The organism is Pseudomonas sp. PDM14 (assembly GCF_014851905.1).
Taxonomy (GTDB): Bacteria; Pseudomonadota; Gammaproteobacteria; order Pseudomonadales; family Pseudomonadaceae; genus Aquipseudomonas.
Window position 1 is genome coordinate 1 of record NZ_JACVAQ010000003.1, and the last position, 450,760, is coordinate 450,760.

At 64.5% G+C, this 450,760-nt stretch carries 417 protein-coding genes, 7 tRNA genes, 2 pseudogenes and 3 riboswitches; of the genes and pseudogenes, 232 read left to right on the forward strand and 194 right to left on the reverse strand.

What is annotated here, in order from left to right:
* The first annotated feature begins 201 nt into the window (after positions 1–201).
* From birA to IB229_RS19835, 49 genes are all read left to right on the forward strand, one after another.
* A complete protein-coding gene (gene birA, locus IB229_RS19595) occupies positions 202–1,167 on the forward strand; it encodes a bifunctional biotin--[acetyl-CoA-carboxylase] ligase/biotin operon repressor BirA (protein WP_192331635.1) in 966 nt (321 codons plus the stop codon).
* Complete coding sequence (locus IB229_RS19600) at positions 1,157–1,903, forward strand: pantothenate kinase (RefSeq protein ID WP_192331636.1); 747 nt, start codon at positions 1,157–1,159, stop codon at positions 1,901–1,903. Before birA ends, IB229_RS19600 begins: the two co-directional genes overlap by 11 nt.
* A gap of 9 nt (positions 1,904–1,912) precedes the next feature.
* Positions 1,913–2,593: an SPOR domain-containing protein gene (locus IB229_RS19605; protein WP_192331637.1), complete on the forward strand. Its 681-nt coding sequence runs from the start codon at positions 1,913–1,915 to the stop codon at positions 2,591–2,593.
* 131 nt (positions 2,594–2,724) lie between these two features.
* A tRNA-Tyr gene (locus IB229_RS19610) sits at positions 2,725–2,809 on the forward strand.
* Positions 2,810–2,833: 24 nt separating this feature from the next.
* Positions 2,834–2,907 (forward strand) — tRNA-Gly (locus tag IB229_RS19615).
* 26 nt (positions 2,908–2,933) lie between these two features.
* Positions 2,934–3,009, forward strand: a tRNA-Thr gene (locus IB229_RS19620).
* Between the two features lie 85 nt (positions 3,010–3,094).
* On the forward strand, positions 3,095–4,288 hold the full coding sequence (gene tuf, locus IB229_RS19625; protein WP_192331638.1) for an elongation factor Tu: 1,194 nt from the start codon (positions 3,095–3,097) through the stop codon (positions 4,286–4,288).
* A 53-nt stretch (positions 4,289–4,341) separates the two neighbouring features.
* Positions 4,342–4,417 (forward strand) — tRNA-Trp (locus IB229_RS19630).
* Between the two features lie 49 nt (positions 4,418–4,466).
* Positions 4,467–4,835, forward strand: coding sequence for a preprotein translocase subunit SecE (secE, locus tag IB229_RS19635; protein WP_192331639.1), 369 nt, complete (start codon positions 4,467–4,469; stop codon positions 4,833–4,835).
* A gap of 9 nt (positions 4,836–4,844) precedes the next feature.
* Positions 4,845–5,378, forward strand: coding sequence for a transcription termination/antitermination protein NusG (gene nusG, locus IB229_RS19640; protein ID WP_192331640.1), 534 nt, complete (start codon positions 4,845–4,847; stop codon positions 5,376–5,378).
* Positions 5,379–5,496: 118 nt separating this feature from the next.
* Positions 5,497–5,928: a 50S ribosomal protein L11 gene (gene rplK, locus IB229_RS19645; RefSeq protein WP_192331641.1), complete on the forward strand. Its 432-nt coding sequence runs from the start codon at positions 5,497–5,499 to the stop codon at positions 5,926–5,928.
* Positions 5,928–6,623, forward strand: coding sequence for a 50S ribosomal protein L1 (gene rplA / locus IB229_RS19650; RefSeq protein WP_192331642.1), 696 nt, complete (start codon positions 5,928–5,930; stop codon positions 6,621–6,623). Before rplK ends, rplA begins: the two co-directional genes overlap by 1 nt.
* A 215-nt stretch (positions 6,624–6,838) precedes the next feature.
* Positions 6,839–7,339 (forward strand): 50S ribosomal protein L10, encoded by a 501-nt coding sequence (gene rplJ / locus IB229_RS19655; protein ID WP_192331643.1) that lies wholly within the window; start codon positions 6,839–6,841, stop codon positions 7,337–7,339.
* 80 nt (positions 7,340–7,419) lie between these two features.
* A complete protein-coding gene (gene rplL, locus IB229_RS19660; RefSeq protein WP_192331644.1) occupies positions 7,420–7,785 on the forward strand; it encodes a 50S ribosomal protein L7/L12 in 366 nt (121 codons plus the stop codon).
* A gap of 221 nt (positions 7,786–8,006) precedes the next feature.
* On the forward strand, positions 8,007–12,080 hold the full coding sequence (rpoB, locus tag IB229_RS19665; RefSeq protein WP_192331645.1) for a DNA-directed RNA polymerase subunit beta: 4,074 nt from the start codon (positions 8,007–8,009) through the stop codon (positions 12,078–12,080).
* A gap of 65 nt (positions 12,081–12,145) precedes the next feature.
* On the forward strand, positions 12,146–16,342 hold the full coding sequence (gene rpoC, locus IB229_RS19670) for a DNA-directed RNA polymerase subunit beta' (protein WP_192331646.1): 4,197 nt from the start codon (positions 12,146–12,148) through the stop codon (positions 16,340–16,342).
* 159 nt (positions 16,343–16,501) lie between these two features.
* Positions 16,502–16,873, forward strand: coding sequence for a 30S ribosomal protein S12 (gene rpsL / locus IB229_RS19675; RefSeq protein ID WP_021217014.1), 372 nt, complete (start codon positions 16,502–16,504; stop codon positions 16,871–16,873).
* 104 nt (positions 16,874–16,977) lie between these two features.
* Entirely contained in the window at positions 16,978–17,448 is a 471-nt protein-coding gene (rpsG, locus tag IB229_RS19680; protein ID WP_173203028.1) for a 30S ribosomal protein S7, read from the forward strand.
* Positions 17,449–17,478: 30 nt separating this feature from the next.
* Positions 17,479–19,584 carry an elongation factor G gene (gene fusA, locus IB229_RS19685; protein WP_192331647.1) on the forward strand — a complete coding sequence of 702 codons (2,106 nt, stop codon included), beginning with the start codon at positions 17,479–17,481 and terminating at the stop codon, positions 19,582–19,584.
* A gap of 30 nt (positions 19,585–19,614) precedes the next feature.
* Complete coding sequence (tuf, locus tag IB229_RS19690) at positions 19,615–20,808, forward strand: elongation factor Tu (protein ID WP_192331638.1); 1,194 nt, start codon at positions 19,615–19,617, stop codon at positions 20,806–20,808.
* Between the two features lie 154 nt (positions 20,809–20,962).
* Positions 20,963–21,274 (forward strand): 30S ribosomal protein S10, encoded by a 312-nt coding sequence (gene rpsJ / locus IB229_RS19695; RefSeq protein WP_003186070.1) that lies wholly within the window; start codon positions 20,963–20,965, stop codon positions 21,272–21,274.
* An 82-nt stretch (positions 21,275–21,356) separates the two neighbouring features.
* Complete coding sequence (gene rplC / locus IB229_RS19700) at positions 21,357–21,992, forward strand: 50S ribosomal protein L3 (protein ID WP_192331648.1); 636 nt, start codon at positions 21,357–21,359, stop codon at positions 21,990–21,992.
* A gap of 14 nt (positions 21,993–22,006) precedes the next feature.
* The gene (rplD, locus tag IB229_RS19705; RefSeq protein WP_192331649.1) at positions 22,007–22,609 is read left to right on the forward strand and encodes a 50S ribosomal protein L4; all 603 of its coding nucleotides are present in this window, start codon (positions 22,007–22,009) and stop codon (positions 22,607–22,609) included.
* Positions 22,606–22,908, forward strand: a complete 303-nt coding sequence (gene rplW / locus IB229_RS19710; protein WP_192331650.1) for a 50S ribosomal protein L23 — start codon at positions 22,606–22,608, stop codon at positions 22,906–22,908. Before rplD ends, rplW begins: the two co-directional genes overlap by 4 nt.
* 14 nt (positions 22,909–22,922) lie before the next feature.
* Positions 22,923–23,744 carry a 50S ribosomal protein L2 gene (gene rplB, locus IB229_RS19715; protein ID WP_192331651.1) on the forward strand — a complete coding sequence of 274 codons (822 nt, stop codon included), beginning with the start codon at positions 22,923–22,925 and terminating at the stop codon, positions 23,742–23,744.
* A gap of 16 nt (positions 23,745–23,760) precedes the next feature.
* Positions 23,761–24,036, forward strand: a complete 276-nt coding sequence (rpsS, locus tag IB229_RS19720) for a 30S ribosomal protein S19 (RefSeq protein ID WP_119892015.1) — start codon at positions 23,761–23,763, stop codon at positions 24,034–24,036.
* Positions 24,037–24,047: 11 nt separating this feature from the next.
* Complete coding sequence (gene rplV / locus IB229_RS19725) at positions 24,048–24,380, forward strand: 50S ribosomal protein L22 (RefSeq protein WP_003210077.1); 333 nt, start codon at positions 24,048–24,050, stop codon at positions 24,378–24,380.
* Between the two features lie 13 nt (positions 24,381–24,393).
* Positions 24,394–25,080: a 30S ribosomal protein S3 gene (gene rpsC, locus IB229_RS19730; RefSeq protein WP_192331652.1), complete on the forward strand. Its 687-nt coding sequence runs from the start codon at positions 24,394–24,396 to the stop codon at positions 25,078–25,080.
* Positions 25,081–25,092: 12 nt separating this feature from the next.
* Entirely contained in the window at positions 25,093–25,506 is a 414-nt protein-coding gene (gene rplP / locus IB229_RS19735) for a 50S ribosomal protein L16 (RefSeq protein WP_187807877.1), read from the forward strand.
* Entirely contained in the window at positions 25,506–25,697 is a 192-nt protein-coding gene (rpmC, locus tag IB229_RS19740; protein WP_016490538.1) for a 50S ribosomal protein L29, read from the forward strand. The genes rplP and rpmC overlap by 1 nt, the downstream gene beginning before the upstream one ends.
* Before the next feature lie 2 nt (positions 25,698–25,699).
* Positions 25,700–25,966: a 30S ribosomal protein S17 gene (gene rpsQ / locus IB229_RS19745; RefSeq protein ID WP_192331653.1), complete on the forward strand. Its 267-nt coding sequence runs from the start codon at positions 25,700–25,702 to the stop codon at positions 25,964–25,966.
* 23 nt (positions 25,967–25,989) lie between these two features.
* Positions 25,990–26,358 carry a 50S ribosomal protein L14 gene (gene rplN, locus IB229_RS19750; RefSeq protein ID WP_183088807.1) on the forward strand — a complete coding sequence of 123 codons (369 nt, stop codon included), beginning with the start codon at positions 25,990–25,992 and terminating at the stop codon, positions 26,356–26,358.
* Between the two features lie 12 nt (positions 26,359–26,370).
* Positions 26,371–26,685 carry a 50S ribosomal protein L24 gene (gene rplX / locus IB229_RS19755; protein WP_068829019.1) on the forward strand — a complete coding sequence of 105 codons (315 nt, stop codon included), beginning with the start codon at positions 26,371–26,373 and terminating at the stop codon, positions 26,683–26,685.
* Positions 26,686–26,704: 19 nt separating this feature from the next.
* Complete coding sequence (rplE, locus tag IB229_RS19760; protein WP_192331654.1) at positions 26,705–27,244, forward strand: 50S ribosomal protein L5; 540 nt, start codon at positions 26,705–26,707, stop codon at positions 27,242–27,244.
* A 14-nt stretch (positions 27,245–27,258) separates the two neighbouring features.
* Entirely contained in the window at positions 27,259–27,564 is a 306-nt protein-coding gene (gene rpsN, locus IB229_RS19765) for a 30S ribosomal protein S14 (RefSeq protein ID WP_192331655.1), read from the forward strand.
* 177 nt (positions 27,565–27,741) lie between these two features.
* On the forward strand, positions 27,742–28,134 hold the full coding sequence (rpsH, locus tag IB229_RS19770; RefSeq protein ID WP_192331656.1) for a 30S ribosomal protein S8: 393 nt from the start codon (positions 27,742–27,744) through the stop codon (positions 28,132–28,134).
* A 12-nt stretch (positions 28,135–28,146) separates the two neighbouring features.
* Positions 28,147–28,680, forward strand: coding sequence for a 50S ribosomal protein L6 (gene rplF, locus IB229_RS19775; RefSeq protein WP_192331657.1), 534 nt, complete (start codon positions 28,147–28,149; stop codon positions 28,678–28,680).
* Between the two features lie 10 nt (positions 28,681–28,690).
* Complete coding sequence (gene rplR / locus IB229_RS19780) at positions 28,691–29,041, forward strand: 50S ribosomal protein L18 (RefSeq protein WP_192331658.1); 351 nt, start codon at positions 28,691–28,693, stop codon at positions 29,039–29,041.
* Between the two features lie 3 nt (positions 29,042–29,044).
* The gene (rpsE, locus tag IB229_RS19785; protein WP_192331659.1) at positions 29,045–29,572 is read left to right on the forward strand and encodes a 30S ribosomal protein S5; all 528 of its coding nucleotides are present in this window, start codon (positions 29,045–29,047) and stop codon (positions 29,570–29,572) included.
* A 2-nt stretch (positions 29,573–29,574) separates the two neighbouring features.
* Entirely contained in the window at positions 29,575–29,751 is a 177-nt protein-coding gene (rpmD, locus tag IB229_RS19790; protein WP_192331660.1) for a 50S ribosomal protein L30, read from the forward strand.
* Between the two features lie 3 nt (positions 29,752–29,754).
* Positions 29,755–30,189: a 50S ribosomal protein L15 gene (rplO, locus tag IB229_RS19795; RefSeq protein WP_192331661.1), complete on the forward strand. Its 435-nt coding sequence runs from the start codon at positions 29,755–29,757 to the stop codon at positions 30,187–30,189.
* Positions 30,190–31,518, forward strand: a complete 1,329-nt coding sequence (gene secY / locus IB229_RS19800) for a preprotein translocase subunit SecY (RefSeq protein ID WP_192331662.1) — start codon at positions 30,190–30,192, stop codon at positions 31,516–31,518. It abuts the gene before it with no gap.
* A 31-nt stretch (positions 31,519–31,549) separates the two neighbouring features.
* Positions 31,550–31,666, forward strand: a complete 117-nt coding sequence (gene rpmJ, locus IB229_RS19805) for a 50S ribosomal protein L36 (protein WP_002555468.1) — start codon at positions 31,550–31,552, stop codon at positions 31,664–31,666.
* 133 nt (positions 31,667–31,799) lie between these two features.
* Positions 31,800–32,156: a 30S ribosomal protein S13 gene (gene rpsM, locus IB229_RS19810; RefSeq protein ID WP_192331663.1), complete on the forward strand. Its 357-nt coding sequence runs from the start codon at positions 31,800–31,802 to the stop codon at positions 32,154–32,156.
* 30 nt (positions 32,157–32,186) lie between these two features.
* On the forward strand, positions 32,187–32,576 hold the full coding sequence (gene rpsK / locus IB229_RS19815) for a 30S ribosomal protein S11 (RefSeq protein WP_021702690.1): 390 nt from the start codon (positions 32,187–32,189) through the stop codon (positions 32,574–32,576).
* A gap of 16 nt (positions 32,577–32,592) precedes the next feature.
* Positions 32,593–33,213 (forward strand): 30S ribosomal protein S4, encoded by a 621-nt coding sequence (gene rpsD / locus IB229_RS19820; protein ID WP_192331664.1) that lies wholly within the window; start codon positions 32,593–32,595, stop codon positions 33,211–33,213.
* Between the two features lie 22 nt (positions 33,214–33,235).
* A complete protein-coding gene (locus tag IB229_RS19825; protein WP_192331665.1) occupies positions 33,236–34,237 on the forward strand; it encodes a DNA-directed RNA polymerase subunit alpha in 1,002 nt (333 codons plus the stop codon).
* 43 nt (positions 34,238–34,280) lie between these two features.
* On the forward strand, positions 34,281–34,670 hold the full coding sequence (gene rplQ / locus IB229_RS19830) for a 50S ribosomal protein L17 (RefSeq protein ID WP_187807862.1): 390 nt from the start codon (positions 34,281–34,283) through the stop codon (positions 34,668–34,670).
* Between the two features lie 175 nt (positions 34,671–34,845).
* The gene (locus tag IB229_RS19835; RefSeq protein ID WP_192331666.1) at positions 34,846–36,294 is read left to right on the forward strand and encodes a catalase; all 1,449 of its coding nucleotides are present in this window, start codon (positions 34,846–34,848) and stop codon (positions 36,292–36,294) included.
* Between the two features lie 57 nt (positions 36,295–36,351).
* On the opposite strand, the gene uvrA is transcribed toward IB229_RS19835, so the two are convergent.
* Complete coding sequence (gene uvrA, locus IB229_RS19840; protein ID WP_192331667.1) at positions 36,352–39,186, reverse strand: excinuclease ABC subunit UvrA; 2,835 nt, start codon at positions 39,184–39,186, stop codon at positions 36,352–36,354.
* Between the two features lie 135 nt (positions 39,187–39,321).
* Here uvrA and IB229_RS19845 point away from each other — a divergent pair, with 135 nt between their 5' ends.
* Together IB229_RS19845 and IB229_RS19850 are read left to right on the forward strand one after the other, a co-directional pair.
* On the forward strand, positions 39,322–40,716 hold the full coding sequence (locus IB229_RS19845; protein WP_192331668.1) for an MFS transporter: 1,395 nt from the start codon (positions 39,322–39,324) through the stop codon (positions 40,714–40,716).
* Positions 40,717–40,725: 9 nt separating this feature from the next.
* Positions 40,726–41,226, forward strand: a complete 501-nt coding sequence (locus IB229_RS19850; protein ID WP_192331669.1) for a single-stranded DNA-binding protein — start codon at positions 40,726–40,728, stop codon at positions 41,224–41,226.
* A 180-nt stretch (positions 41,227–41,406) separates the two neighbouring features.
* On the opposite strand, the gene IB229_RS19855 is transcribed toward IB229_RS19850, so the two are convergent.
* The 3 genes from IB229_RS19855 to IB229_RS19865 form a co-directional block, all read right to left on the reverse strand.
* Entirely contained in the window at positions 41,407–41,772 is a 366-nt protein-coding gene (locus IB229_RS19855) for a response regulator (RefSeq protein WP_192331670.1), read from the reverse strand.
* 21 nt (positions 41,773–41,793) lie between these two features.
* Positions 41,794–43,239, reverse strand: coding sequence for an ATPase domain-containing protein (locus IB229_RS19860; protein WP_192332020.1), 1,446 nt, complete (start codon positions 43,237–43,239; stop codon positions 41,794–41,796).
* A gap of 167 nt (positions 43,240–43,406) precedes the next feature.
* Entirely contained in the window at positions 43,407–44,552 is a 1,146-nt protein-coding gene (locus tag IB229_RS19865) for a two-component system sensor histidine kinase NtrB (RefSeq protein WP_192331671.1), read from the reverse strand.
* A 260-nt stretch (positions 44,553–44,812) separates the two neighbouring features.
* Between IB229_RS19865 and IB229_RS19870 the strand changes: the two genes are divergently transcribed.
* The gene (locus IB229_RS19870) at positions 44,813–45,274 is read left to right on the forward strand and encodes a phosphotransferase system, HPr-related protein (RefSeq protein WP_192331672.1); all 462 of its coding nucleotides are present in this window, start codon (positions 44,813–44,815) and stop codon (positions 45,272–45,274) included.
* Positions 45,275–45,311: 37 nt separating this feature from the next.
* On the opposite strand, the gene IB229_RS19875 is transcribed toward IB229_RS19870, so the two are convergent.
* From IB229_RS19875 to IB229_RS19905, 7 genes are all read right to left on the reverse strand, one after another.
* Positions 45,312–46,160 carry an SDR family NAD(P)-dependent oxidoreductase gene (locus IB229_RS19875; RefSeq protein WP_192331673.1) on the reverse strand — a complete coding sequence of 283 codons (849 nt, stop codon included), beginning with the start codon at positions 46,158–46,160 and terminating at the stop codon, positions 45,312–45,314.
* A 128-nt stretch (positions 46,161–46,288) separates the two neighbouring features.
* Complete coding sequence (locus IB229_RS19880; RefSeq protein WP_192331674.1) at positions 46,289–47,689, reverse strand: flavin-containing monooxygenase; 1,401 nt, start codon at positions 47,687–47,689, stop codon at positions 46,289–46,291.
* Positions 47,690–48,026: 337 nt separating this feature from the next.
* Positions 48,027–49,061 (reverse strand): AraC family transcriptional regulator, encoded by a 1,035-nt coding sequence (locus IB229_RS19885; RefSeq protein WP_192331675.1) that lies wholly within the window; start codon positions 49,059–49,061, stop codon positions 48,027–48,029.
* 224 nt (positions 49,062–49,285) lie between these two features.
* Entirely contained in the window at positions 49,286–49,894 is a 609-nt protein-coding gene (locus tag IB229_RS19890; RefSeq protein ID WP_192331676.1) for a hypothetical protein, read from the reverse strand.
* A gap of 2 nt (positions 49,895–49,896) precedes the next feature.
* Positions 49,897–51,360, reverse strand: a complete 1,464-nt coding sequence (locus IB229_RS19895; RefSeq protein ID WP_192331677.1) for an aspartate aminotransferase family protein — start codon at positions 51,358–51,360, stop codon at positions 49,897–49,899.
* A 26-nt stretch (positions 51,361–51,386) separates the two neighbouring features.
* On the reverse strand, positions 51,387–52,013 hold the full coding sequence (locus IB229_RS19900) for a class II aldolase/adducin family protein (protein ID WP_192331678.1): 627 nt from the start codon (positions 52,011–52,013) through the stop codon (positions 51,387–51,389).
* Entirely contained in the window at positions 52,010–53,599 is a 1,590-nt protein-coding gene (locus tag IB229_RS19905; RefSeq protein ID WP_318652127.1) for an FGGY-family carbohydrate kinase, read from the reverse strand. The genes IB229_RS19900 and IB229_RS19905 overlap by 4 nt, the downstream gene beginning before the upstream one ends.
* Positions 53,600–53,763: 164 nt before the next feature.
* On the opposite strand from IB229_RS19905, the gene IB229_RS19910 reads away from it, so the two are divergent.
* The 5 genes from IB229_RS19910 (at position 53,764) to IB229_RS19930 (ending at position 59,755) form a co-directional block, all read left to right on the forward strand.
* The gene (locus tag IB229_RS19910) at positions 53,764–54,444 is read left to right on the forward strand and encodes a TetR family transcriptional regulator (RefSeq protein ID WP_192331679.1); all 681 of its coding nucleotides are present in this window, start codon (positions 53,764–53,766) and stop codon (positions 54,442–54,444) included.
* A 129-nt stretch (positions 54,445–54,573) separates the two neighbouring features.
* Positions 54,574–56,379 (forward strand): DUF1302 domain-containing protein, encoded by a 1,806-nt coding sequence (locus IB229_RS19915; protein ID WP_192331680.1) that lies wholly within the window; start codon positions 54,574–54,576, stop codon positions 56,377–56,379.
* A gap of 14 nt (positions 56,380–56,393) precedes the next feature.
* The gene (locus IB229_RS19920) at positions 56,394–57,758 is read left to right on the forward strand and encodes a DUF1329 domain-containing protein (protein WP_192331681.1); all 1,365 of its coding nucleotides are present in this window, start codon (positions 56,394–56,396) and stop codon (positions 57,756–57,758) included.
* Between the two features lie 175 nt (positions 57,759–57,933).
* Entirely contained in the window at positions 57,934–58,818 is an 885-nt protein-coding gene (locus IB229_RS19925; RefSeq protein ID WP_192332022.1) for a sugar nucleotide-binding protein, read from the forward strand.
* 7 nt (positions 58,819–58,825) lie between these two features.
* Positions 58,826–59,755 (forward strand): NAD-dependent epimerase/dehydratase family protein, encoded by a 930-nt coding sequence (locus tag IB229_RS19930; RefSeq protein WP_192331682.1) that lies wholly within the window; start codon positions 58,826–58,828, stop codon positions 59,753–59,755.
* 160 nt (positions 59,756–59,915) lie between these two features.
* Here IB229_RS19930 and IB229_RS19935 read toward each other — a convergent pair whose 3' ends face one another.
* The 5 genes from IB229_RS19935 to IB229_RS19955 form a co-directional block, all read right to left on the reverse strand.
* Positions 59,916–60,602, reverse strand: a complete 687-nt coding sequence (locus IB229_RS19935) for an OmpW/AlkL family protein (protein ID WP_192331683.1) — start codon at positions 60,600–60,602, stop codon at positions 59,916–59,918.
* A 237-nt stretch (positions 60,603–60,839) separates the two neighbouring features.
* Entirely contained in the window at positions 60,840–61,367 is a 528-nt protein-coding gene (locus tag IB229_RS19940; RefSeq protein ID WP_192331684.1) for a DUF3299 domain-containing protein, read from the reverse strand.
* A gap of 7 nt (positions 61,368–61,374) precedes the next feature.
* A complete protein-coding gene (locus tag IB229_RS19945) occupies positions 61,375–62,637 on the reverse strand; it encodes an ABC transporter permease (RefSeq protein ID WP_192331685.1) in 1,263 nt (420 codons plus the stop codon).
* Between the two features lies 1 nt (position 62,638).
* Positions 62,639–63,346, reverse strand: coding sequence for an ABC transporter ATP-binding protein (locus IB229_RS19950; protein WP_192331686.1), 708 nt, complete (start codon positions 63,344–63,346; stop codon positions 62,639–62,641).
* 98 nt (positions 63,347–63,444) lie between these two features.
* Positions 63,445–64,053 carry a DUF2796 domain-containing protein gene (locus tag IB229_RS19955; RefSeq protein WP_192331687.1) on the reverse strand — a complete coding sequence of 203 codons (609 nt, stop codon included), beginning with the start codon at positions 64,051–64,053 and terminating at the stop codon, positions 63,445–63,447.
* Positions 64,054–64,178: 125 nt separating this feature from the next.
* Between IB229_RS19955 and IB229_RS19960 the strand changes: the two genes are divergently transcribed.
* A complete protein-coding gene (locus IB229_RS19960) occupies positions 64,179–64,541 on the forward strand; it encodes a hypothetical protein (RefSeq protein ID WP_192331688.1) in 363 nt (120 codons plus the stop codon).
* Here IB229_RS19960 and IB229_RS19965 read toward each other — a convergent pair.
* The 4 genes from IB229_RS19965 to IB229_RS19980 form a co-directional block, all read right to left on the reverse strand.
* Positions 64,538–64,975, reverse strand: a complete 438-nt coding sequence (locus tag IB229_RS19965; RefSeq protein ID WP_192331689.1) for an acyl-CoA thioesterase — start codon at positions 64,973–64,975, stop codon at positions 64,538–64,540. The genes IB229_RS19960 and IB229_RS19965 overlap by 4 nt on opposite strands.
* Before the next feature lie 89 nt (positions 64,976–65,064).
* Positions 65,065–65,937, reverse strand: coding sequence for a thioredoxin (trxA, locus tag IB229_RS19970; RefSeq protein WP_192331690.1), 873 nt, complete (start codon positions 65,935–65,937; stop codon positions 65,065–65,067).
* Between the two features lie 77 nt (positions 65,938–66,014).
* Positions 66,015–66,671 (reverse strand): class I SAM-dependent methyltransferase, encoded by a 657-nt coding sequence (locus tag IB229_RS19975; protein WP_192331691.1) that lies wholly within the window; start codon positions 66,669–66,671, stop codon positions 66,015–66,017.
* A complete protein-coding gene (locus tag IB229_RS19980) occupies positions 66,668–67,114 on the reverse strand; it encodes a YbaY family lipoprotein (protein ID WP_192331692.1) in 447 nt (148 codons plus the stop codon). Before IB229_RS19980 ends, IB229_RS19975 begins: the two co-directional genes overlap by 4 nt.
* 166 nt (positions 67,115–67,280) lie before the next feature.
* Here IB229_RS19980 and nrdR point away from each other — a divergent pair, with 166 nt between their 5' ends.
* From nrdR to IB229_RS20045, 13 genes are all read left to right on the forward strand, one after another.
* Positions 67,281–67,745 carry a transcriptional regulator NrdR gene (gene nrdR, locus IB229_RS19985; RefSeq protein WP_192331693.1) on the forward strand — a complete coding sequence of 155 codons (465 nt, stop codon included), beginning with the start codon at positions 67,281–67,283 and terminating at the stop codon, positions 67,743–67,745.
* A complete protein-coding gene (gene ribD, locus IB229_RS19990) occupies positions 67,742–68,875 on the forward strand; it encodes a bifunctional diaminohydroxyphosphoribosylaminopyrimidine deaminase/5-amino-6-(5-phosphoribosylamino)uracil reductase RibD (protein ID WP_192331694.1) in 1,134 nt (377 codons plus the stop codon). Before nrdR ends, ribD begins: the two co-directional genes overlap by 4 nt.
* A gap of 105 nt (positions 68,876–68,980) precedes the next feature.
* Positions 68,981–69,135, forward strand: a riboswitch (FMN riboswitch).
* A 160-nt stretch (positions 69,136–69,295) separates the two neighbouring features.
* Positions 69,296–69,964 carry a riboflavin synthase gene (locus tag IB229_RS19995; RefSeq protein ID WP_192331695.1) on the forward strand — a complete coding sequence of 223 codons (669 nt, stop codon included), beginning with the start codon at positions 69,296–69,298 and terminating at the stop codon, positions 69,962–69,964.
* 22 nt (positions 69,965–69,986) lie between these two features.
* On the forward strand, positions 69,987–71,066 hold the full coding sequence (ribBA, locus tag IB229_RS20000) for a bifunctional 3,4-dihydroxy-2-butanone-4-phosphate synthase/GTP cyclohydrolase II (protein ID WP_192331696.1): 1,080 nt from the start codon (positions 69,987–69,989) through the stop codon (positions 71,064–71,066).
* A 217-nt stretch (positions 71,067–71,283) separates the two neighbouring features.
* Positions 71,284–71,760 (forward strand): 6,7-dimethyl-8-ribityllumazine synthase, encoded by a 477-nt coding sequence (ribE, locus tag IB229_RS20005; RefSeq protein WP_192331697.1) that lies wholly within the window; start codon positions 71,284–71,286, stop codon positions 71,758–71,760.
* Positions 71,761–71,762: 2 nt separating this feature from the next.
* Entirely contained in the window at positions 71,763–72,242 is a 480-nt protein-coding gene (nusB, locus tag IB229_RS20010) for a transcription antitermination factor NusB (RefSeq protein WP_225579297.1), read from the forward strand.
* Positions 72,243–72,259: 17 nt separating this feature from the next.
* Entirely contained in the window at positions 72,260–73,225 is a 966-nt protein-coding gene (thiL, locus tag IB229_RS20015) for a thiamine-phosphate kinase (protein WP_192331699.1), read from the forward strand.
* The gene (locus tag IB229_RS20020; RefSeq protein WP_318652128.1) at positions 73,218–73,715 is read left to right on the forward strand and encodes a phosphatidylglycerophosphatase A; all 498 of its coding nucleotides are present in this window, start codon (positions 73,218–73,220) and stop codon (positions 73,713–73,715) included. The genes thiL and IB229_RS20020 overlap by 8 nt, the downstream gene beginning before the upstream one ends.
* An 11-nt stretch (positions 73,716–73,726) precedes the next feature.
* A complete protein-coding gene (locus IB229_RS20025; protein WP_192331700.1) occupies positions 73,727–74,488 on the forward strand; it encodes a substrate-binding periplasmic protein in 762 nt (253 codons plus the stop codon).
* Positions 74,475–75,125, forward strand: a complete 651-nt coding sequence (locus IB229_RS20030; protein ID WP_192331701.1) for a TIGR02281 family clan AA aspartic protease — start codon at positions 74,475–74,477, stop codon at positions 75,123–75,125. The genes IB229_RS20025 and IB229_RS20030 overlap by 14 nt, the downstream gene beginning before the upstream one ends.
* Before the next feature lie 119 nt (positions 75,126–75,244).
* Complete coding sequence (ribA, locus tag IB229_RS20035) at positions 75,245–75,856, forward strand: GTP cyclohydrolase II (RefSeq protein WP_192331702.1); 612 nt, start codon at positions 75,245–75,247, stop codon at positions 75,854–75,856.
* Positions 75,853–76,272, forward strand: a complete 420-nt coding sequence (locus IB229_RS20040) for an MFS transporter (RefSeq protein WP_192331703.1) — start codon at positions 75,853–75,855, stop codon at positions 76,270–76,272. Before ribA ends, IB229_RS20040 begins: the two co-directional genes overlap by 4 nt.
* Positions 76,272–77,069: a cobalamin-binding protein gene (locus IB229_RS20045; protein ID WP_192331704.1), complete on the forward strand. Its 798-nt coding sequence runs from the start codon at positions 76,272–76,274 to the stop codon at positions 77,067–77,069. The genes IB229_RS20040 and IB229_RS20045 overlap by 1 nt, the downstream gene beginning before the upstream one ends.
* Positions 77,070–77,180: 111 nt before the next feature.
* Here IB229_RS20045 and IB229_RS20050 read toward each other — a convergent pair whose 3' ends face one another.
* The 5 genes from IB229_RS20050 to IB229_RS20070 form a co-directional block, all read right to left on the reverse strand.
* Positions 77,181–79,118 (reverse strand): TonB-dependent receptor, encoded by a 1,938-nt coding sequence (locus IB229_RS20050; protein ID WP_192331705.1) that lies wholly within the window; start codon positions 79,116–79,118, stop codon positions 77,181–77,183.
* Between the two features lie 91 nt (positions 79,119–79,209).
* A riboswitch (cobalamin riboswitch) is annotated at positions 79,210–79,435 on the reverse strand.
* 130 nt (positions 79,436–79,565) lie between these two features.
* Positions 79,566–81,461 (reverse strand): 1-deoxy-D-xylulose-5-phosphate synthase, encoded by a 1,896-nt coding sequence (gene dxs, locus IB229_RS20055; RefSeq protein ID WP_192331706.1) that lies wholly within the window; start codon positions 81,459–81,461, stop codon positions 79,566–79,568.
* A 91-nt stretch (positions 81,462–81,552) separates the two neighbouring features.
* Complete coding sequence (locus IB229_RS20060) at positions 81,553–84,825, reverse strand: carboxyl transferase domain-containing protein (protein ID WP_225579271.1); 3,273 nt, start codon at positions 84,823–84,825, stop codon at positions 81,553–81,555.
* A 4-nt stretch (positions 84,826–84,829) separates the two neighbouring features.
* Entirely contained in the window at positions 84,830–85,273 is a 444-nt protein-coding gene (locus tag IB229_RS20065; protein WP_192331708.1) for a globin domain-containing protein, read from the reverse strand.
* Positions 85,270–86,970: an AMP-binding protein gene (locus IB229_RS20070; protein ID WP_192331709.1), complete on the reverse strand. Its 1,701-nt coding sequence runs from the start codon at positions 86,968–86,970 to the stop codon at positions 85,270–85,272. Before IB229_RS20070 ends, IB229_RS20065 begins: the two co-directional genes overlap by 4 nt.
* A 156-nt stretch (positions 86,971–87,126) precedes the next feature.
* On the opposite strand from IB229_RS20070, the gene IB229_RS20075 reads away from it, so the two are divergent.
* Positions 87,127–88,047 (forward strand): LysR family transcriptional regulator, encoded by a 921-nt coding sequence (locus IB229_RS20075; protein ID WP_192331710.1) that lies wholly within the window; start codon positions 87,127–87,129, stop codon positions 88,045–88,047.
* A gap of 13 nt (positions 88,048–88,060) precedes the next feature.
* Here IB229_RS20075 and ubiM read toward each other — a convergent pair whose 3' ends face one another.
* The 12 genes from ubiM to IB229_RS20135 form a co-directional block, all read right to left on the reverse strand.
* Positions 88,061–89,239: a 5-demethoxyubiquinol-8 5-hydroxylase UbiM gene (gene ubiM / locus IB229_RS20080; protein WP_192331711.1), complete on the reverse strand. Its 1,179-nt coding sequence runs from the start codon at positions 89,237–89,239 to the stop codon at positions 88,061–88,063.
* Between the two features lie 217 nt (positions 89,240–89,456).
* The gene (ispA, locus tag IB229_RS20085; protein ID WP_192331712.1) at positions 89,457–90,344 is read right to left on the reverse strand and encodes a (2E,6E)-farnesyl diphosphate synthase; all 888 of its coding nucleotides are present in this window, start codon (positions 90,342–90,344) and stop codon (positions 89,457–89,459) included.
* Positions 90,341–90,583 (reverse strand): exodeoxyribonuclease VII small subunit, encoded by a 243-nt coding sequence (locus IB229_RS20090; RefSeq protein WP_192331713.1) that lies wholly within the window; start codon positions 90,581–90,583, stop codon positions 90,341–90,343. The genes ispA and IB229_RS20090 overlap by 4 nt, the downstream gene beginning before the upstream one ends.
* Before the next feature lie 69 nt (positions 90,584–90,652).
* Entirely contained in the window at positions 90,653–91,363 is a 711-nt protein-coding gene (locus IB229_RS20095; RefSeq protein WP_192331714.1) for a membrane integrity-associated transporter subunit PqiC, read from the reverse strand.
* A gap of 131 nt (positions 91,364–91,494) precedes the next feature.
* The gene (gene parC, locus IB229_RS20100) at positions 91,495–93,747 is read right to left on the reverse strand and encodes a DNA topoisomerase IV subunit A (protein WP_192331715.1); all 2,253 of its coding nucleotides are present in this window, start codon (positions 93,745–93,747) and stop codon (positions 91,495–91,497) included.
* A gap of 13 nt (positions 93,748–93,760) precedes the next feature.
* On the reverse strand, positions 93,761–94,291 hold the full coding sequence (locus tag IB229_RS20105; protein ID WP_192331716.1) for a TIGR02281 family clan AA aspartic protease: 531 nt from the start codon (positions 94,289–94,291) through the stop codon (positions 93,761–93,763).
* Positions 94,288–95,286, reverse strand: coding sequence for an esterase-like activity of phytase family protein (locus IB229_RS20110; RefSeq protein ID WP_412547808.1), 999 nt, complete (start codon positions 95,284–95,286; stop codon positions 94,288–94,290). Before IB229_RS20110 ends, IB229_RS20105 begins: the two co-directional genes overlap by 4 nt.
* Positions 95,283–97,181, reverse strand: coding sequence for a DNA topoisomerase IV subunit B (gene parE, locus IB229_RS20115; RefSeq protein WP_192331717.1), 1,899 nt, complete (start codon positions 97,179–97,181; stop codon positions 95,283–95,285). The genes IB229_RS20110 and parE overlap by 4 nt, the downstream gene beginning before the upstream one ends.
* 65 nt (positions 97,182–97,246) lie before the next feature.
* Positions 97,247–97,864 (reverse strand): YqiA/YcfP family alpha/beta fold hydrolase, encoded by a 618-nt coding sequence (locus IB229_RS20120; protein ID WP_192331718.1) that lies wholly within the window; start codon positions 97,862–97,864, stop codon positions 97,247–97,249.
* 79 nt (positions 97,865–97,943) lie between these two features.
* Positions 97,944–98,759, reverse strand: a complete 816-nt coding sequence (gene cpdA / locus IB229_RS20125) for a 3',5'-cyclic-AMP phosphodiesterase (RefSeq protein ID WP_192331719.1) — start codon at positions 98,757–98,759, stop codon at positions 97,944–97,946.
* A gap of 141 nt (positions 98,760–98,900) precedes the next feature.
* On the reverse strand, positions 98,901–99,353 hold the full coding sequence (locus tag IB229_RS20130) for a DUF1249 domain-containing protein (RefSeq protein WP_192331720.1): 453 nt from the start codon (positions 99,351–99,353) through the stop codon (positions 98,901–98,903).
* Positions 99,344–99,961, reverse strand: coding sequence for an NUDIX domain-containing protein (locus tag IB229_RS20135; protein ID WP_192331721.1), 618 nt, complete (start codon positions 99,959–99,961; stop codon positions 99,344–99,346). The genes IB229_RS20130 and IB229_RS20135 overlap by 10 nt, the downstream gene beginning before the upstream one ends.
* A gap of 181 nt (positions 99,962–100,142) precedes the next feature.
* On the opposite strand from IB229_RS20135, the gene IB229_RS20140 reads away from it, so the two are divergent.
* Positions 100,143–100,889, forward strand: coding sequence for an RsiV family protein (locus tag IB229_RS20140; RefSeq protein WP_192331722.1), 747 nt, complete (start codon positions 100,143–100,145; stop codon positions 100,887–100,889).
* Positions 100,890–100,956: 67 nt separating this feature from the next.
* On the opposite strand, the gene cytX is transcribed toward IB229_RS20140, so the two are convergent.
* Together cytX and thiC are read right to left on the reverse strand one after the other, a co-directional pair.
* A complete protein-coding gene (gene cytX, locus IB229_RS20145; protein WP_192331723.1) occupies positions 100,957–102,249 on the reverse strand; it encodes a putative hydroxymethylpyrimidine transporter CytX in 1,293 nt (430 codons plus the stop codon).
* A gap of 181 nt (positions 102,250–102,430) precedes the next feature.
* Positions 102,431–104,317, reverse strand: a complete 1,887-nt coding sequence (gene thiC, locus IB229_RS20150) for a phosphomethylpyrimidine synthase ThiC (RefSeq protein ID WP_192331724.1) — start codon at positions 104,315–104,317, stop codon at positions 102,431–102,433.
* Positions 104,318–104,409: 92 nt separating this feature from the next.
* Positions 104,410–104,516: riboswitch (TPP riboswitch) on the reverse strand.
* Positions 104,517–104,736: 220 nt separating this feature from the next.
* On the opposite strand from thiC, the gene IB229_RS20155 reads away from it, so the two are divergent.
* Positions 104,737–106,176 carry a TolC family outer membrane protein gene (locus tag IB229_RS20155; protein WP_192331725.1) on the forward strand — a complete coding sequence of 480 codons (1,440 nt, stop codon included), beginning with the start codon at positions 104,737–104,739 and terminating at the stop codon, positions 106,174–106,176.
* 120 nt (positions 106,177–106,296) lie between these two features.
* On the opposite strand, the gene IB229_RS20160 is transcribed toward IB229_RS20155, so the two are convergent.
* The 3 genes from IB229_RS20160 to IB229_RS20170 form a co-directional block, all read right to left on the reverse strand.
* The gene (locus IB229_RS20160; RefSeq protein WP_192331726.1) at positions 106,297–107,541 is read right to left on the reverse strand and encodes a TIGR03862 family flavoprotein; all 1,245 of its coding nucleotides are present in this window, start codon (positions 107,539–107,541) and stop codon (positions 106,297–106,299) included.
* A 51-nt stretch (positions 107,542–107,592) separates the two neighbouring features.
* Complete coding sequence (locus IB229_RS20165) at positions 107,593–108,072, reverse strand: TM2 domain-containing protein (RefSeq protein WP_192331727.1); 480 nt, start codon at positions 108,070–108,072, stop codon at positions 107,593–107,595.
* An 84-nt stretch (positions 108,073–108,156) separates the two neighbouring features.
* Entirely contained in the window at positions 108,157–109,077 is a 921-nt protein-coding gene (locus IB229_RS20170; RefSeq protein WP_192331728.1) for a histone deacetylase, read from the reverse strand.
* A gap of 69 nt (positions 109,078–109,146) precedes the next feature.
* Between IB229_RS20170 and IB229_RS20175 the strand changes: the two genes are divergently transcribed.
* Genes IB229_RS20175 through IB229_RS20195 form a run of 5 tightly spaced genes read left to right on the forward strand, consistent with a single transcriptional unit; the run spans position 109,147 to position 113,248 of the window.
* Positions 109,147–109,716 carry a GNAT family N-acetyltransferase gene (locus IB229_RS20175; protein ID WP_192331729.1) on the forward strand — a complete coding sequence of 190 codons (570 nt, stop codon included), beginning with the start codon at positions 109,147–109,149 and terminating at the stop codon, positions 109,714–109,716.
* The gene (locus tag IB229_RS20180) at positions 109,706–111,325 is read left to right on the forward strand and encodes a SagB/ThcOx family dehydrogenase (protein ID WP_192331730.1); all 1,620 of its coding nucleotides are present in this window, start codon (positions 109,706–109,708) and stop codon (positions 111,323–111,325) included. The genes IB229_RS20175 and IB229_RS20180 overlap by 11 nt, the downstream gene beginning before the upstream one ends.
* Entirely contained in the window at positions 111,318–112,187 is an 870-nt protein-coding gene (tesB, locus tag IB229_RS20185; RefSeq protein WP_192331731.1) for an acyl-CoA thioesterase II, read from the forward strand. The genes IB229_RS20180 and tesB overlap by 8 nt, the downstream gene beginning before the upstream one ends.
* Positions 112,184–112,801, forward strand: coding sequence for an HAD family hydrolase (locus IB229_RS20190; protein WP_192331732.1), 618 nt, complete (start codon positions 112,184–112,186; stop codon positions 112,799–112,801). Before tesB ends, IB229_RS20190 begins: the two co-directional genes overlap by 4 nt.
* A 42-nt stretch (positions 112,802–112,843) precedes the next feature.
* Entirely contained in the window at positions 112,844–113,248 is a 405-nt protein-coding gene (locus IB229_RS20195) for an endonuclease domain-containing protein (protein ID WP_192331733.1), read from the forward strand.
* Between the two features lie 138 nt (positions 113,249–113,386).
* Here IB229_RS20195 and IB229_RS20200 read toward each other — a convergent pair whose 3' ends face one another.
* The gene (locus IB229_RS20200; protein WP_192331734.1) at positions 113,387–115,213 is read right to left on the reverse strand and encodes a long-chain-acyl-CoA synthetase; all 1,827 of its coding nucleotides are present in this window, start codon (positions 115,211–115,213) and stop codon (positions 113,387–113,389) included.
* A gap of 160 nt (positions 115,214–115,373) precedes the next feature.
* Here IB229_RS20200 and IB229_RS20205 point away from each other — a divergent pair, with 160 nt between their 5' ends.
* Complete coding sequence (locus tag IB229_RS20205) at positions 115,374–116,381, forward strand: AraC family transcriptional regulator (RefSeq protein ID WP_192331735.1); 1,008 nt, start codon at positions 115,374–115,376, stop codon at positions 116,379–116,381.
* Between the two features lie 53 nt (positions 116,382–116,434).
* Here IB229_RS20205 and IB229_RS20210 read toward each other — a convergent pair whose 3' ends face one another.
* Both IB229_RS20210 and IB229_RS20215 read right to left on the reverse strand, forming a co-directional pair.
* Entirely contained in the window at positions 116,435–117,301 is an 867-nt protein-coding gene (locus tag IB229_RS20210; protein WP_192331736.1) for a neutral zinc metallopeptidase, read from the reverse strand.
* Between the two features lie 238 nt (positions 117,302–117,539).
* Positions 117,540–117,965 (reverse strand): DUF411 domain-containing protein, encoded by a 426-nt coding sequence (locus IB229_RS20215; RefSeq protein ID WP_192331737.1) that lies wholly within the window; start codon positions 117,963–117,965, stop codon positions 117,540–117,542.
* A gap of 126 nt (positions 117,966–118,091) precedes the next feature.
* On the opposite strand from IB229_RS20215, the gene IB229_RS20220 reads away from it, so the two are divergent.
* Positions 118,092–118,481 carry a DUF4345 domain-containing protein gene (locus IB229_RS20220; RefSeq protein ID WP_192331738.1) on the forward strand — a complete coding sequence of 130 codons (390 nt, stop codon included), beginning with the start codon at positions 118,092–118,094 and terminating at the stop codon, positions 118,479–118,481.
* Between the two features lie 7 nt (positions 118,482–118,488).
* Here IB229_RS20220 and IB229_RS20225 read toward each other — a convergent pair whose 3' ends face one another.
* Positions 118,489–119,124: a TetR family transcriptional regulator gene (locus tag IB229_RS20225; RefSeq protein WP_192331739.1), complete on the reverse strand. Its 636-nt coding sequence runs from the start codon at positions 119,122–119,124 to the stop codon at positions 118,489–118,491.
* A gap of 191 nt (positions 119,125–119,315) precedes the next feature.
* Here IB229_RS20225 and IB229_RS20230 point away from each other — a divergent pair, with 191 nt between their 5' ends.
* From IB229_RS20230 to adeC, 3 genes are read left to right on the forward strand one after another with little or no spacing between them, the layout of a single operon-like run.
* Positions 119,316–120,461, forward strand: a complete 1,146-nt coding sequence (locus IB229_RS20230) for an efflux RND transporter periplasmic adaptor subunit (protein ID WP_192331740.1) — start codon at positions 119,316–119,318, stop codon at positions 120,459–120,461.
* 14 nt (positions 120,462–120,475) lie between these two features.
* Complete coding sequence (locus IB229_RS20235; protein ID WP_192331741.1) at positions 120,476–123,613, forward strand: efflux RND transporter permease subunit; 3,138 nt, start codon at positions 120,476–120,478, stop codon at positions 123,611–123,613.
* The gene (gene adeC, locus IB229_RS20240) at positions 123,610–125,052 is read left to right on the forward strand and encodes an AdeC/AdeK/OprM family multidrug efflux complex outer membrane factor (RefSeq protein ID WP_192331742.1); all 1,443 of its coding nucleotides are present in this window, start codon (positions 123,610–123,612) and stop codon (positions 125,050–125,052) included. The genes IB229_RS20235 and adeC overlap by 4 nt, the downstream gene beginning before the upstream one ends.
* A gap of 106 nt (positions 125,053–125,158) precedes the next feature.
* Here the strand turns inward: adeC and trmA are convergent, their stop codons facing one another.
* Both trmA and IB229_RS20250 read right to left on the reverse strand, forming a co-directional pair.
* The gene (trmA, locus tag IB229_RS20245) at positions 125,159–126,244 is read right to left on the reverse strand and encodes a tRNA (uridine(54)-C5)-methyltransferase TrmA (RefSeq protein ID WP_192331743.1); all 1,086 of its coding nucleotides are present in this window, start codon (positions 126,242–126,244) and stop codon (positions 125,159–125,161) included.
* A complete protein-coding gene (locus IB229_RS20250; protein ID WP_192331744.1) occupies positions 126,241–127,539 on the reverse strand; it encodes an NCS2 family permease in 1,299 nt (432 codons plus the stop codon). Before IB229_RS20250 ends, trmA begins: the two co-directional genes overlap by 4 nt.
* Before the next feature lie 305 nt (positions 127,540–127,844).
* Here IB229_RS20250 and IB229_RS20255 point away from each other — a divergent pair, with 305 nt between their 5' ends.
* On the forward strand, positions 127,845–128,399 hold the full coding sequence (locus IB229_RS20255; protein WP_192331745.1) for a DJ-1 family glyoxalase III: 555 nt from the start codon (positions 127,845–127,847) through the stop codon (positions 128,397–128,399).
* Positions 128,399–128,842: a SecDF P1 head subdomain-containing protein gene (locus IB229_RS20260; RefSeq protein WP_192331746.1), complete on the forward strand. Its 444-nt coding sequence runs from the start codon at positions 128,399–128,401 to the stop codon at positions 128,840–128,842. The genes IB229_RS20255 and IB229_RS20260 overlap by 1 nt, the downstream gene beginning before the upstream one ends.
* Positions 128,843–128,936: 94 nt before the next feature.
* Here IB229_RS20260 and IB229_RS20265 read toward each other — a convergent pair whose 3' ends face one another.
* The gene (locus IB229_RS20265; RefSeq protein WP_192331747.1) at positions 128,937–129,347 is read right to left on the reverse strand and encodes a MerR family DNA-binding protein; all 411 of its coding nucleotides are present in this window, start codon (positions 129,345–129,347) and stop codon (positions 128,937–128,939) included.
* 75 nt (positions 129,348–129,422) lie between these two features.
* Here IB229_RS20265 and IB229_RS20270 point away from each other — a divergent pair, with 75 nt between their 5' ends.
* The 8 genes from IB229_RS20270 (at position 129,423) to IB229_RS20305 (ending at position 137,663) form a co-directional block, all read left to right on the forward strand.
* A complete protein-coding gene (locus tag IB229_RS20270; protein WP_192331748.1) occupies positions 129,423–130,067 on the forward strand; it encodes a cation transporter in 645 nt (214 codons plus the stop codon).
* Positions 130,060–130,395, forward strand: coding sequence for a DUF3703 domain-containing protein (locus tag IB229_RS20275; RefSeq protein WP_192331749.1), 336 nt, complete (start codon positions 130,060–130,062; stop codon positions 130,393–130,395). The genes IB229_RS20270 and IB229_RS20275 overlap by 8 nt, the downstream gene beginning before the upstream one ends.
* 451 nt (positions 130,396–130,846) lie before the next feature.
* The gene (locus IB229_RS20280) at positions 130,847–132,289 is read left to right on the forward strand and encodes a cytochrome ubiquinol oxidase subunit I (RefSeq protein ID WP_192331750.1); all 1,443 of its coding nucleotides are present in this window, start codon (positions 130,847–130,849) and stop codon (positions 132,287–132,289) included.
* 3 nt (positions 132,290–132,292) lie between these two features.
* A complete protein-coding gene (gene cydB, locus IB229_RS20285) occupies positions 132,293–133,300 on the forward strand; it encodes a cytochrome d ubiquinol oxidase subunit II (protein ID WP_192331751.1) in 1,008 nt (335 codons plus the stop codon).
* Positions 133,301–133,313: 13 nt separating this feature from the next.
* On the forward strand, positions 133,314–133,454 hold the full coding sequence (locus tag IB229_RS20290; protein ID WP_192332025.1) for a DUF2474 domain-containing protein: 141 nt from the start codon (positions 133,314–133,316) through the stop codon (positions 133,452–133,454).
* Positions 133,455–133,683: 229 nt separating this feature from the next.
* A complete protein-coding gene (locus tag IB229_RS20295) occupies positions 133,684–134,187 on the forward strand; it encodes an RNA polymerase sigma factor (protein WP_192331752.1) in 504 nt (167 codons plus the stop codon).
* Complete coding sequence (locus IB229_RS20300; protein WP_192331753.1) at positions 134,184–135,137, forward strand: FecR family protein; 954 nt, start codon at positions 134,184–134,186, stop codon at positions 135,135–135,137. Before IB229_RS20295 ends, IB229_RS20300 begins: the two co-directional genes overlap by 4 nt.
* 135 nt (positions 135,138–135,272) lie before the next feature.
* Complete coding sequence (locus IB229_RS20305; RefSeq protein WP_192331754.1) at positions 135,273–137,663, forward strand: TonB-dependent receptor; 2,391 nt, start codon at positions 135,273–135,275, stop codon at positions 137,661–137,663.
* 51 nt (positions 137,664–137,714) lie between these two features.
* Here IB229_RS20305 and IB229_RS20310 read toward each other — a convergent pair whose 3' ends face one another.
* Positions 137,715–138,839, reverse strand: a complete 1,125-nt coding sequence (locus IB229_RS20310) for a methyltransferase (protein WP_192331755.1) — start codon at positions 138,837–138,839, stop codon at positions 137,715–137,717.
* Positions 138,840–139,053: 214 nt separating this feature from the next.
* Between IB229_RS20310 and IB229_RS20315 the strand changes: the two genes are divergently transcribed.
* Together IB229_RS20315 and IB229_RS20320 are read left to right on the forward strand one after the other, a co-directional pair.
* A complete protein-coding gene (locus IB229_RS20315; protein ID WP_192331756.1) occupies positions 139,054–139,830 on the forward strand; it encodes a ferredoxin--NADP reductase in 777 nt (258 codons plus the stop codon).
* Between the two features lie 268 nt (positions 139,831–140,098).
* A complete protein-coding gene (locus IB229_RS20320; RefSeq protein WP_192331757.1) occupies positions 140,099–141,655 on the forward strand; it encodes a TerC family protein in 1,557 nt (518 codons plus the stop codon).
* 51 nt (positions 141,656–141,706) lie between these two features.
* Here IB229_RS20320 and mscL read toward each other — a convergent pair whose 3' ends face one another.
* Positions 141,707–142,126 carry a large-conductance mechanosensitive channel protein MscL gene (gene mscL / locus IB229_RS20325; protein WP_192331758.1) on the reverse strand — a complete coding sequence of 140 codons (420 nt, stop codon included), beginning with the start codon at positions 142,124–142,126 and terminating at the stop codon, positions 141,707–141,709.
* A 177-nt stretch (positions 142,127–142,303) separates the two neighbouring features.
* On the opposite strand from mscL, the gene IB229_RS20330 reads away from it, so the two are divergent.
* A complete protein-coding gene (locus tag IB229_RS20330; RefSeq protein ID WP_192331759.1) occupies positions 142,304–142,546 on the forward strand; it encodes a YdcH family protein in 243 nt (80 codons plus the stop codon).
* An 82-nt stretch (positions 142,547–142,628) separates the two neighbouring features.
* Positions 142,629–142,907: a YdcH family protein gene (locus tag IB229_RS20335; protein ID WP_192331760.1), complete on the forward strand. Its 279-nt coding sequence runs from the start codon at positions 142,629–142,631 to the stop codon at positions 142,905–142,907.
* Positions 142,908–142,921: 14 nt separating this feature from the next.
* On the opposite strand, the gene IB229_RS20340 is transcribed toward IB229_RS20335, so the two are convergent.
* Entirely contained in the window at positions 142,922–143,434 is a 513-nt protein-coding gene (locus tag IB229_RS20340; RefSeq protein WP_225579273.1) for a GNAT family N-acetyltransferase, read from the reverse strand.
* A 49-nt stretch (positions 143,435–143,483) separates the two neighbouring features.
* Here IB229_RS20340 and radA point away from each other — a divergent pair, with 49 nt between their 5' ends.
* A complete protein-coding gene (radA, locus tag IB229_RS20345; RefSeq protein ID WP_192331762.1) occupies positions 143,484–144,848 on the forward strand; it encodes a DNA repair protein RadA in 1,365 nt (454 codons plus the stop codon).
* Positions 144,849–144,959: 111 nt separating this feature from the next.
* Complete coding sequence (locus IB229_RS20350) at positions 144,960–145,139, forward strand: hypothetical protein (protein WP_192331763.1); 180 nt, start codon at positions 144,960–144,962, stop codon at positions 145,137–145,139.
* Between the two features lie 88 nt (positions 145,140–145,227).
* On the opposite strand, the gene IB229_RS20355 is transcribed toward IB229_RS20350, so the two are convergent.
* The 3 genes from IB229_RS20355 to IB229_RS20365 are packed head-to-tail and all read right to left on the reverse strand — an operon-like array spanning position 145,228 to position 148,988.
* Positions 145,228–145,602, reverse strand: coding sequence for a PilZ domain-containing protein (locus IB229_RS20355; protein WP_192331764.1), 375 nt, complete (start codon positions 145,600–145,602; stop codon positions 145,228–145,230).
* Positions 145,595–147,799 (reverse strand): hypothetical protein, encoded by a 2,205-nt coding sequence (locus IB229_RS20360; protein ID WP_192331765.1) that lies wholly within the window; start codon positions 147,797–147,799, stop codon positions 145,595–145,597. The genes IB229_RS20355 and IB229_RS20360 overlap by 8 nt, the downstream gene beginning before the upstream one ends.
* Positions 147,786–148,988, reverse strand: a complete 1,203-nt coding sequence (locus IB229_RS20365; protein ID WP_192331766.1) for a DUF3142 domain-containing protein — start codon at positions 148,986–148,988, stop codon at positions 147,786–147,788. Before IB229_RS20365 ends, IB229_RS20360 begins: the two co-directional genes overlap by 14 nt.
* 253 nt (positions 148,989–149,241) lie before the next feature.
* On the opposite strand from IB229_RS20365, the gene IB229_RS20370 reads away from it, so the two are divergent.
* The 4 genes from IB229_RS20370 to yjiA all read left to right on the forward strand — a co-directional run bounded on the left by IB229_RS20370 (position 149,242) and on the right by yjiA (position 153,335).
* Positions 149,242–149,748 (forward strand): DUF3015 domain-containing protein, encoded by a 507-nt coding sequence (locus IB229_RS20370; RefSeq protein WP_192331767.1) that lies wholly within the window; start codon positions 149,242–149,244, stop codon positions 149,746–149,748.
* A gap of 152 nt (positions 149,749–149,900) precedes the next feature.
* Positions 149,901–151,988: a carbon starvation CstA family protein gene (locus IB229_RS20375; RefSeq protein ID WP_192331768.1), complete on the forward strand. Its 2,088-nt coding sequence runs from the start codon at positions 149,901–149,903 to the stop codon at positions 151,986–151,988.
* Positions 151,981–152,184 carry a YbdD/YjiX family protein gene (locus IB229_RS20380; RefSeq protein WP_192331769.1) on the forward strand — a complete coding sequence of 68 codons (204 nt, stop codon included), beginning with the start codon at positions 151,981–151,983 and terminating at the stop codon, positions 152,182–152,184. The genes IB229_RS20375 and IB229_RS20380 overlap by 8 nt, the downstream gene beginning before the upstream one ends.
* A gap of 176 nt (positions 152,185–152,360) precedes the next feature.
* A complete protein-coding gene (gene yjiA / locus IB229_RS20385; RefSeq protein WP_192331770.1) occupies positions 152,361–153,335 on the forward strand; it encodes a GTPase in 975 nt (324 codons plus the stop codon).
* On the opposite strand, the gene IB229_RS20390 is transcribed toward yjiA, so the two are convergent.
* From IB229_RS20390 to IB229_RS20400, 3 genes are all read right to left on the reverse strand, one after another.
* Positions 153,332–153,970, reverse strand: coding sequence for a 3'-5' exonuclease (locus tag IB229_RS20390; protein WP_192331771.1), 639 nt, complete (start codon positions 153,968–153,970; stop codon positions 153,332–153,334). The two genes, yjiA and IB229_RS20390, sit on opposite strands and share 4 nt — an antisense overlap.
* A gap of 184 nt (positions 153,971–154,154) precedes the next feature.
* A complete protein-coding gene (glyA, locus tag IB229_RS20395; RefSeq protein ID WP_192331772.1) occupies positions 154,155–155,408 on the reverse strand; it encodes a serine hydroxymethyltransferase in 1,254 nt (417 codons plus the stop codon).
* Positions 155,409–155,569: 161 nt separating this feature from the next.
* Positions 155,570–159,691, reverse strand: a complete 4,122-nt coding sequence (locus tag IB229_RS20400) for an EAL domain-containing protein (RefSeq protein WP_192332026.1) — start codon at positions 159,689–159,691, stop codon at positions 155,570–155,572.
* A gap of 361 nt (positions 159,692–160,052) precedes the next feature.
* Between IB229_RS20400 and ettA the strand changes: the two genes are divergently transcribed.
* Positions 160,053–161,720 carry an energy-dependent translational throttle protein EttA gene (gene ettA, locus IB229_RS20405; RefSeq protein ID WP_192331773.1) on the forward strand — a complete coding sequence of 556 codons (1,668 nt, stop codon included), beginning with the start codon at positions 160,053–160,055 and terminating at the stop codon, positions 161,718–161,720.
* Between the two features lie 46 nt (positions 161,721–161,766).
* On the opposite strand, the gene IB229_RS20410 is transcribed toward ettA, so the two are convergent.
* Together IB229_RS20410 and IB229_RS20415 are read right to left on the reverse strand one after the other, a co-directional pair.
* A complete protein-coding gene (locus tag IB229_RS20410; RefSeq protein WP_192331774.1) occupies positions 161,767–162,342 on the reverse strand; it encodes a nucleotidyltransferase family protein in 576 nt (191 codons plus the stop codon).
* Positions 162,343–162,399: 57 nt separating this feature from the next.
* Positions 162,400–164,298, reverse strand: a complete 1,899-nt coding sequence (locus IB229_RS20415; protein WP_192331775.1) for a DUF4105 domain-containing protein — start codon at positions 164,296–164,298, stop codon at positions 162,400–162,402.
* A 178-nt stretch (positions 164,299–164,476) separates the two neighbouring features.
* Here IB229_RS20415 and IB229_RS20420 point away from each other — a divergent pair, with 178 nt between their 5' ends.
* The 4 genes from IB229_RS20420 (at position 164,477) to IB229_RS20435 (ending at position 168,902) form a co-directional block, all read left to right on the forward strand.
* Positions 164,477–166,924 carry a Lon protease family protein gene (locus IB229_RS20420; RefSeq protein WP_192331776.1) on the forward strand — a complete coding sequence of 816 codons (2,448 nt, stop codon included), beginning with the start codon at positions 164,477–164,479 and terminating at the stop codon, positions 166,922–166,924.
* A gap of 187 nt (positions 166,925–167,111) precedes the next feature.
* Positions 167,112–167,453, forward strand: coding sequence for a hypothetical protein (locus IB229_RS20425; protein WP_192331777.1), 342 nt, complete (start codon positions 167,112–167,114; stop codon positions 167,451–167,453).
* A 191-nt stretch (positions 167,454–167,644) separates the two neighbouring features.
* Positions 167,645–168,136, forward strand: coding sequence for a TIGR00645 family protein (locus IB229_RS20430; protein ID WP_192331778.1), 492 nt, complete (start codon positions 167,645–167,647; stop codon positions 168,134–168,136).
* 148 nt (positions 168,137–168,284) lie between these two features.
* Positions 168,285–168,902 carry an FKBP-type peptidyl-prolyl cis-trans isomerase gene (locus IB229_RS20435; RefSeq protein WP_192331779.1) on the forward strand — a complete coding sequence of 206 codons (618 nt, stop codon included), beginning with the start codon at positions 168,285–168,287 and terminating at the stop codon, positions 168,900–168,902.
* Positions 168,903–169,231: 329 nt separating this feature from the next.
* Here the strand turns inward: IB229_RS20435 and IB229_RS20440 are convergent, their stop codons facing one another.
* A complete protein-coding gene (locus IB229_RS20440; RefSeq protein ID WP_192331780.1) occupies positions 169,232–169,474 on the reverse strand; it encodes a hypothetical protein in 243 nt (80 codons plus the stop codon).
* A 135-nt stretch (positions 169,475–169,609) separates the two neighbouring features.
* Complete coding sequence (locus tag IB229_RS20445) at positions 169,610–170,578, reverse strand: polyprenyl synthetase family protein (RefSeq protein ID WP_192331781.1); 969 nt, start codon at positions 170,576–170,578, stop codon at positions 169,610–169,612.
* Between the two features lie 303 nt (positions 170,579–170,881).
* Here IB229_RS20445 and rplU point away from each other — a divergent pair, with 303 nt between their 5' ends.
* The 5 genes from rplU to IB229_RS20470 all read left to right on the forward strand — a co-directional run bounded on the left by rplU (position 170,882) and on the right by IB229_RS20470 (position 174,466).
* Positions 170,882–171,193, forward strand: coding sequence for a 50S ribosomal protein L21 (gene rplU / locus IB229_RS20450; protein ID WP_192331782.1), 312 nt, complete (start codon positions 170,882–170,884; stop codon positions 171,191–171,193).
* A gap of 16 nt (positions 171,194–171,209) precedes the next feature.
* Entirely contained in the window at positions 171,210–171,467 is a 258-nt protein-coding gene (gene rpmA / locus IB229_RS20455; protein WP_192331783.1) for a 50S ribosomal protein L27, read from the forward strand.
* 105 nt (positions 171,468–171,572) lie between these two features.
* The gene (gene cgtA, locus IB229_RS20460) at positions 171,573–172,796 is read left to right on the forward strand and encodes an Obg family GTPase CgtA (protein ID WP_192331784.1); all 1,224 of its coding nucleotides are present in this window, start codon (positions 171,573–171,575) and stop codon (positions 172,794–172,796) included.
* 79 nt (positions 172,797–172,875) lie between these two features.
* Positions 172,876–173,994 (forward strand): glutamate 5-kinase, encoded by a 1,119-nt coding sequence (gene proB, locus IB229_RS20465; protein WP_192331785.1) that lies wholly within the window; start codon positions 172,876–172,878, stop codon positions 173,992–173,994.
* Positions 173,995–174,004: 10 nt separating this feature from the next.
* Positions 174,005–174,466 carry a CreA family protein gene (locus tag IB229_RS20470; protein ID WP_192331786.1) on the forward strand — a complete coding sequence of 154 codons (462 nt, stop codon included), beginning with the start codon at positions 174,005–174,007 and terminating at the stop codon, positions 174,464–174,466.
* A 92-nt stretch (positions 174,467–174,558) separates the two neighbouring features.
* On the opposite strand, the gene rpsT is transcribed toward IB229_RS20470, so the two are convergent.
* Entirely contained in the window at positions 174,559–174,834 is a 276-nt protein-coding gene (gene rpsT, locus IB229_RS20475) for a 30S ribosomal protein S20 (protein WP_192331787.1), read from the reverse strand.
* Between the two features lie 196 nt (positions 174,835–175,030).
* Here rpsT and murJ point away from each other — a divergent pair, with 196 nt between their 5' ends.
* From murJ to ispH, 6 genes are all read left to right on the forward strand, one after another.
* Positions 175,031–176,575: a murein biosynthesis integral membrane protein MurJ gene (gene murJ, locus IB229_RS20480; protein WP_192331788.1), complete on the forward strand. Its 1,545-nt coding sequence runs from the start codon at positions 175,031–175,033 to the stop codon at positions 176,573–176,575.
* A gap of 81 nt (positions 176,576–176,656) precedes the next feature.
* A complete protein-coding gene (gene ribF / locus IB229_RS20485) occupies positions 176,657–177,595 on the forward strand; it encodes a bifunctional riboflavin kinase/FAD synthetase (RefSeq protein WP_192331789.1) in 939 nt (312 codons plus the stop codon).
* 31 nt (positions 177,596–177,626) lie between these two features.
* On the forward strand, positions 177,627–180,458 hold the full coding sequence (gene ileS / locus IB229_RS20490) for an isoleucine--tRNA ligase (protein WP_192331790.1): 2,832 nt from the start codon (positions 177,627–177,629) through the stop codon (positions 180,456–180,458).
* Complete coding sequence (lspA, locus tag IB229_RS20495; RefSeq protein WP_192331791.1) at positions 180,451–180,960, forward strand: signal peptidase II; 510 nt, start codon at positions 180,451–180,453, stop codon at positions 180,958–180,960. The genes ileS and lspA overlap by 8 nt, the downstream gene beginning before the upstream one ends.
* Positions 180,953–181,405 (forward strand): FKBP-type peptidyl-prolyl cis-trans isomerase, encoded by a 453-nt coding sequence (locus tag IB229_RS20500; RefSeq protein ID WP_192331792.1) that lies wholly within the window; start codon positions 180,953–180,955, stop codon positions 181,403–181,405. The genes lspA and IB229_RS20500 overlap by 8 nt, the downstream gene beginning before the upstream one ends.
* A gap of 52 nt (positions 181,406–181,457) precedes the next feature.
* Positions 181,458–182,405 (forward strand): 4-hydroxy-3-methylbut-2-enyl diphosphate reductase, encoded by a 948-nt coding sequence (gene ispH, locus IB229_RS20505; protein ID WP_192331793.1) that lies wholly within the window; start codon positions 181,458–181,460, stop codon positions 182,403–182,405.
* A 35-nt stretch (positions 182,406–182,440) separates the two neighbouring features.
* Here ispH and IB229_RS20510 read toward each other — a convergent pair whose 3' ends face one another.
* The 7 genes from IB229_RS20510 to IB229_RS20540 all read right to left on the reverse strand — a co-directional run bounded on the left by IB229_RS20510 (position 182,441) and on the right by IB229_RS20540 (position 189,770).
* Positions 182,441–182,881 (reverse strand): type IV pilin protein, encoded by a 441-nt coding sequence (locus tag IB229_RS20510; protein ID WP_192331794.1) that lies wholly within the window; start codon positions 182,879–182,881, stop codon positions 182,441–182,443.
* Positions 182,878–186,849, reverse strand: coding sequence for a pilus assembly protein (locus tag IB229_RS20515; RefSeq protein ID WP_192331795.1), 3,972 nt, complete (start codon positions 186,847–186,849; stop codon positions 182,878–182,880). The genes IB229_RS20510 and IB229_RS20515 overlap by 4 nt, the downstream gene beginning before the upstream one ends.
* 30 nt (positions 186,850–186,879) lie before the next feature.
* Positions 186,880–187,434, reverse strand: coding sequence for a PilX N-terminal domain-containing pilus assembly protein (locus IB229_RS20520; RefSeq protein WP_192331796.1), 555 nt, complete (start codon positions 187,432–187,434; stop codon positions 186,880–186,882).
* Positions 187,431–188,162, reverse strand: a complete 732-nt coding sequence (locus IB229_RS20525; RefSeq protein WP_192331797.1) for a PilW family protein — start codon at positions 188,160–188,162, stop codon at positions 187,431–187,433. Before IB229_RS20525 ends, IB229_RS20520 begins: the two co-directional genes overlap by 4 nt.
* Before the next feature lie 2 nt (positions 188,163–188,164).
* Positions 188,165–188,671: a type IV pilus modification protein PilV gene (gene pilV, locus IB229_RS20530; RefSeq protein WP_192331798.1), complete on the reverse strand. Its 507-nt coding sequence runs from the start codon at positions 188,669–188,671 to the stop codon at positions 188,165–188,167.
* Entirely contained in the window at positions 188,664–189,155 is a 492-nt protein-coding gene (locus tag IB229_RS20535; protein WP_192331799.1) for a GspH/FimT family pseudopilin, read from the reverse strand. Before IB229_RS20535 ends, pilV begins: the two co-directional genes overlap by 8 nt.
* Positions 189,156–189,266: 111 nt before the next feature.
* Positions 189,267–189,770, reverse strand: a complete 504-nt coding sequence (locus tag IB229_RS20540; protein WP_192331800.1) for a GspH/FimT family pseudopilin — start codon at positions 189,768–189,770, stop codon at positions 189,267–189,269.
* Between the two features lie 85 nt (positions 189,771–189,855).
* Here IB229_RS20540 and thiO point away from each other — a divergent pair, with 85 nt between their 5' ends.
* Positions 189,856–190,950 (forward strand): glycine oxidase ThiO, encoded by a 1,095-nt coding sequence (gene thiO / locus IB229_RS20545; protein WP_192331801.1) that lies wholly within the window; start codon positions 189,856–189,858, stop codon positions 190,948–190,950.
* A gap of 4 nt (positions 190,951–190,954) precedes the next feature.
* On the opposite strand, the gene IB229_RS20550 is transcribed toward thiO, so the two are convergent.
* From IB229_RS20550 to IB229_RS20565, 4 genes are all read right to left on the reverse strand, one after another.
* On the reverse strand, positions 190,955–192,295 hold the full coding sequence (locus IB229_RS20550) for a sigma-54-dependent transcriptional regulator (protein WP_192331802.1): 1,341 nt from the start codon (positions 192,293–192,295) through the stop codon (positions 190,955–190,957).
* 2 nt (positions 192,296–192,297) lie between these two features.
* Positions 192,298–193,869: an ATP-binding protein gene (locus IB229_RS20555; protein ID WP_225579302.1), complete on the reverse strand. Its 1,572-nt coding sequence runs from the start codon at positions 193,867–193,869 to the stop codon at positions 192,298–192,300.
* 13 nt (positions 193,870–193,882) lie between these two features.
* A complete protein-coding gene (locus IB229_RS20560; RefSeq protein WP_192331804.1) occupies positions 193,883–194,110 on the reverse strand; it encodes a PP0621 family protein in 228 nt (75 codons plus the stop codon).
* 152 nt (positions 194,111–194,262) lie between these two features.
* Positions 194,263–195,282, reverse strand: a complete 1,020-nt coding sequence (locus IB229_RS20565; RefSeq protein ID WP_192331805.1) for an outer membrane protein assembly factor BamD — start codon at positions 195,280–195,282, stop codon at positions 194,263–194,265.
* Positions 195,283–195,429: 147 nt separating this feature from the next.
* Here IB229_RS20565 and rluD point away from each other — a divergent pair, with 147 nt between their 5' ends.
* The 3 genes from rluD (at position 195,430) to clpB (ending at position 199,818) form a co-directional block, all read left to right on the forward strand.
* Positions 195,430–196,401: a 23S rRNA pseudouridine(1911/1915/1917) synthase RluD gene (rluD, locus tag IB229_RS20570; RefSeq protein WP_192331806.1), complete on the forward strand. Its 972-nt coding sequence runs from the start codon at positions 195,430–195,432 to the stop codon at positions 196,399–196,401.
* Entirely contained in the window at positions 196,401–197,129 is a 729-nt protein-coding gene (gene pgeF / locus IB229_RS20575; protein WP_192331807.1) for a peptidoglycan editing factor PgeF, read from the forward strand. The genes rluD and pgeF overlap by 1 nt, the downstream gene beginning before the upstream one ends.
* A gap of 124 nt (positions 197,130–197,253) precedes the next feature.
* On the forward strand, positions 197,254–199,818 hold the full coding sequence (gene clpB / locus IB229_RS20580; protein ID WP_192331808.1) for an ATP-dependent chaperone ClpB: 2,565 nt from the start codon (positions 197,254–197,256) through the stop codon (positions 199,816–199,818).
* 65 nt (positions 199,819–199,883) lie between these two features.
* Here clpB and IB229_RS20585 read toward each other — a convergent pair whose 3' ends face one another.
* Positions 199,884–200,219, reverse strand: coding sequence for a PilZ domain-containing protein (locus tag IB229_RS20585; protein WP_192331809.1), 336 nt, complete (start codon positions 200,217–200,219; stop codon positions 199,884–199,886).
* Positions 200,209–202,596 carry a DUF1631 domain-containing protein gene (locus tag IB229_RS20590; RefSeq protein WP_192331810.1) on the reverse strand — a complete coding sequence of 796 codons (2,388 nt, stop codon included), beginning with the start codon at positions 202,594–202,596 and terminating at the stop codon, positions 200,209–200,211. Before IB229_RS20590 ends, IB229_RS20585 begins: the two co-directional genes overlap by 11 nt.
* A 212-nt stretch (positions 202,597–202,808) precedes the next feature.
* On the opposite strand from IB229_RS20590, the gene IB229_RS20595 reads away from it, so the two are divergent.
* From IB229_RS20595 to IB229_RS20605, 3 genes are all read left to right on the forward strand, one after another.
* Positions 202,809–202,884, forward strand: a tRNA-Asn gene (locus IB229_RS20595).
* A 10-nt stretch (positions 202,885–202,894) separates the two neighbouring features.
* Positions 202,895–202,971, forward strand: a tRNA-Pro gene (locus IB229_RS20600).
* Between the two features lie 5 nt (positions 202,972–202,976).
* Positions 202,977–203,052 (forward strand) — tRNA-Lys (locus tag IB229_RS20605).
* 111 nt (positions 203,053–203,163) lie between these two features.
* On the opposite strand, the gene IB229_RS20610 is transcribed toward IB229_RS20605, so the two are convergent.
* The 4 genes from IB229_RS20610 to IB229_RS20625 form a co-directional block, all read right to left on the reverse strand.
* Positions 203,164–204,462 carry an NAD(P)/FAD-dependent oxidoreductase gene (locus IB229_RS20610; RefSeq protein WP_192331811.1) on the reverse strand — a complete coding sequence of 433 codons (1,299 nt, stop codon included), beginning with the start codon at positions 204,460–204,462 and terminating at the stop codon, positions 203,164–203,166.
* A 63-nt stretch (positions 204,463–204,525) separates the two neighbouring features.
* On the reverse strand, positions 204,526–204,699 hold the full coding sequence (locus IB229_RS20615) for a DUF3094 family protein (protein WP_192331812.1): 174 nt from the start codon (positions 204,697–204,699) through the stop codon (positions 204,526–204,528).
* A 24-nt stretch (positions 204,700–204,723) separates the two neighbouring features.
* Positions 204,724–205,239 (reverse strand): MOSC domain-containing protein, encoded by a 516-nt coding sequence (locus tag IB229_RS20620; protein WP_192331813.1) that lies wholly within the window; start codon positions 205,237–205,239, stop codon positions 204,724–204,726.
* The gene (locus tag IB229_RS20625; RefSeq protein ID WP_192331814.1) at positions 205,236–205,865 is read right to left on the reverse strand and encodes a DUF1780 domain-containing protein; all 630 of its coding nucleotides are present in this window, start codon (positions 205,863–205,865) and stop codon (positions 205,236–205,238) included. The genes IB229_RS20620 and IB229_RS20625 overlap by 4 nt, the downstream gene beginning before the upstream one ends.
* A gap of 101 nt (positions 205,866–205,966) precedes the next feature.
* Between IB229_RS20625 and IB229_RS20630 the strand changes: the two genes are divergently transcribed.
* From IB229_RS20630 to IB229_RS20645, 4 genes are all read left to right on the forward strand, one after another.
* A complete protein-coding gene (locus IB229_RS20630) occupies positions 205,967–206,389 on the forward strand; it encodes a GNAT family N-acetyltransferase (RefSeq protein WP_192331815.1) in 423 nt (140 codons plus the stop codon).
* A complete protein-coding gene (locus tag IB229_RS20635; RefSeq protein WP_192331816.1) occupies positions 206,386–206,853 on the forward strand; it encodes an FAD/FMN-containing dehydrogenase in 468 nt (155 codons plus the stop codon). The genes IB229_RS20630 and IB229_RS20635 overlap by 4 nt, the downstream gene beginning before the upstream one ends.
* Positions 206,850–207,539, forward strand: coding sequence for an energy-coupling factor ABC transporter permease (locus tag IB229_RS20640; RefSeq protein ID WP_192331817.1), 690 nt, complete (start codon positions 206,850–206,852; stop codon positions 207,537–207,539). Before IB229_RS20635 ends, IB229_RS20640 begins: the two co-directional genes overlap by 4 nt.
* Positions 207,540–207,644: 105 nt before the next feature.
* Entirely contained in the window at positions 207,645–207,860 is a 216-nt protein-coding gene (locus IB229_RS20645; RefSeq protein ID WP_192331818.1) for a hypothetical protein, read from the forward strand.
* An 11-nt stretch (positions 207,861–207,871) separates the two neighbouring features.
* Here the strand turns inward: IB229_RS20645 and yacG are convergent, their stop codons facing one another.
* Genes yacG through pilB form a run of 5 tightly spaced genes read right to left on the reverse strand, consistent with a single transcriptional unit; the run spans position 207,872 to position 212,474 of the window.
* Positions 207,872–208,066 carry a DNA gyrase inhibitor YacG gene (yacG, locus tag IB229_RS20650; RefSeq protein ID WP_192331819.1) on the reverse strand — a complete coding sequence of 65 codons (195 nt, stop codon included), beginning with the start codon at positions 208,064–208,066 and terminating at the stop codon, positions 207,872–207,874.
* On the reverse strand, positions 208,063–208,677 hold the full coding sequence (gene coaE, locus IB229_RS20655; protein ID WP_192331820.1) for a dephospho-CoA kinase: 615 nt from the start codon (positions 208,675–208,677) through the stop codon (positions 208,063–208,065). The genes yacG and coaE overlap by 4 nt, the downstream gene beginning before the upstream one ends.
* Positions 208,678–209,547, reverse strand: a complete 870-nt coding sequence (locus tag IB229_RS20660; protein ID WP_192331821.1) for a prepilin peptidase — start codon at positions 209,545–209,547, stop codon at positions 208,678–208,680.
* A gap of 3 nt (positions 209,548–209,550) precedes the next feature.
* Positions 209,551–210,768, reverse strand: coding sequence for a type II secretion system F family protein (locus tag IB229_RS20665; protein WP_192331822.1), 1,218 nt, complete (start codon positions 210,766–210,768; stop codon positions 209,551–209,553).
* A gap of 2 nt (positions 210,769–210,770) precedes the next feature.
* The gene (gene pilB / locus IB229_RS20670; RefSeq protein WP_192331823.1) at positions 210,771–212,474 is read right to left on the reverse strand and encodes a type IV-A pilus assembly ATPase PilB; all 1,704 of its coding nucleotides are present in this window, start codon (positions 212,472–212,474) and stop codon (positions 210,771–210,773) included.
* A 229-nt stretch (positions 212,475–212,703) separates the two neighbouring features.
* On the opposite strand from pilB, the gene IB229_RS22120 reads away from it, so the two are divergent.
* The 5 genes and pseudogenes from IB229_RS22120 (at position 212,704) to IB229_RS20695 (ending at position 216,244) form a co-directional block, all read left to right on the forward strand.
* Positions 212,704–212,889 (forward strand): type IV pilin protein, encoded by a 186-nt coding sequence (locus IB229_RS22120; protein WP_003242736.1) that lies wholly within the window; start codon positions 212,704–212,706, stop codon positions 212,887–212,889.
* A 568-nt stretch (positions 212,890–213,457) separates the two neighbouring features.
* A pseudogene (locus IB229_RS22365) lies at positions 213,458–213,560 on the forward strand (pilin); the annotation flags it as partial.
* A 124-nt stretch (positions 213,561–213,684) separates the two neighbouring features.
* Entirely contained in the window at positions 213,685–214,494 is an 810-nt protein-coding gene (locus IB229_RS20685) for a hypothetical protein (RefSeq protein WP_192331825.1), read from the forward strand.
* Entirely contained in the window at positions 214,494–215,336 is an 843-nt protein-coding gene (locus tag IB229_RS20690; protein ID WP_192332027.1) for a hypothetical protein, read from the forward strand. Before IB229_RS20685 ends, IB229_RS20690 begins: the two co-directional genes overlap by 1 nt.
* Entirely contained in the window at positions 215,333–216,244 is a 912-nt protein-coding gene (locus IB229_RS20695) for an ABC transporter ATP-binding protein (protein WP_192331826.1), read from the forward strand. The genes IB229_RS20690 and IB229_RS20695 overlap by 4 nt, the downstream gene beginning before the upstream one ends.
* 180 nt (positions 216,245–216,424) lie before the next feature.
* On the opposite strand, the gene nadC is transcribed toward IB229_RS20695, so the two are convergent.
* A complete protein-coding gene (gene nadC, locus IB229_RS20700) occupies positions 216,425–217,273 on the reverse strand; it encodes a carboxylating nicotinate-nucleotide diphosphorylase (protein ID WP_192331827.1) in 849 nt (282 codons plus the stop codon).
* A gap of 310 nt (positions 217,274–217,583) precedes the next feature.
* Here nadC and IB229_RS20705 point away from each other — a divergent pair, with 310 nt between their 5' ends.
* From IB229_RS20705 to ampE, 3 genes are all read left to right on the forward strand, one after another.
* On the forward strand, positions 217,584–219,941 hold the full coding sequence (locus tag IB229_RS20705; RefSeq protein ID WP_192331828.1) for a DUF1631 domain-containing protein: 2,358 nt from the start codon (positions 217,584–217,586) through the stop codon (positions 219,939–219,941).
* A gap of 99 nt (positions 219,942–220,040) precedes the next feature.
* On the forward strand, positions 220,041–220,607 hold the full coding sequence (ampD, locus tag IB229_RS20710) for a 1,6-anhydro-N-acetylmuramyl-L-alanine amidase AmpD (protein WP_192331829.1): 567 nt from the start codon (positions 220,041–220,043) through the stop codon (positions 220,605–220,607).
* A complete protein-coding gene (gene ampE / locus IB229_RS20715) occupies positions 220,604–221,428 on the forward strand; it encodes a regulatory signaling modulator protein AmpE (RefSeq protein ID WP_192331830.1) in 825 nt (274 codons plus the stop codon). Before ampD ends, ampE begins: the two co-directional genes overlap by 4 nt.
* 9 nt (positions 221,429–221,437) lie before the next feature.
* Here ampE and IB229_RS20720 read toward each other — a convergent pair whose 3' ends face one another.
* Complete coding sequence (locus IB229_RS20720; RefSeq protein WP_192331831.1) at positions 221,438–222,340, reverse strand: ROK family protein; 903 nt, start codon at positions 222,338–222,340, stop codon at positions 221,438–221,440.
* 167 nt (positions 222,341–222,507) lie between these two features.
* On the opposite strand from IB229_RS20720, the gene IB229_RS20725 reads away from it, so the two are divergent.
* Positions 222,508–224,538: a methyl-accepting chemotaxis protein gene (locus IB229_RS20725; RefSeq protein ID WP_192331832.1), complete on the forward strand. Its 2,031-nt coding sequence runs from the start codon at positions 222,508–222,510 to the stop codon at positions 224,536–224,538.
* A 100-nt stretch (positions 224,539–224,638) separates the two neighbouring features.
* On the opposite strand, the gene IB229_RS20730 is transcribed toward IB229_RS20725, so the two are convergent.
* Complete coding sequence (locus IB229_RS20730) at positions 224,639–225,427, reverse strand: TatD family hydrolase (RefSeq protein ID WP_192331833.1); 789 nt, start codon at positions 225,425–225,427, stop codon at positions 224,639–224,641.
* Positions 225,428–225,575: 148 nt separating this feature from the next.
* On the opposite strand from IB229_RS20730, the gene IB229_RS20735 reads away from it, so the two are divergent.
* Entirely contained in the window at positions 225,576–227,642 is a 2,067-nt protein-coding gene (locus IB229_RS20735; RefSeq protein WP_192331834.1) for an AsmA family protein, read from the forward strand.
* Between the two features lie 268 nt (positions 227,643–227,910).
* Here the strand turns inward: IB229_RS20735 and IB229_RS20740 are convergent, their stop codons facing one another.
* Positions 227,911–228,600 carry a response regulator gene (locus IB229_RS20740; protein WP_192331835.1) on the reverse strand — a complete coding sequence of 230 codons (690 nt, stop codon included), beginning with the start codon at positions 228,598–228,600 and terminating at the stop codon, positions 227,911–227,913.
* Positions 228,575–231,973: an ATP-binding protein gene (locus IB229_RS20745; RefSeq protein ID WP_192331836.1), complete on the reverse strand. Its 3,399-nt coding sequence runs from the start codon at positions 231,971–231,973 to the stop codon at positions 228,575–228,577. Before IB229_RS20745 ends, IB229_RS20740 begins: the two co-directional genes overlap by 26 nt.
* Positions 231,974–232,585: 612 nt before the next feature.
* Here IB229_RS20745 and urtA (IB229_RS20750) point away from each other — a divergent pair.
* From urtA (IB229_RS20750) to IB229_RS20790, 9 genes are all read left to right on the forward strand, one after another.
* Positions 232,586–233,830 (forward strand): urea ABC transporter substrate-binding protein, encoded by a 1,245-nt coding sequence (gene urtA / locus IB229_RS20750; protein ID WP_192331837.1) that lies wholly within the window; start codon positions 232,586–232,588, stop codon positions 233,828–233,830.
* A 253-nt stretch (positions 233,831–234,083) separates the two neighbouring features.
* Positions 234,084–235,001 (forward strand): urea ABC transporter permease subunit UrtB, encoded by a 918-nt coding sequence (gene urtB / locus IB229_RS20755; protein WP_192331838.1) that lies wholly within the window; start codon positions 234,084–234,086, stop codon positions 234,999–235,001.
* A gap of 115 nt (positions 235,002–235,116) precedes the next feature.
* A complete protein-coding gene (urtC, locus tag IB229_RS20760) occupies positions 235,117–236,301 on the forward strand; it encodes an urea ABC transporter permease subunit UrtC (protein WP_192331839.1) in 1,185 nt (394 codons plus the stop codon).
* Positions 236,298–237,059: an urea ABC transporter ATP-binding protein UrtD gene (gene urtD / locus IB229_RS20765; RefSeq protein WP_192331840.1), complete on the forward strand. Its 762-nt coding sequence runs from the start codon at positions 236,298–236,300 to the stop codon at positions 237,057–237,059. Before urtC (IB229_RS20760) ends, urtD (IB229_RS20765) begins: the two co-directional genes overlap by 4 nt.
* A gap of 167 nt (positions 237,060–237,226) precedes the next feature.
* On the forward strand, positions 237,227–237,916 hold the full coding sequence (urtE, locus tag IB229_RS20770) for an urea ABC transporter ATP-binding subunit UrtE (RefSeq protein WP_192331841.1): 690 nt from the start codon (positions 237,227–237,229) through the stop codon (positions 237,914–237,916).
* A 341-nt stretch (positions 237,917–238,257) separates the two neighbouring features.
* Positions 238,258–239,487: a formamidase gene (gene fmdA, locus IB229_RS20775; RefSeq protein ID WP_192331842.1), complete on the forward strand. Its 1,230-nt coding sequence runs from the start codon at positions 238,258–238,260 to the stop codon at positions 239,485–239,487.
* A 134-nt stretch (positions 239,488–239,621) separates the two neighbouring features.
* The gene (locus IB229_RS20780) at positions 239,622–239,969 is read left to right on the forward strand and encodes an FmdB family zinc ribbon protein (protein ID WP_192331843.1); all 348 of its coding nucleotides are present in this window, start codon (positions 239,622–239,624) and stop codon (positions 239,967–239,969) included.
* A 122-nt stretch (positions 239,970–240,091) separates the two neighbouring features.
* Positions 240,092–241,135, forward strand: coding sequence for an aliphatic amidase (locus IB229_RS20785; protein WP_192331844.1), 1,044 nt, complete (start codon positions 240,092–240,094; stop codon positions 241,133–241,135).
* Between the two features lie 143 nt (positions 241,136–241,278).
* Positions 241,279–242,322 carry an AAA family ATPase gene (locus tag IB229_RS20790; protein ID WP_192331845.1) on the forward strand — a complete coding sequence of 348 codons (1,044 nt, stop codon included), beginning with the start codon at positions 241,279–241,281 and terminating at the stop codon, positions 242,320–242,322.
* 28 nt (positions 242,323–242,350) lie between these two features.
* Here the strand turns inward: IB229_RS20790 and IB229_RS20795 are convergent, their stop codons facing one another.
* From IB229_RS20795 to IB229_RS20815, 5 genes are all read right to left on the reverse strand, one after another.
* Complete coding sequence (locus IB229_RS20795; RefSeq protein WP_192331846.1) at positions 242,351–242,668, reverse strand: hypothetical protein; 318 nt, start codon at positions 242,666–242,668, stop codon at positions 242,351–242,353.
* A gap of 95 nt (positions 242,669–242,763) precedes the next feature.
* Positions 242,764–244,347: a peptide chain release factor 3 gene (locus IB229_RS20800; RefSeq protein WP_192331847.1), complete on the reverse strand. Its 1,584-nt coding sequence runs from the start codon at positions 244,345–244,347 to the stop codon at positions 242,764–242,766.
* A gap of 144 nt (positions 244,348–244,491) precedes the next feature.
* Positions 244,492–248,811, reverse strand: a complete 4,320-nt coding sequence (locus IB229_RS20805; protein WP_192331848.1) for an autotransporter domain-containing protein — start codon at positions 248,809–248,811, stop codon at positions 244,492–244,494.
* 334 nt (positions 248,812–249,145) lie between these two features.
* A complete protein-coding gene (locus tag IB229_RS20810) occupies positions 249,146–252,820 on the reverse strand; it encodes an autotransporter domain-containing protein (RefSeq protein WP_225579308.1) in 3,675 nt (1,224 codons plus the stop codon).
* A gap of 6 nt (positions 252,821–252,826) precedes the next feature.
* Entirely contained in the window at positions 252,827–253,411 is a 585-nt protein-coding gene (locus IB229_RS20815; RefSeq protein ID WP_192331850.1) for a hypothetical protein, read from the reverse strand.
* Between the two features lie 394 nt (positions 253,412–253,805).
* Between IB229_RS20815 and IB229_RS20820 the strand changes: the two genes are divergently transcribed.
* From IB229_RS20820 to IB229_RS20855, 9 genes are all read left to right on the forward strand, one after another.
* Positions 253,806–254,504 carry a response regulator transcription factor gene (locus IB229_RS20820; RefSeq protein ID WP_192331851.1) on the forward strand — a complete coding sequence of 233 codons (699 nt, stop codon included), beginning with the start codon at positions 253,806–253,808 and terminating at the stop codon, positions 254,502–254,504.
* The gene (locus IB229_RS21975; protein WP_225579275.1) at positions 254,501–255,250 is read left to right on the forward strand and encodes a histidine kinase sensor domain-containing protein; all 750 of its coding nucleotides are present in this window, start codon (positions 254,501–254,503) and stop codon (positions 255,248–255,250) included. The genes IB229_RS20820 and IB229_RS21975 overlap by 4 nt, the downstream gene beginning before the upstream one ends.
* Positions 255,138–255,824, forward strand: coding sequence for a sensor histidine kinase (locus IB229_RS21980; RefSeq protein WP_225579276.1), 687 nt, complete (start codon positions 255,138–255,140; stop codon positions 255,822–255,824). Before IB229_RS21975 ends, IB229_RS21980 begins: the two co-directional genes overlap by 113 nt.
* A 115-nt stretch (positions 255,825–255,939) precedes the next feature.
* On the forward strand, positions 255,940–257,886 hold the full coding sequence (locus IB229_RS20830; RefSeq protein ID WP_192331852.1) for a TonB-dependent receptor domain-containing protein: 1,947 nt from the start codon (positions 255,940–255,942) through the stop codon (positions 257,884–257,886).
* A 371-nt stretch (positions 257,887–258,257) separates the two neighbouring features.
* Positions 258,258–259,421, forward strand: a complete 1,164-nt coding sequence (locus IB229_RS20835) for a type III PLP-dependent enzyme (RefSeq protein WP_192331853.1) — start codon at positions 258,258–258,260, stop codon at positions 259,419–259,421.
* 480 nt (positions 259,422–259,901) lie between these two features.
* The gene (locus tag IB229_RS20840; RefSeq protein ID WP_192331854.1) at positions 259,902–262,433 is read left to right on the forward strand and encodes a PepSY domain-containing protein; all 2,532 of its coding nucleotides are present in this window, start codon (positions 259,902–259,904) and stop codon (positions 262,431–262,433) included.
* A gap of 175 nt (positions 262,434–262,608) precedes the next feature.
* A complete protein-coding gene (locus tag IB229_RS20845) occupies positions 262,609–263,352 on the forward strand; it encodes a 5-oxoprolinase subunit PxpA (RefSeq protein WP_192331855.1) in 744 nt (247 codons plus the stop codon).
* Complete coding sequence (locus IB229_RS20850; protein WP_192331856.1) at positions 263,349–264,026, forward strand: 5-oxoprolinase subunit B family protein; 678 nt, start codon at positions 263,349–263,351, stop codon at positions 264,024–264,026. The genes IB229_RS20845 and IB229_RS20850 overlap by 4 nt, the downstream gene beginning before the upstream one ends.
* Positions 264,023–264,943: a biotin-dependent carboxyltransferase family protein gene (locus IB229_RS20855; protein WP_192331857.1), complete on the forward strand. Its 921-nt coding sequence runs from the start codon at positions 264,023–264,025 to the stop codon at positions 264,941–264,943. The genes IB229_RS20850 and IB229_RS20855 overlap by 4 nt, the downstream gene beginning before the upstream one ends.
* A gap of 96 nt (positions 264,944–265,039) precedes the next feature.
* Here IB229_RS20855 and IB229_RS20860 read toward each other — a convergent pair whose 3' ends face one another.
* The 4 genes from IB229_RS20860 to IB229_RS20875 all read right to left on the reverse strand — a co-directional run bounded on the left by IB229_RS20860 (position 265,040) and on the right by IB229_RS20875 (position 269,388).
* Complete coding sequence (locus IB229_RS20860) at positions 265,040–266,647, reverse strand: ABC transporter ATP-binding protein (protein WP_192331858.1); 1,608 nt, start codon at positions 266,645–266,647, stop codon at positions 265,040–265,042.
* A 1-nt stretch (position 266,648) separates the two neighbouring features.
* Entirely contained in the window at positions 266,649–267,548 is a 900-nt protein-coding gene (locus tag IB229_RS20865; RefSeq protein ID WP_192331859.1) for an ABC transporter permease subunit, read from the reverse strand.
* A 3-nt stretch (positions 267,549–267,551) separates the two neighbouring features.
* Positions 267,552–268,568, reverse strand: coding sequence for an ABC transporter permease subunit (locus IB229_RS20870; protein WP_192331860.1), 1,017 nt, complete (start codon positions 268,566–268,568; stop codon positions 267,552–267,554).
* A gap of 109 nt (positions 268,569–268,677) precedes the next feature.
* Positions 268,678–269,388, reverse strand: a complete 711-nt coding sequence (locus tag IB229_RS20875; protein ID WP_192331861.1) for an SIMPL domain-containing protein — start codon at positions 269,386–269,388, stop codon at positions 268,678–268,680.
* Positions 269,389–269,611: 223 nt separating this feature from the next.
* On the opposite strand from IB229_RS20875, the gene IB229_RS20880 reads away from it, so the two are divergent.
* The 3 genes from IB229_RS20880 (at position 269,612) to IB229_RS20890 (ending at position 272,625) form a co-directional block, all read left to right on the forward strand.
* Positions 269,612–270,886, forward strand: coding sequence for an ATP-binding protein (locus tag IB229_RS20880; RefSeq protein ID WP_192331862.1), 1,275 nt, complete (start codon positions 269,612–269,614; stop codon positions 270,884–270,886).
* Positions 270,883–271,443, forward strand: a complete 561-nt coding sequence (locus tag IB229_RS20885) for a response regulator transcription factor (protein ID WP_192331863.1) — start codon at positions 270,883–270,885, stop codon at positions 271,441–271,443. Before IB229_RS20880 ends, IB229_RS20885 begins: the two co-directional genes overlap by 4 nt.
* 240 nt (positions 271,444–271,683) lie before the next feature.
* Positions 271,684–272,625: an AEC family transporter gene (locus IB229_RS20890; RefSeq protein WP_192331864.1), complete on the forward strand. Its 942-nt coding sequence runs from the start codon at positions 271,684–271,686 to the stop codon at positions 272,623–272,625.
* Positions 272,626–272,635: 10 nt separating this feature from the next.
* Here the strand turns inward: IB229_RS20890 and IB229_RS20895 are convergent, their stop codons facing one another.
* Positions 272,636–272,965, reverse strand: coding sequence for a DUF2834 domain-containing protein (locus IB229_RS20895; RefSeq protein WP_192331865.1), 330 nt, complete (start codon positions 272,963–272,965; stop codon positions 272,636–272,638).
* A complete protein-coding gene (locus IB229_RS20900; protein WP_192331866.1) occupies positions 272,962–273,369 on the reverse strand; it encodes a DUF6713 family protein in 408 nt (135 codons plus the stop codon). The genes IB229_RS20895 and IB229_RS20900 overlap by 4 nt, the downstream gene beginning before the upstream one ends.
* A gap of 113 nt (positions 273,370–273,482) precedes the next feature.
* Here IB229_RS20900 and IB229_RS20905 point away from each other — a divergent pair, with 113 nt between their 5' ends.
* From IB229_RS20905 to IB229_RS20935, 7 genes are all read left to right on the forward strand, one after another.
* Positions 273,483–274,313 (forward strand): helix-turn-helix domain-containing protein, encoded by an 831-nt coding sequence (locus IB229_RS20905; RefSeq protein ID WP_225579278.1) that lies wholly within the window; start codon positions 273,483–273,485, stop codon positions 274,311–274,313.
* A gap of 171 nt (positions 274,314–274,484) precedes the next feature.
* Positions 274,485–275,276, forward strand: a complete 792-nt coding sequence (locus IB229_RS20910; protein WP_192331868.1) for a YfaP family protein — start codon at positions 274,485–274,487, stop codon at positions 275,274–275,276.
* Positions 275,277–275,343: 67 nt separating this feature from the next.
* The gene (locus IB229_RS20915) at positions 275,344–277,077 is read left to right on the forward strand and encodes a DUF2138 domain-containing protein (RefSeq protein ID WP_225579279.1); all 1,734 of its coding nucleotides are present in this window, start codon (positions 275,344–275,346) and stop codon (positions 277,075–277,077) included.
* Positions 277,062–277,724, forward strand: coding sequence for a DUF1175 domain-containing protein (locus IB229_RS20920; protein WP_192331870.1), 663 nt, complete (start codon positions 277,062–277,064; stop codon positions 277,722–277,724). The genes IB229_RS20915 and IB229_RS20920 overlap by 16 nt, the downstream gene beginning before the upstream one ends.
* Positions 277,725–277,735: 11 nt before the next feature.
* Entirely contained in the window at positions 277,736–282,286 is a 4,551-nt protein-coding gene (locus IB229_RS20925) for an alpha-2-macroglobulin family protein (protein WP_225579280.1), read from the forward strand.
* A gap of 4 nt (positions 282,287–282,290) precedes the next feature.
* Positions 282,291–283,934, forward strand: coding sequence for a DUF2300 domain-containing protein (locus tag IB229_RS20930; protein WP_192331872.1), 1,644 nt, complete (start codon positions 282,291–282,293; stop codon positions 283,932–283,934).
* Between the two features lie 4 nt (positions 283,935–283,938).
* Positions 283,939–284,733, forward strand: coding sequence for a YfaP family protein (locus IB229_RS20935; RefSeq protein ID WP_225579281.1), 795 nt, complete (start codon positions 283,939–283,941; stop codon positions 284,731–284,733).
* Positions 284,734–284,819: 86 nt separating this feature from the next.
* Here the strand turns inward: IB229_RS20935 and IB229_RS20940 are convergent, their stop codons facing one another.
* The 5 genes from IB229_RS20940 to gatC all read right to left on the reverse strand — a co-directional run bounded on the left by IB229_RS20940 (position 284,820) and on the right by gatC (position 289,113).
* Complete coding sequence (locus tag IB229_RS20940) at positions 284,820–285,200, reverse strand: carboxymuconolactone decarboxylase family protein (RefSeq protein ID WP_192331874.1); 381 nt, start codon at positions 285,198–285,200, stop codon at positions 284,820–284,822.
* A 15-nt stretch (positions 285,201–285,215) separates the two neighbouring features.
* Positions 285,216–285,599: a septal ring lytic transglycosylase RlpA family protein gene (locus IB229_RS20945; RefSeq protein ID WP_192331875.1), complete on the reverse strand. Its 384-nt coding sequence runs from the start codon at positions 285,597–285,599 to the stop codon at positions 285,216–285,218.
* A gap of 298 nt (positions 285,600–285,897) precedes the next feature.
* Positions 285,898–287,346 (reverse strand): Asp-tRNA(Asn)/Glu-tRNA(Gln) amidotransferase subunit GatB, encoded by a 1,449-nt coding sequence (gene gatB, locus IB229_RS20950; protein ID WP_192331876.1) that lies wholly within the window; start codon positions 287,344–287,346, stop codon positions 285,898–285,900.
* 11 nt (positions 287,347–287,357) lie between these two features.
* Positions 287,358–288,809, reverse strand: a complete 1,452-nt coding sequence (gene gatA / locus IB229_RS20955) for an Asp-tRNA(Asn)/Glu-tRNA(Gln) amidotransferase subunit GatA (RefSeq protein ID WP_192331877.1) — start codon at positions 288,807–288,809, stop codon at positions 287,358–287,360.
* A 16-nt stretch (positions 288,810–288,825) separates the two neighbouring features.
* Positions 288,826–289,113 carry an Asp-tRNA(Asn)/Glu-tRNA(Gln) amidotransferase subunit GatC gene (gene gatC / locus IB229_RS20960; RefSeq protein ID WP_192331878.1) on the reverse strand — a complete coding sequence of 96 codons (288 nt, stop codon included), beginning with the start codon at positions 289,111–289,113 and terminating at the stop codon, positions 288,826–288,828.
* A gap of 218 nt (positions 289,114–289,331) precedes the next feature.
* Here gatC and mreB point away from each other — a divergent pair, with 218 nt between their 5' ends.
* From mreB to tldD, 8 genes are all read left to right on the forward strand, one after another.
* Positions 289,332–290,372, forward strand: coding sequence for a rod shape-determining protein MreB (mreB, locus tag IB229_RS20965; RefSeq protein ID WP_192331879.1), 1,041 nt, complete (start codon positions 289,332–289,334; stop codon positions 290,370–290,372).
* 121 nt (positions 290,373–290,493) lie between these two features.
* On the forward strand, positions 290,494–291,510 hold the full coding sequence (mreC, locus tag IB229_RS20970) for a rod shape-determining protein MreC (RefSeq protein WP_192332028.1): 1,017 nt from the start codon (positions 290,494–290,496) through the stop codon (positions 291,508–291,510).
* On the forward strand, positions 291,510–291,998 hold the full coding sequence (gene mreD, locus IB229_RS20975) for a rod shape-determining protein MreD (RefSeq protein ID WP_192331880.1): 489 nt from the start codon (positions 291,510–291,512) through the stop codon (positions 291,996–291,998). The genes mreC and mreD overlap by 1 nt, the downstream gene beginning before the upstream one ends.
* 51 nt (positions 291,999–292,049) lie before the next feature.
* Complete coding sequence (locus tag IB229_RS20980; protein WP_192331881.1) at positions 292,050–292,649, forward strand: Maf family protein; 600 nt, start codon at positions 292,050–292,052, stop codon at positions 292,647–292,649.
* Positions 292,650–292,699: 50 nt separating this feature from the next.
* On the forward strand, positions 292,700–294,157 hold the full coding sequence (gene rng, locus IB229_RS20985; RefSeq protein WP_192331882.1) for a ribonuclease G: 1,458 nt from the start codon (positions 292,700–292,702) through the stop codon (positions 294,155–294,157).
* Between the two features lie 33 nt (positions 294,158–294,190).
* Complete coding sequence (locus IB229_RS20990) at positions 294,191–298,024, forward strand: YhdP family protein (protein WP_192331883.1); 3,834 nt, start codon at positions 294,191–294,193, stop codon at positions 298,022–298,024.
* Positions 298,025–298,079: 55 nt separating this feature from the next.
* Positions 298,080–298,934 (forward strand): carbon-nitrogen hydrolase family protein, encoded by an 855-nt coding sequence (locus IB229_RS20995; RefSeq protein WP_192331884.1) that lies wholly within the window; start codon positions 298,080–298,082, stop codon positions 298,932–298,934.
* Positions 298,931–300,388 (forward strand): metalloprotease TldD, encoded by a 1,458-nt coding sequence (tldD, locus tag IB229_RS21000; protein ID WP_192331885.1) that lies wholly within the window; start codon positions 298,931–298,933, stop codon positions 300,386–300,388. The genes IB229_RS20995 and tldD overlap by 4 nt, the downstream gene beginning before the upstream one ends.
* A 50-nt stretch (positions 300,389–300,438) precedes the next feature.
* Here the strand turns inward: tldD and yjgA are convergent, their stop codons facing one another.
* Positions 300,439–300,960 (reverse strand): ribosome biogenesis factor YjgA, encoded by a 522-nt coding sequence (gene yjgA / locus IB229_RS21005; protein ID WP_192331886.1) that lies wholly within the window; start codon positions 300,958–300,960, stop codon positions 300,439–300,441.
* Positions 300,961–301,061: 101 nt separating this feature from the next.
* On the opposite strand from yjgA, the gene pmbA reads away from it, so the two are divergent.
* From pmbA to IB229_RS21035, 6 genes are all read left to right on the forward strand, one after another.
* Positions 301,062–302,408 carry a metalloprotease PmbA gene (gene pmbA / locus IB229_RS21010; protein WP_192331887.1) on the forward strand — a complete coding sequence of 449 codons (1,347 nt, stop codon included), beginning with the start codon at positions 301,062–301,064 and terminating at the stop codon, positions 302,406–302,408.
* A 211-nt stretch (positions 302,409–302,619) separates the two neighbouring features.
* Positions 302,620–303,015: a FagA protein gene (locus IB229_RS21985; protein ID WP_225579282.1), complete on the forward strand. Its 396-nt coding sequence runs from the start codon at positions 302,620–302,622 to the stop codon at positions 303,013–303,015.
* Entirely contained in the window at positions 303,008–304,384 is a 1,377-nt protein-coding gene (locus IB229_RS21020) for a class II fumarate hydratase (protein ID WP_192331888.1), read from the forward strand. Before IB229_RS21985 ends, IB229_RS21020 begins: the two co-directional genes overlap by 8 nt.
* 41 nt (positions 304,385–304,425) lie before the next feature.
* Positions 304,426–304,854, forward strand: coding sequence for a hypothetical protein (locus IB229_RS21025; RefSeq protein ID WP_192331889.1), 429 nt, complete (start codon positions 304,426–304,428; stop codon positions 304,852–304,854).
* 12 nt (positions 304,855–304,866) lie between these two features.
* Positions 304,867–305,478: a superoxide dismutase gene (locus tag IB229_RS21030; RefSeq protein ID WP_192331890.1), complete on the forward strand. Its 612-nt coding sequence runs from the start codon at positions 304,867–304,869 to the stop codon at positions 305,476–305,478.
* A 57-nt stretch (positions 305,479–305,535) separates the two neighbouring features.
* Positions 305,536–306,432 (forward strand): ZIP family metal transporter, encoded by an 897-nt coding sequence (locus IB229_RS21035; RefSeq protein ID WP_192331891.1) that lies wholly within the window; start codon positions 305,536–305,538, stop codon positions 306,430–306,432.
* Between the two features lie 27 nt (positions 306,433–306,459).
* Here the strand turns inward: IB229_RS21035 and IB229_RS21040 are convergent, their stop codons facing one another.
* The 10 genes from IB229_RS21040 to IB229_RS21085 form a co-directional block, all read right to left on the reverse strand.
* Entirely contained in the window at positions 306,460–306,732 is a 273-nt protein-coding gene (locus IB229_RS21040; RefSeq protein ID WP_192331892.1) for an HPr family phosphocarrier protein, read from the reverse strand.
* Positions 306,733–306,746: 14 nt separating this feature from the next.
* On the reverse strand, positions 306,747–307,604 hold the full coding sequence (rapZ, locus tag IB229_RS21045; protein WP_192331893.1) for an RNase adapter RapZ: 858 nt from the start codon (positions 307,602–307,604) through the stop codon (positions 306,747–306,749).
* 10 nt (positions 307,605–307,614) lie between these two features.
* On the reverse strand, positions 307,615–308,079 hold the full coding sequence (ptsN, locus tag IB229_RS21050) for a PTS IIA-like nitrogen regulatory protein PtsN (protein WP_192331894.1): 465 nt from the start codon (positions 308,077–308,079) through the stop codon (positions 307,615–307,617).
* A gap of 13 nt (positions 308,080–308,092) precedes the next feature.
* Entirely contained in the window at positions 308,093–308,401 is a 309-nt protein-coding gene (hpf, locus tag IB229_RS21055; protein WP_192331895.1) for a ribosome hibernation-promoting factor, HPF/YfiA family, read from the reverse strand.
* 157 nt (positions 308,402–308,558) lie between these two features.
* Positions 308,559–310,055 carry an RNA polymerase factor sigma-54 gene (locus IB229_RS21060; protein WP_192331896.1) on the reverse strand — a complete coding sequence of 499 codons (1,497 nt, stop codon included), beginning with the start codon at positions 310,053–310,055 and terminating at the stop codon, positions 308,559–308,561.
* Between the two features lie 147 nt (positions 310,056–310,202).
* Complete coding sequence (gene lptB / locus IB229_RS21065) at positions 310,203–310,928, reverse strand: LPS export ABC transporter ATP-binding protein (protein ID WP_192331897.1); 726 nt, start codon at positions 310,926–310,928, stop codon at positions 310,203–310,205.
* A complete protein-coding gene (gene lptA, locus IB229_RS21070; RefSeq protein ID WP_192331898.1) occupies positions 310,928–311,476 on the reverse strand; it encodes a lipopolysaccharide transport periplasmic protein LptA in 549 nt (182 codons plus the stop codon). The genes lptB and lptA overlap by 1 nt, the downstream gene beginning before the upstream one ends.
* Positions 311,463–312,032, reverse strand: coding sequence for an LPS export ABC transporter periplasmic protein LptC (lptC, locus tag IB229_RS21075; RefSeq protein ID WP_192331899.1), 570 nt, complete (start codon positions 312,030–312,032; stop codon positions 311,463–311,465). The genes lptA and lptC overlap by 14 nt, the downstream gene beginning before the upstream one ends.
* Positions 312,033–312,040: 8 nt before the next feature.
* On the reverse strand, positions 312,041–312,580 hold the full coding sequence (locus IB229_RS21080; RefSeq protein ID WP_192331900.1) for a KdsC family phosphatase: 540 nt from the start codon (positions 312,578–312,580) through the stop codon (positions 312,041–312,043).
* On the reverse strand, positions 312,581–313,555 hold the full coding sequence (locus IB229_RS21085) for a KpsF/GutQ family sugar-phosphate isomerase (RefSeq protein WP_192331901.1): 975 nt from the start codon (positions 313,553–313,555) through the stop codon (positions 312,581–312,583).
* Between the two features lie 246 nt (positions 313,556–313,801).
* On the opposite strand from IB229_RS21085, the gene IB229_RS21090 reads away from it, so the two are divergent.
* The 10 genes from IB229_RS21090 to hisC all read left to right on the forward strand — a co-directional run bounded on the left by IB229_RS21090 (position 313,802) and on the right by hisC (position 321,828).
* Complete coding sequence (locus IB229_RS21090) at positions 313,802–314,611, forward strand: ABC transporter ATP-binding protein (protein WP_192331902.1); 810 nt, start codon at positions 313,802–313,804, stop codon at positions 314,609–314,611.
* Positions 314,611–315,408, forward strand: coding sequence for a lipid asymmetry maintenance ABC transporter permease subunit MlaE (gene mlaE / locus IB229_RS21095; protein ID WP_192331903.1), 798 nt, complete (start codon positions 314,611–314,613; stop codon positions 315,406–315,408). Before IB229_RS21090 ends, mlaE begins: the two co-directional genes overlap by 1 nt.
* Positions 315,408–315,875: an outer membrane lipid asymmetry maintenance protein MlaD gene (gene mlaD, locus IB229_RS21100; RefSeq protein ID WP_192331904.1), complete on the forward strand. Its 468-nt coding sequence runs from the start codon at positions 315,408–315,410 to the stop codon at positions 315,873–315,875. The genes mlaE and mlaD overlap by 1 nt, the downstream gene beginning before the upstream one ends.
* An 11-nt stretch (positions 315,876–315,886) precedes the next feature.
* Complete coding sequence (locus IB229_RS21105) at positions 315,887–316,534, forward strand: phospholipid-binding protein MlaC (protein WP_192331905.1); 648 nt, start codon at positions 315,887–315,889, stop codon at positions 316,532–316,534.
* Positions 316,527–316,835 (forward strand): lipid asymmetry maintenance protein MlaB, encoded by a 309-nt coding sequence (locus tag IB229_RS21110; protein ID WP_192331906.1) that lies wholly within the window; start codon positions 316,527–316,529, stop codon positions 316,833–316,835. Before IB229_RS21105 ends, IB229_RS21110 begins: the two co-directional genes overlap by 8 nt.
* A gap of 126 nt (positions 316,836–316,961) precedes the next feature.
* On the forward strand, positions 316,962–317,201 hold the full coding sequence (locus tag IB229_RS21115; RefSeq protein ID WP_192331907.1) for a BolA family protein: 240 nt from the start codon (positions 316,962–316,964) through the stop codon (positions 317,199–317,201).
* Between the two features lie 22 nt (positions 317,202–317,223).
* Entirely contained in the window at positions 317,224–318,489 is a 1,266-nt protein-coding gene (gene murA, locus IB229_RS21120; protein WP_192331908.1) for a UDP-N-acetylglucosamine 1-carboxyvinyltransferase, read from the forward strand.
* Positions 318,490–318,572: 83 nt separating this feature from the next.
* Positions 318,573–319,208 (forward strand): ATP phosphoribosyltransferase, encoded by a 636-nt coding sequence (hisG, locus tag IB229_RS21125; protein WP_192331909.1) that lies wholly within the window; start codon positions 318,573–318,575, stop codon positions 319,206–319,208.
* A 169-nt stretch (positions 319,209–319,377) separates the two neighbouring features.
* On the forward strand, positions 319,378–320,688 hold the full coding sequence (hisD, locus tag IB229_RS21130) for a histidinol dehydrogenase (RefSeq protein WP_192331910.1): 1,311 nt from the start codon (positions 319,378–319,380) through the stop codon (positions 320,686–320,688).
* Positions 320,689–320,772: 84 nt separating this feature from the next.
* Positions 320,773–321,828, forward strand: a complete 1,056-nt coding sequence (gene hisC, locus IB229_RS21135) for a histidinol-phosphate transaminase (protein ID WP_192331911.1) — start codon at positions 320,773–320,775, stop codon at positions 321,826–321,828.
* A 231-nt stretch (positions 321,829–322,059) separates the two neighbouring features.
* Here hisC and IB229_RS21140 read toward each other — a convergent pair whose 3' ends face one another.
* The 4 genes from IB229_RS21140 to IB229_RS21155 all read right to left on the reverse strand — a co-directional run bounded on the left by IB229_RS21140 (position 322,060) and on the right by IB229_RS21155 (position 326,617).
* On the reverse strand, positions 322,060–322,269 hold the full coding sequence (locus tag IB229_RS21140) for a hypothetical protein (protein WP_192331912.1): 210 nt from the start codon (positions 322,267–322,269) through the stop codon (positions 322,060–322,062).
* 61 nt (positions 322,270–322,330) lie between these two features.
* On the reverse strand, positions 322,331–323,596 hold the full coding sequence (locus IB229_RS21145; protein WP_192331913.1) for an Hsp70 family protein: 1,266 nt from the start codon (positions 323,594–323,596) through the stop codon (positions 322,331–322,333).
* 181 nt (positions 323,597–323,777) lie between these two features.
* Entirely contained in the window at positions 323,778–324,506 is a 729-nt protein-coding gene (locus IB229_RS21150) for a DUF4198 domain-containing protein (RefSeq protein WP_192331914.1), read from the reverse strand.
* Positions 324,507–324,523: 17 nt separating this feature from the next.
* Positions 324,524–326,617: a TonB-dependent siderophore receptor gene (locus IB229_RS21155; RefSeq protein WP_192331915.1), complete on the reverse strand. Its 2,094-nt coding sequence runs from the start codon at positions 326,615–326,617 to the stop codon at positions 324,524–324,526.
* A gap of 181 nt (positions 326,618–326,798) precedes the next feature.
* Here IB229_RS21155 and IB229_RS21160 point away from each other — a divergent pair, with 181 nt between their 5' ends.
* The 3 genes from IB229_RS21160 (at position 326,799) to IB229_RS21170 (ending at position 329,187) form a co-directional block, all read left to right on the forward strand.
* Positions 326,799–327,794 (forward strand): type II secretion system F family protein, encoded by a 996-nt coding sequence (locus tag IB229_RS21160; protein WP_192331916.1) that lies wholly within the window; start codon positions 326,799–326,801, stop codon positions 327,792–327,794.
* Between the two features lie 179 nt (positions 327,795–327,973).
* Positions 327,974–328,843 (forward strand): isocitrate lyase/PEP mutase family protein, encoded by an 870-nt coding sequence (locus IB229_RS21165; RefSeq protein WP_192331917.1) that lies wholly within the window; start codon positions 327,974–327,976, stop codon positions 328,841–328,843.
* An 80-nt stretch (positions 328,844–328,923) separates the two neighbouring features.
* The gene (locus IB229_RS21170; RefSeq protein WP_192331918.1) at positions 328,924–329,187 is read left to right on the forward strand and encodes a DksA/TraR family C4-type zinc finger protein; all 264 of its coding nucleotides are present in this window, start codon (positions 328,924–328,926) and stop codon (positions 329,185–329,187) included.
* Between the two features lie 190 nt (positions 329,188–329,377).
* On the opposite strand, the gene IB229_RS21175 is transcribed toward IB229_RS21170, so the two are convergent.
* Positions 329,378–330,103: a TorF family putative porin gene (locus IB229_RS21175; RefSeq protein ID WP_192331919.1), complete on the reverse strand. Its 726-nt coding sequence runs from the start codon at positions 330,101–330,103 to the stop codon at positions 329,378–329,380.
* A 364-nt stretch (positions 330,104–330,467) separates the two neighbouring features.
* On the opposite strand from IB229_RS21175, the gene IB229_RS21180 reads away from it, so the two are divergent.
* Both IB229_RS21180 and IB229_RS21185 read left to right on the forward strand, forming a co-directional pair.
* Complete coding sequence (locus tag IB229_RS21180; RefSeq protein WP_192331920.1) at positions 330,468–331,364, forward strand: AEC family transporter; 897 nt, start codon at positions 330,468–330,470, stop codon at positions 331,362–331,364.
* A gap of 135 nt (positions 331,365–331,499) precedes the next feature.
* Positions 331,500–332,375, forward strand: coding sequence for a DMT family transporter (locus tag IB229_RS21185; RefSeq protein WP_192331921.1), 876 nt, complete (start codon positions 331,500–331,502; stop codon positions 332,373–332,375).
* Between the two features lie 6 nt (positions 332,376–332,381).
* On the opposite strand, the gene ureC is transcribed toward IB229_RS21185, so the two are convergent.
* The 26 genes and pseudogenes from ureC to IB229_RS21315 form a co-directional block, all read right to left on the reverse strand.
* Positions 332,382–334,082, reverse strand: coding sequence for an urease subunit alpha (gene ureC, locus IB229_RS21190; protein WP_192331922.1), 1,701 nt, complete (start codon positions 334,080–334,082; stop codon positions 332,382–332,384).
* 109 nt (positions 334,083–334,191) lie between these two features.
* A complete protein-coding gene (locus tag IB229_RS21195; RefSeq protein WP_192331923.1) occupies positions 334,192–334,500 on the reverse strand; it encodes an urease subunit beta in 309 nt (102 codons plus the stop codon).
* Between the two features lie 7 nt (positions 334,501–334,507).
* The gene (locus tag IB229_RS21200) at positions 334,508–335,002 is read right to left on the reverse strand and encodes a GNAT family N-acetyltransferase (RefSeq protein ID WP_192331924.1); all 495 of its coding nucleotides are present in this window, start codon (positions 335,000–335,002) and stop codon (positions 334,508–334,510) included.
* Positions 335,003–335,071: 69 nt separating this feature from the next.
* A complete protein-coding gene (locus IB229_RS21205) occupies positions 335,072–335,374 on the reverse strand; it encodes an urease subunit gamma (RefSeq protein ID WP_192331925.1) in 303 nt (100 codons plus the stop codon).
* A 117-nt stretch (positions 335,375–335,491) separates the two neighbouring features.
* Entirely contained in the window at positions 335,492–336,343 is an 852-nt protein-coding gene (locus tag IB229_RS21210) for an urease accessory protein UreD (RefSeq protein WP_192331926.1), read from the reverse strand.
* A complete protein-coding gene (locus IB229_RS21215; protein ID WP_192331927.1) occupies positions 336,340–336,756 on the reverse strand; it encodes a hypothetical protein in 417 nt (138 codons plus the stop codon). The genes IB229_RS21210 and IB229_RS21215 overlap by 4 nt, the downstream gene beginning before the upstream one ends.
* A 66-nt stretch (positions 336,757–336,822) precedes the next feature.
* Positions 336,823–337,521: an urea ABC transporter ATP-binding subunit UrtE gene (gene urtE, locus IB229_RS21220; protein WP_192331928.1), complete on the reverse strand. Its 699-nt coding sequence runs from the start codon at positions 337,519–337,521 to the stop codon at positions 336,823–336,825.
* Positions 337,522–337,625: 104 nt separating this feature from the next.
* Complete coding sequence (gene urtD, locus IB229_RS21225) at positions 337,626–338,477, reverse strand: urea ABC transporter ATP-binding protein UrtD (RefSeq protein ID WP_192331929.1); 852 nt, start codon at positions 338,475–338,477, stop codon at positions 337,626–337,628.
* The gene (gene urtC / locus IB229_RS21230) at positions 338,477–339,556 is read right to left on the reverse strand and encodes an urea ABC transporter permease subunit UrtC (RefSeq protein WP_192331930.1); all 1,080 of its coding nucleotides are present in this window, start codon (positions 339,554–339,556) and stop codon (positions 338,477–338,479) included. The genes urtD (IB229_RS21225) and urtC (IB229_RS21230) overlap by 1 nt, the downstream gene beginning before the upstream one ends.
* Positions 339,553–341,124: an urea ABC transporter permease subunit UrtB gene (urtB, locus tag IB229_RS21235; protein WP_192331931.1), complete on the reverse strand. Its 1,572-nt coding sequence runs from the start codon at positions 341,122–341,124 to the stop codon at positions 339,553–339,555. Before urtB (IB229_RS21235) ends, urtC (IB229_RS21230) begins: the two co-directional genes overlap by 4 nt.
* A gap of 227 nt (positions 341,125–341,351) precedes the next feature.
* Entirely contained in the window at positions 341,352–342,620 is a 1,269-nt protein-coding gene (gene urtA / locus IB229_RS21240; protein WP_192331932.1) for an urea ABC transporter substrate-binding protein, read from the reverse strand.
* A 308-nt stretch (positions 342,621–342,928) separates the two neighbouring features.
* Positions 342,929–343,522 (reverse strand): MarC family protein, encoded by a 594-nt coding sequence (locus tag IB229_RS21245; protein WP_192332030.1) that lies wholly within the window; start codon positions 343,520–343,522, stop codon positions 342,929–342,931.
* Positions 343,523–343,617: 95 nt separating this feature from the next.
* Positions 343,618–346,404 (reverse strand): hybrid sensor histidine kinase/response regulator, encoded by a 2,787-nt coding sequence (locus IB229_RS21250; protein ID WP_192331933.1) that lies wholly within the window; start codon positions 346,402–346,404, stop codon positions 343,618–343,620.
* 162 nt (positions 346,405–346,566) lie between these two features.
* A complete protein-coding gene (purD, locus tag IB229_RS21255) occupies positions 346,567–347,859 on the reverse strand; it encodes a phosphoribosylamine--glycine ligase (RefSeq protein WP_192331934.1) in 1,293 nt (430 codons plus the stop codon).
* A gap of 266 nt (positions 347,860–348,125) precedes the next feature.
* On the reverse strand, positions 348,126–349,733 hold the full coding sequence (gene purH, locus IB229_RS21260) for a bifunctional phosphoribosylaminoimidazolecarboxamide formyltransferase/IMP cyclohydrolase (RefSeq protein ID WP_192331935.1): 1,608 nt from the start codon (positions 349,731–349,733) through the stop codon (positions 348,126–348,128).
* 78 nt (positions 349,734–349,811) lie between these two features.
* Complete coding sequence (gene fis, locus IB229_RS21265) at positions 349,812–350,147, reverse strand: DNA-binding transcriptional regulator Fis (protein WP_192331936.1); 336 nt, start codon at positions 350,145–350,147, stop codon at positions 349,812–349,814.
* A complete protein-coding gene (dusB, locus tag IB229_RS21270; protein ID WP_192331937.1) occupies positions 350,144–351,142 on the reverse strand; it encodes a tRNA dihydrouridine synthase DusB in 999 nt (332 codons plus the stop codon). The genes fis and dusB overlap by 4 nt, the downstream gene beginning before the upstream one ends.
* A 213-nt stretch (positions 351,143–351,355) precedes the next feature.
* Positions 351,356–352,690 carry a DUF3426 domain-containing protein gene (locus IB229_RS21275; RefSeq protein ID WP_192331938.1) on the reverse strand — a complete coding sequence of 445 codons (1,335 nt, stop codon included), beginning with the start codon at positions 352,688–352,690 and terminating at the stop codon, positions 351,356–351,358.
* 66 nt (positions 352,691–352,756) lie between these two features.
* On the reverse strand, positions 352,757–353,635 hold the full coding sequence (prmA, locus tag IB229_RS21280; protein WP_192331939.1) for a 50S ribosomal protein L11 methyltransferase: 879 nt from the start codon (positions 353,633–353,635) through the stop codon (positions 352,757–352,759).
* Between the two features lie 34 nt (positions 353,636–353,669).
* Positions 353,670–354,530 (reverse strand): EI24 domain-containing protein, encoded by an 861-nt coding sequence (locus tag IB229_RS21285; protein WP_192331940.1) that lies wholly within the window; start codon positions 354,528–354,530, stop codon positions 353,670–353,672.
* A 69-nt stretch (positions 354,531–354,599) separates the two neighbouring features.
* Positions 354,600–355,955, reverse strand: coding sequence for an acetyl-CoA carboxylase biotin carboxylase subunit (gene accC, locus IB229_RS21290; protein ID WP_412547809.1), 1,356 nt, complete (start codon positions 355,953–355,955; stop codon positions 354,600–354,602).
* Between the two features lie 17 nt (positions 355,956–355,972).
* On the reverse strand, positions 355,973–356,431 hold the full coding sequence (gene accB / locus IB229_RS21295; protein WP_192331942.1) for an acetyl-CoA carboxylase biotin carboxyl carrier protein: 459 nt from the start codon (positions 356,429–356,431) through the stop codon (positions 355,973–355,975).
* Positions 356,432–356,453: 22 nt separating this feature from the next.
* Complete coding sequence (aroQ, locus tag IB229_RS21300; RefSeq protein WP_192331943.1) at positions 356,454–356,897, reverse strand: type II 3-dehydroquinate dehydratase; 444 nt, start codon at positions 356,895–356,897, stop codon at positions 356,454–356,456.
* 124 nt (positions 356,898–357,021) lie between these two features.
* A complete protein-coding gene (locus tag IB229_RS21305) occupies positions 357,022–358,815 on the reverse strand; it encodes a protein-disulfide reductase DsbD (protein ID WP_192331944.1) in 1,794 nt (597 codons plus the stop codon).
* A 230-nt stretch (positions 358,816–359,045) separates the two neighbouring features.
* Positions 359,046–359,549: pseudogene (locus tag IB229_RS22370) on the reverse strand (methyl-accepting chemotaxis protein); the annotation flags it as partial.
* 1,560 nt (positions 359,550–361,109) lie between these two features.
* Positions 361,110–362,726: a response regulator gene (locus tag IB229_RS21315; protein ID WP_192331946.1), complete on the reverse strand. Its 1,617-nt coding sequence runs from the start codon at positions 362,724–362,726 to the stop codon at positions 361,110–361,112.
* A 348-nt stretch (positions 362,727–363,074) separates the two neighbouring features.
* On the opposite strand from IB229_RS21315, the gene IB229_RS21320 reads away from it, so the two are divergent.
* The 4 genes from IB229_RS21320 to speA all read left to right on the forward strand — a co-directional run bounded on the left by IB229_RS21320 (position 363,075) and on the right by speA (position 367,577).
* Positions 363,075–364,145: a DUF2333 family protein gene (locus IB229_RS21320; RefSeq protein WP_192331947.1), complete on the forward strand. Its 1,071-nt coding sequence runs from the start codon at positions 363,075–363,077 to the stop codon at positions 364,143–364,145.
* Between the two features lie 3 nt (positions 364,146–364,148).
* A complete protein-coding gene (locus IB229_RS21325) occupies positions 364,149–364,685 on the forward strand; it encodes an NUDIX hydrolase (RefSeq protein ID WP_192331948.1) in 537 nt (178 codons plus the stop codon).
* Between the two features lie 438 nt (positions 364,686–365,123).
* Positions 365,124–365,495: a translation initiation factor Sui1 gene (locus IB229_RS21330; RefSeq protein WP_192331949.1), complete on the forward strand. Its 372-nt coding sequence runs from the start codon at positions 365,124–365,126 to the stop codon at positions 365,493–365,495.
* 168 nt (positions 365,496–365,663) lie between these two features.
* Positions 365,664–367,577: an arginine decarboxylase gene (gene speA / locus IB229_RS21335; RefSeq protein ID WP_192331950.1), complete on the forward strand. Its 1,914-nt coding sequence runs from the start codon at positions 365,664–365,666 to the stop codon at positions 367,575–367,577.
* A gap of 112 nt (positions 367,578–367,689) precedes the next feature.
* On the opposite strand, the gene IB229_RS21340 is transcribed toward speA, so the two are convergent.
* Genes IB229_RS21340 through IB229_RS21350 form a run of 3 tightly spaced genes read right to left on the reverse strand, consistent with a single transcriptional unit; the run spans position 367,690 to position 370,554 of the window.
* On the reverse strand, positions 367,690–368,148 hold the full coding sequence (locus IB229_RS21340; RefSeq protein ID WP_192331951.1) for a DUF2214 family protein: 459 nt from the start codon (positions 368,146–368,148) through the stop codon (positions 367,690–367,692).
* A 10-nt stretch (positions 368,149–368,158) separates the two neighbouring features.
* The gene (locus IB229_RS21345; protein WP_192331952.1) at positions 368,159–369,196 is read right to left on the reverse strand and encodes a sensor domain-containing diguanylate cyclase; all 1,038 of its coding nucleotides are present in this window, start codon (positions 369,194–369,196) and stop codon (positions 368,159–368,161) included.
* A gap of 11 nt (positions 369,197–369,207) precedes the next feature.
* Positions 369,208–370,554 (reverse strand): MATE family efflux transporter, encoded by a 1,347-nt coding sequence (locus IB229_RS21350; RefSeq protein ID WP_192331953.1) that lies wholly within the window; start codon positions 370,552–370,554, stop codon positions 369,208–369,210.
* A 111-nt stretch (positions 370,555–370,665) separates the two neighbouring features.
* On the opposite strand from IB229_RS21350, the gene IB229_RS21355 reads away from it, so the two are divergent.
* From IB229_RS21355 to IB229_RS21365, 3 genes are all read left to right on the forward strand, one after another.
* Positions 370,666–371,181: a sigma-70 family RNA polymerase sigma factor gene (locus IB229_RS21355; RefSeq protein WP_192331954.1), complete on the forward strand. Its 516-nt coding sequence runs from the start codon at positions 370,666–370,668 to the stop codon at positions 371,179–371,181.
* Positions 371,178–372,140 carry a FecR domain-containing protein gene (locus IB229_RS21360; protein ID WP_192331955.1) on the forward strand — a complete coding sequence of 321 codons (963 nt, stop codon included), beginning with the start codon at positions 371,178–371,180 and terminating at the stop codon, positions 372,138–372,140. Before IB229_RS21355 ends, IB229_RS21360 begins: the two co-directional genes overlap by 4 nt.
* Positions 372,141–372,259: 119 nt before the next feature.
* On the forward strand, positions 372,260–374,701 hold the full coding sequence (locus IB229_RS21365; protein ID WP_225579284.1) for a TonB-dependent siderophore receptor: 2,442 nt from the start codon (positions 372,260–372,262) through the stop codon (positions 374,699–374,701).
* Between the two features lie 142 nt (positions 374,702–374,843).
* Here the strand turns inward: IB229_RS21365 and IB229_RS21370 are convergent, their stop codons facing one another.
* Positions 374,844–375,971, reverse strand: coding sequence for a GGDEF domain-containing protein (locus IB229_RS21370; protein ID WP_192331956.1), 1,128 nt, complete (start codon positions 375,969–375,971; stop codon positions 374,844–374,846).
* A gap of 254 nt (positions 375,972–376,225) precedes the next feature.
* Between IB229_RS21370 and IB229_RS21375 the strand changes: the two genes are divergently transcribed.
* On the forward strand, positions 376,226–377,161 hold the full coding sequence (locus IB229_RS21375) for an SdiA-regulated domain-containing protein (protein WP_192331957.1): 936 nt from the start codon (positions 376,226–376,228) through the stop codon (positions 377,159–377,161).
* On the opposite strand, the gene IB229_RS21380 is transcribed toward IB229_RS21375, so the two are convergent.
* The 7 genes from IB229_RS21380 to IB229_RS21410 form a co-directional block, all read right to left on the reverse strand.
* Complete coding sequence (locus tag IB229_RS21380) at positions 377,162–377,611, reverse strand: DMT family transporter (protein ID WP_192331958.1); 450 nt, start codon at positions 377,609–377,611, stop codon at positions 377,162–377,164.
* Between the two features lie 49 nt (positions 377,612–377,660).
* The gene (locus IB229_RS21385) at positions 377,661–378,152 is read right to left on the reverse strand and encodes a GNAT family N-acetyltransferase (protein WP_192331959.1); all 492 of its coding nucleotides are present in this window, start codon (positions 378,150–378,152) and stop codon (positions 377,661–377,663) included.
* Positions 378,149–378,718 (reverse strand): DUF4136 domain-containing protein, encoded by a 570-nt coding sequence (locus IB229_RS21390; RefSeq protein WP_192331960.1) that lies wholly within the window; start codon positions 378,716–378,718, stop codon positions 378,149–378,151. Before IB229_RS21390 ends, IB229_RS21385 begins: the two co-directional genes overlap by 4 nt.
* 85 nt (positions 378,719–378,803) lie before the next feature.
* The gene (locus tag IB229_RS21395) at positions 378,804–379,403 is read right to left on the reverse strand and encodes a DUF4136 domain-containing protein (RefSeq protein WP_192331961.1); all 600 of its coding nucleotides are present in this window, start codon (positions 379,401–379,403) and stop codon (positions 378,804–378,806) included.
* 42 nt (positions 379,404–379,445) lie between these two features.
* Positions 379,446–380,195, reverse strand: coding sequence for a methyltransferase domain-containing protein (locus IB229_RS21400; protein ID WP_192331962.1), 750 nt, complete (start codon positions 380,193–380,195; stop codon positions 379,446–379,448).
* Positions 380,195–380,497: a nucleotide pyrophosphohydrolase gene (locus IB229_RS21405; protein WP_192331963.1), complete on the reverse strand. Its 303-nt coding sequence runs from the start codon at positions 380,495–380,497 to the stop codon at positions 380,195–380,197. The genes IB229_RS21400 and IB229_RS21405 overlap by 1 nt, the downstream gene beginning before the upstream one ends.
* A gap of 158 nt (positions 380,498–380,655) precedes the next feature.
* On the reverse strand, positions 380,656–381,405 hold the full coding sequence (locus IB229_RS21410; protein ID WP_192331964.1) for a hypothetical protein: 750 nt from the start codon (positions 381,403–381,405) through the stop codon (positions 380,656–380,658).
* Here IB229_RS21410 and IB229_RS21990 point away from each other — a divergent pair.
* Both IB229_RS21990 and IB229_RS21415 read left to right on the forward strand, forming a co-directional pair.
* A complete protein-coding gene (locus IB229_RS21990) occupies positions 381,404–381,562 on the forward strand; it encodes a hypothetical protein (RefSeq protein WP_225579286.1) in 159 nt (52 codons plus the stop codon). The genes IB229_RS21410 and IB229_RS21990 overlap by 2 nt on opposite strands.
* Before the next feature lie 141 nt (positions 381,563–381,703).
* Positions 381,704–382,888 carry a two-component system response regulator gene (locus tag IB229_RS21415; RefSeq protein WP_192331965.1) on the forward strand — a complete coding sequence of 395 codons (1,185 nt, stop codon included), beginning with the start codon at positions 381,704–381,706 and terminating at the stop codon, positions 382,886–382,888.
* Positions 382,889–382,927: 39 nt separating this feature from the next.
* On the opposite strand, the gene IB229_RS21420 is transcribed toward IB229_RS21415, so the two are convergent.
* Positions 382,928–383,221, reverse strand: a complete 294-nt coding sequence (locus tag IB229_RS21420; RefSeq protein WP_192331966.1) for a DUF2218 domain-containing protein — start codon at positions 383,219–383,221, stop codon at positions 382,928–382,930.
* A gap of 45 nt (positions 383,222–383,266) precedes the next feature.
* Positions 383,267–383,908: an NAD(P)-dependent oxidoreductase gene (locus tag IB229_RS21425; RefSeq protein ID WP_192331967.1), complete on the reverse strand. Its 642-nt coding sequence runs from the start codon at positions 383,906–383,908 to the stop codon at positions 383,267–383,269.
* Between the two features lie 99 nt (positions 383,909–384,007).
* Here IB229_RS21425 and IB229_RS21430 point away from each other — a divergent pair, with 99 nt between their 5' ends.
* Positions 384,008–384,895, forward strand: coding sequence for a LysR family transcriptional regulator (locus tag IB229_RS21430; protein ID WP_192331968.1), 888 nt, complete (start codon positions 384,008–384,010; stop codon positions 384,893–384,895).
* A gap of 78 nt (positions 384,896–384,973) precedes the next feature.
* Positions 384,974–385,861, forward strand: coding sequence for a PA4780 family RIO1-like protein kinase (locus IB229_RS21435; protein ID WP_192331969.1), 888 nt, complete (start codon positions 384,974–384,976; stop codon positions 385,859–385,861).
* Positions 385,862–386,053: 192 nt separating this feature from the next.
* Here IB229_RS21435 and IB229_RS21440 read toward each other — a convergent pair whose 3' ends face one another.
* From IB229_RS21440 to IB229_RS21450, 3 genes are all read right to left on the reverse strand, one after another.
* Positions 386,054–388,447, reverse strand: a complete 2,394-nt coding sequence (locus IB229_RS21440) for a TonB-dependent siderophore receptor (protein ID WP_192331970.1) — start codon at positions 388,445–388,447, stop codon at positions 386,054–386,056.
* 289 nt (positions 388,448–388,736) lie between these two features.
* Positions 388,737–389,711, reverse strand: coding sequence for a FecR family protein (locus IB229_RS21445; protein WP_192331971.1), 975 nt, complete (start codon positions 389,709–389,711; stop codon positions 388,737–388,739).
* A gap of 55 nt (positions 389,712–389,766) precedes the next feature.
* Positions 389,767–390,246: an RNA polymerase sigma factor gene (locus IB229_RS21450; RefSeq protein ID WP_192331972.1), complete on the reverse strand. Its 480-nt coding sequence runs from the start codon at positions 390,244–390,246 to the stop codon at positions 389,767–389,769.
* 167 nt (positions 390,247–390,413) lie between these two features.
* Between IB229_RS21450 and IB229_RS21455 the strand changes: the two genes are divergently transcribed.
* Positions 390,414–391,301, forward strand: coding sequence for an EamA family transporter (locus IB229_RS21455; RefSeq protein ID WP_192331973.1), 888 nt, complete (start codon positions 390,414–390,416; stop codon positions 391,299–391,301).
* On the opposite strand, the gene IB229_RS21460 is transcribed toward IB229_RS21455, so the two are convergent.
* Positions 391,246–392,169, reverse strand: a complete 924-nt coding sequence (locus tag IB229_RS21460; RefSeq protein WP_192331974.1) for a LysR family transcriptional regulator — start codon at positions 392,167–392,169, stop codon at positions 391,246–391,248. The two genes, IB229_RS21455 and IB229_RS21460, sit on opposite strands and share 56 nt — an antisense overlap.
* 116 nt (positions 392,170–392,285) lie before the next feature.
* Here IB229_RS21460 and IB229_RS21465 point away from each other — a divergent pair, with 116 nt between their 5' ends.
* Positions 392,286–393,041 (forward strand): SDR family NAD(P)-dependent oxidoreductase, encoded by a 756-nt coding sequence (locus IB229_RS21465; RefSeq protein ID WP_192331975.1) that lies wholly within the window; start codon positions 392,286–392,288, stop codon positions 393,039–393,041.
* A 251-nt stretch (positions 393,042–393,292) separates the two neighbouring features.
* A complete protein-coding gene (gene bfr, locus IB229_RS21470; protein WP_192331976.1) occupies positions 393,293–393,757 on the forward strand; it encodes a bacterioferritin in 465 nt (154 codons plus the stop codon).
* 58 nt (positions 393,758–393,815) lie between these two features.
* Here bfr and IB229_RS21475 read toward each other — a convergent pair whose 3' ends face one another.
* From IB229_RS21475 to IB229_RS21510, 8 genes are all read right to left on the reverse strand, one after another.
* Positions 393,816–396,053 (reverse strand): TonB-dependent siderophore receptor, encoded by a 2,238-nt coding sequence (locus tag IB229_RS21475; RefSeq protein WP_192331977.1) that lies wholly within the window; start codon positions 396,051–396,053, stop codon positions 393,816–393,818.
* A gap of 259 nt (positions 396,054–396,312) precedes the next feature.
* The gene (locus IB229_RS21480; RefSeq protein WP_192331978.1) at positions 396,313–397,245 is read right to left on the reverse strand and encodes a FecR family protein; all 933 of its coding nucleotides are present in this window, start codon (positions 397,243–397,245) and stop codon (positions 396,313–396,315) included.
* Positions 397,242–397,751, reverse strand: coding sequence for an RNA polymerase sigma factor (locus tag IB229_RS21485; RefSeq protein WP_192331979.1), 510 nt, complete (start codon positions 397,749–397,751; stop codon positions 397,242–397,244). The genes IB229_RS21480 and IB229_RS21485 overlap by 4 nt, the downstream gene beginning before the upstream one ends.
* A gap of 49 nt (positions 397,752–397,800) precedes the next feature.
* Complete coding sequence (locus IB229_RS21490) at positions 397,801–399,996, reverse strand: TonB-dependent siderophore receptor (protein ID WP_225579287.1); 2,196 nt, start codon at positions 399,994–399,996, stop codon at positions 397,801–397,803.
* A gap of 353 nt (positions 399,997–400,349) precedes the next feature.
* Positions 400,350–402,524 carry a TonB-dependent siderophore receptor gene (locus IB229_RS21495; protein WP_192331981.1) on the reverse strand — a complete coding sequence of 725 codons (2,175 nt, stop codon included), beginning with the start codon at positions 402,522–402,524 and terminating at the stop codon, positions 400,350–400,352.
* A 438-nt stretch (positions 402,525–402,962) separates the two neighbouring features.
* On the reverse strand, positions 402,963–403,385 hold the full coding sequence (gene cueR, locus IB229_RS21500) for a Cu(I)-responsive transcriptional regulator (protein ID WP_192331982.1): 423 nt from the start codon (positions 403,383–403,385) through the stop codon (positions 402,963–402,965).
* Positions 403,382–405,772: a heavy metal translocating P-type ATPase gene (locus IB229_RS21505; protein WP_192331983.1), complete on the reverse strand. Its 2,391-nt coding sequence runs from the start codon at positions 405,770–405,772 to the stop codon at positions 403,382–403,384. The genes cueR and IB229_RS21505 overlap by 4 nt, the downstream gene beginning before the upstream one ends.
* Positions 405,773–405,861: 89 nt before the next feature.
* On the reverse strand, positions 405,862–406,230 hold the full coding sequence (locus IB229_RS21510) for a hypothetical protein (protein ID WP_192332032.1): 369 nt from the start codon (positions 406,228–406,230) through the stop codon (positions 405,862–405,864).
* 209 nt (positions 406,231–406,439) lie between these two features.
* On the opposite strand from IB229_RS21510, the gene IB229_RS21515 reads away from it, so the two are divergent.
* Entirely contained in the window at positions 406,440–406,637 is a 198-nt protein-coding gene (locus IB229_RS21515) for a heavy-metal-associated domain-containing protein (RefSeq protein ID WP_192331984.1), read from the forward strand.
* Here IB229_RS21515 and IB229_RS21520 read toward each other — a convergent pair.
* Positions 406,625–407,266, reverse strand: coding sequence for a TetR family transcriptional regulator (locus IB229_RS21520; RefSeq protein ID WP_192331985.1), 642 nt, complete (start codon positions 407,264–407,266; stop codon positions 406,625–406,627). The genes IB229_RS21515 and IB229_RS21520 overlap by 13 nt on opposite strands.
* Before the next feature lie 153 nt (positions 407,267–407,419).
* On the opposite strand from IB229_RS21520, the gene IB229_RS21525 reads away from it, so the two are divergent.
* The 3 genes from IB229_RS21525 (at position 407,420) to IB229_RS21535 (ending at position 413,009) form a co-directional block, all read left to right on the forward strand.
* Positions 407,420–408,583 carry an efflux RND transporter periplasmic adaptor subunit gene (locus IB229_RS21525; protein WP_225579289.1) on the forward strand — a complete coding sequence of 388 codons (1,164 nt, stop codon included), beginning with the start codon at positions 407,420–407,422 and terminating at the stop codon, positions 408,581–408,583.
* 12 nt (positions 408,584–408,595) lie between these two features.
* Positions 408,596–411,733, forward strand: coding sequence for an efflux RND transporter permease subunit (locus IB229_RS21530; protein WP_318652130.1), 3,138 nt, complete (start codon positions 408,596–408,598; stop codon positions 411,731–411,733).
* An 88-nt stretch (positions 411,734–411,821) separates the two neighbouring features.
* On the forward strand, positions 411,822–413,009 hold the full coding sequence (locus tag IB229_RS21535) for a multidrug effflux MFS transporter (RefSeq protein WP_192331986.1): 1,188 nt from the start codon (positions 411,822–411,824) through the stop codon (positions 413,007–413,009).
* A gap of 1 nt (position 413,010) precedes the next feature.
* Here the strand turns inward: IB229_RS21535 and IB229_RS21540 are convergent, their stop codons facing one another.
* The 5 genes from IB229_RS21540 to IB229_RS21560 all read right to left on the reverse strand — a co-directional run bounded on the left by IB229_RS21540 (position 413,011) and on the right by IB229_RS21560 (position 421,293).
* Complete coding sequence (locus IB229_RS21540; protein WP_192331987.1) at positions 413,011–413,184, reverse strand: hypothetical protein; 174 nt, start codon at positions 413,182–413,184, stop codon at positions 413,011–413,013.
* Positions 413,185–413,250: 66 nt separating this feature from the next.
* Positions 413,251–417,144, reverse strand: coding sequence for a PAS domain S-box protein (locus IB229_RS21545; protein WP_192331988.1), 3,894 nt, complete (start codon positions 417,142–417,144; stop codon positions 413,251–413,253).
* A gap of 69 nt (positions 417,145–417,213) precedes the next feature.
* Positions 417,214–418,728, reverse strand: a complete 1,515-nt coding sequence (locus IB229_RS21550; RefSeq protein WP_192331989.1) for a TAXI family TRAP transporter solute-binding subunit — start codon at positions 418,726–418,728, stop codon at positions 417,214–417,216.
* 2 nt (positions 418,729–418,730) lie between these two features.
* Entirely contained in the window at positions 418,731–419,924 is a 1,194-nt protein-coding gene (gene gltS / locus IB229_RS21555; RefSeq protein WP_192331990.1) for a sodium/glutamate symporter, read from the reverse strand.
* 337 nt (positions 419,925–420,261) lie between these two features.
* Positions 420,262–421,293: a zinc-binding alcohol dehydrogenase family protein gene (locus IB229_RS21560; protein ID WP_192331991.1), complete on the reverse strand. Its 1,032-nt coding sequence runs from the start codon at positions 421,291–421,293 to the stop codon at positions 420,262–420,264.
* 246 nt (positions 421,294–421,539) lie between these two features.
* Between IB229_RS21560 and IB229_RS21565 the strand changes: the two genes are divergently transcribed.
* Complete coding sequence (locus IB229_RS21565) at positions 421,540–422,460, forward strand: LysR family transcriptional regulator (protein WP_192331992.1); 921 nt, start codon at positions 421,540–421,542, stop codon at positions 422,458–422,460.
* Positions 422,461–422,549: 89 nt separating this feature from the next.
* Here IB229_RS21565 and IB229_RS21570 read toward each other — a convergent pair whose 3' ends face one another.
* The 3 genes from IB229_RS21570 to IB229_RS21580 all read right to left on the reverse strand — a co-directional run bounded on the left by IB229_RS21570 (position 422,550) and on the right by IB229_RS21580 (position 424,778).
* Complete coding sequence (locus IB229_RS21570) at positions 422,550–423,212, reverse strand: TetR/AcrR family transcriptional regulator (RefSeq protein WP_192331993.1); 663 nt, start codon at positions 423,210–423,212, stop codon at positions 422,550–422,552.
* Positions 423,213–423,432: 220 nt separating this feature from the next.
* A complete protein-coding gene (locus tag IB229_RS21575) occupies positions 423,433–423,837 on the reverse strand; it encodes a hypothetical protein (protein ID WP_192331994.1) in 405 nt (134 codons plus the stop codon).
* Positions 423,838–423,857: 20 nt separating this feature from the next.
* Positions 423,858–424,778: a LysR family transcriptional regulator gene (locus tag IB229_RS21580; RefSeq protein WP_192331995.1), complete on the reverse strand. Its 921-nt coding sequence runs from the start codon at positions 424,776–424,778 to the stop codon at positions 423,858–423,860.
* 136 nt (positions 424,779–424,914) lie between these two features.
* Between IB229_RS21580 and IB229_RS21585 the strand changes: the two genes are divergently transcribed.
* The 3 genes from IB229_RS21585 (at position 424,915) to IB229_RS21595 (ending at position 429,030) form a co-directional block, all read left to right on the forward strand.
* Positions 424,915–426,261 carry an aspartate aminotransferase family protein gene (locus IB229_RS21585; RefSeq protein WP_192331996.1) on the forward strand — a complete coding sequence of 449 codons (1,347 nt, stop codon included), beginning with the start codon at positions 424,915–424,917 and terminating at the stop codon, positions 426,259–426,261.
* Between the two features lie 194 nt (positions 426,262–426,455).
* Positions 426,456–427,952 (forward strand): CoA-acylating methylmalonate-semialdehyde dehydrogenase, encoded by a 1,497-nt coding sequence (locus tag IB229_RS21590; RefSeq protein WP_192331997.1) that lies wholly within the window; start codon positions 426,456–426,458, stop codon positions 427,950–427,952.
* A gap of 295 nt (positions 427,953–428,247) precedes the next feature.
* Positions 428,248–429,030 carry a gamma-glutamyl-gamma-aminobutyrate hydrolase family protein gene (locus IB229_RS21595; protein WP_192331998.1) on the forward strand — a complete coding sequence of 261 codons (783 nt, stop codon included), beginning with the start codon at positions 428,248–428,250 and terminating at the stop codon, positions 429,028–429,030.
* 45 nt (positions 429,031–429,075) lie between these two features.
* Here the strand turns inward: IB229_RS21595 and IB229_RS21600 are convergent, their stop codons facing one another.
* The 4 genes from IB229_RS21600 to IB229_RS21615 all read right to left on the reverse strand — a co-directional run bounded on the left by IB229_RS21600 (position 429,076) and on the right by IB229_RS21615 (position 432,895).
* Positions 429,076–430,053: a 5'-nucleotidase gene (locus IB229_RS21600; RefSeq protein WP_192331999.1), complete on the reverse strand. Its 978-nt coding sequence runs from the start codon at positions 430,051–430,053 to the stop codon at positions 429,076–429,078.
* A 1,006-nt stretch (positions 430,054–431,059) separates the two neighbouring features.
* Positions 431,060–431,893, reverse strand: a complete 834-nt coding sequence (locus IB229_RS21605) for a hypothetical protein (protein WP_225579290.1) — start codon at positions 431,891–431,893, stop codon at positions 431,060–431,062.
* A 205-nt stretch (positions 431,894–432,098) separates the two neighbouring features.
* Complete coding sequence (locus IB229_RS21610; protein WP_192332000.1) at positions 432,099–432,398, reverse strand: hypothetical protein; 300 nt, start codon at positions 432,396–432,398, stop codon at positions 432,099–432,101.
* 98 nt (positions 432,399–432,496) lie between these two features.
* Positions 432,497–432,895 carry a hypothetical protein gene (locus IB229_RS21615; RefSeq protein WP_225579291.1) on the reverse strand — a complete coding sequence of 133 codons (399 nt, stop codon included), beginning with the start codon at positions 432,893–432,895 and terminating at the stop codon, positions 432,497–432,499.
* Between the two features lie 371 nt (positions 432,896–433,266).
* Between IB229_RS21615 and IB229_RS21620 the strand changes: the two genes are divergently transcribed.
* Positions 433,267–433,968 carry a hypothetical protein gene (locus tag IB229_RS21620; protein ID WP_192332001.1) on the forward strand — a complete coding sequence of 234 codons (702 nt, stop codon included), beginning with the start codon at positions 433,267–433,269 and terminating at the stop codon, positions 433,966–433,968.
* Between the two features lie 59 nt (positions 433,969–434,027).
* Here the strand turns inward: IB229_RS21620 and IB229_RS21625 are convergent, their stop codons facing one another.
* A complete protein-coding gene (locus IB229_RS21625; RefSeq protein WP_192332002.1) occupies positions 434,028–434,372 on the reverse strand; it encodes a zinc ribbon domain-containing protein YjdM in 345 nt (114 codons plus the stop codon).
* Positions 434,373–434,543: 171 nt separating this feature from the next.
* Between IB229_RS21625 and IB229_RS21630 the strand changes: the two genes are divergently transcribed.
* Positions 434,544–435,419, forward strand: coding sequence for a YihY/virulence factor BrkB family protein (locus tag IB229_RS21630; RefSeq protein WP_192332003.1), 876 nt, complete (start codon positions 434,544–434,546; stop codon positions 435,417–435,419).
* A gap of 12 nt (positions 435,420–435,431) precedes the next feature.
* On the opposite strand, the gene IB229_RS21635 is transcribed toward IB229_RS21630, so the two are convergent.
* The 6 genes from IB229_RS21635 to IB229_RS21660 all read right to left on the reverse strand — a co-directional run bounded on the left by IB229_RS21635 (position 435,432) and on the right by IB229_RS21660 (position 440,329).
* Positions 435,432–435,926 carry an LEA type 2 family protein gene (locus IB229_RS21635; RefSeq protein ID WP_192332004.1) on the reverse strand — a complete coding sequence of 165 codons (495 nt, stop codon included), beginning with the start codon at positions 435,924–435,926 and terminating at the stop codon, positions 435,432–435,434.
* A gap of 445 nt (positions 435,927–436,371) precedes the next feature.
* On the reverse strand, positions 436,372–437,172 hold the full coding sequence (locus IB229_RS21640) for a cyclic nucleotide-binding domain-containing protein (protein WP_192332005.1): 801 nt from the start codon (positions 437,170–437,172) through the stop codon (positions 436,372–436,374).
* A 108-nt stretch (positions 437,173–437,280) separates the two neighbouring features.
* Complete coding sequence (locus tag IB229_RS21645; protein WP_192332006.1) at positions 437,281–437,553, reverse strand: TfoX/Sxy family protein; 273 nt, start codon at positions 437,551–437,553, stop codon at positions 437,281–437,283.
* A gap of 40 nt (positions 437,554–437,593) precedes the next feature.
* On the reverse strand, positions 437,594–438,340 hold the full coding sequence (locus tag IB229_RS21650) for a class I SAM-dependent methyltransferase (protein ID WP_192332007.1): 747 nt from the start codon (positions 438,338–438,340) through the stop codon (positions 437,594–437,596).
* 13 nt (positions 438,341–438,353) lie between these two features.
* Positions 438,354–438,698, reverse strand: coding sequence for a pentapeptide repeat-containing protein (locus IB229_RS21655; RefSeq protein WP_192332008.1), 345 nt, complete (start codon positions 438,696–438,698; stop codon positions 438,354–438,356).
* Positions 438,699–438,766: 68 nt separating this feature from the next.
* On the reverse strand, positions 438,767–440,329 hold the full coding sequence (locus tag IB229_RS21660; RefSeq protein ID WP_192332009.1) for an AAA family ATPase: 1,563 nt from the start codon (positions 440,327–440,329) through the stop codon (positions 438,767–438,769).
* Positions 440,330–440,447: 118 nt separating this feature from the next.
* On the opposite strand from IB229_RS21660, the gene mrcB reads away from it, so the two are divergent.
* Genes mrcB through IB229_RS21675 form a run of 3 tightly spaced genes read left to right on the forward strand, consistent with a single transcriptional unit; the run spans position 440,448 to position 443,826 of the window.
* Positions 440,448–442,763 (forward strand): penicillin-binding protein 1B, encoded by a 2,316-nt coding sequence (gene mrcB / locus IB229_RS21665; protein WP_192332010.1) that lies wholly within the window; start codon positions 440,448–440,450, stop codon positions 442,761–442,763.
* 23 nt (positions 442,764–442,786) lie between these two features.
* Positions 442,787–443,500 (forward strand): tetratricopeptide repeat protein, encoded by a 714-nt coding sequence (locus IB229_RS21670; RefSeq protein WP_192332011.1) that lies wholly within the window; start codon positions 442,787–442,789, stop codon positions 443,498–443,500.
* Positions 443,500–443,826 (forward strand): YqcC family protein, encoded by a 327-nt coding sequence (locus tag IB229_RS21675; RefSeq protein WP_192332012.1) that lies wholly within the window; start codon positions 443,500–443,502, stop codon positions 443,824–443,826. The genes IB229_RS21670 and IB229_RS21675 overlap by 1 nt, the downstream gene beginning before the upstream one ends.
* Positions 443,827–443,860: 34 nt before the next feature.
* On the opposite strand, the gene IB229_RS21680 is transcribed toward IB229_RS21675, so the two are convergent.
* Positions 443,861–444,292 (reverse strand): DUF4124 domain-containing protein, encoded by a 432-nt coding sequence (locus IB229_RS21680; protein WP_192332013.1) that lies wholly within the window; start codon positions 444,290–444,292, stop codon positions 443,861–443,863.
* Positions 444,293–444,695: 403 nt separating this feature from the next.
* Between IB229_RS21680 and IB229_RS21685 the strand changes: the two genes are divergently transcribed.
* From IB229_RS21685 to msrQ, 6 genes are all read left to right on the forward strand, one after another.
* Positions 444,696–446,426, forward strand: a complete 1,731-nt coding sequence (locus IB229_RS21685) for an acetolactate synthase 3 large subunit (RefSeq protein WP_192332014.1) — start codon at positions 444,696–444,698, stop codon at positions 446,424–446,426.
* A gap of 2 nt (positions 446,427–446,428) precedes the next feature.
* On the forward strand, positions 446,429–446,920 hold the full coding sequence (ilvN, locus tag IB229_RS21690; RefSeq protein WP_192332015.1) for an acetolactate synthase small subunit: 492 nt from the start codon (positions 446,429–446,431) through the stop codon (positions 446,918–446,920).
* A gap of 47 nt (positions 446,921–446,967) precedes the next feature.
* Positions 446,968–447,984, forward strand: a complete 1,017-nt coding sequence (gene ilvC / locus IB229_RS21695) for a ketol-acid reductoisomerase (RefSeq protein ID WP_192332016.1) — start codon at positions 446,968–446,970, stop codon at positions 447,982–447,984.
* Between the two features lie 159 nt (positions 447,985–448,143).
* Entirely contained in the window at positions 448,144–448,959 is an 816-nt protein-coding gene (gene pssA, locus IB229_RS21700) for a CDP-diacylglycerol--serine O-phosphatidyltransferase (RefSeq protein WP_192332017.1), read from the forward strand.
* Between the two features lie 63 nt (positions 448,960–449,022).
* Positions 449,023–450,021, forward strand: a complete 999-nt coding sequence (msrP, locus tag IB229_RS21705) for a protein-methionine-sulfoxide reductase catalytic subunit MsrP (protein ID WP_192332018.1) — start codon at positions 449,023–449,025, stop codon at positions 450,019–450,021.
* Entirely contained in the window at positions 450,021–450,635 is a 615-nt protein-coding gene (gene msrQ, locus IB229_RS21710) for a protein-methionine-sulfoxide reductase heme-binding subunit MsrQ (RefSeq protein WP_192332019.1), read from the forward strand. Before msrP ends, msrQ begins: the two co-directional genes overlap by 1 nt.
* Positions 450,636–450,760: the final 125 nt, after the last annotated feature.

Genomic DNA, 450,760 nt, shown 5'->3' on the forward strand with positions numbered 1-450,760 from the left:
TGAAACGACGCATCGCCGATGGTAGTGTGGGGCTTCCCCATGTGAGAGTAGGTCATCGTCAAGCTCCTATCCCCAAACCCCCAATCCGAGAAATCGGGTTGGGGGTTTGGCTTTGGGCGATGGAAAAATCTCAGCAGCTTCTGCCTAGGAAACTGGGCGACGCGCCGCTATGATGCCTGCCTCTTTTCGGGGTCAGTTCTGATGCAGAAAGTTTTGCAGATGCTCCAAGATGGTGAGTTCCACTCCGGCGAAGCCCTGGGGAGTGTCCTGGGTGTCAGTCGGGCAGCCGTCTGGAAACGTTTGCAACATATAGAGCGTGAGTTCGGCGTCCCCATATTCCGGGTTCCCGGGCGAGGGTACAGGCTGGAATCACCACTCTCCCTATTGAATTCAGATGCGATCAAGGCCGGTCTGGAGTCTCAGGGCTGGACTTCTTCCGTTCTGGACTCGGTTGACTCGACCAATGCCGAGGCCATGCGGCAAATTGCCTCGCAGCCGGAAGTGCTGCCTCTTGTCGTGTTGGCGGAGGTGCAGTCTGCTGGACGCGGACGTCGTGGGCGCACGTGGGTAAGCCCGTATGGTGAGAATCTCTATTACAGCCTGGGATTGAGCATTGATGGCGGCGATTTTCCGCTTGTTGGCCTGAGTCTTAGCGTGGGTCTTGCTGTTCACGCAGTTCTGCGTGATCTGGGGTGTGCCGATGTCGGGCTCAAGTGGCCCAACGACGTTCTCGCGGGCGGTCGAAAAATCGCGGGCATTCTCATCGAGATCGCGGGGGATCCGGCGGGATCCTGCCAGGTTGTCATCGGCATTGGTATTAACGTCAATATGCGGTCTGGCGAGGCAGAGATAGATCAACCTTGGACGTCGCTGCGTAATGACCGGGGTGTATTGATCGATCGCAGTGCGCTGGTGTTGAGCTTGAGCCGTCAGCTTGCGCGTTATCTCGATTTGCATTGTTGCGAAGGTTTTGCGGCGCTCCAGGGTGAGTGGGAGTCGGTGCATTTATGGCAGGGGGCTGCAGTTACTCTTGTTTCCGGTTTGCAGCGGATAGAGGGGCGTGTTCTCGGGATCGATAAGCAGGGTGCGTTGCGTCTCGATGTGATGGGAGAGGAGCGGCAGTTCAGTGGTGGCGAGTTGAGCCTGAGGTTGCGCAATGATTCTTGAGTTGGACTGCGGCAATAGTCTGATCAAATGGCGAGTGCTCCGCGCTGGCGGCAATGTTCTGGCGGGAGGTGTTGTCGACTCCGCGGCGGAATTGCTGGAGGTTGTTATCTCCGTGGGGGATTGTCAGCTGCATGCATGCCGACTGGTGAGCGTGCGCAGCGAGGCTGAAACGAATGAGCTTATTGCAAGCATCGGGCATGCTTTTGCCATTCCGGTGTCTGCGGCCTCTCCGGCGGGCGAGCTCGGAGGTGTGCGCAATGGCTATGAAGAGCCGCAGCGCCTCGGGCTAGATCGCTGGTTGGCGCTTGTCGGTGCCTATCAGTTGTCTCCCGGTAATTGCCTGGTTCTTGATCTCGGCACGGCAGTAACGTCTGATTTTGTTACCGCTACTGGCGATCACCTCGGAGGGTATATCTGTCCAGGAGTGCCTCTGATGCGTAATCAGCTGCGCACCCATACTCGCCGGATTCGTTACGACGATGCTGCGGCAGAGCAGGCCCAGACTACCCTGGCTCCAGGCCGGTCTACAGTCGAGGCGGTCGAGCGGGGTTGTTCGCTGATGTTGCGTGGTTTCGTGCTGACCCAATTGGACGTTGCGCGAGTACATTGGGGCGAGGATTTTGCGGTCTATCTGACGGGTGGTGATGCGTCGCTTGTCAGTGAAATGTTGCCCCAGGCACATCTGGTTTCCGATCTGGTTTTTGTCGGGTTGGCGCTTGCCTGCCCTTTGTCCTGAGGCTCGCTCATGCGCTGGTTGTTTCTGCTTCTGCTGGTTCTGAACCTCTTCTATTACGTCTGGCATCAGCAGCAGGCTCCATTACGCGCCAAAGAGGTGGAGCCCATGGCGCAGTATCGTGGCGCGCAGCAGGACATTCGTCTCCTTAGTGAGTCGGGCAGGGAGGGTGTGCGGCGTGAGGTGCCGGATGCCGCTGTCTCGGCAGCGACGGAGACATGCTTGTTTCTCGGCAGCTTTCAGCAGGACTCCGCGGCGCGGGAGGTCGAGCAGCGGCTGATGTCTCTGGATATCGGCGCCGAGGTTAAGGCTGTTGATGCGGCGGCGGGCCTGGATTACTGGGTCTATCTTGCGCCGCTGGCCTCTCGCCAGGCATCGCTTCGCCAGCTCAAGGAGCTGCAGGCGCGCAAGATCGATAGCTACATCATTACTCAGGGGGATCTGGCCAACGGCATTTCGCTTGGCATCTTCCCGCGTAGTGATTCTGCGCAAAGTGTCATGCAGCGTTTGCGGGATGCCGGATACGAGCCGCTGCTGCGTGAGTTGACGCGGGCGCAGCGCAGTTTCTGGGTGCGTATTGCGCCGCAGAGTCGGCGATTGGCCGATGATGTTCTGCTTCAACAATTGGCTTCGGACTTCAAGAATCTGCAGCATCAATTAATGCCGTGCGAAGGCGTTGCAACTGACCGTTAGTTTGCATAGAATGGCGGCCGCTTTGCGGGGGAGGCTCCGCAGGGTTGCTGTCAAATAGCGCTAACCTCAAGTTTTTAATGAGGAATTGCTTGACAGTAGGGTGGCATGCAATGACAATGCCGCCTCGTTTTGGAGGGGTTCCCGAGCGGCCAAAGGGATCAGACTGTAAATCTGACGTCATCGACTTCGAAGGTTCGAATCCTTCCCCCTCCACCAGATTAAGCGTGAGCTGCAAGCTCCGCGGGCATAGTTCAGTGGTAGAACCTCAGCCTTCCAAGCTGATGATGCGGGTTCGATTCCCGCTGCCCGCTCCAGTTTGTTGTTTGTGCAAACGTGTTTCGCTCATGTAGCTCAGCTGGTAGAGCACACCCTTGGTAAGGGTGAGGTCAGCGGTTCAAATCCGCTCATGAGCTCCACTTTAACAAAGGCAGATATGCAGATATCTGCCTTTGTTTTAATGGCGGCGTGACTCGCTCAAATATTTGATGGGAGACGGTCAAGATGGCTAAAGAAAAGTTCGAACGTAACAAACCGCACGTCAACGTAGGCACCATCGGTCACGTTGACCACGGTAAAACCACTCTGACCGCTGCTCTGACCCGCGTTTGCTCCGAAGTGTTCGGTAGCGCCCGTGTCGACTTCGACAAGATCGATAGCGCCCCGGAAGAAAAAGCTCGCGGTATCACCATCAACACCGCGCACGTAGAGTACGACTCCTCTGTTCGTCACTACGCGCACGTTGACTGCCCGGGTCACGCTGACTATGTGAAGAACATGATCACTGGTGCTGCCCAGATGGACGGCGCGATCCTGGTTTGCTCCGCTGCTGACGGCCCGATGCCGCAGACTCGCGAGCACATCCTGCTGTCCCGTCAGGTAGGTGTTCCGTACATCGTTGTCTTCCTGAACAAGGCTGACATGGTTGACGACGCCGAGCTGCTGGAGCTGGTCGAGATGGAAGTTCGTGACCTGCTGTCCACCTACGACTTCCCGGGCGACGACACTCCGATCATTATCGGTTCCGCTCTGATGGCTCTGAACGGCCAAGACGACAACGAAATGGGCACCAGCGCTGTGAAGAAGCTGGTTGAAACTCTGGATAGCTACATTCCAGAGCCGGTTCGTGCCATCGATAAGCCGTTCCTGATGCCGATCGAAGACGTTTTCTCGATCTCCGGACGCGGTACTGTAGTTACCGGTCGTGTAGAGCGCGGTATCGTCAAGATCCAGGAAGAAATCGAAATCGTTGGTCTGCGTGACACCACCAAGACCACCTGCACCGGCGTTGAAATGTTCCGCAAGCTGCTCGACGAAGGTCGTGCTGGCGAGAACTGCGGTGTACTGCTGCGCGGCACCAAGCGTGACGACGTAGAGCGTGGTCAGGTTCTGGCCAAGCCGGGCACCATCAAGCCGCACACCAAGTTCGAAGCTGAAGTGTACGTTCTGTCCAAAGAAGAAGGTGGTCGTCACACTCCGTTCTTCAAAGGCTACCGTCCGCAGTTCTACTTCCGTACCACTGACGTGACCGGTTCGTGCGAACTGCCGGAAGGCGTTGAGATGGTAATGCCGGGCGACAACGTGAAAATGGTTGTCACCCTGATCAAGCCGATCGCCATGGAAGACGGCCTGCGTTTCGCGATTCGCGAAGGCGGCCGTACCGTTGGTGCCGGCGTGGTTGCCAAGATCGTCGAGTAATCGGTTGATCTGACTCAGTCAGGCCGGCATAATGGTCGGCCTGACTTCGTTTTAGGCCAGTAGCTCAATTGGCAGAGCGGCGGTCTCCAAAACCGCAGGTTGGGGGTTCGATTCCCTCCTGGCCTGCCAGATTCCTGATAATGCGGATCTGGCATTTCTTTGATTACAGGGTTTTCTCATGAATGCCAAAGCTGAAGCTAAAGACTCACGCTTTGACCTGCTGAAGTGGCTGGTTGTTGTCGCTCTAGTGGTCGCAGGTGTGGTCGGCAATCAGTATTTTTCGGCTGAACCTCTCCTGTATCGCGTGCTGGTCCTGTTGGCGCTTGCGGCTGTAGCCGGTTTTGTAGCGCTGCAGACCTCAAAGGGTCAAGCCTTCTTCGGTCTGGCCAAAGAGGCTCGCACCGAAATTCGCAAGGTTGTATGGCCAACTCGCCAGGAAACAATGCAGACCACGCTGATCGTGGTTGCCGTGGTTCTGGTGATGGCGCTGGTTCTGTGGGGGCTGGATTCCCTGCTGGGCTGGCTTGTTTCGTTGATTGTCGGTTAAGGGTGTCCCGTGGCTAAGCGTTGGTACGTTGTGCATGCTTACTCGGGTTACGAGAAGCATGTCATGCGCTCGCTGATCGAGCGCGTGAAGCTGGCTGGCATGGAAGAAGAGTTTGGCGAGATTCTGGTCCCCACCGAAGAAGTGGTGGAGATGCGTAACGGCCAGAAGCGCAAGAGTGAGCGCAAGTTTTTCCCGGGCTATGTCCTGGTTCAGATGGAAATGAGCGAGGCGACTTGGCACCTGATCAAGAACACGCCGCGCGTCATGGGCTTCATCGGCGGTACCGCTGACAAGCCTGCGCCCATCACTGAAAAAGAAGCGGATGCCATTCTGCGTCGCGTCGCCGATAGCGGTGATAAGCCGAAGCCGAAGACACTGTTCGAGCCGGGCGAGACTGTTCGAGTAATCGACGGCCCGTTTGCCGACTTCAACGGTGTGGTCGAAGAGGTCAACTACGAAAAGAGCCGGATCCACGTGGCCGTGCTTATTTTTGGTCGCTCCACGCCGGTGGAGCTGGAGTTCAGTCAGGTCGAGAAGGCGTAACTGGACAATGCATCCCATACCCCACAGCCGTTGGCTGTGGGGTTTTTTCGTCACTGGGATAAAGGCGTTATCAACCGGGGAGCCAAATTGGCGCTAGAACCCGTAACTGGAGTAGCTCATGGCTAAGAAGATTACCGCTTATATCAAGCTGCAAGTGAAGGCCGGTCAGGCCAACCCGTCGCCGCCCGTTGGTCCTGCACTGGGTCAGCATGGCGTGAACATCATGGAGTTCTGCAAAGCTTTCAACGCCCGTACTCAGGGTATGGAAGCCGGTCTGCCGACTCCAGTGATCATCACTGTATACAGCGACCGCAGCTTCACGTTCGAAACCAAAAGCACCCCGGCTTCGGTTCTGCTGAAGAAGGCTGCCGGCCTGACCAGCGGTTCCGCTCGTCCGAACACCGTCAAAGTGGGCACCGTTACCCGTGCTCAGCTGGAAGAGATCGCCAAGACCAAGGCGGCCGATCTGACTGCAGCTGACCTGGATGCGGCCGTGCGTACCATCGCCGGCTCCGCGCGTAGCATGGGCCTCAACGTGGAGGGTGTGTAATGGCTAAGCTGACCAAGCGCCAAAAGGCTATCGCCGAGAAAATCGAAGCGGGCAAGCAGTACGGCTTCGAAGATGCCGCCAAGCTGCTGGCTGAGCTGTCTGCCGTCAAGTTCACCGAATCGTTCGATATCGCCATCAACCTGGGTGTTGATCCGCGTAAATCCGACCAGGTTGTTCGTGGCGCTACCGTTCTGCCGAACGGCACTGGCAAGACCGTTCGCGTTGCCGTGTTCACCCAGGGCCCGGGCGCTGAAGCTGCTCTGGCTGCTGGTGCCGACAAGGTCGGTATGGACGAACTGGCTGCCGAAATGAAGGCCGGCGACCTGAACTACGATGTCGTCATCGCCTCCCCGGACGCCATGCGCGTCGTCGGCCAGCTGGGCCAGATCCTCGGTCCGCGCGGCCTGATGCCTAACCCGAAGGTCGGCACCGTGACTCCGGACGTGGCCACTGCCGTGAAGAACGCCAAGGCGGGTCAAGTGCGCTTCCGTACTGACAAGAACGGCATCATCCACACCTCCGTTGGCAAGGTCGGCTTCGAAGCTGTCCAGCTGAAGCAGAACGTGGAAGCCCTGCTGTCGGACCTCAAGCGTCTGAAGCCGTCGACCTCGAAAGGCATCTACGTCAAGCGCGTGACCCTGAGTACCACCATGGGTCCAGGCCTGGTCATCGACCAAGCATCGCTCGACGCGTAAGTGATTGGGTCGGCGGAGCGATCCGTCGACCTGGAAAAGATTGGGGTCCCTGCCTGGCGGGGGCTATCCAAGACCGTAGGCGGCGCAAGCCTTAAACCCGGAGAGCGATCTCTACAAGCCTACGCAGATGGTGCTCCCGGTTCCTTACCGAATCAGACACCAAAACGACATCCGGCCTCGGCTGGATGAAACGGTAACAAGCAGGAGTTTTACCCGTGGCAATTAAACTCGAAGACAAGAAGGCCATCGTCGCTGAAGTCAACGAGGCTGCCAAAGCTGCCCTGTCCGCTGTTGTGGCTGATGCCCGCGGCGTGACGGTAGGCGCTATGACCGGACTCCGTAAAGAGGCTCGTGAAGCTGGTGTGTACGTACGTGTCGTGCGTAACACCCTGCTCAAGCGCGCCGTTGCCGACACTGAATACAGTGTCCTCAACGACTCGTTCACCGGCCCGACCTTGATCGCTTTCTCCAATGAACACCCGGGCGCTGCTGCTCGTCTGTTCAAAGAGTTCGCGAAAGGTAACGACAAGTTCGAGATCAAGGCAGCTGCGTTCGAGGGCAAGTTCCTCGCAGCAAACCAGATCGACGTGTTGGCTTCGCTGCCAACTCGCGACGAAGCTATTGCACGACTGATGAGCGTTATTCAAGGCGCTACCAGCAAGCTGGCTCGTACTCTGGCGGCCGTTCGCGACCAGAAAGAAGCTGCCGCTGCCTAAGGCCGCGTAAGCACTTTCAAAATCACATGTTTAATTTGATGGCTGCGTAAGCTGTCACCCCAATACAGGAATTTATAGTCATGTCTCTGACTAACGAGCAAATCATCGAAGCCATCGGCCAGAAAACCGTTCTGGAAGTTGTTGAGCTGATCAAAGCGATGGAAGAAACCTTCGGCGTTACCGCTGCTGTTGCCGCTGCTGGCCCGGCTGCTGCCGCCGCTGTTGTCGAAGAGCAAACCGAGTTCAACGTTGTTCTGGTCGAAGCCGGCGAGAAGAAAGTCAACGTGATCAAGGCTGTTCGCGAGCTGACCGGTCTGGGTCTGAAAGAAGCCAAAGAGAAAGTCGACACCGCTCCTCAGGTCATCTCCGAAGGCCTGACCAAGGACGCTGCCGAAGACGCCAAGAAGAAGCTGGAAGAAGCTGGCGCCAAAGTCGAGCTCAAGTAAGCGACGACCTTGCGTCTACAGCCCGCGCGTTAAGCAACAGGCTGATGGCTGGTGGCAATTGCCACCGGCCTTTTTCCGTTATGGGCAGATGCCGCAAGGCTGCTGTCCATGGCGCGAAAATCCCGCCCTTGGGGCGGCGCAAACCACGGGGTTTGCACGATTTTCTGGCTGCTCCCGCCGGGTGTAGCCAAACAAGCAGGTGACCAAGCTGGGGAACGCTGATGGCTTACTCATACACTGAGAAAAAACGTATCCGCAAGGACTTTAGCAAGTTGCCGGATGTGATGGATGTGCCTTATCTCCTGGCCATCCAGCTGGATTCGTACCGCGAATTCCTGCAGCAAGGAGTGAGCAAGGAGCAGTTCCGCGACGTTGGCCTGCATGCGGCCTTCAAGTCCGTATTCCCGATCATCAGCTACTCCGGCAACGCCGCTCTGGAGTATGTCGGCTATCGCCTGGGCGAGCCGGCATTCGACGTCAAAGAGTGCGTGCTGCGTGGCGTGACCTTCGCCGTTCCGCTGCGGGTCAAAGTCCGTCTGATCATCTTCGACAAAGAGTCGTCGAACAAAGCGATCAAGGACATCAAGGAACAAGAAGTCTACATGGGCGAAATTCCGCTCATGACCGAGAACGGTACCTTCATCATCAACGGTACCGAGCGCGTCATCGTTTCCCAGCTGCACCGCTCGCCTGGCGTGTTCTTCGATCATGACCGCGGCAAGACTCACAGCTCGGGCAAACTGCTGTACTCGGCGCGCATCATTCCTTACCGCGGCTCCTGGCTGGACTTCGAGTTCGATCCGAAGGACGCCGTATTCGTACGTATCGACCGTCGCCGCAAACTGCCGGCCTCTGTCCTGCTGCGCGCGCTGGGCTACAGCACCGAAGAAGTGCTGGACGCCTTCTATGCGACCAACGTTTTCCACGTGAAGGGCGAGACCCTGAGTCTGGAGCTGGTACCGCAGCGTCTGCGTGGTGAAATCGCCGCGTTCGACATCAAGGACGAGAAAGGCAAGGTCATCGTTGAGCAAGGTCGCCGCATCACCGCGCGCCACATCAACCAGATCGACAAGGCCGGCATCAAGGAGCTGGAAGTTCCGCTCGACTACGTCCTGGGCCGTACCACCGCCAAGGCGATCGTGCACCCGGCCACCGGCGAGATCGTTGCCGAGTGCAATACCGAGCTGAACACCGACATTCTGGCGAAGATCGTCAAGGCACAGGTCGTCCGCATCGAGACCCTGTACACCAACGACATCGACTGCGGTCCGTTCATCTCCGACACCCTGAAGATCGACTCCACCAGCAACCAACTGGAAGCGCTGGTCGAGATCTATCGCATGATGCGTCCTGGCGAGCCGCCAACCAAGGATGCTGCCGAGACCCTGTTCAACAACCTGTTCTTCAGCGCCGAGCGTTACGACCTGTCCGCCGTCGGCCGCATGAAGTTCAACCGTCGTATCGGTCGTACCGAGATCGAAGGTTCGGGCGTGCTGAGCAAGGAAGACATCGTCGCGGTCCTCAAGACCCTGGTCGATATCCGTAACGGCAAAGGCATCGTCGACGACATCGACCACCTGGGTAACCGTCGCGTGCGTTGCGTCGGCGAGATGGCCGAGAACCAGTTCCGCGTTGGCCTGGTGCGTGTAGAGCGCGCGGTCAAAGAGCGTCTGTCGATGGCTGAAAGCGAAGGCCTGATGCCGCAAGACCTGATCAACGCCAAGCCGGTTGCGGCCGCGGTGAAGGAGTTCTTCGGTTCCAGCCAGCTCTCGCAGTTCATGGACCAGAACAACCCGCTCTCCGAGATCACCCACAAGCGCCGCGTCTCCGCACTCGGCCCAGGTGGTCTGACCCGTGAGCGCGCCGGCTTCGAAGTCCGCGACGTACACCCGACCCACTACGGCCGCGTGTGCCCGATCGAGACCCCTGAAGGTCCGAACATCGGCCTGATCAACTCCCTGGCGGCCTATGCCCGCACCAATCAGTACGGCTTCCTGGAAAGCCCGTACCGTGTGGTGAAGGCTGGTCTGGTGACCGACGAGATCGTGTTCCTCTCCGCCATCGAAGAGGCCGATCACGTTATTGCCCAGGCATCGGCGACCATGAGCGACAAAGGCATGCTGGTCGATGAACTGGTTGCCGTGCGTCACCTCAACGAGTTCACCGTCAAGGCGCCGGAAGACGTCACCCTGATGGACGTGTCGCCGAAGCAGGTCGTTTCCGTCGCTGCCTCGCTGATCCCGTTCCTCGAGCACGACGACGCCAACCGTGCACTCATGGGTTCCAACATGCAGCGTCAGGCTGTGCCAACCCTGCGCGCCGACAAGCCGCTGGTAGGTACCGGCATGGAGCGCAACGTTGCCCGTGACTCCGGCGTCTGCGTCGTGGCCCGTCGCGGCGGCGTGATCGACTCCGTCGATGCCAGCCGTATCGTGGTTCGCGTCAATGATGACGAAGTCGAAACCGGTGAAGCCGGTGTCGACATCTACAACCTGACCAAATACACCCGCTCGAACCAGAACACCTGCATCAACCAGCGTCCGCTGGTGAGCAAGGGTGACAAGGTTTCGCGCAGCGACATCCTGGCCGACGGCCCGTCCACCGACATGGGTGAGCTGGCACTGGGTCAGAACATGCGCGTGGCGTTCATGCCGTGGAACGGCTTCAACTTCGAAGACTCCATCTGCCTGTCCGAGCGCGTGGTCCAGGAAGATCGTTTCACCACGATCCACATCCAGGAACTGACCTGCGTTGCCCGTGACACCAAGCTTGGCCCAGAGGAAATCACCGCGGACATCCCGAACGTGGGTGAAGCTGCGCTGAACAAGCTGGACGAAGCCGGTATCGTCTACGTAGGCGCCGAAGTCGGCGCTGGCGACATCCTGGTCGGCAAGGTCACCCCGAAAGGCGAGACCCAGCTGACCCCGGAAGAGAAGCTGCTGCGCGCGATCTTCGGTGAGAAGGCCAGCGACGTGAAAGACACCTCCCTGCGCGTGCCGACCGGCACCAAGGGTACCGTCATCGACGTCCAGGTCTTCACCCGTGACGGCGTGGAGCGCGATTCGCGCGCCCTGTCGATCGAGAAGAGCCAACTCGACGAGATCCGCAAGGACCTCAACGAAGAGTTCCGCATCGTCGAAGGCGCGACCTTCGAGCGTCTGCGTTCGGCTCTGGTCGGCGCCAAGGCCGAAGGCGGCACTGGCCTGAAGAAAGGCACCGCGATCACCGACGAGTACCTCGACGGTCTGGAGCGTGGCCAGTGGTTCAAGCTGCGCATGGCCGACGACGCCCTGAACGAGCAACTGGAAAAGGCCCAGGCCTACATTTCCGACCGCCGTCAGCTGCTCGACGACAAGTTCGAAGACAAGAAGCGCAAGCTGCAGCAAGGCGACGACCTGGCGCCGGGCGTACTGAAGATCGTCAAGGTCTACCTGGCGATCAAGCGTCGCATCCAGCCGGGCGACAAGATGGCCGGTCGTCACGGTAACAAGGGTGTGGTCTCCGTGATCATGCCGGTCGAAGACATGCCGCACGATGCCAATGGCACCCCGGTCGACATCGTCCTCAACCCGCTGGGCGTACCGTCGCGTATGAACGTCGGTCAGATCCTCGAAACCCACCTGGGCCTCGCGGCCAAGGGCCTGGGCGAGAAGATCAACCGCATGCTCGAAGAGCAGCGCAAGGTCGCCGAGCTGCGCAAGTTTATGCAGCAGATCTACAACGAGATCGGTGGTCGTCAGGAAAGCCTCGACGAGTTGTCCGATATCGAGATCCTGGATCTGGCGAAGAACCTGCGTGGCGGTGTGCCGATGGCCACCCCGGTATTCGACGGTGCCAAGGAAAGCGAAATCAAGGCCATGCTGAAGCTGGCGGATCTGCCGGAAAGCGGCCAGATGCGTCTGACCGACGGCCGTACCGGTAACCAGTTCGAGCGTCCGACCACCGTCGGCTACATGTACATGCTCAAACTGAACCACCTGGTAGACGACAAGATGCACGCGCGTTCCACCGGTTCCTACAGCCTGGTTACCCAGCAGCCGCTGGGTGGTAAGGCGCAGTTCGGTGGTCAGCGTTTCGGGGAGATGGAGGTCTGGGCGCTGGAAGCCTATGGCGCCGCCTACACCCTGCAGGAAATGCTGACCGTGAAGTCGGACGACGTGAACGGCCGGACCAAGATGTACAAGAACATCGTGGACGGCGATCACCGCATGGAGGCCGGTATGCCCGAGTCCTTCAACGTGTTGATCAAAGAGATCCGCTCGCTCGGTATCGACATCGAACTGGAAACCGAATAACACGCACCGCCTATGCGGCACCCGGCCAAGGCCGGGTTGCCGCTGGTCCGTGAGGAGGAAAGGCCTTGAAAGACTTGCTGAATCTGTTGAAAAACCAGAATCAGGTTGAAGAGTTCGATGCGATCCGTATCGGTCTGGCTTCGCCTGAAATGATCCGTTCCTGGTCTTTCGGTGAAGTGAAAAAACCGGAAACCATCAACTACCGTACCTTCAAGCCTGAGCGTGATGGCCTGTTCTGCGCCAAGATCTTTGGCCCGGTCAAGGACTACGAGTGCCTGTGCGGTAAGTACAAACGCCTGAAGCACCGCGGCGTGATCTGCGAGAAGTGCGGCGTCGAAGTCGCCCTGGCTAAGGTTCGTCGTGAGCGCATGGCGCACATCGAACTGGCTTCGCCGGTCGCCCACATCTGGTTCCTGAAGTCCCTGCCGAGCCGTATCGGCCTGCTGCTGGACATGACCCTGCGTGACATCGAACGCGTGCTCTATTTCGAGAGCTACGTGGTGATCGACCCAGGCATGACCACCCTCGAGAAGGGTCAACTGCTGAACGACGAGCAGTACTTCGAAGCCCTCGAAGAGTTCGGTGATGACTTCGACGCGCGCATGGGCGCCGAAGCCGTTCGCGAGCTGCTCAACGCGATCGACCTGGATCACGAGATCGGCCGCCTGCGCGAAGAGATTCCGCAGACCAACTCCGAAACCAAGATCAAGAAGCTGTCCAAGCGCCTGAAGCTGATGGAAGCCTTCAAGGATTCCGGCAACCATCCGGAGTGGATGGTCCTGACCGTTCTGCCGGTTCTGCCGCCGGACCTGCGTCCGCTGGTTCCGCTGGATGGTGGCCGCTTCGCGACCTCGGATCTCAACGATCTGTATCGCCGCGTGATCAACCGTAACAACCGTCTGAAGCGCCTGCTCGATCTGTCGGCGCCGGACATCATCGTGCGCAACGAAAAGCGCATGCTGCAGGAAGCGGTCGACGCCCTGCTCGACAACGGCCGTCGCGGTCGCGCCATCACTGGCTCGAACAAGCGTCCGCTGAAGTCGCTGGCCGACATGATCAAAGGTAAGCAAGGTCGCTTCCGTCAGAACCTGCTCGGTAAGCGCGTGGACTACTCCGGTCGTTCGGTTATTACCGTTGGCCCGACCCTGCGCCTGCACCAGTGCGGTCTGCCGAAGAAGATGGCCCTCGAGCTGTTCAAGCCGTTCATTTTCGGCAAGCTCGAAGCGCGTGGCATGGCCACAACCATCAAGGCTGCGAAGAAGATGGTCGAGCGCGAGCTGCCCGAGGTTTGGGACGTTCTCGCCGAAGTCATCCGCGAACACCCCGTGCTGCTCAACCGCGCACCGACCCTGCACCGTCTGGGTATCCAGGCGTTCGAACCGGTTCTGATCGAAGGTAAAGCCATCCAGCTGCACCCGCTGGTCTGCGCCGCGTACAACGCCGACTTTGACGGTGACCAGATGGCCGTCCACGTTCCGCTGACCCTCGAGGCCCAGCTGGAAGCGCGCGCGCTGATGATGTCGACCAACAACATCCTCTCGCCTGCCAACGGTGAGCCGATCATCGTGCCGTCGCAGGACGTGGTACTGGGTCTGTACTACATGACCCGTGATGCCGTTAACGCCAAGGGCGAAGGTCGCGTATTCGCCGACCTGCAGGAAGTCGACCGCGTGTTCCGCGCCGGCGAAGCCTCGCTGCACGCTCGCGTGAAAGTGCGCATCAACGAAGTCATCAAGGACCGTGACGGCAGCATCACCAAGAACACCCGCATCGTCGACACCACTGTCGGCCGCGCGCTGCTGTTCCAGATCGTTCCGGCTGGCCTGTCGTATGACGTGGTCAACCAGTCGATGAAGAAGAAGGCGATCTCCAAGCTGATCAACCAGTGCTACCGCACAGTAGGTCTGAAGGACACCGTGATCTTCGCCGACCAGCTGATGTACACCGGTTTCGCCTACTCGACCATCTCCGGTGTGTCGATCGGCGTGAACGACTTCGTCATCCCGGATGAGAAGGCGCGCATCATCGACGCCGCCACCGAGGAAGTGAAGGAAATCGAATCGCAGTACGCCTCCGGCCTGGTTACCCAGGGCGAGAAGTACAACAAGGTGATCGACCTCTGGTCCAAGGCCAACGACGAAGTGTCGAAAGCGATGATGAGCAACCTCTCGAAAGAGAAGGTCATCGACCGCGAAGGCAAGGAAGTCGATCAGGAGTCCTTCAACTCCATGTACATGATGGCGGACTCCGGTGCTCGTGGTAGCGCCGCGCAGATTCGTCAGCTGGCCGGTATGCGTGGTCTGATGGCCAAGCCGGACGGCTCCATCATCGAGACGCCGATCACCGCGAACTTCCGTGAAGGCCTGAACGTACTCCAGTACTTCATCTCCACGCACGGTGCGCGTAAAGGTCTGGCGGATACCGCACTGAAGACCGCGAACTCCGGTTACCTGACTCGTCGCCTGGTCGACGTGGCGCAGGATCTGGTGGTGACCGAAGTCGACTGCGGCACCGAACACGGCCTGCTGATGACTCCGCACATCGAAGGCGGCGACGTGGTCGAGCCGCTCGGTGAGCGTGTTCTGGGTCGCGTCATTGCCAAGGACGTGCCGAAGCCGGGCAGCGATGAAATCATCGTTCCGGCCGGTACCCTGGTCGACGAGCAGTGGGTCGAGTTCATCGAGCGCAACAGCATCGACGAAGTGATCGTGCGTTCGCCGATCAGCTGCGAAACCCGCTTCGGTATCTGCGCCAAGTGCTACGGTCGCGATCTGGCCCGTGGTCACCAGGTGAACATCGGTGAGGCGGTTGGCGTTATCGCTGCCCAGTCGATCGGTGAGCCGGGTACCCAGCTGACCATGCGTACGTTCCACATCGGTGGTGCGGCAAGTCGTACTTCGGCTGCCGACAGCGTCCAGGTGAAGAACGGTGGTGCGATCCGTCTGCACAACCTGAAGCACGTCGAGCGTCTGGACGGTAACCTGGTAGCGGTTTCCCGCTCCGGCGAGCTGGCCGTGGCCGACGAGTTCGGTCGTGAGCGCGAGCGCTACAAGCTGCCGTACGGTGCCGTGATTTCCGTGAAGGAAGGTGACAAGGTCGAAGCTGGCGCCATCGTCGCCAAGTGGGATCCGCACACCCACCCGATCGTGACCGAAATGAAGGGTACCGTGACCTTCGTCGGCATGGAGGAGGGCATCACCATCAAGCGCCAGACCGACGAACTGACCGGTCTGACCAACATCGAAGTCCTCGATCCGAAAGATCGTCCGGCGGCTGGCAAGGACATTCGTCCGGCGATCAAGATGGTCGACGGCAATGGCAAGGAGCTGCTGCTGCCAGGTACCGACGTACCGGCTCAGTACTTCCTGCCAGCGAACGCCCTGGTCGGTGTGGCTGACGGTGCGCAGATCGGTGTCGGTGACGTTATCGCCCGTATCCCGCAGGAAACCTCGAAGACTCGCGACATCACCGGTGGTCTGCCGCGCGTTGCCGACCTGTTCGAAGCGCGTCGTCCGAAGGAAGCCTCGATCCTGGCTGAAATCAGCGGCACCATCGCCTTCGGCAAGGAGACCAAAGGCAAGCGCCGTCTGGTCATTACCCCGACCGATGGCAGCGATCCGTACGAAGAGCTGATTCCGAAGTGGCGTCACCTGAACGTCTTCGAAGGCGAACAAGTGAATCGCGGCGAAGTCATCTCCGACGGTCCGAGCGATCCGCACGACATCCTGCGTCTGCTGGGTGTCAGCGCGCTGGCCAAGTACATCGTCAACGAGATCCAGGACGTTTACCGTCTGCAAGGCGTGAAGATCAACGACAAGCACATCGAGACCATCCTGCGTCAGATGCTGCGTAAAGTTGAGATCACCGAGTCCGGCGATTCCAGCTTCATCAAGGGCGACCAGATGGAACTGACTCACGTACTGGGCGAGAACGAGCGCCTGGGTACCGAAGACAAGTTCGTCTCCAAGTTCGACCGCGTGCTGCTGGGTATCACCAAGGCGTCGCTGTCCACCGAATCGTTCATCTCGGCGGCCTCCTTCCAGGAGACCACCCGCGTACTGACCGAAGCGGCCGTGACCGGCAAGCGCGACTACCTGCGCGGCCTGAAAGAGAACGTGGTGGTGGGTCGTCTGATCCCTGCAGGTACCGGTCTGGCCTACCACAGCGAGCGCAAGCGTCGCCGTGATCAGGACAAGCCAGTGCGTGTAAGCGCCAGTGAAGTGGAAGCCGCGCTGACCGAGGCGTTGAATTCCAGCAATTGAGTGCGAGGCCCCGGGCGATTCGTCACCCGGGGCTTTGCCTTGACGGTGGGTGAGAGTCTCTTTAGACTCATGCACCCCTAAATTTGGCAGGGCACATGCTCTGCCAATTTTTTGCTTTTGTTGAAAAATAGCGTCGAAAGACAACAGTGGAGCTAGTAGATGGCAACTATCAACCAGCTGGTACGTCAGCCGCGTAAGCGTATCGTCGAGAAATCCGACGTGCCTGCGCTGCAGAACTGCCCGCAGCGTCGTGGCGTGTGCACTCGTGTGTACACCACCACGCCGAAGAAACCGAACTCCGCACTGCGTAAAGTGTGCCGTGTTCGTCTGACCAACGGTTTTGAAGTCACCTCCTACATCGGTGGTGAAGGTCACAACCTGCAAGAGCACAGCGTCGTGCTGATCCGTGGCGGTCGTGTAAAAGACCTTCCGGGTGTGCGCTACCACACTGTTCGCGGTTCGCTGGACACCACTGGTGTCAAAGACCGTAAGCAGGGTCGCTCGAAGTACGGTACCAAGCGTCCGAAGTAATTCGGTTCGCCATTTTTCTTTTTGTTGAGTCGATAAGAGTAAGGTCGGGCGTAACCGAATGGTTATGGTCCCGGGCTAACCTGAAGACCGTTTGAGGGCTTATCATGCCAAGACGTCGTGTAGCAGCTAAGCGTGAGATTCTGGACGATCCGAAATACGGAAGCCTGATTCTCGCCAAATTCATGAACCACGTGATGGAAAGCGGCAAGAAAGCAGTCGCCGAGCGCATCGTTTACGGTGCCCTGGAAACTGTCAAAGCGCGCAAGAACAGCGATCCCCTGGAGATCTTCGAGAAAGCTCTCGACGCCATCGCTCCGCTGGTCGAAGTGAAGTCCCGCCGTGTAGGCGGTGCGACTTACCAGGTTCCGGTCGAAGTTCGCCCATCCCGTCGTAACGCCCTGGCCATGCGCTGGCTGGTGGACTACGCCCGCAAGCGCGGTGAGAAGTCCATGGCTCTGCGCCTTGCTGGCGAGCTCCTGGATGCTGCCGAAGGCAAAGGTGCTGCAGTTAAGAAGCGTGAAGACGTACACCGTATGGCTGAGGCCAACAAGGCCTTCTCGCACTACCGCTTCTAATTTCAGTGCTTCTAAATTTGCGAGGGCTTTATGGCTCGTACTACACCGATTAATCGCTACCGTAACATCGGTATCGTGGCTCACGTGGATGCTGGTAAAACCACTACCACCGAGCGCGTCCTTTTTTACACCGGCAAAAGCCACAAAATGGGCGAGGTGCATGATGGCGCCGCGACCACAGACTGGATGGTGCAGGAGCAGGAGCGTGGTATTACCATCACTTCCGCTGCTATCACCGCCTTCTGGAAGGGCTCCGAGAAGCAGTACAAGGACGAGCACCGCTTCAACGTCATCGATACCCCCGGTCACGTGGACTTCACTATCGAAGTAGAGCGCTCCCTGCGCGTACTCGACGGCGCTGTCGTGGTGTTCTGTGGTACCTCGGGCGTTGAGCCGCAGTCGGAAACCGTATGGCGTCAGGCCAACAAATACGGCGTCCCGCGTCTTGTTTACGTAAACAAGATGGACCGTGCTGGTGCAGACTTCCTGCGCGTGATCAGTCAGATCAAGCAGCGCCTGGGTCACACCCCGGTTCCAATCCAGCTGGCTATCGGTTCCGAAGACAACTTCCAGGGTCAGATCGATCTGATCAACATGCAGGCTGTTTACTGGAACGATGGCGACAAGGGCATGGTTCCTGTTCGCAAGGAAATCCCTGCTGAGTTGCTGGCAGACGCCGAGAAGTGGCGCAGCAACATGGTAGAGGCTGCTGCCGAAGCCAACGAAGAGCTGATGAACAAGTACCTCGAGGGTGAAGAGCTCACCATCGAAGAAATCAAGCTCGCTCTGCGTCAGCGCACTATTGCTGGTGAGATCGTTCTGGCTGTCTGCGGTTCTTCCTTCAAGAACAAGGGTGTTCCCCTGGTTCTCGACGCCGTTATCGACTTCCTGCCTGCTCCGACCGACATTCCCGCTATCAAGGGTTCCAACCCGGATAACGAGGACGAGGAAATGGAGCGTCATGCAAGTGACGACGAGCCTTTCGCGGCTCTGGCGTTCAAGATCGCTACCGACCCATTCGTGGGTACCCTGACCTTCGTCCGTGTTTACTCGGGCGTTCTGGCCTCCGGCGACGGTGTGGTCAACTCGGTCAAGGGCAAAAAAGAGCGCGTGGGTCGTATGGTGCAAATGCACGCCAACGCCCGCGAAGAGATCAAGGAAGTGCGCGCTGGTGACATCGCGGCCTTGATCGGCATGAAGGACGTCACCACTGGTGAGACTTTGTGCAACGCTGACAAGCCGATCATTCTGGTTCGCATGGACTTCCCGGAGCCGGTTATTTCGGTTGCCGTAGAGCCTAAGACCAAGGACGACCAGGAAAAAATGGGTATCGCTCTGGGCAAGCTTGCTCAGGAAGACCCGTCTTTCCGCGTCAAGACCGATGAAGAGACTGGCCAGACCATCATCTCCGGTATGGGCGAGTTGCACCTGGACATCCTGGTCGACCGCATGCGCCGTGAGTTCAACGTCGAAGCCAACATCGGTAAGCCTCAGGTTTCCTATCGTGAGCGCATCACGAAGAACTGCGAAATCGAAGGCAAGTTCGTTCGTCAGTCCGGTGGTCGTGGTCAGTTCGGTCACTGCTGGGTTCGCTTCGCACCTGCTGATGAAGGTCAGGAAGGTCTGCAGTTCGTCAACGAAGTGGTAGGTGGTGTTATTCCGAAGGAATACATCCCGGCGATCCAGAAGGGTATCGAAGAGCAGATGAAGAACGGCGTCGTTGCCGGTTATCCGCTGATCGGCCTGAAGGCTACCGTTTTCGACGGCTCCTACCACGATGTCGACTCCAACGAGATGGCGTTCAAGGTGGCTGCTTCCATGGCGACCAAGCAACTGGCCCAGAAGGGCGGTGGTGAGTTGCTTGAGCCGATCATGGCGGTAGAGGTCGTTACTCCTGAGGACTATATGGGTGACGTGATGGGCGACCTTAACCGCCGTCGCGGCATGATCTTGGGTATGGAAGACACGGTCTCCGGCAAAGTAATTCGCGCCGAAGTTCCGCTGGGCGAGATGTTCGGTTACGCGACCGATGTCCGCTCCATGTCCCAGGGTCGCGCGAGCTACTCTATGGAATTCAAGAAATACAACACAGCTCCGTCGCATATCGTCGAGTCTGTAACCAAAAAACAAGGCTAATCCAGCCCTTTAGGCAAGAGGTTCACTGTCGTGGCTAAAGAAAAGTTCGAACGTAACAAACCGCACGTCAACGTAGGCACCATCGGTCACGTTGACCACGGTAAAACCACTCTGACCGCTGCTCTGACCCGCGTTTGCTCCGAAGTATTCGGTAGCGCCCGTGTCGACTTCGACAAGATCGATAGCGCCCCGGAAGAAAAAGCTCGCGGTATCACCATCAACACCGCTCACGTAGAGTACGACTCCTCTGTTCGTCACTACGCGCACGTTGACTGCCCGGGTCACGCTGACTATGTGAAGAACATGATCACTGGTGCTGCCCAGATGGACGGCGCGATCCTGGTTTGCTCCGCTGCTGACGGCCCGATGCCGCAGACTCGCGAGCACATCCTGCTGTCCCGTCAGGTAGGTGTTCCGTACATCGTTGTCTTCCTGAACAAGGCTGACATGGTTGACGACGCCGAGCTGCTGGAACTGGTCGAGATGGAAGTTCGTGACCTGCTGTCCACCTACGACTTCCCGGGCGACGACACTCCGATCATCATCGGTTCCGCTCTGATGGCTCTGAACGGCCAAGACGACAACGAAATGGGCACCAGCGCTGTGAAGAAGCTGGTTGAAACTCTGGATAGCTACATTCCAGAGCCGGTTCGTGCCATCGATAAGCCGTTCCTGATGCCGATTGAAGACGTTTTCTCGATCTCCGGCCGCGGTACTGTAGTTACCGGTCGTGTAGAGCGCGGTATCGTCAAGATCCAGGAAGAAATCGAAATCGTTGGTCTGCGTGACACCACCAAGACCACCTGCACCGGCGTTGAAATGTTCCGCAAGCTGCTCGACGAAGGTCGTGCTGGCGAGAACTGCGGTGTACTGCTGCGCGGCACCAAGCGTGACGACGTAGAGCGTGGTCAGGTTCTGGCCAAGCCGGGCACCATCAAGCCGCACACCAAGTTCGAAGCTGAAGTGTACGTTCTGTCCAAAGAAGAGGGTGGTCGTCACACTCCGTTCTTCAAAGGCTACCGTCCGCAGTTCTACTTCCGTACCACTGACGTGACCGGTTCGTGCGAACTGCCGGAAGGCGTTGAGATGGTAATGCCGGGCGACAACGTGAAAATGGTTGTCACCCTGATCAAGCCGATCGCCATGGAAGACGGCCTGCGTTTCGCGATTCGCGAAGGCGGCCGTACCGTTGGCGCCGGCGTGGTTGCCAAGATCGTCGAGTAATCGAAGATCGCGTTAAAAGAAAAGGCCCTTCGGGGCCTTTTCTGTTTTCTGGTGTGGGCGTTGACACTCCCTGGGTGCATCCGTACAATCACGCCTCCTTTTAACGGGCGTAGTCCGTCCGTTGGGGATAGCAGAGATAGAGTCTGAGGTCAAAATGCAAAACCAACAAATCCGTATTCGGTTGAAGGCTTTTGACCATCGCCTGATCGATCAATCCACCCAGGAAATCGTGGAAACCGCGAAACGTACTGGTGCTCAGGTGCGTGGTCCTATTCCTCTGCCTACTCGCAAGGAGCGTTTCACTGTACTGGTCTCTCCGCACGTCAACAAAGACGCGCGCGATCAGTATGAGATTCGCACTCATAAGCGTGTTCTGGACATCGTCCAGCCGACGGATAAAACCGTTGACGCGCTGATGAAGCTTGATCTTGCGGCTGGCGTGGAAGTGCAGATCAGCCTCGGCTAAAACCTTGGGGTTTTAGTCGTGTAACGCTCTGAAATGGGCGGCCATAGCGGGTGAAAGCCCCGTACACTCATGAGGTTACAACATGACTATTGGTGTAGTCGGTCGTAAGTGCGGCATGACCCGCATTTTCACCGAAGAAGGTGTCTCCATTCCGGTTACGGTCATTGAGATCGAGCCGAATCGCGTCACTCAATTCAAAAATGAAGAAAGCGACGGCTATCGCGCTGTGCAGGTTACCGTTGGTGAGCGTCGTGCTTCCCGCGTAACCAAGGCTCAGGCTGGCCACTTTGCCAAGGCAAATGTCGCTGCTGGTCGCGGTGTCTGGGAATTCCGTCTTGAAGAAGGCGAATACCAGGCTGGCGATCAGATCACCGCAGAGTTGTTCCAGGCTGGTCAGCTGGTGGATGTCACTGGCGAATCCAAGGGTAAAGGCTACGCCGGTACCATCAAGCGCTGGAACTTCCGTGGCCAAGACAACACTCACGGTAACTCCGTCTCTCACCGCGCCCCGGGCTCCATCGGCCAGTGCCAGACTCCTGGTCGTGTATTCAAGGGCAAAAAAATGTCCGGTCATATGGGCGCTGAGCGCGTGACCGTGCAGTCCCTGGAAGTTGTGCGCGTCGACGCTGAACGCAATCTGCTGCTCGTCAAGGGTGCCGTTCCTGGCGCTACTGGCGGCAACCTGGTTGTGCGTCCGGCTGCCAAGGCTCGCGGTTAAGGGGAGATGCTGAGATGCAATTGAATGTAAATAACGCTCAGGCGATCGAAGTCTCCGAAGCAACCTTCGGTAGCGAGTACAACGAGACTCTGGTTCACCAGGCCGTTGTCGCTTACATGGCTGGCGGCCGTCAGGGCAGCAAGCAGCAGAAGACCCGTTCCGACGTGTCCGGTGGCGGTAAGCGCCCGTGGCGTCAGAAAGGTACTGGTCGTGCTCGTGCCGGTACTACTCGTGGTCCGATCTGGCGTGGCGGTGGTGTGACCTTCGCTGCTCGCCCGCAGAACCATGATCAGAAGCTCAACAAGAAGATGTATCGCGCCGCTCTGCGCTCGATCCTCTCCGAGCTGGTGCGTCTGGATCGTCTGGTTGTCGTGGAAGATTTCGCTGTTGATGCACCGAAAACCAAGGTTCTCCTGGACAAGCTGACTGGCATGGGTCTGAACGACGTTCTGATCGTGTCCGAGGCTGTCGATCAGAATCTGTACCTGGCTGCGCGCAACCTGCCGCACGTCGACGTACGTGACGTTCAGGGTTCCGACCCGGTCAGCCTGATCGCCTACGACAAGGTGTTGATCACCGTGTCCGCCGTGAAGAAATTCGAGGAGCTGCTGGGATGAACCAGGAACGCGTATTCAAAGTGCTGGTTGGCCCGCATATCTCCGAGAAAGCCACCGTGCTGGCAGATGGCAAGAGCCAATTCGTTTTCAAGGTTGCTACTGATGCAACCAAGCTGGAAATCAAGAAGGCCGTCGAAAGCCTGTTCAGCGTGAAAGTTGCCGCCGTCAACACCCTGAATGTTCAGGGCAAGACCAAGCGCACTGCTCGCGGTCTGGGCAAGCGTAACGACTGGAAGAAGGCGTACATCGCTCTTCAGCCGGGCCAGGATCTCGATTTCACTACCAGCAGTGCTGAGTAAGGTAGGGGTGCATCATGGCAATCGTTAAATGCAAACCGACTTCCGCAGGCCGCCGTTTCGTGGTCAAGGTGGTCAATCAGGAGCTGCACAAAGGCGCTCCTTATGCTCCGCTGCTCGAGAAGAAGTCGAAGACTGGCGGCCGTAACAACAACGGTCGTATCACCACTCGTCACATCGGTGGTGGTCACAAGCAGCATTACCGTCTGGTCGACTTCCGTCGCAACAAGGATGGCATTCCAGCCATCGTTGAGCGCGTGGAATATGACCCGAACCGTACCGCGCACATCGCTCTGCTGAAATATGCCGATGGTGAGCGTCGTTACATCATCGCTCCAAAAGGCGTGAGCGCTGGCGACCAGCTGATCTCTGGTGCTGCTGCACCGATCAAAGCTGGCAACAGCCTGCCGCTGCGTAACATTCCGCTGGGTTCGACCATTCATGGTGTCGAGCTGAAGCCGGGCAAAGGTGCTCAGATCGCTCGTTCCGCTGGTGCTTCGGCTCAGCTGGTCGCTCGTGAAGGCGCTTACGTGACCCTGCGTCTGCGTTCCGGCGAAATGCGTAAAGTGCTGGCCGAATGCCGCGCGACCCTGGGCGAGGTCTCGAACTCCGAGCACAGCCTGCGTTCGCTGGGTAAAGCTGGTGCCAAACGTTGGCGTGGTGTTCGCCCGACCGTTCGCGGCGTGGCGATGAACCCGGTAGACCACCCACATGGTGGTGGTGAAGGTCGTACCTCTGGTGGCCGTCATCCGGTGTCTCCATGGGGCTTCCCGACTAAGGGCGCGAAGACTCGTGGTAACAAACGCACCGACAACATGATCGTCCGTCGTCGCAAGTAACTAGAGGGATACGACAGTGCCGCGTTCTCTGAAAAAAGGTCCTTTTATCGATCTTCACCTACTGAAGAAGGTCGAAGTGGCGGTGGAAAAGAACGATCGCAAGCCGGTTAAAACCTGGTCGCGCCGTTCCATGATCCTGCCGCAAATGGTCGGTCTGACCATTGCTGTGCATAACGGTCGTCAACATGTCCCGGTTTTGATTAACGAAGACATGGTCGGCCATAAACTCGGCGAGTTCGCTGGTACCCGCACTTATCGTGGGCACGTGGCGGACAAGAAAGCCAAGCGTTAAGGGGTAGGGAAATGGAAGTAGCCGCTAAGTTGTCGGGCGCTCGCATCTCCGCCCAGAAAGCCCGCTTGGTCGCCGACCAGATCCGCGGGAAGAAGGTGGGCGAAGCGCTCAACCTCCTGGCTTTCAGCAGTAAGAAAGCCGCCGAGATCATCAAGAAAGTGCTGGAGTCGGCCGTAGCCAACGCCGAGCACAACGAAGGCGCAGACGTTGATGACCTGAAGGTCAGCACCGTTTTCGTCAACGAAGGGCGTTCGCTGAAGCGCATCATGCCGCGTGCCAAAGGCCGCGCTGATCGCATCGTCAAGCGGTCTTGCCATATCACTGTCAAGGTTGCGGACAAGTAACGGAGTCGATCAGATGGGTCAGAAAGTACATCCCACTGGCATTCGCCTGGGAATCGTCAAGGAGCACACCTCCGTTTGGTACGCAGACAAGCGTCAATACGCTGATTATCTGTTTGCCGACCTCAAGGTTCGTGAGTATCTCCAAGACAAACTAAAAAGCGCGTCCGTAAGCCGTATCGACATCGCTCGTCCGGCTCAGACTGCACGCATCACCATCCACACCGCTCGTCCCGGCATCGTGATCGGCAAGAAAGGTGAGGATGTTGAGAAGCTGCGTCAGGACCTGACCAAGCAAATGGGTGTGCCGGTGCACATCAACATCGAAGAGATCCGCAAGCCGGAGCTCGACGGTCTGCTCGTAGCACAAAGCGTTGCTCAGCAGCTGGAGCGTCGTGTGATGTTCCGCCGCGCCATGAAACGTGCCGTACAGAACGCCATGCGTATTGGTGCCAAGGGCATCAAGATCCAGGTGAGCGGTCGTCTTGGCGGTGCAGAAATCGCTCGTACCGAGTGGTATCGCGAAGGTCGTGTGCCTCTGCACACCCTGCGTGCCGATATCGATTACGCCACTTACGAAGCGCACACCACTTACGGTGTGATTGGTGTGAAGGTTTGGATCTTCAAGGGTGAGGTCATTGGTGGCCGCACTGAAGAGCTGAAGCCGCAAGCGCCCGCTCCTCGTAAAAAAGCTGCCAAGTAAGGAGTACGCAAAATGCTGCAACCCAAGCGTACAAAATTCCGCAAGCAGATGACTGGCCACAACCGTGGTCTGGCTCAGCGCGGTAGCAAAGTCAGCTTCGGCGAATTCGCCCTGAAAGCTGTTGCACGTGGTCGCCTGACTGCCCGTCAGATCGAGGCTGCTCGTCGTGCCCTGACTCGTCACGTTAAGCGTGGCGGTAAAATCTGGATCCGTGTGTTCCCGGACAAACCTGTAACCAAAAAGCCCCTCGAAGTTCGTATGGGTAAAGGTAAGGGTGGCGTTGAGTACTGGGTGGCACAAATCCAACCGGGCAAGGTGCTGTACGAGATCGAAGGTGTTCCAGAAGAGCTGGCGCGTGAGGCATTCGCCCTGGCTGCTGCAAAGCTGCCCCTCGCCACCTCCTTTGTTAAGCGGACGGTGATGTGATGAAAGCGAATGAACTTCGTGAAAAATCGGTTCAGCAGCTGAACGAGCAACTGCTCGGTCTGCTGCGCGATCAGTTCAATCTGCGTATGCAGAAAGCGACTGGTCAGTTGGGGCAGTCTCACCTGCTCTCGCAAGTGAAGCGCGATATTGCTCGCGTGAAGACTGTGCTCAACCAGCAGGCAGGTAAGTAATCATGGCTGAAGCTGAGAAAACCGTCCGCACGCTGACTGGCCGCGTCGTCAGCGACAAGATGGACAAGACCATTACCGTTCTGATCGAGCGTCGCGTTAAGCACCCGATCTACGGCAAATACGTGAAGCGTTCGACCAAGCTGCACGCCCACGACGAAAGCAACCAGTGCAAGATCGGCGACAAGGTCACCATTCGTGAGACCCGTCCGCTGGCCAAGACCAAGTCTTGGGCTCTGGTCGAAGTCGTCGAACGTGCCGTGGAAGTCTAAGGACTAGGGGTCGGAGAAATTATATGATTCAGACTCAATCCATGCTCGACGTCGCTGACAACAGCGGTGCTCGTCGCGTTATGTGCATCAAGGTCCTTGGTGGTTCGCACCGTCGTTATGCCGGTATTGGCGATATCATCAAGGTCACCGTGAAGGAAGCAATTCCGCGCGGTAAAGTGAAGAAAGGCCAGGTGATGACCGCTGTCGTGGTCCGCACCCGTCACGGCGTTCGTCGCCCTGATGGCTCGATCATCCGCTTTGATGGCAACGCTGCTGTTCTGCTGAACACCAAGCAAGAGCCGATCGGCACCCGTATCTTCGGGCCAGTGACTCGTGAACTTCGTACTGAGAAGTTCATGAAGATCGTCTCGCTCGCCCCCGAAGTGCTGTAAGGAGAAGCCGTCATGCAAAAGATTCGTCGTGACGACGAGATCATCGTGATCGCCGGCAAAGACAAAGGTAAGCGTGGCAAGGTGCTCAAGGTTCTCGCTGACGACCGTCTGGTCGTTGGTGGGATCAACCTGGTGAAGCGCCATACCAAGCCGAACCCGATGCTGGGTGCTCAAGGCGGTATCGTCGAGAAAGAGGCGCCTCTGCACGTCTCTAACGTCGCCATTTTCAACAGCGAAACCAACAAGGCTGACCGCGTTGGTTTCAAAGTCGAAGACGGCAAGAAAATTCGTGTCTTCAAGTCCACCCAAAAGCCGGTTGGCGCTTGAGAATCATAGGTAAAACACCATGGCACGACTGAAAGAGATTTACCGGAACCAAATCGCGCCCAAGCTGAAGGAAGAGCTGCAGCTGGGCAACGTGATGGAAGTTCCGCGCGTTACCAAGATCACCCTGAACATGGGTATCGGCGAAGCGATCGGTGACAAGAAAATCATCGAGCACGCTGTTGCTGACCTGGAAAAGATCACCGGTCAAAAAGCCGTCGTGACCTACGCCCGCAAGTCGATTGCAGGCTTCAAGGTTCGTGAAGGTTGGCCGATCGGTGTCAAGGTGACCCTGCGTCGCGATCGTATGTACGAATTCCTGGATCGCCTGCTCGCGATCTCCCTGCCGCGCGTGCGTGACTTCCGCGGCCTGAATGCCAAGTCCTTCGACGGTCGTGGCAACTACAGCATGGGCGTCAAAGAGCAGATCATCTTCCCGGAAATCGATTACGACAAGATCGATGCGCTGCGTGGTCTGGACATCACCCTGACTACCACCGCCCGTACGGATGATGAAGGTCGCGCTCTGCTGCGTGCTTTCAACTTCCCGTTCCGCAACTGATTGGAGTTTGGATCATGGCCAAAACGAGCATGAAAAACCGCGAGCTGAAGCGTCAGCAAACGGTAGCCAAGTACGCCAAAAAGCGTGCTGAGCTGAAAGCTACTATTGCCAACCCTAACTCCACTGCGGAGCAGCGTTGGGAAGCCCAGGTAGCCCTGCAAAAGCAACCGCGTGACGCCAGCGCCAGCCGCCTGCGTAACCGTTGCCGCATCACCGGCCGTCCACACGGCGTATACCGCAAGTTCGGCCTCGGCCGTAACAAGCTGCGTGAAGCAGCAATGCGCGGTGATGTACCAGGCCTGGTGAAAGCCAGCTGGTAAAAACAAAGCCGGCCTAGCGCCGGCTTTGTCGTTTATCTGAATCAAGCCCCTTTTGGGGCTTGATTCATTTTTGATCGGTCTCTAGAATGTCCGGCTCTCCAGAGCCTGGCATTCGCATGCCGGTTCGGGATGGTTCCAGCCGTAAGGCTGTTCTTTTTGTTTAGGAGCATCTAGCCCATGAGTATGCAGGACCCGTTAGCGGACATGCTAACTCGTATCCGTAATGCCCAGATGGCTGAAAAGTCCGTCGTAAGCATGCCGTCTTCCAAGCTGAAGGTGGCTGTAGCCCAGGTTCTGAAGAACGAAGGTTATATTGCGGGTTATCAGATCAGCAGCGAAGTTAAGCCGCAGCTGTCCATCGAGCTGAAGTACTTCGAAGGCCGTCCGGTCATCGAGGAAGTGAAGCGCGTAAGCCGTCCTGGCCTTCGCCAGTACAAGCCTGCCGACCAGTTGCCGAAAGTTCGCGGCGGCCTCGGCGTATCCATCGTCTCCACCAATAAAGGTGTGATGACGGATCGCGCTGCGCGCGCTGCCGGTGTCGGCGGCGAAGTGCTTTGCACTGTGTTCTAAGGGGGGATAGGCATGTCTCGCGTTGCTAAGAACCCCGTCAAGTTGCCGGCAGGTGTCGAGGTCAAACTCGCTGGTCAGCAGCTTTCGGTTAAGGGTGCCAAGGGTGCTCTGGAACTGAACGTACATTCGTCCGTGGAAGTGATCCAGGAATCTGGTGAGCTGCGTTTTGCTGCGCGTAATGGCGATCAGCAGAACCGTGCCATGGCCGGTACCACCCGCGCACTGGTCAACAACATGGTCATTGGCGTCAGCCAAGGCTTCGAGCGCAAGCTCCAGTTGGTTGGTGTGGGCTACAAGGCCCAAGCTAAAGGCCAGGTGCTGAACCTTGCTCTCGGCTTCTCGCATCCGGTGGATTACGAACTGCCTCAGGGCGTTACCGCTGAAACTCCTAGCCAAACCGATATCCTGATCAAGGGCATCGATAAACAGCTGGTTGGTCAGGTAGCTGCTGAGATCCGTGACTTCCGTCCGCCGGAGCCTTACAAAGGTAAGGGTGTGCGTTACGCCGACGAAGTCGTCCGTCGTAAAGAAGCTAAGAAGAAGTAGGGCATAGCAAATGAGCGTAAAGAAAGAAACTCGTCTGCGTCGCGCTCGCAAGGCACGCCTGAAAATGCGCGAGCTGGAAACCGTACGCCTCTGCGTGTACCGCTCTTCCCAGCACATCTACGCCCAGGTCATTGCGGCCGACGGCGCCAAGGTTTTGGCCAGCGCCTCGACTTTGGACAAAGAACTGCGTGACAGTGCCACCGGCAACGTCGACGCGGCCAAAAAGGTAGGCCAACTGGTTGCTGAGCGTGCGAAAGCCGCTGGCGTGACTCAGGTTGCGTTCGACCGTTCTGGCTTCAAGTACCACGGCCGTGTGAAAGCGCTGGCTGATGCTGCTCGTGAAGGCGGGCTGGAGTTCTAAGTTATGGCAAATAACGAGCAAAAGCGCGATCGCGGTAATCGGGACGATGCCCAGAGCGATGGCTACACCGAGAAGCTGGTTCAGGTTAACCGCGTTGCCAAGACCGTCAAGGGCGGTCGTATCTTCACTTTTACCGCGTTGACCGTGGTGGGTGATGGTAATGGTCGTGTGGGCTTCGGTCGTGGCAAGTCCCGCGAAGTGCCTGCTGCCATCCAGAAAGCGATGGAAGCTGCGCGCCGCAACATGATTCAGGTTGACCTGAACGGCACCACCCTGCAGTACGAGATGAAGGCAGTTCATGGCGCGTCCCACGTGTTCATGAAGCCGGCTTCTGAAGGTACTGGCATCATCGCTGGCGGCGCTATGCGCGCTGTCCTCGAGGTTGCTGGTGTGCAGAACGTTCTGGCCAAGTGCTATGGCTCCACCAACCCGGTGAACGTGGTTCATGCCACTTTCAAAGGTTTGAAGGCCATGCAGTCGCCTCAGTCCATTGCTGCCAAGCGCGGCAAGAGCGTTGAGGAGATCCGTTGATCATGGCTACCGTCAAAGTAACACTGGTCAAGAGCGTGTCGGGCCGTATCCCTAGCCACAAACTGTGCGTTAAGGGTCTGGGTCTGCGTCGCATCGGTCACACTGTAGAAGTCCAGGATACTCCCGAGAATCGCGGGATGATCAACAAGGCTTACTACATGCTGCGCGTCGAGGGTTAATCGATGAAACTCAATGATCTGAGTCCTGCGCCGGGTTCCCGTCGCGAGAAGCATCGTCCGGGTCGTGGTATCGGTAGTGGTTTGGGCAAGACCGGTGGCCGCGGCCACAAAGGTCAGACCTCCCGCTCCGGTGGCACCATCGCTCCGGGTTTTGAGGGTGGTCAACAGCCGTTGCACCGCCGTCTGCCGAAGTTCGGTTTCGTTTCCCTGAAAGCCATGGATCGCGCAGAAGTGCGCACTTCCGAGCTGGCCAAAGTGGAAGGCGACATCGTCTCTCTGCAGTCGCTCAAGGATGCCAATCTGATCAACCAAAACGTACAGCGCGTGAAAGTCATGCTGTCCGGTGAAGTTGGTCGTGCGGTAACCCTGAAAGGTATCGCCGCCACCAAGGGTGCGCGCGCGGCTATCGAAGCAGCTGGCGGCAAGTTCGAGGACTAAATGGCTAAGCAAGGTGCTCTCTCCGCGCTCAGCAATGGCGGGTTGTCCGAGCTGTGGGCTCGGCTGCGTTTTCTGTTCCTGGCGATCATCGTCTATCGGATCGGTGCGCACATTCCGGTTCCCGGAATAAACCCTGACCGGCTGGCCGACCTGTTTCGACAGAACGAGGGGACCATTCTTAGCCTGTTCAACATGTTTTCCGGCGGCGCGCTGGAGCGGATGAGCATCTTTGCACTGGGGATCATGCCGTACATCTCGGCATCGATCATCATGCAGCTGATGACCGTCGTCAGCCCGCAGCTGGAACAGTTGAAAAAGGAAGGGGAGTCTGGCCGTCGCAAGATCAGCCAGTACACCCGCTACGGCACCCTGGTGCTGGCAATTGTTCAGGCCGTCGGCATGTCCGTCGGCCTTGCCAGTCAGGGTGTGGCCTTCGCGGCTGACTTCAGCTTCCACTTCGTGGCGGTAACGACCTTCGTGGCCGGTGCCATGTTCATGATGTGGCTGGGCGAGCAGATCACCGAGCGAGGTGTCGGTAACGGCATCTCCATGCTGATCTTCGCCGGCATTGTGGCTGGTCTGCCGAGTGCCATTGGGCAGTCTTTCGAGTCTGCTCGGCAGGGCGATATCAACATCTTCGCTCTGATGGCTATCGGTCTCTTGGCTGTAGCGATCATCGGTTTCGTGGTGTTCATTGAGCGTGGCCAGCGTCGCATTGCGGTGCACTACGCCAAGCGTCAGCAGGGCCGCAAGGTCTTCGCTGCGCAGACCAGCCACCTGCCGCTGAAGGTGAACATGGCGGGCGTGATCCCGGCCATTTTCGCCAGCAGTATCCTGCTGTTCCCGGCTTCGCTGGGTACTTGGTTCGGTCAGTCTGAAGGTATGGATTGGCTGAAGGATATTTCCCAGGCCATTGGCCCGGGTCAGCCGTTGAACATCTTGCTGTTTAGCGCAGGGATCATTTTCTTCTGCTTCTTCTATACGGCGCTGATGTTCAACCCGAAAGATGTAGCGGAAAACCTTAAGAAGTCCGGTGCCTTTATTCCGGGCATCCGTCCCGGTGAGCAGTCCGCGCGCTATATCGATGGCGTACTGACTCGCTTGACCATGTTCGGTGCTCTGTACATGACGGCTGTTTGCCTGTTGCCGCAGTTCCTGCAGGTTGCAGCTAACGTACCGTTCTACCTTGGCGGGACCTCGTTGCTGATCGTGGTCGTGGTGGTGATGGACTTTATGTCTCAAGTTCAGTCGCACCTCGTTTCGCACCAGTACGAATCCCTGATGAAGAAAGCCAACCTGAAGGGCTATGGCGGCGGAATGCTCCGCTGACACTGTTCCCGTAAGGTTCTAGGAGTTACTGATGAAAGTTCGTGCATCGGTCAAGAAGCTGTGCCGTAACTGCAAGATCATTCGCCGCGAAGGTGTTGTTCGCGTGATCTGCAGCGCAGAGCCGCGTCACAAGCAGCGCCAAGGCTGAGTGTGATCTACGCGTAATGAGCCCGGCAGCTAGTGTGCTGCCGGGTTGATTCTTTGTTATTACAGCGCTAATATCGCGCGCCCTATTTCTTGGCTTCCAGGGCGTGGGTAGCTGTCAATTGGAGTTTCACTGAATGGCCCGTATTGCAGGCGTCAACATTCCGGATAACAAGCACACTGTTATCTCGCTGACCTACATCTACGGTGTTGGTCGCACCACTGCACAGAAAATCTGTGCAGCCACCGGCGTAAATCCGGCGGCGAAGATCAAAGATCTCTCTGACGAGCAGATCGAGCAGCTGCGTGGCGAAGTTGCCAAGGTAAACACCGAGGGTGACCTGCGCCGCGAAATCAACATGAAAATCAAACGTCTGATGGACCTGGGCTGCTACCGCGGTCTGCGTCACCGTCGTGGCCTCCCGGTCCGCGGTCAGCGTACCAAGACCAACGCGCGTACCCGTAAGGGCCCGCGTAAGCCGATCCGCAAGTAATTGCGCCCGCGAATCGACAGGATATAAGTCATGGCTAAGCCAGCTGCTCGTACTCGTAAGAAAGTCAAAAAGACAGTGGTTGATGGGATCGCCCACATCCACGCGTCTTTCAACAACACCATCGTGACCATTACCGATCGCCAAGGTAACGCCCTGTCCTGGGCTACCTCCGGTGGTTCCGGTTTCCGCGGCTCCCGTAAATCCACCCCGTTCGCTGCCCAGGTGGCTGCTGAGCGTGCTGGTCAGGCTGCGCTGGAATACGGCCTGAAGAACCTCGACGTCAACGTCAAGGGTCCGGGTCCTGGTCGCGAATCCGCTGTGCGCGCTCTGAACGCCTGCGGCTACAAAATCGCCAGCATCACCGACGTGACGCCAATCCCGCATAACGGGTGCCGTCCGCCGAAGAAGCGTCGCGTGTAATAGGAGACAGTGAAGAATGGCTCGTTACATTGGTCCCAAATGCAAACTGTCTCGTCGTGAAGGCACCGATCTCTTCCTGAAGAGTGGTTCGCGCGCGCTCGACTCCAAATGCAAACTCGAAGCGGCTCCTGGCCAACACGGCGCTCGTCGTGGCCGTCAGTCCGACTACGGTACCCAGCTGCGTGAAAAGCAGAAAGTTCGCCGTATCTACGGTGTTCTGGAGCGTCAGTTCAGCGGTTACTACAAACTGGCTGCCAGCCGTAAAGGCGCTACCGGCGAAAACCTCCTGCAACTGCTCGAGTGCCGTCTGGATAACGTGATTTACCGTATGGGCTTTGGTGCTACCCGTGCCGAATCCCGTCAGCTGGTATCGCACAAAGCGATCACCGTGAACGGTTCGACCGTGAACGTCCCGTCTTACCAGGTTAAAGCTGGTGACGTCGTGGCAGTTCGCGAAAAGGCGAAGAACCAGCTGCGCATCGTGCAAGCTCTCGAGCTGTGCGCACAGCGCGGTCGCGTTGAGTGGGTCGAGGTAGACACTGAGAAGAAATCGGGCGTGTTCAAAAACGTTCCGGCTCGCAGTGATCTGTCCGCCGACATCAACGAAAGCCTGATTGTCGAGCTCTACTCCAAGTAAGGGCTAGAAAATAGGTGCATCCATGCAGATTTCGGTAAATGAGTTCCTGACCCCCCGTCATATCGACGTTCAGGTGGTCAGTTCGACCCGCGCCAAGATCACTCTCGAGCCTCTCGAGCGTGGTTTTGGCCATACCCTGGGCAACGCGCTGCGTCGCATCCTGTTGTCCTCCATGCCTGGCTGTGCAGTAGTCGAGGCCGAGATCGACGGTGTACTCCATGAGTACAGCGCGATCGAAGGTGTGCAGGAAGACGTAATTGAAATCCTGCTGAACCTGAAAGGTCTGGCTATCAAGCTGCACGGTCGTGACGAAGTCACCCTGACTCTGGCCAAAAAGGGCTCGGGTGTGGTCACTGCTGCCGATATTCAGCTGGATCACGATGTCGAGATCGTCAACGGCGACCACGTAATCGCCAACCTGGCGTCCAACGGCGCTCTGAACATGAAACTCACCGTGCGTCGTGGCCGTGGCTACGAGCCGGCTGATGCCCGTCAGAGCGATGAAGACGAAAGCCGTAGCATCGGCCGTCTGCAGCTGGACTCCTCGTTCAGCCCGGTCCGCCGGATTGCCTACGTGGTCGAGAACGCCCGCGTCGAACAGCGTACCAACCTGGACAAACTGGTCATCGACCTGGAAACCAACGGTACTCTGGATCCTGAAGAGGCCATTCGCCGCGCTGCGACCATCCTGCAACAGCAGCTGGCCGCGTTCGTCGACCTCAAGGGCGACAGCGAGCCGGTCGTGGTTGAACAGGAAGACGAGATCGATCCGATCCTGTTGCGTCCGGTAGACGACCTTGAACTGACCGTTCGTTCGGCCAACTGCCTGAAGGCGGAGAACATCTACTACATCGGCGACCTGATTCAGCGTACCGAAGTAGAGCTGTTGAAGACTCCGAACCTGGGCAAGAAGTCCCTGACCGAGATCAAGGACGTCCTGGCCTCCCGTGGTCTGTCCCTCGGCATGCGCCTCGACAACTGGCCGCCGGCAAGCCTGAAAAAAGACGATAAGGCGACTGCCTGATCGTCCTGATCACCGAACTTGAAGTTTGGTAAGGAATTTAACCATGCGTCATCGTAAAAGTGGCCGTCACCTCAGCCGCACCAGCGCCCACCGCAAGGCCATGTTCCAGAACATGGCGGTTTCGCTGTTCGAGCACGAGCTGATCAAAACTACTCTGCCGAAAGCCAAAGAACTGCGTCGCGTTGCTGAGCCGCTGATCACTCTGGCTAAAGAAGACAGCGTTGCTAACCGTCGTCTGGCCTTCGACCGTACTCGTTCGAAAGCCATCGTTGGCAAGCTGTTCAACGATCTGGGCAAGCGCTACGCCACCCGTCAGGGCGGTTACCTGCGTATCCTCAAGTGCGGTTTCCGCGCTGGCGACAATGCTCCGATGGCTTACGTCGAACTGGTTGACCGTCAGGTCGCTGGTGAAGCGGTAGAAGCTGCCGAGTAAGACCCTTCTGGGTCTGCGAAGAACCGGGCCAAGTGCCCGGTTTTTTGTGCCTGCATCATTAGTTAAATACTATCGATCAATAACAATCTATGAATTTGTTTGTTGCTCGGTGGCCGTCGATACTCCCCCCCAAGCCGCAAGAAGGCTGCGCTATCAAGCCAGAGGAGAGTAGTTGATGAGCGATAAGAAGATGTTGACCACGGCCAGTGGAGCACCTGTGGCCGACAACCAGAACTCACGTAGCGCCGGCCCACGCGGCCCGCTGTTGCTGGATGATTTCCACCTGGTGGAGAAGCTGGCGCATTTCAACCGCGAAGTCATCCCGGAGCGCCGCGTGCACGCCAAGGGCTCGGGCGCTTATGGCACCTTCACCGTGACCCGCGACATCAGCGCCTATAGCCACGCCAAGCTGTTCGACACGGTGGGCAAGCAGACGCCGGTATTCCTGCGTTTCTCCACCGTCGGCGGTGAGCGCGGCTCGGCAGACACCGAGCGTGACCCGCGGGGTTTCGCCCTGAAGTTCTACACCGAAGAGGGCAACTGGGACGTCGTCGGTAACAATACGCCGGTCTTCTTCATCCGCGATCCGCTGAAGTTCCCCGACTTCATCCACACCCAGAAACGCCTGCCGCAGAGCAACCTGAAAAGCCCGCAGGCGATGTGGGATTTCTGGTCGCTGTCGCCCGAGGCGCTGCACCAGGTGACGATCCTGTTCTCCGACCGCGGCATCCCGGATGGCTACCGCTTCATGCACGGTTTCGGCAGCCACACCTTCAGCCTGATCAATGGGGCTGGCGAGCGGCACTGGGTCAAGTGGCACTACAAGTCCAAGCAGGGCATCCGGAACCTTGCACCGGCAGAAGCGGCACGCCTGGCGGGTACAGACCCGGACTACGCTCAGCGCGACCTGTTCGATGCCATCGAGCGCGGTGATTTCCCGAAATGGCGTGTCTGCGTGCAGATCATGTCCGAAGCGCAGGCCGAGACGCACCACGAGAACCCTTTCGACGTGACCAAAACCTGGTCGCAGAAGGAGTATCCGCTGATCGAAGTCGGTGAGCTGGAGCTGAACCGCAACCCGTTGAACTACTTCGCCGAGGTCGAACAGGCGGCGTTCGCACCGAGCAACCTGGTGCCAGGCGTCGGCCTGTCGCCGGATCGCATGCTGCAGGGGCGCGTGTTCGCCTACGCCGATGCGCACCGCTACCGCGTTGGGACCAATCACCAGCAGTTGCCGGTCAACGCGCCTCGCGTGCCTACCTACAACTACCAGCGCGACGGCTCGATGCGTTTCGATGGCAATGGTGGGGCGGCGCCGAACTACGAGCCGAACAGCTACGCCAACGCGCCGAAACAGGCACCTGAATACCGCGAGCCGGCGCTCGGCCTAAGCGGTGCGGCGGATCGTTACGATCACCGTATCGATGGCGACTACTACAGCCAGGCCGGTGCGCTGTTCCGCCTGATGACTGCCGAGCAGCAGGCTTTGCTGATCAGCAATATCGTCGGTGCCATGCAGTCGGTGAGCCGCGACGTGCAGGAACGGCAGATCCAGCACTTCCTCAAGGCTGATCCGGCCTATGGTGCGGGTGTGGCCAGCGGCCTGGGCCTGCAGTTGGGCTGATTGCACCAGCCATGAAAAAGCCCCGGCATGCCGGGGCTTTTTCGTTACTGCGGAGTATCAGCTGCGGTCGCGCTCCAGCAGCGGCTTGAGGAAGTAGCCGGTGTGCGACTGGGTCATCTCCGCCACCTCTTCCGGCGTGCCGTTGGCGATGATCTGGCCGCCCTTGGAGCCACCTTCCGGGCCGAGATCGACCAGCCAGTCGGCGGTCTTGATCACGTCCAGATTGTGCTCGATTACCACCACGGTATTGCCGTGGTCGCGCAGGCGGTGCAGCACGTCGAGCAATTGCTGGATGTCGGCGAAGTGCAGGCCGGTGGTCGGCTCATCGAGGATGTACAAGGTCTTGCCGGTGTCGCGTTTGGACAGCTCGCGGCTCAGCTTGACCCGCTGCGCCTCGCCGCCGGAGAGGGTGGTCGCCGACTGGCCCAGCTTGATATAGGACAGGCCGACATCCATCAGCGTCTGCAGCTTGCGCGCCAGCGCCGGCACCGCGTCGAAGAAGGTGCGCGCTTCCTCGATGGTCATTTCCAGGACCTCGTGGATGCTCTTGCCCTTGTACTTGATCTCCAGCGTTTCGCGGTTGTAGCGCTTGCTCTTGCACACGTCGCAGGGCACGTAGATGTCCGGCAGGAAGTGCATCTCCACCTTGATCAGGCCGTCGCCCTGGCAGGCTTCGCAGCGGCCGCCCTTGACGTTGAAGGAGAAACGCCCGGCGCCGTAGCCGCGCGAGCGTGATTCCGGCACGCCGGCGAACAGCTCGCGGATCGGTGTGAACAGGCCGGTGTAAGTCGCCGGGTTTGAGCGCGGTGTGCGACCGATCGGGCTTTGATCGATGTCGACCACCTTGTCCAGGTGCTGCAGGCCGTCGATGCTGTCGTGGGCCGCGGCTTCCAGGGTGGTTGCACCGTTCAGTGCAGTGGCGGCGAGCGGGAACAGGGTGTTGTTGATCAGCGTCGACTTGCCCGAGCCGGACACGCCGGTGACGCAGGTCAGCAGGCCGATCGGAATTTCCAGATCGACGTTGCGCAGGTTGTTGCCGCGTGCCCCCTTGATCTTCAGTGCGAGCTTCTTGTTGCGTGGTGTGCGCTGGGCCGGGTAGCGGATCTTCTCGCGTCCTGACAGGTACTTGCCGGTCAGCGAGTCCGGGTGGGCCATGACTTCCGCGGCGGTGCCCTCGGCGACGATGCGCCCGCCGTGCACGCCGGCGCCGGGGCCGATGTCGACCACGTAGTCGGCCATGCGGATGGCGTCCTCGTCGTGCTCGACCACGATCACCGTGTTACCGATGTCGCGCAGGTGGCGCAGGGTGCCGAGCAGGCGTTCGTTGTCGCGCTGGTGCAGGCCGATAGAGGGTTCGTCGAGGATGTACATGACGCCCACCAGGCCGGCGCCGATCTGGCTGGCCAGGCGGATGCGCTGCGCTTCGCCGCCGGAGAGGGTATCGGCGCTGCGGTCCAGGGTCAGGTAGTCGAGGCCGACGTTGACCAGGAACTGCAGGCGCTCGCGGATTTCCTTGAGGATCTTGTCGGCGATCTCGCCACGGCGGCCGGTCAGCGCCAGGCCGCCGAAGTAGTCGGTGGCGTCGCCAATCGGCAGGCAGGTCACGGCCGGCAAGGTTTTGTCGCCAACCCAGACGTGCCGTGCCTCACGACGCAGGCGCGTGCCACGGCAATCCGGGCAGGGCTGGGTGCTGAGGAACTTGGCCAGCTCCTCGCGCACGGTGGTCGATTCGGTTTCGCGGTAACGGCGCTCGAGGTTCGGCACGATGCCTTCGAACGGGTGCGCGCGCTTGACGATGTCGCCGCGGTCGTTGAGGTAGCGGAACTCGACGTTGTCCTTGCCGCTGCCGTGGAGGATCGCCTGGCGGTTCTCCTGGCTGAGCTCCTCGAACGGCACTTCCAGGCTGAAGCCATAGTGTGCGGCGAGCGAGCCGAGCATCTGGAAGTAGTAGACGTTGCGCCGGTCCCAGCCGCGGATCGCGCCTTCGGCCAGGGTCAGTTCGGCGTTGACCAGGCGGCGGGTGTCGAAGAACTGCTTCACGCCCAGGCCATCGCAGGTCGGGCAGGCGCCGGCCGGGTTGTTGAAGGAAAACAGCTTGGGTTCCAGCTCGCTGATCGAGTGGCCGCAGACCGGGCAGGCGAAGCGCGCGGAGAAGATGATTTCCTCGCCCGGTTCGTCGTCCATGGGGGCGACCAATGCGAGGCCGTCGGCCAGTTTGAGCGCGGTCTCGAAGGATTCGGCCAGGCGCTGTTGCAGGTCGCCGCGGACCTTGAAGCGGTCCACCACCACGTCGATGGAGTGCTTCTTCTGTTTATCCAGCTTGGGCAGTTCATCCAGTTCGTAGAGCTTGCCGTTGACCCGGGCGCGGACGAAACCTTGGGCGCGCAGCTCTTCAAACACCGAGAGGTGCTCGCCCTTGCGCTCGCGGATCACCGGGGCCAGCAGCATCAGCTTGGCGCCTTCGGGCAGGGCCAGCACCTGGTCGACCATCTGGCTGACGGTCTGGGCTTCCAGCGGCAGGTCGTGATCCGGGCAGCGTGGAATACCGACGCGGGCGTAGAGCAGGCGCAGGTAGTCGTAGATCTCGGTGATGGTGCCCACGGTCGAGCGCGGGTTGTGCGAGGTGGATTTCTGCTCGATGGAGATCGCCGGCGACAGCCCTTCGATGGTGTCGACGTCGGGCTTTTCCATCATCGACAGGAACTGCCGGGCATAGGCCGACAGCGATTCGACGTAGCGGCGCTGGCCCTCGGCATACAGCGTGTCGAAGGCCAGCGAGGACTTGCCGGAACCGGACAGGCCGGTGATCACGATCAGCTTGTCGCGTGGCAGGGTCAGGTCGATGTTCTTCAGGTTGTGGGTTCGAGCCCCACGAATCAGGATCTTGTCCAAGACGGCCTCGCATGGCGGGCGGAAAACGAACGAGTATACGGGGCGCCGCAGCGCTGCGGCAAAGCGACGCTGCTGTGCCGTCGGGGGTTGGACTGCTAGAATCGCCGCCGGTTTTAACTGCTTCAGGTTCTGACGATGCATGATCCGCACAGCGAGCGCATGAGCGCCGGTGAAACCCGCGCCGCCGGTGGCCTGGCTCTGGTGTTCGCCTTTCGCATGCTCGGCATGTTCATGGTCCTGCCGGTGCTCGCCACCTACGGCATGGACCTGGCCGGCGCGACGCCCGCCCTGATCGGCCTGGCCATCGGCGCCTACGGCCTGACCCAGGCCCTGCTGCAGATTCCCTTCGGCATCATTTCCGACCGCATCGGCCGTCTGCCGGTGATCTATGTCGGCCTGCTGATCTTCGCCGCCGGCGCCGCGCTGGCCGCCACCGCCGATTCGATCTGGGGTGTGATCGCCGGGCGCGTGCTGCAGGGCGCCGGCGCGATTTCCGCGGCGGTGATGGCGCTGCTCTCCGACCTCACCCGCGAACAGCACCGGACCAAGGCCATGGCCATGATCGGCATGAGCATCGGCCTGTCGTTCGCCGTGGCGATGGTGGTCGGCCCGCTGCTGACCCGTGCCTACGGCCTGGCCGGGTTGTTCTGGGCCACCGCCGGCATGGCCCTGCTGGGCATGCTGATCATCGCCGCCGTCGTGCCGCGGGCGTCCAGCACGCTGCAGCACCGCGAGTCCGGTGTGGCACGCCAGGCGCTGCTGCCGACCCTGCGCAATGGCGAGCTGCTGCGCCTGAACCTGGGCATCGGCGTGCTGCACGCAATCCTCATGGCCAGCTTCGTGGTGTTGCCATTGGCACTGGTGGACCAGGGCGGGCTGGCCAAGGACGAGCACTGGTGGGTCTATCTCAGCGCGCTGCTGATCGGCTTCTTCGGCATGGTGCCCTTCATCATCTATGGCGAGAAGAAACGCCAGATGAAGCGTGTGCTGAGTGGCGCAGTGCTGATGCTGGTGCTGTGCGAGCTGTACTTCTGGGCCTTCGGCCACAGCCTCTCGGCGCTGGTATTCGGTTTCATCCTGTTCTTCACCGCCTTCAACCTGCTGGAGGCCTCGCTGCCGTCGCTGGTGAGCAAGGTGGCGCCGGCCGGCGGCAAGGGCACGGCCATGGGCGTGTACTCCACCAGCCAGTTCCTCGGCGCCGCCGTGGGTGGCATTCTCGGCGGGTGGTTGTACCAGCATGGCGGGCTCGCGCTGGTGTTCGTCGGCTGTGCGGTACTGGGGGTTATTTGGCTGCTGGCAGCTGCTACTATGCGCGAGCCGCCTTATGTCACCAGTCTGCGCCGGCCGCTCATGGCCAACGCCCTGGCCGATAGCGCGCTGGTGGGACGACTCCTCGCAATACCCGGCGTCAGCGACGCCATCGTGGTGGCCGAGGAGGCCGCGCTGTACATCAAAGTGGACACCCAACAATTGGACCGCGAGTTGCTCGAGCGTGTGCTCGAAGAGGCCGCGGAGACGCATTCAGCTTAGGAGAACGAAATGGCCCGTGGGGTTAACAAAGTCATTCTGATCGGCAACGTCGGCGGCGACCCGGAAACCCGTTACCTGCCCAATGGCAATGCGGTGACCAACATCACCCTGGCCACCACCGACAGCTGGAAGGACAAGCAGACCGGTCAGCAGCAGGACCGTACCGAATGGCACCGCATCGTGTTCTTCGGCAAGCTGGCGGAAATCGCCGGTGAGTACCTGCGCAAGGGCGGTCAGTGCTACATCGAGGGTCGCCTGCAGACTCGCGAATGGGAGAAGGACGGCGTCAAGCGCTACACCACCGAGATCGTGGTCGACATGAACGGCACTCTGCAGCTGCTCGGCGGCCGTGGTGGCAACAGCGAAGGTGGTGGCGAGTACGCCCCGCGTCAGCAGCAGTCGCGCCCGGCACCGCAGCAGTCCGCGCCGCAGCAGCGTCCGACGCCGCAACCGGCCGCCCAGCAGCCGGCCCCGGACTACGACAGCTTCGACGACGACATCCCGTTCTGAGTCGCTGCACGTTGACCGAAGAAAAGCCCGCCCCGTGCGGGCTTTTTACTGTCTGAAGAAGGGCGCAGCGAGGTGCGGGCGGCTGTTCCTGCGCAACGATCAGGCGCGGGCACGTGCGCGCTCGATGAGCGTGGTGTGTGAGTAGAGAAGGGTGATCAGGCTGCGTCGCGCCCGCGGGCGTCAGTTCGCCGGGCCGATCAGTTGCTCGACCAGGGCGATGACCTTGGTTACGTCGAAGGGCTTGTCGAACACCGCGGCGAACAGCTCGGGGCTGCCGCGGCCAATGCTGCCGTGGGCGCCGCTCATGAGAATGATCGGCAGGTCGGAGGACGCCGGCCTGGCACGTATCGCCTGGGCGAACTCGAGGCCGTCCATGACCGGCATCATGAAGTCGGTGATCACCAGCTCCGGGCGCTCGCGGTCGAGCACCTCGAGGCCTTTGCGGCCATTGCCGGCCTTGACCACCATGTAGCCTTCGTCTTCCAGGGCATAGCCGAGAATATCCGCGATCAAATATTCGTCATCGACTATCAGGACGGTCGTCATTTCACATGGGCCTGGCTGGAGTCATGCGTCTGGAGCCGGGGTGGCAGTGCCAGACAATACGGCGGTTGCATGTTTGAAGGCCTTGTTGAGGGCGATGCCATTCTGGCTGATGACGACCTCGAATAGCGCAGGGTCGTAGAAGCTGTCTCTCATCTTAAGTATGGACAGGACCCGCTTTAGTTCAGAGTTCATTTCCACGAAGCGCATCAGCAGCAGGTTGTCGACGATGCTCGACAGCTCCGGAGCCGGTGACAGGATCTCGGAGCCGAACAGGTCGCGCATCTCCCAGGTGGCGAAAACCGTCACGCCGCGCCCGCGCAGCTCGCTCATCAGCGCGCTGAAGAATTCGTTGAGACGCGCCGGGCTGCTGGCTACGCGGGCCATGCCGCCGAGGCTGTCGATCAGCACGCGTTTGCTGCCGTGTTTCTCCACCGCCTTGAGCAGGCGGGCGCCGAGGCCGTCGAGCAGGCCTTCGGTGGTCGGCTGCCAGACGATGTGCGCGGTGCCGCTGTCTTCCAGGGCCTGCAGGTCGATGCCCATGGAGCGGGCCTTGAGGCGCAGGCGTTGCGGCGTTTCGTAGAAACCGAACAGCAGCGCCGGTTCTGCCGGGGTGGCCTTGGCCAGGAAGCTCAGGCCGAGGCTGGTCTTGCCGATGCCGGACGGCCCCATGACCAGAGTGACCGACGAGGCCGGCAGGCCGCCTTCGACCAGTGTGTCGAGGCTGTCGATGCCGCTGGGGATGCGCGTCAGATCGGCGCTGTCCTGCTGCGACGGACGGCTGTAGAGGCTTTCCAGGCGCGGGTGCACGACCAGACCGTCGTCGGTGATCTCGCACTCGTGCAGGCCGGAGAGCGCGCCGCTGCCACGGGTCTTGCGCAGCTGGATGCGGCGTACCGAACGGGTGCCGTGCAGCTCTTCACCCATCTCGATGACGCCATCGACCATGGTGTGTTCCGGGCTGCCATCGTCCAGGCGCGAGCTGGTGAGAAATAGCACGGTGCAGCCGGCGAAGGCCGCGTGGCCCTGCAGCTCGGAAATGAATTTCTTGGTGTCGATCTGGTTGTCGGCCTTCGAGCGGGCGTTGAGCAGGCCGTCGACGATCAGCACCGTGGCCTTCTGCCGGCTGATCTCGCGGCGCAACAGCTTGACCACTTCATCCAGGCCTTCGTTTTCCAGGGTGTCGAAGGCGCTGACGAACTGGATCTCGTTGCCGACCCGGGACGGGTCGAAGAAGCGCAGCGTGGAGAGGAACTGGAAGAGACGCTCGTGGGACTCCGAGAGCAGCGTGGCGACCAGTACACGACCGCCGTTGCGCACATGGTTGAAGGCAATCTGGTTGGCCAGGATGGTCTTGCCCGATCCCGGGCGACCCTGGACGATGTACGACGATCCTGCGATCAAGCCGCCTTTCAACAGAGCGTCGAGTCCTTCGATTCCGCTTTGAAGGCGTTTTAGCTGTTCCAAGATCTGGCCTGCCTCAATAAAAAATACGCTGAAGAGTGGCTGGTGCTCTTGGGCAAGCGGGACCGCCTGGCGCACAGGGTGCGGCGGAGGGGGATGCCGGACCAACCGAAAAAACAGGGCTCCACTTTACCCGCATACATGCCGAACGAACAGGCTGGCGCGTGCCTGGCTCAGCTGTGTCCCCTCCGGCTGGCCGGCAGGTAGAGGATCATCGTGGTGCCCTGGCCGACCAGGCTGTCGACGCGGATCGAACCCTTGCAGCCCTTGACGAAGCCATACACCTGGCTCAGCCCGAGTCCGGTACCCTTGCCGAAGCGCTTGGTGGTAAAGAACGGTTCGAAGATGCGTTCCAGCGTCGGCCCGTCGATACCGGGGCCGGAGTCGCTGATCGAGACTTCGACGAACTCGCCGTGCAGGTCATCCCACTCGCCGTGCAGTGTGCGGTTCTGCGCACGCAGGAGGATCACCCCGCCGTTTTCCATGGCGTCGCGGGCATTGAAGATCAGGTTGAGCAGCGCCAGCTCCAGCTGACTGGAGTCGACCTCGACCATGTGCAGCTGCTCGCCCAGCGCGATGTCCAGCTGGGTCTTTTTCGGCAGCGCCTGGGACAGGAAGCGGCGGGCCGAGACCAGGGTTTCGTTGAGGTCCACCGCCTGGTTGTCGGGATCGCGGCGCCGGGCGAAGGTCAGCAGGTGCCCGGTCAGCTGGCTGCCGCGCATGCCGGCATCGTGAATGCTTTCGAGCAGGCTGTTCAGGCGCTCCGGGCTCGGGTTGCGCAGGGCCATGGCCGAGGCGCCGATGATCACCGTGAGCAGGTTGTTGAAGTCATGCGCCATGCCGCCGGTAAGCTGGCCCAGGGCCTCCATTTTCTGCGCCTGGAACAGCTGGGCGCGCATGGTCTCCATGTGCAGTTGCGACTCGTGGCGTTCGGTCATGTCGCGGGTGATCTTGGCCAGGCCGATCACCGTGCCGTTCTCGTCGTAGATCGCATCGAGCACGCCGAGCGCCCAGAACTGCGTGCCGTCCTTGCGCAAGCGCCAGCCTTCGTTCTGTGAACGGCCTTCGCGGATGGCGGTTTCGATGAGCATCTGCGGCTTGCCGTTGATGCGGTCTTCGGGGGTGAAGAACATCGACAGGTGCTGGCCGATGGCTTCGTCGGCGCTGTAGCCCTTGATGTGCTGGGCGCCGGTGTTCCACGAGACGATGCGGCCGTCGGTATCGAGCATGTAGATCGCGTAATCCACCACGGCCTGCACCAGCAGTTCATAGCTGTGCTCGGTCAGGGCGCGGGATTTCAGCGGGGCGTTGGCGTGCATACGGCCACATTCTTGCGCTGCGGGATCATGGCTGGAGTGTAGAGCCTCGGCTGCTGGGAAAAATGAACCACTCGGCAGTTATACGACTGTGTTGTGCGCTTGCCAACCTGCTACACCGTAGAACGCTCAGGCACTAGGCAGCAGGAACGGCGCTTGGTTCAACCCGTTGTTGTGCGGGTGGTACGGTCGTCGGCTGTTGTGAATCTTTCCGCGACCGCTCAAGTCCACAGCCCTGACAGCCAATCAGTCAGGAGATGGACATGAGTACGCAACGCAAGACGCAGGCGCCCCGGGAAATCGACGACATTCAGGATCGCATGGGCTCGCTGGAGCAACTCGATTTCAGCGCGCGCAAAGACGAGCGCCAGGGGCGCATCGGCGATGAGCGGCCGCAGGCCGAGCAGGATCACGAATTCTCCGACCAGCGCGTGCGCGAAGCCGGGCTGAGTGGTGGCGAGACGCTGGGTGAAGGCGAGCACGAGGACGGCGTGAGCATGGACGACCTCAGTCCGGAAACCCTGCTCGACGAGAGTGGCGCTCGTTCACCACGTGAGCCGGGCGAGCGCGGCGCGCTGGACCAGGACCTGAGCATCGTCGATGGCGACCAGATTGGTGCCGGCGGCGGCCTCGATGAAGCCGAGTTGGCGCGGCGCGACCCGCTGGACGGCAAGCCCTGGGGCCGTGAGCCGCAGGGCCCGGATCTGGATGAGGAAGAGGACTGAGGGCGATTCCGCGCGTCGGCGTGTGGTGGGCGCGTTGCTATTTCAGCTCCCAGCGCCCGTCCACGCGATGTGCCAGGCCACGCTGGCCGAGTGATTCCAGGTAGCGCTGCATGCCTTTTTCGCCGCGCTTGCGGAACAGGCGGATACTGCGCGGCAGCAGGTTGGGGAAGAGCATCGCCAGGGCTGACAGCCATGACTCGCTGGCCTTGGGCGTGCGTTCCAGGCATGGACTGTCGAGCATGCGCAGCACCTGGTCGGCGACCGCTTCCGGCTGTTGCGGAGGGTCGATGAATTGCAGGGCGTTGCCACCTTCGATGGCCTCGCGTTGCAGCATCGGGGTTTCCGTCGCGGCCGGCAGAATCGAGCCGACCTTGATGCCCTTGTTCGCCAGGTCCAGGCCGATCGACAGCATGGCGCCACGCAGGCCGAACTTGCTGGCGCTGTAGATCGGCGATTCCGGCATGGGGAAGATGCCGCCGATGGACACCGTGGTGATCACCCGCGGATCGGCCGAGCGCTTGAGCAGCGGAATGGCCAGGCGCGTGAGGATCAGCGGCGAGATCAGGTTGATGTTCAGCTCGCCGACGATGCTCTCCACCGAGCGTTCGTCGAAGGCCTCGACGCGGGTGATCGCCGCATTGTTGATGAGGATGTCGAGACGGCCGAACTGCTGCTCGACCTGCTCGATGAGCCGTTGCAGGTCGGCGTGGTTGGCCAGGTCGGCGACTACCGCAGTGGCCTGCGGCCCCAGCCGCTCGAGGGCCTGGTCCAGGCGTTCGCGGTCGATGTCCACCAGCACCAGGCGCATGCCGCGCTGGATCAGCTTGGCGCAGATGGCCTGACCGATGCCGCCGGCCCCGCCGGTTATCACTACCACTTCATTCATGGTCGGTACTCGTTGAGAGCCAGGGCCGAGGCCACGGTTTTTCAAGCGGCTCCCGCGTAGGGTGCGCCAAGCGCACCGGGTGTCGCTGCGTGGTGGGCGCACCCTACGAGAGCAGCATTGGCGATTGCCTAGACGGCGGTTTCTACCGGCTTCAACGGCACGCCGGAGAAGCCCGCGTGCTTACGCAGCGCGGCGTAGTAGCCGTCGTCCAGCTCGCCCCAGGCGAAGCGCTGGCGCAGCTTGCGCAGCTGAGTCTTCAGCGCGTGCACTTCCAGGTACACCTCGTGGCGCTGCGACTGGATGAAGTTGATGCCGCCAGTAAGGTCCGGGTCGTCATGGGCGATCAGCTGCTCGAACTCGCGGGAGCGTTGGGGGCGCTGCAGCTGGTCGCGCAGGTAGCAGGCGACGGCGTGGGCTTCGTTGTCGAACAGCTTGTAGGCACTGGAGTTGGTTTCCAGGTAGCCGATGCCGAACAGGTTGTGGTGCTGGCGGCTGAAGATCGACAGGTACAGCTGCGGGCGTCCGCCCTTCCACTCGAAGTAGTCGGCGGCGTACTTGCAGCTCCACTTGTAGCCGGTGGCGTAGATCACCAGGTCCAGCGCTTCGCGGCGGCCATCCTTGAACACCACCTCGTCGCCCTCGTAGCGGGCCACGTCGGGGCGCGCCTCGATGTCGCCGTGCTGCAGGTAGTGCAGCAGCTGGGTGTTCATCAGCGGGTGGCTCTCGAACAGCTTGTGGTCGGGCTTGGGCAGGCCGAAACGGGTCACGTCGCCGTTGATCAGGCGCAGGATCAGGCTGAACACCGGACGCACCAACCAGATCGGCAGCTGTGGGCCTTTCTCGCTGACCTCGTCGGCGGGCAGGCCGAACAAGTGCTTGGGGATGAAGTGATAGCCGCGGCGCAGGCTGATGAAGGCCTTGCTGGCGTGGGTGGCGGCGTCGCAGGCGATGTCCGCGCCGGAGTTGCCGGCGCCAACGATCATCACCCGCTTGCCCTTGAATTCATCGGCCTGCTTGAAGGTCACCGAGTGGCGGATCTCGCCGTTGAACTGGCCTTCGATGGTCGGCATGTTCGGGTCCCAGTTGCAGCCGGTGGCGCACACCACGGCGCGGTAGCAACGCTGCTCGCCGCCGGCCAGGGTAACCAGCCAGCGGCCGTCGTCGCGCTTGAACACGTGCTCGACGGCGGTGTTGAAGCGGATGTTGTCGTAGAGGTCGAAGGCGCGGGCGAAGGCGCGGGCGTATTCGAGGATCTGCCGGTTGCTCGGGTAGTCCGGGAAGTGCTTGGGCATCGGGAAATCGAGGAAACCGGAGAGGTCACGCGAGGAGATGAAGTGCGCGGACTCGTACATCGGCGTGCCGGGGTTGCTGATGTCCCATACGCCGCCGACATCGCTGTGGCGCTCGAACTGTTCGTAGTGCAGGCCCTGGCGCTTCAGCGCGCGGGCCATGCACAGGCCGCCGGGGCCGCCGCCGATGATGCACACGGCGTCGCCGCAATCCTGGATGGTGATGTTCTCTGTGCTCACGGGGCTCTCCGCTCTCGGTGGTGGGCGATGGGCTCACGGTAGCCAAGGCGGGAAATGCTCAGCAGGGGCGCGATGGCCGCGAAAGGGGGCCGAAATGGACAGGTGTGGCTTCCTTCTTTTTTTGCAAGAGAGGGCTCGAAGAGTGGGGCGAGGTGCGTTCATGGCGCCGGGCGCAGTGTCGGAGAGTGCCTTGCGTTTGAGCGGCGCGGAGTGAAGTCGTAGCGGCGGAGCTTTTCCTTCTCCCTCCGGGAGAGGGTGCCCGAAGGGCGGGTGAGGGTAGATGGGCGCGTGGTCGCCAATCCTTCACCCCAGCTTCTCCCGGAGGGAGAGGGGGCAGTCAGGCCGGGTGGATCTGCCGGCGGGCTTCGCGTGGGGCCACGCCGGTCCAGCGTTTGAAGGCGCGGCGGAAGTTGCGCACATCGCTGAAGCCGGTTTCGCTGGCGACGTCGATCAGGCGGCTGTCGCGGTGGCTGAGCAGGGCCAGGGCCTTGGCCCGACGCAGGGCGTCGACGATGCCGTGGTAGGACAGCCCGGCATCGCCGATGCGCCGGCGCAAGGTGCGCTCGCCGAGGTTGAGCTGGCGCGCCAGGTCGGCCAGCGGCGGCGGGTTGCAGAGGTTCTTGCGGATCTCGCGCTGGATGGTCTCGATCAGGTCGGACGTGCCCTGTTCGTCCCAGCGCTCGCTGTCGAGCAGGGCGGCGATTTCGGCGGCGACGTAATCGTCGCGGGTCGGCAGCGGCAGCTCCAGCCAGCGGGCGTCGAAGCTGATGCGGTTGTGCCCGGCGCCGAAGCGCACCGGGCAGTCGAACAGCTCGGCATAGCGTTGCGCATGGGCCGGGCGCGGGTACTCCAGTTCTATGGCGTTGAGGTGCAGCGTCTCGCCGGAGAGGTGGCGGACGATGGCCTGGCAACTGGAAAAGGCTTCCTCCAGGTAGAACACCGCCACGTCCGGGTCGAAGAAGCGCGTGCTGGCGAAGATCAGGCACTTGTCGCCGCGCAGTTCCATTTCGTAGTCGAGCAGGGCGCCGGTACGACGCTGGTAGCGCAGGGCCAGGTCGAGTGCCTCACCGAGACTCGGGCTGGCGAGCATGGCCATGCCGACCAGGCCCCAGGACACCGCGGTCTGGCGGCTGCCGACCGCCAGCCCCAGGCCGCTGTCATCCAGGCTGTGCAGGGCGCGGCGCACCAGCAGGTAACTCTGCCGGTAAGACAGCCGATAGCCGGGCTTTTTCAGGTCATCCGGCTCGAAGCCCAGGCCGCGGCACAGGTGCGCCGGGTCACGCCCCAGCGCGGCGACGTGCTGCAGGAGAAAACGCGAGATCTGCGGCGGCGCCGAGGCCTCCGAGTAGCGCGGGTCGGCGATGGGTTTCATGGGCACGCTCCTGGCAGGAGGCTGTCATTCGGCGTCGAGAGCCTGGTTCTTTTCGTTATGTGGCGCCTCTTCGGGCGCCGTTTTCATAGGTAGCACGGGTGTTCGTCGCGGCGCCAGCCAGCAAGTGGTCTGGGGTGCGTCGCCTATCCGTAGGGTGCGCCGTGCGCACCTGGAGTTGTGCGTGGGCATCGGTGCGCATGGCGCGCCCTGCGGTTTCGTATTCTCTAGTAGGCGCCAAGCTCCGCTGCCTGTTCGCCGGCGGCATGGCTGGCGGCGGCGTTGGCCTGGTCCTTGGTCAGGCGCCGGCCTGCGATCAGACGTACCCACCAGGGCACCTGCTTCACCCGCCCGCCACCGAGCCGGGCCAGCACGTAGGCCATGGCGCACTTCTCGAACAGTTCGGCGTTGAACAGCATGCGGTTGCGGGTGACGCCGATGGCCAGCAGGCGCCCGTCGACCAGCCCGGCATTGCCGCCGCCGGCGAGCACGCCCGGCATCTGCGCGGCGTGGGCCGGCGCCCAGGAGCGGCCGATGTGCCGCGCCTGTTCGTCGAACACCGAGGGCATCGCTTCGCCCAGCGCGTCCAGTTGCAGGCTCCAGCGCGGGCTGAGGGTGGCCACGGCGCCGGCATCACCGCGCCGGTGGTAAACCTCGGCGTGCACGGCGCACAGGCCCGGCTCGGCGTCGGCCAATTCGACCTCGCGTGGCGCTTCGCCTTGGCTGAGAAACAGCAGGCGGCTGGTGCCCGGCAGGCGCAAGGAGAGCGCATCGCCGGGATGCAGGAAGCCCTTGGCGGTCAGGCGTTCGGCAGCCTGGAGCAGTACCTCGTGCATGTTCAGACCAGCCCGAACACATCGTCGAAGCGGTTCAGCGCCTCGTCGATGATCTCGTCGGTGTCGGCGGCGCTGGTGTACATGCGGCTGCCGGCCAGGGTCACCAGGCCGTGGGCCATGTAGGCGGCGCCCATCTCTTCCATCATGTGCTTGCGCGGGTTGACCTCGCGCAGCAGCTGGATCGGGTTGCGCACGTTGAGCAGCAGCACGCCGGAGGTTTGCAGGTGCACCACCGAGCCCTGGTTGTAGACCACGTAGGGCAGACCCCGGCGCTCGATGATCTGCCCCAGGCCGGCGGTCAAACGGTCGCCGGCCCGCCCGGCGACGGCCGCGGCGTTGCGTTTCTCCATCTCGATCAGGCTGTAGTAACCGGCCACGCAGGACAGCGGGTTGGCGGTCAGGGTGCCGCCGACGAAGGCGCGCTTGGTCTGTTTGCCGCCAATGCCGCCAGCCAGCAGCATCATCACCTCGCGCCGGCCGCCGATGCCGCCGGCCATGGGGTAGCCGCCGGTCAGGCACTTGCCGAAGATGGTCAGGTCCGGCAGCACGTTGAAGTAGCCCTGGGCACCGGACAGGCCGACGCGGAAGCCGCTGACCACTTCGTCGAAGATCAGCAGCGCGCCGAACTCGTCGCACAGCTTGCGCAGGTTGGCGTTGAAGTCCCTGTGTGCCGGGCGCGTGCCGCTTTCCGGGCCGAGCGGCTCGACGATGATCGCCGCCGTGCCGCCGCGCAGACGATTGAGCTGCAGGCGCCGACGCAGGGCGCCGAGGTCGTTGGGAAAACTCTCCTGCGTGTGGCTGGTGGCGCCGCTGGGAATGCCCACCGCCTCGCGCCGGCCGGTGCCGGGGATGCGCATGCCGTAGACCAGCTGGTCGCTCCAGCCGTGGTAGGCGCCGCCGATCTTGATCACCCATTTCTTGCCGGTGTAGGCGCGGGCCAGACGGATTGCGCCCATCACCGATTCGGTACCGGAGGCGAGCATGCGGAACATCTGCACCGAGGGCACGTGGCGGCAGACCAGTTCGGCCAGCTTGACCTCGTACTCGTGCAGCAGGCCGGTGACCGGGCCGCACTCGCGCAGGGTCTCGATGACCTTCTCCTGCACTACCGCATCGTTGCTGCCGAGCAGCGTCGGGCCGCCAGCCTGGAGAAAGTCGATGTAGCGGTTGCCGTCGATGTCTTCCAAGTGCGCGCCCCGGGCGCTCTTCATCGCCAGGGCGAAGGGGTAGTTGAATGCCAGGTTGTGCTGAATGCCGCCGGGGATGACCTGCGCGGCATTCAGCGCCAGCTGTTTGGAGGCGCGGCATTGGTTGTCGAAGTAGCCCAGCACCTTGTCCATGTTCTCGCGGCGGATCGGCCGGATCGGCTGCTTGATCAGCGCCTTGAGACGCGCATCGATGACGTCGGTGTCCGGCCAGTGGGAGATGCCGGAAGTGCGCGGGTCGGGCTGGGTGGAGGCGTTCATGGCGTTCTCTCTTCTAATCGTTCGGGCTAGGCGTTGAGCGCGGACAGGGCATGCTGGAAAGCCGGGTTGTCAGGTTGCTCGGCGAGAGCCCGCTGGAACCAGCGCACCGCCTCGCGTTCAAGTAGTTGCACCACGCGGCAGGCGTCGTCGAGGGTGCGGCCGACGCACACGGCGCCGTGGTTGCGCATCAGGTAGGCGTTGAGGTCGAAGCGCACCTGGCGGCTGACGTTACTCGCCAGCCAGCCGGTACCGGAGGGCGCGTAGCCACACACCGGTACGTCCCCGCCGATCACCTGGCGCGCGTCGGCGTCGCTGATCGGCAGCGCGCGGTCGAGCAGGGTGAAGGCGCTGGCCACCGGTTGATGGGTGTGCACGCTGGCCCAGCAGTCCGGGCGCGACCGGAGCATGCGCGCGTGCAGGCCACTTTCCACCGAAGGCTTGCCGGTGCCGGCGAGTTGCTTGAGGTCATCCAGGCGCAGCACGCAGATGTCGCCGGGCGCCATGGCGTAATAGTCGCTGGCCGACGGCGTGACGGCAAAGCGTTCGGCGTCGATGCGCAGCGCCAGGTTGCCGCCAACGCCAGCCAGGTAGCCCTGATCGGCGAGCTTCACCGCAGTGCGCACTACGGCCTCGCAGGCCTGTTCGAAGGTCATGACCTGGCTCCGTGCAGCGTGGCGTAGAACGGCGCCAGCGCCTTGTGCGCGGCGCGGAAGGTGGCGTAGCTGGCGGCGTAGCGCTCGCTGTTGGCGCGGCCCGGCTCGAACGAGCGGCGGATCGCCACGCGCTCGGCAATGTCGCTGAAGGTCATGGCGCCGATGCCGACCCCGGCGATGAAGGCCGCGCCTCGCGCATTGGCCTGGATCGGCTGCTGCGGCTGGTGCACGGTGACGCCCAACGTGTCGGCGAAGATCTGGCTCCAGACATCCGAACGCCCGCCCCCACCTACCAGGGTGATGGCCTCGGCCGGCTGGCCGATGAAGCCCTCGACCGCCTCCATCATCCAGCGTGTGTTCAGCGCCACGCCTTCGAGGAAGGCGCGCACCATGTCTTCGCGGGCGTGCTCCAGGCTCAGGTTGAGCAGGCCAGCGCGCAGATTGCCGTCGTCCACCGGGCTGCGCTCGCCCATCAGCCAGGGCAGGTAGAGCAGGCCGCGGGCGCCGGCTGGTACGCCGGCGGCGATCTCGTCGAGGATGCGGTACACGTCCGGACGCGCCTCGTCCTGCAGCAGGGCGTCCTTGGCGAACAGGATGCGGTCACGCAGGAAGCTCAGGTTGGCGCCTGCAGCGGACTGCATGGCCATCATCAGGTAGCGGTCGGTCAGGGCGCAGGGCACAGCGGCGATCTGCCGGAACACGTCGGTTTTCTTCTTCGCCACGTGGGCGCCGATCCATGACGAGGTGCCGACGTACAGGTGCAGGGCGTTGTCCGCGACGGCGCCGGAGCCGAGTGCAGCGGCGCTGTTGTCCACCGCGCCGGCGACCACCGGAATGCCGGCGGGCAGGCCGAGTTTTTCCGCCACCTGCGGGCGCAGCGTGCCGAGAATATCGCTGCAGCGCACCAGTTCCGGCAGCTGCTCGCGGCTCAGCCCGGCTAGGCGCAACAGGCCTTCGTCGTAGCGGATGTTGGCTGGGTCGCGGTTGTCGGTGACCCAGGTGGTCAGCGCCGAATCTACGGTGGCGGCGAGGCGGCCGGTCAGGCGCAGGTTGATGAAGTCGAGGACGTTGAGGAATTTGGCGGTGCGTGCGTACAGCTCGGGCAGCTCGTCGCGGATGAAGGCGATGTGGCCGAACGGGTCCTTGCCGGACAGCGCCGGCGCGCCGCCGGTCAGGTGCAGCCAGCGCCACAGCTTGAGCGGGTCGTAGCCGGCCACGCGCGGCAGGGTGCCACCGACCTGACGACGCACTGCGGCCTGGCCGCGCATGTCCATGTACAGCATGGCGCGGGCCAGCGGATTGCCGTCGCGGTCCACCGGCAGGGTCGCCTCACCCTGGCAGGAGCAGGCCACGGCGACGATGTTCGCGCGTGCCTCAGCATCGCCGAGCAGCACTTCGCTGGCGCTCTCCTCGAAGGCACGCCACCAGTCTTCCGGGCACTGCTCGACGCCGGCACCGGGCAGCACGTGGTTGGTCACGGCGCGGAAGGCGAAGGCGCGAACCTGGCCATCCAGGCCGACCAGGGCGGTCTTGCAGCCGGAGCTGCCGAGGTCGACGGCGAGCACCAGGCGGTCGTCGCGGCTCACTGCGGCGTATCCCCGGTGTGCGCACCGTGGAGGCGCCAAGCGCCCGTGGTGCGTGCGGCGCGCCCTGCAGTGGTGGTGTGGTTCTGGCTCTTTTGCATCGGCCCCTTTCCATTTTTTCAGAGTCGCGCTAAAACATAAGCATTGCTCATGTTTTCGAGAATGCTGTGGCCACCAAAACTTTGTCAAGCACCCCGGCGAAAGCCCGCACCCGCCGCGAACCGAAGCAGGAACGCAGCCAGGTGCGCTTCGAGGCGATCCTCAAGGTCGCCCTGGAACTGATCGCCGCACGCGGCTACGAGGCCGTGTCGATGCGCGAAATCGCCCGCGAGGCGGCGCTGCCGATTGCGTCCCTGTACCTGTATTTCCCGACCAAGCTGGCGATCGTCCAGGAAGTCTGGCAGCGCTACACCACCAGCGTGCGGGATCGTTTGCAGGCCGACCTGCAGCACATCGTCAGCCCAGGCAACGACGCCGATGCCGGGCTGATGATCGAGCGCCTGATCGACCTGATGGTGGAGATCCAGATCAGCCATCCGGGCTTCGTCGAGGTCTGGGGTTGCGTCACCGCCGCACCGGAACTGCGCGCGCTGAACAGCGCCGACACCCTGGCCACCGCCGCGATGATCGCCACCGCGATTCGCAGTGCTCATCCGCACACCGATGCCGAGCAGGTCGAAGGCCTGGCGCTGGTGCTGTGCGAGGCCGGCAGCTCGATCACCAAGCTGGCCCTGACCCTGGACGAACCGGAGCGTCAGCGCCGCCTGCAACAGCTCAAACGCACCTTGCACTTCATCTACAGCAACAGCCTGGCGGCCTTCGCCGCGGCGGGTGACGGGCGCGCGTAAAGCGCGGCTCGCTGCGGATGACAACGGTTTATCAAGGGCCTTTCCGGCGCCGTTTTTTGGCCGGTTGGGCCCCATGGAGGGTTTCACAAGTCGGCTAGTTTCGCGTCATCACCGCTAGGGGACAGCAGCATGTCGTATAACGAGAAAAGCAAGATAGCGCTGGCAATAGGGATGTGGCTCTGCTCGGTGCAGCAGGTCCAGGCCTTTCAGATCGACACCGGGCCGAACCTCACGACCTCGCTGGAAAGCGTGGCGGAGTTCACTTCGGTGTACCGCACGAGTTCGCCGGAGCGCATCGAGCAAGGCGGGCAGAACGTGTTCATCAACAACAACGATGGCAGCGAGTATTACGACAACGGGTTCGTGTCGAACGAATTCAAGCTGACCTCCGAGTTGCATGTGCGCACTGAACAGGACGGCCTGTTCATCCGCGGCACGGCTTGGTACGACACCCAGCTGATGGACCACGACCCCAGCGGCGACGGCTTCGACACGCACAACACCGACAGCGACGAGCATTATCCAGCCGACCTGAAAAACCGCGCCGGCAGTCGTGCGCGCCTACTCGACGCCTACCTGTACACCAACCGCTACATCGCCGAGCGGCCCGTCAGCCTGCGGCTCGGGCGCCAGGTGATCAACTGGGGCGAGGGCATTTTCTACGCCGACGGCATCAACGTGATAAACCCGGTCGACATCGGCCGCGTGGTGCTGCCCAACGCCAGCCTCAAGGATGCGTTGCTGCCGACCAACATGATCTCCGGCCAGTTCGGCCTGACTGACAGTTTGAACATTGAGGCCTTCTACGGTTTGGAGTGGAAGGGGCACGACCTGATTCCGACCGGTGCCTTCCTGAATAACCAAGACTATTTCGGCAAGGGCAGCAACGGTGTGCTGGTCGACCTGCGCGACGAGTTGGGCGGCCTGGCTGAGTTCGTGCCGGGGCTCAATGGCGTCGACGGCGTGGTTGCCGGTGCGCGCTACGGCCGCGAGCACGATGCCCGTGACGACGGCCAGTTCGGCGTCGCCATGCGCTACATGGTGGAGGAGTGGAACAACACCGAATTCAGCCTCTATTACATGAACTACCACAGCAAGGTGCCGTTCCTGCGCATCCAGAAAGGCCAGTCCTTTGCCTGCAGCAGCGGTGGCGGTGGCCGGTTCGCCACCCTCTGCGGGTTGGCCCAAGCGGTCGATCCAGGATCGGTGCCGCTGGTCGATGGTCTGGCCCTGCTCGACTCCACCTACTACGACTTCGTCTACCCGGAAGACATCCGCCTGTTCGGCTTCAGCGTCTCCGGCACCATCGGCGACACCAGCGTGGCCGGCGAGCTGGCCTACCGGCCCAACGCGCCGCTGGAACCGTCGATGACCTATGAGCTGGAACAGATGGCCGAAGGTGCCCTGGGCGCCGGCGGGGCCAGTGGCGGCAGTATCGACCTGGGTGAGTTCGGCGACGGCTCGGCCAACGACACGCGCCGCCGCATCGACCTGTACAAACGCCACGAGCTGTACACCGGTTCGGTCTCGACCATCCACACCTTCGGCCCGGTCGGCGGCCTCGACGACCTACTGATGCTCGCCGAGGTGGCGTTCAATCATGTGCCGGGCAGCCTGCTCGACTCGGCCAACTACGCCTACCTGGACTCCTTCGCCTGGGGCTACACGGTGAACTTCTCCGGGCTGATCCAGGACGTGCAGCCGAATGTCGACCTGATGCCGGCGATCACCTTCCGCCAGGACGTGTCCGGCACGTCGCCGGCGCTCAATGAAAACTTCGTCCAAGGGCGCAAGTCGGCGACCCTCGAGCTGGGCGCCAAGTACGGCCAGACGCTGACCGGCAAGCTCGGCTACACCTCGTTCTGGGGCGCGCGCAAGGACAACGCGCTGATCGACCGCGACCACGTTGCGCTCAACGTCTCCTACTCCTTCTGACGGCAGGAACCTTCATGACCAGAAATGCATTGCGTGTCCGTTCCGTTCTGCTTTCCCTCGGCCTGCTGCTGCCTCTGGCGGCCGAAGCCAAGGTCAGTGCCGAGCAGGCGGCCCAGCTCAATGGCAACCTCACGCCGTTCGGCGCCGAGCGCCAGGGCGATGCCGCCAAGGGCGTGCCGGAGTGGACGGGCGGCCTGACCCAGGCGCCTGCCGGTTATGCCGGGCCCGGCAGCTTCCACGTTGACCCGTTCGCCGACGAGAAGCCGCTGCGGGTGATCGATGCACAAAACCTGCAGGCCGATGCCGGCAACCTCAGCGAGGGCGTCAAGGCGCTGCTCAAGGCCTACCCGCAGACCTTCAAGGTGCCGGTCTACCCGAGCCACCGCAGCTTCGCCGCGCCGCAGGACATCTACCAGAACACCTTCACCAACGCGCAGAAGGCCGATCTCGACGGTGCCGGCTACGGCCTGGTGAATGCCTACGCGGGCATTCCGTTTCCGATCCCGGCCGATGGCCGCCAGGCGATCTGGAACCACATCGCGCGCTGGCAAGGCCGCTACATCGACGAGGTGGCGGTCACCGCGCAGGTCACCGCCAGCGGCGGTTACTCGCTGCTGCGCGAGCGTATCCAGCTGCTGTCCAACTACTACAACCCGAAGAAGGATGCCGGCAGCCTCGACAATATCCTCTACTACTTCGCCAGCGAGCTGCTGCCGCCGTCGCGTGACAATGGCCGTGCGCTGCTGGTCCACGAAACCATCGACCAGGTCGCCGCGCCGCGTTCGGCGTGGATCTACAACCCCGGCCAGCGCCGCGTGCGCCGCGCGCCGACCCTGGCCTACGACACACCGATCGACGGCATCTACGCCGACGACACCGATATGTACAACGGCGCCACCGACCGTTACGACTGGAAACTGGTCGGCAAGCAGACGCTGCTGGTGCCGTACCACAACTACGCCATGGAAAAGCAGGGCCGCGAAGTTGGCGAACTGGTCAAGCCAGGCCACCTCAACAGCGACCTGACGCGCTGGGAAATGCACCGCGTGTGGGTGGTCGAGGCCACGTTGCGCGAGGGTCAGCGCCATGTGCACGGCAAGCGCCGCTTCTATCTGGATGAGGACAGCTGGTACGCCCTGATCGTGGAAAACTACGACACCCGCGGCGAGCTGTGGCACGTCAACCTGGCCTTCACCAAGAACGCCTACGACGTGCCGGTGATCACCCCGGTGAACATCGTCTTCCATGACCTGATCGCCCACAGCTACACGGTGATCGGTCTGCGCAACAAGGAAAAGGCGCCGCGCCAGTTCCAGCTCACGCCGCCGCCGGACAGCTACTGGAAGCCTGCCAGCCTGCGCCGCAAGGGCACCCAGTAAGGCCGTGGCTGACGCCGTCGCCGCCCGCAGCGGGCGCGGCGGCGGGCGCGGCGGCGGGCGCGGCGGCGGGGCAAATGCGATTGCGGGGTGACGGACCCGGGCAAAACCCGCAAAATACCGCCAGTCCGGCTGCCAGCCAGCCTGTTCTTTCGCGACTGGAGTGACCCGTACCACCATGCGCATGCGCCTGATGCTGCTGGGCGGTGGCAATGCCCTGGGGCAGGCGCTGATCCGCCAGGGAGCCGAACACGACATCGGCTTTCTCGCCCCCCGCCCGCCCGAAGGTGGCTGGGATGTGGCCAGCCTCACCCAACTGCTCGATGACACCCGCCCCGAGGCGTTGATCAACCTCGCCTATTACTTCGACTGGTTCCAGGCGGAGAGCGTCGACGAGACGCGCTTCGCCCAGCAGGAGCGCGCGCTCGAGCGCCTGGCCGAACTCTGCCAGCACCACAACATCGTGCTGTTGCAGCCTTCCAGCTACCGCGTGTTCGATGGTTCGCGCGCCACCGCCTACAGCGAGAAGGACGAGCCGGTGCCGCTCGGCCTGCGCGGCCAGGCCCTGCGCCGTATCGAGCAGAGCGTGCGCGCGACCTGCCCACGGCATGTGCTGCTGCGCTTCGGTTGGCTGCTCGACGACAGCCCCGACGGCCTGCTCGGGCGCTTCCTGCGCCGGGCCGAGCTGGAGCAGGAGCTATCCATGGCCGACGACCGCCGCGGCAATCCGACCCTGGTCGACGATGCCGCGCGGGTAATCATCGCCGTGCTGCAGCAGCTCGATTGCCAGATCCCGCTGTGGGGCACCTACCATTACGGCGGCCACGAGGCGACCACGCCGCTGTCGCTGGGCCAGGCGATCATCAGCGAGGCGCGCCAGCTGCACAAACTGCAGGTGCTCGAGCTGCACGCGCAGGCCCATGCCGCCCGCCCGGACGCCGCCGACGAGCCGCAGCACGCGGTGCTGGCCTGCAAGAAGATCCTGCACACCTTCGGCATCAAGCCACGCGCCTGGCGCTCCGGCCTGCCGAGCCTTCTCGACCGTTTCTACCGCCATAGCTGAGGGCGCCATGTCTGATTCCCCGATCCTGATCACCGGCGGCGCCGGCTTCATCGGTTCGCACCTGGCCGATGCGCTGCTCGCTGCCGGTCATCGCGTGCGGGTGCTGGACAACCTTTCCACCGGTCGGCGCAGCAACCTGGCGCTGGCCGATGCGCGCCTGGAGCTGGTCGAGGGCGATGTCGCCGACGCCGCGCTGGTGCGCCGCGCCGTGGCCGGTTGTCGGGCCGTGGTGCACCTGGCGGCAGTGGCCTCGGTACAGGCCTCGGTGGACGATCCGGTGAGCACCCATCAGAGCAATTTCATCGGCACCCTCAACGTCTGCGAGGCGATGCGCGAGGCGGGCGTGCGTCGGGTGGTGTATGCCTCCAGCGCCGCGGTGTACGGCAACAACGGCGAGGGCGTGGCGGTCAGCGAGGACACGCCAAAGGCGCCGCTGACGCCCTACGCGGTGGACAAGCTGGCCAGCGAGCAGTACCTGGATTTCTACCGCCGCGCGCATGGCCTGGAGCCGGCGATCTTCCGCTTCTTCAATATCTACGGGCCGCGCCAGGATCCGTCTTCGCCGTACTCCGGGGTGATCAGCATCTTCGCCGAGCGCGCCCTGTCCGGCACGCCGATCGGCGTGTTCGGCGATGGCGAGCAGACCCGCGACTTTTTCTATATTGCCGATCTGGTGCCGCTGCTGCTGCAGGCGCTGAACCAGGCGCAGGTGCAACCGGGCGCAGTGAACGTCGGCCACAACCAGGCGATCAGCCTCAACCAGTTGCTCGCCGCGGTGCAGGCGGTACTCGGCAGCCTGCCGGCGATCAGCCACGGCGTGGCGCGGGCCGGTGACATCCGCCATTCGCGTGCGGACAACCGCCTGCTGCGCGAGCGCTTCACGCTGGCGGCCGCGACGCCGCTGGAAGTCGGCCTGGCCGGTTTGCTCGGCCGCTGAGGTCTGGCGTCGGCCGCTGCTGGCTTGAAGTGTTTGCTGCGAGTGGCGCACCTGAGGTGAAGTGATCGGCCAAGAAAAAGCCCCGCAATGCGGGGCTTTTTTGTTCGCCTGTCACCCTCGGGAGGGAGGAGAGGGTGAGGGGCGTCCAGCGGTGTTCGGCTTAGAACTTGTAGCCCAGGCCGACCATGTACACGAACGGATCGACGTCGACGTCGACCTTGACCTTGTCACCGCCGAAGTTGGTGGTGCCTTCGGTATCGATGTCGATGTAGCGAACCTGGGCGTTGACCATGATGTTGTCGGTCAGCATGTAGTCCATGCCCACCTGGGCGGCGAGGCCCCAGGAGTCCTTCATGTCCAGGCCGCTGAAGCCCTTGTCTTCAGCCGCGCTGCTGAGCTTGGTGTCGAAGAACCAGGTGTAGTTGATGCCGGCGCCGACATAGGGCTGGAAGGCGGACTTGGCGTCCAGCGGGTAGTAAACGACGCTCAGGGTCGGCGGCAGGTGCTTCAGCTCACCCAGTTTGCCGTTGAGGCCGGCGAAGGCGCCCGGCATGCCGGCAACGCCGACGTCATGGCTGAACGGGGTGGCGGCGAGCAGTTCGATGCCGACGTGGTTGGTGACCATGTAGGCGAAGTTCAGGCCCAGCTGGGTGTCGCTGTCCAGCGTGGCTTTGGTGCCGGCGACGTCGGTGGCGAGGGCGCCGACCCAGATGTCGCTGCTGTCTTCGTGCGGATCAACGGTGACAGCACCGGCACGGACGATGATGTCGCCGGCTTCGAAGGCGTGGGCCATGGGCGAAGCGATCGCCAGGGCGAGGAGGGAAGCGGTCAGCAGGGACTTGCGCATGAGGTGCTCCAATCAGGTTAGGACTTTTTGTTGGCTGAGGTAATTGTCAGCCGACCTGATGGGGGCACTTCTTGACCTGGCTCAATAGCCGGTGGGGTTAATGGCGGGTGCGGCAATCTGGCACAGGCCGCAGGGTTTGTGGCGTTTACACGCTGTCGGCATCGCAGGCCCATGCAGGGTGCGCCCTGCGCACCAGCGCCAGTCCGCGCGGCTCGCTGGGGCACCCGCTACAGGCGCTTACATCTCGTACGGGTAGATCTTCTCGGCGTCCATCTGGTAGCCGGCCTCGGCCAGTTCGCTGCTGACCTGGCCGACCTTGAGCGGTCCTTCGATCCAGAACGGCTGGTACAGCGCATCCATCAGCACGCCCAGTTCGCTGGTGACGTGGACGATCTGGTTCGACGGCGGTGGCGGCACGTGGATGCAGGCGCCGAAGTACGGCACCAGGAGGAACTCGGTGACGCGGCCTTCCTCGGTCACGTCCAGCGGCACGATGTAGCCGGGCAGCTTGACCTGCTTGCCGTCCAGCGCCTTGACCACCGGCGCCGCCGGCGATTGCTGCGCCGCGGCCGGGCCGCCTTCTGCGGCAAGGGCATCGGCCAGTTGCGAGAGGTCGTGCACCGGCGCCTGCTGTTGCGGTTGCGGCGGTGCGTCCGCCGGGATCATCTCGCTCCAGGTCAGCGTCTGCGGCTCGGCGGCCAGCAGCGGCGCGGTCGACAACGAAGTGATGCCGGACACCAGCACCGCGAACAACAGACCACGCATGACTACCTCACAGGCGAATCGACAGGCCATCGGCCAGGGACTGCCGATAGGCGCGCCAGGCCGGCACGCTGCCCATCAGCAAAGCGGCGCCCAGAATAGCGCCGAGCAGCGTCCACTCATAGCGGCTCGGCAACGCCAGCGGCAGGTACAAGCCGTAGTTGGCCTGCACGTAACCCTGGCTGATGGCGATGGCCAGGTACAGCAGGGCCAGTCCCAGCAGCGCGCCGGCCAGGGCCAGGGCGAAGGCTTCCAGCACCAGCAGGCTGGCGACGTGCCAGGGCCGCGCGCCGACCGAACGGAGGATGGCCATCTCGCGGCGGCGTTCGTTGAGGCTGGTGAGGATCGCCGTGAGCATGCCGATCAAGCCGGTCAGCACGACGAACAGCGAGACCACGAACAGCGCTTTCTCTGCCGTGCCCATCAGGCTCCACAGCTCCTGCAGGGCGACGCCGGGCAGCACCGCGAGCAGCGGCTCGCCACGGAATTCGTTGACCTCGCGCTGCACGGCAAAGGTGGCGATTTTGCTCTTCAGGCCCAGCAGCACGGCGGTGATCGCCTTGGGTTGCAAGTGCAGCTCGCGCGCCTGCTCGGCCGAGACCTTGCCCGCGCCGCGTGCCGGCACGCCGTTCTGCCAGTCGACGTGCAGCGCTTCCATGCCTTCCAGGGAGATGTGCAGGGTGCGGTCAACCGGCGTACCTGTGCGGGCGAGGATGCCGCTGACCACGAAGGGCTTGTCGTCGTGCTGCTGCAGGCTGACGGCGGCCACGCCGTGGGCGAGGACGATCTTGTCGCCGAGTTTGTAGTTCAGCGCCTCAGCCACTTCGGCACCCAGCACCACCTCGAACAGATCGGCGAAGGGCTTGCCCTGGGCCAGTTGCAGGGCTTGCCCGCGGCCGTAGTGGTAGTGCGCGAAATAGTTGTCGTTGGTGCCCATCACCCGGTAGCCGCGGTGCGAGTCGCCGAGGGAAATCGGGATCGCCCATTTCACCTGGCGATGCCTGGCCAGGGTTTCGAAGCTGTCCCAGCGGATGTTGTTGGTGGCGTTGCCGATGCGAAACACCGAGTACAGCAGCAGGTTCACCGAGCCGGAGCGCGCGCCGACGATCAGGTCGGTGCCGCTGATGGTGCTGGCGAAACTGGCGCGCGCCTCGGTACGCACGCGTTCGACGGCGAGCAGCAGGCACACCGACAGGGCGATGGCGAATACCGTGAGCAGGGCAGTGAAGCGGCGGTTGGCGAGGCTCGCCAGGGCGATGCGGATCAGGTGCATGTCAGGCTTCCTGCGGGCGCGCGGCGCGGTTCAGGTCGAGCAGCGACAGGCTGCGGTCGAACAGCGGCGCCAGGCTCTGGTCGTGGCTGACGAACAGCAGGCTGGCACCGGCCTCGCGGCATTCGGCGAACAGCAGCTGGAGGAAGGCCTCGCGAGCGTCGTGGTCAAGGGCCGAGGTCGGCTCGTCGGCGATCACCAGTTCCGGCTGGCCGATCAGCGCGCGGGCGGCGGCCACGCGTTGCTGTTGGCCGATCGACAGCGAATCGGCACGGCGCTCCAGCAGGCTGGCGGGCAGACCGAGGTGGGCGAGCAGCGCGGCGGCGGCCTGGTCGACACTGCCATGGCGCTGGCTGGCGCGTTGGGCGCGGCTTTTCGAGAAGCGACAGGGCAGCTCGACGTTCTCGCGCACCGAGAGAAACGGCAGCAGGTTGAACTGCTGGAAAATGTAGCCGGTGTGGTCGACCCGAAAGCGATCACGCGCCCCGGCCGACAGCGTCGCCAAGTCCTGACCGAGCAGGCGTACCTGGCCGCGGCCGGGTTTCTGCACGCCGCCGAGCAGGCCGAGCAGGGTGGTCTTGCCGCTGCCGCTGGGGCCCTTGAGGAACAGGCTTTCACCCTGTTGCAGGGTAAAGGCGGGGATGTCCAGCAGCTCGGCCTGGCTGGGCCAGGCGAAGCCGAGGTCGGAGAGTTCGATCAGTGCGTTGGGCATGGCGGACCGGGATTCGGGGAAGGTCGACAGGATAAGGCGTTTGCGCGCGGGTCGGGAGCGTGTGGTGGGCCGCTGCGCGAGGCAGCGGCCCGTGGGGATCAGAACGTCAGGGTCGGTTGCGCCTTGCTCAGCTCGGCGCCTTGCTGGCCGCTGCGGCCAATCAGTTGCACGGCGACCTTTTCGGTGGCCGGGAACTGGCGCAGCAGGGTGGTCAGGTCCAGCGTTTCGAGGGCGTCCGGGTTGCTGCAGGTCAGGCGGTAGGCGGCATCGATGTCGCTGTGTTCGTGGTCATGCGCGGCATGCTCCGCGTGGTCGTCCTCGTCGTGCGCATGGGCGTTGCCGAACAGCGGGCTTTGCAGCTCGACCTCGGTGACGCTGCAGCCGGCGGCGGCGGGCAGGGCGAACAGTTGCAGGGGCTTTTCCAGGCGGGCACGGGCGGCGGCGACGCTGGCCTTGTCCGATTCGCTGCTGGCGGCGTGTTCGAAGCCGACAATGTTCATCGCCGGGCTTTCCAGCTGGATTTCCAGGGTCTGGCCGTCCAGCGCTACGTTCAGTGACGCCACGCCGTGCTCGTGGGCACCGAGGCTGCCGTGTTCCTCGCCGTGGTCGTGGGCATGCTCGTGCGCATGGTCATGATCGTGGGATTGCGCCTGGGCAACGGCCAGTGGCAGCAGGGCGAACGGCAGGGCGAGCAGGATACGGCGCATGGATGGGGCTCCAGTGGATAATTTGATGGTTATGTTATAACGCTTTTTTGATCAGGAAAGCCAGCCCTGTTTGGCGTCACGCCGGTGCCGTGGCAGCATGGCCGCTCGCGTAACGAGGACGGAACATGCTGCGAATCAAAGGCACGATCGGCGCCTGGCCGGTGGATCTGACCCTGGAGCTGGATGCCCAGGACTGGGCGCAGCTGGCCGCGCACCTGCCCGTGGCGCAGGCCGAAGCCGAGGTCGCGCCCGCGCCACGCAGTCCGGCGGCGCCAGCGGTGAATCCTGCGCAGGATGCGCTGTGGCAGGCGGCGCAAGCGCTGCTGCAGCAGGAAAAGGAAATGGAGGGGCCGCAGCTGCTCGCCGCCCTGGCTGGCTTGGCTGGCGGCGATGCAGCCGGCAAGCGCCTGCTGGTGCGGCTGCGGCATTGCCCGCAGGTGCAGCTGGAGAACGGTGCGCAGGCGCCGCTGTACCGCTGGGTCGGCTAGCCGGCCTGGTTGATGCGAATGCCCGGTGCGCCGCGTTCGAACAACGCACGCAGGTCATCGGGAATGGCGGTCTTGCTGTAGTCCGCGGTCTGCACCATCACGTAGGTCACTTCTGCCTCGGCCACCAAGCGGCCGTCTACCTGCTGCAGGATCTCGACGCGCAGGGTGTAGGACGTGGTGCCCAGGCGCGCCACCTGTACGCGTAGCGCCAGCACGTCGTCGAAGCGTGCCGGCGAGCGCCAGTCGATGGTCATGCGCACCACCTGGCTGTCCAGGCCGCGGTCGAGCAGGCTCTGGTAACTGCCGAACAGCGCGCGGTAGAACTCGGTGGCGGCCACGTCGACGTAGTCGCCATAGCGCGCATTGAACACCACCTGCTGCGCATCGCATTCGCCATAACGCACGCGCATCAGCAGCTCGAAAGGCATCTCCATTCCGGGTCCATCCTCAATCGGTTGCGGCCGGTGCCGGCCGCCACGCGTAGGGTGCGCTGTGTGCACCGCAGGCCGCGTGGCTGCAGATATCAGTAGATCGCCTGGTACAGCTTGCGGCGGTACAGGGTCACCAGTGGATGCTCGTTGCCGAGCAGGTCGAACACCTGCAGCAGGGTCTTGTGGGTGATCCCTTCGGCGTAGTTGCGGTTGCGCACGAACAGCTTGAGCAGACCGTCCAGCGCCGCTTCGTACTGCTGGCGTGCCAGTTGCTGCACGGCCAGCTGGTACAGCGCTTCATCGTCGTCCGGGTGCTGCGCCAGGCGGCTCTTCAGGTCGGCGCTGTCGGGCAAGTCGGCGGCCTGGCGGAGGAAGGTCAACTGCGCCTTGGCGCCGGCCAGGGCCTGCTTGTGCTCGTCGCCCTTGACCGCGCCGAGCACGGCTTCCGCTTCGCCCAGCTCACCGCGTTCGGCGAGGCAGCGGGCGTAGAGAATCAGCGCAGCGGCGTTCTCGTTGTTCTCGGTGAGCACCTGCTTGAGCACGGTCTCGCTCTCGGCGATGCGCCCCTCGGCGAACAGCGCCTGGGCGGTTTCCAGCGGGTCGGCGGCTTCCGGCGCCGGTTCGGCGACGTGCGGCTTGAGCATCTCGCGAATCGCCGACTCCGGTTGCGCGCCGGCGAAGCCGTCGACCGGCTGGCCGTCCTTGAACAGCACCACGGTGGGCAGGCTGCGGATACCGAAGCGGGCGACGATGTCCTGCTCGATGTCGCAGTTGACCTTGGCCAGCAACAGCTCGCCGCGATACTCCTCGGTGATCTTCGCCAGCAGCGGCATCAGCGCCTTGCACGGCGCGCACCAGTCGGCCCAGAAGTCCACCAGCACTGGCTTGTGGAAGGAGTTCTCGATCACCAGCTGTTCGAAGCTGGCGGTGCCGGAAATGTCGAAGATGTATGGGGAGTCGCTCATGGCAGGTCTCGGGCGAAAGGCAGATAAATGCGTTCGACTATAAATGCGGGCGCCAGGCGCCGGATACAAGGGATCGTTCAGTCACGGCTGGCGTGATACAGGCTGACGTGGCGAAACTCCGCCGGCTCGGCCAGGTCCGGCCAGGTGCAGGCTTCGAGGATGCTCAGGCGCTGGTACAGCGGGTGCTGGAAGTCGCGCACCCGCGAGTCGGCCACCAGTGCCTGGCGACCACGGCTGAGGAACTGGTCGAGCAGCGGCAGGTTGGCGCGGTCGTAGAGCACGTCGGCGACGATGATCAGGTCGAAACGGTCGGCTTCGGCGAAGAAGTCCGCCGAGTAGCTCAGGGTCACCCCGTTCAGGTCGGCATTCGCGCGACAGGCGTCGAGGGCCAGCGGGTCGAGGTCGCAGGCCACCACTTCGGCGGCACCGGCCTTGGCCGCGGCGATGGCGGCAACACCGGAACCGGCGCCGAAATCCAGTACGCGCTTGCCGGCTACCCACTCCGGCTGCTCGGCCAGCCAGCGCGCCAGGACCAGGCCGCTGGCCCAGCAGAAGCACCAGTAGGGCGGCTCTTCGAGGATCAGGCGGGTTTCTTCCGGGCTGAAGCTGCGGTCCATGTTCGCCGCATCGATCAGCCACAGCTTGAGGTCGGTGCCGGGCAGGGTTTCGGCGACCAGGCGCGCGTCGCCGAGCAACTGGCCCAGGGCCTGCTGCAGGGCGTGCGGTGGCGTCACGGCGCGCTGACCAGTTGCAGGTTGCCGAGGGTCTGATTGCCTGACTGCTGGATGCGCTGCGCACCGATGTGCTGGATCAGCCGGCCGGACAGGCTGACGCGCGCGCGCAGCTCCACCCGCGCACCCTGGGGAAAGGCCTCGGGGTTGAACGGCAGCTCGAACGGCAGCGTCTGGCCGGTGCCCTTCAGGTGCAGGCTGGCGAGCAGGCGCTGCGGGCGGTCGCGTTCGTCGATCACCAGCAGGGCGATTTCCACGTCACTGCCGGCCGGCGGCGTGTGCAGGCTGCCGCTGAGCTGGTGCAGGTACGGATTGGCCGGTTGCTCGGGTTTCGGGTCGGCCGGCTGGGGCGGTGTGGTCGGGGCCGGGTTCGGCGGTTGCGGGGCTTCGCTGGCGCAGGCGCCGAGCAGCAGAAGGGAGCAGAACAGCAGGGGGCGTATCGACATGAGGTGAACCCGTGAGGCAAGGCGTTCGGGCGCTTTGTATACCGCAAAGGCGCCGGCTTGTCTCGCGCTGGCGGTCGCCGCACGGCGCCGGTGAGGGGCGTGCGGCGGGTTGTCATGGCAAAGGGATGCGCTACCATGGAGCCCCTTTTCGTGGGCCTTTTCCGTCATGCATTGTCCTTTCTGCGCCGCCAACGACACCAAGGTCATCGATTCGCGTCTGGTCGCCGAGGGCGAGCAGGTGCGGCGTCGTCGCGAGTGCCTGGCCTGCGGTGAGCGTTTCACCACCTTCGAAACCGCCGAGCTGGTGATGCCGCGCCTGATCAAGCAGGACGGCAGCCGCCAGCCCTTCGACGAGGAGAAGCTGCGTGCCGGCATGCAGCGCGCCCTGGAGAAACGCCCGGTGAGCATCGAGCGTTTGGAAGAGGCCATCGCCCACATCAAGCAGAAACTGCGCGCCACCGGCGAGCGCGAGGTGAAGTCGCTGGTGCTCGGCGAGCTGGTGATGACCGAGCTGCAGAAGCTCGATGAAGTCGCCTATATCCGCTTTGCCTCGGTGTATCGGCGCTTCCAGGATCTCAACGAGTTTCGCGAGGAAATCGAGCGGATCTCCCGCGAGCCGTCGAAAGCATGAGTGCGGCGGCGCTGCCCGACCAGCATTACATGGCCCGCGCCCTCGAACTGGCGCGCAAGGGCTTGTACTCCACCCATCCCAACCCGCGCGTCGGTTGCGTGATCGTGCGTGATGGCAAGATCGTCGGCGAAGGTTGGCATGCCCGTGCCGGCGAGCCGCACGCCGAAGTCCACGCCCTGCGCCAGGCTGGTGACAAGGCCCGCGGCGCCACGGCTTACGTGACCCTGGAACCCTGCAGTCACCACGGCCGCACGCCGCCCTGCGCCGATGCATTGGTCGCCGCCGGTGTGACGCGTGTGGTCGCCGCCATGCAGGACCCCAATCCTGAAGTCTCCGGGCGTGGCCTGCTGCGCCTGATGCAGGCTGGCATCGCCGTTTCCAGCGGCGTGCTGGAGGCCGAGGCGCGGGCGCTGAATGCCGGGTTCATCAAACGCATGGAGCAGGGCTTGCCGTTCGTGCGGGTCAAGCTGGCCATGAGCCTGGACGGGCGCACGGCGATGGCCAGTGGCGAAAGCCAGTGGATCACCGGCCCCGAGGCGCGCTCCGCGGTGCAGCGCCTGCGCGCTCGCGCCAGCGTGGTGCTGACCGGCGCCGACACTGTGCTCGCCGACCAGGCGCGGCTGACCGTACGTGCCGACGAACTCGGCCTGGGCGCCGAACTGGCGGCCCTGGCTGTGGCGCGGCCGCCGTTGCGGGTGCTGGTCGACGGGCGCCTGCGCGTGCCGTTGTCCGCGCCGTTCTTCCAGGCCGGCTCTGCCCTGGTCGCCACCTGCGCAGCGGCGGCGGCGCGTGATCGTTTTCTCGAAGACGGTCACGAACTGCTCGCCGTGCCGGGCAGCAATGGTCATGTCGACCTGCGCAAGCTGCTCGTCGAGCTGGCGGCGCGTGGCGCCAACGAGGTGCTGGTCGAGGCTGGGCCGCGCCTGGCCGGGGCATTCGCCCGCGCCGGACTGGTGGATGAATACCAGCTGTTCGTCGCTGCCAAGTTCCTCGGTTCCAGCGCGCGGCCGCTGCTCGACTGGCCGCTGGCGCGGATGGCCGAGGCCCCGGAACTGAAGATCGTCGACATGCGCGCGGTCGGTGACGACTGGCGCATCACCGCGGTACCCAAGCCACGCCAGCCGGCCTGACGGCTCGTCAGGTCGCGCGCCGCTTCGATGGGTTTGATCGAACAGGCGCCATGCATCGCCGTGGCAAATATGGTAAAAAGCCAGCCGCAGTCACTTCGCTGGCTGCAACGTTCTCAGGGCGGGGTGTAATTCCCCACCGGCGGTAATGGCCAGAGGCCTAGCCCGCGAGCGCTTGCCTACCCCGCATGGGGCGGCAAGGTCAGCAGACCCGGTGTGATTCCGGGGCCGACGGTTAAAGTCCGGATAAAGAGAGAGCGGGATTCCCTTCCGGGGCGCCGTGCGTCTGCGTCCGTGAAAATCCCTATCGATCCCATCGCCCTGTTTGTCTTTCGAACAGGAGTGCGTAGTGATGTCTTATGCTTTTCTTTCAGCCAACGGCTGCCGCCGCGTGCCTGGCACGCAGCGTCTGAAGGAGGCCTGATGTTTACCGGAATCATCGAAGCGATCGGCAGTGTGCGTGCCTTGAGCCCCAAGGGCGGCGACGTGCGTGTGTACATCGAGACCGGCAAGCTCGACCTGGGTGACGTGAAGCTCGGCGACAGCATCGCGGTGAACGGCATCTGCCTGACCGCCGTTGAGCTGCCGGGCAATGGCTTCTGGGCCGATGTCAGTCGCGAGACCCTGGCGCGCAGCGCCTTCATCGACCTCAAGCCCGGCAGCCGGGTCAACCTGGAAAAGGCCCTGACGCCGACCACCCGCCTTGGCGGCCATCTGGTCAGCGGCCATGTCGACGGCGTCGGCGAGATCGTCTCCCGCGAGGAGAACGCCCGCGCCATCCAGTTCCGCATCCGCGCCCCACGCGAGCTGGCCAAGTACATCGCGCTGAAAGGCTCGATCACCGTCGACGGCACCAGCCTCACGGTGAACGCGGTGAACGGCGCCGAGTTCGAGCTGACCATCGTGCCGCACACCCTGGTCGAGACCATCATGGCCGACTACCGCCCGGGGCGGCAGGTCAACCTCGAGGTCGACCTGCTGGCGCGTTACCTGGAGCGCCTGCTGCTCGGCGACAAGGCGGCCGAGCCTGCCGCCTCCGGCATCAGCGAAAGCTTTCTGGCCGAGCACGGTTTCCTGAATCCGTCTCGCTAATGAATTGAAGGAAATAGCCCTAATGGCCCTGAATACCGCAGAAGAACTGATCGAAGACATCCGCGCCGGCAAGATGGTCATCCTCATGGATGACGAGGACCGCGAGAACGAAGGCGACATCATCATCGCCTCCGAGTGCACCACCGCCGAACACATCAATTTCATGGCGCGCTTCGCCCGTGGCCTGATCTGCATGCCGATGAGCCGCGAGCGCTGCGAACTGCTCAAGCTGCCGCTGATGGCGCCGCGCAACGGCTCCGGCTTCGGCACCAAGTTCACCGTCTCCATCGAGGCTGCCGAAGGCGTGACCACCGGCATTTCCGCCGCCGACCGCGCGCGTACCGTGCAGGCCGCCGTGGCGCGCAATGCCGTGGCCGACGATATCGTCAGCCCCGGCCATATCTTCCCGCTGATGGCCCAGCCCGGCGGCGTGCTGGCGCGTGCCGGTCACACCGAGGCGGCCTGCGACCTGGCGCGCATGGCCGGTTTCGAGCCGAGCGGGGTGATCTGCGAAATCATGAACGACGACGGCACCATGGCCCGTCGCCCGGAGCTGGAAGCCTTCGCCCAGCAGCACGGCCTCAAGATCGGCACCATCGCCGACCTGATCCACTACCGCCTGATCCACGAGCGCACCGTCGAACGTATCGCCGAGCAGCCGCTGGATAGCGAGCTGGGCCAGTTCACCCTGGTCACCTACCGTGATTCGGTGGAAGAAACCGCGCACATGGCGCTGACTCTGGGCAACATCTGCGCCGAGGAAGCGACCCTGGTGCGCGTGCACAACATGGAGCCGTTGCGCGACCTGTTCATGGTCAACCAGCCGGGCCGCTGGAGCCTGCGTGCGGCGATGAGCGAAGTGGCCAAGGCCGGCAGTGGCGTGGTGCTGCTGCTGGGCAATCCGCTCAGTGGCCCCGAGTTGCTCGCCCACCTCAACCGCCAGCAACCGCCAAGCCCGGCGACCTACAGCACCGTGGGTGCCGGTTCGCAGATTCTGCGTGACCTCGGCGTGCGCAAGATGCGCCTGATGAGCTCGCCGATGAAGTTCAACGCGATATCCGGCTTTGACCTGGAAGTTGTAGAATACCTGCCCGCAGAGTAGGGCCCTGCCCAAAGACTGCTGCGCGTCGGCCGGACGTCGTGGAAATGGCCTCGGGTGCTCATTTACGCCATGTAAACTCCGCTCCCTCGGCCATTTCCGCCTTGCCCGGCTCTAGCTCGCAGCCTTTGACCAGGACCACAAGCTCCCACGTGGGCTAATTTTTCATCAACGGGACGCCGCACGGCGGCCCGGCTCTTTATACAGACTGAGACTCGCCATGACCCTGAAGACCATCGAAGGTACCTTCATTGCCCCTAAAGGCCGCTACGCCCTGGTGGTTGGCCGCTTCAACAGCTTCGTCGTCGAAAGCCTGGTCAGTGGCGCCGTCGACGCCCTGGTTCGCCATGGCGTGAGCGAAAGCGACATCGTCATCATCCGCGCACCGGGTGCCTTCGAGATTCCGCTGGTCACCCAGAAAGTCGCCCAGCGCGGCGAATACGCAGCGATCATCGCCCTCGGCGCCGTGATCCGTGGCGGTACCCCGCACTTTGAATACGTCGCAGGCGAGTGCACCAAAGGCCTGGCCCAGGTGTCCATGGAATACGGCGTGCCGGTTTCCTTCGGCGTGCTGACCGTCGATTCCATCGAACAGGCCATCGAACGTTCCGGCACCAAGGCCGGCAACAAGGGCGCCGAAGCCGCGCTTTCCGCCCTGGAAATGGTCAGTCTGCTGGCGCAGCTGGAGGCCAAGTGAGTCTGAATCACGACGACAGCCAGGACGCTCCGCAACCCAAGGCCAAGGGCAAGATCGCGACCCGTCGCGTGGCCCGCAGCCTGGGCATGCAAGCCCTGTATCAGTGGCACATGGCCGGTCAGTCGCTGAACGAGATCGAAGCGCAGTTCCGCGTCGACAACGATTTCAGCGGTGTCGACGGCGCCTACTTCCACGAAATTCTGACCGGCGTCGCCCGTCAGAAGACCGAGATCGACGAGGCCATCACCCCGCACCTGGATCGCCCGCTGGACGAGCTGGACCCGGTCGAACTGGCCATCCTGCGGCTGTCCACCTGGGAACTGTCGCAGCGTGTCGACGTGCCGTACCGCGTGGTGATCAACGAAGGCATCGAGCTGGCCAAGGTGTTTGGCGCTACCGACGGGCACAAGTTCGTCAACGGTGTGCTCGACAAGCTGGCGCCGACGCTGCGCGCCGCCGAAGTCAGCGCGCACAAGCGCTGATTGGCTGAGCTCGCGGTATGGGTGAGTTCGAGCTGATTCGCCGTTTCTTCGCCGCCGCGCCCTGTGCGCAGGCGGCCGAAGGAGTGGCGCTGGGGATCGGCGACGACTGTGCCCTGCTGCAGGTGGCCGCCGGCGAACAGCTGGCGGTGTCCACCGATACCCTGGTCGACGGGGTGCATTTCCCCAAAAATTGCGATCCGTTTCTGCTCGGCCAGCGCGCGCTGGCGGTAGCGGCCAGCGATCTTGCCGCCATGGGCGCCACGCCCCTGGCCTTCACCCTCGCCATTACCCTGCCGCAAGCTGACGAAGCCTGGCTCGGCGCCTTTGCCGAGGGGCTGTCGACGATGGCTGCGCGCTGTGCGCTGAGCCTGGTTGGTGGTGATACCACACGCGGCCCGTTGAGCCTGACCGTCACCGTGTTCGGCGCCGTGCCCCGGGGGCAGGCGCTGACCCGTGCTGGCGCGCAGACGGGCGACCTGCTGTGCGTTGGCGGTGTGCTCGGCGATGCGGCGGGGGCCTTGCCGCTGGTGCTCGGTCAGCGCCAGGTAGCGGGCGCAGCGGCGCAGGCGTTGCTGCAACACTACTGGGCGCCATTACCGCAACTGGCGCTGGGCCAGCTTCTGCGTGGCAAGGCCACGGCGGCGCTGGATATCTCCGACGGCCTGCTGGCCGATTGCGGGCATATCGCCAGGGCGTCCGGCATGGCGCTGCACATCGAGCGCGATCGCCTGCCGTTGTCCAGCGCTTTACGCGAAATCGCCGGTGCATCGGCACACGATTGTGCGCTGGCCGGTGGCGACGACTACGTGCTGGCGTTTACCCTGCCTGCTGCGCACTTGCCTGCGGTACAGGCCGCCTGGCCGCAGACCATGGTCATCGGCCGGGTCCTGGCCGGGCAGGGCGTACACCTGCTGGATGCGGCAGGCCATGTCATCGACCCGCCTCGCGCGGGCTATCAACATTTTGGGAGTTCGGGTGACTGAATCGGTAAAGGTGCAGCCAAAGGTCTGGAGCAATCCGTGGCACTTCCTGGCCTTCGGCTTCGGCTCCGGGCTGTTGCCCAAGGCGCCGGGAACCTGGGGCTCGATCGTGGCGATCCCGTTCATCCCGCTGTGGCAGATGCTGCCGGACTGGGGCTACTGGCTGATGCTCGGCCTGACCATGCTGTTCGGCTTCTGGGTCTGTGGCCGGGTCGCCGAGGACATGGGCGTGCACGACCACGAAGGCATCGTCTGGGACGAGATGGTCGGTATGTGGATCACCCTGTGGCTGGTGCCCGAGGGGTGGTACTGGCTGCTGGTCGGCTTCGTGGTGTTCCGCATCTTCGACATCCTCAAGCCCTGGCCGATCCGCTGGATCGACCGGCACGTGCACGGCGGCGTCGGCATCATGCTCGATGACGTGCTGGCCGGGGTGTTCGCCTGGCTGGCGATGCAGGGCATCGTCTGGCTCAGCGTCATCGTCTGGCCTTGACGAGAACGGTAATGCGCGTCTGGATCTTCTGCCTGCTGACCCTCTGCCTGCTGCCCGTTCAGGCCGCCGAGCGTTCGCCTGCGCAGATCCGCATCATCAGCGAGGTGTGGCCCGGCTACACCAACGCCGATGGCAGCGGCCTGGCCTGGGAGATCATGCGCATGATCTTCGAGCCGGCCGGGGTCAAGGTGGTGCACCGTAGCGAGACCTATACCCGCGCCGTCGGCCTGGTGCAGCGTGGCGAGGGGGATGCCTGGCTTGGCTCCTACGGTGACGAAGACTTCGAGCACACCCTCTATCCGCGTGAAACCTATGCCCTGGACCCGGTCACCGCGCTGGGCCTGGCGGACAAGCCGGTGCCGAGCCTGGCCGATATCGGCACCTATCGCCTGGCCTGGATGCAGGGCTACGGCTACCAGCACTACCTGCCCGGCGTGCAGCGCTATCAGGAGGTGCGCACGCGCAGCGGTGTGCTCGAGATGCTCGCCCGTGACCGCGCCGACTACTACATCGACGCCCTGCCCGAGGTGCAACACGTGCTGGCACACAGCACCGAGCCGGCGCGCTATCGCATAACCGCACTGACGGCCTTGCCGATGTACCCGGGCTTTGCCGATACGGCCTCGGGCCGGGCCCTGGCGGCGCTGTACGATCGCCGCCTCGCAGCCCTCAGCCGGGATGGCAGTCTGCGCGCGCTCTACCAGCGCTGGAACCAGCCCTACCTCTTCGATGATTACACCGAGTACAGGGAGCGTATGAATGTCTCGCCTTAAGTTGCTGTGCGCCAGCCTGATCCTGGTTGTCAGCCCTGTGCTGCATGCCGAGACGCAGGTACAGGTGGTCGGTCTGTTCCCCAATGCCGCGGTGCTGCTGGTCGATGGCCAGCGCAAGCTGGTCAAGGTCGGCCAGACCGGTCCTGGCGGCGTGCAGGTGCTGGCGGCCGACAGCAGGAGCGCGCGCCTGCGCGTGGATGGCGTCGAGCGCAGCTACAGCCTGTCGCGCGAGTACAACCAGAACGGCATGTCCGCGCCGCAGAAGAGCCAGGTCAGCATCAACCGGGGTGTCGGCAATCACTACTGGATCGCCGGCTCCATCGAAGGCCATCCGGTGCAGTTCCTGGTCGATACCGGCGCCACCTCGGTGGCGATGAACGAAGACCAGGCGCGGCGTATCGGCATCGATTACCGCGTCGTCGGCCTGCCGCTGGTGGCGAGTACCGCCGGCGGCAACGTCAACGGCTGGCGGATCAAGCTCGACAGCGTCAAGGTTGGCGGCCTGGAAGTGCTCGGCGTGGAAGCGGCGATCCTCGAAGGCAGCGCACCGACCGAAGTGCTGCTGGGCATGAGCTTCCTCAGCCGCGTGCGCTGGCGCGAGGAAAATGGCGTGCTGCAACTCGAATCGAAACTCTGAGCGGCGCGAGCATCCATCGAAGCGGTCGATGCTTATCCGCCACAATTCACGCTGACCAGCCGCGAAGTGCTGCTGGTACAATGCCGGCCTTTCTGCCGATTACCCCCAGGAGCCCTCCGGTGTCCGTTGTCTTCGTCGCCGCCTCCAAGCTGCCAACGCCTTTCGGTGTGTTCACCATGCACGGTTTCCTCGACCAGGACAGCGGCAAGGAACATGTGGCCCTGACCCTGGGCGACTTCAGCGACGGCGAACCCGTGCTGGGCCGCCTGCACTCCGAATGCCTGACCGGCGATGCCCTGTTCAGCCAGCGCTGCGATTGCGGCGCCCAGCTTGAAGCCGCATTGCGGGCGATCTCCGCCGAGGGCCGGGGCGTGCTCCTGTACCTGCGCCAGGAAGGTCGCGGCATCGGCCTGCTGAACAAGATCCGCGCCTACGAGCTGCAGGATGGCGGTGCCGACACCGTCGAGGCCAACGAGCGCCTGGGCTTCGCCGCCGACCAGCGCGACTACTCGATCTGCCTGCCGATGCTCGATCACCTGGGCATCCGCACCATCCGCCTGATGACCAACAACCCGCGCAAGGTCAAGGCGCTCGAAGGCTTCGGCATTCGCGTTGCCGAGCGCATGCCGCTGCAGTTCGGCCTCAACCCGCACAACAGCAAGTACCTGGCGACCAAGGCCGGCAAGCTCGGCCACATGCTCGGTGCCCAGCATCAGGAAGAAGCCGAATGACCCGCGCCGAGGTGCGTCGCCGACTCGCCATCGAGTGGTGGCGTCAGCTCGGCATCAGCGTCGCCCCGGTGTTCCTGTTGGGTCTGGTCTTTCGCGGTACCGAGCCGATGATGAGCGTGCTGGAAATGCCGCTGTTCATCGCCGGCATGGCCTCGATGTTCATCAGCCTGCCGCTGTTCTCCGCCTACAAGCAGGGCCTGATCGCCACCGAAAAAGCCCTCGATAGCAGCGACGAGCCGGCGGCCTGGATCGAGCTGGCGCGGCGTCGGCGCCTGGCCTTTCTCGCAGCCGGCCTGCCCGCCTGGATCGCCGCCCTGGCGCTGTTCACCGGGCTCAATGCGGTGGCGCTGTTCCTGCTCGCCCTGAGCAGCGTGGTGCTGCTGTGCCTGTACCGCATCCCACGCCAGCTCGGCTGATGCCGCGCCTGCTGCTCGCCCTGCTGCTGTGCACCTGCCTGCCGCTTTCGGCGGCGCAGCGGGTGATCAGCCTGGCGCCATCGCTCAGTGAAATCATGCTCGAACTGGACGCCGACGATTTGCTGGTCGGCGTGCTCGACGGCGGCGAGCGCCCCGCCGCGCTGCAGCATCTACCGTCGGTGGGCAGCTACGGCAAGCTGGAGCTGGAAACCCTGCTCAGCCTCAAACCCGACCTGATCCTGCTGTGGCCCGGCAGCGTGTCGACGCAGCAGCGCGCGCAACTGGCCGGTTTCGGCATCGCACTGTATGTCGGTGAGCCGCACGATCTGCAGCAACTGGCCAGCCAGTTCGAAGACATCGGCGAGCGTATCGGTCGTCCGCAGGCTGGTCGCGAACTGGCCACGCGTTTTCGCCAGGGCCTGCAGCACCTGCGCGAAGACTACCGCCGCGCGCCGCCTTTGCCGGTGTTCTACCAGGTCTGGCATCAGCCGCTGTACACCGTCGGTGGCCGGCAGATCATCAGCGATGCGCTGCGTGTCTGCGGTGCCGAGAATGTCTTTGCCGACCTCACGCTGCCGGCACCACAGGTTGGCATCGAGGCCGTGCTGCAGCGCGATCCGGCGGTGATCCTCGGCGGCAGCGATGCCGAACTCGATCACTGGCAGGCCTGGCCGCAGCTCGCCGCGGTGCGGCGCAAGCAACTGCTGCGCGTGCCGGACAAGGGCCTGGAACGGCCGAGCTTCCAGATGCTCGTGGCCACCGAGAAGCTTTGCCAGTTGCTGGCCAACGCACGCTAGAGCACGAGACAAGCGCCTGTGTACGCAGCCTGCGCATAAGTCCGTGCTGCTCTATGCATCGCCAACGAAAAGGCCCCTGAACAGGGGCCTTTTGCCTGCGTGGCAGTTTGCTCAGAAGCGATAGCCGACGCTGAGCTGCACGTCTTCTTCGGTGCCCGGATAGATAGACTTATTGCCCGGATTCCACTGGCTGTAGAGGGCAAAACTGTCGTAGCGCTTGCCGGTCAGGTTGTTGATCCGCAGCTTGCTGACGAAGCCCTGGTGCTCATAGCTCAGGGCGGCGTTGAATAGGGTGTAGCCACCTTCGCGCGGCAACTGCGGGGCGTCATCGCTGGAGAGGTAGCGCGCGCCGGTGTGCACGGCTTCGAGGTAGCCCTTGAGGCCAGGCAGGATCTCGTAGTGGAGGTAGGCGCTGGCGCCGTGGCGGGAAACCCAGGGCACTTCGTTGCCCTCGAAGCTGCCAGCGCGGTATTCCGAGTCGGTGAAGGTGTACTGGCCGCCAATGATCAGTTTGTCGTTCAACTGGCGGCGCGCCTCCAGCAGCAGACCGTCGCGGCGGGTCTTGTCGAGGTTGATGTTGGCGCCGGTGGCGAATGCATCCCAGGGCCGCGGGTTGGCGATGGCCGCGTCGTACATCAGCTCGTCTTCCAGATCCAGGCGGTACAAGGTGGCCTGGTAGCTCTGGACGTTGTCGCGCCATTCGATGCCGGTTTCCCAGGAAATGCCGGTCTGCGGTTTGAGGAAGGTCACGTCGGGCAGGACGAAGCCATTCTCGTCGACGTTGGCCCAGCGCAGCACGTCCTCGCGTTTGATGAACATCCGCGTGTTGGCATCCGCCTGCCAGCTCAGGCCCAGGCTGCTGCTGCCTTCGCGGTCATCATTGCTACGAGCGGCGGAGTGGTCGCGGTCTTCGGCCTTGCTGCTGCGATAGCCCAGGGTCAGGGTCAGGTCCTCGGCCAGTTGCTGGCTGTACTGGCCGTACCAGTCCTTGAGGGTCTGCTTGAAATCGGCGCCCCAGCTGGTCTGGTAGTCGCCGACGATGTAGTCGTGGCCCAACAGCAAGGTGGATGCGCCCAGCGGCGTGTCGAAGCGGCCGGTCAGGCGCGGGCTGACGCTTTCGGTGCGGGTGTCTTGGCTGTAGCGGCCGGGTGCGGCGAAGCTGCCGACACTGTCCTGATCGCTATGGCTGTAGTCGAGGTTGGCGGTCCAGGTCGAACCGAGCGCCTGCTCGAGGGCGAAACGGTGCACCTGGGTCTTGCTGTCGTTCCAGGCTGTGGAGAGGCTCTGTTTGCGATCCTCACGGCGCTGGGCCAGGGTCAGCGAGTCGGGGTGAAGCAGTTCGTCGTCGATGCTCTGGTATTCGTACAGCGCGTGGCCGCTGGCGTGGTCGTAGCGCAGACGGGCGAAGGCGTTGCTGTAGTTGCCGTTGTTGTGATCGCGGTAGTTGTCGGCATTGCGCGTCTCGCCACTGGCGAACAGCGAGAAGCCCGCGCCGAGCTGCTGGCTGACATGCCCGCGATAGGCTTCCAGATCATGGCTGCCACGGCTGGTTTCGAGGTAGGCCTCGTTCTCCAGCGGGGCGCGGGTGACGATGTTGATGACCCCGCCCACGGCCTGGTCGCCGTAGAGCACGGTGCCGGCGCCCCGCACGATCTCGATACGCTCGATGTTGGCCAGCGGCACGCTGTTCAGCGCCGGACCGGCCAGGGTCGGCTGGTTCAGGCGACGGCCGTCGACCAGTACCAGGGTGTTGTTGGTGGCGTTCTCGCCGAAGCCGCGCAGGCTGATCACGGCGCGGTTGCCGTCGCCCATGGTGTCGCGGATCTGCATGCCGGCCTGGGCGCGCAGCAGGTCGAGCAGTGACGTCGCGGCGGTGTCATCGATCTGCTGGCGGTCGATGACCTGGACGCTGGCTGGCGTGGTCTGCGCGATGGGCGTGGCGCGGGTGATCACCAGCGGCGGCAGCTCATGCGAGGCGGTTTCGTCCGTGGCGGACAGGGCAAGGCCGGGCGTCAGGGCGACAGCCAGGGCAAGGCGGGACAGTTTCATGGATCAATCCTCAAAAGGTCGGGAGACTTTTGAGAAGGGCAGGGACAAGCACCGCGCGGCGCGACGCCTGACGGTGATGCCCTCCGCAACACCAGTCGACTCCGCTCAGGGCCGGTCTCCGGGCTTTCGACTGACGGCGGGGCCGTCGTGCATGCCCGCCTTCCCAGGCGGACCCAGTGGCGAGTGGGCATGCAGGCAGATGGTGCCGGTCGATTACCGTTGCGGGGGCAGCGCCGGAATGGCTCGTTGGAGCGCACCGGCTTCCCGTTTAACGCCGTTCGCTAACGGAACGGCGCACCCTGGCGGAAAGAAAAACGCCGCGCACCTTGATGCGCGGCTGTATGAAAAACAAGCGGGTTCGCTTCGTGTCGCGATGAGCGCTGCTCAAGTAAGTCGCCACCTCGCCTGCAGGGGCCAGCTTGCTGGCTTCTACAGGCGGCGATGGGCTTAGGCGGGCAGTTGAGCCAGGCGGGCGCGTATGGCCGCTTCGATGCCGGCTTCGTCGAGGCCGCATTCGGCGAGCATCTGCGCCGGCTTGGCGTGCTCGACGTAGCTGTCTGGCAGGCCTAGGTGCAGTACCGGCTTGAGCAGGTTTTCGCGGGCGAGGAACTCGCTGACCGCGGCACCGGCGCCGCCCATGATGGCGTTTTCCTCAACGGTCACCAGCAGCGCGTGGCTGGCGGCCAGCTCGCGCACCAGGGCTTCGTCCAGGGGTTTGACGAAGCGCATGTCGACCACGGTGGCGTCCAGGGTTTCGCCGACCTTGAGCGCTTCGGTGAGCTGCACGCCGAAGACCAGCAGGGCGGTCTTCTGGCCGCGGCGGCGGACCACGCCCTTGCCGATTTCCAGGGATTCCAGCGCCGGCTCGATCGGTGTGTTCGGGCCGCTGCCGCGCGGGTAACGCACCGCCGCCGGACCGTCGAAGTGGTAGCCGGTGGTGAGCATCTGGCGCAGTTCGTTCTCGTCGCTCGGGGTCATCACCAGCATGCCGGGGATGCAGCGCAGGTAGGAGATGTCGAAGCTGCCGGCGTGGGTCGGGCCGTCTTCGCCGACCAGGCCGGCGCGGTCGATGGCGAACAGTACGTCGAGGTGCTGCACGGCCACGTCGTGGATCAGCTGGTCGTAGGCACGCTGAAGGAAGGTCGAGTAGATCGCCACCACCGGCTTGGCGCCGTCGCAGGCCAGGCCCGCGGCCAGGGTCACCGCGTGCTGCTCGGCGATGGCCACGTCGAAGTAGCGCTCGGGGAAGCGCTCGGCGAAGGCCACCAGGTCGGAGCCTTCCTTCATCGCCGGGGTGATGCCGACCAGGCGCTCGTCGGCGGCAGCCATGTCGCACAGCCACTGGCCGAACACGCTGGAATACTTCGGCCCGCTGGCCACCTTGGGCGTGACCTTGGCCTTCAGCGGCTCGAGCTTGGTGATCGCGTGGTAGCCGATCGGGTCGAGTTCGGCCGGGGCGAAGCCCTTGCCTTTCTTGGTGATCACATGCAGGAACTGCGGGCCTTCCAGGTCGCGCATGTTGCGCAGGGTGGCCAGCAGGGTCGGCAGGTCATGGCCGTCGATAGGGCCGATGTAGTTCCAGCCAAGCTCCTCGAAGAGCGTGCCGGAAACCAGCATGCCCTTGGCGTGCTCTTCGGTCTTGCGCGCGATTTCCCAGGCGCCGGGCAGCTTGGACAGGACCTTCTTGCTGCCTTCGCGCATGTTGGCGTAGGTGCGGCTGGAGAGGATCTTGGCCAGGTAGTTGGACAGGCCGCCGACGTTCTTGGAGATCGACATGTCGTTGTCGTTGAGCACCACGAGCATGTTGGCCTTGACGTCGGAGGCGTGGTTCAGCGCCTCGAAGGCCATGCCGGCGGTCATCGCGCCGTCGCCGATCACCGCCACCGACTTGCGCTTGCTGCCCTGCATGCGCGCGGCGATGGCCATGCCCAGGGCCGCGCTGATGCTGGTGCTGGAGTGGCCGACGCCGAAGGTGTCGTATTCACTCTCGCTGCGGCGCGGGAAGGCGGCCAGGCCGTCCTTCTGGCGCAGGCTGGCCATGCGCTCGCGGCGACCGGTGAGGATCTTGTGCGGGTAGGCCTGATGGCCGACGTCCCAGACCAGGCGGTCGTCCGGGGTGTCGAAGACGTAGTGCAGGGCAATCGTCAATTCGATCACGCCCAGGCCGGCGCCGAAGTGCCCGCCGCTCTGGCCGACGCTGTACAGCAGGTACTGGCGCAGCTCGTCGGCGAGGGTTTCCAGCTCGGTTTCCGCCAGGCGACGCAGGCCGACCGGCGTGTCGGCGCGGTCGAGCAGAGGCGTGAGGGGGCGCTCGCGGGGGATCTCGTGGAACGTCGTTGGCATCAGGCGAATCGTTATAGGTATTAAAAGATGCGGCAGTTTACCTGATGCGTCCTGAGCTGCCCAATCAGGGTGCGCGACCGGCTGCCGCGGCTTACCAGGTGTCGACGAATGGCCGCTTCTTGCCCTCCCGCACAGGCGCGCGCGGCGCGGCGTTGAGCCCACGCAGCAACCAGGCGCGGGTATCCAGCGGGTCGATCACCGCATCGATCTCCAGGTAGCTGGCCATGTTCAGTCCTTTACCGTTCTGGTAGGCCTTGGCCACCAGCTTGTCGAACAGGCGCTGGCGCGTGGCATCGTCCGGCTGGGCTGCCAGTTCCTTGGCGAAGCCCAGGCGCACCGCGCCCTCCAGGCCCATGGCGCCGAATTCGCCGCTGGGCCAGGCGATGGTGAACAGCGGCGAATGGAAGCTGCCGGCGGCCATCGCCTGGGCGCCGAGGCCGTAGCCCTTGCGCAGGACCACGGTGAAGAACGGCACGCTGAGGCTGGCGGCGGCGACGAACATGCGCGAGACGTGGCGCACCGTGGCCTGTTTCTCCGCTTCCGGGCCGACCATGAAGCCGGGGGTGTCGCACAGCGAGACCATGGGGATGTCGAAGGCGTCGCACAGCTGCATGAAGCGCGCAGCCTTGTCGCCGGCCACCGCGTCGATGGCGCCGCCCAGATGAGCGGGGTTGTTGGCGATCAGGCCGAACGGCTGGCCTTCGATGCGGATGAATGCGGTGATCAGCCCCGGGGCGAACTGGCGGCGCAGCTCCAGCACGCTGCCGGCGTCGGCCAGGGTGGCGATGACCTGGCGGATGTCGTAGACGCGCAGGCGGTTTTCCGGGATCAGGTGGCGCAGCTCGCGCTGGTCGGCGCACTCCCAGTCGGCCAGCGGTCCCTGGAAGTACGACAGGTACTGCTTGGCCACCGCCACGGCTGCGGTTTCGTCCTCGACCAGTACGTCGATCACCCCATTGGGGCCCTGCACGCTGGTCGGGCCGACCTGTTCCGGGGTGAAGCTGCCGAGGCCGCCGCCTTCGATCATCGCCGGGCCGGCCATGCCGACGGTGGCGTCCTTGGCCGCGATGATCACGTCGCAGCAGCCGAGCAGCGCGGCGTTACCGGCGAAGCAGCGGCCAGAAACGATCCCTACTGTAGGGACCAGGCCGGATAGCCTGGCCATGCCGATGAAGGTGTGGCAGTCGAGCCCGGCGACGCCGACGAAATCGGTGTCGCCGGGGCGGCCGCCGCCGCCCTCGGCGAACAGCACCAGCGGCAGGCGCCACTGTTCGACGAGGCCGAGCATGCGGTCGGTCTTCTTGTGGTTGATCACGCCCTGGGTGCCGGCGAACACCGTGTAGTCGTAGGCGATGGTCATGCAGCGTGCGGCCTGGCTGCCGAATTGCGTGGCGTTGACGGTGCCGATGCCGGCGATCAGGCCATCCGCGGGGCTCAGTTCCAGCAGCTCCTCGGCGGAGCGGCGACGGCGTTGTGCGGCCAGGGCCATGGCGCCGTATTCGATGAAGCTGTCGGCATCGAGCAGGTCGGCGAGGTTCTCGCGCACGGTGCGCTGGCCGGTCTTGCGCCGCTTGGCCACTGCTTGCGGGCGGCGGGCGTCGGTGAGGCGCTCGTGGCGTTCCAGCACCTCGGCGAGGTCGGCGCGGATGTGCGCCAGGTCCAGGTTCTGTTCGTCCTGCAGGCCGCTGCCATCGACCTCGGCCGGTTCGATGAACAGCAGTGCCTGGCCTTCGCCCAAGGCGTCGCCGGGTTGTGCGGCGATGGCGCGGACGATGCCGCTGTGGCTGGCCTTGACCACGAACTCCATTTTCATCGCCTCGAGCACGGCGACGTTCTGCCCGGCGGCCACGGCGTCACCTTCGGCGACCTCCAGGCAGACCAGCACGCCGGTGCTCGGCGTGTTCAGCGCCAGGGTGCCGGGCGGCGCATCGACACTGGCCCTGGTCTGCTGGCTCGCACCTGGCGCGGCGGCGAAGTACAGGTGCGGGTGGGCCTGTTCGCGCGGCGCGAGCAGGGCGTCCAGCTGTTGCTCGACGAAGCGCGTGCTGACTTGGTTGGTCTGTACCTCGCTGCGTTGCAGCAGGTTCTGCAGCAGGTGCAGGTTGTTCGCCACGCCCTCCAGGCGGAACTCGCAGAGGGCGCGGTAGACGCGGCGCAGCGCGCTCGGGTAGTCGGCGGCGTGGGCGATCAGCTTGGCCAGCAGCGAGTCGTAGCTGGGGCTCACCGGGTAGCCGGCGTAGCCGTAGCCGTCGACACGCAGGCCGGGGCCGTTGGGCGGCTCGTAGGCGCTCAGGGTACCCACCGCCGGGCGCGTGCTGCCGTCGGCGTGCAGGGTTTCCAGGTTGATCCGTAGCTGCACGGCGCAGCCGTTGAGCGCCGGCGGCTGCAGCAGGCCGAGGTCGGCCAGGGCGGCGCCGGCGAGCAGGCGCAGCTGGGTGTGCAGCAGGTCGACGCCGGTCACCTGTTCGGTGACGGTGTGTTCCACCTGCACCCGCGGGTTGGCTTCCATGAAGTAGAACTGGCCGGGGCGGTCCTCGTCGAGGAGGAACTCGAAGGTGCCGATGCCCTGGTACTTCACCTCGCCGGCCAGCCTCAATGCGCAGGCGATGATCGCTTCGCGCACGCCGGCGTCTAGGCCGGGGCTCGGCGCGATTTCGATCAGTTTCTGGTTGCGTCGCTGCAGGCTGCAGTCGCGCTCCCACAGGTGGCTGACCGCGCCGCTGCCGTCGCCGAGCACCTGCACCTCGATGTGCCGCGCGGCGCCGACCAGTTGCTCGACGTACAGCGCGCCGTTGCCGAACGCTGCCTGCGCTTCGGACTGGCAGCGCGCGTAGGCCTCGGCCAGCTCATCGGCCACCAGTACCGCACGCATGCCACGCCCGCCACCGCCGGCCAGGGCCTTGAGCATCACCGGGCCGTGCTCGGCGCAGAACGCCTGCGCCTGTTCCAGGCTCACTGCCTGGTTCAGGCCGGCGACCAGCGGCACGCCGCAGCGTTCGGCCAGCTGGCGCGCCGCGGCCTTGTCGCCGAACAGCTCCAGCACCTCTGGCGTCGGGCCGATGAAGCGCACACCGGCGGCCGCGCAACGCCGCGCGAACTCGGCGTTCTCGGCGAGAAAACCGTAGCCTGGGTGGATGGCGTCGCAACCCTGGGCGACGGCGATGGCGATCAGTTGGTCCATGTCCAGGTAGGCCGGCACGCCACGGCCCTTGAGGGGCACGGCGAGGTCGGCGCGGCGAGTGTGCAGGCTGGCGCCGTCGTCCTCGGCGAACACGGCGACCGTGCGGACACCCAGGTCATTGCAGGCGCGGGCGATGCGGATGGCGATTTCGCCGCGGTTGGCGATCAGCAGGGCTTGGAACATGGGCTCACTCACTCGATGGGGTGGAAGGCAGCGGCGGCAGTTCGCGCTGCAGACGTATCAGGGTTACGGCCAGTTGCCGGTACAGCGCGCTCCAGGCGCAAAGGGTCGCCGCAGGCACGCGGTCGCCCAGAATGGCGTGCAGGGCATCCTGCAGGGCACTGCCGAGCATGTCGAAGTGCGCTTCCTGCAGGCCGATGCGCTGGTGCACGCGGGCAATCCGCGGTGCGTGCTGCAGGAAGGGGCCGAGGTCGTCGGCGTTGGCCGCGTAGCTGGCCACGACTGCGGCCAGAGGCGGAAAGTCGGCCCGCTGCAGCAGCGCGTGGGCCGCAGGGTGGCGCTCGGCCAGAGTGGCGTAGAGCCGCTGGTTGATCGCTGCGCCATGGGCCTTGAGCAGCGGCACACTGTGCTTGACCAGGCTGGCGGCCTGGGCGTCGAGGGCCGTGCTCATGCTGGCTGCAGCCAGTGTTCGAGCTCGTTCTTCTTCACCTTGCCGGTGGCGGTCATCGGCAGGGCGTCGACGATGCGGATCTCCGGCACCTTGTAGCTGGCCATCGCCTCCTTGCACCAGGCGACCAGGCTCTCGGGCGTTTCACCGCTGTCGGCCTTGAGCACGACGAAGGCCACCGGGGTCTGCCCGCGCTGTTCGTCGGCGCGGCCGATCACGGCGCTGGCGAGCAGGGCAGGGTGCTGGCCGAGCAGGGCTTCCAGCTCGCTGGGGAACACGCTCATGCCGTTGACCTTGAGCATTTCCTTGCGCCGGCCGAGGTAGCGGATGAAGCCCTGTTCGGTGATCTGGCCGAGGTCGCCGGTGTGCAGCCAGCCATCGCGCAGCGCCGCGGCGGATTCCTCCGGGCGTTGCCAGTAGCCATGCAGCAGCGAGGGGCTGCGCACGCACAGCTCGCCCTCGCTGCCCAGGGGCAGCAGCTCGCCGCTGCCGAAGTCGCAAACCTTGAAGGCCGTGCCCGGCACCGGCAGGCCAACGAAGGTCGGCGCGCTGGTGAGGTCGAAGTCGTCGTCCTGTAGGCCGGCGGTGAAGGTGTCGCAGGTGTGGGTTTCGGTCATGCCGAAGCTGAACTCGAACAGCGTGCAGCCGGTGAGCTGGCGCCAGCGGGCGCGGTAGTCGCGGGTCAGCTTCTTGATGAAGGAGATGCTGCCGGTCTTGCGCAGCGAGCTGAAGTCATGGCGGCTCGCCTGCGGGTGGTCGAGCACCTCGGCAGCGCTGTCGACCAGCAGGCCGCAGTGGCTGACCCGGTAATGCTGCACGGCCGCCATGAACGCGCTGGCGTCCCAGCGTGCCAGCAGCACCAGGCGGCAGCCGGCGAACACCGGGAACAGCAGGCCGGCGTTTTCCCCGGCGATCCAGAACTCCGGCAGGAAGTTGAGCATCACGCTATCGCGCTGCAGGTCGAGCGCCACCGGCAGAAAGCTGGCGCAGGTGTAGAGCATGTCGCCGTGGGTGTGCACGCAGCCCTTGGGCAGGCCGGTGGTGCCGCCGGTGTAGTTGAGCGCGGCGATGTCGTCGAGCTGCGGACGGTGTGCCGGGACTGGCGCCTGGCAGGCGTGCAGGGCTGGGTAGAAGTCGATGGCGTCGGTGTCGGTGACCTTGGGCGCCTGCAGCAGGTCCGGCACGGGAATGCTTGGCGCGGCCGGGCACAGTTCCGACAGGCTGGTGGCCAGCACATGGCTGAGCTGGCACTCCTCGCGCACTGCCTGCACCACCGGTAGCAGCTGGTCGAAGCAGAGCACCACGCGCGCCCCGCTGTCGCGCAACTGGTAGCTCAGTTCCAGTCCTTTCGACAGCGGGCTGACCGGTGCATACACCGCGCCGCACTTGAGGATGGCGTAGAAGGCGATGTGCAGTTGCGGGCAGTTGGGCATGAACAGGGCGATGCGGTCGCCCGGCACCACGCCCAGTTCGCTGAACAGCGCCGCACAGCGGTCGGAGAGCTGATCCAGCTCGGCGTAGCTGAGGCTGTGGCCGTAGAAGTCCAGGGCCGGGGCGTCGGGCTGCAGCTGGGCCCATGTCCGCAGGTACTCGCCGAGTGGTTGCTGGCCGTGCGGGTACTTCGCTTCACGCGGCGCGGCGGCTGGCCAGGCGGCGCTCTGTAGCGCGGCGAGTTGCTCGAGGTAGATGGCTTGGTTCATGGCGAGCGCCCTGTTGTTCTTGTTGGCGCATCTTAGGCAGCCCGACGCGCGCGGTAGAACTGATGCTTATTCATTGATATCCATGAATGCAATGCATGGATCACGCAGGCCGCGTGGCTGTTAGGCTGAACGAATCGACAGGCAAGGTGCATAACCATGAATCAACCACATGAATGGTCGGCATTGGGGCGTATCGACCTGAACCTGTTCCGCGTGTTCGAGGTGATCTACCGCGAGCGCAACCTGACCCGCGCCGCGGTGGTCCTCAGCCTCAGTCAGTCGGCGGTGAGCCATGCATTGAACCGCCTGCGCGAGCAGCTGGGTGACCCGCTGTTCGTGCGCGAGGGCCGCGGGGTGGCGCCAACGCCCCTGGCCAGGCAGCTGGCGCCCGGCATCGAGGATGCCCTGAGCGGGCTGTTGCGCAGCGTCAGCCGTGGGCAGCGCTTCGACCCGCTGCGCGACCGGCGGACCTTCAGCCTGAACATGCCGGAACAGATGGAGCCGGTGGTGCTGCCGATGCTGATCGCGCACCTGCAGCGTGTCGCGCCGCAACTGGAGGTGCGCAGCAGCAGCGTGCACTGGGCCGAGCTGAAGCGCGAGCTGCTGGCCGGGCGCATCGACCTGGCCATCGAGATCGCCCGCCCGACCGATGCCGAGTTGCGCCAGCAGATGCTGCGCCAGGACCCGCTCTGCGTGGTGGCCGGCCCGGGCTTCAGCGGCGAGTTGACGGTGGAGCGCTACCTGGCGGCCGAGCACGTGGCCGTGACCTCCTGGCGTCGCGGCATCTGTGTCGAAGACCTGGCCCTGGGGCACATGGGGCTGGTGCGCCAGGTGCGCCAGCGCTGCCAGAACTACCTGTCGGCGGTGCAGCTGGTGGCGCAGGGCGAACGCCTGCTGACCATGCCGCGGCAGTACGCCGAGCTGATCAACAGCGGGCTGCCCAACCGGCTGCTGGCGCTGCCCCTGGCGCTGCCGCCGGTGACCTTGAACCTGTACTGGGCGCGCGAGGCCGAGAACGAGGTCGGCAACCGCTGGCTGCGCGACCAGTTGCTGCAGTTGGCGACCGCCAGACCCTAGGACGTGTCCGGCGTTAGCGCGAGGACGCCGCCGTCAGGTGTCGGGCGATGGCCCGGCGCAGCGGCGTGGCACCTTGGGCCAGGCGCAGGCTGGCGTTGCGCAGCAGGCGCGAGGGCGCGCGGTCGTCGGTGTACAGGCCGACCAGCAGATTGGTCGCCTGGTACAGCGGCCAGCTCGCCAGGTGTTGGGCGCGTGCGTAGCGTTGCAGGTGCGCGGCGGCGCCGATGTCCTGGCCGAGGTTGTCGGCGCGCAGCACGGCGTCGGCCAGGCGGCGCTGGCTGAGCAGGCCGAAGTTGAAGCCGTGGGCGGTGACCGGGTGCATGCCCACCGCGGCATCGCCGACCAGCGCGCAGCGCGGCCCGGCGAAACGCTCGGCGTAGACCCCGATCAGCGGGTAGCTGTGGCGGCTGCCAATCAGCTGCATGGCGCCCAGGCGGTGGTCGAAGCGCCGTTCCATCTCGCGGGCGAACGCGCCTTCGTCGAGCGCCAGCAGGGCGTCGATCTGCTGCTGCGGCAATGTCAGCACCGCCGAGCTGCAGCGCTCGTTGAGCGGCAGCAGCGCCAGGGTCTGGCCGTAGCCGAACCATTCCCACGCGGTCTGCTGATGGTCGCGTTCGTGGCGCATGCGGCAGACCAGCATGGTCTTGCCGAAATCCTTGCTGTGCGCGCCGATGCCCAGGCGCCGGCGGGTTTCCGAGAAGCGGCTGTCGGCGGCGACCAGCAGGCGCGCCTGCAGCTCACGGCCATCCTGCAGGCGCAGGTGCACGCCGTGATCGTCGATGCGCAGGTCGTCCAGTTGGCAGTCATCGAGCAGCTGCACGTCGGTGCATTCGGCGACGGCCTCGAAGGCGGCGCGGCGGATCGCCTGGTTGGCGACCAGATGGCCGAGGCGCTGCTGGCCGACCTGGGCAGCCTGGATGCGCAGGGCGAACAGTGACGGGCCGTTGAACACCTGGGCGTCGCGCAGCGGGGCGATATCGGCCGGGGCGATGCGTTGCCACAGGCCGAGGCGCTGCAGTTCCTGGTGCGACGCATGGGTCAGGGCAATCTCGCGGCCGTCGAAGGCGGGCTCGGCGAGCTGGGCGCGCGGCTGGCGTTCGACCAGGGCGATGTTCAGCCCCTGGCCGGACAGCGCGCGGGCCAGGCACAGACCGGCCGGTCCGGCGCCGACGATGACGATATCCACATTCATGGGGCGACACTCCTGCCTGGGACGATGGCCGGAGTCTAGAGGGCGAGCGGGGCGCAGTTATTGCCCGAGATCATGCTGAGTCGTTGCGCGGTAGAGGCGGAGCGCCCGATTTATACGTGGAGAGAACCCGTTTGTCGGCATGCGCCGCGCACCAGCCCGGTGCGGTGCCTGGCTGCGCATGGTCGGCGTGCAGAATGGCCGGGGAGCTAACCTCGGCTCAATTCCGCCGTTCGACGATATAGCGCGCCAGTTCGCGCAGCGGCTCGGCACGTTCGCCGAAGGGGCGCAGGCTGTGCAGGGCCAGGTCGCGCAGCTCCAGGGCATAGGCCTTGGCCTGCTCTAAGCCGAGCAGGGCCGGGTAGGTCGGCTTGGCGTGAGCCTGGTCCTTGCCCTGGGTCTTGCCCAGGGTGGCGGTGTCGCTTTCCACGTCGAGGATGTCGTCCTGCACCTGGAACGCCAGGCCGATGGCTTGGGCGTACTGCTGCAGCGAACGCAGCGCTGCCTCGTCGGCATTGCCACTGGCCAGGGCGCCGAGCTGCACGCTGGCTTCGATCAGCGCGCCGGTCTTGTGCCGGTGCATGGTCTCCAGGGCCTGCTGGTCGAGCTGGCGTCCCACCGATTCGAGGTCGATGGCCTGGCCACCGACCATCCCGGCCGGGCCGGCGGCACGCGCCAGGCCCATGACCATGGACAGGCGCAGATTGGCGTCCTGCGGATTGCGCCGCGGGTCGGCGAGCACTTCGAAGGCCAGGCTCTGCAGGCCGTCGCCGGCGAGGATCGCACAGGCTTCGTCGTAGGCCTTGTGGGTGGTCGGTTTGCCGCGGCGCAGGTCGTCGTCATCCATCGCCGGCAGGTCGTCGTGCACCAGCGAGTAGGCGTGGATCAGCTCCACCGCGCAGGCGGCGCCGTCGGCACGGTCGAGATTGCCGTCGAGGGCTTCGCAGGCGGCGTACACCAGCAGTGGGCGCACGCGCTTGCCGCCGCCGGCGACGCTGTAGTGCATGGCCTGGTAGATGCGCGCCAGCTCACTGCGCGGGGCATCGAAGAGGCTGGCCAGTTGCGTGTCGACCCGCTCCTGGGCGCGCTGCATGTAGGCCGCGATCATGCCTGCTGGTCCGCATCGAAGGGGGCTTCCTCCAGTTCGCCGTCACGCTCGAGAAGAATCTGCACCTTCTGCTCGGCCTGGGCCAGCGAGGCCTGGCAGTCGCGAGTCAGGCGGATGCCCTGCTCGAAGGCGGTCAGCGAGTCTTCCAGCGACAGCTCGCCGCCTTCCAGGCGCTCGACCAGTGTCTGCAGGTCGGCGAGGGATTGTTCGAAGTCGACGGCGGCTTTCTTGCGGGCCATGGGCACGGGTCTCGGAGGCTCTGGAAAGGGCGCGGCATCCGTGGATGCCGCAGATGTGGGGCGTGACGGTCAGAAGCGCAGCACGTCGCCGCTGCTGCGCGCCGGCGCGACCATCGGGATGTTCGGTTGCGGGCGCTGTGCCGGCTTGGCGGGGCGCGAGGCCGGTTGCACCGGTTTCGGCGCTTCGGCCAGTGGCTGGCCGCGCAGTGGTTCGATGGCGGCGGCGAGCTGGTCGGTGAGCTGGCGCAACAGCACGCTCTGTGCCTGCACCTGGGCCGCCGGGCTGCCGGTGTGGGCCTGTTGCAGGCGCAGCAGCTGGCTGTCACGCAGACGGCCGCCGCGGTCGAGCAGGCGCCACTGGGCTTCCAGCACGGCCGGGTGCTGCGGACCGGAATCCAGGCGGCTGATGGTCAGCAGAACCTGGACGTCGGGAGTGAAGCCGGGGTTGGCCGGGGCCAGCACCATGCGTTGGCTGTCGAGTTGCGCGGCAAGCTGGCGCAGCAGCAGCTGGTCGATGTCCGAGGCCAGGCTACCGGCCCAGCGCGCATCGTCGGCGGGCACCAGGCTGCCATCGGCCTGGCGTTGCAGGAAGGCTTCGCGCTGCAGGTAGTCGGCGATGGACACCGGACCGAGCAGCACGGCGAGGCCTTGCTCTTGTTTGGGTACTTCCGGACTGCCGCTGTCGAGTTGGTACAGCGGCACCGCCTGGTGCGTCGTGCAACCGGCCAGGCCGAGCAGGCCAGTCAGCAGCAGAACAGCGGGGAGGCGTAACACAGTCATCATTTCACCCTGTGGGCCGCGGGTGGCGGCCGGCAGTCAGACGCGGACCTGCAGTGGCAGGCCCTGCGGCCGTCTATCATCCGTCAAAGCGCCGCCGGACTCCAGCCCGAGGCGCTCTATGGCGCTGGCCGTCAGGCTTCCACCAGCAGCGCGTCGACGCGCTGGAAGCCCCGTGGCAGCTTGTTGCCGCGCCGTCCGCGTTCGCCCTTGTAGTGCTCCAGGTCGTCCGGTTTAAGCGACAGAGTGCGCTTGCCGGCCTGCAGCACCAGGGTCGCGCCGGCTGGCAGGACGGCCAGGTCGGTGAGGTATTCCTCGCGACTGGCGACCCGCTCGCCGGGGATGCCGATGATCTTGTTGCCCTTGCCTTTGCCCAGTTGCGGCAGGTCGGCGACCTTGAACAGCAGCAGGCGGCCTTCGGTGGTCACCGCGGCCAGCCAGTCTTCCTCGCGGTTGGCCAGCGGCTTGGGTGGCACCACCAGGGCGCCGGTAGGCAGGGTGAGCAGGGCCTTGCCGGCCTTGTTCTTGGCCTGCAGGTCCTCGCCCTTGACCACGAAGCCGTAGCCGGCGTCCGAGGCGATCACGTACAGCGCGTTGTCGTCCGGCAGCAGCACGCAGTCGAAGGTCGCGCCCGGTGGCGGTTGCAGGCGACCGGTGAGCGGTTCGCCCTGGCCGCGTGCCGACGGCAGCGTGTGGGCGGCCAGCGAGTAGCTGCGCCCGGTGGAGTCGATGAACACCGCGTACTGGTTCGAGCGCCCCGGTGCCGAGGTCTTGAAGCCGTCGCCGGCCTTGTACGACAGGCCGGTGGCGTCGATGTCGTGGCCCTTGGCACAGCGCACCCAGCCTTTTTCCGAGAGCACCACGGTGACCGGTTCGGTCGGCATCAGCTCGTTTTCGGACAGGGCCTTGGCTTCGGCGCGGGCAACGATCGGCGAGCGGCGGTCGTCGCCGTACTTCTCGGCGTCGTCGAGGATTTCCTGGCGCACCAGCTTCTTCAGCTTGGTTTCGCTGCCGAGCAGGGCCAGCAGCTTGGCGCGCTCCTTGGCCAGCTCGTCCTGCTCGCCGCGGATCTTCATCTCTTCCAGGCGCGCCAGCTGACGCAGGCGGGTGTCGAGGATGTAGTCGGCCTGGATCTCGGTGAGGCCGAAGCGCTCCATCAGCACCGGCTTGGGCGAGTCTTCGGTGCGGATGATATGGATCACTTCATCCAGGTTGAGGAAGGCCGCGAGCAAGCCTTCCAACAGGTGCAGGCGCTTCTCGACCTTGTCCAGGCGGAACTGCAGGCGGCGGCGCACGGTGCCGACGCGGTACACCAGCCATTCGGTGAGCAGGGTGCGCAGGTCCTTCACCGACGGCTTGCCGTCGAGACCGATGACGTTGGTGTTGACCCGGTAGCTGGATTCCAGCTCGGTGGTGGCGAACAGGTGCTGCATCAGCTCATCGGCATCCACGCGGTTGGAGCGCGGGATGATGACGATGCGGCAGGGGTGCTCATGGTCCGATTCGTCGCGCAGGTCGGCGACCATCGGCAGCTTCTTGGCCTGCATTTGCGCGGCGATCTGCTCCAGCACTTTGGCTCCGGAGACCTGGTGCGGCAGGGCGGTGACCACGATGTCGCCGTCCTCGACGCGGTACACGGCGCGCATGCGCACCGAGCCCTTGCCGGTCTCGTAGATCTTCAGCAGGTCAGCACGCGGGGTGATGACTTCCGCCTCGGTGGGAAAGTCCGGGCCGAGGATGTGCTCGCAGAGCTGCTCGACCGTGGCGTTCGGCTCGTCCAGCAGGCGTACGCAGGCGCTGGCGACTTCGCGCAGGTTGTGCGGCGGCACGTCGGTGGCCATGCCCACGGCGATGCCGGTGGTGCCGTTGAGCAGGATGTTCGGCAGGCGCGCCGGCAGGGTGGCCGGCTCGTCGAGGGTGCCGTCGAAGTTCGGCACCCAGTCCACGGTGCCCTGGCCCAGCTCGCTGAGCAGCACTTCCGAATAGCGCGACAGGCGCGCCTCGGTGTAGCGCATGGCGGCGAAGGACTTGGGATCGTCCGGCGCACCCCAGTTGCCCTGGCCGTCGACCAGGGTGTAGCGGTAGCTGAACGGCTGCGCCATCAGCACCATGGCTTCGTAGCAGGCGCTGTCGCCGTGCGGGTGGAACTTGCCGAGCACGTCACCGACGGTACGCGCCGATTTCTTGTGCTTGGAGTCGGCGTCCAGGCCCAGCTCGCTCATGGCGTAGACGATGCGCCGCTGCACGGGCTTCAAGCCGTCGCCGATATGCGGCAGGGCGCGGTCCATGATCACGTACATGGAGTAGTTGAGATAAGCCTGCTCGGTGAAGTCGGCAAGGGACCGACGTTCCACGCCTTCCAGGCTCAAATCGAGGGAGTCGCTCATGCGTGCCTCAGGGTCATTTCAGTGAAGTCGATTGGCGCAGCACCAGGGTGCCGCCCTTTTGAGTGAATTCGAGTTGCTTGAGGGCGCTCATGCCGAGCAGCACCTCGTCGCCATCCATACCGGGGGCGATCAGCGCGGCCACGTCGTGCAGCTGGATGTCGCCAAGCTGCAGGCTGTTCAGGCGCGTGCGGTAGCCGGTGGATTGGCCGTTGGCGGTGCTCAGGGTGATCGGCGCGCCGCGCTTGAGCCCCAGTTCGTCGGCGAGGCCGGCGGGAATCGCCACGGCACTGGCGCCGGTGTCGAGGAGGAAGGTCACGGTGTCGCCGTTGATCTGTCCGTCGAGCAAATAGTGGCCGCCGCGGCCGCTGGCCAGGCGCACTTCGATGAAGTCCGTGCCGTGCACCGATTGCGGCTGCTGGTTGGGGTTGGCCTGGCGGTCTTCCCACTTGCCGAAGAAGTGCGTGGCCAGCAGCAGGCCGGCGCCCCAGGCGAGCACCAGCATCACGCGGCCGGCGCGTTTGCCGGCTGGCTGGGCGTCGCTCATGGTGCGCTCCAGCCGCCTTTCGGCGCGGCAAAGTGCCAGAGGATCGGGCGGCGCTCGCCATCACCGCGGGCGGTGTCGTTGCCATTGTCGGCGCCCAGCCATACGCCGTCGACCTTTAGGGCCATGGCCTCGACGACACCATAGTCGAACGGGTAGCGCCGCTCCTCGGTGAGCACGCTGGCGGCGAACGACCAGCATTTTTCCTTCTTGCCGTCGTTCAGGCTGCGCCGGCAGATACGGTGGGCGCCGCGTTCGAGGGTGAACAGCTTGTTGTCGAAAAAGGCCAGGTCGGAGAAGTCGCGCGGGCTGCTGCGGGTGTTGTCTGCAAGAGGCAACGAGGGCTCGACGCCCCCCTGGGATAGCAATACGCAGCCGCCGGTGCAGGTCCAGCTGCCTTTCTTCCTGTGCAGCACGAGGATGCCGCGGCGTTGCTGCTCGGCCGCCAGCCACAAACGCTCGCCGGCCGGGTCGACGGCGATGCCTTCGAGCAGCGCGTTGAAGTGCAGCAGCATGCCGCTGGCGCGCGCCTGGCGCACCAGGCTCGGCGGTAGGTTGAGCCAGTTGGCGCTGCCGCTGGGCGTGATCTGCAAGACGGCCGCGTGGGATTCGCTGACCAGGTAGCGGTTGCCGGCGCTGTCGCAGCTCAGGCCTTCGAAATCCAGTTCACCACCGCGCACCATGCCGGCGACCCAGGCGCGCATGCGCAGGCCCCAGGGTAATCCGCTGGGCGGCGGTGGCTGGGCATCGAAGCGCTCGGCCACGGCCTCAAAGGTGCCAGCCTGGGGTGTCAGGCGGTAGACCATGGCATCGTCGCGATCGGACACGGCCAGCAGTTCACCGGCACAATGCGCCAGGCCGGAGAGGTTGCCGCCGAACATGCCGTCGACCGGATGCTCGGTCAGCAGCTTCAGCTCCACAGGCGGTGCGTCCACAGCCTCTGCAGCATGTAGCGAAGCGCTCAACAGCAGGCCGAACAGCAGGGCGCTCACCCTCACGCGAGGACCTCGGCGAGGTTGCCCTTGGCTTCCAGCCAGCTCTTGCGGTCACCGGCGCGTTTCTTCGCCAGCAGCATGTCCATGATCTCCAGCGTGCCCTCGAAGTCTTCCAGGGTCAGCTGCACCAGGCGCCGGGTATTCGGGTCCATGGTGGTCTCGCGCAGTTGCGGCGGGTTCATTTCACCCAGGCCTTTGAAGCGGGTGACCTGCGGCTTGCCGCGGCGTTTCTCGGCGACCAGGCGATCGAGGATGCCGTCGCGCTCGGCGTCGTCGAGGGCGTAGAAGATTTCCTTGCCCAGGTCGATGCGGTACAGCGGCGGCATGGCGACGTAGACGTGGCCGGCATCCACCAGCGGGCGGAAGTGGCGGACGAACAGGGCGCAGATCAGCGTGGCGATGTGCAGGCCGTCGGAGTCGGCGTCGGCGAGGATGCACACCTTGCCGTAGCGCAGTTCGCCGAGGTCGGCCGAGCCAGGGTCGACGCCGATGGCCACGGCGATGTTGTGCACTTCCTGGCTGGCCAGCACTTCGCCGCCGTCGACTTCCCAGGTGTTGAGGATCTTCCCGCGCAGCGGCAGGATCGCCTGGAATTCCTTGTCGCGCGCCTGCTTGGCCGAGCCACCGGCGGAGTCACCCTCGACCAGGAACAGTTCGGAGCGCATCGGGTCCTGCCCTGCGCAGTCGGCCAGCTTGCCGGGCAGCGCCGGGCCCTGGGTGATCTTCTTGCGCTCGACCTTCTTGCCGGCCTTGAGGCGGCGCCCGGCGTTGCTGATCGCCAGCTCGGCCAGCGCCAGGCCGGTTTCCGGGTGGGCGTTGAGCCACAGGCTGAAAGCATCCTTGACCACGCCGGAGACGAACGCGGCCGCCTCACGCGAGGACAGGCGCTCCTTGGTCTGCCCGGAGAACTGGGCGTCCTGCATCTTCATCGAGAGGACGAAGGCGATGCGTTCCCAGACGTCTTCCGGCGCCAGCTTGACGCCGCGCGGCAGCAGGTTGCGGAACTCGCAGAACTCGCGCATGGCGTCCAGCAGGCCCTGGCGCAAACCATTGACGTGGGTGCCGCCCTGGGCCGTGGGGATCAGGTTGACGTAGCTTTCCTGCACGCTTTCGCCACCTTCGGGCAGCCACAGCAGGGCCCAGTCGACGGCTTCCTTGTTGCCGGCCAGGCTGCCGACGAAGGGTTCCTCGGGCAGGCGCTGGTATTCGCTCACGGCGTCTACCAGATAGGAGCGCAGGCCGTCTTCATAGAGCCACTCGACCTGCTCACCGCTCGCTTTGTCAGTGAAGCTGACTGCCAGGCCCGGGCAGAGCACGGCCTTGGCCTTGAGCACGTGCTTGAGGCGGCTGACCGAGAACTTGTGCGAGTCGAAGTACTTGGCGTCCGGCCAGAAGTGCACGCTGGTGCCGGTGTTGCGTTTGCCAACCGTACCGACTACGGCCAGGTCGCTGGCCTTGAAGCCGTCGGCGAAGCTCATCTGGTATTCGTTGCCGTCACGCTTGACGGTAACGATCACCTGGGTCGACAGCGCGTTCACTACCGAGATGCCCACGCCGTGCAGGCCGCCGGAGAACTGGTAGTTCTTGTTGGAGAACTTGCCGCCGGCGTGCAGCTTGGTGAGGATCAGCTCGACGCCGGGCACGCCTTCTTCCGGGTGGATGTCCACCGGCATGCCGCGGCCGTCGTCGAGTACTTCCAGCGAGTTGTCCTCGTGGAGGATTACCTGGATCGACTTGGCGTGGCCGGCCAGGGCTTCGTCGACGCTGTTGTCGATGACTTCCTGGGCCAGGTGGTTGGGCCGCGAGGTGTCGGTGTACATCCCCGGGCGCTTGCGCACCGGGTCGAGACCGGAAAGGACTTCAATGGCATCGGCGTTGTAGGAGTTCTGCTGGGCCATGGGATCTCTTGCTGATTCAGTTGGTCTGGGCGCTGGCGGGCTGCATGGTGGCAGCCCCGCGGGGCTCAAAGGGTGGAAAAGTCGAAATCTTGCCAGATTGCCGGGGCAAAGCCAGCCAGGGCGAGCATTTCCGGCAGGCGGCCGGCGAAACCCTGGTAGCCGTGGTCGCCACCTTCCTGGATATCCAGGCTGCAGCCCTGGTAAAAGGCCTCGGCCTGGCGGTAGTCGAGGGTCTCGTCGGCGGTCTGCAGCCATACGTGGTAGCGCTGGGCATCCTGCGGCTCCACCACTTCCAGTTCGGCCAGCGCCGCGACGTGGTCGTGGGTCAGTTGCCAGGTTTCGCCGGTGTAGTGGTTGGTCTGCTCGATCTCGCGGCCGCCGAACAGCCTGTGCGGGCGTACCGCCGGGTTGATCAGCAGGGCGTTCAGGCCATGCTGCTCGGCGAGGTACGTGGCGTAGTAGCCGCCCAGCGAGCTGCCGACCAGCAGCGGACGGCCCAGTTCGGCGATGGCGGCCTGCAATTGGGCGATGGCCTGGCGCGGGTGGTGGTGCAGCGCCGGAATGCGCACCTGCGCGCTCAGCCCGCCATGCTCGATGGCGCGTGCCAGCTGGCTGGCCTTGTTCGATGTCGGGGCGCTGTTCAGGCCATGTATATAAAGAATGCTGGGGGCGGAACTGGGCATGGGCGATCGTGACAGAGGCAGCTGGATTGGGGCGGAACGGTAGCAGCTTTGGGCGTTCGGCCTCCAGCCCGATCAGCGATCAATAGCCTTTGACGCTGTAGTCCACTTCGAAGTGGATGCCGGTGACGCGCGATACGCCGGTCTCCAGGCGCCCGTCATCGTGCAGGCGCAGCCAGCGATAGCCGGGCGCGGTGGTGTCGACCTGGAACTCCTCGCTGCCGGGGGCGAACTGCACGCAGGTCGAGGGCGAGGCGAGCAGGCGCACATCGTTGCGCAGCTGATCGAATTCCTGGTGCACGTGGCCCCAGAGCACGGCGCGTACCTGCGGGAAACGGTCGAGCACACCGAACAGCGCATTCGGGTTGCGCACGCCGATGGGTTCCATCCAGCTGCAGCCGATCGAGACCGGGTGATGGTGGAAGCACACCAGGTGGTGGCGTTCCGGTGCCTCGCTGAGCGCACGTTCGAGCAGGGCCAGCTGGTCCTCGGCGAGGTAGCCGGGTACGGCGCCAGGAATCGAGGAGTCGAGCAGGGTGATGCGCCAGTTGCCCAAGTCCACCACCGGCTCGAGCAGGTCGCTGCCGGTGCAGGCCTCGCGCATCATCGGGACTTCGTCGTGGTTGCCGGGGAACCAGCGCGCGCTGTCGCCGACCGTTTCGGTCATCTGGCGAAAGCGCTGGTAGGAGTCGAGCGTGCCGTCCTGGGACAGGTCGCCGGTGGCGAGCATCAGGTCGATCCGTGGCTGTTCGTCGAGCACGCGCTCGATCACCCGTTGCAGGCTGTCGCAGGTGTTCATGCCGAGCAGTTTGCCGTCTTCTTCGGCAAACAGATGGCTGTCGGAAAGCTGCACCAGCAGTACCGATTGGCCGTTGGCAAGGTGAGCAGGGTGCGACAAAGTGCCAGCTCCAGGAGGTGTTCGCAGGATTATGGTGGGTGGATACGGATTCGGTAAACCCGCTAAACGTGAACTGGTCACATTTGCCGTGTACCGGCAGGGCGAATGCGGCGCGACTGGAGGCAAAAAAGCGCAGGTGGGCTAGAGCACCGGCGCCAGTTCGTGACCGCAGGCCAGGCAGTGGCTCAGCCATTCGCCGAGGAACAGGTTGAGCTGGGTCTTCTCGTCCGGCTGATGCATGGCGGCGTTGGGGTAGGCATAGATGCTGCGAAAGCGCCGGGCGTTTTCCGCGCTGGTCACTTCAGCCATGCGTGCATCGTGGTACACGCGCACTTCCAGTTTCGGAACCGGCAGCCACGGCAGGCTGTGCTCCTGGCGTACCTGCAGGGTGGTGGTGTACGGGCAGCTTTCCAGTACCTGCAGCACCAGCACCCCGAGCAGCTGGTCGCCCTGGCTCAGCGCCACGCGCCGCTCGCCGTGCATGTCGCGCATGCCTGGCAGCAGGCGCAACAGGCGCGCATAGTTGGCTTCGCAAGCGCTCTGCAGCTCGACCAGGTCGACGCGGTAGCGCTCGCGCAGCAGGTTCATGACCACAGCCCGCGCACTTCGCCGCGGTTCAGCGCCAGCCATTGCAGGGCAATGATGCTCGCGGCGTTGTTGATGCGCCCATCCTTCACCGCCTGCAGGGCATCCTCCAGCGGCCACACGCTGACGCGAATGTCCTCGCCCTCTTCGGCCAGGCCATGCACGCCGCCGGCACCTTCGCTGTCGCAACGACCGACGAACAGGTAGACCAGCTCGTCCGAGCCGCCGGGCGACGGGAAATAGGTGGTGATCGGCCACAGCGCGCCGAGGGTCAGGTTGGCTTCTTCGATGGCTTCGCGGCGGGCGACTTCTTCCGGCTCTTCATCCTTGTCGATCAGCCCGGCGACCAGCTCGATCATCCACGGGTTGCTGCTCTTCTGCATGGCGCCGACGCGGAACTGCTCGATCAGCACCACGCTGTCGCGTTGCGGGTCGTAAGGCAGCACGCACACGGCGTTGTGCCGCACGAACAGCTCGCGGCTCAGTTGCGGGCCCATCGCCCCGGAGAACTGGCGGTGACGCAGGTGCAGGCGATCGAGCTTGTAGAAGCCCTTGAAGCAGTTTTCGCGCTCGATGATCTCGACGTCGTCGGCGGCGGGAATGAAGGTTTCGGGCATGCACGTGCACTCATGGATGATCGGTTTCTGGCGCCATCCTAGCGCCCTGCTTCACTGGGCGCAGCCTCCAGGAGGATTCGCCGCAGACAGGTAAGGTGGAACTTGGCAGACTGCGCGGCGGGAACGCCCCCGGCTGTGCAGAGTCGAAACGCCAGCCCGCAGCGCACGACAAGGAAACCGCATGCGTCTTTTCAAACTCCTCTGCTTCGCCTTGCTCCCCCTGACCATAGGCGGCTGTCAGACTCTGTTCAAGCCCGAAACCGCGCAGAACCTGCCGACCAGCCAGCAGCGCTGGGAGCATCGCCCGCAAGGCTGCAGTGGCAGCGAGTGCCCGCTGGTCAACATCGACCTGCAACTGCTCAAGGACCTGCCGCAGCTCAACGCGCGCATCGAACGCGAACTGCTGGCGCTGACCGTCGAGCTGCCCGGCGACCCGTTGCCGAGTTCACTGCAGGCCTACGAGCAGGCCTTCCTTGCCAATGCCCAGCCGGGCTGGACCAGTTACCTGCAAGCCAAGGTGGTCGAGCAACATGACCGTTTGGTGGTCATCGAGCTGTCCAGCTACCGCTTCACCGGCGGCGACCACGGAATTCCGGGGCGCGCCTACCTCAATTACGACCGCCAGCTGGACAAGGTGCTGAGCCTGCAGGACATGCTCCTGCCCGGCGAAGAAGCGAGCTTCTGGGAAACCGCCAAGCTGGCGCACCAGGCCTGGCTGGTCGCCAATGGCCATGGTGATGACAGCGCTTTCCAGCAGAGCTGGCCGTTCGAACGCACCGACAACATCGGCCTGCTGTTCGGCACGGTGATGCTCAAGTACGACATCGACCGCATCGCGCCGTACTCCACCGGCCATCCGGAGTTGAAGATTCCTTACCCGCGCCTCAACGGCATTCTCAAGCCGCAGTACTTCCCCGGCCGCGGCTAATTCGTGGGGTGTCCCCCGGCACCGAGGGCAGCTCCGCTGCGCGCGGCGCACCCTGCGGCATGAGCGTTTACGCCCGCGCCACCGCAGTGCTTCCCGCCAGCTTGCCGAGCACGAACTGCAGGCCACCGGCCAGCAGCAGCGCCGGCAGGGTCGCGCCGATCTGCGGGGCGAACGTGGCGAGCAGGTGATACACCGCCGCACCGCAGAACCAGGCGATCAGCGTGTCCCAGCGCAGGCCGACGCGCGGCGCCAGCTCGGCGCGGCGACGGCGCAGGATGAAGTGGTCGACCAGCACCACGCCGAACAGCGGGGCGAACACCGAGCCGATCAGCAGCAGGAAGTTCTGGTACTCGGCCAGCGGCGCGAACAGGGCGATCAGCGTGCACAGCGCGCCGATGGCCAGAGCCAGGTGCTCGACCTTGAGCGCCACCAGGGTGCCGCTGGACACCGCCGCGGAGTGGATGTCGGCAAAGGCGTTTTCCGACTCGTCGAGCAGGATCAGCAGCAGCGGAATACCCAGGCCGGCGCCGGCCAGGGCCAGCAGCAGGGCGTTCATCTCGCCGCTTGGGGCGAAGGCCAGGGTGTAGGCCACGCCCAGGCTCATCAGCCAGACGTTGCCGCAGAAGAAGCCCAGCGCGGTGCCGGCGAACACGCGCCCGGCGGCCTTGCCGAAGCGCGAGTAGTCGGCGATCAGCGGCAACCACGACAGTGGCATGGCGATGGCGATGTCGAAGCCCAGGGCGAATGGCAGCGACCCGTCCCCGGCACGGGCCCAGATGGCGCCGAGGTCGGCCTTGTCGAACAGGTTCCAGGTCAGCCAGGCGCAGGCGCCGAGCAGCAGCCAGATGCCCCATTTGCGCAGCACGCGGCGCACGAAGGTCAGCGGCCCGGTCACTGCCAGCAGGGTCGCCAGGGCGCCGAAGAACAGCGTCCACAGTAGCGGGCTGGTGAACACGCTGCCCGCGGCGAACACCTTGCCGGCCAGCAGGCTGGCGGCATCACGCATGACGATGATCTCGAACGCGCCCCAGCCGACCAGTTGCAGCAGGTTGAGCAGCGCCGGCAGCACCGCGCCCTGGCTGCCGAGGCTGAGTTTCAGCGCGGACATCGACGACAGCCCGGTGTCCGTGCCGATCACCGCCACGCTGCCGAGCAGCAGCACGCCGACCGCGGTGCCGAGCAGGATCGCGCCGATGCCGCCGGCCAGGCCCAGGCCCGGCGCGAGGATGCTGCCTAGCTGCAGCACCATCAGGCCGACGCCGAGGGAGAACCACAGGGAAAACATGTCACGCGCGCCAAACACGCGCTGGGCGGCGGGGATGGCAACGCCGGGTGAGTAGGTGCCGGAAGGATGGGGCATGGTGGCGACTCGTTGTGTAGTTAGAAGCTGCGGCATGGGCTGCAGCGCCGGGTTTATGTTTTGATCGTTCCCACGCTCTGCGTGGGAACGCCTGTGAGGACGCTCCAGCGTCTGCCGTTGTGACGCGGAGCGTCACCGGCTGCATGCCCACGCAGGAGCGTGGGCACGATCCAGGTCGCCGTCAGACCTGCTTGTAGATCACCGAACCCTCGCCCTTGAAGCGCTTTGCCTGCTCCTTGAAGCCGGCCTCGACCGCCTTGCTCTCGTCGGAGAGGCCGTTGTCCTTGGCGTAGTCGCGCACTTCCTGGGTGATCTTCATCGAGCAGAATTTCGGCCCGCACATGGAGCAGAAATGCGCGACCTTGGCCGAGTCCTTCGGCAGGGTTTCGTCGTGGAAGCTGCGCGCGGTGTCCGGGTCGAGGCCGAGGTTGAACTGGTCTTCCCAGCGGAATTCGAAACGTGCCTTGGACAGGGCGTTGTCGCGGATCTGTGCGCCGGGATGACCTTTTGCGAGATCCGCTGCATGCGCGGCGATCTTGTAGGTGATGATCCCGGTCTTAACGTCATCCTTGTTCGGCAAACCCAGGTGTTCCTTGGGCGTGACGTAGCAGAGCATGGCGCAACCGAACCAGCCGATCATCGCCGCGCCAATGCCCGAGGTGATGTGGTCGTAGCCCGGTGCAATATCGGTAGTCAGTGGCCCGAGGGTGTAGAACGGCGCCTCGTCGCAGCACTCCAGCTGCTTGTCCATGTTCTCCTTGATCAGTTGCATCGGCACATGGCCGGGGCCTTCGATCATGCATTGCACGTCGTGCTTCCAGGCGATCTTGGTCAGCTCGCCGAGGGTTTCCAGCTCGCCGAACTGCGCGGCGTCGTTGGCGTCGGCAATCGAGCCGGGGCGCAGGCCGTCACCCAGCGAGAAGGACACGTCGTAGGCCTTCATGATTTCGCAGATGTCGTCGAAGTGGGTGTAGAGGAAGTTCTCTTTATGGTGCGCCAGGCACCACTTGGCCATGATCGAGCCGCCACGGGAGACGATGCCAGTGACGCGCTTGGCGGTCAGCGGCACGTAGCGCAACAGCACGCCGGCGTGGATGGTGAAGTAGTCCACGCCCTGTTCGGCCTGCTCGATCAGGGTGTCGCGGAACAGCTCCCAGGTCAGGTCCTCGGCCACGCCGTTGACCTTCTCCAGGGCCTGGTAGATCGGCACGGTGCCGATCGGCACCGGCGAGTTGCGGATGATCCACTCGCGGGTTTCGTGGATGTGCTTGCCGGTGGACAGGTCCATCACCGTGTCCGAACCCCAGCGAATGCCCCAGGTCAGCTTGGCCACTTCTTCTTCGATGGACGAACCGAGGGCGCTGTTGCCGATATTGCCGTTGATCTTCACCAGGAAGTTGCGGCCGATGATCATCGGCTCCAGCTCCACGTGGTTGATGTTCGCCGGAATAATTGCTCTACCGCGGGCGATTTCGTCACGGACGAACTCGGCGGTGATTTCCTTGGGGATGCTGGCGCCGAAGCTGTGCCCGGCGTGCTGCGCGTCGAGCAGGCCGGCGGCGCGGTGCTCGGCGAGCTTCATGTTCTCGCGGATGGCGACGTATTCCATTTCCGGGGTGATGATGCCCTGGCGGGCGTAGTGCATCTGGCTGACGTTTTTGCCGGCCTTGGCCCGGCGCGGGTTGCGCACGTGGGCGAAGCGCATCTTGGTCAGCTCGGCATCGGCCAGACGGCGCTGGCCGAACTCGGACGACAGCCCATCGAGGCGCTCGGTGTCGCCGCGATCCTCGATCCAGGCGCTGCGCACATCGCTCAGGCCCTGGCGCACGTCGATGGTCACGGCGGGGTCGGTGTAGGGGCCGGAGGTGTCGTAGACGGTGACCGGGGCGTTGATCTCGCCACCGAAGGCGGTCGGGGTCACGTCCAAGCTGATCTCGCGCATCGGCACGCGGATGTCCGCACGCGAACCCTGCACGTAGATCTTCTGCGAGCGTGGCAGGGGCTGGATCGACTGTTGGTCGACCTGGGCGGATTCACTGAGGTTCTTGTTCTGCTGTTCGGCACGCATCGGCTGGCTCCTGTGGGCTGTCGGAGCGAACCTGAAAACGACGGAGGAACAGCGTGGGCGCACCGGGAGTGGTGCCGAGAGGGCTCGCCGAATGGCGAGGACATCTTGTTCCCTACGCAGGCCTTAACCTGATCAGGTTCAACGGGATCCGGAACTATCCGATCTCAGCCCACGATTCTGGGCACCCCGACAAGAACGACGGCCAGTCTAATCAAGCCGGCCGCAGAACACCAATGCCGGTGTCAAACGCCCGTTGCAGAGACGCCTTGCCGTTCGGCGGGAAAGTCCGTGCGGCGTATTGTTGCAGCCAGGCAACAAAGCATGTTGCCAGCTAGGCTGTCGTCGTGCGAATGGCACCTTGACCACTGCAGGCCGCCCCCTTAGCCTTGCCCGATTCCCCTCCGTATCTAGGATTGATCATGCTACGCAGACTCTCTCTGGCCCTCGCTGTAGCTGCCGCAACCAGTGGACTGGCCTGGGCGGAAGACGCCGCCCAATCCGGCAAGACCGGCCTGGTAACCATCTATAACGAAGCGGTGAAGAACAACGCCGACCTGGCCGCTTCGCGCGCCGACTACCGCGCCCGTATCGAAGTGGTGCCGCAAGCCCGCGCCGGCCTGCTGCCAAACATCAGCGGCGGTGCCGACCTCAGCGATACCCGCACCCAGCTCGACGAACCGTCGATGACCTCCTCGCGCAGTGGCCTGTCCTACCGTGCCCAGCTCAGCCAGCCGCTGTTCCGTGCCGACCGCTGGTTCCAGTACCAGGCCGCCAAGGCCGTCAGCGACCAGGCCGCGCTGGAGCTGTCCGCCACCGAGCAGAACCTGATCCTGCAGAGCGCCGAGACCTACTTCGCCGTGCTTCGCGCCCAGGACAACCTGGCCTCGACCAAGGCCGAAGAAGCGGCGTTCAAGCGCCAGCTCGACCAGTCCAACGAGCGTTTCGACGTCGGCCTGTCCGACAAGACCGACGTGCTCGAGGCTCAGGCCGGTTTCGATACCGCCCGTGCCAACCGCATCATCGCCCAGCGTCAGGTGGAAGACGCGTTCCAGGCCCTGGTTACCCTGACCAATCAGGAACATGCCTCCATCGAAGGCATCCTGCACACCCTGCCGGTGCTGACGCCGGTGCCGAACGATGCCAAGGCCTGGGTCGACACCGCTGCCCAGCAGAACCTCAACCTGCAGGCCAGCAACTACGCCGTCGAGGCCGCCGAGGAAACCGTGCGCCAGCGCAAGGCCGGCCACGCGCCGACCGTCGATGCCATCGCCCAGTACCAGAAGGGCGACAACGACGCCCTCGGCTTCAGCAACAACGGCCTGAGCCCGGTGCGTTACGGCAGCGATGTCGAGCAGACCACCATCGGCGTGCAGCTGAACATCCCGATCTACAGCGGTGGCCTGACCAGCTCGCAGGCGCGTGAGGCCTACGAGCGCCTGAATCAGACCGAGTTCCAGCGCGAAAGCCTGCGCCGCCAGGTGGTCGAGAACACCCGCAACCTGCACCGCGCGGTGAACACCGACGTGGAGACCGTGCAGGCGCGCAAGCAGTCGATCATCTCCAACCAGAGTGCCGTGGAAGCCACCGAAATCGGCTATCAGGTCGGCACCCGCAACATCGTCGACGTGCTCGATGCGCAGCGTCAGCTGTACAGCTCGGTGCGCAACTACAACAACGCGCGCTACGACTACATCCTCAACAACCTGCGCCTGAAGCAGGCCGCCGGCACCCTGGCGCCGTCCGACCTGCAGGCACTGTCCAACTTCCTCAAGCCCGACTACAACCCGGACCAGGACTTCCTGCCGCCGGACCTGGCCAAAGCCGCCGAAGCTCAGCTGCGTGGCAACACCGAGTACTGAGTTGCAGTGGATGTAAAAAGCCCGGCAGATGCCGGGCTTTTTTGTGGGTGTTCGGTGGGGGAGTCGTGCTTTACCACTCCACCGAGCCGGCATGGCCGTGGATGAACAGCGCGTTGCCGACTACGGTGCGGACTGACTCTTCAACCAGGCCAGTGCGCCGAGACCAGCGCTGCGGCCGCTGGCGAAGCAGGCGGTCAGCAGGTAGCCGCCGGTGGGGGCTTCCCAGTCGAGCATTTCGCCGGCGCAGAACACGCCGGGCAGCTGGCGCAGCATCAGGCTCGTATCCAGCGCTTCGAATGGCACGCCGCCGGCACTGCTGATCGCCTCGTCCAGCGGCCGTGGACGCAGCAGGGTGAGCGGCAGGGTTTTGATCGCCGTGGCCAGCGCGCTTGGCTCGGCGAACTGCGCGGCGTCGGTCAGCTCGCGCAGCAGCGCCGCCTTCACGCCATCCAGGCCGAGCTGGCCGTGCAGGTGCTTGGCCATCGAGCGCGAACCGCGTGGCTTGCTCAGGGCGGCTATGACCTTGTCCAGCGGCCGGTCCGGCAGCAGGTCGAGGTGCAGGGTTGCGCTGCCGCCCTGGGCGATGCGTTCGCGGATCGCCGCCGACAGCGCATAGACCAGGCTGCCTTCGACCCCGTCCCGGGTGAGGATGAATTCGCCGCGGCGTGCCGGTTGATCGCCCAGGCGCAGGCTGACGTTCTTCAGCGGCGCGCCGGCGAATTTATCGCGCAGCAGCGCGCTCCAGCCTCCGACCTCGAAGCCGCAGTTGGCCGGCTGCAGCGCTGCCACCGTGACGCCGCGCTGTGCCAGCAGCGGCACCCAGGCGCCATCCGAACCCAGGCGCGCCCAGCTGCCGCCGCCCAGGGCGAGCACGCAGGCGTCCGCACGGACTGTCTGTTCGCCATCCACGCCCCGCAGGCGCAGGCTGCCGTCGGCATTCCAGCCGAGCCAGCGCTGGCGCGTGTGGATCTGCACGCCGGCGTCGCGCAGGCGTTTGAGCCAGGCGCGCAGCAGCGGAGCGGCTTTCATGTCGGTGGGGAATACGCGGCCGGAGGTGCCGACGAAGGTGTCGATGCCCAGGCCGTGAATCCACTGGCGCAGGGCGTCGGCGTCGAAGTCTGCGAGCAGCCGGGCGACCTCCTCGCGGCGCTCGCGGTAGCGACCGAGAAAGGCATCCTTGGCTTCCGAATGGGTGATGTTCATGCCGCCCACGCCGGCCAGGAGGAACTTGCGCCCGACCGAGGGCATGGCGTCGTACAGGTCGACCTGCACGCCCGCCGCGGCCAGGACCTCGGCGGCCATCAGCCCGGCGGGGCCGCCGCCGATGACGGCGACGCGGTGGGGGGAAACGGTGGCTGCAGGCATGGTCGGCAATGCAAAGTGCGGGGCGCCGATTCTACATGAGCCAGCGCAGACTCAACGTGACTGCTCGATCTGCTGGGCGCGCTGCTCGGCCTTCTTGCTGTAGTCGTGATACGCCGGAATGGCGATGGCGGCGAGGATGCCGACGATGGCTACGGCGATGAACACGCCGACCATCACCAGTACGGCGCTGCCCTGTTTGACGTTGCCGTATTTGGCCTGCCATCTGGCCTTGCTGGTGCAGAAGAACACGATGGCCTCGACCCAGGCGATCAGCATGGGCACGCCGCTCCAGTAGAACAGCAGGTAGAACAGCCCCCACCACTGGCCCAGGTAAAAGCGGTGAATACCGAAGCCGCCGAGGAAGATTGCCAATAGCCCCGCGGCTATCTTGCTCTTGGCGTTGAGGTTCTGGCTGGCGCTGCAGGCCGGGCAGATGTTCTCGGTCGGCCCGATCTGCGCCGCGCAGTAGCGGCAGTAGACGGTCTGTGGCAGTAGGCTGGACTGGGGGACCTGATACGGCTGGGCTTCCATGTGAACATTCCATGTTGAGAAGCTGGCGATTCTAACCAGCGCTCCTGGGGCCCTTATAGCCATGGGCCATGTATTTCTCCGCGTCTAGCCGATGGCGTTACCGGTCAGAACGCGGGCGGCGCTGTGGTGGAGGATGCCGTGGCGGCGGGCGAGGGCGGCGCGGTCCTTGTCGTAGCCGCCACCGATCACGCCGACCACCGGGATGTCGCGGCCCAGGCAGTGCTCGAACACCGCTTCGTCGCGGGCGGCGATGCCGGCGTCGGTCAGCTGCAGGTAGCCGAGGGCGTCGTCGCGGTGCACGTCGACGCCGGCGTCGTAGAGCACGATGTCCGGCTGATACAGCGGCAGCAGGTAGCTCAGGCTGTCGTTGACCACCTTGAGGTAGTCGGCGTCGCCCATGCCGTTGGGCAGCGGGATGTCCCAGTCGCTGCGCGCCTTGCGCGCGGGGAAGTTTTTCTCGCAGTGCAGCGACACGGTGATCGCCTCCGGCTCGTTTTCCAGCAGGCGCGCGGTGCCGTCGCCCTGGTGCACGTCGCAGTCGAAGATCAGCACGCGCCCGGCCTTGCCACTTTCCAGCAGGTAACGGGCGATCACCGCCAGGTCGTTGAAGATGCAGAAACCGGAGGCGTGGTCGTAGTGGGCGTGGTGGGTGCCGCCGGCGAGGTGGCAGGCGATGCCGTGTTGCAGGGCCAGGTCGGCGCACAGCAGCGAGCCGCCCACCGCACGGATGGTGCGCCGCGCCAGGGCTTCGCTCCACGGCAGGCCGAGGCGCCGCACTTCGTCGTGGCTGAGGTCACCGCCGAGAAAACGCGCGATGTAGGCCGGGCAGTGCGCCAGCGCCAGTACGTCCGGCGGGCACAGCTCAGGGCGCAACAGGTCGGCGTCGCGGGTCAGGCCGCTGTCGATCAGGTGGTCGCGCAGCAGGCGGAATTTTTCCATCGGAAAGCGATGGTTGGGCGGGAAGGGCGGGCTGTAGTCATCGTGGTAGACCAGCGGCAGGTGCATCGGGCGGCTCTCGCGGCAAAGCGTCAGGCAGTATGCTGTGGGCCTGACGAGGGGCTCAAGGTGCAGACCATGCAACCGATCGAATTGCACAGCGCGCGATTGCGCCTGCGCGCCTGGCGCGATGACGACCTGCCGGCGTTCGTGGTACTGAATGCCGATGCCGAGGTGATGCGTCACTTCCCCGGGGTGATGAGCGAGGCCGAGAGCCTGGCACTGGCCGAGCGCATTCGCGGGCATTTCGCCGCGCACGGTTTTGGCCAGTGGGTGCTGGAGCGTCACGAGCAGCCCGGGCTGATCGGCGTGCTCGGCCTGCAGCACGTGAGCTTCGCGGCGGCGTTCACCCCGGCGGTGGAAATCGGCTGGCGCCTGCACCGGGCGTTCTGGCGTCAGGGCTATGCGCTGGAGGCTGCGCAGGCGGCACTGGAATGTGCCTTCACACGGCTGGATCTCGATCAGGTGGTGGCCTTCACCGTGCCGGCCAACCTGCCCTCGCAACGGTTGATGCAGCGCCTGGGCATGCAGCGCGATGCCGATGGCGACTTCGAGCACCCGCGCCTGCCGCTCGGCCACGCGCTGCGCCCGCATGTGCTCTATCGACTCCCGCGTGTGCGCTGGCAGGAGCTGCAGGATGGACGCTGAACAGGCCGTGCGCGCCTATCACGCGCTGAGCAAGCACCGCCCGGAAGCCTATGCGCCGGGGCCGGGGCAACTGGACTGGGTGACCCAGCCGGCGCCGTTTCGCCGCTATGCCGGTGCGCGGCTGATCGAGCTGTGGCAGCGCCCGCAGGAAGAGTCGCCGGGCTACGACGCGGTGTTCGCCGCGCCGCTTGGCGCGCCGGCGCTATTGACCCGCGCCAGTGTCTCGCAGCTGCTCTACGACAGCCTGGCGCTATCGGCCTGGAAGGAGGCCGGCGGCAATCGCTGGGCGCTGCGGGTCAATCCGTCGTCCGGCAACCTGCACCCGACCGAGGCCTACCTGCTGCTGCCCGCCGGCAGCGTGGCGGAGGCCGCCGTGCTCGCGCACTACGCGCCGGATGTGCATGGCCTGGAGGTGCGCACCGAGCTGCCGGCGCCGCTGGCGACGCAACTGAGCGCCGCGCTGCCGCCTGGCGGCCTGCTCCTTGGCCTGGCCAGCATCGCCTGGCGCGAAGCGTGGAAGTACGGCGAGCGTGCCTACCGCTACTGCCAGCATGATCTTGGCCACGCACTGGCCTGCCTGAGCATCGCCGCCAGTATTCAGGGCTGGCAGGTGCGGCTGCTGCGCGGCGTGGCCGAAGCGCGCCTGGATGGGCTGCTGGGCCTGGATCGCGAGGGTTTTCACGAAGCCGAACACGCGGACTGCCTGCTGTGGGTCGGTCCACCCCAGCGCGACGAACCGCGCCTGCCCGAATCACTGCTGCAAGGCCTGGCCGCGCTGGAGCTGGCCGGCGCGCCCAATCGTCTGTCGCGCCAGTATCGCCCATGGCCAGAGCTGGAACGGGTGCACGCGCTGTGTCGGGCGCCGGCGCAGCCCGCGCGCTCCTGGCAGGTGGCTGCCGGGCTCGCCGAGGCGGCCAACCCCGGCCTGCCGCTGCGGCCGATCCTGCACCGGCGGCGCAGTGCGCAGCAGATGGATGGGCGCAGCGGTATCCACGCCGAGCTGCTGTTCGCCTGGCTGCAACGCCTGTTGCCGGACGCCTCGCCGGTGCCGTTCGCGGTGACTGGCGAGGCGGCGCAGGTCGACCTGCTGCTGTTCGTGCACCGTGTGCAGGGCCTGGAGCCGGGGCTGTACTGGCTGGCGCGGGGAGATGGTCAGGCGCAGGCCGGCATGCGCGAGGATTTCCTCTGGCAGCGTGCGCATGCCGAGCTGCCGCTGTACCGGCTGCTGGAAGGGGATGCGCGCGGGCTGTCGGCGTTCATCTCCTGCGGCCAGGACATCGCCGCCGACGGTTGCGTCGCCGTGGCCATGCTGGCGCGCTTCGATGCCGCCCTGGCGCAGGGCGCCTGGCACTACCCCAGGTTGTTCTGGGAGTGCGGGCAGATCGGCCAGTTGCTCTACCTGGAAGCCGAGGCTGCCGGGCTGTCGGGCACCGGAATTGGCTGTTTCTTTGACGATTCGCTGCACGAATTGCTCGCGGTAGCCGACAGCCGCTGGCAAAGCCTTTACCATTTCACCCTTGGCCGGGCGGTATGGGATGAGCGACTAAGTAGCGCCCCCGCCTACCCGGTGTTGCGCCGAGAAAAGCCTGAGGAACGCGTCGATGAGTAAAGTGCTGGATGATCTGGTGGCCCTGCTGAGCCTGGAGCAGATCGAGGAAAACCTGTTTCGCGGCGTGAGCCAGGACCTCGGCTTTCGCCAGCTGTACGGCGGTCAGGTGATCGGCCAGTGCGTGTCGGCGGCGAGCAAGACGGTCGAGGAGGCGCGCCATGTGCACTCGCTGCACGGCTACTTCCTGCGCCCCGGTGACGCGACCCTGCCGGTGGTCTACCAGGTCGAGCGCGTGCGCGATGGTGGCAGCTTCAGCACCCGCCGCGTGACGGCGGTGCAGAAGGGCCAGCCGATCTTCACCTGCAGCGCTTCGTTCCAGTACGACGAAGAGGGCTTTCATCACCAGCTGAGCATGCCTGACGTGCCCGGCCCGGAAGAGCTGCAGTCGGAAACCGAGCTGGCGCGCCAGGTGGCGGCGCTGATTCCCGAGCGCATGCGTGAACGCATGACCAGCGACAAGCCGATCGAGATCCGTCCGGTGGCGCGCATCAACCCCTTCGCACCGAAGCCGGGCGAGCCGGTCAAGCACGTCTGGTTCCGCGCCGACGGCAGCCTGCCGGACGAGCCGCAGCTGCACAAATACCTGCTGGCCTACGCCAGCGACTTCAACCTGCTGACCACCTCGATGCTGCCGCACGGCGTATCGGTGTTCCAGAAGTTCATGCAGGTGGCCAGCCTCGACCACTCGCTGTGGTTCCACGCCGACCTGCGCATGGACGACTGGCTGCTGTACTCGATGGACAGCCCGTGGGCCGGCAACGCTCGTGGCTTCAGCCGGGCGAGCATCTTCAACCGCGCCGGCCAACTGGTCGCCTCGGTCAGCCAGGAGGGGCTGATCCGTCAGCGCGAGGACTGGAAATGAACCTCGCCGCCGCCCGCCACTGGGTGTTCGACATGGACGGCACCCTGACCCTGGCGGTGCACGATTTTCCGGCGATCAAGCGGGCGCTGGGCATCGCCCAGGACGAGGACATCCTCGGCCATCTGGCGGCACTGCCCGCTGCCGAGGCCCAGGCCAAGCACGCCTGGCTGATGGAGCACGAGCGCGAGCTGGCCATCGGCGCGGTAGCGGCGCCGGGCGCGGTCGAGCTGGTGCGCACGCTGCATGCGCGCGGTGTGCGCCTCGGCATCCTGACCCGCAACGCCCATGAGCTGGCGCTGGTGACCCTGGCCGCAATCGGCCTGGGCGACTGCTTCGCCAGCGCCGACGTGATCGGCCGGGACGAAGCGATCCCCAAGCCCGACCCGGACGGCCTGCTGCAACTGGCGGCGCGCTGGGATGTACCGCCGGACGCGCTGGTGATGGTCGGCGACTACCGCTTCGACCTCGACTGCGCGCGCGCGGCGGGTGCCTTCGGTGTGCTGGTCAACCTGGCGGAGAACCCCTGGCCGGAGCTGGCCGATCTGCATGCCGAGGATTGCGCCGCATTGCTGGCTGCGCTTGGTCCTCGCCCTGGCGATGGGGCGGCCATATAGCAGGCTGCTAGCTGTGCGGATCTTCAGGAAAGGACGCCTGACATGCTTCACCGCAACCTGCCTCTCGATGCCGCCCAACTCGACTTCGCTCGCCAGCTGAGGCGCGACGCGACGGCTGCTGAAATTCTGCTCTGGCGCCATTTACGTGGCCGTCAGGTGGCCGGCTGCAAGTTTCGCCGTCAGCATCCGGTGCCGCCCTATGTGCTGGATTTCTACTGTGGCGAGCTGGGGCTCGCGGTGGAGCTGGATGGTGGGCAGCACTATACGGAAGAGGGTTTGGCGCATGATCGGCGGCGGACGGCGTATCTACGCAGTAAGGAGATACGCTTGTTGCGCTTCAGTAGTCGTGAAGTACTGTTGGAGTTGCAGGCGGTGTTGGAAAGGATCTACCTCGAAGTTGCCCCTCCCTCACCCCCGGCCCCTCTCCCGGAGGGAGAGGGGAGTTAAAAACAGATGGTGTGCTGTGCTAACTCCCTTCCGCCTGGAGGTATTAAGGCTGCCTCGGGGCTAGAGGCATTCGCAATGCACCTCCCCTCTCCCGCCGGGAGAGGGGCCGGGGGTGAGGGTGCTTCAGGTCGGTAGGAGTCAATACCGATACGCGCCACTCCGAATAGCCGCATGCAACTCCGTATCCAGCGGCACATACCGATCGCTCCCCGGCAACCACGCGTACAGCGGATCGGCGCAGCGCTGCGGGTCGAAGCCCTGTTCCTTGAGCGGCGCCTTCTTGTGCTTGAACGTCCCGGTCGTCTCCATCTGCGCGCTCAGGCGCAGGAACAGTGGCACGGCGTAGGCCGGCAGTTCCTCGCGCAGGTGGTTGAGCAGGGCCTGGAAGTCGAACGCCTCGGGCGCGCACGCCAGGCGGATGCAGGCCATGCCGGCGCGGCCGTTGGTGTTGGGCACCTCGACGCCATAGGCCACCGTTTCGCTGATTCCGACAACACCATCGAGCACCGCCTCGACCTCCGTAGTGGAGACGTTCTCGCCCTTCCAGCGGAACGTATCGCCCAGGCGGTCGACGAACTGGGCGTGGCGAAAGCCCATGTCGCGCATCAGGTCGCCGGTGTTGAACCAGGCGTCACCCGGCTCGAACACGTCGCGCAGGATGCAGCGCTCGGTGTCGCGGGCATCGGTGTAGCCGTGGAAGGGCGACTTCTCGGTGATCTGGCCCAGCAGCAGGCCGGCCTCACCCTTGGCCACGCGTTGCAGATGACCGTTCTCGCGCAGCGGCGCTTCACGTTCACGGTCGTAGCGGACGATGGCGTAGGGGTAGGGCGAGAAACCCACGGTGTTGTCCAGGTTGAGCAGGTTGGTAAAGCCGACATTGCCCTCGCTGGAGGCATACAGCTCGACCACCCGCTCGATGGCGAAGCGCTGTTTGAAGGTGTGCCAGATGCTCGGGCGCAGGCCGTTGCCGACCATCACCCGGATCGGATTGTCGCCGTCGCTGGCGCGTGGCGGCTGGTCGAGCAGGTAGCGGCACAGCTCGCCGACGTAGCCGAAGGCGGTCGCCCGGTGACGCTGCACGTCGTCCCAGAAGCGGCTGGCGCTGAACTTGCGCACCATGATCAGCGCCGCCTGGCCGGCCAGCACCGAGCCCCAGCACACCACCATCGCGGTGCCGTGGTAGAACGGCAGGCTGACGTACATGCGGTCCGCGCGGCCCAGGCGCACGGCGGCAAAACCGAAGGCGCCGTAGCCTTTCATGAAGCGCCCGTGGTTAAACACCACGGCTTTCGGCAGGCCGGTGGTGCCGGAGGTGTAGATGAAGAAACACGGGTCGTCGGCGCGCACCGCACGTTCCAGCAAGGGTGCATCGATGGGGTGTCGGTGCAGTTCGGCCGCCGGGTGTTGCCAGCCGGCCGGCGCCTCGCCGGGGTCGCGCCAGGTCGGGCGGTCGGCGAAGTAGTGGCAGGCCTCGGCAGGCAGCGCCACGTCGTCGGCCACTTCGCTGAAGGCGCTGAACAGTTCCTCGCCGACCAGCACCAGGCGCGGTGAGGCGAGGGTGATGCTGTGGGCCAGCACGCGGCCGCGCTGGCTGCTGTTGATCAGCGCGCTGACCGCGCCGAGCTTGGCGCAGGCAACCACCCCGGCGAGCAGCTCGAAGCGGTTCTCGAACATCAGCGCCACGCTGTCGCCCTGGCGCAGGCCGTGGTCGCGCAGGTAGTGCGCCAGCTGGTTGGCCCAGCGGTCGAATTCGGCGTAGCTGAGCCGTTCGCCGTCCTGGATCAACGCCGCACCGTCGGGGTTGTCGCGCGCTGCTGTCTCGACGCAGCTGGCCAGGCTGACGGGGTAGGCGCCGCGGCTGCGGTTGCCGATGTGCAGGCCCTTGACGATGCCGGGCAGGTCGACGAGCAGACGTGGCAGGCGGGACAGCAGGCGGGGCAGGGTGATCAGGTCGGCATGACTCATGGTGCGGGACTCCCGGCGGTGCGAAGCACTCGATGTTGTTTGCCGATCAATCTAGTCAGTCCTGGTGAGACTGTTGATAGCCAGGGGTCGCACGTGAGTGGCAATTCGTCTCAGCGCCGGCGCACAATCACGGCACCCGCGGATGGAAAATGGAGTGCCCATGCTGTTGGCCGATACCCCCAGCGCGACCGCTTCGCAGCTGCTCGACCTGTACCTGTCGCTGCACGGCTTCGGCCTGGTAGGGCCCGACGATGTGCGCGAGCTGGGCCTGGAGCCGGAGCAGTTGCGCGACCTGGAACGGCGCATTCCGGTGGCCTGGGTCCTGCACCTGTGGCAGCGCGCGGCCAGCCGTGGCGCGCGCCCGGAGATCGGCCTGCTGGTCGGTCAGCAGCGTGGCCTGCATACCCGTGGGCCGGTCGCGCACCTGGCCGCGCAGAGCGCCACCCTGGGCGAAGCGATCGAGCTGTTCCGCCGCTACATCCCGGTGATGAGCGAGGGCGAGAGCCTGCGGGTCGAGCCTATCGGCAAGCGGGTGCGCATCCACTTTCTGCTCAACGCCCCGCTGCTCGGTCACGCCGTGGCCTGCGAGCACAGCCTCAGTTCGGCGCTGTGCTGGGCGCGTCAGCTCACGGGTGTACGCCTGGTGCCGCAGGCGGTCGGCTTTCGCCATGCCGCCCAGGCCGCGCCGGCGGTGTACCGCCAGGTGTTCGGCGTGCCCGCGCGCTTCGCCGAGGCCTTCGATTATCTGGAACTGCTGGAGAGCGACCTGCTGCTGCCGGTGCCCGGCGCCAACGCCTACCTCAAGGGCCTGATGCAGCAGCGGGTGAGCGACATGCAGGCGCAGTTGCCGGCGCAGCACAGCGCGCGGTTGCAGGTGCTGCAGCTGATCGAGCGCAGCCTGCCCAGTGGTGAACTGTCGGTGGAAGCGGCGGCGCGTGGCCTGGGCATCAGCCGGCAGACCCTGCACCGGCGCCTGCGCAGCGAGGACTGCAGCTTTTCCGGGCTGCTCGCCGAGGTGCGCCAGCGTTATGCGCTGCAGCGCCTGGCGCAGCCGGGGTGCACCATCGAGCAGCTCAGTCGCGAGCTTGGCTTCAGCGAACCGAGCGCGTTCTACAAGGCGTTCAAGGGCTGGTTCGGGGTCACGCCCAAGGGCTACGCGGCCTCGTAGGGGCGGGTGCGGGCAGGGCCGGTTATCACCCGGCCCGCACCCTATGGGTGGGCTTACAGGCGGCTGGCGGCGAAGGTGTCGCAGCGCGCCGGGTTGCCTGAGTCGAAGCCGGTGCTGAACCAGCGCACGCGTTGCTGCGAGGTGCCGTGGGTGAAGGAGTCCGGCACCACCTGGCCACGCGACTGTTTTTGCAGGCGGTCATCACCGATGGCATTGGCAGCCGTCAGCGCCTCTTGCAGATCGCCCGGCTCCAGCCAGTCCAGGCGCTGCTGCGCATGGTGCGCCCAGACGCCGGCGAAGCAGTCGGCCTGCAACTCCTGGCGTACCAGCAGGCCGTTGTCGCCCTCCAGCTTCTGCCCGCGCTGGCGCGCCGCGTTGACCTTGGCCGAGACGCCGAGCAGGGTCTGTACGTGGTGGCCGACCTCGTGGGCGATGACGTAGGCCTGGGCGAAGTCGCCGGCCGCGGCGAAGCGGGTTTCCAGTTCGTGGAAGAACTGCAGGTCGAGATAGACCTGACGGTCGCCCGGGCAGTAGAACGGCCCGACGGCGGCATCGGCAAAGCCGCAGGCGGAATTCACGCCGCCGCTGAACAGCACCAGTTTCGGGTCTTGATACTGCTTGCCGCCGGCCTGGAAGAGGGCGCGCCAGGTGTCTTCGGTGTCGCCGAGCACGGCGCGGACGAATTCGCTCTGCGGGTCGTTGGCCGTCGGTGCCGGCTGTTGGCTCTGGGTGGTGACGCCGGCCTGGCCGGCGAGGTTGCCGAGAATGGTCAGCGGGTCCTGGCCCATCAGCAGGCCGATCACCACGACCACGGCGATGCCGCCCAGGCTCAGGCCCTTGCCGCCGCCGAAGCGCATGCCGCCACCGCCGCCGCGGGCGTCCACCACATTATCGCTGCGTCTTGCCCGTTGCCAGCGCATGGCCGTGCTCCGTGAATGTCGAGGCTGACAGTGTTGCCCCTTGCGGAGGGCAGCGCCAGCCCGGCGGTCAGTGACGTGGCGAACGGTTGGCGATCATGTGCAGGGCAAGGACGCGAAGCGGCGGGGGGGGCGGTGCGGCGAGTAAGTTTCGTGAAGGAGAGTATGGGCGTGGCTGTTGGCGTGAGTGGGCTGCCACCTGGGCAGCCCCGTCGGCAATTGGCTGCTCGCGCAGCCGGGCTCAGTGCTCGGCGATCACCCGCTCCTTGCCGTCGCGCTGCAGGCCGATGACCTGATAGGCGTCGTGGCGGTCGCCCATTTCCATCCCCGGCGAGCCGGCCGGCATGCCGGGTACCGCGGCGCCGAGCAGGTCGGACTGGCTGCGTAGTTTGAGGATATCGTTGGCAGGCACGTGGCCTTCGACGAACTGGCCGTCGATCACCCCGGTGTGGCACGAGGCCAGGCGCGGCGGTACGCCGAGGCGCTGCTTGAGTGCGCTCATGTTGCTTTCGACGTGGTCGCTGACCTGGAAGCCGTTCTCCTGCAGGTGGCTGATCCAGGCCTTGCAGCAGCCACAGTTGGGGTCGCGGTAGACGTCTATGTTCAGCGGTTCGGCTGCCTGGGCGGCGCTGGCGAAGAGGGCGGTGGCGATGAGGAATTTGCGCATTGGGAGGTCTCCACGGGAACCGGCGCAGCATAGCCGCGTGCAGCGCACAGTCCCAGCGCGCGACTGTATCCGTCTGCAACGCCGCGGCCTATGCTGGTGCCCGGCTCGTTACCAAGGAGATTGAGCATGCTGTTAGCCCGCATTTACCTGAGCGTTCAGGCGTTGCTGCTGGTCGGCTTCGGCCTGGCCTATCTGGTGCGCCCGCAGGAGATGGCCAACCTCAGCGGCATGCTGCTGATGGAGCCGGCGGCGATCACCGATGTGCGCGGTTATTACGGCGGCCTGCAGATCGGTGTCGGCGTATTCCTCGTGCTCGCCCTGCTGCGCCAGGCGCTGCTGCGTCCGGCGCTGACCCTGCTGGTGCTGCTGTACTGCGCGATTGCCCTCGGCCGCGCCGCCGGGCTGTGGCTCGATGGCGGCCTGCAGCAAACCTTCAACCTCTACGTGATGTTGTTCGAGATCGTCTCGTCGGGCCTGGCGTTCGCCATCCTGCGCGGGCTCGACCGTCAGCCCTGAGCGAGACCTAGCGCTGGCGCATGGCCGGGCTGCTGCGCAGCATGTCGAGCAGACCGTCGATGAGGTTTTCCGCCTGCGCAGCCAGCGACAGCTGCCCCGGCGCCAGCAGCCAGTGAGCCTGCAGGCCGCTGATATGCGCGTGCAGGCTGAAGGCAGCCAGACGGCAGTCGAGGTCGTCCGGTAGCTGCCCGCGCTTGACCGCGTTGCGCAGGGATTTCTCGATGCGCTGATCGCACTCCAGGTTGAAGGTCTGCATCTTCTGCCGCAGGTCGCCGAGTTCCTCGGTGTACTCGCACTTGTGCTGGAAGATCTCGCTGACGCGGCGGCACTGGGCGTCCAGTTCGACCCGGCGTAGCACCTGCACCAGCAGCTCGCGCATGCGCCCCAGCGGGTCCGGCTCGTTCTCGCTCTGGCTGGCCTGGGCGAGGTCTTCCAGTGGCATGCGCAGGCGGTCGATCATCGCCTGGAACAGGTCGACCTTGTTCTGGAAGTGCCAGTAGATGGCGCCACGGGAAACACCCGCCGCCGCCGCGATATCGGCCAGCGAGGCACGCGAAACACCCTTGTCATGAAAGGTGCGCTCGGCTGCATCGAGAATCTGCAGGCGGGTTTCTTCGGCTTCCTCTTTGGTACGTCTGACCATGCGGCGGGGGCTCTCGGCGGCGGTTCGGGCCTCATCGGCGAGTGACATAAAGATTCACAGTCCGATGAGAAGAATCGTTTACAAACATTCTCGGACGTAAGTATATTCGTTAGCTAACTAAACAATCCACCCGCTGTCCCGTTCTGGTGCCTTGCTGCCCAGGCACGCGCTAATTTATGAGGTCGATTCAGATGCAGAAGAAGCCAGCCTTCGCAGCCATGGTTTCCGCCGTCGCTCTGGCCACGCTGACCCTTGCCGGATGCAAGGACAGCGAGGCGCCACCGCCCGCCCAGACCGCGCAGGTCGGGGTCGTCACCCTGCAGGCCGAGCCCTTCACCCTGACCACCGAGCTGCCGGGGCGCACCACCGCGTACCGCATCGCCGAAGTGCGTCCGCAGGTCGACGGGATCATCCAGAAGCGTCTGTTCGCCGAGGGTTCCGAGGTCAAGGCCGGGCAGCAGCTGTATCAGATCGATCCGTCGGTGTATCAGGCCAGCTTCAAGAGCGCCCAGGCCACCCTGGCGTCCACCCAGTCGCTGACCGAGCGCTACAAGGCGCTGGTGGTCGATCAGGCCGTGAGCAAGCAGGCCTACGACGAAGCCCGCGCCGCCAGCCTGCAGGCTGAAGCCGCCCTGGAGCGTGCGCGCATCGACCTGCGCTACACCAAGGTGCTGGCACCGATCTCCGGCCGTGTCGGCCGTTCCGTGGTCACCGAGGGTGCGCTGGTCAGCAATGGCCAGACACTGGCGCTGACCACCATCCACCAGCTCGACCCGATCTACGTCGACGTCACCCAGCCGACCAAGGAAATGCTGCGTCTGCGCCGCGAACTGGCCAGCGGCAAGCTGGAGAAGGGCGGTGAGAACGCCGCCAAGGTCAAACTCAAGCTCGAAGACGGCAGCCTCTACGAGCACGAAGGCACCCTGGAATTCTCCGAAGTCGCGGTCGACGAAGGCACCGGTTCGGTGACCGTGCGCGCGGTGTTCCCCAACCCCGAGCACAACCTGCTGCCGGGCATGTTCGTGCATGCCACGCTGACTGCCGGGGTCAACCAGCAGGCGATTCTGGCGCCGCAGCAGGGCGTGACCCGCAACGGCCAGGGCGAGCCGACTGCGCTGGTGGTGAACGCCGAGAACAAGGCCGAGCTGCGCAAGCTCAAGGCTGAGCGCACTGCCGGCAACCGCTGGCTGGTGAGCGAAGGTCTGCAGCCGGGCGACCAACTGATCACCGAAGGCCTGCAGTTCGTCCGCCCGGGCGACGAGGTCAAGGCCAGCCCTGCGAAAAATGTCGTTGAGGCGCCGGCGGCGTCCAAGCCCGACCAGGCCAGCAGCCGCTAAGGAGCGACAAGCAGATGGCGAACTTCTTTATCGACCGGCCGATCTTCGCCTGGGTAATTGCCCTGGTGATCATGCTGGCGGGTGGCCTGGCCATCCTCAAATTGCCGATCAACCAGTACCCCAGCATCGCCGCGCCAGCGGTGGGCATCCAGGTCAGCTACCCGGGCGCCTCCGCACAGACCGTGCAGGACACCGTGGTGCAGGTCATCGAGCAGCAGCTCAACGGCATCGACGGTTTGCGCTACATGTCTTCGGAGAGCAACTCCGACGGCAGCATGACCATCACCGTGACCTTCGATCAGGGCACCAACCCGGATATCGCTCAGGTCCAGGTGCAGAACAAACTGCAGCTGGCCACCCCGCTGTTGCCGCAGGAAGTGCAGCAACAGGGCATCCGCGTGACCAAGTCGGTGAGAAACTTCCTGATGGTCATCGGCGTGGTCTCCAAAGACGGCAGCATGACCCGTAACGACCTCTCCAACTACATCGTGTCCAACATGCAGGACCCGATCTCGCGGACCAAGGGCGTCGGTGACTTCCAGGTGTTCGGCGCCCAGTACGCCATGCGCATCTGGCTCGACCCGGGCAAGCTGACCAACTTCCAGCTGACCCCGGTCGACGTGCGCAGCGCGATCCAGGCGCAGAACGTGCAGATCTCATCCGGCCAGTTCGGCGGCCTGCCTGCCGGCCCCGGCCAGCAGCTGAACGCCACGATCATCGGCAAGACACGCCTGCAGACTCCCGAGGAATTCCGCAAGATCCTGCTCAAGGTCAACCGCGACGGTTCCCAGGTGCGCCTGGGCGACGTGGCCAAGGTCGAGCTGGGTGGTGAGAACTACAGCATCAACGCCCAGTTCAACGGCCTGCCGGCGTCCGGCCTGGCGGTCAAGCTGGCCACCGGTGCCAATGCGCTGGACACGGCCAAGGCGCTGCGCCAGACCATCGACGAACTGAAGCCGTTCTTCCCCGCGGGGCTGGAAGTGGTCTACCCGTACGACACCACGCCGGTGATCTCGGCGTCGATCAGCGGTGTTATCAGCACCCTGGTCGAGGCCTTCGTCCTGGTGTTCCTGGTGATGTACCTGTTCCTGCAGAACCTGCGTGCCACGCTGATTCCGACCCTGGCCGTGCCGGTGGTGCTGCTGGGTACGTTCGGCATCCTCTCGATGTTCGGTTTCAGCATCAACACCCTGACCATGTTCGCCATGATCCTGGCCATCGGCCTGCTGGTGGACGACGCCATCGTGGTGGTGGAGAACGTCGAGCGGGTGATGCGCGAGGAAGGCCTGTCGCCACTCGAGGCGACGCGCAAATCCATGGGCCAGATCCAGGGCGCGCTGGTCGGTATCGGCGTGGTGCTCTCGGCGGTACTGCTGCCGATGGCTTTCTTCGGCGGCTCGGTGGGCGTGATCTACCGGCAATTCTCGATCACCATCGTCTCGGCCATGGTGCTTTCGGTGATTCTCGCGCTGATCTTCACCCCGGCCCTCTGCGCCACCCTGCTCAAGCCGATCGCCAAGGGCGATCACCACGAGAAGGGCGGTTTCTTCGGCTGGTTCAACCGCAACTTCGAGCGCAGCGTCAACGGCTACGAGCGCGGCGTACGCGCCATGCTCAAGCGCAAGGCGCCGTACCTGCTGATGTACCTGGTGATCGTCGGCATCCTGGTGTGGATGTTCACCAAGATCCCCACCGCGTTCCTCCCCGACGAGGACCAGGGCGTGCTGTTCGCCCAGGTGCAGACGCCGTCCGGCTCCAGTGCCGAGCGCACCCAGGTGGTGGTCGACGACATGCGCAAGTACCTGCTCGAAGACGAGAAGGATACGGTCAGTTCGGTGTTCACCGTTACCGGCTTCAACTTCGCCGGTCGCGGACAGAGTTCGGGCATGGCCTTCATCATGCTCAAGCCCTGGGGCGAGCGTACGGCTGATGGCACCAGCGTGTTCGACCTGGCGCACCGCGCGCAGGAGCACTTCGGTAGCTTCCGTGATGCCATGGTGTTCGCCTTCGCGCCGCCGGCGGTGATGGAGCTGGGTAACGCCACCGGTTTCAACCTGTTCCTTCAGGACCGTGCCGGTGTCGGCCGTGAGACGCTGAACGAGGCGCGCGACAAGTTCCTTGAGCTGGCCTCGAAGAATCCGGTGCTGGCGCGCGTGCGGGCCAACGGCCTGATGGACGAACCGCAGTACCAGCTGCTGATCGACGACGAGAAGGTGCGCACCCTGGGTGTGTCGCTGTCCGACGTCAACAGCACCCTGTCCATTGGCTGGGGCGGCAGTTACGTCAACGACTTCATCGACCAGGGTCGGGTGAAAAAGGTCTACCTGCAGGGCGAGCCCAACGCACGGATGAACCCGGAAGACCTGAGCAAATGGTTCATCCGCAACGACAGCGGGCAGATGGTGCCGTTCGACGCCTTCGCCACGGGCAAGTGGGTCTATGGCTCGCCCAAGCTGTCGCGCTACAACGGTGTCAGCGCCCTGGAAATCCTCGGTGAGCCGGCCCCTGGCTACAGCTCCGGTGACGCCATGGCCGCGGTCGAGGAAATCACCCGACAGCTGCCGGATGGCGTGGGTTATTCCTGGACCGGTCAGTCCTACGAGGAGCGCCTGTCGGGCTCCCAGGCACCGGCGCTCTACGCCCTGTCGCTGCTGGTGGTGTTCCTTTGCCTGGCGGCGCTGTACGAGAGCTGGTCGATCCCGTTCTCGGTGATGCTGGTGGTGCCACTCGGCGTGTTCGGCGCGTTGCTGTTCACCCTGGCGCGCGGGCTGTCCAACGACGTGTTCTTCCAGGTTGGTCTGATTACCACCATCGGCCTGTCGGCGCGTAACGCGATCCTCATCGTCGAGTTCGCCAAGTCCCTGCACGAGCAGGGCAAGACCTATGTCGAGGCGGCCGTCGAGGCCTGCCGCATGCGTCTGCGGCCGATCATCATGACCTCGCTGGCGTTCATCCTCGGCGTCGTGCCGCTGGCGATCTCCAGCGGCGCGGGTGCCGGCAGCAAACACGCCATCGGTACCGGCGTGATCGGCGGCATGCTCACCGCGGCGGTTCTGGCGATCTTCTGGGTGCCGCTGTTCTATGTGATGGTCGGCGCGATGTTCAAGGACAAACGCGCTAAAGCAACCGAATCGAAGGAGGCCGTCCAGTGAGGCAGTCCCTGTTGTCCCTGGCCATCGTCAGCGCCGTGCTGAGCGGCTGCACGATGATCCCCGATTACCTGCGTCCCGAAGCGCCGGTCGCCGCTGCCTACCCGCAAGGCGAGGCGTACGCCGACAGTGCCAAGACGCAGACCTCCACCACTGCGGCGGAGCTGGGCTGGCGCGAGTTCTTCCGCGACCCGGCGTTACAGCAGCTGGTCGAGGTGGCGCTGGTCAACAACCGCGACCTGCGCATCGCCGCGTTGAACATCGACGCCTACCGCGCGCAGTACCGCATCCAGCGCTCCGAGCTGTTCCCCAGTGTCTCCGCGGCCGGCAGTGGCACCCGCCAGCGCCTGCCGGGCGACCTGTCGCAGAGCGGCGAAGCCACCACCAGCGGCCAGTACAGCGCGACCCTGGGCACCAGTGCCTGGGAAATCGACTTTTTTGGCCGTCTGCGCAGCCTCAACCAGCAGACCCTGGAACAGTACTTCGCCAGCGAGGAAGCCCGACGCAGCACGCAGATCAGCCTGGTGGCCAGCGTGGCCAACGCCTACCTGACCCTGCAGGCCGACCAGGCCCTGCTGCAGCTGACCCGCGACACGCTGGAGACCTACCGCAAGAGCTACAGCCTGACCGAGCGCAGCTTCAACGTCGGTGTCGCCGATGCGCTGTCGCTGAGCCAGGCGCGCACCGCGGTGCAGAGTGCCGAAGCCAGCCTGGCGCAGTACACCCGCCTGGTCGCCCAGGACCGCAACGCGCTGGCGCTGCTGCTGGGCAATGGCGTACCGGCGAACCTGCCGGCCGGTGCGGTGCTGGATGCCGACCTGCTCGCCGAGGTGCCGGCGGGGTTGCCGTCCGACCTGCTGCAACGTCGCCCCGACGTGCTCCAGGCCGAACATGCGCTGCGCTCGGCGAATGCCAGCATCGGCGCGGCGCGTGCGGCGTTCTTCCCCAACATCAGCCTGACGGCCAACGCCGGCACGGCGAGCAGCCAGCTGTCCGGCCTGTTCGATGGGGGTTCCGGCACCTGGCTGTTCCAGCCGCAGATCAACCTGCCGATCTTCACCGCCGGACGCCTGAAGGCCAACCTCGACTACGCCGAGGTGCAGAAGGACATTCAGGTGGCGCAGTACGAGAAAGCCATCCAGACCGCCTTCCAGGAAGTCGCCGATGGCCTGGCCGCGCGTACCACCTACGAGCAGCAGCTCACTGCCCAGCGTGCGTTGGTCGCCACCAGCGAGGACTACTACGGCCTGGCCGAGCGGCGCTTCCGCACCGGGGTGGACAGCTACCTGACCCTGCTCGACGCCCAGCGTCAGCTGTTCAGCGCCAGGCAGCAGCTGATCGGAGACCGCCTCAACCAGCTGGTCAGCGAGGTCAACCTGTACAAGGCCCTCGGCGGCGGCTGGAACGAGCAGACCCAGACGGCCCAGGCACCGGCCAACTGAGTTCGCCCGAAACGAAAAAGCCCCGGCATGCCGGGGCTTTTTTGTGGGTGCTGCATGCGCCGCCTCCGTAGACGAGCGGTGCTGCGGCGCACCCTGCGCGGCAACGTCAGCGGCGTACCAGCAGCACGCCCGACTCCATGTGATGGGTCCACGGAAACTGATCGAACAGCGCGCAGCGCTCGATGCGGTGCGTGTCGTTGAGCTGGGCGATGTTCGCTGCCAGGGTCTCCGGGTTGCAGGAGATGTACAGGATGTTGTCGAAGCGCCGGGTCAGCTCGCAGGTGTCCGGGTCCATGCCGGCGCGGGGCGGGTCGACGAACACGGCGCCGAAGTCGTAGGACTTCAGGTCGATGTCGGCCAGGCGGCGGAACGGACGCACCTCGTTCAGCGCCTGGGTCAGTTCCTCTGCACTCAGGCGCACCAGCTCGATGTTGTCGATGCCGTTGTCGGCCAGGTTGGCCAGCGCGGCATTGACCGAACTCTTGCTGATCTCGGTGGCCAGCACCTTGCGCACGCGGGTCGACAGCGGCAGGGTGAAGTTGCCGTTGCCGCAGTACAGCTCCAGCAGGTCGTCGTCACGCTCGCCGAGCGCCTCGACGGCCCAGGCGAGCATCTGCTGGCAGACCAGGCCGTTGGGCTGGGTGAAGGCGCCCTCGGGCTGGCGGTAGCGGAAGGTGCGCCCGGCCACCTGCATTTCTTCCTGCACGTAGTCGCGGCCGATCACCAGGCGCTGACCGCGCGAGCGGCCGACCAGACTGACGCCCAGCCTGGCCGCCAGCTGTTCGGCCTCGGCCTGCCAGGCAGCGTCCAGCGGGCGGTGGTAGCACAGGGTGATCAGCGCATCGCCGGCCAGGGTGGTGAGGAACTCGACCTGGAACAGCTTGAATGAGAGAGCCTTGCTCGCCTGCCAGGCAGCCTTGAGCTGAGGCATCAGCTCATTGATGCGCAGGCTGGCGATGGGGAAGTCATCGATCAGAATCGGCGTGTGCTTGTCGCCGGCGGCGAACATGGCGTAGTGGCGCTCTTCCTGTTCGCGCCACAGGCGGAACTCCGCGCGCAGGCGGTAGTGTTCGCCCGGCGAGGAAAATACCTGTGGCTCTGGGGCGGCGAAAGGCGCGAGTAGCTCGCGCAGGCGGTCGGTCTTTTCCTGCAGTTGGGCGGCGTAGGCCGCGGCGTCGCGAGTCTGGTTCATGCGGTCGTGGTGAAGGCGTATTTGAGGACGAAAAGGATGGCGAGGCTCACCAGCGCCGGATTGAGTTCACGCCAGCGCCCGGCCAGTGCCTTGATCGCCACCCAGGCGATGAAGCCCAGGGCGATGCCGTTGGCGATGGAGAAGGTCAGCGGCATGGCCAGGGCGGTGATCACCACCGGCGCGGCGACGGTGATGTCACTCCAGTCGACTTCGGCCAGGCCGGAAGTCATCAGCACGGCGACGAACAGCAGCGCCGGGGCGGTGGCGAACGGCGGCACGGTGCCGGCCAAGGGGGCGAAGAACAGCGCGAGCAGGAACAGCCCGGCGACCACGCAGGCGGTCAGCCCGGTGCGCCCGCCAGCGGCGACGCCGGAGGCGGATTCGATGTAGCTGGTGGTGGTGCTGGTGCCCAGCAGCGAGCCGCCCATGGCCGCGGTGCTGTCGGCGATCAGCGCGCGGCCCATCTTTGGCAGGTGGCCGTCGGCGCGCATCAGCCCGGCGCGTTTGGCCACGCCGATCAGGGTGCCGGTGTTGTCGAACAGGTCGACGAAGAGGAAGGCGAAGATCACGCTGATCATGCCCACGTCCAGCGCGCCCAGCAGGTCCAGTTGCAGCAGGGTCGGCATGATCGACGGCGGCAGCGAGACCACGCCGTTGAACGGCGTCAGGCCGAGCAGCACGGCGAGCAGGGTGACTGCGAGGATGCCGATCATCACCGCGCCGGTGACGCGCCGCGCCTCCAGGGCGACGATCAGGAAGAAGCCGAGGATCGCCAGCAACGGGCCGGGCGCGGTGAGGTCGCCGAGGCCGACCAGGGTCGCCGGGTTGGCAATCACCAGGCCGGCTTCCTTGAGCGCGATCAGTGCCAGGAACAGGCCGATGCCGGCGCTGATCGCCGAACGCAGCGGCAGCGGGATGCTGTTGACGATCCATTCGCGAATGCGGAACACCGAGAGCACGAAGAACAGCGTGGCCGAGATGAATACCGCGCCCAGCGCCACCTGCCAGCTGTAGCCCATGTGCAGGACCACGGTGTAGGTGAAGAAGGCGTTGAGGCCCATGCCGGGAGCGAGGGCAATCGGGTAGTTGGCGATCAGGCCCATCAGTGCCGAGCCGATGGCGGCGGCCAGGCAGGTGGCGACGAACACGGCGCCGACGTCCATGCCGGTCTTGCCGAGGATTTCCGGGTTGACGAAGAGGATGTAGGCCATCGTCAGGAAGGTGGTCAGGCCGGCCAGGATCTCGGTGCGCACGGTGGTGTTGTGCGCCTTGAGGTGGAAGAGTCTTTCCAGCATGGTTTGGCCCCCGGGGCGTCGGCTGCGGACCGGCAAAAGCAAAGCACAGCGTCGCTGGCTGCGCTGCTCGATAGGCCGGTCGGGAAAAGGCGCGCATCATACCAGCTCACCCACACGCGATGCATGCGGGCGCCGGCCGGTGGCGGGGCGCTGGCGAACATCGCCGCGCGGCCTCGGTCACATGGGCTACAAGGCCCCGGTTTCAGCCCCGGTTAAGGGGCGCGCCGCTACAGGCTATACCGGATGGGTGACGCATCGTCCTCGCTTCGCCGTCCGGACCCGAGGCAGATTTTCAGGAGATTGCCATGACTACCAGAGCCCTGATCGCCGTCGCCGATGGCGTGGAAGACCTCGAAACCGTAACCCTCATCGATGTGCTGCGCCGCGCCGAAGTCGAAGTGGTGGTCGCCAGCATCGAGAACCGGCGCATGTTCACCTGTGCCCGTGGCAGCCGCATGACCGCCGACATCATGCTGGTCGATGTGCTCGCCCAGGACTTCGACCTGATCGTCCTGCCCGGCGGCATGCCCGGTGCCGAGCGCCTGGCCGCGCACGAACCGCTGGCCGACAAGGTCCGCGAGCAGGCGCGCAGCGGCCGCCTGTTCGCTGCCATCTGCGCCTCCGCCGCGCTCGGTCTGCAGGCGTTCGGCGTGCTCAAGCAGCGGCGCGTTACCTGCTATCCCTCGTTCAGCGACCGGCTCTCCGGCTGCACCTATGTCGACCAGTCGGTGGTGCTCGACGGCAACTGCATCACCAGCCAGGGCCCGGCCACCGCCCTGGAGTTCGCCCTGACCCTGGTCGAGCAACTGGTTGGCAAGACCACGCGCAACCAGGTGGCGAACGCCATGCTGGTGCCCTGATGCGTGCCTTCGGCGCAGTCGTCCTGGGTCTGCTGCTCGTGGCCTGTGCGGCGCCGACGCCGGTCGAGCGGCACGGCCTGGGCCTGCATCGCGCACAGGTCACCGCGCAGTCGGGCTGGACGCCGATGAGCGATGCGCAGGGCAACATGCAGTACTGGGTCGAGCCGCAGGCGCAGCTCAGCGAGCAGCAACTGGACAGCGCCGAAGCACTGTTCGACGAGACGGGTCAGGCGGTGGTGCTGCTGACCTTCGATGCCACCGGGCGCGGCAAGCTGGAACAGATGACCCGTGACGCGCTGAACCAGCCGCTGGCGATCCTCATCGATGGCACGTTGCGCCTGGCGCCCCTGGTGCAGGCGCCGATCAGCGATGGGCGCATCGTCATTTCCGGCTTCATGTCCGCCGACGAAGCCCTGCGGATGGCGGCCACGCTGAAACCCTGAGAGCGTCGCCGGGCTCAATGCGCCAGTCAGGCATGAGGCCCTGGAGGGTGCGCCGTGCGCACCAGAGCCAGCCGCGCGCTACCTGAACCAGCGTTCAGCCGCAGCACTCACGGCTGTCCAGCGCTTCGAGCAGACGGCAGTGTTCGGCGTGGCCGCTGTGGCAGTCGGCCAGTTTGCGCAACTCGGCCTGCATGCTGAGCAGGTCGCGGATGCGCGTCTCGATGGCGTCCAGGTGTTCGCGGGCCATGCGGTCGGCGGCGTCGCAGGGGCTTTGCGGGTGCGCGGCGAGGTCCAGCAGATTGCGGATCTCGTCGAGGCTGAAGCCCAGTTCGCGGCCACGGCGGATGAAGCGCAGGCGGCGTACGTCGACTTCTTCATAGTGGCGATAACCCGAGGCGCTGCGTGCGGGGGCGGGCAGCAGGCCGGAGCGTTCGTAGAAGCGGATGGTCTCCAGGTTGACGCCACTGTCGCGGCTGAGGGCGCCGATGGTGAGCGGCTTGCTCATGATGACTCCGAGGGTGTTGACCCTGTAGTGACTACGGGGTTTAGCCTAGCGCCATCTTCAACGTGGAGAAAGCCAATGAGCGCACATTGCTGTAATCACGGCCCGTCCGAGCAGGACGCCATTCGTTCGCAACGCTACCGGCGCATCCTGTGGATCGCCCTGGTGGCCAACCTGGCGATGTTCGTCGTCGAAATCGGTGCCGGTGTGAAGGCTGGTTCGGTCTCACTGCTGGCTGACTCGGCGGACTTCCTCGGCGACGCCGCCAACTACGGCATCAGCCTGTGGGTGCTTGGCCTGGGCCTGGCGATACGCGCACGGGCCTCGCAGTTCAAGGCGCTGTGCATGCTGCTGTTCGGCATCGGCGTGCTCGGTGCGGCGATCTGGCACCTGCTCCAGGGTGGCGTGCCCAGTGCGCCGACCATGGGCGTGATCGGCACCCTGGCGCTGCTCACCAACCTTGGCGTGGCGGCGCTGCTGTATGCCTACCGCGAGGGTGACAGCAACATGCGCAGCGTGTGGTTGTGCACGCGCAACGATGCCCTCGGCAACCTCGCGGTGCTGGCGGCGGCGCTGGGCGTGTTCGGTACCGGCAGCGCCTGGCCGGACCTGATCGTCGCGGCGATCATGGCCTTTCTGGCGATTTCCGCGGCGATTCAGGTGCTGCGCCAGGCGAGTGGCGAGTTGCGCGAGGACGTTCACGAGGGGCACGGTCATGGCTGACGTCCTGCACCTGGCCATCGATCAGGCTTTCAGCGATGCCCGTCAGGCGCTGGCACAGCGGCAATGGCCTGCGGCATACGCCAGCCTGGAGCGTGCGCACATTCTCAGCCAGCGCCTGCCGCTGCTGCACCTGCACAGCCACTGGCTGATGCTGCAAGTGGGCTGGCGCTGCCGCGACTGGCGCGAGGTGCTCGGTCAGGCGCCGCGGATGCTTGCGGCGCTGTTGTTCTCGCGGCTCTGGGTACCGCTGGGCAATACCGGGCGGGCGCGGGTCAGCGCGTTCCGGCCGATGCCGATCAGCGCGGAGCTGCAGCGCCTGTTGCGCTGAAAGTCGTCTGCGGTCACGCAACGGCTCTACGTAAGACGCCGGCGAAGCGCATCCGCGGGGTTATGGGTGCGCACGATGCGAGGAGCCGCAACAGCGCTTCTTCTGCGCGCCAAGCTACGCTCAACCCACGCCTGAGTGCTCGATGGCCGCGCAGCGACAGTCCGCCACAGCGGCAATCCACCACAGGGTGTCGGCAAACGCGGCGGGATATTCTTTGATCGTCCATTGATCTGCATCAATGACCCGTTCGGGTCGGCATGCTGGCTGTTTTGGCCGGATGCGCGCAGCAGGCCGATTTCCAATAAGAACAATTTCCCCACCCCGGACTCCAAACCTGGAGCCGCTGGTCGGCTTGGAACCGTTCACCTGCGTGTAAGGCCCGTCGTAGAGGCCGCCGTGCAGGCTAGAAGGGTTCCCGGTAGCCAGAACACAACCTGACCGAGGAAGTCCCATGTTCGGCTTAGAAGCCCTGGACCTGGCGCGAATACAGTTCGCCTTCACCATCTCGTTCCACATCATCTTTCCGGCCATCACCATCGGTCTCGCCAGCTATCTGGCGGTGCTCGAAGGGTTGTGGCTGAAGACCGGGCAGGAGGTCTACCGCGACCTCTACCACTTCTGGTCGAAGATCTTCGCCGTCAACTTCGGCATGGGCGTGGTCTCCGGCCTGGTCATGGCGTACCAGTTCGGTACCAACTGGAGCGCCTTCTCCGACTTTGCCGGCGCGGTCACCGGGCCGCTGCTGGCGTACGAGGTGCTCACCGCGTTCTTCCTCGAAGCCGGCTTCCTTGGCGTCATGCTGTTCGGCTGGAATCGCGTCGGGCCTGGCCTGCACTTCTTCTCTACGGTGATGGTGGCGGTCGGCACGCTGATTTCCACTTTCTGGATTCTCGCCTCCAACAGCTGGATGCAGACCCCGCAGGGCTTCGAGATCATCGACGGCCGGGTAATCCCCACCGACTGGTTCGCGGTGGTGTTCAACCCCTCGTTCCCCTATCGCCTGATGCACATGGCCACCGCCGCGTTCCTCGCCACGGCGTTCTTCGTCGGCGCCTCGGCGGCCTGGCACCTGCTGCGCAAGCGTGACAACCCGGCGGTGCGGCAGATGCTGTCGATGGCCATGTGGATGGCGCTGATCGTCGCGCCGATCCAGGCGGTGATCGGCGATTTCCACGGCCTCAACACCCTGGAGCACCAGCCGGCGAAGATCGCCGCCATCGAAGGCCACTGGGAAAACCCGCCCGGCGAGGCGACCCCGCTGATCCTGTTCGGCTGGCCGGACATGGAAGAAGAGGTCACCCACTTCAAGCTGGAAATTCCCAAGCTCGGCAGCCTGATCCTGACCCACAGCCTGGACAAGCAGGTGCCGGCGCTGAAGGAGTTCGCCAAGGAAGACCGACCGAATTCGACCATCGTGTTCTGGTCGTTCCGCATCATGGTCGGCCTGGGCTTGCTGATGATCCTGGCCGGTGCCTGGAGCCTGTGGCTGCGCCTGCGCGGCCGGCTGTTCGAGTCGCGGCCGTTCCTCTATTTCGTGCTGTGGATGGGCCCGTCCGGGCTGATCGCCATCCTCGCCGGCTGGTTCACCACCGAGATCGGCCGCCAGCCGTGGGTGGTCTACGGCCTGATGCGCACCGCCGATGCCTCCTCGGGGCATAGCGTGGCGCAGATGAGCCTGACCCTGATCATGTTCGTGGTGGTGTACTTCGCCGTGTTCGGCGCGGGCTTCAGCTACGTCATGCGCCTGGTGCGCAAAGGCCCGATCACCGACGAAGGCAAGGAGCAGGGCGTGGGTGGCCCCGGACAGAAACGCACGCCGGCGCGGCCGATTTCGGCGGCCGACGAGGGCATGGAAGACGACGACAGCAAAGACGACCTGGGCGCGAGGAGCTGAACCATGGGTATCGACCTTTCACTGATCTGGGCCGTCATCATCGTCTTCGGCGTGATGATGTATGTGGTGATGGATGGCTTCGACCTGGGTATCGGCATCCTCTTCCCGTTCGTGCCGGACAAGGGCGAGCGCGACATCATGATGAACACCGTGGCACCGGTCTGGGACGGCAACGAGACCTGGCTGGTGCTCGGCGGCGCGGGGCTGTTCGCGGCCTTCCCGCTGGCTTACTCGGTGGTGCTCAGCGCGTTGTACCTGCCACTGATGTTCATGCTCATCGGCCTGGTATTCCGCGGCGTGGCCTTCGAGTTCCGCTTCAAGGCCAAGGAGCACAAGCAGCATATCTGGGACAAGGCATTCATCGGCGGCTCGCTGATGGCGACCTTCTTTCAGGGCGTGGCGCTGGGCACCTTCATCGAGGGCATCCCGGTGGAGAACCGTGCCTTCGCCGGGGATTCGCTGAACTGGCTGGCGCCTTTCCCGCTGTTCAGCGGCCTTGGCCTGGTCGCCGCTTATGCGCTGCTCGGTTGCACCTGGCTGATCATGAAGACCGAAGGTCGCCTGCAGCGGCAGATGCACGACATGGCGCGGCCGCTGGCGCTGGTGCTGCTGGCGGTGATCGGCATCGTCAGCATCTGGACGCCGCTGTCGCATGACGCCATCGCCCAGCGCTGGTTCAGCATGCCCAACCTGTTCTGGTTCATGCCGGTGCCGCTGCTGGTGCTGGTGACCTTCTTCTACCTGCTGCGCTCGGTGGCCAACGACGACAACATCAAGCCGTTCGTGCTCACCCTGATCCTCATCTTCCTCGGCTACAGTGGCCTGGGCATCAGCCTGTGGCCGAACATCGTGCCCGGCTCGCTGACCATCTGGCAGGCCGCCGCACCGCCGCAGAGTCAGGGCTTCGCCCTGGTCGGCGCGCTGTTCATCATCCCGTTCATCCTGATGTACACCGCGTGGAGCTACTACGTGTTCCGCGGCAAGGTGACCCCCGAGCATGGCTATCACTAGAGGGCGCGCAGCGATGGATAAGGTCGAGAAGAAACCGCTGTGGCAACGCCTGGGCTGGCTGGTGGGCATCTGGGCCGCCAGCGTGCTGGCGCTGGGCGCGGTGTCTTACCTGCTGCGCCTGTTCATGAATGCGGCGGGGCTGAGCACGCCCTGAGCACTCGCCTGCCGGGGCCTGGCAATGGGCCCCGGTTGCGTTGCTGATGTGGCGTCGTGCCGGCAAAGCCGACTCGCCGTCGCTTGCCAATTGAAAATTATTCTCAGTGGCTATATGTTCGCGTCTCTTCGCGAGATGTCAGAACCTGTTCACGCTCTCGCGAGCGAGCGCCCCGCTTCCGCCGCAGGGCCTGCGCGCAGCCGTTCGTGGACAGGTTCTAAGGCCCGCCGTGTCTCCGCCCATCGATCCCCACTCTGCTGACGGCCAGCTCCAGCGCCATTCGGGCGAGTTGCTGCGCTTTCTCACGCGCCAGGTGAAGTGCGCGGAGCTGGCGGCCGACTTGCGCCAGGAAACCTGGCTGCGCTTCGTGCGCAGCGAGCAGGGCGAAGTGGGTAACCTGCGGGCGCTGCTGTACCGCATCGCACGCAACCTGATCATCGACCACCGTCGCCAGCAGGACGCCCGCCCGCCGCAGGAAACCGTCGATGGCGAGTACGCGTGCGCCCAGCCGGGGCCCGAAGAGGCGGCCAGCGGCAGCGAGCGCCTGGCGCAACTGCAGGTCGTGATGCAGGGACTGCCACCGCACTTGCGCCAGGCACTGCTGTGGAATCGCCTGGACGGATTGACCCAGCGCGAGATTGGCGAGCGCCTGGGTGTCTCGGAAAGTATGGCTGGACGCTATATCCTCAAGGCCCTCGAATACTGCCAGCAGCACATGGACACCACGCCTTGACCTCTCACGCCGCATACCTCGCCCAAGCTCGGGAATGGCAGGTACTCCTGCATTCCGGGCGCGCCACGGCGGCCGACCAGGCAGCGGCCGAGGCCTGGCGCCTCGCTGCGCCGGAACACGCCCAGGCGCTGCGCGAGGTGGAAGACCTGTGGGCGCTGCTCGGCCAGCTCGATCCGCGCAGCAGTGCGCCGCCAGCCACGTCCGAGGTCGTGCCACTGGCACCGCGCCGCGCCCGGCGCAGCGCACGCTGGGTAGTGCCCCTGGCCACAGCGGCGTCGCTGGTCCTGGCGTTGTGGTTGCCGCGCGGCGCGTGGCTCGGTCTGTATGCCGACGAATCCACCGCGCCGGGCGAGATCCGCGAACTGCGTCTGGAGGATGGCTCGCTGCTCACCCTCAACGGCAATACCGCGCTGGACTGGGTATTCGTCGATGGCCAGCGGCAAGTGCGGCTGTACCGCGGCGAGGTGGATTTCCAGGTCGCCGCCGATGCCACGCGTCCGTTCCTGGTGGCGGCCGGTCCCGCACGTATCCGCGTCACCGGCACCCGCTTCGACGTTAACCACCGCGGCGGCGACGTGCTGCTGGCCGTCACCCACGGCCAGGTCCAGGCCAGCGAGGATGGCGGCTCCCCAGTACCGGTGAATGCCAGGCAACAGGTGGCGTGGCGTGCGGGTCAGCTGCAATCCGTGCAGGCACTGGATGCCCAGCGCCTGGCCTGGCAACGCGGCAAGCTGGTGTTCCGCGCACGACCGCTGGGCGAGGTGTTTGCCGAGCTGGAACGCAGCCAGAGCCAGCGCGTGGTGTTCCTCGATGCCGCCGCCCGCGAGCTGCAGGTCACCGGGGTGTTCGCCCTCGACGATCCGCAGGCGCTGCTGCGTGCCATCGAGAGCAACCTCCCGGTGCGCCTGATTCGCCTGCCGGGCGTGCTGCTGGTCGCCTCGCGCGACTGATTCGCGCGGGCAAAAAGCGTCCCGCGAAAAAATATGTGGGGCGAAGGTTCAGAAAGATGCGGCGCTTTCGTCTTCTGTTTCTGCAAATGCGACGTTCTCGCATCACCTCTTTTGGCAGAACACAGGAAGCTCAGCATGCGGTCCCAGCGTACCCTTCTTCGCCAGGCGCTCGTCGCCATCCCTCTCGCCCTGGGCAGTGCGCTCGTTTCGGCGGTCGAACTCGACGTGCCGGCGCAGAGCCTTGATGCCGCGCTGACCGATTTCGCCGAGCAGGCCAACGTGCGCCTGCTGTACGACGCCGCGCTGACCCGCAACAGCGCCGCCGTGCCCGCCCTGAAAGGCGATTATTCGGTGGCCGAAGGGCTGCAGCGCCTGCTGCGGGGCTCCGGGCTGACCTACCGCATGGGCGCCGACGGCACCGTGACCCTGGAACCGGTGGGCGCCCTGCAGGGCGCAGTCGAGCTGGACACCACCACGGTCAGCAGCCAGGCCGACGGCCGCCGCGATCTGCCGCTCGAATACGCCGGCGGCCAGGTCGCCCGCGGTGCGCGCATGGGCATGCTGGGCAACCAGGACATGCAGGATGTGCCGTTCAGTGCCGCGAGCTACACCAGCGAGCTGATTGCCGAGCGCCAGGCCCAGACCCTTGGCGAAGTGCTGCTCAGTGATCCGGCGGTGCGTCAGTCCTATGGCTTTGGCAACTTCTCCCAGGTTTTCGTGATTCGCGGTTTCTCCCTGGCCTCCGATGACATCGCCTTCAATGGCCTGTACGGCGTGCTGCCGCGGCAGATCATCGGCACCGAGTCGGTGGAGCGTGTGGAGGTGTTCAAGGGCGCCAGTGCCTTTCTCACCGGCGTATCGCCGACCGGCACGGGGGTTGGCGGGGCGATCAACGTGGTATCGAAGAAGGCCGAGGACACGCCGACGCGCAGCCTGACCCTGGACTATGGCAGCGACGAACGCGTGGGCGGCAGCTTCGATATCGGCCAGCGTTTCGGTGAGGACAATCGCTTTGGCGTGAGGGTCAACCTGGCCAAGCGTGATGGCGAGACGGCAATCGACGACGAGGATAGCGAATACAGCCTGGTGGCCCTTGGCCTGGACTACCGTGGCGAGCGTCTGCGCCTGTCGACCGATTTCGGCTACCAGAAACAGCGTATCGACGGTGGCCGCCCGGTTATTTACATCCCCGGTCTGGCAGGGGTGCCGAAGGCACCTTCGTCGACGAAGAATTACGCGCAGTCCTGGACCTGGTCGCAACTGGAAGACACCTACGGCATGTTCAATGCCGAGTACGACCTGAGCGAAAACTGGACGGCCTTCCTGGCCGCCGGCGGCAAGTATTCGCGGGAAAACGGTGTGTATTCGTCGCTGTATGTCAGCAATTTCAATGGCGCGGCCACGGTGGGGCGCCTCTACACCCCGCGTGATGAAGAAAGCCGCAGCGCCACTGCCGGCGTGCGTGGCACGCTGAGCACCGGGCCGGTAAGCCACCAGCTCAACCTGGCGTTGAGTGGCAACTGGCGTGAGTTCCGCAGCGCCAACGAATTTACCGGGCCGGCTGGTCGGCCGGGCAATAACCTGTACGACCCTTTCCCGATCAATGAGCCGAACCCGACCTCCATTTCCGGCGATATGCACGACCCGCGCAAGACCGGCTCCACGCAGGCGCGCAGTATTGCCGTGTCCGACACCCTGGGCTTTTTCGATGACCGCGTGCTGCTGACGCTCGGCCTGCGCCGACAGAACATCGTGACTGACTCCTGGCCCGCGGCGACCGGCCTGCGTGCGCCGGGCTACGCAGAAAGCATCACCACGCCGGTCTACGGTCTGGTGATCAAACCGACCGAATACCTCTCGCTCTACGCCAACCGCATGGAGGGTCTACAGCCTGGCCAGGTCAGTACGGCTTCTGGCAACCGTGGCGAGATCTTTCCGCCGTACCGCTCCAAACAGATCGAGGCGGGTATCAAGCTGGATTGGGGGACCGTGGGCGGTAGCCTGGGCGTCTATCGCATCGAACAGCCGCAGTTGGTTACTCAGAACAACATCGCGAGCGTCGACGGCGAGCAGCGCAATCGGGGCGTGGAGCTGAATCTCTTTGGTGAGCCGGTGGACGGGCTGCGCCTGCTGGCAGGCGCCACGCTGATGGATACCGAGCTGCGGGGCACAGCCGGGGGGACCAATGATGGCAACAGCGCGACCGGTGTATCGGAGTTCCAGTACAACCTGGGGGCGGACTGGGAGGTTCCAGGGCTGCGTGGTCTGTCCCTGAATGCCCTGATGCTGCGTACCGGCGGGCAGTTCGTCGATGTGGCCAACCGCCAGGAAACTCCGGCCTGGACGCGTTTCGACATCGGCACGCGCTACACGATGGATCTCGACGACAAGCGTGTGGTGTTGCGTGCTGCGCTGGAAAACCTGACGGACAAGGACTATTGGGCTTCGGCCGCGACCAGCAACGGCGGCTACCTGACCCAGGGCGCGCCGCGCACCCTGAAGGTCTCGGCGACCGTGGACTTCTGATCGTGCTGCGATGACAGGCCCGGCACGCTGCCGGGCCTGTTCGAGATCGTCTTACTTGATGGCTTTGAGGATGACGAACTTGGGCGTCGCCGCGACCTGCTCGACGCCACGGAACAGGCGCTTGAGCTTGGCGTGATAGCCCAGGTGGCGGTTGCCGACGATCCACAGTTCGCCGCCGCGCACCAGCGCCGCCTTGGCCTGGGTGAACATGCGCCAGGCGAGGAAATCGCCGACCACCTGCTGCTGGTGGAAGGGCGGGTTGCACAGCACCAGGTCGAGCGAGTCGGCGGGTTGGTCAGCCAGGCCATCACCGGCGCGGATCTCAACCGGGCGCTCGCCCAGCGCGGCCTGCCAGTTTTCCTGCGCCGATTGCACGGCCATGTACGACTCGTCGACCAGGGTCAGCTGCGCCTCGGGGTTGGCCAGGGCGTAGGCGATGCCGAGCACGCCATTGCCGCAGCCGAGGTCGGCCACGCGGCGTTCGCCAAGGCTCTTCGGCAGGTGCGGCAGAAAGGCCCGGGTGCCGATATCCAGGCCTTCGCGGCAGAACACGTTGGCGTGGTTGCGCAGCTCGATGCGTGGCTGCTCCAGGCGGTAGCGGCTGGGGTAGGGCGAGCTTGCGGCGGGTTTGTCCTCGGGCGTGGCGAACAGCAGGCGCGCCTTCTTCTCCGCCAGAGAGGCCTGCACCGGGCCGATGTATTGTTCCAGCAGATCACCGGCGGCCCGCGGCAGGTGCTTGATCATGCCGGCGGCGACCACGCGGGCGCCGGGGGCGAGCTGGCTGTGCAGGCGGATCAGTTGTTCCTCGAGCAGTGCCAAGGTCTTCGGCACGCGGATCAGCACCCAGTCGAACGGCCCGCTGGCCACGGCGCTGGCCGGAACGAACTGCACGCTATCCGCCGCCAGGCCGTTGCGCGCGAGGTTCTTCTGCAGGGCCAGGTGGCCGAGGTGAGAGTCACCACTGCTGACCACCGTGGCGTGCGTGGCCAGGCTGGTAGCCAGGGCGCCGAAACCATCGTTGAGTACCAGCACCCGGCTGTTCGCGGCCAGGCCCTGCTGCTGGACGTGGGCGAGCAGGTACTCGTCCGCCGCGTCGAAGGCCTGCAGGGGTTCGTTGGCCTGTTCGGGCTGGCGGATCAGGTCGAGCTGGGCAAAGGCGCTGGTGAAGATGGGCATCGGTGACTCGGTGGCGAACGGAGGATGGGGCGCTAGCGGCTGGTCGGTATTGTCGGCGCAAGTGGCGCAAAAGTCTCGGCACCAAGACGCGGGCGCTGGCGAATGGTCTGCTGTTCGATCCGGCGGCTCGGCAATTCCCGCAGAACCCGCGGGTGTTCCCCGGCGCGGCTTTGCGGGACACTGGCGGCCTGCAAGCGTCCCGAGTCGAGTGCCGATGTCCGCCAGCGAAGAGAAATTCACCCGCCAGACCCTGACCGATATCCGCGTCTGGTCGCCCAGCCTGTTCAGCCTGAGCTGCACCCGCGACGCCGGCTTTCGCTTCCGCGCCGGGCAGTTCGTCCGCCTGGGCGTGCGCAAGGCCGATGGCGGCGTGGTCTGGCGTGCCTACTCGATTGTCTCGGCGCCGCACGACGACTATCTGGAGTTCTTCTCCATCGTCGTGCCGGGCGGCGAGTTCACCAGCGAGCTGAGCCGCCTGCAGGTCGGTGACGAACTGCTGGTGGAAAAGCAGGCCACCGGCTTTCTCACCCTCGACCGCTTCCCCGATGGCCGCGACCTCTGGCTGATCGGCACCGGCACCGGCCTGGCGCCGTTCCTGTCGATTCTCCAGGACCTGGAAGCCTGGCAACGCTTCGAGCGCATCGTGCTGGTCTACAGCGCTCGCGACACCGGCGAGCTGGCCTACCAGGAACTGATCGCCGAGCTGCCGCAACGCGAGTGGCTGGAGGGCGCTGGCAGCAAGCTGGTGTACGTGCCGGTGGTGACCCGCGAGCAGGTGCCCGGCGCGTTGAATGCGCGGGTCACCACGCTGATCGAGAACGGCGAGCTGGAGCGTGCCGCCGGCCTGCAGCTGAGCCCCGAGCATTCGCGGGTGCTGCTCTGCGGCAACCCGCAGATGATCGAGGACACCCGTGCCGTGCTCAAGACCCGCGACATGCAGCTCTCGCTCAGTCGCCGGCCCGGTGCCGTGGCGGTGGAGAACTACTGGTAAGGCGCGCCGTAAAAGGCAACCGACCGTCGGCGAAAAAAATTGGTTACGTTTTAACCCTTCTGGCCGGCGCGGTACTGCACTTAGCATGGGCGTCCGTTTTTATCCGACTGGACTCCATGGACAGCGATTGTTGCAAGCCACCCCCGGTGGCCCCCTCCGCATTACCCGGCACAGGCCTCGCGCCGCGCTGCCAACCCTCTCGTCATGCCTCGCGTAACCGCGCTCGCGGTGCGTTTCTCGTTCTGCACATCGGAAACTTCTGACCGCTATGGAATGGATGCTCGATCCAACGGCATGGCTTGGCCTGCTGACCCTGATCGTCCTGGAAATCGTCCTGGGCATCGACAACCTGGTGTTCATCGCCATCCTCGCCGACAAGCTGCCGCCGCATCAGCGCGACCGTGCACGGCTGATCGGCCTGAGCCTGGCGCTGATCATGCGCTTGGGTCTGCTGGCCAGTATTTCCTGGCTGGTGACGCTCACTGCGCCGCTGTTCGAGGTGTTCGACAAGAGCTTCTCCGGGCGTGACCTGATCATGCTGTTCGGTGGAGTGTTCCTGTTGTTCAAGGCCACCATGGAGCTGCACGAACGCCTCGAAGGGCGCACCCACCAGCCGGGCGGCAGCCGCACCTACGCGCTGTTCTGGCCGGTGGTGGCGCAGATCGTCGTGCTCGACGCGGTGTTCTCCCTCGACGCGGTGATTACCGCCGTGGGCATGGTCGAGCACCTGGAAGTGATGATGATCGCCGTGATCATCTCCATCGGCCTGATGATCATCGCCAGCAAGCCGCTGACGGCCTTCGTCAACGCGCATCCGACGGTGATCATGCTGTGCCTGGGCTTCCTCATGATGATCGGCTTCAGCCTCACCGCCGAAGGTCTGGGCTTCCACATTCCCAAGGGCTACCTGTACGCCGCCATCGGCTTCTCCATCCTCATCGAGATGGCCAACCAGCTGGTGCGCTGGAAGCGCAAGCGGCAGATGCAGGGCAGCCGTGGCCTGCGTGAGCGCACTGCGCATGCGGTGCTGCGCCTGCTCGGCGGCAAGATCGAGGCGGACGAGGTGGGCGACGAGATCGCCGACATGCTCGAAGGGGGGGAAGGCGAGCGCGTGCTGTTCGACCGCCGCGAGCGGGTGATGATCAGTGGTGTGCTGGGCCTGGCCGAGCTGTCCATCCGCAACGTCATGACCGGGCGCATGCAGGTGCACCACATCGACCTCAGCGACGACGCCGAGACCATCCGCGCCGACCTCGCGCAGTCGCCGTACTCGCGCCTGCTGGTGATCCGCGATGACCAGGTCGACGAGCCGCTGGGCTACGTGCACAAGAAGGAGCTGTTCAAGGAGCTGCTCAAGGGCGAGCAGCCGGACATCGAAAGCCTGCTGCGCCGGCCGCTCAACCTGCCGGACAGCTGTGCGGTGCTCGGCGCCCTGGAACAGATGCGCCAGGCCTCGACCCACGTGGCCTTCGTGGTCAACGAGTTCGGTGGCTTCGAAGGCATGCTGACCCTGACCGACATCCTCGAGGCCATCGCCGGCGAACTGCCGGATGCCAGCGAGGTGGATGGCCCGGAGATCGAGGAAGTGGGCGGCGCCTACCAGGTCAGCGGTGCGCTCAACCTCAGCGTGCTGCGCGAGCGCATCGGTTTTCGTGCCCAGGCCACCGAGGACTACCAGACCATCGCCGGCCTGGCCATGAGCCTGCTCGACCGCCTGCCGATGGTGGGGGACTCGCTGGAGTTCGCCGACTGGCAGTTGAGCGTGATCGAGGTCAAGGAGCGGCGGATCAACCGACTGTTGCTCAAGCCGCCTGCGGCGCAGTGACCCAATAAAAACGGCGCCTCGGGCGCCGTTTTTGTTTTTCCGCGTGCCGGGTCAGGGCAGCTTGTCTTCCTGGCGCGCCTTGAGCAGGTCGCGGATCTCGGTGAGCAGGGTTTCTTGCGGGGTTGGTGCTGGTGGTACCGATGGGGCCACGGCTTCTTCACGCTTGAGTTTGTTGATCGCCTTGACGCCCATGAAGATGGCGAAGGCAACGATGACGAAGTCCAGCACGGTCTGGATGAACTTGCCGTAGCTCAGCACCACCGCCGGGATATCGCCCTCGGCCGCCTTGAGGGTGACGGCCAGGTCGCTGAAATCTACGCCGCCGATGAGCAGGCCGATCGGCGGCATGATCACGTCGCCGACGAAGGAACTGACGATCTTGCCGAACGCGGCGCCGATGATGATACCGACGGCCATGTCGACCACGTTGCCTTTGACGGCGAAGGCTTTGAATTCGTTGAGTAGGCTCATGTTTCACTCCGTGGTTAGTCTGGTTATGGCATGCAGTGTAATTCAGCGCGAGGCCGCTGCCAGCCCGGCGCAGCCATGCGCAGGCTCTGAAACGGCTATGACCGTCGGTCACGGCGTTGGTGCGACCCCATCCGATGCTGGCTAGCCTGAACGGATCGAAGCCGAGGAGTGAATGCCATGCCGCTCGAACACCATCCGCTTGCGCGCGAATTCCCCGAGTACAAGGCCGCGCTGCAGACCCTGATGAACGACGCCCACTTCGTCCGCCTGGCCCAGGCCTACCAGGACCTCGATACCCGTATCTATCAGGCCGAAGCCGGGCGCGAGGCGCTCGACGATCTGGCGCTGCAGGACCTGAAGATGCGCCGCGTCGCGCACAAGGACGAAATCGCCGACCTGCTCAGGCGTGCGGCTGAGTGACCACGCCGGTTGTTTGATCGGGGTCAAGGGTTCGCTCAGCGGCGCACCGTAGGCTGTGGCCATCTGACTCAGGAGCCACAGCATGCACGTCGAACATCACCCGTTGATCAAGGACTTCCCGGAACTGCGCAGCGAGCTGCAACGCCTGCGCAGCGAGGATCTGCACTTTTCCCGCCAGGCCGACGAGTACGAAGCGCTGGACAAGCGCATCTGCCGGGTCGAGGACGGCGTCGAGCTGCTCGACGACGAAACGCTCAGCCAGCTCAAGCTGGAGCGCGTGACGCGCAAGGATGACCTGTCTCGCCAGCTCAAGCGCGCCGCCGGGCAGTGCTGCGGATGCGGTAATGGCTGCGCCGGCTGAGGTGGCTCCCGCCGTCAGTGCGTGCGGGGCGAAAGCAGGTAGCTGAGCAGGCCAGGCTGCTCACTGTCCGCGTCGAGTTGCTGCACGCGCAGCGGCAGCTCGGCGAACAGCGCGCGCCAGAAACTGCTGGCCAGCGCGTCTTCTCCGTAGAAACTCACCAGCCAATCGCCACCGCCGCTCACGATCACCTGCTCCACCAGTGCGCGACCGATACCCTGGCGACGGTATTTCTTCAGCACGAACAGGTCGGCGAACTCCAGGGCATCGACGCCGGGCAGTTCGCTGCGCTCGATCAGCAGGAAGCCGGCGATGAAGCCGTTGACCAGAATCAGCAGGGCCTGCCAGTCGGCCTCCTGCCAGTAGCGCTGCAGGTGCGGCTCGTGGATGTAGAAGCGGCCGTCGAGCTCGACGTCTTCCTGCTCCCAGTCCGACGACTCGTAGGCATAGAACTGGTAGAGGTTGCGGATCAGCGGCAGCTGGTCGGCGCTGGCGGGGACGAGTTCGATCTGCATCGCGGGGCGACTCATGGGAGAGCGGGGCGCTATTATCGCCGTTTTTCCAGCGGCGGAGACTTCCATGGCCAAGGCCAAGCGCATGTATGGCTGCACCGAGTGCGGTGCGACCTTTCCCAAATGGGCCGGGCAGTGCGGCGAATGCGGTGCGTGGAATACCCTGACCGAAACCATGATCGAGGCCAACGCACCCACGCCCAGCGGGCGTGGCGGCTGGGCCGGGCAGCAGGCGCAGCTGAAGACCCTGGCCGAGGTCAGCGTCGAGGAGGTGCCGCGCTTCTCCACTGCCTCCAATGAGCTGGACCGCGTGCTCGGCGGCGGTCTGGTCGATGGCTCGGTGGTGCTGATCGGCGGCGACCCCGGCATCGGCAAGTCGACCATTCTCCTGCAGACCCTGTGCAACATCGCCCAGCGCCTGCCCGCCCTGTACGTCACCGGCGAGGAGTCGCAGCAGCAGGTGGCCATGCGCGCGCGACGCCTGGACCTGCCGCAGGACAAGCTCAAGGTGATGACCGAGACCTGCATCGAAACCATCATTGAGGTGGCGCGCCGCGAGCAGCCCAAGGTGATGGTCATCGACTCGATCCAGACCATCTTCACCGAGCAGTTGCAGTCCGCCCCCGGCGGCGTGGCCCAGGTGCGCGAGAGCGCGGCGCTGCTGGTGCGCTACGCCAAGCAGAGCGGCACGGCGATCTTCCTGGTCGGTCACGTGACCAAGGAAGGCGCCCTGGCCGGCCCGCGCGTGCTCGAGCACATGGTCGACACCGTGCTGTATTTCGAGGGTGAGTCGGACGGCCGCCTGCGCCTGCTGCGCGCGGTGAAGAACCGCTTCGGCGCGATCAACGAGCTGGGCGTGTTCGGCATGACCGACAAGGGCCTCAAGGAAGTCACCAACCCCTCGGCGATCTTCCTCACCCGTGCCCAGGAGGAAGTGCCAGGCAGCGTGGTGATGGCGACCTGGGAAGGCACCCGGCCAATGTTGGTGGAGGTGCAGGCGCTGGTCGACACCAGTCACCTGGCCAACCCGCGCCGCGTCACCCTCGGCCTGGACCAGAACCGCCTGGCCATGCTGCTGGCCGTGCTGCACCGCCACGGCGGCATCCCGACCTACGACCAGGACGTGTTCCTCAATGTGGTCGGCGGGGTCAAGGTGCTGGAGACGGCGTCGGACCTGGCGCTGATGGCGGCGGTGATTTCCAGCCTGCGCAACAAGCCGCTGCCGCATGACCTGCTGGTGTTCGGCGAGATCGGCCTGTCCGGCGAGATCCGCCCGGTGCCGAGCGGTCAGGAGCGCCTGAAGGAGGCCGCCAAGCATGGCTTCAAGCGCGCCATCGTGCCCAAGGGCAACGCGCCGAAGGATGCCCCGCCGGGGCTGCAGGTGATCGCCGTGACGCGCCTCGAACAGGCGCTGGATGCCCTGTTCGAGTGACCGACCTGCGGCGCTCTGCCGCTGGGGGCAGGGTGCCCCACTTGTCGCAGATCAAGTTTCGCCGTGCCGGGCGGGAGGAGCATGAGGTCGTACCCAGAGAGGAGATGACCCATGTTTTCGTTCTTCGATTTCTTCGCCAAGACCCTCAACTACGAGCCCGGCCAGCCGCGTGATCGTGCCGAAGAGCGGCGCGAGGCGAGCATGGCGACCCGCCGGGTGCAGGCCCGTCACTGCACGCAGAAGGCCGAAGCCCAATGCCGCGAATCAGGCGTTCGCGAACAGGCACTTTAGCTGGCGGTTACTCGGGCTCGTAAGGTGCGCTCTGCGCACCGACGGGCTTGTAGAGGAACGTTTAGCGCCCCTGGGTGAGAGCGGGCGCTTAGTCATCGTCTTCGCCGAGCGCCGCCAGCTCGCGTTCGAGCAGGCTTTCGTCGCCGAGGTTGAGTTCGACCAGGCGGCGCAGGTGGCTGATCGAGTCCAGGTCGATGTGCCGGCAAACGAAGCCGAGCAGGTCGTTGCGGGTGCGCGTCAGCACCACTTCCATCTGCAGCCGGGTGTCGGCATCCAGGTTGATCAGCGCATTGAAGGGCTGGTCGGGGTCACCGTTCCAGCCCGCGGGACGTTTCACCAGCAGCCCTTTGAGCGACACGTCATGCAGCTCAACCGTCCAGCGCCGCTCACCCTGGGTAAGCTCCGTGGCGGCGTCGAAGGCAATGCGCTGGAAGCGCCGACGCTCGTTGGTTGTTTCACTCATTGCGGGATTCCTCTGCGGTTTTATCCACTATAGCCAAGCCTGCGCGTCGCCGCCGCCAGTAGATGAAGGCAGCCGCCGCCGCGAGCAGGGCGGCCGGCAGGCTGTACTTGAATGGGCGCAGCAGCTCGCGGGCGGCCTGCTCGCGTTCGACCCACAGGCGATCACGCGCGCGCTCGAAGTCCGGCTCGTCGCAGTAGGGCGTGCCGAACGCCGCACCCAGGGGAATGTAGGCGCCGTGTTCGACGTAGCGTCGATAGAAGCTGCGCGCCGTGTCCGGGTCATTGTTGATCAGCCAGCCGGTGGCCTTGCACAGGGTGGCGGCGAAGGCCTGGCTGCGTGCGGGCAGCAGGTCGGCGGAACGGTTGGCCAGGTCGGCGGCGACCCAGCGGTAGTGGTAGCGGCGGTTCGGTTGCGCCATCGTAGCGTTTTGCAGCGTGGCCTCGGCGGGGCTGAGCAGCCCGGCCGCCTGCACCGGCTTCTGCATTTGCGCGCCGTAGTTGCCATCGCTCCAGGCGCTGTCCGGCGCCAGTTCGTAGCCAAGCAACTCCATGCCCTGCACCCGCGCCAGCACGGCGGCCTTGTAGTAGGCCTCGGCGCGGGCGATGCGACCCCAGGCGCTGTCGGCGGCGTCGCGGGCCTGGCCATAGTCGCGCGCCGCGGCCTGCAGTTCCGGGCGAACGAAGTAGGTGACCGCCTCCTCGTAACGCTGTTCGCGCAGCAGGCGCCGGCCGAGCAGCTGGCGCAGGCGATTGGGCACCGGGCGCTCCCAGGCGTATTCCTCGCCGTCCTTGATCGGCGCAGCCTGGACATTCTGGTCGACATAGGCCTTGAGTTCGTCGGTGCTGAGCACGCGTTCGGCGACCTCGGCGGCGTCCTGCCAGTACACCTCGCCGCTGCGGTAGAGCTGGTCGAAGGCCTCCAGGTAGTCGCCGCGTTCCATGGCCAGGATCGCCGCCTCGCCCTGCACGCGGCAGTGCGGTTTGAGCGTCTCGTACTGCCAGTTCTCGTTGCGCCGCCAGCCCCAGTCCTCGTCGGCGGGGAAGGCCTTGGCTGCTTTGGCGTAAGCCTGGGCGGCGGTGGTTTTGTCGCCGTCGCGCAGCGCCAGCTTGGCGCGCAACCACCAGGCCAGGCCGCCGTCGCCGGCGTGCTGGAGAAAGTCCTGCGCGCCCTGATAGTCGCCGCTCTGGTAGCTCAGTGCGGCGAGGCGGTCGGCGTTCTCCAGCTTGGCGATAGCGCCTTCACGCAGCAGATGCAGCAAGCGTTCGCCGCCCACCGGACGCTGCCCGTCGTAGTCGTCGATACGGGTCAGGACCTGCGCGGTAAGCAGTTGCTGTACCTCCAGGCTGTGCAGCGCCGAGCGCAGTTCGACGTCTGGCAGCTGCGCCAGTTCACGGGCGACCTGGCGCAGTGAGCTGTAGCCGGTGCTCGAGTTGTGCAGCGACTGGCTGGCGTAGAGGCGGATGGCCGCGCCCCAGTCGCCCTCGTCGAGCCGCAACCGGGCTTCCTCGCCGAGGCTGGCGATGCCCAGTTCCAGCGGGTCGGCCAGGCCGGCGGCGACTTGCTGGCGCACCTGCTGGAAGCTGGCCACGGCCTCCTGGCGCAGGCGCTGCTGATAGGCCGCGAGTTGCACATCGTCCATCGCCTCGACGGGTGCACTGACGGCCAGCATGGCCAGGCTGCGACCGAGGGAATAGCTGGCCCAGGTGCTGCGCAGGGCGCGCTCGCCGACGGGCAGGGCCAGGACCCGGCGGAAATACTCGGCGGCGACGGCGTGCTCGCCTTGGGCGAAGGCCACGGCGCCGGCGGTGTACAGGCGCAGCTCGGGGGGCAGGTCGGCACCGTCGTGCTCCACCTGGCGGGCGTCGCTCAGCTGGCGCAGGGCCTTGCTGCGGCTCGCCTGCTCGGCGCTCAGCTGCTGCTGGTCGGCGGCCACGCGGGCGTCGATATAACGCTGCTGGTCTTCGTCCCAGTAGCGATCGAGCGTGGCATCGCCAGCTTGGCCGAGTCCGGGTATACGGGTGCCGAGGCGGCTGGTCTCGAAGTCGAAGTTGCCCTCGGGCAACTCGCGCAGGGCGTTTTCGCGGTCGCCGAGCAGGCGGTAGGGGAAGTCCGGCCCGCAGGCCAGCGCCGGGGTCAGCGGCAGCAGCGCGCCGATGCTCAGGCTGAGCAGCTTCAGGCGCCATTCAGAATTGCACATGGATTGCTCCTTGATCGATGGTGCGGCAGCGCGCCCAGCCCAGGGCGCGCTGGCTGCCGGCGGCCAGTTGGCCGTCGTGTTGGCGGGTGAACAGCAGGCCGTCGGCACTGCGCTGCAAGCGGTAGGCGCCCAGCGCATCGCTCGCTTCGCACTCGCTGGCGCTCAGGCTGATCTGCTTCGGCAATTGGCTGGTGAGCGAACCGAGGTTGTGCAACTGCAGTTCGCGGGTGTCATCGCGCTGGCTCAGTTGCACCCGCACGTCGCTGCGCAGGGGTTGCTGGTGGCGCACGGCCTGCAACGTCTTCAGCGGCCAGGCGCGATGGTCGCCGGCCAGGGGCAGGCGGAACCAGATGATGCCGTCGAGGTGTGCGGGCGGCGCCCGGTGCAGCGCGCCGAGCAGGTCGGCCACTTGCTGTGGGTCGGCCATCAGCTCGTGGCGCGGGCCGGAGGCGTTGAGGCGCACCTCGCTCTCCACCACGGGCGTGCCGCTGGCACTGTCGAGTACGGCGACGCCATAGGCCGGCAGCGCCAGGTAGAAGGGTTTGCGGGTGCGCGCCGCATAGGCTGCGGCCCAGTCCTCGGCCTGCTGCGGATCGAACAGCCCCAGGCGCGGGTCGCTCACCGCGTGTACCTGCAGCACCGAGCTGTCGACGCTGGCGAGCAGGTCGTCGAGTTCGCGGCTGCTCAGCCAGGCGGGCAGGGCGGTGATGCTCAGCGCGATGTCGGCAGGCAGTTGCCGGCGTAGCGCGCGCAGCATTTCGGCGTAGGCCGGCAGGCGTGCGCTGGCACAGTCATGGTCGATTTCCAGGCCCTGCACGTGGATGCCGGCGGCCTGCCAGTCGCGCAGCAGGTGGGTGACGCGTTCGGGGATCGCCCGCTCGTCGAGCTGCGGCAACTGGCCGTCGAGGCGCACCACGGCGATCAGCGGGCGGCCGTCGCGGCGCAGCAGTTGCAGGTCCGGGTAGGCGCGTGCCCAGCCGGCCTTGGGGTGGGCCTGCAGGGCCAGTACGCGCAGGGTGGAGAAGTCGGCGCGGCTGGCGGCCAGTGCGTCGGCATGGGCGGGGCGCCACTGGCGCTGCCAGATGTAGGCCTGGTGATCGAGCGGGCGCGGCTCTTCCGGCAGGCAGCCCGTGAGCAGGGTGAACAGGCAGAGGAGTGGCGCCAGCCGTCGGCGTAGCAGTTCGGGCATGAGGTCGTGGCGGGTCCGCGAGAGGTTTCGGCGCCCGCAGCGCGGGTGTCGGCGCGGCGATTACACACCCGATGCGCAGGTGCCGGCAAGGTCGATCAGGGCGATTGGTGGTGGGAGGTGCGCTTGTGCACAGTTCACCGCGGGCGCTCGCGATGCGACGTTCATCGGCCCGCTCTGCCATCGGTTTGACAGGGCCCTTGGGTTCAACAACGCTGCACAAGGTAGTACCCATCACCACTGCGGAGTGCAGAACATGGATTCACGACTGCTGGGCAAGGCTTTGCTTCTTGGCGTACTGAGTGCCGCGAGCCTCGGTGTGCAGGCCGACGAAGCCGGCGGCAAGGGATGCGGTTGGGGCAACATGCTGTTCGAGGGCCAGCGCGGCCTGTTCCCCCATCTGCTGGCAACCACCACCAACGGCACCTCGGGCAATGCCACCTTCGGTCTCACGTCCGGTACCAACGGCTGCGATTCCAGCACCAAGCTCGGCTATGGTGGCCGCTCGCTGCTGGCAATGAACGGCATGCTCGACAGCATTGCCGAAGATATGGCCCAGGGGCAGGGCGAGGCACTCGATGCCTACGCCACGCTGCTCGGTGTGGAACAGGCGGACCGGGCGCATTTCGCCAAGGTCACCCACGCCAACTTCGGCACCATCTTCTCCTCGGCGGACGCGACCAGCGAACAGGTGCTGGCTGCCACGCTGGAGGTGATGAGCCGCGATCAGCAGTTGGCTCGTTACACCAAGCAGCCGGCCTAGCGCCGTACACACCATCAGGCCGGGCGTATGCCCGGCTTTTTTTGTTCGCCAATTCGCACGGGGTGCAACGGTAGACCAAGGTCGGATAGTGACTTGCCTGGGAAGAGCTAAGCTTGTGCGGCAGCTTGTCTGTCCATTCATTGGGAGCTTGTATGAACAATAACAATAGCCTGCTGCGTCACCTGCCCTGGGCAGTGCTGGCAGTGGTGGGCGCCTGTGCCTTGGGTGTCGTGGCGCTACGCCGCGGCGAAGCAATCAACGCCTTGTGGATAGTGGTGGCGGCGGTTGCCCTCTATCTCGTTGCCTACCGTTACTACAGCCTGTTCATCGCCACCAAGGTGATGCAGCTGGACCCGACCCGCGCCACCCCGGCGCTGCTCAACAACGACGGCCTGGACTACGTCCCGACCAACAAGCACATCCTCTTCGGTCACCACTTCGCCGCCATCGCTGGCGCCGGCCCCTTGGTCGGTCCGGTACTCGCCGCGCAGATGGGCTATCTGCCCGGCACGCTCTGGCTGATCGCCGGCGTGGTGCTGGCGGGGGCGGTGCAGGACTTCATGGTTCTGTTCATTTCTACCCGTCGTAACGGCCGCTCGCTGGGCGAGCTGGTACGCGAGGAGATGGGCCAGGTGCCCGGCACCATCGCCCTGTTCGGCGCCTTCCTGATCATGATCATCATCCTCGCGGTGCTCTCGCTGATCGTGGTCAAGGCCCTGGCCGAAAGCCCGTGGGGCATGTTCACCGTGATGGCGACCATACCCATCGCGATGTTCATGGGCATCTACATGCGCTACATCCGCCCAGGGCGCATCGGTGAGATCTCGATCATCGGCGTGGCGCTGCTGCTCGGTTCCATATGGCTCGGTGGGCAGATTGCCGCTGACCCGGTCTGGGGGCCGGCCTTCACCTTCACCGGCGTGCAGATCACCTGGATGCTGATCGGCTACGGCTTCGTCGCCGCGGTACTGCCGGTGTGGCTGATCCTCGCACCGCGCGACTACCTGTCGACCTTCCTCAAGATCGGCACCATCATCGCCCTGGCCATCGGCATTCTGGTGGTCATGCCCGAGCTGAAAATGCCGGCGCTGACCCAGTTCACCGACGGCACCGGCCCGGTGTGGAAAGGCACGCTGTTCCCCTTCCTGTTCATCACCATCGCCTGTGGCGCGGTGTCCGGCTTCCACGCGCTGATCAGCTCGGGCACCACGCCCAAGCTGCTGGCCAACGAATCGCACGCCCGCTACATCGGTTACGGCGGCATGCTGATGGAGTCGTTCGTCGCCATCATGGCCATGGTCGCCGCTTCGGTGATCGAGCCGGGCGTGTACTTCGCCATGAACAGCCCGGCCGCGCTGGTCGGCTCCGACGTCGTCAGCGTCGCCGCCACCGTCAGCAGCTGGGGCTTCGCCATCACGCCGGACGCGCTGGAAGCGGTCGCCCGTGACATCGGCGAGAACACCATCCTGGCCCGTGCCGGTGGTGCACCGACGCTGGCCGTGGGCATCGCGCAGATTCTCCACAGCGTGTTGCCGGGCGAGAACACCATGGCGTTCTGGTACCACTTCGCCATTCTGTTCGAAGCGCTGTTCATCCTCACCGCGGTAGACGCCGGCACCCGTGCCGGGCGCTTCATGCTGCAGGACCTGCTGGGCAACTTCGTCCCGGCCCTGAAGAAGACCGAGTCGTGGACCGCCAACCTGATTGCCACCGCCGGTTGTGTGGCGATGTGGGGCTGGTTGCTGTACCAGGGTGTGATCGATCCGCTGGGTGGTATCAACACCCTGTGGCCGCTGTTCGGCATCTCCAACCAGATGCTCGCCGGTATCGCCCTGATGCTCGGCAGCGTGGTGCTGATCAAGATGAAGCGTCAGCGCTACGTCTGGGTCACCCTGGTGCCGGCCACCTGGCTGCTGATCTGCACCACCACTGCCAGCCTGATCAAGCTGTTCGACCCGAACCCGGCCGTCGGCTTCCTGGCCCTGGCCAACAAGTACAGCACCGCGCTGGATGCCGGGCAGATCCTCGCTCCGGCCAAGGACATCGGCCAGATGCAGCATGTGGTCTTCAACGCCTACACCAACGCCACCCTGTCGGTGCTGTTCCTGTTCGTGGTCCTCAGCGTGCTGTTCTACGCGATCAAGGTGGGCCGCGCGTCGTGGATCAAGCCGGAGCCTAGCGACCGGGAAGCGCCGTACCAGGCGATTCCGGCCGATGCGCCAGGGGTGACGCATGTTTAACGACCTCAGCCGCATGGGGAAATACCTCGGCCAGGCCGCACGGATGCTGGTTGGCATGCCCGACTACGACACGTACGTCGAGCATATGGGCAACAAGCATCCGGACCTGCCGGTGATGAGCTACGAGGCGTTTTTCCGTGAGCGCCAGGAGGCGCGCTACGGTGGCGGAAAGGGCAGACCTATCCGCTGCTGTTGAGCCTGGCTCGCTGAGCGCCGCACGCGACGCTCGGCGAGGCAGGTTAAGGTTGAGTGCACTACCCACACGCCACGACTCGTCGTGGCGTGTTCTTTTCCGGGCGGATAAAGCGCAGCTCATCCGCCATTCAACCCGCTCGGTGGACGATAGGCTCCGCCTTCCGCAGGACGATTCCGATGTCACAGACTCCCATTCCCGTCACCGTGCTCAGCGGTTTTCTCGGTGCCGGCAAGACCACCCTGCTGCGCCACATGCTGCAGGCCGAGCACGGCCTCAAGTTGGCGGTGATCGAGAACGAATACAGCGACACGCCGATCGACAGCCAGCTGCTGGGCGATGAGCCCGTGCAGGTGATGACCCTGGCCAACGGTTGTGTCTGCTGCTCGATCCATGTCGAGCTGGAAAAGGCCCTGTACCTGCTGCTGGACAAGCTCGACAGCGGCGAGCTGGCCTTCGACCGCCTGGTGATCGAGTGCACCGGCCTGGCCGACCCGGCGCCGGTGGCGCAGACCTTCTTCGCCGGTGACGAGCTGTGCGAACGCTACGTGCTCGACGGCATCATCACCCTGGTCGACGCGGCCAACGCCGAACGCCATCTGCAGGAAACCATCGCCCAGGCCCAGGTCGGGTTCGCTGACCGCATCCTGCTGAGCAAGACCGACCTGGTCGGTGCCGAGCACATCGACGCTTTGCGTCAGCGTCTGCAGCGCATCAACCGCCGCGCGCCGATCGCCGTGGTTGAGCATGGCCGCATCGACCTTGCCGAGCTGCTGGATATTCGCGGCTTCAATCTCAATGCCGATATCGCACCGGCGCTGACGCTGCGCCCGCTGACGCCCGTTGGCGCCAGTCCGGACCGTATCGCCACCCTGGTGCTGAAGAGCGAGCAGGCGCTGGATATCGACAAGTTGAGCGCCTTCATGGAGCGCCTGCTGGAAGAGCACGGCAACTCGCTGCTGCGCTACAAGGGCGTGCTGGATGTGGCTGGCGAACCGCGGCGCATGGTGTTCCAGGGCGTGCTGCGCCTGTACGGCTTCGACTTCGACAGCGAGTGGGGCGCCGACGAGAAGCGCGAGAGCGTGATCGTGTTCATCGGCGACAACCTGCCAGAGGCGGAGATTCGCCAGGGCTTTGCCGAGGTGGTCCGCTAGACGGTCGGTTCGTCGGCCAGCCCCAGCGCGTAGAACACCGCCAGCGCGGCGAAGGCGTCTTCACCGGCGTACTGCACCTGGTGTTCCGATAGCTGCGTGGCCGCCCAGTTGGAGGTGGTGGCCGACTTGGACTTGCGCAGTTGCCGGCCCAGGGCGATGGCCACTGCCGTGCGCACGCCGACTGCCTGCTTGTAGCCGAGCCGGCGCATGCCGCTGGCCAGGTCGATGCTGGCGCCGAGCTGCACGCCCAGCTTGCGCTGCAAGGGGCCGCGGTCGGATTTGAGGCCGAAGCCGACCTTGATCAGCTGCTGCGACTCGATCACCTCACGCAGGAAGTCGAGTGGCGGGTTACTGCTCAGCTGCACGATGAAGGCCTGCTCGCGGGTGGCGAACTGCAGCACATGCGGGCCGGTACGTGGCGCATCGCTGGTGAAACAGGGTTTTGACTCGGTATCGAAGCCGATGAAGCGCTCGCGCCGCAGTGCCTGCAGGGCCGTGGCGAAGTCTTCCGGCGTGCGCAGTACGTGGATGCTCTGCAGCGGCAGGGCGTCGAACGGCGGCAGCAGCCTGATCTGCTCCTTGCTCGGCCGTTCGCGGTACTGGCGCTTGGCTTTCGACGGCTGATCCGTGCTCATCGTGGTCTTCTGTGGCTGCGGTTACGAGCCACCCTACGGTATAGGCCGGGCATTACAAAGCGTGGTTTCAGTTCGGGCGGCACAAAACACTTGGCGCACCCAGCGCAGCCGCCACACCTCGGTGGTTTCGAGGGCATAAAAAAGCCCGGCATCGGCCGGGCTCTTTCTGTTGCGGGTGCTGGGCTTAGTTGCCGTACACCGGCAGCTTGGTGCAGATGGCTTTGACCTTCTCACGAACGGCATCGATCACCGCTTCGTTGTTCAGGTCGGCCAGGATGTCGCAGATCCAGCCAGCCAGTTCCTTGCACTCGGCCTCCTTGAAACCACGCGTGGTGACAGCCGGGGTGCCGAAGCGCAGGCCGGATGTCACGAACGGGGAGCGTGGGTCGTTCGGCACCGAGTTCTTGTTGACGGTGATGAAGGCTTTGCCCAGTGCGGCGTCAGCGTCCTTACCGGAGATTTCCTGTTTGATCAGCGAGAGCAGGAACAGGTGGTTCTGGGTGCCGCCGGACACCACGTCGAAGCCGCGCTCGATGAACACGCCGGCCATGGCCTGGGCATTCTTCACCACTTGTTGCTGGTAGGCCTTGAACTCAGGCTGCAGCGCTTCCTTGAAGCACACGGCCTTGGCCGCGATGACGTGCTCCAGCGGGCCGCCCTGGGCGCCCGGGAAGACGGCCGAGTTGAGCTTTTTCTCGATATCGGCGTTGGCCTTGGCCAGGATCAGGCCGCCACGCGGACCGCGCAGGGTCTTGTGGGTGGTGGTGGTGACCACGTCGGCGAACGGTACCGGGTTCGGGTACACGCCCGCGGCGACCAGGCCGGCCACGTGGGCCATGTCGACGAACAGGTAGGCACCGACCTTGTCGGCGATGGCGCGGAAGCGGGCGAAGTCCAGTACCTGCGAGTAGGCGCTGAAACCGGCAACGATCATCTTCGGCTTGTGCTCGACGGCCAGGCGCTCGACTTCGTCGTAGTCGATCAGGCCGGCATCTGTGATGCCGTACTGCACGGCGTTGTACAGCTTGCCGGAGGAGGAAACGGAGGCGCCGTGGGTCAGGTGGCCGCCGTGGGCCAGGCTCATGCCGAGGATGGTGTCGCCGGCGCTCAGCAGGGCCAGGTAGACAGCGGCGTTGGCCTGGGAGCCCGCGTGCGGCTGGACGTTGGCGTAGTCGGCGCCGAACAGCTCTTTGGCGCGGTCGATGGCAAGCTGCTCGACCACGTCGACGTACTCGCAGCCACCGTAGTAGCGCTTGCCCGGGTAGCCTTCGGCGTACTTGTTGGTCAGCACGCTGCCCTGAGCTTCCATCACCGCTGGGCTGGTGTAGTTCTCGGAAGCGATCAGCTCGATGTGCTCTTCCTGGCGCTGGGCTTCTTGCTCCATCGCGGCAAACAGGTCGGCGTCGTAACGGGCGAGGGTCAAATCACGGCTGAACATGGCGGTCCTCTGCGGATCGGTGCGGGAAAAAGGCGCGCATTCTAACCCATAGCTCGGGCGCTGGCATATGAAAGCCAGTCATGTGACGGACAAGTGGCCTTCATCCGCACCGGGCCCTCTCGGCCGAGGGCTCTGCGCGGCGGTTTGCCTGGCCGGCGGGGTCAGTTGAGGACGAACAGGGCGGCGCCGCTGAACATCGCCTCGAACTTGCTGGCCGGCATTGGCTTGCCGAACAGGTAGCCCTGCACCTCGTCGCAGCCGTGGTCGCGGAGGAAGTCGAGCTGCTCCTGGCGCTCGACGCCCTCGGCGATGACCGAGAGGTTCAGGCTGTGCGCCATGGCGATGATGGCGCGGGCGATCTGCGCGTCCTGCTGGCCGCCGGGCAGGCCGTCGACGAAGCTGCGGTCGATCTTCAGCACGTCGATGGGGAACTGCTTGAGGTAGTTCAGCGACGAGTAGCCGGTGCCGAAGTCGTCGACCGCGATGCACAGACCGAGCTTCTTCAGGCTGACGAGGATCTGCAGGGTTTCGCTGACGTCGCGCATCAGGATGCTCTCGGTCAGCTCCAGCTCCAGGCACGCCGGGGCGATGCCGCTTTCGCCGAGGATGCGCGAGATGCGCATGCCCAGCTGGCCGTCGGCGAACTGGCGGGCGGAAAGGTTGACCGAGACCTTGGGCACGCGCACCCGGGCGTTGTGCCAGGTCTTCAGCTGACGGCAGGCTTCGGCGATCACCCAGTCACCGACCTGCACCACCAGGCCGAGCTCTTCCAGCACCGGAATGAACTCGCCCGGCGCGACCAGGCCGCGTACCGGGTGCTGCCAGCGCAGCAGCGCCTCGACGCCGGTCAGGCGCTTGCCGTCGCTGGAGAGCTGCGGCTGGTAGTACAGGCGGAACTGGTCCTGCTCGAGGGCGTGGCGCAGGTCGCTTTCCAGCTCCAGGCGCTGCAGGGCGGTGGCGTTCATGTCCGCCTGGTAGAACTGGAAGTTGTTCTTGCCGCGCTCCTTGGCATGGTACATGGCGGTGTCGGCGTTCTTCATCAGCTGGCTCAGCTCGTCGCCGTCCTGCGGGCTCAGGGCGATGCCGATACTGGCGGTGACGAAGAATTCGCGGCCCTGCAGCACGAAGGGCTGCGACAGGCTGGCGAGAATCTGCTCGGCAACGTGGATGGCGCGGTTCAGTGCGCCCTCGCGGGTGTTGCGCGGGCGCAGCAGCAGGGTGAATTCGTCGCCGCCCATGCGCGCCACCGTGTCGTCCTCGTCGACGCAGGCGGCCAGGCGCACGGCCACGTCCTTGAGCATGCGGTCGCCGGCGGCGTGGCCGAGGGAGTCGTTGATCGGCTTGAAGCGGTCGAGGTCGAGGAACATCAGCACCACCCACTCATCATGCCGCTCGGCATGCTGCAGGGCGGTGTGCAGGCGGTCCTGGAACAGCGTGCGGTTGGGCAGCAGGGTCAGGGCGTCGTAGTAGGCCAGGCGGTGGATGCGCTGTTCGCTGGCCTTGCGTTCGCTGATGTCGTTGAAGAAACACACGTAGCTGACCAGGTCGCCGTCTTCGTCCTGCACCGCAGTGATGCCGACCCAGGCCGGGTACTGTTCGTCGTTCTTGCGCTTGAGCCACAGCTCGCCTTCCCAGATGCCGTTCTTGTTCAGCTGGGTGAGGATGAAGGTCAGCTGGCCGGCCTGCTGACGGTCGGCGGTGAGCATGGCCGGCAGCTGGTCGAGCACTTCCGCGGTGGTGTAGCCGCTGATGCGCTGGAAGGTCTTGTTGGTCTGCACGATGTAGCCGGCCGGGTCGGTGACCAGGATCGCCGCCGTGGAGTGCTCGAAAACCGTGGCGGCCATGCGCAGGTCACGCTCGGCGCGGCGCTGCTGGCTGATGTCGCGGCCGATGCCGAGCACGCCTTCGAAACGGTCCGACTCGTCCCACATCAGCGTCACGCGCATTTCCACGGTGATCTTGCGACCATCGGCGCGCAGGCAGTCGAAGACGAACGGCTTGGCGGTCAGGCGGGTCTGCAGGTCGGCGAGCAGGTGTGGCTCGCCCTGGGCCTTGGCCACTTCGTCGAGCAGGGCCAGCACGCCGCTGAGCTGGCGCGGGTTGGTCACGGCGCTGAACAGGCCGTTCTGCAGGATCCACTCGGGGCTGTAGCCGAAGAAGGCTTCCGCCGAGGGGCTGACGTAGGTCAGGCGCAGGTCGCTGTTGGACGACAGGATCACGTCGCTGATGCTTTCCGCCAGCAGGCGGTAGCGGCGTTCGCTGTCACTCAGGCTGGCTTGGGCGCAGATCTCGTTGTTGATGTCCTTGGCCACGCCGATCAGGCGGCTGACCCGGCCCTGTGCGTCGCGGCTGAGGGCGTGCTCGCGGATATCGAACCAGTGCCAGCTGCCGTCGCGGTGGCGCCAGCGCAACTGGCATTGCAGGGTCTGGCGGTTGCCGACGACCTTCTGCAGGTTGCGCACGCGCTGGTACAGCTCGAAGTCGTCGGGGTGGAGGATCTTCTCCCACAGCTTGTCGCCCATCAGGCGCAGCTCGTCCTTGCTGTAGCCGAGGTCCGGGCCCAGGCGGTTGTTGCTGAACAGCACGCGCTGGTTGGTCATGTCGTGCACGTACAGGGTATCCGGCACGGCGCGCACCACGTCCGACCAGAAGCGTTCGCGCTCGACCAGCGACAGCTCGACGCGCTTGCGGCTGGTGATGTCCTGCAGGCTCACTGTTACCGCGTGCAGTTCTTCGCGGCGCTGCGGCAGCTGCACGGTCAGCCACAGGTAACGCTCGAAGCCCTGCGGGGTGAGGATCTTGCTCTCGAAGCTGGTTTCCGCGCGGCTGTCGAGCAGCGCGCAGATCAGTGCGTAGCGGATGCCGCCGATGCGCAGCGGGCCATGGCCGATCATGTGTGGCCAGATCTGCTCGACCGTGTCGACTTCCAGCAGGCGCAGGGTCAGCTGGTTGACCTCGGTGATGCGGAACAGCTGCAGCAGCGACTCCAGGGCCTGCGGGTTGGCCTCCAACCAGTTGGCGAACTGTGCGCTGCTGTTCAGGCCCTGTTCGCGCAGGTAGCGTTCCAGGGCGCTGAAGTCGAACACGCAGAGCGCCACGCCGCTGCCTTCGAAGATGTCCTGATAACGCCGGCGGGTGTCCTGTAGTACGCGCATGGCGTGCTGCTGCTCGGTCACGTCGCGCAATACCCAGGCCTGGCCGGAGGCCTTGGCGCCGCTGCTGGCGAGCACGTGGCAGGTCACCGTGTACAGGCGTTTCTGGCCGTTCTGCAGGATTTCCACCGGGTCGCTGTCGCCACGTCGGGAGTTTTCCAGCCAGGGCGCCAGGGCCGGCAGCAGGTTGAGCAGGTGGCGGGTGCTGGCGGCGGCGCTGGTCAGGCCGAACATCTGCTCGGCGCGCGGGTTGAGGTAGGTGATGAGGCCGTCGGCCTGGGTCACCAGCACGCGCTCGTCGATGGCACCGAGTGCGCCGATGGCATCTTCCAGCGAGCGCCGCGACAGGTCGTGGGATTCGCGCAGGCTGCGCTGCTCGCGCAGCAGGCCGAACAGGGCGAGCAGGGCGAGGGTGGCGCAGAGGATGAACAGCAGCAGCTTGCCCGCCTGCAGCGGCAGCAAGTCGGCGCGCACCCTGGCTTCGTCGAACAGCGCGTGCAGCTGCCAGTCACTGCTGCTCAGGCCGGTCTGCAGAATGCTCTGCGCGTGCTCGCTGTCGCTCAGGGGCGAGCTGTTCAGGGCTGTATCGGTATTCGCCTCGGTCTGGCGCAGGATCACCTGGCCACTGCGTTGGTCCTCGAGCAGCCAGGGCTGCTGTTCGCGGATGGCCGGCAGCCAGTTGTTCAGCGCACTCAACTGCAGGCGCAGCAGCCAACCGCCGCTCTGGTCGTTCGGCTTGCCCAGGATGAGGTAGATCAAACCGTTTTCGCGCGGGCCGTAGGCGTAATGGTAAGAGGCGTCCTTGTGGCTCAGTAGCTGGGCCAGCAGTGCGCTTTCATCCGCTGCCGGCGCGCTGTCGGCGAGGATGCGGCCCTGCGCGTCGAACCAGGCCAGGCTGTGCAGGGCGGGGTAGATTTCGTGCAGGTGGCCGAGCAGGCCCGCCAGCTTGTCTGCGCTGGGCGGCTCGGGGGCGTACTGTTCGAGGTAGACCTTGCCAGCCTCGGCCTTGAGTTTCATCGCCAGGCCCAAATGGCCGGCGAGCTGCGTGCTGTAGGCCAGGCTGCGCTGGCGCAAGCCGTCTTCCTGCTGCTGGAACTCCTGCTGCAATTGCCACAGCAGCAGGCCCAGCATCAGCGCGACCAGCAGGCCGAGGGCGCCTTTGAGCGAGCCTCGGCGGGGGCCGGCGGACAGATCGCCCCGTGAACGAGGCTTGCGGCGAGGGTGTGTGGGCACGCGCGAAATCCTGCTAATTACTGCAGCCGTATTAAAGACTGTAAGCCAGGCGAACAAAGCGGGCTAGCATGCCCGTAAGTCGGGCAAAGTGCCATCACTGTCCGTCGCCCACGGGTTTGCCCAGTCTGGCGCATTCCGGTAGCTTTGCCGCACGTGCGCGGGAGCAGGGTCTATCATGCTGACTCGCCCGACGTTTTCGTCGCGGCCGTTCGGCCGGCGACGCGGTTTTCTCTCTTATATACGCAGAACCAAGGTCCCCATGGCTCAATACGTCTACACCATGCATCGGCTCGGCAAGGTCGTGCCGCCGAAGCGGGAAATCCTCAAGAACATCTCCCTGTCGTTCTTCCCCGGCGCCAAGATCGGCGTGCTCGGCCTCAACGGCTCGGGCAAGTCCACCCTGCTGAAGATCATGGCGGGCGTCGACACCGAGTTCGACGGCGAAGCCCGTGCCATGCCGGAGCTGAATGTCGGCTACCTGCCGCAGGAGCCGCAGCTCGACCCGAACAAGACCGTGCGTGAAGTGGTGGAAGAAGCCGTCAGCGTGATCAAGGACGCCCAGGCCCGTCTCGACGAGGTCTACGCCGCCTACGCCGAACCGGATGCCGACTTCGACAAGCTGGCTGCCGAGCAGGCCAAGCTCGAAGCCATCCTGCAGTCCGCTGACGGCCACAACCTCGAGCGCCAGCTGGAAGTCGCCGCCGACGCCCTGCGCCTGCCGGCCTGGGACGCCAAGGTCGAACACCTGTCCGGTGGTGAGAAGCGCCGCGTGGCCCTGTGCCGCCTGCTGCTGTCCGCGCCGGACATGCTGCTGCTGGATGAGCCGACCAACCACCTGGACGCCGATTCCGTCGCCTGGCTGGAGCATTTCCTCCACGACTTCCCCGGCACCGTGGTGGCGATCACCCACGATCGCTACTTCCTCGACAACGTCGCCGGCTGGATTCTCGAACTCGACCGCGGCGCGGGTATCCCGTACGAAGGCAACTACTCCGGCTGGCTGGAGGCCAAGTCCGCGCGTCTGGCGCAGGAGTCCAAGCAGCAGTCGGCCCACGAAAAGGCCATGAAAGACGAACTGGAGTGGGTGCGCAAAGGCGCCAAGGCTCGCCAGTCGAAATCCAAGGCTCGCCTGCAACGTTTCGAAGAAATGCAGTCGCAGGAATTCCAGAAGCGCAGCGAGACCAACGAAATCTACATCCCGGCCGGTCCGCGCCTGGGCGACAAGGTCATCGACTTCATCAACGTCAGCAAGGGCTACGGCGACCGTGCGCTGATCGACAACCTGTCGTTCAGCATGCCCAAGGGCGCCATCGTCGGTGTGATCGGCGGCAACGGCGCGGGTAAGTCCACCCTGTTCCGCATGCTGATGGGCAAGGAGCAGCCGGACTCGGGCAGCATCGAGATCGGTGAAACCGTGCAGCTGGCCTGCGTCGACCAGAGCCGCGACGACCTCGACGGCAGCAAGACCGTGTGGGAAGCCGTTTCCGGCGGCGCCGACATGATCAAGATCGGCAACTACGAGGTGCCGTCGCGAACCTACGTCGGCCGCTTCAACTTCAAGGGCGGCGACCAGCAGAAGTTCGTCAAGGACCTCTCCGGTGGTGAGCGTGGCCGTCTGCACCTGGCCCTGACCCTGAAGGAAGGCGCCAACGTCCTGCTGCTCGACGAACCGTCCAACGACCTCGACGTGGAAACCCTGCGTTCGCTGGAAGAGGCGCTGCTCGACTTCCCGGGCGCCGCGATCGTGATCTCTCACGATCGGTGGTTCCTCGACCGCGTCGCCACGCACATCCTGGCGTACGAGGACGACTCGCACATCGAGTTCTTCGAAGGCAACTACACCGAGTATGAGGCCGATCGCAAGAAACGCCTGGGCGAGGCCGCGGCGCAGCCGCATCGCGTGCGGCACAAGAAGCTGGCGCAGTAACGCGCGCTGAAATGCAAAACGGAGCCTCAGGGCTCCGTTTTTCGTTTCAGGCGGGGATGATCTGCACGCGCGGCCAGCGTTCCTGATAGCGCTTCTGCGCCAGGCGCTGGTTATAGATGGCGACGCCGACGCGCGTCGGATTGTGACGCACGCGCAGGGCGAAAAGGTCGTCCAGGCCGTGCGGGGCGATGACCTGCAGCCTGTCGTCGGCGTCCAGGTAAAGGCCCACCGTCGTGGCGTACTCCGGCCAGGAGCCGACGGCCTCCTCCAGCGAGTTCAGCGGCGCCATCGGCTGGCCGAAGTAGTTGGCGTACCAGTGGTGTACATGCGCCTGATTGGTCACCTCCCAGGGTAATTCGGGACAGCAGGTGGCCAGGCGCTCGCGCAGATTTTCGTCCTGCTCGGCCTGGGCGCTCGGGTCGAAGTAGACCAGATCGATATCGCCCGGCACCTGCGCCGGGCGTTGGTGCAGGTGGTCCCACACCAGGTTGCGCACCGCGCCAGCGCCAATGCACCACGATGCCAGTTGCAGCGAACGCGCCGCATGCAGCGCCTCCATCAGCCAGGCGCTTTGCTGGGCGAGGTGAATCAGTTGCGGGTGCAGGTCGTCGCGGGCGGGCATGGGCGGTGTCGTGATGGTGGGGTGGCGATCATGCCGCGTGCAGCGGCTATCGCCAACTCAGTAGTGGTACCACTTCAGCTCCAGCATCAGCTCGTTCTCCGGGCTGCTCAGCTGGCTGAAGTCCCGGCTCGCACTGAAGCGCAGACCGAGGTTACGGCTCAGCTCCCACTGCTGGTCGAGTGCCAGGCTGCGGCGCACCTCGCCGTTATGGAAGTAGTCACCCTTGGCTTGCAGGGTCAGGTTGCCCAGCGCGTTGCGCCACAGCAGGCCGCTGTCGAAGCCGAGTGCGGGGGCGACGAAGGCGGCGAAGTCCTGGTGGTGCTCCAGGCGGGTGGTAGCCAGGGCGTAAGCCAGGGCATTGTCACCGAGTTTCCAGGTGCCGCCGGCGCCGCCGTTGAAGTGGCTGGCCAGCACCTCGTCGCCATCCTCGCCGGGCACCCGCTGCAGGCCGCCGCCGACCTGCCAGGACCAGGGTTTGAGTAGCCGGTTGCGCGGCGTCAGCGAGCGGATGGTGGCGAGGTCCAGCTGCTGCAGCTGCCAGTGATTGCCTTCGTACTGGCGCAGCTTGAGTTGGGCCAGTTCGATCTGCGCGCCGAGGGGGAAGCCGTAGGCGTTGTCGTTGAGGTCGTGGTAGGCCATGCGCAGGCCGTACTCGGCGAAGGCGCGGTCATCGCGGCTGCCAGCGCCGAGTTGCCAGGTGCGCGATTCGTGGCCGTCCTCGGGCAGGCCGGGGCGTTCGAGGGCCAGGGCCGGCGGCGGGTTGCCGTTGATCGCGCGCAGTAGCTCGAAGCTGCGGCTGGCGATCTCGCCGGAGCGCGCTTCGCCGGTGGCGCGGTAGCGCACCAGGCGAAAGGCGGCGTCCTGAATCAAGGCGCGGCGCTCTGCAGGCAGGGCCTGGAATTCGATGCTGGTAGTCAGCTGCGGAGCCTCGGCCAGGCGCAGTACCCAGTCCTGTTCGGCGCCGTTCAGTTGTTCGGCGCGACCGAGTAGCTCGCGCTCGCGGGACGGGCGGTAGTCGGTACGCGCGACCAGGCCGGCCTGCTTCACCGCGCGCACGGTGTCGGTGGGGATGGCGGTCAGCGGGAACTGCTCGGTCAGCTCCAGGCCGGGGCGGGCGATCTCCAGCAGTTCGAGCAGGCGGTAGGAGCAGTTTTCGTCGAAGAAGAAGTAGTCGAAGCGCACTTGGCGCAGCTCCCACACGTGCTCGACCATGCGCCCGGTTTCCGCCGCGCTGAGGTTGAGCCGGTATTCCCACAGGTCGCGGTTCTCCAGACGGCTGTACTCGGCGAGTTTCTCGCGGTAGGGCACCAGGGCGAACAGGCCGGGGTAGCCGCCCATCAGGCCTTTCCAGGCATAGAGGATGCTGTTGTCCATGCCTTCGATGTAGGCGCCGAAGTTCAGCGCGTAGCTGAGCAGGGCGGTGTTGTGCGAGTCGACGTCAGCCTGGTCGATGCGCAGCAGGGTGTGGCCGAACATCGACGACGGGCTGTTCAGGTAGGCGGCGGGAAACACCAGTACCGTGCTGTGCGGCTTGATGTCGGCGAACCAGGCGTTGAATTCGGTGCAGGTGGGGGTGGGCAGATCGGTCAGGGCCAGCTGTTCGCGCAGCCAGCGGGTGCGCGCCGGATAGCGGCATTGCGGGTGCAGGTCGCCCTGCGCCGCGGGCGCATAGAGCGCCTGCAGGGTGGCTTGCAGTTCGGCCTGCGGGTCGCTGTCGCCCTGTGCGACGAGGAAGAAGTCGGCGTCGTCGACGTAACTGCGCCAGCCGCCGAGCTTGCCGGTTTCGTAGTGCCCGAGGGCGATCCAGTAGGGCGAGGCCGCCAGTGTGGCCAGGCGCTCCGCGGCAATCTGCGGGGCGGCGTGCAGGTGAGCGCCGAGGCAAAGCGCCAGGTACGGCAACATCCGTTTCAAGGGCGGGCTTCTTCTTCCAGGGCGAGCCGAACGAGCTTTTCCCATGCCCGCAAGCCTGTCAAGCAAGGTCATTTCGGGCGATTGCGCAAGGGCATTCGGCGTGTTCCGTGTGGTAACGAAAAGCCGCGAACGGGCAGCGCCGATGCCTTGCCAGCGGCGTTCGGCCGGCGCCAGAATGGTCCCAACTTTCCGCGGCGCTGCTGCCGCCCGATAAGGACTTCCGATGCCTGAATCTTTTGCTGCTGGCCTGCACCTGGCGCCCGATGACCTGACTCGCCCCTTCTCTCCCGAACAGTTCAACTTCACTTCCACCGATGACCTGGAGCCGTTCCGCGGCGTGCTCGGCCAGGAGCGCGCCGTCGAAGCGCTGCAGTTCGGCGTGGCCATGCCGCGCCCCGGTTACAACGTGTTCGTCATGGGCGAGCCCGGCACCGGGCGCTTCTCGTTCGTGCAGCGCTACCTCAAGGCCGAGGCCAAGCGCCTGGCCACGCCGGCCGACCATCTCTATGTGAACAACTTCGACGAGCCGCGCGAGCCGCGCGCGCTGGAGCTGCCGGCCGGCACGGCGGGAGAGCTGATCAGCGACATCGGCCAGTTGATCGACAACCTGCTGTCGACCTTCCCGGCGGTGTTCGAGACGCCCACTTACCAGCAGAAGAAGAGCGCCATCGAGCGCATCTTCAACCAGCGCTACGACAAGGCGCTGGACGTGGTCGAGCGCCTGTCGCTGGAAAAGGAAGTAGCGCTGTACCGCGACAGCAGCAACATCGCCTTCACCCCGATGAAGGAGGGCAAGGCCCTTGATGAGGCCGAGTTCGCCCAGCTGCCGGAGGCCGAGCGCGAGCGCTTCCATGCCGACATCACCGCGCTGGAGGAGCGCCTCAACGAGGAGCTTGCCGGCCTGCCGCAGTGGAAGCGCGAGCTGAGCAACCAGACCCGCCAGCTCAACGAAGAAACCATCACCCTGGCGCTGCAGCCGCTGCTGGCGCCGCTGTCGGAAAAATACGCGGAGAACGCCGGCATCGGTGCCTACCTGCAGGCGGTGCAGGTCAACCTGCTGAAGACCGTGGTCGATCAGCTGATCGACGACAAACCGGACGTCGAGCGCCGCGAAATGCTCGAAGAGCAGTACTGCCCGAGCCTGGTGGTCGGCCATCACGCCGACGGTGGCGCACCGGTGGTGTTCGAGCCGCACCCGACCTACGACAACCTGTTCGGTCGCATCGAATACAGCACCGATCAGGGCGCGCTCTACACCAGCTACCGGCAGCTGCGCCCCGGCGCGCTGCACCGCGCCAATGGCGGCTTCCTGGTGCTGGAAGCGGAGAAGATGCTCGGCGAGCCGTTCGTCTGGGACGCGCTCAAGCGCGCCCTGCATTCGCGCCAGTTGAAGATGGAGTCGCCGTTGGGTGACCTCGGCCGCATCGCCACCGTGACCCTGACGCCACAGATGATCCCGCTGCAGCTGAAGGTGGTGATCATCGGCTCGCGCCAGCTGTACTACGCGCTGCAGGACGCCGATCCGGACTTCCAGGAGATGTTCCGCGTGCTGGTGGACTTCGACGAGGACATCCCGCTCGCCGACGAGAGCCTCGAACAGTTCGCCCAGTTGCTCAAAACGCGCACCTCGGAGGAGGGTATGGCGCCGCTCACCGCCGCCGCCGTGGCGCGCCTGGCGACCTACAGTGCACGCCTGGCCGAGCACCAGGGGCGGTTGTCGGCGCGTATCGGCGATCTGTTCCAGCTGGTCAGCGAGGCCGACTTCATCCGCAGCCTGGCCAGCGATGAGCTGACCGATGCCGGGCATATCGAGCGTGCGCTGAAGGCCAAGGCCACGCGCACCGGCCGCGTCTCGGCGCGGATCATCGATGACATGCTCGCCGGCATCATCCTCATCGACACCGCCGGTGCTGCGATCGGCAAATGCAACGGCCTCACTGTACTGGAGGTCGGTGACTCGGCCTTCGGCGTGCCGGCGCGGATTTCCGCCACGGTGTATCCGGGTGGCAGCGGCATCGTCGACATCGAACGCGAGGTCAACCTCGGCCAGCCGATCCACTCCAAGGGCGTGATGATCCTCACCGGCTACCTCGGCAGCCGTTATGCCCAGGAATTCCCCCTGGAGATTTCGGCGAGCATCGCCCTGGAGCAATCCTACGGCTACGTCGACGGCGACAGCGCCTCGCTCGGCGAGGTCTGCACGCTGATTTCTGCCCTGTCGCGCACGCCGCTCAAGCAGTGCTTCGCCATCACCGGTTCGATCAACCAGTTCGGCGAGGTGCAAGCGGTTGGCGGGGTCAACGAGAAGATCGAGGGCTTCTTCCGCCTGTGCGAGGCGCGCGGCCTGACCGGTGAGCAGGGCGCGATCATTCCCTACTCCAACGTCACCACGCTGATGCTCGACGAGCGCGTGCTGCAGGCGGTACGCAATGGCCTGTTCCACGTCTATGCGGTGCGCCAGGTCGATGAGGCGCTGAGCCTGCTGGTTGGCGAGGATGCCGGCACACCGAACGACAAGGGCGAATTCCCGGCCGGCAGCGTCAACGCGCGCGTGGTCGAGCGCCTGCGCAGCATCGCCGAGATGGGCATGGAGGAAGAGGAGAAGGAGCCGGTGCAGATCGCCGAGGTGAAGACCAAGGGGCGCGCCGTGGCGAAAAAGCCCAAGGAGTGACGCGGTGACCGTCCGGCAACTGGTCAGTCACTGAACAGTTGCCCGGCGGCCGCGAGCGGCCTCGCTCGGACCTGCTTGCCCTCACTTCTTCCACAGAGTTATCCACAGCGTGCGGGGATAACTTTGCCTTTCCCCGTCGGCGCCTCGGGGTGTAGTCTGAAACCCAGACCTTGCGAGGACCGCCGTCATGCCGCGCAGCCTCTGCCTCACCCGTCAGTGCCTCGGCCTGACCACTCGGATCGAATGTGTGATTCGCCCGCTGGCTGGCGAGCGAGGGCTGTGGACGCTGCTCTGCGCGGCAGGCATGTCTGGCGCGCAACCCTCGGCGATCAAGGCGCAAGGCCCATTCCACGGGCCTTTCGTGGCCGAAGCGGTACTCGATTCGATCGCCCAGTGCCTATCCGTACAGGGCTACGAAGCCTGCGAGGAACCGCCGATCTGGTGCCTGCATCTGCAGGGCGAGTTGCGTCGGCTCAATGGCGAGCGTTGCCGTCACGTGGGTGATTGCCAGTTCCGCCCGGAAAGCTGAGCACGCCGCTGAGCGCTTTTTCACCAATGCCGGCAAAGCACCGATGGCGCTGCGCCGCGACCACCTTTCCCGTCCCTGCCCACAAGGTTATCCACAGTTCGCGTGGATAAGCCGCAAAAGGCGCTGTCGCCTTTGTCCCAGACGCTCGCGTGGGTATACTCGCGGCCGGATTTTCATTCAGCGAGGGGACCATGGAACGCATTATCGAGAACGCAATGTATGCCTCGCGCTGGCTGCTGGCGCCGATCTACTTCGGCCTGTCGCTGGGTCTGCTGGCACTGGCGCTGAAGTTCTTCCAGGAAGTTTTCCACATCCTGCCCAACGTCTTCTCCCTGGCCGAGGCCGATCTGATTCTGGTGCTGCTGTCGCTGATCGACATGGCGCTGGTCGGTGGCCTGCTGGTGATGGTGATGATCTCCGGCTACGAGAACTTCGTCTCGCAGCTGGATATCGACGAGAGCAAGGAGAAACTCAGCTGGCTGGGCAAGATGGATTCCAGCTCGCTGAAGATGAAGGTGGCTGCATCGATTGTGGCGATCTCTTCGATCCACCTGCTGCGCGTGTTCATGGATGCCAAGAACCACGACCCCGAACACCTCAAGTGGTACGTGATCATCCACATGACCTTCGTCGTCTCGGCGTTCGCCATGGGTTACCTGGACAAGCTGACCAAGCACGACTGACGTGTGACCGTACACGCCGAGCCCGGCACCGCGAGGTGGCCGGGCTTTTTTCTGCGCTCAGGTTTGCATGCGCTCTAAGCGGTCTCGTCGCGGGGCGGCTTGTGCTAGTCTGGCCGCCCTTTTTCGACCCTTAACGTGGAGCCCGGCCATGTCCGAACTCAACCTGTCCACCGACGAAACGCGCGTCAGCTACGGCATCGGCCGCCAACTGGGCGACCAGCTGCGCGACAATCCGCCGCCCGGCGTGAGCCTGGACGCCGTGGTCGCCGGCCTGCGTGACGCCTTCGCTGGCGAGCCGAGCCGTGTCGCTGCGGAAGACCTGAACAACGCCTTCCGCGCCATCCGCGAAATCATGCAGGCCGAAGCCGCTGCCAAGGCTGAAGCGGCCGCTGGCGCCGGTCGCAGCTACCTGATCGAGAACGCCAAGCGCGACGGCGTGACCGTGCTCGAATCCGGCCTGCAGTACGAAGTGCTGACCGCCGGCGAAGGCGCCAAGCCATCGCGCGAAGACCACGTACGCACCCACTACCACGGCACCCTGATCGACGGCACCGTGTTCGACAGTTCCTACGATCGTGGCCAGCCCGCCGAATTCCCGGTGGGCGGCGTGATCGCCGGCTGGATCGAGGCCCTGCAGCTGATGAACACCGGTAGCAAATGGCGCCTGTACGTGCCGAGCGAGCTGGCCTATGGCGGCCAAGCTGTTGGCAGCATTCCGCCGCACAGCGTGCTGGTGTTCGACGTCGAGCTGCTCGAGATCCTCTGAGAACTTGTTCACGATCAGCTGCGCGTCGGCGCTACTACGTTAAAAGCAAGCTCGGATGCGAGTCCAATCGGAATGCTCATTTACCACTCGTAAACTCCGCTTCCTCACTTGCTTTTGCCTTGTATCGCTCTAGCTCGCGAGATCGTGAGCAGGTTCTAAGCACGCTAGAAAAAGCGATGCCCGGCCAGTCGTCCTGACTGGTCCGGGCACCTGCAGAAGCGGCATCGCCTCTGCGACATGGCGGCACATCAGCTGGCCCCATGCTCCCGACACGTCCCTGTGTCAGGGTGTTCCCGCTTCCGGTGACCGTCGTTGGCCGACCCTGGCAGTCAGTGCAGCTCCCCGTGTGGCCGCAAGGCGCGGGCGTAGCAGAACAGGAAGAGGCTGCGCACCAGTTCCTTGAGCACGCTTGGTTCGCTGGAGTTCAGGCAGCTCAGGTCGAGATCGCCCTGATCGCGCAATTCGCCGATGGCCTCTTCTTCGAGTACAGCGCACACCTCGCCGGTTTCCCGATTGAGAATCCGCAGGTAGGGATGTGGGCGGTCCAGCCAGGCATCAATCAGATAGGTCATGTGCATATCCTCCGTCGTCGTCCTTGAGATGAGAATAATTCTTATTGAGATTATAGCAAGACTTAATGGGCGCCTTTTGTCGGCAAATGAAAAGCCCGTCGCAAGGACGGGCTTTTCGCTGGAGCCAGGCTTGGCTCAGTTCGTGCGGGATACGGCAAACCGGCAGAGCTCGATCAGCGCGTCGCGGTGACTGTTGTTGGGCAGCGTGTCCAGGCAGGCGATGGCTTTGTCGGCATGTTCGCGGGCCAGCTTGGCGGTGTAGGCCAGCGCGCCACAGGCGTCGACCGCGGCGCGGATGCTTTCCAGGTCTTCGATGCCGCCTTTCTGGATGGCGCTGCGCACCAGGGCGGCCTGTTCGGCGGTGCCTTCACGCATGGTGTAGATCAGCGGCAGGGTCGGCTTGCCTTCGGCCAGATCGTCACCGACGTTCTTGCCCAGGGTGGCGGCGTCGCCCTGGTAGTCGAGCAGGTCGTCGACCAGTTGGAAGGCGATGCCCAGGTGGTCGCCGAAGGTGCGCAGGGCTTCGCTCTGGGCGTGGTCGGCACCGGCCAGCGCGGCGGCGCTGTGGGTCGAGGCCTCGAAGAGCATCGCGGTCTTGCCGCGGATGACTTCCATGTAGGTCTCTTCCGTAGTGCTGGCGTCGCGCACCTTGGACAGTTGCAGCACTTCGCCTTCGGCGATCACCCGGGTGGCGCGGGAGAGGATTTGCATCACCGGCATGCAGCCGAGTTCGACCATCATTTCGAACGAGCGCGAATAAAGGAAGTCGCCGACCAGCACGCTCGGCGCATTGCCCCACTGGGCGTTGGCGGTGGCGCGACCACGGCGCATGCCGGACATGTCGACCACGTCGTCGTGCAGCAGGGTGGCGGTATGCAGGAACTCGATGGTCGCGGCCAGCAGGCGCAGGTCGTCCGCCTGATAGCCGAGAGCCTTGCCGCTGAGCAGGACGAGCAGCGGACGCAGGCGCTTGCCACCTGCGGAGATGATGTAGTCGCCGATCTTCTCCACCAGAGGCACGCGTGATACCAGTTGGCGGCGGATGATGCCGTCGACGGCGGCGAAGTCGTTCGCCACCACGCTATAGAAGGCCTGGGGTTGCATCGTGGAGGGTGGCTCCTGGGGCTGGGCGGCGCCTGTTATGGGTACGCCGGCAGGGCTGCGGCGATGGGGCCGGGGGTAATCTGATTGCGCGGCATGCTAGGGGCCGGGGTAGGGGCTGTCAAGGCAAGTGCCGGCGGGGGTTGCCTCGCTGCGGGGCTTTCCGTACAATCGCGGCCCCTAACTTCTTTGGGCACTCCCTGCCTTACGCAATTGCACGGCGCCAGTCCAGGTTCCATGCAGCCATGCCGGCCAATTACTCTTCCTATAAAGAGTCGGGTGAGCAGGTTTAACGGAGAGATATCCATGTACGCTGTAATCGTTACCGGTGGCAAGCAATACAAAGTCGCCGAAGGTGAATTCCTCAAGGTCGAGAAGCTGGAAATCGCCACTGGCGAATCCGTGACTTTTGATCGCGTTCTGCTGATCGGCAATGGCGACGACGTTCAGATCGGCGCCCCGGTGGTTGCTGGTGCCAAGGTTGTCGCTGAAGTGGTCTCCCAAGGCCGTCACGACAAAGTCACCATCATCAAGTTCCGTCGTCGTAAGCACCACATGAAGCGTCAGGGCCACCGTCAGTGGTTCACCGAAATCAAGATCACTGGCATCCAGGCCTGATTGGAGGGTTTGACTCATGGCACACAAGAAAGCTGGCGGTAGTACTCGTAACGGCCGCGACTCAGAAAGCAAACGCCTTGGCGTGAAGATGTATGGCGGCCAGGTCATCAAGGCCGGCAACATCATCGTGCGTCAGCGCGGTACCCAGTTCCACGCCGGTTACGGTGTTGGCATGGGTAAAGATCACACCCTCTTCGCTAAAATCGAAGGCGTGATCAAGTTCGAAGTGAAGGGCGCGTTCAACCGCCGCTACGTAAGTGTCGTGACTGCCTAAGTCCGCGCTTGCTGAAGAAGCCCTGTCTCGCGACGGGGCTTTTTTGTTTCTGTATACCCTGTATCCGTGTTCCATTAGCCCGTCGCCGCGACGGGAGGCGTACCCATGAAATTCGTCGATGAAGTTTCTATTTTTGTAAAAGCCGGCGACGGTGGTAACGGCATGATGAGCTTTCGTCGTGAGAAGTTCATCGAGAAGGGTGGCCCTAACGGCGGCGATGGTGGTGACGGCGGCTCCATCTATATGGAGGCGGCTGCCAACCTCAATACCCTGGTCGACTATCGTTACACGCGGCGTTTTACCGCGAGAAATGGCGAGAAGGGTGGCAGCACCGAATGTACCGGGGCCAAGGGTGAGGACCTGATCCTGCCGGTTCCGGTCGGCACCACCGTGATCGATGCTGGCACCCAGGAGATCATTGGCGACCTGACCAAGCCGGGCCAGCGCCTGTTGGTCGCGCATGGTGGTTGGCACGGCCTGGGCAACACCCGCTTCAAGTCGAGCACCAACCGTGCGCCACGGCAGACCACGCCGGGCAAGCCGGGCGAGTCGCGTGACCTCAAGCTGGAGCTCAAGGTTTTGGCCGATGTGGGCCTGCTCGGTCTGCCCAATGCTGGCAAGAGCACCTTCATTCGCTCCGTTTCGGCCGCCAAGCCGAAGGTGGCGGATTATCCGTTCACCACGCTGATCCCTAACCTGGGTGTAGTCAGTGTCGGGCGCTACAAGAGCTTCGTGGTTGCCGACATCCCCGGTCTGATCGAAGGGGCCTCGGAGGGCGCGGGTCTGGGGATTCGCTTCCTCAAGCACCTGGCGCGTACCCGTCTGCTGCTGCACCTCGTGGACCTGTCGCCGCCTGATGGCAGTGATCCGGCCGAGGCTGCCGAGGTGATCATCCGCGAGCTGGAGAAGTTCAGCCCGGCGCTGGCCGAGCGTGATCGCTGGTTGGTGCTGAACAAGGCCGATCAGCTGCTCGAAGATGAGCGCGACGAGCGCGTCAAGGCCGTGGTCGAGCGCCTGGACTGGCAGGGTCCGGTGCACGTGATTTCCGCCTTGGAAAGCGAAGGCACCGAGTCGCTGAGCCAGGCGATCATGCGCTATCTCGATGAGCGTGACCTGCGCAAGGCCGAGGAGCCGGCTTACGCCGAGGCGTTGGCCGAGCTGGATCGTCGCATCGAGGACGAGGCGCGGGCGCGCCTGCAGGCGCTGGACGACAAGCGTGCGCTGCGTCGCGCCGGCCTGAAGAGCGTGGATGACGTCGGTGATGACGACTGGGATGATGATTTCGAGGACGACGAAGATGGTCCGGAGATCATCTACGTTCGCGATTGAGGTATCGTACGGCGCCGCTTGATAGCGGCGTCGTGCTGATTGCAGGCACGTATTTGCATTCTGGCTAGGGTTGGAAAAGATGCGGGACAAGGTTACAGGTGCGCAGCGCTGGGTGGTCAAGATTGGCAGCGCGCTGCTGACGGCGGATGGGCGTGGTCTGGACCGCGCCGCCATGGCGGTTTGGGTCGAGCAGATGGTTGCGCTGCGCGAGGCGGGCGTCGAGCTGGTGCTGGTGTCCTCGGGGGCGGTGGCGGCCGGGATGAGTCGCCTTGGCTGGGTGTCGCGTCCGAGTGCCATCCATGAGCTGCAGGCTGCTGCTGCGGTCGGGCAGATGGGGTTGGTGCAGGCCTGGGAGTCCAGCTTTGCCGAGCATGGCAAGCACACCGCGCAGGTACTGCTGACCCATGACGACCTGTCGGACCGCAAGCGCTACCTGAATGCGCGTAGCACCCTGCGTACCCTGGTCGAGCTTGGCACCATTCCGGTGATCAACGAGAACGATACGGTGGTCACCGACGAGATCCGCTTCGGTGACAACGATACCCTGGCGGCGCTGGTGGCCAACCTGGTCGAGGCTGATCTGCTGGTGATTCTCACGGATCGCGATGGCATGTTCGACGCCGATCCGCGGCACAATCCCGATGCTCAGCTGATTTTCGAAGCGCGTGCCGATGACCCGGCCCTGGATGCCGTGGCGGGAGGTACCGGTGGTGCGCTCGGCCGTGGCGGCATGCAGACCAAGCTGCGCGCGGCGCGTCTGGCGGCGCGCTCGGGGGCTTACACGGTGATCGTCGGCGGGCGCATCGAGCGCGTGCTTGATCGCCTCAAGGCGGGTGAGCGCCTGGGCACCCTGCTGGCGCCCGAGCGGGGTCTGCTGGCGGCGCGCAAGCAGTGGCTGGCTGGTCATCTGCAGACCCGTGGCACGCTGGTGCTGGATGCGGGGGCGGTCAAGGCGCTGCTGGTTGATCGCAAGAGCCTGTTGCCGGTTGGTGTGCGTCAGGTGCAGGGCAGTTTCCGTCGTGGCGAAATGGTGGTCTGCGTGGCGCCGGATGGGCGCGAGATCGCGCGCGGCCTGGCCAACTACAGTGCGCTGGAGGCGCAGAAGATTGTCGGTCAGCCTTCCGATGCCATCGAGAAGTTGCTTGGCTATGTCGATGAGCCTGAGCTGGTGCACCGCGACAACCTGATTCTGGTCTGAGGAGAGTGCAATGCGCATGGCAAAAGGATTGCTCGGCTTGCTGCTGATGGTTCCGCTGGTGGCGCCGGCGGAAGAGATTGGCGAGGTGTCCACGGTATTCAAGTGGCTCGGCCCGAACGACAAGATTGTCGTCGAGGCGTTCGATGATCCTCAGGTGGAGGGGGTGACCTGCTACCTGTCGCGCGCCAAGACTGGTGGTGTGAAGGGCGGTTTTGGGTTGGCGGAAGACCGCGCCGAGGCGTCGCTGGCCTGCCGTCAGGTCGGCCCGATCAATTTCACCGGCAAGCTCAAGGATGGTGAAGAGGTGTTCCGCGAGCGCACGTCGCTGGTGTTCAAGACCATGCAGGTGGTGCGCTTCTTCGACGAGAAGCGCAACACCCTGGTCTATCTCGTGTACAGCGATCGGGTGATCGAGGGCAGTCCGCAGAATGCGGTCACGGCGATCCCGATTCTGCCCTGGCCAAACGAGTGAGAAAAGCCGGTGCCCTGCACCGGTTTTTTTATGCGCTGAATGGCGGGCAATAAAAAACCGGCCGAGGCCGGTTTTTCAAGAACAGCTGTCGCTTAGGCGGCAGCTTGGCTCAGCGCCTTGATGTGACCGTTGAGGCGGCCTTTGTGGCGAGCAGCTTTGTTCTTGTGGATGATGCCTTTGTCGGCCATACGGTCGATTACCGGCACAGCCAGGGTGTAGGCGGTTTTGGCTTTGTCCAGGTCTTTGGCGTCGAGAGCCTTGACCACGTTCTTGATGTAGGTACGAACCATCGAGCGCAGGCTGGCATTGTGGCTACGACGCTTCTCAGCCTGTTTTGCGCGTTTTTTGGCAGAAGGTGTATTGGCCACCGTCAAGCTCCTCGAAAAAAAACTGGGGGGATAGCAACAAATAAGGCCGCGGATAATGCCGAGCCAGGGTGCCGATGTCAAGCTTATTAGCATTTGCCTTCGCTAGCCTGACCAGTGGCGGACCGCTACACTCGTCGGCTTTGCGCGGCGGTGGATTCTCCCCCTATGCGCGCGTTTGCGGAAGCCCCTCATTCAGATGAACCTGCTCAAATCGCTGGCGGCTGTCAGCTCCCTGACCATGTTGTCCCGCGTGCTCGGCTTCGTGCGCGATACCATCATTGCCCGCATGTTCGGCGCAGGCGTGGCGTCTGACGCCTTCGTGGTCGCCTTCAAGCTGCCCAACCTGCTGCGCCGGATCTTCGCCGAGGGGGCGTTCTCCCAGGCGTTCGTGCCGATCCTCGCGGAGTACAGGACCCAGCAGGGTGAGGAGGCTGCGCGTACCTTCGTCGCCTACGTCTGTGGCTTGCTGACCCTGGTGCTGGCGCTGGTTACCCTGATCGGCATTCTCGCTGCGCCGTGGATCGTCTGGATCTCGGCGCCCGGTTTTGCCGACGAGGCCGAGCGTTTCAGTCTGACCACCGACCTGTTGCGCCTGACCTTTCCTTATATATTGCTGATCTCGCTGTCGTCGCTGGCCGGGGCGGTGCTCAATACCTGGAACCGGTTCTCGGTGCCGGCCTTCGTGCCGACCCTGCTCAACGTCAGCATGATCGTCTTTGCCCTGTTCCTCTCGCCGTACTTCGACCCGCCGATCATGGCGCTGGGCTGGGCGGTGCTGGTGGGCGGGCTGCTGCAATTGCTCTACCAGCTGCCACACCTGAAGAAGATCGGCATGCTCGTGCTGCCACGCTTGAAGTGGCGCGATGCCGGCGTGTGGCGCGTGCTGAAGCTGATGGGGCCGGCGATTTTCGGTGTCTCGGTCAGTCAGATCTCGCTGATCATCAACACCATTTTCGCCTCGTTCCTGGTCGCTGGTTCGGTGTCGTGGATGTATTACGCCGATCGCCTGATGGAGCTGCCGTCCGGTGTGCTCGGCGTGGCGCTGGGCACCATCCTCCTGCCGGCGCTGGCGAAAACCTATGCCAGTGCTGATCGTGACGAATACTCGCGCCTGCTCGACTGGGGGCTGCGTCTGTGCTTCCTGCTGGTGCTGCCGTGCGCGCTGGCCCTGGCGATTCTCGCCGAACCGCTGACCGTGGCGCTGTTCCAGTACGGCAAGTTCACCGGCCAGGACGCGCTGATGACCCAGCAGGCGCTGATTGCCTATTCGGTCGGCCTGCTCGGCATCATCCTGGTGAAGATCCTCGCGCCCGGTTTCTACGCCCAGCAGAACATCCGTACCCCGGTGCGCATCGCCATCGTCAGCCTGCTGGCGACCCAGGCGATGAACGTGCTGTTCGTCTTCGTGATCCCTCTGGCCCACGCCGGTCTGGCCCTGTCGATCGGCCTGGCGGCTTGCCTGAACGCCGGTTTGCTCTACTGGCAGTTGCGCAAGGCGGACATGTTCCAGCCGCAAGTCGGGTGGGGCGTGTTCATCGGCAAGCTACTGCTGGCGGTGGTGGCGATGGTGGCGGTGCTGCTGCTGGCCATGCACTACATGCCGGCCTGGGATGAGGGCGGCATGCTCCTGCGCCTGTTGCGCCTCGGCGCGCTGGTGGTGGCGGGCGTGGTGGTGTATTTCGGCGTATTGCTGCTGCTGGGCTTTCGCCTGCGTGACTTCGCCCGGCGCAGTCTGGCCTGAGGCGCGAGTGGCAGACGCTCTGCCTGTTGTCTGCCGGCGCCTGTGCGTATAATCGGCCACTTTGTAAGCAAGAAGCGCGCTATGCAGCTGGTCCGAGGCCTCCACAATCTGCTACCCCTCACCCAGGGATGCGTTGCCACCATCGGTAATTTCGATGGCGTGCACCGTGGGCACCAGGCGATTCTCGCTCGTTTACGCGAGCGTGCCATCGAGCTGGGCGTACCCAGCTGCGTGGTGATTTTTGAGCCGCAGCCGCGGGAATTTTTCGGTCCGGATACTGCACCGGCACGCCTGACTCGCTTGCGCGAGAAGCTTGAGCTGTTGGCCGAGCAGGGTGTCGATCGGGTGTTGTGTCTTGCATTCAACCGCCGTCTGCGCGAGCTGTCGGCGACCGAGTTCGTGCGTCAGGTGCTGGTCGAGGGGCTGCATGTGAAGCACCTCGAGGTCGGTGACGACTTCCGCTTCGGTTGCGACCGTTCCGGGGATTTCGGGTTTCTCGTGCAGGCCGGTGCCGAGCACGACTTCAGCGTCGAGGCGGCGATGACCGTCGAGCTCGATGGTGATCGCGTCAGCAGTACCCGCGTGCGCCAGGCCTTGCAGGCCGGGGAGCTGGAACTGGCCGAGCGTTTGCTAGGCCGCCCGTTCGCACTGGCCGGTCGGGTGTTGCACGGGCAGAAGCTGGCGCGCCAACTGGGCACGCCGACGGCCAATGTGCAGCTCAAGCGCCGTATTGCGCCCCTGCGCGGGGTGTATCTGGTCAGTGCGCTGGTCGATGGCCGGCGTTATCACGGTGTGGCCAACATCGGTCAACGGCCTAGCGTCGCTGGCGATGGCAAGCCTCACCTGGAAGTGCACCTGCTGGAGTTCGCTGGCGACCTGTATGGTCAGCGCCTGACGGTGATCTTCCACCACAAGCTGCGCGATGAGCAGCGCTTCGCCTCCCTGGAGGCATTGAAGTCGGCGATAGATGCGGATGTTGCCGCCGCCCGGGCCTACTGGCTTGGCCAACCGCTTGATTGACCACTGTATTAGATGAGTCCAAGAGCCTGAGATGACCGACTACAAAGCCACGCTGAACCTCCCGGATACTGCCTTCCCGATGAAAGCCGGCCTGCCGCAGCGCGAGCCGCAAACCCTGGCGCGCTGGGACAGCATTGGCCTGTACCAGAAGTTGCGGCAGATTGGCGAGAACCGGCCGAAGTTCGTCCTGCATGACGGCCCGCCCTACGCCAACGGCAGCATCCACATCGGTCACGCGGTCAACAAGATCCTCAAGGACATGATCACCCGGTCCAAGACTCTGTCTGGCTTCGACGCGCCATACGTGCCGGGCTGGGACTGCCACGGTCTGCCGATCGAGCACAAGGTCGAGACCACCTTCGGCAAGAATCAGCCGTCCGACCTGACCCGTGAGCGCTGCCGCACCTATGCCGGCCAGCAGATCGAAGGGCAGAAGGCCGACTTCATCCGTCTCGGCGTGCTGGGCGAGTGGGACAACCCCTACAAGACCATGGACTTCGCCAACGAGGCCGGAGAAATCCGCGCCCTGGCCGAAATGGTCAAGCAGGGCTTCGTATTCAAGGGCCTGAAGCCGGTCAACTGGTGCTTCGATTGCGGCTCGGCGCTGGCCGAGGCCGAGGTCGAATACCAGGACAAGAAATCCGATGCCATCGACGTGGCCTTCGCCGTCGAGGACGCCGACAAGCTGGCGGCCGCCTTCGGTCTTGCCAGCCTGGCCAAGCCGACCAGCATCGTCATCTGGACCACTACGCCCTGGACCATCCCGGCCAACCAGGCGCTGAACGTTCACCCGGAATTCATCTACGCCCTGGTCGACACCGGTGAGCGCCAGCTGCTGCTGGCCGAGGAACTGGTGGAAAGTTGCCTGGCGCGCTATGGCCTGCAGGGCGAGGTTATCGCCACCGCACCAGGTGCCGCGCTGGAAAACATCCGTTTCCGCCACCCGTTCTACGAGCGCTTCTCGCCGGTTTACCTGGCCGAGTACGTCGAAACGGGCGCCGGTACCGGCATCGTGCACTCGGCCCCGGCCTACGGCGAGGACGACTTCCGTTCCTGCAAGCAGTACGGCATGAGCAACGACGACATCCTCAGCCCGGTGCAGAGCAACGGCGTGTACGTCGAGTCGCTGCCCTTCTTCGGTGGCCAGTTCATCTGGAAGGCCAATCCGGCCATCGTCGCCAAGCTCGGTGAAGTGGGTGCGCTGCTCAAGCACGAAGCCATCCAGCACAGCTACATGCACTGCTGGCGCCACAAGACTCCGCTGATCTACCGCGCCACGGCGCAGTGGTTTGTCGGCATGGACAAGCAGCCGAACGTGGGCGACACCTTGCGCGAGCGCGCCCTGGCGGCCATCGAACAAACTCAGTTCGTTCCGGCCTGGGGTCAGGCGCGCCTGCACAGCATGATCGCCGGGCGCCCGGACTGGTGCATCTCGCGTCAGCGCAACTGGGGCGTGCCGATCCCGTTCTTCCTGCACAAGGAAAGCGGCGAGCTGCACCCGCGCACCGTAGAGCTGATGGGCGAAGTGGCTGCGCGCGTGGAAGAGCAGGGCATTGAGGCCTGGTTCAAGCTCGACGCCGCCGAGCTGCTCGGTGACGAGGCTGCTCAGTACGACAAGATCAGCGACACCCTGGACGTGTGGTTCGATTCCGGCACCACCCACTGGCATGTGATGCGCGGCTCGCACCCCATGGGGCACGAGCACGGCCCGCGCGCGGACCTGTATCTGGAAGGCTCCGACCAGCACCGCGGCTGGTTCCACTCGTCCCTGCTGACCGGTAGCGCCATCGATGGCCACGCGCCGTACAAGGCCCTGCTGACCCATGGTTTCGTGGTTGACGAGAACGGCCGCAAGATGTCCAAGTCGCTGGGCAACGTGGTTGCGCCGCAGGAGGTCAACGACAGCCTGGGGGCCGACATCATGCGCTTGTGGGTCGCCTCCACCGACTACTCCGGCGAGATGGCGGTGTCCAAGGTCATCCTGCAGCGTAGCGCCGATGCCTACCGGCGCATCCGCAACACCACGCGCTTCCTGCTCTCGAATCTCAACGGCTTCGATCCAGCCAAGGATCTGCTGCCGGTCGAGCAGATGCTCGATCTGGACCGCTGGGCGCTCGACGCCGCGGCGCGTTTGCAGGGCGAAATCATCGAGGCCTACGATGAGTACCGTTTCTGGAACGTTTACCAGAAGGTGCACAACTTCTGCGTACAGGAGCTGGGCGGCTTCTACCTCGACGTGATCAAGGATCGTCAATACACCACCGCCGCCGACAGCGTGGCGCGCCGCTCCTGCCAGAGCGCGCTGTACCACATCGCCGAAGCGCTGGTGCGCTGGATCGCACCGATCCTGGCCTTCACCGCCGACGAAATCTGGCAGTTCATGCTGGGCGAGCGCAACGAGTCGGTGATGCTCAACACCTGGTATCAGGGGCTCGACCGTCTGCCGGAAGGCTTCGTGCTGGACCGTGCGTACTGGGACCAGGTCATGACCGTCAAGGCCGCCGTGAACAAAGAGCTGGAAAACCTGCGTGCCGCCAAGGCCATTGGTGGCAGCCTGCAGGCCGAGGTCACCCTGTACGGCGTGGATGCGCTGAACGCAGCGCTGCACACCCTGGGTGACGAACTACGCTTCGCCCTGATCACGTCCGGCGCCAAGCTGGCACCGCTGGCCGATGCGCCTGCCGATGCGGTGGACACCGAGGTGGCTGGCCTGAAGCTGAAGATCGTCAAGTCGGTGCATGCAAAGTGCGGGCGCTGCTGGCACCACATTGCCGATGTCGGCAGCCATGCCGCGCATCCCGAGCTGTGTGGTCGTTGCGTGAGCAACATCGAAGGCCCGGGCGAGGTGCGCAAGCATGTCTGATACCTCGCGCTTCGGGCGCCTGGCCTGGCTGTGGCTGGCGCTGGCGGTGTTCATCCTCGATCAGGGCACCAAACAGATCGTGCTACAGGTGCTCGAGTACGGGCATCGCGTCGTGGTCATCGACGGCTATTTCGACTGGACGCACGTCTATAACCGTGGTGCGGCGTTCAGCTTCCTCGCAGGCGAGTCAGGCTGGCAACGCTGGTTCTTTGCAGCCATCGCGTTGGGTGTGAGCGCCGTGCTGGTGGTCTGGCTCAAGCGCCTGAAGGCCGACGAGACCTGGCTGGCGATTGCCCTGGCGATGGTCCTTGGCGGCGCGCTGGGCAACCTGTACGACCGCATGGTCCTCGGCCACGTGGTCGACTTCATCCTGGTGCACTGGCAGAACCTGCACCATTTCCCCGCCTTCAACGTGGCGGACAGCGCCATCACCGTGGGTGCAGTGATGCTGGCGCTGGACATGTTCAAGAGCAAGAAATCCGGAGAGCCTGCCCATGACTGATTCACTCTCTCAAGAGCTACGTATCGGGCCGGACAAGGAAGTGACCCTGCATTTTGCCCTCAAGCTGGAGTCGGGCGACGTGGTCGACAGCACCTTCGACAAGCAGCCGGCTACCTTCAAGGTCGGTGACGGCAACCTGCTGCCGGGCTTCGAGGCGGCGCTGTTTGGCTTCAAGGCGGGCGACAAGCGTGTCGTGCAGGTCGAGCCGGAGAATGCCTTTGGTCAGCCCAATCCGCAGAACGTACAGGTGATGCCGCGCACTCAGTTCCAGGATATGGAACTGTCCGAGGGGTTGCTGGTGATCTTCAACGATGCCGCTAACACCGAGCTGCCGGGCGTAGTAAAAGCCTACGACGAGGCCCAGGTGACTATCGACTTCAACCACCCGCTGGCTGGCAAGACGCTGAGCTTCGAGGTGGAAATCATCGCGGTACGGCCCGTCTAAATCATCTTCCGTCACCTGGAAGAGGCCCGCAGGGGCAGTGAGGTTAAGCAGCATGCACATCAAACTCGCCAACCCCCGCGGCTTCTGCGCCGGTGTCGATCGTGCCATCGAGATCGTCAACCGCGCGCTCGAGGTGTTCGGCCCGCCGATCTACGTGCGTCATGAAGTCGTGCACAACAAGTTCGTGGTCGAGGACCTGCGCGCCCGCGGCGCGATCTTCGTCGAAGAACTGGACCAGGTGCCGGACGACGTCATCGTCATCTTCAGCGCTCACGGTGTGTCCCAGGCTGTGCGCAAGGAGGCCGAAGGCCGTGGCCTGAAGATATTCGACGCAACCTGCCCGCTGGTGACCAAGGTTCACCTGGAAGTTGCCCGTTACAGCCGCGACGGCCGCGAATGCATCCTCATCGGCCATGAGGGTCACCCGGAAGTCGAAGGCACGATGGGCCAGTACGATGGGCGCAATGGCGGGGCCATCTACCTGGTCGAAGACGAAGAAGATGTCGCCAACCTGCAGGTGCGCAATCCCGACTCCTTGGCATTCGTCACCCAGACCACCTTGTCGATGGACGACACCAGCCGCGTGATCGACGCCCTGCGCAGCAAGTTCCCCAGCATCGGCGGGCCGCGCAAGGACGACATCTGCTATGCAACGCAGAATCGCCAGGATGCGGTGAAGACCCTGGCAGCTGAGTGCGATGTGGTGCTGGTGGTGGGTAGCCCCAACAGCTCGAACTCGAATCGGCTGCGTGAGCTGGCGGAGCGAATGGGGACGCCGGCTTACCTGATCGATGGGGCTGAGGATCTGAAGAAAGAGTGGTTTGACGGTATTTCGCGAGTGGGTATTACCGCTGGCGCTTCTGCCCCCGAGGTCCTGGTTCGTGGTGTTGTCGAGTATCTAGAACGATGGGGTGTCTCTGGCTCCATTGAGCTGCATGGGCGTCCAGAAAATGTGACCTTCTCAATGCCTAAAGAGTTAAGAGTTAAGCAAGTAGAATAAGCAGCCCAGCAAAAGCTGGGCTTCTTGTTTGGTTACTATTTCCAGCACTGTTCCACGGTCTTTCCACTGCCAGTTCGGCCCTTAGTGCCGAGAGCGGTAAGGGTTAGATTGCCACATTGCCCATCCCCGATTTCCTGCGCTGCCGTCAGCGTGTAGCCGCCGTCTCCGGCGGCAGTGCTAATGGTCATCTTGTAGTAGCCGTTTTCAGACGCCACTTTTTTGGTGCCGCTGTCTGTATTCCTCAAGGCCAGAAGAGCAATGTCGTTATTGTCAGTAACGTAACGGCTGTTCTGCGCATAAAAGCGCTCTTGGCGAGTGGCGGCTTCAATAAGTAGTGCATGCCCTTCCGAGCGCTTGCTCCTAGTTATGTACTCTAGGTAGTTCGGAGTGGCGATGGCGGCAAGTATGCCGATTATCGCGACAGCTAACATGAGCTCGATGAGAGTGAATCCCGCAATTCGAGTTTTGCCTTTCATTGCAATTCCTCAGGAACAATATGCCAACTTTGGCGGCCGCTGCTATTAGGGTCGTCACCAACCGTTCCAGGGTCACTGGCACCTGCGCTACCATAAACCTTGTTCCCTGGTGCGAGTGTAAACCCTCCGACTGCAGGGAAGCGAACGCCGGAAACAACATCCTTCGAAGTCCCGTAAGTGTCTTTCGAGCTAACGATTTTGTCGTTATTCAGATCTAGTACGTTGTAATCAGTTCTGCCGCCAGTATGGGCGTCTATACCGTAAAGCCATGTGTCGGCACCTGCTTTGCACGGGTCCTGATTTGGCGTCAAACTGCTTGTGAAGAGCGTTCTGCCCCGTGCCGCCATGTTGTTGACCACCATTTCTCCTGTCAGTGTTTGTGCACCAGAAGTATTTTCTACCGCGAGATCAAGGGCCCAACCCCACGTTTTTACGTTTTCGTCCTTGAGCATGTACTCAGGATCAATGGGGCCGCTCGGGTTGGGGGCTGTATACCAGAGAATGCTTTCGCTGCTCAGCAAGCGAATATCACTGACCGCACTTTGCTGTTCATCGCCAATAGTTACACCATTAGCTTGAGTAGTGAATTTCTGCTTCTGCAGTCGGCTGCGCTGGGATGCCAAGAGGCTTGAGGCCGATGTAGTTTGGCGTTTGGTCTTCCTGTCCCATATCCCATACAGCGACATTGAACGACTGGTATCTACGTTGGCATCACTGCTCTCAAAATATTTTCCTGTACCTATCAAGACTAGGTAGCCATATCCAGTTGGGTGGCGAACCAAGGAGGGCTGAATAGTGATAGCCTGTCTTTTTTGCTGGCCCGACTTTGAATCCCTCGCAGTAAAGATAGGTTTATCTCCGTAAGCAATTTTGAAGTCATTTACCGTTGTGGCTGCGACTTCGGGAAGCTTCCGGCTGAACGGGTCAGTAGCAGTGCTTGAGGCGTTAGTGGGCAGTAGGTCAAAGCGCCACAAATTACCCTGCAGGTCTCCGGCATACGCGTAGTCAACAACTCCATCACCGTTATTGTCGGCTCCACGTACGCTGGAAAGGCCGTTTGGTAATGTGACACCAGACTCTACAACCGCAGGCACAGTAAGTTTCTTTAAGAGTGTCCCTTTCTTGATATCAATAACCATAAGCGAAGCTTTGTCACTGGTGCTGTTATAGCCATTTCCCATAAGCACCGCCCACTGCCCCGAATGTAGTCGGGTAATTTCCGGCTGAGCGAATGTGAAACCCAGATCGCTATCGGAGGTCGAATCGAACTCCCATAGTAGTTTTATATTTTCCGGATCTGTGATGTCCAACGCAAACAGGGCTTTCCCACCTGCGCGCAGAGTGCCAATCAGAACAGTGCGCCATCCCTCGTTTGTTGCATCGCCAAAATATATATCACGTACAACAGGCGAGCCATCTACAAAGAAACGATGTTCGCCGCCCTTGTAGTTTTGCCCGGTTAGCCTGTATAGATTTTTTATTACTTCAGTTGGGATGTAGGCAAATTCTTCTTTGCCGCTAGCTGCGTTGAATCCGTGCAGCATGCCGTCGTTGCCACCCACATAAATCATTTCTTTGCGTTTGGATTTATGGTTGGCTTCTCTAAATTTCGAATAGCTTTGATAGCCTGAGCGATTGCCGTCAGGGTTTTCGATGGCGTCCGCCAAATAAGAAAGATAACTGGGTGTTCCTACTACAACCGGACTGGAGTTGATGATGTCGCCTAGTATCGTGCTACGCTTTCTGAATTTGGTCGTATCCGTACCTTCATTGCTTCTATCGCCTCTGATATAAGCGACTCGATTTTGCCCGCGACTATCGGTGGTTCCTGCAATTAAACTCTCGGGGTTCAGGTTGAGAAACGATTGAAAGGTGCTGCCAAGATTGCTCCATGTGAACTCTTTGAATCCAGTGGTGCTGTTGTTTGCATCTTTCATGAAAACTTTTCGGGTGCTGGCGCTTATGCTCTGGTTAGCGGTTTTTGCACTCCACTTGGCTTCTTGGTCCCCGTTACTGCTAATCAAAGTTTTTACGAGCTCACCACTCCAGTCTTCACTGGAAAACTGTGTCGCATATACGTTGCTCTGAATGCTATTGCTATCGGCATCAGAAACAAATGATGCTGAAACTGCAGGTCTTGCTGCAGAAGTGGTTCGGTCAGAAATTCGGTTCAAAATATCTTTAAATGCATTAACCATATCTTCGGGGCTGTCAACGCTAAAAAATTCACCGCGAGAGTTTATGGCTGCATGCCAAAGGTCATATACGTTGTTTGCGCTGCCGCTGCCGGCGGCGGGCCATGCTTTGGCGCCGCTGACCAAGTTATCATAACCCGTGCCGCCAAATGTCCCCTTCAATGGGTCCCATTCAAGACCGGGCTGCACTAGGGAATTCGTAAGGCCAAGCCCCATTACGAAGTTGACCATATGCTGCCAAGTGGCGGGGTTGTTACGGGGGTCCCAGTAGTCACTGTCTGCATTATTGCTCTTGAAGGGATAATAGGGCTGCAGTCCATTGTCTAAGCCAGAATTTAAGTCCGTTGCCCAATAGTGCATGGCGAGATCGGCAAACGTTTGAGTCGTAGAGTCGGAAAACGGTTTGGTGGAGTTTTTGTATGCTGTGTTGTCAGGGAGTGAGAAGTTTACATCGTCAGATCGTAGGGTGTTACTTGGTGCGGTATAGGAGTCGTTCCACATGCCATCTGTCATCACAATGTGATAACTAGGGCGGCAGGAGTAAGTATTGCCAGCGTTGTTGCTTTGGCTCGAATCATTTGGATATTTTTGCCACGCGGTCGCTGATTTAAGAAACTCGCCGGCACGGCGAATGCCCTGGCGCAAATATGTGCTTTGATCGAAAAAAGGATCTTGGAGATATGAGAATAGTTGGCCCTTTTGCGGCGCGTTGTATTCTCTGAATTTGTTGTCCTTGCAGTTGGTGTTGCTCCCATCGAACGATGTGCATTTTCCTAAGCCCTGCCAAGTTATACGGACGGACTGGGGGAGTTCTGCAAAGGCAATTTGTGCAGCGCTCAAAGTGGCCAGCGCTCTATTTCTATAAAAGGAGTACCAGATGGCAAAGTTCTGTCGTTCATCTTTACCTACGGCACTGTCGTCTGTACGGATTTCTCCTGATGTGGTTGAAACAAATACGGGTTTGTAGCAGTTTTCGTCGGCTCTTCTATTGGTGGCGATAGTAGTACAGCTAGGGAGCGCTTCGTCGTAAAGGTAGTAGTATGCTTGTGTTGCGGTCGATCTTAGATCGGTTGTTGATCTGATTGTATATGTTGAGTTTGAGCGGCTGCAGGTTAGTGCGGTAATGGTTGCGGGTGCGCTAACGATGGTGGCTGTGCAGTTTGTGTTGGAAATTCGATTTATTTTAAATTTAATATTGTTGAAAATAATTTCGCTGGAAGATTGGCCGTTAGTGAGCGTTTGGTTTGTTGTGGTGTCTAAATAGAAGTCAGGGGTTGGGTTGTACGCATAGCGACTGGAGGTGTTGCTGAAACCGTACTGAGTCGTAGACTGTAACGTGTCTTTTGGGTTGTATGCCCAAGTTGCGCGATAACCATTATTCAGGTTGAAGGAGCCACGGCCTGGGTTCATACCATTGTGGTACGCGGTGGTGAAGCTGGTACTGAACGGTGTGGTAGAGAGTGCGCCACTTGTTTCGTATTTTGGCGGAATACGGTAGGTGATGGCGGGGTTGTAGCTCATCGGGTTGAAGTATGCAGCCTTGGCTCGGCGCGTGCTGTGTAGATTGTCGATACTGTCTGGGACGAATGCCCACACCATGCTGCCTGAGTCATCAAGGGTCAGGATTAGATTGGGGGCGACAGTTTCGCTCAGGATGAGTGGTGTTTGGCTGATGTTCAACACGGCGGCATTGGCTGGCAGTGACGCGCCGAAGTAAATTCCGAAGAGTACGGCGCTCGCCAGAGATTTTTCTAGGCTGTTTGAGAGCTTCATATGGTGCTCCTGAGTGGGGCGGCAATTACCTTAATTACTTTCAATTCGACCTTTCGAATCAATTGCGACAGTTGAGCGAATAGCGGAAGAAAGGTCGTTGTTGGTGGCGATGCCATTGACCTCATAGCGAAATATTCCGATGCCGAGAATCATGTTGCCATATTCGGGGTTCTCAGTTTCGCCTTGACTACTCCCCGATGGGGCTGGTTGTGCGTACCATTGAGCGGCACCAAAAAGGGTTGTTCCATCATTGGGTGAATAAACCTGAACATTTGATTTGTCCACGGCGTATTCTGGTTCTCTATTTAGTAGGCAAAGCTTCTTTGTGGCGATGTTTTCGCAGTTGTCGCTTGGCTCTTGGGGGCCGCGCTCCGTAGTTCTTCTTTCACCATCACGGAGTGCAGACTCGGCGACTGTGAGCAATTGTTTGTTTTCGATCATGTTGCCTGTGATCTTGGCTTCCAATGAGATTTCACGCATGTTAGATATCGCAAGGGCTGTTATCACCAAGAGAAATACGAGGGCGATTACAAGGCTTACACCATTTTGTGTATTGAGATTTTTGATCTGATAGGCGCGCGTCATGGCATCAAGTTCCGTATGCTGGAGCTGCTTGAAAGCATGGTGTATAGCTTGTGATCTGTTGGCTCATTACCAAACCAATGCTTGTAAGCCATGCTGCTATTGCTCTTTGTTATTTCGTTGGTGCTTGTGGCAAGTATAGAAAATTGAATGGCTCTTATCGTTCTTCCGTCTTCCGGGTCTGCTGAGTATTCAGAGATCTTTTTCTCGTCTCCAGAGTTGAATCCGTACTCGAAGCGAATGGCTGCGATATTGGTAGCTATGACCACGCCCCTGCAGGTCAGGTTTAAAGTGGAGTCTCCATTATCTTGTAGGGTGAAAACCTCTGTGACGGGGTCCGCCTTGAGGTAAGGTTTGGTTGGAATATTATTAATATCGTTTCCATCACAGGTTTTGGCGTTGGTGAAGGCGGGTTGGTAGCGTATGCAAAATGAAGAGTCATCAACTTTTTTTACGGTTTGGCCGGCACTCATGTTTCCGCAGTCAGCGGTTGCCGGGAATGCTGATTCGAATGTTTCGTCAGGGCGTCGGCGATAACCGGTTTTAGAGAGTTGCTGGTCGATGATCAGGATGGAAAATCGAGCGTTCTCGATGTTGTTACCCTGGCCCTGCTGGAATAGGTAGTTTTCTTTGTTGTCGAGATATACTTGTGTAACGCCAAGGATAAGAAAGCTACTAATCAGTAGGGCGACCATGAGCTCAATCATGGAGATGCCTGTTTGCTTATGCATATTTATAGCTCTCCGCGTAATCTGAAGCGACAGATGCTTAGGTCTTCGTCTGCTGCGGCATTGGCATCTAGGCATCCATCACCGCTTGCGCGCCACGCCAACTGTACTTCCAATGCCCTGCCGGTAGCGCAGCTGCCTGGGTTTTTTGAGCGACATGCGTAAAACTCATCTTTCAGTGCTAGGGCGTCAGGTAGCAGTAAGTGGACTTTATTGGCCCAGCAAGTAAGTTGCTTTGCTGTGTCGCTTATTTCGGTTGGTGTGCTTGTGTCGCAATCACCTGCTGCCGGCAGTTCACTCAATATGTAGCCATCGAGATTTTCACTGTTTGCACGAGCAAGCTCCATGTATTCGCTTGCGAGCATCGCTGCGTTGTTTCTCTGGACGGAGTCTTGGGTGTATTGGATCCCGCGCCCCTGCATCGCTACCAGCCCCAAAATTCCAATGGTCAGGAGGATAAGTGTGACCATTACTTCAATTAGGCTGAAACCTCGGCTTATATGGTTATTCATCTGTCGAGCAGTCCTGAAGTAGGGTGGTGTTGTCGCTCTTTCTCCCGCGGGGATGGAGAGTAACGCTGCCACTAGGGAGAATGCCTATAAGGTAAGCAAAGGCGGGGTTTTCATCCGGACGACAAACGATAAGCCTCATTGAACTGGCTGAGCCATTTGAGGCGTATGTAATATTAATCGGGCCGCTTGCTTTAATGGTTGCGTGCGCAGGATTGAATTCTTCAATTCTAATCGGGGTTGCTCCTGCAGTTACTGTCCAAGTGTTTCCAGCGCTTGTTACGCCAACAGTGGTTCGTCTTACGACGGCCTGGCTACGTGCGTACTGCAGTAAGCTATTCAATGTTTGAGCTTGAGCTTGCACCTGGTTGTTGCGGATCAGTCCGGCGAAATTCGGGATGGCGATGCCAACCGCTATCGACAAGAGTGCCAAGGCGATCATCAGCTCAATAAGGCTGAATCCGCGCGTGTCGGAATGGGGCGACATGGTGTGCTCCTTATGGATTTCTGAGCGCATATTCCGTTTCAAGGTCTAGCTTGTCTGCTTGTGATTGACGGTTGGTTTGCAGGCTCCGACGACTGGTTGGGGTACCGACGGTTAGGGGCATTTTTTGGAGAGAGATTGGTTTTCTGCTCGAGTGCCGTTACGTACTCTGCCTTGACGGTTCAGGACCAGCTGCCACGAAACGGAGCCGTTATGACACTGATAGAAGCGCCCATTGCCGGTGGGGCTAGTGCCATTGGAGTGAAATCGAATTTTTCCTTCGAAGCCAGCCCAGAGGAGTGCGTTCAGGCTGGGCTGTTGCACCGCTTCTAGCATTTCCTGACTATCTGCGATGCGTGACATCCAGCCCAAGCGCCAGTCATTACCGCATTTCAATGTATTTGTGAGTGGGCAGAAATCCACGCGAGTGTTTCGCAAAATTGCTTGGGCGCGAGCGTGGTTGAGTGAGGCGTGCAGACTGTTGCGCAGCACATCCTGATCGTTCTTAAGTCGCAACGAAGAAAAGGCCGGTAGCGCTATGCTGGCGAAAATGGAGGCGAGTGCGAGTGCAATCATTAGCTCATAGAGGCTAAACGCCTGCTGAGTATGAAGTTTCATCGGTATATTCCCTGATATTGTTCAGCCGTCCTGGCTGCATCTGGTTTAGTCAGGGCAATGGAAATTTGCAAACTTTGGAGGCGTTATGAGTACGGTGCTGATTGTCGGTGGCGGGGCAATTGGCCTCTTGTCTGCTCGTTTTCTGGCTGAGGCCGGGGAGACGGTTACATTGCTCGAGTCCGCGACTATCGGCTCACAGGCCTCTTGGGCTGGAGGGGGAATCGTCTCGCCCCTATACCCGTGGAGGTATGGAGCTGCTGTAAGCGCATTGTCACGTTGGTCTCGGTCGTTTTATCCACATTTGGGTAGTGCTTTAAGTCTGCAGACGGGGATTGATCCCGAAGTTCATGCCACTGGTCTGTATTGGTTGGACTTGGAGGATGAGCCGCAAGCCTTGGCTTGGGCTGATGCTGAGAGCTGTGAGTTGCTTCCTTTCCCCATCTCTTTGGTGACTAAGGAGTTGCCGCAGTTGGGGGCTGGGTTTCAGCGAGCTTTGTTTATGCCTGACATTGCCAATGTGCGTAATCCTCGGCTTCTACGTGCGCTCCGGGCGTCTCTGGATGAGATGCCGAATGTCAGGACTCTCGAAAATCATTCGGTCAGCCGATTTATTGATAATCAGGGGCGAATAGTTGGTGTGCAGACCCAGCATGGTGATCTGCTGGCATCGCGGATACTTGTGGCTGCCGGTGCTTGGAGTGGCGAGCTGGTGAGCACGCTTGGTCTGAACCTTCCTGTCGAACCGGTCAAAGGGCAGATGATCCTCTACAAATGCGCTGAGGATTTCCTTCCCGCGATGGTGCTGGCCAAGGGGCGTTACGCGATTCCGCGGCGTGATGGCCATATCCTGGTAGGCAGTACGCTGGAGCATGTCGGCTTCGACAAGACCCCGACCGATGACGCCTTGCAGAGCCTCAAGGCCTCGGCCGAAGAGTTGCTGCCGGCATTGGCGGATGCCGAGGTGGTCGGGCATTGGGCGGGGTTGCGGCCGGGATCACCGGATGGCATTCCGTTCATTGGCGAGGTGCCCGAATATCCCGGGCTGTGGCTCAACTGCGGGCATTACCGTAACGGGCTGGTACTGGCTCCAGCTTCCTGTGAGTTGCTGAAAAATTTGATGCTAGGTGAAGAACCTATTGTCGATCCGGCGCCCTATTCGCCAGCGGGCCGCTTGGGCTGACGGCTCAGTCGATGCCCAGTTTTTTCAGGCGATAACGCATCGAGCGGAAGGTCAGGCCCAGGCGCTGGGCGGCGGCGGTGCGGTTCCAGCGGGTTTCTTCGAGTGCTTGCATGATCAGCTTGCGCTCGATGTCTTCCAGGTAGTCCTCCAGGTTGTCGATGCTGGCCAGTGAGGCTTCGCCGTCTTCTGCCGAGCAGACGGCATCGGCCAGGCGCAGGTCGCTGGCCTTGATCTGTTCGTCTTCGCAAAGGGTGTGCGCGCGCTCCAGCATGTTTTCCAGCTCGCGCACGTTGCCGGGGAAGCGGTAGCTCTTGAGCTTCTCCAGCGCTTCGCCGGCCAGTTTGGCTGGCGCCTGGCCGGTACCTTCGGAGAGGCGCCGAAGCATGACCTCGGCCAGTTGTGGAATGTCTTCGCGGCGCTCCCTGAGCGGGGGGACGCGCAGCTCGATGACATTCAGGCGGTAGAACAGGTCCTGGCGGAAACGCCCGGCGTTCACTTCGGCGGCCAGGTCCTTGTGGGTCGCACAGAGTACGCGTACGTCGACCACCACTTCCTGCTGCCCGCCGACAGCGCGCACGGCTTTTTCCTGGATCGCGCGCAGCAGTTTCACCTGCATCGCCAGCGGCAGGTCGGCGACTTCATCAAGGAACAGTGTGCCGCCGCCCGCCGCCTGGAACAGGCCCTGTTTGTCTTCGATGGCGCCGGTGAAGCTGCCTTTCTTGTGGCCGAAGAACTCGCTTTCCATCAGCTCGGTCGGAATGGCGCCGCAGTTGACCGGGATGAAGGGGTGGTCGGTGCGCGGCCCCTGTTCGTGGATCAGGCGGGCGACCAATTCCTTGCCGCTGCCGGACTCGCCGCTGATGTACACCGGCGCCTGGCTGCGGGCGAGCTTCTGGATCTGATTGCGCAGGCTGCGCATGGGCGGGGAGTCGCCGAGCAGGCGGTTGTCCACCGGTGCCTCGTCATCGCTGGTCGTGCGAATGCGCAGCGCGGTGGTCACCAGTTCGCGCAGGCGGCCGAGGTCGACTGGCTTGGTCAGGAAGTCGAAGGCGCCGGTTTTGAGGGCGTTGATGGCGGTGTCAAGGCTGCCGTAGGCGGTGATCATCGCCACGGGAACCTGCGGGTAGCGCTGCTGGATGTGTTGGACGATGTCCAGGCCGGTGCCGTCTGGCAGGCGCATGTCGGTCAGGCACAGGTCGAAGGGCTCGCGCGCCAGCCACTCGCGGGCTTCCTTGACGTTGCGCGCGCTGCGCGTATCGAGTTTCATCCGGCCCAGGGTGATTTCCAGAAGTTCGCGGATGTCGGGTTCGTCGTCGACGATCAGGGCGCGTTGCCGGGTGCTCATGGTCAGCTCAACTTGCGTGGATGGGCGAAGGTGATGCGGAAGCAGCTGCCACCGCCGTCACGGGGCAGGTAGTCGAGGCGCGCCTGGTTGCTTTCGCACAGCTCGCGGGAAATATACAGGCCCAGGCCGGTGCCTTTGTTGTCGGTGGTATAGAACGGCTCGAAGACATGCTGCAACTGTTCCGGCGGAATGCCAGGGCCGTCATCGAGTACTTCGAGCATCGGCAGCTCGCTCTCCGGGTCACGGCCGAGCTTCAGCCATACCTGGCCGAGCTGGTGAACCTGTGCACTGTAGCGTAGGCCGTTCTGCACCAGGTTGGTCAGCACCTGGGTCAATTGATGTGGGTCCATGCGTGTTTGCAGGCCACTGCCCTGCGCTTCCAGGTGCAGGGTCTGGTCCAGCGAGGCGGAATTGCGGAACTCGCTGGCGAAACGGTGCAGCCAGTATTTCAGGTCGAGCAGCTGCGGCTCGGCCTGGCGCCGACGCGACAGCTGCAGCACGTTTTCGATGACCAGGTTCATCCGGCGCGAGTGGTCCTGGATGATCTGCGCCAGGCGACGATCCGGCCCTTCCAGGTTTTCCGACTCCTGCAGCAGCTGCGCCGCATGGCTGATGGCGCCGAGCGGGTTGCGGATTTCGTGGGCGATGCCGGCGGTGAGGCGGCCCAGCGAGGCCAGCTTGAGCTGCTGGGCCTGCTGGGTGATCTGCGAAATGTCGTCGAGGAAGATCAGCGTGTGCTGGCTGCCGCCACGTTGCATCGGGATGAAGCTGGGCTGCAGCAGTGGTCCTTCCGGAATCGCCTGCAGGCTTTGTGGGCGCAGTGTCGGGTTGTGCAGCCACTGCTGCAGGCGCTTGACCAACTCCGGACAGTGCGGATCGAGGATCTTGTCGCTCAATTCACCACGACCGAGCAGGACGACCGCGCCCTGGTTGGCCAGCAGCACCCGATGCTGGCTGTCCAGCACCAGAATGCCGGTGCGCATGCGCTGCAGGATCTGTGCGTTGAGTGCTTCCAGGTTGGCCACGTCGGTGGCGCGTTGTTCCGCCAGGCTCTCACTCTGTTGCAGGCGCCGGGTCAGGCCTTGGAGGAAGAAGGCGGCGGCAAAGCACAGCGCACCGAGGGCGCCGGTCTGCACGTATTGCGATGAAGCAGCCGGGTGGCTCAGGCTGAGGTAGAAGGTCGAGTAGATCATGCCGATTGCTGCCGCAGCGGCGATCACCAGGCCGATGCGTCCGCGCAGCAGGATGTTGGCAATGGCCACGGCGATGATCAACAGCACGCCGGTGCCGCTTGGTGCGCCTCCCGCGGCGTAGAACAAGGCCGAGAGCAGGCTTACGTCTACCAGTGCCAGGCTGAAGATCTGCAGCAGGTGGCGTGGGCGCTGCAGCAGCACGGCGATAAGGATGTTGCTGATCAGGTACACCCAGCTGCCGTTGCGGAACAGTTCCACGTGCGCCAGGTCGAGCAGGTCGTTGTCCAGGTCGCTGGAGATCAGCAGGACCATGGCCAGGCCAACGGTCAGGCGATACAGGTGGTACAGGCGCAGGATGCGTCGGCCCTGGGCGCCGCTCATGGACAGGTTTTCGCTATTCACTCCGCTGTGCGCCCTGCGGCAGGTGGGCCTGGCTGCAGTACCAGCCTTGCTGATAGGGCAGGGCACTGGTGCGCGGTACATGCACGCCACATTGACTGCAGCGAACCATCGGCGCTGCGTCCTGCTCGGGCTGCTGGGTAGGGCGTTGCGGCGTCTTGAAGCGGCGCCAGAGCCAGACGGCAGCGCCGATCAGCGCGATCCAGAACAGTAGACGAACCATGGTGTGCTCTCGTATGGGCAGGTCGGCAGTTTAGCCAAGGACCGGGTGGCCGCGCAGCAGTTGCCGCGCCGGCTTGCGCGCTGAGTCCTGCGTATGTTGTTAGCGGACATGAAAAAGGGAGGCCGAGGCCTCCCTTTGGTGTCCGGTGTGGATCAGTCGAACACGCCGAATGTCATGTAGCTGAACCAGGAGCGGTCGCTGCTGTTGCCTTCGGCTTCCTGCTCTTCCTCTTCCAGTTCGGCCTGGTTTTCCGGCTTCAGCTCGTCCGGGATTTCCTGCTCGGCGTCTTCGTACTGGCGAATGACATCCTGGCTGGCGCGGGTTTCGCCGGGCGGCAGCGGGGTGTCGGATTCGATCAGGCCGAGGGTGGCCTTGGCCAGCCAGGAGCGGTTGTCGGCTTCTTCTTCGCGCGGGACGAAGTTGCCATCGACCAGGCTTTCGTGGTCCGGGTAGTTGAGCTTCAGGGTTTCCAGGCTAGTGGCAGCCAGGTCGTCCATTTCCAGACGCTGGTAGGCTTCGGTCATCACTGCCAGGCCGTCACCGACGGATGGGGTTTCCTGGAAGTTCTCCACCACGTAGCGACCGCGGTTAGCGGCGGCGACGTAGGCCTGACGGGTCAGGTAGTAGTGGGCGACGTGGATTTCATAGGCAGCCAGCAGGTTGCGCAGGTAGACCATGCGCGCCTTGGCGTCCGGTGCGTAGCGGCTGTTGGGGTAGCGGCTGGTCAGCTGGGCGAATTCGTTGAACGAGTCGCGCGCGGCGCCCGGGTCACGTTTGGTCATGTCCAGCGGCAGGAAGCGCGCCAGCAGGCCGCGATCCTGGTCGAACGCGGCCAGGCCCTTGAGGTAGTAGGCGTAGTCCACGCTCGGGTGCTGCGGGTGCAGGCGGATGAAGCGCTCGGCGGCCGACTTGGTGGCCTCTGGCTCCATGTTCTTGTAGTAGGCGTAGATCAGTTCCAGCTGCGCCTGCTCGGCGTAGCGGCCGAACGGGTAGCGCGATTCCAGGGCCTTCAGCTTGGCCACCGCATTGGTGTAGCTGCTGTTGTTGAGATCATCCTGGGCCTGCTGATACAGCGCGGTCTCACTCAGGTTTTCGTCGACTTCCGGCTTGTTGGAAGAGCATGCGGCGGTGAGGGCGAGGATGGCGATCAGCAGCAGGTGTTTCACTTGCATGGCGGCTTGCGTCCCTGTGACGGTCGGCTGTCTTGGCCTGGACCGTCCTGTTATGATGAGCGCCCCGGATCTGCCGGGACAAAGACGCCGTATTTAACCACAGCGTGCAGCCGAAACCAAAAGCTGCACCGCCCTCCGCAGTAGCCCATGTCCGAAGACGCCGATCAGCTCATCCAACTCACCGCCGAAGTGCCGTCCGCACTGGGTGGACAACGCCTCGACCAGGTCGCCGCCCAGCTGTTCGAGGAGTACTCGCGCTCGCGCCTGTCCGGCTGGATCAAGGATGGCCGCCTCACCGTCGACGGTGCCGTGCTGCGCCCGCGCGACATCGTCCACTATGGCGCAGTGCTGCTGTTGCAGGCGGAGCAGGAAGCCCAAGGCGAATGGGTGGCGCAGGACATTGCGCTGGACATCGTCTACGAAGACGAACACCTGCTGGTGATCAACAAGCCGGCCGGGCTGGTCGTGCACCCGGCCGCCGGGCATGCCGATGGCACCCTGCTCAACGCCTTGCTGCACCACGTGCCGGACATCATCAACGTGCCGCGTGCCGGCATCGTCCACCGCCTGGATAAGGACACCACCGGCCTGATGGTGGTGGCCAAGACCCTGCAGGCGCAGACCAAACTGGTCGACCAGCTGCAGAAGCGCAGCGTCAGCCGCATCTATGAATGCATCGTCATCGGCGTGGTCACCGCCGGTGGCAAGATCGATGCGCCGATTGGCCGCAGCTCGGCCAATCGCCAGCGCATGGCGGTGCTCGACGGCGGCAAGCCGGCCATCACCCATTACCGCGTGCTGGAGCGTTTCCGCTCGCATACCCACGTGCGGGTCAAGTTGGAAACCGGCCGTACCCACCAGATTCGCGTGCACATGACCCATGTCGGCTTCCCGCTGGTGGGCGACCCGTTGTACGCCGGGCGTTTCCGCATTCCGCCAGCGGCCAGCCCGACACTGGTGCAGACGCTCAAGGAATTCCCGCGTCAGGCGCTGCATGCGCGCTTCCTCGAGCTGGAGCACCCGGCCACCGGTCAGCGCATGAAATGGGAGTCGCCACTGCCGGATGACCTGGTGTGGATGCTCAGCCTGCTGCGCCAGGACAACGAATCCTTCGTCTGATGAATGCCGACTGGCTGTTGCCCGACTGGCCGGCGCCGGCCACTGTGCGTGCCTGCATCACTACCCGTGACGGTGGCTTCAGCCAGGCGCCGTTCGACAGCCTCAACCTCGGTGACCATGTCGAGGACGACCCGCGCGCCGTGGCGCAGAACCGCCAGCACCTGATAGCTCGCCTGCAGTGCCAGCCCGCCTGGCTCAGCCAGGTGCATGGCAGCCGGGTGGTCGAGGCGAACCCGCAGCGCGTGGATCAAGCCGATGCCAGCTGGAGCTCGACGCCGGGTATTGCCAGCGCCGTGCTGACCGCCGATTGTCTGCCGGCATTGTTCTGCGACCGGGCTGGCACTCGCGTCGCCGCTGCGCATGCGGGCTGGCGTGGCCTCGCTGGCGGCGTGCTGGAAGCCACGCTGGCCACGCTGGACGTGCCGGCAGACGAGGTGCTGGTCTGGCTTGGCCCGGCGATCGGCCCCGCCGCCTTCGAGGTCGGCGCCGAGGTGCGCGAGACGTTCGTCGCCAGCCATCCGCAAGCCGGCGCGGCCTTCCTGCCGGGCATTGCCCCTGGCAAGTTCATGGCCGACATCTATGCGCTGGCACGCATCCGCCTGGCTGCGCAGGGCGTCACCCGGGTCTACGGTGGTGGCTTCTGCACCGTCAGCGATCCGCGCTTCTTCTCCTACCGCCTCGCTGCGCGCACCGGGCGCTTCGCCTCGCTGATCTGGTTGGCCGACTGACCTGTATCAAGGTCGTCGCGCTTGAATCACGGAAAACTGTCCTCATCTAGTCTTCATCCCGCGGGCTTTTCGTTTTCAGGGGCGCTCATCGCTCCGGCCCGCGAACACGAGGAAGGACACAACCATGCGAATCGACCGTTTAACCAGCAAGCTACAGCTTGCGCTTTCCGATGCCCAATCCATTGCCGTGGGTCTCGACCATTCGGCCATCGAGCCCCTGCACCTGCTGCAGGCTTTGCTGGAGCAGCAGGGCGGTTCGATCAAACCGCTGCTGATGCAGGTCGGCTTCGACGTCAACGCCCTGCGCCAGGCGCTGACCCAGGAGCTCGATCACCTGGCGAAAATCCAGAACCCCACCGGTGACGTCAATCTGTCTCAGGATCTGGCACGCCTGCTCAACCAGGCCGACCGCCTGTCGCAGCAGAAGGGCGATCAGTTCATCTCCAGCGAGCTGGTGCTGCTCGCGGCGATGGACGAGAACACCAAACTGGGCAAGTTGCTGCTGGCTCAGGGCGTTTCCAAGAAGGCGCTGGAAAACGCCATTTCCAACCTGCGCGGCGGCCAGGCGGTGAACGACCCTAATGTCGAGGAATCGCGCCAGGCGCTGGACAAGTACACCGTCGACCTCACCGCGCGTGCCGAAGAGGGCAAGCTCGATCCGGTGATCGGTCGTGACGACGAGATCCGTCGGACCATCCAGGTCCTGCAGCGTCGCACCAAGAACAACCCGGTGCTGATCGGCGAGCCTGGCGTCGGCAAGACCGCCATCGCCGAAGGCCTGGCGCAGCGCATCGTCAATGGCGAAGTGCCCGATGGGCTCAAGGACAAGCGTCTGCTGTCGCTGGACATGGGGGCATTGATCGCCGGCGCCAAGTTCCGCGGCGAGTTCGAGGAACGCCTGAAAGCGCTGCTCAACGAACTGTCCAAGCAGGAAGGCCGCATCATCCTGTTCATCGACGAGCTGCACACCATGGTCGGCGCCGGCAAGGCCGAGGGCGCGATGGACGCCGGCAACATGCTCAAGCCGGCCCTGGCTCGCGGCGAGCTGCACTGCGTCGGCGCGACCACGCTGGACGAGTACCGCCAGTACATCGAGAAGGACGCGGCGCTGGAGCGGCGTTTCCAGAAGGTGTTGGTCGACGAGCCGAGCGAGGAAGACACCATCGCCATCCTGCGTGGCCTCAAGGAGCGTTACGAGGTGCACCACAAGGTGACCATCACCGACGGCGCGATCATCGCGGCGGCCAAGCTCTCGCACCGCTACATCACCGACCGTCAGCTGCCGGACAAGGCCATCGACCTGATCGACGAGGCCGCCAGCCGCATCCGCATGGAGATCGACTCCAAGCCCGAGGCGCTCGATCGCCTGGAGCGGCGCTTGATCCAGCTTAAGGTCGAGCGCGAGGCGCTGAAGAAGGAGGACGACGAGGCGGCGCTCAAGCGCCTGGAAAAACTCAAGGAGGACATCGCGCGCCTGGAGCTGGAGTACGCCGACCTTGAGGAAATCTGGAAATCGGAAAAGGCCGAGGTGCAGGGCTCGGCGCAGATCCAGCAGAAGATCGAGCAGGCCAAGGCCGACCTCGAAGCCGCGCGGCGCAAGTCCGACCTGCAGCGCATGGCCGAGCTGCAGTATGGGGTGATCCCGGATCTGGAGCGCAGCCAGCAGATGGCCGAACAGCACGGCAAGGTGGAAAACCAGCTGCTGCGCAGCAAGGTTACCGACGAGGAGATCGCCGAGGTGGTCTCCAAGTGGACCGGCATCCCGGTGGCGAAGATGCTCGAAGGTGAGCGTGACAAGCTGCTGAAGATGGAAGGCCTGCTGCACCAGCGCGTGATCGGCCAGCACGAGGCGGTCGTTGCCGTGGCCAACGCCGTGCGTCGCTCGCGTGCCGGTCTGGCCGACCCGAATCGCCCCAGCGGCTCGTTCCTCTTCCTCGGCCCGACCGGGGTGGGCAAGACCGAGCTGTGCAAGGCGCTGGCCGAATTCCTCTTCGATACCGAAGAGGCGATGGTGCGCATCGACATGTCCGAGTTCATGGAGAAGCACTCCGTGGCGCGGCTGATCGGTGCGCCGCCCGGCTATGTCGGTTACGAGGAAGGCGGCTACCTGACCGAGGCGGTGCGGCGCAAACCCTACGGCGTGGTGCTGCTCGACGAGGTGGAGAAGGCGCACCCGGATGTCTTCAACATTCTCCTGCAGGTGCTCGAGGATGGTCGCCTGACCGACAGCCACGGGCGTACCGTGGATTTCCGCAACACCGTGGTGGTGATGACCTCAAACCTCGGTTCGGCGCAGATTCAGGAACTGGTCGGCGATCGTGAAGCGCAGCGCGCGGCGGTGATGGATGCGGTGAGCAGCCATTTCCGTCCGGAGTTCATCAACCGCATCGACGAGGTGGTGGTGTTCGAGCCGCTCGGTCGCGAGCAGATCGCCGGCATCGCCGAAATCCAGCTGCGGCGCCTGCGTCAGCGTCTGGCTGAACGCGAGCTGAACCTGGAGTTGAGTGCCGAGGCGCTGGATAAGCTGATCGCCGTTGGCTACGACCCGGTTTACGGGGCGCGGCCGTTGAAGCGGGCGATTCAGCGTTGGGTGGAGAACCCGCTGGCGCAGTTGATCCTGGCCGGCTCGTTCGGTCCGGGTGTGACCGTTCACGGGCGGGTGGAGGGCGACGAAATCGTCTTCGTCTGACCGCGTAGAACGAAACGCCCCGCACGGCCTGGCCGTGCGGGGCGTTTTTGTGTCCGGCCTTTGCGTCAGAGGCGTTGCAGCACGGTATTCAGCGCTTCGCTCTGGTCGTCGGCCAGGTCGATGATATGGAAACCGCTCCAGCCATGCTGGCCATCGGCGCCGGGGCGGCTCCACAGGCAATCGGCACCTAGGCGGATCTCGTCGATGCCGTTGACCGAGTCCACCAGCACCAGGCGGCACTCGAACACGGCATCGGCTTCCAGTGGCGTTTCGCTGAACAGCATGAAGCCGTCCGCCGAGAGGTCAACGACCCGGCCCAGGCGGCGTCCGGAGTGGAGGTCGAAAACCTCCATGCTCAACTCGGTGGCGTGACGACTGTGCTGGCGGCGGTCATCGTCCATTCGGGGTTCTCCCTTGATCGACTTCATTGGCGCGCCCGGTGAAGCGTTGCAAGACGCGGTAGATGGCACCCAATGCGCGATCCACCAGTGGCGCGCCGTGCTCCGGAGCGATGATGCGTGCCTGGCCTTGCTCCATTTCCCGGGCCAGTTGCTTGATCGGTTTGACCGCGACGCGTTGCCCGCTGCGGTCGACGAACATGTAGTTGTGTGTGGTCGGGCTGAACCAGGATAGCTTGAGCGCGCGGGTTTCCTGGCCGTCGACGAATTCGAACCAGGTGCCGAACTCGAGGTTGCCCAGTTCCTTAATCAGCATCTGCAGGCGGGCGGACAGGGTTTCAGTCGGCTGCTGGGGCACGATCAGCGCGGCATCTTCGCCGAGCATGGCGCCCAGCGGGCTCTCCGGCAGCTTGGCCTTGATCTGTGCGGCGATCTGCGGCTGCTGCGCCTGTACCGCGTGCTGGCAGGCGACAATATCCTGCAGCAGGCGGCGCACGCCGTCTTCGTGGTAGCCGCCAAGGAGTTCCAGGCCTTTGCGCAGCTCGTCGAGCAGGCCTACACGCATGCTCTGCAGGCGCTCGCGCCCTTCGCTGTCGAGCACCGTGCCGCTCCAGGCCAGCTGGTCGGCCACCTTGGCGGCCTGCTGCCATTCGCTGCTGCGCTCGCCATGACGCAGGAGGACGAACACCAGCACGTCGGTCCAGGTCAGTTCGAGGAAGTTGCGGATGATGCTCGGTACGTTGCGCGTCTTCAGTGCGGCATGGATCACGTCCACCGCGTGCTGGCGTGCGCCGAGCAGCTTGTCGCGGCCCTTGGCGGCTTCCACCGCGCGACGTTCGCGCAGTTCGACCTTGTGCCGCAGGGTGGCGACATGTTCGTTGAATTCGTCGAGCAGGCTCTCGAACAGCTGCAGGTCACCGGTGAAACCGTGGATCACCCGCTCGACCACCCAGTGCATTTTCGCCAGCAGGCCGCGCTCGTCCCCTTCGCTGCCGTAGAGCACGCCGGCCTGGGCCATGGCATTGAGCAGTCGCCGTGCCGGGTGGTGGTGCTGGGTGAACAGCGCCTTGTCCTGCAGCGCGACGCGCAGGTAAGGCGTGTGCAGGTGGGAGAGGGCGGTCTTGCAGGTGTCCGGCAGGTTGTCGTCATCGAGGATGAAATCGAACAGCATGCCGACCAGGTCGATGACATCGGTTTCCTGGTCCGAGAGCTTTTGCTGGCCCGGATGCTGGCTGTGGGTTTCCAACTGCTGCTGCAGGTCGGACTTGAGCACGTCGACCGCCTGCGGCTTCTGCAGGCGCAGGGCCAGGTCATGGGCCGATAGTTGCTGCAGGCGGTTGAGGGCGTCGAGCAGTTCATTGGCGCTGTAGGTGCTGGTGGCGGTGCGCGGCGCGAAACTGGCGATGCTGCGCGTGCCGCCCAGCAAGGGTGCGTCGGCATCACGCTGACGGTGTTCGCTGAGCAGTGCGGCCAGGCCGCCGAGCAGTTGGCCTGGGTCGATGGGCGGCGGGCCGTTGAGGTCGCTCGGCGCCTGGATCACTGGTGCGGGCGTGTCGGCTATCGGTCCGCGTGGCGCCGGGGCGGCATGCGAGGTACCGCCGGAGGTGCTTGCGACTTCAGGTGGCGCGCTGCTGCCGGGGCTGGTGCTGGGGGGGCGTTGTGCGGCTTCCTTGCGTAGCGCGCTGTATTTCAGGTTGGGCAGGATGCCGGCTTCGATCAGGCGTTTGTTCAGCGCTTCATATAAAGGGTCGAGGCTCTGCATCACGTGCTGGTCGAACAGCATGTACAGAATGACCTTGATCCGCAGCGGGAACGGGTGTGGCGCCAGGGCTTCACGGAAGGTGCGGGCGACAGCCTGCGGGCCGAACGGGTTGCTCTCCTCGCCGAGTTTCTGGCCGTTGTTGAGCAGCGCCAGGCGCTGGTCGAGGGCAAACAGGGCCTGCGCGCTGCGCGCCTTGACCCGATTGACCATGTTGATTACCTGCAGGCTTTCCTCGTAGTCCTCGTTCTGCACCAGGGACATTTCTTCGGCATCCAGTTCGCGTGCGACCTCCGCGATGTTCTGTTTGCCCTCCAGGAAGTCGGAGAAATTCTGCGCGATCTGCTGGTGATAGCTGCGCTCGATGTGCGGGCGCTGTTTGCGGATCTCGCGCATGTTGTCGAAGAACAGCGTCTGCACACGGTTGTTCTCGGCCTTTTCCGCGCAGTCGAACAGGGTGTCGTCGACCTGGCCGAACAGGCCGGTCAGGTGCTCGGCCAGGCGATTCATCGCCAGCTTGCGGCAGTCCTGCACCAGTTCACCGAAGCGTGGCTGAATGCCGCGGCTGGCTATCGCCGAAACGGGTTTGGAGGGAGTGGACGGTTTGTCCGGGGCGCTCATCGGTGATCCTGTGCGCGCTAGACGTGTCGCGCAGCTAATAGAGGGTACTCAGGTAATAGACATATAGTAGCTCGGAGCGATGCTGCAAAGCTCTGTTAGGAAAGGCGATTTCAAGGGTTGACAGGCGCGCGTGGAAACGTAAAATGGCGCGCCTCTGATGCGGGAAACGGTGCAAACCAAACGCCTGCAAAAGAGATTGGAAGGCTTGTAGTTCCGCGATAGCTCAGTCGGTAGAGCAAATGACTGTTAATCATTGGGTCCCTGGTTCGAGTCCAGGTCGCGGAGCCAACTTTCTCACCGGGGTATAGCGCAGTCCGGTAGCGCGCCTGCTTTGGGAGCAGGATGTCAGGAGTTCGAATCCCCTTACCCCGACCATTTTTGGGTCGTTAGCTCAGTTGGTAGAGCAGTTGGCTTTTAACCAATTGGTCGTAGGTTCGAATCCTACACGACCCACCATCTTCTCGGCCTTGCCTGAGAAACAAACAACCCGCCAAGTGCGGGTTTTTTGTTGCCCGAGTTTTGTCAGAGGGTCCCGCGCACGGCGGTTGCCGTGCGCGGGTGCCTTGCTCAGTGCAGCTTGAGGCGTGGCTCGGTGCTACGGCCGATGCGATCGGCCACCATCAGCAGGAGCATGCGGAAGGTGCCGTACAGCGCCATCTGGTGCATGCGATACAGCGAGATGTAGAACATCCGCGCCAGCCAGCCCTCCAGCTTCACGCTGCCCATGAGGTTACCCATCAGGTTGCCGACTGCCGAGAAGCGCGACAGCGAGATCAGCGAGCCGTAGTCCTTGTAGCGAAACTCCGGCAGCGGCTTGCCCTCCAGGCGCTGCTTGAGGCTGCGTACCAGCAGCGAGGCTTGCTGGTGCGCCGCCTGCGCGCGCGGCGGCACGTTGCGCTCGCTGCCGTCGCCGAGCGGGCAGGCGGCGCAGTCGCCGAAGGCAAAAATGTTGTCGTCCAGGGTGCTCTGCAGAGTCGAGCGCACCAGCAGCTGATTGATGCGATTGCTCTCCAGTCCATCCAGATCACCCAGCAGGGCCGGCGCGCGAATACCGGCGGCCCAGACCTTGAGGCTGGCCGGCACCTCGGTGCCGTTCTGGGTCAGCAGGGCGTCGGCGCGTACTTCACTGACCGGCGTGCCGGTGAGCACGGTGACGCCGAGCTGCTCAAGGGTGCGGTGCACGGGTTGGCTGATGCGCTCGGGCAGGGCCGGCAGTACGCGCGGGCCAGCTTCGATCAGGGTGATGCGCATGTTCTGCGGCTGGATGTTGCTCAGGCCGTACGCCGCCAGTTCGTGGGCCGCGTGATGCAGTTCGGCGGCGAGTTCGACGCCGGTGGCACCAGCGCCGACGATGGCGACACTGATGTGGCCGTCGTCGCTCTTGCCGGCATGGGCACGCAGGTAGTGGTGCAGCAACTGGCGGTGGAAGCGCTCTGCCTGCTCGCGGGTGTCGAGGAACATGCAGTTCTCAGCAGCCCCGGGCGTGCCGAAGTCGTTGGTGGTGCTGCCAACGGCGATCACCAGGCTGTCGTACGCCAGTTCCCGTGCGGGCAGCAGTTCGGCGCCATCCTCGTCGAGCGTGGCGGCCAGGCGAATGCTGCGCGCGCTGCGATCCAGCCCGCACAGGCGTCCCAGCTGGAACTCGAAATGGTTCCACTTGGCCTGGGCCACGTAGTTGAGTTCGTTTTCCGAAGAGTTCAGCGAGCCGGAGGCCACTTCGTGCAGCAGCGGCTTCCAGATGTGGGTGAGGTTGGCGTCGACCAGGGTGATGCTGGCCTGCTTGCGTTTGCCCAGGGTTCTACCCAGGCGGGTAGCAAGCTCCAGGCCGCCGGCGCCACCGCCGACGATCACGATACGATGAGTCATGGGGGTATCTCATAAGGCTTGGGGGATTCGGCGGTGCGGCCGGCTGGGCGAGCGCGATGCAGCTCATAGCGCCAGACGGCTCAGAAGGCGGCTCAACACACCCAGCACGATGACCGCGGCGATGACCACCAGAAGCAGGCGCCAGACCTTGAAAGGTTGGCGTTCGACCTGGTGCTGCGGCGCACTCAGGTACTGGTCGACACGTTGCTGGTCTTCGGGGCTCAAGCGGCTGGACATGGTGTGCCTCGCTAGATAGTGACTTCATTCTAGCCCCGGCGTTCGCAGGGGCTCAACGTGGAGCGCGTCGTCCAGGCGGATGATGCCGCCGTGCAAGATGCGCGCAGTGATACCGCCGTGGCCGCGCACGGCCTGGAAGGTGCCGACGCCCAGGCGCTCTTCGAGCCTGGCGCAAGGTTGGCACCAGCCGGTGGTTTCCAGAATCGCCTGGCCGATGCGAAAACGTCGACCCTTGAGGCTGAACAGGTTGATGCCGCTGACCGCGATGTTGCGGCGCAGATCGGCGGGCGTGATCAGCTGGTCATCCTGACGCTGCAGTAGAGCGGAAATCACCGCCAGGTGTTCCCACTGGATCAGTGTCACCTGGCGGGCATTACGGGGGCCGGGGCGGGCATGATCGCCAGTCAGGCCGGCTTCGCGCCGCGCCTCGACGGCGTCCAGTTCGATCATCGCGCCGCGGGACTGTGGGCGTACGCCGATCCAGCGCACGCGACCGTGTTGCGGCACCGCAGCCAGCAGCTCGTGTAGCGGACTGTTCACAGGCTCACCCCGGCATCGAAGAGAATGCTGCGGCCGAGGTTGCGACGCAGGAAGTCTGGCGCGCTGTCGTGGGCGAAGAGCACGCGCACGTAGGTCGGGCCTACCAGTGACAGTGAGCGCCAGCCTTGATGCAGGTATTCGCTGGGCGGCGGAAATGCGGTGTTGAAGTTGGGTGTGTCGCGTTTCAGGTTGACGTAGGCGAGCAGGTCGAGCGTGCCAGGGTCGATGCTGCGCTCGCGGTAGTTCTGCGATTTCTTGCGCAGGGTCGGGGCGAGCTGCGCTTGCAGGGTGGCGGCATTGATCAGGCGTGGCCGTGGCTCGCGGCGCAGGAGCTGACTGAGCGAGAGGGCGTTGCGCCGTCGCTGCAGCTCCTCGCGCCACTCATCGGTGAGGCGCCGGCCCTCATCGAGGACGAAGAACACCTCGAAGCGCGCTTCGCGAAACAGCACGTCGGGCGGCTCCTGCGTGGCTGCGCTGAACTCGTCCTGCTGGTGGGCGACATTCAGGCCGTGCAGCAGACGCTGGCAAACCCAGCGCTCGCGCTCCCATTTTCTCGCGTTGGAGAGGAAGTCATTGGCCTGTTCGGCCTGGCGGGTAAGCAGGCGCAGGTAGTCGGCGTCGTCCATGCAGGCAGCATAACTGCAAACGCCCGGCGCGACAGCGTGGCGCGCGGAATCGACAGGGCGGCGGTGTAAACTCGTGCATCGTCTGTTTGCGGATGCGCCCCATGCTGATTCGTTGTGCCAGGCCTGCCGATCATCCTCAGCTCGTGTCGCTCTGGCAGCGCACGCCGGGCATTCGCCTGCGCGCGGAAGACGCCTTCGAGCCGTTCTGTGCCTACCTGGCGCGTAATCCCGAACTGAGCCTGGTCGGTGAAATCGAAGGTGAGGTCATGGCCAGTCTGCTGATCGGTCATGATGGCCGTCGCGGCTACCTGCAGCACCTCGTGGTCGACCAGCCCTGGCGTGGCCGCGGGTTCGGCGGTGCGTTGCTGACGCAGGGCCTGGCGCATCTGGCTGCTTTGGGCATCGGCAAATCGCACGTTTTCGTGCTCAGCGATGCGCCGCAGGCCCTGGGCTTCTGGCGCGGTCAGCAGGGCTGGCAGGCGCGCGGCGACATTCAGGTTTTTTCAACGAGGAGCGAAACATGAGAGCGGGTCTGCTGGGTGTACTGTGGCTGGTGAGCAGCCTGGCGTTTGCGCTGGAGCCGGGAGAGCGCGTGATGGCCTGGACACTGCTCGACCAGTTCGAGCAGCCTTACACCCTGAACGACGATGCCCGGATCGTGCTGGTGGCGAAGAACATGGACGGCGCGAAGCTGCTGGATGCCGCGCTGCAAGGCAAGCCGCGTGGCTATCTGGAGCAGCGCAAGGCGGTCTTCCTCGCGGATATCAGCCGCATGCCCAAACCCATCGCCAGCCTGTTCGCCCTGCCGAAGATGCGCGATTACCACTACCGCGTTCTGCTTGATCGCGAGGCGCGCGTTACCTCGCGCTATCCGGTCGAGGAGGGGGCGGTGCTCTGGCTGGCTCTGCGTGACGGACATCTTGCCGAGCAGCGCAGCTATCGCGATGCCGCTGCGTTGGCCCAGGCGCTGGAGGAGGCGGGCCGGTGATCGGCGTCGAGCTGCTATCCGCTACCAGTCTGTGGCTGGGCTGGCTGCTCTATGTGCCCCTGCTGCTCTGGGCGCTGTGGCGAGCGCCCTGGCTGGAGCTGATCAGCGACCAGCGGCGCCAGCATGTGCTGTGTGGCACCGTGCTGGCGTTGTTTCTGCTGTGGCTGGTGCGCCGTGATTTCGCCTCCGGGCTGTCCTTTCATTTCATCGGCATGACCGCGGTGACCCTGCTGCTGGACTGGCCGCTGGCCGTACTCGGCGGTTTCGCAGCACAACTGGCTCTGCTTGCTGTCGGTCGGCAGGATCTGGCAGCGCTGGGTGTCAACGGGGTGCTGCTGGTGTTGATCCCGGTTGCCATTGCCGAGTTCTTCGCTGTGGTGGTGGAGCGTCGTCAACCGCGCAATCTGTTCGTCTACATCTTCTGCTGCGGCTTCTTTCCCGCGGCGTTGACTGCATTGGTATGTCTGCTTGCCAGCCTGGGTGTGCTGTGGGCGGACGGCCTGTACGTGATTCCGCCCTGGCTGGAGGACTTTGCCGGCTACCTGTGGCTGGTGATTTTCCCCGAGGCCTTCATCAACGGCATGCTGGTGACCGGGCTGGTGGTTTTCTATCCCGACTGGCTGGAAACTTTCAACCGTTCACGCTACCTCTCCGCGCCCTGGAAGGATGACGACAAGCCGCGCTGATGATCGACCGTTCACCGCCTGGATGGCGCGCCAGCGCTTGATCCAGATCAAGCGCGCCGATGGCCGAAGGCTCAGGCTGAGCTTTTCGGCAGAAGGAGCGAGGCGATGGGTGTCCATGAGTGGGCAAGGCAGGAGATCGAGCGCAGTCTGCAGCAGGCGCAGCAGCAGGGGCATGCGCCCTTGATGAGCTTGCGTGCGCTGCTCAGTGTGGTGGTGCAGCGACAACTGGAGGTGCGGAGCGTGGACGATCTGGCCGCGGAGCTGCTGTTCCTCGCTGACAATCTGGATGATGAGCGCGATTACAGCTTCATGCGGCCTTGAGTGACGCGGGCTCAGTGCTCGCGTGGTGGCAGGTCGCCGGAGAACATGCCGTCATCCACCGGATCACCCGGGATCACATGCGACTCACTGGCCCAGGCGCCAAGGTCGATCAGCTTGCAGCGATCACTGCAGAAGGGGCGGTTGGGGCTTTGCGGGCCCCATTCGACGGGGGCGCCGCAGGTTGGGCATTCGACGGTACTGCTCATGGTTGTCCTCCTCGGAGCGTCAGGTAGAAGCGGTGCAGGCGCTCGACTTCGCTGCGCAGCCAGGCGTGATCGCGATCGTTGACCAGCACGTCATCGGCGTGGCGCAAGCGCTCCTCGCGGCTGGACTGCACTTTGAGAATGGCCCGGACCTGCTCTTCGCTGCTCTCGTCACGCACCATGGTGCGCTGCAGTTGCAGGGCTTCCGGTGCATCGACCGCCAGTACGCGCTGGGTCATGCGGTTCTGCCCCGATTCGATCAGCAGGGGGGAAACCAGGATGGCGTAAGGCGATTGTGCCCGCGCCAGGTAGTCACGTATTTCCTGGCCGATCAGCGGGTGCAGCAGGCTTTCCAGCCAGTGGCGTTGTTCAGCATCCTGAAAGATCAGCTGACGCAGTGCGCTGCGATTGAGCTGGCCGTCAGGTTGCAGGACCTGCTCGCCGAAGCGCGCGGCGATCTTCGCCAGTGCGGGGCGACCGGGTTCGACCACCCAGCGCGCGGCGTGATCGGCGTCCACCAGGTGAACGCCCAGCGTAGTGAACTGCTCGGCAACGGCGCTTTTACCGCTGCCGATGCCACCAGTGAGACCAAGAATCCAGGGTGTTGTGCTCATTCAGAACCGGGCGAATTGCAGATAGGCTCCGGTTATTTGATCACCCCAGAGCAGCGCAATCCACCCCGCAACGGCCAGGTAGGGGCCGAACGGGATCGGTGTGCTGGTTTCGGCATTGCGCATGCGCAGCATGATCACGCCCAGAACGGCGCCGACCAGCGACGACAGCAGAATGGTCAGCGGCAGAATCTGCCAGCCGCCCCACGCGCCCAGCATGGCCAATAGCTTGAAGTCGCCATAGCCCATGCCTTCCTTGCCGGTCAGCAGCTTGAACACCCAGTACACCGACCATAGGCTCAAATAACCCGCGAATGCGCCCCAGAGCGCGCTCTGCAGATCGGTAAACAGACCATAGTTGTTGACGATCAGCCCCAGCCAAAGCAGCGGCAAGACCAGCGAGTCCGGCAGCAACTGGTGATCGGCATCGATCAGGCTCATCGCCAGCAGGCCCCAGGTCAGCACCAGCATGCCCGCGGTCTGCCAGCCAAAACCGAAGTGGAATGCGACATAGGCAGAAAGCAGCCCGCAGGCCAGTTCGACCAGCGGGTAGCGTTTGCTGATCGGCGATTTGCAGCTGGAGCATTTACCGCGCAGGGCAAGCCAGCTCAGGATTGGGATGTTTTCCCACGGCCGGATTTCATGCTCGCAATGCGGGCAGCGGGAGTTGGGGAACGCCAGGTTGAAGGGATCCTGATCGGCTTTGTCCGGATCAATTTCGAGAATCTCGCGCGCCTGGATTTTCCAGTCGCGCTGCATCATCACGGGTAGGCGATAAACGACCACATTGACGAAGCTGCCGATTAGCAGGCCGAAAGTGAAGATAACCAAAACAAAAGCCGGCACGGAGCCGGCTATAAGGTCAAAAGGCATGGCTTAACCTACAACAGAGCCAAGGGTGAAAATCGGCAGGTACATGGCGATGATCAGGCCGCCTACCAGAACGCCTAGTACAGCCATGATCAGTGGCTCCATGAGTGTTGTGAGGTTGTCGACGGCGTTGTCGACTTCGGCTTCGTAGAAGCTCGCTAGTTTGTCGAGCATTTCGTCTAGAGCTCCGGACTCTTCACCGATGGCTGTCATTTGAATGGCCATGCTGGGGAAAACCTCAACAGTACGCATTGCAAAGTTGAGCTGCACGCCCGAAGAGACGTCCTGCTTGATCCTGTAAATGGCATTACGAAATACAACGTTGCCTGCTGCTCCAGCGACGGAGTCCAAGGCATCTACCAAGGGTACACCCGCCGAAAAAGTGGTAGCTAAGGTGCGTGCAAAGCGAGCCACAACGGCTTTGTACATGATATCCCCCACAATGGGGGCCTTGAGAAGGGCTCTATCTAATGAGTCTCTAAATTTTTCAGAGCGTTTATAGGTATTCTGGAAAGCGAATGTCGCACCAAATAGGGCCAGCAAAACTAGCCACCACCACTCCTGAATCCAGCGTGACATATTTACTACCATCTGGGTAAACCCAGGGAGTTCTGCCCCGAAGCCCTTGAAAACGTCTTCGAATTGTGGAACGACTTTTATCAATAGAATTGTAGTGACAATTATTGCCACGACCACGACCGCAATCGGATAGGTCATTGCTTTTTTGATCTTTGCTTTTAGGGCTTCTGTTTTTTCCTTGTAGGTGGCTACTCGGTCGAGGAGAGCTTCAAGTGAGCCGGATTGCTCGCCGGCATCTACGAGGTTGCAATAGAGATCATCGAAGTAGAGTGGACGCTTGCGTAGTGATGCGGCAAAGCTATTGCCGGCTGCGACATCTTGCTTCACCTCATCAATCAGTGCGCGCATTTTAGGATTGTCGAAACCCTCTGCGATGATATCGAAGGACTGCAATAGCGGAACACCTGCTTTCATCATGGTTGCCATTTGCCTGGTGAACAAGGCAATGTCCATGGGCTTAATTTTCTTCCCGCTACTCAGAGAAAAGCCTTCCTTGCGGACTTTGATGGGGTTGATACCCTGCTTGCGCAGCTGAGCCTTAACCAGCGCCGGAGATTGGCCGCTTAGCTTGCCTTTGATTTTTGCGCCTTTCTTATCGGTGCCTTCCCAGACAAAGGAGCTGGTTTTGAGCGCTTTTTCAGCCATGGTTAATCCTTGGTCACGCGGTTGACTTCCTCAAGGCTGGTAACGCCCTGAATGGCTTTCAGCAAGCCGGAGGCTCTAAGGTCGTTGAAGCCGTCTTTTCGCATTTGCACGGCAATATCAATGGAGTTCCCTTCCTCCATGATAATCCGTTGCAGATTGGGCGTGTTTTTAACTACTTCATAAATACCTACACGACCTTTGTAGCCCCCTTTGCAGTTGTCACAGCCAACCGGCCCATAGAGCTTGAATGTGCCAATCTTGCTTTCGGGGAAGCCTTCTTTAACCAGTGTTTCCCTAGGGACTTCGACTTCTTTCTTGCAGCTATTGCAGAGCTTTCGCGCTAGCCGTTGGGCGATGATCAGGTTTACCGAGGTGGCAATGTTGAAAGATGGTACGCCCATATTTCGCATGCGAGTAAGGGTTTCGGCGGCGCTGTTGGTGTGCAGTGTTGACATCACCATATGACCAGTCTGGGCAGCTTTCACCGCAATTGAAGCGGTGTCCAGATCGCGAATTTCACCGACCATGATAATGTCGGGATCTTGTCGTAAAAATGCCCGCAATGCTTGGGTAAAGTCCATCCCTTGCTTTGGGTTGACGTTAACCTGGTTGATGCCCTCAAGGTTGATTTCTACCGGATCTTCGGCGGTGGAGATATTCACATCCACAGTGTTGAGGATATTAAGGCCGGTATAGAGAGATACCGTCTTGCCAGATCCTGTGGGGCCGGTAACCAGAATCATGCCCTGTGGTTGCTTCAGTGCTGCCATGTAGAGGTTTTTTTGTTCTTCCTCATAGCCAAGAGCATCGATCCCCATCTGCGCGCTGCTGGGGTCAAGAATTCGCATCACGATTTTTTCTCCCCATAAGGTGGGGAGAGTGTTGACCCGAAAATCGATAGATTTGCTCTTCGAGATTTTCATCTTTATCCGACCATCTTGCGGCTTGCGTCGCTCGGATATGTCTAGCCCTGCCATGACCTTTAATCGCGCGGAGAGTCTTGGGGCCAGCTGTATAGGTGGGCGAGCGACCTCATGAAGGATGCCATCCGTACGAAAGCGCACTCGGTAGGCTTTTTCGTAAGGCTCGAAGTGAAGGTCTGAAGAGCCCCCTTTAATTGCATCTAAGAGCATTTTGTTGACGAAACGCACCACCGGGGCGTCATCGGCGTCGCCTCCTGGCCCGTTCTCTTCGTTGTCATCATCTACGGCTTGAACGTCTAGCCCATCTAGGTCTACGTCTCCCAGGTCCTCCATTCCACTATTGCCGGCATCGAAGAATTTCTCAATGGCATCCCCAAGCTTGTCGTCCTCTACGAGCAGCGCCTCGGTGCTGAGGCCGGTGCTGAATTGCACGTCCGTAACGGCTTGGTGGTTGGTTGGGTCGGAGAGTGCGATGAACAACTTGTTGCCGCGTTTGTGTAGAGGAAGCACGCGATGCTGGCGACACAGTTTTTCGCTGACCAGATCGCGCGGCTGGCTCTCTCTGTCCACGCTGCTCAAGTCGAAGTAGGGCAGGCCGAATTGGTCTGCTGCGACCTCTGCAATATTGCGGCTGCTGGCAATTCGATTCTGAACTAGATAGGTAACCAGTGGAATTTGGTTGCGCAAAGCCTGGGTGTGGGCTTGTGCGGCGGTTTTGCTGTCGAGCAGCTCTGCTGCTACCAGTTGGCGTGCTAAGCCGGTCAGGATTGGAGTTTCGCTCATTGGGATATGGATAGCATCGCGGGTAATGACTTCGCACTTATAGCCCAAATTGAGAGTGGGCCCAAGTAGCGGTTGGCAGGATGACAAAATACGTCACTTGCTGTCACAGAAGTCATTTTTCTGCCGAGTGAATCTCGCGGCCGGCTCGTAGTAAGGGGGGGGCGATCTTGGCATGCTCTGTGCTGAAGGTGTATCAGGTCACTGACCTTAACCACATAGGAGCAATTCCATGAAGTCCCTCAAGAAGCAAAAAGGGTTTACCCTGATCGAACTGATGATTGTTGTTGCGATCATCGGCATCCTGGCCGCTATTGCTATTCCGCAATTCAACGAATACCGCGCAAAAGCGAACGACTCCACCGCTCAGGCTGATGTGAAGAACTCCATCAGCGTAATGACTGCTGCTCAGCGCTAAGGGTGACTCACATGAAAAAGAATCTGCTGGCTCTGCTCGCCGCTTCCGCGGTTGTATTTACCTCTTCGGTTATTGCAGCCCCTACTGCAATTACAAGTGGCGGGAACATAACCACTACTCAGTGCGCGATTCTGGGTGACACTGTGCGTCTTAACCTTTCTAAGGGCGTATCTGGTGCATATAATTGCGATGAAACCCGTAACGCTATTAATGTTGGCGCCTGTCACGAATCCGGTAGTCGTAGCACTAGCCTGACTTGCGCTCAAATCGGCGTAACTGGGGCTAACAATGATCCTGTCTACAACGATGCTCAGTGCACAGCAGCGAACGTGGGTACAGTTGTGACTGTCGCTAGTCCTAGCTACAAGGGCTTCCGGGCTTCTAGCACTGGTGGTACTGTTGGTCAGCAGTCGCTAAGTGCTAACTGCACTACTACTGCTCCGACTACTCAGCTGGTTAATTTCCAGTAATCCTTTAGCTTTTCGCTTCAGATACTAGGCCGTGGAAAGTATATCTATCCACGGCTTTTTTATTTAGAGTTTAAGTAGGTTGAATGTGAGGCGGCACGATGAGGTCCAATGGCTCCGGTTTCACTTTAATCGAGTTGATGATCGTTGTTGCGATTATCGGTGTCTTGGCTGCTATTGCTATTCCGCAGTTCAGCGAGTATCGCGCGAAAGCCAACGACAGCAATGCCCAAGCTGATGTGAAAAACTCTATCTGGGTTATGTCATCCACTAGAAAGTAGTCAGCTTGCTTTGTAGGTATGGGTCTTAAGCTCTCTAAGAGTCATCAATGCATATTTTTTCTGATTTTCGTTCAGGTGTTCTACTCGCTCTGCGGGCTCACTTTCTTTTGCTTGTAGGCGTATCAATTTCCTCCCTGTTGCTGATTGCCTGGATGGCGGCTGAGTTCAGTGGCCGTCAGCCTGCCACCGTTGCTCTAGATGTTGGGTTGTCAGTGATGCGGTTGGTCCTGCCCCTGATAATGGTGCTGATGGTTCAAGAGTTGCTTTCGCGTGAGTTTGACCGACGCTATTTTCTTTCTTCTCTGACCTATCCGCGTGCTAGGCAGGGCCTGCTGTTTGGACGCTGCGCGGCGGTTTTTGCGCTTATGTTAGGCGTGCTGGTGCTTATGGCGGCGACGCTTGGAATGGTGGTCGCATTGATCGGCGAAGATTATGCTCAGGCTACCGGGGTTTCTTTAGGTTGGCCTTATGTCGCCACCATTGCGTTTGTGGGGCTCGACTTGCTGGTGCTGACAGCGTTGGCGGTGTTTCTGGCCATGGTGGCATCGACACCCAATTTCGTGCTGGTTGGAACGTTGGGCTTTATGCTGGTGGCGCGCTCCTTCGCTGCAATCATTGAATTACTGACTCGCGAGGCTTGGGTCGTTGAGGGGGTAGAGGGTTATCGGGCGGGGGTGGGCCTGCTGGGTTATCTGTTACCTGATCTTGGTGCGCTCGATGTACGTATGGTGGCTTTGTACGGGCGTATGGAGTTCCTGCCAAGTGACCTCGGCGTGTTGGTGGTCAGTTGCCTAGCTTACGCTTTTGCCTTCCTCTGCTTGGCGGCGTGGGCGTTGCAGCACAAGCGCTTCGCGTGATGATGCAAAGACGATCTATCAATTTCCTGCTGTCTTTGGTGGGCTTTGCGCTGTTTGCTGCTACGGTGCTTTGGCGCAGTTGGCAGCCGATTACTTTTCGCGAGAGCGAGGTAGAGGACCGAGTGGTGGTTTCCGCTCCGGTGCTCTTGGCTCTGTATGGTGGAGATCGTTTTTTGGCGGCCAATATGGAGACAATACGTTTGTCCGCAACGGGGGTAGATCAAGGCCAGGTTGATCTTCACTATTTGGTTCGCGCTCAGGTAGTGGTGGCAAAGCTTAATGCATGCCATGAAGATAACTACTATCTTGCGAATGGAATGCTGACGTGGGGCGGTGCAGTCGCTGAGGGAAATGAGGTGTTGCGCAGGGCAATGAATTGCCGCTTCTGGGACGGTATTCCGCCGTTCTTTTATGGGGTCAATCTTTCTTTCTTTGATCATGATACCGACCGTGCCGTGCTCGCCTTGCAAACTGCCTCCGAGCGTTGGCCGGAGAATGCAGCAACACTTCAGCGTTTGGCTGTCATGTTGCGAGCGGAAGCATTTGCGGATGAGCATCTGGCGTTAAATTATCTCGTTCAGCAGCGCGACTCCAGCAAAGATCCCAAGCTCAGAGATATGCTGAGTAAGCGAGTTGTGCGTCTGCAGGGGCTAATAAGTCTTAGGCATGCCCAGCGCGTTTATGAGCAAGCTCACGGTGCTCTGCACGATTTGCAGCAGTTAGTTCGTTCAGGGGTTTTGGCTGCGTTGCCAAAAGACCCGCTAAAACTCGGTTATGAGTTGAGTGGCGGGCGTATCGAACTCAAAGAGATGAAGATTCCCGGTATGGAGAGTCAGCGGTGAATGCTGTGCTGGAGTTCAGAGGTGTCAGCCAGACGTTTCGGGTCAAGGGTAAGGAGGTCAGGGCGTTGCAAGACGTCACCTTTGCTCTAGCGGAAGGTGAGGTGTTCGGTTTCGTTGGGCCCAACGGCGCTGGTAAATCTACGACCATTAAGGTGATGCTCGATATCGTTAGTGACTATCGTGGGCAGATTAGCATTTACGGTATAGATGCTCGCGACGCCTCGTCTCGCGCCCCCTTGGCTTATGTGCCCGAAACTCCTGCTCTCTACGAACAATTTACCCCGCTGGAAATTCTGCGCATGGGCCTGTCGATGTACGGCATCAAGCGCAAGGATGCTGATGCTTGGTGCATGCAATGGCTGGAGCGCTTTTCTGTTGATATGAATGCCAAGCGTCGTATTCGCGAGCTGTCCAAGGGCAATGTTCAGCGTGTGGCACTGGCTCATGCAATGGTGGTTCAACCAAAACTGCTGGTGCTCGATGAGCCTTTGTCCGGTCTCGATCCGGTTGGGCGCAAGGATGTGGTGGATATACTGACCGAGTACAAACAGCAGGGTGGCGCCATCTTCTTTACCTCCCATGTGCTTCACGACGTTGAGCGTATTGCCGATCGCTTTGGCTTTATCAATAAAGGCGAGTTGCTGACTGTTCGCTCGCCCCGCGAGTTGGCGGCTGAGCGCGCGGATAGTTTTCTGGTGCGTTTTAATGCTGCTGAGGGCTTCGAGCCGGCTGCGCGCCTTTTGCGTGTTGGGGAGTTCGAGCATGAGATTGTGCAGGCTGATTTGCCGGCTTTTATTTCGCGTCTGAATGCGGCGGGAGGTCATGTTCTAACGGTTAAGCCAGCTGTTTCGCTGGAGACGGTGTTCTTCCGTATTCTTGAAGGCGCTGCGTCAAAGGCTGCCGACTAGAGAGCTATTTAGGCGTGGCAACCTGCAGGCCAAGTGCTATGGGCTGCTTCGAGGTTTTCATTGGCTTTGATGTACGTGGAACCTCTGGATTGCCCGCCTTCGCGGGAATGACAGTTAAATAGGATCGTTACAAATAAAAAGCCCGCCAAATAGGCGGGCTTTTTTTATGCGCGGCGGAAACTAGAGAGTTAGTCGCATCGACAAGTCGACAGCTTTTACATCCTTGGTCAGGCTACCTATCGATATGTAGTCAACCCCAGTCTCTGCAATGCCGCGTAGCGTGCTGTCGTTGATGCCGCCCGAGGCTTCGAGCTTGGCCTTGCCGGCAGTGATGCTCACCGCAGTGCGCATGTCATCCGTACATAGCTCATCCAGCATGATGATGTCGGCCCCGGCTTCTAGCGCTTGGCGCAGTTCCTCCAAGCTTTCCACTTCGACTTCCACCGGTTTGCCGGGCGCTATTTGATGCGCGGCGGCAACTGCCTGGGCGATTCCGCCGCAGGCGGCGATGTGGTTTTCCTTGATCAGGAAGGCGTCGTAGAGGCCGATGCGGTGGTTGTGGCAGCCGCCGCAGGTGACGGCGTATTTCTGCGCCAGGCGCAGGCCGGGGATGGTCTTGCGCGTGTCGAGGAGTTTGACCTGGGTGCCTTTCACCAGGTCAGCGTAATGCTGGCAGCGCGTTGCGACGGCAGACAGGCTCTGCAGGAAGTTCAGGGCGCTGCGTTCGCCGCTCAGCAGTGCTCGGGCGGGGCCTTCCAGATGGAAAAGTACCTGATTGGCGCTGGCGCGTTCGCCATCGGCGGTCTGCCAATGCACGGCAACGCGCGGGTCAAGCTGGCGGAAAACCTCGTCGACCCAGGCCGTGCCGGCGATCACCGCATCTTCGCGGGTGATGACCGTTGCTCGCGCCAGGCGATCAGCGGGAATTAATTGTGCAGTAATGTCGCCACTGCCGATGTCTTCTTGCAGGGCGCGACGGACATTGGCCTGGATTTCGGCGCCGAGGTCGGAAAGGGTGAGGTTGGGCATGCGGCCTCCGCTGTCTGATGGCGCGATTATAGGGATATGCTTGGGCTGGGTGTGATCGCAAAGCAGGCGCTACGCTACTTTCTGTTGAAGTGTGTGCGGTGACTGTCTCCCGTCCCCGATTTAGGCTTTGTTGGGCGCATCTGTGATACAGGTCATGTCTGCAGCAATGCTGTATTGGCCATCATGGATGCCTCCCTATAATAAGGTAGGCATAACAAGTTTGACGCCAAGCCTTTGACGTTACGGATAACGCCCGTTGATCGTTTGCAGGTCGGATCGCCCACGATGGGCCACCTGCGGGAGACTCGTAATGAAGACCGATGCGAAAGTAGTGCACCTGAATCAGGTCGCCTCTCAGCACTCGCCAAATTCGCCGGCAGGAAGGCTACCCGTGGCGCTGACTCAAGTGCGCGACAAGGCTGCGCAGCAGCTCAAGCAGGCGCTCCAGGCTCTGTTCGACAACGCGGACGATACCCTCTTCGAGATGGCCGATCGCGCGACCAGCAACGCCGAGCAAAATGCATTCTTCGAAGCCATGCGCGACCTGCGCCTCAAGCGCAAGACGATCGAGCGCGGCTTCCTGCAGAAGGTGTTCGAGAGCTTCGCCACCCTCAATCAATATGAGGTGAGCAAGGCGCCGCAGCTGGATGTGACGTCCTTCGACAGCCTTACTCTGGTCAACGATGACACCCTCGAAGAAACCGTAGCGCTGGACGCCATGGTTTCTCGGGTGATGAATCGCGACTCCGTAGCGCTGGGGCACCTGACCACTCGCCTGAATGTGATGATCAGCCAGAAGCTGGACGACAAGTCCAACCCGCTAGGGCCGCGTGCGCTCTGCGAGCAGTTTCTCGGTGCCTGTTCGTCGCTGGGTGTGGAGATCCGCGTCAAGCTGATCATTCTCAAGCTGTTCGAAAAATACGTTCTGGCCGATCTCGACCAGCTCTATGCCGCGGCCAACCAGCAGTTGGTCGAATCTGGCGTGCTGCCCGAGCTGAAGTCGGCACCGCCGGCGCGGCGTAATCCTGGCCGCTCCCCAGCGGGCACCCGCACTGCGCGTGAAAGCGCGAGTGGCGAACAGGCCCAGGGTGGCTACGCCGACGAAGGCGTGCAGGAAGTTTTTGGCGCACTGCAGGAGCTGCTCGCTGAAGTGCGTGGCTCGGCTGCCATGCCGCGTCGGCAGATGCCGGCGGATGCCGTGCCGATTTCCAGCAATGACCTGATGCGTCTGCTTTCGCACCTGCAGCAGCACCTTCCGGTTGGCACCAGCACCGGTGCCGGCGAAAGTGCTGCCGACTTCGATCTGCGCAATCAGCTCGAGCAACTGCTCACTCGCGCCAGCGCGAAGAGCGGCAAGGCACGGGTGGTTGGCGAAATCGACGAAGACGTGATCAACCTGGTATCGATGCTGTTCGAGTTCATCCTTGATGACCGCACCCTGCCGGACTCGCTCAAGGCACTGATCGGTCGTCTGCAGATTCCGATGCTCAAAGTCGCGGTGCTGGACAAGACCTTCTTCAGTCGCGGCAGCCATCCGGCGCGGCGCCTGCTCAACGAAATCGCCTCCGCCGCCCTCGGCTGGAGTGCCCAGGATGACGCCCAGCGCGACAGCCTGTTCCAGAACATCGAGCAGGTCGTGCAGCGCCTGCTCAACGATTTCACCGATGATCCGAGCATCTTTTCCGATCTGCTCGCCGATTTCCTCGCCTTCACCGGTGACGAGCGTCGGCGCAGCGAGCTGCTCGAACAGCGTACTCGCGATGCCGAGGAAGGCCGGGCCAAGGCCGAACTGGCGCGTCATCAGGTCGAGCAGGCGCTGAACGAGCGCCTGCTGGGCAAGACTTTGCCCGAAGTGGTCGTGCGTCTGCTGCAGGAAGGCTGGAGCAAGGTGCTGCAGCTGACCAGCCTGAAGAGTGGTGCCGACTCCGAGGAGTGGCAGGCTGCACTGGCGGTGATGGACGATCTGGTCTGGAGCGTCGAGCAGCACGATGAGCCGGAAGATCGCCTGCGCCTGCTGGAACTGGTGCCGAACCTGCTCAAGGCGCTGCGTGAGGGGTTGGCCAGTGCGGCCATCGACCCGTTCGTTACCAGCGAGTTCTTTAGCCAGCTGGAGTCGGTTCACGTCCAGGCCTTCCAGCGCTTCAAGCGTGTCACCGTGCCGGAGCCGCAACCCGAGGTCGAGTCGCTGAGCGACTACCTGCTCCCGTCCGAGGCCGATGTCGAGGCCGGGCAGTACGCCGGCCTGGAACCCTTGCTGGAATTGCCCGCCGCGGAGCTGGAGCCTGAGTTCGCTGCACCGGCGATGGTCGAGGTGGTCGAAGAAATCGTGCTGCTGGCGCCGGGGGAAGTGCGCGAGCGCGAGCCGGAAGCCAGCCTGCCGGACGACGATGAGGCCCTGCAGCACGTCGACAGCCTGCGCGTCGGCAGTTGGGTGGAAATCCAGGAAGACGAAGAGCACAAGCTGCGCTGCAAGCTGGCGGCGGTGATCAAGCCATCCGGCAAGTACATCTTCGTCAACCGCACCGGCATGAAGGTGATGGAGAAGACCCGCATGGGCCTCGCCGTCGAGTTCCGCCGCGGCGCGGTACGCCTGCTCGACGATGCCCTGCTGTTCGACCGGGCGCTGGAATCGGTCATCGGCAACCTGCGTCGGCTCAAGGGCGCCTGATCCTCACGCTGTACCGACAACGCCCGGCACCTGCCGGGCGTTGTCATTTCAGCGCTATGCAAGGCCTGCTACAGTGCCGGCTGCTTCCAAGGAGCCCTTATGCAGCTTGACCCCGTCACGGGCTGGTGTGCCGACGTTCGCCATTGCCCTTCGCCGAACTGCAACGCCCGCCCGCTGGGCGAGGTGTCCCTGCTGGTGATCCACAACATCAGCCTGCCGCCCGGGCAGTTCGCCACCGGCAAGGTGCAGCAGTTCTTCCAGAATTGCCTGCCCACGGAGGAGCACCCGTATTTCGCCGGGATCGCCGAGCTGCGGGTTTCCGCGCACTTTCTCATCGAGCGTGACGGCGCCGTCACCCAGTTTGTCTCCTGTAACGAACGCGCCTGGCATGCCGGGGTTTCGCGGTTCGAGGGACGGGAGAACTGCAACGATTTTTCCCTAGGTATCGAGCTGGAAGGCACCGACCATGAGCCGTTCAGCGACGCGCAGTACGACACACTGGTGGTCCTGAGCCGGCAGCTATTGCAGGCCTACCCGTCGCTCGCCATCGAGCGGATCTGTGGGCACAGCGACATCGCGCCGGGGCGCAAGACCGATCCCGGCCCATACTTCGACTGGGCGCGCCTGCGGGCGGCCCTGCGGCTCGACAAGGAGAGCGCGAAATGAATTTCCTGGTACTGCTGCTGGTGCTCTGGGTGGAGAAGTTCTCCTCCGGGCGTCGTCGTATTCAGCAGGACGGCTTCTGGCTGCAGCAGCTGAAGCAGATCGAAGCACGCGGTATTTCACCGTGGATCGCCCTGGCAGTGCTGGTGCTGCTGCCGGTGGCGCTGCTGGGCCTGTTGCTGCTGGTGCTCAAGCCGCTGGCCTATGGCTGGCTGGCCCTGCCGGTGCACCTGCTGGTGCTGGTCTACAGTCTCGGCCGTGGCGACGTGCTGGCGGCGCTAGGGCCGTTCCGTGATGCCTGGCGACGGGGCGATGATCAGGCGGCGTTGCATGTGGCCGAACGGGATCTCGGCGTCGAGGCCGACGAGGAGGGCGAAGTGCTCCTCGGCGTGCAGCGTTACGAGCTGTGGCAGGCCTACCAGGGCTTTTTCGCAGTGATCTTCTGGTATGCCTTGTTGGGGCCGCTGCTGGCCCTGGCTTATCGTCTGCTGGCGCTGGCTGCGGAGCATGGCAGCGCGGGGCTGGCCGAGCGCGCGGCACAGCTGCGGCATGCCCTCGACTGGCTGCCTGCGCGCGTGCTGGCAGCGAGCTTTGCCCTGGTCGGCAACTTTGCCGCAGTCAGCCGTGCCGTACTGCATGACCTGCTGAGTTGGGATATTTCTGCCGCGCAGCTGCTGTTCCATGCCGGGCGTGCCGCCAGTGAGCTGCCGGAGCCGCAGGCCGGCGAGCAGGGTGTCAGCAGCCTGGACGAACTCTGGCAATTGCTGGTGCGCTCGGCGGTGCTCTGGTACGCCGCCTTTGCCGTGTGGATCCTGCTGCTCTGATCGAGCCCGCTACTGCTCGTGTTCGCCCCACAGCCAGGCAGCCCCGCGCACGCCGCTGGAGTCGCCGTGCTGCGCCGGCAGCAGGCGTGTGTTGACCTGGTCGGAGAACACGTGGCGCAGGAGCAGGGGCGGTACGCGCGCATACAGCGCCGGCATGTTCGACAGCCCGCCACCGAGCACGATGACGTGCGGGTCGAGCAGGTTGATCACGCCTGACAGCGCCCGTGCCAGCTGATCGCAATACAGTTCCATCGCCCGTTCGGCCACTGCGTTGCCCCGTTGTGCGGCCTGTTCCAGCTCGCGGGCGTCACCCGACAGGGCGCTGCGTGCGGCCCAGCCGGGGCCGGAGAGAAAGGTCTCGATGCAGTCGTCCAGGCCGCAGTAGCACCGCCTTGTCGGGCCATCTGCCGCGTTGCGCCAGGGCAGGGGGTTATGGCCCCACTCGCCGGCAATGGCGTTCGGTCCGCTGAGCAGGTGGCCATTGATGACCACACCGCCGCCCACGCCGGTGCCGAGAATGACCGCGAAAACGCTGCTGGCACCCGCGCCGGCCCCGTCTCTGGCTTCCGACAGCGCCAGGCAATCGGCATCGTTGGCCAGGCGCACTGGGCGTTGCAGCAGCTGTTCCAGATCGCCTTGTAAGTCTTCGCCGATCAGGCAGGTCGAGTTGGCGTTCTTGATCCGTCCGTGATCCGGTGAGCGGGTGCCGGGAATGCCGATGCCCAGGGTGCCGTGCCCGCCCAGCTCACGCTCGGCGTCGTGGACCAGGCGGGCAATGGTCTGCAGGGTGGCCGGGTAGTCGCCCTGGGGCGTCGGCACGCGGCGGCGCAACCGTTCGTCGGAACCGTGCAGGGCAATGATCTCGGTCTTGCTACCACCCAGATCAATACCGAAGCGAAAATGTGCGCGCATTCTTAACCTTAAGTTACAGAGGTTGAGGTCGATATCCGGTATACAGTTTGCTCAGAGGACCGTGCATGCTGCACATTCCTTACTGACCAGTACCCCCGTAGATTGCCGTTCCCTCGTCGGTCTTCTCCCGTCCGGCGCATAACAATAATGGCAACAGGAGACGTGTAGTGAATAGCGTGTTGTATCCCGCCATTGCGCTGATGAACCGTATGAGCTTCGGCATGAAGTTCAGTTTGATCAGTGTGCTGTTCTTCCTGCCCATGCTGGTGACCAATTTCTATCTGGTGCGCGACTCGTACGACGCGTTCGTCGACACCCGGACGGAGTTGCAGAGCCTCGAGCTGCTCAAGCGGAGCCTCAAGGTGCGCCAGGACCTCGAACGCCTCAACGACCTCCTCGAAGTCAACGCCGTGATCGGCCAGTCCAGCGAGTCGGAGAATCTGGTCAAGCAGATCGACGACCTGCAGACCCGCATCGGTGCTGGCCTGGACGCGCTGCAACCGAGCAGCGACGAGCCGCAGAAGGTCGAGGAATTCAACGCCCAGCGCGACGGCGTCAAGACCGCCCTCGAAGCGATCAAGAACGAGACCTCGCAACGCAGCAAGGCCGGCCTCGGCGTCACTGCGCTGGATAATGCAGAGGTGTTCATCAAGTTCATCACCAGCCAGTCGGGCCTCAGCCAGGACAGTGACCTGACCGTGCGCCAGATGTCCGAGCTGATGACCACCGTCACCCCGCCCGTGACCAAGGCGCTGAGCAAGGGCCGCGCCCTGGGCTCCTATTCGCTGGGTCAGGGCATTCTCGGTTCTTCCGACAGCGGCAAGCTCGACGAACTGCTGCTGGAGCTGGAGAAGCTCCACGCCGAGTACGGCTTCAAGATCCAGAACGCGCTGCAGACCAACACCCGCGCCCAGCAGATCCTCACCGCGCCGGCCGAAGCCAGCCGGCAGAGCCTGCCCGATGCCGGCAAGCAGCTGGAAGATAACATCCTCATGGCCGACACGCTGGACGCGCCGTGGCAGGGTTTCTTCGAGCAGATGACTGCCGGCATCGACAAGACCTACGCGCTGAACGACGAAGTGCTCGGCTTCCTCAACGAGGAGCTGGGTGAGCGTCTGGAGCAGAAACGCTCGCAGATGGTCCTGCTGGTCGTCGCCCTGGTCGTGGTGTTCCTGCTCATCGGCTACCTCTACGGCGGCTTCTACGTGTCGACCCGTGCCACCCTCAAAGGCTTCGGCAAGGTCATGGACCAGGTCGCCGCCGGTGACATGACCGTGCGCGTGAATGCCAAGAGCCAGGATGAGCTGGGCGAGCTGGGCCAGGTGTTCAACGGCAGCGTGGCGAAGATTCGCGACCTGATCGAGCTGGTTGGGCAGACCGTCACCGAGGTCGAGCGTCAGGCCGATCGCGTGGAGCTGGTCTCCGGGCAGAGCAGCCAGGCCGTCACCGCCCAGCGCGGGCAGATCGAACAGGTCGCCACCGCGATGAACCAGATGTCCGCCACCGCCCAAGAAGTGGCGCGCAGCGCCGCCGCCGCGGTTGATAGCGCACACAGCGTCAACCAGGAAACCGTCAGCGGTCGCGCCACGGTCGAGTCGCAGGTCGGCAGCATCCAGCGCCTGGCCAGCGAGATCGAGCAGTCGGTCGGCGTAATCAACCAGCTTGCTTCCGACAGCGCGGCGATCAGCCAGGTGCTCGAGGTGATCAAGGGGATCGCCGGGCAGACCAACCTGCTGGCGCTCAACGCGGCCATCGAGGCGGCGCGTGCCGGCGAGCAGGGCCGCGGCTTCGCCGTGGTTGCCGACGAGGTGCGCAACCTGGCCAAGCGCACGCACCAGTCCACCGAGGAAATCGAGCAGATGATCGGCCGCCTGCAGAGCGGGGTCGGCGCGACCGTCACCGCCATGAATGGCAGCCATCAGATGGTGGAGAACACGGTTTCCCAGTCGGCCAAGGTGCAGCAGGCGCTGGAGAACATCCTCGGCGCGGTGGGCATGATCGTCGACCAGAACCAGCAGATCGCCGCTGCTGCCGAACAGCAGACCGCGGTGGCCCACGATATCGACATGAACATCGTCGAGATCAACCAGGCCGGCGAGCGTACGGCGGAGGGCGCGGTGGAGACCGAGCACGCCAGTCGCGAACTGTCCGACCAGGTGGCGCGCCTCAAGGAGTTGATCAGCGCGTTCCGCGTCTGATCAACCGCCTGCTCCAGCAAAAGCCCGCCAATCGGCGGGCTTTTTTTTGGCTGAGTTCCTGCTATCCGTGACGGCATGTCGATATAAATGGAGGCGGCACCTACGGATGGGCGGCCCAGCCGAACAGCTCGGCAGCGTTGCGGGTGCTGGCGCTGGCCAGGGTGCCGGCGTCAGTGTGCATTAGCTCGGCGAGGCTAACGCAGATGTCGGCCAGGTATTCGGGGCTGTTGCGTTGCCGTGGGTGCATGGCCGGGGCCATGTCGGGCGAGTCGGTTTCCAGCACCACGGCCTCCAGCGGCAACTGGCCGATGACCTTGTGCATGCGCCTGGCCTGGGGCCAGGTCGCCGCACCGCCGAGGCCGAGCTTGAAGCCCAGCTTGAGGTATTCGCGGGCCTCCTCGTAGCTGCCGGCGAAGGCGTGGATGACGCCGGCGCGTGGCGGCCTGATGCGTTTCAGCGTGGCGATGGTCGCGGCATGGGCGCGGCGCACGTGTAGCAGCACCGGAAGATCGACTTCCACCGCCAGCTTCAGCTGCGCCTCGAACAGCGCCTGCTGGTGCTGCGGCTGCGGGTCTTCGATGTAGTAGTCGAGGCCGAATTCGCCAACCGCGCAGAGCTTTTCGTGACCGGCCAGGCGCTGCAGCCAGTCGCGCAGCTCGACCAGGTGTTCCGGGCGATGCTGCGCCAGGTATACCGGGTGCAGGCCGAACGCGGCGTACAGGGCGTCGTGGTCCAGGGCCATCTGCCACAGGCGCTGCCAGTTTTCCTGGTACACGCCGAGCACCACCAGGCGCTCCACACCGACGGCGCGGGCCCGCGCCAGCACCGCGTCGCGGTCGGCGTCGAAGTCGGGAAAATCGAGGTGGGTGTGGGTGTCGATCAGGCGCATGGGAGCGGGTGTTTTGCGGCGGTGTTGTTGCGCAGAATCGGCCATCTGCCGTTCGTCTGGCAACCTTGTGTGAGTCATTCGCCGATTCCGTCAGTCGTAAACCATGAAGCACAGCAGTTTTTGGCGTGCGGTGAAGGGAAGGGTTTGCATGACGCGCATTGGAAGAATCCTCGGTTGGTGCCTGGCCACACTGCTCGTGCTGGTGGCCGCACTGATGCTGTTTCTGGCCCTGTTCGACTGGAACCTGATCAAGCCGACGCTCAATGAAAAGGTCTCCGAGGCGCTCGACCGGCCGTTTGCCATTGAGGGCAATCTGGCGGTGATCTGGCAGCGCGAGGAAGAAGAGGGCGGCTGGCGCGCCTGGCTGCCGTGGCCACATTTTTCCGCCGAGCGCCTGATGCTGGGCAACCCGGAGTGGGTCAAGGGCGATCCGTTCGTGCGCCTGGACAAGGTCGAGTTCCGTCTGGCGCCGCTGCCGCTGTTGTGGAAGACCGTGCGCATCCCGCGCATCGACCTGACCGGCCCCGATGCCAACCTGCAGCGCCTGGCCGACGGCCGCGCCAACTGGACCTTCGACCTGGGCAAGCAGCCCGACGCCGAGCAGCCGGCGGAAGACGAGTCCGCCTCCTGGACCCTGGACATCGGCACCATCGGCTTCGACCAGGGCCGCGTGCGCTATGACGACCAGACCCTCAAGGCCAGCGTGCAGGTGCAGGTCGATCCGCTCGGCGCGCCGATTCCGTTCAGCGACATCGTCGGCAAAGGCGCGGCCGATAACACCACCGAGCAGCACGGCAAGCCCCAGGACTATGCCTTCGCCTGGCGCGCCAAGGGCACCTACCAGGGCCAGGCGCTGGACGGCAACGGCAAGGTTGGCGGCCTGCTGGCGCTGCAGAACGCCGACCTGCCGTTCCCGGTGCAGGCCGATGTGCGGGCCGGCAGCACGCGCGTGGTGGTCGCCGGCACCCTGACCGACCCGCAGCACCTCGGTGCCCTCGACCTGCGTCTGCAGCTCTCGGGCAGCAGCCTGGGCAACCTCTATCCGCTGACCGGGGTGACGCTACCGGACACCCCGGCGTACTCCACCGATGGCCGCCTGATCGCCCAGTTGCAGGACCCGAGCGGCGCGACCTTCCGCTACCAGAGCTTCAACGGGCGCATTGGCGATAGCGATATCCACGGCGACCTGACCTTCGTCAACCGCCCGCCACGGCCCAAGCTCTCCGGCACGCTGCTGTCCAACCAACTGCTGTTCGCCGACCTCGCGCCGCTGATTGGCGCCGACTCCAACGCCGAGAAGAAGGAGCGCGGCGCGGCGGCCAACCAGCCGGGCGACAAGGTGCTACCGGTGGAGGAGTTCCGCACCGAACGCTGGCGTGCGATGGATGCCGACGTGCGCTTCACCGGCAAGCGCATCGTGCACAGCGACAAACTGCCGATCGACAACCTCGATACCCACCTGGTGCTCAGCGACGGTCTGCTCAGCCTGGAACCGCTGCGTTTCGGCATGGCCGGCGGCACGCTGGAATCGACCATTCGCCTCGACGGGCGCAGCGTGCCGTTGCAGGGCCGGGCGCGGCTCAGTGCGCGGCACTTCAAGCTCAAGCAACTGTTCCCGACCTTCGCACCTATGCAGACCAGCTTCGGTGAGCTCAATGGTGACGCCGATATCGCCGGCAGCGGCAACTCGGTGGCCAAGCTGCTGGGTACGGCCAACGGCGAGCTGAAGATCCTCATGAACGATGGTGCAGTGAGCCGCGGGCTGATGGAGATTGCCGGGCTCAACGTCGGCAACTACGTGGTCAACCGTCTGTTTGGTGACGAGGAAGTGCAGATCAACTGCGCCGCTGCCGACGTCGGCATCAAGCAGGGCTTGCTGGCGACACGGCTGGTGGTCATCGACACGGAAAACGCGGTGATCAAGGTCGACGGCACGGCGAATTTCGCTACTGAGCGCCTGGACATGGACATCACGCCCACGTCCAAGGGCCTGCGGGTGTTCTCCCTGCGCTCGCCGCTGTACGTGCGTGGCAGCTTCAAGAACCCCTCCGCCGGTGTGCATGCCACGCCGCTGGCGCTGCGCGGTGCCGGTCTGGTGGCGCTGGGTGTGGCGGTGGCGCCGGCCGCTGGCCTGCTGGCGCTGGTGGCGCCGAGCGGCGAACAGCCGAATGAGTGCGAGCCGCTGCTCAAGCAGATCCAGAGCAGCAAGCGCTGAGGCGCTGTGGCCGCTGCGGAATGTCGCACGCTGCGGCTTAGGCTGTTGACGTTGCGTTTTAGCTCATTGAGCCGGATGGAAATATGTCCAATCCAGCCCTTGCGAACGGGCTTCTTGAGCCAATTGCAGACATTCAAATTGGTGGGCTGAAGCCCACCCTACAGCCGCTCGGAACCCGCAGGGTGAGCTTCAGCCCGCCATCCAAGGCGTCATGAGACGCGCAAGCCGCTTGTCTGCCATCGGCCTCCCTATCGACGTGCCAACTCCCCTAACGCGCCACGCTCGCGGAAATGGCCACCGCAGCGGCGGCGGTGCGGGTTTCCACGCCGAGCTTCACGTAGACGTGTTCCAGGTGCTTGTTCACCGTGCGCGGGCTGAGGCCGAGGATGTCGCCGATGTCGCGGTTGGTCTTGCCGCACGCCACCCAGCTCAACACCTCCACTTCCCGCTCGGTGAGGGCGAAGCGTGCCGAGAGGGCCTCGTAGGCCGGCTCGTTGCTCAGGCTGATGTCCAGGGGCGGCGAGGCGGCGCGGGCCGATTGCAGGATGCGCGCGGTGCGCAGGTGCGCGGCGACGCGGGCCAGGACTTCGTCCGGGTGGATCGGCTTGGTCACGTAGTCGATGCCGCCGGCCTCGAAGCCTTCGACCACGTGCTCGCTGTCGGTCAGCGCGGTCATGAACAGCACCGGGATGTCGGCGGTTTCCGGCTGTGCCTTGATTCGCCGGCAGGTCTCGAAGCCGTCCAGACCGGGCATCATCGCGTCGAGCAGGATCAGGTCCGGGCGCCGGCGCTGGATGCGGTTCAGCGCGCTGAGGCCGTCCAGTGCCACCAGCACCATGTAGCCGGCGTCGTCGAGGGCGTCGGAAAGCAGCGCCAGATTGTCCGGCGTGTCGTCGACGATGAGGATCACGCCACGGTCGGTGACCGCGCGATCAGGTTGGGCTGTCGGCGCGTTCATGATCGGCCTCCGTGAGTTGTCGGGTGAATTCGTCCAGGCGGAAGCCCTTCACCAGCGCCCGCAGTGGTGCGGTGAAGCCGGCGCAGTCGGGTGTCTGCTGGTCGATGGCGTCGAGTTTTTCCTGGATGCCGCGCACGTAACCGAGCGCAGCCAGTTCGCGCAGCGCCTCGAGGTCGGCCGCGTTCGGCAGTACGCGGGCGGCTTCCGGCGCTGCGGGTTCGCTGTGGGTGCGGCGCAGCCACTGCAGGTCGAGTTGCTTCTGGATGCGGTCGAGCAGCGCGGGGGTGTACACCGGCTTGGCCAGGTAGTCGTTGAAGGCCGCGGTGACGCTGCGCTCGCGGTCGTCGGCGAAGGCATTGGCCGAGAGCACGATGATCGGCGCCTGCGACAGGGCGTTGCGGCGAATCAGGCGGCTGGTTTCCCAGCCGTCCATCTGCGGCATCGACAGGTCCATGAAGATCAGGTCCGGGTTGAGCAGCGCCACCTGGCGGATCGCCTCCTGGCCGCTGGCAGCCTGGGCGACGTTGAAGCCCAGCGGTTCGAGCATGCCGGCCAGCACACGGCGGTGCTCGATGTGGTCGTCGACCACCAGGATCAACCGGCGCGGACCCTGGTAGCCGATGATGTCGTGCTCCACGTGTACCACCGCCTGCGGCACGCGCACCTCGGAGAGGAATAGGCGCACCTGGAAGCGCGTGCCCTGGTCGAGCACGCTGCGCACCGACAGCTCGCCGCCCATCAGCGAGGTGAGCATGCGGGTGATGGTCAGGCCGAGGCCGACACCGTTGTCCTGGCGCATCAGGTCGCCGCGCTCGAAAGGCTGGAAGATCCGCTCGATCTGCTCGGGGTCGATGCCGATACCGGTGTCGATGATCTCGAAGCTGGCCGTTTCACGTAGGTAGCTGACGCGCAGGCGCACCTCGCCGCTGTCGGTGAAGCGCACCGCGTTGCCGAGCAGGTTGATGAGGATCTGCCGCACGCGTTTCTCGTCGCCGCGCACCACCGCCGGCATGCGCCCGACGGTTTCCAGGTGGAAGCGCAGGCCCTTCTCCTCGGCCTGCGGGGTGAACATGCGGTCGATCTGGTGGATGAACTCGGGGAAGGGGATTTCCGAGAGTTCCAGGTGCAGCTTGCCGGCCTCGATCTTGGCCACGTCGAGCAGGCCGTCGATCAGCGAGAGCAGGTGCGAGCCGCTGCGGAAGATGGTCGCCAGGGCGTCCTTGTGCTGGCCGGGCATGGCGGCGTCGCGCTGCAGAATCTGGGTGTAGCCGAGGATGCTATTGAGCGGCGTGCGCAGCTCGTGGGACAGGCCGGTGACGTAGCGGCTCTTCGCCGCGTTGGCCGCCTCGCTGGCTTCCTTGGCCTTCTGCAGTTCCTCGTCGGTGCGCCGGTGCGCCTCGATCTCCTGCATCAGCAGCAGGGTCTGGCGGTCCGATTCCTTCTGCGCCACCTGGCGGCTCTCGCGGGTCAGCACCACCCACCAGGCGAGGATCGCGGCGAACACGGCGAGGGTCAGGAAGGCCTTGAGGAAAGCCTGGTAGAGCGTCTGCTGCATCTCGGGCGAGTGCGGCACCAGGCCGTGGGAGACCTGGCTGTAGATCAGTGCCAGGGCGCCGAACAGCATCACCACCAGCACCAGCAGCAGGCCCATGTATTGCGCCAGGCGGCTGTGCAGGCGCGGGATCGAGGCTTTCGGGTAGATCCAGCGGACGAAGTCGTCCATCTGTTCGGCCAGGCGTGCGTGGGGTTTGCAGGCGTCGCCGCAGCGCGCGTCGAGCGAGCAGCACAGCGAGCAGATCGGCGTGCTGTAGGCCGGGCAGAAGGCCATGTCCGGGGCCTCGAAGGCATTGCTGCACAGGCCGCACTGCACGGTTTCGCGCGGGCCGCTGGGGTAGAGCAGCTGCGGGTCGCTGGTGCGGGCGATGTAGTAGCGGCCCTTGGTCAGCCAGGCGATCAGTGGCGCGCTGACGAAGGCCGAGCCCAGCGCCACCATTGGCGAGGCGGCTTCGGCGAGGGCGCCGAACAGCCCGGCGTAGGCGAGAATCGACAGCAGCGAAGCGATCAGCATGGCGCCGACGCCGACCGGGTTGATGTCGTACAGGTGCGCGCGCTTGAACTCGATGTGCTTGGGTGACAGGCCCAGCGGCTTGTTGATCACCAGGTCGGCGACCAGTGCGCCGATCCAGGCGATGGCGATGTTGGCGTAGAGGCCAAGCACCTGCTCGATGGCATCGAACACCCCCAGCTCCATCAGCATCAGGGCGATGGCCACGTTGAACACCAGCCACACCACGCGGCCGGGGTGGCTGTGGGTGACGCGGGCGAAGAAGTTCGACCAGGCCAGCGACCCGGCGTAGGCGTTGGTCAGGTTGATCTTCATCTGCGAGACGATGACGAACAGCACCATCGCGCCGAGTGCCCATTGCGGCGAGCTGAACACGTAGGTGAACGCCACCAGGTACATCTGCGTGGGCTCGGCGGCGCGCTCGATGGGGATTTCGTGCTGCAGGGCGAGGAAGGCGAGGAAGGCGCCGGCGAGCATTTTCAGCGCACCGGGAATGATCCAGCCCGGTCCGGCCATCAGCAGCGCGGCCCACCAGCGCTTGCGGTTTTTTGCTGTTTTCTCGGGCAGAAAGCGCAGGTAGTCGACCTGCTCGCCGATTTGCGTCACCAGCGCCAGGGCCACGGTACAGGCGGCGCCGAAGTACAGCAGGTTGAACGCGCCGCCGTCGCCTTCTCGGCCGCTGAAGGTGGTCCAGTCACTGATCGCTTGCGGGTTCTTCAGCATCACGAAGAGGTAGGGCAGAAACAGCAGCACCAGCCACAGCGGCTGGGTCCACATCTGCAGGCGGTTGATCAGGGTGATGCCGTAGGCCACCAGTGGTATCACGATGATCGAACAGATCACGTAGGCCAGCGCCAGCGGGATATTGAAGTACAGCTCCAGGGCCAGGGCCATGATCGCCGCCTCGAGGGCGAAGAACAGGAAGGTGAAGCTGGCGTAGATCAGCGAGGTGATGGTCGAGCCGATGTAGCCGAAGCCGGCGCCGCGGGTCAGCAGGTCCATGTCCACGCCGTAGCGGGCGGCGTAGTAGCTGATCGGCAGGCCGGTGAGGAAGATCACCAGGGCCACGGCAAGCACGGCCCAGAGGGTGTTGGTGAAGCCGTAGCTGATCGCCAGGGCGCCGCCGATGGCCTCCAGGGCGAGGAACGACACCGCGCCCAGGGCGGTGTTGGCGATGCGCAGCTCGGACCACTTGCGGAACGACTTGGGCGTGAAACGCAGCGCGTAGTCTTCCATGGTCTCGTCGGCGACCCAGCTGTTGTAGTCACGGCGGATCTTGACGATGCGCTGGGTGCCGGTTGGTTGCACGGGGGATGTTCCTGATGGCGAATGCCGGTGGAAAGTGCAACTTCCATGCCCCGCGTCCGGCGTACCCGGGGCGCATTCAGGCAGGCCACGCCGCAGGGGACGTAGCGCGCACCATTGCATGGGAATTCGGCGTTGTTGCGGTGCGCGCGGCGCATCCTGTGGCAGCGTGTGGTCACCTGTTTATTGTTTTTATTCTCTATATATCAATGAGTTGACGGTTTTTATGGGGCGAAGAAAGTCGGGCGGGCTACGGCTCATTCATCCCTGCAAAAGTGCACCGTCTTGACGCGTTTTTTCAGGTCGGCCCCAGGCTGGGGCGCGGCGCTGAATTTTCTACGTCAGATGACGTATGCCCTTACGTCAACCTGCGTATACCGCCGTGAATCCCGGCAATCGCATCCTTGCTGCGAACCCGAACCGGTACCCGAAGAACCTGTTTCGGATTTGGCGAGCTAGAGCGAGACAAGGCAAACGTTGCCGAGGGACGCGCAGTTTACGTGTTGTAAATGGGCATCCCGAGGCAGCGTTTAACGCCGGATCGCCGACGCGCAGCAAGTCCGGAGCAGGTTCTGAAGCGAGCCGGCGAGGAAACACCACCAGAGGAGCAAGACCATGGATTCACGACTGACGGGTGCGAAACGCTTTCTTCCCCGCCGGCTGACGCTGGGTGCTGCGGCACTCTCGCTGCTGGCGGCCAGTGTGTTCAGCCAGACTGCGGCGGCTGACGACGTCAACACCACCGGCCTGGCCGTTACCGATACCACCGTGACGGTCGGCCAGCTGCACTCGGCAACCGGCACCATGGCGATCTCCGAAACCGGCGCGATCCAGGCCGAACGCCTGGCCATCGACCAGATCAACGCCTCGGGCGGCGTGCTCGGTCGCCAGATCAAGGTGATCCAGGAAGACGGCGCCTCCGACTGGCCGACTTTCGCCGAGAAGGCCAAGAAACTGCTGGAAAGCGACAAGGTCGCCACCGTGTTCGGTTGCTGGACTTCGGCCTCGCGCAAAGCCGTGCTGCCGATCTTCGAGAAAGACAACGGCCTGCTCTACTACCCGACCTTCTACGAAGGCCTGGAGCAATCCAAGAACGTTATCTATACCGGCCAGGAAGCGACTCAGCAGATCCTCGCCAGCCTCGACTGGATCGCCAAGGAGAAGGGCGCCAAGACCTTCTACCTGCTCGGCTCGGACTACATCTGGCCGCGTACCTCGATGAAGATCGCGCGCAAGCACATCGAGAACGTGCTCGGCGGCAAGGTCGTCGGCGAAGAGTACTACCCGCTGGGCAACACCCAGTTCGGCTCGCTGACCAACAAGATCAAGCTGAAGAAACCGGACGTGGTCTTCGCCGCAGTCGTGGGCGGTTCCAACGTGGCCTTCTACAAGCAGCTGAAAGCCGCCGGCATCACCGCCGACAAGCAGACCCTGCTGACCCTCTCCGTGACCGAGGATGAAATGCTCGGCATCGGCGGCGAGAACATGAAGGGCTTCTACTCCTCCATGAAGTACTTCCAGACCCTGGACAACCCGAACAACAAGAAATTTGTTGAAGAGTTCAAGGCCAAGTACGGCAAGGATTCGGTCATCGGTGACGTGACCCAGGCCGGCTACCTCGGCCCATGGCTGTGGAAAGCCGCGGTCGAGAAGGCCGGCAGCTTCGACGTCGACAAAGTGGTTGCCGCCTCCCCGGGCATCGAGCTGACCACCGCGCCGGAAGGCTACGTGAAAGTGCACGACAACCATCACCTGTGGAGCAAGTCGCGCATCGCCGAGATCCAGGCCGACGGTACCTTCAAGGTGGTGTTCGAGTCCGACCTGATCGAGCCGAACCCGTTCCCGAAAGGCTACCAGTAAGCGGCTTGGCGAGCGGGTGGCAACGCCCCTCGCCCTGACCCTCTCCCCGCGAGAGGGGAGCGGTCCGGTAACTGGCTTCAGCGTCGCTTCGGCAATGAGCCAGCGCCCCCAGGGGCAACGGGCCCTTCGAGACCTACCGCCAGCCACGGCTGGATTCAACGCCCCTTCGGGGTGAGGGTTGGGTGAGGGGTGGTGGCCAAGACCGGCGCCACCCCTTTGCCCTGCAACCTCCCACTATCAGGAGACCATCATCATGGAATGGCTATCCGACTTCGGCGCAATTGCCGTCATGCAGGGTTTCAACGGCTTGTCGGTGTTCTGTGTGCTGCTGCTGATGGCACTGGGTCTGGCGATCATCTTCGGTCAGATGGGCGTGATCAACATGGCCCACGGCGAATTCCTCACCGTAGGCGCCTACACCACCTACGTGATTTCGACGCTGACCCTGCAGTACTTCCCGGCCATGCAGCCGTACTACTTCTTCTTCGCCATCATCGCTGCGTTCTTCATCGCTGGCGCCTTAGGCTGGCTGGTGGAATGGGCGATGATCAGCAAGCTCTATCACCGTCCGCTGGACACTCTGCTGGCCACCTGGGGTCTGTCCCTGGTGATGCAGCAGGCGTTCCGCTCGATCTTCGGCGCCCGTGAAGTCGGCGCGGAAATGCCCGAGTGGATCATGGGTTCGTGGAACCCGGTGGAAGCCATCGACATTCCCAAGAACGGCCTGTTCGTCATGGGCCTGACCGTGCTCTGCACCGCCACCATCTTCCTCATGCTCTACCGCTCGCGCTGGGGCCTGCAGGTGCGCGCCACCATGCAGAACCGGGTGATGAGCCGCGCCGTCGGCATCAACACCAAGAAGGTCGACCGCATGACCTTCGCCCTCGGTTGCGGCGTGGCGGGTGTTGCCGGTGCGGCGTTCACCACCATCGGCTCGACCGGGCCGACCGCGGGTTCGCTGTACATCGTCGACACCTTCCTCACCGTGGTCTTCGGCGGTGCGGCCAGCCTGCTTGGCACCATCGCCTCGGCGTTCACCATCGCCCAGGCGCAATCGATCATGGAGTTCTTCCTCTCCGGCTCGATGGCCAAGGTGCTGACCCTGTCGGCGGTGATCCTGATCCTGATGCTGCGTCCGCAGGGTTTGTTCTCGATCAAGGTCAGGAAGTGATGTCGATGCCGCTTTTTGTAGGAGTCAGGGGCACGTCTAGTTGCTTGCTGGCGATGGAACCTGCATGCGCCCAGCTGGCGTGTGCAGGCGTGATGCAGAGCCCTAGGAGCCGTCCATGAAAAACGCATACGAAAGCCTGCTGGGTGGCAAGCAGGGGGCCATCGGCCTGCTGGTGCTGGCCACGCTGATCCTGGTGGTGTTCCCGCTGATGCTGGACACCTTCCGCCTGAACATGGTCGGCAAGTACCTGACCTACGCCTTCGTCGCTGTCGGCCTGGTGCTGTGCTGGGGCTACGGCGGCATTCTCAGCCTCGGCCAGGGCATCTTCTTCGGGGTTGGCGGCTACTGCATGGCGATGTTCCTCAAGCTCGAGGCATCGGACCCGGAAAGCACCAAGATCCAGTCCACCCCCGGTATCCCGGACTTCATGGACTGGAACCAGATCACCGAACTGCCGATGATGTGGCAGCCGTTCCACAGCTTCAGCTTCACCCTGCTGGCGGTGATCGCGGTGCCGACCCTGCTGGCGCTGGTCATCGGCGTGGCCATGTTCAAGCGCCGCGTCGGCGACGTGTACTTCTCCATCGTCACCCAGGCCATCGCGGCGATCCTGACCATCCTGATCATCGGCCAGCAGGGCCTCACCGGTGGCGTCAACGGCATCACCGACCTGCGCACCCTGCTCGGTTGGGACATCCGCGATGACTCGGCGAAGATCATCCTCTACTTCGTCAACGCCTTCCTGCTGCTGGGCTGCATCCTGATCGGCCGCTTCGTGCTGACCTCCAAGCTCGGTCGCCTGCTCATGGCCATGCGCGACAAGGAAGAGCGCGTGCGCTTCTCCGGCTACGACGTGGCCAGCTTCAAGATCTTCGTGTTCTGCCTGGCGGCGGCCTTCTCGGCCATCGGTGGGGCGATGTTCGCCCTGCAGGTCGGCTTCATGTCGCCGAGCTTCGTCGGCATCGTGCCGTCGATCGAGATGGTCATCTTCGCCGCGGTCGGCGGGCGCATGTCGCTGCTCGGCGCGGTGTACGGCACGCTGCTGGTGAGCTTCGGCAAGACCTACTTTTCCGAGAGCTTCCCCGAGCTGTGGCTGTACCTGATGGGCGGCCTGTTCATCGTCGTGGTCATGTACTTCCCCAACGGCATCGCCGGCCTGTGGGAAAGCCATGGGCGCAAGTGGATCTCGCGCTTCTCCCTGGGCAACAAGCTGTTCGGCCAACCGGCACCCAAGGCCCGGGTGCTCGCCAGCACGCCCGTCGCCCCACAACCCGCTCGTGAACTGGAGACCACGCCATGAACAGCCCAGCAGGATTTCAGGCCGCCAAACCGGTCCTGGCCATCGAAGGTCTGACCGTGTCCTTCGACGGCTTCAAGGCGGTGAATGACCTCAACCTCTACGTCGACCGCAACGAAGTGCACGTGGTCATCGGCCCCAACGGCGCCGGCAAGACCACCGTGCTCGACCTGATCTGCGGCAAGACCAAGTCCACCGCCGGCACCATCGATTTCGATGGCCGCGAGCTGACCAAGATGCGCGAGTACGACATCGTCCGCGCCGGGGTCGGGCGCAAATTCCAGAACCCGTCGATCTACGAGAACCTGTCGGTGTTCGAGAACCTGGAAATGTCCTACCCCAAGGGCCGCAAGGTGTTCGGCGCGCTGTTCTTCAAGCGCAGTGCCGAGGTCATCGCGCGGGTCGAGGAAGTGGCCGGGGAGATCTTCCTCAGCGACTTCCTCGACAAGCAGGCTGACCTGCTATCCCACGGCCAGAAGCAGTGGCTGGAGATCGGCATGCTGCTGATGCAGGACCCGGCGCTGCTGATGCTCGACGAGCCGGTGGCCGGCATGAGCGTCAGCGAACGGGTGCAGACCGCCGACCTGCTCAACCGCATCAGCAAGGGCCGCTCGGTGCTGGTCATCGAGCACGACATGGAGTTCGTCAAGAGCATCGCCCACCGCGTCACCGTGCTGCACCAGGGCAAGGTGCTGGCCGAAGGCAGCATGGAAGCGGTGCAGACCAATCCGAAGGTGATCGAGGTGTATCTGGGGCATTGATGCAACGGCTCAGTCTCCCCTCTCCCTCCGGGAGAGGGGCCGGGGGTGAGGGGCGAGCAGGAAAATCGCTGCCCATCTCCCCTCACCCTAACCCTCTCCCAAGGGCAGAGGGGACAGATCGCGCGGCACCCAGCCCAAGCGCTGAAGCCTTTTGAAGGAGTATCGGAATGTTCCAGATCAGCAACCTCGTTTCCGGCTACGGCCAGAGCCAGATCCTCCATGAGCTAAACCTCAACGTGGAGAAGAAGGAAATCGTCGCGGTCATGGGCCGCAACGGCATGGGCAAGACCACCCTGTTCAAGAGCCTGATGGGCGTGCTGCCGCAATGGGGCGGGCAGATCCTGGTCGACGGCAAGGACGTGTCCAAGCTGGAGACCCACCAGCGCGTCGAGCACGGCATCGCCTACGTACCGCAGGGGCGGATGATCTTCTCGCACATGACCGTGCTGGAGAACATCCAGACCGGCCTGCCGGCCTCGGCCGGCGGCAAGGTGCCGGACGACCTCTACGCGCTGTTCCCGGTGCTGCACGAGATGCGTGCACGCAAGGGCGGCAACCTCTCCGGTGGCCAGCAACAGCAGCTGGCCATCGCCCGCGCGCTGGCGACCAACCCCAAGGTGCTGCTGCTCGATGAGCCGACCGAGGGTATCCAGCCGTCGATCATCAAGGACATCGCCCACAAGCTGAAAGAAATCCGCAACCTGCGCGACCTGACCATCGTGGTCTCCGAGCAGGTGCTGTCGTTCACCATGGAAATCGCCGACCGCTTCCTGGTGATCGAGAAGGGCAAGTTCGTCGTCGAGGAGACCCGTGACAAGGTCGATGAGGCGACGATCAGCCGTTACCTCTCGGTGTGAGGTGAGCGGCCGCTCACAATCTCCTGCCCGTGTTACAGGCTGGAGGCTGTTACTGGTGTAGCGCTGCGTCTGGCTCGAGCCCTGAAGGTCGCGAACTGGTCTGCGTCAGGGCTCGAATCCGGGTGTGTTCCTCCACACGCCCGGCCTGCTACTCCCGGCTGGTACGCCTGTGCGTACCGGCTTTTTTTCGTCCCGCGAAAACGGCGCAAAGCCGCGTGGCTGCTACGTTCTGCCACTACGTCATCCGACGTATTTTCCGATCAGCGCGCACGTTCAAGACTAGCTCCGTACCCCGGCGCTGAGGCGCCATGTCCCCATCCATTGGTCCCAGGAGCTTCGTCATGACCGACACGCTGATCAAGGTCAACCTCAACCAGCCCGCCACCGAAAACGAGCAGATTCACAACCGCTGGCACCCGGACATTCCGATGGCCTGCTGGGTCAAGCCGGGTGACGATTTCATCCTCGAGACCTATGACTGGACCGCCGGCGCGATCAAGAACAACGACGACGCCAGCGACGTGCGTGACGTCGACCTGTCCACCGTGCACTACCTGTCCGGCCCGGTCGGCGTACACGGTGCCGAGCCAGGTGACCTGCTGGTGGTCGACCTGCTCGACATCGGTGCCATGGCCGACTCGCAGTGGGGCTTCAACGGTTTCTTCTCGCGGCAGAACGGCGGCGGCTTCCTCACCGACCACTTCCCCTCCGCGCAAAAGGCCATCTGGGACTTCAAGGGCATGTTCACCAGCTCGCGGCACATCCCGGGCGTGAACTTCGCCGGCCTGATCCACCCCGGCCTGATCGGCTGCCTGCCGGACCACAAGATGCTGGCCGACTGGAACAAGCGTGAGCAGGAACTGATCGACACCGATCCGCACCGCGTCCCGGCCCTGGCCAACCCGCCGATGGCGCCCACCGCGCACATGGGCAAGATGAAGGGCGAAGCCCGTGACCTGGCTGCGCTGACCGGTGCGCGCACCGTGCCGCCGCGCGAGCATGGCGGCAACTGCGATATCAAGGACCTGTCGCGCGGCTCGAAGATCTTCTTCCCGGTCTACGTCGACGGCGCGGGCCTCTCGGTGGGCGACCTGCACTTCAGCCAGGGCGACGGTGAAATCACCTTCTGCGGCGCCATCGAAATGGCCGGCTGGGTGCACATGAAGGTCGAGCTGATCAAGGGCGGCATGGCCAAGTACGGGATCAAGAACCCGGTGTTCAAGCCGAGCCCGATCACTCCGCACTACAACAACTACCTGATCTTCGAAGGCATCTCGGTAGACGAGGCCGGCAAGCAGCACTACCTCGACGTCAACATCGCCTACAAGCAGGCCTGTCTCAACGCCATCAACTACCTGACCAAGTTCGGCTACTCGCCGGCCCAGGGCTACGCGCTGCTCGGCTCGGCACCGGTGCAGGGACACATCAGCGGCATCGTCGACGTGCCCAACGCCTGCGCCACGCTGTGGCTGCCGACCGACATCTTCGACTTCGACATCAACCCCAATGCCTCCGGCCCGATCAAGCACCTCGACGGCAGCGTCGATCTGCCAATCGCGCCGGACAAGTGAGTTCCTCACCCGGGCGGGGCTGGGGCTTTGGACGGCGTTCATCCCGGCCCGGGTGGCGAACACTGGGGACCTGTCACACCGCACTACCGGTTCGGTGGCCGCTGCGCCGCCGAACCGCTGCCCAGGAGTCAGTTATGCCGATCTACGAATACGACTGTGCCGACTGCGGCGACTTCACCCGCCTGCGGCCGATGGCCGAACGCGACCAGCCCTGCGATTGCCCTTCCTGCGGCACGCTCAGCGGCCGGGTGATCCTCTCCGCCCCGGGCCTGGCGACCATGCCCGGCAGCCAGCGCCGCGCCATCGCGGCCAACGAGCGCAGCGCCCACGCGCCGCAGACGCTCGACGAATACAAGCAGACGCGCAAGCACCCCAAGGGTTGCGGCTGCTGCACCCCGAACAAACCCCTGGCGCCGACCAAGGCCAACCCGCATGCCATGAAAGGCAAGCCGGCCGGTCGGCCGTGGATGATCAGCCACTGAGGCTGTTTGTTGAATCCCCGCTTGCGCGGGGAGAGCGTAAGGCTCGGACACCATCTTTTTGCACCGTTATTCCCGCGTAGGCGGGAATCCAGCCGCGCGGAATCAACCATAAGGAGTGCCCCATGCGTCACGGCGATATTTCCAGCAGCCCGGACACCGTCGGCGTCGCCGTCGTCAACTACAAGATGCCGCGCCTGCACAGCAAGGCCGAAGTCCTCGACAACGCGCGCAAGATCGCCGAGATGATCAAGGGCATGAAGCTCGGCCTGCCGGGCATGGACCTGGTGGTGTTCCCCGAGTACAGCACCATGGGCATCATGTACGACAACGACGAGATGATGGCCACCGCCGCCACCATCCCCGGCGAGGAGACGGCAATCTTCTCCGCCGCCTGCCGCGAGGCGAAGACCTGGGGCATCTTCTCGCTGACCGGCGAGCGCCACGAGGAACACCCGCACAAGGCACCGTACAACACCCTCATCCTGATCAACGACCAGGGCGAGATCGTGCAGAAGTACCGCAAGTGCATCCCCTGGTGTCCGATCGAGGGCTGGTATCCGGGCGACCGCACCTACGTCTCCGAAGGCCCCAAGGGCATGAAGATCAGCCTGATCATCTGCGACGACGGCAACTACCCGGAAATCTGGCGCGACTGCGCGATGAAGGGCGCCGAGCTGATCGTCCGTTGCCAGGGCTACATGTACCCGGCCAAGGAACAGCAGGTGCTGATGTCCAAGACCATGGCCTGGGCCAACAACTGCTACGTGGCGGTGGCCAACGCCGCCGGCTTCGACGGCGTGTACAGCTACTTCGGCCACTCGGCGATCATCGGCTTCGACGGGCGTACCCTCGGCGAATGCGGCGAGGAGGAAATGGGCATCCAGTACGCCCAGCTGTCGGTGTCGCAGATCCGCGATGCGCGCGCCAACGACCAGTCGCAGAACCACCTGTTCAAGCTGCTGCACCGTGGCTACACCGGCATGTACAACTCCGGCGACGGCGACAAGGGCGTGGCGGACTGCCCGTTCGACTTCTACCGCACCTGGGTGCTGGATGCGCAGAAGGCCCAGGCCGACGTGGAGAAGATGACCCGCAGCACCATCGGCGTGGCCGATTGCCCGGTGGGCGAACTGCCGCATCCGGGCCAGGAGAAAACAGCGGGATAACCTGCTGTTCACTGGCGCCAGCGAACGCGCCATTCCTGCTCTCGCAGGGTGCGCCGCGCGCACCGATAGTATCGGCGCCGCCGCTCCTTGCGGTGCGCACGGCGCACCCTGCGACAAGGCCCGGCGTCATCAGGAACCTCGGCATGCCCTTCGTCAACGACCTGCTCGACCACAACCGTGACCTGCTGGCCCAGGCGCCCGTGCCGCCACCGGCGGGCTCGTTGCAATCGCGTTTCCTCTTCGATCCGGCGCAGGTCATGGCCCTGCTGCGCGCGCGCATCGTTGGCCAGGACGCAGTACTGGAGCAGGTCGAGTCGCTGCTCAAGGTGGTCAAGGCCGATATCGGCGAGCGCGAGCGGCCGCTGGCGGTGAACCTGTTCATGGGCCCGACCGGCGTCGGCAAGACCGAGATCGTGCGCCTGCTGGCCCAGGCCATCCACGGCCGCGCCGATGCCTTCTGCCGCATCGACATGCACACCCTGGCCCAGGAGCACTACGCCGCCGCCCTGACCGGCGCGCCGCCCGGCTATGTCGGCAGCAAGGAAGGCACCACGCTGTTCGACGTCGAGGCGATCCAGGGCAGCTACAGCCGCCCCGGTATCGTGCTGTTCGACGAGCTGGAGAAGGCCAGCAAGGAGGTGGTACGCAGCCTGCTTGGCGTGCTGGAAAACGGCCGCCTGACCCTGACCGCCGGGAGCAAGACCATCGACTTTCGCAATAGCCTGATCTTCATGACCAGCAACATCGGCGCACAGGATGCGCGGCGCTACCGCGAGCGCTTCCAGCATGGCTGGCGGCGCTGGCTGGGCCTCGAACCGCAGGGCGAAGCGACGCTGCTGGAGCAGGCGTTGCACGGCCATTTCGAGCCGGAGTTCCTCAACCGCATCGACCGCATCCTCGGTTTCGAGCGCATCGAGGGCGAGTGGCTGGAAGCGCTGCTGGACATCGAACTGGGCAAGCTCAATCAGCGCCTGGGCAAGCAGGGCCGTGCCCTGCTGCTCGATGAAAGTGCCAGCGACTGGCTATGCCGCGAACACGACCCGCGCTACGGCGCGCGTGCCTTGGCGCGCCGCGTGCGCACCGAGCTGGAGCCGGCCATCGCCGAGTGCCTGCTGGCCGACCCGGCGGTGATCCGCATGCTGGCGCTGGTGGAGGAGGGGAGACTGGTGGTGCGCAGAGACCCGTGAGCGAGCGGCAGCCCGCTCACGGCATCGATCAGCAGGGGCGGCCGTTCTTGCCGATGTTGCTGTTGGGATCCGGCTGCACGCAGGTCTGCTCGGAGATCTGCTGAATTTGCGGGTTCTTGTCGCGGATGCTGCTGGTGAAAGTGCCGACGAAGCGCTCGGCCAGGGCCTGGTCGGTGAAGCGTCGCGCGCCGCTCAGGCTGCCGGTGTAGGAGCCGTTGCTGGACGCATAACAGTGCTCGTAGCCATCGCATTGCAGGGCGACGATCCATACCGGCGAGTTGACCAGAACACCCGCCTGGGTGGCGCTGGCGGCGAGCAGCAGCAAAGTGGAAAGCATGAGGCGCATATCGAGAACTCCTGTAGTCGAGTGAATGAGCCTATCTGCTTGGCACATCGCTGGCTATGCGACCTCGGTGTTCTGTGGCCGAGGTCGCGCTTGCATCAGTGGTGCTCGCGGGTGGCGCGGAATTTCACGTCCGGCCAGCGCTCTTCCATCAGCGCCAGGTTGACCCGGGTCGGGGCCAGGTAGGTGAGGTGGCCGCCACCGTCCAGGGCGAGGTTTTCCACGGCCTTGTTGGAGAATTCCTCAAGCTTCTTCTTGTCGCTGCAGTCGATCCAGCGCGCGGACCAGACGCTGATCGGCTCGTAGCCGCACTCGACCTTGTATTCCTCCTTCAGGCGGCTGGCGACCACATCGAACTGCAGCACACCGACCGCGCCGAGGATGATGTCGTTGCTGCGCTCGGGGAAGAACACCTGGGTTGCGCCTTCCTCGGCCAGCTGTTGCAGGCCCTGGCGCAGTTGCTTGGATTTCAGCGGATCCTTCAGGCGCACGCGGCGGAACAGTTCCGGGGCGAAGTGCGGGATACCGGTGAATCCGAGGTTTTCACCTTCGCTGAAGGTGTCGCCGATCTGGATGGTGCCGTGGTTGTGCAGGCCGATGATGTCGCCGGCGTAGGCCTCTTCCAGTTGCTCGCGCTCGCTGGAGAAGAAGGTCAGGGCGTCACCGATGCGCACGTCCTTGCCCAGGCGCACATGGCGCATCTTCATGCCCTGCGAATACTTGCCGGAGCAGATGCGCATGAAGGCGATGCGGTCGCGGTGCTTGGGGTCCATGTTCGCCTGGATCTTGAACACGAAGCCGGTGAACTTCTCTTCCGCTGGCTCCACGGTGCGCTCGTTGGCGACGCGGGCCAGCGGTTGCGGCGCCCAGTCGACCACGGCGTCGAGCACATGGTCGACGCCGAAGTTGCCCAGCGCGGTGCCGAAGAACACCGGGGTCAGCTGGCCGTTCATGAACTCATCCTGGTCGAATTCGTGGCAGGCGCCCTGCACCAGCTCCAGTTGCTCGACGAAACGCTCGTACTCGTCGCCCAGGTGCGCGCGGGCCTCGTCCGAGTCGAGCTTCTGGATGATTTTGGTCTCGGTGCGCTCGTGGCCGTGACCGGGGGTGTAGACGATGATGTAGTCGTCGGCCAGGTGGTACACGCCCTTGAAGTCGCGGTAGCAACCGATTGGCCAGGTGATCGGCGCGGCCTTGATCTTCAGCACCGCTTCGATCTCGTCGAGCAGCTCGATCGGGTCGCGGATGTCGCGGTCGAGTTTGTTGATGAAGCTGACGATGGGCGTGTCGCGCAGGCGGCAGACGTCCATCAGGGCGATGGTGCGTGGCTCGACGCCCTTACCGCCGTCCAGCACCATCAGCGCCGAGTCGACCGCGGTCAGGGTGCGGTAGGTGTCTTCCGAGAAGTCTTCGTGGCCGGGGGTGTCGAGCAGGTTGATCATGTGCTCGCGGTAGGGGAACTGCATCACCGAGGTGGTGATGGAGATACCGCGCTGCTTCTCCATTTCCATCCAGTCGGACGTCGCGTGGCGGTCGGACTTGCGCGACTTCACCGTACCGGCCACGGCGATCGCCTTGCCCATCAGCAGCAGCTTCTCGGTGATGGTGGTCTTACCGGCGTCCGGGTGGGAAATAATGGCGAACGTACGGCGTTTGGCGACTTCGGCGGCCTGGATGGTCATGCGGGAACCTGGTCGTGGAGCTGAAAATTGGCCGCAAAGTATACAGACTGTGCTCGCCGATTGCTGGTCTTGGGCTGGACGGCAGAGACACCCGCCAACTGCCACGGTTTGTGGCGTGCTGATGAGCGTCTCTGCGGATGGGCCTTAGAACGGCTTTTCCAGGTTGAATAGCAGCGATTGAGCCTGTTGGTCGCCGGAGCTGGCCGTGAGCTGGTACTCCAGGCGCAAGGCCCAATCGGTCGTGGTCCGCAGGCCGAGTCCGAGTCCGAGCAGGCCGCGATCCCCGCCTAGGGCATCGAGCTTGGCGTGGTACTGCAGGCCGCCGCTCAGGTCGGTATAACGCATCGAGGCGTCGCCGGCGCCCTGGAAGTCATGCTGGTACTCCAGGCGCAGGCTTGGCGTCAGCTCACCCAAGCTGCTGGTGAATGCATATTCGCTGCGTAGACCCAGGCTGCTGCTGCTGGTTTTGACGCTCTGCTCGTCGTACTGCAGGGTGTACAGGCGGTCGCCGCTTTCCGCGTAGCTGTCCAGGCGCGCATCGGCCATATCCAGGCGCAGGTAAGGGTTGAGCAGCCAGAGGCCTTGGCGGTACTCGTAACCCGCTGCCAGCGAGGCGAACCACTGGCCGCCATCACGATCTCCCTTAGTTTTGCCGCCGCTGTCGGTGATGTAGCGACGGAGATCGAAGCTGAGGCGCTGATAGCCGAGCACCGCATCCAGATAAATGTCCTGTAGAGGCCGGTAGCTGCCATAAAACGCCAGGCTGTAGCTATCGGCTTGGCTACGGCTGCCGTTGTCGCCGATATCGGTTTTGTCGTGGCCATAGCCGAAGCCCAGGCCCAACGTCAGCTGGGGTGACCAGCGATAGTCGATGCCTGCCGAGAGCCCCGAGGTGACGAAGTCCTGATCCTGGTCGGACGAGTCGTGAGAATCGTTGCCCACGCTGATGGTGCCAGTGGTCCAGACTGCCAGGGGCGAGGCCGGGGCTGTGCCGGGCTGGTTGGTCAGAGCCGGTGTGGATTCTTCTGCAGCCTCGATGCGCAGCGCATGGCGATCCTTGTCATTGGCGTTCTTAACTTGCAGCCACTGCTCCAGTACATCGGGTTCCTCCTGCCCGCGTTGGCGACGCAGGGTGTTCGAGGTGAGGTTGAAACCATTGCTGAAACTGCTGACGTTGCCACTGTGCAGGGCCTCCAGGCGTTGTTGGAAGTTGCTGATCTGGCCGCTGGCAAAGCGCCGGCTGCTGTTCGCCTGGGCGTTGATCAGGCCCTGTACCTCGGCGTCCTTGCTGGGGTCGCTGCGTACGATCACGTTGAAGGTGATGACGCCCGGTGTGGAAGTGCCGAAGGCGTTGCTCAGGGTGTAGCTCACGGCCACGCTGCCAGCCACGGCTGCGGTAGGTGTGAAGCGCAGCCGATAGCCGCTGTCGCCGGCACTGATTGCGGCGCTACCGCCACTGGTCGGCGTAATCGAGAGCACTGTTGCAGCAGAGAACGGCCCACCGCTGGCGTCCTTGGTGAGGTCTACATCGATGGCCTGACCGGCGATGGCGCTGAGTGTCTGCGAGGGTGCCAGCGGCACGGCACCGGCCGCGTTGACGGTAAAGCTTTGACTCACCTGAGCGGCGGGAAGATAGACACTGTCACCGGGCTGATCGGCATTGATGGTGCAGGTGCCTGCGGTGACGAAGGTCAGTGCACCACCAGAGGTGATAGTGCACACCCCAGGGCTTGCCGAACTGAAGACGGGAGTCAGGCCGGAATCCGCCGTGGCACTCAGGGTCGGAGGGCTATTGAAGTCCTGCGGGCCTGGGTTGGTGAAGGTAATGACTTGAGTGGCGGTTGGGATGACCGTGGTCGAGGCCGCCGATGCGGGGCCGGTACCGGCACTGTTGGTGGCCGTCACGGTAAAGCTGTAGGAGACGCCCTGAGTCAGGCCGGTGACGGTGATTGGGCTGCCGGCTCCCGCCGCACTGATACCGCCTGGGTTCGAGGTCACGGTATAGCCGGTAATGGCCGCTCCACCGTTGGATGCCGGTGCGGTAAAGCTGACCTGTGCACTGGTATTGCCGGCGACGGCGACTGCGGCCGTTGGAGCACCGGGAACGACGGCGTTGACCGTGAAGCTGCGGCTCACCTGCGTGGCGGCAAGATAGGAGCCGTTGCCAGCCTGGTCGGCATTGATGGTGCAGGTGCCGGCGGTAACGAATGTCACCACCCCAAGCCCGGTGATGGTGCATACACCGGTGGTCGACGAGGTGAAGGTCGGCGTCAGACCGGAGTCGGAGGTGGCCGAGAAGGTCGGGGTGGTGCCGAAGTTTCGCGAACCTGGATTGTTGAAGGTGATGGTCTGGGTCGCCTTCGGGGTAATGGAGTTAGAGGCTGAGGACGCAGGCCCGGTACCGGCCGAGTTGTCCGCGGTAACGGTGAAGGTATAGGCCTGGCCGTTGGTCAAACCGGTAACCACTATGGGTGAGCTGGCGCCATTGACCGGGGCTACATCGGGCGGGCTCACGGTCACCGTGTAGCCGGTGATGGTGGCGCCGCCGGTGTTGGTCGGTGCGCTAAAGGCGACGCTGGCCTGGGTGTCACCTGCGATGGCCGTGCCGATGGTTGGTGCATCGGGCACGATAGGGCTGACGGTAAAGCTGCGGCTCACTTGCGGGGCTGGCAGGTATTGAGTGTTGCCAGCCTGATTGGCGTTGATGGTGCAGGTTCCGGCCGTGACGAAGGTCAGTATGCCGCCGGAGGTGATGGTGCATACGCCCGTGGTCGAGGAGCTGAAGGCGATCGTCAGGCCGGAGGTCGAACTGGCGCCGCCACCCAGGATCGACAGGTCAGGCGCAGTGCCGAAGCTTTGTGCGCCTGGATTGGCGAAGCTGATGGTCTGCGGCGAGGCCGGGGTGATGGAGTTGGAAACGCCCGATGCTCCGCCGGTGCCTGCCACGTTGGTCGCCGTCACGGTGAAGGTGTAGGAGACCCCATTGCTCAGGCCGACAAGCGTGATTGGCGAACCGGCGCCGGTTCCAGTGAATCCTCCGGGGTTTGAGGTGACGGTGTAGCCGGTGATCGTCGCGCCGCCATTGGAGGCTGGTGCGGTGAAGGTGACATCGGCCTGGGTGTCGCCGGCGGTGGCAGTGCCGATGGTCGGTGCGCCGGGGACGATCGCGTTGACCGTGAAGGTGCGGCTCACTGTCATCGCGGCATTGGTGGTGGCGTTGCCCGCCTGATCGGCGTCGATGGTGCAACTGCCGGCGGTGACAAAGGTCAGTGCGCCACCGCTGGTGATCGTGCAGACGCCAGTGGTCGAGGAGCTGAAGGTCACCGTCAGGCCTGATGTGGAGCTTGCCGACAGGGTCGGCGAACCGCCGAAGCTTTGCGCTCCGGGGTTGGTAAAGGTGATGGTCTGGTTGGTCGGGTTGACGGTAAAGCTGCGGGTCACCTGCGGGGCCGGTAAGTAGTTGCTGTCACCGGCCTGGTTGGCGTTGATCGTGCAAGTGCCGGTGCTGGCGAAGGCTAATACTCCAGCCGATGTGATTGTGCACACCCCAGTGGTCGAAGAGGTAAACGCGACCGTCAGTCCGGAGGTTGAGCTGACTCCTGCCCCCAGATCCGGCGAAGTGCCAAAGCTCTGCGCGCCGGGGTTGGCGAAGGTGATGATTTGCGGCGTGGCAGGGGTGATCGAGTTGGAAGCGCTCGATGCCGCGCCAGTACCAGCCGAGTTGGTCGCCGTCACGGTGAAGGTGTAGGAGACCCCGTTGGTCAGGCCGGTGACCGTGATTGGTGAACCGGCGCCGGTTCCGGTGAACCCACCGGGGTTTGAGGTGACGGTGTAGCCGGTGATTGTCGCGCCGCCGTTCGAGGCCGGTGCGGTGAAGGCTACATCGGCCTGGGTGTCGCCGGCAGTGGCTGTGCCGATGGTCGGCGCGCCGGGGACTACCGCGTTGACCGTGAAGGTCCGGCTCACGGTGGGCGCGGCATTGGTGGAGGAGTTACCTACTTGGTCGGCATCGATGGTGCAACTGCCGGCGGTGACGAAGGTCAGTGCCCCGCCGGAGGTGATGGTGCAGACCCCGGTGGTGGCGGAGCTGAAGGTTACCGTCAGACCTGATGTGGCGGTCGCCGACAGGGTCGGCGTGGTGCCGAAGTTCCGTGAGCCTGGATTGGCAAAGGTGATGGTCTGGTCGGCCTTCGGTGTGGCGCTGCCGCTGGCACCAGAGCTCGGGCTGGTGCCGTCCGCATTGGTGGCCGTCACGGTGAAGGTATATGCCTGGCCGTTGACCAGACCGGTAACCGTGATCGGCGAAGTGGTGAAGCCGTTACCGCCGCCGGTTATTCCGCCTGGGTTGGCGGTAACGGTGTAGCCGGTAATGGCGGAGCCACCATTGCTGACGGGCGCAGTGAATGCAACCGAGACTTGGCCGTCGCCTGCTGTTGCGGCACCAATGGTGGGAGCGTCGGGCACGGCGGCATACACCGGCAGGCATAACAGCGTTAACCAGGCACCCAGGAGCATAAGCACGCTGCGGGCGCGGCTCGATTGTCGATACATCATTGTTCCCCTTTCAAAAGCTCAAGCGCATTGCAGCTCGACCTTTCACACTAAGTCCGCTAACCGTATGGGCGGCGTTGTGTTGGGGGGCGGGTTGGCTTGAGGGCATTTCTTTTTTTTATATGGCGCAGCTGAACCTATCCGTGGGCGTGGTGCGCGGCCTGGAGTATATCAGCAAGCCGAAGAATTCTGCGGATTAAGCCATACGGCGTCTGTCCCTCAATTGAGGGACAGACGCCGTATGGGGTTAGAAGCTAGTGCTAAGCGTCAGGCGCACACCCTGGTCGCTGTTGCCGTCGCCGAACTGGCCGGAGTAGCCCAGGCCAACACTGGCCTGTGCAGACAGCTGCAGATCCAGGCCGAGCTGCGCCAGGGCGCTGTCTTCGGCGACCGGCACACCCTTGACGGTGAAACTGTCGTAACCGGCCAGGCTCAGGTGGCTCTCATCGCTTGGCTCGTCGAAGGCATGCTGCCAGGCCAGGCTGGTGTGCAGGTTCAACGGCAGGCCGGCGATGTCGCCCAATGGGGCCGCTGCGCGTAGACCCAGGCTGGAATAGTCGACACTGTCGTCTTCGCTGTTGCCACTCAGAGCAGCAGTGCCGCCATGCTCGCGGAAGCCATCGCTGTCGACCTCGACATGGGCCAGGCCGGCGAATGGCTCCAGGGCCAGCTCGCCGAGCTGCAGGGCATAGCCCAGCTCGCCGAAGACCTGCGTGGTGTCGGCGTCGTAGTCGGCCTTTAGCGTTTCGCGCAGGGCGCCGACCTGTACGTCGCGCTTGCTGTCCACCTCGTTCCAGGTGCGGGCCACACCCATACGCAGGCTCAGGGCATCCCACTGGCCGCCGAGATAGGCGATCAGGCTGGTGCTGCCGATGTCGGCAGAGGATTCGCGGCGGTTCACGTCGAGGTCGCTGGTGCCATAACCTGCGGCGATACCGAGGCGCCAGGTCTGGTTCAGCGGCAGGTCGAGGCCGATCAGGGTGCCGCGGCTATCGCGGTCGAGATCGGCGACATTGCTGTTGCCGTCCTTGTCGCTCCAGTTGCCATAGCCGCTGAGCCAGAAGGTCAGGCCGCTGTCGGCATCGCTGTGCAGCACGTCACCGGAGGCGAGGCCGGACTGGCCAGTGCGCAGGCGTTCGATGACCGCTTCGCGTGCATAACGGCTGTCGTCGAACAGCGCGCTGCGGGTGCTGGCGTGTAGTTCACCTGAGAGGCTGTCGAAGGCCGCTTGGGCTTGCGCGGTGCTGAGGCTGAGCAGGGCGCTGTCCAGGCTGCCGGCGGCCGAGCCCAGAGCGGTGGCCACGGCCCTCTGGTTGCGCGTGGCGGCTGCGGCGACGTAGCTGATGTCATTGCGGGCCAGCAGCAGGCGCACCTGATTGCCCAGCGAGTAATCCAGGGTCGGAGTGAGGAAGGCCAGATCGCTGGTCACCGCGCCGAAGGTGCCGACGATGGGGTTGCTGCTGGTGACGATGCTGTAGGTAGTCGCAGGCGACCAGGTGCCAGCGCCGGCCAGCACGCTCAGCGTGGCGCCACCGAGGTCGAGGTTGCCGTTGACGATCAACTGGTCCGAAGTGCCGTCTGGGTTGGCTTCGAACTCCAGGGTCGAGGCCGCGTCGAAGGTGGCATTGCCATTGATGGTCAGGGTGCCGATGGAGTAACCGGGGTTGAGCGTGGCGCCGGCCAGCAAGGTGACATCACCGGTGATGCTGCCGTGGCCCCCGAGCCGGGCACCACTGGCCACATTCACATCGCTGGTCAGGCTGGCGCTGGAGCCGGCGCTGCCGCCGACGATCAGGCTGCCGGCGTTGACCGCGGTGACGCCGGTGTAGGTATTAGTGCCGTCGAGCACCAGCTTGCCGGTACCACTCTTGGTCAGGCCGCCGCTGCCAGTGATCGCGCCCGAGAACATGGTGCTGGCGTTGTCGCCTCCAGTGGTGAGCGTGGCGCTGCCGAGGCTAACCGATCCTGACCCGACCAGGGAGCCGATGCTCTGGTTGAAGCCATTGAGATCCAGCGTGGCGGCGGCATTGACGGTGATGGAGCTGGCTGCAGAGAAGGCATTACTGTTGCCTGCTTGTAGGCTGCCGGCAACGAGAATGGTGGGAGCTGTGTAGGTGCTGTTGCCGTTCAGCGTTAGTGTTGCGCTGCCCGTTTTGGTCAGGCTACCGGCGCCGGTGATGGCGCCGCTGCTCAGGTTCTCGTCCGTTTGCATGATCAGTACAGCGTCGTTGCCCAGCAGCACTCCATCGTCAAGCGTCAGGCCCGCGTCATCGGCAGTGATGAAGGCGCGGGTGTCATCCATCAGCCACACGACGCCGTTAATAACGGAGCCGGTTTGCAACGTCAGAGAGTTGTCACCACTGGTGAACTGCACGGCCGCGCCGTCTTCGCCGTCCTCCGCGAAGGGATTAGCCGCCAAGCCCCCGAACCCTGCGCTGATTGTGCCGGCATTGATGATATTCAGGTTGGCACCTGACACGCCGTGGCCGCCGCCGGCGTAGGTGTTGGCGCTGTTGAGGGTCAAGCTGGCGGCGCCGTTCTTGGTCAGGCTGCCGCTGCCGGAGAGCGCGCCGTTGAGCGTCAGGTCCTGGGCGCCGGTGAGGCCGAGTGCGGCATTGAGGGCGATGGTGTTGTTGATCACCCGCGCGGCGGTGCTGCTCAGGGTCGAATTGCCGGCCACGGTCAGGGCGCCGAGGCCGAGGGCTGCGTTGCTGCCCAGATTCAGGGTGCCGGCATTCAGCGTGGTGCCACCGGAATGGCTGTTGAGACCGGACAGGGTCAGGGTGTTGTTGCCGCTCTTGATCAGCTGGCCGGTGCCGGTGAGTGCGCCGGTCAGGCCGAGGTTGTAGGGGCTGCTGACGGTCAGGGCGTCGTTGAGCAGCACGTTGTTGCCCAGGTTCAGCACCTGCGAACTGGTCAGGCTGCCCGGACCGTTGACGGTGAGCACGCCGCTGCCGAGGGCGCTCGCATTGCCTGCGCTGAGGGTGCCGGTGTTGAGGGTGATACCACCCTGGAAAGTATTGGCGCCGTTCAGCGCCAGGGTGCCGCCGCCGATCTTGGTCAGCGAGCCGGTGCCGCTGACCACGCCGTTGAGCGTCATGTCGGTGCTGCCGGGCAGGCTCAGGTTGTTGCTCAGCACCACGGCGTTGGCCAGCGTGCGTGCGGCGGTGCCGGACAGGTTGCTGGCCCCGGTAATGGACAGTGCGCCGCTGCCCAGGGCGAGGTCGTTGCCGAGCAGCAGGCCGCCGGCGCTGAGGGTGGTGCCGCCGCTGTAGTTGTTGGCGCCGGAGAGGGTCAGCACGCTGCTGCCGTTCTTCACCAGTGCGCCGCTGCCGTTGATCACCCCGCTCAGGCCGAAGTCGTTGCTGCCTTGCGCGGTCAGCCCGCCGGTATCCAGGCTTACCGCATTGGTGAGCACCAGCCCGGCGCTGCCCGCCTGGATCGCCCCGCCATTGCCGGTGAGCAGGCCGCTGCCGAAGGCGCCGGCATTGTTGAAGATGACCAAGCCGCCATTGAGCAGGCTGCTGCCGGGAACCGGCGTGCCGCCCAGCGTCCAGCTGCCACTGTTGACCCGCAGGTTACCGAAGTTGATGTAGTTGGCGCCGTCGATCACGCCGCTGCCACTGACGCCACTACCGGTACCGCTGACCGCGTTCTGCAGGATGAGCGTGTTATTGCCGCCGGCGCCGCCGTCGATCACCCCGGGGGCGGAAAAGCCCAGGCCGAGGCCGGCGATGTTGAGCACGTTGAGGTTGGCACTGGCGCCGTTGGACACCGTCGAGCCGGTGACGGCGGTGAAGGTGTTGGCGCTGTTCACGCCCATGCTCACGCTGCCGTTGATGGTGCCGGCGTTGATGAAGGTGTTGCCCGGCAGCGACGCCTGGAAGCCGACCCGGCCGTTGATGGTGCCGGTGTTGATCATGTTCACCTAGCCGCCACCGTAGACGGCGACCTGCGGGGTGTCCGCCTGCAACACGGTGACGTTGGCCAGGACGTTGGAGCCGATGATGCCGGCGTTGTTGATGTTGGTGACGCCGCCGGCGCCGTTCTGCACGCGCAAGGCGAAGCCGGAGAGGTTGAGCAGGTCGACGGCGACGCCGGTGGTGCCGTTGATGACCCCGGTGCTGAGGTTGTTGACCGTCACGGTGCTGGCGTTGCTGTTGCCGATCACCACGCCGTTGTTGAGCACCGACAGGCCAAGCAGGCTCGGGTTGATGACCCCGGCGTTGTGCAGGGTGACGTTGTTGCCGGTCATGGTCATCGCCGTGCCGAGCAAACCGAGCAGAGCGGATGCCCCTGCGCCGTTGTTGACCGTGGCGGTCAGGTTGTCCTTGGTGCTGGAAAACGGGGCAAGCCCGCTGGCTGCCGTCGAGCAGGTAACGGTAGTGCTACCCAATGGTAGAACGCAATCCGCCTGTACACCCGTCGCGGCCAACATGGCGGCGAACAGCAGAGATACCTGCGCAGGGCAGGCCTTCGGACCGCGCACGCAGGCCCTGTGGAAAAAGTCCATTTATTCACTCCCCCCGGCAGGGGATTTCCGCCCTAGCAAACGACCGGTGCACTGCTCAAAGACACCCTGGATATGACGTTCTTGTTCGAGTAGTCATGTTTCTACGCTAGGCACTGTTCTGCCCTGCGCAAGGCGGCGGCCCCGATGGCGGATGAATGGTCATTTTCTGAGCGGCTGGACACATCCTTTTGACGGCTCTGCGGCGGGCTTTGCAGCAAGTTTTCAGCACTCGTCGGATGTCTCGGAAATTCCCCGGTACAGGTTCTCCGGTCTCGATGTGCGCTTGACGGCCATCGGCTGTTTCGGAAAAGGTGTGATCTGACGTAATCTATTTGAGAATTATTATTATCAAATAGCGATTGCGGCCGACCTTGTCGGTGGCAGGGGAGGCGCTATGTCGGCCAGTCTGGCTCGCATTCTGATCATCGAGGACGACCCGTCCCTGAGCAGCCAGCTCGGCGAGCTGCTGACCGGGCGTGGCTACGCCGTGAGCGCCAGCCTGCGCGGCGAGAGCGGCCTGGCCATGGCTCTGGCGGATGCGCCGGACCTGGTGCTGCTCGACGTGATGCTGCCGGACAGCAACGGCTTCTCCGTGCTGCGCCGCCTGCGCGAGCAGCAGCAGACGCCGGTGATCATGCTCACCGCCTGCGGCGCCGAGGAAGAACGCATCCGTGGCCTGCGCCATGGCGCCGACGACTACCTGGCCAAACCGTTCAACTTCACCGAACTGCAGCTGCGCATCGACGCCGTGCTGCGCCGCAGCCGCAGTCACGAGGCGCCGCGCAATGCCCAGCCGCAGCAGTTGCAGGTCGATGAGCTGCACCTCGACCGCCACGCCCAGCACGCCCGCGTCGGCGAACGCCTGCTGGCGCTGACGCCGATCCAGTTCCGCCTGCTCTGGCATCTCGTCGCCCACCGCGGCGAGGCGCTGAGCAAGCCGTACCTCTATCGCATGGTGCTGGAGCGCGACTACAGCAGCTACGACCGCGGCCTGGACATGCACGTCAGCCGCATCCGCCGGCGCCTGGTCGAGGCCGGGTCGGCGGCGGACCGGCTGCAGACCCTGCATGGCCGCGGGTACGCCTTCGAATGAACCGCCGCCTGTTCTGGAAACTGTGTTTCGTCGTCGCCGTCGGCAGCGTCGCGCTGTTCTGGGTGATCGCCCGCCTGGCCTGGCAGACCGAGGAGCGCATGAGCTTCATCGCCGAGCGCGACCAGGCCACCCTGCATCAGTACGGCGACCAGGCGCGCACCCTCTATCAGTCTGGTGACGAGGCGGCGCTGCAGGCCTGGCTCAAGGCCGTGCAGGACAGCGAGCGGACCTGGGCCGCGGTGGTCGAGGCCGAGGTGCGGCCGCTGGCCGGCAGCACGCTGTCGGCGCGTTTCGTCGACAGCTTCACCCTGGGCCGTGACGTGAGCTGGAAGATCCACCTGTACTTCCAGGAAAACCCGATCATGGACATCCCTTTCGGCGATGGCCGCACCAGCCTGCTGATCGAGCTGCCGCAACGCATGCGCCCCGGTCTCTATTGGCACTACGCCAAGCTGATGCTGCAGCTGGTGGTGCCGCTGGTTCTGCTGCTGATCGTCTGCCTGGTGCTCTATCGCCACCTGATGCAGCCGCTGCGCCGCCTGGAACAGGCCACCCGGCAATTCAGCGAAGGTCGCCACGACGTGCGGCTCGCGCAACGACGAGCTGGCCAGCCTGGCGGAGACCTTCGACGCCATGGCCGCGCGCACCGGCCAGTTGATCAGCGATCAGCGCCAGCGCCTGGCGGACATGTCCCACGAGTTGCGCACGCCGCTGACGCGCATCGAGATGGCGGTCAGCCTGGCTGAGCAACAGGGCGACAACCGCCTGCTGCTCGAACGCATCCGCGACGATTGCGGTGACATGCGCCGCCTGGTCGAAGACGCCCTGACCCTGAGCTGGCTGGAGAACGAGCGGCCGTCGCTGCGCGATGAAACCCTCGACCTCACCGAGCTGCTCGACAGCATCCTCGACGATGCGCGCTTCGAGTACCCGGACCGCCACATCGAAGCCGAGCTGCCCGGCGAGGCGGTGCTGGCCGGCAGCAGCCACCGTGCCCTCGGCCAGGCCATCGAGAATGTGGTGCGCAACGCCCTCGACCACACGCCGCCGGCCGGCGTGGTGCGCGTCAGCCTGGACAGCCAGGCCGATGCCTTCCGCCTGCGCGTCGCCGACCAGGGCCCCGGCGTGCCGGAGCAGTGGCTGGAGCGAATCTTCCTGCCGTTCTTCCGCGCGCCTGGTGAACGGCCCGGCTTCGGCCTCGGCCTGGCCCTGGCGCTGCGCCAGGTCAAGGCGGTCGGCGGCAGCATCCGCGCCAGTAACCTGGCCGGCGGCGGGCTGCAGATGGAACTGCTGCTGCCTTGCGATACGGCCGCCGCGTGACAGCGCGAGCGGCGTAACGTCCTGCGTAACAGTTGTAAAAGTGGTTCCGCGCACACGCGTTAGCGATGAGAATTCTCAAATGAGAAATATTCACATGTTCCCTCGAGGAGTTTTCATGCATCGCTGCCCCTATCGCCTGTCCCTGCTCGGCGCCATGACCTTCAGTGGTTTGCTGGTCGTCGCGCCAGCCTTCGCTGATGAAACCAAGGAAGCCCTGGAGCTGCTGCCCAGCGAGGTCAACGCTGCACGCAGCAACCCGGCGGAGAGTGTCGAGGCCGAACAGCTGCAGCGCTACCAGGCCACCGACCTGCAGGACGTCTTCGAGTCGAGCCCGGAAGTCGCCGTCGCCGGCGGTGCCGGCGTGGCGCAGAAGCTCTACCTGCGTGGCCTCGAGGACACCCTGCTGAACATCAGCATCGACGGTGCCAACCAGCCGGGGCAGACCTTCCACCACACCGGCCGCATCGGCATCGAACCCGAGCTACTCAAGCGCGCCGACGTGCAGGCCGGCACCGGTGACGCCACCGCCGGGCCAGGCGCCCTGGGCGGCGCGATCAAGTTCGTCACCAAGGACCCGGACGACCTGCTGCGCGAAGGCGAGCAGGCCGGCGCGCTGCTCAAGAGCGGCTACTTCAGCAATGGCGAAGGCTACAAGACCAGCGCCAGCGTGTTCGGCCGTTTCAACCAGGACTGGTCGGCCCTGGCCCTGGCCAGCTACCAGGACCAGAACGACTACGAAGATGGCAACAACGACGACGTGCTCGGCACCGGCGCGCGGCAGAAGCTCGGCTACGCCAAGCTGGTCGGCAAGCTCAGCGACGCGCATACCCTGCGCCTGAGCTACGAGCAGCGCACCGACGAAGGCGAGCGCACCCAGCGTCCGCAGTGGATCGCGAGCAGCTTCAACGCGCTCTGGCCGCTGCAGACCGAGCGCGAAACCTGGACCCTCAACCACAGCTTCAAGCCGACCGACAGCGAGCTGATCGACATCGAGACCACGGTCTACCACACCGAGACCGAGCTGCAGCAGGATGCGCGCTTCGGCCTCTACTACGGCACCACGCGCAGCACCGGCTTCGACCTGCGCAACACCAGCCATGTCGGCGATCACCGCGTGACCTACGGCGTCGACTACCGTGACGACCGCGGCACGCTCGGCCCGGCTGGCGACCGTGAGCTGGACAGCGAAGACGGCAGCGTGACCGGCCTGTACATCCAGGACGCCTACCAGATCACCAGCAAGCTGCTGCTCGGCGCGGGCCTGCGCTACGACCGCTACGAACTGGATGACCGCGACGAGCAGAGCTTCCGCGACGACGGCGTCAGCCCCAACGTCAACCTGCGCTACGAACTCACTCCGGAAGTGGCGCTGCTCGCCAGCCACAGCCGTGCGCTGCGCGGTACCCAGGTGCGTGACGCGTTCAAAATGGATTCCTCGGCCAACGACCCGGACCTCAAGGCCGAGAAGGCCAAGACCTCGGAGCTGGGCGTGGAGTATCGCCATGCCGGCTGGGAGCTGTCCGCCAAGGGCTACGTCACGCGCATCGAAGATGCCGTCGCCGACCCACTGGGCCGACCCAACCTCTTCGAGAACGTCGGAGACCTGAAGAGTAAGGGCGTGCTGCTGCAGAGCGCCTACCACTGGCAGCGCCTGAGCCTCGGCCTGAGCTATCACCACAACGACACCCGCGTCGATGGCGAGCGCCTCAACGTCTACGAATACAACGGCCTGGGCACCAGCATCGGCGACACCTGGACCACCTTTGCCGACTACCGCATCAGCGACCAGCTCAGCGTTGGCTGGCAGGGCCGCTTCGTCGAGTCCATCGACAGCCTGCACACCGGTGTCGGCACCGTCAGCAAGCCCGGTTACGGCGTGCATGACCTGTACGGCGAATGGCAGGCGCTGCCCGAGCGTCTGACCCTGAAAAACATCTTCGACAAGGAGTACCTCGACCACGCCAGCAACGAGGACTTCGAGCACATCGTCGACTACGAAGGCGTACGCGGCTCGAACGAGCCGGGACGCGAGCTGCGCCTGGGTGTGGCGCTGCGTATCTGAGTGCCGGACAACGGCCTGCCGACCCGCGTCGGCGGGCCGTTTTGTTCAGCATAAAGGACGTTTTGTCGAGTATTTGAAACAGTCAATCAGGGTGGCGACAAGTCGCTGTAAAACTGCGGCAATTTTTGGTTGATATCAGGGGGGCATGGCCCTAAAGTTCGCGCCCGAACGTCCATGCTGGAAACGATCCATCCGGCTCAAGTACTGACGACGAGACAGCAAGGTCAGCCCGCTTCCACGGTTGGCCTTTTTGCTTTCGGCGACATGCCTTGGGAAGTAGGCGAACCAAAGTGGGGAAACGGATTAGGCGTTCGCGGCTCTAACCAATGAGCCAACCCCTCAATCAACGAGTTTTGCCAATGGAGTCCCGCATGTCGATCCAGGTCGAAGACTACTACCCGCGCGAAACCTTCCAGAAGATGAAGGCGTTCGCAGACCAGCAGGAAACCCCGTTCGTGGTGATCGACACCGCGATCATCAGCAAGGCCTATGACGACCTGCGCGCCGGCTTCGAATTTGCCAAGGTGTACTACGCGGTCAAGGCCAACCCGGCGGTCGAAATCATCGACCTGCTCAAGGACAAGGGCTCGAGCTTCGACATCGCGTCGATCTACGAGCTGGACAAGGTGATGAGCCGCGGCGTTGGCCCGGAGCGCATCAGCTACGGCAACACCATCAAGAAAGCCCGCGACGTGCGTTACTTCTACGAGAAGGGCGTGCGCCTGTTCGCCACCGACTCCGAAGCCGACCTGCGCAACATCGCCAAGGCCGCGCCGGGCTCGAAGATCTATGTGCGCATCCTCACCGAAGGTTCGACCTCGGCTGACTGGCCGCTGTCGCGCAAGTTCGGCTGCCAGACCGACATGGCCATGGACCTGCTGATCCTCGCCAAGCAACTGGGCCTGGTGCCGTACGGCATCTCCTTCCACGTCGGTTCGCAGCAGCGTGACATCGACGTGTGGGACGCCGCCATCGCCAAGGTCAAGGTGATCTTCGAGCGCCTCAAGGAAGAAGACGGCATCACCCTGCAGATGATCAACATGGGTGGCGGCTTCCCGGCCAACTACATCACCCGCACCAACAGCCTGGAAACCTACGCCGAGGAAATCATCCGCTTCCTCAAGGACGACTTCGGCGACGAGCTGCCGGAAATCATCCTCGAGCCAGGTCGCTCGCTGATCGCCAACGCCGGCATCCTGGTCAGCGAAGTGGTGCTGGTCGCGCGCAAGTCGCGCACCGCCGTCGAGCGCTGGGTGTACACCGACGTGGGCAAGTTCAGCGGCCTGATCGAAACCATGGACGAGGCGATCAAGTTCCCCATTTGGACCGAGAAGAAAGGCGAGATGGAAGAAGTGGTCATCGCCGGTCCGACCTGCGACAGCGCCGACATCATGTACGAGCACTACAAGTACGGCCTGCCGCTGAACCTGGCCAGCGGTGACCGCCTGTACTGGCTGTCCACCGGCGCCTACACCACGAGCTACAGCGCGGTGGAGTTCAACGGCTTCCCGCCGCTGAAGTCGTTCTACCTCTGAGGTAGCGGCTCGCACGCGCGAGCCTGCGCTGACGAAGAACCCGCCATCCGGCGGGTTTTTTTTATGACTATCGATCTGTCCCGCGCCGTCGATCATTGATCGTTCCCACGCTCCGCGTGGGAATGCCGTTCCAGACGCTTTGCGTCTGCGGGGGGCGTAGAGCCTGCCTGTGGAACAGTTTCACGCTGAGGCGTAGGTGCTATCGGGCTTTGATCGTTCCCACGCTCCGCGTGAGAATACCGTTCCAGACGCTCTGCGTCTGTGGGGCGCAGAGCCTGCCTGGACAGTGTCAGGCTGAGGCGTGGGGCCATCGGACTTTGTATGCTCGCAGCTAGCCTGGCACATTCGTGCGCAGGCGTGGTCAGGTGTAAATGAAAGGTAAAAGCGCCTGTCACACGTCCCGGTGCAACTCATTCTCAAATAAAATCGCCTCGCAATCCGGCCATGCCCGGTCCTCCCGTTCTGCAAGGTGTCGCGCTCGTGTTTAAGAAAGTCCTCTTCCAGCTGCACTGGTTCTTCGGCATCACCGCCGGGCTGGTGCTGGCGCTCATGGGTATTACCGGCGCGCTGTACAGTTTCGAAGGCGAGATCATGCGCGCGCTCAATCCCGACGTGCTGCGCGTCGAGGTGCGTGAGACGGGTGTGCTTCCGCCGGTCGAACTGGTCGGCAAGATCGAAGCCGCGGCGGACAAACGGGTCGCCTCGCTGTGGGTCGACACCCGCGACGACAGCGCCGCCCAGGTCTACTTCACCCCGCCACCGGGCGAGCGCCGCGGGCCGATGCGTTTCTTCGACCCCTACACTGGCGAGCTGCTCGGCGAGCCCAGCGGCAAGGCGTTCTTCGGCCTGATGCTGCAACTGCACCGCTTCCTCGCCATGGGCGACACCGGCCGGCAGATCACCGGGGCCAGCACCCTGGCGCTGCTGTTCTTCTGCCTCTCCGGGCTGTACCTGCGCTGGCCGCGCAAGGCGCTGAGCTGGCGCACCTGGCTGACGTTCGACTGGTCGAAGAAAGGCCGCTCGTTCAACTGGGACCTGCACGCCGTGGTCGGCACCTGGTGCCTGGTGATCTACCTCAGCGCCGCACTCACCGGCCTGTACTGGTCCTATGACTGGTACCGCAACGGCGTGACTCGCCTGCTCAGCGATGCCCCGGTAGGGCAGCAGGGTGAGCGCCGTGGCGGTGGTCGCGGCGAGGCACCCCAGGGGCCGCCGGCGACGGTCGACTACGACGCGCTGTGGCAGAGCATGCAAAGCACTGCCGGTGAGCGGATGGCGGCCTGGAACCTGCGCCTGCCGCCGGTGGCCGGGCAGCCGGCAACGGTGTTCTACCTGCGTGACGATGCCGACCACCCGCGCGCGCTGAACCAGATCACCCTCAATCCGCTCAGTGGCCAGGTCAGCGCCCACGAGCGCTACGACGACAAGAGCTTCAAGGCGCAGCTGCTGGTCAGCGTCTACGCCCTGCACACCGGTGAGTACTACGGGCTGCTCGGGCGCATCATCATGTTCCTCGCCAGCGTGGCGATGCCGGTGTTCTTCGTCACCGGCTGGCTGCTCTACCTCGACCGCCGCCGCAAAAAGCGTGCGGTGCGCGCGGCGCGTGGCGAAGTCGGCGGCGCAGCGAGTGGCGACAGCTGGCTGATCGGTTTCGCCAGCCAGAGCGGCTTCGCCGAACAGCTGGCCTGGCAGACCGCCGGGCAACTGCAGGCCGCGGGCCATCCGGTGCAGGTCCAGCCGCTGGCCAAACTCGATGGGCCGATGCTGCAGCAGGCCGACAAGGCGCTGTTCGTGATCAGTACCTTCGGCGACGGCGAGGCGCCGGACAGTGCCCGTGGCTTCGAGCGCAAGCAACTGGCGCAGCAACTGCCGCTGGGCAATCTCAGCTATGCGTTGCTGGCCCTGGGTGATCGCCAGTACAGCCACTTCTGCGGGTTCGCCCGTCGCGTGCACGGCTGGCTGGAACAGCAGGGCGCGCGCAGCCTGTTCGCCCCGGTGGAGGTCGACGGCAGCGACCTGCAGGCCCTGGAGCACTGGCAGCGCCTGCTCGGCGATGTCAGTGGCGCCAAGCCGCTGCAGGTGCAGGACGTACCGTTCGAGGGCTGGACCCTCGACCGCCGCGAGCCGATCAACCCCGGCAGCCAGGGTGCACCGACGTTCCTGATCGGCCTGCAACCCGCAGAGACGGCCGACTGGCAGGCCGGCGATATCCTCGAAGTGCTGCCGCGCAACGACGAGACGCGGGTGCGCAGCTGGCTGCAGCAGCATGGCCTGGACGCCTCCGCCTGGGTCACTGTCGGCCCGCTGGCCCAGCCGCTGCACGAGGCCCTGGCCACGCGCCAGTTGCCCGACAGTTCCGCGCACCTGATCGGCCTGCACGCCCAGGCACTGCTGGAAGCGCTGGTGCCGCTCGCCGCGCGCGAGTACTCGATTGCCTCGTTGCCGAGCGACGGCGCGCTGGAGCTGATCGTACGTCAGGAATTCCACCCGGACGGCAGCCTCGGCCTCGGCTCAGGCTGGCTCACCGCGCACGCACCGCTGCATGGTCAGGTGCTGGTACGCCTGCGCCGCAATGCCGGCTTCCACGTGCCCGGGGATGATCGCCCGCTGCTGCTGATCGGCAACGGCACTGGCCTGGCCGGCCTGCGCAGCCTGCTCAAGGCACGCGCGCTGGCGGGTCATGCACGCAACTGGCTGCTGTTCGGCGAGCGCAATCGTGCCCACGACTTCTACTGTCAGGGCGAGCTGGAAGGCTGGCAGGCTTCAGGCGTGCTGACGCGCCTGGACCTGGCCTTCTCCCGCGACCAGGCGCAGAAGGTCTACGTGCAGGACCGCCTGCGCGAGGCGGCCGAGGAGCTGCGCGACTGGCTGGAACAGGGCGCGGCGATCTACGTCTGTGGCAGCCTGGAAGGCATGGCTGCCGGCGTCGATCAGGTGCTGCGCGAGGTGCTTGGCGATGCCGGTGTCGAGCAGTTGCTGGAAGAGGGTCGTTACCGCCGCGACGTCTATTGATCAGCCTCGGGTGGTGCACCCGGCGTCGACCCGTCAGGCGGAGCCCCGGCGGCCGACGGACCGGTGTTCATGCGCCGACGCGTACGGGCCATCGGTGCGCGCGGCGCACCCTGCGAGGCGCGGTTGCGTCGACTCAAGGGTTGCAGCCTGCTCTTCGAGGCGGGAAGCTAGGGCCATGAACAGAATCCTCCTCAACTGCGACATGGGCGAAAGCTTTGGCGCCTGGCGCATGGGCGACGATGCCCACGCCATGCCGCTGATCGATCAGGCCAACCTGGCCTGCGGTTTTCACGCCGGCGACCCGCTGATCATGCAGCGCACTGTCGCCCTGGCCGTGGCCAATGACGTGCGCATCGGCGCCCATCCTTCCTATCCCGACCTGCAAGGCTTCGGCCGGCGCCATCTGGCCTGCTCGCCGGAAGAAGTCACCGCGCTGGTGCTGTACCAGATCGGAGCGCTGGACGCCTTCTGCCGCGCCGCCGGCACCCAGCTGGCCTACGTCAAACCCCACGGTGCGCTGTACAACGACCTGGTGCGCAGCGACGAACTGCTCGGCGCCGTGCTGGTGGCCTGCGCGGTGTTCCGCCCCGGTTTGCCGTTGATGGTGCTGGCGCTGGCCGACAATGCGCGCGAGCGGCGCCTGGCCGAGATGGCCGGCGTGCCGTTGCTGTTCGAGGCCTTCGCCGACCGCGCCTACCTGCCCGACGGCCAGCTTGCACCGCGGCGCCAGGCCGGCGCGGTGCACCACGATGGCGAGCGCATCTTCGCCCAGGCCGTGGCCATTGCCCGTGGCGACGCCTTCGCCGACATCCACGGCCAGCCCCTGCGCCTGCAGGCCGACAGCCTCTGCGTGCATGGCGACAACCCCGAGTCGCTGGCCATCCTGCGCCGGCTGCGAGCAAACCTGGACGGCGCATGATCCGCCTCGAACCGGTCGGCGCCGAAGCCCTGTTGCTGGTGCTGGCCGATGCGCCGGATGCCACGCTGGCGTCACGCATCGCGCTGCTCAGCGAACTGATTCAGCGCGACTGTGGCGAGTTGCTGACGGATCGGGTCCCCGGCTGGACCACGCTGCTGCTGCACTATGACCTGCTGCGTACCGATCACCAGGCCCTGGCCGCGCGCCTTACGCCGCTGCTGGAGCGCTGGTTGCAGATGCCGGCGCTGAGCGACGCCGGATGCCTGCACGAAATTCCGATCTGGTACGCCGGTGAAGACCTGCCCGCTGTCGCGGCTGCCTGCGGCCTCACGGTGGACGCGGTGATTGCCCTGCACAACGCGGGCGAGTACCGCGTCGGCGCCATCGGTTTCGCCCCGGGGTTCGCCTACCTCGGTGAGCTGGATGCGCGCCTGGCGCTGCCGCGGCTGGCCACGCCGCGTACGCGGGTGCCGGCCGGCAGCCTGGCCATCGCCGAGCGGCAGACGGCGATCTACCCGCAGGCCTCGCCCGGCGGCTGGCACCTGCTGGGCCGCTGTCCGTGGCGCCTGTTCGATGCCGGGCGCGAACCGCCGTGCCCGCTGCAGATCGGTGACCGGGTGCGTTTCGTCGCTATCGACCAGGCGGATTTTCTGCGCGAGGGCGGCGAGCCGTGAGCGGCCTTCGCGTGCTTCGCCCCGGCCCGCTGAGCCTGCTGCAGGACGGCGGCCGCCACGGCTGGCAGCACCTCGGTGTGTCGCCCAGTGGGCCGCTGGACCTGCACGCGGCGGCCTGGGCCAATCGCCTGCTGAACAACGCCTGGGGTACGCCGCTGCTGGAGATTGCCCTGGGCGATGTCGAGCTGCAGGCTGAGGTCGACACCTGGCTGGCGCTGACCGGTGCGGACCTGCCAGCGACGCTGGATGGTCAGCCGCTACCGCGCTGGTCGCGCTTCGCCATGCGTGCCGGGCAGCGTCTGCGCCTGGGGTTTGCCCGCAGCGGCCAGCGTGCCTACCTGGCGGTGGCAGGCGGTTTCGTCGCCACGCCGGTACTGGGCAGCGTCAGCACCCAGGTGCGCGAGGGTTTGGGTGGTTTGCACGGGCAGGGCGGTGCGCTGCAAGCGGGTGATCTGTTGCGGTGCGCCGCCGCGCAACTCGACCGCGCGGTCAGCGTGCCCTGGCCCTACCAGCCGGACTACCGCGCCAATGCGTTGCTACGGGTGATCACCGGGGGCGATGCCGCGCAGTTCGCCGACGATCAGCTGCAGCGCTTCTTCACCCAGCGCTGGCAGCTCAGCCCGCAGTCCGACCGCATGGGCGCGCGGCTCAAGGGCGAGGCGATCCAGGCGCCTGTGCGTCAGTGGTCGCTGGGCGTCACCCGCGGGGCGGTCCAGATCCCGCCGGATGGTCAGCCGATCATCCTGCAGGCCGATCACCAGAGCATGGGCGGTTACCCGTTGCTCGGCTGCCTGCACCCGCTCGACCTCAGCCGCCTGGCGCAGTGCACGGCGCAGCAGACGCTGAGCTTCACCCCGATCAGCGTCAGCGATGCGCAGGACGAGTTGCGCGTGTTCTACCGCTTCTTTGGTCGCTGAAACGGAACCGTTTTTGTAGGGCGCGCCGATTGTTGCCGGCAACGCGGCGACTGGATGTGAGTTGCCGGTGTGGCTCAACGGTGCGCGCGGCGCACCCTACGAAACGCTTGTCTCCAGCCGCGGCGTCGCCGCCAGCAGCTTCTGCGTGTAGGGGTGCTGCGGGCGTTCGCAGACCTGCTCGGCGCTGCCCTGTTCGACGGCGATGCCACGGTGCAGGACCAGCACCTGGTCGGCGATCTGCCGGACCACCGTCAGGTTGTGCGAGATGAACACGTAGGCGGTGCCAAACTCGGCCTGCAGCGCGTGGAACAGTTCGAGCACCTGGGCCTGGATCGACACGTCCAGGGCTGAGGTCGGCTCGTCTGCCACCAGGATCTTCGGCTGCAGCATCATCGCCCGGGCAATGGCGATGCGCTGGCGCTGGCCACCGGAGAACATGTGCGGGTAGCGCTCGGCGTGCTCGGCGGCGAGGCCGACACGCTGCAGCATCTGCGTGACCCGTTGCTGGCGCTGGGCGCGGTCGAGGTCGGTGTTGAGCAGCAGCGGCTCGGCCAGTTGCGTGCCGATGGTCTGCCGCGGGTTGAGTGAGGCGAAGGGGTTCTGGAAGACCATCTGCACCTCGCGGCGCAGCTGCTTGCGCGCGGCACCGTCGAGTGTGGCGACATCCCGTCCGGCGATCTGCAGGGTGCCGCCGTCGGCGTGTTCGATCTGCGTGAGCAGGCGCGCCAGGGTCGACTTGCCACTGCCGGATTCGCCGATCACCGCCAGGGTGCGCCCGGCATGCAGGGTGAAGCTGACCTCGCTCAGTGCCTGCAGCTGCGTGGGGCGGCGTAGCCAGCCGCGGGTCAGCGCGTAGTGCCGTGACAGGCCGTTGGCACTCAGCAGCAGCGCGCTGTCGCCGCTCGGGCGTGGCCGTGGCGGATGGTTTTCCGGCAGGGCGGCGAGCAGTTGACGGGTGTAGGCGTGCTGCGGCTGGTGCAGCACCTGGGCGACGGGGCCGTGCTCGACCAACCGGCCGTGCTGCATCACGCAGACGCGGCTGGCAGTCTGCGCGACCAGGGCCAGGTCGTGGCTGATCAGGATCAGCGCCATGCCGCGCTCGCGCTGCAGGTCGAGCAGCAGCTGGATGATCTGCGCCTGGGTGGTGACGTCGAGTGCGGTGGTCGGTTCGTCGGCGATCAGCAGGTGCGGGCCGCCGGCCAGGGCGATGGCGATCGCCACGCGTTGCGCCATGCCGCCGGAGAGCTGGTGCGGGTAAGCGCGCAGGCGCGCTTGCGGCTGCGGGATCTGCACCTGCTCCAGCAGTTCGATGGCCCGCTGGCGCGCGGCGCGACCGCGCAGGCCGAGGTGCTGGCGCAGCACTTCGCCGAGCTGGTAGCCGATGCTCAGCGCTGGGTTGAGGGCGTTGAGCGGGTCCTGGAAGACCAGGCCGATGTGCTTGCCGAGCAGGCGTCGGCGCGCGCTGGCGCTCAGGCGCTGCAGGTCCTGCCCGGCGAAGCGCAGGGTGTCCGCTGCGACCTGGCCGGGGGCGTCGACCAGGCCGAGCAGGGCGAGCATGCTCAGCGACTTGCCCGAGCCGGATTCACCGACCAGGCCGAGGATTTCGCCGGGCTGCAGATCGAGGTCGAGGCCGTCGACCACCGCGCGCGAGCCGAAGTGCACGCGCAGGTTGCGCAGGGTCAGGAGGCTGTCGGTCTTGCTCATGTCAGCCCACCTGCTTGAGTTTCGGGTCGAGGGCATCGCGCAGGCCGTCGCCGATCAGGTTCAGCGACAGCACGGTCAACAGAATCGCCAGGCCGGGCAGGGTCACCACCCACCAGGCGCTGTCCATGTAGTCGCGTGCGGCGGCGAGCATGCTGCCCCACTCGGGCGTTGGCGGTTGCACGCCGAGGCCGAGAAAGCCCAGGGCGGCGGCGTCGAGAATCGCCGCGGAAAAGCTCAGGCTGGCCTGCACGATCAGCGGTGCCAGGCAATTGGGCAGCACGCTGATGAACATCAGCCGCCAGGTGCCGGCGCCGGCCAGGCGCGCGGCGGTGACGTAGTCGCGTTGCAGCTCGCCGAGCACCGCGGCGCGGGTCAGGCGCACGTAGGCCGGCAGCGAGACGATGGCGATGGCGAACACGGTGTTGAGCAGGCCGGGGCCGAGGATCGCCACCACCGCGACTGCCAGCAGCAGCGCCGGCAGGGCCAGCATGATGTCCGTCAGGCGCATCAGCGCTGGGCCGAGCAGGCGCGGGTAGAAACCGGCGAGCAGGCCGAACAGCACGCCGGGCAACAGCGACAGCACCACCGAGGCCAGGCCGATCAGCAGCGACAGGCGTGCGCCGTGCAGCAGGCGCGAGAGCAGGTCGCGGCCGGCTTCGTCGGTGCCGAGCAGGAACGGCCAGTGACCGCCGTCCAGCCACAGTGGCGGCACGAGAACGAACTCGCGCTGCTGCTGGTCCGGGGCGAACGGCGCCAGCCAGGGCGCGAGCAGCGCGCCGATGATCAGCAGAACCATGAACAGCAAGCCGGCCAGGGCGGCGCGGTTTTGCCTAAAGGCGCGCCAGAACTCGGCGAAGGGCGAGGGCGGGCGATGCACGAGGGCGAGCGTGGCGTCGTTCATGGCTTACCCCTGCCGATGGCGGATGCGTGGGTTGGCCAGGCCATACAGCAGGTCCACGGTGAAGTTGCTGAGGATAACCAGGCAGGCGATCAGCAGGATGCCGCTCTGCACCACCGGGTAGTCGCGGGCGCCGATGGCCTCGATCAGCCACTTGCCGATGCCCGGCCAGGAGAACAGGGTTTCGGTGAGCACCGCGCCGCCGAGCAGGGTGCCGACCTGCAGGCCGAATACTGTCAGCACCGGCACCCAGGCGTTGCGCAGGGCGTGTACCAGCACCACCCGCGCCGGCGACAGACCGCGCGCGCGGGCGCTGCGGATGTAGTCCTCGCGCATCACTTCGAGCATCGCCGAGCGGGTCATCCGCGCGATCACCGCCAGGGGAATGGTGCCGAGCACGATGGCCGGCAGCAGCAGGTGGTGCAGGGCGTCGAGCACCGCGCCGCGCTGGCCGCTGAGCCAGGCGTCGATCAGCATGAAGCCGGTGACCGGTTCGATGTCGAAGCGGATCAGGTCGGTGCGCCCGGACACCGGCGTCCAGCCGAGGCCGACCGAGAACAGCAGGATCAGCATCAGCCCCCACCAGAAGATCGGCATCGAGTAGCCGGTCAGGGCCAGGCCCATCACGCCGTGGTCGAGGGTCTTGCCGCGGCGCAGGGCCGCGATGATGCCGGCGGGCAGGCCGAGCAGGGTGGCGAACAGCAGGGCGGCCAGCGCCAGTTCGGCGGTGGCGGGAAACAGCGCGAGGAATTCGTCCCACACCGCTTCGCGGCTGCGCAGCGAATGGCCAAGGTCGCCACTGAGCACGTCACCGAGGTAGTGCAGGTACTGCTCGGGCAGCGGCCGGTCGAGGCCAAGCTCCTTGAGGGCGGCGGCATGGCGTTCCGGGCTGAGGCCGCGTTCGCCCATCATCACGTCCACCGGGTCACCATCGACCAGACGGATCAGGCCGAACGTCAGCAGGGTGACGCCGATCAGGGTGGGCAGCAGCAGGCCCAGGCGACGAGCGAGGAATGACAGCACGCGCGGTGACTCCGAGCAGGGGAGGCCGCAGTGTAAAGGGTTGCGCGGAGTTTGCGGTATGTCTGGCGGGGCTGCCCGGGCCGCGAAGGCACCGGGCAGGGTGGGGCGCTTACTGCATCTGCACTTCGATCACGCCATCGGCGGCCATCGTCACGCGGCTGGTGCCGGCTTCGATCTGCTGTGCCGGCGCGCTGCCCTTGCTGAAGGCGCTGTCCATGGCCATGGCGCGCATCATCACCGGCTGGAAACCGCCGCTGTTGAAATTCAGGCTGACCAGCTTGTAGCTCTTGCCACCAACAGCCTCAGTGGCCAGTTGTGCGCGGGCCTTGAACGCGGCCGCGGCTTCCTTGATCAGTGCGTCTTCGCTCTGCTTGCGGCTGGCGTCGGCGACGGCGAAGTTCATCTCGCCGACCTTCAGCTCGCCGAGCAGGTCGGCGGTGAGTTGCGACAGGGCGGCGAAGTCGGCGCTTTCCAGGCGCACTTCGGCGCGCTCGCGCCAGGCGCTGATCTTGCTGCCTTCGTCCTCGTAGACCGGGTAGCTGTTGCGGCTGCCCAGGCTGACGCTGACGCCCTTGACCTTGCGCGCCTGCTCCAGCGCCTTGTTCAGGGTGGTGGTGATACCGGCGGCGAGCTTGGCCGGGTCCTTGTCCTGGGCTTCGCTGTAGAGGGTCACGAGCATGCGGTCGTGGGCCACTTCCTGGCTGACTTCGGCGCGCAGGGAAACCTGGTTGTAACGAACGTCCTCGGCCTGGGCCGGGAGGCTGGCCAGCGTTGCGCAGCCCAGGGTGAGGGCGATGGCAAGGCGGTTGAATGCGTGCATGGAAACTCCTTCGTGGGGGATTGCCGGGTGATTGTCGGGCATTCGGCTGGCGGCCGGATACCCGCGGACAGTGGTGTAGACGTGGCGTTGTGACTGTTCGGGTTAAGCCCGGTTCCGGTTTCTGCAAAAAAGCCTGGGCAGCATAAGGGCTGCGGCCAGTTGCCGCATGGGAGCGGTCACGGGCAGTGGCTGGTTATACTCGGCGCAATCCGTCGGAGTCGCCATGTACGCGCCTGTTCAACTGTTTTCCGCGAGCCGCCAGAACCTCTGGCGCCTGACCCTGATCCGCCTGCTGGTCCTGGCTGCCCAGGCCGGCTCCGTGGGTATCGCCTATCTGTCCGACATCCTGCCGCTGCCCTGGCTGGCACTGAGCGTCGTGCTCGGCATCTCCGCCGGGCTGACCCTGCTGACCCTGCTGCGCCTGCGCGCGCCGTGGCCGGTGACCGAACTGGAGTACGCGGTACAGCTGGCCTGCGACCTGGTCATCCACAGCGTGCTGCTGTACTTCTCCGGCGGCTCGACCAACCCGTTCGTGTCCTACTACCTGGTGCCGCTGACCATCGCCGCGGCGACGCTGCCGTGGTTCTACTCGATGTTCCTCAGCGGCCTGGCCCTGACCGGCTACACCGCGCTGCTGATCTGGTACCACCCGCTGCACCTGCACAACGTGCAGCACGAGGCCATGCTGATCAGCCTGCACCTGTTCGGCATGTGGATGAACTTTGCCCTGTCGGCGGCCTTCATCACCTTCTTCGTGGTCAAGATGGCCGGTGCGCTGCGCCGCCAGGACGAACTGCAGGCGCTGCGCCGCGAGGAGGGCATGCGCGACCAGCAGCTGCTCGCCGTGGCCACCCAGGCCGCCGGCGCCGCGCACGAGCTGGGCACGCCGCTGGCGACCATCAGCGTGCTGCTCAAGGAGCTGCGCCAGGAATACCGCGACAAGCCGGCACTGCAGGACGACCTGGCCCTGCTGCAGGAGCAGGTCAAGCTGTGCAAGGACACCCTGCAGCAACTGGTGCGTGCCGCCGAGGCCGACCGCCGCCAGGCGGTGTTCGAGCAGACGGCCGTGCAGTGGCTGGAAACTACCCTCAACCGCTGGCACCTGATGCGCCCCGAAGCCACCTACCGCTACCAGCGCCTGGGCGAAGGGCCGGCCCCGCGCCTGTCGCCGCCGGCGGACCTGACCCAGGCCCTGCTCAACCTGCTCAATAACGCCGCCGATGCCTGCCCGGACAAACTGGACATCCGCATCGACTGGGACGAGCAATGGATCGTGCTGAGCATCCTTGACCACGGCGCCGGTGTGCCGCTGGCCATCGCCGAGCAGCTCGGCAAACCCTTCTTCACCACCAAGGGCAAAGGCTTCGGCCTCGGCCTGTTCCTCAGCCAGGCCAGCGTGACGCGGGCCGGCGGTTCGGTGAAACTCTACAACCACGAAGATGGCGGCACGCTGACCGAACTGCGCCTGCCCAGACTTGCGCCGGGAGATGACCAATGACTGACGAACCCCTGATCGAAAGCGAAGACCAGCCGCACCTGCTGCTGGTCGACGACGACGCCACCTTCACCCGCGTGATGGCCCGCGCCATGAGCCGCCGCGGCCTGCGCGTGAGCTGTGCCGGGTCCGCCGATGAAGGCCTGGCCCTGGCCAGGGACGACCTGCCGGACTACGCCGTGGTCGACCTGAAGATGGAAGGCGACTCCGGCCTGGTACTGCTGCCCAAGCTGCTGGAGCTGGACCCGGAAATGCGCGTGGTGATCCTCACCGGTTACTCGAGCATCGCCACCGCCGTGGAGGCGATCAAGCGCGGCGCCACCAACTACCTGTGCAAGCCGGCCGACGCCGACGACGTGCTCACCGCGCTGCTGTCGCAACACGCCGACCTGGAAACCCTGGTGCCGGAAAACCCGATGTCGGTCGACCGCCTGCAGTGGGAGCACATCCAGCGCGTGCTGGCCGAGCACGAGGGCAACATCTCCGCTACCGCGCGCGCCCTGGGCATGCACCGCCGCACCCTGCAGCGCAAACTGCAGAAGCGCCCGGTTCGGCGCTGAGCCGCTAGAGCGTGCAATCCGCGTGGCCAACGCGGGTTGCACCCGCCCTACGTGTTGTGGACACCCGACTCTGTAGGAGCCAGCTTGCTGGCCATCAACTGCACTCAATCCATGCAGGGTTGCCGATGCCGATCCACGGCAAGCCGACTCCCCAGATTCATGAATGTTGAAAGCTTGGTGAAAGGATCAGAGCGCCAGGCGCTGGTATCATTAGCCGCCTAACTAACTTGCGGGGCGCGCATGCTGGCTCTCTTTCTGCAAACCCTCACCATCACCATTCCGGTGTTCTCCATGCTGTTCCTCGGTGTGCTGCTACGGCGCCTGGGGCAGATCGACGAAAACTTCATCCACACCGCCTCGCGCCTGACTTTCAACGTCAGCATGCCGGTGATGCTGTTTCTCGCCATCCTGCATGCCGACCTGTCGACCGCGCTGCAGCCGGCGGTGCTCGGCTACTTCGTGTTGGCCACGCTGCTGGGTTACCTGTTTGCCTGGGGCTGGGCGATCCTGCGGGTGCCGCGCGCCGAGCGCGGCATCTACGTGCAGGGCTCGTTCCGCGGCAACAACGGCATCATCGGCCTGGCCCTGGCCACCAGCCTGTATGGTGACTACGGCCTGTCGCTGGGCGGCATCCTCGGTGGCGTGGTGATCCTCTGCTACAACACGCTCTCGGTCATCGTGCTGGAGGTCTACAACCCCAACAGCAAGACCAGCGTCTGGAACATCTTCAAGAGCATCCTGCGCAACCCGCTGATCATCGGCGTGCTGCTGGCCATCCCGTTCGCCTACTGGCGGGTGCCGCTGCCAAGCTGGCTGACCACCTCCGGCGAGTACCTGGCCCAGCTGACCCTGCCGCTGGCGCTGATCTGCATCGGCGGCACCCTGTCGCTGGCATCCTTGCGCGCGAGCAGCAGCCTGGCCATCGGTGCCAGCCTGATGAAGATGATCTGGCTGCCGATCCTGGCCACCGTCGGCGCCTTCTTCTGCGGTTTCCGCAACGCCGAGCTGGCCATCCTCTTTCTCTATTTCGCCAGCCCGACCGCAGCGGCCAGCTACGTCATGGCCCGGGCGGCCGGCGGCAACCACGAGCTGGCGGCGGCGATCATCGTGATCACCACGCTGGTGGCGGTGGTCAGCACCAACATCGGCCTGTTCGTGCTGCAGTGGGGCGGCTGGATCTGACGGCCATTGCCTAGGCGGCGTGTCTGCTGCCAGGGGCTGGCTGGCGGAAACCATTGACCACGATGTACAGCAGCGGGCCGATGGACACGAAGAAGGCAGTCAGCAGCAGGTAGGGCAGCACCCTGGCCAGGGTTTTTCCTCTGGCCCGCGCATCCCGCACCATCCACACGGCCGCCAGCACCGCCATCAGGTAGAGGTCGATGACCACCTGCGCCGTGTCGGGGCTGGACAGCAGCTGGATACCGAACTGGATCAGCGATTGTTCCGCCCACAGCATCGTCAGCAGGGTGTAGGTGCTGAAGCCAAGCAGGGCAGCGAGTGTCAGGTAGGGTCGGTTCACTGGTGGCTTCCTGTTATTGAATTGAGGGTGTGCCGGCGGCCGAGCCAGTGGGCCAGCAGGTAGGCCAACCCCAGCAGGCCGCAGCCGAAGATCAGGGCTTGCGACAGCGGCGAGTCGAAGGTGTAGAGCGGATGGTGACGCAGGGCGTGGTGCAGCCCCGCATGAAACACGCTGAAGCCGGCCAGCAGCAAACGCGTGCGCTCGCGCAGCTTGGTATGTTCAGCCCAGGCCAGGGCGATCAGCAGCGCGAACAGCGGTACGTGCAAGGCGACGAACAAGGGCTCGGCGACCGCATCTGGCAAATCGCGCAAGCCATACAGCAGTCGCCACTCGGCCTGGCTGACGGCGTCCAGCTCATGGCCGATGAAGCTGCTGAAGCACAGTGTGAACAGGGTGTTCTTCATGCGTTGTTACCTGGCGTGGTGTTCAATGGCGCCAGGCTAGTCGGGTGCGTCGCGCAGGCTCAATGACCTCTGAGGTCATAGACAGCCCACGGGGCAACTGCCACAGTCCCGACATGTTCAGACCCTCTCACATCCCGCCTGTCGAACCCGCCGCCGTAGGTCTGCAGTTGCGCCAACTGCGTCAGCGCGCGCGGATGAGCCAGATGGCGCTGGCCCTGCACTCGGGCATCTCGCAGCGCTACCTGAGCTGCGTCGAGACCGGCCGTTCGCGGCCAAGCCCGGTGACGTTGCACGCCGTGCTCACGGCGCTGGATACGCCACTCGACGAGCGCAATGCGCTGTTCCTCGCGGCCGGCTATGCGCCGCGTTACGAGGCGTTGCCCCTGGCAGACCCGGCGCTGGAAGTGGTGCACAACGCCATGCTGCATATCCTCCAGGCCAATAATCCGGCCCCGGCGATCGTGCTCGACAGTAACTGGCAGGTCGTGGCGGCCAATGCCGCCGTCGCTGCGCTGTTCAGCCTGGTCGGGCTACCAGTGGATGGGGGCGGGCCGCTCAATCTGCTGGAAACCCTGATGGTGCCCGGTGGGCTTGGCGATCATCTGCTCAACGCCGAGGAGATCCGCCAGGTCGCCTGGCAGCGCGCGGCGCGCGAGGCGCTGAGCAACCCCACGCTCGCGCAACGGTTGAGCAGGCTGCCGACGCCGCAGGGCCATGTGGAGGCTGCGCGAGACGAGGCGCTACCGCCGTTGCTGCTGACGCGAGTGAACTCCTCCCTGGGTGAGCTGCGCTTTCTGTCGACCTTCACCACCTTCGGCATGCCGCTGGATATCACCGTGGCTTCGCTGCGCATCGAACACCTGATTCCGGCCGATCCGGCGACATGGCAGGCGATGACCGCGGCTTGCGAACGCCTCGCCAGCGCGGGCGCCGAGGCGAGCTAGAGGCCGGGCTGGCGCCGGCAGATATTGTGCGTTTTGCCTGGTCGGTCAGCTTCGAGGCGCGGGAGTTGTGACTGACTGCGTAACTCCGTCGGCTGTTTGGATCGATCGATTGTCAGGGCGTTTGCGAGCCGTTAGCCTTGCCTTCTTTTGCGCCCGTTTAAAGGATTAATCATGCGCAGCCTGTTGTCGCTGTTGTGCCTGACGCTGCTGGCGTCGGCTGCCACGGCAGAACCCTCCGCTTCTCTCGATGGCCCGACCGCCGGCTGGCGTTACTCCGGCCTGCTCGACCGCACGGAAAACCCGCGCGTGGCCTATCCCACGCCGCCCATCGACCGCGGTGCGCAGCGCAATCGCAGCATGATCGAAGGCAAGCTGCAGGGCCTGGAAGGCGTGCGCCAGCCGCAGCGCCTGGTGGTCAACGGCAACCCGCTGCCGCTGTACACCGACGCGGAAGGCCGCTTCGCCCGCCCCTACAACTTCGGCGCCGGCTCCAACAGCGTCGAGCTGGTCAGCGCCGACGGCCAGTCGCTCAAGCGCGTGCAGTTCTACGAAGCCAATACCCTGAAAACTCCGGCCCGCGTACGCGTCGCCCTCGGTTGGGACGACCCGAAAGCCGAACTCGACCTGCACGTGATCACCCCCGACGGTCAGCACGCCTTCTGGGCCAGCCCGGTGATGAGCAACGGCGGCGGTCTGGATGTCGACAGCGTCGACGGCCCCGGCCCCGAGATGTTCACCATGACCGCGCCGCTGCACGGCACCTATCTGGTCTACGTCAACTACTGGGGCAACCTGAGCAGCCAGGGTTACAACTTCCAGGCCGGCAGCAACCAGAACGAGGTGATCACCGCGCAGATCAGCCTGGTGTTCAACGAGAACACGCCGAACGAGAAACGCGAGACCTTTGTCGTGCCGCTGCGCGGTATCGGCGATCTGCAACTGATCAAATCCTTCAACTATTGAGTGGCCGCCGGGGCGTTGCTCCCGGCGCTGCCTGTTTCCCGTCGCACGGATGAATTGGGGTCCAGACATGAGCGAGAACACTACCGCCGGCACTGCCACCGACAGCACTGCCGCAGAGCGCCGGATGTCCCCGCGCACGCGCGGCGCGCTGATCGCCCTTGGCGTGCTGGGCGTCGGCGCGGCCTCGGCTGCCGGGCTGTTCTTCAGCGGTTTCTTCGAGCCGAAGGCGGTTCGCGACCTGGCCGAGCAGAGCAGCTACCAGCTGGATCTGCAGCGTCCCGACGCGCTGATCGAAAGCGCCTCGCTGAGCCGCCTGCCGAAAGACCTGCTGAGCGTACCGCTGCTGCGCGACACGCTGACCGAGGACTTCGTCTTCTACTACGAGAGCCACGCCGACCGCCTGGGCCTGCTCGGCAGCCTGCGGCGGATCATCTTCGAGCACGAGCTGACCCTGCAGGACAACCTGATCGAGGAACTGCTCGACCAGCCCGCCGAGGTCGCGCTGTGGCGCGGCGCCGATGGCAAGCTGAAGAACTTCGTCCTGCTCATGGAGCGCGGTGGCCTGGCCAAGGTGCTCGAGCCCCTGGCGCGCATCGCCAGCGACGACACCCAGATGCGCCAGGTCGGCGAACTGGACGTCGACGGTGACGCCGTGGCGCTCTATCGCCTGCGCTACAACGCCGAGCGCGCGCTGCTGTTCGCCAGCTACGGCGACAAGCTGCTGGTGCTGTCCAACCAGGGCATGCTGTTCGACGGTGACTACGAGGGTGCGCAGCAGGCCCGCGATGCCACCGAAAGCATCGAGGCGCTGCTTGCAGGCGACGATCCGTTCCACGAGCGTTTCGGCCTGGATACGCGCGAGGCCAGCAGCCAGCGCATCTCGCTCAGCTCCAGCTACCTGGCCTTCGGCTACCAGCGCTTCATCCCGGCTTTCGCCGGCCTGCGTTTCGAGATGGACGACGCCGGTTGGCACAGCTTCCTCGCCCTCAACGAGGCCGAAGACCAACCGGCGTTCGACTTCTCCCCGGTGTGGCGTGCCATGCCGATGGGCGCCAGCGCCTGCGTGGCCCTGCCGGTCGCCGCCGGCGCCTCGGAACAGATTTTGGTCAAGGTCGGCGCCGAAGACGACATGGCCAAGGAGCTCACCAGCCATCTGACCGGCGCGGCCGGCCTGTGCTGGTACGCCGAATCGCGCCTGCACTCGCCGTTGCTGGTCGGCCAGCTCGATGCGCCGCCAAGCAAGGAGGTCGACGAAAGCATCGGCACGCTGTTCGGTTCGGTGATCGGCGCCTGGGAGGCCAACGCGGTCGGCGGCTCCTTCCCGGTCACCGGCGAAACCCATGGCGAGCAGCGCACCTGGCAGCGCGAGGTCAGCTCCAACTTCGGCCAGTACCCGGCCAGCCAGGCCGAGCAGCCGGACGCCCTGGCCGCCAGCGGGTTCTTCCGCATCAGCCTGGCGCGGCACGGCTCGACCCTGCTGTTCTCGCTGGACGATCGCCTGGTCGACAAGGCGCTGAGCACCCTCGACAAACGCTTCCCGCCGCTCGCCGACGTACTGCCCAAGGATGCCCTGGTGCCGGCCTACTTGGCGCCGGACACGCTCTCTGCGTTGTTCGAGCGCGAGACCCTCGACAGCCTGCCGGCCGACATGGAGCCGGTGTTCCGCAACGCCGCCCAGGCCCACCTGCTGCCGAAGCTGCGAACCCTGGCCGGGCAGAAGAAATATGCCCTGACCCTGCCGGCCGACGCCGAAGCGAGTGATGCCTGGCAGTGGCTGCCGCTGGAATGGCGCGCGCTGTGAGATGGCTGCCCCTGGGCGCCGCGCTGCTGTTGGTGCTGAGCAGCCTGACGCTACGCGCGGAGCCCGTCGCGGAGCCCGCGCCGGCGCTCGATGCCGAGCAGTCGCAGGTGTTCCGTGCCTGGTTCGTGCGCATCGCCCAGGAGCAGCTGCGCCAGGGCCCGAGCCCGCGCTGGCACCAGCAGGACTGTGCCGGCCTGGTGCGCTTCGCCGCCAACGAGGCGCTCAAGGTTCACGACGCCAAGTGGCTGCGCAGCAATGGCCTGAGCAACCGCTACCTGCCGCCGGAGCTGGAACTCAGCGCGCCGCAGCGACAACTGGCGCAGCAATGGCAGCAGGGCGGCGGCCAGGTCGGTCCTTACGTCAATGCGATCAAACTGATCCAGTACAACAGTCATTTCACCGGGCGCGACCTCAACCAGGCACGCCCGGGCGACCTGATTTTCTTCGACCAGGGCGATGAGCAGCATCTGATGATCTGGATGGGCCGCCACATCGCTTACCACACCGGCACCGTCACGCCGACCGACAACGGCATGCGTTCGGTCAGCGTGCAACAACTCATGACATGGAAGGACACCCGATGGATACCCGACGAATCCAACCCCAACTTTATCGGCATCTATCGGCTGCACTTTCTCTCTCGATGAAGGCCAACGCGATGCGTGTTCTGCGCCGTACCCCGTTACTGGCCCTGTGCGCGGCGTTGTTGCTGCCGTTCGGTGCCCAGGCCGATGACAGCGTCGAGCCGAGTGGCTACACGCCGCTGGCCGGCGAGTCGTTCTTCCTGCTCGCCGACAGCAGCTTCGCCACCGACGAGGTGGCCCAGGTGCGTCTCGAGGCGCCGGGCCGCGACTACCGCCGCTACCGCATGGAGCCCTATGGCGGTGTCGACGTGCGCGTCTACCGCATCGAGCAGCCGCTGGAGTTTCTCAAACGGCAGAAGAACCTGCACCGCGTGGTCGCCGAGGGGCAGTTCAAGGGCGAAGGCCTGTCCAACACCCTCAGCTACCTGTGGGACAACTGGTACCGCAAGTCGCGGCGGGTGATGCAGCGCGCGTTCTCCTTCGAGTCGCGCCAGCAGGTCACCGAGGAAGTGCCGGAGCTGAAGATGGGCCGCGCGATTGCCGAGCCGACCCAGTTCGACGCACAGCCGCAGTTCGCGCCGATCAAGGGCCTGCCGTTGATCAGCCAGTTCCGCTACCCGCTGTGGGATGCCAAGCCGATCGAACCACCGAAGGGCGTCGAGCTGGCCGGCTCGTCCAGCCAGTTCACCAACGTCATGCCGGGCAACGTGTACATCCCGCTGGGCAAGCTCAAGCCGGGCCTGTACCTGGTCGAGGCGCTGGTCGGCAAGTTCCGCGCGACCACCATGGTCTTCGTTTCCAACACCGTGGCGGTGAGCAAGATCGCCGGCGACGAGCTGCTGGTGTGGACCGCACGCAAGCATGAAGGCAGCGCCGTGGCCGCGGCCAAGGTGCTGTGGAGCGACGGCATCGGCGTGATGAGTAGCGGCAGCACCGACCAGCAGGGCCTGCTGCGCCTGAAGCACAGCAGCCCGGAGCGTTCCTATGTACTCGGCGAGGATGCCGAGGGCGGCGTGTTCGTCTCGGAAAATTTCTACTACGACAGCGAGATCTACGACACCAAACTCTACGCCTTCACCGACCGCCCGCTGTATCGCCCGGGCGACTGGGTCAACGTGAAGATCGTCGGCCGCGAGTTCAAGAACGCCCGTGAGTCGGTGGCGCCGAACAGCGCACCGGTCAGCCTCAGCGTGCTGGACGCCAGCGGTACCGTGTTGCAGACCCTCGACCTGGCCCTGGATGGCAAGGCTGGCACCAACGGCCGCTTCCAGCTGCCGGTCAACGCCGTAGCCGGTGGCTACGAACTGCGCTTCACCTACCGCGACCAGGCCTACAGCAGCGCCTTCCGCGTCGCCGAGTACATCAAGCCGCACTTCGAGGTGTCGCTGGACCTGAGCAAGGCCGATTTCCGTACCGGCGAGGCGATCACCGGCAATCTGGTGCTGCTCTACCCGGATGGCAAGCCGGTGCAGGAAGCGCGTCTGCAACTGAGCCTGCGCGCGCAGCAGCTGTCGATGATCGACAACGAGCTGCAGTACCTCGGCCAGTTCCCCGTGGAGCTGAGCAGCACCGAGCTGCAGACCGACGACCAGGGTCGCGCCGCCATTGAACTGCCGGCCGCGGACAAGCCGAGCCGCTACCTGCTCACCGTGTTCGCCAGCGACGGCGCGGCCTACCGAGTCAAGACCAGCAAGGAAATCCTCATCGAGCGTGGCGCCGCGCGTTATCGCCTGAGTGCGCCGCAACGCTTCAGCGCGGTCGGTGATCAGGTGGCGTTCAGCCTGCGCGCCGAGCAACCGACCGAACACAAGCCGGCCCGCTACGAGTGGGTGCGCCTGGAAGACCAGAGCAAGGGCGACGGCACGCTCGCCGCCGACGCCCAGGACTTCGCCATCGCCTTCGAGCGTCCCGGCACCTACAGCATCACCCTCAAGGACCAGCACGGCCTGATCCTCGGCGCCACCGGCCACTCGGTCAGCGGCGATGGCATCACCTCGGTGGCCGGCACCGTGGAAGTGGTGCTGGACAAGGCCGAGTACGCCCAAGGTGACGAAGCCCTGGCGCTGATCACCTTCCCCGAGCCGGTCAGCGATGCGCTGCTGACCCTGGAGCGCGATCAGGTCGAGGCCACCGCGCTGCTGTCCCAGGGCGGCGACTGGCTGAAACTGGAGAAGCTCAACGACACTCAGTACCGCGCACGCATTCCGGTGCAGGCGGCGTTCGCGCCCAACCTGACCTTCTCCGTGCTCTACACCAAGGGCGGCGACTACAGCTTCCAGAACGCCGGGATCAAGGTTGCCCAGCCGCAGGTCGAGATCAACATCGTCGCCGACAAGGAGCAGTACCAGCCGGGCGAGACCGTGACCGTCGACATCGACACGCGCTTCGCCGGCAAGCCGAGCGCCACGCGCCTGACGGTCAGCGTGGTGGACGAGATGATCTACGCGCTGCAGCCGGAGATCGCCCCGGGCATCGACCAGTTCTTCTACCACCCGCGCCGCAACAACGTACGCACCAGCGCCAGCCTGGCGTTCATCAGCTACGACGTGGCCCTGCCGGGCACGCCGACCGCCCCCGGTCGCGCCAACCGCAGCGAGCGTGGGGTCAAGGTGCTCGAGCGGCCGCGCCGCGAAGAGGTCGACACCGCCGCCTGGCAGCCGGACCTGGTCACCGATGCCGACGGCAAGGCGCGTTTCACCTTCCGCATGCCCGACTCGCTGACCCGCTGGCGCATCACTGCACGTGCGGTGAACGACGACGGCCAGGTTGGCCAGAAGAAGCAGTTCATCCGCTCGGAAAAACCGCTGTACCTGAAATGGAGCGGCCCGACCGGCTTCCGTACCGGCGACAAGCCGGCGCTGGGTATCTTCGTCTTCAACCAGGGCGAGGACGGCAGCAAGGCCGAACTGCTGACCCGCTACGCCGGGCAGGAAAAACGCACCGAGCTGCAACTGGCCAAGGGCATCAACTACGTGCCGTTGGCCCAGGATGCCCTGGCCGGTGGCGAGTGGGCCGCCGAACTGCAGCAGGACGGCAAGGTCGTCGATGCGCTCGGCGTTACCCTGCGCACCACTGCCGCCGGCTGGCAGGACCTGCAGACCACGCGGCTGACGGCGAACGCCGGTGCCAATCAGCTGAGCCTGCCGGACGACGCCAGCGACGTCCGCCTGCGCCTCGACGACAGCGCCCAGGGCCTGTTCAACAACAACCTCGACGCGCTGCTGGATTACCCCTACGGCTGCGTCGAGCAGACCGCCAGCCGCCTGCTGCCGCTGAGCCTGGCGTACCCGACGCTGGCCAAGGGCGAGGCGCGCATCGGTGACCGCCTACGCCTGATCATGCAGAACAGTCGCCTGCGCCTGGTGCAGATGGCCGGCCCCGACGCGACCTTCACCTGGTGGGGCGATGGCGCCCAGGAAGATGCCTTCCTTACCGCCTACGCCTACTACGCCGACTGGCATGCCAGCCGCGCGCTGAACATCAGCCTGCCAGCCGATCACTGGCAACGCGTGCTGGATATCTACGCCAAGCAGGCGGCGACCACGCCGCTGCTGCAGCGTGCGCTGATCCTGTCGTTCGCCCGCGAGATGCAGCTGCCGGTGAGCAGCCTGGTGGAGGGCCTGATGGCCGACCTGGGCAATGCCGGCAAGGGCGAGGAGGAGACGGCGGGCGACGATGGCACGACCAGCCTGGTCATGGCCGAGCCGGACTCCACCCTGGGCCTGGCCATCGCCCGCCTGCTCACTGCCGACCTGGCGCGGCAGAGCCAGGTGGCGCTGGTCGAGGCCTTCGGTGAACAACTGGGCCAGGCCGGCCAGGTGCTCGACGCCAGCCGTCATCCGTTCGCTGAAACCGTCAAGCTGATGCTCGCCCCGCGCGACCAGGCCCGCACCGTGGCCCTGCTGCAACGCCTGGCGCCGGAGCAGTCGACCCTGGAGCGCGCCCTGGCGCTGACCTGGCTCAAACATGCAGTCGAGCAAGCGCCTGTCGGTGAGGCACCGAACCCTGGCGCCGGCTGGCAGCAGAAGCAGGGCAGCAGTGGCGAGCGCTACTGGCAATGGCAGGGCGAAGGCCTGCCAACTGCCCTGGAACTGCCACAGGACCTGGCCCAGCCGCTGGATGTGGCGCTGAGTTTCCGCAGCGCCCAGGCGGCCGCGAGCAACCTGTCGGTGAGCGTCAGCCGTCGCCTGCTGCGCCTGGTGCCGGGTGAGAAGGCCTTCGAGTTCAGTGTCGAGGAGGTGGGCGACGCGCCGATTTCCAGCGACAACCTGTACCTCGACGAAGTGACTCTGGAGGCCGACGGCGAGCGTCCGCTGCGTTATGGGCTGCTGGAAGTGCCGCTGCCGCCGGGCGCGGATGTCGAGCGCACCACCTGGGGCATTCAGGTCAGCGGTCTGGGCTCGGAAGAGGCCGCGCCGCTGGAGAAGGCGCGCCATGAACCGGGCCAGCTGCTGTATGCGCTGCCGGTCGACAGCCTGCAGGGCACGCTGGTGTTCCGTCACCTGGTGCGCTTCTCGCAGAAAGGCGAGTTCAGCCTGCCGCCGGCACGCTACCAGCGCATGTACGCGCCGCAGGATCAGGCGCTGGAAGCCAAGCCGGCACTGGCCGAGCTGCGGGTCGAGTAATCCCGTGCGCCTGGGCTGGTTGCTGCTGGTGCTGCTGCCCCTGCTCGGTGAAGCGGGGGAGCCGCCGTTGCAACTGGCGCTGCGCGGCAGTCAGGGCGATCAACTGATCAGCCTCAGCCCGCAACAGGTGCTGGCGCGCACGGCGTTGCCGGGTGAGCTGCAGGCACCGCTGGGCAGCCTGTGGAAACTCTTCGTCTACGCCTACCTGGTCGACCAGCAGCGCGCGGAGCCACCCTATGTGTGCAAGGGCCAGGACCGCGACGAGGTGTACTGCTGCGCACCGGGTGAAAGCATCGAGCGCGACCGCGCGTTGGCGCAGTCCTGTGGCCTGTACTTCGAGCCTGCGCGCTTGCAGCTGGATGCGGCCGAGTGGGCGCGCTACTGGCAGGCGCACGCCGCGCCGCTCTGGTTGCAGGACCTCGGGCAGCTGAAGCCGGAAAAACGCATCGCGGTTGCCGAGCTGCTCGATGTGCTGGCGCAGCTGCCGGCTCAGGAGCAGGCGCGCACGGTGCTGCTCGACGTGCTGCTCAAGGCGCCGGAAGGCAAGGCGCTGAGTGCCCTGGGCGGGCGTCTGCGGGTGAAGACCTGGAGCTGGCTGGCCGAGCACGACAACCAGGCGCGTCAGGGTGGTTTCGCTGGCTGGCTGACTGACGGCTCGCCGCTGTGGGTCGGTGGTCCGGGAACCAGCCAGAGCATTCTCGTGCGCTACGGCGAGGTGCTCGACGGTGCACTGCCGACTCCCTGGCCGGGCGATGCCGGTACCTGCGTCGAAGTCGAGCTGTTCAGCCGTTACCCGCTGCGCGAGGTGCGTCAGACGGGCTCGGCGCAGGCGGTGCCGGCCGGTGCACTGCGTGGTCACTACGAGGTCGAGTTCGCCAACGGCAACCGTCTGCCCATCGAGAGCACCGGAGAACTGTTCCTCGCCCGCAGCGCGGATCATCTGCAACTGATCGCGCGCCTTTCGCGTGAGGACTACGTCGCCCGAGTGCTCGACCGTGAAGCCAATGCGCAGCCGGCAGAAGCGGCCAAGGCCCTGGCCATCGCGATCCGCACCTACCTGCTGCAGAGCGCGCAGCGCCGCGGCGAATGCCTGGCGATTGGCGACAGCAGCGCCAGTCAGCGCGTGGCGCCGCGCCCGGCTTCGGCGGCGGCGCGGCAGATCGCGGCCTGGACCGACGACCTGGTGCTGGCCGGCAGCCCGGTCACCTACCACTCCGACCAGCCCGGGCGTGATCGCCTGGCCTGGCAGCAGGCGGTCGAACAGGCCGCCAGCGGCATGCGCTACGACGCCATTCTGCTGCGCGCCTACCCACGCGCCAGCCTCAGTCGCTGGGACAAGCCGGTCGCCGCCTGCCAGCCACTCGCTGCTGCCGAGGCCTGGCTGCTGGCACAGCAGCGCCAGTGGCGGCCGCGCCTGGATGGTGAGCCGGGCTACAGCGAGACGCGCCAGTTCGCCGTCTGCCAGCTGGTGTCCGGGCGCCCCTATGTCGACCGCGAGCGGCGGCGCATCTTCGTGCGCGGCCTGCATTCGCTGCAGGACCGTCTCGACCTGACCCACGAATACCTGCACCTGGCCTTCGAGGCCCACCCCAACGGCCAGGATGAAGACTATGTCGAAAGCCTCGCCCGCCACCTACTTCTGGAATAGTCCCATGCGCGCTCGTCTCTCCGTCACCGCAACCCTGCTGGCCAGCCTATTGCCGCTGGCCAGTACGCAGGCCGCCGACCAGGTGCGCATCGATACCCCGGTCGCCGGCTGGCGCCAGGGCTCCGGTGAAGGCGCGCGCTTCATGCAGCAGGTCAACTACCCGGCGTCGTCGGTCAACGTCGCTGCCGACCAAGCGCAGACCGCGCGCATCAGCGGCTCGATCCAGGCGCAGCCGAAGGCCGACGCCGGCCCGGCGCGGCTGATCGTCAACGGCATCAGCATGCCGCTCAAGGTGCAGGAAGACGGCCGCTTCGACCGCCCGTTCGTGTTTCCCGCCGGCAGCAACAGCGTGGAAGTGCGCAGCCCAGACGGCAGCGGCAAGCGTCGTGTGCAGTTCTACAACGGTGGCAGCGGCGAGACGCCGGCCAGGCTGCGCGTGGTGCTGTCGTGGGACAGCGACAACACCGACCTCGACCTGCATCTGGTCACGCCCGATGCCGGGCATGTCTGGTACGGCGAGCGTGGCCTGGCCAACGGCGCGGCGCTGGATGTCGACGTGACCACCGGCTACGGCCCGGAAATGATCGCCTCGCCGACCCCGCTCAAGGGCCAGTACCTGGTCTACGTGAACTACTACGGCGGCGGCTACCGCGACGGCGACGCGGCCCAGGCGCTGACCACCGCGCAGCTCACGGTGATCAGCGAAGAGGGCACGGTCAACGAGAAGCAGGAGTCGTTCATCGTGCCGATGCGCACGCCAGGCGAGCTGACGCTGGTGAAGCGTTTCAGCTATCCATAACGCATGAGGGGCGCGCGCACCCCGATAAGCCGCCTCGCGAGTTCACCACGGCGCTTATGGCGCGTAGGGTGCTGTCCGCCTGGCGATCAGGCGTGGTCGGCCTGCCAGGCGTCGATCACTTCCTGCGCCGCGCGGAAGGCGTCGATAGCGGCTGGCACGCCGGCATACACCGCGCAGTGCAGCAGGGTTTCTCTGATCTCTTCCACCGTGCAGCCGTTGTTCAGCGCGCCACGCACGTGGCCATTGAGTTCCTGCGGGCATTTCAGCGCGGTGAGGGCGGAGAGGGTGATCAGGCTGCGGGTCTTCAGCGGCAGGCCCTCGCGGTTCCACACGCCGCCCCAGGCGTGCTGGTTGACGAAATCCTGCAGCGGCTGGCTGAAGTCGGTGGCGTTGTTCAGGGCGCGGTCGACGAAGCTGTCGCCCATCACCTGGCGGCGTACCTGCTCGCCGGTTTTCGTGTCGCTCATGGTGGCTCTCCGTGGTCAGTCGAGGCTTTGCACGCGCACCGGCACCACGCCGCTGCGCAGCATGTCCAGTTGCTCGGCGGCGCGTTGTGAGACGTCGATGATGCGTCCGCGCCCGTAGGGTCCGCGATCATTGATGCGGACCACCACGGAGCGGTCGTTGTCGAGGTTGGTCACCCGCACCTGGGTGCCGAAGGGCAGGGTGCGGTGCGCGGCGGTCATGGCGTTCTGGTCGAAGCGCTCGCCGCTGGCGGTCTTGTTGCCGTGATGCCGCTTGCCATAGTACGAGGCCTTGCCCTCGGCGCTGTAGCCGGCAGCCGTGCTGCCACCCTGGCCCGTGGGCACCAGGCTGCAGCCGCTGAGCAGGCCGATCATCGTCAGCAGAATCGATAGGCGGCGCATGCGCGGCTCCAGGGCAGTGGTGGGGCGATGTGGCTTTGTACAGCTATCGACGCGTGATGGAAACGGTGAGTGGGTGGATTTGCTGACGCGTATGCGACAACCCCGCAATAGGGTGGATGTTGCGTAGCACATCCCCCAGCGCTGCTGAAAACGCTGAGGTCAGCCGCCCGGCGAATAGCACGACGCCGGGCAAGCCCGGCGTCGTTATCGCAAGCCATCCTGGCTTGTAAGGAAGCCCGGCCCGGCCATCCATGGCCGGTCGTTTGCCGGGCCAACGCAGGCGTTGGCTAGCGCCGCCTCAGCCTTCGAGCTTCTTCTTCAGCAGCTCGTTGACCTGGCCCGGGTTGGCCTTGCCTTTCGAGGCCTTCATCGCCTGGCCGACGAAGAAGCCGAACATCTTGCCGCGCTTGGCTTCGTCGCTGGCGCGGTACTGTTCGACCTGCTCGGCGTTGGCCGCCAGCACGTCGTCGAGCATCGACTCGATGGCGCCGGAGTCGGTGACCTGCTTGAGGCCCTTCTTCTCGATCACCTCGTCGGCGCTGGTGCCTTCGCCGGCGGCCAGGGCCTCGAAGACCATCTTGGCGATCTTGCCGCTGATGGTGTTGTCCTTGATGCGCAGGATCATGCCGCCCAGTTGTTCGGCGGATACCGGCGACTGGTCGATGTCCAGGTTGTCCTTGTTGAGCAGGCTGGACAGCTCGCCCATCACCCAGTTGGCGGCCAGCTTGGCATCGCCACACACGCCGTTGACCGCTTCGAAGTAGTCGGCCAGTTCGCGGCTGGCGGCCAGCACGGTGGCGTCGTAGGCGGACAGGCCGAACTGCGCCTCGAAGCGCTCGCGCTTCTGCACCGGCAGTTCCGGCAGGCTGGCGCGCACGTCGTCGAGGAAGCTCTGCTCGATCACCACTGGCAGCAGGTCCGGGCAGGGGAAGTAACGGTAGTCGTTGGCTTCTTCCTTGCTGCGCATGGAGCGCGTCTGGTCCTTGTTCGGGTCGTACAGGCGGGTTTCCTGCACCACCTTGCCGCCGTCTTCGATCAGCTCGATCTGCCGTTGCACTTCGTGGTTGATGGCCTTTTCGATGAAGCGGAACGAGTTGACGTTCTTGATCTCGGCGCGGGTGCCGAACTCGGCCTGGCCTTTCGGCCGTACCGAGACGTTGCAGTCGCAGCGCAGCGAGCCTTCGGCCATGTTGCCGTCGCAGATGCCGAGGTAGCGCACCAGGGCGTGGATCGCCTTGACGTAGGCCACCGCTTCCTTGGCCGAACGAATGTCCGGCTCGGACACGATTTCCAGCAGCGGGGTGCCGGCGCGGTTGAGGTCGATGCCGCTCATGCCGTGGAAGTCTTCGTGCAGGCTCTTGCCGGCGTCCTCTTCCAGGTGCGCACGGGTGATGCCGATGCGCTTGGTCGTACCATCTTCCAGGGTGATGTCGAGGAAGCCCTTGCCGACGATGGGGTGGTCCATCTGGCTAGTCTGGTAGCCCTTGGGCAGGTCCGGGTAGAAGTAGTTCTTGCGCGCGAAGATGTTGTTCGGCGCGATGTGCGCGTCGATCGCCAGGCCGAACTTGCAGGCCATGCGCACGGCTTCGGCGTTGAGTACCGGCAGGGTGCCGGGCATGCCGAGGTCAACCAGGCTGGCCTGGGTGTTGGGCTCGGCGCCGAAGGTGGTGGCGCTGGCCGAGAAGATTTTCGATTGGGTGCTGAGCTGGGCGTGGATTTCCAGCCCGATCACGGTTTCCCATTGCATGTGTGTCGTCCTCAGAAGCCAGTCGGTGCTTGTTTGTGCCAGTCAGAAACTTGTTGGTACTGATGGGCGACATTCAGCAGGCGACCTTCCTGGAAGTAGGGCGCAAGCAGTTGCACGCCAACCGGCAGACCGTCGACGAAGCCGGCGGGCATGGACAGGCCGGGGATGCCGGCCAGGTTGGCGGTGATGGTGTAGATGTCTTCCAGGTAGGCCGACACCGGGTCTGCATTCTTCTCGCCAAGCTTCCAGGCCAGGTTCGGCGTGGTCGGGCCGAGGATCACGTCGACGTCGTTGAAGGCGGCGACGAAGTCATTCTTGATCAGGCGGCGGATCTTCTGCGCTTTCAGGTAGTAAGCGTCGTAGTAGCCGGCGGACAGTGCGTAGGTGCCGACCATGATGCGCCGCTTCACTTCTGCGCCGAAGCCTTCACCGCGCGAGCGCTTGTACAGGTCTTCGAGGTTGACTGGGTTCTCGCAGCGATAGCCGAAGCGCACGCCGTCGAAACGCGACAGGTTGGAGCTGGCTTCTGCCGGGGCGATCACGTAATAGGCGGGAATCGCGTGCTGCATGTTCGGCAGGCTGATCTCCTTGACCGTGGCGCCGAGCTTTTTCAGCTCCTCGACCACGGCCAGCACTGCGTCAGCGATGCGGCTGTCGAGGCCGGCACCGAAGTATTCCTTCGGCAGGCCGATGCGCAGGCCGGTCAGCGGCTGCTGCAGGGCGGTGAGGTAGTCGTCCACTGGCTGGTCGACGCAGGTACTGTCCTTGGCGTCGAAGCCGGCCATGGCTTGCAGCATCAGCGCGCAGTCCTCGGCGGTGCGCGCCAGCGGGCCACCCTGATCGAGGCTGGAGGCGTAGGCGATCATGCCCCAGCGCGAAACACGGCCGTAGGTCGGCTTGATCCCGGTGAGGTTGGTGAAAGCTGCCGGTTGGCGGATCGAGCCGCCGGTGTCGGTGCCGGTGGCCGCCGGGATCAGGCGCGCGGCAACGGCCGCGGCGCTGCCGCCGGAGGAGCCGCCCGGTACGCGGGACAGGTCCCAGGGGTTCTTCACCGCGCCGTAGTGGCTGGATTCGTTGGCCGAGCCCATGGCGAATTCGTCCATGTTCAGCTTGCCCAGGGTCACGGCACCGGCAGCAGCGAGCTTGTCGACGGCGGTGGCGTCGTACGGGGCCTCGAAGCCGCTGAGGATCTTCGAGCCGCAGCTGGTCAGCACGCCCTGGGTGCAGAACAGGTCCTTGTGGGCGATCGGCGCGCCGAGCAGGGCGCCGGTCTCACCGTTGGCGCGACGGGCGTCGGCGGCCCGGGCCTGGCTCAGGGCCAGCTCTTCGGTGACGCTGATGAAACTGTTCAGTTGCGGATCGAGTTCGGCGATGCGTGCCAGCAGGGTGCGGGTCAGCTCTTCGGCGGAAAACTGTTTGGCGTCGAGGCCGCGGGCGATCTCGGCGAGGGTCAATTGATGCATGGGAAACCCTTTCCTTCTATTCGATGACTTTCGGCACGAGGTACAGGCCGTCCTGTACGGCGGGCGCGATGGCCTGGTAGGCGTCGCGCTGGTTGGTCTCGGTGACCGCGTCGGCGCGCAGACGCTGAGTGGCTTCCAGCGGGTGGGCCAGCGGCTCGATGCCATCGGTGTCGACTGCCTGCATGGCGTCGATCAGACCGAGAATATTGTTGAGGGTCTCGGTGGTTCGTGGAACATCGGCCTCGTTCAGGCCCAGGCGGGCGAGATGGGCGATCTTTTCCACGTCGGAGCGTTCAAGCGCCATCGGGATTCTCCAGGGAGAGGGGCGGGTGACCTAGGGGAGGCAGGTGGGAACGGATGTCGCACACAGCGGTCGAACGCCGCGAATTGTGGGCCGTAAGGCCCGGAAAAGCAGGCAATTTAGCACAACACGCGCCTTGCCCAAAAGGCTGGTCGTTGTTAGAGTTTGCCGCACTTTTTTACCCAGCGTTTTCTCCACGCTCTGCCTAGGGTTCTTATCCCATGTTCAAGAAACTGCGTGGCATGTTCTCCAGCGATCTGTCGATCGACCTGGGCACGGCCAACACCCTTATTTATGTGCGCGAGCGCGGCATCGTTCTCAACGAGCCGTCCGTGGTGGCCATTCGCACCAGCGGCAACAACCAGAAGAGCGTGGTCGCCGTCGGCACCGAAGCCAAGCGCATGCTCGGCCGTACGCCGGGCAACATCGCCGCCATCCGTCCGATGAAAGACGGCGTGATCGCTGACTTCAGCGTCTGCGAAAAGATGCTGCAGTACTTCATCAACAAGGTTCATGAAAACAGCTTCCTGCAGCCGTCGCCGCGCGTACTGATCTGCGTGCCGTGCAAATCGACCCAGGTCGAGCGCCGCGCCATCCGTGAATCGGCCCTCGGTGCCGGTGCCCGTGAAGTGTTCCTGATCGAAGAGCCGATGGCCGCTGCCATCGGTGCCGGCCTGCCGGTCGAAGAGGCCCGCGGTTCGATGGTTGTCGACATCGGTGGCGGTACCACCGAGATCGCCCTGATCTCGCTGAACGGCGTGGTCTATGCCGAATCCGTCCGCGTCGGTGGCGATCGCTTCGACGAAGCCATCATCACCTACGTGCGCCGCAACTACGGTTCGCTGATCGGCGAGTCCACTGCCGAGCGCATCAAGCAGGAAATCGGCACCGCCTACGCCGGTGGCGAAGTGCGTGAAGTCGACGTCCGAGGCCGCAACCTGGCCGAAGGCGTTCCGCGCAGCTTCACCCTCAACTCCAATGAAGTCCTCGAAGCGCTGCAGGAATCCCTGGCGACCATCGTCCAGGCGGTCAAGAGCGCCCTCGAACAGTCGCCGCCGGAGCTGGCCTCGGACATCGCCGAGCGCGGCCTGGTGCTGACCGGTGGTGGCGCGCTGCTGCGTGACCTGGACAAACTGCTGTCGCAGGAAACCGGTCTGCCGGTGATCGTCGCCGAAGACCCGCTGACCTGCGTGGCGCGTGGCGGCGGCCGTGCGCTGGAGATGATGGACCGTCACACCATGGACCTGCTTTCCACCGAGTAAGCCAGACGTGGTACAGCAAAGCCGGAAGCCTTCTTCCGGCTTTCGGTTTTGTGGGGGCGGCACAGTCGCTCCCCACCGGGATTTCCGCCGTTGACTCCGACCATGTCCTAGGGGACCTGCCATCAAGCCGCTATTTGCCAAGGGACCGTCGCTGGGCGTACGACTGCTGGTGCTGGTCGTGCTCTCGGCTGTGCTGATGGTCGTCGATGCGCGTTTCGAGGTGCTGCAGCCGGTGCGCGCGCAGATGGGCCTGCTGGTCAAGCCGGTGTACTGGCTGGCGCGCCTGCCGGTCACCCTGTGGGACAGCGCCACCCAGGAGCTGAGCAGCCGCAGCGAACTGACCGCCGAGAACGAGAAGCTGAAGACCGAGGCTCTGCTGCTGCAGCGCCGCCTGCAGAAGCTTGCTGCGCTCACCGAGCAGAACGTGCGCCTGCGCGAGCTGCTCAACTCCTCCGCGCTGGTCGAGGAAAAGGTCATCGCCACCGAGCTGATCGGCATCGACCCCAACCCCTTCACTCACCGCATTCTCATCGACAAGGGCGAGAAGGATGGCGTGTTCCTCGGCCAGCCGGTGCTCGATGCCCGCGGTCTGATGGGCCAGGTGGTCGAGGTCATGCCCTACGCCGCCCGTGTGCTGCTGCTCACCGATGCCAGTCACAGCATTCCGGTACAGGTCAATCGCAACGGTCTGCGCGCCATCGCCGCCGGCACAGGCAACCCCGAGCGCATGGAGTTGCGCCACGTCGCCGACACCGCGGACATCAAGGTTGGTGATCTGCTGGTCAGCTCCGGCATGGGCCAGCGCTTTCCCGCCGGCTACCCGGTGGCGACCGTCAGCGAAGTGATCCACGATTCCGGCCAGCCGTTCGCCATCGTCCGCGCCGTGCCGACCGCCGCCTTGAACCGCAGCCGCCACATGCTGCTGGTGGAAACCGACCGCCGCAGCGCCGAAGAGCGCGCCACGGCCGCCGCCGAGGCGCAGCAGGCTGCCGACAGTGAAGCCGGCACCGACGGCGCGCAAACCCCGGCGAACCCCGAGACGAATGCCCCGGCGGCTCCGCCTGCTGCACCAGCCGCTGCCCCGGCCGCGCCTGCCGCCCAACCTGCAGCGCCGGCCACTAACCAGGAGGCTCGCTGATGGTGGGTTCACGTCCCCGCAATGGCTGGCTGATCTGGTTCAGCCTGGCGCTGGCGCTGCTGCTCAGCGTGGCGCCGATGCCCAAGTTCATGGAGATCGGCCGTCCGCTGTGGGTTGCGCTGTTCCTCACCTACTGGACGTTGGCGGTGCCGCATCGCGTCGGCATGGCCTCGGCATGGATCTTCGGCCTGCTCGCCGATGTACTCAACGGCACGTTGCTGGGGCAGAGCGCGCTGGTGCTGACGTTAATCATCTTCCTCGTGCTGTCGTTGCACCGGCGCCTGCGCATGTTCCCCATGTGGCAGCAGAGCCTGGTGCTGCTGGTGGTGTTCGGCCTCGCCCAGCTGGTGCAGCTGTGGCTCAACGCGCTGACCGGCAACCGTCAGCCGACCCTGGAATTCGTCTTCCCGGCGCTGGTCAGCGCCTTGCTCTGGCCCTGGGTGTTCGCCATCCTGCGTGGGCTGCAACAGCGCTTCGGCGTGCACTGATCCGGTCGCGGGCCTGCCGCGACCGCCACACTTCGACAGGGAGCTGTCTGCATGGCCACGCTTTACCTGGCCTCGGGGTCGCCCCGCCGCCGTGAATTGCTCACCCAGATCGGTGTGCCCTTCATCACGCTTAGTGCCGCCATCGACGAAAGCCCATTGCCCAACGAGCCTGCGCATGGCTATGTAGAGCGCCTGGCGCTGGAAAAGGCGCGTGCCGGCCTGGCCACTCTGGCCCTGGCGGGCGATGCCGTGGTGCTGGGGGCCGATACCGCCGTGGTGCGCGACGGGCAGATTCTCGGCAAGCCGCAGGACCGCGCCGAGGCGTTGGCGATGCTGGCGTCGCTCTCGGGACGTGAACACCAGGTGCTGACTGCGGTCGCATTGGTCAGCGCCACGCGCAGCAGCGCCCAGGTGGTGACCAGTCAGGTGCGTTTCCGCCCGCTGCAGCCCGGCGAAGCCGAGGCCTATTGGGCCAGCGGCGAGCCGCAGGACAAGGCGGGCAGCTATGGTATTCAGGGGTTGGCGGCGATTTTCGTCAGCCAGCTGCAGGGCAGCTATTCGGCAGTGGTCGGGCTGCCCCTGTGCGAGACCGCGCAGATGCTCAACGAATTCGCAATTCCGTGCTGGCAGTCGTTGCCGGTCAACAGTTAAGAAGTGGCCGCAGCGTTCGAGCGGTCGTTTCATCGCGCAGAGTGGGATGCATGAGCGAAGAGATCCTGATCAACATCACGCCGATGGAGTCGCGCGTGGCGGTGGTGGAAAACGGTGTCCTGCAGGAAGTGCACGTCGAGCGCACCCAGCGCCGCGGTATCGTCGGCAACATCTATAAAGGCAAGGTCGTGCGTGTGCTGCCCGGCATGCAGGCGGCCTTCATCGACATCGGCCTGGACCGCGCGGCGTTCATCCATGCGGCGGAAATCTCCACCCGCGAAGGCAGTGCCGTGGAAAGCATCAGCGCGCTGGTGCACGAAGGCCAGAGTCTGGTGGTGCAGGTGACCAAGGACCCGATCGGCAGCAAGGGCGCGCGCCTGACCACGCACCTGTCGATCCCTTCGCGCTACCTGGTGTACATGCCGCGCACCGCCCACGTCGGCATTTCCCTGAAGATCGAGGACGAAGCCGAGCGCGATCGCCTCAAGCGCGTGGTCGCCGAATGCGTGGCCGCCGAGGGTATCGAGGAGATCGGTGGTTTCATCCTGCGCACCGCCGCCGAAGGCGCGGGGGCCGACGAGATCCTCGTCGACATCCGCTACCTGCGTCGCCTGTGGGAGCAGATCGCCGGGCAGATGCAGACGGCGAAGACGCCGACCGTGATCTACGAGGACCTCAGCCTGGCGCTGCGCACCCTGCGTGACCTGGTCAACCCGAAGATCGAGAAGATCCGCATCGACTCGCGCGAGACCTTCCAGAAGATCACCCAGTTCGTCGACGAACTGATGCCCGAAGTCTCCGACCGTCTAGAGCACTACCCGGGCGAGCGGCCGATCTTCGACCTGTACGGCGTCGAGGACGAGATCCAGCGCGCCCTGGAGCGCAAGGTGCCGCTCAAGTCCGGCGGCTACCTGGTGGTCGACCCGGCCGAGGCGATGACCACCATCGACGTCAACACCGGCGCCTTCGTCGGCCATCGCACCCTCGAAGAGACCATTTTCAAGACCAACCTCGAGGCCGCCACGGCCATTGCCCGCCAGCTGCGCCTGCGCAACATCGGCGGGATCATCATCATCGACTTCATCGACATGGAAGACGAAGAGCACCAGCGTCAGGTCCTGCGCACGCTGGAGAAGCAGCTCGAACGCGACCATGCCAAGACCAACATCATCGGCATCACCGAGCTGGGCCTGGTGCAGATGACCCGCAAGCGCACCCGCGAGAGCCTCGAGCAGGTGCTGTGCGAGCCGTGCAGCAGCTGCCAGGGTCGCGGCAAGCTGAAGACCCCGGAAACCACCTGCTACGAGATTTTCCGCGAGATTCTGCGCGAGGCGCGAGCCTACCAGGCACTGGGTTATCTGGTGCTGGCCAACCAGAAGGTGGTTGACCGTCTGCTCGACGAGGAGTCGGGCAACGTCGCCGACCTGGAGGCCTTCATCGGTCGCACCATCAAGTTCCAGGTCGAGACCATGTACTCCCAGGAGCAGTACGACGTGGTGCTGCTCTGAGATGCGGCTGATCATGCCACGGCGCTGCGCCGCATGAACCGTCTGGGTCGTCTGCTGGTCACCCTGCTGCGCGGTGCGCTGGGGCTCTGCGCGCTGGTACTGGTGCTCGCCGCGCTGTATGTCAGCCTGGGCCGCGAGCTGGTGCCGCTAGTGGCCGAGTACCGAGACGAGGTGCAGGCCAAGGCTGCCACCGCGCTGAACATGCCGGTCAGCATCGGCAGCCTGGAAGGGCGCTGGCGCGGCGGCTCGCCCTTGCTGCTGGCGCACGACGTGATGATTGGCAGCGGCGCCAGCAGCGTACGCCTGGACCAGGTGCGTGTGGTGCCGGATGTGCTCGCCAGCCTGCTGGCGCGCAAGCCGCGGATCGCCCACCTGCAGGTCGACGGCCTGCAGCTGAGCGTGCGCCAGGACGAGAGCGGCGCCTGGCGCGTGGAAGGCCTGCCGACGCGCGATCCGAGCGCGCCGATGGACCCGCAGAAGGTGCTGCAGGGCATGCAGGTGATCGAGCGCCTGTCGCTGCTCGACAGCCAGATCACCCTGGAACCCTTCGAGCAACCGCCGCTGAGTTTTACCTACGCCAACCTCACCCTGCGCAACGGCCCCACGCGCCAGCGCATCGATGCCCGCCTGCTGCTGCCGGACGGCCAGCCGCTGGCGCTGCGCCTGCGCAGCCGGCTGCAGCCCGCGGAGTGGCGCAACAGCGAGGCCGAACTGTACGTCAGCCTGCCGCAGAGCGAATGGGCGCGCTGGCTGCCCAAGGGCCTGACTCGCGACTGGCGCCTGCAGAAGCTGCAGGCCGGCGGCGAGTTCTGGCTGGACTGGAAACAGGGCCAGGTGCAGCGCGCGGTGGCCCGTTTGCATGCCCCCGAACTGGTGGCCGGCTATGCCGAACGCAAGCCGGTGGAGATGCAGGACCTGGTGTTCAGCAGCTATTTCACCCGCACCGAGAGTGGCTTCGACCTGCTCTTCGACTCCCTGGCGCTGAGCCTGGGCGAGACCCGTTGGGGCGACGTGAAACTGGCCGTTGCGCACCGCCTGGCCGCAGGCGAGGAGGACGAGCGCTGGCGCATCACTGCCGATCGCCTGCAGCTCGACCCGCTGGGCGGGGTGATCCAGGCCCTGGCGCCATTGCCGCCGACCGGTGCCGAAGCGCTGCAGGCGCTCAACCCGCGCGGCACCCTGAGCAACATTCAGCTCGACGTGCACCCGACCCGAACCGACGCCAAACGCGTGCAGTACTTCGGCAACCTGACGCGCGTAAGCATCAGCCCGTGGCATGGCATTCCCGCCGTGGAGAACGTCAGTGGCAGCGTGGTCGGCGACATCGAGGACGGCGAAGGGCGTTCGGTCAGCGAGAATTTCGGCCTGCATTTCGACCAGCTGTTTCCCGAGATCTGGCGCTATCGCCAGGCCGCCGCACAGATCAACTGGCACTACGACGCCGAGGGCCTGACCCTGCGCAGCCCGTATCTGCAGGTCGTGGGCGAGGAGGGGCGGATCGCCGGCGACTTCCTCGTGCGCCTGCTCAAGGACCCGGAGCGCGAGGACTACATGGACCTGCGCGTCGGCATCCGCGACGGCGATGCCAAGTTCACCGGCAAGTACCTGCCGACCCTGTCGCCGGGCATGAGCCCCAAGCTCAGCGAGTGGCTGAACACGGCGATTCGGGGCGGCAAGGTCGACGAAGGTTATTTCCAGTACCAGGGCTCGCTGGCCAAGGGCGCGGACGCCGCTTCGCGCGCGCTCAGCCTGTATTTTCGCGTGCACGATGCCGAGCTGGCGTTCCAGCCGGGCTGGCCGGCCCTGCGTGACGCCCGTGGCGAAGTGCTGATCGAAGACAGTGGCGTGCGGGTGCGGGCGCCGCATGGGCTTCTGCTGGAGAGCCAGGTCAGCGATGTCGATGTCGCGGTGCCGCACGTCGACGCGGGGCAGACCAGCCGCCTGTTGATCACCGGCAACCTGCAAAGCAGCGTGCCCGATGCGCTGAAGATCCTGCAGGAAACGCCGCTGGGCACCGCCGACGTGTTCGCCGGCTGGAGTGGCGACGGCGCGCTGCAGGGCAAGCTCGACCTGAACATTCCGCTGGTGCAGGGCCAGCCGCCGGCGGTGAAGGTGGACTTTGCCAGCGACAACGCCAACCTGAAACTGAGTACGTTGAATCTCGACCTGCGCCAGATCAAGGGTGATTTCCGCTACGACACCGCGCGCGGTCTCAGTGCGCCGGATATCCGCGCCCAGGTGTTTGGCCGTGCGGTACGCGGCAAGGCACTGGCCGAGGGCAGCGGCGGCAAGGCGCGCAGCCGCGTCGAAGCCAATGGCCGCGTGCCGCTGAAGGATCTCGCAGGCTGGCTTGGGGCGACCAAGCCGTTGCCGCTCGCGGGGGAAGTGCCCTATGCGCTGAACCTGGTGTTGGACGGTGCCGACAGCCAGCTGCGCATCAACTCCGACCTCAAGGGCCTCGCCGTCAACCTGCCGGCCCCGTACGGCAAGAGCGCCGAGCAGAGCGTGCCGACCAGTTGGCGCATGACCCTGCAAGGCGCCGAGCGCCGCTACTGGCTGAACTACGGTGAGCTGGCCAAGCTGGCCTTCGCCTCGCCCGCCGGGCAGATCATGGAAGGCCGCGGTCAGTTGCGCCTCGGTGGCGGCGACGCCAGCCTGCCGGGCGGCAAGGGATTGCGTGTCGACGGCAGCATCAGCGAGCTGGACTGGAATGCCTGGCAGGCTGCGGTCAAACCCTATACCGGCGAGCAGACCGCGCGCCCGGCCATGCAGGTGTTCCGCGGCGCGGACCTGCGCATCGGCCACTTCGTCGGCCTTGGCCAGGACCTCAAGGACCTGTCGCTGCAACTGGCGCGGGGCGATGGCACCTGGTCGCTGGACCTGGACAGCAGCCTGTTGCAGGGCAATGTCCTGCTGCCCGATGCCAAGGCGGCGCCGATCGTGGTCAACCTGCAGCGCCTGTCCTTTCCGCCGGCGAGACCACCGAGCGAGGAACAGGCGCCAGACGAGCCCGACCCGCTGGCCAGTTTCGATCCGCGTCAGGTGCCTGCCGTGGACGTGCGCATCGACCGCGTGTTGCAGGGCGATCAGCTGCTCGGTGCCTGGTCGCTGAAAGCGCGTCCGAATGCCAACGGCGTGGCCTTCAGCGAGCTGTCCATCGACCTCAAGGGCCTGTTGCTCAAGGGCAGCGGTGGCTGGGAGGGCGCACCCGGTTCGACGACCAGTTGGTACAAAGGGCGCATGGAGGGCAAGGACCTGAGCAATGTGCTGCTCGCCTGGCACTTCGCGCCGAGCGCGACCAGCAAGCGTTTCCGTGTGGATGCAGATGGCCGTTGGCCCGGCTCGCCGGCCTGGTTCAGCCTAAAGCGCTTCAGTGGCAGCCTCGATGCCAGCCTGCGTGACGGCCAGTTCGTCGAGGTGCAGGGTTCGGCAACGGCGCTGCGGGTGTTCGGCCTGCTCAACTTCAACTCCATCGGCCGGCGCCTGCGCCTGGACTTCTCCGACCTGCTTGGCAAGGGCCTCAGTTACGACCAGGTGAAGGGCGTGCTGGTGGCTAACAACGGCGTGTTCGTCACCCGCGATCCGATCAAGATGGAAGGACCGTCCACCGGTCTGGAGCTCGACGGCACCCTGGACATGGTCAAGGACCGTATCGATGCCGAACTGCTGGTGACGCTGCCGGTAACCAACAACCTGCCGCTGGCAGCGTTGATCGTTGGTGCCCCGGCAATCGGCGGCGCGCTGTTCGTCGTCGACAAGCTGCTGGGTGATCGCGTCGCGCGTTTCGCCAGCGTGCAGTACAAGGTCGAAGGCACGATGAAGAACCCCGAGATCACCTTCGACAAGCCGTTCGAGAAACCCCATTGAGGTGATGCCGGCTGACATGGGGTAGCATGCAGGCATCACCCAGTCGGTAGTGTTCATGTCGCTCGCCGTGATTCAGATGGTCAGCCAGGACGATGTGCTGGCCAACCTTGCCACCGCTCGCCGCCTGCTCGAACAGGCCGCGGCCGATGGTGCGCGCCTCGCCGTGTTGCCGGAAAACTTCGCCGCCATGGGGCGTCGCGACCTCGCCCAGCTCGGGCGTGACGAGGTCGCCGGCCTGGGGCCGATCCTGCCGTGGTTGAAACAGACCGCGCGCGACCTCAGGTTATGGATAGTGGCCGGCACGCTGCCATTGCCGCCCGATGACCAGCCCGCCGGCAAGGCCCACGCCTGTTCCCTGCTGGTCGACGAGCACGGCGAGCGCGTGGCGCGCTACGACAAACTGCACCTGTTCGATGTCGACGTGGCCGACTCCCGTGGCCGCTACCGCGAGTCGGACGACTACGCCTTTGGTGCGCGCGTGGTGGTCGCCGATACCCCGGTCGGCCGCCTGGGCCTGACGGTGTGCTACGACCTGCGCTTCCCCGAGTTGTACAGCGCCTTGCGCAGCGCCGGTGCGGAGCTGATCAGCGCGCCATCCGCGTTCACCGCGGTGACCGGCGCGGCGCACTGGCAGGTGCTGGTACGTGCCCGCGCCATCGAGACCCAGTGCTACCTGCTGGCGGCGGGGCAGGGCGGCACTCATCCCGGCGGCCGGGAAACCTACGGCCACTCGACCATCGTCGACGCCTGGGGACAGGTTCTGGCCGAGCAGCCTCAGGGCGAGGCGGTACTGCTGGCATCACGTGACGCCAGCGAGCAGGCGGCGATCCGCCAGCGCATGCCGGTGGCGGGCCACCGACGATTTTTTGCCCCGGCCGATCCAGGGCCGGCGCCTACGGAGACGTTATGAGTGACATGTTGTTATCGGTCAGCGATCACCTGCTGGCCCCCGGCGGTCTGAGCATCGAGCAGTTGCCGAGCATTCTCGGCGAGCTCGCCGGCCCCGGCATCGATGCCGCCGACCTGTACTTCCAGAGCCAGATCACCGAGAGCTGGGTGCTGGAGGATGGCATCGTCAAGGAAGGCAGCTTCCACCTCGATCAGGGCGTCGGCGTACGCGCGCAGTCCGGCGAGAAGACCGGTTTCGCCTACAGCAATGCGATCACCGCCGATGCGTTGAGCCAGGCGGCATGCGCCGCGCGCTCGATCTCGCGTGCCGGCCAGGAAGGCCGCGTGCAGGCCTTCAGCAGCCCGGCGATCACCCCGTTGTACGCAGCGGACAACCCGCTGGAAGTGCTTGATCGGGCGGCCAAGGTCGAGCTGCTCAAGCGCATCGACGTGGCCACGCGGGCGCTCGATCCACGGGTCAAGCAGGTCACCGTCAGTCTGGCCGGCGTCTGGGACCGTATCCTCGTCGCGGCCAGCGACGGCAGCCTGGGTGCCGACATCCGGCCACTGGTGCGCTTCAACGTCAGCGTGATCGTCGAGCAGAACGGTCGCCGCGAGCGTGGCGGTCACGGTGGTGGCGGGCGGACCGACTACAACTACTTTCTGGCAACCGGCGGCCTCTCCGAGGACCGCGCCATGGGCTATGCCCGCGAGGCGTTGCGTCAGGCGCTGGTCAATCTCGAGGCGCAGCCGGCACCCGCCGGGACCTTCCCGGTGGTGATGGGCGCCGGCTGGTCCGGCGTACTGCTGCACGAGGCGGTCGGTCACGGCCTGGAAGGCGACTTCAACCGCAAGGGCAGCTCCAACTACAGCGGCAAGGTCGGCGAGAAGGTCGCCTCCAGCCTGTGCACCATCGTCGATGACGGCACCCTGGCCGGTCGCCGCGGTTCGCTGAGTGTCGACGACGAAGGCACGCCGACCAGCTGCACCACACTGATCGAGAACGGCGTGCTCAAGGGCTACATGCAGGACAAGCTGAACGCCCGCTTGATGGGCGTGGCGCGTACCGGCAACGGTCGCCGCGAGTCCTACGCGCACCTGCCGATGCCGCGCATGACCAACACCTACATGCTTGCCGGAGAGAGCGACCCGGAAGAAATCATCCGCTCGGTGAAGAAGGGGATCTACTGCGCCAACCTCGGCGGCGGTCAGGTCGACATCACCAGCGGCAAGTTCGTCTTCTCCACCAGTGAGGCCTACCTCATCGAGGACGGCAAGATCACCGCGCCGGTCAAGGGCGCGACCCTGATCGGCAACGGCCCGGAGGCGATGAGCAAGGTGTCGATGGTCGGCACCGACCTGGCCCTGGACAGCGGTGTGGGCACCTGTGGCAAGGACGGGCAGTCGGTGCCGGTCGGCGTCGGCCAGCCGACTCTGAAGATCGATGCGATTACCGTCGGTGGCACGGGTAGCTGAGGATGGCTCGGTCGGGCTGCAGGCGTTGCCTGCTAACCCGATTTGCAGGGTTAACGCAGGCCGCGCTGGGTTTCGTCCAGGTCGCGGATGTATTTGAAGACCTTGCGCGCGGCGGCTGGCGGTTTGTTCCGCGCCGCTTCGTGCTGGGCATGACGGATCAGGCTGCGCAGGTGCTGGCGGTCGGTTTCCGGGTAATCGACGACGAAGCTTTCCAGCGTGGTGTCGTCACCGGTGATCAGGCGGTCGCGCCAGCGTTCGAGGTTGTGGAAGCGCTCGTTGTATTCGCGGGTGGAGCTGTCGACCTGGTCGATCAGGGCGAGGATGCCCTCGACGTCCTGTTCGCGCATGAGCTTGCCGATGAACTGGACGTGGCGCTTTTTCGCCGCATTGGCCGTGTGTTTCGGCGCTTCGGCCAGGGCCTTGCGCATGGCATCGGTGAGCGGCAGCTTGGCCAGCAGGTCGGGCTTGAGGGTGGTGAGGCGCTGACCGAGGTCCTGCAGCGCATGCAGCTCGCGCTTGACCTGGGTCTTGCTCTTCTCGCCGGAGAAGTCGTCGTCGTAAGAATCAGCCATGGGGGCGGTCCAGAGGGAAACGCCGCCATGATAACGAGTCGGGGGTTGCCTGTCCCTGTTCCCGCAGCGGCGGGGAGGGTTCCCCATCAGTGGAGTGCAGCATGAGTTCAGCAGATAGCGTAGGCCCGCAGGCGTTGCCGGCCTTGCAGGCTCAGGTCGAACAGATCATCGCCGAAGCGCGCCGCCAGGGCGCCAGTGCCTGCGAAGTTGCCGTGTCAGTGGAGCAGGGCCTGTCCACCACGGTGCGCCAGCGCGAAGTCGAGACAGTCGAATTCAACCGGGACGAAGGCTTCGGCATCACCCTCTACGTCGGCCAGCGCAAGGGCTCGGCGAGCACCTCTGCCACCGGCGAGGCAGCAATTCGCGAAACCGTCGCCGCGGCCCTGGCCATCGCCAAGCACGCCTCGGAAGACGATTGCGCCGGTCTCGCCGACGCGGCGCTGATGGCCCGCGAACTGCCGGACCTGGACCTCTATCACCCCTGGTCGGTGACGCCCGAGCGCGCCATCGAACTGGCCCTGAGTTGTGAGGACGCCGCATTCGCCGCCGACCCGCGCATCAGCAATGCCGACGGCACCACCCTGAGTACCCACCAAGGCTGTCGCGTGTACGGCAACAGTCACGGCTTCATCGGCGGCTACGCCAGCACCCGGCACAGCCTCAGCTGCGTGATGATCGCCGAGGGTGAAGGGCAGATGCAGCGAGACTACTGGTACGACGTTAATCGCCAGGGCGAGCTGCTCGCCGACCCGCTGTTGATCGGCCGCCAGGCCGCGTCTCGTACGGCGGCACGCCTGGGTGCGCGCGCGGTGCCGACCTGCGAAGTCCCGGTGCTGTTCGCCGCGGAGCTGGCCACCGGGTTGTTCGGCAGCTTCCTCGGTGCGATCTCCGGCGGCAACCTGTACCGCAAATCCTCGTTCCTCGAAGGTGCTCTGGGGCAGCGTCTGTTCCCCGAGTGGCTGACCCTCGACGAGCGCCCGCTCATCCCGCGGGCGATGGGCAGTGCGACCTTCGACGGCGACGGCCTGGCAACCTATGCCAAGCCCTTCGTCACCGATGGCGAGCTGGTGTCCTACATCCTCGGCACCTATTCCGGGCGCAAGCTGAACCTGCCGAGCACGGCCAACTCCGGCGGCGTGCACAACCTGTTCGTCAGCCATGGCGACGAGGACCAGAAAGCGCTGATCCGCCGCATGGGGCGCGGCCTGCTAGTCACCGAGCTGATGGGCCACGGCCTGAACATGGTGACCGGCGACTACTCGCGCGGTGCTGCCGGTTTCTGGGTGGAGCGTGGCGAGATCCAGTTCCCGGTCCAGGAAGTGACCATTGCCGGCAACATGCGTGACATGTTCCGGCAGATCGTCGCCGTTGGCAGCGATCTCGAGCTGCGCGGCAACATCCGCACCGGCTCCGTGCTGATCGAGAAGATGACCGTCGCCGGCAGTTGATCGCTGCCGCTGCGACACCACCGCACGCCGTTCCAGGCGTGCGGTGAGGCTCCCGGGCACTCGCTGCGGGTGCCGATCCTTCCTTCCCTGAGTGTTTCTCCGTTCGTCACGGTGTGGTCGGTACGTGCGGTTTCTTCGTGCAGTCCTACAATGTATTGATTATTCTTATCAAATAAGAATTAATATCGTTTCATTGTGCTGAGGCTGTGCCATGGCGTTTCGCTCCCGTAATTCGCCGTGCCTGGACTGCTGGTTCTGGCAGGGTTTTCGTATCCGCTGCGCGTTGCTGCCCGACGAGCCGCGCCTGCTGGAGCTGTACTGGGCGCAGGGTCGGGAACTGGTCGAGCACGGCCTGCTCGGGCCGTGGCGGATGTCGCTGACCACCCTCAATCTGCTCCTCGATACCGCCTGCGATGCCGCACTGCCCTGGCACTGGCGCAGCCTCTGCCTCGATCACGCCTACCGCTCGCTGTATGCCCTGCAACACCTCGCTGCAAGCCGTCGCCAGCAACACAGCCTCAATCGCCTGCGCAACCGCCTGGCCACGCTGCACCTGCAGCCCTCCCTCACATCATCTGAACTGGCAGAAGGAAATCCGTATGAATGAGTCCCGCATCGAACACGACAGCATGGGCGAACTGGCGGTCCCCGCCGACGCGCTGTACGGCGCACAGACCCAGCGTGCGGTGAACAATTTCCCGGTGTCCGGGCAGCGCATGCCGGCCGCATTCATTCGTGCCCTGATCCTGGCGAAGGCCGCGGCGGCGCGGGCCAACGTCGACCTGGAACAGATCAGCCCGGCGCTCGGCGACGCCATCGCCGCCGCCTGTCAGCAGTTGCTGGATGGCGACTTCATGGCGCACTTCCCGGTGGATATCTTCCAGACCGGCTCGGGTACCAGCTCGAACATGAATGCCAACGAAGTGATCGCCACCCTTGCCAGCCGCATCCTCGGCGACAAGGTCAATCCCAACGACCACGTCAACTGCGGCCAGAGCAGCAACGACATCATCCCCACCACCATCCACGTCAGTGCTGCCATCGAGATCCACGAGCGCCTGTTGCCGGCCCTCGGCCACCTGCTGACCGTGCTCTGCGAAAAATCCTTGGAAGTGCAGCCCTATGTGAAGACCGGTCGCACCCACCTGATGGATGCCATGCCAGTGCGCATGAGCCAGGTACTCGACGGCTGGGCGCAGCAGATCCAGGCCAACATCGAGCACCTGCGCATGCTCCTGCCGAGCCTGCAGGCCCTGGCCCAAGGCGGCACGGCCGTCGGCACGGGGATCAACGCCCACCCGCGCTTCGCCGAATGCTTCTGCGCCGAACTCAAGGGGTTGGCCGGCCAGCCATTCACTCCTGGCGCCAACTTCTTCGCCCTGATCGGCTCGCAGGACACCGCCGTGGCCGTCTCCGGGCAACTGAAAACCACCGCCGTGTCGCTGATGAAGATCGCCAACGACCTGCGCTGGATGAACTCCGGGCCGCTCGCCGGCCTCGCCGAGATTGAACTGGAAGCGTTGCAACCGGGCTCCTCGATCATGCCGGGCAAGGTCAACCCGGTGATCCCGGAAGCCACCGCGATGGTTGCTGCTCAGGTGATCGGCAACGACGCGACCATCGCCATCGCCGGGCAGTCGGGCAACTTCGAGCTGAACGTGATGCTGCCGGTGATCGCGCAGAACCTGCTGCACAGCATCGAGTTGCTGAGCAATGCCAGCCGCCTGCTGGCCGATCGCGCCATCGCCAGCTTCACCGTCAATCAGCCGAAGCTGCGCGAAGCATTGGAGCGCAACCCGATCCTGGTGACCGCGCTGAATCCGCTGATCGGCTATCTCAAGGCTGCCGACATCGCCAAGCAGGCCTACAAGCAGGGTCGACCGATCATCGAGGTCGCGCTGGAGCACACCGACCTCAGCCGCGAGCAGCTCGAACAGCTGCTCAATCCGGAAAAACTCACTGAGGGCGGCCTGTAAAGGCGCACTCATCAAACCACGCCAGCGAGGAGGCGGATCGAATGGAGCATTGGAAACGAACCATCGAGACGGGTAATCGCTGCTTCCACGGCGGCGATTGGGTCGCCGCACGCGAACACTACCTGCAAGCCCTGGCGGAAGCGCAGTTGCTGCTCGAACGCTGGGGCGACGCCGAGTCGATCGTCGCCGCCTTCGTCATTTCCCACCATAACCTGGCTGACCTGCACTTGCGTCTCGGCCAGCCGGAAGAGGCGGCCGAGAACCTCTGCGCCAGCCACGAACGTCTGCTGCAGGCCGCGGCCAATCCCGATCTGCCGCCGACCCTGCGCGACGTGGCGCTGCGCCACAGCCGCCGCACCTACACCGAATTGCTGCACTTCATCAGCGAGTACGGCGCCTATCCACGAACCGATCGCCTGCTCGGCCACGCGCCGAAAGTCGACCGGTTGGTAGCGCCCAGCCGTCACTAAAGGAGCTAGACCATGCCGCACAGCCTGCCCCCATTGCCCTATGCCTACGACGCCCTGGAGCCGCATCTTGATGCGCAGACCATGGAAATCCACCACAGCAAGCACCACCAGACCTACATCAACAACCTCAATGCGGCACTAGAGGGCAGCACCTGGGCCGCACTGCCGGTCGAGGAACTGCTCCTGCGTCTGGCCGAAGTGCCGGCGAACCTGCAGGCCGCGGTGATCAACCAGGGCGGCGGGCACGCCAACCACAGCCTGTTCTGGCTGGTGATGTCACCGCAGGGCGGTGGTGAGCCACAGGGCGAGCTGGCGGGCGCAATCGACAGTCATTTGGGTGGTTTTGCTGCGTTCAAGGAAGCCTTCACCAAAGCGGCGCTGAGCCGTTTCGGCAGTGGCTGGGCCTGGCTCAGCGTGACCCCGGGCAAGACCCTGGTGGTGGAGAGCAGCGCCAACCAGGACAGCCCGCTGATGCACGGCAATACGCCGATCCTCGGGCTGGACGTGTGGGAGCACGCCTACTACCTGCGGTACCAGAACCGCCGCCCGGAATACATCGGTGCGTTCTACAACGTCATCGATTGGGCCGAGGTCGCTCGCCGCTATCAGGCCGCCCTGGCCTGATAAATCGCCGCCAGCCGAGGCCGGGAGGCCGTAGCACAGTTGAATCTAAGGGTGTTCATGCGAACCTTGCTGCAGAGTTTTTCCAACACCAACAGTCGCACCCTGCGCTATGTGCTGGGATTCACCGTGGTGCTCAGCGGCAGCACGCTGCTGCTGATGCAGGCGGCTGCGGCCACGCTGGTCATCGAGCCGCAACTGTGGCGGGCGCTGCAGGGCGGCATGCTGTGCGCGCTGGGCACGGCGCTCGGTGCGCTGCCGGTGCTGTTCATGCGCGGGATCTCCGTGCGCATGACCGACACCCTGCTCGGCTTCGGCGGCGGGGTGATGCTGGCGGCCACGGTATTCTCCCTGCTGATTCCGGCGCTGGATGCGGCGGGTGACCTGGGCTTCACCAAGTGGGGTGCCGGCTTTCTTGCCAGCCTCGGTGTGCTGATCGGCGCCAGCGCGCTGTTCGGCCTTGGTCGGCTGCTGCCGCAGCCGAATCTCGAGGTGCGTGAGGATGGCCGTCAGCCGATTCCGCCGCGGATCTTGTTGTTCGTCATCGCCGTGGTCCTGCACAACATTCCCGAGGGCATGGCGGTCGGCGTGTCCGCGGGTGCCGGTTTGCCCGGTGCCGACAGCCTGGCGATGGGCATTGCGCTGCAGGATCTGCCGGAAGGGTTGATCATTTCCCTGGTGCTCGCCGGTGCCGGCATGGGGCGCGGCAAGGCGCTGCTGATCGGCGCGGCGTCAGGGCTGGTCGAGCCGGTGTTCGCCGTGCTGTGCGCCTGGCTGGTCGGGGTGTCGGCGCTGCTGCTGCCCTGGGGATTGGCGCTGGCGGCGGGGGCGATGCTGTTTGCGGTGACTCACGAGATTATCCCCGAATCCCATCGCAAGGGCTTCGAGGCAGAGGCCAGCATGGGCCTGGCGGCAGGGTTCTGTCTGATGATGGTGATGGACACCGCGCTGGCCTGAGTCGGCTGGCGGCGGGGGAGGCGAGGATTACTCGCCTTCGTCGAACTTGTTGTTGATCAGCTCGATCAGCGCATTCAACGCGTTGTCATCCTGCTCGCCTTCGGTGTGCAGGTGCAGGGTGGTGCCCTTGCCGGCGGCCAGCATCATCACCGCCATGATGCTCTTGCCGTCCACCAGGCTCTCCGGCGAACGGCCGGCGCGGATCTGGCAGGGAAAGCGCCCGGCCACGCCAACGAACTTGGCCGCTGCACGGGCATGCAGGCCGAGTTTGTTGATGATGGTGATTTCACAGGCAGGCATTGCGCAGGGGATCCTTAGTGTAGGTCTCGATGGCGAACCTGGACGTTCTTCAGGGTCGGCTTGAGCGCTTCGCCCAGGCGGTTGGCCAAGTATACCGAGCGGTGATGACCACCGGTGCAGCCAATCGCGATGGTCACGTAGGCGCGGTTGCTGGCAGCGAAGCGCGGCAGCCATTTGCTCAGGTAGGCGTGGATGTCCTGGTACATCTCCTCGACATCCGGCTGCGCCGCGAGGTACTCGGCCACCGGTTGTTCCAGGCCGGACATTTCGCGCAGATCGGGCTTCCAGTACGGGTTGGGCAGGCAACGCACATCGAATACCAGGTCGGCGTCGACCGGCATGCCGCGCTTGAAGCCGAACGACTCGATGAGAAACGCGGTACCCGGCTCCGGCTTGTTCAGCAGGCGCAGCTTGATGGTGTCGCGCAACTGATAGAGGTTCAGGTGGGTGGTGTCGATCTTCAGGTCGGCCAGGTCGGTGATCGGTGCGAGCAGCAGCTCTTCATCACGGATGGCTTCGGCCAGGGCACGGCTTTCGTTGGTCAGCGGGTGGCGCCGGCGGGTCTCGGAGAAGCGCTTGAGCAGGGTCTCCTCATCGGCATCCAGATAGAGCACGTCGCAGACGATATGCCGGGCGCGGACTTCCTCGAGCAGTTCTGGGAAGCGCCGCAGCTGGCTGGGCAGGTTGCGCGCGTCGATCGACACGGCCACTTGCGGGTGCATCAGTTCGGTTTGCAGCAGGGCGCTTTGCGCCAGCTCGGGCAACAGGCCGGCGGGCAGGTTGTCGATGCAGTAGAAACCGTTGTCCTCCAGTACATCGAGGGCGGTGCTCTTGCCCGAGCCGGAGCGACCGCTGACGATGATCAGGCGCATGACCGCGCTCCTACTGGCCGTTCTGCACGTCGACGACGACCCGGTAGAGATCCTCGCTGCTCTGCGCCTGACGCAGGCGTTCGCGCACATCGGCGCGGTCGAGCATGCTGGCGATCTGCCGGAGCAGTTCGAGGTGCTCGTCGGTGGCCGCTTCCGGCACCAGGAGAACGAACAGCAGGTCGACCGGTGCACCGTCGATGGCGTCGAAATCGACCGACGCTTCCAGACGCAGCACGGCGCTTATCGGCGCAGTACAGCCGGGCAGGCGGCAGTGGGGAATGGCGATGCCGTTGCCGAAGCCGGTGGAGCCGAGCTTTTCACGGGCAATCAGGCTTTCGAAGATGTCTTGCCCATCGAGGTCAGGCAATTCACGCGCAACCAGGTTGGCAATCTGTTCTAGAACGCGTTTTTTACTGCCGCCCGGCACGTTCACGAGGGAACGGCCGGCGGTCAGGATGTTTTCGAGTCGGATCATGTGTGGGTAGGTATCAGCGGGCTGCGGCGCCTTGCAGGCGACCCAGCTGCTTTTCCTTGTGCTTGATCAGTTGGCGGTCGAGTTTGTCGGCGAGCAGATCGATCGCCGCATACATGTCTTCGTGTTCTGCGTTGGCGACCACTTCGCCTCCGGCGATGTGCAGGGTCGCTTCGATTTTCTGTTTGAGCTTCTCGACCTCCAGGGTCACCTGCACATTGGTGATCTTGTCGAAATGGCGCTCCAGCCGGCTGAGTTTCTCGCCGACATAGTCGCGCAGGGCGTCGGTCACATCCAGTTGATGTCCACTGATGTTGACTTGCATACCGCTTCTCCTTGTTGCCGTGTGTAAGAGACAGGCTAGCGGGCCTGCCACCGTAACACTCTGGCTGAGAGGGCTCTTGCACAACAGGTCTGGGGCGCGCTGCGGAAGCGTGTCGTCAGCCTGGCCGGTTGTGCAAAAGCCCTCCCTCAGTGCCACATCACATCAGTCGTTTGCGTTCGCTCGAAGGCGCTATCCCGAGGGATTCGCGGTATTTGGCGACTGTGCGACGAGCAACCTGAATGCCCTGTGCTTCCAGTAAACCAGCGATCTTGCTGTCACTCAACGGCTTTTTCGCGTTTTCCGCGGCGACCAGTTTCTTGATGATGGCGCGGATCGCGGTGGAGGAGCATTCACCGCCTTCGGAGGTGCTGACGTGGCTGGAGAAGAAGTACTTCAACTCGTAAATGCCGCGCGGGGTGTGCATGAATTTCTGCGTGGTGACGCGCGAGATGGTCGACTCATGCATGCCTACCGCCTCGGCGATGTCGTGCAGGACCAGGGGCTTCATCGCCTCGTCGCCATACTCGAGGAAGCCGCGCTGATGCTCGACGATCTGCGTGGCGACTTTCATCAGGGTTTCGTTGCGGCTCTGCAGGCTCTTGATGAACCAGCGGGCCTCCTGCAGCTGGTTGCGCATGAAGGTGTTGTCGGCGCTGGAGTCGGCGCGACGCACGAAGCCGGCGTACTGCGGGTTGACGCGCAGGCGCGGCACGGACTCCTGGTTCAACTCGACCAGCCAGCGCTCGTTGTGCTTGCGCACGATCACGTCCGGCACCACGTATTCCGGCTCGCTGGACTCGATCTGCGAACCGGGGCGCGGGTTGAGGCTCTGGATCAGTTCGATGACCTGTCGCAGCTCGTCTTCCTTGAGCTTCATGCGGCGCATCAGCTGGCTGTAGTCGCGGCTGCCGAGCAGGTCGAGGTGATCACCGGCGAGGCGGTTGGCCTCGGCCAGCCAGGGCGTATTTGCCGGCAACTGACGCAGTTGCAGCAGCAGGCATTCGCGCAGGTCGCGGGCACCAATACCCGCGGGTTCGAACTGCTGGATGCGATGCAGCACCGCCTCCACTTCGTCCAGCTCGACGTCCATTTCAGGATCGAAGGCGTCGACGATTTCCTCGAGCGATTCTTCCAGGTAGCCCTGGTTGTTGATGCAGTCGATCAGGGTCACGGCGATCAGGCGGTCGGTATCCGACATCGGCGCCAGATTGAGTTGCCACAACAGGTGAGTCTGCAGGCTCTCGCCGGCGGAAGTGCGGGTGGTGAAGTCCCACTCGTCGTCATCGTTACTCGGCAGGCTGCTGGCGCTGGTCTGGTAGACGTCTTCCCAGGCGGTATCGACCGGCAGCTCGTTAGGGATGCGCTCGTTCCACTCGCCGTCTTCGATCGAATCGGCGCTGGTGCTGTTGGTTTCCTGGTAGATCGCTTCCTGAACCGGTTGGTTGACCTGTTCTTCGCTGCCGTCGGCCATGGGGTCGGAGTTGTCGAAGTCCTCTCCTTCCTCCTGGCGCTCGAGCATGGGATTGGACTCCAGGGCCTCCTGGATTTCCTGTTGCAGGTCCAGGGTCGACAGCTGGAGTAGGCGAATGGCTTGCTGCAGCTGCGGTGTCATCGTCAGCTGCTGGCCCATCTTGAGGACTAGCGAGGGTTTCATGGCAGGAAGCTTTGCACCTTATTTGCTGGCGCAAGCGCGCCATTCACTACAGGGCGCCGAGGCGCCGCCAATAAGCAAATTATATGCCCAAAACTTTCGGCTTTGCCTAGGCTTGACAACATCCATGTAGTGAAGCGCGTGCCTGTGTCAGAGGCGGAATTCGTGTCCGAGGTAGACTTCTTTCACCAGCTGGTTGGCCAGAATGCTCTCGGCGTCGCCTTCGGCGATCAGCTGGCCATCGTTGACAATGTAGGCGGTCTCGCAGATGTCGAGCGTTTCGCGCACGTTGTGATCGGTGATCAGTACGCCGATGCCTTTGGCCTTGAGGTGATGAATGATCTGCTTGATGTCGCCGACGGAAATCGGGTCGACACCGGCAAAGGGTTCGTCGAGCAGGATGAATTTCGGCTCGGTCGCCAGGGCGCGGGCAATTTCCACGCGGCGGCGTTCACCGCCGGACAGGCTCATGCCCAGGCTGTCGCGGATGTGGCTGATATGGAATTCCTGCAGCAGGGTCTCCAGTGCGGCCTTGCGCCCGTCGCGGTCAAGATCCTTGCGGGTTTCCAGGATGGCCATGATGTTGTCGGCCACCGACAGCTTGCGGAAGATCGAGGCTTCCTGCGGCAGGTAGCCGATACCGACGCGTGCGCGACCGTGCATGGGCTGGTGGCTGACGTCGAGGTCGTCGATCAGCACGCGCCCCTGATCGGCCTGTACCAGGCCGACGATCATGTAGAAACAGGTGGTCTTGCCGGCACCGTTGGGGCCGAGCAGGCCGACGATCTGGCCGCTGTCGATGGACAGGCTGACGTCGCGAACGACCTGTCGGCCCTTGTAGCTCTTCGCCAGGTGTTGCGCTTTCAGGGTTGCCATTACTGCCCTTGCTCCGGCTGGCCGGTTTTCTTGCGCGGCTGGATGACCATGTCGATACGCGGACGCGGCGTGCTTACCGAGGTGCCATTGGCGCGGCCGGCGTTGACGATCTGGCGCTGGGTGTCATAGACGATCTTCTCGCCTTCGAAGGTGTTGCCTTCCTGAATCACCTTGGCCTGGTCGATCAGCACGATGCGCTCGTTGCTGGCGAAATACTGGATGGTCAGGCCGTATGCCTTGACGATCTGCTTGTCGGCAGCCGGTTTCTGCTCGTAGTAGGCCGGGCGGCCAACCGAGGTGAACACTTCGACTTCGCCGTTGGCGTCCTGGGTGATGGTCACCGTGTCGCCGGTGATCTTCATGGTGCCCTGGGTGATGACGACGCCGCCGCGATACACGGCCACGCCTTGTTTGTCGTCCAGTTCAGCGCTGTCGGCCTGGACGCGGATCGGTTGATCGCGGTCGCTTGGCAGGGCCCAGGTACTTGCGCTTCCAAGCGCTGCGCCGAGGCCGATGAACAGTAGGGGGAGGGTTTTAACGAACCTCATGCTGGCCTCTTACGTTGGACAGCAGGTTGATCCTGCCGTCATTCATGTACGCTTTCATTCCTTTTGCCGTGGTCACCCCGTTGGCGGCCTCGATTCTAACGGCTTGCCGGGTTTGCGCATATTCCTTATCGGGAAATACCGTCATGCGGCTGCTGGTGATCACGGTGGGGCGGCCCTTGGCGTCGGTGCGTGCGATGCGCACATCGTCGATCAGCTCGACTTCCTTGCCCTCCGGGGCGACTTCGCCGCGCGCGCTCTGGATATGCCATGGGTAGGGCGTGCCACGGTACAGCTGCAGGTCGGGCTTGCTCACCAGGGTCACGTCGCTGGCCTTGAGGTGCTCCAGTTTTTCGGCGGTCATCTCGTAGTGCAGCTGGCCGTCTTCCTGGTATTGCTGGGTGCTGGCGTTGATGGCGTAGAAGTCGACCGCGCTTTCGGCCTCGGCGACGGTCTGCCGCTCCATGAAACTCTCCGGGCGGATGTTCCAGTAGCCAACGGCGACCAGCAGGGCGGCGATCAGGGTGAAAATCACGGGGCGGCGCAGTTTGGCGAACATGGCTGATCCTAGAGGTAGGCGGCCTGGGCGGCGTCTAGACTGCCCTGGGCGCGCATGATCAATTCACAGAACTCGCGTGCGGCACCTTCGCCGCCGCGTGCCGCCGTGACCCCGTGGGCGTGCTGGCGAACGAAACCGTCCGCACTGGCTACCGCCATGCCCAGGCCGACGCGGCGAATCACCGGCAGGTCGGGCAGGTCGTCGCCCAGGTAGGCGACCTGTTCGTAGCTCAGGCCCAGCTCGCCGAGCAGTTCGTCGAGCACCACCAGCTTGTCTTCGCGACCCTGATACAGGTGCTGGATGCCGAGGTTCTGCGCGCGGCGCTCGACCACCGGCGTCTTGCGTCCGCTGATGATCGCGGTGCGCACGCCGGAGTTGATCAGCATCTTGATGCCGTGGCCGTCGAGGGTGTTGAAGGTCTTGAATTCGCTGCCGTCGGTGAGGAAGTACAGGCGGCCATCGGTGAGCACACCGTCGACGTCGAAGATCGCCAGCTTCACCGCTTTGGCGCGCTGCGCCAGTTCATCGTGTTTCGCTGCATCGCTCATTCAGAGTACTCCGGCGCGCAGAAGGTCGTGCATGTTGAGGGCGCCGACAGGCGTGTCGGCGTCGTCGGTCACGACCAGCGAGTTTATCTTGTGGTCTTCCATGATTCTCAGCGCTTCGGCGGCGAGCATCTCGGCGCGGGCGGTCTTGCCGTGCACGGTCATGACGTCGTCGATGATCGCATTGCGCACGTCGATGCCCTTGTCCAGGGTGCGACGCAGGTCGCCGTCGGTGAAGATCCCGGCCAGTTTGCCGTCGGCTTCGATGATCACGGTCATGCCGAGGCCCTTGCGGGTCATTTCCAGCAGTGCATCGCGCAGCGACGTGCCCCGGCCAACCAGTGGCAGGCGTTCGCCGGCGTGCATGACGTTCTCCACCTTGAGCAGCAGGCGGCGGCCCAGTGCGCCACCGGGATGGGAGAAGGCGAAATCCTCGGCGGTGAAGCCGCGGGCCTCGAGCAGGGCAATGGCCAGGGCGTCGCCGAGGACCAGTGATACGGTGGTGGAAGAAGTGGGTGCCAGATTCAGTGGACAGGCTTCCTGGGCCACGCGGGCGTCCAGGTTGACTTCGGCGGCCTTGGCCAGCGGCGATTCCGGGTTGCCGGTCATGCTGATGAGGGTGATGCCCAGGCGCTTGATCAGCGGCAGCAGGGTGACGATCTCGGCAGTGGAGCCGGAGTTGGACAGGGCAACCACGACATCGTCACGGGTGATCATGCCCATGTCGCCGTGACTGGCCTCGGCCGGATGCACGAAGAACGCTGGTGTGCCGGTACTGGCCAGGGTGGCGGCAATCTTGTTGCCGACGTGGCCGGACTTGCCCATGCCTACCACGACGATGCGGCCCTTGCAGGCCAGCAGCAGTTCGCACGCACGGACGAAGTCGCCGTTGATGCGGGCGAGCAGGTCTTGAATGGCCTCCAGTTCGAGGCGGATGGTGCGTTGGGCGGACTGGATCAGATCGCTGGACTGGCTCATGGCAGGGTTCACGGTGGCCGGCAGAAAAGTGCGAGATTATAACGGGAAAGGTGGAATGCCTCACCCCTGATGGTATCGACGTGCTGCGCAGTAGGCCGCAATTGCCTGAAATCATTGCAGCGCCTTGGGGCGCGCAAGGCGGCAGTGGTATATTGCGCGCCCTGTTCGGCCAGCCTGTGTGCGTAGTGTCCCGGTTCGGGAATGCTGCGTCTGTTCCAGGGAATGGCCGTTTCACAAGGAGTTTGGATGAGCGCCGATAATGCTTACGCTGTCGAGTTGAAGGGCCTGACCTTCAAGCGTGGCGCCCGCACCATCTTTGACAACGTCGATATCCGTATCCCGCGCGGCAAGGTCACCGGCATCATGGGGCCTTCCGGCTGCGGCAAGACCACGCTGCTGCGCCTGATCGCCGCGCAGCTCAAGCCCGCCGCCGGTGAAGTCTGGGTCAACGGGCAGAATCTGCCGACCCTGTCGCGAGCCGATCTGTTCGACATGCGCAAGCAGTTCGGCGTGCTGTTCCAGAGCGGCGCACTGTTCACCGATCTCGATGTGTTCGAAAACGTGGCATTTCCGCTGCGCGTGCATACCCGCCTGTCTGACGAGATGATTCGCGACATCGTGCTGCTGAAGCTGCAGGCCGTGGGCCTGCGGGGCGCTGTCGAACTGATGCCGGACGAGCTGTCCGGCGGCATGAAGCGGCGCGTCGCGCTCGCCCGGGCGATTGCCCTGGACCCGCAGATCCTCATGTACGACGAGCCGTTCGTCGGCCAGGACCCGATCGCCATGGGCGTGCTGGTGCGCCTGATCCGCCTGCTCAACGACGCACTGGGTATCACCAGCATCGTGGTGTCCCACGACCTGGCCGAAACCGCCAGCATTGCCGACTACCTCTATGTGGTTGGTGATGGTCAAGTGCTCGGTCAGGGCACCCCGGCGGAACTGATGAGTTCGGACAACCCGCGCATCCAGCAATTCATGAAGGGGATTCCCGACGGCCCGGTGCCGTTCCATTACCCCGCGCCGGATTACCTTGACGACCTGTTGGGAGCGCCTTGATGCGTAAGTCTTCTCCGCTCGAGCGCGTGCGCCTGTTCGGCCGCTCCGGGATCGACGTGGTCGGCACTCTGGGGCGCTCGCTGCTGTTCCTCCTGAGTTCTCTGTTCGGTCGCAGCGGCCTGCGCAACGGCACTCAACTGCTGATTCGCCAGCTGTACTCGATCGGTGTGCTGTCGCTGCCAATCATCGTGGTGGCCGGCCTGTTCATCGGCATGGTGCTGGCGCTGCAGGGCTACAACATTCTGACTGCCTACGGGTCTGAGCAAGCGGTGGGGCAGATGGTTGCCCTGACTCTTCTACGCGAGCTGGGCCCGGTGGTGACCGGTCTGCTGTTTGCCGGTCGCGCCGGTTCGGCGCTGACGGCCGAGATCGGCAACATGAAGTCCACCGAGCAGATTTCCAGCCTGGAAATGATCGGTGTCGATCCGCTGAAGTACATCATTGCCCCGCGTCTGTGGGCCGGGTTCATCTCCATGCCGCTGCTGGCCGCGATCTTCAGCGTGGTCGGTATCTGGGGCGGGGCGATGGTCGCCGTGGACTGGCTGGGGGTGTACGAGGGGTCGTTCTGGTCGAACATGCAGAACAGCGTGGACTTCATGGACGATGTGCTCAACGGCGTGATCAAGAGCGTCGTATTTGCCTTCGTGGTGACCTGGATCGCCGTGTTCCAGGGCTATGACTGCGAGCCGACCTCCGAAGGCATCAGCCGCGCCACGACCAAGACCGTGGTTTACGCCTCGCTGGCCGTGCTTGGCCTCGACTTTATTCTGACCGCCCTGATGTTTGGAGATATCTGATGCAAAGCCGCTCCCTGGAAATCGGCGTGGGTCTGTTCCTGCTGGCAGGCCTGCTGGCCCTGCTGCTTCTTGCCCTGCGCGTCAGCGGCCTGTCGCCCGGCAGTTCGGAAGAAACCTACAAGCTGTACGCGCATTTCGACAATATTGCCGGTTTGACGGTCAGAGCTAAGGTGACCATGGCCGGTGTGACCATCGGCAAGGTCACCGCCATCGATCTGGACCGTGACAGCTACACCGGTCGCGTGACCATGGAGCTGGAAAAACGCGTGGACAATCTGCCCACCGATTCAACCGCTTCCATCCTCACCGCCGGCCTGCTGGGCGAGAAGTACATCGGCATCAGTGTCGGTGGCGAGGAGGATCTGCTGGCGGACGGTGGCACCATCCACGACACGCAGTCGGCGCTGGTGCTGGAAGACCTGATCGGCAAGTTCCTGATCAATTCGGTCAACAAAGAAAGCAAATGAGGACCTTCTCCATGATCACTACCTTGCGTCGCGGCCTGCTGGTGCTGCTCGCCGCCCTGCCGCTGTTTGCGCTGGCCGCGCCTGGCGCCCACGAAGTGGTGCAGCAGACGACCGACAAACTGCTCGCTGACCTGAAAACCAACAAGGACAGCTACAAGCAGAACCCGCAGGCGTTCTATGACGCACTCAACGAGATCCTTGGCCCGGTGGTCGACAGCGACGGCATCTCGCGCAGCATCATGACCGTCAAGTACTCGCGCAAGGCCACCCCGGAGCAGATGAAGCGCTTCGAGGAGAACTTCAAGCGCAGCCTGATGCAGTTCTACGGCAACGCGTTGCTGGAGTACGACAACCAGGGCATCCGCGTGCTGCCGGCGAAGAGCGAAGAAGGCGGCCGCGCCACTGTGGGTATGGAAGTGAAGGACAAGAAGGGCGCGGTCTACCCGGTGTCCTACACCATGGTGCAGAACGACGGCCAGTGGATGCTGCGCAACGTGATCATCAACGGCATCAACATCGGCAAGCTGTTCCGCGACCAGTTCGCCGACAGCATGCAGCGCAACGGCAACGATCTGGACAAGACCATCGACGGCTGGGCCGAGATCGTCGCCAAGGCCAAGCAGACCGAAGAAGGCCAGAAGGCGGCCGGGCATGAGTGAGGCCGCGATCACGGCGGTCGGCACCGGCGAGCTGCGGCTCAGCGGGGTGCTCGACTACCGCAGCGGACCGGAGCTGCGCGACAGCGGGCGCAAGCTGATCAAGGAAAGCACGGCGCCTGCGCTGGTACTCGACTGCTCGGCGGTGGAGAAATCCAGCAGTGTCGGCCTGTCGTTGCTGCTGGCGTACCTGCGTGACGCCCGCGCTGTCGGCCGCAGCCTGTCGATTCGCGGCCTGCCGGCGGACATGCAGGGCATCGCCAAGGTGTCCGGCCTGCTCGACGTGCTGACCCCGCACGCTTGAGAGGCTGCAGGGCCCTCCGTCAGCGCGCCCGGTTGCGGGCTTCGCAGGCGGGGGGCTTTTTTGTATCATGGCCGGCCCGCGAGCCTTGGCCCGCCATGAATTCTTTAGCGTCGATCGAGGTTGAGCATGCAGGCCGTTGAAGTTAAGAGCCTCCTGGAAGCAAAGATGCCCGGTACCCGGGTCGAGGTGGAAGGCGAGGGCTGCAATTTCCAGCTGAACCTGATCAGCGACGAGCTGGCCGCCCTCAGCCCGGTCAAGCGCCAGCAGCAGATTTACGCCCATCTCAACGAGTGGATCGCCAGTGGCGCCATCCATGCCGTGACCATGAAATTCTTCAGCCAGGCCGCCTGGGCCGAGCGTTCCTGAGCCTGCGGGCAGCGAGATCCAAATGGACAAACTGATTATTACCGGCGGCATCCGCCTGAATGGCGAAATCCGCATCTCCGGGGCGAAGAACTCCGCCCTGCCGATTCTCGCGGCCACCCTGCTGGCCGACACCCCGGTCACCGTGTGCAACCTGCCGCACCTGCACGACATCACCACCATGATCGAGCTGTTCGGGCGCATGGGTGTGCAGCCGATCATCGACGAGAAGCTCAGCGTCGAAGTCGATGCCAGCAGCATCAAGACTCTGATCGCGCCTTACGAGCTGGTGAAGACCATGCGCGCCTCGATCCTGGTACTGGGTCCGATGGTTGCCCGTTTCGGTGAAGCCGAAGTCGCATTGCCCGGCGGTTGCGCCATCGGCTCGCGTCCGGTCGACCTGCACATCCGTGGCCTCGAAGCCATGGGCGCGAAGATCGACGTCGAAGGCGGCTACATCAAGGCCAAGGCGCCGGAAGGCGGCCTGCGTGGCGCGCACTTCTTCTTCGATATCGTCAGCGTGACCGGTACCGAGAACATCATGATGGCCGCTGCCCTGGCCCGTGGTCGCACCGTGCTGGAAAACGCCGCGCGCGAGCCGGAGGTGGTCGACCTGGCCAACTTCATCAACGCCATGGGCGGCAAGGTCAGCGGCGCCGGCACCGACACCATCACCATCGACGGCGTCGAGCGCCTGGGTGGCGGTCGTTACAGCGTGATGCCCGACCGTATCGAGACCGGGACCTATCTGGTCGCGGCTGCCGCCACTGGCGGCCGGGTCAAACTGAAGGATACCGATCCGACCATCCTCGAGGCCGTACTGGCCAAGCTGCAGGAAGCCGGCGCGGAAATCACCACCGGCAAGGACTGGATCGAGCTGGACATGAAGGGCAAGCGGCCGAAGGCGGTCAACGTGCGCACCGCGCCGTACCCGGCCTTCCCGACCGACATGCAGGCGCAGTTCATCTCCCTCAACGCCATCGCCGAGGGCACCGGTACCGTCATCGAGACGGTGTTCGAGAACCGCTTCATGCACGTCTACGAGATGAACCGCATGGGCGCGCAGATCCTGGTCGAAGGCAACACCGCCATCGTCACCGGCGAGCAGAGCCTCAAGGGCGCGCCCGTGATGGCCACCGACCTGCGTGCATCTGCCAGCCTGGTGATCGCCGCACTGGTCGCCGAGGGCGAAACCCTGATCGACCGCATCTACCACATCGATCGTGGCTACGAGTGCATCGAGGAAAAACTGCAACTGCTGGGCGCCAAGATTCGCCGCGTTCCGGGCTAGTTGCGGGTCGCTCCAGTGCTGCGCTGGCGGGCTCGTGCTCGCCAGCGCCAGATTCAAAGCGCTTCTAAGGATTAGGTTTAGCAATGCTCACCATCGCGCTGTCCAAAGGTCGCATCCTCGATGACACCCTGCCGCTGCTGGCCGAGGCCGGCATTGTGCCGACCGAAAATCCGGACAAGAGCCGCAAGCTGATCATCCCCACCACCCTGGAAGATGTGCAGCTGCTCATCGTCCGTGCCACCGACGTGCCGACCTATGTCGAACATGGCGCCGCCGATATTGGCGTGGCCGGCAAGGATGTGCTGCTCGAATACGGTGGCCAGGGCCTGTACGAGCCGCTCGATCTGCGCATCGCCAAGTGCAAGCTGATGACCGCCGGCAAGGTCGGCGCGCCGGAGCCCAAGGGCCGTCTGCGCGTGGCCACCAAGTTCGTCAACGTCGCCAAGCGCTACTACGCCGAACAGGGCCGTCAGGTCGACGTGATCAAGCTGTACGGCTCCATGGAGCTGGCGCCGCTGGTGGGCCTGGCCGACAAGATCATCGACGTGGTCGACACTGGCAACACCCTGCGCGCCAACGGCCTGGAAGCCCAGGAACTGATCGCCACGATCAGCTCACGGCTGATCGTCAACAAGGCTTCGATGAAGATGCAGCACAGCCGCATCCAGGCGCTGATCGACACCCTGCGCAGCGCCGTCGAATCCCGACACCCGAGCTGATCCCTCTGCGCGACATCGTCGCGCGACCGCCAAGGACGGCGGAAATGCCGAAAATGCAGGAGCAATTTTCGGCCCGCCTATCCGTGTCATAGCCAGAATTCTCAGGTGCCCGCGCGGAACGGCTGGTACCCTACGGGCGCCCGAGCATTTGCCAATCAAGAGGCCCGCTATGACCGCTCCCATCGCCATCCGCCGACTCAATGCCGCTGACCAGGACTTCGCTCGACACCTGGATAATCTGCTGAGCTGGGAAAGTGTGTCGGACGATGGCGTCAACCAGCGCGTGCTCGACATCATCAAGGCAGTGCGTGAGCGCGGCGACGCGGCGCTGATCGAGTTCACCGAGAAGTTCGACGGCCTCGACGTCGCCTCGATGGCCGACCTGATCCTGCCGCGCGAGCGCCTGGAGCTGGCCCTGACCCGCATCACCCCGGAGCAGCGCGGTTCGCTGGAAATCGCCGCCGAGCGCGTGCGCCTGTACCACGAGCGGCAGAAACAGGACTCCTGGCAATACACCGAGGCCGACGGCACGGTGCTGGGGCAGAAGGTCACCCCGCTGGACCGCGCCGGCCTGTACGTGCCGGGCGGCAAGGCGTCGTACCCGTCCTCGGTGCTGATGAACGCGATTCCGGCCAAGGTCGCCGGCGTGCCGGAAGTGGTCATGGTGGTGCCGACCCCGCGTGGCGAGATCAACGAGATCGTCCTCGCGGCGGCCTGCATCGCCGGTGTCGACCGGGTGTTCACCATCGGCGGCGCACAGGCCGTGGCCGCGCTGGCCTACGGCACCGAGAGCGTGCCGCCGGTGGACAAGATCGTCGGCCCCGGCAACATCTACGTCGCCACCGCCAAGCGCCATGTGTTCGGCAAGGTCGGCATCGACATGATCGCCGGCCCGTCGGAGATCCTCGTGGTCTGCGACGGCCAGACCGACCCGGACTGGATCGCCATGGACCTGTTCTCCCAGGCCGAGCACGACGAGGATGCGCAGTCGATTCTGGTCAGCCCGGATGCGGCGTTCCTCGACCGTGTGGCCGAGAGCATCGCCAAGCTGTTGCCGACCCTGGAGCGCGAAACCATCGCGCGTACGTCCCTCGAAGGCCGCGGCGCGCTGATTCTGGTTGCCGACATGGCCCAGGCCATCGACGTCGCCAACCGCATCGCGCCGGAGCACCTCGAGCTGTCGGTGGAGAATCCCGAGCAGTACCTGCCGCAGATCCGCCATGCCGGCGCGATCTTCATGGGCCGCTACACCGCCGAAGCGCTGGGCGATTACTGCGCCGGGCCAAACCACGTGCTGCCGACCTCCGGCACCGCGCGCTTCTCCTCGCCGCTGGGCGTGTACGACTTCCAGAAACGCTCGTCGATCATCCATTGCTCGGCCGATGGTGCATCCGAGCTGGGCAAGGTTGCCTCCGTGCTGGCCCGTGGCGAGTCGCTGACCGCGCATGCGCGCAGCGCCGAGTATCGCATCAAGCCCTGAGGGCTGTTACGCAACAGCTTCGTAGGATGGGTGTCGCGAAGCGATACCCATCACCCGTACAACGAATTCGAGGAGAGAGGGCAGATGAGCAAGTTCTGGAGCCCCTTCGTCAAGGACCTGGTGCCTTACGTGCCGGGTGAGCAGCCGAAACTGGCCAAGCTGGTCAAGCTCAACACCAACGAGAACCCCTTCGGCCCATCGCCGAAGGCCATCGCGGCGATGCAGACCGAGCTGAACGACAACCTGCGCCTGTACCCGGACCCCAACGGCGAGCGCCTGAAGCAGGCGGTGGCCGAGTACTACGGCGTGACCGCCGCGGAGGTGTTCGTCGGCAACGGCTCGGACGAGGTTCTGGCGCACGCCTTCCACGGCCTGTTTCAGAACGGCAGGCCGTTGCTGTTCCCGGATGTCACCTACAGCTTCTACCCGGTGTACTGCGGCCTGTACGGCATCGAGTTCGAGGCGCTGCCGTTGGACGATGCATTTCAGATCCGCGTCGAGGATTACGCGCGGCCCAATGGCGGCATCATCTTCCCCAACCCCAACGCACCGACCGGTTGCGCCCTGGGGCTGGAGGCGATTGAGCGCCTGCTGCAGGCCAACCCGGACAGCGTGGTGCTGATCGACGAGGCCTACATCGACTTCGGCGGCGAGACGGCCATTGGCCTGGTGGGCAAGTACCCCAACCTGCTGGTCAGCCAGACCCTGTCCAAGTCGCGTTCGCTGGCCGGACTGCGCGTCGGCATCGCGGTCGGTCACCCGGACCTGATCGAGGCGCTGGAGCGGATCAAGAACAGCTTCAACTCCTACCCGCTGGACCGCATGGCCATCGTCGGCGCTGCGGCGGCATTCGAGGACAAGGAATACTTCGAGCAAACCTGCCAGGCGGTGATCGACAGCCGCGAGCAGGTGGTTGGCGCGCTGACCGGGCTGGGCTTCGAGGTGCTGCCGTCGGCGGCCAACTTCGTCTTCGCCCGTCACCCGCAACGCGATGCCGGCGAGCTGGCGGCGGCGCTGCGCGAACACGGTGTGATCGTGCGGCACTTCAAGCAGCAGCGCATTGCCCAGTTCCTGCGCATCACCATCGGTGCGACGGAGCAGAACCAGGCGCTGCTCGATGCCTTGCAGCAGATCCTCTGATGATCCATTCGCAGCGGCCCGAAGCGGCCTGCTGCTGGAAATGAAAACGGCGCCCGAAGGCGCCGTTTTTCATTGTGCAAAGGTGTCGATCGTTCCCGCGCTCTGCGTGGGAATGCGTGTTGTGGCGCTCCGCGCCACGCCCCTACCGGCGCATGAGCCTGTCGGACGCGCAGCGTCCTGGGAGGCATGCCCACGCGGAGCGTGGGAACGACCGGCGTGGGGGGGGCAGCCTTACGGCGTCTGCTTGGCCATGTCCTGCAGGCGCTGTGCGCTCTTGGCGTTGGCGTCCTCGATCTGTTGCTTGAGCTGGGCGATCTGCTGCTGCGCCTGCGCGGCCTGTTCGGCTTGCAGGCTGGCCTGGGTCGCGGTGGCGCCGCCGTCGCAGGCGCTCAGGGTGAGCAGGGCGGAGGCAATCAGCAGGGGCGAGACGATAGTGCGCATGGCGGCTCCTTGAGCGAGAAGCCGCCACCATAGCGCAGTGCACGTGGCGCGCACAGGCGACTCAGCCGTAACGCTTCTTCGCCTCGATGGCCAGGCCGCTGCCGATGCTGCCGAAGGTGTTGCCTTCGGTGGCGCGGGCGTTGGGCAGCAGGGCGCAGATGCTCTGGCGCAGCGCCGGGATGCCGCTGGAGCCGCCGGTGAAGAACACCGTGTCGATGGCCTCGGCCTTCACCCCAGCCTGGACCAGCAGCGCGCTGACGCCGTCACGCACGCGCTCGAGCAGGCCGCCGATGGCCTGGTCGAACAGCGTGCGGTCGAGCAACACGGCCAGGTCGGTTTCGACGCGGCCGAGGTCGATGCGGTGCTGCGGCTGCTCGGTCAGGGCGATCTTGCTCTCCTCCACCTGCATCGCCAGCCAGTGCCCGGCGCGCTGCTCGATCAGCTTGAACAGGCGGTCGATGCCGGTTGGGTCGACGATGTCGTAGCGCATGTTCTGCAGGGCCAGCTGCGACTTCTGCGCGTAAACCGCGTTGATCGTGTGCCAAGTGGCGAGGTTGAGGTGGTAGCTGGTCGGCATGAAGGCGTCGCTTTTCATCCGGCTGCCGTAGCCGAACAGCGGCATCACGCCTTCCAGGCTCAGCTGCTTGTCAAAGTCGGTACCGCCGATGTGCACGCCGCCGGTGGCGAGGATGTCGCTCTGGCGGTCGGCGAGATCGCGGCGCTCGGGCGACAGGCGGATCAGCGAGAAGTCCGAGGTACCGCCGCCGATGTCGACGATCAGCACACGCTCCTCGCGGGTGATGCTGCGCTCGTAGTCGAAGGCCGCGGCGATCGGCTCGAACTGGAAGGACACGTCCTTGAAACCGAGCTTGTGCGCCACCGCGGTGAGGGTGTTGGCGGCCTCGGCATCGGCAACCGGGTCGTCGTCGACGAAGAACACCGGGCGGCCCAGGACCACCTGGTCGAACTCGCGGCCGGCGAAGGCCTCGGCGCGTTTTTTCAGTTCACCGATGAAGAATCCGAGCAGGTCGCGAAAGGGCAGGGCGCTGCCGAGCACGGTGGTTTCGCTTTTCAGCAGCTTGGAGCCGAGCAGGCTCTTCAGCGAGCGCATCAGGCGGCCTTCGTAGCCTTCCAGGTACTCGCCGAGCGCCTGGCGGCCGTAGACCGGGCGGCGTTCCTCGCTGTTGAAGAAGACCACGGAGGGCAGGGTGATCTTGCCGTCTTCCAGTTCCAGCAGCGGCTCTACGCCTGCGCGCCACCAGCCAACGGTGGAGTTGGAGGTGCCGAAGTCGATGCCCAGGGCGTTGGCAGAAAAATCCTGACTCATGCTGCTGCGGTTCCGGTGAAAAAACGGCCGCGCAGTTTATGCGAGAGTCGCGTCCTGCGCTCGGGCAATTGTGTGCCGACCATCGGTGACCAATGGCCGGTGCTGACGGATGGCGCGAGGCCTGGTGAGTCGGCTGGTCGTCGACGACAGCAGACGCCGCCGACCAGCTGGATGACGCGGATTACTCGTGGTGCGCTTCGCCGAGGAAGGTCAGCGAGGTAAAGAGGCCGCGCTCGCTGATGTCCTTGTCGTTCTGTACCGGCACGTACAGCGACGCGGCGATGATGTTCAGGCCCTCGTTGCGCACCACGACCTGGGCACGGCCGTCGGCATCGGTTTCAGCGCTGATCTGGTGCGGCGCGCCGCGGTAGTCGCCGATCAGCTTGACCCCGGCTGCCGGTTTGCCGTCGACCAGCACGCGTACCGGCAGCGGTTTGCCGACGCCGACGCCGAGCGGGTCGACCTCGGGCACGATCACCAGTTTCAGGGCGTCCAGCTTCGGCAGCTTGGCGCCGACCTGGTGGATGGCCAGGCTGTACTTCCAGGTGTGCAGTGAGTGCACGGAGTTCGGCACCTGCGAGCGGCCCTGGTTGACCCACTTCTTGTCCGGCGTCTGCGACCAGGCGCCGTTGTCCAAGGCAACGGCCACCACGGCAGCGGGTTTGAGCGGTTGCAGGCGGGCATGGTCGTCGAGGCGCTGGATGGTCACCGGGATCATCTTGCCGGCGGCGTTGTAGGCCCAGGCAGCGGCGACCTTGTCGGCCTTGAAGGCATCGTCCTCGGCGCCGTGGCCGTAGACCACCTCGATGTTGCCGCGGCGCTGTTCGGTCCACAGACCGTGGGCCTGGGTAGTGGCGGTGAACAGACTGGCGCAGAGGCCGGCGAGCAGCAGGGAATGGCGGTTGAGCATGGCAGAAGTCCTTTTGATCAGAGGTTGACGGTGAGGCTGAGGCTGACGTTGCGCGGGTCACCCGGCATGACCCAGGTGCTGTTGTAGGCGCGTTCGTAATACTTGCGGTCGAACAGGTTGTTCAGGTTCAGGCCGACGGTGAGGTTGTCACTGGCCTTGTAGTGGGCGAGCAGGTCGACGGTGCTGTAGGCAGGTACTTCGAAGTCGGTGCCGGCCTGGCCGGAGCGGTCGCCGACGTAGTTGGCCGCGGCGCCGATGTCCGAGCCGCGCAGCGCGCCGTTCTGGAATTCGTACACGGCCATCACGCTGCCGCTGTGACGGGCGATGCCGAGCAGGTCGCTGCCCTCGGGCAGGGCGGCGTCGCCCTTGGTCACTTCGGCATCGATGTAGGCGTAGGCGCCGATCACGCGCAGGGCGTCGGTGAGCTGCCCGCTGACCTGCAGGTCCAGGCCCTGGCTGCGTGCTTCGCCGGCAGCGATGCTGTTGCCGAGGGCGTCGGTGGTCAGCACGTTTTCCTTGTCGATGCGAAACAGCGCCACGGTGGCGCCGACGCGGCTGTCGAACAGGTCGAGCTTGAGGCCGGTCTCGTAGCCGATGCCCTTCTCCGGTTTGAACACCTGGCCCTGGTTGCCGATGCTGTTGGGGCGGAACGAGGTGGAGGCGTTGGCGAACACGCCGACCTCGGGCGTGAGCTGGTAGAGGGCGCCGATACGCGGGGTGGCGACATCCTTTTCCTGGGTGTTGGCAACACCGCTGGTGCGGTTCAGCGAGGTCTGCTCGAAATGCTCCAGACGTACGCCGAGCAGCCCGCGCAGGCGCTCGGTGAAGGCGATCTGGTCCTGCAGGTTGAGCGCGTAGCTTTCGGTGTGCTCGTGAAAGTCGTTGCGGTTGACGATGGCCGGCTTCGGCTGGCCGTACACCGGGTTGTAGATGTCCTGGCCGTAGCCCAGCGAGGTCACGCTTTGCGGGTACTTCTGGCTGTTGCGGTAGTTCTCGTACTCCAGACCGATCAGGCTCTGGTGCTGCCAGCCACCCAGCTCGAAGCTGCCGTGCAGCTCGGCCTGGGTGATGTTGTCGTTCCATTCGAAATCGCGCTGGCGATAGAAGCGCGTGACCACGTCGCCGACCAGGCGCTGGGTCTCCGAGCTGTCGCCTTCGAGCGTGCCCTGGGTGTAGTGGTTGGCCAGGCGCAGTTTCCAGCTTTCGTTGAGGTAGTGCTCGAGGGCGAGGTCGAGGGTCTGGTTGTTGTTCTCGATGTCGCCGTCGTTGGGCTCGCCGAGGAAGGTCGAGCGTTTCACCCCGCCCAGTTCGCCATTCACCGCCGGGATGCCACGGTCGAACACCGATTCGGTGCGCGAGAATTCGCTGTCGATCAGCAGACGCGTGTCCGGGCTGAGCTGCCAGATGAGCGACGGACTGACGATCTGCCGCCGGTTGCCGGCGTAGTCGCGGAAGCTGTCGTTGTCTTCGACCGCCAGGTTGACCCGTGACAGCAGGCTGCCGTCCTCGCTGAGCGGGGTGTTGACGTCCAGGCTGCCGCGGTAGCGATCCCAGGTGCCGGCGCTGGCCTTGAAGGTACTGAAGGCCTGCTCCTGCGGACGCTTGCTGACGATGTTGATCATCCCGCCCGGATCGCCGCGGCCATACAGGCTGGCAGCCGGACCCTTGAGCACTTCGATGCGTTCGATGGCCGAGGCGTCGGGGGCGCTGTAGCTGCCGCGGTTGACCGCGAAGCCGTTCTTGTACAGCTCGCCGGTGGTGAAACCGCGCACGCTGTAGTTGAGGAAGGTCAGGCCGCCGAAGTTGTTCTGCCGGGCCACGCCGCCGGCGAAATCCAGGGCGCGGTCGAGGCGGGTGACGTTGAGGTCGTCGAGCACCTGGGTTGGCACCACGTTGATGCTCTGCGGGGTGTCGCGGATGTCGGTGTCGGTCTTGGTCGCGGTGGCCGAGCGCGTGGCGCGGTAGCCGCGGACCGGGCCATCGGCGTTTTCGCTGGCGTGTTCGCCGGTGATCGCCAGCTCGTCGAGGACCAGGGTTTCGGCGGCCCAGGCGGGTTGACCGAGCAGACTTGCGGTTATTCCCGCGAGAAGAAGTTTTGGTGGGTATTTCATGTCACTTCCTTATATAGATGAAATAACATAACAAAATAAGCATTCAGAAAACCAGCGCTATCTGAGCATCCGTTGCGCCTGTCCGTGAACGCGCGCGGTGGAAGCGTCCCGGCGAGGATGGCACTGCCGATTCCATGGCCGGTGCCGCTACACTGCGTCTTCGCCTCGAAGAGACCCGCCCATGCCCTCATCCGCCACGCCGCTGAGTTATGCCGAACGCGCGCTGCTGTTCGCCCAACTGGGGGCACTGGAGCAGGCTGGCGTACCGGTCGAGCGCGCTTTCGCCACGCTGCAGTTGCGCCCGCAAACACAGCAGCGGGTGGCCGTGATGATCCGCCATCTGCAGCAGGGCCGGGACCTGGCGCGCGCCGGTCAGCAGTCGGCGCTGTTCTCGTCACTGGAGGTGACACTGGTCGGCGCGGCGCAGGCTGCCGGCAGCCCGGCGCGCCTGTACCAGCGCCTGGCGCACACCTATGCGCAGCGCGCCGAGCAGGCCAAGGCCCTGCGTTCACGGCTGATGTTGCCGGTGGCGGTGTTGCTGCTGGCGCTGTTGATTCAGCCGCTGCCGAGCCTGGTGGCGGGTGACCTGAGCCTTACCGGCTACCTGTGGGGCGTGCTGCAGCCGCTGCTGTTCCTTGCTGCGCTGGGATGGATCATGCGCTGGCTGATCCAGCGTGCCGAGCGCCCAGCCGCAGCGCGGCCCGGTGTGCTGGATCGCCTGCTGCTCGCCCTGCCACTGCTCGGTGCGGCCTACGCCAGGCGCAACGTGCGTGACTATGTCGAAAGCCTGGGCCTGATGCTGGAGTCGGGTCTGGCGATGTTCGAGGCGCTGCCCAAGGCCACGGCGACCCTCAGCAGCAGCGTGTTGCGCCAGGATTTCCTCGCCCTGCAGCAACGCGTGTTGGCCGGTGCGCCGCTGGCCACGGCGCTGCAGCCATTGCGTGTTCCCGGCAAGGCGCAACTGGCCGGCCTGGTGCGCACGGGCGAGGCCAGCGGTACGCTGCCGGCGACCTTGCTGAGTTATGCCAGTCGCGAAAGCCAGGCCCTGGCCAGCTTTCAGGAACAGCTCGCGACGTGGGGCCCGCGTCTGGTCTATGCGGCGGTGGCGCTGTGGATGGCCTACGGCCTGATCACCGGCGCCGGCGTATTCACCACGCTGCCTGCCGAGCTGCGCTGAGCGGCATCGTGTAGTGGCGGCCGCTCGCCACTCCCTGTGTGTGGGCGGCGTGAATCCGCCAGTCAGGCCCGGCGCAAGCGCGCAGAAGCGGCTGCTTTACTGGCGGAAGCACCTCGGTATGTGTCTTGCTAGGTCAATCGGTCGACTCACAGACGCCATCCACGCAGTTGGAATTCATAATGAAAAGAGCCTCTCACCATCAATTGCGCAGCGACTTCCGTGCCTTGCTTGCCGCGCATGCCTGTTACCACACCGCTTCCGTGTTCGATCCGATGTCGGCGCGCATTGCCGCCGACCTGGGTTTCGAGGTCGGCATCCTCGGCGGCTCGGTGGCCTCCTTGCAGGTGCTCGCCGCGCCTGACTTCGCCCTGATCACCCTCAGCGAGTTCGTCGAACAGGCCGCACGCATCGGCCGTGTCGCACGCCTGCCGGTAATCGCTGACGCCGACCACGGCTACGGCAACGCACTCAACGTGATGCGCACGGTGACCGAGCTGGAACGCGCCGGCATCGCCGCGCTGACCATCGAGGACACCCTGTTGCCGGCCCAGTTCGGGCGCAAGTCGACCGACCTGATCAGCGTCGGCGAAGGCGTCGGCAAGATCCGTGCGGCGCTGGAAGCACGGGTCGACGACGAGCTGGCGATCATCGCCCGCACCCACGCCGGTGTGCTCGACGTGAGCGAAGTGATCAACCGCACCAAGGCCTACCAGGCCGCCGGCGCCGACGGCATCTGCATGGTCGGCGTGCGCGACTTCGAGCACCTCGAACAGATCGCCGAGCACCTCAGCGTGCCGCTGATGCTGGTGACCTACGGCAACCCGTCGCTGCGCGACGATGCGCGCCTGGCCGAACTCGGCGTGCGCATCGCGGTGGACGGCCACGCCGCCTACTTCGCCGCGATCAAGGCGACCTACGACTGCCTGCGCGAGCAGCGCCAGATCACCGCCGGCACGTCCGATCTCAGCGCCTCCGAGCTGTCGCACAAGTACACCCAGCCCGAGGACTACATCGTCTGGGCGCGCGAGTTCATGGACGTCAAGGAGTAGGGCGCCCGTCGCGCTGGCCAAACCATCGCGCCTGGCGTATGTCTCTACCGGGGTAGGCAGATAAACGTGCGGAGGTAGTCATGGCCGGCGGATGGACCAGCGATGGGGCGGTGCAGGACCAGATCGACAGCAGCATCGAGGATGCCGTGCAGCGCGCACGCAGCCAGCTGCCCAAGGGCGAGAGCCTGCAGCACTGCGAGGAGTGCGGGGCGAAGATTCCCGAGGCGCGGCGTCAGGCTGTGCCCGGTGTGCACCTGTGCGTGGCCTGCCAGAGCGAGCAGGACAAACAGGCCAGCCACAGCGGCTACAACCGCCGTGGCAGCAAGGACAGCCAGCTGCGCTGAGCCTCAGAACCTGTTTGCGATCTCCTGGCTCGCGGCCATACGGCGTTAAAAACGCCTTGGGTCGCCAGCCCGGTCGGAATGCTCATTTACCATTCGTAAAGTCGAATGCGACTCCAAGCGTTCCTCGGGCGTTTTTGTGGGGCCGCCGAGGCCTTGTCTGGCTCTAATCCAGAAGATCGTAAACAGGTCCTCAGAAGAGTGTGCGCTGCGCCTTGAGCATGAAGTAGTCCTCGCAGTGCGCGTTGTAGCCCGAGTACGCCGCGCAGGCCAGCCCGGCCAGGTTGGAGCTGGTGTAGGACAGGTTCAGGTCGATGCCGGCCCACGGCCGCGAGAGGTTCAGCGACCAGTCATTGAAGACCCGGACGCTGCGCCCGTCGGCCAGGTTCACCGGCGTATCGAGGGCGTGGTTGGCGTACTTCAGGGTGACGTCCATGGCCAGCGGAAAGCCCAGGGCGAGGTCGGCCAGCAGGGTGCTGTCGCTGCGCCCCGGCGCGTTGCTGAAGGCGGCGCCGAAGCGGCTGTCGAGCAGGGTCAGGCCGGCGTAGTACTCGTTGCTGTCGCGCTCGCTGAAACCGGGATGGCTGTAGCGGATCAGCCCCACTTCGTAGCCGAAGCGCTGATCCAGCGGGCGCTTGAAGCCGGTGTAGGAGTCCAGTTGCAGTTGCCCGCCTTCGTGCACGCCGAAGCTCGGCGTCCAGTTGCCGATGTACCAGCCACTTTCGTGGGTCAGGTCCAGGCCGCCGTGGAAGGCGCCAGTCTTGATCGGCTGCACCAGGCCCTGGGCCATGCTTCGGGTTGCTGTGGTGCCGAGCTGCAGGTCGTAACTGCCCAGCTCGCGTTGCATGACCTGCGCCTGCACGAGGCTGCTGGCGGTGAACAGGCCCAGGGTCAGGACGACCCTTTTTCGATGCGTCATCGACGTTCACTCCTGAGGGTGGGAGGAGTGGCTTTCACGCTGGCAGTGGCGCTCAGCCTAGTGTCGGCGGCGCCATCGAGCACAGGCCCGATGACGGTCGCTGTTGCGTTGAGGGTGGCGATGTCGGCAGCCGACCCTCTGCGGGGCATGGGTCCGAAAATACGGCGGACTGGCTGTCTAGAGCGGTTGGAGAATAACCAGTCGAGCCGGGCATGAACGCCCATTCGTCGATTCGCCGGTAGAAATCGCCGGATGGTCACCGCCAACCCCGCCCCTATACCTAGGTCGGGATTGCGTTGTCAGGCTAATACTTGCGAAGCTAACGATCTTTTTTCCGCCGCCTGCTCGCCGTACGGAGCACTCGATGTTTTCCCAGATTCTCTCGACCCTGTTGCCGGTGTTCCTGATCGCCGGCTGCGGCGCGCTCTATGGTCGTTTCCGCACCCCGGACATCCGCGTGCTGAACAGCCTGAACATGGAGCTGTTCGTGCCGATGCTGGTGTTCGCCGTGCTCGCCGAGCGCAAGGCGCCGCTGCAGGATTACGCCGACCTGGCGCTGGCCGGCACGGTGATCGTGCTCGGCTCGGGGTTGCTGCTGTGGCCGCTGGCGCGGTTGCTCAAGCTCGATCTGCGCACCTTCCTGCCGCCGATGATGTTCAACAACACCGGCAACATGGGCATCCCGTTGATGGTTCTGGCGTTCGGCGAACAGGCGCTGCCGGCCGCGGTGATGCTGTTCGTGGTCGAGATGCTCCTGCACTTCTCGGTCGGCCTGTACCTGCTCGACCCACGCACGCCGCTCTGGCAGCTACTGCGCCTGCCCATCGTCATCGCCAGTATCGCCGGCGTGGCGATCAACCTCGGCGGGGTGACGCTGCCGGCCTGGTTGCTGGAGAGCTGCCACATGCTCGGTGGCATCAGCGTGCCGCTGATGCTGTTCGCCCTCGGTGTGCGCATGCTCGATGTCGATTTCAGTTCGTGGAAGCTCGGCCTGCTCGGCGCCATTGCCTGCCCCGCCAGCGGCCTGCTGCTGGCCTGGCCGATGATCGAGCTGCTCGACCTGCAGGGCATGCAGTTCGCCACCCTCTGGGTGTTCGCCGCGCTGCCGCCGGCGGTGCTCAACTACATGCTCGCCGAGCAGTACCAGCAGGAGCCGCACAAGGTCGCTTCGCTGGTGCTGATCGGCAACCTCGGCAGTGTGCTGGTGATGCCGGTGGTGCTCGGGTTGCTGTTCGCCGCCGGTTACGGCAAGGCGCTCTGACCGTAGGGGGCGCCATGCGCGCCGGCAAGCCCGTTGCGTCGCCCTGGTGCGCACGCTGCCGCCTACGGCAGGCGGCCCGTTGCGCCTGACGAGCCAACCCGCTTTTGCACTGTGTCATTCACTCGCAGGTTTATCGTGCCCGAACATTCTCGCCCTGGTCTGGGCATTGTCCTGATCCTCAGCGCCGGCCTGTTGCTGTCGACCCAGGACGCGCTGGCCAAGACGCTCAGTGCCAGCTATCCGCTGCTGCTGGTGGTGTGGTTTCGCTACCTGTCACAGAACCTGGTGATGGCTGCGCTGTTCGCCCCGCGTCTGGGCTGGGGCCTGCTGCGCACGCAGCGGCCGCTGTTGCAGCTGGCGCGTGGCCTGAGCCTGGTGGGCGTGACGCTGCTGTTCTACGCCGGCCTGCGCTACATCCCGTTGGGCGAGGCCACGGCGGTGATCTTCCTCGCGCCGCTGGTGGTCGTGGTGCTGTCGGTGCTGTGGCTGAAGGAAGCGATCAGTCGTGGCGTGTGGCTGTCCATGGCGGGGAGCATGCTCGGCGTGCTGCTGATCGTGCGCCCCGGTGGCGAGCTGTTCACGCCGGCAGCGCTGTTGCCGCTGGCCGCGGCCTGTTGCTTCGGTCTGTATCAGTTGCTGACCCGCCGGCTGAGCACCACCGATCATCCGGCCACCAGCAACTTTCTCACCGCGCTGATCGGCACCCTGTGCGCCAGCCTGGCATTGCCATGGACCTGGCAAACGCCGCAACCGGCTGACCTGTTGATGATGGTGGCGCTCGGCACCCTGGCGATGAGCGGGCACATGCTGCTGACTCACGCCTACCGCTATGCCAGCGCGGCCAGCCTGGCGCCGTTCACCTACGGGCAGATTCTCACCGCTACGCTGATCGGCGCACTGGTCTTCGATCACCTGCCGGGCGCCTGGGCAGTCCTCGGCATGGCGGTGATCATCCTCAGTGGCGCGGCGCTCGCCTGGAGCCAGCGCCGGCCCGCGCGGACGCCGCTCTAGGCCGCGTCAGAACAGGAAGTAACGCTGCGCCATCGGCAATACCTCGGCCGGTTCGCACCAGAGCAGTTGGCCGTCGGCCTTGACCTGATAGTTCTGCGGGTCGACGTCGATGGTCGGCAGGTAGTCGTTGTGGATCAGGTCGCTCTTTTGCACCTCGCGGCAGCCTTTGACCACGGCGATCTTCTTCTGCAGACCAAGCTTCTCCGGTACGCCGGCCGCGAATGCGGCCTGGCTGATGAAGGTCAGGCTGGTGGCGTGGAGCATGCCGGCGTAGCTGCCGAACATCGGCCGGTAGTGCACCGGTTGCGGCGTCGGGATCGAGGCGTTGGCGTCGCCCATCAGGCTGGCGGCGATGGCGCCGCCTTTCAGAATCAGTGTCGGCTTCACGCCGAAGAAAGCCGGGCGCCAGAGCACCAGGTCGGCGAACTTGCCCACTTCGATGGAGCCCACTTCGTGGCTGATGCCGTGGGTGATAGCCGGGTTGATGGTGTACTTGGCGATGTAGCGTTTGACTCGGAAGTTGTCGTTGCCTGGGCCGTCTCCCGGCAGGGCGCCGCGCTGCTGCTTCATCTTGTCGGCGGTCTGCCAGGTGCGGGTGATCACCTCGCCGACGCGGCCCATGGCCTGGCTGTCGGAGCTGATCATCGAGAACGCGCCGAGGTCATGCAGGATGTCTTCGGCGGCGATGGTCTCGCGGCGGATGCGGCTCTCGGCGAAAGCCACGTCCTCGGCAATGCTCGGGTCGAGGTGGTGGCAGACCATGAGCATGTCCAGGTGTTCGTCGATGGTGTTCTTGGTGAACGGTCGGGTCGGGTTGGTCGAGCTGGGCAGCACGTTGGGGAAGCCGCAGGCCTTGATGATGTCCGGCGCGTGGCCGCCGCCTGCACCCTCGGTGTGGTAGGTGTGGATGGTGCGGCCCTTGAACGCGCCCAGGGTGGTCTCGACGAAGCCGGACTCGTTGAGCGTGTCGGTGTGGATCGCCACCTGAATGTCGTACTGGTCGGCCACGCTCAGGCAGTTGTCGATTGCCGCGGGCGTGGTGCCCCAGTCCTCGTGTAGCTTGAGACCGATGGCGCCGGCTTCGATCTGCTCGATCAGCGGCTGCGGCAGCGAGACGTTGCCCTTGCCGGTGAAGCCGATGTTCATCGGGAAGGCGTCGGCGGCCTTGAGCATATTGGCCATGTGCCACGGGCCGGGCGTCACGGTGGTGGCGAAGGTGCCGGTGGCCGGGCCGGTACCGCCACCGATCATGGTGGTGGTGCCGCTCATCAGGGCTTCTTCGATCTGCTGCGGGCAGATGAAGTGGATGTGCGTGTCGATCCCGCCGGCGGTGAGGATCATTCCCTCGCCGGCGATGACTTCGGTGGCACCGCCGACGGCAATGGTCACGTCGGGCTGGATGTCCGGGTTGCCGGCCTTGCCGATGGCGGCCACGCGGCCGTCCTTGAGGCCGACGTCGGCTTTGACGATGCCCCAGTGGTCGATGATCAGCGCGTTGGTGATCACCGTGTCGACCACATCTTTAGCGCAGAGCTGGCTCTGGCCCATGCCGTCGCGGATGACCTTGCCGCCGCCGAACTTCACTTCGTCGCCGTAGGTGGTGAAGTCCTGCTCCACTTCGATCCACAGGTTGGTGTCGGCCAGGCGCACCTTGTCGCCGACGGTGGGGCCGAACATGTCGGCGTAGGCTTGGCGGGAAATTTTCATCGGCACTCCTCGAGTTTGATCGTTCCCACGCTCTGCGTGGGAATGCATCCGGTGACGCTTTGCGTCGCAGGGGCACGGAGCGCCCCGTCATGGGTTCCCACGCGGGCGCTCAACCCAGGTCCCCCATCACCCGGCCGGCGAAGCCGAACACGCGGCGCTCGCCGGCCAGCTCGACCAGCTCGACGTCACGCGATTGCCCCGGCTCGAAGCGTACGGCGGTGCCGGCCGGGATGTTCAGGCGCATGCCACGGGCGGCGGCGCGGTCGAAGGTCAGCGCGTCGTTGGTCTCGAAGAAATGGTAGTGCGAGCCGACCTGGATCGGCCGGTCGCCACTGTTGGCCACGCTGAGGCTGAGGGTGCGGCGGCCGGCGTTGAGTTCGATCTCGCCGTCCTGGATCTGGTATTCGCCGGGAATCATCTGCGTTTCACTCCAGGATGAGTTGCATGAAGGTGAGGTCCAGCCAGCGGTCGAACTTGCGCCCGACCTGGGGCATCTGCCCGGTGGTGACGAAGCCGAGGCGTTCGTGCAGGCGGATGGAGGCGGCGTTCTCGCGCTCGATGGCAGCGACCATCACGTGCAGCTTCGCGGCCCGGGCGCGCTCGATCAGCGCCTGCATCAGCGTCGGGCCGAGGCCCTGGCCACGCTGGTCGCTGCGCACGTAGACCGAGTGCTCGACGGTGTGACGAAAGCCCTCGATGCTGCGCCAGGTGCCGTAGCTGGCGTAGCCGAGCACTTCGCCGGCGTCGTTCGTCGCCACCAGCACCGGGAAGCCGGCGGCATGGCGCTCGGCCAGCCAGGCGCGGCGGTTGGCCAGGTCGACCTCGGTTTCGTTCCAGATCGCCGTGGTGTTGAGCACCGCGTCGTTGTAGATGGTCAGGATGCCGGGCAGGTCGGCTGGCGTTGCGTCGTGGATGGTCATGTGTGGGTCCAGAAATCCCGTCGGTGCCGCGTGTGCAGGTAGCAAGCGCCGGGGCATCGGCTGGGTTCCTCAGGCGATGGGTTGGTGGACGGTCACCAGCTTGGTGCCGTCGGGGAAGGTGGCTTCGATCTGGATCTCCGGGATCATCTCCGGCACCCCGATCATCACCTGTTCGCGGCTGAGCAGGGTGGTGCCGAAGTGCATCAGGTCGGCCACGCTGCGGCCGTCACGGGCGCCTTCGAGCAGGGCGGCGGAAATGAAGGCCATGGCCTCCGGGTAGTTGAGCTTCACTCCACGCGCCAGGCGGCGTTCGGCGACCAGGCCGGCGGTGAAGATCAGCAGTTTGTCTTTCTCGCGTGGACTCAGATCCATCGTCTTGCTCCAGTGTTGCGGGCGCGTACAGGGCAGGCGCCAGTTGTGCGTCGTAGGGTGGCTGTCGCGTTCTACAGCCACCGGTCGCGGGTGGGGGCGCCCACTCGCAGGTGTTCGTCAGGTGCTCCAGATCCTTGGCGGCAGTGCCTCGCGACCCAGCTGTGCCGGGCGCAACAGGCGCCACAGCTCGATCAGCCAGGCGCGTGCGTGCAGCGCTTCACTGGCCAGGCAGCGTGCAACGATCAGGCCAGGCAATTGGCTGAGATCGCCACGCAGTTGGCCGCGGGTAACCGCCGGCAGTTCGCGGCAGCGCTCCAGCAGTTCGCCGTCGAGGGTGCCGCTGAGCAGCAGCGTGGCGAACACCGGATGGCCGTCGAGGCCGATGGGCGAGTCGAGCAGGCCGTCGTCGCCTGTGATGCGCTGGCGTTCGTGCCAGAGCAGCTGGCCATCGCGGCGGATATCCAGGTGCGACTGGAAATAGCCGCTGTCGAAGCGCTCGCCGGCGGCCGGGCGGCCCAGGGCGACCATGTCCCAGTAGAACAGGCGGGCGTCGCCGCTGAGTTCGATGCGGGTGCTCAGCTCGGCCTGGGCCCCGGCGTAGACGATGCTTTCCTGCGGCAGCCATTCCAGGGTCGCGCCAGCGGCGACGCGCAGCTCGACCTGCTGGAAGGCCGGCCCGTTCGCGCGGTACCACTTGGCCGCGCCGGGGCTGGTCAGCTGCGCCCAGGCGTTCTCGCCTACCGTGGCGCTGATGTTCAGCCGATCCCCGCCGGCGATGCCGCCAGGTGGATGGACAATGATGTGCTGGCAGACTTCCGGGCCTTCGGCGTACAGGTGCTTCTGCACCCGCAACGGGCCCTGGTGACGGCGCTGCACCGGGCGGGTGCTCGCGCCGAAGCGGGCGTAGCCCAGTTCCAGCTCGGCGTGCCAGCTGGGGGTGAACAGGCCGGTGCCGAGCGGTGCGTTCATCGGCGGGCCTCGCGGTGGGCGTGCAGCCAGGCGCCAAGGCTGGAGTACAGGCTGAGTACCAGCAGGGCGGCGAGCATCAGCAGCCACCATTGCAGGTGGAAGCCGTAGTGCGGCGGCGAATGCAGCATGCCGGCCATCCAGAACACCGTCAGCGGCGTGGCGAGCAAGGTCGCGCACCAGGCGCGGCCCCAGGAACGGCGATACGACCAGGGCCGCAGCACGGCCAGCAGCAGGGCGCATTCGGCGAGCACGATGGCGCAGAACAGCAGCACCCATTGCAGCGGGTAGGCCGGCTCCATGCCCTCGGGCATGCTGCGGCGCAGCCAGTAGTCCGGCAGGCTGCCGCCATAGATGACCATGGCGCAGCCGAGCAGGGCGGCGAGGGGCAGCAGCAGGTGGCGCGGGGCGATCATCGGGGGCCGGTGTCCAGCGGGAGCGAGGCGCCGATTATGCGCAAAACACGCGGTGGGCGTCGCCATTCAGATCGCCACCAGGCCACGCACGCCATCGGCTTCCATGGTCTCGCCCCGGCCCTGCTGGATGATCTCGCCGCGCGACATCACCAGGTACTGGTCGGCCAGCTCGGCGGCGAAGTCGTAGAACTGTTCGACCAGCAGGATGGCCATGTCGCCCCGTTCGGCGAGCTTCTTGATCACCGCGCCGATCTCCTTGATCACCGAGGGCTGGATGCCTTCGGTGGGCTCGTCGAGGATCAGCAGGCGCGGCTTGCTCGCCAGTGCGCGGCCGATGGCCAGCTGTTGCTGCTGGCCGCCGGAGAGGTCGCCACCGCGACGCTGCTTCATTTCCAGCAGCACCGGGAACAGCTCGTAGATGAACGCCGGTACGGTCTTGGCATCCTTGGCGCCAAAACGAGAAAGCCCCATCAGCAGGTTCTCCTCCACGGTCAGGCGCGGGAAGATCTCGCGACCCTGGGGCACGTAGGCGATGCCGGCCTGCACGCGCTGGTGCGGCTTGAAACCGGTGATCGGCTGGCCTTCCCAGTTCACCGCGCCCTGCTTGGCCGGCAGCAGGCCCATCAGGCATTTGAGCAGGGTGGTCTTGCCCACGCCATTACGGCCGAGCAGGCAGGTGACTTCGCCGACCTTCACGTCGAACGACAGGCCCCGCAGGATGTGGCTGCCGCCGTAGTACTGGTGCAGCTGTTGGACTTGCAGCATGTCTTTTTCCTTCTGATCGTGCCCACGCTCTGCGTGGGCATGCATCTGGCGACGCTCTGCGTCGCTGGGGCGCGGAGCGTGGGAACCTTCATCACAGGGAGGCTCTACCGGCCGAGGTAAACCTCGATCACCCGCTCGTTGGCCTGCACCTGCTCCAGCGAGCCTTCGGCCAGCACGCTGCCCTGGTGCAGCACGGTGACGTGGTCGGCGATGCTGCCGACGAAGCCCATGTCGTGCTCCACCACCATCAGCGAGTGCTTGCGCGCCAGGGACTTGAACAGCTCGGCGGTGAACTCGGTCTCGGCGTCGGTCATGCCCGCCACCGGTTCGTCGAGCAGCAGCAGTTGCGGGTCCTGGACCAGCAGCATGCCGATCTCCAGAAACTGCTTCTGCCCGTGCGAGAGCAGCCCGGCCGGGCGCTGCCGCGAGGCTTCCAGCTTGATCGTCTGCAGCACCTCGTCGATGCGGTCCTGCTGCTCGCCATTGAGTCTGGCGCGCAGGCTGGCCCACACCGATTTGTTGGTCTTCAGCGCCAGTTCGAGGTTCTCGAACACGCTGAGCGCCTCGAACACCGTGGGCTTCTGGAACTTGCGGCCGATGCCGGACTGGGCGATCTCGACCTCGCTCATCTGGGTCAGATCGAGGGTGTCGCCGAAGTAGGCGACGCCGTTGTCCGGGCGGGTCTTGCCGGTGATCACATCCATCATGGTGGTCTTGCCGGCGCCGTTGGGGCCGATGATGCAGCGCAGCTCGCCGACGCCGATGTACAGGGTCAGGTTGGTCAGCGCCTTGAAGCCGTCGAAGCTGACGTTGATGTCTTCCAGGGTGAGGATGGTGCCGTGACGCACATCCAGGCCCTTGCTCGCGGCGCTGCCGAGGCCGAGGGCATCGCGGCCGGTGCCGGACGGGTCGAAGGCGGGTTCGAGCATGAGTTCGGGAACGGGGGCGGCGCGCATCACTGCTCTCCTTTTTTCTTCAACAGGCCGATCACGCCCTTAGGCAGGAAGAGGGTGACGACGATGAACAGGAAGCCCAGGGCGAACAGCCAGTATTCGGGGAAGGCCACGGTGAACCAGCTCTTCATGCCATTGACGATGCCAGCGCCGAGCAGCGGGCCGATCAGCGTGCCGCGTCCGCCGAGGGCGACCCACACGGCAGCCTCGATGGAGTTGGTCGGCGACATCTCGCTGGGATTGATGATGCCTACCTGCGGTACGTACAGCGCCCCGGCCAGGCCACAGAGCACGGCGCTCAGCACCCAGATGAACAGCTTGTAGCCGCGCGGGTCGTAGCCGCAGAACATCAGGCGGTTCTCGGCATCGCGCAGGGCGGTGAGCACCCGGCCGAACTTGCTCTGCGCCAGCTTCCAGCCCAGCAGCAGGCTGCCCACCAGCAGCAGTACGGTGCACAGGAACAGCACCGCACGGGTGCCCGGCGCGGTGATGTCGAAGCCGAGAATCGTGCGGAAGTTGGTGAAGCCGTTGTTGCCGCCGAAGCCGGTCTCGTTGCGGAAGAACAGCAGCATGCCGGCGAAGGTCAGGGCCTGGGTCATGATCGAGAAGTACACGCCCTTGATCCGCGAGCGGAAGGCGAAGAAACCGAACACCAGAGCCAGCAGGCCCGGCGCCAGCACCACCAGGCACAGCGCCCAGAGGAAGCTGGAGGTGCCGTACCAGTACCACGGCAGCTCGGTCCAGGAGAGGAAGGTCATGAACGCGGGCAGGCCGTCACCGGCGCTTTCACGCATCAGGTACATGCCCATGGCATAGCCGCCGAGGGCAAAGAACAGGCCGTGGCCGAGCGACAGCAGGCCGGCGTACCCCCAGACCAGATCGAGCGCCAGGGCGACGATGCAGTAGCAGAGGATCTTGCCGGCCAGGGTCAGGCTGTAGGCCGAGACCTGCAGCGAGTGATCCGCCGGCAGCAGGTGCAACAAGGGCATGGCGAGGAGGATGGCGACGACCACGGCGGCGATCGCCAGGGTCACTTTGGGGCCGGCTTTCTGCGCCAGCGTCAGGGTCATGGGCTGGTTCAATCGATGATCCTCCCTTTCAGAGCGAAGAGGCCCTGCGGGCGTTTCTGGATGAACAGGATGATCAGCGCGAGGATGAGGATCTTGCCCAGCACGGCGCCGATCTGCGGTTCGAGGATCTTGTTCGCCACGCCGAGGCCGAAGGCCGCCAGCACGCTACCGGCCAGCTGGCCGACGCCGCCGAGCACCACCACCAGGAACGAGTCGATGATGTAGCTCTGGCCGAGATCCGGGCCGACGTTGCCGATCTGGCTCAGGGCCACGCCGCCGAGACCGGCGATACCGGAGCCGAGGCCGAAGGCGAGCATGTCCACGCGGCCGGTGGGTACGCCGCAGCAGGCCGCCATGTTGCGGTTCTGGGTGACGGCACGCACGTTCAGGCCCAGACGGGTCCTGTTCAGCAGCAGCCAGGTCAGCGCTACCACGAACAGGGCGAAGCCGATGATGACAATGCGGTTGTACGGCAGCACCAGGTTGGGCAGCACCTGGATGCCGCCGGAGAGCCAGGCCGGGTTGGCCACCTCGACGTTCTGCGCGCCGAACAGCACGCGCACCAGTTGGATCAGCACCAGGCTGATGCCCCAGGTGGCGAGCAGGGTTTCCAGGGGACGACCGTAGAGAAAGCGGATCACCGTGCGTTCCAGGGTCATGCCGATCAGCGCGGTGACGAAGAACGCCACCGGCAGCGCGGCCAGCGGGTAGAAGGCCAGGTACTCGGGGGCCAGGCGCTGGAACATGAGTTGCACCACGTAGGTGGTGTAGGCGCCGAGCATGAGCATCTCGCCGTGGGCCATGTTGATCACCCCGAGCAGGCCGAAGGTGATGGCCAGGCCGAGAGCGGCGAGCAACAGGATCGAGCCCAGCGACAGGCCGCTGAAGGCCTGGCCGGCCAGCTCGCCGACCATCAGGCGGCGCTTGACCTGGGCCAGGCTGGTTTCGGCAGCGGTGCGCACGTCGGCATCGGCTTCGACGCCAGGGGCGAGCAGGGCTTCCAGGCGCGTACGGGCCAGCGGCTCGCCGGTTTCGCCCAGCAGGCGCACGGCACTGAGGCGGATCGCCGGATCCGGGTCGACCAGTTGCAGGTTGGCCAGGGCCAGCGCCAGGGCATCGCGCACGGCGGCGTCGTCCTCGCTGGCAACGCGGGCGTTGAGCAGGCCGAGCTGGGCCGGTTTGGCGCTCTTCTGCAGTTGCTGGGCGGCGGCCAGGCGTACCTGCGGCTCTTCGGCGAGCAACTGGTGGCTGGCCATGGCGGTGCCGATCAGGCCGCGCAGGCGGTTGTTCAGGCGCAGCTTCTTCGGCGTTTGCGCCGGTACGGCGTTGCCTTCGGCAGCGCGCCAGCCGCTTTGCGTTTCGATGAAGGGCGCCTTGGCGCTGTCGCTGGCCAGGCGGCCTTTGTGCAGGGCCTCGAGCAGCGGCAGGCGCTGGGCGTGGGGCTGGGCGGACCAGCTTTCCAGGAGCGTGGCCTGTTTGGCTGGATTGGCCGCGACGAAGTCGGCGGCGTCTCCGGCGTGGGCGGTCAATGGCAGCAACAGCACCAGTGACAGGAGCATTCGGTAGAGGGCAGTGGGCATTTCAAGGTCCTTTGCTGTGCCTGAAGGCGAGTTTCCTCACCCCCGGTCCCTCTCCCGGAAGGAGAAGGGAGGAAAGCACGTCGGCGTTGGCGGCTGGCAGTGGCGCTTCTATCGGCGCCGAGCAAGTACCCTCTCCCCTTGGGAGAGGGCTAGGGTGAGGGGCGTGTGTCTATGCAGAGCACATCGCCTCCCACCTCAACCCTTCCGGGAAGAAGGGGGCAGCAGCCTCAGTTCGACTTCACCGCGTGATCCGGCTTCTTGTCGTTGCCCGGAATGAAGGGGCTCCACGGCTGGGCGCGGATCGGGCCTTCGGTCTGCCAGACCACGGAGAACTGACCGTCTTCCTGGACTTCACCGATCATCACCGGCTTGTGCAGGTGGTGGTTGGTCTTGTCCATGGTCAGGGTGTAGCCACTCGGCGCGGCGTAGGTCTGCCCGGCCATGGCCTCACGAACCTTGTCGACGTCGGTGGTGCCGGCCTTCTCGACCGCCTGCGCCCACATGTTGATGCCGACGTAGGTGGCTTCCATCGGGTCGTTGGTGACCACGGTGGCGGCGTTCGGCAGGTTCTTGGCCTTGGCGTAGGCCTTCCAGGCGGCGACGAACTTCTCGTTGGCCGGGTTCTCGACCGACTGGAAGTAGTTCCAGGCAGCCAGCTGGCCCACCAGCGGCTTGGTGTCGATGCCGCGCAGTTCTTCCTCGCCAACGGAGAACGCGACCACCGGGATGTCGGTGGCTTCGATGCCCTGGTTGGCCAGTTCCTTGTAGAACGGCACGTTGGAGTCGCCGTTGACGGTGGAGATCACCGCGGTCTTGCCGCCAGCGGAGAACTTCTTGATGTTGGCGACGATGGTTTGGTAGTCGCTGTGACCGAAGGGGGTGTAGACCTCTTCGATGTCCTTGTCGGCCACGCCCTTGCTGTGCAGGAAGGCGCGCAGGATCTTGTTGGTGGTGCGCGGGTAGACGTAGTCGGTGCCGAGCAGGAAGTAGCGCTTGGCGCCGCCGCCGTCTTCGCTCATCAGGTACTCGACGGCCGGGATCGCCTGCTGGTTCGGCGCGGCGCCGGTGTAGAACACGTTCGGCGACATCTCTTCGCCTTCGTACTGCACCGGGTAGAACAGCAGGCCGTTGAGTTCTTCATAGACCGGCAGCACGGATTTGCGCGATACCGAGGTCCAGCAGCCGAAGGTCACGGCGACCTTGTCCTGGGTCAGCAGCTGGCGGCCTTTCTCGGCGAACAGCGGCCAGTTGGAGGCCGGGTCGACCACCACCGGTTCGAGCTGCTTGCCGAGCACGCCACCCTTGGCGTTGATCTCGTCGATGGTCATCAGCGCCATGTCTTTCAGCGAGGTCTCGGAGATCGCCATGGTGCCGGAGAGGGAATGCAGGATGCCGACCTTGATGGTCTCGGCAGCTTGCAGGCTGTAAGGGAAGAGGCCGCTGAGCAGCAGGGCACTGGCGGCGAGTGTGGACTTCAGAAATGGACGGCGTTTCATCGTGTTTAGGGCTCCATGCGCAACAGTGTTGGACCGAAGGGGTCGTCAGTCCTTTGGCAGCATCCGTGCCAAGCGCCGCAACACCTTGTGCTAGAAGGGTTTTGCCGGTTTCGATGAAGTGTCCGGAAGGAGTGGGTGCGCCAAGCTGGTGCGCTATGGGCGCAGTTCACCACGAGTGCCCAGCGCTTGCACTGCTTTGATGCAAATGCCGTTGGAAGAGGCGAGTCAGCGGAGGTTTGGCGCGAGAAAAAGCCCGCGGTGCCCGCTTGTGACGCACGCCAGAGGGCCTGGCGTGCACCTGAAATGAATCAGGTAAGCAGGTAGCCGCGCACGCCGGTGAAGATGATCTGCGCCGCCAGCGCGCAGACGAACAGGCCCATCAGGCGACTGACGATCTGCAGGCCCTGCTCGCCGAGCAGGCGCTCGAAACCGTGGGAGAGGAACAGCACGAAGCCGACGGTGAGGCTGGCCAGGCTGATGCCGGCCACCGCGACCAGTTTGTCGTCCCAGTGCGGCTGGCTGACACCCATCACCAGCAGCGCACCGATGGTGCCGGGGCCGACCGTCAGCGGAATGGTCAGCGGTACGATGGTCACGTCCTGGTTGGGGTTGTCGCTCTGCACCGCCGATTTGCCCTGGGCCATGCCCAGCGCCGAGATGAACAGCACGCTGCCGGCTCCGATGCGGAAGGCGTCGGCGGTGATGCCGAACAGGTCGAAGATGGCCTGGCCGAACAGGTACAGCAGCACGCTGGAGATCAACGTGCCCAGCGCCACTTTCCAGGCCAGCTTCTTGCGTTCCCTGTTGGTGTAGCCCGGGGTCAGGCCGATGAAGCAGGACAACACGAAGAACGGGCTGTAGAGGACCAACATCTTCAAATACAGACTGAACAGCGCGGGCAGCATGGACGAGGCTCGTTGGCAGTGGGTGGCGCAAGCATAGCGGCGGGGCTGGCGGGTGTCAGCGCCAGCGTTGGCGCGAGCGGATCAGCCGCGCGTCAGGACAGCAGGGCGTGGCGGTCGCGTTCCTTCTTGTCGACCCACTGGGCGATCAGCTCGCGCAGTTGCGACATTTCCACCGGCTTGGACATGTGTCCGTCCATGCCGACCTGGCGGGCGCGCTCCTTGTGCTCGGCGAGGATGTGCGCGGTCAGGGCCACCACCGGGGTGCGCTTGCGCTGCTCGCGCAGCTCCCAGGCGCGCAGTTGCTCGGTGGCGGAGAAGCCGTCGAGCACCGGCATCTCGCAGTCCATCAGCACCAGGTCGTAGCGCTGCGCCTGCATTGCACGCAGAGCTTCCTCGCCATTGCTGGCGGTGTCCGGCTGCAGGTTGAGCTTGCTCAGCATGCCGCGGATGACCTTGGTGGAGATGGTGTTGTCTTCGGCGACCAGGATGCGGAAATCGCTCGGCACGGCCAGCGCAGCCGGTTCGCCAGCGACGCCCTGGGCGGTGACGAAATGGCCGCTCTTGCGCTGCGCCAGCTCGTCGGCCAGGGTGGTCTTCAGCGTATAGCCGGCCACCGGCTTGGCGAGGATGCGCTTGATCCCGGCGTTGCGCGCGATGACCTTGCTCGGCGCATTGCTGATCCCGGTGAGCATGACCAGCAGGATGTCGTGGTTGAGGTTGGGGTCTTCCTTGATCTTCGCTGCCAGCTGCATGCCGGTCATGCCGGGCATTTCCTGATCGAGCAGCACCGCGTCGAAGAACTCGCGCAGGTGCGCCTTGGTGCGCAGCAGGGCCAGCGCCTCCTTGCCCGACGGCACCGCACTGACCTGCAGGCCCCAGGCCGCGCATTGCTGCACCAGCACCTTGCGGCAGGTCTCGTTGTCGTCCACCACCAACAGGCGGGCGCCTTGCAGCGGGCCGTCGAGGTCGGCGGTCGGGTGTTCCAGGCGCTCGGCGTCCAGCGGCAGGGTCAGCCACAGGGTGCTGCCCTGGGCGCCGCCGCTCTGGATGCCGAACTCGCCATCCATCAGGCGTACCAGCTGGCGGGCGATGATCAGGCCGAGGCGACCGCCGAGCTTGGTCGCGGAGAGGAAGTCGGTGCGGTGCAGTTCGGTGTTGAGCAGGGCGTCGCGCTCGCTGGCCTCCAGCGGGCGGCCGCTGTCCTGCACGGCGATGCGCAGGCGCGGTGCCTGGCTTTCGCTGTCGAGGGCGACGACCAGCAGGATCTCGCCCTCGTCGGTCTGGCGGAAGGCGTTGTCGAGCAGGCTGAGCAGAGCCTGGCGCAGGCGCGTCGGGTCGCCGCTGATGACACGCGGCACCTGTGGCTGCATGAAGCTGATCAGTTCGATCTTCTGCTGCTCGGCCTTGGCGCGGAAGATGTCCAGGCAGTCGTCGATCAGGGCGTTGAGGTCGAACTGTACGTCGTCCAGTTCGATCTGCCCGGTTTCCAGCTTGGAGATGTCGAGGATTTCGTTGATCAGTGCCAGCAGCTCGTTGCCGGAGCTGTGGATGGTCTGCACGTAGTCGCGCTGCTTGGCCGACAGCGGCGTGCCGAGCAGCAGCTCGGTCATGCCCAGTACGCCGTTCATGGGCGTGCGGATCTCGTGGCTGATCTTGGCGAGGAATTCGGCCTTGGCCTTGAGCTCGGCGCTGGACGCTGCTTCTCGGGTGCGCTCGGTAAGGGTGTCGCGCTGGATCTGCCGCTGGCGCTCGGTCAGGGCGATGCTGAGGATCAGCCCGCAGAGCATGGCGATGCTGAAGATGCCGAGTACCAGCCAGCCCGGATTGAGCTGGTCGAAGCCGAACAGCACGGGCACGAAGCAGGCGAAGCCGATGTTGAAGATGCTCAGGCCGGCGAACACCAGGCGCGCCGGTTGGTAGCCGCGGCGCCAGTGGTGGAACGCCACCAGTGGAATGGTCACGGCCGGCAGGATCACCAGCAGGTAGACCAGCCAGTTGTGCCAGAACAGGCCGGTGAACAGGATCATCGCGGCGGCGCCGAGGATCAGCGCCAGCTCGCCCTGCAGCACGTAGCGCAGGCGGCTGAATTGCGCCGGCGTGTCACGGAAGAAACAGAGGGTGAAGGCCAGCACGCAGATCGACGAGGCCAGCCCGGAGAGGTCGGCGATCAGTGACTGGTTGTAGGACAGGTTGGGAAACCATACCGCCAGCAGGCCGATGTTGCAGGTGGCGCACAGGGCGAGGGCGGCGTGCATGCCGGCCAGCCAGAAGCTGCTGATGGTCGGTGCGTAGACCATGCGCATGAGGTTGAACAGCATCAGCAGGAACAGCCCGCCGAGCAGGGCGCCGAACAGGTAGGCGGGTTTTTCCTGGTCGACCAGGCCGCGTTCGTCGATGGCCTTGAACCAGAGCATCAGCGCGTGGTTTGAGGTCATGCGGATATAGACTTCGCGCGCCGCGCCATCGTTGGGCTGGGAGAACAGGTAGGCCCGCGACGGCAGCGGGCGGCTGTTCATCGACAGCGATTCGCCGGTCTGCAGCTGCTGTTCGAGCTGGCCGTCACGCAGCAGGTAGTAGTCGAGCACCTGTACGCGCGGGGCGAACAGCCACAGCCAGTGCGGTGCCTGGTACGGCGGTGTCTTGATGTGCAGCCAGATGGCGTGGGGCGAAGCGGGGAAGGTGATGGCGCGTTTGTCGAGGGGCTGGAAGCGCGAGGACTGGGTGGTAACGTCGCTGAAGCTGAGGCTGGCGCTTTCATCGAGGAGGATCGACCAGCTTTCCTCGGTGCTGCTCGCTGGCGTGTCTGCCTGCGCAGGCGTGCCGAGAAGTGTCAGCAGCAGGCTGAACATGAGTCCGGTGGCAATCCAAAGCCGTCGCACGGGCGAATTCCCTTCGATGGTGAGTGGTCGGATTATAGCCATGGCTCAATGGCAAAAGGCAGCCGCCGGGCTGCCTTTCTAGGGTTTTCACAGGCTTGCGGCGGCGAACCTGTTGCCAATCATGTGGATTGGCAACAGGCGCCGGCGGCGTGATGGCGGCGGTCAGCCTTCGCCACGCTCGCGGGCGATGGCGCGGTAGCCGATGTCGTTGCGGTAGAAACTGCCGTTCCAGCGGATCTGCTCGGCCAGGCGATAGGCCTGTTGCTGGGCGTCGGACACGCTGTTGCCGATGGCAGTGGCGCACAGCACGCGGCCGCCAGCGGTGACGATCTCGCCCGCGGCGTTGAGTGCGGTACCGGCATGGAACACCTTGCCGTCGATCTTGGCGGCGGCGTCCAGGCCTTCGATCACGTCACCCTTGGCGTAGTCGGCCGGGTAACCGCCAGCAGCGATCACCACGCCCACGGTCGGACGCGGGTCCCAGGTCGCTTCGACCTTGTCCAGCGCCTTGGCCAGGGCGGCCTCGACCAGCAGTACCAGAGACGATTCCAGACGGACCATGATCGGCTGGGTTTCCGGGTCGCCGAAGCGGCAGTTGAACTCGATGACCTTGGGCTTGCCGGCCTTGTCGATCATCAGGCCCGCATAGAGGAAGCCGGTGTAGACGTTGCCTTCGGCCGCCATGCCGCGCACGGTCGGGTAAATCACTTCGTCCATCACGCGCTTGTGCACCTCGGCGGTGACCACCGGCGCCGGCGAGTAGGCGCCCATGCCGCCGGTGTTCGGGCCGGTGTCGGCGTCGCCAACACGCTTGTGGTCCTGGCTGGTGGCCATCGGCAGCACGTTCTCGCCGTCGACCATGACGATGAAACTGGCTTCTTCGCCGTCGAGGAATTCCTCGATGACCACGCGGGCGCCGGCGTCGCCGAAGGCGTTGCCCGACAGCATGTCGCGCACAGCTTCCTCGGCTTCTGCCAGGGTCATGGCGACGATCACGCCTTTACCGGCAGCCAGGCCGTCGGCCTTGACCACGATCGGCGCGCCGACCTTTTGCAGGTAGGCCAGGGCCGGCTCGACTTCGGTGAAGTTCTGGTAGTCGGCGGTAGGGATGTTCTGGCGCGCCAGGAAGTCCTTGGTGAAGGCCTTGGAGCCTTCCAGCTGGGCGGCAGCGGCGGTGGGGCCAAAGATGTCCAGCTTGCGAGTGCGGAACAGGTCGACCACGCCCTTCACCAGCGGCGCTTCCGGGCCGACGATGGTCAGCTGCACGTTCTTCTCGGCGAAGTCGGCCAGCTGCTCGATGGCCAGCACGTCGATGGCGACGTTCTCGCACTTGGCTTCGGTAGCGGTGCCGGCGTTGCCCGGGGCGACGAAGACTTTCTCGACGCGCTTGTCCTGCGCCACTTTCCAGGCCAGGGCGTGTTCACGACCGCCGCTGCCGATGATCAATACGTTCATGGTTCAAGCCTCATGTTGATCGTTCCCACGCTCTGCGTGGGAACGGCGCTGTGGACGCTCGGCGTCCGCGGCATGGGACGCCGAGCGTCCCGGGCTACATTCCCACGCGGAGCGTGGGAACGATCAGTAAAACGTGGCAGGCAGATCGCAATGAAGTCGGTAGATGCAAGGCGCCTTGGGTTTCGACAAGCGGAGTTGCCTAGTGGCAATGCGCATTGGCGGAACCTAAGGCAACACAGCAGATGCCGGTTTCAGTGCGGCCGAAATCAATGCCTAAAATGGCGCATACCGGTGAATACCATGGCGATGCCGGCCTCGTCGGCTGCGGCGATGACTTCCGCATCGCGCATCGAGCCGCCCGGCTGGATCACCGCGGTGATGCCGACCTTGGCGGCGTTGTCCAGGCCATCGCGGAACGGGAAGAAGGCGTCGGAGGCCATCACCGAACCGGCGACCTGCAGGCCGGCGTGCTCGGCCTTGATCGCGGCGATGCGCGCGGAGTTGACGCGGCTCATCTGGCCGGCGCCGACACCGATGGTCTGGCGTCCCTTGGCATAGACGATAGCGTTGGATTTGACGAACTTGGCCACTTTCCAGGCGAACACCAAGTCGTGCACTTCCTGCTCGGTCGGCGCGCGCTTGGTCACAACCTTCAGGTCGTCGGCGGTGATCATGCCGATGTCGCGGCTCTGCACCAGCAGACCGCCGTTGACGCGCTTGAAGTCCCAGCCAGCGCTGCGCTCGGCCGGCCACTCGCCGCACTCGAGCAGGCGCACGTTGGCTTTGGCGGCGACCACGGCACGGGCTTCGGCGCTGATTTTCGGCGCGATGATCACTTCGACGAACTGGCGCTCGACGATGGCCTGGGCGGTGGCGCCATCCAGTTCGCGGTTGAAGGCGATGATGCCGCCGAAGGCCGACTCGGTGTCGGTGGCGTAGGCCAGTTCGTAGGCTTGGCGGATGCCGCCTTCGCTGTCCAGAGCTACTGCGACGCCGCACGGGTTGGCGTGCTTGACGATGACGCAGGCCGGTTTGACGAAGCTCTTCACGCACTCCAGCGCGGCGTCGGTGTCGGCCACGTTGTTGAACGACAGCTCCTTGCCCTGCAGTTGCACGGCGGTGGAAATGCTGGCTTCGCCCTTGGCCGCCTCGACGTAGAACGCCGCATTCTGGTGCGGGTTCTCGCCGTAGCGCATTTCCTGCGCCTTGATGAACTGGGTGTTGAAGGTGCGCGGGAACTGGCCGCGCTCTTCGGTCGAGAGCGTATCGCGCGCCTGGTCGATGGTGCCCAGGTAGTTGGCGATCATGCCGTCGTAGGCGCTGGTGTGCTCGAAGGCCTTGAGGGCCAGGTCGAAGCGCTGGGCGTAGGTCAGGCCGCCGGCTTTCAGACCTTCGACGATGCTGGCGTAGTCGCTGGCATTGACCACGATGGCCACGTCCTTATGGTTCTTCGCGGCGGAGCGGACCATGGTCGGGCCGCCGATGTCGATGTTCTCGATGGCATCGGCCAGGTCGCAACCCGGCTTGGCCACGGTGGCGGCGAACGGGTAGAGGTTGACCGCGACCAGGTCGATCGGCTTGATGCCGTGCTCGTCCATCACCGCGCCGTCCAGAGCGCGACGGCCGAGAATGCCGCCGTGGATCTTCGGGTGCAGGGTCTTCACGCGGCCGTCCATCATTTCCGGGAAGCCGGTGTAGTCGGCCACTTCGACCGCTGCCACGCCGTTGTCCTTGAGCAGCTTGTAGGTGCCGCCGGTGGAAAGGATTTCCACGCCGAGGGCCACCAGTTCGCGGGCGAACTCGAGGATGCCGGTCTTGTCGGAAACGCTGATCAGCGCGCGGCGGACGGGGAGGCGGGTAGTCTGGTCGGTCATTGCGAAGTCCATCAGAGCTGGGAAATCAGTAAAAAAGGGCGGCTTTTGCTGGCCGCCCTTTTCCATGCATTCGGGTGCTTAGAGCAGATCGTATTGCTTGAGCTTCTTGCGCAGGGTGCCGCGGTTCAGGCCGAGCAGCTCGGAGGCCTTGGTCTGGTTGCCCTTGACGTAGTTCATCACGGTTTCCAGCAGCGGCGCTTCGACCTCGGTCAGGACCAGGTTGTAGACGTCGGTGACGTCGGCCCCTTCGAGGTGGGCGAAGTAGTTGTGCAGCGCCTTTTCCACGCTACCGCGCAGGGTCTGACCCTCCTCGCTGGGCGTGGTCAGGTGCTGCTTGAGGTTAGCGTTGTCGCTCACGGGTACTGCCCCATCAAAAACGGATTCATCAAAAAAATGCTCGTTCAACCTCGTCATGCGGCCACCTCGATTCCCTTGTTGTGACGGTCGGCGAAGAACTGCCGAACGTTGGCGCACTGCGCGTCCGTGCTTTCCAGACGATTGAAGTCGGCGCGGAACTCCCTGGCGCCGGGCAGGGTTGCGAGGTACCAGCCCACGTGTTTGCGGGCGATGCGCACACCCATCACATCGCCATAGAAGGCGTGCAGGGCGGCCAGGTGCTCAAGCAAGATTCGTTCTATCTCGGCCAGCGGCGGCGCAGCGAGTTCCTCGCCGGTGCTGAGGAAGTGGGCGATTTCGCGGAAGATCCACGGCCGGCCCTGGGCGGCGCGGCCGATCAGCAGGCCATCGGCGCCGGTGGCGACGAGTACGTCGCGGGCCTTGTGCGGCGAATCGATGTCGCCATTGGCGAACACCGGAATCGACACGGCCTGCTTGATTGCGGCCACGGTGTCGTATTCGGCTTCGCCAGTGTAGAGGTCAGCGCGGGTACGGCCGTGCACGGCGAGGGCGGCGATGCCGGCCTGTTCGGCGATCTTGGCTACGGTGATGCCGTTCTTGTTCGCGCGGTCCCAGCCGGTGCGGATCTTCAGGGTCACCGGCACGTCGACGGCGGCGACCACCGCCGCGAGGATCGCGCTGACCAGTTCTTCATCTTTCATCAGGGCGGAACCCGCGGCCTTGTTGCAGACCTTCTTGGCCGGGCAACCCATGTTGATGTCGATGATCTGCGCGCCGAGTTCGACATTGCGACGGGCGGCTTCGGCCAGCATCTCGGGATCGCCACCGGCGATCTGCACCGAACGGGGTTCGGGATCGCCCTCGTGCACCAGGCGCAGGCGCGATTTGCGGCTGTTCCACAGGCGCACGTCGCTGGTGACCATCTCCGATACCACCAGCCCCGCGCCCAGGCGCCGGCACAGCTGCCGGAACGGCTGATCGGTGACGCCCGCCATGGGGGCGAGGATCAGCTGATTGGGCAGTGTGTAAGGGCCGATGCGTACCACCGACATGGAGGTCATCCCTGTTGTATCGAAGACGTTGCGGCAATGGCGTAGCCCGCCAGAGTGCAGAACGGCTTTCGGGGGAGTGCGAAAAAGGGAGGGCATGATACCCGCTCTCGATGACCGGATAAAGGTCGTTTTGAACAAATTATGAGCAGCTGTCGGGTTATCGCCGCTGGGCAGGTTGGCGGCTGAAGGTGCCGGAAATCCGGCACCTGGGACTCACTCTGGCGAGTGGAAGCTGAGGCTGTAGTTCACGGCCTTGGTGCCCGGATCGAGGATTTCCAGGGACACGTGGATCGGCGTCTGCGGTGGCATTTCCGCCTGGCCGGCGAGTTCGCCCGCAAGGTATTCGCCGGGTTTGAAGCGACGACTGGCAAGCAGCTGGCCGCTGATGTCGGCGAAGCGCAGCTCCAGCAGCGGGAACGGCTGGGCGAACGGAGCGCGGTTGTAGAGGATGGCATCGACCACCAGCGAGTTGCGGAACTCCGGATGGCTGCGCACCACCAGGTTGCTGCTCTTGATCTGCTCGATATCGACCTTGGATGGCAGATGGCAGCCGATCTCCGGGCACAGCTGTTCGAACCACGGGCGGTACTGGTCCTGACGGGCCAGCTCTTCGAAGTGATAAGCCACGTATTGAGTGGCCAGTGCGCCGAGTGCCAGCAGGTTGATCAGGCCCCAGGCCAGCCAGCGGCCCCAGGGTTTGCGGTTTTCCTGCCAGTCGAGTTGCAGCGGTTCGTCCGTGAGGTCGAGCAGGTGCTCGTTGCGCAGGTTCGGCTCGTTGCGCTCGCTCCGCTCCAGGCGGCTGCCGGGCAGGGCGTAGTCAGTGTCGTCGACCTCATCGATGTCGGCCCCGCCAAAGGCCGGCTCGGTACGTTCGGTCGCCCTGGGCTCATCGGCATCGTCGTCGCGTTCGGCCTTCAGTTCGGCCTGTGGGCGTGGCTCGCTCGGTGTCTCTAGGTTCGCCGCCGGCATTACGCGCGGTGCGGGGGCGCTGGGCTTGACCTCCAGGCGCGGGGTGTTCTGTTCGGCGTGCAGCAGCGATTCGGCCCAGGCTTCGTCGTGGCGATTGTCGTCCGGGAGCGGCGCACTGAGCGGTTGCTCGCGGTCCGGCTTGAAGGCGAGGAATTCCTGCGACAGCTGCAGTTCCTGTTCTTCCAGCTTGGCCAGCTCTTCGTCGAGGTCGAGGCTGTCGAGGTCGAGGTCGTCGTGAATCCACAGGGTCTCGCTCGCGGGCTTGTCGGCCGCGGCGGGCTTGCTCACGCTGACTGCTGGAGCTGGAGCTGGAGCTGGAGCTGGAGCTGGAGCTGGAGCGCGGACCGCGGGCACTGTCGGCGGCGTAGGGGCCGGGCGGGCAGGCGCAGGGGCCACTGGCGCAGGGCCGGGTGCCGCCGGCTTGGCCGCGCGTTGATCAACCAGCAGTTGTTGCGCCGCATTGAACACGTGCATGCAGGCGCCGCAACGCACCGCGCCATGGGCGGCGCCCAGCTGTGCGCGGCTGATGCGGAAGCTGGTGCGGCAATGGGGGCACTGGGTGACGAAACTGTCGGTCATGCGGCGGTCCGGGTGGTGCGAGGCGCTAGTTTACCCAAGCGGGAGGTGAAAAACGCAAGCCTGGCCTCAGCGGCGTACGCCGCTGATGCGTACCCAGCCATCCTTGAGGGCGGTCGGGTCGAGGTCGAAGGCGTCCTGGTACGCGGCGCGCACGTCGTCGGCCTGCTCGGCGAGGATGCCCGACAGCGCCAGGCGACCGCCGGATTTGACCAGGCTGGTGATCTGCGGCGCCAGCGACACCAACGGGCCGGCAAGAATGTTCGCCACCACCACGTCGGCCTGTTGCTGCGGCAGGTCGGCGGGCAGGTAGACAGGGAAGCGGGCCGGGTCGATCTGGTTGCGCGAGGCGTTGTCACGCGAGGCCTCCAGGGCCTGCGGATCGATGTCGGTGCCGACTGCGCGCGGCGCGCCGAGCAGCAGCGCGGCGATGGCGAGGATGCCCGAGCCGCAGCCGAAATCCAGCACGTCGCAGTCCTTCAGCTCCTGGCCGTCCAGCCACTCCAGGCACAGCGCGGTAGTTGGGTGGGTGCCGGTGCCGAAGGCCAGGCCCGGGTCGAGCAGCAGGTTGACCGCGTCCGGCTCCGGGGCGGCGTGCCAGCTCGGCACGATCCACAAGCGCTGGCCGAAACGCATCGGCTGGAAGTTGTCCATCCAGCTGCGTTCCCAATCCTGGTCGGCGATGTGCTCGATCTGGTGTTCGGGCAGTGCGGCGCCGGTCAGCAGCTCCAGGTGGGCAACCAGGTTGGCGGCATCGGTGTCGGCCTCGAACAGCGCGAGCAGGTGGGTGTGGGTCCACAGCGGGGTGGTGCCCAGGTCCGGCTCGAAGATCGGCTGGTCTTCGGCATCCATGAAGGTCACCGAAACCGCGCCGACACCCAGCAGGGCGTCTTCGTAGGTTTCCGCCTGATCCGGGGTGATGGCGAGACGGACTTGTAACCAGGGCATGGCGAACCTCGATGCAGCGGGAAAAAGTGACCCCTCACGGGGCGGGCAAGCTTACTTGAGGCATGCACGCCGCGCCAGCCGGGCTGTCCAGGCGGTCAAGGCCGCGGTAGGCGAGGTGGCAGCTGCCAGCGCCGAGCAGGGCCGGCAGCAACAGGTTGAGCACCGGCACCAGTGCCAGCAGCAGGATCAGCAGGCCGAAGGCGATGGTCGCGCCACGCTGCTTGCGCACCGCCTGCATCTGTTCGGCGCCACTGGCCAGGCCCGACAGCGCCGCCGGTACCAGGAAGCGCACGTTGAGGTAGGCCAGCAGCAATAGCAGCAGCACGCCATTGAGCACCGGCACCGCCAGGCACAGCAGCGGGCCGATACCGATGCCCAGCCACGGGCCGAGGTGAAAACGCCCTGCCTGCAGCAAATTACCGTCGCCAGGCGTGCGTTGTGCCAGCTGCGGATACTGTTTGAGTGCGCGCTCGCGCAGGCTGCTCATCAGTACCCAGCGCAGGGCCAGGCGGATGCTCAGCACGATCAGGCCGACATAGAGCACGACGATCATCGCCACGGTCAGCAGGGCGGCGTACATCACCAGCATCGCCAGGGCTGGGCCGATACCGGCCATGCCGCTGATGCTGGCGCTCGCGCCACCCCCGAGCGAGGGCAGGAAGCCGAGTACCGCGGCGCCGTAGACGACGAACAGCGAGAGCAGGCCGGCGGCCTGGGCGATCAGTTCGAAGTGGGCGTAGAAGGCCCAGGTCCACAGGCTGAACATCAGCAGGCAGAGGCCGGATGAGCGCAGCAGGATGCCCGGCCGCAGGCTGGAGCGCAGCGCCAGACCCAGACAGATAAAGGCTTCGCCGAAGGCGGGGCCAATGGCCAGGAAACGGCTTTTCAGAGACATGCAGGCGTCCTTGCAGAACGAACAAGGGCCGCTTGTAGCGGCCCTTGTCGTGGCGACGGTGCGTGGAGCTTAGTGCTTATCCATCCCGAGTTTTTTCTCGAGGTAGTGGATATTCACGCCGCCCTTGGCAAAGCCCTTGTCCACGACCAGGTCGCGGTGCAGCGGGATGTTGGTCTTGATGCCGTCGACCACGATCTCGTCCAGGGCATTGCGCATGCGCGCCATGGCCTCGGCGCGGTCCTTGCCGTAGGTGATCAGCTTGCCGATCAGCGAGTCGTAGTTCGGCGGTACCGAGTAGCCGCTGTACAGGTGCGAGTCGACGCGCACGCCGTTGCCGCCCGGCGCGTGGAAATGCTTGACCTTGCCGGGGCAGGGCATGAAGTTGTCCGGGTCTTCGGCGTTGATCCGGCACTCCAGGGAATGGCCGCGGATGACCACGTCGCTCTGCTTGAACGACAGCTTGTTGCCGGCGGCGATGCTGAGCATTTCCTTGACGATGTCGATGCCGGTGACCATTTCGGTGACCGGGTGCTCGACCTGGACGCGGGTGTTCATCTCGATGAAGTAGAAACGACCGTCTTCATAGAGGAACTCGAAGGTCCCAGCGCCGCGGTAGCCGATCTCGATGCAGGCATCGACACAGCGCTGCAGTACTTCGGCGCGGGCCTTCTCGTCGATACCCGGGGCTGGCGCTTCTTCCAGAACCTTCTGGTGGCGGCGTTGCAGCGAGCAGTCGCGGTCACCCAGGTGGATGGCGTTGCCCTGGCCGTCGGACAGCACCTGGACTTCGACGTGACGCGGGTTGCCGAGGAACTTCTCCAGGTAGACCATCGGGTTGCCGAACGCGGCACCGGCTTCGGTGCGGGTCAGCTTGGCCGACTTGATCAGGTCTTCTTCCTTGTGTACCACGCGCATGCCGCGACCACCGCCGCCACCGGCGGCCTTGATGATCACCGGGTAGCCCACTTCACGGGCGATCTGCAGCGCAGTGGCTTCGTCTTCCGGCAGCGGACCGTCGGAGCCAGGCACCACGGGTACGCCGGATTTGATCATGGCGTCCTTGGCGCACACCTTGTCGCCCATCAGGCGAATGGTGTCGGCTTTCGGGCCGATGAAGGCGAAGCCGGATTTTTCCACCTGCTCGGCGAAGTCGGCGTTTTCCGCGAGGAAGCCGTAGCCGGGGTGGATGGCGGTGGCGCCAGTGACTTCGGCGGCGCTGATGATCGCCGGGATATTCAGGTAGGACAGATTGCCCGGTGCCGGACCGATGCAGACGGATTCGTCGGCCAGGCCCAGGTGCATCAGCTCACGGTCGGCGGTGGAGTGCACGGCCACCGTCTTGATGCCCAGCTCCTTGCAGGCACGCAGGATGCGCAGGGCAATTTCGCCACGGTTGGCGATCAGGACTTTTTGCAGCTTCTGCATCGCAGGTTCCCCGCTCATCAAACGATGGTGAACAGGGGCTGGTCGTATTCAACCGGCTGGCCGTTGTCTGCCAGGATCGATTCGATCACGCCACTGGCTTCGGCTTCGATGTGGTTCATCATTTTCATCGCTTCGACGATGCACAGGATGTCGCCCTTCTTCACGGTCTGCCCGACTTCGGCGAAGTTGCCGGAGGTTGGCGAGGCGGCGCGGTAGAAGGTGCCGACCATCGGCGAGCGAACCACATGGCCATTCAGCTTGGCGGCAGCGGGCGCTGCATCGGCAACGGCTGCCGGAGCGGCGGCGACCGGGGCAGCGGCAGGGGCTGGTGCCGGGGCGTACATCGGCTGGGCGAAAGTCGGTTGCTTGCTGTGGCGGCTGATGCGCACGGACTCTTCGCCCTCGCGGATCTCCAGCTCGTCGATGCCGGACTCTTCCAGCAGTTCGATCAGTTTTTTGACTTTACGGATATCCATAGGTGTTCAACTCCCAGTCAGGTCAGGGTCGTTCAAGTTGTTCGAGTGCGGCCTCCAGGGCCAGCCGGTAACCGCTGGCGCCAAGGCCGCAGATCACTCCCACGGCAACGTCGGAAAAGTAGGAGTGATGGCGGAAGGCTTCGCGTTTGTGCACGTTGGACAGGTGCACTTCGATGAATGGGATGCTCACTGCCAGCAATGCGTCACGTAATGCCACGCTGGTATGTGTGAAAGCGGCCGGATTGATCAGGATGAAGTCGACGCCTTCGGCCTTTGCGGCGTGAATGCGCTCGATAAGTTCGTACTCGGCATTGCTCTGCAGATAGAGCAGGTGATGGCCGGCATTGCGTGCGCGCTGTTCGAGATCCTGATTGATCTGCGCCAGGGTGGTGGCGCCGTAGACACCGGGCTCGCGGGTGCCCAGCAGATTGAGATTGGGGCCGTGCAGCACCAGTAGGGTGGCCATGCGGTTTGTCCTTGTTATCTGTGCCGGGGTGGGCGGGACTATGCCGAATGCGCCGCGAGCTGTCCAGTTGCCGGCAATAGTCGACACGATGGCCGAATATTGCCGCAGATATATGACGCCGACACTACCGTCGGGCGCTTGCCTGGGTCAGCCGCTCGGCGAACTGCGGCGCATCGATCTCCCCTACGACACGCAGATCGGACCATTCGTCACCGTTGCCGGAAAAAAACTGGATGGCGGGTGGGCCGAACAGCTGGTAGCGATCGAGCAGTGCGCGCTGGGCGGGATTGCTCTCGGTGATGTCGAAGCGGACCAGGCGATAGCCGGCGAACTGCGCCTGCACGGCCGGGTCACTGAACACTTCGCGCTCGATCACCTTGCAGCTGATGCACCAGTCGGCGTACCAGTCGAGCAGCAGCGGCTCACCGGCGCTCTTCGCCGCGGCCAGGGCCGCGTCCAGCTCGCTCGGGGTGGTGACGGTCTGCCAGCTGGCGTGGGCCTGAGTGGAGGTGCTGGCGACTGCCGCGGCCGCCGGCTGACCGAGCGGACGCAGCGGATCGCTCTGGCCCTGCAGGGCGCCGACCCAGGCGACCACGGCATACACCAGCAGCGGCAGGCTGAGCACGTGGGCGACTTTCTGGTGATGGGTCTTGGGCGTCAGCTCCAGCGCGCCGAGCCACAGTGCCACGCCGGCCGCAAGCAGGCCCCACAGGGCCAGGCTGATCGGGCCGGGCAGCACGCGCTCGAGAAGCCAGATCGATACGGCCAGCAACAGTGCGCCGAAGGCGTTGCGCACACTGATCATCCAGGCGCCGGATTTCGGCAGCAACGCGCCGCCGCCGACGGCGAACAGCACCAGTGGCGCGCCCATGCCCAGGCCCAGCGCCAGCAGCTTGAGACCGCCACCGAGGGCGTCACCGCTGGCGCTGATGTACAGCAGCGCACCGGCCAGTGGCGCCGATACGCACGGCGAAACCAGCAGGCTGGAGAGAATGCCGAGCACCGCGGCGCTGAGCAGGGTGCCACCCTCCCGGCGCTGGCTCAGGCGCTCCAGCGGGGCGCTGAGGGCGGCGGGCAGGCGCAGTTCGAGAAAGCCCAGGCTGGCGGCGGCGAACAGGGCGAAGAAGATGGCGAATGGCACCAGCACCCAGGGTGATTGCAGGCGCGCCTGCAGATTCAGCTCGCTGCCGAACAGGCCCATCAGTGCGCCGAGCACCGCGAAGCTCGCCGCCATCGGCACCACGTAGGCCAGCGACAGGCTCAGCCCGCGCAGGCCGCCAGGCTGACCGCGCAACACCACGCCGGTGAGGATCGGCAGCATCGGCAGCACGCACGGGGTGAAGGCCAGGCCGAGGCCGGCGAGGAAGAACAGCGCCAGTTCCTTCCAGCTCCAGCCTGTTTCGCTGCTGCTCGGCGCGCTGGCCGGTGCTTCGGCCGCTGTTGCCAGGGCGGCGGCATCACCGACTTCGATGCGTTCCTTTTCCGGCGGGTAGCACAGGCCCTTGTCGGCGCAGCCCTGGTAGCCGACATGCACGGTCAACGGCAGGTTGTGCGGGTTGTTCAGCTGCACCTCGACATCGGTGATGCCGTAGTAGACCTCGACATCGCCGAAGTACTCGTCGTGCTTCGGCTCGCCGGCCGGCAGCACGGCTTCACCCTTGGCCAGGTCGCTCGGCTCGACGCGGAACTCGAAGCGGTGGCGGTAGAGGTAATAGCCTTCGGCATTGACGAAACGCAGTTTGACGGCGGTCGGCGAGCTTTCCACCAGGCTCAGGCGAAATGCCTCGCGGACCGGCAGGAAGTCCTGGCTGTTGTTCAGCGGCGCACCCAGCTCGGCCGGCGGCAGCTTGTCGAACAGGCCAGCGTGGCTGGGCAGACTCAGCAGCAGAAGGAGGAACAGCGACAGCAGACGGTGCATGGCAGGCTCGCACGAGGGACGTGGCGGGCATCATACCCAAGTCGGCCGGGCGACCCCATAAGGCGGCATGCCGCAGGGCGTCAGCGGATGGTGCAGAGCGACCGGAGGTATTGCACGTTGGGCGGTGCGGTCCCTTTCTCCTCTCCCCAGCCCTCTCCCTTGGGGAGAGCGCATGGACGCTAGCGCTGGCCGATCGTGATGTCGCGGGGACGGCGCCCAACGCCAGCGACCTAGCCGACTCTGAACGCCTGCACCGCCGTATGCAGCTGACCACCGAGCTGCAGCAACTGCTCGCCCTGCTGGCGACCCTCGCCGATGCGTGCCAGGTTGTCGCCGCCGAGCTGGTGGATGCGCTCGCTGTGGCCGCGGATTTCGCTGGCGGCGCCGCCCTGCTGGGCGGTGGCTTCGGCGATGCGCTCGGCCATGCTGGCGATGGTGCGGATCGAGATCACCACTTCGTCGAGCGCGCCGTCGGCCTGTTCGGCGCGGCTGGCGGTGGCTTCGGCGTGTTCGACCTGGGCGCGCATCGCCGACACCGACTTCTGCGCGGCCTGCTGCAGGCGGGTGATCAGTTGCTGGATTTCCTCGGTGGCGCCGCTGGTGCGCTGGGCCAGCGAGCGCACTTCGTCGGCGACCACGGCGAAGCCGCGGCCCATTTCGCCGGCGCGCGCGGCTTCGATGGCGGCGTTGAGGGCGAGCAGGTTGGTCTGTTCGGCGACGCTGCGGATCACCGTTAGCACCTGGCCGATGGTTGCGGTTTCCTCGGCCAGTTGTTCGATCGACAGGGCGTTGCTCTGTACTTCGCCGACCAGCGCATGCAGCCCGGTCAGGCTCTGTTCGATGACGTTCTGCCCGTGCTCCACCGCCTGGCTCGCCGAGCGGCTGGCGTTGGCGGTCTGGCTGGCGTCGTCGGCGACCTGCTGGATGGTGTTCTCCAGGTCGCCGAGGGCATCGCGGATCTGCGCGGTATCGGCCAACTGCCGTTCGGCGCCACCATGCAGGCCCTGGCTGAGATCGGCCAGGGCCTGGCTGCTGCCGGCTACTGCGCCGGCGTGCTGGTGAATGGTGCCGACCAGGTCGACCAGATAACGGCGCAGGTGATTCAGCGAGTCCTCGATGGCGCGCATCTCACGAGTGCGCGAGTTGAGGCTGATGCCTTCGGCGAAGTCACCGGCGGCCCAGGTCGACAGCGCCGGAGCGAGTTCGCCGAGGACATTGCTCAGGCGGCGCTGGATGCGGTCCAGGGCCAGGGCGACCAGCAGGATCAGGCCGATCATCAGGCCCTGGATCACCCGCACTTCCCCCTGGATGCGCTGCTGCTCGGCGCGTACCGCCGGCTCCAGCGCGGTCAGCGCCTGCTGCAGACTGCTGACCTTGGCGGCGGTGCTGCTGGCCAGATCGCTACGTGATTCAATTTGCGTGCGCGTGCGTGCCAGCTCCGCGGGGTAGCGCTTGAGCAGGCTGGCCAGCTCGCGCTTGAGGCCGACGCCGCGGTCTTCCACCTGCTGTTCTTCACTGCTGGTGTCGAGGCCGAGCATGGCGGCGAAGGCGCCGGCACCGGAATCGTTGCTGGCCGCGACGCCCAGCAGCGGCAGTTGCTCCAGGGCACTCATCTGCTGGGCCAGAGCGGCCAGTTCGCGCTCGACGTCGGCGGCCAGTTCGCTGCGCCCGCTGCTGACTAGCTTGCTGCGGGCGTGGGCCAGGCGGGTGAGGTGCTGGGCGGCCTGCAACAGCGGCGTGCGGTAGTTCGCGGCCTCGGCGCTGTCGCTGTCGGCGGCGTAGCGGGTCAGTTGGTCGAGGCTGGCGGCCAGCTCGCGTTCGGCCTGGATCAGCAGACCCTGCGGGTCGCCGGCCAGCTTGCCGGCGGCAAGCAGCTCGTTGGCGGTGAAGGTGCGCAGTTCGTCGAGGCTGGGGCGCAGGTCATCGGCCAGGGCCGGCGGCAGGTGCGTGAGGTTCTGGTCGAGGGTGTCCAGCGCCTGGCTGGCCTGGTTGTGCCGCTGGGTGTCGCCGCTGGCCAGGTAGTCCTGGATGCTGGTGCTGATCTGCTGGAACTGCTGCGACAGGTCGACGTAGCGCTGCATCAGCAGGTACGGGCGCTGCAGCGCCTGTTCGGACCACCACAGCGTGGCGCCGAGGGCCAGGCAGGCGGTGACGAGGAGGGCGGTGGACAGATTGGTGAGCAGCTTGAGACGCATGATGGCAGCAACCGGAATGCTTGATCGGTGCTGTCGAGGTTATTGCGGTTCGGTTTCAGCTTCGTGACAGCGTGATCTGCGTCACGCTGTCCGGTGTCTTCAGCCGAGGTAGATTTCCACCCGGTTGCGCCCGCCGTGTTTGGCGACGTAGAGCGCTTCGTCGGCCTGCTTGGAGAGCATGTTGCTGTCCATATCGTCGCGCAGTTCGGCGATGCCGCAGCTGAAGGTGCAGGCCAGGTCCTGCGGCTGCGCGGGGTAGTGGATCTCGGAGAAGCGCTTGCGGATCTCGTCGAGCACCTTGGCCGCGGTGGCCGCGTCGGTGTCCGGCAGGACCACGGCGAATTCCTCGCCACCGTAGCGGCCGATATGGTCGGTCTTGCGCAGGCGCTGCTTGAGGAACAGCGCCATGCTCTTGATCACGCGGTCGCCCATGGGGTGGCCGTAGGTGTCGTTGACCCGCTTGAAGTGGTCGATGTCGAGCATGGCGAAGGTCAGCGGCTGGCCGTCGCGACGGGCGCGGAAGCGCGCATCTTCGAGCAGCTGCAGGGTGTGGGTGTGGTTGTACAGGCCGGTGAGGCTGTCGCGCACCATGCGCGCACGCAGGTTGCGGGCGCGGGCGGCGCGGTTGCGCACGGTGGCGATCAGGTGGCGCGGCTTGATCGGCTTGGTGAGGAAGTCGTCGCCGCCTTCGCTCATGGCGTCGAGCTGCTTGTCCAGGTCGTCCTCGGCGGACAGGTAGATGATCGGCACGCTGACATAGCGGTCGTTGTGGCGGATCACCTTGGCCAGCTCCGGGCCGTTGCAGTCGGGCATGTACATGTCGAGGATGATCAGGTCCGGCTGGAAATCGGCCAGCTCCGCCATCGCCTGGATCGGCTCGGTCAGGGTGCGGGTGACGATGCCGGCGCTGTTGAGCACGCGCTCGGTGTGGGTGGCCTGGGCGCGCGAGTCGTCGATTACCAGTACCTTGTAGGGTTCGTACTGGCTGACGTGGGTCAGCACCTCGACCCGCTCGATCAGGCTCGAGGCGTCCAGGCTGCCGGTGAAGAATTCCTGGCCGCCGGCGCGCACAGCCGCCAGGCGGGTCGGGGTATCGGTGTCGTCGTGGCTGAAGAACAGCAGGGGCAGCTTCTGCTCCAGGCCTGCCTGTGCTTCGCTGGCCAGCTGCAAACCGCGACCGGGGCCGGCGAAGTCCACTTCCATGAGGATTGCCGCGGGGTGGCGCTCCTTCATTTCGGCAAGAAAGGCGTTGGCGTCGGGCAGGGCCTGGGCGGTGAGGCCGAAGAATTCCAGTTGCTGGGCCAGGCGCTGGGCGCGCTCGAAATCCTGCAGGGCCAGGTATACCGGCTTGCGCAGCGGCGGCAGGAAGGTCTGTTCGTACTGGTCGCCGTGGCGCAGGCCGGTGCGCGACAGGCGCTGCATGAGCTGGTTGAGTTCGGTGATCAGCTGGCTGGTCAGGCGACCGCGGTTGGCTTCCACGGCGCTCAGGCAGTTGGCGATGGCGTCGGCCAGGCGCACGTGGACATCCTGCTCGAAGCGCTCCGCGTAGCGCAGCAACCCCTGGTTGACTTCGGCCAGCTCGGCCATGTCGGTCGGGTTCCACTCGCCTTGTTGCAGGCGCTGCCACACTTCGAGGACCTGGCGGGCCTGGTAGATCACACGCTTGGCGAAATGCTGCTTGAGGCGGTCGCGGCTGGGATCTTCTTGCTCGATCATGACCTGGCGTCTGTGTGGCGCCCGCTGGGCGGACGAAATGATGGCCCCATGCTACCACTCGGGGCGTCAGGAAAAACTGCCGCCGATCAATTGGCGTCAACCTTTCATCTTTTGGCCATTTTGCCCGAGTTTGGTTCGCCGCCCTCTGCAATGCGGCTGTGCGGCGCGCAGGCTTCACTTATAGTGCAGTACTGGCAACACTCTGGCTGTGCTGTGGTCGGAGTACTGGAGCATTGATCCGCTCCTCGCATCTTGCGGCGTCGCCCGTCCCCCGGATGGCCGCCGACTCGCCCGATTCGCCTTGGCCCGCCTCACCGCGAGCAGGCTCCATGACGTAAGGACATGACCATGCTGGACTGGAAGAAACGCACAGAAGGCTTGCGCGACAACGTCGACAATTCCGTAGACGGCGCGCGCAGCTACTTCGGTGGCCTGTGGCTGAGCCGCGCGCTGGGCACGCTGCTCGCCCTGTACCTGCTGATAGCGCTGGTGGTGGGTTGGTACTGGAGCCAGGAACCCGAGCTGTTCCCGGTGCAACAGCATTCCCAGGCCGCGGCGGAAGCGGCCCAGCGCAAGTTGACCGTCGGCTACACCACGGTGGAAACCGTGAAACAGGTCGCCAGCACCCTGCTGACCAAACCGGGTGGCTACCTGAGCAACGACCTGGCGCCGCCCGGTCTGTGGCTGGACGACATGCCGAGCTGGGAATACGGTGTGCTGGTGCAGGTGCGTGACATCTCACGCGCCCTGCGCAAGGACTTCGCCCGTTCGCAGTCGCAATCCACCGAAGACCCAGACCTGGCCAAGGCCGAACCGCGCTTCAACTTCGACAACAAGAGCTGGGCGCTGCCGGCCTCGGAGGACGAGTATGCCGAAGGCATCAAGTCGCTGGATCGCTACCTCGCCCGCTTGTCCGACCCGAGTCAGGCCAATGCGCAGTTCTATGCCCGTGCCGACAACCTGAACAACTGGCTGGGCGACACTGCGACCCGCCTCGGTTCGCTGTCGCAGCGCCTGTCCGCCAGCGTCGGCCGGGTGCGCCTGAACACTGACGTCGAGCCGAACCAGCCGATCCCCGAAGGGCAGATCGTGCCGGTGCGCGAGGAAGAGGTGAAAACCCCGTGGCTGCAGATCGACAACGTTTTCTATGAGGCACGCGGCCAGGCCTGGGCGCTGTCGCATATCCTGCGCGCCATCGAGGTGGATTTCGCCGATGTGCTGGCGAAGAAGAACGCCACCGTCAGCGTGCGCCAGATCATTCGCGAGCTGGAAGCGGCGCAGGAGCCACTGTGGAGCCCGATGATCCTCAATGGCAGTGGCTATGGCGTGTTGGCCAACCACTCGCTGGTGATGGCCAACTACATCTCCCGCGCCAACGCGGCGATCATCGACCTGCGCACCCTGCTGAGCCAGGGCTGAGGCATGACGATCACCCAGGGCGAGCTGAAGCATCGCAGCGCGTCGGATGCCGAGCTGGTCACCTGGGTGGACGAACATGACCAGGTGCTCGGCCAGTTGCCCCGCGCCGAGCTGCGCGCCCGCGGCCTGATCGGTCGCGGCACCTTCATTCTGCTGTTCAACTCCGCCGGTGCGTTGTGCGTGCACCGGCGCACCCTGAGCAAGGCCATCTACCCCGGTTACTGGGATGTCGCTGCCGGCGGCATGGTGGCCGCTGGGGAGGAGTACGCCGCCTCGGCAGCCCGCGAGCTGGCTGAGGAACTGGGCATCTCCGGGGTTACGCTGCAGGCGCACGGGCACTTCCGCTTCGCCCGGGCGGACAACCAGCTGTGGGGCGGCGTGTTCTCGGCGGTGTCCGATGCGCCGCTGGTGCTGCAACCCGAGGAAGTGCTGGAGGCACGCTTCCTCACCCTCGACCAGGTACGCGCCGACATCGAGCGCGCAGCGTACTGCCCTGACTCGTTGCAGGCGTTGCAGCTGTATCTGGATTCGCAGCCCTGAGCGCCTGCGCGGATTTCTCGTAGGGTGCGCCGTGCGCACCAACACGCTCGCGGATAGCCTCAGGTGCGCCTGACGCACCCTACGTCTGACCTGTTGAGACGAAGGTGAGCACCCTACGTCCAGCTTGCAAGTTTCCTCGCCCCGGCACTCTCCCGGCGGGCAGGAGATACGAGCGAAAGCCGCCAACGGCGCGGCTTTGTGCAGTAATTCAGACGTTTTGTGCGGTATGCCGAACAAGGTCGCCAATCCGTTGGACAATGGCGCAATTTCGCACTTAGCACGGGCTGGCTTTGCCTTTACACTGCGCGGCCTCTGATCGCCGGCCTCGGCGTTCATGACCGGGCTCCCGCCCGTTGCGCTGCCCCTGCCAGAGTGGGGCCTCGCGGCTGACAGCCGTCAGCCAGTCGCTATCCTGACCAACCCAAGAGGAAAAAGCCGGTGGTCAAGAAAGCCGCGTCCTTTGCCGCCCTCGGCGGTCTCGTCTATTCCACCGATGGCGGTCGGCATTGCCCCGACTGTGGCCAGCCCGTGGACGCCTGCACCTGCAAGCAGACCCAGATTCCCGCCGGCGACGGCATCGCCCGCGTACGCCGCGAAACCAAGGGCCGGGGCGGCAAGACCGTCACCACCATCACCGGCGTGCCGCTGGCCGAAGAGCCGTTGAAGGAGCTCGCCAGTGCGCTGAAGAAACGCTGTGGTTGTGGCGGCGGGCTCAAGGAGGGCGTCATCGAGATCCAGGGCGACCACGTCGACCTGCTGCTCGACGAACTCGGCAAGCGCGGCTTCAAGGCGAAGAAATCCGGCGGCTGAAACGCCGCCCCGCGGCAGCCCGAGCAGGGCGCCCGGCGCAACAGCTTCTAAACTTCTCGACGAGATGGGCGGTCAACACTCCGTCATTCGTCATGTTATGGCTTTAACCTGCGGCGCGGTCCGGTGCACCCGGCCCGCTAGCAGATCCTTTGTTTCAGGGAGACCTCGATGGCCGTAAGACGTACACGCAAAGATGACGGAAGCCAGTGGACAGTCGCGGACAGCCGCAGCGTATATGGCATTCGCCACTGGGGCGCCGGCTACTTCTCGATCAACGATGCCGGGCGCGTGGAAGTGCGCCCGAACGGCCCGCAGAGCGCGCCGATCGATCTCTATGCCGAGCTCGACCAGCTGCGTGACAGCGGCCTGAGCCTGCCGCTGCTGGTGCGTTTCCCCGACATCCTGCAGGACCGTGTGCGCCAGCTCACCGGCGCCTTCGACGCCAACATCGAGCGCCTGGAATACCAGGGCCGCTACACCGCGCTGTACCCGATCAAGGTCAACCAGCAGGAAGCGGTGGTAGAGAACATCATCGCCACGCAGAACGTCGCCATCGGCCTGGAAGCCGGTTCCAAGCCCGAGCTTTTGGCCGTGCTGGCGCTGGCGCCGAAGGGCGGCACCATCGTCTGCAACGGCTACAAGGACCGCGAATTCATCAAGCTGGCGCTGATCGGGCAGAAGCTCGGCCACAACGTGTTCATCGTCATCGAGAAAGAATCCGAAGTGCAGCTGGTGATCGAGGAGGCCGCCGAACTCAAGGTGCAGCCGCAGATCGGCCTGCGCGTGCGCCTGTCTTCGCTGTCGTCGTCGAAATGGGCGGACACCGGTGGCGAGAAGTCCAAGTTCGGCCTCTCCGCCGCGCAGATCCTCTCCGTGGTCGAGCGCTTCCGCACCGCCGGCCTGGACCAGGGCATCCGCCTGCTGCACTTCCACATGGGTTCGCAGATCGCCAACATTGCCGACTACCGCAAGGGCTTCCGCGAGGCCATTCGCTACTACGGCGAGCTGCGCGCGCTGGGTCTGCCGGTCGAGCACATCGACGTCGGTGGCGGCCTGGGCGTCGACTACGACGGCACCCACTCGCGCAACGCCAGCTCGATCAACTACGACATGGACGACTACGCCGCCACCGTCGTCGACATGCTGAAAGAGTTCTGCGACCGCCAGGAGCTGCCGCACCCGCACATCTTCTCCGAGAGCGGCCGGGCGATGACTGCGCACCACGCCGTGCTGGTGGTGCAGGTGACCGACGTGGAGCGGCACAACGACGAGGAGCCGCACATCGACGCGGCCATCGAGCAGCCGGAAGTGCTGCACGCGCTGATCGAGCTGCTTGGCCCGAGCGACCCGGAAATGGTCGCCGAGAGCTACTGGCGCGCCACGCATCTGATCGAGGAAGTCGCCGCGCAGTATTCGGCCGGCAAACTCGACCTGCCGCAGAAGGCCCTGGCCGAGCAGTGCTACTTCGCCATCTGCCGCCGCCTGCACAACCAGCTCAAGGCGCGTCAGCGTTCGCACCGCGCGGTGCTCGACGAGCTCAACGACAAGCTGGCCGACAAGTACATCTGCAACTTCTCGGTGTTCCAGAGCCTGCCGGACACCTGGGCCATCGGCCAGATCCTGCCGATCCTGCCGCTCGACCGCCTCGACGAGGAGCCGCTGCGCCGTGCCGTGCTGCAGGACCTGACCTGCGACTCCGACGGCAAGATCCGCCAGTACGTCGACGAGCAGAGCATCGAGACCAGCCTGCCGGTGCACGAAGTGCGCGAGGGCGAGGACTACCTGCTGGGCATCTTCCTGGTCGGCGCCTACCAGGAAATCCTCGGCGACATGCACAACCTGTTCGGTGACACCGACTCGGTGAACATCTACCAGAACGCCGATGGCAGCGCCTACCACGCCGGGGTGGAAACCCACGACACCATCGAGGACATGCTGCGCTACGTGCACCTGTCGCCCGAGGAGTTGATGAACTACTACCGCGACAAGGTGGCTGGCGCCAAGCTCAGTGCCCGCGAGCGCACGCAGTACCTGGACGCCCTGCGCCTGGGCCTGACGCGCTCGTCGTATCTGTCGAGCTGATCGCTGTAGCGGTACGCCGTGCGCACCGCTACAACGGGCAACCGATAAGACGGATGCTCGCTAATACCCATGAAAAAGCCCGGCTTCTGCCGGGCTTTTTCGTTTCACACGATCAGCGCGTGATCATGCCGAAGCCTCGGGCCATCAGGCTGGCGAGTACCGGCAGGCAGACCAGCAGCAACAGCTCGATGCGGATGACCAGGATCGTGCGTTTGGCCTGCGCCGGAGTGATGGTCGGCGCGCGCCCTTCGAGCAGGTCGTTGCGCCAGTTGAAGAAGGTCATCGTCGGCACGATGGACAGCAGGCCGATGAGGATGAACAGGCCGAGCTTGGCGTGGAACAGGCTGTTCTGCAGGTAGTAGTCCAGGCCCTTGCCGTACCACAGCACGCGCGTCGCCCCGCTGGCCAGCACCAGCCCGGCGCTGATGCCGTAGGCGATATCGATGCGCAGCAGGCGGCGCGCGCTGGCGGCGTCCAGCACCGGTTTGAACAGCAGGTGCTCGGCAGTCAGCAGGGCGAACAGGATGAAGATCGACAGGTAGTGCAGGCTGGCGGCAATCGCGTCGGCCATGGTGGGTTCCTCAGGCGAAATCGCTGTTGTGAATGACGCGGTTGCGACCCTGCTGCTTGGCCTGGTACAGCGCGCGGTCGGCACGTTCCAGCACGCCGTTCTGGCTTTCGCCCGGCTCGAGCAGGGCCGTGCCGAAGCTGGCGGTGAGGGCGTGCCGGCTCTCGCCGAGGTCCATCGGCGTGGCGGCGATTTCCTGGCGGATGCGCTCGGCGATCAGGTGCAGCTCGTGGGCATCGTTGACCGTGACCACGGCAACGAATTCTTCGCCGCCCAGGCGCACCAGCAGATCGTCCGGGCGCAGGGCCGCGGCCATGCGCCGCGCGCTCTGCCACAGCACCTGATCGCCACCGGCATGCCCGTGCCGATCATTGACCTGTTTGAAGTGGTCGAGGTCGCAGAAGATCACCCCCAGGCGCTGGCCGCTGCGCGCGGCACTGGCCTGTTCACGCGGATAGAACTGGTTGAGCCCGGCGCGGTTCCACAGCTGGGTCAGCGGGTCGAGCAGGGCACGGCGCTGTTCGCGGTCGACATCGCCGCGCAGTTTCTGCGCCCGCTGGCTGACACTGCGCAGCTGCATGTAGCCCTCGGCCAGGGTGCCCAGGTCGCGCAGGCGCAGACGCTCGGTATGGCTCAACGTACGCGGGATCGGGTGCAGCATGCACAGCGTGCCGATCGGCTGGCCGTTGCTGCTGTGCAGCGGCTGGCCGGCGTAGAAGCGGATGTACGGCGGGCCGGTTACCACCGGGTTGTCGGCGAAGCGCGGGTCGAGCTGGGCGTCCTCGATCACCAGCATGCTGCGTGCGGCCACCGCATGCCCGCAGAAGGAAATGTCGCGCTCGGTCTGGTCGATGTCGAGGCCGATGCGGGCTTTGAACCACTGGCGGTTGCGGTCGATCAGGCTGATCAGCACCGAGTGCCCCTGGAACATTTCGCGGGTCAGGCGCACCAGGGTGTCGAGGTAGTGCTCGGCCGGAGTGTCGAGCAGGTCGAGCTCGTCGAGGGCGTTCTGGCGTTGCTGTTCATCGTGCGGGTGCGGGGCTGAAAGCATCAAGAACTCCGTTAGGCAGCAGTTGATATCCAGGCATCGTGACGGTGCAGGCGCCAGGCCATGGCGCCCAGGCTGACGCCCCTGATCAGCATAAAGCATAAAAACGCCAGCCACAGGCCGTGATTGCCCAGGCCCTGGCCGAGCCAGCCGATGGGCACCGCCAGGGCCACGGAGAACAGCATGGCATTGCGCATTTCCCGCGCGCGGGTAGCGCCGATGAACAGGCCGTCGAGCAGGTAACCCCATACCGCCAGCAACGGTAGCAGCGCCAGGTACGGCAGGTACTGGTAGGCCACCGCGCGCACCTCGGCGATGTCGCTCTGCAGGTTGACGAACTGCTGCCCGGCGACCAGGAACGCCAGGGCGAACAGCAAGCTGGCCAGCAGCGACCAGCCACCAGCGACTACCAGCGAGCGGCGCAGGGCATCGCGGTCGCGGGCGCCGATGGCGTAGCCGCACAGCGCTTCCACCGCGTGCGCCAGGCCATCGAGGGCGTGGGCGGTGAGCAGCAGGCCATTGAGCAGCAGCGCATTGGCCGCCACCGTGGCATCGCCCAGGCGCGCGCCCTGCACGGTGATCAGGAAGAACACCAGCTCCAGCGCCAGGGTACGGATGAAGATGTCGCGGTTCACCGCCAGCAGCGGCCGCCAGTTCGGCCAGCGCCCCAGTGCGGCCCAGTCCATGCGCCCCGGGTAGCGGCGCAAGGCGGGGCGGCAGAGGGCCAGGCCGAGCAGCGCACCGCTCCATTCGGCGATCACCGAGGCGCGCGCCGCGCCGAGTACGCCCCACTCCAGGCCGAGGACGAACCACAGCGCCAGCGCGGCGTTGAGCAGGTTGGTGAAGAGCAGGATGGCCAGCGGCGCACGGGCATTCTGCGTACCGAGAAACCAGCCGACCAGCGCGTAGCTGGCCAGCGCCGCAGGCAGGCCGAGCAGGCGCAGCTGAAAGAATTCGCGGGTCAGCGCGTCGAGTTCGGCGGAGGGGTTCATCAGGCCCAGGGCGAAGCCGCTGAACGGAATCGCCAGCGTGCCGAGCAGTAGCGCGAAGCCGAAGGCCAGCAGCAGTGCCTGCAACAGGATCTGCCGCAGCGCACCGCCATCGCCGCGGCCGCTGGCCTGGGCGGCGAATCCGGTGGTGCCCATGCGCAGGAAGCCCATCGCCCACACCAGCAGGGTGTACAGACTGCCGCCTACGGCCACGGCACCGAGCTGGTGGGCGTGCGGCAGATGGCCGACCACGGCGCTGTCGACCAGCGCCACCATCGGCACGGAGAGGTTGGAAAGAATCATCGGCGCGGCGAGGGCCCAGACCCGGCGGTGGGTCGGGGCGTGGCGCCAGGCGTCCTTGAGCGGGCTCATGCGGGGCTCCTACTGGGTGGCGCAGTATAGGCACGGTCTGCGACGGCATTGCCAAGCGCCATGCTCCTCGCAGACAATGCAAGTCATTATCATTTGATAAAGATTGCCGCCATGTCCGCCGACGACCTCGTGCTGCGCACCGCCGTTCATGACCTGTACAGCGACCATCATTCCTGGCTGCGGGGTTGGTTGCGCAAGCGTATCGGCAACAATTGCGATGCCGCGGACCTGGCGCAGGACACCTTCGTGCGGGTGATCAAGGCGCGCAGTGCGCTGCAGATCCGGGAGCCACGGCATTACCTGTCCACCGTCGCCAAGGGCCTGCTGATCGACCTGTTCCGCCGGCGCTCGCTGGAGAATGCCTACCTCGAGGCCCTGGCCTGCGTGCCGGAGGCCGAGCAGCCGTCGCTGGAAGAGCAGGCATTGCTGCTGGAGGCGCTACTGGAGATCGACCGCCTGCTCGACGGCCTCGGCGCCACGGTCAAGCAGACCTTCATCCTTTCCCAGTGCGACGGCCTGCCCTACGCCGAGATCGCTCGCCGCCTGGGTATTTCCCTGCGCACGGTGAACAACCACATGGCCAAGGCCATGGAGCATTGCTGCCTGATGCTGGCGCAATTGCCATGAGCCAGCCGCACAATCTGTCTCCCGCCGAACTCGATGCCATCCGCAGCGCGGCGCAGTGGTACGCGCGCCTGGCCTCGGGTACCGAGAGCGAACACGACCGCGCCGAATGGGATCGCTGGCACGCCGCCGACCCGCTGCACCGCCAGGCCTGGCAGCGTATCGAGTCGGTGCGGGCGCAGGTACTGCGGGTGCCGGGGCGCATTGCCGCGCCGGCGTTGCAGGCCGCGGTGCATTCGCGGCGTCAGGTGTTGCGGGGCGTGGTGGTGCTGGTCGGTGCCGGTTCGCTGGGCGCGCTGGCCTGGCGCAGCGACCTGCGCCAGACCTGGATGGCCGACTACCGCACGGCGGTCGGCGAGCGGCGTGCGTTCAGCCTGGCCGACGGTAGCTCGCTGCTGCTCAACACCGCCACGGCGCTGGACGTGCGCTTCGACGGTGAGCAGCGCCTGCTGACCCTGCGCCGCGGGGAAATCCTCGTGACCACCGCGGTCGATGCGCAGCAGCGGCCGTTTCTGGTCGACACCCCGCACGGCCGGGTGCAGGCGCTGGGCACGCGCTTCACCGTACGCACCGACGAGCTCGGCAGCGAAGTGGCGGTGCTGGAAAAGGCCGTGGCCGTAACCCCGCGCGGCGCGACCCGCAGCGTGCGCCTGGAGGCCGGACAGCGCATCGGCTTCGACGCCCAGGTGATTGGCGCGCCGCGGGGCAACGATGCCTCGGTCGGGGGCTGGGAGCAGGGCAGCCTGATCGCCATCGATCGGCCGCTGGGCGAGGTGCTTGGCGAATTGGCGCGCTACCGTGCCGGCTGGCTGCGCTGCGATCCGGCGGTGGCCGGGCTGCGGGTGTCCGGCGCCTTTCCGCTGGATGATACCGACCTGGCCCTGGCAGCCCTGGAAAGTGGCTTCCCGCTGCAGGTGGTGCGCCGTACCCGCTACTGGGTCAGCGTAGTGCCACGGGCCTGAGCCGCGGTGATTTGCGCCCGGCGTGAAAATAATTGTTCGCAGCGTTGCACTTTTGTCCGGTTTGTTTCGGCTCCCAGTGCATTAGCGGCCCATTTGGCCGATTGCAGAGGGGAGAAACCATGTCGCGCCACACCGTCCACCGCCCACACCCGCTGGTCCGTGCCATCCAGGCTGCGCTGCTGTGCGCCAGCGTCAGTGCCGCCTTGCCGGTCATGGCCGCCGATGCCGCTACGCCCGGTAGCGCCCAGACCAGCCGTTCGTTTGCCGTCGCTGCCGGCTCGCTGACCGAAGCCCTCAGCCGCTTCGCCAGTGCCGCCGGCGTGGCGCTGTCGTTCGATGCGGCGCAGACCGAAGGGCGTCGTTCACCCGGCCTGCGTGGCGAGTACTCGGTGGAGTCCGGCTTCGCCACGCTGCTCGCCGGCAGTGGCCTGCAGGCCGTGCGCCAGGGCAATGGCAGCTACATCCTGCTCGGCGGTGACGGCAATGGTGCGGTGGAGTTGGGCGCGACCAACGTCTCCGGGCTGGTCAGCGCGACCACCGAAGGCAGCCGTTCCTACACCGCCAACCGGGTGACCCTGGGCAAGGGCGAGCATTCGCTGAAGGAAATCCCGCAGTCGGTGACGGTGATCACCCGCCAGCGCATGGATGACCAGAACCTCAACACCCTCGATCAGGTGCTGGAGCAGAGCACCGGCATCACCACCTTCCAGAGCCCATCCGGCGGCAAGTACGTGTACTCGCGCGGTTTCGAGGTCGACACCTACCAGTACGACGGCGTGGCGATGAACCGCCGTTTCTACACCCGTGGCAACAGCTTCGTCGCCGACACCCTGATCTACGACCGCGTGGAACTGCTGCGCGGCGCCAACGGCCTGCTGCAGGGTTCGGGTGGGCCGGGCGCCGCCATCAACCTGGTGCGCAAACGACCCAAAGCCGAACCTGCCGTATCGATCACCGCCAGTGCCGGCTCCTGGGACACCTATCGGCAGAGCATCGATGCCAGCACACCGCTGACGGCCGATGGCGCCTTGCGCGGTCGTGTGGTGGCCGGGCATGAAGACCGCGACTACTTCTACGACACCGCCGAAAGCCGCAAGAACGTGCTCTACGGCATTCTCGAATACGAGTTCAGCCCGGCCACGGTGCTGGCCGTGGGTGCCAGCGTGGAGGACCTGAAGTCCACGCCGTTCTTCGGTGGTCTGCCGCGCAACCAGGGGGGCAGCGGCACCAGCGCCAGCCGCTCGACCTTCTACGGCGCCGACTGGAACAAGTGGGACAACAAGCAGGTGACCTACTTCAGCGACCTGACCCACGACTTCAACGATGACTGGCGGCTGAAAGTAGCGGGCAGCTACGTGCGCGAAACCAACGACATGCTCTACGCCTTCAGCCGTGGCGCGGTGAATGAGGCAACCGGCAACGGCCTCAACGCCCGGGCGTACCTGTACGACTTCGAGAACACCAACAAGGCCATCGACATCAACCTCGCCGGCAAATGGCAGGCCTTCGAGCGCGAGCATGAAGTGATCGTCGGCGCCAACGCCAACGACCTGGAAAACGACGACCTGATGGCGGGCAACTACACATTCCCCGGCTTCGTGCCGAACATTTACGACCCGGTGTCGCCGCCACGACCCAGCGATGCCACGCTGATGAACCTGCCCTATTCGGCCTACACCGACGGCCGTATCCGCCAGAACGGCCTCTACGGGGTGGTGCGTTACAAGCTTGCTGACCCGTTGACCGCCGTGCTCGGTGGTCGGGTCAGCAATTACACCTCGACCTTCGACTCCACCAGCGTGCAGACCGGCGTGACCAGCCCGTCCAAGGTCAAGGAAACCGGTGTGGTGACCCCATACGCGGGCCTGATCTACGCCTTGAACGAGCAGTGGTCGGCGTATGTCAGCTATGCGGATATCTTCCAGCCGCAGACCGACATCACCGCCGACAACCAGACGATCGAACCGATTGTCGGCAGCAACTACGAACTGGGCTTGAAGGGCGAATTGCTCGATGGCCGTGTAAACACCAGCTTCTCGGTCTTCCGTATCGAGCAGGAAAACAAGGCGTTCTACGACGAGCTCGGTGCTGTCAGCGCGACAGGCACGGTGCGGGCGGAAGGCTTCGATGCCGAGATCAGCGGCGAGGTGCTGACCGACCTGCAACTGTTTGCCGGCTACACCTACACCACCACCGAGAACATCAAGGCCTCAGAGGGCGAGGGTGAATCGTTCAACCCGGCAACCCCGCGGCACATGCTGCGCCTGTGGGCGGACTATCGCCTGCCGGGTGAGTGGAATCGCCTGAGCATCGGTGCCGGTGGCAGCGTGCAGAGCAAGACCTTCAACAGCAACTTCTACACCAAACCATACATCGAGCAAGGCGGTTACGCGATCTGGAACGCGCGCGTTGGCTACCGCTTCAACGAGAACTTCAGCGCCGCCATCAACGGCAACAACCTGCTCGACAAGCGCTATTTCTCCACCGTTGGCCACATGAACTCGGATAGCTACTTCGGCGAACCGCGCAACTACACGCTGACCCTCAAGGCGGATTTCTAAGAATCCGCGCTGCCTCTCTCGCAGGGGGGCGCCGGCAAGCCCACAAGTGGTGTGCGGTGCGCACGGCGCGCCCTACGGGGCGTCTCTCCGAGGTGTAGGCCGGAGGTTCTCGGGTGAGTCAGTCGCTTGGCCTTGAGAAACCTCAGATCGCCATCACCAGACGGTCGCGGCCCTGTTCCTTGGCGCGGTAGAGGGCGTCGTCGACGCGCTTGAAGAAGGCTTCGGCGCTGGCGTCCTGGGCGGCATCGTAGCTGCCCAGGCCGAGGCTGGCGGTAAGCGGCAGGTGGCGCTGGCCGGGGATGTCGAGGCCGTTGCTGTCGAGGTCGCGCAGGAACACCTCGGCCAGCTCGCGGGCCTGTTCCAGTGGCGTATCGATCATCAGCACGCCGAACTCCTCGCCCCCCAGGCGCAGCAGCGCATCGCTGTCGCGGCGAAACACCAGGCGCATGCGCTCGGCGAAGGCGTGCAGGCAGAGGTCGCCGACCGCGTGGCCGTACTCGTCGTTGATGCGCTTGAAGAAGTCGATGTCGAGCAGTACCAGTGACAGCGGGCTGCCCTGGCGCTGCACGCTGGCGACCATCGCTGGGAACAGGCTGTTGAACTGCAGACGGTTGCCCAGCTGGGTCAGGCTGTCGGTGCGGCTGAGCAGGTCGTAGCGCTCGCGTTGGTCGAGCAACTGCTGCTCCAGGGTCAGGGTGGCGTGGTATTCGCGGTGGCTGCGGTTGAGCGCCAGCAGCAGGTAGCTGAGGTAGAACGCCAGGGTGATCAGGATCGCGCTCTGGCTCTGCCACTGCAGGCCGAGTACCACCAGGCCGGGCAGGTAGAGCAGGAGGATGGCGCCGATGCCGCGAGCCTTGCGCATGGGGAAGTTGAACGCCATCGCGGTGCTGAAGGCCACGGTGCTGAGGGTGGCGATCAGCCGCGAGGGCTCGAACTGCAGGTCGGACCAGGCCCAGGCATGCACCAGGCCCCAGCCCAGCGAGGTGATCAGAATCAGGCTCCAGTGGCGGTCGACCCAGCCGCGCAGTTCGGCTTCGCCGTGGTGCGCCGGCAGCTTGTGTACCAGGCGCAGGCCGAGCATGGCGCAGAAGAACAGGGTGAGGGCGACGCCGCTGAGCGCCATCTCGCCCGGCGCGCGGCTGAACAGCCAGGTGAGCAGCCAGGCCAGCAGGTAGTAGATGCCGCCGAGGCGTGTGCGGATGCGGGTGTCTTGTGCTTCGCGCCAGATGGCGAAGGTGTGTGTCAGGCGCGGCAGATCGGCGTTTGTCATGTGCTGTGATCACAAATACGACGCAGTGAGCATAGCGCCGCGCCTGCGGCGATGGAAGCAAAGTGCTATCGCAGTTGGCAGGCATTTTCCTCACCCCGGACAGCCGGTCAGGAACTCTTTTCTGCCAACTCAATCGAAAGCCCGCGCTAGACGGCGCGGCTTGGTTTTCGCGGAGTTTTCCGGCGGCCAGTCGGATTGCAATAATCCACGGGCAGACTGCCCGTCTCCGCTGTATCCACGAGAAATGACCCTTGATGATCTCCGCTGCGAAGGGGGTGCTAGGACGGCTGCCCGTGTTGAGCCCATGGAAGTGGGCGCTGTTGGCGACACTGCTGGTGCTGGCCTATCAGGTACAGACGCGGCATCTGGATAACCGCCTGTACTTCTGGATCAAGACCTCGTGGCACGAGACCGAATGGCAGGATCGCAGCCTGTGGTTGCCCGAGTACCAGGTGAGCATCGATGCCAAGGTGGTGCCTGGGGTGAGCAACAACCTCTCCGGGCTGACCTACGACGAACGCCGCGACCACCTCTGGGCCGTGCTCAACAACCCGGAAGAACTGCTGGCGATGAGCAAGGATGGCGAAGTCCTGGCGCGCTACCCGCTGAGCGGGTTCAAGGACGTGGAGGGCATCACCTACCTGGGCGACGACCTCCTGCTGCTGACCGAAGAGCGCACCCAGGCGCTGGTGGTGGTGCGGGTGCCGCAGCAGCCAGGGCCGCTGTACCGCGAGGATGGCCGCGCGCTGACCCTGGGCATCCAGCTCGGCGGCAATCAGGGCTTCGAGGGCGCCGGCTACGACCGTGCGCGTGATCGCCTGTTCGTGGTCAAGGAGCATTCGCCGCGCAAGCTCTACGAGATCCGCGGACTGAAGGGCAGCCTGCAGGGCAACTTCAATCTCGAGGTGATCGACCGCGACGAGTGGATCCAGCACAAGGTCTTCGCCACCGACCTGTCCTCGGTACACTTCGATGAGCAGACCGGCCACCTGGCCCTGCTCAGCGACGAATCCAAGCTGCTGCTGGAACTCGATGGCAACGGCAAGCTGATCAGCTTCCGCTCGCTGCTCGGCGGCTTCGCCGGCTTGCGTGACAGCGTTCCGCAGGGCGAGGGCATGACCCTAGACGACCAGGGCAATCTCTACCTGGTCAGCGAGCCCAACCTGTTCTACCGCTTCGAGCGCGGCTGATCAGCCACGGCGGATCAACCACACGCCGCCAATGATCAGTGTCAGCCCGGCGATCTTGCCAAGGCTGATCGGCGCCTCGCGAAAGCCGGCCCAGCCGTGGTGGTCGAGCAGCAGGGCCATGCCCAGTTGCCCGGCCAGCACCAGCGACATGAACAGCAGGGCGCCGATGCGCGGCCCGGCAAAGGCCGCGGTGGCGATGAAGAAGGCCCCCATCAGGCCGCCGCTCCATTGCCACCAGTTGAGGCTTTTCATGGCCGCCAGGCTCGGGACTTCCCGCTGCACGATGACCACCGCCAGCAGCGCCAGCATGCCGACCACGAACGACACCAGAGACGCCGCCAGTACGCTGGACAGGTTCTTCGCCAGCTGGCCGTTGATACCGGCCTGCAGCGGCATCACGGCGCCAGCGAGCAGGGGCAGGGCAAGTAACCACCAAGGGTGCATGTCCATCTCCGTGAACTGAAAGGGGGCGTCAGTATGGGTGAAACGGATCGTTCGGTCAGCTTTGCAGCGGTTTGACGAACTGCACCAGGGCCACGCGTTCGCCGTTCGGCTGCTGGCGTTCGACCACGCCTTCGACCTGATAGCCGAGGCGCGCATAGAGCAGCATGGCCGCGGTGTTGCCGTTGAAGCAGCCGGCCTTGAGCTGGCGGGCGAGGAAGTCGCGGGCGGCCTGCTGCTCCATCACGCCGATCAGGTACTGCGCCACGCCTTGGCTGCGTGCCCACGGCGCGATCATCAGGTTGCCCAGAGCGCAGAATTCGCCGGCCTGGCTCTGGTAGAAGTTGGCGTAGCCGGCGGGGCGCCCGTCGAGCATGGCCAAGGTGCTGCCCTGGCGCTGCGCGAAGGCTTCGCCGAGCTGTTCCGGGGTCAGTGGCCAGTGCGCCCGCGGGAAGGCGTAGAACAGCTCGCTGGCGTTGCGCACGAAACTGCAGACCTCGGCCAGGTCACCGGCCAGGGCGGCGCGGTGTGCGAGGTACTGATCACTCATTGCGGTGGGTACTGCGCCAGCACGCGGGCCACGGTGTTGCGGATCGCGGTTTCGCGCTCGTTCGGCGCGAGCGGTTTGGTGCGCATGACTTCCTCGGCGCTGCCGCGCCAGACCAGCTTGCCGTCCTTGCCGTCGAGCAGGTCGATCTGCAGGGTCGCCACCTTGTAGTCGAGGGTACGCGTCTCGGTCTGGATCGGGCCGCCCCAGCCGCCCCAACCACCCCAGCCGCCGCCCCAGTAACCGCCGCCAAAATTGGTGCTGACCTGCTCCTGGCGCTGGTCGACGATCAGGTAGACCTGCACCTTGAGGTCTGGCGGGTTGCCGGCCTGGGCCGGGCGCAGGCCGCGCTGGTCGAGCTGCTCGCCGACCGCGGCACGCACGCGCTGCTCGGTGAGGTCGCTTTTGATGCGCGGGTCTTCCGGGCGATAGACCAGTGCCGGCTCCTGCCAGGCCCAATCGCGGTAGCCGCCAAAGTCGCGGGTGGCATCGAAATCGCGGTCGACCTGTTGGGTCTGGCAGGCTGCCAGCAGGACGAGGGTGGACGTGAGCAGCAGGCGGACGAGCATGGTCAAAACCTCCGAGGCAGAGCCCCTAGCGAAGCGCATTGCCTGCCAGGCGGCAAGCGGCGCATGTAATCGAATCGTACCGCCGTCAGGACGGCGGGAAGGCGCCGAGGGCCTTGTTCACCGCCTCGCGCAGGGCGTCGGCGCGTTCCGACTGGCTGCCCTCGCTGCGTGCCTCGGCATTGCCGCTCCACACTGGCTGGCCGCTGCGGCCATCGAACATATCGATGCGCACCACGGCGACTTCCACTTCGTAGTTGCGGGTGAGCGGTACGCTGCCGTACATGCCGTAGCGGTCACCATACGGACCATTGCCGTAGTAGCTGCCGTAGTCATCGCGCACCTGGTACTGGCGGCGCTCCAGGCGCAGGTCGGCGCTCACCTGCAGGTCGGCGCTGGCGTTCTGCTGTGCCGGGCGCAGGCCGCGCTGGTCGAGGCTGTTGCTCAGCGCTTCGGCGAGCAGGGCGCTGTCGGCCCAAGCGCTGCCGGCCGGCAACTGGCCGTTGCGCCAGCTCCAGTTGCGGTAGCGCGAATAGTCGCGCGGCGCGGCGGGGTAGGCGCTGCGGTCGAAATGCTCGGCCACGCCGGCAGGGGCGGGCGGCAGTGGGCGTGAGTCGGCGACATAGGGATTGCTGCTCTGACAGGCGACGAGCAGCGGCAGGACGATGAGCGACAACTGGGTTTTCATGGCGGCCTCCGGGGCCGGTCGTACGGCAGTGTGTGGCGCTGATTACAGCGGCCGACAGATCCAGTGTAGATAGCGCCCGAGCCCGGCGAAGGCCGGATGGCGACGGTGCGCCAGCTCCATCTCCAGCAGGTCGGTAACGGCCGCCTTGGCTTGGAATTCGCTCGGCATGTAGTCCTGGAACACGCGCACGCCGCTCTGGCTTTCGACCGTCCAGCGGCCGGCGAGTTGCGCCGCGAGTTCGCGCGGGTCAAGCGGCGCCTGCGGAGTCAGGCTCTGGCCTTCACCGGCGAAACGCGCCTTGCGCAGCTTGCGGAAGTGGCCCTTGAGCAGGTTGCGGTAGATCAGCGCATCCTTGTTGTAGAACGCCAGCGACAGCCAGCCTGCGGGCGTGGTGAGCGCATGCAGCACCGGCAGGATGGCGTGCGGCTCGGCCAGCCATTCCAGCACGGCATGACACAGCACCAGGTCGTAGGGCTGTTCGAGTTGCGCTGGCAGGTCCTGCCAGGGCGCCTGGATGAACTGCGCCGGGACGCCGGCTTCGGCAAAGCGCTGGCGCGCGCCGGCGAGCATCGGCTCGGCCGGCTCGGCCAGGGTCACCTGGTGCCCCTGCTGGGCCAGCCACAGCGACATGTGGCCCAGCCCGGCGCCGATATCCAGCACGCGCAGCGGGCGCGGCGGCAGGGCTTCGGCCAGGTCGGCCTGGAGCACGGCGAGACGAATCGCGCCCTTGGCACCGCCGTAGATCTTCTCGGCGAAGCGGGTGGCGAGTTCATCGAAATGACGGTCGGACATCAGCTGAAGCGCCTTTCGTTATCGGCCAGTTTGGCGCGCACCACCTGCTCCATGTCGATGCCCAGTTCGGCACACAGCAGCAACAGATAGAGCACCACGTCGCCGACTTCCTGGCCGGCGTGCTCGCGCTGCGCGGCATCGAGCTGACGTGACTGGTCTTCGCTCAGCCACTGGAAGATTTCCACCAGCTCGGCCATTTCCACGCTGGCGGCCATGGCCAGGTTCTTCGGGCTGTGGAAGCCGCGCCAGTCGTTGCGGTCGCGAATGGCGTGCAGGCGCTGGGTGAGTTCGGTGAGGTTCATCGGTAATTCCGCAGGCCGGTCGGCCTGAGTTGAGCGGGGTGGCGGCGGCGTGTGACGCGCCGTCGCCAGTTTGACACGAGAGGGGCGTGGGGGCGTTTGCTCACGCGCTGCGGCTGCGGCCGGGCAGGCCCGGATGCGCGCAGCGCGTGAAGAGGCGCTTACGGGTAGCCGGTCTCGTTGGGGTTCGGCAGCACTTCGATCACGCGCCAGATCGACGAGTAGACGCTTTCCTGGGAGAAGGTCACACGGCCCTGGCCCTTGTACAGATTGACGATGCGCGCGACGTCCTTGCCCTTGAAGTTGAAGGGGATCCAGGCCTTGCCGGTCTGGTGCGAGTAGGTGGCGGTCGGCGCGCCGATCAGGGCGTTGACTTCATCTTGCGTCATGCCGTTGACCACGCTGCTGAACGAGCCCTTGCCCTGCGCCGGTGCGGCGGCCTGGGCGACCGGTTGCGCGGCGGCGGTGCTGCTGCCGGCGCCGGCACGGTAGCGGGCCAGGTTGACGCTGCCCGGGGCGAAGGCCGCACCGCTAGCGCTCAGGCCGTCGGCAGCCTTGCCGCAGTGACGCGACAGCTTGCGGTTGCCGGATTCGGCGACCTGGCTGAGCAGGTTCTTGTAGCGACCGTTACCGGACGCGCCGATGGCCTTGCACACCCAGGCGTAGGCATCGGCCTCGGAGTTGCTGGTGGCAGTACGGTACTTCTGCGACAGCACTTCGGCAGCGACGTCGAGCACTTCCTGGTCGCGATAGCCGGTGTGGTAGATGCTCTGCGCGGCCTGGCTGACCGATACCGGGCCGCCTTGCAGCAGCTGGTCGATGTAGCGCTGGCCGGTCGGATCGACGGCGTGGGCCTGGAAGCTGGCGCAGGCCAGGGTGGCGGCGATCACCAAAGCGGATCCCTGTTTCATGGGTAAAGTCCTTTGTTGTGGCGTGTTGGCTGTGACCGACCCCGGCGTCGGCGTGCGGAGTCTGCGCGCCACCTTATCGTCTGCGGCGGCAAAGGCCAAGCGCGCCTCGGCGCCTGTGCCCGTGCGGGTTGAAAAGCTGGAACTGATCGACAGGTAGGCCCCGCGCAGGTGGCTGACGAACGGCTGGGCGGCTGGCGCTACGGAATTTTTCGCGTGGCAGGCTGAACCACTGTGCAGCGCCTTTACTCAACAGCAGGCGGTGCTGCGTGCGACCAGCCCCTTGCTGAGGAACTGCTGAATGGACGACATGCTCGACCGGCCGGATCGGCCACTGGTGCTGGTGGTGGACGACACGCCGCAGAATCTGGAGCTGATGGGCGAACTGCTGGCCGACACCTACCGGGTCAAGGTCGCAGACAACGGCCCTGAAGCGCTGCGCATCGCCAGCAGCGCGGAGCCGCCGGACCTGATCCTGCTCGACATCATGATGCCGCGCATGGACGGCTACGAAGTCTGTCGCAGGCTCAAGGCTGCGCCGGGCAGCCGCGATATCCCGGTGATCTTCCTGACCGCCAGGAACCAGGAACAGGACGAACAGCACGGCTTCGATCTCGGCGCGGTGGACTACATCACCAAGCCCGTCAGCCCGCCGCTGTTGCTTGCGCGCTTGAGTGCGCACCTGCAGCTCAAGGCCAGTGCCGATTTCCTGCGCGACAAGAGCGAATACCTGCAGCTGGAAGTGCGCCAGCGCACACGCGCCATCGAGCGCCTGCAGGAGGTGACCATCGAGGCCATGGCCAGCCTCGCCGGCATGCGCCATAACCCGCGCGGCCGTCATCTGGCGCGAATCGAACCATACATGGTGCGTCTGGCCAGGGCGCTGGCCAACCAGCAGCCGGACCTCGCCGACACCCTGACGGCGGCGCGCATCGCCCAGCTGGGCAAGTCGGCGCTGCTGCACGGCATCGGCACGCTGGTGCTGCCGGACCGCATCCTGCTCAGCCCGGCGCCGCTGGACGAGGCCGATACCGCGTTGCTGCACCGTCACGCCGAAGCCGGGCGCGCGGCGCTGGAAGCGGCCGAGGCCAAGCTCGGCAGCGCCACCGATTTTCTGCGTGACGCCCGCGACATCGTCTACAGCCAGCACGAGCACTGGGAGGGCAGCGGTTATCCGCAAGGCCTGCGCGGCGAGCAGATCCCGCTGGCCGCGCGGCTGATGGCGCTGGTCGGCTGCTATGAGGAGCTGACCAGCCATCATCCTTATCGCCCGTCGGTGAGCCACGCCGAGGCGCTGGCGCAGATCAGTGTGGCCAGCGGTACACGCTTCGACCCCTCGGTGGTACTGGCCTTCATCGGTGCTGCCGAGGAGTTCGCCGCGATCGCCCGGCACTTGGCCGAAGACGCCGCGGCGATCAGCTGTGAACTGCAGCGTCTGGACGATTCGCTGGGAGAAAGCATCGAGCTGACCCTGCCGCCGGGCTGATGCGCTGCGGCGGCCCTCGTCCGGGGCTGGGGCGTGGGATCAGGCGCCGGGGCGCCAATCCAGGCTCAGCGCTTCCTGCCAGGCGAAGCGCTCGAAGTGGCTGGCCACCACGCCCTGCATCTTCTCCAGGTTTTCGCGGCTGTCGCTTTCCACGCGCAGGGTCAGGCCGTTGGCGTCGGCCTGCAGCAGGCTGAGGCCGAAGGGGAATTCGATACGGCCCTGCTGCTCGTCGTAGCTGACCGGGATCTTGTGGGCGAAATGCTTGCACAGGCGGCCGATGTAGCGTCCCGGGGTGGCAGTGACGACATGGGCGCTGGCGTTGAGGGTGGTCATGGCTGTGCTCCTCGGGCGGCCCGCATCGTGGCGGGCCGCGCCTGATCAGTAGGCGACGGTGAAACGCTGGCGGATGTGCTGCGGCTGCTCGGTTTCATCGAGCAGGGCCACGGCCAGGTCGGCCACGGAAATGCGCGCCGGCTCTTCGCCATTCATCAGCAGCTGCTCGCCACCGATGCGGAACTGGCCAGTGCGCGGGCCGGGCTCGAGCAGGGCCGCGGGGGAAAGGAAGGTCCACTGCAGTGTCTGTTCGTCGCGCAGGGCTGCAAGGGCCTGGCGCGCGCCCTCGGCGCCTTCCTTGTATTCGGCGGGGAAGTGCGGGGTGTCGATCAGCTGCAGGCCCGGTGCGACGTACAGGCTGCCGGCACCGCCGACCACCAGCAGGCGCGGCACGCCGGCCTGCTTGCTGGCCGCGACGATGCTGGCGCTGCCACGCAGGAACTGCTCGCGGATATCGGCCTCACCCCAGCCCGGGTTGTAGGCGCTGAGCACGGCGTCGTGGCCGGCGAGGGCGGCTGCCAGCGTGGCGCTGTCCTGCACGTCGACTTTGCGTGCCTGCAGCGCCGGATGCGGCTGCAGTTTCTCCGGGTGACGAACCAGTGCAGTCACCTGATGACCACGGTTGAGGGCTTCTTCGAGCAGGGCGCTGCCAACGAAGCCGGTAGCGCCGATCAGGGCGAGTTTCATGGGTGCATCCTCGTGTGTGCGATGGACTGCATGATCCCAGCTGGATAAACCCGGGAAAAAGAGCCCTAATGTGCTTGAACAATTAAGCAGGGCTTACGAATGGAGCAGCTCAAGCGCATGGCGGTGTTCGCCACTGTGGTCGACAAGGGCTCGATGGTTGCCGCGGCCGCGGAGCTGGGCATGACGCCCTCGGCAGTCAGTCAGCAGATTCGCAAGCTGGAAGAAGGCACCCAGGTCAGCCTGCTGCACCGCACCACGCGCAAGCTGACCCTGACCGAGGCCGGCGCCAGCTTCTACCAGAGCTGCGCACAGATCCTCCAGCTTGCCGAGCAGGCGGAGCAGCGCCTGGCTGAACTGCGCGATGCGCCGGTGGGTGAGCTGCGCATCGCGGCGCCGGTGGGCTTCTCCGGGCACCTGATCACCGATGCCCTGGCGCCGCTGCTGCGCGCGCATCCGGGCCTGAGCCTGCGGCTGTTCTTCCACGACGAGCAGATCGACCTGGTCGAGCAGCGCATCGACCTGGCCATCCGTGTCGGCGCGCAGGAGGACTCCAGCCTGGTCGCCCGGCATCTCGGCGACTGGCGCATGCTGCTGTGCGTGGCGCCTACCTACCTGGCGCGTTGTGGTGTCGTTCACAGTCCCGAGCAATTGTCGGCGCTGGACTGGTTGAGCCTGAACCATGACCGCGCTCAGCACCTCAATCTTGTGTGTGGTGACGGCAGCAGCCAGCGCCTGCGCATCGAAAGCCGCGTGGCGTGCAACAACATCCTCTCGGTCAGGCAGTTCACCCTGGCCGGCATGGGCGTCTCGGTGCAGCCGGAGCCGGAAATTCGCGAGGAGCTGGCGCGTGGCGACCTGCTGGTGCTGCTGCCGGACTGGCAGCCGGCGCCGGTCGGCATCTACATCGTCACCCCGCGCCGTGACGCGCAGCCGGCCAAGGTGCGCTACGCCATCGAGGCCCTGCGGCGCAGCCTGCTCGGTCGCTGATGTGGGCGAGCGCGTCGTATTGCCGTATAACGGCAACATCCCATGCACCCTTTTCCGACAGGACCCGTAGTCAACGCAATGAAGACCCCGAAACGCCTGGAACCCGTGCTTGAAGATGGTTTGATCGACGAGGTCATCCGCCCGCTGATGAGCGGCAAGGAAGCCTCGGTTTATGTGGTGCGCTGCGGCAACGAGCTGCGTTGTGCCAAGGTCTACAAGGAGGCCAATAAACGCGGCTTCCGCCAGGCCGCCGAATACCAGGAAGGGCGCAAGACGCGTAACAGCCGCGACGCCCGGGCGATGGCCAAGGGCAGCAAGCATGGCCGCAAGGAACAGGAAGAAGCCTGGCAGAACGCCGAGGTGGCGGCGCTGTTCCGCCTGGCTGCGGCCGGTGTGCGCGTGCCCAAGCCGTTCGACTACATGGACGGCGTGCTGCTGATGGAACTGGTTGATGACGGCGCCGGCGATGTTGCGCCACGCCTCAACGATGTCGACCTGTTGCCCGAAGATGCCCGCGAATTCCATGCCTTCATGATCGGCGAGATCGTCAAGATGCTCTGCGCCGGCCTGGTCCACGGCGACCTCTCGGAATTCAACGTGCTGCTCGGCCCGGAAGGCCCGGTGATCATCGACCTGCCGCAAGCGGTTGATGCGGCGGCCAACAACCACGCCTTCAGCATGCTCGAGCGCGACGTGCGCAACATGGCCGAGTATTTCGGCCAGTTCGCCCCCGAGCTGCTCTACACCAAGTACGCCAAGGAAATGTGGGCGCTCTACGAGGACGGCGAGCTGACCCCGGAAAGCCCGCTCACCGGCGAGTTTGACGAACCGGAAGAAACCGCCGACGTCGATGCGGTGATGCGTGAGATCAAGGCCGCCCTGGCCGAGCAGCAGCGCCTGGAGGCCCTGCGCAACGCCGAGGATGCGCCGCGCGATGAGCCGCCTCCACCGCCGTGGGCGCAGTGATCGATTGACCTGGCCACCAACGAAAACGCCCGCTGATGCGGGCGTTTTCTTGGGTGCATCCGGTTGTAGCCCGGATCATTCCGGAACGCTGGTATTCGGTGCAGGCGTGCCTGTTTTCTCGTCGAGATCATCCCAGCCCTCTCCCGGAGGGTGAGGGAGAAAAGACAGCCCCGCCGATCCGGGCGCTGGCGTTTACCAGCGGTAGGCCACACCGGCGGTGATCTGCCGCTCGGCGCCGTAGAAGGCGGCGTAGGTGTAGTTCACATAGTCCTCGTCGGTCAGGTTGCTGGCGTTGAGGGTCAGGTCCCAGGGGCCGACTTCGTAGCCGAGCATGGCGTCGACCAGGGTGTAGGACGGCGCGACGATCTCGGTGTTGAACAGGCCGGGAATCTCGTCGACGTAACGTACGCCGGCACCCGCGCGCAGCTGCCCGGGGCCGACCTGGCCGAAGCGGTAGTCGCCCCAGACGGAGAGCATGTTGCGTGGCATGCCGCCGGTCTTCTGGCCTTCGTTGCCGGTGTTGCTCCTGGTCACCTCGGCCTTGGTGTAGGCGTAGGAGGCGGTGATGCTGGCGTTGCTGCCGATATCGGCCTTGGCTTCCAGTTCCAGGCCGCGTGAGCGCACTTCGCCGGTCTGCACCTGGAAGTTGGTGTCCACCGGATCGGTGGTCAGCAGGTTGCTGCGGGTCAGCTGGTAGAGCGCGGCGGAGTACAGGGCGTTGCTGCCGGGCGGCTGGTAGCGGATCCCCAGCTCGTATTGCTCGCCTTCGGTGGGGTCGAAATCCTGGCCGGCACGGCTGCGTCCTGCCTGGGGTTCGAAGGATTCGCTATAGCTGACGAAGGGCGCGAGGCCGTTGTCGGCGAGGTAGACCAGGCCCATGCGCTTGGTGAAGGCGTCGCTGTCCTGGCGGGAGCTGTAGTCGTTGTACAGCGCGTCTTCCTTCTGCTTGGCCCAGTCCTGGCGGCCGCCGAGCAGCAGCACCCATTTCTCGTCGAACTTGATCTGGTCCTGCAGGTACACGCCGCTTTGGCGAGTGCGGTTCCTGGAGCTGTACGGCGCAGGGCCTGTGGGCGTGAAGGTGCCGCCGTAGATCGGGTTGAAGATGTTCAGCGGGGTCAGGTCGTAGTTGTAGCGGTCGGTCTTCAGGTGGCGATCGCCATAGTCGACGCCCGCCAGCAAGGTCTGCTCGACACGCTCGTGGTGGAAGCGCGCCTCCAGCTGGGTGTCGACGACGAAGTTGCGCGAGTCGTCGACGCGGTCCTGGGCGCCGCGCGCCACCGTGGTCATCTGCGGGTCGGTGAAACCGTCGATCGATACCGACGGCATGTCGTTCTCGGATTCGAAATAGCGCAGGTTCTGGCGCACCTTGAAGTCGTCGTTGAAGGCGTGCTCGAAGCGGTAGCCGACGTCCCAGGCGGTGATCACCGATTTGTCGTAGCCCGGCTCGCCGAGGAAGGTGTGGCGGGAGATATGGCCGTTGGGGTTGGGCAGCACTGTGCCTTCTGCCGGCAGGCCGTAGACGTAGGCGGAGGTGCTTTTCTGGTAGGTGGCCAGCAGGGTCAGGCGGGTGGCCTCGTTGGGCTGCCAGGTGATCGACGGGGCGATGTAGGTGCGGTCGTCCGGCACGTGGTCGGTGGTGGTGTCGCTCTTGCGCTCCAGCGCGGTGAAGCGGTAGCTGAGGGTATCGCTCAGCGCGCCGCCGTGGTCGGTGGATAGCTGATGGCGGTCGTTGCTGCCGGTCTCGGCCTTGATCTCGTGCAGCTCCTCGCGGGTCGGCAGCTTGCTCACCACGTTGATGATGCCGCCCGGCGCGGCCTGGCCGAACAGCACCGAGGAGGCGCCGCGCAGCACTTCCACGCGCTCCATGCCGTAGGGCTCCTGCGAGCCGTCGTAGATGTTGCTCATGTAGCGCATGCCGTCGCGGTAAGTGCTGCCGCTGATCTGGAAACCGCGCAGAACGAAGGAGTCAGTCAGGCGGTCGTCGGCTTCGGTGGCGATCACTCCGGCGGTGTAGCCGAGCACGTCGCGCAGGCTCTTGGCGTTGATGGCGCTGATCTGGTCGCGGGTCACCACGGAGATCGACTGCGGCGTTTCGATGATTGGCGTGTCGGTCTTGGTGCCGGTGCTGGCGGCCTTGGCCACATAGCCGGCGACGCTGCCGTAGGCCGACTGCACGCCGCGGGCGTTGACGTTGAGTTCGGACAGGTTGAGCGCGCCGGTCTGCACGGGGCGCTGCAAGGTCAGGGTGGTGGCCGAGCTGCGGCTGTAGGTCAGGCCGCTGCCGGCGAGCAGTTGCTGCAGGGCCTGTTCGGCGCTGAGGTGACCATTGACGGCGGGTGCGTTGCCGCCGAGTTCTTCATCGGCCGTGCGCAGCACCGCAATGCCGGTGGTGGCGGTGAAATCGCCGAGGGCATCGAGCAGCGGCTGGGCGGCGATGGCGAAGTGGAAGCGCTGGGCGCTGGCCTGCTCGGCCACCGCGCTGGTGCTGGTTTCGGCATGGCTCGGCGCGGCGATCACGGTGAGCAGGGCGCTGGCCAGCAGCGTACGGGCGAGCGATGGCCCGTGCGGGGCGCGGCGGATAGGCATGGTGGTCTCCCCCAAGGAGTCAGTCTGGCAAATGCGAATTGTTCGCTGCCAACACAACGGGCGAGCGGCGGGGTTCCCTCATGTCTTTTTGAAAAAAACCTTCGGGGCTGTGTTGAGGGTGGATTGGCAGGCGCTATCCACGGCACCGCTTCCCTCACCGTGCTCCGCTCTGTAGGGCGAGGGGCTTGATTGAGGGCGGGATTGAGCGCGGAGCCTATCAACACCTCGAGGCGAACTCCTCTGCCGCCGGGAGCGGGCAGGGGTGAGGGGCGTCGACCAGAGACAGCGCCTAGCGATGAACCAGCAACGCCAACCCGGGAATTCGCGTGGTCTTCAGCTGCAGGCTGGAGGTCAGCGCGTCCAGCAGTGCCTGCGGGTCATTGGCGCGGAAGGTGCCGGACAGGCGCTGCTGGCGCAGCGAGTCATCGAGCAGCAGCACCGGCGCATGGCCCATGCGCTGCAGGCTGTCGACCACCTCGCCGAGTGTGGCACGGTCGAAGATCAGCAGGCCGCGTTGCCAGGCGAGGGCGCGGGAGCTGTCCACCGTCAGTGGGCCGCTGAGCTGTCCGCCGTGACGTCGCGCCTGCTGGCCTGGGGTCAGGGTAACGGCCTGGTTGGAGCTGGCATCGCGCACTTCGACGCGCCCGCGCATGACGGTGACGCGTTGCTCGGCGCCGGTGGCGTCGACGGCGAAGGCGGTGCCCAGCACGCGGGTGCTCAGTTGCGTGCTGTGGACGATGAAGGGGCGCTGCGAGTCGTGGCTGACATCGAACCAGGCGCGGCCACGCAGCAGGCGGACGTTGCGCTGATCGGCACGCAGGTCGACGTCCAGCGCGCTGTCGGCGTCGAGCAGTACGCGGCTGCCATCGTCCAGGGTCAGCTGGCGCTGCTCGCCGGGGGCGCTGGCGTAGTCGGCGCCGGCGCGCTGCAGCAGGCCGGGATCGCGCCAGGTGCCGATCGCCACCGCCAGTAGCAGGCTGCAGGCCACGGCGAGCGCCGGGCCGCGCAGCCAGCGCAGGTGCAGGGCATGCCGCGACGGGCGGTGCCAGCCCGTGTCGGCCAGACGCGTGGCCGGCTCGCGGAGCTTCTGCCAGAGCAGTTCGACCTCGTGGAAGGCTTCGGCGTGAAGCGGGTCGCTGTCCAGCCAGCGGCGGAAGTCGATGCGTTCACTGGCCGGCAGCTGCGGGTTCTGCAGGCGCACGTACCAGGTCGTCGCCGTCTGCTGACGGTCGAGGCTGGCCTGCTGTTCGGGCGAGGTCTTCACGATGGATGGTTCTCGCTGGATGGTGCAGTTACAACGTGCGACACCGCTGCAATCCTCATTGCCGCTCCCGTTGGCAGTGCTGCAGGGCGCGGATCATGTCTTTTTCCACGGTGCTCAGGGAGACGCCGAGTTGGCTGGCGATGGTGGCATACGGCAGGCCATCGACGCGACTGAGAAGGAACACCTGCTGGGTGCGGCGCGGCAGTTTGCGCAGGCGCAGGAACAGCGCGTCCAGCTCCTGGCGGGCGGCGGCCTGTACGTCCAGATCGCTGCCAGGCTGCTCGTCGTCGACCTGTTGCTGCACGTAGCGGCTGCGCACGTGGCGGGCACGCAGGTGATCGAGCGCGAGGTTCTGCGCGGTGCGGAACAGCAGGCCGCGGTCGCCATCGCCGAGCTGACGGTCCCACAGGCGCAGGAAGGTGTCCTGGGCCAGGTCCTCTGCCGTGCTGCGGTCGCCGACGATACGCCGGATCAGCTGCAACAGGCGGGTCTGTTCGCGCAGGTAGAGAGAGAGGAAGGGCGACGACTTGCTCATGGCGTGCTGCGAGCCGCGTGATGAAAGTGGATGCGAGAATAATTCAGGTGAGATTCATTCTCAATTGATTTTCATCGAGCGCGCGGCAAAGTGTTACTCGGCAACTGTATTCATGCCGGCGCGCGGGCAACTGTTAGTGTGCATGGACCAGGTTTTCGGAGTCCGTCATGTCGCCGCTGCATATCCTTCTCGCCCTGCTGGTCACCCTGATCTGGGGCCTGAATTTCGTGGTGATCAAGGTCGGCCTGGAGGATTTTCCGCCGCTGCTGTTCTGCGCCCTGCGCTTCGCCCTGGCGGCGCTGCCGCTGCTGGTTCTGCGCGGGCCGTTGCCGGCGCCCTGGTGGCGTATCGTGCAGATCGGCCTGCTGCTCGGGGTGATCAAGTTCGGCATGCTCTTCGTTGGCATGCACATGGGCATGCCGGCGGGGCTGTCTTCGCTGGTGCTGCAGAGCCAGGTGTTCTTTACCGTGGTGATTGCCGTGCTGTTCCTCGGTGAGCGGCCCCGGCCAGCGGCGTTGGCCGGACTGTTGCTGGCCAGCGTCGGCCTGGTGCTGATTGGCGTGCAGCGACCGCTGGGCGACAGCCTGCTGGCCTTCGGCCTGGTGGTGGCTGCAGCACTGGCCTGGGCGTTCGCCAACATCGCCACCAAACGCTCCGGTGCCAGCGACATGCTGCGGCTGATCTGCTGGGTCAGCCTGGTGCCGCCGCTGCCGTTGCTGGGCCTGTCCTACCTGTTCGAGGGGCCGCAGGCCATCGGCGATGCACTGCAGCACATCAGCTGGCGCGGCATTGGCGCACTGCTGTTCATCGCTTTCTTCGCCACCACCCTGGGCTTCGCCATCTGGAGTTTCCTGCTGCGCCGCTACCCGGCCAGCCAGGTCACGCCGTTCGCCCTGGCGGTGCCGGTGTCCGGGTTGCTGGCGGGCTGGCTGCTGCTCGGCGAGTCGTTGTCGACCCAGGGCTGGCTGGCCTGCGCGCTGGTGTTCGGCGGCCTGGCGATCACCGTTCTCCCGGCTGGATGGTTCCGTCGAGGTAGTCGCACACCAACTGGCTGAGCCAGTCCATGAACACCTGCACGCGCTTCGACAGGTTGCGCCGGTGCGGGTACAGCAGCGACACCGGCATCGGGGCGGGGCGGTACTCGGGGAGCACGTCGACCAGCCGGCCGCTGGCCAGGTAACCGCGAATGCCGGCCACCGGCACCTGGATGATGCCGAGGCCGGCCAGGCAGGCCTGGGTGTAGGCATCGGTGCTGTTCACCGTCAGCGCGCCGGGCATCTCGAGGCAGCGCGGCGTGCCGCTCTCCACGAACTCCCAGCCGATCGGCTTCGCGCCTAGGGTCAGCACGTAGTGCACCAGGCGATGCTGCGCCAGGTCGGTGAGGCTGCGCGGTGTGCCGAAGCGCTGCAGGTAGTCCGGGCTGGCGCAGTTGATCTGCTCCATCAGCCCCAGCGGGCGGGCGATCAGTGCGGCGTCCGCCAGGCTGCCGACACGCACCACGCAGTCGAAGCCCTCGCGTACCAGGTCGACCTTGTGATCGGTGCAGCTCAGTTCCAGCTCCAGGTGCGGGTGCGCGGCGAGAAAGGCCGGCAGGTGCGGCAGGACCAGGTCGCGGGCCAGGGACTGAGCCATGTCGACGCGCAGGCGGCCGCGCAGCTGGCCGGCGTCGCGCTGGAACATTGCGGTGATCTCGTCGGCGTCGGCCAGCAGGTCCTTGCAGCGCTCGTAGCAGGCCTGGCCGTCCTGGGTCAGCTGCACACGGCGGGTGGTGCGGTGCAGCAGGCGCACACCGAGGTGATTCTCCAGGCCCTGTACCAGGCTGGAGACGCTGGCCTTGGGCTGGCCGAGGCTTTCGGCGGCGCGGGTGAAGCTGGCCAGCTCGGCGACGCGGACGAACGCGAGCATGGCGTGGAGGCGATCCATGGCGATTCACTGTTATTGATTCATGGACAGTCTAAACAGGAATGGCTGATTTATCTGGCTATCGTCGACCAATAGTCTGTGCCTCGTCAGTCACTTCCTTCGACGAGGACTCCAGCATGAGCAAGATCACTCTCATTACCGGTGCCAGCCGCGGCCTGGGCAAGAACGCCGCCCTGCACCTGGCCCGCCAGGGCCACGACCTGATCCTGACCTACCACAGCAACCAGGCCGAGGCCGACGCGGTGGTGGCGCAGATCCACGCCCTCGGCCGCCAGGCGGTCGCCCTGCAGCTGGACGTGGGACGCCGCGCCAGCTTCGCCGACTTCGCCGAGCGGGTGCGCCTGGCGCTCGGAGCCACCTGGCAGCGCGACAGCTTCGATGCGCTGGTGAACAACGCCGGCATCGGCATCCACACCTCGTTCGCCGAAACCAGCGAGGAGCAGTTCGACCTGCTGATGAACATCCACCTCAAGGGCACGTTCTTCCTCACCCAGAAACTGCTGCCGCTGCTGGCCGACGGCGGGCGCATTCTCAATGTGTCCAGTGGGCTGGCGCGCTTCTCCCTGGCGGGCTACGCCGCCTACGCGACCATGAAAGGCGGGGTCGAGGTGCTGACCCGCTACCTGGCCAAGGAGCTGGGCGAGCGTGGCATCCGCGCCAACACCATCGCCCCCGGCGCCATCGAGACCGACTTCGGCGGCGGTGCGGTACGCGACAACCGCCAGCTCAACGCGGCCATCGCCGGGCAGACCGCGCTGGGTCGGGTCGGCCTGCCGGACGATATCGGCAACGCCATCACGCTGCTGCTCTCCGAGGAGGCGGGCTGGATCAACGCGCAGCGCGTGGAGGTGTCCGGCGGCATGCTCGTCTGAGTCATCTGCATGTGCGGATGTGCCCCGATCCACGGTTGGGTCGAGGGCACATTCGTGGGGGTCGTTCGCACCTGAGAAAACACCTCCGGCGCAGTGATTTTCGTTATTGCTAGAATTCCCTGCGGCCCAGCAACCACGCGGCTTTGCGTTAATACGAATCGCTCCGGCGAGCGCGGCATTTTGCTGCTTGACCATTGCGCTGCAAGAGCCGAAGCTGCCGCCCTGAATGATCTTTTTGTGGGAGCCGAGTCATGAAGGGCGCGACCGAAGTCGTCGATTATCTGCGGGATCTGCTGCGTGGCGAGCTGGCCGCGCGCGATCAGTATTTTCTGCATTCGCGGATGTACCAGGACTGGGGCTTCGCCAAGCTCTTTGAACGGATCAACCACGAGATGGAGGAAGAGACGCAGCACGCCGACGCCTTGCTGCAGCGCATCCTGTTCCTCGAGGCCACACCGGACATGACCCCGAAAGCGATGCACCCCGGCAGCACCGTGCCGGACATGCTGCGCTCCGATCTCAAGCTCGAGTACGAAGTGCGTGCCGCGCTGGCCAAGGGCATCGAGCTGTGCGAGAAGCACGGCGACTACATGAGCCGCGACATCCTCGTGCTGCAACTCAACGACACCGAGGAAGACCACGCCTACTGGCTGGAACAGCAGCTCGGCTTGATCGACCGCGTCGGCCTGCAGAACTACCTGCAATCGCAGGCCTGATCGCACATCACGCGAACCAAAAAGGGCGCCACAAGGCGCCCTTTTTCTTGCCCGGTTTTCAGAACGCCAGGCGTACGCCGAGGGTGGCGTTGCGCGGTGTGCCGTAATAGCTGCTGCCCGACGTGCTTGTGTAGTACTTCTCGTCCAGCAGGTTGTTGAGGTTGGCAGTGACGCTCAGCTGCTTGGTCAGCGGGTAGCGCGCCATCACATCGACGAGCGCGTAATCACCTTGGGTGAAACGCACCGAGCGCGGCCCCTGCTTGACGCTGTAGATCTCGCTCTGCCAGTTGACGCCGCCACCGAGGGTCAGGCCGTTGCCGACACTGTGCAGGGTGTAGGTGGTGAACAGCTTGACGGTGTTCTGCGGCACGTTGGTGTTGAGTTTGTTGCCGTTGGCATCCTGGACGATATTGCGGCTGAAGCTGGCCATGGCCTGCCAGGCCGGTGCCAGCTCGCCGGAAATCTCCAGCTCGACGCCGCGGGTCTTGGTCCCTGATTCGGCGCGGTATGCTGCAGTACCGTCAGGCGCGAACAGGGCTCCGTCGCGCACCGCGAGGTTGTCCTGCTTGATCTCGTACAACGCCAGGCCGAGGTTCAGGCGGTCGTCGAAGAACGCCGCCTTGCTGCCCACTTCGAAACCGTTGCCTTCGAGCGGGTCGAGGTAGGTGCCAGTGACGGTCATGCTGTTCTGCGGCTTGAAGATGCTGGTGTAGCTGGCATACAGCGACCAGTGCTGGTCGAGGTCGTAGACCACGCCGGCAAACGGTGTGGTAACGCCGGTCTCCTGGCGCTGGACGTTGGTGTCGGCGCTGCTGTAGCGGTCGGTCTCGATGGTGTTTTCCCAGTTGCTGACACGTACGCCAAGGACGAAGGACAGGTCGTCGGTTGCGCGCAAACGCGTGCTGGCGTAGCTGGCGCTCTGGTTCTCTTCGTAGTCGATACGGCTGGTGGCCGGCATCACGGGTTCGGCGGGCGAGCTGCCATCCCACTCGTAGATGTCGGGGATGGCGCTGCTCCAGCCGGTGAAGTACCACAGCGGGTAGCCGTTGGTGCGGTACTCGGTGTGCTGGCGGGTGTAGCCGAACACGGCGTCGTGTTCCAGGCCCCAGAGGTCGAAGTTGCCGGCGACGTTGATGTCGGCGCTGGTCTGCACCGGCTTGGCGGCCCAGCGTCCGGCCCACAGGTTCACGCCGGCACCGGTGGCCGGGTTGGCGTTGCCGCCGGCAGCGTAGCCAAGCACCTCGTCGTATTCGTAGCGGTCACGGTTGACGGTCAGCTTGGCTTTCCAGCGCTCGTTGAGGGCGTGTTCCAGGGTGGTGAAGCCGGTGGTGAAGTGGCGCTTGGAATAGGCCCAGGTGGCGGCGGCGGAGTCCGAGCGCGACCACCTGGCCAGGCTGCCGTCGCTGTTGAACAGCGGGCGACCGCTGCGCGCGTGGTCGTCGGCGTCGTGGGACTGCGAATCCATGCCGACGGTCAGCAGGGTGTCGGGCGTCAGGTCGGCTTCGATGATGCCGTAGAAGATCTTCTTGCGTTCGTTGAAGCGGTCGATGTTCGACTCGTTTTCCTGATAGGCGCCGACCAGGCGACCGCGCAGGGTGCCGTCTGCATTCAGCGGGCCGGCGACATCCGCTTCGGTGCGCGAGTAATCCCAGCGGCCGATGTCCTGCTTGACCGAGGCCTGGAAGTGCGGTGTCGGGCGCTTGCGGATCATGTTCAGGGTGGCGCCAGGGGTGCCCACGCCGTTGGTCAGGCCGGTGGCGCCGCGAATAATCTCGACGCGGTCATAGAGGGCCATGTCGTTGCTCTGGGCGACCGACTTGTAGTTGCTGTCCAGGCGTTGCAGGCCGTCGACCTGGTAGTTCTCCACCATGAACCCGCGCGAGTAGATGCCGCTGGAGTCCGAGCCGGCGTTGCCGCCCTGGTTGATGCTTAGCCCCGGCGTCTGCTTGACCACATCCAGCAGCTGGGTGAGGTTCTGGTCATCCATGCGCTGGCGGGTGAACACGCTGACCGATTGCGGGGTCTCGCGAAGCGTCAGCGGCAGCTTGGTCGCGGTGGCGGTCGATCCGCTGGTGTAGGAACCGGTGCCCTCGGTGGTCGCGCCGAGGCCGCTGCCGTTGATGCTGGTGGCGCCCAGTTCCAGGGCGGAGCCGGACGGCTGGCTGATGACCAGGGTGTTGCCGCTCTGCTGATAGTTCAGGCCGCTGCCGGAAAGCAGCTGCGCGAGGGCGTCCAGTGGTTCGATTTCGCCCTGCACGGCGGGTGCAGTGAGGCCAGCGGTGAGGCTGCTGTCCACGGCGATGGTCAGCTTCCCCGAGTTGGCGCAGCGAGGTGGCCAGCGGTTGTGCCGGCAGGTCTAGGGTGATGGGTTCGGCCAGTGCCTGGCCGGTAACGGCGAAGGCCACGGCCGCCACCAGGGCGCGCAATGAGAACGGAGAGAGCATCGGAAACTACCTTGCAGAGGAAAAGTTGGCTTGTGTGCCCCTGACGCGGCAGGTCGGCCATTTCCTGATGTTGCTTGTGAGAATTATTCCCGATGCCGACCAGTGGTCGTTTCAGCGTGGGTGCAACAGCGTGCCGTTTGCGTGCTGCTCCACGCGCACGGCAGCGATATGCGGCAGGGCAGTGAGGAAGCCTTCGATGTCGTCGAGCTGAACCACGGCGCTGATCCGCGGGCTGGGCCGCCCGGCATCGAGCGCGCGCACCGGCTGCTGGCGGTAGCGCGACAGGCTGGCGGCGATCTCGGTGAGGTCGGCATTGTCGAACACCAGGTTACCGCGCTCGAAGGCGAAGGCGTCGCTGGCCGATTGCGTCAGGCGCCTGAGGCTGCCATCGGCGAGGACTTCGAGCACTTCGCCCTGGCGCAGCTGCACGACCTGCCCTAGCTGGCGAATGCTGTCGACCTGCACCAGGCCATGATCGACGGCCACGCGCAGGCGGTCCGGCAAACGGTTCACCGCGAAGCGTGTGCCGAGCACGGTGACCCGTGCCAGGCTGCTGTCGACCACGAATGGGCGTTGCGGATTGCGTGCGACCTCCAGTGCCAGCTCGCCTTCGTCCAGCTGGACGTGGCGCTGCGCGACGTCGTACCGCACCGCTACCTGAGTGGCCGCATTCAGGTGCAGGTGGCTGCCGTCTTGCAGGTCGACGCTGCGCTGCTCGCCGATGGCGGTCTGCAGGTTCAGCTCCAGTGGCCCCTGGCAATGGAGATGCCAAGCGAAGGTGCCAGCGGCGAGCAGGACCACGCCAGCCACCGCACCACTCAGGCGCGTGCGCCGGCTGCGTTGCTGGCGTCGCTCCAAGGCCTGGGCCAGGGCCTCGCTGCGCTGGGTGGAAGAAAAGTCATCCCACAGATCGCGAAAGGCCTGGTACTCGCGGGCATTCTCCGGAGCGGCCGCGAGCCAGTGCTCGAACGCCTCGCGCTGTGGCGCTGCGTCCTTGTTCTGCAGGCGAGAGAACCAGCGGGCGGCCTGTTCGCGGGCAGTCATGGTTCGAGCAGCTCGCGGGCATTGCGCAGGTCGAGCAGGGCACGCATCAGGTGACGCTCGACCATGTTCAGGCTGATGCCCAGGCGCTCGGCGATTTCGCGTTGCGGGCAGCATTCGATACGCGCGAGCCAGAACACCTCGCGGCAGCGTGGCGGCAGGCAATCGAGAATGCGCTGCAGGGCGTGCAGGCGCTGCTGGATATCGAGCAGGTGCTCGGCGGATGGCGCCAGGGCACTGCCTTGAGCGGAGTCGGTGAACTCCGCCTGATCATCGGGAAGCTCGCAGTAGCGCGCCCCCTTGCGGAAATGGTCGATCAGCACCGAATGCGCAACCCGCCGCAGGTAGGCGTTGGGTTGGGCAATGGGTTGCTGGTGCTGAGCGAGGGCAAAGCGCAGCAAGGCATCGTGCAGCACGTCGTAGGCGCGTTGCACGCAACGGGTCTGGCGACTGAGGCTGAGCAGCAGGTCGCTGTAGGCCCAGCGCAGGTCGATGCCTTGCCAGTTCATAGTTGTGCTCATACAAAGGCCGGCAGGTGCCGGCCTTTGTTGTCGCTTTTTACAGCGTCCACTTCACGCTGAACATGGCGTTGCGGGGCTCGCCGTAAAGCACGTTGGCGGTGGAGCCGATTCCGCTGTAGTACTTCTTGTCGAAGACGTTATTGAAGTTCACGCGGGTGTCGACGTTTTCGGCCACTTTGTAGCCGAGCATCAGATCAACCAGCGTGTAAGCGTCCTGTTCGATACGCCAAGCCGCAGCGCCGGCGCCACCTTCGTTGTAAATGGCGTTCTGACTATTGAGGCTGCCTCCAACACGCCATTTGTTCAGGTCACCCGGCAAATGATAGGTGGTGCTCAACTTGAATAAATGGCGTGGTTGGTCGGGGTCAAAGAGTTTGCCCTCGTTAGCCTTGTTAGAGTCCTTCTTGTACTTGGCCTCCACATAGGTGTAACCCGCACTCAGCTGCCAGTTTTCGGTCAGCGCGCCGGTCAGCTCCAGGTCAATGCCCTTGCTTTCCACTTCGCCGGCAGCTTCATAGCAGTTGAAGTTGGTGGCATAGGTAGGGGTGGGGCAGTAAGTAGCCTTGTCCAGCAGCTTGGCGCGGTTTTCCTGGTTGATCTGGAAAAAGGCGGCTGAGGCATTGAGGGCTCCATCCAGATACTCGCCCTTGATACCGAACTCGTAGTTGGTCCCTGTCATCGGCTCAAGGATGCTATAGCTCGGGTCGAGGTTGGTCTGCGGCTTGAAGATGTCGGTGTAGCTGGCGTAGACCGAATAGGTTTCGTTCAAGTCATAAATCACACCGGCATAGCGGGTTACGTTGCGGGTGACTTTGTAGCTACTCTGAGGCGTTCCGCCGTCATGGTCGTACCAGTCTAGGCGGCCACCGAGAATGACCTTCAATGGGTCCGCAATGTTCAGGCGTGTGGTGGCGTAAACGCCTTTCTGCTCGGCTTCGAACTTCATACCCCATCGGCGCATGTCAAAGCTCGGTTCTGGAACCATGCCGCTATCCCAGTTCTTGGGATCAATGTTTGGCCCGGTGGGGGTATTTAGCCAGCCGCCATGGCCGTCGAAGATTTCTTTGCGGTTGCTTGCGCCTACGACCAGTTCATGGGTGCGGCCCAGGAGTGCGAATGGACCGGAGACATATCCGTCATAACTGTCGTAGTCGTTGACGTATGTGTACTTGCCGCTGGACTGCTGAAGGCCGTTGTTGTCATAGCCGAGATAGGAACCCAGCATATTGATGCGGCCCCACATCTTGTCGCCGGCTAGATGCAGTTTCCAATCGTTATCGAAGCGGTGGTCCAGCTCACCGAACAGGTGGGTGGTACTGGTGTTCCAGTAAGCCCAGTCGTTACCCAGATAAGTCGAGCGGGGCAGGTCGAGGTCGCTACCGTCACGAGCCGTCGGCAGGCCACCCCAATCGGAGTCCTTGTTGTCGTTCTGGTAGGAAGACCCGAGGGTAAGCATGGTGCTTTCAGTGAGATCAAGTTCGCTGATCGCGTACAAAACGCCGTGTTCGCTGCCGCCTTGGTCTAGGTAAGTACCGTTGTCCTCATATGCAGTAACTATCCGACCGCGGATCGTGCCGGTCTCGTTGAGCGCGCCGGAGGCGTCGAGTTCGGTGCGGTAACGGTCCCAGCTGCCGGCACTGGCACCAACGCTAAGTTGCGGGGTGATGGTTGGTCGCTTGCGTACCATGTTGATGGCGGCTGAGGGGTTACCGGCACCCTGCATCAGGCCGGTGGCTCCGCGGACGATCTCGATGCGGTCGAACATTGCTGTGTCGGCAGCAGTAATAACGTCTTGCGAATAAGTGGAGACACTCATTGGCAGGCCGTCATACATGATGTTGTCGACAGTGAATCCGCGAGCCACGTAACGCTGGCGCTCTGGGCCGTACTTCTGCACGCTCAGGCCTGTAGTGTTTTTCACTACATCGTTGAGATTCCCCATGCCTTGGTCTTCCATGCGCTGCCGGGTAATAACGCTAACGGATTGGGGGGTTTCACGAAGCGACATCGGCAGTTTGGTGGAGCTGTTCACCACGCCGGTGGTGTAGGACTTGGTGCCCTCGGTCGTCGCTTGCCCACGCACACCCTGTGCATTGATATCGAGTTGCTGCAGCTCGATTGCCGCGTCTTTTTCTTTGGTCTTGGCGGTGTTCGCTTGTTCGGCGTGTACTGCATGTGCGCACAGGCTGAAGGCGATGGCGGCGGCCAGCGGAGACAGGTGGTGGCGTGACATGTGGGTTTCCTGAATGGGTCGATCGGCAGAGTTTTTATTGGCGCCAGGCAAACTGCAGGCGAGCGGCAACCCTTCGCAGGCCATAAGTGGCGGGCGGTGAAGAGGGAGGGGTGGGTTGCGGCGGCGGGAGTGTATCGGGATGTAAATTATGTGTAAATAAGAATTTATATCAAATAATACAAATACTCATTTCCTGATTTTTGAGTCAACTTTTCGGCGTGATTTGCAACTGAAGGGCTGAAGGCGTGCGCTGGAGGGGTAGTCAGCCATCGCTGGCTGTTCTTGACGGTTGAAACGGGGCAGGTTTCGTTGGGTGGCAGGCACCGCCACTCTCAGTGGCGGTGCCATTCACGTTAGAAGCTGTACTTCGCGGTCAGCATGTAATTGCGTGGGTCGCCATAGGTATCGGTGGAGCCCCATACCACGTCGTAGCCAATCGCCGAGTAGTACTCGCGATCAAAGATGTTGTTCGCATTCAGCTGCAGGTCGAGGTTCTTGTTGATCTCGTAGCCGGCCATCACATCGGCAACCGCATAGCTGCCCTGCTCGATACGGTGGGTAGTTCCGATCAGCGCTACGTCGTTGTACATGCGGCTTTGCCAGTAGACGTTGCCACCGACGCGGAGCTTCTCCAGCGGGCCTTGAAAGCGATAGGTGGTGGAAAGCTTGAACAGATGTTCTGGCGTATCGGTATCGAAGCGCTGGTTTTTATTGGCTGGGTTTTGATCCTTGATGTAATGGGCGCGGGTATAGGTGTAGCCAGCACCCACCTGCCAGTTCTCGGTGAGTGCGCCTTGCAGCTCCAGGTCAATACCCTGGCTACGGACCTTTCCTGCAGCTTTGTAGCAGGTTGCCCCATTGCAGATCGGCCCCACGCTGGTATCGGTCGCGGCGCGGTTCAACTGGTCGATTTGGAACACAGCCAGGCTGGCGTTCAATGCACCGCCGAAGTATTCGCCCTTGATACCAATTTCGTAGTTTTCGCCAACGATAGGCTGCAGCACTTTGAGAGAAACGTCTTTTTCTGTTTGCGGCTTGAAGATGTCGGTGTAGCTGGCGTAGACCGAGTGATGCTCGTCCAGCTCGTAGATCAGGCCGGCATAGCGGGTAAGGTTGCGGGTGACTTTGTAGTCGCCGTCACCCAGCCGATCACCGTAGTCGTACCAGTCCAGGCGTCCGCCGAGGATCAGCTTGAGTGGGTCTGCCAGGTTCAGGCGCGTCGTTATGTACGTCGAGTCCTGCGTCGTTACGCTGTGGCCGTCGTAGGCGCTGGAACGTACAAAATTCGGCTTGTCGCCATCGAGCGGCCAATCGGATGTATAGGGGGCGTAGCCCGTGGCTTCTGTATCGTAGATGCGCTTGCTGGTGCCGAGCACGATCTCGTGAGTACGTCCGAAAGCTTCAACCGGGCCGCTGAAAAAGGCATCAATCGCTGTTTGTTTCTCGTCATTAACGGACTGCCAGACAGTGCGTTCCAGCGTTGTGTACGGAGGTGTGTAGCGCGACTGGTAGGAGCCCCGGAACAGGCCGTCCAGCTTGGAAGCTGAGGCGTTTAGTTGCAGTTTCCAGTCGTTGTCGAAGCGGTGCACCAGTTCGCCGAAGACGGTGTCGACAGTCAGGTCCTTGTTCTCCCAGTCGCTGCCGGGATTGGTGGAGCGGGGCAGATCCAAGTGGTGGCCGTCGGTCCCAATGGGCAGGCCGCCCCAGAAGAAGTTGGTCTGGTCTTCCTGGCGGGAGAGGCCCAAGGTCGCTGTGGTGTTTTCAGTGAGATCGGCTTCGCCAATGGCGTAGAACAGGCCGTGGTCGCTTTCCACGCCGTCGCGGAAATTGTTGCCATCCTGATAGGAGCCCACCACTCGACCGCGTAGGGTGCCGCTGTCATTCAGTGCGCCGGAGGCGTCGAGTTCCGTGCGGTAATTGTCCCAGCTACCGGCACCGCCGGTGATGCTCACCTGTGGCTTGGCAGTGGGGCGCTTGCGTATCAGGTTGATGGCTGCGGACGGGTTGCCAGCACCTGTCACCAGGCCAGTAGCGCCACGCACCACTTCAACCCGGTCGAACATAGCCAGGTTGGGCTGTACGCCCATATCCCAGCCTGTATAGGACGCTGGCAGGCCGTCGTACATGATGTTGTCGATATCGAAGCCGCGCGCTTTGAAGCCCTGGCGGCCTGGGCCATCGGCCTGGCTGAGGAACAGGCCAGGGGTAGCTTTGACCACGTCGTTGACGCTGGTCATGTTCTGATCGTCCATGCGCTGACGAGTGATCACCGATACCGCCTGCGGCGTTTCGCGGATCGACAGGTCCAGCTTGGTACCTGTGGCCATTGAGCCCGTTGTATAGGACTGGGTGCCTTCGGTCGTTGCTTGTCCACGCACACCCTGTGCATTGATATCGAGCTGCTGCAGCTCGATTGTCGCGTCTTTGTCCTTGGCTTTTTCGGCGTCAGCCTGATCGGCGTACGCGATATGAGCGCACAGGCTTAAGGCGATGGCGGTAGCCAGTGGAGACAGGTGGTGGCGTGACATGCGAAGTTCCTGAATAGGTCGGTCGGCGGATTTGTTTTTTGCCAGGCAAATTGCAGGCGAGCAGCTACCTCCGACGGCCATGAGCGGCAGGCGGTTAATAGGTCGTGGGGTGCGGCGGCAGGAGTGTATCTAGATGTAAATAAGGTGTAAATGAGAATTTATTCCATATGCACTTAAGGGGCGTTTGCGCCTTGTGAGTGATCAGCTCAATTGAACGCCAACAATGTGACCGACGAGAAGTACTGACATCTTCGAGGCATACGGTCAGTACACCTACGGCGCACCGCGCAGCCTCACCGCTTCCGCGAAGTACAGCTTCTAAGGTGCCACGAGGTGTTGCGACCGGTGATTCGTCACCGGTCGTCAGTCAACGGCAAAACGCCGGCCCACAAGGCCGGCGTTTTGCTTTTTAGCGATGGTGAAACAAGCTGCTAGCCGTCAGTCATTCGTCTTGTGGCATCGGTGAATGGCGGATCTGCTTTCCAGATCGCCAAGGATCGGGCAATCCGGCCTCTGGTCGCCGTGACAGCGTCCTGCAAGATCCTCCAGCGTATCGCGCAGCGTCGTCATTTCTTCGATCTTGCGATTCAGCTCGGCGATGTGTGCCTGGGCCAGGGCTTTTACGTCGGCACTGGCGCGCTGGCGGTCCTGCCACAGGGTCAGCAGCTTGCCGACTTCATCCAGGGCGAAGCCGAGGTCGCGGGCGCGTTTGATGAAGGCCAGTACGTGCAGGTCGTTGGCGCTGTAGCGCCGGTAGCCGCTGTCCGAACGGTCGGCCGGGGCGAGCAGGCCGATGGATTCGTAGTAGCGGATCATCTTTGCGCTGAGGCCGCTGTGCTTGGCGGCTTGACCGATGTTCATCGCTGTTCCTCCTGTGCCGGTTTCCAGCGTTTGAGCAGCAGGGCGTTGCTCACCACGCTGACGCTGGACAGGGCCATTGCCGCGCCGGCGACCATCGGGTTGAGCACGCCGAAGGCCGCCAGAGGAATGCCGATCAGGTTGTAGATGAAGGCCCAGAATAGGTTCTGGCGAATCTTGCTCCAGGTGCGCCGGCTGATGTCCAGGGCAGCGGGTACCAGGCGCGGGTCGCCACGCATCAGGGTGATGCCGGCGGCGTGCATGGCCACGTCGGTGCCGCCGCCCATGGCGATGCCGACGTCGGCGGCGGCCAGCGGCGGGGCGTCGTTGATGCCATCACCGACCATCGCCACCACTGCGCCGCCGGCCTTGAGTGCGGCGACGTGTGCGGCCTTGTCTGCTGGCAATACCTGCGCGTGCACCTCGTCGATACCGAGTTGGCGGCCGACGGCATTGGCGCTGCCGGCGTTGTCGCCGCTGATCAGATGGCTGTGAATGCCGCGTGCCCGCAGCGCGCCGATGGCGTCGGCGGCGCCCGGCTTGAGGCTGTCACCGAAAGCGAACAGGCCGAGCACCCGTGCCTGCGGTTGCAGCTCCAGCAGCCAGGACAAGGTGCGGCCCTCGGCCTCCCAATCCTGAGCCTGTTGCGCCAGTTCGCCAGCAACCAGGCTCAACTCGTCACGCAGACGCGCATTGCCCAGCGCCAGCAGACGCTCCTCGACCTGGCCCTGGATGCCGCGCCCGCTGAGTGCCTGGCTGGCGCCGACCTGCGGCGGCGTTATCTGTCGCTCGGCGCAGCCTTGCAGCACGGCCTTGGCCAACGGGTGCTCGCTGCCGCGCTGCAGGGCGCCGGCCAGGCGCAGCAGGTCGTCCTCGCTGCCGTGGCTGGCGACCAGGTGGACGATGCGCGGCTCGCCGGAGGTCAGCGTGCCGGTCTTGTCGAACGCCACGACGCTGACCCGGTGGGCCAGCTCCAGGGCTTCGGCGTCTTTGATCAGAATGCCGTGGCGCGCGGCCACGCCGGTACCGGCCATGATCGCCGCCGGGGTGGCCAGGCCGAGCGCGCAGGGGCAGGCGATCACCAGTACCGTGACCGCATTGATCAGCGCCGTTTCCAGGCCCGCGCCAGCCAGCAGCCAGCCACCGAGGGTGAGCAGTGCCACCAGCAGCACCACCGGGACGAACACCGCGCTGACCCGGTCGACCAGCTTCTGGATCGGCGCCTTGGCTGCCTGGGCGTCCTCCACCAGGCGGATGATCCGTGCCAGTACGGTTTCCCCGCCCAGCGCGGTGGCACGCAGCAACAGCCGCCCTTCGCCATTGATCGCACCGCCGGTGACGGTGTCTCCCGGCTGCTTGGCCACCGGCAGGCTTTCGCCGCTGATCAGTGCTTCATCGGCCTGGCTGTGGCCGTCGACCACTTCGCCGTCCACCGGGAAGCGTTCGCCGGGTTTGACCAGTAGCAGGTCGCCGAGGCGCAGGGCATCGACCGCAACCTCTTCCTCGCGCCCGTCGACCACACGGACGGCGCGGTCCGGGCGCAGGGCTTCGAGGGCACGGATGGCGGCGCTGGTCTGGCGTTTGGCGCGGCTTTCCAGGTACTTGCCGAGCAGCACCAGGGCGATCACCACGGCCGACGCCTCGAAGTACAGGTGCGGCGTGTGGTGCCCGCTTGCCGTGGCCCACAGGTAGAGGCTCAGGCCGTAGCCGGCGCTGGTGCCGAGGGCCACCAGCAGGTCCATGTTGCCGGTGCCGGCGCGCACGGCTTTCCAGGCGGCGACATAGAAGCGCGCACCGAGGATGAATTGCACGGGGGTGGCGAGGGCGAATTGCACCCAGGCCGGCAGCATCCAGTGCAGCCCCAGCCACTCGGCGAACATCGGCAGCACCAGCGGCGTGGCCAGTACGAGCGCGGCCAGCAGCGCCCAGCGTTCGCGGCGCAGACTGGCGGCACGGTCCTGCGGCTGCACCTGGCTCAACGGTCGGGCCTGGTAGCCGGCCTGCTGCACTGCGGCGATCAAGTCAGCCACTGCCACGCCCGCCACCACCTCGACGCTGGCGCGCTCGCTGGCCAGGTTGACGCTGACGCCGTGCACCCCGGCGACCTGGCCCAGGGCGCGTTCGACGCGGCCGACACAGCTGGCGCAGGTCATCCCTTCGACGGCCAGTTCCAGGCGTTGCAGCGGCACGCTGTAACCGGCGCGGCTGACGGCATCGAGCAGTGCGGCGAGGCTATCGCCGGGAGCCTCTACGCGTGCCTTCTCGCTGGCGAGGTTGACGCTGACCTGCTGTACGCCGGGCACCTGGGCGAGTGCGCGCTCGACCCGCCCGGCGCAGCTGGCGCAGGTCATGCCGCTGATCGGCAGATCGAAGGTGTGAGGGCTGGACATGGGCGACTCCTGTTCCGGTTCGCCCACAGGATCAACCTTGACCCTGGGGTAAGGTCAAGGTGTGCGTTGTCGCAGCCAGGAATCGCCTGTCAGTAGTTGAGGGGCGCGGGGATCAGCCAGAGGCCGTTGGAGCCCATGGCGATGCGGTACTTGTGCACCTCGCCGGCGCTCATCTGCAGGGTCTGGCTGTGCAGCTGCTCGAAGCGCGGCTGGCAATGCCCACCGCCGAGCAGGCCGAGGCGTACCAGGACGTTGCCCGGTGGCAGGTTGAGGGTGATCGACTGGCCTTGGTACAGGCGCGCGGCCAGATTGCCCTGCAGGTACAGGCCGATGTCGCACGGGGTCGAGACTTCCAGGCGTTCGCGCGAGACGACCAGGATGCCGTAGTCGATCGGCGTGGCCAGGGTCATCGGTGACAGGCTGGTCGAGCCCGCCGGTGGGGTTGCCGGTACCGGCATGGCGCTGGAGGCGGACGGCATCTCGTCGGCGAACAGGGGCAGGCAGAGCAGGGTGAGCAGACTCAGGAGCAGGCGCATGGCGAGGATTCCGGCCGTGGTGTGCCTTCAGCTTGGTCGAGCCCGCGCGTGAGGACAAGCTTCACGGCTTGACCTTGCCACCATGGCAGGGCTGACTCTGGGCAGCGTCATCACTTTTCAGGGAGTGCAACATGCAGATCTTCACCGTCAGCGGGATGTCGTGTGGCCACTGCGTGCGGGCCATCACCCAGGCGATCCGGGCGCTCGATGCGACGGCCGAGGTGCAGGTCGATCTCGGCGCCAGCGAGGTGCGGGTGGCCAGCCGACTGGATGCCGAACAACTGCAGCAGGCGATTCGCGCGCAGGGTTACAGCGCTCAGCCGGCCTGAGTGGCGGGCGGGTTCCAGTCGCGGATCAGGCCGCGTAGCTGCGCATCGATCAGCGCGGCGGTGTCGACCAGCGGATCGAACAGTTGCTGGTCGCGGGTCCAGTCGGTGAACAGGCCGATGATCTGTGCATGCAGGGCGCGCGCCGCCAGGCGAGGGCTGAGGCCCGGTTGCAGGCGCTGGTGGCATTCGTCGCGGGCGAACAGGTTCTCGACCATGGCGATGAACTGGTTGATGAAGTCGGTGTGGCGCTCCTCCGCCTCGCGCAGTTCGTCGGTGAACTCGCAGCGGTGCAGGAGGATGGTGAAGATGCGCTGCTTCTGTTCGTCGCGTGCCAGGTTCTCGATGGCCTCGATGCACAGGTCGCGCAGTGACAGCAGCGGGTCGATGTCGCCACAGCCGCACAAGCGCTCGGCCATTTGCTCGGTGGGCAGGCGGATCTGGTTGAGCATTTCGTGGAACAGGTGCGCCTTGTTCTGGAAGTGCCAGTACACCGCACCACGCGTCACCCCGGCAGCGCGGGCGATGTGCTCGAGGCTGCAATGGGCCACGCCCTTTTCCAGGAACAACGCCTCCGCCGCCTCGAGAATGGCGGTGCGGGTTTGTTCGGCTTGTTCTTTGGTTCTGCGCATGGCGGACAGGACGATTGCGTCTAGGCTCTCAATGGGGAGCTGAGTGTAATGTTTTTGTCGCCGCCATGTGGGCTTACAAACAGTTTTGTATGTAAGTCGCTGCGTCTCCCCACTCTCACGCGCTGCCCTTCGTTCCGTCCGGGAGACGACACAATGCTTCTTCGCCACCATCCGCTTGCGCTCAAGGCCGTCCTGTTGAGTTCGCTGTTCGCCTGCAATGCCCAGGCTGCCGAACAGAAGGGTGCCGAGCACCAGATGCCGCCGCCGGATGTAGTGGTCGAGGTGGCCAAGGTCGAGTCGCTGCCCATCACCCTGGAATACGCCGCGCGTACCGCGGGTTTCCGCGAGGTGGAGGTGCGCGCGCAGGTCAGCGGTATCCTGCAGGAGCGCACCTACCTGGAAGGCAGTTCGGTGAAGCAGGGGCAGGTGCTGTTCCGCATCGACCCGCGGCCCTACCAGGCCGCCCTGGCGCGGGCCAAGGGTGCACTGGCGCAGGAGCAGGCGCGCTACCGGCAGACCGAGCGTGACCTGAAACGCATCCGCGAACTGCAGAAGAAGGGCTTCGCCAGCGAGAGCGAGCTGGACAACGCCATCTCCAACTTCGAGCAGAGCAAGGCCAACATCGAGGCGGCCAAGGCCGAGGTACAGGCCAAGCAGATCGACCTCGACTACACCACCGTCAAGGCGCCGATCTCTGGCATCACCCGCAAGGAAACCGTGTCCGAAGGCAGCCTGATGGTCGCCGGCGATCCGAATGCCAGCCTGCTGACCAACATCACCCAGCTCGACCCGATCTACGTCAACTTCGCCGCCCCCGACCGTGACGTCGAGCGCGTGCGCAGTGGCCTCAAGGACGGCACGCTGATCGCCCCGGCCAGCGGCCACATGAGCATCGACATCATCTTCGGCGACGGCAGCAGCTACCCGCTCGAAGGCAAGGTCGACTTCACCGACAGCCTGGTCGACCGCGGCACCGGCACGGTCAGTGCGCGCGCCGTGGTGCCCAATCCGGACCAGAAGCTGCTGCCCGGCCAGTTCATCCGGGTGCGGGTCAAGGGCATCACCAAGCCCAATGCGGTGACCGTGCCCGAGCGCGCCGTCTCGCAGGGGCAGAAGGGCACGTTCGTGTTCATCGTCGACGAGCAGAACATCGCCCGCGCCCGCCCGGTCACTACCGCGCATACCGCCGAAGGCCGCTGGGTGGTGGAGTCCGGTATCTCGGCGGGTGATCGGGTCATCGTCGAGGGCTTGCCCAAGGTGCGTCCGGATTCACCGGTGAAGATCAGCGACAAGCCCGCCGCCGATGCCAAGCAGTAAGGAGCGCCGCCCGTGATCTCACGCTTCTTCATCGACCGGCCGGTGTTCGCCGCGGTCATATCCATCGTCATCGTGCTCGCCGGCCTCGCCGCCATGCGCGCATTGCCCATCGCCCAGTACCCGCAGATCCTGCCGCCGCAGGTGTCGGTCACCGCCAGCTACCCGGGTGCCAGCGCGCAGGTCATCGCCGAGACCGTGGCTGCACCGCTGGAGCAATCCATCAACGGCGTTGAAGGCATGATCTACCAGCTGTCCAACTCGGCGGCCAGCGGCAGCATGAGCCTGTCGGTGTACTTCGAGGTTGGTCGCGACCCGGACCAGGCCACCATCGACGTCAACAACCGGGTGCAGGCCGCGCTGGCCAAGCTGCCCGAGGAAGTGCGTCGCCAGGGGGTCAAGGTGGAGAAGAAGTCCTCGGACATTCTTCAGGTGATCACCCTCTATTCGCCGGATAACTCCCAGGACCCGGTGTTCATTTCCAACTATGCGCTGATCAACGTGATCGACGAGCTCAAACGCCTGCCCGGCGTGGGCGGCGTCAGCCAGTTCGGTTCCAAGGACTACTCTATGCGCATCTGGCTGCGGCCGGACAAACTGGCGCAGTACAACCTCACGCCCACCGATGTGGTCAACGCCATCCGTGAGCAGAACTCGCAGTTCGCTGCCGGCAGCTTTGGTCAGGAGCCGTTGCAGGTCGAACAGGACTTCACCTACACCGTCACCACCCAGGGCCGCTTCAAGGACCCGAAAGAGTTCGAGAGCGTGATCCTGCGCAGCGATGAAACCGGTGCCAGCCTGCTGCTCAGGGACGTCGCGCGGATCGAGCTGGGTGCCCAGGACTACTCGCTGATCACCTCGCTCAACGGCCAGCAGAACGCCGCGTTCGGTATCTACCTGCAGCCGGGTGCCAACGCGCTGGACACCGCCGAGTCGGTGCAGAACAGCATGAAGCGGCTGGCCGAGCGCTTCCCCGAGGGCATCACCTACAAAATCCCCTACGACACCACCAAGTTCGTCCAGGTCTCCATCGACGAGGTGATCAAGACCTTCTTCGAAGCCCTGCTGCTGGTGGTGCTGGTGGTCTACATCTTCCTGCAGAACTGGCGCGCCACGCTGATTCCGGTGCTGGCGATTCCGGTGTCGCTGGTCGGCACCTTCGCCGGCATGTACGCGCTGGGGTTCTCGATCAACCTGCTGACGCTGTTCGGCATGGTGCTGGCCATCGGCATCGTGGTGGACGACGCCATCGTGGTCATCGAGAACGTCGAGCGGGTGATGAAGGCCGACAAGCTCAAGCCGCGGGATGCCGCGATCAAGGCGATGGAGGAGGTGACCGGGCCGATCGTCGCCATCGTCCTGGTGCTCTGTGCGGTATTCGTGCCGGTGGCGTTCCTTGGCGGTCTGGCAGGGGAGATGTACAAGCAGTTCGCGATCACCATTGCGGTGTCGGTGGTGATTTCCGGCATCGTCGCCCTGACCCTTTCCCCCGCGCTCTGCGCCTTGCTGCTCAAACCCGATCACAGCGAACCGGCGGCGCCGTTCCGGGTGTTCAACCGCTTCTTCGACAAGGTCACGTCCGGCTACAGCGCCGGGGTGCATTTCTTCCTGCGCCGCTCGTTGATCGGCCTGCTGCTGTTCGGCGGGATGATCGCGCTGATCGTCGTGCTGTTCGGCCGCGTGCCCGGCTCGCTGGTGCCGGATGAGGACCAGGGCTACGTGATCAACGCCTACTTCCTGCCGCCGGCGGCCTCGGTGGCGCGCACCGATGCGCTGACCAGCGATTTCACCAAGCAGATCATGGAGCACCCGGCGGTGCAGGACGTGGTCACCTTCGCCGGCTTCGACGTGCTCACCTTCGGCAACCGCACCAACGCCGGGGTGTCCTTCGTGCCGCTCAAGGACTGGTCCGAGCGCACCACCGACGAACTCGATGCGCGCAACCTGACCCGCAGTTTCATGGGCATGGGCATGAGCGAGAAGGATGGCGTGGTGATGTCCTTCAACCCGCCGCCGATCACCGGTATGAGCACCACCGGCGGCTTCGAGGGCTACATCCAGGACCGCAGTGGCGGCAGCATCGAGAAGCTCTCCGAGACCGTGCACGCCTTCATCGCGGCGGCGGCCAAGCGCCCGGAACTGGCCGGCGTGCAAAGTACCTTCAACGCCGACGTGCCGCAGTACTACATCGACCTGGACCGCACCAAGGCGCGCGCGCTGGGGGTGTCGATCAGCGACGTGTTCACCGCCATGCAGTCGACTTTCGGCAGCTACTACGTCAACGACTTCACCCTGTACGGGCGCACCTGGCAGGTCAGCCTGCAGTCCGAGTCCGAGTTCCGCCGCAAACCGGAAGACCTCAGCCAGGTCTATGTGCGCTCCAGCAGTGCGGAGCTGGTGCCGCTGACCTCGCTGATCAAGGTGCGGCGCATTCTCGGACCGGACAGCTTCGCGCGGTTCAACATCTACCCCTCGGCAAAAATCCTCGGCGGCCCGGCACCGGGCTACAGCTCCGGGCAGGCGTTGCAGGCGATGCAGGAGATCGCCAACGACGTGCTGGGCAGCGACTACACCATCGGCTGGATCGGCTCGGCCTACCAGGAACTGGCCACCCAGGGCTCGGGCAGCATGGCGTTCGTCTTCGGCCTGATCATGGTGTTCCTGATCCTCGCTGCGCAGTACGAGCGCTGGACGCTGCCGCTGGCGGTGGTCACCGCGGTGCCGTTCGCGGTGTTCGGCGCGATCCTCGCGGTGTGGCTGCGCGGCATCCAGAACGACGTGTACTTCCAGGTCGGGCTGATCACCCTGATCGGCCTGGCGGCGAAGAACGCCATTCTCATCGTCGAGTTCGCCGTGCTCTGCCGCGAGCAGGGCATGAGCATCTTCGACTCGGCCTACGAGGCGGCCAAGCTGCGTTTCCGCCCGATCGTGATGACCTCGCTGGCCTTCATTCTCGGTTGCGTGCCGCTGGCGATCAGCAGCGGTGCCGGCTCGGCGAGTCGACATTCGATCGGTACCGGGGTAATTGGCGGTATGCTGGCGGCCACATTGCTGGCGACGTTCGTCATCCCGATGTTCTACCTGTTGGTCGAGTCGTTCGCTGCCAAGCTCGACTCGCGGCGCAAGAAGAACCCCGATGCTCCGCACGTCTAGCCATCTGCCTGGTGCTGGCGGGGAGGTCTCGCTGGCGCCGTAGCATCACGTCGGGCCGCGTGGCCCGGCGTTCGTTTCTGGATCGCCCATGAAGTTGTCTGTTCTGCTCATCCTTGGCGCGCTCAGCGCCTTCGGCCCGATGGCCATCGATTTCTACCTGCCCAGTTTCCCGGCACTGGCCATTGCCTTCGCCACCGATGTCGAACACGTGCAGCTGTCGCTCGCCTCCTACTTCGTCGGCATCGCCTTCGGCCAACTGATCTACGGCCCGCTGGCCGATCGCTACGGGCGTCGCCGGCCGCTGCTCGTCGGCGTGGTGCTGTTCAGCCTGGCGTCGTTCGGCTGCGCGCTGGTGCAGAGCCTGGAAGGGCTGATCTTCATGCGTTTCGTCCAGGCCCTGGGCGGTTGTGCGGGGATGGTGATCTCGCGGGCGGTGGTGCGTGACCTGTGCGATCCGCTGGCCTCGGCCAAGGTGTTTTCCAAGCTGATGCTGGTGATGGGCGTGGCGCCGATCCTCGCGCCGCTGGGCGGTGGCCTGCTGCTCAACCTGTTCGGCTGGCAGTCGATCTTCTACGGCCTAATGCTGTTCGGCGGGCTGATCCTGCTGGCAATTCTCTGGTGGCTGCCGGAAACCATGTCGGCCGATACCCCGCACCTGCCGTTGCCCGGCGCCCTGGGTCGCTACGTGACCCTGCTCAAGGACCGGCAGCTGATCGGCCACGGCCTCACCGGCGGTATCGCCATGGCCGGCATGTTCGCCTACATCTCCGGTTCGCCGTTCGTCTTCATCAGCCTCTACGGGCTGTCGCCGGAGGATTACGGCTGGCTGTTCGGCGCCAACGCGGCAGGCTTCATCCTCACCGCGCAGCTCAACGGCTGGTTGCTGCGCCATCGCGGCCCGGCCTACTGGCTCAAACGCACGGTGTGGCTGTACCTGGCGGCGGGCGCGGCGCTACTCGGCGTGGCAATTGCCCAGCCGACGCAGCTCTGGCCGCTGCTGATTCCGTTGTTCCTGTGCATGGCCAGCCTGTCGTGCATCCTGCCCAACGCCTCGGCCTGCGCCATGGCCGGGCAGGGCGCGCAGGCCGGCAGTGCGTCGGCGCTGATGGGATCGTTGCAGTTCGCGGTGGCAGCGTGCGCCTCTTCGCTGGTCGGCGTGCTGCACGACGGCACGGCGCGGCCGATGGCGCTGGTCATCTGCCTGTGCGGCATCGGCACCGTGGCGCTGGCGCTGTTCAGCAGCCGCGGTGCACGATCGTCGACCCTGGATTACTGAGTCAGCTTGCGCTGCGCTTCAGCGGCAGGACGTGCGGTGCGTGCAGGCGTTTTTCCAGGGTGGCGACGAAGGCGCGGGCTTCGCTCTCGCTGGTGAAGCTCACGCCATGCTGGTCCATCTGCACCTGCCAGCGTTGCCCCTGGGCGGTCTGCAGCGGTTTGATCAGGATGTTCATCGGTGGCCTCCGTTGATTGCGGAGGTTGCAGTGTAGTGCGCCCGGGGCGGTTGCTGCTGACCTGTGTCAACCCACCGACTGATGGTCGTTGCGCAGCCAGTTGACCAGGTGGACGGCGCTTAGCGGGCGGCTGAACAGGTAGCCCTGGCACTGCTCGCAGCCCAATTCGCGCAGGGCCTGCAATTGCTCATTGGTTTCCACGCCCTCGGCCAGCACGCGCAGCTTGAGGTTGCGCGCCAGGCCGATGATGGTGGCGACGATCTCCAGGTTGCCCTGATCCTCCGGGACGCCGTGCATGAAGCTCTGGTCGATCTTCAGCTTGTCCAGCGGGAAGCGCCGCAGGTAGGCCAGCGACGAATAGCCGGTGCCGAAGTCGTCGATGGCCAGCTTCAGCCCCAGCGCCTTGAGCGCGATCAGCGTCTCGCGCGCCTGCTCGACGTTGTCCATCAGTGCGCCTTCGGTGATTTCCAGCTCCAGGCAGGCGGCTGGCAGGCCACTGTCGGCGAGGGCGTCGCGCACCTGTTTGAGCAGGTCGGCCTGGCGGAACTGGCGTGGTGACAGGTTGACCGCCAGGGACTGCAGCGTCAGGCCCTGCTGGCGCCAGAACTGCATCTGCCGGCAGGCCTCGCGCAGCACCCAGTTGCCGATCGGCACGATCAGTCCGGTTTCCTCGGCCAGGGGAATGAAGGTGGCCGGGGAAATCATGCCCTGCTCGCTGTTCCAGCGCAGCAGCGCTTCCACGCCGATCGGTGCGCCGCTGGCACTGTCCAGCAGCGGTTGGTAGTGCAGGCTGAATTCGTTGCGTTTGAGCGCCTGGCGCAGCTGCGCCTCCATGGCCAGGCGGGTGTGCGCCTGGTGGGTCAGGCCCTGGGTGTAGAAGCGGAAGGTATTGCGCCCTTCGAGCTTGGCCTGGTGCAGGGCCGCGTCGGCGTTGCGCAGCAATTCTTCGCTGGACAGGCCGTCGTCCGGGTACAGGCTGATGCCGATGCTGGCGCCCAGGTACACCTCGCGGCCATTGTTCAGTTGCAGCGGGCGCTCCAGCAGGTCGAGCAGGTTGCGCGCGATACTCGCCGCTTCCTCTGGGCGCTGCAGGTTTTCCAGCACCACGAGGAATTCGTCGCTGCTCAACCGCGCCAGGGTGTCCTCGTTGCGCAGGCGCTGCTGCAGGCGCCGGGCCACGGCGATCAGCAGTTCGTCGCCGGTCTTGTGGCCGAGGCCTTCGTTGATGGTCTTGAAGTGGTCGAGGTCGAAGAACAGCACGGCGACCCGTTCGCTGTGGCGCTGCGCATGCTCCAGGGCATGGTTGAGACGCTCGCTGGCGTACAGGCGGTTGGGCAGGTCGGTGAGGGTGTCGAAGTGGACCAGATGCGCCAGACGCTCCTGGCTGTCGCGGTACTGGCTGAGGTCGGTGAAGCTGAGCACGTACTGCGGTTGCTGCGGGTCGCCGTCGCGCACGCGACTGATGGTCAACCAGAAGGGAAAGGGCGCGCCATCCTGGCGGGTGCCGGTGAGTTCGCCCTGCCAGTGACCGCTTTCTTCGACCTTGCGCCATAGCGTGCGGTAGCGCGCGCGCTCCACACTGTTGCCCGGGTAGAGCGGCAGGCGCTTGCCCACTGCCTGCTGCGCGCTGAGGCCGGTGATGGCGCTGAATGCCGGGTTGCTGGCGATCACGCGGCGGCGTGCATCGACGATGGCCACGGCCTCCTGGGTGCTGTCGAACACCGTGGCGGCCTGGTGCAGGGCCTGCTCCTGTTCCTTGCGCAGGGTGATGTCCTCGACCACCGAGATGAAGTAGTTGGGCGAGCCGTTGGTGTGGCGCACCAGGGTCGCGCTGAGGTTGGCCCAGAACAGTTCGCCGTCACGGCGGCGATAGCGTTTCTCCAGGCTGTAGCTGGTCACGTCGCCGGCCAGCAGGTGCTGGATCTGTTCGAGGTCACTGTGCAGGTCGTCGGGGTGGGTGATTTCCTGGAAGGTCAGTTCGAGCAGTTCCTCGCGGCTGTAGCCGAGCATCTTGCACAGGCGCTGGTTGACCCGCAGCCAGTGGCCGTCGGGCGCCAGGTGGGCGATGCCGACCGCGGCCTGCTCGAAGGTTGCGCGAAAGCGCAGTTCGCTCTGCAGGCGTTCCTTGTCGCGCTGGTGCTGGCGTACCGCGAGGCCGGCCAGGCGGGTGAACTCGGTGACCAGGGCGATATCCCCCGGCGCCGGGTGTGCCACGCGACGGTAGTAGACGCCGAAGGTGCCGAGCACCTCGCCCTGGTCGTTCTTGAATGGCAGCGACCAGCAGGCACGCAGCCCGGCCTGGGCGGTCAGCTCGCGGTAGGCCTGCCAGTGCGGGTGCTGCTGCAGGTCTTCGGCGATGGCCAGTTCGCCGGTCGCTGCGGCATGCCCGCAGCTGCCGGTCTGCGTCTGCGCGGCGATGCCGTCGACGGCGCGGCTGTAGCTGTTGGGCAGGCTCGGCGCGGAGATCAGGTTGAGCTGACCCTTGTCCAGCAGCATCACCGACACCAGCATTTCCGGGTTCAGGCGTTGCAGGCGCAGGACCATGTCGTCGAGCGTGCGCTGCAACGGCTGCTGGGCGAGCAACTGGTCGAGCACGGCGTTGCGCGCTTCTTGCAGGGCGTGGGTCTGGCGGCGCTCGTGGATGTCGCTGAAGCTGCCGCGCAGGCCCAGGCCGTATTGCGCGCCGGCGGCCAGGCGCAGGGAGATCCAGCGGTGCTGGCCGTCGACTTCGCGCAGGCGGGTTTCGCCCTGCCAGCTGTTGCTCTGGCGGGCGAGGATGCGCGAGATCTCGTGGCCGACCTGTTGCTCGTCGTCCGCCAGGAAATCCAGCAGCGACCGGCCCAGGCTCTCGCGAATGCTGTAGCCGGTGATGGTTTCCCAGGTCGGGTTGAGCAGGGTCAGGCGGCCGCTGCTGTCGGTGAGGAAGATCGCCTCGTGCAACTGCTCGACCAGCTCGCGGTAGCGCGCCTCGCTGGCTTCCAGTTCGCCGTGCGTGCGCTTCTGCTCGCCGAGGTCGATGTCCACGCAGTACATCTCCAGCTGGTTGCGTGCGTTGCGCAGCAAGAGGTGGCTGGAATACACGTGCGCCTCGCTGCCGTCGCGGCGCTGCAGGGTCAGCTCGGCGGCGGGAATCGGTGGGCCGCCGATCATCCAGCTGGTGATTTCGCTGATCACCTGGTGACGCATGGCTGGCGGGATGATCAGGTCCTCGATATGCCGGCCCATCGCCTCGGCCATGCTGTAGCCGTAGAGCTGGGCGCTGGCCTGGTTCCAGAAGATCACCCGGCGCTCGCGGTCGTAACCCTGCACGGCGATGCGCGGTGTCTGCTCGAACAGCTGGCGGAAACGCTGCTCGCTCTCGCGCAGCGCCAGCTCGTCGCGCTTCTGCGTGCTGATGTTCTGCAAGGTGCCGTGGGCATGCCCCCCGGGTTGCAGCGAGCCCCGCAGCATCAGCCACACGGTCGATTCGCTGCTCGGCAGGTTCAGGCGGGCGTTGACCAGCAGCTGGCTGCCGCCTTCGAGCAGGGTCTGCAGACCGCGGTACACGGCGTTGCGGTCGGCGGGGTGCAGCCAGGCGAGCAGTTCGTCGGTGGTGCAGATGTTGTCTTCATCGGGGCGCGCCAGCAGGCGCAGCGCCTCGGCCGACCAGCAGAAGCGGCCGTCGAATTCCCAGGTGCCGAGGCCGGCTTCGCGCTGGGTCTGCTGCAGTTGCAGGGCGCGCTGGCGCAGGCTGTCCTGCAGCAGCTGCTGGGTGCGCTGGTCGTGGCGGGCGATGAGCAGGAGCAGCACGCTGCTGGCCGCGACGAAGATCAGGCCCTTGTAGGTCTGCAGTTCGGCCAGGGTGACCTGGTCATGCACCATCAGCAGCAGGAGCTGATCGCTGAGCAGAATCCACAGCACGCTGAACAGGATGTAGATGACGGCCAGGCGCATCGGCCGGGAGAAGACGGTCTGGCGCATGACGGACCTCGGAACGTGACGAATGAGCCGGCGACCGCTGCTGCGCAGGGAGCGGCGCCCGCCTTGAGTCTAGTCCTTGTTGTCCGGGGTGCCCGTTGCGCCACGCGGGCTGTCGGCCTCGAGTGCCTGCAGGGCTTTCTGCGCGCCTTCGTGCAGCGGGATGCCGATGCCGCGCTGGGCGTTGCCGAGGGACAGTTGGCTGCCCTGCACGCTGCCGCGCTGCAGCCACTGCGCGTCGAGGGAGAACACCTGGCGCACCAGTTCCTCGGCCTCGCGGTTGGTCAGCTGGGTGTCGGTGAGCAGCAGGCTGCTCACCGCCAGGGTCGCAACGGCGGCCGGTTGCTGCGGGTAGGTGCCGGCAGGCAGCTGGAAGGCGAAGGTGCCGGGGCGCTGGTCGACGACCCGCGCAATGGCGTCGGGATCGAGTGGCAGCAGGCGCAGGTCGAGGGCTTCGCTGGCCGCGCGGATCTGGTCGGCCGGGGCGCCGATCACCTGGAACAGCGCATCGAGTTCGCCATCGCGCATGCGGGTCAGCGCCTGTTGCATGTCCAGGGCCGGTGCCGCGGCGAGGTCCTGCACGCCGAGGCCGTGGGCGCTGAGCACCGCCAGCGCGGTGTCGCGCGAGGCCGAGCCGGCGAGGCCGAGGCTGACGCGCTTGTCACGCAGCTCGGCGACGCTGTAGATCTCGCTGTTGCTGCGTACCAGCACGTGCAGCGGTTCCGGGTAGAGGCTGGCGAGGGCACGCAGGCTGATGTCGGCGCCGTCCTTGGCGAACAGCCCGCTGCCGTTGACGGCCTGCTGCGCGACATCACTCTGCGACAGGGCCAGCACCGCTTCGCCGCGGCGCAGCATGCGCAGGTTGTCGAGGCCACCGGCGGTGGTCAGCGGCAGCAGCTCGATGCCCTTGTCGCGCAACACGCCGCTAAGGGCATCGGCGAAGCGCGCGTACTGCCCGGCCTGCGGGCCGCCGGCCATGACGTAACCGCTGTGCAGGCGATTCAGGCGGCCTTGGATATTGTTCAGCGAGCGACCCAGCTCGTCGCGGATGATTGCCCGCTCGCGGTTGCCGCTGTCGCCGAGCTTGAGCGCGGTGCCGATGGCGCTGACCAGCTGTTCGCTGGGCACGCCGCCGGCTTGCTCGGGCATCGGTGCCCGTGGCGCGCTGAAACCCTGTGGCACCACGCTGTGCCAGGCGCCGTCGGCTTGCCGGTAGATCAGGCTGCCGTGCACCTTGAGCTGGTCGCCCCGGTGGTTGCCGCCGTTCTCGATCCCGGAGACGCCGCGCGGGCCGGCACCTAGGGCGCTGATCAGGCTGGCCACGCCGGGCGAGTCCCAGGAGCCGAAGTCCTGGTCCTGCTCGACCCGCAGCTGCGCATCGAAGTACACCACCACCCGCGCTTCGCCTTCCGGAGCATGGGCATCGGTGGCCGAGCCGCGGCGCTGCAGCTCAGTGATGCTCAGCACCTGCGCGGGAAAGGCCTGGGCCAGCTGGCGTTGCAGGTCGGCCTGCAGTTGCGCCTGGTCCGGGCCGCGCGAGCAGGCGCCGAGCAGGAGGGTCAGGGCAAGCAGAAAGAGACGCGGCATGTTCAACCCCCCAGGCCCGGAAAGCTGAGGAAGCCGGTGAGCACCAGCGCATTGAGCAGGTCGACGAGGAAGGCGCCCACCAGCGGCGCGACGACGAACGCCTGCGGCGCTGGGCCGTAGCGCTGGGCGACGGCCTGCATGTTGGCGATGGCGGTGGCCGTGGCGCCGACGGCGAAGCCGCAGAAGGCGGCGGACAGCACGGCGCCTTCGTAGTCACGGCCGCAGCAATTGAATACCACCCAGGTGGAGTAGAGCATGGCCAGCAGCGCCTGGCCGAGCAGCATCAGCAGCAGCGGCCCGGCGACGCTGGCGATCTGGCTGAAGTCCAGGGTCATCATGGTGATCACCAGGAACAGCGAGAGGGTCAACGAGGCCATCAGGCCGATGGCGTTGTCGTTCAGGTGCACGCCCAGCAGCCCGGCGCCATTGCGCAGCACCACGCCGAGCAGCAGGCACCAGAGGAATCCGGGCAGGGTCACCGCGCCCTCGCCAACCAGCCCGGCCAGCAGCGGCCCGCCGACCAGGGCCAGTAGGGTGGCGGCCAGCACCAGGATGAAGTTGCGCGTGTCCACCGGCGGTGCCGCGAGCAGCTCCTCGGCGCTGACGTCATCGCCCTGGGCGCGGCTGCCCCTGAGTTGGTGACGTTTGATCAGCCATTGTGCGACCGGCCCGCCGATGATGCCGCCGACCACCAGGCCGAGAGTGGCGAAAGTCATCGACAACTCCATGATCGACTGCAGGTTGTTCACCTCGGCGAAGCGTTCGGCGTAAGCCGCGCCAGTGCCGTGGCCGCCGACCAGGGTGATGGTGCCGCCCACCAGGCCCATCAGTGGGTGCATGTCGAGGCCCCAGGCGATGGCCACGCCGAGCAGATTCTGCAGGAACAGGAAGGGAATCAGGGCCAGGGTGAACAGCAGCAGGCGCTTGCCGCCCTGCCTGAGCAGCGCCAGGTTGGCCGACAGCCCGACGGCGGCGAAGAAGGCCAGCAGCAGGCTGGGCTTCATGCTCATGTCGAACTGCAGGCTGAGGTTGGCAAAGCGCCCGAGCAGGGCGAAGGCGACGGCGAAGAGTACGCCGCCGGTGATCGGGTCGGGGATGTTGTAGCGCGACAGCACGGGGATCAGCTGGTTGATCACCCGTCCGAGCAGCAAGACCAGCACGGCGACCAGAAGGGTTTCCACGGGTTGCAACGTCACATCGACACTCCTAGGGCGAGCAGGGCGCACGGCGTCGGGGGGTGACGCGGGCGGGCCTGCGGGACGGACAGGAGCAAAGCCTGGCTGCCGTGGTTGACTGGTACATGTCTAGTTAAGGAATGACCGCCTGTCGACCGTGAAGGTTCGCCTGGCGTGCAAATGGAAAGCCTTGCGCTGCGCCTTGGCGGTGGTCCGAACCCCCGTTGCGGTTTCAGTGTCGTGCTCGCGTGCGGGGAGCCAGCCAAGGCGGCAGGTCGTTGGGCTCGGCAGCAAAAGCAAACGCCGCCGGGCCATGGCCGGGCGGCGTTGTAGGGCGCAGCGTGACGAGGGGCGGTGATCAGAAGCCTTCGAGCACGATCTTGCCGCGCGACGTGCCGCTTTCCAGTTGCGCGTGGGCGCGGCGCAGGTTGGCGGCGTTGATGCTGCCGTAGTGCTCGCCGAGGGTGGTCTTCAGCACGCCATCGTCGATCAGTTGGCTGACGCGATTGAGCAGACGATGCTGCTCGCTCATGTCCTCGGTCTGGAACAGCGAGCGGGTGTACATGAACTCCCAGTGCAGCGACAGGCTCTTGCGCTTGAGCTTGACCACGTCGAGCTGCGCCGGGTCGTCGATCAGGCCAAGTTTGCCTTGCGGCGCCAGGGCCTCGACCAGTTGCTCGAAGTGCTGGTCGGTGTTGGTCAGGCTGGCGACGTGGGTCACCTGGGGGATGCCGATGCGCGCCAGCTCGGCGGCCAGCGGCTGGCTGTGGTCGATGACGTGATGCGCGCCGAGCTCGCGGACCCAGGCCTGGGTTTCCGGGCGCGAGGCAGTGCCGATCACCGTGGCGCCGGTGAGTTGCCGCGCCAGTTGCACCAGGATCGAGCCGACGCCACCGGCCGCACCGACGATCAGCAGGGTTTGCTGGGCATTGTTGGGGTTGCCGTCATGACGATGGTTCTCGGCGATCTGCAGGCGCTCGAACAGCAGTTCCCAGGCAGTGATCGCGGTCAGCGGCAGGGCGGCGGCGCGGGCGAAATCCAGCGAGCCGGGCATGCGCCCGACCAGGCGCTCGTCGACCACGTGCAGCTCGCTGTTGGCACCGGGGCGATCCAGGGCGCCGGCGTAGAACACCTGATCGCCGGCGCGGAAGTGGCGCACTTCGTCTCCCACCGCGACGACCACACCGGCCACGTCCCAGCCGAGTACCTTGGCCTCGCCATTGGCAGGCGCCACGTTGCGGCGGATCTTGGTATCCACCGGGTTGACCGAGATGGCTTTGACCTCGACCAGCAGGTCGTGGGGTCCGGGTGTCGGCGCGGCCAGCGCGATATCGAGCAGGGCTTCGGGATGGTCGATGGGCAGGGACTGGTAGTAGGCGATGGCTTTCATGCGTGGGATTCCTTGGGCAGGCTCGGGATGCAAGGCGAACGCAGAGCTTAGGTTCCATAGGAAAAGTCGTCGAGCCAGGGGCCGAGCCCGCCATTTCTGAGCAGGCATCGGCGCTGTGCCGAGCGCTTTTCACATGCAACCGGATGGCGCTGCAGTGAGTGGGGCCATGTTGGTCTATCTCATTGGCGAGAAAAACCAGTGCAGGTTAGAGTCTCTTTCAATCTTATTTTGATAATGGAGGCGGCGATGCTACGCCTGGACGACCTCGAACTGTTTGCCCGTACCGCCGAGCTGGGCAGCTTGTCTGCCGCTGCGCGGGCGTTGGACTGCTCCCCGGCGGTGGCGAGCGCCGCGCTCAAGCGCCTGGAGCAGCAGCTCGAGGCGCGCCTGTTCATTCGCTCCACGCGCAGCCTGCGCCTGACTGCCGAGGGGGAGCAGTTCCTGGCTTACGCCAGTACTGCGCTGCAGAGCCTGGAAGAAGGGCGACAGGCGCTGGCCGGCGGCAAGAGCGCGATCAGTGGTGTGCTGCAGCTGTCGGCACCGTCGGATTTCGGGCGCAACGTGTTGCTGCCCTGGCTCGACGCATTCCAGCGCGAGCACCCGCAGCTGAGCCTGCGCCTGCTGCTCAGCGATCGCGTCACCGACCTGTTCCGCCAACCGGTGGACATCGCCCTGCGCTACGGTGAGCCGGAGGACTCCAGCCTGGTGGCGCTGCCCGTGGCCGCCACCAACCGCCGCGTGCTGTGTGCCGCGCCGAGCTACTTCGCCGCCCACGGTCGCCCGCTGCAGCCGGACGATCTGGCCGACCACAACTGCCTGCTGTACATGCTCGGTGGCCGCGTGCACGAGCGTTGGGCATTCAGCGAAGGGCGGCGCACGGTGAGCGTGACCGTGGCCGGCAACCGTGTCAGCGACGATGCCGATGTGGTGCGGCGCTGGGCCGTGGCGGGGCAGGGCGTGACCTACAAGTCCTGGCTCGACGTGGCGGGCGACGTAAAGGCCGGGCGTCTGACATTGGCCCTGGACGGCTACCTCGGCGAGCCGACGCCGCTGAACCTGATCTGCGCCCATCGTGCGCAGTTGAGCAAGCCGGTGCACCTGTTGCGCGAATTCCTCCAGCAACGCTGCGCCGAGCTGCTGGCGCAGGCGCCCTGGCAGGCACGCTGAAGCCGGGGGTTTGCTGGGTGCTCGGGAGGAGGGTGGTGCAGCCTGCGTTGCCATCCATGGCAGGGTGCGGGTGAGGCGAGTGGGCGGAGCTAGCTGCGCGGCGGCGGTGTGAGCCCGCAACCCTTGAGAATGATGCGTTCGAGGTTGTCGGCGGCTTCGTCGAAGTCGGCCTTCTTCAGGCTGTTCTTGCCGGTGAAGCGGCAGATCTGGCTGGCGAAATCAGCGTAGTGCTGGGTGCTGCCCCAGAGCAGGAAGATCAGGTGCACCGGGTCGATCGGGTCCAGCTTGCCGGCGTCGATCCAGGCCTGGAACACCGCCGCACGGCCGCGGAACCAGTCGCGGTAGTCCTGGGTGAAGTGGCCGCTGAGGTGCTCGCCACCGCTGATCACTTCCATGGCGAAGATGCGCGAGGCCAGCGGCTGGTTGCGCGAGAACTCCAGCTTGGCGCGGATGTAGCTGCTCAGCGCGGCAGCCGGGTCGTCGTCGACGCTCAGGTAGTTGAAGGTCGCGTCCCACTGGTCGAGCACGTTGCTCAACACCGCCACGTACAACCCCAGCTTGCTGCTGAAGTAATAGTGCAGGTTGGCCTTGGGCAGCCCCACCGCCTGGGCGATGGTGTTCATGCTGGTGCCTTTGTAGCCATGGCGGGCAAATTGTTCTTCGGCGGCGGCGATGATCGCTTTTTCGTTCTTCTGGCGAATGCGGCCGGCCGGTTTTCCGGTACTTGGAGGGGGGGAAGCTGGAGCGGGCATGTATAGGTTCCGTACAAAAAACAACGGCAGGGTGTGAACAGATAACCCACGGCGAGTCACGAAACAACCCTCCTGCGTCAAAAACGCGTGCTGTTCAGACGATGGGTTAAAAAATGACCCGAAAACGCCAGAAAACCGACTAATCGCTCAGGTTTTTTACGCTGGAAAGTGATCACAAAGATTCGGTGCAGGCCACGTGGTACGGGCGTTCCAGCTCTATTCAGGTGTCGCTTGCGTTGGCGTGATCAGTCGATACGCCAATGCGCCATCCATTGGCCGTCCGGATCAGGTTGTAGGACTCGCGCCAGCCGCCGAGCACTTCGGCTCGGGCGTCGAGCAGCTCCCAGCTCAGGCTGGCCAGCGCCGCGCCGGCTCCCAGCGGCGTGACCTGTAGCGTGTGGAAACGACAGGCCCTGCAGCCATCGGCGAAGTACTGGTCGACGATGCCCTGAAAGTACGCGCCGATGTCGGCATGACAGGTGAACAGACGGGCCTCGCCCGCCGCATCGAAGGCCAGGTAGGGCGCGGCGTAGCGTTCGGCGATGAGCGTTCCGTCGAACGAGGCGAAGGCGTCTATGAAGGCATCGAAGAATCGCCGCATGGCGTCCTGCATGGCGTCCTGCATGGCGTGCTCCTGGGGCGGGTTCAACGGGTCGAGGCCAGGGCTTCGAGGAAACTCTCCAGCACCAGTTGCGGGCGCCGGCCCTTGCGCGTCACGGCGGCCATGTTCAGGTCATAGAAACGCGACGCCGGCTTGAGCACCCGCAGGCGCCCCTGCTGCACCCACTGTTGGGCGTAATGATCGGGCAGGTAGCCGATGTAGCGCCCGGTGAGCAGGAGGAAGGCCATGCCCTCGCGGTCCGAGGCGCTCGCCGTGCAGTTGAGCACCTGGTACTGCGCCTGGATCTCCGGCGGCAGGCGGAAGGTCGGGGCGATGGCGTCCTGGGCGTTGAGTCGGCTTTCCGAGAGTTGCTGATCGTCGACATAGAACAGCGGGTGGCCGACCGCGCAGTACAGTAGCGAGCGCTCTTCATACAGCGGCTGGTATTCCAGGCCGGACAGCGTGTGGCTCTGCGGCACCACGCCGACGTGCAGGCTGCCGTCGAGTACGCCCTGTTCCACCTCGCTCGGCGGGGTCATGCGGATCTGGATGCGCACGTCCGGACCGCGCTCCTTGAGGCGTGCCAGAGCATGGGTGATGCGCATGTGCGGCACCGTCACCAGGTTGTCGGTAAGGCCGATGTGCAGCTCGCCGCGCAACTGCTGGTGCAGGCCGTTGACCTCACCGCGGAAGCTCTCCAGCGCGCCCAGCAGCTGCAGGGTCGACTGATAAACCTCGCGGCCTTCCTCGGTCAGGGCGAAGCCGGCGCGCCCGCGCTGGCACAGGCGCAGGCCCAGGCGCTGCTCCAGGTCGCTCATTTGTTGGCTGATTGCCGAGCGGCCGATGCCGAGCACGGCTTCGGCGGCGGAGAAGCCGCCGCACTCGACGACGCTGCGGAACAGCCGCAGCAGGCGGATTTCAAAGTCGCTGACTTGTGCCAGGGGTTCGGAACGGCGCGTGCTCATTGTTTAGTTATCTTTAAACTGAAGATAAGAAAAGTTGGGTTTTAGTGACTTTATGCCCGTGGCACCTTGCACTGCAACAACGCCGTGGGCACGCGCCTGCGGCAACACCCGTTTCCCTGCCCGCGAGAGCCGCACCATGAACATGCCGCAGACCGCCACTCCATCCCTGGCCAGCCAGCTCAAGCTGGACGCGCACTGGATGCCCTTCTCCGCCAACCGCAACTTCAAGCGCGACCCGCGCCTGATCGTCGCCGCCGAAGGCAACATCCTCATCGACGACCAGGGCCGCCGCGTGTTCGACAGCCTCTCCGGCCTGTGGACCTGTGGCGCCGGCCACAGCCGCAAGGAAATCCAGGAAGCCGTGGCCAAGCAGCTCGGCACCCTCGACTACTCGCCGGGCTTCCAGTACGGCCACCCGCTGTCGTTCAAGCTGGCGGAGAAGATTGCCGACCTGCTGCCGGGCGAGCTCAACCACGTGTTCTTCACCGGCTCCGGCTCCGAGTGTGCCGACACCGCGGTGAAGATGGCCAAGGCCTACTGGCGTCTGAAGGGCCAACCGGCCAAGACCAAGTTCATCGGTCGCGCCCGTGGCTACCACGGCGTGAACATCGCCGGCACCGCCCTGGGCGGTATCGGTGGCAACCGCAAGATGTACGGCCAACTGATGGACGCCGACCACCTGCCGCACACCCTGCAGCCGGGCATGGCCTTTACCAAGGGCATGGCCGAGACTGGCGGCGTAGAGCTGGCCAACGAGCTGCTCAAGCTGATCGAGCTGCACGATGCCTCCAACATCGCCGCTGTCATCGTCGAGCCACTGTCCGGTTCCGCCGGCGCGCTGATTCCGCCGAAGGGCTACCTGGAGCGCCTGCGTGAGATCTGCACCCAGCACAACATCCTGCTGATCTTCGACGAAGTGATCACCGGCTTCGGCCGCATGGGCAAGTGGAGCGGCGCGGAATACTTCGGCGTCACCCCGGACATCCTCAACGCCGCCAAGCAGATCACCAACGGTGCCATCCCGCTGGGTGCGGTGGTGGCCTCCAAGGAGATCTACGACACCTTCATGCACCAGGCCATCCCTGAGCACATGATCGAGTTCACCCACGGCTACACCTACTCGGCGCACCCGGTCGCCTGCGCCGCCGGCCTGGCCACCCTGGAGCTGCTGGAGAAGGACAACCTGATCCAGCAGTCCGCCGACCTCGCGCCGCACTTCGAGAACGTTCTGCACGGCCTCAAGGGCAGCAAGCACGTCATCGACATCCGCAACTGCGGCCTGGTCGGTGCCCTGCAACTGGCCCCGCGTGACGGCGACCCGAGCATCCGCCCGTTCGAAACCGGCATGGCCCTGTGGAAAGCCGGCTTCTATGTGCGCTTCGGTGGCGACACCCTGCAGTTCGGGCCGACCTTCAACACCAAGCCGGAAGAACTCGACCGCCTGTTCGACGCCGTCGGCGAAACCCTCGGCAAGATCGACTGAGAAGATTCAACGTAGGGTGGATGACGCGTTGTTCATCCACCACAGGCTCGAACGGTGGAAGCGTTATCCACCGTACACAGCCTAGCCACACCGAATTCAAGCACTGCACGGCCTGCCCCTCTCCCCCGGGAGAGGGCTGGGGTGAGGGAAAGCCCTCCCAGGCCAACGAACACAGTCTTTCAAGAGAGATGACCATGAGCACCATCCCGCACCTGATCAATGGCGAGCGCATCGCCGGCACCGGCCGTACCACCGACGTTTTCAACCCGTCCACCGGCACCGCCACCGGCAAGGTCGCCCTGGCCGACCGCGCCACCGTGCAGCAGGCCATCGACGTGGCCAAGGCCGCTTTTCCGGCCTGGCGCAACACCCCGGCGGCCAAGCGCGCCCAGGTGATGTTCCGCTTCAAGCAACTGCTGGAGCAGAACGAAACGCGCATCGCCGAACTGATTAGCCAGGAACACGGCAAGACCCTCGAAGACGCCGCCGGTGAACTCAAGCGTGGCATTGAGAACGTCGAGTTCGCCTGCGCCGCACCGGAAATCCTCAAGGGCGAGTACAGCCGCAACGTCGGCCCGAACATCGACGCCTGGAGCGACTTCCAGCCGCTGGGCGTTGTAGCCGGCATCACCCCGTTCAACTTCCCGGCCATGGTGCCGCTGTGGATGTACCCGCTGGCCATCGTCTGCGGCAACTGCTTCATCCTCAAGCCGTCCGAGCGTGACCCGAGCTCGACCCTGCTGATCGCCGAACTGCTGATCGAAGCCGGCCTGCCCAAGGGCGTGCTGAGCGTGGTGCACGGTGACAAGGAAGCGGTCGACGCGCTGATCGAAGCGCCGGAAGTCAAAGCCCTGAGCTTCGTCGGCTCGACGCCGATCGCCGAATACATCTACAGCGAAGGCACCAAGCGCGGCAAGCGCGTGCAGGCCCTGGGTGGCGCGAAGAACCACGCCGTGCTGATGCCCGACGCCGACCTCGACAACGCCGTCAGCGCCCTGATGGGCGCGGCCTACGGCTCCTGCGGCGAGCGCTGCATGGCTATTTCGGTGGCCGTGTGCGTGGGCGATCAGATCGCCGACGCGCTGGTGCAGAAGCTGGTGCCGCAGATCAAGGCGCTGAAGATCGGCGCCGGTACCCAGTGTGGCCTGGACATGGGCCCGCTGGTCACCGCTGCCGCGCGTGACAAGGTCACCGGCTACATCGACGCCGGCGTCGCCGCCGGTGCCGAACTGCTGGTCGACGGCCGCAACTACAGCGTCGCCGGCAACGAGAATGGCTACTTCGTCGGCGGCACGCTGTTCGACAAGGTCAGCAACGAGATGAGCATCTACACCGACGAGATCTTCGGCCCGGTGCTGTGCATCGTCCGCGTCGCCAGCCTGGAAGCGGCCATGCAGCTGATCAACGATCACGAGTACGGCAACGGCACCTGCATCTTCACCCGCGACGGTGAAGCGGCGCGCCTGTTCTGCGACGAGATCGAGGTCGGCATGGTCGGCGTCAACGTGCCGCTGCCGGTGCCGGTCAGCTACCACAGCTTCGGCGGCTGGAAGCGCTCGCTGTTCGGCGACCTGCACGCTTACGGCCCGGACGGCGTGCGCTTCTACACGCGGCGCAAGGCCATTACCCAGCGCTGGCCGCAACGCGCCAGCCACGAGGCGGCGCAATTCGCCTTCCCGAGTAACGGTTGAGCAAACCCCGAGGGCTGGTCGCAAGACCGGCCCTTTTTGCTATGCATAACCTTTAGGAGCCAGCTTGCTGGCGAGGCTTTCCGGTCAGACGGATCGCCAGCAAGCTGGCTCCTACAAAAAGCGTTACGCCACAAATCCTGCCGCGCGGGCGCGGCATTGGTGCAGTAACTCGCTGGCGCGCTGCCAGTGGGAGTCGGCACCCCTTGGGTGAGCGGGTTCACGGTTTTCGTGACCCGGTAACCCGCTGTCCCAAGGGCAGCCCACTTCACACTCAAATGAAGAGGACACCCTTGCGATGAGCAAACCCCTGATCGGCCTTCCCCTGTGCCGCTGGCAGCTGACCGACCGTGACATCGGCTGGTTCCACTTGGTGGGCGAGAAATACATTCAGGCCGTCACCGGCTTCGGCGCCTTCCCGCTGATGATCCCGGCCTTCGGCGACGAGCTGGACATGGACACCGTGCTCGATAACGTCTCCGGCATCCTGTTCGGTGGCTCCCTTTCCAACGTACACCCCAGCTTCTACGGCGACGACCACCCCGGCCTGGGTCTGGCCGACAAACCCCGCGACGCCACCGTATTGCGCCTGATGCGCGCCTGCATCGACCGCGGCATTCCCTTCCTCGGCATCTGCCGCGGCGTACAGGAACTCAACGTGCTCTACGGCGGCACCCTGCACCGCGAAGTGCACCTGGTGCCCGGTAGCCTCGACCACCGCGAGATCAAGGACGTACCCGACGACGTGGCCTACGGCCCGATCCACGGCGTGACCCTCACCGAAGGCGGTGTGCTGCACCAACTGCTTGGCGAGCGCGAACTGCGCGTCAACTCCCTTCACGGCCAGGGCATCGACCGCCTTGGCGAAGGGCTACAGGTGGAAGCGGTGGCCGAGGACGGCCAGATCGAAGCCGTCAGCGTGATCGGCGCCAAGGCGTTTGCCGTCGGCGTGCAGTGGCACCCGGAGTATCGCTATTGGGAGAAGGACGATTACAACGCGCTGATTGGAGCGTTCCATGAGGCGGCTAGGGAGTATCAGGCGAGCAAGCTGGTTAAGCGCAGAGAGGCAGTAGAAGCCTGAGTCGAACTGCGAATAAAAAGGCCCGCCCAATGACGGGCTGTTTATTTATGTATTGTCTTTCGATCTTACTGGGGTTAGCTCTAGAGTTGCCTGTTCTTCTAAAAACTTTCGAAGCGGTGAGCCAGTTTTGTATGGGACCTGGCTAGATGGGACCACTTTTGATGCGGGCTCAACGTGAGCTTTCTGGTCGTCAAAGAAGATGTGAGGTCTTAGCGCTTTTAAGACCTTGTCTTTCGCGAGTCCTCCCAGGAAAAAAGCTTGGTCAACATAGACATTCCATTTTCTGAGTGTCTTTATTACGCGTACGTGCGCGGGGCTATTTCTTGCGGTAACAATTGATATCTTGATAGGTGATTTTTCTGAGCCGATCTTGTTGTGGATCGTTGAAAGTACTCGTATGAGCTTTGCGAATGGTCCATCTTTAAGTTCAATATCTTCATTTTGCAATTCATTGCTCTGAAACTGATCCATGCCTTTGGTTTTGTATATGTACTCTGAGTCTTCCGAGAATATGACGGCATCGGCGTCGAAGGCGAATCTTATTCTTTCTTCGACGGGCAGATAATCTGAGGGTGGGTCATATATTGTTGCGGCGGCGCATTGTTCAGTATCAATCGCGGTTTGAACATCTTCAGCGTGTTTGGTTAGTAGGAGGTCGACATCAAATGCTTGAAGAAATGGAGCTAGAGATTCTCCGCCTGAGAATGCGGATCTTGTTATGTCCAGTTTGTAGTGTTTGATTGAGTGGTGTATGCGAAGTCCTGTGTCGGGTGAATTTTTTGACATGACTATGACTTCTACGAGTCTTTGATTTGGCTCGGATGCATACTTGTTTAACTTTAAGAGGGCTTCTACTAGGTAGTATGCTGCGCCTTTTTCTAGAACTAGGTCTTCGTGCTCGAGCTGATATTTCCTGTACTCATCAACAGAGCCTGTTTCAAATATGGTGTTTTCTTTTTCTAAGTCGAATAGGGCTCGGGAGGATACGCCGATCACCAGAGTGTTCTTAAAGTCTATAGCCATAATTCCTCAGATGTTTATGTAATGTGCTGCTTAAAAATTAACTTTCGACATAGATGCTTGCAGGGTGAATAACGCTTTACTTTTCAAGTATCGTAGCGCAACGCGACTTCTGTTGGTTTCGGTACCATGTTTTTCGCCTTTATGGCGAATTACTTTCTCTTTGCTTGTGCAAAGAGAAAGTAACCAAAGAGAAAGCACCCCCGACATCCGGGTCTCGCTACGCGAGACTCCCTTCGTTCCATCATTGCTCCTGGGGCTCGCCGCGAAGGGCCATCCTTGGCCCATCGCGTCTCTCGCGGCATCCATGCCGCTCAACCCCTTACGCAACGATTCCACTCAGCCTCCTGACGGGACCTGGTTGCGGCCCGATCTTTTGGTTTGCGATGGATGATTTGCAGGGGCTTTGGCGTTTCGTCATTCCCGCGCAGGCGGGAATCCAGAGGGCGCGCACTGGGTTCCCGCCTGCGCGGGAACGACGGTGGTTGCTTGTGCGAGGCATACCGACAACGCTGAGCGGCTTGAGGCGCGGAGTCTGCATGCGCGCAAACTCCCCGTCAGTAGGCCGAGCGGAGGTGCTGCGTAGGGGGACGAGCCGCATGGATGCGGCGAGAGGCTTAAAGGGCCATGGATGGCCCTTGTAAGCCGGCCCACGGAGCGACACCGGAGGGAGGGAAGTCGAGCGCAGCGAGACCCGTATGCCGGGGTGTGTTTCTTTGCTTACTCTTCTTTGCACAAGCAAAGAAAGTGAGTCGCCCAGCAGGGCGAAACCATGCTGCCAGCCACCTTCAGCAATTAGCCAGCGCACACTGAGAGGTTGGTGAGGAATCGCGGCATCAATGACCAAGGCGCATCCTTGCAGTCGATGTTTCGACCTTACTGCGATGGCTCCCACGTTTTGCACGGGAACCCCTCCGAGGGCGCTCAGCGTCCCACAGACGCGAAGCGTCTGTAGCTGCACACCTACGCAGAGCGTGGGAGCGATCAAGTTGATCAGAGTCGTGCATGCTCATGCCGCAGCTTCAGGCGTTGATAGAAGGTCTTCGAATGCCGGATCGAGCCCGAAGTCGAGCAGCTTCGGATGCTTCGTGATGTATTCCCACACCTCACGGCTGCTGTTCAGCGGCGCATGCCCATAGACCTTGTCCAGCGCCTTCAGTGTGGTGGTGACCAGCTGGTTCTTGCAGTACAGGCGAATGCTTTCCGAGGCGGCATGCCGCTCCTGCTGCAGCTCTGCGATGATCCACAGCGCCGGGCGCCACCAGTCGTAGGCGAAGTCGCAATGCTTGATCACCGTGGCGGAGGATTCGCGCTGGGCGAGCATGGCGAAGAAGTTGAGGATGTTGTCGAGCATCAGCCGGTCGGCGCGATCGGCGTGGATGATCTGTTGGTCGTCCAAGTTCTGCTTTTCCGCATCCAGCGCGTGCAGGGTTTGTGCGCTGGCTGGCGGAAAGGGCAACTGCTCCACGGCGAACAGCCGGCTGGCCAGGTACTCGGCGTATTCACGGTGCTGGATGCCCGCGAGCAATGCGCGAAAGGCGCCGTCTTTCACTTGCTGGAACTCCAGGCTGGTGAAGGTCTGGAACAGTTCGAAGATGGACCGCTCGATCTCCTCGCGCCGGGCGATGCGCGACTCTTCCGCCTGGAACGCCAGGGTGATGATCACGCCGCCGAACGCCAGAGCGGTGAACAGCACGTTGAGGCCGTTGTACACCGGCTCGAACGGCTCGCTGAAGGTGTCGCTGGGAATCAGGTAGCGCGCGATCGGGTAGGCCATCACCCAGATCAGCACAATCAGGAACATGGTCAGACCGGCAAGCTTGATCGGTCGGGAAATACTCATGCGGATGGGGCTCCTTTCATCCTTGAACAGAGCCCTGACCATACTGCCGATTGCTGGCCAAGCGCCATCCCCAACAAGTGGAAAACTGTTGTGCCGTTTCGCCGCACGGAGCGATGGGGCTAATTCTCTGTCCGCGCGCCCAAGAAAAAGCCCCGCAGGTGCGGGGCTTCGATAGTTTCCACGCGTGGCGTGGGAGCGCTCAGCTTCAGTCAACGCCGGGAAACGAATCCACGTACTTGATGGTGAAGTCGGGGAAGGAGTCGACGATCTGGATTTTGTAGTCAGGGAAGCTGTCGACGGTTTTCCATCTGCCGGCCGAGTCCGGGAAGGCGTCGACCCGTTTGACCCTCAGGTCCGGGAACGAGTCCACCACCTTCACCTTGTAGTCGGGAAAGCTGTCGACGAATTTTATGTTGCCATAGACCTTCGAGACATCGACCGTGGTATCGGCCAGGGCTGGGAATGAGCCTAGGAGCAGCAGGGCACACAGCAGGGTTTTGCGCATGAACGCTTCCTTGATCGGAGTGAGTGCATTCTGGGGTGGTGCGTATGGCAACGGTCAATCGGTGAAGGCAAGCCCGTGGGGGCGGGGCTTGTGTGGGGCTACCAGCGACCGCGGTCGTAGCGATCTCGGTCATGGCGGTCGTAGCGATCGTGGCGGTGATGACGATCACGCTCACGCCAGTGGCCGTGGCGGGGCGGTGGGTAGTAGGCGCGGTAGTAGACCGGTGCCGGGCGGTAATAGACCGGGCGCGTCTCGTGGTACACCGGCTGTGGCGGCGGGTAGTACGCCACGGGTGGTGGAGGCGGCGGTGGATAGTAGGCGGGTGGCGGCGCATAGACGGGCTGCGGGCGGCTCTGGCTGACGATGACACCGCCAACCACGGCGCCGATCACCGCGCCGGCGATGGCGGCATTACGGTCGGAGGCCTCGACAGGTTCCTGGCCAACCAACGCCAGGCCGGCGACCAGGGCAGTGACTAGGGGGATACGCGCAAGCATGATCGAAACTCCTGTGGTACCGGTCTTTCCCGGTTATTCACTTCGACCATTTGCCGTTCCCGGCATCGCGCAGGGCAGTGTAAATCCTGTGTAAACGCAGCCGGGCACGACGCCGCAGGCTGGGGTGACAGCGGCGCAATCGGCCTGCGACAGCCGCCAAGCTGTGACCGAGGTGGCGCTGCGGGCCAAGAAAACTCCCATTCGTCACAGGTTTATTGTTAGTTTTAGGACACAGCCCGGAGCGGATGGTTGTTCTACTCATGGATTGTTGGAACTGGCTAGCTCGCGCCCTTGTGCGCTCGACAAGGCTTCGCACGGAGGCCCTCTGTCTGTTTCGCCCGCGTTTGTGGCAGCACCCGGCCCGCCGCTGGTTGCTGATCACCCTGTGTGGGCTGTGCTTGGCCGGTTGCGCGCGGCATCAGTCCCACGAGTCGATCATCGGCAACAAGAGCCCGGTGAAGGCCAGCGAATTCTTCCAGACCCACTCCGACCGCATGGCCACCATCGGCATGCGCAACAACCTCAACAGCCTCTACCGCCTGATGGACAAGCTCTACCGGCGCAATCCGCGCGAGTGGCGAAAGACCGGCCTGGAGAGCAGTGAGGCGGCGCAGCATGAAGTACAGATGGCCATCGAGCAGAACAAGCCGCTGGACGAGCTGGGCGGGCGCAAGGACGTGGCGGCGCTGAGCTATGCGCTGAGCCCGGACTACAAGGGCGATCGAGTCGGTGCCTTCATCTATTCCCTAGGCAGCATGCTGGTCACCGCCCACGGTGGGCGCACCGAGTTCTACATGACCGACGAGCTGGACGCGAAATTCATCTACAACGCTGCGCGCAACATCGAGAAGGCGACCTGGATGCTCACCAGCCGTATGGATGTGCAAGGGGCGCCGTGGCTGCTGTCCAACGAGATCTCCACGGACGGGCGTAACCTCAGCTTCGCCGTGGAGTTCGGCAAGATCGTCGCGCGTCTCGATCTGCTCACCGATGTGCTCGACGAGCGTTACCGGCGCCTGAGCGTCAACTATGCGCAGAGCCTGCTGTTCCTCAACTTCCTGCCGGTGCAGTAGCGCCGCGCAGGCATGAAAAAGCCCGGCATGTGCCGGGCTTTTTCGTATCGCGGTGAGGCTCAGACCTTTTTTACGAACTCGGATTTGAGCTTCATCGCGCCGATGCCGTCGATCTTGCAGTCGATGTCGTGGTCGCCGTCGCACAGGCGGATGCCCTTGACCTTGGTGCCGACCTTGACCACCAGGGACGAGCCCTTGACCTTGAGGTCCTTGATTACGCTGACGGTGTCGCCATCCTGCAGCACGTTGCCGACTGCATCGCGGATTACCTTGTCGCCTTCGGCCGGGGTATCCGCAGTGCCATCGGCGGACCACTCGTGGGCGCATTCCGGGCAGACCAGCTGTGCGCCGTCTTCGTAGGTGTATTCGGAGTTGCATTTGGGGCAGGGTGGCAGCGTGCTCACGACGGGTACTCGCGGTCGAAAATAAAGGCCGCAGATTGTATAGGGTTTTGTCGTCGCGCGCCGTCGCGTGATCATCCGAGCCGGCTGGCTCGCCGCTTTTCAGTCGAACCGATTCGCCAAGGCGCCGTTCCAATGTTGGGCACTGACCCATTTCGGACTGCTGGAGGCGACATGCTTTTCCCCGATCTTCGCGGCGTATCCCTCTGGACCATCGGCAAGCGCACGGTGACCGAGTTCATTGATGATGAGTTGCCCACCTACGCCTCGGCGCTGGCGTTTCAGCTGTTCTTCTCGCTGTTCCCGTTCCTGCTGTTCCTGATCGCCATCATCAGCGTGCTCGACATGCAGCCGTTCTTCGACTGGCTGCGCGAGCAAGCAGCGCTGGTGTTACCGCAGGCGGCGATGGAGCTGGTCGACCCGATTATCTCCCAGTTGCAGACGCAGAAGGCCGGTCTGTTCTCCATGGGTATCGTGCTGGCGCTGTGGACGGCCTCGGCGGCGGTGCGCTCGACCATGGCGGCGATGAACAAGGCGTACGGCGTGGAGGACGCGCGCCCGGCCTGGAAGCGCATTCCGCTGTCGGTGCTCTACACCGTGGCGGTGGCGGGGCTGCTGCTGACCGCGGCGGCGCTGATGGTCACCGGGCCGCAGGCGATGAACTGGCTGGCGCAGCAGGTCGGCCTTGAGCAGGTGGTGGTGGTGCTGTGGACCTGGCTGCGCTGGCCGGTGGCGGTGGTCATGCTGATCGCGGTGGTGGCCGCCGTGTACTACCTGGCGCCGGACGTGAAGCAGGAGTTCCGCTTCATCACCCCCGGCTCGGTGCTGGCGGTGGCGGTGTGGATCATTGCCTCGCTGGGCTTCGGCTTCTACGCGCAGAATTTCGCCAACTACAACGCCACCTACGGCAGCATCGGCGCGATCATCATCTTCCTGCTCTACCTGTACATTTCCTCGGCGGTGCTGCTGTTCGGCGCCGAATTGAATGCGGTGATCGAGCATCACGCGCGTGAAGGCAAGGACCCGGGCGAAAAGGTGGCCTCGGCCTGAGGCGATCTGAGCCTACGGGACTGGCGTGAGGTAGGGTGAAGCGCGCTCGGGCCAGTTCAGCGTGCCGTCATCGCTGAAACGCACGGTGCCGAACAGGCCGTTGGCCAGTTTGCCGCTGACCCGATAGGGCAGGCCTTCACCCTGCTGATACCCTGCGGCGGCCCAGGCCTGGCGCATGGCAGCCAGCGCGGTGATGCTCACCGGCACACGAATCAGCGCCTCGCCGAAGCGCGGCACGTGACCGGCCTGAGGACTGACGCCGCTGGCCAGGGAGCGGTGGTTGACCTCCAGGTCCAATGCCACACCGTTGTAGGTAATGGCGCTTTCATTCGGGTTCTGCACGCGTAGCACGGCTGCGAAGCGCACCTCCAGGCCTTGCCCGGGGAGCGGTTCGAGGCCGGTCAGTTCGACGCGTACGGGGTCGCGAGGTGTCAGGGTGCTGCAGCCGCTCACGACGAGCAGGGCGCCGAGCAGGCCGGCGGTGACGAGCCGTTGGGAAGGGAGCATGGGCACGAGTCCATTGGTGGCCGAGTACACCATTACAGACCGCAAGCGGTGGTGAATGTCGCCAGCGGTTGTGCTCACACCGGTTTGCAGTGAGTGAGGGTGGGTCTGTAGCGGGTGGTTGCCGCTGAAAGCGAGGCTGCCCACGTGAGGTATGGCGCTGGCGGAAGCGAGCGGTAGGCAGTCCGAGCACTAAATCGCAGCCAAAAAAAGACCCGGCAAAAAGCCGGGTCAATAACCGTGATTAGCCTGATGAGGAGATAATCTGAAGAGCCGACTGCGTGGCCTTCCAGCTTATCGACTGATCTCGCGACCAGTTGGGGTAATAATAACAATTCTCATTTTAACGTCAACACCTTTTTGAGAATTATTTTCGATTGGCTCGCATTTCTACCCTGAAAACGACAACCCCGGCACGTGGCCGGGGTTGTCGGTATAGGGCTGGAGGTCACGCCGGCTCGCGGTTTACGCGCAATTGGGTGACTTCCTTGTTCAGCAGGTCGATGCGGCGCGCCATGCTCTCGATCAGGCTATGGGCGATGCGCGGGTTGCTCTGCATCAGGCTGAGGAACTGGTCCTTGGGGATCACCATGACCGTGCACGGCTCGCTGGCGATCACCGTGGCGCTGCGTTTCTCGCGGGTGAACACGGCCATGGCGCCGAAAATCTCGTCCTTCTGCACGTCGCCGACCTTCTGCCCATCGACATGCGCTTCGGCGTGGCCTTCGATGATCACGAACACGTGATCGGCTTCGTCGCCCTGCTGGATCAGCTCCTCACCAGCGGCGAAGTGCTGGAAGCCGGTGGCAGGGCGGATTTCCGGTTGCTTCAGGCGCGCCAGGGCGTCCGAGAGCAGGGCGGTATGGCCGATCAGGTACTGGATGAACAGTTCCTGGCGTTGTTCGCTGCCGTAGATGTGCTTGAACACCTCGGTGCGCGTGTAGGGCACCAGGGTCAGCGCTTCTTCGCTGCTGTAACGGCAGCTCGGCAGGTCGATACCCTGGCGCAATCCGACCAGGTCCCCCTCCTGCAGATAGAACAGCGGGCGGTCATCGACCTGGGCATGCAGCAGGCCGCTTTCGATGACGTACAGCTGGTTGCCGGGAAGAATCTTCGCCAGATCCTCGACCTGTTCAAGACGCAGGGGCGCGCCGCTGGGCTGCATACCATCGAGCAACTGGTTAGGGATGCTCTGCAGACGTTGGATCAGCTGATCGGCGTAGGCCGGTTGCTCCCCGAGTAGGTACATGACAGTAATTCCTTGAACTGGCTGGGCTGACGATAGGGCAAGGTCGCCCCCTTCAACAATATGTTGCGCCAGGGGGGTAGGTAAATCCCGGCGCATGGAGGTTGTGAGCTAGCTCTTGTTGCTTGTGCCCAGGGAGTCAACCTTGCCGTTGAGCTCGGCCTTGTGCGCTGGGGGCAGCTCGCTCCAGTGTACATCCAGCAGCGCCCCTTCAATGGCATAGAGCAGCACCTTGGAGGCACGGAAACCGCGTGCGCGAACGGCGCGATAGGCGTCCACGGCGCCCAGGCGGCGCAGGTCGTTGGCACTGTGAATGCCCACGGCATGCAGCCATTGCGACGACGTCTTGCCCAGGTTCTTCAGGTGTTGCAGTTCATCATTCATGGCGCCTCCTTGCGTTGCTGCGCAGCTGCCGATGAAAAGATCAGGGACGACCTGCGACGAAGTGTAGCGGCCATCGCACAAAACGCTGTTGCTGTCCGTCAGGCCAGGCGGCTTCGAGTGCGGGCAGCAGGTCGATCAGTGGGTCGCGGCCGCTGGCCTTTTCCAGGCGTTGTACGGCGGACCAGGTGCTCAGGTAGCCGAGCAACTGGGGGCGGTCCCACTGCAGTTCGATGGCGAACGGCGGCAGTTCGATCTGGGCGAATGGTACCTGCAGGTCGCTATAGCCGGCGTCGACGCTGGTGCGGCCTTCGGGCCAGTAGCCGTCCAGCGTGCCGTAATAGAACTCTTCGAGTACCGCATCCACCTGTGCGTCGACTCGCAACAGGCTGTAGCACCAGGCACAGAACAGCCCACCCGGCCTGAGCAGGCGCGCCACCTCGCGGAAGAACACCGGGGTGGCGAACCAGTGCAGCGCCTGGCCGACGACGATCAGGTCGAGGCTGGCGTCCGCCAGCGGTTGTGCTTCGGCGGTGGCGGCGAAGCTGGATACGCCCTGCAGGTCCTTGGCGGCGAGCAGCTGTTCGGGGCTGCCGTCGCAGGCCAGCACCTGCTCGAAGTGCTCAAGCAGCGGTGCGCTGGCCTGGCCATTGCCACAGGCGATGTCCAGCGCGCGCTGACGGCCGGGGCTGTTGGCCGCCAGCCAGGTGAAAAGAGCGGAAGGGTATTGCGGACGGAAACTGGCGTAGGCACCGGCGCGGGCGCCGAACAGGCGGGTGATTTCACTCATTGATAAGCGGTACTCATCGGGTGCGATAGCGCATGCGGGTACCGAAATTGAGCGACATCAGTACCTCGTCGGCGCTGATGTCCGCAGGGAAATAGGCGCCGGAGATCTGCGCGTGGGCGATGCTGGCCCCTTCCATGTTGGCTTCGCGCAGATCCAGGCCGCGCAGGTCGGTGCCGCGGAAATAGGCGTCGCTGAAGTCGATGCCCTCGGCGTCCAGCAAACGCAGGTCGAGACCACGGAAGTCGCCACCGCTGAGGTCGATGGGGCCATCGGCCGGGCGCTGGCTGTTGAAGCCCTTGATATCTTCGTTGTGCAGTAGCCGATACAGCGGATCGTCGAGCTGACGTGGTTGGCTCATGAGTTACCTCCGGGTAAGGCTCGCCGCAAGTATAGAAGCTGCCTGCGAGCCTGCCCGGAAGCGCGTGTTCAGAGGCCTGGCAGGCGCTGGCGAATGCTGCCGACCAGGTTGTCGAGGCTGGCGGCGTCATGGGTGTCGATGCGCTTGCTGTGGGCCTGTTCATCGGCGTCCAGCACTTCGCGGCTGGCCTGCTGCGCCTCGATGACCTCGAGGGTGGCGTCCGACGGGTCATTGCCATCGACCTGGCGCTGCTGCAGCCAGCTGGCGATGACCGCCTGCGGCGCCTGGCAGTCGAGGATCAGGAACGGTGCGCCATTGTGTTCGGCAACCTGCCAGGCGGCGGCGCGCTGATCGCGCTTGAGGTAGGCCGCGTCGAGCACCACAGGGAAGCCGGCGTGCAGGCAGCTTTCCGCCAACTGGTGCAGGCGCTGGTAAGTGGCCGCGCTGGCCTCCGCGTTGTAGATGCCGCTGTTCAGGTTGCCTTTCGCTGTCTCCGGCTGCTCACCAAACAGGCGCTTGCGTTCCACGTCCGAGCGCAGGCGGATGGCGCCCAGTGCTTCGACCAGGCGCAGTGCCACCTGGCTCTTGCCGACAGCGGAAACGCCGCTGGTGATGGCCAGGAAGGGCGTGGGGATGGCGCTGTAACTTTCCGCCAGGTTGGCGTAGTTGCGGTACTGGCGCAGGGTGGCGGCTTTCTCCACGGCATCGCTCTGGTGGGCGAGGCTGAACAGCGCGACCTTGGCCCGCACCAGGGCGCGGTGAGTTTTGTAAAGATTGAGCAGTTCCAGGGCATCGTAGTCACCGCTGCGCTCCAGCCAGGCGCTGATGAAGCGTCGCGACAGCACCTTGAGGCCGCGGTCTTCCAGGTCCATGGCGAGGAAGGCGGCATCCAGGGCAATGTCGATCAGACGGAATTCTTCGTTGAATTCGATGCAGTCGAACAGCACGACTTTGCCGTCGAGCAGGGTGGCGTTGCCCAGATGAATGTCGCCGTGGCACTCGCGAATCGCGCCGGCTTCAGCGCGCCGCGCCAGCAGTGGCTCCAGGCGGGCGATGCTGGCTTCTACCCAGGCATCCAGGGCATCAAGCTGGCGAAGGTCGGCGGCATCGGACAGCAACGGGCGGATTTGCACGAAGTTCTGCCGCATTGGCGCGACGATGGCTTGCGGCGCGCTCAGCGGATGATCGGCGGCGACCGCAGGGGTTCGGCCGTGGAAGTCGGCGATCTGCTGGGCCAGGGCATCGATATGCGCCGGGGTCAGCTCGCCGCGCGATTGCACTTCGCTGAGCAGTTGGCTCTGCGGGAACTGGCGCATCTTCAGCACGTACTCGATGGCCGCGCCTTCGCCGTCCAGCTGCGGGGCGCTCTCGCTGCCGGTGATCGGCAGTACGCCCAGGTACAGGCCTTCGGTCAGGCGCTGGTTGAGACGTAGCTCTTCGCCGCAGAAGTGCTGGCGCTTGCCCAGGTCGGTGAAGTCGAGGAAGCCGAAGTTGACCGGCTTCTTGATCTTGTAGGCGAAGGGGCCGGTGAGCAGCACCCAGGAGATGTGCGTCTCAATGACCTGGAATCCTTCCACCGGGTGGGGATAGAGGGCCGGGTTCTGCAGGGCGGCAATCAGGGCTTGGCTCACGGTCTTTCCTTGCGCGTCTGGTATCGATAAGAGGCGGCATTATGGCCGCTGTGAGGCGCTCTGCAAACCGCCGGGGCGCGCCTGTCCGCCATAGGCAAAGTGCGTATAATGCCGCGCCATGACTCGCTCCCGAACCCCGCGCAAAAGCGCCAAGCGCCGCTCCGGTGCTTCCCGTCCCTGGCTTGGCTGGGCTCTCAAACTCGCATTGGTGGGCCTGGTGGTCCTGGCCGGCTTCGCCGTGTACCTGGACGCCGTGGTGCAGGAGAAATTCTCCGGCAAGCGCTGGACCGTGCCGGCCAAGGTCTATGCCCGCCCACTTGAGCTGTTCGTCGGCCAGAAGCTGGCCAAGCAGGATTTCCTCACCGAACTGGATGCGCTGGGCTATCGCCGCGAAAGCGCGGCAGACGGCCCTGGCGCCTCGGTGGTCAACGGCAACCAGATCGACCTGCACACCCGTGGTTTCCAGTTCTATGAAGGTGCCGAGCCTGCGCAGCGGCTGCGGGTGCGCTTCTCCGGTGATTTCGTCGCCGGCCTGACCCAGGCCAACGGCAGCAAGCTGGACGTGGCACGCATGGAACCGTTGCTGATCGGCGGCCTGTACCCGGCGCATCACGAGGACCGCATTCTGATCAAGCTGGATCAGGTGCCGCCCTATCTGGTCGAAACCCTGGTGGCGGTGGAGGATCGCGAGTTCTTCAACCACTTCGGCGTGTCGCCCAAGGGCATTGCCCGCGCGGTGTGGATCAACGCCAGCACCGGCCAGCTGCGCCAGGGCGGCAGTACGCTGACCCAGCAGTTGGTGAAGAACTTCTACCTGACCAGTGAGCGCAGCCTCACCCGCAAGGCCACCGAGGCCATGATGGCGGTGCTGCTGGAGCTGCACTACGAGAAGACGGAAATCCTCGAGGCGTACCTCAACGAGGTGTTCCTCGGCCAGGACGGCCAGCGCGCGGTACATGGTTTCGGCCTGGCCAGCCAGTACTTCTTCAGCCAGCCGCTGGCCGAGCTCAAGCTGCATCAGGTAGCGCTGCTGGTCGGCATGGTCAAGGGGCCGACCTACTACAACCCGCGGCGCTTCCCGGAACGTGCCCTGGAACGGCGTAATCTGGTGCTCGGGCTGCTGGCGCAGCAGGGAATCGTCACCCAGGCCGAGGCCGAGGCGGCGCAGCAGAAACCGCTTGGCGTGACCAAGCGCGGCAGCCTGGCCGACAGTTCCTATCCGGCGTTCCTTGACCTGGTCAAACGCCAGCTACGCCAGGATTACCGCGACGAGGACCTCACCGAAGAAGGCCTGCGCATCTTCACCAGCTTCGACCCGATTCTGCAGCTCAAGTCCGAAGCCGCGCTGAGTGAAACGCTCAAGCGTCTCGGCGACCGCAAGGGCGTGGATGAGGTCGAGGCCGCGATGGTCGTGACCAATCCGGAGAATGGCGAGATTCAGGCCATGCTCGGCAGTCGCCAGCCGCGTTTCGCCGGCTTCAACCGTGCGCTGGATGCGGTACGGCCGATCGGCTCGCTGATCAAGCCTGCGGTGTACCTCACCGCGCTGGAGCGCCCGAGCCAGTACACGCTGACCAGTTGGCTGACTGACGAGCCGTTCTCGGTGAAAGGCCAGGATGGGCAGGTCTGGAGCCCGCAGAACTACGATCACAAGTCCCACGGCACCATTTACCTGTACGAAGGCCTGGCCAACTCCTACAACCTGTCCACCGCCAAGCTGGGCCTGGAACTGGGGGTGCCGAATGTGCTGAAGACGCTGTCGCGCCTTGGCGTGGATCGCGAGTGGCCGGCCTATCCGTCGATGCTGCTGGGCGCCGGCGCGTTGAGCCCTATGGAAGTGGCGACGGTCTACCAGACCCTGGCCAACGGTGGATTCAATACGCCGCTGCGTGGTATTCGCAGTGTGCTGACGGCCGAAGGGCAACCGCTCAAGCGCTATCCGTTCCAGATCCAGCAACGTTTCGATACCGGCGCGATCTATCTGGTACAGAACGCCATGCAGCGCGTGATGCGCGAAGGCACCGGGCGGTCGGTCTACAGTCAGTTGCCACAGGCGCTGACCCTGGCCGGCAAGACCGGGACCACCAACGATTCGCGCGACAGCTGGTTCGCCGGTTTCAGCCAGGACCTGCTGGCGGTGGTGTGGCTGGGGCGTGACGACAACGGCAAGACGCCGCTGACCGGCGCGACCGGTGCGCTGCAGGTGTGGACCGGCTTCATGAAGAAGGCCGACCCGCTGCCGCTGGACATGCCGCTGCCGGATAACGTGGTCCTGGCCTGGATTGATGCTGGCAATGGCCAGGGCTCGGCGCCGGGTTGTCCGAATGCGGTACAGATGCCGTATATTCGCGGCAGCGAGCCGGTGGCGGGCACCGCCTGTGGTCAGGCGCCGGATGATTCGGTAATGGATTGGGTGCGTGGCTGGCTCGAATGAGTCGGCCAGGAGAGAGGATTCGAATGAGTAAGTGGTTGTTGTGTGCAGTGATGACCTCGGCCGTGCTGAGCGGGTGCTCCACGGTACAGCGCGGTTCGATTCCGGTGACGGACGCCAGTGGCTCCCTGCGGGACGATGAGCAGATGGAGGCCGGTGGCGGCTACCGCGCGCCGGCAACCGCTGCGCAACCGCAGAGCATGCCGCAGGATTCCGGCGTGGTAGTGATGGTGCCGGGTGGTGTCAGCTCCGCGCCGCTGGAAACCTACCCGGGCGGCAGCAGTTCATCTCCCGCGCCGCTCAGCAGTGGACCCTTGAGCACTGGCCCGATCGCCAGCTCGGGTACGTACCAGCCAAGTGTGCCGAGCATGCCTAGCGGCATTCCGTCCGGTGGTGGCCTGAGTGCCGACGAGCAGTTGGATGGTCCGGTTCTGGCGTTGCTGAGCACCGCGCAGCAACAGCAGGGCAGTGGTGACCTGAATGGCGCTTCGTCCAGTCTCGAGCGTGCCCAGCGCATCGCGCCGCGCGAGCCGCAAGTGCTCTATCGCCTGGCCGAAGTGCGCCTGGCCCAGGGCGATGCCGCCCAGGCCGAGCAGCTGGCCCGTCGCGGTTTGACCATGGCCAATGGTCGTCCGGCTCTGCAGGCCAGTCTGTGGAATCTGATCGCTCAGTCTCGCGAGCGCCAGGGTGATGCCTCTGGTGCCGCCCAGGCGCGTGAGCGGGCGCGGGTCAACCTGTAATGGATGAGCGTTTGCCCGCATTGGCCGAACAACTGCTGCTGATCGAGCGGGAGTTGCGTCGCCTGGGCTGGTGGAGTGCCACTGCGCCTGATGTCGAGGCGCTGGCCAGTCAGCAGCCATTCTGTGTCGATACCCTGTCGTTCGAGGCGTGGCTGCAATGGATCCTGCTGCCTCGGATGAAGATGCTGATCGAGACGGCGGCACCGCTGCCGGCGGCATCGGCCATTCGGGAGATGGGGGAGGAGGTCTACGGTGCGAGTGGCAAGCAGGTCGGCGTGTTGCTCGACCTGCTGGGTGGCTTTGATAGATTGATTGCTGCGGGTTAAGGCGACAGGAGGTGATTTCCTGCCTTGTGAGGCCTTAGCGGCAGTGTTCGGTAATGTTCTTCTCCGCTTCCACGATTTTTGCCTGGCGCTCCTCTTCGGTCACGCGTCGGACCTCGTTGCCCTCTTGCGTTTTCAGGCGCGGATTGTTCTTCAGCTGCGCCAGATCGGTACGGGTCTGCTCACAAAACTCTTTGCGCTCGGCTTCGGCCTTGGCCACATCTTGCTTGACCTTCTTGTCCACCGCTTCCTGCTCGGCATCTTCTTCGCTCGGAGTCGCTACGGGTTTCGCAGGAGCAGCTTTCGGCTGCGGCACATTGGTATTGATCGTGGTGGCCTCGCGGCCTTCCGGAGGCTGCGCGCCAAAGTGGGTATTGCCGTTTTCGTCTACCCATTTGTACACCTGACCGGCCATGGCGGTGGCGCTCAGCGCGAGCATAAGGCTGCCGGTGAGAATCATGCGACGCATGCTGTTTCCTTTATCTGGCTGCGGAACTTGGTGGTTACTATAACCAAAACGTGCAAAACGTCATCCTGCGCCGTGTCACAGCACTCGCTGAATATTCCGTGCCGAACGGCTTGACTTGAGCGGCGCTAATCAGAACAATCCCACGTTCGCTGTAGTGGAGTCCGCCGCAAGTGTCCTCCAGCTCAGCAAAAAAAGGCACTACCCGTGCCGACCCCCGTTACACCCGCAACGCGTTACCTCGCGCTGGGAAGGAGGGGCCCCGCAAGCTCTGGGCCATTCCGTTACTCGTTATGCCGACCTCGTAGTATCCGCGACCACAGTCGCGCTCGTCCGCTGACAGTAAAACCTAATACAAGGACCACTCGTTGACGGGTGGTAATCTGGCGTTCTAGAGGTGAACAACGTGGAGCTTTTATCCGGCGCTGAAATGGTCGTCCGCTCGCTGCGTGACGAAGGCGTGAAGTACATCTATGGGTACCCGGGCGGTGCCCTCCTGCACATCTACGATGCCCTGTTCAAAGAGCCGGAAGTGACCCATATCCTGGTTCGTCACGAGCAGGCCGCGACCCACATGGCCGACGGCTATGCCCGCGCCACCGGTAAGGCCGGCGTGGTACTGGTGACGTCTGGTCCGGGTGCGACCAATGCCATTACCGGCATAGCCACCGCTTACATGGACTCGATCCCGATGGTGATCATTTCCGGTCAGGTGCCCAGCACCGTGGTCGGTACCGATGCCTTCCAGGAAACCGACATGGTCGGTATCTCGCGTCCGATCGTGAAGCACAGCTTCATCATCAAGCATCCTTCGGAAATTCCCGAAGTGATCAAGAAGGCCTTCTACCTCGCCCAGTCCGGTCGTCCAGGCCCGGTGGTCGTGGACATTCCGAAGGACATGGGCGATCCGTCGCAGAAGTTCGAATACAGCTACCCGAAGAAGGTCAAGCTGCGCTCCTACAGCCCTGCTACCCGTGGCCATTCCGGGCAGATCCGCAAAGCTGCCGAGATGCTCCTGGCCGCCAAGCGCCCGGTGCTGTACTCCGGTGGCGGTGTGATCATGGGCGGCGCATCCGAGCCGCTCACCGAGCTGGGCAAGATGCTCAATATCCCGGTGACCAATACCCTGATGGGTCTTGGCGCCTTCCCCGGCTCCGATCGCCAGTTCATCGGCATGCTCGGCATGCACGGCAGCTACACCGCCAACCTGGCCATGCACCATGCCGACGTGATCCTCGCTGTCGGTGCACGCTTCGATGACCGCGTGATCAACGGCGAGACGGCAGCCAAGTTCTGCCCGAACGCGAAGATCATCCACATCGACATCGACCCCGCCTCGATCTCCAAGACCGTCAAGGCCGATATCCCGATCGTCGGGCCGGTCGACAGCGTGCTGACCGAGATGGTCGCGATCCTCAAGGAAATCGGCGAGACCCCGAACAAGGAAACCGTCGCCAACTGGTGGAAGCAGATCGACGAGTGGCGTGGCAGTGGCCGCCTGTTCCCCTACAACGAGGGTGACGGCAGCATCATCAAGCCGCAGAGCGTGATTGAGACCCTCAGCGACGTGACCAAGGGCGACGCCTTCATCACTTCCGACGTGGGCCAGCACCAGATGTTCGCGGCGCAGTACTACCGCTTCAACAAGCCGAACCGTTGGATCAACTCCGGCGGCCTGGGCACCATGGGCTTCGGTTTCCCCGCGGCGATGGGCGTCAAGTTGAACTTCCCGGAGGCCGACGTGGCCTGTGTCACCGGCGAAGGCAGCATCCAGATGAACATCCAGGAGCTGTCGACCTGCCTGCAGTACGACCTGCCGGTGAAGATCATCAACCTGAACAACGGTGCCCTCGGCATGGTTCGCCAGTGGCAGGACATGCAGTACAGCAGCCGCTACTCGCACTCGTACATGGAGTCGCTGCCGGATTTCGTCAAGCTGGCCGAGGCCTATGGTCATGTGGGCATGCGCATCACCGACCTGAAAGACCTCAAGCCGAAGATGGAAGAAGCCTTCGCCCTGAAGAATCGCCTGGTGTTCCTCGACATCGCCGTGGATACCAGCGAGCACGTGTACCCGATGCAGATTCGCGGCGGTGCCATGCGTGACATGTGGCTGAGCAAGACGGAGCGGACCTGACCATGCGCCATATCATTTCCCTGTTGCTGGAAAACGAACCAGGCGCCCTGTCGCGTATCGTTGGCCTGTTTTCCCAGCGCAACTACAACATCGAAAGCCTGACCGTTGCACCGACCGAAGACCCGACTCTGTCGCGTCTGACGTTGACCACCGTCGGCCAGGACGATGTGATCGAGCAGATCACCAAGAACCTCAACAAGCTGATCGAAGTGGTCAAGCTGGTTAATCTGTCCGAAAGCGCGCACATCGAACGCGAGCTGATGCTGGTCAAGGTCAAGGCCACCGGCGCCCAGCGCGCTGAGGTCAAGCGCACCACCGACATCTTCCGTGGGCAGATCGTCGATGTGACCAGCAGCGTCTACACCATTCAGTTGGCCGGCACGAGCGACAAGCTGGACAGCTTCATCCAGGCCATCGGCACCGCGTCGATCCTGGAAACCGTACGCAGCGGCGTCACCGGCATTGCCCGTGGCGACAAAGTACTCAGTATCTAACTCTTTAGCGAACGGCCCACGAGGCCAGACAAACCAGGGGAATTCCCATGAAAGTGTTCTACGACAAAGACTGCGACCTCTCGATTATCCAGGGCAAGAAAGTCGCCATCATCGGTTACGGCTCCCAGGGCCACGCTCAGGCGTGCAACCTGAAGGACTCCGGTGTCGACGTTACCGTCGGTCTGCGTAAAGGTTCGGCTACCGTAGCCAAAGCTGAAGCTCATGGCCTGAAGGTTGCTGACGTGGCGACTGCCGTTGCTGCTGCCGATCTGGTCATGATCCTGACCCCGGACGAGTTCCAGGGCCAGTTGTACCGCAACGAGATCGAGCCGAACATCAAGAAGGGCGCCACGCTGGCCTTCTCCCACGGCTTCGCCATCCACTACAACCAGGTCGTGCCGCGCGCTGACCTCGACGTGATCATGATCGCGCCGAAGGCTCCGGGCCACACCGTGCGTACCGAGTTCGTCAAAGGCGGTGGCATTCCTGATCTGATCGCGGTCTATCAGGACGCTTCCGGTAACGCCAAGAACGTTGCCCTGTCCTACGCCTCGGGCGTTGGCGGCGGTCGTACCGGCATCATCGAAACCACCTTCAAGGACGAGACCGAAACCGACCTGTTCGGCGAACAGGCCGTACTGTGCGGCGGTACCGTTGAGCTGGTGAAAGCCGGTTTCGATACCCTGGTCGAAGCTGGCTACGCGCCGGAAATGGCCTACTTCGAGTGCCTGCACGAGCTGAAGCTGATCGTCGACCTGATGTTCGAAGGCGGCATCGCCAATATGAACTACTCGATTTCCAACAACGCCGAGTACGGCGAGTACGTCACTGGCCCGGAAGTTATCAACGCCGAGTCCCGTGCTGCCATGCGCAACGCTCTGAAGCGCATCCAGAACGGCGAGTACGCCAAGATGTTCATCCAGGAAGGTGCCTCGAACTACGCGTCGATGACCGCCTACCGCCGCAACAACGCTGCCCATGGCATCGAAGTGGTTGGCGAGAAGCTGCGTGCCATGATGCCGTGGATCGCTGCCAACAAGATCGTCGACAAGGCCAAGAACTAAGCCTTCGCGATCTGAAAAAGAACGCGGCTTCGGCCGCGTTTTTTTATGCTCGCGGCAGGCTTCTGGTATAAAGCCCTCTCGTTTGCATGGAGCTGCTGGGCGAACCTCCGACAGTGGCTCCGGTCGAAATTCAACCAAACCCGCTGCAAGGTGTTGTTCATGAACGAACGTCCCGAGGAATCCGGCAAGCCCTCAGAAGAGGAAAGCCTCCTGCCCATCGATGAGCATGTGGAGGAGGGTCATGATGCGGAAGGGCGCAAGGTCCGTCACCGTGGCATCTACCTGCTGCCCAACCTCTTCACCACCGCCGCGCTGTTCTCCGGCTTCTACGCCATCGTCAATGGCATGAACGGCCAGTTCGATCACGCGGCGATTGCCATCTTCGTTGCCATGGTCCTCGACGGTCTCGACGGTCGTGTCGCGCGCCTGACCAACACCCAGAGCTCCTTCGGTGCCGAGTACGACTCGCTGTCGGACATGGTCGCGTTCGGTGTTGCTCCGGCCCTGGTCGCTTTCGAGTGGGCGCTGGGCAGCCTGGGCAAGGTGGGCTGGATGGTCGCCTTCATCTATGTGGCGGGTGCTGCATTGCGTCTGGCTCGCTTCAACACCATGGTCGGCAAGGCCGACAAGCGCTACTTCATCGGTCTGGCCAGCCCGGCCGCCGCCGCGCTGGTTGCCGGTACGGTCTGGGCATTCAGCGACTTTGGCATCAAAGGTTCGAACATGGCGTTCGTCGTGGCCCTGCTGGTGGCGGCTGCGGGAACTCTGATGGTCAGCAACATCAAGTACCACAGCTTCAAGGACCTCGATCTCAAAGGACGTGTGCCCTTTGTCGCAATCCTTGTCGTGGTGCTGGTGTTCGCTGTGGTGTTCAGCGATCCGCCGCGTATTCTGCTACTGATCTTTGTGACCTATGCTGCATCGGGTCCAGTGCAATATTTGTTGCAGTTGCGCCGCCGCAAAGCCGTCGAGTGATGTAATTTCCTGCCGGCTTCGCAGTCTATTGGCGCATCAGTCGCCATTAGCTGCGGAGCCACCATGCTGATCAAGATTCCTGCAGCTTCTGCTGCGCGCGAACACGAAGTTACGCCTGAAGCCCTCTACCTTTCGCGCCGGCAGTTGCTTGCGGCTGCGGGCGGCCTTGCTGCAGCGAGTGCGTTTCCCCTCCAGGCCTCGACCGGGCCCTATACCGATGTGGCGCAAGGCAGCGCTCCGGCATGGTTTGCTGACAAGCTGAAAGATGCGCGCTGGCAATCCTCAAGGGGGGATGAGTCTCTGACCCCCTTCAGCGATGTCACGCAGTACAACAACTTCTATGAATTCGGTACCGGTAAGGGCGACCCGTCGCGCTACGCGGACAAGATGCAGGTCGAGCCCTGGTCCGTGATCATTGATGGCGAGGTTGCCAAGCCGGGGGCCGTGTCGCTGGAGGCGCTGGTACAGCCTCATCGTCTGGAAGAGCGCATCTATCGTCTGCGCTGTGTCGAGGCGTGGTCGATGGTCATACCTTGGCTTGGGTTTCCCTTGTCAGCACTGATCGAGCGGGCTCAGCCGACCTCGCGCGCTAAATACGTTAAGTTCGAAACTCATCTGGCGCCCAAAGAAATGGCAGGTGTACGTTCAGGTTTCTCGCTGATCGACTGGCCTTATAGAGAAGGTCTGCGCCTGGATGAGGCGATGCATCCGTTGACGTTTCTTGCTGTCGGCCTCTATGGGCGAGTTCTACCTAACCAGAATGGCGCGCCGCTGCGCTTGGTCGTGCCGTGGAAATACGGCTTCAAGAGCATCAAGTCCATCGTGCGCATCAGTCTGGTTGCAGAACGGCCCATTACCACGTGGGAGGCGCTGGCGCCGAACGAATATGGCTTCTACGCCAACGTCAATCCCGAGGTCGACCATCCGCGCTGGAGTCAGGCTACGGAGCGGCGGCTGCCCAACAGTCTATTCAATCCCAATGTGGTATCGACTCGCCTATTCAATGGCTATGACGAAGTCGCTCCTCTTTATAGTGGCCTGGATCTGAGGAATAACTACTGATGAGCTATCGCGGGTGGCGGCTCTTGGTGTTTCTGCTTGTCCCGATTCTTCCGTTGCTCTGGCTGTACCAAGGAGTGACCTCGCAGCTTGGGCCCGATCCGGGCAAGGTGCTCGTGGATAACCTGGGATTGGGGGCGCTGGTGCTTCTTCTTGTCACTCTGAGCATGACGCCTTTGCGCAGAGTGAGTGGATGGGGCGGTTGGCTGGCGGTCAGGCGTCAGCTTGGCTTGTGGTGTTTCTTCTATGTGGTGCTGCATCTGTGCGCGTATCTGCTGTTCATCCTCGGCTTGCGCTTCGACCGGTTACTGGATGATGTAGTCGAACGGCCTTACATCATTGTTGGGCTCCTGGGGTTCCTTGGTCTGCTGCTGATGGCTGCTACCTCCAACCGCTATAGCATCCGCCGTCTTGGTGGTCGCTGGCGGCTGCTACACCGACTTATCTATTTGGTGTTGGCTCTAGCGTTGCTACATATGCTCTGGATTGCGCGCTCGGATCTGGCTGAATGGGCGGTGTACGCCATGATTGGTGCGGGGTTGATGCTGGTGCGACTACCGGTAGTTTCGAGACCCCTGTCTGAACTCCCGAAAAAGATGACGAAATCTTTGCAATAAGGTGTTGACGCCGTTTCTGTCTCCCCTATAATGCGCACCTCTTCCGGTGCAGCCGGATCCGAAAACTCCTTAGTAAACAAGAAGTTAGACGAAAATAAAGGTTGCAACGGTGGCGGATTCGAGTA

Coding starts and splice junctions, on each gene's coding strand:
- IB229_RS21035 (WP_192331891.1), top strand. CDS start 305,536: ATGCGAACCTTGCTGCAGAGTTTTTCCAACACCAACAGTCGCACCCTG.
- bfr (WP_192331976.1), top strand. CDS start 393,293: ATGAAGGGCGCGACCGAAGTCGTCGATTATCTGCGGGATCTGCTGCGT.
- IB229_RS19885 (WP_192331675.1), bottom strand. CDS start 49,061: ATGAAACCCATCGCCGACCCGCGCTACTCGGAGGCCTCGGCGCCGCCG.
- ettA (WP_192331773.1), top strand. CDS start 160,053: ATGGCTCAATACGTCTACACCATGCATCGGCTCGGCAAGGTCGTGCCG.
- IB229_RS20610 (WP_192331811.1), bottom strand. CDS start 204,462: ATGACTCATCGTATCGTGATCGTCGGCGGTGGCGCCGGCGGCCTGGAG.
- IB229_RS20095 (WP_192331714.1), bottom strand. CDS start 91,363: ATGACTGTGTTACGCCTCCCCGCTGTTCTGCTGCTGACTGGCCTGCTC.
- IB229_RS20550 (WP_192331802.1), bottom strand. CDS start 192,295: ATGAGCACCCGGCAACGCGCCCTGATCGTCGACGACGAACCCGACATC.
- IB229_RS20830 (WP_192331852.1), top strand. CDS start 255,940: ATGCATCGCTGCCCCTATCGCCTGTCCCTGCTCGGCGCCATGACCTTC.
- IB229_RS21615 (WP_225579291.1), bottom strand. CDS start 432,895: ATGCTTGCGCGTATCCCCCTAGTCACTGCCCTGGTCGCCGGCCTGGCG.
- IB229_RS20980 (WP_192331881.1), top strand. CDS start 292,050: ATGGCCACGCTTTACCTGGCCTCGGGGTCGCCCCGCCGCCGTGAATTG.
- IB229_RS20235 (WP_192331741.1), top strand. CDS start 120,476: ATGGCGAACTTCTTTATCGACCGGCCGATCTTCGCCTGGGTAATTGCC.
- IB229_RS20075 (WP_192331710.1), top strand. CDS start 87,127: ATGAATCAACCACATGAATGGTCGGCATTGGGGCGTATCGACCTGAAC.
- hisD (WP_192331910.1), top strand. CDS start 319,378: ATGACCGCTCCCATCGCCATCCGCCGACTCAATGCCGCTGACCAGGAC.
- pmbA (WP_192331887.1), top strand. CDS start 301,062: ATGAGTTCAGCAGATAGCGTAGGCCCGCAGGCGTTGCCGGCCTTGCAG.
- purD (WP_192331934.1), bottom strand. CDS start 347,859: ATGAACGTATTGATCATCGGCAGCGGCGGTCGTGAACACGCCCTGGCC.
- IB229_RS20785 (WP_192331844.1), top strand. CDS start 240,092: ATGCGTCACGGCGATATTTCCAGCAGCCCGGACACCGTCGGCGTCGCC.
- IB229_RS20205 (WP_192331735.1), top strand. CDS start 115,374: ATGCTGTTGGCCGATACCCCCAGCGCGACCGCTTCGCAGCTGCTCGAC.
- IB229_RS20070 (WP_192331709.1), bottom strand. CDS start 86,970: ATGAACCAAGCCATCTACCTCGAGCAACTCGCCGCGCTACAGAGCGCC.
- IB229_RS20920 (WP_192331870.1), top strand. CDS start 277,062: ATGGCGCGCGCTGTGAGATGGCTGCCCCTGGGCGCCGCGCTGCTGTTG.
- IB229_RS21320 (WP_192331947.1), top strand. CDS start 363,075: ATGCTGGACTGGAAGAAACGCACAGAAGGCTTGCGCGACAACGTCGAC.
- IB229_RS20470 (WP_192331786.1), top strand. CDS start 174,005: ATGCGCATGGCAAAAGGATTGCTCGGCTTGCTGCTGATGGTTCCGCTG.
- IB229_RS20105 (WP_192331716.1), bottom strand. CDS start 94,291: ATGAGCGACGCCCAGCCAGCCGGCAAACGCGCCGGCCGCGTGATGCTG.
- IB229_RS20690 (WP_192332027.1), top strand. CDS start 214,494: ATGATGCAAAGACGATCTATCAATTTCCTGCTGTCTTTGGTGGGCTTT.
- rpsL (WP_021217014.1), top strand. CDS start 16,502: ATGGCAACTATCAACCAGCTGGTACGTCAGCCGCGTAAGCGTATCGTC.
- rpsD (WP_192331664.1), top strand. CDS start 32,593: ATGGCTCGTTACATTGGTCCCAAATGCAAACTGTCTCGTCGTGAAGGC.
- IB229_RS20790 (WP_192331845.1), top strand. CDS start 241,279: ATGCCCTTCGTCAACGACCTGCTCGACCACAACCGTGACCTGCTGGCC.
- IB229_RS21315 (WP_192331946.1), bottom strand. CDS start 362,726: ATGATCGAGCAAGAAGATCCCAGCCGCGACCGCCTCAAGCAGCATTTC.
- parC (WP_192331715.1), bottom strand. CDS start 93,747: ATGAGCGACTCCCTCGATTTGAGCCTGGAAGGCGTGGAACGTCGGTCC.
- rplO (WP_192331661.1), top strand. CDS start 29,755: ATGAAACTCAATGATCTGAGTCCTGCGCCGGGTTCCCGTCGCGAGAAG.
- IB229_RS22120 (WP_003242736.1), top strand. CDS start 212,704: ATGAAGTCCCTCAAGAAGCAAAAAGGGTTTACCCTGATCGAACTGATG.
- mreB (WP_192331879.1), top strand. CDS start 289,332: ATGTTCAAGAAACTGCGTGGCATGTTCTCCAGCGATCTGTCGATCGAC.
- thiC (WP_192331724.1), bottom strand. CDS start 104,317: ATGCGTGCCGAACAGCAGAACAAGAACCTCAGTGAATCCGCCCAGGTC.
- hisC (WP_192331911.1), top strand. CDS start 320,773: ATGAGCAAGTTCTGGAGCCCCTTCGTCAAGGACCTGGTGCCTTACGTG.
- urtC (WP_192331839.1), top strand. CDS start 235,117: ATGAAAAACGCATACGAAAGCCTGCTGGGTGGCAAGCAGGGGGCCATC.
- IB229_RS20555 (WP_225579302.1), bottom strand. CDS start 193,869: ATGAGCGGCGCCCAGGGCCGACGCATCCTGCGCCTGTACCACCTGTAT.
- IB229_RS20420 (WP_192331776.1), top strand. CDS start 164,477: ATGCCTGAATCTTTTGCTGCTGGCCTGCACCTGGCGCCCGATGACCTG.
- IB229_RS20905 (WP_225579278.1), top strand. CDS start 273,483: ATGTTCAGACCCTCTCACATCCCGCCTGTCGAACCCGCCGCCGTAGGT.
- IB229_RS20165 (WP_192331727.1), bottom strand. CDS start 108,072: ATGGAAGCCCAGCCGTATCAGGTCCCCCAGTCCAGCCTACTGCCACAG.
- IB229_RS21585 (WP_192331996.1), top strand. CDS start 424,915: ATGAACATGCCGCAGACCGCCACTCCATCCCTGGCCAGCCAGCTCAAG.
- IB229_RS19890 (WP_192331676.1), bottom strand. CDS start 49,894: ATGCACGAGGTACTGCTCCAGGCTGCCGAACGCCTGACCGCCAAGGGC.
- trxA (WP_192331690.1), bottom strand. CDS start 65,937: ATGAGCGACTCCCCATACATCTTCGACATTTCCGGCACCGCCAGCTTC.
- rpsJ (WP_003186070.1), top strand. CDS start 20,963: ATGCAAAACCAACAAATCCGTATTCGGTTGAAGGCTTTTGACCATCGC.
- IB229_RS20270 (WP_192331748.1), top strand. CDS start 129,423: ATGAGCGCACATTGCTGTAATCACGGCCCGTCCGAGCAGGACGCCATT.
- IB229_RS20190 (WP_192331732.1), top strand. CDS start 112,184: ATGAACCTCGCCGCCGCCCGCCACTGGGTGTTCGACATGGACGGCACC.
- IB229_RS20140 (WP_192331722.1), top strand. CDS start 100,143: ATGCGTCTTTTCAAACTCCTCTGCTTCGCCTTGCTCCCCCTGACCATA.
- IB229_RS20430 (WP_192331778.1), top strand. CDS start 167,645: ATGGAACGCATTATCGAGAACGCAATGTATGCCTCGCGCTGGCTGCTG.
- yjgA (WP_192331886.1), bottom strand. CDS start 300,960: ATGGCTGATTCTTACGACGACGACTTCTCCGGCGAGAAGAGCAAGACC.
- IB229_RS19875 (WP_192331673.1), bottom strand. CDS start 46,160: ATGAATGAAGTGGTAGTGATAACCGGCGGGGCCGGCGGCATCGGTCAG.
- IB229_RS21210 (WP_192331926.1), bottom strand. CDS start 336,343: ATGAACGCACCGCTCGGCACCGGCCTGTTCACCCCCAGCTGGCACGCC.
- rplV (WP_003210077.1), top strand. CDS start 24,048: ATGGAAGTAGCCGCTAAGTTGTCGGGCGCTCGCATCTCCGCCCAGAAA.
- IB229_RS21520 (WP_192331985.1), bottom strand. CDS start 407,266: ATGCGCAGAACCAAAGAACAAGCCGAACAAACCCGCACCGCCATTCTC.
- IB229_RS21400 (WP_192331962.1), bottom strand. CDS start 380,195: ATGTCCGACCGTCATTTCGATGAACTCGCCACCCGCTTCGCCGAGAAG.
- IB229_RS20375 (WP_192331768.1), top strand. CDS start 149,901: ATGAACAATAACAATAGCCTGCTGCGTCACCTGCCCTGGGCAGTGCTG.
- mrcB (WP_192332010.1), top strand. CDS start 440,448: ATGACTCGCTCCCGAACCCCGCGCAAAAGCGCCAAGCGCCGCTCCGGT.
- rplB (WP_192331651.1), top strand. CDS start 22,923: ATGGCAATCGTTAAATGCAAACCGACTTCCGCAGGCCGCCGTTTCGTG.
- dxs (WP_192331706.1), bottom strand. CDS start 81,461: ATGCCAACGACGTTCCACGAGATCCCCCGCGAGCGCCCCCTCACGCCT.
- ribE (WP_192331697.1), top strand. CDS start 71,284: ATGACCCTGAAGACCATCGAAGGTACCTTCATTGCCCCTAAAGGCCGC.
- IB229_RS20195 (WP_192331733.1), top strand. CDS start 112,844: ATGCTTCACCGCAACCTGCCTCTCGATGCCGCCCAACTCGACTTCGCT.
- lspA (WP_192331791.1), top strand. CDS start 180,451: ATGTCTGATACCTCGCGCTTCGGGCGCCTGGCCTGGCTGTGGCTGGCG.
- IB229_RS20090 (WP_192331713.1), bottom strand. CDS start 90,583: ATGGCCCGCAAGAAAGCCGCCGTCGACTTCGAACAATCCCTCGCCGAC.
- IB229_RS21580 (WP_192331995.1), bottom strand. CDS start 424,778: ATGAGCACGCGCCGTTCCGAACCCCTGGCACAAGTCAGCGACTTTGAA.
- rapZ (WP_192331893.1), bottom strand. CDS start 307,604: ATGCGCCTGATCATCGTCAGCGGTCGCTCCGGCTCGGGCAAGAGCACC.
- IB229_RS20850 (WP_192331856.1), top strand. CDS start 263,349: ATGATCCGCCTCGAACCGGTCGGCGCCGAAGCCCTGTTGCTGGTGCTG.
- IB229_RS20120 (WP_192331718.1), bottom strand. CDS start 97,864: ATGCCCAGTTCCGCCCCCAGCATTCTTTATATACATGGCCTGAACAGC.
- IB229_RS20410 (WP_192331774.1), bottom strand. CDS start 162,342: ATGCCCGCCCGCGACGACCTGCACCCGCAACTGATTCACCTCGCCCAG.
- IB229_RS21425 (WP_192331967.1), bottom strand. CDS start 383,908: ATGAAACTCGCCCTGATCGGCGCTACCGGCTTCGTTGGCAGCGCCCTG.
- IB229_RS21325 (WP_192331948.1), top strand. CDS start 364,149: ATGACGATCACCCAGGGCGAGCTGAAGCATCGCAGCGCGTCGGATGCC.
- prmA (WP_192331939.1), bottom strand. CDS start 353,635: ATGCCCTGGTTACAAGTCCGTCTCGCCATCACCCCGGATCAGGCGGAA.
- purH (WP_192331935.1), bottom strand. CDS start 349,733: ATGACCGACCAGACTACCCGCCTCCCCGTCCGCCGCGCGCTGATCAGC.
- IB229_RS19980 (WP_192331692.1), bottom strand. CDS start 67,114: ATGTCGATACGCCCCCTGCTGTTCTGCTCCCTTCTGCTGCTCGGCGCC.
- rpsN (WP_192331655.1), top strand. CDS start 27,259: ATGGCCAAAACGAGCATGAAAAACCGCGAGCTGAAGCGTCAGCAAACG.
- urtE (WP_192331928.1), bottom strand. CDS start 337,521: ATGCTGCAAGTCCAACAGCTGCACCAGTACTACGGCGGCAGCCACATC.
- hisG (WP_192331909.1), top strand. CDS start 318,573: ATGCTCACCATCGCGCTGTCCAAAGGTCGCATCCTCGATGACACCCTG.
- IB229_RS21145 (WP_192331913.1), bottom strand. CDS start 323,596: ATGAGTCAGGATTTTTCTGCCAACGCCCTGGGCATCGACTTCGGCACC.
- IB229_RS20335 (WP_192331760.1), top strand. CDS start 142,629: ATGCACGTCGAACATCACCCGTTGATCAAGGACTTCCCGGAACTGCGC.
- ribF (WP_192331789.1), top strand. CDS start 176,657: ATGCAGCTGGTCCGAGGCCTCCACAATCTGCTACCCCTCACCCAGGGA.
- IB229_RS19915 (WP_192331680.1), top strand. CDS start 54,574: ATGTCGTATAACGAGAAAAGCAAGATAGCGCTGGCAATAGGGATGTGG.
- IB229_RS20370 (WP_192331767.1), top strand. CDS start 149,242: ATGGATTCACGACTGCTGGGCAAGGCTTTGCTTCTTGGCGTACTGAGT.
- aroQ (WP_192331943.1), bottom strand. CDS start 356,897: ATGGCCACCCTACTGGTGCTGCACGGCCCCAATCTCAATCTGCTGGGC.
- IB229_RS20400 (WP_192332026.1), bottom strand. CDS start 159,691: ATGCTGGGCCTGCTGCTGTGGCAATTGCAGCAGGAGTTCCAGCAGCAG.
- birA (WP_192331635.1), top strand. CDS start 202: ATGCAGAAAGTTTTGCAGATGCTCCAAGATGGTGAGTTCCACTCCGGC.
- gatC (WP_192331878.1), bottom strand. CDS start 289,113: ATGGCGCTTGAACGCTCCGACGTGGAAAAGATCGCCCATCTCGCCCGC.
- IB229_RS20060 (WP_225579271.1), bottom strand. CDS start 84,825: ATGTTCCAAGCCCTGCTGATCGCCAACCGCGGCGAAATCGCCATCCGC.
- IB229_RS21630 (WP_192332003.1), top strand. CDS start 434,544: ATGCTTTTCCCCGATCTTCGCGGCGTATCCCTCTGGACCATCGGCAAG.
- IB229_RS20355 (WP_192331764.1), bottom strand. CDS start 145,602: ATGAGTGAAACAACCAACGAGCGTCGGCGCTTCCAGCGCATTGCCTTC.
- IB229_RS20160 (WP_192331726.1), bottom strand. CDS start 107,541: ATGCCTGCAGCCACCGTTTCCCCCCACCGCGTCGCCGTCATCGGCGGC.
- IB229_RS21350 (WP_192331953.1), bottom strand. CDS start 370,554: ATGAGCCCGCTCAAGGACGCCTGGCGCCACGCCCCGACCCACCGCCGG.
- ubiM (WP_192331711.1), bottom strand. CDS start 89,239: ATGAATGTGGATATCGTCATCGTCGGCGCCGGACCGGCCGGTCTGTGC.
- accC (WP_412547809.1), bottom strand. CDS start 355,955: ATGCAGAAGCTGCAAAAAGTCCTGATCGCCAACCGTGGCGAAATTGCC.
- IB229_RS20180 (WP_192331730.1), top strand. CDS start 109,706: ATGGACGCTGAACAGGCCGTGCGCGCCTATCACGCGCTGAGCAAGCAC.
- IB229_RS20520 (WP_192331796.1), bottom strand. CDS start 187,434: ATGACGCGCGCCTATCAGATCAAAAATCTCAATACACAAAATGGTGTA.
- IB229_RS20910 (WP_192331868.1), top strand. CDS start 274,485: ATGCGCAGCCTGTTGTCGCTGTTGTGCCTGACGCTGCTGGCGTCGGCT.
- IB229_RS21505 (WP_192331983.1), bottom strand. CDS start 405,772: ATGTCCAGCCCTCACACCTTCGATCTGCCGATCAGCGGCATGACCTGC.
- IB229_RS20350 (WP_192331763.1), top strand. CDS start 144,960: ATGTTTTCGTTCTTCGATTTCTTCGCCAAGACCCTCAACTACGAGCCC.
- IB229_RS21215 (WP_192331927.1), bottom strand. CDS start 336,756: ATGATCGCCCCGCGCCACCTGCTGCTGCCCCTCGCCGCCCTGCTCGGC.
- IB229_RS20585 (WP_192331809.1), bottom strand. CDS start 200,219: ATGGACGATGACCGCCGCCAGCACAGTCGTCACGCCACCGAGTTGAGC.
- IB229_RS19900 (WP_192331678.1), bottom strand. CDS start 52,013: ATGACCTTCGAACAGGCCTGCGAGGCCGTAGTGCGCACTGCGGTGAAG.
- IB229_RS21455 (WP_192331973.1), top strand. CDS start 390,414: ATGTCGCCGCTGCATATCCTTCTCGCCCTGCTGGTCACCCTGATCTGG.
- IB229_RS21380 (WP_192331958.1), bottom strand. CDS start 377,611: ATGGACATGCACCCTTGGTGGTTACTTGCCCTGCCCCTGCTCGCTGGC.
- rplE (WP_192331654.1), top strand. CDS start 26,705: ATGGCACGACTGAAAGAGATTTACCGGAACCAAATCGCGCCCAAGCTG.
- IB229_RS19955 (WP_192331687.1), bottom strand. CDS start 64,053: ATGCGCCGTATCCTGCTCGCCCTGCCGTTCGCCCTGCTGCCACTGGCC.
- IB229_RS21175 (WP_192331919.1), bottom strand. CDS start 330,103: ATGACGCATCGAAAAAGGGTCGTCCTGACCCTGGGCCTGTTCACCGCC.
- IB229_RS20280 (WP_192331750.1), top strand. CDS start 130,847: ATGTTCGGCTTAGAAGCCCTGGACCTGGCGCGAATACAGTTCGCCTTC.
- IB229_RS21440 (WP_192331970.1), bottom strand. CDS start 388,447: ATGCCTATCCGCCGCGCCCCGCACGGGCCATCGCTCGCCCGTACGCTG.
- IB229_RS20050 (WP_192331705.1), bottom strand. CDS start 79,118: ATGAAACTGTCCCGCCTTGCCCTGGCTGTCGCCCTGACGCCCGGCCTT.
- IB229_RS20315 (WP_192331756.1), top strand. CDS start 139,054: ATGTCCGCCAGCGAAGAGAAATTCACCCGCCAGACCCTGACCGATATC.
- rng (WP_192331882.1), top strand. CDS start 292,700: ATGAGCGAAGAGATCCTGATCAACATCACGCCGATGGAGTCGCGCGTG.
- IB229_RS21060 (WP_192331896.1), bottom strand. CDS start 310,055: ATGAAACCCTCGCTAGTCCTCAAGATGGGCCAGCAGCTGACGATGACA.
- IB229_RS20900 (WP_192331866.1), bottom strand. CDS start 273,369: ATGAAGAACACCCTGTTCACACTGTGCTTCAGCAGCTTCATCGGCCAT.
- IB229_RS21150 (WP_192331914.1), bottom strand. CDS start 324,506: ATGCTCAACCGCCATTCCCTGCTGCTCGCCGGCCTCTGCGCCAGTCTG.
- IB229_RS19935 (WP_192331683.1), bottom strand. CDS start 60,602: ATGCGCAAGTCCCTGCTGACCGCTTCCCTCCTCGCCCTGGCGATCGCT.
- murJ (WP_192331788.1), top strand. CDS start 175,031: ATGAACCTGCTCAAATCGCTGGCGGCTGTCAGCTCCCTGACCATGTTG.
- urtD (WP_192331929.1), bottom strand. CDS start 338,477: ATGCGCGCCGCCCCCGTTCCCGAACTCATGCTCGAACCCGCCTTCGAC.
- IB229_RS20200 (WP_192331734.1), bottom strand. CDS start 115,213: ATGAGTCATGCCGACCTGATCACCCTGCCCCGCCTGCTGTCCCGCCTG.
- IB229_RS20705 (WP_192331828.1), top strand. CDS start 217,584: ATGAAGACCGATGCGAAAGTAGTGCACCTGAATCAGGTCGCCTCTCAG.
- IB229_RS20040 (WP_192331703.1), top strand. CDS start 75,853: ATGACCCGCGCCGAGGTGCGTCGCCGACTCGCCATCGAGTGGTGGCGT.
- IB229_RS21575 (WP_192331994.1), bottom strand. CDS start 423,837: ATGCAGGACGCCATGCAGGACGCCATGCGGCGATTCTTCGATGCCTTC.
- proB (WP_192331785.1), top strand. CDS start 172,876: ATGCGGGACAAGGTTACAGGTGCGCAGCGCTGGGTGGTCAAGATTGGC.
- parE (WP_192331717.1), bottom strand. CDS start 97,181: ATGGCCCAGCAGAACTCCTACAACGCCGATGCCATTGAAGTCCTTTCC.
- IB229_RS21155 (WP_192331915.1), bottom strand. CDS start 326,617: ATGAAATACCCACCAAAACTTCTTCTCGCGGGAATAACCGCAAGTCTG.
- IB229_RS20685 (WP_192331825.1), top strand. CDS start 213,685: ATGCATATTTTTTCTGATTTTCGTTCAGGTGTTCTACTCGCTCTGCGG.
- IB229_RS20340 (WP_225579273.1), bottom strand. CDS start 143,434: ATGAGTCGCCCCGCGATGCAGATCGAACTCGTCCCCGCCAGCGCCGAC.
- rluD (WP_192331806.1), top strand. CDS start 195,430: ATGTCCGAAGACGCCGATCAGCTCATCCAACTCACCGCCGAAGTGCCG.
- IB229_RS20535 (WP_192331799.1), bottom strand. CDS start 189,155: ATGTCGCCCCATTCCGACACGCGCGGATTCAGCCTTATTGAGCTGATG.
- IB229_RS19870 (WP_192331672.1), top strand. CDS start 44,813: ATGAGTACGCAACGCAAGACGCAGGCGCCCCGGGAAATCGACGACATT.
- IB229_RS21160 (WP_192331916.1), top strand. CDS start 326,799: ATGCCCTCATCCGCCACGCCGCTGAGTTATGCCGAACGCGCGCTGCTG.
- IB229_RS19825 (WP_192331665.1), top strand. CDS start 33,236: ATGCAGATTTCGGTAAATGAGTTCCTGACCCCCCGTCATATCGACGTT.
- IB229_RS21090 (WP_192331902.1), top strand. CDS start 313,802: ATGAGCGCCGATAATGCTTACGCTGTCGAGTTGAAGGGCCTGACCTTC.
- IB229_RS19950 (WP_192331686.1), bottom strand. CDS start 63,346: ATGCCCAACGCACTGATCGAACTCTCCGACCTCGGCTTCGCCTGGCCC.
- IB229_RS21605 (WP_225579290.1), bottom strand. CDS start 431,893: ATGAGTATTTCCCGACCGATCAAGCTTGCCGGTCTGACCATGTTCCTG.
- IB229_RS21275 (WP_192331938.1), bottom strand. CDS start 352,690: ATGACCGACAGTTTCGTCACCCAGTGCCCCCATTGCCGCACCAGCTTC.
- ampE (WP_192331830.1), top strand. CDS start 220,604: ATGAATTTCCTGGTACTGCTGCTGGTGCTCTGGGTGGAGAAGTTCTCC.
- ispA (WP_192331712.1), bottom strand. CDS start 90,344: ATGATCGCGGCCTACATGCAGCGCGCCCAGGAGCGGGTCGACACGCAA.
- ileS (WP_192331790.1), top strand. CDS start 177,627: ATGACCGACTACAAAGCCACGCTGAACCTCCCGGATACTGCCTTCCCG.
- IB229_RS21030 (WP_192331890.1), top strand. CDS start 304,867: ATGCCGCACAGCCTGCCCCCATTGCCCTATGCCTACGACGCCCTGGAG.
- rpmA (WP_192331783.1), top strand. CDS start 171,210: ATGGCACACAAGAAAGCTGGCGGTAGTACTCGTAACGGCCGCGACTCA.
- IB229_RS21365 (WP_225579284.1), top strand. CDS start 372,260: ATGTCGCGCCACACCGTCCACCGCCCACACCCGCTGGTCCGTGCCATC.
- IB229_RS21550 (WP_192331989.1), bottom strand. CDS start 418,728: ATGCCGCGTCTCTTTCTGCTTGCCCTGACCCTCCTGCTCGGCGCCTGC.
- IB229_RS20025 (WP_192331700.1), top strand. CDS start 73,727: ATGCGCGTCTGGATCTTCTGCCTGCTGACCCTCTGCCTGCTGCCCGTT.
- IB229_RS19835 (WP_192331666.1), top strand. CDS start 34,846: ATGAGCGATAAGAAGATGTTGACCACGGCCAGTGGAGCACCTGTGGCC.
- IB229_RS21200 (WP_192331924.1), bottom strand. CDS start 335,002: ATGACCATCCACGACGCAACGCCAGCCGACCTGCCCGGCATCCTGACC.
- IB229_RS20305 (WP_192331754.1), top strand. CDS start 135,273: ATGCGGTCCCAGCGTACCCTTCTTCGCCAGGCGCTCGTCGCCATCCCT.
- IB229_RS20265 (WP_192331747.1), bottom strand. CDS start 129,347: ATGAGCAAGCCGCTCACCATCGGCGCCCTCAGCCGCGACAGTGGCGTC.
- rplD (WP_192331649.1), top strand. CDS start 22,007: ATGCAATTGAATGTAAATAACGCTCAGGCGATCGAAGTCTCCGAAGCA.
- rpsG (WP_173203028.1), top strand. CDS start 16,978: ATGCCAAGACGTCGTGTAGCAGCTAAGCGTGAGATTCTGGACGATCCG.
- IB229_RS20065 (WP_192331708.1), bottom strand. CDS start 85,273: ATGAGCACGGCCCTCGACGCCCAGGCCGCCAGCCTGGTCAAGCACAGT.
- IB229_RS21080 (WP_192331900.1), bottom strand. CDS start 312,580: ATGAGCGATGCAGCGAAACACGATGAACTGGCGCAGCGCGCCAAAGCG.
- IB229_RS20630 (WP_192331815.1), top strand. CDS start 205,967: ATGCTGATTCGTTGTGCCAGGCCTGCCGATCATCCTCAGCTCGTGTCG.
- IB229_RS21165 (WP_192331917.1), top strand. CDS start 327,974: ATGAAAAGAGCCTCTCACCATCAATTGCGCAGCGACTTCCGTGCCTTG.
- IB229_RS21485 (WP_192331979.1), bottom strand. CDS start 397,751: ATGAACTGGCAAGGCATCGACCTGCGCTGGGCCTACAGCGACCTGCTG.
- IB229_RS21645 (WP_192332006.1), bottom strand. CDS start 437,553: ATGAATGATGAACTGCAACACCTGAAGAACCTGGGCAAGACGTCGTCG.
- IB229_RS20875 (WP_192331861.1), bottom strand. CDS start 269,388: ATGCACGCATTCAACCGCCTTGCCATCGCCCTCACCCTGGGCTGCGCA.
- rpoB (WP_192331645.1), top strand. CDS start 8,007: ATGGCTTACTCATACACTGAGAAAAAACGTATCCGCAAGGACTTTAGC.
- IB229_RS21675 (WP_192332012.1), top strand. CDS start 443,500: ATGGATGAGCGTTTGCCCGCATTGGCCGAACAACTGCTGCTGATCGAG.
- gatA (WP_192331877.1), bottom strand. CDS start 288,809: ATGCATCAATTGACCCTCGCCGAGATCGCCCGCGGCCTCGACGCCAAA.
- hpf (WP_192331895.1), bottom strand. CDS start 308,401: ATGCAAGTCAACATCAGTGGACATCAACTGGATGTGACCGACGCCCTG.
- lptA (WP_192331898.1), bottom strand. CDS start 311,476: ATGAGGTTCGTTAAAACCCTCCCCCTACTGTTCATCGGCCTCGGCGCA.
- ilvC (WP_192332016.1), top strand. CDS start 446,968: ATGAAAGTGTTCTACGACAAAGACTGCGACCTCTCGATTATCCAGGGC.
- IB229_RS20415 (WP_192331775.1), bottom strand. CDS start 164,298: ATGGGAAAAGCTCGTTCGGCTCGCCCTGGAAGAAGAAGCCCGCCCTTG.
- IB229_RS20320 (WP_192331757.1), top strand. CDS start 140,099: ATGGAATGGATGCTCGATCCAACGGCATGGCTTGGCCTGCTGACCCTG.
- yacG (WP_192331819.1), bottom strand. CDS start 208,066: ATGAGCAGTACCGTCGAATGCCCAACCTGCGGCGCCCCCGTCGAATGG.
- IB229_RS21540 (WP_192331987.1), bottom strand. CDS start 413,184: ATGAACATCCTGATCAAACCGCTGCAGACCGCCCAGGGGCAACGCTGG.
- ribD (WP_192331694.1), top strand. CDS start 67,742: ATGAGTGCGGCGGCGCTGCCCGACCAGCATTACATGGCCCGCGCCCTC.
- IB229_RS19855 (WP_192331670.1), bottom strand. CDS start 41,772: ATGACGACCGTCCTGATAGTCGATGACGAATATTTGATCGCGGATATT.
- IB229_RS21460 (WP_192331974.1), bottom strand. CDS start 392,169: ATGGATCGCCTCCACGCCATGCTCGCGTTCGTCCGCGTCGCCGAGCTG.
- IB229_RS21450 (WP_192331972.1), bottom strand. CDS start 390,246: ATGAGCAAGTCGTCGCCCTTCCTCTCTCTCTACCTGCGCGAACAGACC.
- IB229_RS19605 (WP_192331637.1), top strand. CDS start 1,913: ATGCGCTGGTTGTTTCTGCTTCTGCTGGTTCTGAACCTCTTCTATTAC.
- IB229_RS20995 (WP_192331884.1), top strand. CDS start 298,080: ATGTCGCTCGCCGTGATTCAGATGGTCAGCCAGGACGATGTGCTGGCC.
- urtA (WP_192331932.1), bottom strand. CDS start 342,620: ATGAAACGCCGTCCATTTCTGAAGTCCACACTCGCCGCCAGTGCCCTG.
- IB229_RS20500 (WP_192331792.1), top strand. CDS start 180,953: ATGACTGATTCACTCTCTCAAGAGCTACGTATCGGGCCGGACAAGGAA.
- urtB (WP_192331838.1), top strand. CDS start 234,084: ATGGAATGGCTATCCGACTTCGGCGCAATTGCCGTCATGCAGGGTTTC.
- IB229_RS20250 (WP_192331744.1), bottom strand. CDS start 127,539: ATGCTGGAAAGACTCTTCCACCTCAAGGCGCACAACACCACCGTGCGC.
- IB229_RS19940 (WP_192331684.1), bottom strand. CDS start 61,367: ATGCGTGGTCTGTTGTTCGCGGTGCTGGTGTCCGGCATCACTTCGTTG.
- IB229_RS20225 (WP_192331739.1), bottom strand. CDS start 119,124: ATGGTCAGACGTACCAAAGAGGAAGCCGAAGAAACCCGCCTGCAGATT.
- ilvN (WP_192332015.1), top strand. CDS start 446,429: ATGCGCCATATCATTTCCCTGTTGCTGGAAAACGAACCAGGCGCCCTG.
- IB229_RS20860 (WP_192331858.1), bottom strand. CDS start 266,647: ATGAGCAAGACCGACAGCCTCCTGACCCTGCGCAACCTGCGCGTGCAC.
- rpsK (WP_021702690.1), top strand. CDS start 32,187: ATGGCTAAGCCAGCTGCTCGTACTCGTAAGAAAGTCAAAAAGACAGTG.
- pilV (WP_192331798.1), bottom strand. CDS start 188,671: ATGAATAACCATATAAGCCGAGGTTTCAGCCTAATTGAAGTAATGGTC.
- tesB (WP_192331731.1), top strand. CDS start 111,318: ATGAGTAAAGTGCTGGATGATCTGGTGGCCCTGCTGAGCCTGGAGCAG.
- IB229_RS20220 (WP_192331738.1), top strand. CDS start 118,092: ATGCTGTTAGCCCGCATTTACCTGAGCGTTCAGGCGTTGCTGCTGGTC.
- IB229_RS20740 (WP_192331835.1), bottom strand. CDS start 228,600: ATGAACGCGCCGACAGCCCAACCTGATCGCGCGGTCACCGACCGTGGC.
- IB229_RS19600 (WP_192331636.1), top strand. CDS start 1,157: ATGATTCTTGAGTTGGACTGCGGCAATAGTCTGATCAAATGGCGAGTG.
- pilB (WP_192331823.1), bottom strand. CDS start 212,474: ATGAGCGAAACTCCAATCCTGACCGGCTTAGCACGCCAACTGGTAGCA.
- urtE (WP_192331841.1), top strand. CDS start 237,227: ATGTTCCAGATCAGCAACCTCGTTTCCGGCTACGGCCAGAGCCAGATC.
- IB229_RS21570 (WP_192331993.1), bottom strand. CDS start 423,212: ATGCCCGCTCCAGCTTCCCCCCCTCCAAGTACCGGAAAACCGGCCGGC.
- IB229_RS20880 (WP_192331862.1), top strand. CDS start 269,612: ATGTACGCGCCTGTTCAACTGTTTTCCGCGAGCCGCCAGAACCTCTGG.
- IB229_RS21495 (WP_192331981.1), bottom strand. CDS start 402,524: ATGTCACGCCACCACCTGTCTCCACTGGCTACCGCCATCGCCTTAAGC.
- tldD (WP_192331885.1), top strand. CDS start 298,931: ATGAGTGACATGTTGTTATCGGTCAGCGATCACCTGCTGGCCCCCGGC.
- IB229_RS21390 (WP_192331960.1), bottom strand. CDS start 378,718: ATGCTCGTCCGCCTGCTGCTCACGTCCACCCTCGTCCTGCTGGCAGCC.
- rpmD (WP_192331660.1), top strand. CDS start 29,575: ATGGCTACCGTCAAAGTAACACTGGTCAAGAGCGTGTCGGGCCGTATC.
- IB229_RS19865 (WP_192331671.1), bottom strand. CDS start 44,552: ATGCACGCCAACGCCCCGCTGAAATCCCGCGCCCTGACCGAGCACAGC.
- IB229_RS21410 (WP_192331964.1), bottom strand. CDS start 381,405: ATGAAACAGGGATCCGCTTTGGTGATCGCCGCCACCCTGGCCTGCGCC.
- thiO (WP_192331801.1), top strand. CDS start 189,856: ATGAGTACGGTGCTGATTGTCGGTGGCGGGGCAATTGGCCTCTTGTCT.
- IB229_RS21180 (WP_192331920.1), top strand. CDS start 330,468: ATGTTTTCCCAGATTCTCTCGACCCTGTTGCCGGTGTTCCTGATCGCC.
- IB229_RS21635 (WP_192332004.1), bottom strand. CDS start 435,926: ATGCTCCCTTCCCAACGGCTCGTCACCGCCGGCCTGCTCGGCGCCCTG.
- IB229_RS21345 (WP_192331952.1), bottom strand. CDS start 369,196: ATGCTTTCAGCCCCGCACCCGCACGATGAACAGCAACGCCAGAACGCC.
- urtD (WP_192331840.1), top strand. CDS start 236,298: ATGAACAGCCCAGCAGGATTTCAGGCCGCCAAACCGGTCCTGGCCATC.
- ispH (WP_192331793.1), top strand. CDS start 181,458: ATGCACATCAAACTCGCCAACCCCCGCGGCTTCTGCGCCGGTGTCGAT.
- IB229_RS20435 (WP_192331779.1), top strand. CDS start 168,285: ATGTCCGAACTCAACCTGTCCACCGACGAAACGCGCGTCAGCTACGGC.
- IB229_RS21415 (WP_192331965.1), top strand. CDS start 381,704: ATGGACGACATGCTCGACCGGCCGGATCGGCCACTGGTGCTGGTGGTG.
- IB229_RS20045 (WP_192331704.1), top strand. CDS start 76,272: ATGCCGCGCCTGCTGCTCGCCCTGCTGCTGTGCACCTGCCTGCCGCTT.
- IB229_RS20835 (WP_192331853.1), top strand. CDS start 258,258: ATGTCGATCCAGGTCGAAGACTACTACCCGCGCGAAACCTTCCAGAAG.
- IB229_RS20635 (WP_192331816.1), top strand. CDS start 206,386: ATGAGAGCGGGTCTGCTGGGTGTACTGTGGCTGGTGAGCAGCCTGGCG.
- msrP (WP_192332018.1), top strand. CDS start 449,023: ATGCTGATCAAGATTCCTGCAGCTTCTGCTGCGCGCGAACACGAAGTT.
- IB229_RS21430 (WP_192331968.1), top strand. CDS start 384,008: ATGGAGCAGCTCAAGCGCATGGCGGTGTTCGCCACTGTGGTCGACAAG.
- IB229_RS20940 (WP_192331874.1), bottom strand. CDS start 285,200: ATGAGCGACACGAAAACCGGCGAGCAGGTACGCCGCCAGGTGATGGGC.
- rplR (WP_192331658.1), top strand. CDS start 28,691: ATGAGCGTAAAGAAAGAAACTCGTCTGCGTCGCGCTCGCAAGGCACGC.
- IB229_RS20590 (WP_192331810.1), bottom strand. CDS start 202,596: ATGAGCGCCCCGGACAAACCGTCCACTCCCTCCAAACCCGTTTCGGCG.
- IB229_RS19930 (WP_192331682.1), top strand. CDS start 58,826: ATGTCTGATTCCCCGATCCTGATCACCGGCGGCGCCGGCTTCATCGGT.
- cydB (WP_192331751.1), top strand. CDS start 132,293: ATGGGTATCGACCTTTCACTGATCTGGGCCGTCATCATCGTCTTCGGC.
- IB229_RS21590 (WP_192331997.1), top strand. CDS start 426,456: ATGAGCACCATCCCGCACCTGATCAATGGCGAGCGCATCGCCGGCACC.
- IB229_RS19895 (WP_192331677.1), bottom strand. CDS start 51,360: ATGAACGCCTCCACCCAGCCCGACCCGCGCACTTCCGGCATCTCCCAC.
- IB229_RS21985 (WP_225579282.1), top strand. CDS start 302,620: ATGGCGTTTCGCTCCCGTAATTCGCCGTGCCTGGACTGCTGGTTCTGG.
- mreD (WP_192331880.1), top strand. CDS start 291,510: ATGGTGGGTTCACGTCCCCGCAATGGCTGGCTGATCTGGTTCAGCCTG.
- IB229_RS20510 (WP_192331794.1), bottom strand. CDS start 182,881: ATGAAAGGCAAAACTCGAATTGCGGGATTCACTCTCATCGAGCTCATG.
- coaE (WP_192331820.1), bottom strand. CDS start 208,677: ATGAGCACAACACCCTGGATTCTTGGTCTCACTGGTGGCATCGGCAGC.
- IB229_RS21385 (WP_192331959.1), bottom strand. CDS start 378,152: ATGAGTGATCAGTACCTCGCACACCGCGCCGCCCTGGCCGGTGACCTG.
- IB229_RS21435 (WP_192331969.1), top strand. CDS start 384,974: ATGAAGACCCCGAAACGCCTGGAACCCGTGCTTGAAGATGGTTTGATC.
- IB229_RS20540 (WP_192331800.1), bottom strand. CDS start 189,770: ATGAAACTTCATACTCAGCAGGCGTTTAGCCTCTATGAGCTAATGATT.
- rplF (WP_192331657.1), top strand. CDS start 28,147: ATGTCTCGCGTTGCTAAGAACCCCGTCAAGTTGCCGGCAGGTGTCGAG.
- IB229_RS20210 (WP_192331736.1), bottom strand. CDS start 117,301: ATGCGCTGGCAACGGGCAAGACGCAGCGATAATGTGGTGGACGCCCGC.
- IB229_RS20440 (WP_192331780.1), bottom strand. CDS start 169,474: ATGACCTATCTGATTGATGCCTGGCTGGACCGCCCACATCCCTACCTG.
- IB229_RS20525 (WP_192331797.1), bottom strand. CDS start 188,162: ATGCATAAGCAAACAGGCATCTCCATGATTGAGCTCATGGTCGCCCTA.
- IB229_RS19965 (WP_192331689.1), bottom strand. CDS start 64,975: ATGGAGATGCCTTTCGAGCTGCTGATGCGCGTGCGTTATGGCGAATGC.
- IB229_RS19960 (WP_192331688.1), top strand. CDS start 64,179: ATGCTGCGAATCAAAGGCACGATCGGCGCCTGGCCGGTGGATCTGACC.
- IB229_RS19850 (WP_192331669.1), top strand. CDS start 40,726: ATGGCCCGTGGGGTTAACAAAGTCATTCTGATCGGCAACGTCGGCGGC.
- IB229_RS21040 (WP_192331892.1), bottom strand. CDS start 306,732: ATGCCTGCCTGTGAAATCACCATCATCAACAAACTCGGCCTGCATGCC.
- IB229_RS20615 (WP_192331812.1), bottom strand. CDS start 204,699: ATGTCCAGCCGCTTGAGCCCCGAAGACCAGCAACGTGTCGACCAGTAC.
- IB229_RS20945 (WP_192331875.1), bottom strand. CDS start 285,599: ATGCGCCGCCTATCGATTCTGCTGACGATGATCGGCCTGCTCAGCGGC.
- IB229_RS21205 (WP_192331925.1), bottom strand. CDS start 335,374: ATGGATCTGAGTCCACGCGAGAAAGACAAACTGCTGATCTTCACCGCC.
- trmA (WP_192331743.1), bottom strand. CDS start 126,244: ATGAACCAGACTCGCGACGCCGCGGCCTACGCCGCCCAACTGCAGGAA.
- rpmJ (WP_002555468.1), top strand. CDS start 31,550: ATGAAAGTTCGTGCATCGGTCAAGAAGCTGTGCCGTAACTGCAAGATC.
- IB229_RS20445 (WP_192331781.1), bottom strand. CDS start 170,578: ATGCAACCCCAGGCCTTCTATAGCGTGGTGGCGAACGACTTCGCCGCC.
- IB229_RS21305 (WP_192331944.1), bottom strand. CDS start 358,815: ATGCACCGTCTGCTGTCGCTGTTCCTCCTTCTGCTGCTGAGTCTGCCC.
- cueR (WP_192331982.1), bottom strand. CDS start 403,385: ATGAACATCGGTCAAGCCGCCAAGCACAGCGGCCTCAGCGCAAAGATG.
- IB229_RS20735 (WP_192331834.1), top strand. CDS start 225,576: ATGACGCGCATTGGAAGAATCCTCGGTTGGTGCCTGGCCACACTGCTC.
- IB229_RS21085 (WP_192331901.1), bottom strand. CDS start 313,555: ATGAGCCAGTCCAGCGATCTGATCCAGTCCGCCCAACGCACCATCCGC.
- IB229_RS20915 (WP_225579279.1), top strand. CDS start 275,344: ATGAGCGAGAACACTACCGCCGGCACTGCCACCGACAGCACTGCCGCA.
- rplP (WP_187807877.1), top strand. CDS start 25,093: ATGCTGCAACCCAAGCGTACAAAATTCCGCAAGCAGATGACTGGCCAC.
- IB229_RS20800 (WP_192331847.1), bottom strand. CDS start 244,347: ATGACCATCCAGGCCGCCGAAGTCGCCAAACGCCGTACGTTCGCCATT.
- IB229_RS21600 (WP_192331999.1), bottom strand. CDS start 430,053: ATGGCTATAGACTTTAAGAACACTCTGGTGATCGGCGTATCCTCCCGA.
- IB229_RS20365 (WP_192331766.1), bottom strand. CDS start 148,988: ATGCCCGAACTGCTACGCCGACGGCTGGCGCCACTCCTCTGCCTGTTC.
- dusB (WP_192331937.1), bottom strand. CDS start 351,142: ATGTCGGTGGTACGCATCGGCCCTTACACACTGCCCAATCAGCTGATC.
- IB229_RS20865 (WP_192331859.1), bottom strand. CDS start 267,548: ATGAACGACGCCACGCTCGCCCTCGTGCATCGCCCGCCCTCGCCCTTC.
- IB229_RS21595 (WP_192331998.1), top strand. CDS start 428,248: ATGAGCAAACCCCTGATCGGCCTTCCCCTGTGCCGCTGGCAGCTGACC.
- IB229_RS20170 (WP_192331728.1), bottom strand. CDS start 109,077: ATGCACCTGCCGCTGGTCTACCACGATGACTACAGCCCGCCCTTCCCG.
- IB229_RS21980 (WP_225579276.1), top strand. CDS start 255,138: ATGGCCGCGCGCACCGGCCAGTTGATCAGCGATCAGCGCCAGCGCCTG.
- ptsN (WP_192331894.1), bottom strand. CDS start 308,079: ATGATCCGACTCGAAAACATCCTGACCGCCGGCCGTTCCCTCGTGAAC.
- accB (WP_192331942.1), bottom strand. CDS start 356,431: ATGGATATCCGTAAAGTCAAAAAACTGATCGAACTGCTGGAAGAGTCC.
- IB229_RS20845 (WP_192331855.1), top strand. CDS start 262,609: ATGAACAGAATCCTCCTCAACTGCGACATGGGCGAAAGCTTTGGCGCC.
- rpsE (WP_192331659.1), top strand. CDS start 29,045: ATGGCAAATAACGAGCAAAAGCGCGATCGCGGTAATCGGGACGATGCC.
- IB229_RS20815 (WP_192331850.1), bottom strand. CDS start 253,411: ATGGACTTTTTCCACAGGGCCTGCGTGCGCGGTCCGAAGGCCTGCCCT.
- gatB (WP_192331876.1), bottom strand. CDS start 287,346: ATGCAATGGGAAACCGTGATCGGGCTGGAAATCCACGCCCAGCTCAGC.
- IB229_RS21680 (WP_192332013.1), bottom strand. CDS start 444,292: ATGCGTCGCATGATTCTCACCGGCAGCCTTATGCTCGCGCTGAGCGCC.
- IB229_RS19925 (WP_192332022.1), top strand. CDS start 57,934: ATGCGCATGCGCCTGATGCTGCTGGGCGGTGGCAATGCCCTGGGGCAG.
- yjiA (WP_192331770.1), top strand. CDS start 152,361: ATGTCACAGACTCCCATTCCCGTCACCGTGCTCAGCGGTTTTCTCGGT.
- IB229_RS19920 (WP_192331681.1), top strand. CDS start 56,394: ATGACCAGAAATGCATTGCGTGTCCGTTCCGTTCTGCTTTCCCTCGGC.
- fmdA (WP_192331842.1), top strand. CDS start 238,258: ATGACCGACACGCTGATCAAGGTCAACCTCAACCAGCCCGCCACCGAA.
- rplW (WP_192331650.1), top strand. CDS start 22,606: ATGAACCAGGAACGCGTATTCAAAGTGCTGGTTGGCCCGCATATCTCC.
- IB229_RS20275 (WP_192331749.1), top strand. CDS start 130,060: ATGGCTGACGTCCTGCACCTGGCCATCGATCAGGCTTTCAGCGATGCC.
- rpsC (WP_192331652.1), top strand. CDS start 24,394: ATGGGTCAGAAAGTACATCCCACTGGCATTCGCCTGGGAATCGTCAAG.
- rpmC (WP_016490538.1), top strand. CDS start 25,506: ATGAAAGCGAATGAACTTCGTGAAAAATCGGTTCAGCAGCTGAACGAG.
- IB229_RS21170 (WP_192331918.1), top strand. CDS start 328,924: ATGGCCGGCGGATGGACCAGCGATGGGGCGGTGCAGGACCAGATCGAC.
- rplN (WP_183088807.1), top strand. CDS start 25,990: ATGATTCAGACTCAATCCATGCTCGACGTCGCTGACAACAGCGGTGCT.
- rplU (WP_192331782.1), top strand. CDS start 170,882: ATGTACGCTGTAATCGTTACCGGTGGCAAGCAATACAAAGTCGCCGAA.
- IB229_RS20230 (WP_192331740.1), top strand. CDS start 119,316: ATGCAGAAGAAGCCAGCCTTCGCAGCCATGGTTTCCGCCGTCGCTCTG.
- IB229_RS20925 (WP_225579280.1), top strand. CDS start 277,736: ATGCGTGTTCTGCGCCGTACCCCGTTACTGGCCCTGTGCGCGGCGTTG.
- IB229_RS20665 (WP_192331822.1), bottom strand. CDS start 210,768: ATGGCTGAAAAAGCGCTCAAAACCAGCTCCTTTGTCTGGGAAGGCACC.
- rpsQ (WP_192331653.1), top strand. CDS start 25,700: ATGGCTGAAGCTGAGAAAACCGTCCGCACGCTGACTGGCCGCGTCGTC.
- clpB (WP_192331808.1), top strand. CDS start 197,254: ATGCGAATCGACCGTTTAACCAGCAAGCTACAGCTTGCGCTTTCCGAT.
- IB229_RS21990 (WP_225579286.1), top strand. CDS start 381,404: ATGGGTAAAGTCCTTTGTTGTGGCGTGTTGGCTGTGACCGACCCCGGC.
- lptC (WP_192331899.1), bottom strand. CDS start 312,032: ATGTTCGCCAAACTGCGCCGCCCCGTGATTTTCACCCTGATCGCCGCC.
- IB229_RS21510 (WP_192332032.1), bottom strand. CDS start 406,230: ATGCCGGTACCGGCAACCCCACCGGCGGGCTCGACCAGCCTGTCACCG.
- IB229_RS20260 (WP_192331746.1), top strand. CDS start 128,399: ATGCGTGCCTTCGGCGCAGTCGTCCTGGGTCTGCTGCTCGTGGCCTGT.
- IB229_RS20565 (WP_192331805.1), bottom strand. CDS start 195,282: ATGCAAGTGAAACACCTGCTGCTGATCGCCATCCTCGCCCTCACCGCC.
- ribBA (WP_192331696.1), top strand. CDS start 69,987: ATGGCCCTGAATACCGCAGAAGAACTGATCGAAGACATCCGCGCCGGC.
- IB229_RS21655 (WP_192332008.1), bottom strand. CDS start 438,698: ATGAGCCAACCACGTCAGCTCGACGATCCGCTGTATCGGCTACTGCAC.
- murA (WP_192331908.1), top strand. CDS start 317,224: ATGGACAAACTGATTATTACCGGCGGCATCCGCCTGAATGGCGAAATC.
- urtB (WP_192331931.1), bottom strand. CDS start 341,124: ATGCCCACTGCCCTCTACCGAATGCTCCTGTCACTGGTGCTGTTGCTG.
- mlaE (WP_192331903.1), top strand. CDS start 314,611: ATGCGTAAGTCTTCTCCGCTCGAGCGCGTGCGCCTGTTCGGCCGCTCC.
- IB229_RS20890 (WP_192331864.1), top strand. CDS start 271,684: ATGCTGGCTCTCTTTCTGCAAACCCTCACCATCACCATTCCGGTGTTC.
- rplX (WP_068829019.1), top strand. CDS start 26,371: ATGCAAAAGATTCGTCGTGACGACGAGATCATCGTGATCGCCGGCAAA.
- rplC (WP_192331648.1), top strand. CDS start 21,357: ATGACTATTGGTGTAGTCGGTCGTAAGTGCGGCATGACCCGCATTTTC.
- secE (WP_192331639.1), top strand. CDS start 4,467: ATGAATGCCAAAGCTGAAGCTAAAGACTCACGCTTTGACCTGCTGAAG.
- fusA (WP_192331647.1), top strand. CDS start 17,479: ATGGCTCGTACTACACCGATTAATCGCTACCGTAACATCGGTATCGTG.
- secY (WP_192331662.1), top strand. CDS start 30,190: ATGGCTAAGCAAGGTGCTCTCTCCGCGCTCAGCAATGGCGGGTTGTCC.
- IB229_RS21355 (WP_192331954.1), top strand. CDS start 370,666: ATGTCCGCCGACGACCTCGTGCTGCGCACCGCCGTTCATGACCTGTAC.
- radA (WP_192331762.1), top strand. CDS start 143,484: ATGGCCAAGGCCAAGCGCATGTATGGCTGCACCGAGTGCGGTGCGACC.
- IB229_RS21465 (WP_192331975.1), top strand. CDS start 392,286: ATGAGCAAGATCACTCTCATTACCGGTGCCAGCCGCGGCCTGGGCAAG.
- cgtA (WP_192331784.1), top strand. CDS start 171,573: ATGAAATTCGTCGATGAAGTTTCTATTTTTGTAAAAGCCGGCGACGGT.
- IB229_RS20560 (WP_192331804.1), bottom strand. CDS start 194,110: ATGGTTCGTCTACTGTTCTGGATCGCGCTGATCGGCGCTGCCGTCTGG.
- IB229_RS21545 (WP_192331988.1), bottom strand. CDS start 417,144: ATGCGCCAGACCGTCTTCTCCCGGCCGATGCGCCTGGCCGTCATCTAC.
- IB229_RS21375 (WP_192331957.1), top strand. CDS start 376,226: ATGATCTCCGCTGCGAAGGGGGTGCTAGGACGGCTGCCCGTGTTGAGC.
- IB229_RS21025 (WP_192331889.1), top strand. CDS start 304,426: ATGGAGCATTGGAAACGAACCATCGAGACGGGTAATCGCTGCTTCCAC.
- IB229_RS20935 (WP_225579281.1), top strand. CDS start 283,939: ATGCGCGCTCGTCTCTCCGTCACCGCAACCCTGCTGGCCAGCCTATTG.
- msrQ (WP_192332019.1), top strand. CDS start 450,021: ATGAGCTATCGCGGGTGGCGGCTCTTGGTGTTTCTGCTTGTCCCGATT.
- glyA (WP_192331772.1), bottom strand. CDS start 155,408: ATGTTCAGCCGTGATTTGACCCTCGCCCGTTACGACGCCGACCTGTTT.
- IB229_RS21650 (WP_192332007.1), bottom strand. CDS start 438,340: ATGAGTGAAATCACCCGCCTGTTCGGCGCCCGCGCCGGTGCCTACGCC.
- IB229_RS21490 (WP_225579287.1), bottom strand. CDS start 399,996: ATGTCACGCCACCACCTGTCTCCGCTGGCCGCCGCCATCGCCTTCAGC.
- IB229_RS20390 (WP_192331771.1), bottom strand. CDS start 153,970: ATGAGCACGGATCAGCCGTCGAAAGCCAAGCGCCAGTACCGCGAACGG.
- IB229_RS21515 (WP_192331984.1), top strand. CDS start 406,440: ATGCAGATCTTCACCGTCAGCGGGATGTCGTGTGGCCACTGCGTGCGG.
- mscL (WP_192331758.1), bottom strand. CDS start 142,126: ATGAGCCTACTCAACGAATTCAAAGCCTTCGCCGTCAAAGGCAACGTG.
- IB229_RS20795 (WP_192331846.1), bottom strand. CDS start 242,668: ATGCGCCTCATGCTTTCCACTTTGCTGCTGCTCGCCGCCAGCGCCACC.
- IB229_RS21670 (WP_192332011.1), top strand. CDS start 442,787: ATGAGTAAGTGGTTGTTGTGTGCAGTGATGACCTCGGCCGTGCTGAGC.
- mlaD (WP_192331904.1), top strand. CDS start 315,408: ATGCAAAGCCGCTCCCTGGAAATCGGCGTGGGTCTGTTCCTGCTGGCA.
- IB229_RS20625 (WP_192331814.1), bottom strand. CDS start 205,865: ATGGACGACGCCGACTACCTGCGCCTGCTTACCCGCCAGGCCGAACAG.
- IB229_RS21560 (WP_192331991.1), bottom strand. CDS start 421,293: ATGAAAGCCATCGCCTACTACCAGTCCCTGCCCATCGACCATCCCGAA.
- IB229_RS20310 (WP_192331755.1), bottom strand. CDS start 138,839: ATGCCCATCTTCACCAGCGCCTTTGCCCAGCTCGACCTGATCCGCCAG.
- IB229_RS20990 (WP_192331883.1), top strand. CDS start 294,191: ATGAACCGTCTGGGTCGTCTGCTGGTCACCCTGCTGCGCGGTGCGCTG.
- rplK (WP_192331641.1), top strand. CDS start 5,497: ATGGCTAAGAAGATTACCGCTTATATCAAGCTGCAAGTGAAGGCCGGT.
- rplQ (WP_187807862.1), top strand. CDS start 34,281: ATGCGTCATCGTAAAAGTGGCCGTCACCTCAGCCGCACCAGCGCCCAC.
- IB229_RS19945 (WP_192331685.1), bottom strand. CDS start 62,637: ATGCACCTGATCCGCATCGCCCTGGCGAGCCTCGCCAACCGCCGCTTC.
- cytX (WP_192331723.1), bottom strand. CDS start 102,249: ATGCCCCATCCTTCCGGCACCTACTCACCCGGCGTTGCCATCCCCGCC.
- IB229_RS20720 (WP_192331831.1), bottom strand. CDS start 222,340: ATGCGCGCACATTTTCGCTTCGGTATTGATCTGGGTGGTAGCAAGACC.
- rplL (WP_192331644.1), top strand. CDS start 7,420: ATGTCTCTGACTAACGAGCAAATCATCGAAGCCATCGGCCAGAAAACC.
- IB229_RS21480 (WP_192331978.1), bottom strand. CDS start 397,245: ATGACTGCCCGCGAACAGGCCGCCCGCTGGTTCTCTCGCCTGCAGAAC.
- IB229_RS19995 (WP_192331695.1), top strand. CDS start 69,296: ATGTTTACCGGAATCATCGAAGCGATCGGCAGTGTGCGTGCCTTGAGC.
- IB229_RS20030 (WP_192331701.1), top strand. CDS start 74,475: ATGTCTCGCCTTAAGTTGCTGTGCGCCAGCCTGATCCTGGTTGTCAGC.
- IB229_RS20515 (WP_192331795.1), bottom strand. CDS start 186,849: ATGAAGCTCTCAAACAGCCTAGAAAAATCTCTGGCGAGCGCCGTACTC.
- IB229_RS20820 (WP_192331851.1), top strand. CDS start 253,806: ATGTCGGCCAGTCTGGCTCGCATTCTGATCATCGAGGACGACCCGTCC.
- rpsM (WP_192331663.1), top strand. CDS start 31,800: ATGGCCCGTATTGCAGGCGTCAACATTCCGGATAACAAGCACACTGTT.
- IB229_RS21105 (WP_192331905.1), top strand. CDS start 315,887: ATGATCACTACCTTGCGTCGCGGCCTGCTGGTGCTGCTCGCCGCCCTG.
- IB229_RS21195 (WP_192331923.1), bottom strand. CDS start 334,500: ATGATTCCCGGCGAATACCAGATCCAGGACGGCGAGATCGAACTCAAC.
- IB229_RS21975 (WP_225579275.1), top strand. CDS start 254,501: ATGAACCGCCGCCTGTTCTGGAAACTGTGTTTCGTCGTCGCCGTCGGC.
- IB229_RS21610 (WP_192332000.1), bottom strand. CDS start 432,398: ATGCGCAAAACCCTGCTGTGTGCCCTGCTGCTCCTAGGCTCATTCCCA.
- urtA (WP_192331837.1), top strand. CDS start 232,586: ATGGATTCACGACTGACGGGTGCGAAACGCTTTCTTCCCCGCCGGCTG.
- tuf (WP_192331638.1), top strand. CDS start 3,095: ATGGCTAAAGAAAAGTTCGAACGTAACAAACCGCACGTCAACGTAGGC.
- IB229_RS21405 (WP_192331963.1), bottom strand. CDS start 380,497: ATGAACCTCACCGAACTCACCCAGCGCCTGCACGCCATTCGCGACCGC.
- IB229_RS20425 (WP_192331777.1), top strand. CDS start 167,112: ATGCCGCGCAGCCTCTGCCTCACCCGTCAGTGCCTCGGCCTGACCACT.
- rpsH (WP_192331656.1), top strand. CDS start 27,742: ATGAGTATGCAGGACCCGTTAGCGGACATGCTAACTCGTATCCGTAAT.
- pgeF (WP_192331807.1), top strand. CDS start 196,401: ATGAATGCCGACTGGCTGTTGCCCGACTGGCCGGCGCCGGCCACTGTG.
- IB229_RS20780 (WP_192331843.1), top strand. CDS start 239,622: ATGCCGATCTACGAATACGACTGTGCCGACTGCGGCGACTTCACCCGC.
- IB229_RS21020 (WP_192331888.1), top strand. CDS start 303,008: ATGAATGAGTCCCGCATCGAACACGACAGCATGGGCGAACTGGCGGTC.
- IB229_RS20810 (WP_225579308.1), bottom strand. CDS start 252,820: ATGATCAACACCGGCACCATCAACGGCCGGGTCGGCTTCCAGGCGTCG.
- speA (WP_192331950.1), top strand. CDS start 365,664: ATGGCCGTAAGACGTACACGCAAAGATGACGGAAGCCAGTGGACAGTC.
- IB229_RS20175 (WP_192331729.1), top strand. CDS start 109,147: ATGCAACCGATCGAATTGCACAGCGCGCGATTGCGCCTGCGCGCCTGG.
- IB229_RS21420 (WP_192331966.1), bottom strand. CDS start 383,221: ATGACCACCCTCAACGCCAGCGCCCATGTCGTCACTGCCACCCCGGGA.
- IB229_RS21370 (WP_192331956.1), bottom strand. CDS start 375,971: ATGACAAACGCCGATCTGCCGCGCCTGACACACACCTTCGCCATCTGG.
- IB229_RS20135 (WP_192331721.1), bottom strand. CDS start 99,961: ATGCCCGAAACCTTCATTCCCGCCGCCGACGACGTCGAGATCATCGAG.
- nrdR (WP_192331693.1), top strand. CDS start 67,281: ATGCATTGTCCTTTCTGCGCCGCCAACGACACCAAGGTCATCGATTCG.
- IB229_RS20645 (WP_192331818.1), top strand. CDS start 207,645: ATGGGTGTCCATGAGTGGGCAAGGCAGGAGATCGAGCGCAGTCTGCAG.
- rplA (WP_192331642.1), top strand. CDS start 5,928: ATGGCTAAGCTGACCAAGCGCCAAAAGGCTATCGCCGAGAAAATCGAA.
- IB229_RS21395 (WP_192331961.1), bottom strand. CDS start 379,403: ATGAAAACCCAGTTGTCGCTCATCGTCCTGCCGCTGCTCGTCGCCTGT.
- IB229_RS21140 (WP_192331912.1), bottom strand. CDS start 322,269: ATGCGCACTATCGTCTCGCCCCTGCTGATTGCCTCCGCCCTGCTCACC.
- fis (WP_192331936.1), bottom strand. CDS start 350,147: ATGACGAGGTTGAACGAGCATTTTTTTGATGAATCCGTTTTTGATGGG.
- IB229_RS21340 (WP_192331951.1), bottom strand. CDS start 368,148: ATGGCCGACGCGATTGCCGCCAGCCTGCACTACCTGTCGATCTTCATC.
- IB229_RS21565 (WP_192331992.1), top strand. CDS start 421,540: ATGCTACGCCTGGACGACCTCGAACTGTTTGCCCGTACCGCCGAGCTG.
- IB229_RS20660 (WP_192331821.1), bottom strand. CDS start 209,547: ATGCCTTTTGACCTTATAGCCGGCTCCGTGCCGGCTTTTGTTTTGGTT.
- IB229_RS21115 (WP_192331907.1), top strand. CDS start 316,962: ATGCAGGCCGTTGAAGTTAAGAGCCTCCTGGAAGCAAAGATGCCCGGT.
- IB229_RS20290 (WP_192332025.1), top strand. CDS start 133,314: ATGGATAAGGTCGAGAAGAAACCGCTGTGGCAACGCCTGGGCTGGCTG.
- pssA (WP_192332017.1), top strand. CDS start 448,144: ATGAACGAACGTCCCGAGGAATCCGGCAAGCCCTCAGAAGAGGAAAGC.
- IB229_RS20885 (WP_192331863.1), top strand. CDS start 270,883: ATGACTGACGAACCCCTGATCGAAAGCGAAGACCAGCCGCACCTGCTG.
- IB229_RS20330 (WP_192331759.1), top strand. CDS start 142,304: ATGCCGCTCGAACACCATCCGCTTGCGCGCGAATTCCCCGAGTACAAG.
- IB229_RS21525 (WP_225579289.1), top strand. CDS start 407,420: ATGCTTCTTCGCCACCATCCGCTTGCGCTCAAGGCCGTCCTGTTGAGT.
- IB229_RS21640 (WP_192332005.1), bottom strand. CDS start 437,172: ATGTACCTACTCGGGGAGCAACCGGCCTACGCCGATCAGCTGATCCAA.
- ampD (WP_192331829.1), top strand. CDS start 220,041: ATGCAGCTTGACCCCGTCACGGGCTGGTGTGCCGACGTTCGCCATTGC.
- IB229_RS20380 (WP_192331769.1), top strand. CDS start 151,981: ATGTTTAACGACCTCAGCCGCATGGGGAAATACCTCGGCCAGGCCGCA.
- nadC (WP_192331827.1), bottom strand. CDS start 217,273: ATGCCCAACCTCACCCTTTCCGACCTCGGCGCCGAAATCCAGGCCAAT.
- thiL (WP_192331699.1), top strand. CDS start 72,260: ATGGGTGAGTTCGAGCTGATTCGCCGTTTCTTCGCCGCCGCGCCCTGT.
- IB229_RS21285 (WP_192331940.1), bottom strand. CDS start 354,530: ATGTCTCTGAAAAGCCGTTTCCTGGCCATTGGCCCCGCCTTCGGCGAA.
- IB229_RS20155 (WP_192331725.1), top strand. CDS start 104,737: ATGCTACGCAGACTCTCTCTGGCCCTCGCTGTAGCTGCCGCAACCAGT.
- IB229_RS20360 (WP_192331765.1), bottom strand. CDS start 147,799: ATGTGCAATTCTGAATGGCGCCTGAAGCTGCTCAGCCTGAGCATCGGC.
- IB229_RS21360 (WP_192331955.1), top strand. CDS start 371,178: ATGAGCCAGCCGCACAATCTGTCTCCCGCCGAACTCGATGCCATCCGC.
- IB229_RS20255 (WP_192331745.1), top strand. CDS start 127,845: ATGACTACCAGAGCCCTGATCGCCGTCGCCGATGGCGTGGAAGACCTC.
- IB229_RS21535 (WP_192331986.1), top strand. CDS start 411,822: ATGAAGTTGTCTGTTCTGCTCATCCTTGGCGCGCTCAGCGCCTTCGGC.
- IB229_RS20215 (WP_192331737.1), bottom strand. CDS start 117,965: ATGCGCAAATTCCTCATCGCCACCGCCCTCTTCGCCAGCGCCGCCCAG.
- lptB (WP_192331897.1), bottom strand. CDS start 310,928: ATGGCAACCCTGAAAGCGCAACACCTGGCGAAGAGCTACAAGGGCCGA.
- IB229_RS21110 (WP_192331906.1), top strand. CDS start 316,527: ATGAGTGAGGCCGCGATCACGGCGGTCGGCACCGGCGAGCTGCGGCTC.
- IB229_RS20730 (WP_192331833.1), bottom strand. CDS start 225,427: ATGCGCCTGATCGACACCCACACCCACCTCGATTTTCCCGACTTCGAC.
- IB229_RS19845 (WP_192331668.1), top strand. CDS start 39,322: ATGCATGATCCGCACAGCGAGCGCATGAGCGCCGGTGAAACCCGCGCC.
- ureC (WP_192331922.1), bottom strand. CDS start 334,082: ATGAAAATTTCCCGCCAAGCCTACGCCGACATGTTCGGCCCCACCGTC.